The sequence below is a fragment of the Pseudomonas sp. B37(2017) genome, assembly GCF_002112885.1.
In the GTDB taxonomy this organism is placed as follows: Bacteria; Pseudomonadota; Gammaproteobacteria; order Pseudomonadales; family Pseudomonadaceae; genus Aquipseudomonas; species Aquipseudomonas paraglycinae.
On record NZ_NEIX01000001.1, the window covers coordinates 619,454 to 1,080,826 of the forward strand.

Below are 461,373 nucleotides of genomic sequence, written 5' to 3' on the forward strand. Positions count from 1 at the left end.
GGAGAATTCGCATGAAAATCGTCATCGCCCCCGATTCGTTCAAGGACAGCCTGAGTGCCCAAGGCGTTGCAGAAGCCATTGCGCTGGGCCTGGCGCAGGTCTGGCCGCAGGCGACGCTGGTCAAATGCCCGATGGCCGACGGTGGCGAAGGCACGGTGGAGTCGATTCTCGCCGCCTGTGAAGGCGAATTGCGCCGCACCCGGGTGCGTGGTCCGTTGGGGGCAGCGGTCGAAGCCGCATGGGGCTGGCTGCCGCACAACCACACCGCAATCATCGAGATGGCTGAAGCCAGCGGCCTGCAACTGGTGCCGCCAGGGCAGCGCGATGCTTGTATCAGCAGCACGTTCGGCACCGGTGAACTGATCCGTGCGGCACTGGATGCTGGCGCACAACGCGTCATTCTGGCCATCGGCGGCAGCGCCACCAACGACGGCGGCGCCGGCGCGATGCAGGCGCTGGGCGTGAAGCTGCTGGATGCTCAAGGGCAATCGTTGGTACCGGGTGGTCTGGCGCTGGCGCAACTTGCAAAACTGGATCTCAGCGAACTCGACCCGCGTCTGGCGCAAGTGCGCTTCGACATCGCCGCCGACGTCAACAATCCGCTGTGCGGCCCCCACGGCGCCTCGGCGATTTTCGGCCCGCAAAAGGGCGCGTCTCCTGCGCAAGTTCAACAACTGGATCAGGCCCTCGGCCACTTCGCTGAACTTTGCGCGCAAGCGCTGGGCAACGATGTTCGCGATGAACCGGGTAGCGGCGCGGCAGGCGGACTGGGTTTTGCCGCCAAGGCCTTTCTCGGCGCACGCTTCCAGGCAGGTGTCGAAGTCGTCGCGGAACTGGTCGGGTTATCCGAGGCAGTAAAGGGCGCCGATCTGGTCATCACCGGCGAAGGACGCTTCGATGCCCAGACCCTGCGAGGCAAAACCCCGTTCGGCGTTGCGCGGATCGCCAAACACCACGACGTTCCCGTGATCGTCATCGCCGGCACCTTGGGCGAGGGTTATCAGGAACTCTACGATCACGGCATCGACGCCGCCTTCGCCGTCACCAGCGGCCCGATGACTCTCGAACAGGCCTGCGCCGAAGCACCCCGTCTATTGCGCGAACGTGCCACCGACATAGCTCGCGTCTGGCGCATGGCAACCCCGGCCTGACCTGTCGCCCATCATCTAAAGCTATGGGTGTTTCACCGCTGAAACACCCGCAACACTTTGAAAAATATTTACTCTTTCCCCGCAATCTTCCTTAAGCCTGGCCGATACATAGATCAGGCGCGCACAAGACTTCCTAAAACAGTGACGCCGGACTGAAGCCCGCCCCATGGGCCAGTGATCACGGCATGGACGCTCGTAGTTTCAATCATCCGAGAGTCCTCCTATGTCCTTGCGTAATCTGAATATCGCGCCCCGTGCCTTCCTCGGTTTTGCCTTTATTGCCCTGCTGGTGATCGTGCTCGGCGTGTTCGCCGTCAATCGCATGTCGATCATCCGCCAGGCGTCGCTGGAGATGGAGTCGACGCAGTTGCCGAGCGTCACGCAACTCGCCGTGGTCACGGAAAACGTCCTGCGCCTGCGCATTCTGTCGTTCCGCATTCTGGTCAACCGCGACCCGGCCGGTTTGCAGGAAGCCCAGACCCGCATCGGCGTGCTGGTGGACAAGGTGCGCGCCGCCCAGGCCAGTTACGCGGCACTGCCGGCCAGTTCGGAAGAGCGCGCGCTGTATCAGACTTTCTCGACGACCCTCGACAACTACGTGCAGGCGCAGAACCAGATGATGGAGCTGTCGCGCCAGGACAAGCTCGACGAGATGCGCACCCTGATCAACACGAAGATCAAGGACGGCACCGACAAAATGGGCGAACAGCTCAACCAGCTGATTGCGATCAACGCCGCTGACGCCAAGACCGCCTCGACCCACGCGGACGAGTATTACAGCGGCGCTATCAGCGGCATCATCGCCGTGGCCGTGATTGCCGCGCTGTTGACAGTGCTGCTGGCCTGGCTGCTGACCCGCAGCATCGTCACCCCGCTGAACCGCGCCGTCGCTGCCGCGCAAACCATTGCCGGCGGCAACCTGACCAAAGCCATCGAAGTCGACGGCAAGGACGAACCGGCGCGCCTGCTTGAAGCCTTGGCCGCGATGCAGACCAACCTGCGCAAGACCATCGAGCAGATCGCCGGCTCCGCCACGCAACTGGGCGCCGCTGCCGAAGAACTCAGCGCCGTGACCGAAGAAGCCTCCCGTGGCCTGCAACAGCAGAACGACGAAATCGAACAGGCCGCCACCGCCGTCAACGAAATGACCGCCGCGGTGGAAGAGGTCGCACGCAACGCGGTGTCGACTTCCGAAGCCTCAAACCAGTCGACCCACGCCGCCCGCGAAGGTCGCGATCAAGTGGTGAAAACCGTCGACGCGATCCAGACCATGACCCACGACGTGCAGAACACCGCGCAAATGATCGAAGGCCTGGCCGCTCAGGGCCGCGACATCGGCAAGGTGCTGGACGTGATCCGCGCCATCGCCGAACAGACCAACCTGCTGGCGCTCAACGCCGCCATCGAAGCCGCCCGTGCCGGTGAAGCGGGACGCGGTTTCGCCGTGGTAGCGGACGAGGTTCGCGCCCTGGCTCACCGCACCGCGCAGTCGACTCAGGAAATCGAAAAAATGGTCGCCGGCATCCAGAACGGCACAGGCGAAGCGGTGGAATCGATGCAGCAAAGCAACCAGCGCACCCAGTCGACCCTGGAAATGGCCCGCGCCGCCGGCGTTGCACTGGAGCAAATCACCCAATCGATCCACCAGATCAACGAACGCAACCTGGTGATCGCCAGTGCTTCTGAAGAGCAGGCGCAGGTGTCCCGCGAGGTCGATCGCAACCTGGTCAACATCCGCGACCTGGCCACTCAATCGGCCGCCGGCGCGAATCAAACCAGTGCCGCGACCCACGAACTGTCGCGTCTGGCGGTGGATTTGAATGCGATGGTGGCGCGCTTCGTGATTTGACCTAGGGTGAAGGCTGGAGACCGCGCAATCAGGAGACGTACATGCGCTATTCAGCCTTGACCCAACGAATCGCCGGGGAGGGAGCAGCGGCCTGGCGGATTCACGACCGAGCGCTGGAGTTACGCGCCGAGGGCATTGATGTGTTGCTGCTGTCCGTGGGTGATCCGGATTTCGATACGCCGCTGCCGATCATCCACGGCGCCATCGACAGCCTGCTGGCCGGCGATACCCATTATTCCGAAGTGCGCGGCCGGCTGGAGCTGCGCAAGCGGATTGCCGAGCGCCATCGGCGCAACAGCGGCCAGGATGTGGATGCCGAGCATGTGATCGTACTTCCCGGCGCGCAATGCGCGGTGTATTCGGTGGCGCAATGTCTGCTCGATCCGGGTGATGAAGTGATCGTCGCCGAGCCGATGTATGTAACTTATGAAGGCGTGTTCGGTGCCTGCGGTGCAACCGTGGTGCCGGTGCCGGTTCGCCCGGAGAACGGTTTTCGCGTCGACCCGGCGGATGTTGAAGCTCGGATCTCCCCAAGGACGCGGGCCATGCTGCTCAACAGTCCCAACAATCCTTCCGGTGCCAGTCTGTCGTTGCTGATCTGGCAGGAGCTGGCGGCGCTGTGTATCCGCCATGATTTGTGGCTGATCAGCGATGAGGTCTACAGCGAATTGTTATACGAAGGTGAGCACGTCAGCCCGGCGAGTCTGCCGGGGATGGCCGAGCGCACCGCAACCATCAACAGCCTGTCCAAATCCCATGCGATGACCGGGTGGCGGATCGGCTGGATGATCGGACCGAAACCCTTGGCCGAGCATTTGGTGAATCTGTCGTTGAGCATGTTGTTCGGCCTGCCGGATTTTGTGCAGAAAGCGGCGCAGATCGCGCTGGAGAAAGATTTGCCGGAAGTGACGCAGATGCGCGAGGAATACCGGTTGCGTCGGGATCTGGTGTGCGAGCGCTTGCGCGGCTGTCCGGGGTTGTACCCGATCAAGCCGGATGGCGGGATGTTTGTGATGGTCGATGTGCGCCAGACCGGGCTCGGCGCGCAGGATTTTGCCGAGCGATTGCTGGAGGGGTATGGGGTTTCGGTGCTGGCCGGTGAAGCGTTCGGGCCCAGTGCGGCGGGGCATATTCGCATCGGGCTGGTGGTGGATCGGGTGAAGCTGGCGGATGCGTGTTCGCGGATTGCCCTTTGTGCTGCGCAACTTCTGCAAGTGCGCAGTGCCTGAGGGTTTCCTCCTGATCGTTCCCACGCTCCGCGTGGGAATGCAGCCCGGGACGCTCCGCGTCCCTTCCAGAGCTGGAACGCGGAGCGTCCCTTGAGGCATTCCCACGCAGAGCGTGGGAACGATCATCAGTGGAGAGGATTCACCAGGTTGGCGGGTTTTTCCCCAGCCAACGCCGCCAACAGATTCTCCACTGCACACCGCGCCATCGCCTCGCGCGTTTCATGGGTCGCCGAACCCATGTGCGGCGTCGCCACCAAATTGTTCAACTGCAACAACGGCGAGTCGTGATTCAGCGGTTCACGCTCAAACACATCCAGCCCCGCCGCGCGAATCCGGTTATGCCGCAAGGTGTCGATCATCGCCGCCTCATCCACAACCTTGCCCCGTGAAATGTTGATGAAGATGCTCTCCGGGCGCATCAACGCAAACTGTTCAGCGCCAATCAAGCCTTCAGTCTGCGCCGTCAGTGGCAAGGTCAGACAGATGAAATCCGCCTGTCGCAACAGATCCTCAAGACTGCGGTACTGCGCATCGAATCGCGCCTCGACCGCCGGTTTGCGCGACTGACTGTGATAGATCACCGGCATCCCGAACCCGAAATGCCCGCGCTGCGCCAATGCCTCACCGATCCGCCCCATGCCGATGATGCCCAGTGTCTTGCCATGCACATCGGTACCGAAATGCGCCGGGCCGATGCTGCGATGCCAGTGACCGCCGCGCACCATGTTCGCCAGTTCCACCACGCGCCGGGCAGTGGCCAAGATCAGCGCGAAACCGGTGTCGGCGGTGGTTTCAGTGAGCACGTCCGGGGTGTTGGTCAGCATGACCTTGCGTCGGGTCAGGTAGTCAATGTCGTAGTTGTCGACGCCGACCGAGACGCTGGAAATCGCTTCAAGCTTCGGCGCCAGATCGAGCAGCGCCGCGTCCAGTTTCAGGCTTGCACCGAGCAACCCGTGGGCAAACGGCAGGGCGTCGCGAAGCTTCATCAGACCGTCGGCATCGAGGCTGTCGATCAGCGTCACGTCGACCTGTTCCTCAAGGCGCGCCATCAACGCCGGCGACAGTTTCTTGTACAGCACAACCTGTTTTTTCATCGCAGTCATCTCTCTATCAATTCAGGAGTGGGCCGGCAGCGGACGCGGTGCGACTGGCTTGGCCGTCACCCGGTCGCTCGCGCCGGGCTTGAGAAAAATCGTCAGCACCACCGAGAGCATCAGCGCGCCACTCATCAGCAGATACGAAGCGCCGGGCGAACCGGTAGAGCTGTTGAGGTAACCGACCAGATACGAGCCGCCGAACGAACCGAGAGCACCCATGCTGTTGATCAGCGCCATGGCGCCACCGGCAACGTTGGCCGGCAGGATCTCCGGCACGATGGCAAAGAACGGCCCGTACGGCGCGTACATGCACGCGCCGGCAATCACCAGCAGCGTGTACGACCACCAGAAATGTTCGGCGCCCAAAGCGTAGGAACCGTAGAACGCCACCGAGGCAATCAGCAGCGGCGGCCAGACGAAGCGTTTGCGCTTTTGCAGTTTGTCCGAGCCCCACGACACCAGCAGCATGCCGATTACCGCCGCCAGATACGGCAGGGCCGACAGCCAGCCGGCCTCGATCATGTCCATCTGCGCGCCGGCCTTGAGGATCGACGGCAGCCACAACACGAAGCCGTAGACGCCGATGCTCCAGCAGAAGAATTGCAGCGCCAGAATGATTACCTTCGGCGAACGGAAGGCTTCGGCGTAGTTCTTCACCGCTTTGATGCCGATCTGTTCGGCGGCGAGCGCGCTTTCCAGATCGTGCTTTTCCTGGTCGTTGAGCCACTTCGCCTGGGCCGGACGATCATCGGCCAGCTTCCACCAGATAAATGCCCAGAGCACCGCCGGCAGACCCTCGATGATGAACATCCAGCGCCAGCTGAAATGCTGCACCAGATAGCCCGAAACCACCGACATCCAGAGCATGGTTACCGGGTTGCCGAGGATCAGGAAGGTGTTGGCCCGCGAGCGTTCGGCGCGGGTGAACCAGTGACAGAGATAGACCAGCATCGCCGGCATCACCGCCGCTTCGACCACGCCGAGCATGAAGCGGATGACGATCAGCCAATAGGCGTTGGAGACCACGCCGGTCAGCGTGGCGAGCCCGCCCCAGAGGATCAGGCTGACGAAGATCAGCTTCTTGACGCTGTGCTTTTGCGCGTAGATCGCGCCGGGCACCTGGAAGAAAAAGTAACCGAGGAAGAACAGCGCGCCGAGCAGCGAAGACAGGCCCGGGGTGATCATCAGGTCGGCGGCCATTCCGGACGCGGCGGCGAAGCCATAATTGGCGCGGTCGAGGTACGCCAGGCTGTAGGTGATGAACACGATCGGCATGATGTACCACCAGCGGCGGGTGGCGAGGGTTGCGGTTTTCATGGTCTTGCTCCTGAGCTTGTTGTTTTTGTCGCAGCAGGGTTCAGATTTTGTAGTGGCTATGCGGGCCCATTCGCGAGCAAGCCCGCTCCCACATTTGGAACGCATTCCAGTGTGGGAGCGGCGGTGCGACGATTCGACTTGCTCGCGAAGGCGGCCTCGAATTCAGCGGTGACTTCGGATCGGGTCGGCAAACCCTCCATGTCGCCACGGCTCTGCACCGCACGACTGCCAATCCAGTTGGCGCGTCTGACCGCCTCGGGAAAACTCTGGTGCTCCAGCAGGGCACTGATCATCCCGACCGCAAATCCATCCCCGGCACCGACCGTATCGACCACGGTTTCCACCGGCACCCCGGCGACAAACCCCTGATCCAGATGCGTGCGGTAATACGCACCCTGCGGCCCGAGCTTGATCGCCACGGCTTCGGCACCCTGATCGAGATAGAACGCGGCGATATCCGCCGGATCTTCAAACCCGGTCAGCAATCGACCTTCGCTCAACCCCGGCAACACCCAGTGGGCGAGGGCGGCGAGGCGGTTGATCTCGCTGATCATCTCCCGCTCGCTGGCCCACAGGCTCGGACGCAGGTTCGGGTCGAACGACACGCTGCGCCCGGCGTTGCGCATGCGGGTCATCAGTTCATGGGACATTTCCCGGGCCGATGCGGACAGCGCCGGTGGAATGCCAGTGGCGTGCAGATGCCGGGCGCTTAACAGCGTCGGGCTGATCGACTGCGGCGACAGATGACTGGCCGCCGAGCCGCGACGAAAGTACTCGACCGTCGGATCGCTGCCGTCATCGTTGCGGGATTTCAGCTGGAAACCGGTCGGGTGCGCGTTGTCGACTTCGACATGGCTGCAATCCAGACCTTCGCGGGCCAGGGTTTCAACGACAAATCGTCCCAGCGAATCAGCCCCGACACGGCTCAGCCACGCCACCTTGAAACCCAGCCGCGACAATCCGATGGCGACGTTGCTGTCCGCCCCGGCAATCCGTTTGTGAAACTGCTCGACGGTGGCCAGATCACCGCTCTGTTCGGCGACAAACATGGCCATGGTTTCGCCGAACGACAGAATATCGATCTCAGACATGAGCAGGCTCCAGACGGGACTGGCCGAGGCGGGCGAGGGCGGCGACGTGTTCGGTGGTGAGTTGCACCAGATCATCGCCCTGCAACGGGTATTCGGCGGCGCGCATGACCCCTTGGGCCATGTGCCGCAGCAGTTGTTCCCACAGATGCAGGTCAGTGGCAGCCGGCGGCACGGCCACCAGTTTGCCGTCGGCGCGGCGGGCCACGGCTTTGCAATGCACGTAACCGACATGACGGCCCAACAGTCGGGCGGCGCTGGTGGCGGACTGGTCTTGCCACTGCCAATTGCCGATATCGAAGGTCATTTTGATCGGCAGGTTGTGTTGCTCGACGGCAGCGAAGAAACGCTGGAACGGTTCGATGCGACCGCCGTGCAGGGTCTGATCATTCTCTACCAGCAACTGCACAGGGCTTTGCGCGAGGATCTGCGCGAGCGTCTGCAGATCGTTGTTGTCGGTGAAGAAGCCCAGCGACACTTTCAGCCACTTCGAACCGAACGCTTCGGCGTTTTGCAGCGCGGTGATGAGTTCCGGATTGGGCCGCGACTGACCGGCGAGCCACAGTTCGGTCGGCGAGGAATAGATGCTTTGCAGGCCTTGAGCTTGCGTGGCGGTGGAGAGTTGTTCCGGGACTTCGTTGGTCAGCAGCTCTTCACGCCATTCGATGCGATTGGCGCCCGCAGCGGCCAGCACCTCTATGAACGAAGCCTGACCACGACGACGAACAAGGTCGGCACCGAAGCTGGAAAGGCTGATGGAAACGGCAGGTTTATTCATTGTTATCCACCTCTGAAACCGGTTTCATTTTTGTTCAAAAAAAATCATCAAGTTGTGCAGTGCTCTTTCGGGCCCCTTCGCGGGCAAGTCGAGTCGTCGCACCGCCGCTCCCACAGATATAGCGTCGTTCACAGTTCTCAAGTACACCCGAACACCTGTGGGAGCGGGCTTGCCCGCGAAGAGGCCGCATCAGTCACCGCAAAGTCCAAGGGTCGAACCGCGCTCGATCAACACAGGCGCAAAATCCAGTATCCGCGCCGCTTCATCATCCCCACGCAACCGCTTGAGCAAACACTCAAACGCCCGCGCACCAATCTCCTCTGTAGGCTGGGCGAGGGCGGTGATTCCGCTGCCTACCAACGGATACCAATCCAGATCATCCAGCGCGATCAGCCCGACAGCCTCGAACAGCCGGCAGCCAATCTCGCGTAAGGCCAGGGTACAGGCCAGCGCCGCCACGCCATTGGCGCAGAACAGGGCTTTTGGGCCGTTATCAGGTGTGTTCAAAAAGATTTGAAGATCGTTCGCTAGGCTTGGGCCGGTTTCCAGCACCGCGCCACGCATGTCTTCACGCTGGCCAATCTGCTGCTGAAAACCGCTGACCCGCTCGATCCGCGAACTGGTGCCGTCATAGGGTTCCGTCACCAGCAACACATCGCGATAGCCACGCTGCTGAAGATGTTCGAGCGCCATCTCGATGGCCTGCGGGTTGTTCAGCCCGACCATGTCGCTGTCCAGCCCCTCGACTTTGCGATCCACCAGCACCAGCGGCATTTCCCGCTTCAACTCATCCAGTTCATCCCGGTGATGGCCCAGGGTGTTCACGATCAGCCCTTCGATGTTGTACGAGCGCAACAGCGCCAGGTGCTGGCGTTCCTGCTCGTCATCGCGGTCGGTGTTGCACACCACCAGGCTGTAACCGTGCCGGCGGCAGGCGGTTTCCACGCCGTGCATCACGGCAATCGAATAAGGGTTGCGGATATCGGCCACCAGCATGCCGATCAGGCGCGTGCGGCCGCGTTTCAGGCCGCGGGCCATTTGATTGGGGCGATAGCCGAGTTCGGCAATTGCCTGCTCGATGCGCTGGGCGATGGCATCCGAGAGCAGGGCGCGGTCGTCACCAATGAAGCGCGAGACGCTGGCCTTGGACACGCCTGCGTGTTCGGCGACGTCGAGCATGGTGACGCGGCTGCGCTGGGCGGCGGAGAAATCGTTCACGGGTGGGTCTTCTTATTGTCTGAAACCGGTTTCAGGAGACACCAAACCCTTTGGTGGCGTCAAGTGAAGATGCTTTGCGTAGCCGGGTGGAAGTCGGATAAGTCCGACAGACGGTAGCAATACCTGTCAGATCTGACAGTAGGCAGCGCAGGAGATCAGATGTTTACTTTTACCCAACGAACAGCTTTTTATTTTCATCAGATTCCAATCATCAATTTTGATGGCAGGTTATGAAAAATGTCGATATCGACCAATAAGGCACCCACTTCCGCGGGAACAGTTAATTCAGCGGGAGGCGGTATTCTTGCCGACATTATAAAAGTTGACGGTGTAGACCCGAGTGATGTCGAGGGTAATCTCACACCTCCAGAATCTACAGGCGGGACTATTGCGAGAGTACCGAGATGGAAGGACTATTCGGCTGATCCAAAAAGGCCGGACAGGTTGCAAGTGTTTTTCGAACAGCTCGGAAGTATAACGACGATTCACGACAAGCCTTACGTGCCAGTGAGTATTACTGAGATTCAGATACCGCTTACTCCTTTATTGTTGAGCAAAAGCGGAGTTGCCTGGTTGTATTATCTGGTCACTGACGCGGACGGTAACGACGATCCCGCGCCCCGGCGGAAACTGACAATCGATCACACGCAGATTCCAGTTCGGCCATTACCCGAAGTAAAATTTCTTCACACGACTTTCTGGGGGTACTGGAACTGTATTATTCTTCCCGCTCTCAGCGGGGGTGGGTGGATTGAAGTTTTGCCTCAAGTGATTGGCAGTCCCAAAGATCTTTATATATTGGAATGGAGAGGATGTGAAAGTCTCAACGGTGTAGGCGAAGTTAGCGAAACATTTGGTACTTTTGAGAGAGAGTTGAGTGCCGAGGATAATTCGAAAGGTTTCAGAATGCTCATACCGTACGAAAGGTTTATAAAGCCGTTAACGCCTGGTGTGGTCATTCAATCGGCGTTAGTGGTGGGTAAAATTTACAGTGGAGGGAGGTTGGTTGCGCAGTCCGGATCTGCGTTGGTAAAAATCGATACAACAATACCTGGATAGTTGTGCCGTCATAACGAGCACTTCGCTTGTTGTTTTTCGGGTGGATGGTTCTTGCCGATTGAATGGAAAGGGTCTTCAGAAACACGTAACTCCCTGAAAGACTCTGGTCATTTTGGTAAGTGTTCTTGAGTAACAGCTTTTCTATTCTCATCATGGAGCGTGTGAAATGACTATCGAAGAAAAAATTCCTGCTGATACAAAAAGTGCGAAAAGTGCGAATGCAGGTGGCGGCGTCCTTTCTGATCCACCGGTTATTGCTAACCTCGCAGTGAATGGGCGAGTTAAAAAGGCTGATTTTGACAGAGGGACTGTCGACATCGAACTTTCTGGATTGAACAACTCGGCCAGTGGGACGGCAACACTTGAACGGGTTAATCCGGACGGCACGGTCACGCCTCTTGAGTCAAAAAACCTGGAGGGCGCCAACGTACCGTTGATGTATGCATTGAAAATAACCGACATTCCTGAACATACAGCGCCGGAAGATCCTACTCCTTATTTATTTCGGTTCGCGGTTTACGATGGCGACGGCAACGAGGACCATTCCACGGCTCCTACTACCGTGTTGGCCAGGTATCGTGGGCCATACGCAAGGAAAACCCCTTCAGGCAGAGGCCTTGTCCCGGCGGTTGCGTATGTGAATGCGCCGGCCGATGGCATCCTGAATCAGGCTTGGTTTAACAACAATCCAGGAGGGCTCAGGTGCAAGCCAGTCACAACTTATCCTTTTAGTCATGCGGAAGATATTCATAACTTCTATTTGAATACGAGAGCTTTGCCCTCGAGTTCGTAAACTCCGATTTTTAGCGGGACGCTGAATGCGAGCGGAGAGTTTGTTTTAGGTAATGACGTCCTACGCGCACTGGGTAATGTATCACTTTATCAACTCACCAATATTGTTGACGTCGCCGGATTCAGGAGCGGCGATTCGATACCCAAAAAGGACCTTGCAATCCAGCAGCCACCGGCAGTTGTATTTTTCCCTCTTGAAGTTCCAGAAGCCGGTACCGATGGCACCACCGTGCTGACGCTGAAACACTTCAACCCTGTTGTAAATGGTGTAAGCAAAACCGTAAAGGTCAACCTGCCTCGGCCTACGAACGGTGCTGCGGGAGCAATTATTGAAGTCAAGCTGGAAAATGAAGTCCTTGGCAGTAAGCCTTTGGGCGCATCGGGAGGGCTGGAATTTGATATGACCTACGATGCATATGCTGCTGCGATTGGCACGTCAACTGTCGAGGTTGCCGCAAAACTTACCTACACCTACAAAGAGGGTTCTGCAGCTGCTCAGGATTCGAAACAGGTAACCACGGTATATTTGAACAATAAGCGGCCAGAGATAGGATTGATACCGGAGCCGGATCTTGATAGTGAGAACATTCCACCTGTTGAGGTTACCGGCGACACACGTACTCTAAATCACCTCGTTCCAGGTGACTTTGGGGAGCCGATTAAATTTACGTTCAAAATGTGGGAAATGGACGTTGGTGATCCACTGTCCGGTACTGCAACGGTGGGCTTCCATTACAACGAAAAGTTCATGGGGGATACAACCATTGATCCGACCGATACAGAGGCCTCAATATATGTAGACTTCGCTACAGTCTCTGTTCATGGCACTGGTATAAAAAAAGCGTATTGCGACATTCGTTATCTGGATGTTGACGCTACTGTCAAACAGAAAACCCCGACCGATGTTAACTTCGAGGCTAATGAGGTCAAGCTGGAGGAGCACGCGGCGAGGACTTTCAATACCGACAGAGTATGCAGTTGCCCTTCGTTCGACCTGGTTGGAGGCGAGCTTCTATGGCGTGTGGCCGTGCCACAAGGGCAAAGTTCGCTGCCGGCAGGTCAAAGCATCACGCTGCATGCCGTAGGTTATGACGACGTCGCAATGACTACACCAATCGGTACTCCTCACTCGGAGACGAAACAGGTTGTTGCCGGGGTGCAAACCATTTTTGATGTCAACTTCACTTATCTCAAGACATTGCAAGGTCCGATCGTGCCATTTCCAGGAACCCCCAACTTTAACTACGTATATGTATGGTACGAAACCACGATCGCCGGAACACTCTACAAATCACCGGAAGTCCTGCACAGGGTCAACGTGCGCAATACCAGTAGCAAGTTCTGCGATGGCAGCGAGTAAGTAACTACCGACCGTGCCTGGCTTACAGGGAGACTGTGAGCCAGGTGACGGTTTCACTTACGAGTTATGAAGGTATGTCCGGCTACAAAAGAGGACTTGTCCTACAGATGTATGTGGGGTTGGTCTGTAGTCTCCCGCCCCGCAAATCCTGCTTCAGCGGATATTCCGACAACTTCATGTAAGAGTTTTTTCCTATGCCAATGTCGTCATTGCGTTCCAGAACAATTGTCAAAGGATGCGCACTTTCGGCGCTCTCATCATTTGTGTTTCTCGCTGCGTCCGTACAGGCCGGTCCCGTTCCTGGCGGCACGACTCATACCATTGACAACAATTTACCCGCCGAAGACTGGACGTTGGATCCCGGCTCTACGCTCATTTCCAACGGTGCCCAGGCACTCGACGTGACCGCTCAGGGCGCGACATTCAACAATAACGGTGGGAGTGCGGGGCGCCTCGATGGAAGACTTAATTCAACGTTCAATCTAACCAACGCGTCCGTTGATCGTATCGGCGGTGGATTTGCGGTAATGGTCAACGACAGCACTGCAAACTTCGACAACAGCACGGTCACCAGCGACGACATCGGCCTGCAACTGATCCGCAACAATTCGGGGCAGATCGGCTCCAGGGTTTTCCTCACGAACAACAGTTCTGTTGTCGCGCTCAACGGTGGCGCTCTGGCGACCGGGTTCAGCCAGATCAATCTTGCGAATTCATCCATCGAGGCCACCAGTTCGACGGCTTATGGCGTTCGCTTGAGCAATGCCGATCTCAATGCTGTCGGCAGTACGATTACCGGTGGATTGAACGGTTTACAAATCGGTCGTGAAATTGCCGGGGTCAGAACCTCCACAATAAAACTGGATAGCACCACGGTCGAAGGTAAAGCGGGTGCTGCCATCGTTGTCGGTTTTCAGGACAGGTCGGGAATCACTGCGAATATCGACGCTACCAACGGTACTCGACTGATCGGCGCCAATGGCACGATGGTGGAGGTCAACGATGGGGCCGCAGTCAATTTCAAAGCGGATCGCAGCGACCTCACGGGCAACTTTGTTGTGGAGTCCGGCAGCTCGGCCACCGTTACCTTGCAAAATGCCTCGACGCTCAATGGTGATTTGCAGAATGTCGGCCAGGTAAGCCTCGACGCGAGCGCAATGACTGGTAACGTGTTGGCGGATAGCGCGAGTCCCGCTCTGGTGCAACTGACCAATGGTTCATCGCTCGAAGGTGATTTGCGCAATGTCGCTCGTTCGGTGCTCGACACCGGCAGTGTTCTGAACGGCAATGTACAAGCCGCTGCGGGAACCGCGGCCACTGTCAGCCTGAACAACGGCTCGGTTATCAACGGCAACGTCGACAATGTCGCCAGCCTCTCACTGAACAATGGCAGCACGCTGACCGGCAACGTCACTACCGATACTAATGGCAGCGTGCTGCTGGACAACGGTTCGGTACTCACCGGCCAGATCAACAACTCGGGCAATCTGACCATCAACAATGCTGCGCAATGGGTCATGACCGGTGACAGCACCGTGCAGCAACTGGGCATGAACAACGGTGTCGTGCAGATGGGTACCAACGAGCAGTTCCTCCATCTGAAAGTCGGCAATCTCTCGGGTAATGGCACCTTCGTGATGGGGACCGATCTGGGTAATGGCAATACTGATTTTATTGAGGCGGACAATGCCACCGGGCGTCACCAATTGTTGATCTCGGCTACGGGGACTACGCCGGTTACGGCAGATGCGGTGAAAGTCGGCAATATTGCCGCCGGTACTGCTGCTTTTACTCTGGCCAATAAAGACACGGTGGATGCCGGTACATTCGTTTACCGACTGAAGCAGGACGGGCAGGGCCTGTACCTCACCCCGGACAAGGAAACCGTCAGCACTTCGACCAACACCGCCCTGGCTTTGGCCGGCAGTGCCCGCAGCGTATTGAACGCGGAAATGAACATGCTCAGCGACCAGATCGGTGATCGTGGATTGAGCCTCCAACCCGACGCTTCGCTTCGCGCGGCCAGCGACAGTGACACCACTAAATTGAGTAACAGTGTCTGGGTGCGTACGAATGGCAACCAGTACCGCGTCAAGAATGCCTATGGCAATGGCTACAGTCAGAACACGAACGGCATCACCGGTGGTGCCGATACGACGGTGGACATTGCCGGCCGCGCCTGGGTTGTCGGTGGTTTCGTGGGCGCCAGCCGCACCAACATGGACCTCAAATACGGCTCCAGCGCGACGGTCGACAGTCTGAATGCCGGTGCCTACGGCAGCACCTACGATGTTGGAAGTGATGTGTTCGTCAACGTCATGGCCAAGATCAACCAGTTCGACAACAAGGCCAAGGTCACCATGAGCGACGGCACGCGGGCCAAGGGCGGCTACAAGGCTTTGGGTGCCAGCGGTTCGGTGGCGGTGGGCAAGCATATTCGCCTGAAAGACGACTGGTTTGTCGAGCCGCAGGTCCGGGTTTCCACCGGCGTGACCCAGAGCGACAGCTATCGGTTGGACAACGGCCTTGAGGTCGAAGCCGACACCATGCGTTCGCTTCAGGGCAATGTTGGAGTAAGGGGTGGTCGAGTCATTGCCCTTGAAAAAGGCAGCCTGCTGGAACCGAGCCTGTCGCTGGGCGCCAACCATGAGTTTGTCAAAGCCAACCGGGTCAAGATCAACGACGACAGCTTAGATGACGATCGCGCCAGCAGTGGCCTAGAATATGGAGCGGGTCTGAAATGGACACCGGCGCAACGCAACTGGCAGGTTTCCGGTCAGGTCGGTGGCAGCAAAGGTAATACCGTCAATCAGGACTGGAGTGGCAGCCTGCGGGTCAGTTACTTCTTCTGATGCGCTGAAACAACAAACGCCCCGTGCAGAGATGCCGGGGCGTTTTTTTTGCTCAACCGAACAGCCCGGCGGCGATGTTGATCGAGAAACCCAGAATCGCGGTGTTGAACACAAACCCGATCAACGACTGTGCCAGCACGATCTTGCGTATCTCCCGCGTTGCCACGCCAACATCCGCCGTCTGCACCGCCACCCCGATGGTGAACGAGAAGTACAGAAAGTCCCAATAGTTGGGCGTTGTCAGGCCATCGGCAAAGCGCAGCGCGGGCTCCTTGCCGTCCCAGGTGTAAAACAGCCGGGCGTAGTGGACGCAGAAAATCACGCCGATCAGCAGCCATGAGCCGATGACCGTCAATGCGGTAAAACCGTAATGCATCAGTTTGTGGTGGGTATCCAGGTCCTTGCTGCCGACAAGTTCCAGGGTGATGGCCGCCAGGCTTGCCAGCGCCGCAATACACACCACGAACAGCACCAGCCCGGCGTTTTCATCTTCGACGACGGCGATCTGCTTGACGTCCGGCGCCTTGGCCCGGGCGGTGAGCCAGAGCATCAGCACCAGATAGGTCCAGACCCCGGCATTCCAGCCGATGAGTATTTTACTGATGACGGAATCGGCGGGTACCAACAGGCCGACGGCGAGGCCGAGCAGGAAGGCGGCAGAGAGGCGAGGGTGGGTGCGGGCGAGGAAGCGCATGGAGAGCTCTTTGTTGACGGCGTCGAGCAAACCATAGCATGGGTGTGGGTTCTGGCAGGTGCTGTGAACTTGAGCGATGTCGGCCATACTCGCCAGAGTGGTTTAAAGTCAAGAGCAGTCTTATGAAAGGTGAACGCCTTGATACACGCTTGAGGGCGGTAGCAAGGCGTCCAAGATTTATCGCATTCTGAATCTGTCACTTTTCAACAGACAGGATGCCATTGGATATCTCTGCGGTTATTCCGCCATCTGATATACCTGTGAAGCTGAGTGTCGCCTCGATCTTTCCCTCTGCAGTCTCTGGGTCGGGTAAGGAGGTGAGGGTTATCTGACCACTTTTTGGACGGAAGGGATCAATCCTGCCGTCAAGCATCACGAAAAGTGCCTGAACCTTGTCGGTGTCGGCAGCGAGGTTATAGGTTTTGTTCAGGACGACGCTTGTTGAAGCACGAACAGTGAGAACGTGGTGGTGTGGATCGGGCCTTGAGCCTACATCTTCGGTATGAACTACCCAGGATTTGCCAAGTTCTGGATGGTTCTGTTCCAGATTAAGGCTTGCGTTTGTCGACCGATACTCGAAGTTTTTGCCGTAGTCAGGGATTTCAACATGTGCGGAGGCAGAGCCGGTCGCATTATGTATGCCGGCATTCAGGTATTCATGGTTTGAACCTGTATCTTGTATGCCAAACGTTCCTTTGCTGACCACGACCTGCTGACCCGTTGGAGCTTTAGCCGTGCAATCCAATGTGCCTTCTGCAACGTTTTTGTCTGGGTCAAAGCTGATCTTCAATAACCCTCTCTCTGCTACGTAAGGCGACAGTGTGGTCGTATCGTTGCTTATCACGTAGTGGACACGCACCTCAGGATTGCTTGCACTCAAGTCGTAGGTTTTGTTCTCGATTTTTTCGTAGGAATTAAGATATATAACGATTCTTCTATAGGTATAAAGCTGATCCTCTACAGACATTCGAGCACTGATAGTCGGAGTGTCAGTACCTGAAATAAAAAATCTGTCGGCAGAAAATTTCTCGGCGTATGGGTCGTCTGTTTGAGCAGTGAAATAGCTCGCTAGACTGGTTTTTTGAATGTTCATTGACGGCTCCTGTTCGTGAGTGAATCAGGAGCCAATCTAGGGCTTTTTAGTTTCTGAAGAACCTGTCAGCTTTGACAGGTATAAAACCGTATTTCCTTATAGCGAATGTTCAACTCTTTCCTGTCCAGCGACGTACGGCTTTCACCACCACCACAAAAAATACCGGCACAAAAATCACCGCCAATGTCGCCGTAATCATCCCGCCAATCACTCCGGTGCCGATGGCTTGCTGGCTCGCCGAACTCGCGCCGGTGGCAATCGCCAGCGGCACCACGCCCAGAATGAATGCCAGCGAGGTCATGACAATAGGGCGCAACCGCAGGCGCGCCGCTTGCAACGTGGCGTCAATCAGGTCATGCCCTTCGTCATACAGACTCTTGGCAAACTCGATGATCAGGATCGCGTTCTTCGCCGACAGGCCGATGATGGTGATCAGCCCGACCTTGAAGAACACGTCGTTGGGCATCCCGCGCAAAGTCACCGCCAGCACCGCGCCGAGTACGCCCAGCGGTACAACGAGCAGCACGGAAGTCGGAATCGACCAGCTCTCATACAACGCCGCCAGACACAGAAACACGATCAGCAGCGACAGCCCGAGCAGAATCGGCGCCTGGCTGCCGGACAAACGTTCCTGCAGCGACAGACCGGTCCATTCCTGGCCCAGACCCTTCGGCCCTTGGGCGACCAAACGTTCGATTTCCGCCATGGCTTCGCCGGTGCTGTGGCCGGGTTTCGGTTCGCCGGAAATCGAGATTGCCGGGTAGCCGTTGTAACGGGTCAGTTGCGCCGGGCCCTGGGTCCATGTGGCTCGGACGAACGCCGACAGCGGCACCATTTTCCCGGCGTCGTTGCGCACGTGCATTTTCAGCAGGTCATCGACCTGACTGCGGCGATCGCCTTCAGCCTGCACGACAACCCGTTGCATCCGCCCCTGATTGGGGAAGTCGTTGACGTACGAAGAGCCGATGGCGGTGGACAGCACGTTGCCGACGTCGGCGAACGAAACCCCCAGGGCATTGGCCTGCTTGCGATCCACTTCCAGCTGCACTTGCGGTGCTTCGGCCAGCGCGCTTTCACGCACGTTCATCAGGATCGGACTTTTCTCGGCGGCGGCGAGCAACTGGGTGCGCGCCTCCATCAGGGTCGCATGACCAAGGCCGCCGCGATCCTGCAAGCGGAACTCGAAGCCGCTGGATGTGCCCAGACCATCCACCGGCGGCGGCAGCACGGCGAAGGCTACAGCGTCCTTGATCTGGCTCAGGGCGATGTTGGCGCGGTCGGCAATCGAACTTGCCGAGTCATCGCTGCCACGCTGCGACCAGTCCTTGAGCGTGGTGAACGCCAGCGCGGCGTTCTGCCCGCTGCCGGAGAAGCTGAAACCGAGAATCACGGTGCTGTCGCCCACACCCGGTTCGCCGGCGTTGTGCGCTTCGATCTGCTCGACCACCTGCACCGTACGGTTCTTGCTCGCACCGGGCGGCAGTTGGATGTCAGTGATGGTGTAACCCTGATCTTCAACCGGCAGGAACGAGGAGGGCAGGCGCGCGAAGCACAGGCCCAGACCCACCAGCAACACAACGTAGATCAGCAGATATCGACCGGTGCGTTTCAGCGCGTAACCGACCCAGCCCTGATAACGATCAGTCAGTTGCTCGAAGCGGCGGTTGAACCAGCCGAAGAATCCGGTTTTCTCGTGGTGCTCGCCCTTGGCGATCGGCTTGAGCAAGGTTGCGCACAGTGCCGGGGTCAAGGTCAGGGCAAGGAAGGCCGAGAACAGAATCGAAGTGGCCATCGACAGTGAGAACTGGCGATAGATGACGCCCACCGAACCCTGCATGAACGCCATCGGAATGAACACCGCCACCAGTACCAGCGTGATGCCGATGATCGCGCCGGTGATCTGGGTCATCGCCTTGCGCGTCGCCTCTTTCGGTGACAGGCCTTCGGTGGCCATGATCCGCTCGACGTTCTCCACCACCACGATGGCGTCGTCCACCAGAATGCCGATGGCCAGCACCATGCCGAACATGGTCAGCACGTTGATCGAGAAACCCAGCGCGAGCATGGTCGCGAAGGTGCCCATGAGCGCCACGGGCACCACCAGCGTCGGGATCAGGGTGTAGCGGATGTTCTGCAGGAACAGGAACATCACCGCAAATACCAGCAGCATCGCCTCGCCGAGGGTGTAAACCACTTTGGTGATCGAGACCTTCACGAACGGCGAAGTGTCGTAGGGGATCTTGTATTCCACGCCCGCCGGGAAGTAGCGCGACAGTTCATCCATCTTCGCCCGGATCAAAGTGGCGGTGCTGAGGGCGTTGGCGCCCGGCGCCAGTTGCACGCCGACGGCGGTGGACGGCTTGCCGTTCAGACGGGTGCCGAACTGGTATTCCTGGCTGCCGATCTCGACCCGCGCCACGTCCTTGATGCGTACGGTGGAGCCGTCCGGGTTGGCCTTGAGCACGATGTCGGCGAACTCTTCCGGCGTCGAAAGCTGACCCTTGACCAGAATCGTCGCGGTGATTTCCTGAGTGCTCGGGTTTGGCAGATCGCCGATGCTGCCGGCCGAGACCTGGGCGTTCTGCGCGACGATGGCGGCGTTGACATCGGCCGGCGTCAGGTTGAAACCGATCAGCTTCTGCGGATCGACCCAGATCCGCATCGCCCGCTCGGCGCCATACAGCTGGGCCTTGCCGACGCCGTCGATGCGTTTGATCTCGTTCATCACGTTGCGCGCCAGGTAATCGCTGAGCGCCACGTCATCGAGCTTGCCGTCGCTGGAGGTGAGGGTGATCAGCAGCAGGAAACCGGCGGAGACTTTCTCCACCTGCAAGCCTTGCTGGTTGACCGCTTGCGGCAGACGCGACTCGACCACCTTGAGGCGGTTCTGTACATCGACCTGCGCCAGTTCCGGGTTGGTGCCCGGCTGGAAAGTGGCCTTGATCGTGGCGCTGCCGAGGCTGCTTTGCGATTCGAAATACAGCAGGTGATCGGCGCCGTTGAGCTCTTCCTCGATCAGGCTGACCACGCTTTCGTCAACGGTCTGCGCCGATGCGCCCGGGTACACGGCATAGATTTCGATCTGCGGCGGCGCGACGTCGGGGTATTGCGCCACCGGCAATTGCGGGATGGCCAGCGCACCGGCCAACAGGATGAACAACGCGACGACCCAGGCGAACACCGGGCGGTCGATAAAGAACTGCGGCATAGAAGAGCGTCCTGCTTACTGACCAGAGGTCTGGGCAAGTGGAAGAGGGGTGTCGTCGATCTGCACCACTTCGCCCGGACGGGCGTGTTGCAGGCCTTCGATGACAATGCGGTCGCCGGCCTTCAGGCCTCCGGTGACGATCCAACGGTCGTTCTGCACAGCGCCAAGCTGAACCGGCTGTTGGGCGACGCGCATCTGATCGTCGACGGTCAGGACTTGCGCTACACCGGCGCTGTCACGCTGCACCGCACGTTGCGGCACGGTCAGGCCGTGTTGAATCACGCCTTGTTCCAGGCGAACGCGAACGTAGCTGCCGGGCAGCAGATCGAGATCCGGGTTGGGAAACTCGCTACGCAGGATGATCTGACCGGTGCCCGGATCGACCGTGATGTCGCTGAACAGCAGTTTGCCCGGCAACGGATAGAGGCTGCCGTCGTCCTGGATCAGCGTGGCCTTGACCTGATCCTGGCCGACCTGCTGCAACTGGCCGGAACGGAATGCCCGGCGCAGTTCGTTGAGTTCGCGGGTCGACTGGGTGAGGTCGGCGTGGATCGGGTTCAGTTGCTGGATCAGCGCCATGGGCGTGGTTTCGTTCTGGCCGACCAGTGCGCCTTCGGTCACCAGAGCGCGACCGACACGCCCGGAGATCGGCGCGGTGACGGTGGCGTAACCGAGGTTCAACTTCGCGCGCTCGACGGCAGCCTTGTTGGCGGCAACGTCGGCGGCAGTCTGCCGGGCGTTGGCGCGGGCGTTGTCGTAGTCCTGAGCGCTGATGGCCTTGTCATCGATCAACTGGGCGTAGCGCTGCTCCTGCAGTTTTGCCTGGAACGCGTTGGCCTCGGCCTTGCGCAGGGCCGCTTCGGCGCTGTCGAGGTCAGCCTTGAACGGCGCCGGATCGATGCGGAACAGTACGTCGCCCTTTTTCACGTCGCTGCCTTCGCGGTAGGTGCGTTGCAGCACGACGCCAGCCACTCGGGCGCGGACTTCGGCAATGCGCGGTGCGGCAATTCGCCCGCTGAGTTCGCTGCTGATCGACAGGGGGCGCGCCTCAAGGGTTTCGATCCGCACGGTGGCCGGCGGCGCCTGTTCCTCGGCGTTCGAGGATTTATCACAGGCACTCAGCGTCAGCGCCAATGCGATCAGGCCGAGCCCGGCCAGCAGATTCTTCGACATGTACAACCCCCAATATTGATCTGCGCATCCTACGGACAGTCGCCGAGGGTAGCGGTGAAGCTTTGTAGGCGCTGTGTGAAATTGTGTAAGGGTTTTGCTCAGGGACGAGTGAGGGCGTATATCCTTTACGCCTTGATATTTATTGCGACAGATAAAGCATCGCGAGCAGGCTCGCTCCCACAAGGGATTGCATTCCAAATGTGGGAGCGAGCCTGCTCGCGATAGCGGACGATGGGTCGCCACTGTATTTCTGGATCACCTAAATGCCCAACATCCTCTTGGTCGAAGACGACACCGCCCTCGCCGAACTGATCTCCAGTTACCTCGAACGCAACGGTTACTCCGTCAGCGTGATCGGCCGTGGCGACCATGTGCGCGAACGGGCGCGGCTCAATCCGCCGGACCTGGTGATTCTCGACCTCATGCTGCCGGGCCTGGATGGCTTGCAGGTCTGTCGCCTGTTGCGCGCCGATTCGGCCACGCTGCCGATCCTGATGCTCACCGCCCGCGACGACAGCCACGATCAGGTGCTGGGCCTGGAAATGGGCGCCGACGATTACGTCACCAAACCCTGTGAGCCGCGCGTCCTGCTGGCGCGAGTGCGCACTTTGCTGCGGCGCAGCAGCCTCGGCGAACCGATGACCGCCAATGACCGGATCCTGATGGGCAATCTGTGCATCGATCTGTCGGAACGCACGGTGACCTGGCGCGAACAGCCAGTCGAGCTGTCCAGCGGCGAATACAACCTGCTGGTGGTGCTGGCCCGTCATGCCGGTGAAGTGCTGAGCCGCGACCAGATCCTGCAACGCCTGCGCGGCATCGAGTTCAACGGCACCGACCGCTCGGTGGACGTGGCGATTTCCAAGCTGCGGCGCAAGTTCGACGACCACGCCGGCGAGGCGCGCAAGATCAAGACCGTGTGGGGCAAGGGGTATCTGTTCAGCCGTTCCGAGTGGGAATGCTGATTCGATGTTCAGAATCCTGTTTCGCCTCTACCTGGTGACGATCGTTTCCTACAGCGCGGCGATCTATCTGGTGCCGGATCTGGTGGTGATGGCGTTCAAGCAGCGATTCGTCACCTACAACCTCGACTATTCCCGAGGCCTGCAATCGCTGATCACCAAGCAGTTTCGCGCGGTGCCGCAGGATCAGTGGCCAGCGCTCGCGGCGTCGATGGACAAGGATTTCCAGCCGCTGCACATCGTGCTCGCCCGTATTGATGACCCCGACTTCACCGCCATCGAGCAAGAGCGTCTGCGGCGCGGCGAAAACATGGTGCGGGTGGGCGACTGGGGCTGGCGCACGCTGGCGGTCACGCCGCTGAACGACGAAATGGCGGTGCAGATGGTGGTGCCGCCGGATCCGATGGACGTGAACCTGTTGTACTGGAGCATCAACGTGCTGATCGGCGCGAGTCTGCTGGCGTGCCTGTTGCTCTGGTTTCGTCCGCACTGGCGCGATCTGGAACGCCTCAAGGGCACGGCCGAACGTTTCGGCAAGGGCCATTTGAGCGAACGCACGCAGATTGGCCCGAGCTCGAACATCGGCAGCCTGGCCAACGTGTTCGACACCATGGCCGGCGACATCGAAAACCTGCTCAACCAGCAGCGTGACCTGCTCAACGCCGTGTCCCACGAACTGCGCACGCCGCTGACTCGCCTGGACTTCGGCCTCGCGCTGGCGCTGTCCGATGACTTGCCGCAAGCCAGCCGCGAACGCCTGCAAGGGCTGGTTGCGCACATTCGCGAACTGGATGAGTTGGTGCTGGAGTTGCTGTCCTACAGTCGCCTGCAGAACCCGGCGAAGTTGCCGGAGCAGGTCGAAGTGTCGCTGGACGAGTTCATCGACAGCATTCTGGGCAGCGTCGATGAAGAACTGGAATCCCCGGAAATCGTCATCGACGTGCTGCTGCACAATCAGCTGGAACGCTTCTCCCTCGACCCGCGCCTGACGGCCCGCGCGATTCAGAACCTGCTGCGCAACGCCATGCGCTATTGCGAAAAACGCATTCAGATCGGCGTGCAGGTCTGCCCGAAAGGCTGCGAGATCTGGGTGGATGACGACGGGATCGGCATTCCGGAAGACGAGCGGGAGCGGATTTTCGAGCCGTTCTATCGACTGGATCGCAGTCGCGATCGGGCGACCGGCGGGTTTGGTTTGGGGCTGGCAATCAGCCGCCGGGCACTGGAAGCGCAGGGCGGGACGTTGACGGTGGAAAGTTCGCCGTTGGGTGGGGCGCGGTTCAGGCTCTGGCTGCCAACCCCGACCTGATGATCGTTCCCACGCTGAGCGCTCAGCGTGGGAGTCAGCATCATCAGAGCAGTTCAGTGGACTGGATCAATTCGACCCCGGCCACCTGCATCCGCTCGATCGCCGTCGCCAGCGAGCCATTCAAATCGATCGCCCGGCACGCATCCAGCACCACAAACGCATTGAACCCCGCCGCCCGCGCGTCCAGCGCGGAGAACATCACGCAGAAATCCAGCGCAAGACCGACCATGTACACCGTGTCGATCCCGCGTTCCTTCAGATAACCCGCCAGACCCGTGGTCGTGACGCGATCCGCTTCCAGAAACGCCGAATAGCTGTCGATGTCCGGGTTGCAGCCCTTGCGGATGACCAACTGCGCGTGGGGCAGATCGAGCCCCGAGTGAAACTCGGCACCGCGTGAACCCTGAATGCAGTGATCCGGCCACAGCGTCTGCTCGCCATACGGCAGTTGAATCACGTCATAAGGCTGGCGGCCGGGATGGCTGGAGGCAAACGAAGCGTGGCCCGCCGGGTGCCAGTCCTGAGCGATGACCACTTGCTTGAACTGCCCGGCGAGCCGGTTGATCAGCGGAACGATCAGGTCACCTTCTGGCACGGCCAACTGGCCACCGGGAATGAAGTCGTTCTGCACGTCGATGACCAGCAGGGCTGTGCGTGGCGAAATCGGCATAAATCCATCCTTCTTGGAAAATCACCCGAGCAGCATAGTGACAAAATTCTTTAAACGTTCAGCCGGGATTTAAACATTTTCGCCATGTCTTCCAGCTCGGAAGCCGGGTGATGGCCGATCAGCATCCAGGCATGTTCGCGTTCGGTCCAGTACACCACGTTCATCCCGTGCCGGCGTTCATGGGCCAGCGGCTGGCTGCCGCTGTTGGTGCGCGTGACGCACAGCGCCAGCGGGCCGTGGGTGGCGTCGAGCCAGGTCATCTGGGCGATGGGCACGCCGTCATATTCGAGCAATTGCGCGCGCTTGAACTGCGCACCGGGCAGTTTCAGTTTCGCCGGCGACAGGCTCACGCCCAGCCGCGCATCGACGGTTCGCAGCTGCGCCAGTTGCGAGGCTTCATCGGTGGGCAGATGTTCGAGGGTCTGCGGCACATACAGCGCCATGTAATCGCCCACCAGCTCGCGCCAGTTGTGCGATTGCTGCGCTTGCCAGGCCAGAAACAAGCGGTCCGCCGCGACACCTGCGAGCGCCACGCCCGCTGCCGCTGCGCCGATGAACCAGCGTCGGCTGAAACCGGGTTTCTGCGGTGACGGCGCGGCATCGAGCCGGGCCTGCAAACGGTCGAGCGGCGCCTGTTGCGCCAGTTCGTCGTAGGCGGCCTTGAACGGCAGATTGCTGCGGCTCAGCCATTGCACCCGCAAACTCAGCAGCGGATCGTCGGCGATGAGGCTGTCGAGTTGGCTGCGCTGTTCGCGGTCCAGTTCATCGTCCAGATACGCCACCAGTTGCTCGTCGGAAGGCGCATTCATTGCCGTTCTCCTGCGGGGGTGTTCGGTACCGCTTGCAGCGGCGGGTATTCGGCCAGCTTCAGGCGCGCGGTGGCCAGCCGGCTCATGACCGTGCCGATCGGCACTTGCAGGATCTCGGCGACTTCGCGGTAGGACAGGCCCTCGACGTAAGCGAGATATACCGTTTCGCGCTGGGTTTCCGGCAACGCATCGACGCGGCGGATCACCTGCGCTGCCATCACATGAGTCTGCGCGGCGTATTCGCCATCGAACGTCAGCTGGCTTTCGGCGTCCGCCACACCCTGGCCCTGGCGCACCCGGCGGGCGCGCACTTCGTTGAGCCAGATCGAATGCAGAATGCTCAGCAGCCAGCGATCCATGCGCGTGCCAGCCACGTACTGGCCCGAACGCTCGAGCGCCCGTACGCAGGTGGCTTGCACCAGATCCTCGGCCACGTGCCGATTTCGCGACAGCAGCAAGCCGTAACGCCACAGGCGCGCCAGGTGTTGCCCGAGTTCGGCTCTGAAGGCCTGATCGCTGAAAATGTTCGCCTCCGGGTGTCGTGTCAGGTTTTCGATGAGTCGTTGATGGCTTCGGCCAGGTCCCGGTATTCCTCGCAGGTCGTGCCGCAGATCTTCTGGATGTGCTGCAACTGTTCCTGCGCCAGATCGACACGGCCCTTGATCACATAGGCTTCGCCCAGGTACTCACGGACCTGCGCGTACTGCGGATCAAGCTTCACCGATTGCAGGTAATAGCCGATGCCTTCGTCAGTGCGACCCAGTTTGCGCGTCGCGTAACCGCGATAGTTGAGGGCCTTGGCGGTGTTCGGTTGTTGCAGCGTGTCGAGCAGGGCCAGGGCTTCTTCATAACGGCCGGCCTTGGCCAGGCGGTAGGCGTAATCGGTCCGGTCGGCGTCGGGCACCAGATGGCTGGTCTGCATCACGCACTTCTGGGTTTTGGTGTCGAACACCTGGCCTTTGGGGCAGTTGGGTTTCTGCACCGGCGCCTCTTCATCGCCATTGGCGAAGGCGAGGGGGCTCGCGAAAACGGCGGCCACCAGCAACGGGGCGGCGAACATAACGGAACGGATAGTCATGGGCAAGGCTCCACAGGGGGTCATGTTTCACTTTGAACACCGCAGGGTGAAAATTTATTCATTGCTTTGTCAGGCTTTGTTAAAGGAAAGCCCTTTTTCCGGCGCTATGCTCGTCAGCATTCGTTGTCGATCTGCAGTTCTACCATGGGAGTTTGGCCATGAAAGATCAGGTTCACCACTCGGCCGCCAGCGGCTACAAAACCGCTGCCGATACCTACGTCAAAGGCCGGCCCGACTATCCGCCGGCCGTCAGCGAGTGGCTGACGGGCACGCTGGGCCTCGATGGCCACAAGACCGTTATCGACCTCGGCGCCGGCACCGGCAAGTTCACCGGACGGCTGGTGGCGACCGGCGCCCAGGTAATCGCCGTGGAACCGGTGGCGCAGATGCTGGAAAAACTGTCGCTGGCCTGGCCGCAGGTGTTGGCCGTCAGCGGTACGGCAACGGATTTGCCGCTGCCCGATGCCTCGGTGGATGCCGTGGTCTGCGCGCAGGCCTTTCACTGGTTTGCCAGTCGCGAGGCGCTGGATGAAATCGCCCGGGTGCTCAAACCGGGCGGCAAACTGGGCCTGATCTGGAACCTGCGCGACACTCGGATCGACTGGGTGCCCAAGCTGGACGCCATCGTCAATGCGCTGGAAGGCGACACGCCGCGCTTCTACACCGGCGAATGGCGCAAGGCCTTTCCCCATCCGGCGTTCGGGCCGTTGCAGGCTCAACACTTTCAGCATGGCCACACCGGCTCGCCGGAAGATGTGATTTTCAACCGGGTGCGCTCCACCAGTTTCATTGCCGCGTTGAGTGACCTGCAGCGCGCAAGGATCGACGAACAGATTGCTGAACTGATTGCCAGCGAGCCGCAACTGCGGGGCAGGGAGGTGGTGACGGTGCCTTACGAGACCGCCGCCTTCGTCGCGGTGAAGAACGGCTAGAGTCCCGCATTTGGCCGAACCGCCGTGCTGATGCCTTGTTATAGTTCGGGCCTCATTTTCAGCCCGGTAAAGGATTTCTGCCATGACTCAATACACCGCCTTCAGCGTCGAACTGGCCGACAACATCGCCCATGTGCAGATCAATCGTCCGGAAAAGATCAACTCGATGAACGCCGCGTTCTGGAGTGAAATCGTCGAGGTGTTCCAGTGGATCGACGACACCGACGAAGTGCGGGTGGTGGTGCTCAGCGGCGCCGGCAAACACTTTTCCTCGGGCATCGACCTGATGATGCTGGCCGGCGTGGCCAATGAGCTGGGCAAGGACGTTGGCCGCAATGCGCGCCTGCTGCGCAAAAAGATCCTGACCCTGCAAGCTTCCTTCAATGCCGTCGATAATTGCCGCAAGCCGGTACTCGCGGCGATCCAGGGTTACTGCCTGGGCGGCGCCATCGACCTGATCGCCGCCTGCGACATGCGCTACGCTGCCGAAGACGCGCAATTCTCGATCAAGGAAATCGACATCGGCATGGCGGCCGACGTTGGCACCCTGCAACGGTTGCCACGGATCATCGGTGACGGCATGCTGCGTGAGCTGGCTTACACCGGTCGCACCTTTGGCGCCGAAGAAGCGCGCAGCATTGGTCTGGTCAATCGCGTCTACAGCGACAAGGACGGCCTGATCGAAGGTGTGATGGACATTGCCCGGGACATCGCCGGCAAGTCGCCGATCGCGGTCACCGGCACCAAGGAAATGATCAGCTACATGCGTGACCATCGCATTGACGACGGTCTCGAGTACGTTGCCACCTGGAACGCCGCCATGTTGCAATCCAACGATTTGCGCGTGGCCATGGCCGCCCATATGAGCAAACAGAAACCCGAATTTCTGGATTGAGAAACCATGACATCTCGCTGGACCACTGCAGTACTGGACACTGATCAACCCGGCGGCTGGGCCGTGGCGCGCAGCCCCGAGGGTTTCCTGTTCGATGACAACGGCGCGCTGTTCCCCCGGGAATGGCTCAAGCGTCAGGACTTGTCGATCCTTGCCGAGCACGGTATCGGTCATCTCGATGGCGAACCGGTGTATCTGCTGGAACTGCGCAGCACCAGCGAGGTGCCGGGTTGCAACTGGAAAGGCCTGCGGGCGTTCATGCTCGACGGCGATCACACGATCTACAAAGTGCTGGGTTATGCCGCACAAATTGGCACTTGGGCGCGCGAACACCGTTTCTGCGGCAATTGCGGTCAGGCCATGACCCAGGTGCCGCGGGAGCGGGCGATGTATTGCCAGCCTTGCGATCTGCGCAGTTATCCGCGGATTTCGCCGAGCATGATCGTGCTGGTGACCCGTGGCGATGAAGTGCTGCTGGCGCGTTCACCGCGTTTCGTCACCGGGGTCTACAGCACGCTGGCCGGGTTTGCCGAGCCTGGGGAATCGGCCGAGGATTGCCTGATCCGCGAAGTGCGCGAGGAAGTGCAGATCGAGGTGAAGAACATTCAGTACATGGGCAGCCAGTGCTGGCCGTTCCCGCACTCGATGATGCTCGGCTTCCATGCCGAATACGCCGGTGGCGAGATTGTCTGTCAGGAAGACGAGATCGAAGACGCCCAATGGTTCAACGTGCACGATCTGCCGCCGTTGCCGGCGTCCAAATCGATTGCCCGTTACCTGATCGACGTCTATGTGGCGCGGCGCTTAGGCCACGCTGAACCAGTGTTGCCAGGCTAGACGCACGGTCAACCCCAGCACCACGGTGATGAACACCGGACGAATGAACTTGGCGCCGCCGCTGATCGCGGTGCGCGCCCCGAAGAACGCGCCGACCATCACCGACAGGCCCATGCTCAGGCCGATGATCCAGTCCACCTGCCCGGAAAACACGAACACCGACAGCGCCGCAATGTTGCTGACGAAGTTCATGCTGCGCGCCACGCCGCTGGCCTTGACCAGATCGATCGGGTAGAGCAGCAGGCTGCTGACCGTCCAGAACGCGCCAGTGCCGGGGCCGGCCACGCCGTCGTAGAAACCGAGGCTGAAGCCTTGGGTCGATTGCCACTTCTTCTTGATCGGTGCGTCGCTGTCCAGCGGCGCTTTCGGCGTGCCGCCAAATAACAGGTACAGGCCACAGGCGAAGACGATCACCGGCAGCATCTTGTTCAGCCATTCGGCAGGCAGATAGTGGGCGACGACGGCGCCGGTCAGCGCACCGACCAGGGTGCCGACGATGGCGTGCATCCACTGCCGTGGGTGAAACAGCTTGCGCCGGTAGAAGGTGAAACTGGCGGTGGCCGATCCGAAGGTCGAACTCAACTTGTTGGTGCCGAGCACCAGGTGCGGCGGCAGGCCGGCGGTGAGCAACGCAGGTGTGGTCAACAGACCGCCACCGCCGGCGATGGCGTCGATGAATCCGGCAATGAAAGCGACAAGGGCCAGAACGGCCAGGGTAGTGAGGTCAACGCTGAGTTCGAAAGGCATGGAATCGGCTTATTTCGGCAGGGTGCAGAACAGGGCTGCGGGGAGGGCAGTCATGTTACTCATTTCCGAATGTTGCGGCGACCCATAAGACTCGACCACCGACGGCTCAACTGTTGCCCACCCAACACGCACCCAACAAATCACCCTCCCACCATGCATTCCTATTACCTGAAACCCCAATAAAACCGGGTCTCCCGCCGCTGGCACGCTTGCTGCTCTGGCTTACTCACCTTCATCAACTGTCCTGAGGACACGCCAATGAGTCAGCAAGCCGTGAAATTTGCCTACTGGGTGCCGAACGTCAGCGATGGGCTGGTGGTCAGCAAGATCGAGCAACGCACCGATTGGGGCATCGACTACAACCGCAAACTGGCGCAATTGGCCGAGGCGGCGGGTTTCGAATACGCCCTGACGCAAATCCGCTTCACCGCCGGTTACGGCGCCGAGTTTCAGCATGAATCGGTAGCCTTCAGCCACGCGTTGCTCGCTGCCACCAGCAAGCTCAAAGTCATCGCCGCCATTTTGCCCGGCCCGTGGCAACCGGCGCTGGCGGCCAAACAGTTGGCGACCATCGATCAACTCACCAACGGCCGGATTGCGGTGAATATCGTCAGCGGCTGGTTCAAGGGTGAATTTCAGGCGATTGGCGAGTATTGGCTGGAGCACGACGAGCGCTATCGTCGTTCGGAAGAGTTCATCCGTTCGCTGCGAGGGATCTGGAGTCAGGACAATTTCACCTTCCGTGGCGATTTCTATCGCTTCGACAATTACAGCCTCAAACCGAAGCCGCTGGGCCGCCCGGAAATCTTTCAGGGCGGCAGCTCTCGTGCCGCGCGGGACATGGCGGCGCGGGTATCGGACTGGTATTTCACCAACGGCAACAGCGTCGAGGGCATCAAGGCGCAGGTCGACGATATTCGCGCCAAAGCGGCGGCGAACCAGCATTCGGTGAAGGTCGGAGTGAATGCGTTTGTCATCGCCCGAGATACCGAGGAAGAAGCCAAAGCGGTGCTGGCGCAGATCATCGATCAGGCGGACCCGGAAGCGGTGAATGCGTTCGGTGATGCGGCGAAGCAGGCGGGCAGGGCGTCACCGGAAGGTGAGGGTAACTGGGCCAAATCGACCTTTGAAGATCTGGTGCAATACAACGACGGCTTCAAGACCAACCTGATCGGCACGCCGCAGCAGATTGCCGAGCGGATCGTGGCGTTGAAAGCGGTGGGGGTTGATCTGGTATTGGCGGGGTTCCTGCATTTTCAGGAAGAGGTGGAGTATTTCGGTCAGCGGGTGTTGCCGCTGGTGCGAGAACTCGAGGCCAAAGCGCAATCGGCCCGGGCTGCCGAAGTTGCCTGAAAATCCCTCCTGCACACTGTGCAGGAGGGATCGGCTACTTAATTACAGACCCAGCTCGGACAACCCCGGATGATCATCCGGGCGGCGGCCCAGCGGCCAGTGGAACTTGCGTTCGCTTTCCTTGATCGGCATGTCGTTGATGCAGGCGTAGCGCTGGAACATCAGGCCGTGCTCGTCGAACTCCCAGTTCTCGTTGCCGTAGGAGCGGAACCAGTTGCCCGAGTCGTCGTGCCACTCGTAGGCGTAGCGCACGGCGATGCGGGTGTCTGAATAGGCCCAGAGTTCCTTGATCAGGCGGTAATCCAGTTCCTTGGCCCATTTGCGAGTGAGGAAACCTTTGGCTTCTTCGCGGTTGTTGGCGAATTCGGCGCGGTTACGCCATTTGGTGTCCAGGGTGTAGGCCAGCGACACGCGCTCCGGGTCGCGGGAGTTCCAGCCATCCTCGGCCAGACGAACTTTTTCAATGGCCGATTCACGGTTGAACGGTGGCAATGGCGGACGAACTTCGGCTGCAGTAGACATGTTTGTCTCCCGATCTATTAACAGTTAAACAACTTGTCAGGCTTATTAAGGCGTTACAGGTCCAATAACTTTCGCGCCATGCATTGCGCATTATCGGCGGCACTGTGATCACCCATCACAAGCGCTACGGTAATGGCGCCGTCAATCAGGATCAGCAGCTGTTTGGCCAACAGTTGCGGGTCCTCGGCTCCATGTTCGGTACACAGCTCGCACAGGTAGTCGAGCAGTTTCTGTTTGTGGTCTTTGGCGACCAGGCGCACCGGATCCTCGGGATCGCCGGTTTCGCCACTGGTGTTGATGAAGGCGCAGCCCCGGAAACCTTCCGAGGCGAACCAGCCCTTGAGCACGGTAAACAGGTTGAGCAGACGATCGGCCGGGGTTTCGGCCTGATCGACGGCGCTTCTGTACCAATGCATCCAGCGCACGTCGCGGCGTTGCAGGGCGGCGACGGTCAACTCCTCCTTGTTGGCGAAGTAGCGGTAGATACTCTTTCTGGAAACGCCGGCGGTTTTCACCAGAAGATCCATGCCGGTGGCCGCGATGCCACTTTTGTAGATCAACTTTTCGGTGACATCCAGAATGATGTCTCGGGTCGTGTCGTTGCTTGTGATTTCGTTCATGTGGTGAACAGTAGAACGATCGTTCTCCTTGGTCAAATGTTTTTTATTGATCGTTCCCACGTCGAGGCGTCGAACCGTCTGCGTGGGAATGCCTCAAGGGACGCTCTGCGTTCCAGCTCTGGAAGGGACGCGGAGCGTCCCGGGCTGCGTTCCCACGCAGAGCGTGGGAACGATCATTAAAGGAGCGTGGGAACGATCAATCAGGCGGGAAGACCCGAAGGAGTTGATGGTGTAAGCTCTCGGGTTCTTCGGATTCGACCCATTGCGAGCCCTATGCCGTTGCTTTTCAAACGCTCTCTGCTGCCCAAACTGCGCAGCTTTCCGCTGACCGCCGAGGCCGTGACGATCCTGCCCGGTGCCGCCGATTTCCGCCGTTGCCTGCTGGAGAAAATCGCCCAGGCGACCCAGCGCATCTACCTCGTCGCGCTTTATCTGCAAAACGATGAAGCCGGCCAGGAAATCCTCGATGCCCTGCACGCTGCCAAACTCAAGCGTCCCGAGCTTGAAATCGCGGTGGTCGTCGACTGGCTGCGGGCCCAGCGCGGCTTGATCGGTGCCGGCAAACAGCCGGGCAACTCGGCGTGGTATCAGGAAATGACCCGCACCCACCAGAGCGTGGTGCCGGTCTACGGCGTGCCGGTGCAGACCCGCGAGCTGTTCGGCGTGCTGCACCTCAAAGGCTTCGTGATCGACGATTGCGTGGTCTACAGCGGTGCGAGCCTGAACAACGTCTACCTGCACAAATTCGACAAGTACCGTTTCGACCGTTATCACGTGCTGCAAAGCCGCGAACTGGCGGACTCGATGCACCACCTGGTCAAGCACGGCCTGATCGAATCGAAAGCGGTGCATCGCCTCGACCTGCCGAACCTGCCGACCACCCGCAGCCTGCGCAACGACATCGGCGACCTGCGCAGCCGCCTTAAATATGCGGCCTACGACACCAGCGCGGGCAGCACGGCGCATACCGGCCTGTCGGTCAGTCCGTTGCTCGGTGTGGGCAAGAACAACCCGCTGAACCGGGTGATTCTGGAGCTGATCGCCAGCGCCCAGAAGCAACTGACCATCTGCACGCCGTACTTCAACCTGCCGCTTGGCGTGATTCGCGAGATCAACCGGGCGCTGGCGCGCGGCGTGAAGATCGACATCGTGGTCGGCGACAAGACCGCCAACGACTTCTACATTCCGCCGACCGAGCCGTTCAAGGTGATCGCCGCGCTGCCGTATCTCTACGAGATCAGCCTGCGCCGTTTCGCCAAGCGGCATCAGCGCAACATCGACAGCGGCCAGTTGAACCTGCATTTGTGGCGTGAAGGCGACAACAGCTATCACCTCAAGGGCATGTGGATCGACCAGCGTTATACGCTGCTGACCGGCAACAACCTCAATCCGCGGGCGTTCCGTCTGGATCTGGAAAACGCCTTGCTGATCGATGACCCGAAAGGCGAGTGGCTGGAACCGCGCCGCGTGGAGCTGGAGAACATCTTCGTTCACACCTCGCGCATCGCACGTTTCCAGGACCTGGAAGCCTTGCCGGATTACCCGGCGGGCGTGGCCAAGTTCCTCAAGCGTGTGAGCCGGGTGCGGGTCGAGCGGTTGCTGTACCGGATTCTGTAAGGCACAGAATTTTCGGCGCTGCTAAAAACGCCTTCGCGAGCAAGCCCGCTCCCACACTGGGTCTTCGCTGAGCACAATTTTGTGTTCAACAAAGATCCTATGTGGGAGCGGGCTTGCTCGCGAAGGCGTCAGAACAGGCGCTACAAGTCTCAGTTCAGACCGAGTTTTCCGCGCAACGTCGACAGGTCTTCAGCCAGGGTATTGACCGGGCCAACCAGCGCCTTGCGGTCGTTGTCCTTCACCTTTTCGTAAGTCTCGAAACCACCGTCCTTGGTCTTGTACTTGGCCAGGATCTTGTCCACGGTGGCGAAGTTCTTGTCGACTTTGGCGACGAAGGCCTTGTCCTGTTTCTCGATCTGCGGACGGAACAGGTCGACGATTTTCTTCGCGCCGTCGATGTTGCCCTGGAAGTCGTACAGGTCGGTGTGGCTGTAGCGGTCTTCTTCACCGGAGATCTTGGTTGCGGCGACTTCTTCGAGCAGCGCAGCGGCGCCGCCGACGACTTTCTCAGGCGGGAAGGTCAGGCCGGCGACGCGGGTCTGCAGGTCTTTCACGTCCTTGTTCAGGCCGTCCGCCAGGGCGTCGAGATCCTTGGTGCTCTTTTCCGAGAACAGCGAGTATTCGATGCGGTGGAAACCGGTGAAGTCTTCGGCTTTCACGCCTTGCTCGTGGTCGTCGACCCGGGAGTCGATGGAGGCGTCGAGGTCACTGAACAGCTCGGCGATCGGCTCGATCGACTCGTAATAGACGCGGGTCGGTGCGTAGAGCTTCTGTGCGGTCGCCAGGTCGCCTTTTTTCACCGCGTCGGTGAACTGCTGCGTGTGGCTGGCCAGTTCATCCAATTGTTCGGTGACGTAGATCTTGTAGTCCGACACCGGCCCCACCAGATCCAGAGGCGCGGTCGCGGCGAACGCCGACAGCGGGGTGTTGAGCAAACCAAGGGTCAGCAATAACGCGAGTGGCGTCTTTTTCATGGGGGCGGCTCCTGTTGAATGCTATGCAGTTGTTTTTGGTTGAGTAGCGTTGAGCAGCGAGCGACCGATGAAGTCCTTGTCGCCCGTGACACCCGGCAGGGTGAAGAAGTAACCGCCGCCGACCGGCTTGAGGTATTCCTCCAGCGGTTCGCCATTGAGGCGGGTCTGCACGGTGATGAAGCCTTTTTCCAGGTCGGCCTGGTAACAGATGAACAGCAGGCCCATGTCGAGCTGGCCGTTCTTGTTCACGCCGTTGGAGTAGTTGAACGGCCGGCGCAGGATCAGGTTGGCCTGGCTCGCGGCGGTGCGCGGATTGGCCAGGCGAATGTGCGCATCAAGCTTGGTCAGCTTGCCTTCCGGGTCCTTGCTGTAATCCGGCACCTCGGTCTCATGGCTGGCGCCCATCGGCGCGCCGGTGGTTTTGACCCGGCCGATGATGCTTTCCTGTTCCTGCAACGGCGTGCGGTCCCAGCGTTCGACGAAGTTGCGGATGATCCGCACCGCCTGATAACTGCCGTGGGCCGCCCAGGCCGGTTCGTCACTCCCGGGTTGCACCCAGACGATGCGGTCCATGGCTTTGCCGTCGTTGGAATCCGGGTTGGCCGAACCGTCGCGGAAACCCAGGAAGTTACGCGCCGATTGCGCCGGCACACCGGGTTTGGCCGGGGCTTGCGGCGGCACGCTGCCTTCCTGTTTCCAGCGCACCAGCAGCAGGTCCGGCAGGTTTTTCACGATGTCGCGCAGGGCGTGGATGTTGGTGTCGGCGGTATTGGAGCAGAACTGCAGGCTCAGGTCGCCGTGGCAGCAATCGGCTTCCAGCGCGTCGTTGGGGAAACCGACCATGCGGATCAGGCGCTTGGGTTTGGCGGACGCGAGGCCGAAGCGCTCGTCGAACAATGATTCGCCCACCGACACAGTGATGGTCAAGTTGTCCGGGGTGACCACCGGGCCGAGGATGCCGGAATCCGGCGGCGGCAACTTCGGATCGATCTGCGCCACCGGGCCGCCCTTCATCAGGAACGCGATGCGCTCGTTGAGGGTGCGGAACAGACGCTCCAGGTCTTCACGGTCGCTGGCCAGCACATCGAACGACACCAGCATGCCCGACGCGGGGCGCGGGGTGACGATGCCGCTCTGGTGTACGCCGTGAAAGTCGTGATGATCCTGGGTCTTGTCGCTGCTCGGTGCTTCGGTGACTTGCGCAGGCGAGGCGGCCATTGCCGGGCAGCTCAACGCCGTGCCGGCCAGTGCGACACCGGCGGCGCCCATCCCCATCAGTACGCGGCGACGTTGCAGGTTGAAGTGTTCGGAATCGTTCATCGGTATTCGTCTTCTGCTTACAGGCCGGAGAGGCCGAGGGCGGGATCAATGGCGTCGAGGGCGTCGGCCAGGGCCTTGGCCTTGTCGGCGATCTGCTTGCGTTGCTCACCGTTGACGGTGTCGTAACTGGCGTAGCCGTCCTTGACCTTGAAGCCGTTCAGCGTGGTATCGAAATCAGCCAGCGCGCCGTCGATTTTCGGCAGCAGGTCGGCGGCGGATTTGCTCAGCAGCGGCCGCAGCAGTTCGACGACTTTGTGCGCGGTTTCCTGATTGGCCGCGAAGCCGTTGAGATCGCTGTGGCTGTAGCGTTCCTCTTCGCCGCTGGCGGCGCGCACGTCGGCGAGGGTGTTGAGATTGCGCACGACGATTTCCACCAGTTGCTCCGGCGGCAGCGACTGGGCCAGCAGCTGTTGTTTCAGCGTGGTGACGTTGTCGAGCAAACTCTGGGCAATCGGTGTCAGCCCATCGAGGTTGCGTTGCTGGAACAGCGCGTATTCGAGGCGGTGGAAACCGACGAAGGCCGGATCCTGCTCGCGTTTTTCGAAGTAATCGGCGCGGGCGTTGATGCTGTTGTCCAGCTCCGCCAGGCGTTGTGCGGCCGGGGCCAGACGCTGGTACGCGGCACGGGCCGGCAAATACAAAGCCTGGGCCTGGGCCAGATCGCCACTGTCGATGGCTTGATTCAGCGCCGTCACGGCTTTGATCAGCGCGCTGCTCTGGCTGGCCAGGTAAACGCGGAACTCCGACAGCGGCCCGACAAAGGCAACCATCGACGGCTTGGCCTTGGCGGCGGCATCGGACGCGGCGGTCGGCGTCACGTGCAAGGTGCCGCGCGGGTTGCTCAGCAGGCCGCAGGTGATGGCGTATTCGCCGGGTTGCAGGTTGGCGTTGATCACCTGGCTCAGGCCCGGCGCGATGTTCTCGCGCTCTTCGATCACCAGCACGCCGTCGAGGATTTCCCATTCCACCGCCCGGTCGGAGCGGTTGACGATGCGGAAACTGGCACGGCCGGCCGGGACGGTGAGGGCGTTCGGCTCGCAACTGTGCGGATGGATGTTCACCACCACTTCGTCACGATTGTGCTGACGTTTGGCGGCGGCCAGTTTCGAGGCGTAGTAGAACAGGCCACCGGCGGCGATCATCACGACCACCGAACCGGCCACCGCCCAGCGCAAGGCGCGGGGAGGCGAGGCCTGAGGAGTATTAGGCTTTGACATGAAGGCCCTTATTGGCTGGAAACGGAAGACGATTGGGCAGCGGGTTTGGGTGCCGGCATGAAGAACATGACCAGCGCCACCAGCAGATAAATCAGGTACGCGCCGAGGGTGCTGACGGTCGGTGCATCCTGATAACCGAACATGCCGGCCAGCACCGAGCCCAGCGGGCCGTCCATCGGCAGCGTCGCGCTGAAGTCGAACAGCACGGTTTGCAGGTGGTTCCACACCCCGGCTTCATGCAGGGCCTGCACCGAGTTGGCGAGAATCCCGGCGGCGACCACGAGGATGAACAGCCCGGTCCAGCGGAAGAACGCCGACAGGTTCAAGCGCATGCTGCCGCTGTAGATCAGGAAGCCGACGACAATCGCCAGGATCAGGCCGAGCAGGGCGCCGATCGGCGCGGCCGGGCCTTCGCTCTGCTGGAACACGGCGAGCAGGAAGAACACGGTTTCCAGACCTTCCCGGGCGACGGCGAAAAACACCATGGCAATCAGCGCGATGACCTGATGCTTCGACGCGGTCAGTGCGTGATCGAGAGAGGCTTGCAGCGAATGCTTGATCGAACGCGCCACCTTGCGCATCCAGAACACCATTGAACTGAGAATGCCCACAGCGACGAGGCCGACCACGCCTTCGAACAGTTCCTGCTGCTTTTGCGGGAATTCGGCACTGACCAGTTCCAGGCCGCCGCCGACCAGCAACGCCAGCGCAGCAGCGAGAAACACCCCGATCCACACCGCCGGCATCCACTGGCCACGGCCGGTCTGTTGCAGGTAGCTGGCGATGATGCCAACGATCAGCGCGGCTTCGATGCCTTCGCGCAACATGATCAAAAAGGGAACGAGCATTCGACGATCACTGTGTAACGAAATGAGGTTACAAGTTGTAACATAATGAAAGTCATTCTCACATGGCATTCATTGACATTTACCTGAACCTCAGCTGAACGAGTCTGAACATCCACGCCACCGAGTCAGCTGCGCTAAGATGCCCGCCACTCGAACAACAACAGGATTGCGCGCGTTCCATGTCGGAAAAAGACACCATCGCCATTCAACTGGTGCGCGAAGCACTGCTGCAAAGTTGTGCCCCGGGCGTGGCCACGGAAGAAGTCTTGAGCAAGGTCGGGATCGATCCGGCGCTGCTGCCCACCGATGACGCGCGCGTGCCGGCCAGCCATTACGCGCGGTTATGGCGCCTGTTGGCCCGGCGCGGCGATGACGAGTTCTTTGGCATGGACCCGCGCAAGCTGAAATCCGGCAGCCTGGAATTCCTCTGCCGCAGCGCGATGGCCCAGCCGAACCTGGCTGCGGGGCTGAGCACCGGTTTGAATTTCCTGTCGCTGATGCTCGAACGCATGCCGGCGCAACTGGTGCACCAGCAGAGTCTGGCGGAAATCGTGCTGCTGGAAGACGATCCGGAACCGCGTCGCGCCTTCACCTATTTCACTTACTGGATGATCGTCCACGGCGTGGCGTGCTGGCTGGCGGGACGGCGGATTCCGATCCTGGCGATCGAACTGCGCTGCCCGGCGCCGGATTTCTGTGATGACTATCGGGTGATGTTCTCGGAAAACCTGCGTTTCGACCGGCCCCGCACGCGGATGATCTTCGCCGCTGACGTGCTGGATCTGCCGATCAAGCGCAGCGCCGAGGAGTTGAAGCGCTTTCTGGCCCATGCCCCGGCCAACATTCTGGTGAAATACCGCGACCCGGAAAGCCTTGCGAGCCGGATCAAGCAGGATCTGCGGCAATTATCCGCAGATAAGTGGCCGGAAACCGACGCGCTGGCCCAGCAGTTGTGCATGTCGGCTTCGACCCTGCGTCGGCGTCTGGCTGAAGAAGGGCAGACCTATCAGGGTTTGAAGGACAGCGTGCGCAAGGAACTGGCGATCACCTGGCTGGCGGAACCTTCGATCAGTTTTGCCGACATCGCCACCCGCTTGGGGTTTGCCGATGCGAGCTCGTTCTACAAGGCGTTTCGCAAGTGGTCGGGGACCAATCCTGGGCACTATCGCAGCTTGATCCTCAACGAAGCGGTCTGATCCACCGCTGACGTTCGCTGCTCACCACCGACTCTCGTTCCCACGCTCTGCGTGGGAATGCAGCCCGGGACGCCCCGCGTCCCTTCCAGAGCTGGAACGCGGAGCGTCCCTTGAGGCATTCCCACGCAGAGCGTGGGAACGATCATCGCGGCACGTCGTGGGAGCGATCAAAGTCCGGAACCTTGGCCAAACCAGTCATCCACTTTGAGGGCTTTGACCATTGCCGCCGCCGGCGTGCGGCGCGAGTATCCCTCTGTTGTTTACGGTTCCCCAACCTAATAAGAACAGAGGGATTCTGGCAATGCGCGATTACTTGTCTGCCACCGCACAGTTTGATTATCAGCACACCGTGGACGCCGCACTCAGCGGCACGCTCGAGGCGCTCAACGCCTGCGTCGAATGTTGTGACCGGCACGCGCTGCCGGGACGCATCGCGCTGTTCTGGGAAGGCCGCGATGGCGCCAGTGCGACGTACACCTTCAGCGACCTGCAGGACAAAGCCGCGCGTTTCGCCAATTTCCTTCTCGCCCAGGGCGTGCAGAAGGGCGACAAGGTCGCCGGCCTGCTGCCGCGCAACATCGAATTGCTGATCACCGTATTCGCCACCTGGCGCATCGGCGCGGTGTATCAACCGCTGTTCACCGCGTTCGGCCCCAAGGCCCTCGAACATCGCCTGAACAGCTCCGGCGCCAAAGTCGTGGTGACCGACGCCGCCAACCGGCCAAAACTCAGCGAAGTCGCCGACTGCCCGACGCTGGTCACCGTTGGTGGTCCGAAAGGCCAGGGCATCGTCCGTGGCGATTTCAGTTTCTGGGCCGAGCTGCCCAACCATTCCAATGTCTGCGAACCGGTGATGCTGACCGGCGAAGATCCGTTCCTGCTGATGTTCACCTCAGGCACCACCGGCCCGTCGAAAGCGCTGTCAGTGCCGCTCAAGGCGGTCGTCGCATTCCAGAGCTACACCCGCGATGCCGTGGATCTGCGCCCGGAAGATGCGTTCTGGAACGTCGCCGATCCGGGCTGGGCCTACGGCATTTATTTCGGTGTCACCGGCCCGTTGTCGATGGGCCATCCGATCACGTTCTACGATGGCCCGTTCACCCTCGAAAGTACCTGCCGGGTGATCAACAAATACGGGATCACCAACCTCACCGGATCGCCCACGGCCTACCGCCTGTTGATTGCCGGCGGCGACGAGTTCGCCAAGTCGATCAAGGGCAAGCTGCGCATCGTCAGCAGCGCCGGCGAGCCGTTGAACCCGGAAGTGATTCGCTGGTTCGCCGACAACCTCGGCGTGGTCATTCACGATCATTACGGCCAGACCGAACTGGGCATGGTCCTGTGCAACCACCACGGTCTCGAACACCCGATCCACCTCGGCGCCGCCGGTTTCGCCTCGCCGGGCCATCGCATCGTGGTGCTCGACGAGCAGAACAACGAACTCGGCGTCGGCCAGCCCGGCATCCTCGCCATCGACCGCACGCAATCGCCGATGTGCTGGTTCGCCGGTTACCAAGGCGCGCCAACCAAAGCCTTCGTCGGCGATTACTACCTGAGCGGCGACACCGTCGAGTGGAACCCGGACGGCAGCATCAGCTTCGTCGGCCGCAGCGATGACGTGATCACCACTTCCGGCTACCGGGTCGGCCCGTTCGACGTGGAAAGTGCACTGATCGAACACCCGGCCGTCGTCGAGGCAGCGGTGGTCGGCAAGCCCGATCCGGAGCGCACCGAACTGGTGAAGGCCTTCGTCGTGCTCAACCCGCAATACCGCGCGGAACCTGCGCTGGCCGAAGAACTGCGCCAACACGTGCGCAAGCGTCTGGCCGCGCATTCGTACCCCCGTGAAATCGAATTTGTCAGCGAGTTGCCGAAAACCCCGAGCGGCAAATTGCAGCGCTTTATCTTGCGCAACCAGGAAATCGCCAAGGCTCAAGAGGCCGCGGCGCACAACGTTTCAGCTTGAATCCAAGGAAACAGTCATGCAGATCGAAAACAAGGTTTTTATCGTCACCGGCGGCGCATCCGGCCTGGGTGCCGCCACCGCTGAATTGCTGGTGAGCGCCGGCGCCAAAGTGATGCTGGTGGACATGAACGCCGACGCCGTCGCCGCCCAGGCCCAACGCCTCGGCGCGCAGAGCGTGGTGGCCGACATCAGCAACGAAGCCGCCGCCGAGGCCGCCGTGCAGGCGACCGTTAAAGCCTTCGGCAGCCTCAATGGTCTGGTGAACTGCGCCGGCATTGTTCGCGGCGAGAAGATCCTCGGCAAGAACGGCCCGCACGCCTTGTCCAGTTTCGCTCAGGTGATCAACGTCAACCTGATCGGCAGCTTCAACATGCTGCGTCTGGCAGCAGCAGCGATTGCCGAAAGCGAAGCCAACGCCGACGGCGAGCGTGGCGTGATCATCAACACCGCATCGGTTGCGGCGTTCGACGGCCAGATCGGTCAGGCTGCGTATTCGGCGTCCAAAGGCGCGATCGCCAGCCTGACCCTGCCTGCCGCCCGCGAACTGGCGCGCTTCGGCATCCGCGTGATGACCATCGCCCCGGGCATTTTCGAAACCCCGATGATGGCCGGCATGACCCCGGAAGTGCGCGACTCGCTGGCCGCCGGCGTGCCGTTCCCGCCGCGTCTGGGCAAACCTGCCGAGTACGCCGCGCTGGTGCGGCATATCATTGAAAACAGCATGCTCAACGGCGAGGTGATCCGTCTCGACGGTGCCTTGCGCATGGCCGCCAAGTAAGGAGGATTTCCCATGACCATCTCCAACGATCCGATTGTCATCGTCAGCGCCGTCCGCACCCCGATGGGCGGTTTTCAGGGCGAACTGAAAAGCCTGACCGCGCCGCAACTCGGCGCAGCAGCAATCAAGGCGGCGGTTGAACGCGCCGGTGTCGCCGCCGATGCAGTCGATGAAGTGCTGTTCGGCTGCGTGTTGCCGGCTGGTCTCGGCCAGGCGCCTGCGCGTCAGGCTGCGCTGGGCGCCGGGCTGGACAAATCCACCCGCTGCACCACGGTCAACAAGATGTGCGGCTCGGGCATGGAAACCACCATTCTGGCCCACGACATGCTGCTGGCCGGCAGCGCCGATGTGGTGATCGCCGGCGGCATGGAAAGCATGTCCAACGCGCCGTACCTGCTGGATCGCGCCCGTGCCGGTTACCGCATGGGCCACGGCCGGGTGCTGGATTCGATGTTCCTCGACGGCCTCGAAGACGCCTACGACAAGGGCCGCCTGATGGGCACCTTCGCCGAGGATTGCGCCGAAACCAACGGCTTCAGCCGCGAGGCGCAGGATGCTTTCGCCATCGCCTCTACCACCCGCGCCCAGCAGGCGATCAAGGACGGCAGCTTCAAGGACGAAATCGTTCCGCTGACCGTGACAGTGGGCAGGGAACAAGTGGTGATCAGCAATGACGAACAGCCACCGAAAGCCAAACTGGACAAGATCGCTTCGCTGAAACCGGCGTTTCGCGAGGGCGGCACCGTAACCGCGGCCAACTCCAGCTCGATCTCCGACGGCGCCGCCGCACTGGTGCTGATGCGTCAGTCGCAAGCGCAGAAACAGGGTCTGAAACCGCTGGCGGTGATTCACGGCCACGCAGCCTTCGCTGACACCCCGGGCCTGTTCCCGGTGGCACCGATTGGCGCGATCAAGAAGCTGATGAAGAAAACCGGCTGGTCGCTGGATCAGGTCGATCTGTTTGAAGTCAACGAAGCCTTCGCCGTGGTCGGCATGGCGGCGATGACCCACCTGGAAATACCTCACAACAAGCTCAACATCCACGGCGGCGCCTGCGCCCTCGGTCACCCGATCGGTGCGTCCGGCGCGCGGATTCTGGTGACCTTGCTCTCGGCCCTGCGCCAGAAAGGCCTGAAACGCGGCGTCGCGGCGATCTGCATCGGCGGCGGCGAAGCCACGGCGATGGCCGTGGAATGCCTCAACTGAGGTCAACACCAAATCCTTGTGGGAGCCAGCCTGCTGGCGATAGCGGTGTGTCATACAAGCAAATATTGACTGACAGACTTCAATCGCCAGCAGGCTGGCTCCCACAGGTTTTATGTTTTAAGGATTTGCCATGATTCCCAATGACGACCAACAACAAATCCGCGACATGGCCCGGCAGTTTGCCGAGGAACGGCTGAAACCGTTCGCCGCCGAGTGGGATCGCGAGCACCGTTTCCCGAAAGAAGCCATCGGCGAAATGGCCGGGCTGGGTTTCTTCGGCATGCTGGTGCCGGAGCAGTGGGGCGGTTGCGACACCGGTTACCTGGCCTACGCCATGGCCCTGGAAGAAATCGCCGCCGGTGACGGCGCGTGCTCGACGATCATGAGCGTGCACAACTCGGTGGGTTGCGTGCCGATCCTCAAGTTCGGCAACGACGACCAGCGCGAGCGTTTCCTCAAACCGCTGGCCAGCGGTGAGATGCTCGGAGCCTTCGCGTTGACCGAACCACAGGCCGGTTCCGACGCCAGCAGCCTGAAAACCCGCGCACGCCTTGAAGGCGATCACTACGTGCTCAACGGCTGCAAACAGTTCATCACCTCAGGGCAGAACGCCGGGATCGTGATCGTGTTTGCCGTCACCGATCCGAGTGCCGGCAAGCGCGGGATCAGCGCGTTCATCGTGCCGACCGACTCGCCGGGCTACAAAGTCGCCCGCATCGAGGACAAACTCGGCCAGCACGCCTCGGACACCTGCCAGATTCTGTTCGAAGACGTGAAAGTGCCGGTGGCCAACCGGTTGGGCGAGGAGGGCGAGGGCTACAAGATCGCCCTGGCCAACCTCGAAGGCGGCCGTGTCGGCATCGCTTCGCAATCGGTGGGCATGGCCCGCGCCGCGTTCGAAGCAGCGCGTGACTACGCCCGTGAACGTGACACCTTCGGCAAGCCGATCATCGAGCATCAGGCCGTGGCGTTCCGCCTGGCGGACATGGCCACCCAGATCGCCGTGGCGCGGCAGATGGTGCATTACGCCGCCGCCCTGCGCGACAGCGGTCAGCCGGCGCTGGTCGAAGCATCGATGGCCAAACTGTTCGCCTCGGAAATGGCCGAAAAGGTTTGCTCCATGGCGTTGCAAACCCTTGGCGGTTACGGTTACCTCAACGACTTCCCGCTGGAGCGCATCTACCGCGACGTGCGGGTCTGCCAGATCTACGAAGGCACCAGCGACATTCAGCGCATGGTCATTTCGCGCAACCTTTGAGAAGGAATCTGCACATGAGTTACGAAACGATTTTGCTGGAAACCCATGGCCGCGTCGGCCTGATCACCCTCAATCGCCCGCAGGCGCTGAACGCCCTCAACGCGCAACTGGTCAGCGAAGTGAACCGCGCGCTCGATGGATTTGAAGCCGACGCGAACATTGGCTGCATCGTCATCACCGGCTCGACCAAAGCCTTTGCCGCCGGCGCCGACATCAAGGAAATGGCCGATCTGACCTACCCGCAGATCTACATGGACGACCTGTTCAGCGACAGCGATCGCGTGGCCAACCGGCGCAAGCCGATCATCGCGGCGGTCAACGGTTTTGCCCTGGGTGGCGGCTGTGAACTGGCATTGATGTGCGACTTCATCCTGGCCGGCGACAACGCCAAGTTCGGCCAACCGGAAATCAACCTCGGCGTGCTGCCGGGCATGGGCGGCACCCAGCGCCTGACCCGCGCCGTGGGCAAGGCCAAGGCCATGGAAATGTGCCTGAGCGGGCGTTTGATCGACGCGGTGGAAGCCGAGCGTTGCGGCATCGTCGCGCGGATCGTGCCGAGTGCCGAGTTGCTGGATGAGGCGCTGAAAGTGGCGGCGGTGATCGCCAGCAAATCGCTGCCGATTGCGATGATGGTCAAAGAAAGCGTGAATCGCGCGTTTGAAGTGAACCTGACTGAAGGCGTGCGCTTCGAGCGCCGGGTGTTCCATGCGGCGTTTGCGACGCAGGATCAGAAGGAAGGGATGGCGGCGTTTGTGGCCAAGCGGCCTGCCGAGTTCCAGGGCAAGTAATAGCGTTCGCCCCCACGCATTGCGTGGGGGCGATCAGTCAGAGCTGATAGTTCTTCAACTCCCGAGCAATCACCATCCGCTGTATCTCGCTCGACCCCTCATAAATCTGGGTAATCCGCGCATCCCGGTAGTACTTCTCAACCGGATAATCCTCCAGATACCCATACCCGCCATGAATCTGAATCGCTGACGAACACACCTTCTCGGCCATTTCCGAAGCAAACAGCTTGGCCTGCGAAGCCTCCGACAGACACGGTTTACCTGCCGTACGCAGCCGCGCCGCGTGCAGGATCATCAAGCGTGCGGCGTTGATCTGCATCTGCATGTCCGCCAGCAGGTTGGCGATGCTCTGATGCTCGACAATCGCCTTGCCGAACTGTACCCGATCACGGGCGTAACCCAGCGCCGCTTCAAACGCCGCACGGGCGATGCCCAATGCTTGCGCCGCAATGCCGATACGTCCGCCTTCAAGGTTGGAGAGGGCAATCGCCAGGCCTTTACCGCGCTCACCCAACAGATTCGCTTCAGGAATGCTGCAATTGTTCAGCGTCACCGCGCAGGTATCGGAAGCGCGGATGCCCATCTTGTGTTCGGTGCGGTCAACGATGAACCCCGGCGTATCAGTCGGCACAAGGAACGCCGAGATCCCGCGCTTGCCCAGATCCGGATCGGTCATCGCAAACACGATCGCAAGTTTCGCTCGCTTGCCGTTGCTGACAAATTGCTTGGCGCCGTTGATTACCCATTGCCCGTCGCGCAGTTCGGCGCGGGTGCGCAGGTTGTGCGCTTCGGAGCCGGCCTGGGGTTCGGTCAGGCAGAAGCAGCCGATCACCGCGCCGCTGGCCAGATCCGCCAGCCAGGTCTGTTTCTGTTCTTCGCTGCCGTAGTTGAGCACCGGCCCGCAGCCCACCGAGTTGTGAATGCTCATGAACGCGCCGGTGGCGCCGTCACCGGCGGAAATCTCTTCCACCGCCAGCGCATAGGCCACGTAGTCGACGTACGTGCCGCCCCATTCCTCCGGCACCACCATGCCCAACAGGCCGAGTTCGCCCATCTTTGCCACCAGACCGTCATCGATCCAGCCGGCCTTTTCCCAGGCTTGTGCGTGGGGGGCGATTTCGCCACGGGCGAAGTCCCGGGCCATGTCGCGGATCATTACCTGGTCTTCAGTCAATTCGAGATCGTGCATGGCTCAGCTCCCGCTCTCTTCGAAACCGTGAAAGAAACTCGCGATGTGCTCGGCGTGCAGCGCAGCCAGGGTCGGCGGGTTCCAGCGCGGTGATTTGTCTTTGTCGATCAGCAGGGCGCGCACGCCTTCGATCAGGTCGCCGCGTTCGAACCACTGGCGATCCAGATGCAGTTCGAGGGCGAAGCAGAGTTCCAGGCTCAGGTGCCGGCCGCGACGCAGCATTTCCAGGGTCACGCCCATGGCCAGCGGCGAGCGGGTTTCCAGCAGGTCGGCGGTGGTGGTCGCCCATTCGTGGCTGTCGGCGACGGTCACGGCGCGCAGTTGCTCGACGATACTCGGCACGTCAGGCAACGCGAAGAAATGGTCGATGGCCGGGCGCAAGGCTTCAAGCGGCGCATCCGGCAGGGTTTGCACGGCGTGGCGGGCCAGCAGGCTTTGCAGATCCTTCAGCGGCGTGTCGTGCCACTCCAGGTGATCGAGCTGTTCGTCGAGGGTGCCGAGTTTGCTGCTGTCCAGATACCAGTCGGCGAGGCCGCAATACAGCGCATCCGCCGCACGAATCTGCACGCCGCTGACGCCCAGATAAATCCCCAGCTCGCCGGGAATGCGCGGCAGGAAATAACTGCCGCCGACATCCGGGAAATACCCGATCGCCACTTCCGGCATCGCCAGACGGCTCTTCTCGGTGACCACCCGCAGATCGGCGCCTTGCACCAGACCCATGCCGCCGCCGAGAACGAAACCGTCCATCAGCGCCAGCACCGGTTTGCGGTAGTGGTGGATCGTCAGGTCGAGGGCGTATTCCTCGACGAAGAAATCTTCGTGCAGCGTGTCGCCGCTTTTATGGCTGTCGTACAGGGATCGAATGTCGCCACCGGCACAAAAGGCTTTCTCGCCGGCACCGCGCAGCACGACGGCGTGGATATCGGCATCGGCGGCCCAGGCATCCAGGTGTTGCTGGAGCTGGCGCACCATGTCGAGGGTCAGGGCATTGAGGCCGGCGGGGCGGTTGAGGGTCAGATGACCGATGTGATTGCGAACCTCGGCCAACACTTCGTGTGGCGTGGCATCCATGGACGAAGTCCGCGGGGATGAAGCCTGAGCAGTCATCACTAACTCCCTGCTTTTATTGTCTTTATTCGAGAAGCTCGCGCGCGAGCGTTACCGGATCGTAACAGTGCAAATTTGCCGTGTACAACGGGGATATGTGCACGGGCTGTCTGCATTTTTACCTTAGGCCAAATGCACGGGATCGCGGCTTCTTTTCAATCGACAACGCTGACAGGGACAGGCTCTGGACTCAGCGGAACACCTGGCCAATGCTGCGCCGTTTGGCATGCAGTTCACTGGCATGAATCAACTGCTCCAGATCCTCCGGCGTGACATCGATGAACGCCTCCATATCGGCCAGTGCCAGTTTCAGATCTTCGGCCGTGATGGACTGAATATCCACTGGTGCCACGGCCGGCGCCGGTTCGGCAGGGCGTTTCGGGTAGCGGATGCGGGTGAGGTTGTTGTAGGCCAGTGCGGCCAGCAGCAGGCACGTGGCGCTAAGCATCACCGGTTCCAGGGCTTTCCAGTCCATGGCAATGGTCATCGGGTCGGCCAGCACCATCGTCAATGCGACGGCGCCGGCCGGTGGGTGCAGGCAGCGCAGCCAGCACATCAGGATCAGCGCCATGCCTGCGGCGAGGCAGGCGCTGCCGAGGGTTCGGCCGAGGACGTGGGCCACCAGCAACGCGACGACGCCTGCGCACAGGTAGCCGCCGATGATCGACCATGGCTGGGCGAGTGCGCCGGACGATACGGCGAACAGCAGCACCGCCGAAGCGCCCAGCGGGCCGATCAGGTGGTAGGCCACTTCAATGCCGAACACCTGACTGCACGCCCACACGCTGAACAACGTGCCCAGGGCCATGCCGATCGCGGCGCGGCTCCATTCGGTGGGGCGGGTGTTGATGGCGGCGGGCAACCAGCGAGCGAGCATGCAGAATCGATCCTTTGCGAAATTCAGGGCAAAAAAAAGGACTTGTCCGTAAACGCGGAAAGTCCTTCGAAGTGTTCCAACTATTGGGGGAGGAACGCGCACAGTGTGCCAATCATTCACGATGCTGACAAATTCATATAAATGCAGTTTCAGTGCATTATTTTTGCAGTAAAGCCACGCGGCGCCCGCTCATGAAACACAGGAAGCCGCCCATCGCAGTCAATGCGCTGAGGGCATAGAACATGGTCGGCGCCGGCGTATGCATCAGCAGGAAGCCGCAAATTACCGGGCTCAGCGCGCCGCCCAGCGCCGCCAGATTCTGCGCGCCGTAATAGCTGCCGCGTAGTTCTTCCGGGGCCAGGGTGTCGACGAACAGGAACTCCGACGGGTAAATGATCATCTCGCCGAGGGTGAAGATGAACATCGCGATGCACCACGTCACCAGGCTGTCGGCGAGGCTGAAACCGATCAATCCAACGATGAACAGGCTGGTGCCGGCGGCGATCCAGTAGCGCAGTTTTTCCCGGTTGAGGAAGCGGCCGATCTGGTATTGCAGCAGGATCACTGCGATGGCGTTGCAGGCCAGCAGGGCGGCCATGGTTTGCAGGGCTCGCTGCGAGTCTTCGACCACCAGCAGGTATTGCGACAGGTACAGGGTGAAGCGGCCATGGACCACGGTGCTGAGCAGACAGCCGCAGGTGAACATGATCAGCGTGCGGTCGTTTTTCAGGGTGATCAGGGTTTTCAGAAAGCTTTGCGGCTGGCCGATGGCTGCGATGGGGCTGGCGTCCTTCGGGATTCCGATCATCAGAAAGATGCTGCCGAAAGCGATGCCGGCGGCAATCAGAAACGGCGCAATCGGGTAGACCCCGGCGATTACCACGCCGAGCATCGGGCCCGTGGCGTAGCCGATGTTGGTGAGGGTGTAGCGCAGGGAAAACGCCTTGGCCCGCTGGCCCATGGGCAGGTTTTCACTGAGGATCGCCTTGGAGCCGATCAGGAACAACGCCGAGGCGGTTTCGGTGATGACCAGGGTGGCGGTGGTCAGGTACAGGTCTTTGGCGAAGGTCAGCAACACGAATCCGATAGAGCTGGACAGCATGGCGAGAATCAGCAACCGGCGCTTCTCGAGCCGGTCGATGATGTAGCCGCCGTACAGCGCAAGCAGGGTGGCGATGAACACCGCGATGCCCAGCAACAACCCGACATCCTGTTGGTTGAGGCCGAGTTTGTTGCTCAAGAACAAGGTGAGCAACGGACTGGTGATGGCGCGGCTGACGACGATGGTCAGCGAGACGATCATCAGGCGGCGGATAACGAGCGAGTAGGTGGCCACGGAAAATCAAATGTCCTTATTCGGTTAACAGGTGCTCGAGATCGCGCACGGAATCCAGCGTTTGCAGTTGCCGCAGCTGCGCCAGTAACGGCTCGGCCTTGACCGGAGAAATGACCCGCAACGCCAGACTGAAAAACTTCTCCTCCAGCGCCGCCTCGCTCAGCGGATTGCCCGGCGCGCCCAGCGGTACCTCGACACACAGGCTCGCCTCACGCCCGTCGCGGGTTCGCACAACGACCACTGGCTCGCCATCCTCCGACAGTCGCTCATCCACTTCAAGGCGAATGCGCGTCAGCCAGTGAGCGATATGCGGATCGTTGCGTGGCTGTTCGTCGTAAGCCTCCAATCGGCAATGACCGTGCACCAGTCGCGCGGCGAGGGCGTAGGGCAGGCTCATCTGCGCGGCGGCCAGATTTTGGATGTCGCGACCGCCGCACATGTCGAGCAGAAACCCGCACAGGTTCACCTGGATGTCTTCAACCTGATCGGCGCCGATCTGCAGTTGCTCCAGCAGCAGCCCGAGCGCATCGATAGCCGAATGGGTGCCACGGCAAGCGGCGTAGGGTTTGATCGAACAGCGCGCGAGTTTCCACACACGCCCCAATTCGGCATCCAGCGCATCCGGCTGCGCGCTGCCCGGCGCCAGTGTCTTGAGGAAACCACCCCAGACATCCTCGAACAACACCGACGGCCCACTGACACCTTCACGAGCAAAACGCGCGGCGAGCAAACCACCTTCGGCCGCACGGCCACTGTGCAGTTTCTTGCTTTGCGAACCGTCATGAATGAACGCCCACAACCCGCCGCTGAAACTGCCAGCGATGCCGAGTGCCGACATGGTTTGCCCGACATCCAGCGCAAAGATCCGCGCACAGGCCGCCGCCGCGCCGAACACACCGCAGGTGGCGGTCGAGTGCCAACCGGCGCCGTTGTGCGCCGAATAACTGCCGCAGGCTTCCAGCACCCGCCGGCCGATTTCGTAGCCGATCACCACGGCGGTGATGAATTCGCGACCGTCCACCAGCCGATCCACCAGCGAAAGCGCGGCCATCACCGCCGGCAACACCACCGCGCCGGAGTGATCGCAACCGCCGGTGTCGTCCAGCTCCAGCGCATGGGCGGCGATGCCGTTGAGCAAGGCCGCATGCCCCGCGCCGACGCGCAACGTCGAACCCCAGACAAGCGCGGTGCCCGGCTCGGCGCCAAACACCTGCCGCGCCTGAAGCGCGACCGCGCTGTCGGCCCCGGCCAGCGCCGCGCCGAAGGTGTCGAGAATGTGCCGCTTGGCCTGCTCCACTAAAGCCGGCGGCAGATCTTCAAACCGCGTATCGACGCAAAACTGCGCCAGCCGCTGCATGCGTTCGGTCATACGAGGTAGTCCCGATAATGGCGCTCATACACCGACGCCGGATGATCCTGCGCGACCGGCGCCGCCGTTTGCGCCCACCACTGCGCGACCTCAGCGCCGGTGGCGATCCACACGTCGTCATGTTGCTGAATGCCTTGCAGCAATTCGCGCAGCACGCCGATGCGCCCCGGTGTGGCGATGATTTCCGGGTGCAGGCGCAGCACGTAGCACAGGCCGAAGCGGTGAAACCCGGCGAAGTCCATTTGCAGGTTGCCCAGGGTGTGGCTGTAGGAAGCGATCCGCGATTGTGCCGGCGGCACGGCCGGGCTCAGGTTGAAGGCGAAGTAAGGCTCGTCTTCCAGTTCGTAATGCAGCGGCAACTCGACCACCTCGGGGGCGGTTGGTTGCAAGAACGGCAGGTCATCGCCACGCCAAGATGACGACCAGAGAATGCCGTGATCTTTCAAGGCTTCAATGAAGCCCGGCGCGCCGTTGCCGGCGGGAATCCGGAAACCGGTCGGACGCACGCCGGTAAGTGCTTCCAGCGCCGCACAGCCCTTGGCGACTTCCGCGCTTTGCGCCGCCAGATCCAGCGTGTCGTAATCCTGATGGCGGTAACCGGCGCAGGCGATTTCATGCCCGTCAGCCTGAATCGCGGCGATGTGCTGCGGGTTTTCCTCGGCGACGATGCCGGGTACGAACCAGCTGCTGCGCACCCCGAGTTCCCTGAACAGGCCGAGCAAACGCTCGACGCCGCGTTGCGTGCCGTAGCGCCACACCGACAGCGTCTTGTCGCGCCCGGCGACTTCCGGGGCCTGGGTGAGAATGCCGTGGATGTCGTTGTAATCGACGGTCAGCACCACCGCGCAGCGTTTGCCGGCGGGCCAGAGGTTGTCAGCGTCAGCCATGGTGATGCTCCTTCAGCCACCAGCGGGCGACGTCGCGGCAGGTGGCGAACCACACGTCATCGCGCTGGCGCATGTGTTCGAAGAGTTTCTCCAGCAACAGGATGCGCCCCGGTTTGCCGGTGATTTTCGGGTGGAACAGGGTGGTCAGGCACAGGCCTTCGTCCATCGCGCCGTCGTACTCGCGTTGCCAGTTGTCGAGGGTCAGCTCGTAGCTGGCGGTGCGGTCGAGCCCGGACGGAAAGTTCGGTGCGCGGGTATAGGCAAGGGAGGCGTAGTCGTCCATTTCCCACCGGCCGGGGATTTCCACCAGCGGGGTGTCGTGGCCGGGGACGTTGACCAGATAAGGGCGATCGTCGCCGCGCATGCTGCTGGAATAGATGACGCCGTTGTCGGCCAGCATCGCCGGGGTTTCGGCGCGCCAGTCACCCGACGGGGTGCGAAAACCTTCGGCACGGATGTGCAGGTATTGCCAGAACACGTCGCGGGATTTGTGCATCACGGCCTGCTGCTGGTCCAGCGTCAGGGCGTAGAAGGATTCGTGCTTGTAGCCGTGGTAGGCGACTTCATGGCCGCGCTCGACGATGGCCTGACATTGTTTCGGCCAGTTTTCCACGACCCACGCGGGGACGAAGAAAGTGGTCGGGATCTTGAAGGCGTCGAGCAGGTCCAGCAGGCGCGGCAGGGCGCGGTACGGGCCGTAGCCGCCGAAGCCGAAGTATTCGGGCTTGTGCCAGATCGAGTTGTTGAGCATGGCATCGCCGGTCGGGCCGTCGAGGTCGAAGGCCAGGGCGAGGCAGGCTTTGTGCTGGTCGGGCCAGGTGGGTTGGGGTGAGGAGGACATCACAGCGCTCCAATACTCATCTGTAGGAACTGCCGAAGGCTGCGATCTTTGTTCGGGACGCGGAGCGTCCCTGGCTGCATTCCCACGCAGAGCGTGGGAACGATCAATCAAAAGATCGCAGCCGGGTATCAGTGGCGAAGCCTTACTTGCCCGCGTTAATGGTCACGTCCTTGATCGCACCCAACTCCAGATCCCACTTCTTCAGAATCGCGTTATAGCTGCCGTCATCCACCATGCTCTGCAACGCCACCTTCACCGCTTCACTCAGCTCAGGCTTCTTCTTGCTCACACCCAGCCCGGTGAACTGCACGGAGATCGGCTGGCCGACCGTCTTGTACATGTCCTTTTCCTGGGTCTTGAGGTAAGACAGGGTTTCGCTGCCCTGCATCGCCGCATCAATACGGCTCTGGCGCAGTTGCGCGCGGGCGTCGGCCGAGCCTTCGGTGCCGATCACGTTGATCGCAGGTTTGCCGGCGGCTTCACAGTTTTCCTTGCTCCACGCGGCGATTTCCGCCGGGAAGGTGGTGCGGCGGCTGGTGCCGACTTTCTTGCCGCACAGGTCGATGATCTCGTTGGTCGCCGCGTTCTTCTGCAAGGTGTAGAACTGCGGGCCGCTGGTGAAGTAGTCGACGAAGGTCACGCTGGCCTGACGCTCGGCGGTGTCGGTCATGCCCGACAGGACCATGTCCACGCGGTCGGTGGTCAGGGCGTTGATCATTTGCTCGAAGCCGGTTTCCTGCCACTTGATCTTCACCCCGAGGCGTTCGGCCAGGGCGTTGCCCAGGTCGTAGTCAAGGCCGGTGAGCTTGTTGGTGGCCGGGTCCTTGAAATCCATCGGCGGATAGTTGGGCATGATCGCGACGACGATCTCGCCTTTTTCCTTGATGCTGGCCGGCAACTCGGCGGCCACGGCGAAACCGCAAGACATGAGGGAGGTGAGTACTGCTGGAATGACGAAGTTCTTCATGGACGTTCTCTTATGAGTGTTGTGAAGGCCAAAGGGGCCTCAGGTTCGAACGGCAGAAATGAAGCTTTGGGTGCGCGGGTTTTGCGGACTTATTAGTATTTCTTCGGGGCTTCCAGCCTCCACGATCTGCCCGCCGTCCATGAACACCATGCGGTTGGAAACCTCCCGGGCGAAGCCCAGTTCATGGGTGACGACGATCATGGTCATGCCGGTCTGCGCCAGATCGCGCATCACCGACAGCACCTCACCGACCAGTTCCGGGTCGAGTGCCGAAGTGGGTTCATCGAACAGCATCAGCTTGGGTCGCATGGCCAGGGCGCGGGCAATCGCCACCCGTTGCTGCTGACCGCCCGACAGTTCAATCGGGTAGCTGTTGCGTTTGTCGGCCAGGCCGACCCGGGCCAGCAGTTCCAGGGCTTCTTCGTGCGCCTCCTTGGGCGAACGCTTGAGCACCTGGCACGGGCCTTCGATGATGTTTTGCAGCACGGTCATGTGCGGAAACAGGTTGAAGCGCTGGAACACCATGCCGGTGGCCAGGCGCTGGCGGGCGATCTGCGACTCGTTGAGTTCGTGCAGCTTGTGCCCGACCACGCGGTAGCCGACCAGTTCGCCATCGACCCAGAGGCCGCCCTTGTCGATCTTTTCCAGCTGGTTGACGCAACGCAGCAGGGTGCTCTTGCCCGAGCCGGACGGGCCGATGATGCACAGCACTTCGCCTTGCTCGACCTCGATGTTGATGTCCTTGAGCGCGTGGTACTGGTCGTAATATTTGTTCAGGCTCACGGCCTTGACGATGTTTCTCATGACGGATTCCTCAAGAACGCTTGCCGGCGCCGCGAGCGAAACGACGCTCCAGACGGCTTTGACCGAAGGACAGGACGGTGACGGTGGCCAGGTACCAGATACCGGCGACGATCAGCAGCTCCATGACCCGGGCGTTGGCGTAGTAGATGTTCTGGGCGTTGTAGAGCAGTTCCGAGTATTGGATGACGCTCGCCAGCGAGGTCATTTTCACCATGCCGATGAATTCGTTGCCGACCGGCGGAATGATGATCCGCATGGCCTGGGGCAGGATGATCCGGCGCAGCGCTTGCAGGCGCGGCATGCCGATCGACTTGGCCGCTTCGTACTGGCCGGTGTCCACCGACAGCAGGCCGGCGCGCACCACTTCGGCGGTGTAGGCACCCTGGTTGATGCTCAAGCCGAGCAGTGCGGCCACGAACGGGGTCATCAGGCTCACGGTGTCGAGTTCGAACAGGCCGGGAATGCCGATGGTGGGGAAGATCAGCGCCAGGTTGAACCACAACAGCAGTTGCAGAATCAGCGGCGTACCGCGAAACAGCCAGGTGTAGGTCACTGCCACGTAACGCAGGATCGGGTTGGCCGACATGCGCATGATCGCGGTTATCACCCCGAACACGATGCCCAGCGCCATCGCCAGCACGGCCATGATGATCGTGTTGAACAGGCCCCACATGATCGCTTCGGAGGTGAGGAACTGGCCGATGTACGACCATTCGATCTTGCCTTCGGCGAAAGCCCGCACCAGACCGATGATCGCGATGACGATCACGGTGGCAAAGAAGATCCGCCCGTAATAACGCCGTGGCACGTGCTGGTACTGGGTAATGTCGAACTGGTTTTCCGCCAGTTTGCGCTCCGCCTGGAGTCGTTCTGCCTGAGTCTGGCTCATGGTGTTTCTCCGAACTGTACTTTCAAATCCACCGCATTCCACTGTGGGAGCGAGCCTGCTCGCGATTGCGGCAGCACTCTCGACATCTCTGCTGGCTGATCCATCGCCATCGCGAGCAGGCTCGCTCCTACAGGGTTTGCGTGTTGGCCGTTAGAGGCGGAAGCCCTGGTAGTTTTCGGTCCACTGTTGTTGCGCGGCGAGGGCGGTTTTCAGGCGGCCGATCTGCTCGCGCACCTGTTGCGGCGCGGTGCCGCCCCAGCCGCTGCGGGCGGCGATGGCGGCTTCCAGGGTCAGGCTGTCACGCACGTCTGCCGTGAGGCGCGGGTCGATCTCGGCCAGCAGCGCCGGCGAGGCTTCCCACAATTCGAGGTCGTGTTTCTCGCAGGCCTGAACCAGCGCACCGGTGATTTCGTGCGCTTCCTTGAACGGCACGCCGCGCACCGCCAGCCAGTCGGCGACTTCGGTGGCGAGGGTGAAACCCAGCGGTGCCTGACGGCGCAGTTCCTCGACGTTGACGGTCATGGTCGCGACCATCCCGGCCATCGCCGGCAGCACCAGCAGCAGGGTGTCGACGCTGTCGAGCACGCCGTTCTTGTCTTCGCTCAGGTCGCGGTTGTACGACAGCGGCAGGGATTTGAGCGTCGACAGCAGGCCGGTCAGGTTGCCGATCAGACGCCCAGCCTTGCCCCGCGCCAGTTCGGCGATGTCGGGGTTTTTCTTCTGCGGCATGATCGAGCTGCCGGTGGCGTAGGCGTCGTCCAGGTCGACCCAGCGGAACTGGCGCGACGACCACAGGCAGAACTCTTCGGCCAGACGCGAGATGTTGATCCCGAGCATGCTGGCGATGAACAGGAATTCGGCGACGTGATCGCGGCTGGCCACGGCGTCGATGGAGTTTTCGCAGACCCCGGCGTAGCCCATTTCCTTGGCCGACTGCTGCGGCTGGCGAGCGATCGCGGAACCGGCCATGGCCGCAGCACCGAGGGGCGACAGCGAAGTGCGGGTGTCCCAGTCCACCAGTCGCTGCACGTCACGCAACATCGATTGCGCGTGGGCCAGCAAGTGGTGGGCGAACACGATCGGCTGCGCCTGCTGCAGGTGAGTGAAACCCGGGCAGATGCTCTCGACGTGCTGCTCGGCCTGACCCACCAGCGCCGTTTGCAGGGCCAGCACTTCCACGGCCAGGGTGCGGACGTGGTCACGCAGGAACAGGCGTAGGTCGTTGGCGGTCTGGTCGTTGCGTGAACGGCCGGCGCGCAGCTTGCCGCCCAGTGCGCCGAGGCGCTCGGTCAGCAGGCGCTCGATGAAGGTGTGAACGTCTTCGTCGTCCAGCGTCGGGGCGATGCGCCCGGCAGCAAAATCGGCACCGATGCCGTCCAGGGCTTCGATCATCGTGCGGGTTTCCTGCTCATCCAGCAGGCCGGCACGTTGCAGTTCCCCGGCGTGGGCCTTGGAGCCGGCCAGATCGTACGGCGTCAGGCGGAAATAGCGCTCGGGGCAACGGGACAGGGCCGCCAGGGCTGCGGACGGGCCGCTTTTGAAACGGGCACCCCAGAGACGGTCGGTGGTTTGAGACATTTGTTGTTTTCCTCGTCGGTAACGCGAACTGAAATCGGTGTGCTGGGCCCTGAAAAATCGTGCCGGCCAATTAGTGGACAGAAGCGGCAGACAGAATCAGGCCAAAGCAGTTTTCAAGAGGGCAGTTGCAAAGAGACAAGAGCTGATCGAAGTGTCAGCTTTTAATGTTTGGCGATCAGTGAGTTGGCACTGATGTTCGGGATTTTTTGGCGGTTGCCAAGGCTTGTTTTCTGTGATCATTATTATTAGCCGGCGATGTTTTTGTTGTTGGACACAGATTGTTGAACATTGCGCCAGAGGTAAATCAGCATTATGGAAACCCCACTTTCCAATTCCGGAAACCCACCGGTCAAAACCGCTCACCGGGCACCTTTGGCCCTCAGCGGACTGGATTTCAAACTGCTCAAGGTGTTCAAGGCGGTGGTCGAGGCCGGCGGCTTCAGCGCGGCGCAAAACGAGCTGAACGTGGGCCTGGCCGCGATCAGCAAGCAGATCTCCGACCTGGAAATCCGCATCGGCATGCGGCTGTGCACCCGGGGGCGCGAAGGGTTTCACCTGACCGAAGAAGGGCGTCTGGTGTATCAGGCGTCGATCGATCTGTTTGCCTCGGTCGACAACTTTCGTGACCGACTTAGTTCAGCGCAGAATGAACTTATCGGCGATCTCGGAGTGGGGGTGATCGATAATACGATCAGTGACGATAATTCACCGTTAGTTGCTGCGCTTAGAAAAATAAATGAACACTCGCCGAAAGTAAGATTTCAACTTCAGGCGACCCAGCTGGATGAAGTGGAAAGAGGCGTGGTGGAAGGTCGCTTAGTTGCCGGAATAGTCCCGGTTTATCAAAAACGCGAAGAGTTCGATTATTACCCGCTCTATGAAGAACGCTCGCAGGCTTACTGCGCCGTCGGCCACCCGTTGTTCGAGATGCCGGCGGAGCAGATGGGCGGCAACGTGCTGCAGGATTACGAGTGCATCAACCACCGCTACGCGATCCATCGCGACAAGCTCAACTTCGCCCGCTACGACAGTTTTTCCGCGTCGGCGACCCAGGTCGAAGCGGTGGCATTGCTGATCAAGACCGGGCGTTTCGTGGGCTTTCTGCCCCAGCATTACGCCGCTACGCTGGTGGCCGCCGGGCAGTTTCGCGCGGTGTGCCCGGAGCTGATTCACTTCGACACGCCGTTCAATCTGATCCTGCGCCACAACACCGTGCGCAGTCCGTTGGTCAAGGCGTTCGCCCAGGCGCTGGGGGTTGATCTCAAGCCGACGGCGTGAGTATCAGGCGCATGGCGCAACGTCGCTCGCCGGGCAATCTGTGAGTGATTTCATCGCGCAATACATGGTTCAGACGCGTGTCCGTGTCATCGGCGTTCAATAGCGCAAAACCCATGCGTTGATAGAACGGCGCATTCCACGCCAGATCGCGAAAGGTCGTCAGCGTCACCGCTCGAAGTTGCCACAGACGCGCCTGTTCAATCGCCGCCAACAGCAACTTGCGACCGACGCCCCGACCCTGAAAGTGTTGGCTGACGGACAGTTCCTCAATGTGCAACTGTTGGTCGACAGTCACCGCCCTTAAAAAACCTGCAAGTTGCCCGTCGTTGTTTTCCGCGACCCACAGTTCGCCCCGTTCAATGGCCGGTAAATGCGCCGAAGCCTGCGGCACAGACGCATCCGCCAGCCAGGCCAGTGACGGGTCGAGGCGAAACAGTTCGGCGGCCGAGCGCTCGATGGCGGGGAGGGCGGTGGCATCGGCTGCCAGGGCCTGTCGCACGGTAAAGGTCATCAGTCAGCGGTCCCTGTCGAAATCACGTCGCGCAGGTTAAGGCGTCAGCCACAGCAACACATAATCGTTTTTGTCGAAACGCCCGCTCAGCACCGGCTGCAACGTCCCGAGCGGCGTACCTTGCAGGGCCTGCAAGTCGCTGCGATCCATCATCAGCCACGCCGGTCCCTTGAGCGCTTCGAGTGCTTGCGTGGTTTCAGTGAACAGCGGTTGCAGATCCTGCTCGACGTTGACCATGAACTTGATCGCCTTGGCGTCCTTGCCCATGCCATGCAGCACCAGCGGCGCGGGGTGCTCGTGGATCCGTGCCAGTGCCGCCTGACTGAAGGTCCGCGTGTCATACAGCTGGCGCTCCACCGGCTCGAACACCAGCACATACGCCGACCAGACCGCCAAAACAGCGCTGAACGCGAGGACTTCCGTTCGCCAGCGCGGCAGCCACAACCGTGACAAAGCGGCCAGTTGCAGGAAGCCCAAGACGGTGAACACCAGCGTCAGGTCGGTCAACGACTCGGGAAACCGTCGCTTCGCCACCCACAACAAGACGATCAACAATGCGGGAATCAACAACCACAATCCCTGCATGCCGACGCGCAGCCAGGCAAACACCCGTCCGTGCAACACCTGAAACGGATACGCCGCAATGATCGCCGCCATGGGCAGCATCGGCAGCAAATAACGGGCCTTTTTCGCCTGGGGAATCGACAGCCCGAGCATCACGATCAATCCCGCCGCGGCGCAATACTGCACCAGGCGCAAGGCCGGGCCGCGTTGCCGGGGCTTGCTCAGCCACGCCGCTGCCAGTGCCAGCAAGGCCAGCGGATACGCCAGCGCGTAGTTGCCCAGTGAACTGGTGAAGTAATACAGCGAGCCGCTGACGCCTTCGCTGCCGTCCACGCGTCCCATGAACTGCATGCGGATCACGTCCTGCCGAAACGCCGGTCCGCCGCTGACCTCCGCCAGCCACAACAACAGCCCGACGCAGGCCGCCAGCAACAGCGAAGCCAGCACACCGAAGGTCAACAGGCGCGACCATTGGCGATCCAGCAGGTAGTAACTGCACAGCATGCCGGTCGGCACCACCAGGCCGATCGGCCCGCGAATGCCGAACCCCAGCAGCAACAGAATGAACACCAGCGGCCAGCGTCGACCGGCAGCGAAATGGTCGTGGGCATAGCCGAGGTAGAACACCGAAAACGCCACGGCGGCGAGCATCAGGTCCTGCGACACCGCACGGGTTTCGGTGATGAAAGTGCTGGTGAGCATCAGCAGGGCGATGCTGACCACCGCCCAGCGCACGGATGAAGGCGCGAGCAAGCGATACATCAACGTCACGATCACCGCGCCGGCGACAGCGCTCGGTAGCCACGCCGTCAGGCTGTTGACCGTCCCGAACGGCAACGACAACAGCCAGATGAACAAGGTCGAGAGCGCCGAATAATCGGCGTACGGCTCACCATAGGTAGTGGGAAAAATACTGGGCCCGTGCCGGAGCATTTCCTGGGCGAACAGCACGAAGCGCGAGTCAAAACCGATGGGCGCCTGCCCGTACACGCCGGCGATGATCAGCAGAAGCGCCAGCAGCCCTGCGATCAGGGACTGCCGGCGCAGGGCAGGGGTTAAACCGATCAAGCCACGTCCGAGGCGTGCGGCCATTGCTGCAACGGAATCGGCAGGGTGCGCGATTCGCCACGGCCCATCGGGAAGTAATGGAAGCCGTTGCGGGCCAGGCGTTCGGCGTCGTACAGGTTGCGACCGTCGAAGATCACCGGGGCCTTGAGGCGTTGCTGGATCAGGTCGAAATCCGGCGCCTTGAACTGCTGCCATTCGGTGCAGATGATCAGCGCGTCGGAACCGGCGAGTACCGATTCCGGGGTGCCCATCAGCATCAGTTTTGATTCTTCCGGGTACAGATGCTGGGTTTCCTGCATCGCTTCCGGGTCAAACGCCCGCACGCTGGCGCCGGCGGCCCACAACGACTCCAGCAGAACCCGGCTCGGTGCATCGCGCATGTCGTCGGTGTTCGGCTTGAACGCCAGGCCCCACAGGGCGAAGGTCTTGCCGCGCAGTTCACCCTTGTAGAACGCGTTGATGCGTTCGAACAGCTTGTGTTTCTGCCGCTGGTTGATCGCTTCCACCGCCTGCAGCAAATCGCTGGAGCAGTGCGCCTCTTCGGCACTGTGGATCAGCGCGCGCATGTCTTTGGGGAAGCACGAACCGCCGTAGCCGCAACCGGGGTAGATGAAGTGGTAGCCGATGCGGCTGTCGGCGCCGATGCCCTGGCGCACCGATTCGATGTCCGCGCCCAGGTGTTCGGCCAGTTCGGCGATCTGGTTGATGAAGCTGATCTTGGTCGCCAGCATGCAGTTGGCGGCGTACTTGGTCAGTTCGGCGCTGCGCAGGTCCATGAACATGATGCGGTCGTGGTTGCGGTTGAACGGCGAGTACAGGTCACGCATCACGTCGCGCACTTCTTCGCGCTCGCAGCCGATGACGATCCGGTCGGGCCGGCGGCAGTCGGCGACCGCGGAACCTTCCTTGAGAAATTCCGGGTTGGACACGATATCGAACTGCAACAGGCGCCCGGCCTTGATCAGCGCTTTGTCCAGGTGGGTGCGCAAGGTGTCGCCGGTGCCGACCGGTACGGTGGATTTCTCCACCAGAATCAGCGGTTTTTCACGGTGACGGGCCACGGCGTCACCCACCGACAGCACGTAACGCAGGTCGGCCGAACCGTCTTCTTTCGACGGGGTGCCGACGGCAATGAACGCGACCTTGCCGTGCTGCACTGCGAGTTTTTCATCGCAGGTGAATTGCAGGCGCCCGGCGTCCAGACCCTCGCGAACCAGGCTGGCCAGCCCCGGCTCGAAAATGCTGACGTGACCCTGGCGCAGCAGCTCGACTTTCTTCTCGTCGATGTCCATGCACACCACGTCATGGCCGACTTCGGCCAGCACGGCGGCCTGCACCAGGCCGACATAACCGCTACCAAACACTGTGATTTTCATGGCGAACTCCTCAATTCGGGCGCACGGGCCGGACGAGTGTTGATGGTGATGACCCCGAGCATGACCAGTGCCACGCCCAGTGATTTAGAGAAACTGAAGGATTCGTTGAACAGCGGCAGGCTGGCCGCCAGCAGGTACACCAGCGCGTAGCTGATGCTCAGCAGCGAATAGGCCCGGCCCAGCGGCAGATCGCGCAGGGCGGCGAGCCAGCAGAGCATCGACAGCGCATAGGCGAAGATCGCCGCGAGCACCACGGCCAGCGCGACTGAATCGACGCTGGGCACGGCCAGCCACTGATCCGGTCGGGGCAGGCGCGTCATGCTCCAGCGCATGCTCAGTTGCGCCACGCTGACCAGCAGCACGCTGGCCAGGGCGAAGAAGATTCCACGACGCTGGTTCATGACTGCTGCCCCAACAACGCCACGCCACCGATTACCAAAAACACGCCGAACCAGTGTTGAACGTCGACGGGCTCCTTGAACACAAAGCGGGCGATCAAGGTGATGATCACGAAGTTGAGGCTGAGCATCGGGTAGGCGATGCCGACTGGCAGGCGCTGCAATACCAGCAGCCACACCAGCAGACCGGTGCCGAGGGCAAACAGCGCCAGCCACAGCCACGGCGATCGCACTTTGCGCGACCACGACAGGCTCGCACCGCGCCAGCTCTCGACGGCGAATTTCTGCGCGACCTGGCCCAGGCAGGTCAGCAGGCAGGCGAGCAACAGCAGCCAAAGGCTCATGAGGCCTCCTGCGGAAGAATCATGATCACCAGGTTGCCTTGCTCATAACGAACGCCGTCCTTGGGCAGTCTGTCGAGTTCGTCCAGTTCGTCTTGCCCCTTGACCCGCATCACCACGCCGACCGAACCGGTCTTGCGGGCTTCGCGCATCCACTGTTGCACCTGATCGGGATCGACCCGTTGGTGAATGCCGTCAGGATAGGCAAGGCCATATTTCAATTCGCCTATCGTGTTGTACATCGCCACCTGCGGGCGTTTGACCCGCCAGGACAGGGCCGACGCGGCACCCAGATCGTTGCTCAACAGGTGTGTGGTGGCCGCCAGTTCTGCCTGGTGGGCGAGCACGAACTGGTCGGGCATCTTGTTCGCCACCACCGATTTGGGCAGCGCCGCCGGCAGTAACGCGATCAGCAACAGGCTGCCCACCGCCGGCGCCGCCCAGCATTGCAACGGACGAAACGCTTGCAGCAGGTTGCTGATGATCCAGCCGGTCAGGGCGATGAACACCAGCACCAGACTGTGCAATTCGTGGTCGTACAGCGGACGTTTGAGCTGCACGTAAACCAGCGCGATCAGCGTGACCAGTCCCAGCAACAGGTTCAGCAGACCATTGAGGCCCAGCGCCCGGCCTTGCTCCAGGCGCAAGCGATCGGCCAGCGCATGGCCCAGCAGCAATGCCAGCGGCAGCAGGCACGGCAGGATGTAGGTCGGCAGCTTGCCGTTGCTCAGGCTGAAGAACAGCAGCGGCATCAGCAGCCACAGGCCGAGAAACGCGATGCCGGTTTCGCGGCGGGTCTGCCACGCCTGCTTCACTGCCACCGGCAACATCCCGACCCACGGCAGACTGAACGCCACCAACAGCGGCAGGTAGAACCACCACGGCGCGTCATGCTGGGCATCGTCCCCGGCAAAACGGCGGATGTGTTCGTGCCAGAAGAAGAACCGCCAGTAATCCGGTTCCTGCCCGTGCACCGCCAGCGCCCACGGCAGGCTGACGATGATCGCCACCGCGATGGCCACCGGGCCGTACAGCAGCAATTCCTTCCAGCGCTTTTGCCAGAGCATCCACGGCAACGCGATCAGCACCGGCAGCAGCCAAGCGAGAAAACCCTTGGTCATGAAGCCCATGCCGCACGCCAGGCCCAACACCGCCCAACCGGCCAGGCGCTGACCGTTGGAACGGCTGTCGAGGGCAAACCACAACGCCACCAGACTCAGGTTGACCCAAAAGGTGAATTGCGGATCGAGGTTGGTGTAACCGGCCTGGCCGGCGACGATGACGAAGCTCATGTAGAGCAGGGCGCAGACGAAGCTTTTGCGCGGGTCATTCCACAAACGGCGAGCGATGAGGAAGCACAGCAGCACGCTCAGCCCGGTGCTCAGGGCCGAGGCAAACCGCACGCCGAACAGGTTCTGCCCGAACACGGCCTGCCCGATGGCGATCATCCAGTAACCGGCCGCCGGTTTTTCGAAGTAACGCAGGTTCATGAAATGCGGCGACACCCAGTTGCCGCTCAGCAGCATTTCCTGGCTGATCTGCGCATAACGGGTTTCATCGGGAATCCATAGACCATGACTGCCCAGCGGCAGCAGATAGGCCAGCAGAAAAATCCCCAACAACAGCGGCAATGCCCAGCGTTTGCTCATGCGCCTTGCACTCCCAGCCAGCCTTCGCGGCCTTCGAGGGCACCGCGTTGCACGCGGCCGACGGGCAGGGTGTTGAGAAACGCGGGCAGCAGATTGCCCAGCGGCTGGAAGTTGATATGTCGCTGGCGTGCGTCGGCCAGCAGTCGACGAAAGTCTTCGGCCATCAGAATCCCTTCTACTTCGGCGTGAATGGTGTAGACGTTGAGGTTGTCCGGGCGGAACCGGTCGAGGATGAAGGCGTTGAAATCCTTCGCCGCCACGCTCGGCCCGACCACTTCATCGAAGGTCGGCAAGTCCACCGGAATCTGCGGCGCACCGACCGAGCCGTCGGCCAGCAACGGGCGGAACAGCCGCTGCCCACGGCAATCGCTGTTGTAGCGAAAGCCGAAGGCTTGTTTGGCTTCGATCACACGCTCGTCCGCACGCCAACCGGCGGCGGCTGAACAGGTGACCTTTTCGCCAAGGATGTCGCTCAAGGTGTCGACGCCCTGACGGATCTGCTCGACCAGTTGCGCATCGTTCCAGCGCCCGGCATTGGCCTGCCAGCCGTGGTGATCCCAGGCGTGCAGGCCGACTTCGTGGCCGGCGGCCCGGGCCTGACGCATCAGGTGCCCGAGGTCGCGGCCGATCGGTTTGCCCGGCCAGGCGGTGCCGGCGAGCAGGATGTCCCAGCCGTAGAGGCCGGCGGCGTTGGAGCGCAGCATCTTCCAGAGAAACTGCGGACGGATCAGGCGCCACAGATGCCGGCCCATGTTGTCCGGGCCGACACTGAAGAAAAACGTCGCCTTGATCTGCGCTTCATCGAGGATTTCCAGCAAGCGCGGCACGCCTTCGCGGGTGCCGCGAAAGGTGTCGACGTCAATGCGCAAACCGGCCTGCATCAACGCTTGCTCTCGATTTCGAGCATCGCTTCACGCAAGAAGAAGTCCAGCGTGTTGCCGATGGTCTCGCGCATTTCCACGGTCGGCGTCCAGTCCAGCAGGCGCTTGGCGTTGGCGATGCTCGGTTTGCGGTGCTCGACGTCCTGGTAACCGGCGCCGTAGAACGCCTTGCTTTCCACATCGCGGAAACCGGCGAACGGCGGAAAGTTGGAACGCAGCGGATGAGCCTCGAACTGGCGCAACAGTTCTTCGCCCAACTGACGAATGCTCGCTTCGTTGTCCGGGTTGCCGATGTTGATGATCTGGCCGTTGCAGACGTCGTTGTCGTTATCGATGATTCGTGCCAGCGCCTCGACGCCGTCGGCGATGTCGGTGAAGCAGCGTTTCTGCTCGCCGCCGTCGAACAGGCGGATCGGCGTGCCTTCCACCAGATTGAGGATCAACTGGGTGATGGCGCGGGAACTGCCGATACGCGCCGAATCGAGGCGATCGAGCCGTGGGCCCATCCAGTTGAAGGGACGGAACAGGGTGAAGTTCAGGCCCTTGGCGCCGTAGGCCCAGATCACCCGGTCCAGCAGCTGCTTGGACACCGAGTAGATCCAGCGCTGCTTGTTGATCGGGCCGACGATCAGGTTCGAGCTGTCTTCGTCGAAGTGTTTGTCCTGGCACATGCCATAGACTTCCGAGGTCGACGGGAAGATCACGCGCTTGTTGTACTTGACGCAGTAGCGCACCAGTTTCAGGTTTTCTTCGAAGTCGAGTTCGAACACCCGCAGCGGATTGCGCGTGTATTCGATCGGCGTGGCGATGGCTACCAGCGGCAGGACCACGTCGCATTTCTTGATGTGGTACTCGATCCACTCCGAGTGAATGCTGATGTCACCTTCGACGAAGTGGAAACGCGGATGGCTGCGCAGGCGGTCGATGGCGTCGGAGCCGATGTCCAGGCCATAGACTTCGTAGCGCTCGTCACGCAGCAGACGCTCGGACAAATGGTTGCCGATGAAGCCGTTGACGCCGAGGATCAGCACCCGCGTGCGGCGTGGCCCGCGACCGGACTCGGCGCCGCGCAGCAGCGAGCCGTCCACCAGACCGAGTTCATTGGCCAGTTGCGGGCCGCTCAGGTACAGGCCGTTGTCGTTGCGCTGGCCGGCGTTGATCACCAGCGAATCTTCACCGCAGGCGATGCGCAGCGGATCGACACTGATGACCCGGCCCGGCGCCTGGCCTTCGTTGCCCTTGACCACGTCGGCGCTCCACACGATCAGCTTGTGCTCGCCCACGGCGCAGAAGGCGCCGGGGTAAGGCTGAGTCACGGCCCGCACAAGGTTGAACAGTTGCTCGGCCGGTAGCGCCCAGACCAGTTTGCCGTCTGCCGGGGTGCGACGGCCGAACACCGTGGCCTGGGATTCGTCCTGCGGGGTTTCCCGCAGCTTGCCGTGCAACATCGCCGGCAGTGCATCGCGCAGCAGGTCGCTGGCGGCGATCCGCAGTTTGCCGTGCAGGCTCAGCGCGGTGTCGCTGCGTTCGATGGCCACGCGTTGCTGGGCGAGGATGGCGCCGGCGTCGGCGCGCTTGACCATCCGGTGCAGAGTGACGCCGGTTTCGGTTTCGCCATTGACCAGCACCCAGTTGGCCGGGGCGCGGCCACGGTAGCGCGGCAGCAATGAGCCGTGCAGGTTGAACGCGCCTTTTTTGGCGGTGGCCAGCAATGGCTCGCTCAGCAGGTTGCGATAGTAGAACGAGAAAATGTAATCCGGATCGAGCTTGGCAATCCGCTCGATCCACAACGGGTGGTTGGCGTCTTCCGGTGCATGAACCGCGATGCCTTTGTTGGCGCACAGTTGCGCGACGGAGGCGTAGAACGCATTTTCCTGTGGGTCATCGGCATGGGTGAATACCGCCGCAATGTCGTAGCCGCTGTCGAGCAGGGCTTGAATGCCGGCGCAGCCAATATCGTGGTAAGCGAAGACAACAGTTTTTGCGCTCATGAGAGAACCTGATCGGACGTGGAGTTGGAAGTGAGGCCGTCAACGGTGATGGCGGGTGCCGGCGTGGCGGGGTGCCCGCGCAGGACTTTTTCGATGAAGAAACGCGGGCGGGCGCGCACATCGCTGTACATGCGCCCCAGGTATTCGCCCAGCAGGCCCATGCCGATGAACTGGCCGCCGGTGAACACGAATAGCACGGCGAACAGCACGAACAGACCGTCGCCGGCCCATCCGGCGCCAAAGGCCAGGCGCAGGACGATCAGCGCCGCCGCGAACAGCACGCCGAGGCCGGCCATGGCGAAGCCGACGATGCTCAACAGACGCAGGGGCGTGGTGGTCATGCAGGTGATCAAGTCGAACATCAGGTTGATCAGGCGCATCGGGCTGTATTTCGAATCGCCGTGTTCGCGCTCGGCGTGGGCCACGGTGATTTCCGTGGTGTGGCGGGCGAAGCTGTTGGCGAGGATCGGAATGAACGTGCTGCGTTCGCGGCAGGCGAGCATCGCGTCGATGATGGTGCGACGGTAGGCGCGCAGCATGCAGCCGTAGTCGCTCATGGCGACGCCGGTGGAGCGTTGCACGGCGAGGTTGATCAGCTTCGACGGATAGCGGCGCAGCGCCGAATCCTGACGATTGCCGCGCACGGTGCCGACCACGTCAAAGCCCTTTTCGGCCTCGGCCACCAGGCGCGGGATCTCTTCCGGCGGGTTCTGCAGGTCGGCGTCGAGGGTCATCACCACGTCGCCCTTGCACTGTTCGAAACCGGCCATGATCGCCGCGTGCTGGCCGTAGTTGCGGTTGAGAATGACCGCCACGAACGGGCTGTCTTCGACTGACGCGGCGTCTTCGAGCAATTGCGCGGAGGCGTCGCGGCTGCCGTCATCGACCAGCACGATTTCGTAGTCATGCCGCAATTGCTGGCAGGCGGCCTGGGTGCGGCGCAGCAGTTCCGGCAGGCTGTCTTCTTCGTTGTAGACCGGGATAACGATCGACACGCAATGAATCGGATAAGGTCTCACGGGCGTTTCCCCATCAAATGTTCAATGGCCCCGACGACCCGGTCCAGATCCTGGTCGGTCATGTCGGGAAACAAGGGAATCGAGCACAGCCGCGCCGAGTTCCACTCGGTGTCGGGCAGGGACAGGTGCGGATCACGCTGGCGATACCAGGTGTGCAGGTGGGTGGCGATGAAGTGAATGCCCGTGCCGATGCCTTGCTCCTGCAAACCCTTCATGAAGGTTTCGCGGTCGATGCCGCAGCGCTCGCTGTCGATGCGCAGGATGAACAGGTGCCAGGCGTGCTGCTGGGCGTATTGCGGCACAGCGAGCGGTTGCACCGGCAGGCCTTCGAGTTTTTGCAGGTATTGCGTGGCCAGTTCGGTGCGGCGGGCGTTGATTGCGTCCAGACGCTCCAGTTGCACCAGCGCAATCGCGGCGTTGATATCGGCAAGGTTGTACTTGAACCCGGGCTCGATCACCTGGGCCTGGGGTTTGCGGCCGTGGGTCAGGCGGTCGTAGGCATCGACGCCGAGGCCATGAAACTTGAGCATGCGCACCCGGTTGGCCAGGGCTTCGTCGTCGGTGACGAACATCGCCCCTTCGGCACAGGTCATGTTCTTGATCGCGTGGAACGAGAAGATCGCGGTGCCTTGCGAACCCACGTGGCGGCCCTTGTAGCGGGTGCCGGCGGCATGGGCGGCGTCTTCGATCACGGCGATGCCGTGCTTGTCGGCCAGCGCGTAGAGCGGATCGAGATCGAACGCGGCGCCGGCGTAATGCACCGGAATGATCGCTTTGGTACGCGGGGTGATGGCGGCTTCGATACGCGCGGCGTCGGTCATCAGGGTGTCGCGGTCGACATCGACGAACACCGGCGTGGCGCCGAGCAGGGAAATCATGTTGGCGGTGGACACCCAGGTCTGCGACGGGGTGATGACTTCATCGCCGGGGCCGACTCCCAGCGCCAGCAACGTTACATGCATGGCACCGGTGGCCGAGGAAAGTGCCACGGAGTGGCGGCAACCGACGTACTGGGCAAACTGTTCTTCAAGAGCCTGGTTTTTCGGCCCGGTGGTGATCCAGCCGGAGCGCAGAACTTGCTCCACGGCGGCAATTTCTTCATCACCGATACTGGGGCGGGAGAAGGGGAGAAACGCCTGACTCATGCACACCTCATTGCAAAGAAAAAAGAAAAAGACCCATTGAACAATTGGATCCAATCAAAGCGTAGACGCGAAAAAATCCTTTGCATCAATAAGTTGCCAAGACGACATAACGTCGGGTTCGGTTGACTTTTCAGGCATTGCCCGGCAGCTTGGGCAGCGCCGGCACAGGACTCAGTGGAATTAAGGTTATGCCCGTTTTTGTGAAAGGAACATGAAAAACCGGTCGGCGAATCGTTTATCTGAAACCCATACAGCCACTGTTCAGACTTCTACCGTTTATCGCGGTTTTTAGTAGAAAAGTCCTACGGAAGTGTTCCCCTTATATTAAGAATGTTGCAGTTGTTAGTTGCTGTGTTGAACTGCTTTTACTCAAGGCCCGACGTTTGATTGACTTACCCGTTGCATCCCCCGACACCGTGAAAACCAACCCGATGACCGTGTATCTGGCGCGTTTGGCTCCCTCCAGCCAGCTCACCATGCGTTACGTTTTACAAGATGCCGCCGACCGTCTCGGCTTCGAAGACATGAACGTTGAAGAAATTCCTTGGCACGCGCTGCAACCGGAAGATGTCGTTGCGTTAGTCGCCGCATTGCGCGCCGACAATTACGCGCCGAATACGTCTTCGCTTTATGTAAACGCAATTCGCGGTGTGATGAATGAAGCCTGGCGCATGAGTCTTATCAGCCAGGAACATCTATTGAAGATGCGCTCGGTCAAAGGCATTGCCGGCACGCGACTGTCTCAGGGGCGCAATCTGAAGCGCACGCTGATTCATGAATTGATGGAAGTCTGCGCGGCCGATCCGCGACCACAAGGTTTGCGTGATGCAGCGGTGATTGCGCTGTTGTACGGCACCGGCATGCGCAAGTCGGAATCGGTGGATCTGGACCTGAATCAGGTCGACTTCACAGAGCGCAGTCTCTGTGTCACCGCCAAGGGCAACAAACAGCTGATCAAGTACGCGCCGGCCTGGGCGTTCGCCAAACTGAATGCCTGGCTGGAGTTTCGTCGTTCGGAACTCAAGGAAGGCGAAAGCGACGACGCGTTTCTGTTCAACCGCATTCGCCGTGGCAGCCACATCACCCGCGAGCGCATTACCAAGCACGCGATCTATTACATCGCCCGTCAGCGCGGCACCCAGGTCGGAGTGAAGATCATGCCCCATGATTTCCGGCGTTCGTTCATCACCCGGGTGATCGAAGAGCATGACCTGTCGATCGCCCAGAAGCTGGCCCATCACAGCAACATCCAGACGACCGCCAATTACGACGTGCGCGACGACAACGAGCGGCGCCGCGCGGTGGATCGCTTCGACCTGTAGTCAGGGTGTTGCAAAGACGTGGGCCGCTCCCAGAATGGACAACTGCACGGCGCTGCCGGCCGGTGGCGCGTGCATGCCCGAACTGCGCACCAGCAGTGAGCGACCGGGGCTGGCCTGGGAGCGAAGTTCCACCGTCAGGGTGCAGACGTTGCCGCCAAAGTCCCGATCAGTAACCACCGCGTGACAGCCGTCCGGGTCGGCGGGGATTTCTGACAGTTGCAGTTGTTCGGGCCGCAACATGATCTGCGCCGCGCCGGAAAAACCGTTGGTGTTGACCGCCACCCGGCCCAGGTCGCAATGGGCCCAACCGGCTTCGATCCGGGCGGGCATGACCACGGCTTCGCCGAGAAAACGCGCGGTCTGCTCGTCATCGGGGTAGCGATAGAGGTCCATCGGATGCCCCGACTGCACCAGCCGCCCATCACGCATGACGGCCAACTGGTCGGCGAACGACAGTGCTTCGCCCTGATCGTGGGTCACCAGAATCGTGGTCACGCCGGCATCTTCCAGCAGGCGCGCGACCATTTTGCGCATGGCGCCGCGTAGGCCGGTGTCGAGGGCGGAAAAGGGCTCGTCGAGCAGCATCAGGCGCGGCCGCTGGGCCAGTGCCCGGGCGAGTGACACTCGCTGCTGTTGACCGCCGGACAGTTCGTGGGGCCAGCGCGCGGCCATGTCGGCGTTCAGGGCGACGCTGTCCATCAGCGCCTGAATGCGCTCGGTTCGGGTACTGCCGGTTTCCGCCAGCCCGAAGCCGATGTTGTCGGCCACGGTCATGTGCGGAAACAGCGCGCCGTCCTGCGGCACGTAACCGATCTGCCGCTGATAGGCGGGCACAGCGTGGGTGCTGTCGACCAGGGTCTGGCCGTTCAGCGTCAGGCTGCCGGCATCGGGGAATTCGAACCCGGCGATCATCCGCAACAGGGTGGTCTTGCCGGAGCCGGACGGGCCGACAATCACTGTGCGGCTTCCGGTCGGAACGGACAGGCAGATGTTGTCCAGCGCCGTTTGCGCGCCAAAGGATTTGCTTAAGGAAATGATGTCGAGAGCGTTCATCGGCCGGCACTGCGCCTGGATTGGTGATAGAGGATGGCCGTGAGCGGCAGCGACAGCAGCACCATCAGCAGTGCATAAGGCGCTGCGGCGGCATAGTCGATTTCGCTGGTCATGGCCCAGAAACCGGTGGCCAGGGTGCGCGTGCCGTTGGGCGCGAGCAGCAGGGTCGCGGTCAGTTCATTGGTGATCGCCAGAAACACCAGCGCCGCGCCCGCCGCCGCACCGGGCGCCGCCAGACGCAAGGTGATCAGCCACAGGGCGCGCAACGGCGAGCGACCGAGGCTTTGCGCGATGTTTTCCAGTTCCACCGGCGCCTGTGCAAAGCCTGCGCGCAGGCTGACCAGCGCCCGGGGCAGAAACATCAGCAGGTAGGCCAGCAGCACGGTGATCGTGGTCTGGTAGATCGGTCGGGCGAAGTGGATGGTCACGGTGACCAGCGCAAGGGCAACCACGATTCCCGGCAAAGCGCTGGTGATGTAGTTGCAGCCTTCGAGCAGGCGTTGCAGCTTGCCGGGAGCGCGGATCGACAGCCAGGCAATCGGGATCGCCGCGAGGCTGGTCAACAGTGCGCCGGCCACGCCGAACGACAGTGTTTGCAGCAACGCCGGCAGCAGTTCATTGCCTTGCCAGACTTCGGCGCCACCGGCGATCAGCCATTTGCCGAGGGTCAGCAACGGCACGCCGAGGGCCAGCAGGCAGGTCAGGCCTTGCAGGCATAAACCCAGCGCGGCGGTGCGTCGTTGCAGGCGCACGGTGCGTTGCTCACGAGCGCTGCCGGAGCCGACGCGGGCGTACCGCGCATGACCACGGGCGCCGGATTCCACCACCAGCATCGCCAGGCAACACAGCGCCAGAACGCTGGCGAGCATATTGGCGGCGGGGCCGTTGAAGGTCGATTTGAACTGGTCGAAAATCGCCGTGGTAAAGGTGTCGAAGCGGATCATCGCGTACAGGCCATATTCGGCCAGCAGATGTAGACCGACCAGCAGCGCACCGCCGCAAATCGCCAGGCGCAGTTGCGGCAACACCACCCGGAAAAACACCGCCCATGGCTTGAGGCCGAGGGATTCGGCGACGTCTTCAATCGCCGGATCGAGACGACGCAACGTCGCCGCAATCGGCAGATAGAGGAACGGAAAATAGGCGATCACCGATACCAGCACCCCGGCCGGCAATCCATTGATCGACGGAATCAGGCTGACCCACGCGTAGCTGTGCACGAACGCCGGCACTGCCAGCGGCGCGACGGCCAGCAGTGACCACAGCCTTCGCCCAGGCAGGTCGGTGCGCTCGGTCAGCCACGCCAGAGTGGTGCCGAGCACGATGCAGATCGGCAGTGTGATCAGCACCAGCAACACGGTGTTGATCAGCAGCTCGGCGACCCGAGGGCGGAAGACCAAGGCTTCGATGGTCGCCCAGCCGGTGTACCACGACACGCCGATCACGAAGCCGATCGGCACCAACGACAGCAGCGAAACCCCGATGGCCAGCACGACCACCCACGGACTCCCGCGCCCATTGAGGGCGCGGGTCCGGCGTGACACATGGGCGGAGGGCGCCGCGGCGATCTCTGCAGGCAGCGGTTCAGGCATCAATTACAGCAGTCCTGCCTGGGTCATCAGTTCGACGGCTTTCTTGCTGTCGAGCTTCGATGCATCGACTTTCGGCGCGTCCAGATCCTTCAACGGCACCAGTTTGGGGTTGGAAGCAGCGTCCTTGCCCACCGCGTATTCAAAGGATTTGCCGGTGCGCAGCACTTCCTGGCCCTGCTTGTTGGTGATGTACTGGAGGAATTTCTGCGCGTCTTCCTGGTGTTTGCTGGAAGCCAGCACGCCACCGCCGGAAATGCTCACGAACGCACCCGGATCCTGATGCTTGAAGTAGTGCAGGGCGGTGTTCTTGCTGTTTTCACCGGTCTTGGCCTGATCGACGAACGCGTAGTAGTGGTAGATCACGCCGCTGTCGACTTGCCCGGCGTTCACTGCTTTGAGCACCGAGCTGTTGCCACGGTAAGCGGTGAAATTGGCTTTCATGCCCTTGAGCCATTCGAGGGTGGCGGCTTCGCCTTTCTGCTCCAGCACGGCGGCGACGATGGCCTGGAAATCCGCACCGGCCGGCGACGCGGCCCAGCGACCTTTCCAGGCCGGGCTCGCCAGATCCATCAGGGATTTGGGCAGGTCTTTTTCCGGCAATTTGGCCGGGTTGTAGACAAACACCGTGGAGCGCGCGGCGATACCGACCCATTGGCCGTGGGCCGGGCGATACGCAGCGTCGACTTGCTCAAGTGTCGCCGGAGCCACGGGCGCGAACAGCTTGGCGTTGTCCACCAGCACCATGGCCGGGGAGTTTTCTGTCAGGAACACATCCGCCGGCGACGCCGCACCTTCCTGCACGATCTGGTTGCCCATCTCCGTGTCATCGCCGTTGCGCACCGTGACCGGTATCCCGGTTTCCTCGGTGAAGCCGGCGACCCAGGCCTTGGTCAGGGTTTCGTGCTGGGCGTTGTAGACCACCAGGCCGACGGAATCGGCGGCAAACGCCTGCCCGGCAGCGAGCAGCGCGGTCGCCAGCGCGGCCTGTTTCAGAAAGGACGGAACGGATGGACTCATGGCGGGGCAGCTCCTGTTTTTAGACGTTATGGTTTGCGAGCACCCGCAGGGGATTCAAATGCGAATGCTTTGCAAAAATAGAGTCGCGGCAATGTAGGGTGGCAAACGAGAAAAATACGTCAAAGAAATCGTTAATAAATGTCATTGCCATTCAGATTAGCAGCGTCTGGCCGCTTGCACGGCGGCCGTACGTCATGCCGATTGGAGGAGGGATCAGGAGGAGGGTGGGCAGCCGCGTGAGCCGGTGGAGGCCTGACTGATCAACGCAGCCAGGCGCTTGACGTTGTTCTGCTGGGCGACCACCAGATCGTCGATGGTCGGCCCGGACGGGGTTTGCAGCAGCGAACGGCAGGCGATCAGGGCGTCGTCCCCGGTGTTGGCCTGGCGCAGGCGCCATTTGACGTCGATCAGCCCGTATTGCCCGGGAATCGAATCGAAGCGTTGCACATCGATGCGCACCGAGGTTTTGCGCGGGCCGCCGGCATTACTCAGTTGATCCACCAGTGCGCTGCGCAATTCATCACTGAGGCTCGCGCCCCACCATTCGGTCTCGAGGATCGCCAGGCCGCTGTTGCCTTGGCGGATGACGATCTGCGGCCGGTCGACCTGCGGCGGCACGCTGATGCCTTCGATGGCGATTTCCGAACCGGCGCGGCCGGCCATCGGTTGCGTCGGGGTCAGGGTGTGAAAGCTGATCGGGGCGCTTTTGCAGGCGCCCAGCAGCAGGCCGATCGCGAGCACGGTGAACTTCAGCTTTAAAGCCATGGGACAGCTCCTGTGCTCAGTTGCGCGGCGGCCCTTTGAGGTCCAGCGGCGGGGCGTTGTCGGGGCGGCCGCGAATCAACGATTCCGGATGACGGCCCAGATAATCGGACAGCTCACGCAACGAACGGGACATGCGCCCGAGTTCGTCGAGGGTCTCGGTCAGTTGTTCGCGTTGCGGCGAGTCTTCGGCCAGGGTCGAACTGGCCGATTGCAGGGTCTTGCTCACGTCGGCGAGGGTGTTCTGCACGCCGGGCAGGGTCTTGGCGTTGAACTGGGTCAGGCCTTTGCGCAATTCCACGAGGTTGCTGTCGAGGTTGCCGGCAATCCGTTCCACCGGCAGCTTGTTGAGCTTGTCGATCATCGCTTCGAGTTTTTCCTGCAACTGTTCGAGGCTGCCGGGAATCGTTGGAATACTGATCGGGCGAGCCGTTGGATCAAACGCGACTTTCTCGGCTTTCGGGTAGAAGTCCAGCGCGATGTACAACTGGCCGGTCAGCAGGTTGCCGCTGCGGGCCTGGGCGCGCAGGCCGTTGTCGATAAAGGTGCCGATCAGGCGCACGGCGGCGGCTTCGTCCTCCGGATTGTGCTCGAGTACCTTGAGCATCTTGACGTGAGCCTGGCCGAGGCGTTGCGGGTAGATCACGATGCCGACGTTGAGCGGGAAGCTGCGTTTTTTCGCATCGAAGTCCAGGTTGACGCTGACCACCCGGCCGATTTCCATGCCGAGGAATTCCACCGGCGCATCGACTTTCAGCCCGCGCAACGCCTGATCGAAACGCAGGCTCAGGTACTGCGCCTTGCCGTTGGGCGGGGCGAGGGCGGTTTGCTGGTCCTCAAACAGGTCGTAAGTCCTTTCTTCGGCGGCGGCAACGTCGTTGGGGCTGTACTCCGGCGCGCGGAAGGCGATGCCGCCGACCAGCAAGGTCGACAACGATTCGGTTTTCACCGCAAAACCGTTGGCACCGACGTTGACGTCAATGCCGCTGGCGTTCCAGAACCGGGTGTTTTCGGTGACGTAGGCGTCGTTTGGCGCGTGGATGAACACCTCGATGTTCACCCCTTTGCCATCGGCGTCCAGCGCGTAGGCCACCACTTGTCCCACCGGGATCTTGCGGTAATAGACCGGCGAGCCGATGTCCAGCGAACCGAGGTCCGAAGCGTGCAGGTTGAAGCGTTTTCCCGGCTCGCCGTAGGTGATCGGCGGCGGGTTCTCCAGGCCTTTGAAGTGTTTTGCGCGCGAGTTGGACTGACCGATGTCGGCGCCGATGTAGTCACCGGACAGCAACGTGTCGATGCCCGAGACTCCGCCCGCACCGATGCGCGGACGGACGACCCAGAACTGTGAGTCTTCGCGGGTAAAGGTTTCGGCCTGCTTGGCCAGTTTGATCGTGGCGTTGACGCTTTTCTGGTCGTCGCTCAGCTCGACGTCCGTGACCTGGCCGATGACCACGTTGCGGTATTTGACTTCGGTCTTGTTGGCGGTCAGGCCGCTGCCGGTCTTGAAGGTGACGACGATGCTGGGGCCTTCCTGCATCAGGTTGTGCACCACCAGCGAGATGCCCACCAGCACCGCAATGATCGGCACGATCCACACCAGCGAGATGCTGAAACGCCGGGTCTTGACCGGCGCCTGGCCCGGCGCTCGCGGTTGATCGGCGGCTGACGACTCCATCCATGACCTCCAGGGTGTGTTGGGCACTGAGCGTCAGGAACGCAAAAGCACTTCATCAATATAGAAGTGCTTCGCGATAGAGCAAATGTGCAGGACGCATTAACCGCGACGCGTCATCCCAGCAGCTCCCGCAGGCGATACCAGAACATGCCCAGTGCCAGCAGTGGCGAACGCAGCGCCGGGCCGCCGGGGAAGGTCATGTGCGGCACATTGCTGAACACGTCCATGCCCTGACTGTGACCGGCATGAATCGCTTCGCCCAGCAGCTTGGCGCACCAGTGGGTGACGTTCAGACCGTGGCCGGAATAGCCCTGGGCATAGAACACGTTCGGGTGCTGCTTCAAACGGCCGACCTGCGGGAAGCGGTTGGCGGTGATGCCGATCTTGCCGCCCCACTGATAGTCGATGCGCACATCCGCCAGTTGCGGGAACACCTTGAGCATCTTTGGCCGCATGTAGGCGGCGATGTCGGCCGGATCCCGCCCCGAATAATGGCAGGCGCCGCCGAACAGCAAGCGTCGGTCCGCTGAGAGCCGGTAGTAATCGAGGCCGACTTTCTGGTCGCACAGCGCCAGATTTTGCGGAATCAGTTCGGCGGCGCGTTCCGCCGACAGCGGTTCGGTGGCGATGATGTAACTGCCGGCGGGCAGGACCTTGCCGCTGAGTTGCTGTTCGAGTTCGTCCAGGTGCGCGTTGCAGCCGAGCACCAGACTGCCGGCGCGCACGGTGCCGCTCTGGGTGCGCACCTGAACGGTCGGGCCGTGGACGATTTCCAGCACCGGGCTCTGTTCGAAAATACGCACCCCGAGGGAGGCTGCCAGCCGCGCTTCGCCCTGCACCAGATCCAGCGGATGCAAGTGGCCCGAGCCCATGTCGATCAGGCCGCCCTTGTAGACACCCGCGTTCACCACTTGCTGACGAATCAGCTCAGGGGCGACCAGCCGCGTTTCATGGCGGTAACCCAACTGCGCCAGGCTTTCCTGCTCGGTCTTGAAGGCGTCGAACTGCGCCGGGGTGTTGGCCAGCTCGCAGAAGCCCCAGCGCAGGTCGCACTCGATGGCGTTGTCGGTGATGCGCTGGCGCACCAGCTCCACCGAATCGATCCCGGCCCGGTGCAGGTAGCGCACGCCTTCACTGCCGACATGCCGGGCGAAGCCTTCGACGTCATGGCCGATGCCGCGAATCAACTGCCCGCCATTGCGCCCGCTGGCGCCCCAGCCAATGCGCCGGGCTTCGAGCAGAATCACCGAGAGCCCGCGCTGTGCCAGTTCAATGGCGGTGTTGACGCCGGTGAACCCGCCGCCGATCACGCAGACATCGGCGATCAGGTCGCCCGCCAGTTCGGGATAAGGTGTGCTGGCCCGGGCCGACGCGGCGTAATAGGAGAGGGCGTGTTCCTGGGTGTACTGATTCATTTGTTCGACTTCACTTTGCTCCAGGACCGGGTCATCAGACGCATGATCGACTGGGGCGGGGTAGAGGAGATGTAGAGCTTGTCGAGGACTTCCTGGGACGGATAGACCTCGGGATTGTTGACCAGCTCCGGATCCATGTATTGCTTGGCCGCCGGGTTCGGGTTGGCGTAACCCACCGAGGCGCTGACCTTGGCGATCACTTGCGGATCGAGCAGGTAATTGATGAAGGCGTGGGCTTCCTTGGTATTGCCGGCGTCGGCGGGAATCGCCAGCAGGTCGAACCACAGGTTCGCGCCTTCCTTGGGAATCGAGTAGGCGATGTTCACGCCGTTCTTGGCTTCCTTGGCACGGTTGGCAGCCTGGAACACGTCGCCGGAATAACCGAAGGCCACGCAGATGTCGCCGTTGGCCAGGTCGGACACGTATTTCGAGGAGTGGAAATAGGTGATGTACGGCCGGATGCTCAGGAGTTTCTCTTCGGCCTTCTTGTAGTCCTCGGGTTTCTCGCTGCGCGGGTCCATGCCCATGTAGTTGAGGATCGCCGGGAACACCTCATCGGCCGAGTCCATCATCGACACACCGCACTGGGTGAGTTTTTTCAGGTTTTCCGGTTCGAACAGCACGGCCCAGGAATCGATGTGATCGATGCCCAGCACTTGCTTGACCTTGTCGACGTTGTAACCGATGCCGTTGGTGCCCCACAGGTACGGCACCGAATGCTCGTTGCCCGGGTCGTTTTTCTCAAGCAGGGCCAGCAGTTTCGGGTCGAGGTTTTTCCAGTTCGGCAGCTGCGAGCGGTCCAGTTTGAGGAAGGCGCCAGCCTTTACCTGACGGGCGAGAAAGTGGTTGGACGGTACAACCACGTCGTAACCGGTGCGACCGGCGAGCAGTTTGCCTTCAAGGGTTTCGTTGGAGTCGAAGACGTCGTAGATCACCTTGATCCCGCTGGAGGACTGGAAGTCGGCGAGGGTGGTTTCGCCAATGTAATCGGTCCAGTTGTAGACGCTGACCTGGGGTTGGGCGAGAGCACCGGCACTGCACGCCAGGGCCAGCGCGGCGGGGATCATGGATTTCAACAGACGCATATCGACACCTCTTCGAATTATTGGATTTTTCAGGCGACTCTTGCTGATCGTTCCCACGCTCCGCGTGGGAATGCCTCAATGGACGCTCTGCGTCCGCTTTGTGACGCGGAGCGTCACGGGCTGCATTCCCACGCAGAGCGTGGGAAAGATCGTGGGTTGGTTTTTGTTGTTTTAATCAGACGCTCAGCAACAGGAACTCCCGCTCCCAGGAACTGATCACGCGCTTGAAGTTTTCATGCTCGGCGCGTTTCACCGCGACGTAGCCGCGCACGAACTTGCTGCCCAGGTATTGCGCGACGGTGTCGCACTCTTCCATCTGGGTCAGGGCTTCTTCGATGGTGATCGGCAGGCGCAGGTTGCGGCGCTCGTAAGCCCGGCCTTCGACGGCGGCGCTCGGTTCGATGCCTTCGACCATGCCGATGTAGCCGCACAGCAGGCTCGCCGCGATGGCCAGGTACGGGTTGGCGTCGGCGCCGGGCAGACGGTTTTCAACCCGCATCGCCTCAGGCCCGGAGGTCGGCACCCGCAGGCCGACGGTACGGTTTTCTTCGCCCCATTCGACGTTGACCGGGGCCGAGGTGTCCGGCAGGAAGCGGCGGAACGAGTTCACGTTCGGCGCGAACATCGGCAGCACTTTCGGGATGTACTTCTGCAGGCCGCCGATGTGATGACGGAACAGGTCGCTCATGCTGCCGTCGGCATTGGCGAAAATCGGTTGGCCGCTGGCGATCTCGACCACGCTCTGATGCAGGTGCATCGCGCTGCCGGGCTCGTCACCGATCGGCTTGGCCATGAAGGTCGCGGTCACGTTGTGCTTGAGCGCGGCTTCACGCAGGGTGCGTTTGAACACGGTGATCTGGTCGGCCAGATCGAGCGCGTCGCCGTGGCGGAAGTTGATTTCCATCTGCGCCGGACCGTCTTCGTGGATCAGCGTGTCCAGGTCCAGGCCTTGCAGTTCGCACCAGTCGTAGACGTCTTCGAACAGCGGATCGAATTCGTTGGCGGCGTCGATGGAAAACGACTGACGACCGCTTTCGGCGCGACCGGAACGGCCCAGCGGTGCCTTGAGCGGCAAGTCCGGGTCTTCGCAACGCTGGGTCAGGTAGAACTCCATTTCCGGCGCCACGATCGGCTTCCAGCCTTTGTCGGTGTACAGCTGCAGGACTTTCTTTAGCACGTTGCGCGGCGACAGTTCGATCGGGTTGCCGAACTTGTCGAAGGTGTCGTGGATAACGATGGCGGTCGGCTCGATGGCCCACGGGATCACGTACACCGCATCGCTCACCGGCTTGCAGACCATGTCGATGTCGGCCGGGTCGAGCAGGTCGTAGTAGATGTCGTCGTCGACAAAATCCCCGGTTACCGTTTGCAGCAGCACACTTTCCGGCAGGCGCATGCCTCGCTCATGCAGGAACTTGTTGGTCGGTGCAATTTTGCCGCGGGCGATGCCGGTCAGGTCGCTGACCACGCATTCCACTTCGGTAATCTTGTGATCTTTCAGCCACGTGAACAGCTGATCGAAAGGGGCATTCATAAAGACCTCGTCGTTGGTTTTGTTGACGCGGGGGAAGGCGATTTCATCTTTCGCAGACTTCCCCTGAGGCGCGTTGACGACTATCTTGGGCGGGCCTTGACGTTCCATCTATCCACTTTCAGCAGCACCAAAGCGCACCAAAAGAGTGCGCAAGGTCTCCCATGACAACGTGTAATCCGCTACAGGTTCAAGCTTTCAACACCGCCGATGTCACCGAACAGATCCGCGCCACGCCGGGTTGGGTTCAGCATTACCAGCAGATGTCGCCGGGGCATTTCGCCGGGCAGATCCGCTATCTGGATTTGCAGGGTGTGGAGGTTTACGAAGAACAGATGAACACCCGGGTCGAGCAGAATTTCAGTGCGCCGGAAGGCTCGCTGGCGTTCTGTTTCGATCGCAGCGACAACGCGCTCTATCTGCTCAACGAAGAGAGCCGCAACATCTGGATCACCCCGGAGAACTATCAGGAAATCGCCGTGGTGTTCGGCCCGGATTTCGTCCAGCGCAACGGTCTGGACGTGGCCAGGTTGGAGGGTCTGTTCATGGCGCCGCTCAATGGCGCGCAGAACGGATTGTTCAGTCGCTGGTTAAGCTCGACTCTTACGAAGTTGTCGCAAACCCTTGATCAGCCAAGCAAGGAAGCACTGACCCAGCAGTTGCTGGAGGACTGCCTGTTCATCCTCGATAACGCGAGCGTGTGCCTGGACGGCGGTGGTCTGCAGCGTCGCGCCGAAGAGCGGATCACCCTCAAGCGCGTAGGGGAGTGGGCGGCGGATTCGCCGGAAGAAACCCTCAATCTGCTGGAACTGTCGCGGGTGGCCGGGGTTTCCCTGCGGCAGTTGCAGCAGACGTTCAAGGCGTACACGGGGATGTCGCCGAGTCATTGGCTGCGTTTGCGCCGGCTCAACAGTGCGCGGCGGGAGTTGCTCAAACGCTCGCCAGCGGACACCACCGTGGCAGAAGTCGCGATGAACTGGTCGTTCTGGCATTTGGGCCGTTTTTCAAGCAGTTACAGGGCAATGTTCAAAGAGTTGCCGAGCGAAACATTGAAGCGCTCATCGTCCATGTGACGAGCGCTCTTCGCCACAAACAAAAAAAGGCGGGAGAGGTTTCGGTATTCACCGAAACCTCTCCCGCCTTTTTCACCTGCCGATTTTGCCAAGCTTGTTGCACTACCGATTAATCGACTCTGAGACGATTGAAGGAAGATGAAAGCGATCTTTTCATCAATCTGGCCATCGGGGTTTCTATTTCTTTATGGATGACATGGGACGCACCTATCATCAAAGCGATGGTGCCCCAGAGCAGCAAATGTGGATTGATGGCCGGATAAGCCATATTGAAGATCATGAAGCCGATCATTTGATGCAGCAGGTAAAGCGGGTAAGTCAGGGCGCCCAATGCTGTCCAGTCGAACTTCCCGATGGCTGACGTTTTGTGCGTCGCGATAAAAAGAAACGTCATGAAAAACAGGGCAATGACACCGCAGATGATCAAGGCGTCGTATTCGGTCGAATATTTCAGTTCGATCGACTCGGCCCAGGTGATCGCGTTGTAGCTGGCCAATGCCTGTGCAGCGGCCAGCAGGGAAATACGCGCTTTGGTAAAACCCTTGTCCCATATGATGTAGAACGTAGCGCCAGCGATGAAATAGGCCGCGTAGTCGGTGATCAGTACCGAGCGCAACTTTTCGAAAGCAAAGACTTCCGCTGTGGCTGAAACCAGCAGCCAAAGTACAAGGAACGTTTCTATTTTCTCTATCTTCTTGAAAGCCAATAGAATGGCGATCATCAGGTAGAACTTTATTTCGACGAACAGTGACCAGTAGACCCCGTCTATGGGCGGCACACCGAGCACGTCACCGAGGAATGTCATGTTGATCACGTATTGATAAAGGTCAGCCGAAAATCTTGGCTGCCCAATGGCCAGCGTGACCAGAAAAGTGATCGTGCAGCACACCCAGAATGCCGGGCAAAGGCGGATGACGCGGGAAATGAAAAACACTTTGAGGTTGTTGCTCGAAGCCGTCATCAGGATCACGAATCCACTGATCATGAAAAACAGCTCGACCCCCAGATAACCGTATTTGGCCACGTCAGCCAGCAGCGGGTAGGGCATTACAGACATATCGCCCCTCGCATACCCGCGAAACGCATAGTGAAAAAACACCACGGCGATCGCTGCGAGGAAGCGCAACAAGTCCAGCTCGTTCAGTCGCCGGTTGTTCATGTACAGGCGCTCCAGACTCGTCAGCGCGGATCGATAACTGAGGACTGTGTCGTGTGAAATTCGACTCAAGGCCAAAGCGGTGTAGGGTTGCTCAAGGACTGCGTAGCCACATGCGGATGTAATCGACTTCGAACGTGGAGGGCAGGTCAGCATCGTCGACCACGCCGAACCATTTCCACATGGCCTCACTGTCAAAGACGATCTGCATGGGGTAGAAAAAGTGGTTGTTCTTCGACTCCCTGACCAGCACGCCATCGACGTACCAGCGCAGGGTATCGGGCTGCCAGTCGAAGCCGTAGACATGAAAGTCACTGGCCAGCCGCCAGGGGCTGGTCCAGGTGCTGCCGTTGGCGATATGTTCGGTGCTCTGTGGCGTGGCCCAAAGGTGGGCGTTCATGTTGTAGGCGCGGTCTGAAGCCGCTTCTTTGGTCTTGCCGCCGATTTCAAAGATATCGATTTCGGTGGCGTTGTCGGCCATCCCTGTCCACGCCAGCCAGAATGCGCTGGAACCCGCAGAGTTCATGGGTTTGGCACGGGCTTCGTAATAGCCGTAGAAGCCACGTTCGAGGGTACGAACCATGGCTGAGGTGTAATCCTTGAAACCGAGCTGGACGTACTTCGGTGGCAAGGTTTCCTTGCGAAAGACAATCTTCAGATGGCCGTTGCTGACGCTGGCATTGCGCTCGGTGAACAACGCCGGCTTGCGTCCCAGCGACTCGTTGCCGATAGCATTGTTGACGTGCCAGCGTGTGCGATCGAGGGTGGTGCCATCGAACTCGTCGGACAGTGTCGTGTTGAGCAACCACCGGCCGGCATTGGCCTGATCGGACAACGGCAGATCCGGATGGATGTGGGACGGCAGCGCGTCCAGGGGGCCGACACGTGTCCAGGTATCGGCCTGAACCGGTATGGCCACGGTCCACTTGTCTGCCAGGTACCGAAATACGCGCTGGCGCTCCGCGAGCGAGGCAAGCGGGCGGTCATACACCAGGACTTCGGCGATGTCGCCGCGAAAGTTTTCGGCATTACCGACGGCATTGCGCCCCACGCCATACGGTCCCAGTGGCACGTCCTGCAGCTCAAGGACAGAAACCGTCGGTTCATAGGCACCGGTTTGCGACAGGCTGACAGCGAAATTCGGCAGCACGTTATCGTTGCTGGCGGCTTGCGGTCGCGAACTGAACAACCGTTGCCAGGGATCGACGCCGGCCTGCTCCGGCAACCGACGGGACACGATCAGTACGGTCGCAGACCCTTTGGCCGTGCGCAGGGCCCGGCCCAGTAATCCCGAGTTACCGCTCAAGCGCACCACTGACTGGCCATTGAGGCTGTTCTCCATCCGTTGTGGCGGCGAAGAAGCGCCATCGACTGTCGCATCATTGGCCTTGCCTGATTTGTCGCTCCAGCGCTGGAGACGGTTCTGCGCATCCAGGCTCATCGTCGACGCGTCGGCGGCGTCCAGCCACAACACGAGCCCGGTACTCGGCACAGCAGGAGGCGCCTGCGCGGCGTTGCTTGCCAGCGAAACCGAAAACAGCGCGGCCAGCAGACATTCCTTGAACATCGGCATCACTTCACCGCAACGGGTGCCGGAATCTTGAATGAAGATTGATACCCCTGCGGATTGCACGACTGCCAGCGCCAGGTATCGGTGATCATTTGTTCCAGGCCGCGCTGTGCGCTCCAGCCCAGTTCGCGTCCTGCCTTGCCTGGATCGGCCCAGCATTTGGCGATGTCACCGAGACGTCGAGGGGCGAAGCGGTAGGGAATGCTGATGCCGGTGATGTCCTCGAAACTGTGGATGATCTGCAGCACGCTGTAGCCAACGCCCGTGCCGAGGTTCCAGAAGTGAATCCCGTTGTTGTGCTGCAGCACTTGCAGTGCCTTGAGGTGACCGATGGCCAGGTCGACCACGTGGATGTAGTCGCGCACGCAGGTCCCGTCGACGGTGGGATAGTCGCTGCCGTACACCGTGAGTTCGGGTATCCGGCCTATGGCAACCTGGGTCAGGCACGGCAACAGGTTGTTGGGGCGGCCGCTCGGGTCTTCGCCGATCATTCCGCTTTCGTGGGCGCCGATTGGATTGAAGTAGCGCAATAAACCGATGCTCCAGCGCGGATCGGAGGCGCACAGATCCGTCAGCAACTCTTCGATCATCAGCTTGGTGCGGCCATAGGGATTGACCGGTTTGCCGGTGCCGAAATCTTCGGCAATCGGCGTGCGTGTCGGCTCCCCGTACACCGTGGCTGAGGAGCTGAACACCAGCCGGAATACGTTATTGCGGGCCATCGCCTGACACAGGCCAAGCGTGCCGGCAACGTTGTTGACGTAGTAGTCCAGCGGCTTGCGCACGCTTTCCTCGACGGATTTGAGACTGGCAAAGTGCACCACGGCCTCGATGTCGTACCGGCTGAAGATATCGTCGAGCAGCACCGGATCGCGAATATCGCCCTTGATGAAGTCGACGCGGGTCAGGGTCAGTTGTTCAAGGCGCCGGATGCACTCTCGACAGCTGTTGCACAGGTTGTCGAGCACCAACACCTTGTGGCCGGCGTTAATGAGGGCCAAAGCCGTGTGCGAGCCGATGTAGCCGGCCCCGCCAGTAATCAACGTGGTTTTGCGCATGATGAGGTCTTCCTGTCTCGAGGGACTGAACTCAGCGGGAGGTGAAAACCGATTTGAATTCCTGTGGCCAGTGCGGGTGCATGACGCTGTAACCCACGGCATAACTCAGCACGCCGACCACGATGCTGCCGATCAAGTGCAGATAGCCCTGTAGTCCCAGCTGCGGTAGCACGACCAGCACGGTTGCCGCCATGACCAGTGAAGCGATAACGCTGCGGTAACTGGCTTCGAAAAAGCCGCGCCAGCTGTAACCGACCGCCGTGTTGAGGCCACGGATCTGCAGCGGCGTGATGACCAGCATTCGCGCAAACAGAGCGCCGGCTGCGGCCATGCCGTCGTACAGGTTGCCGAGGGTGTAGACCAGCGCCAGGGCCAGCGCGGTGGTCAGCACTTCGGCCTTGATTGTGAGGTGGCTGCGGTTGACCGCCACTAGTGCGGTGGTGGCGTACATGGCGCTGTTGCCGATGGCTGCCGTGCAGGCCAGCACTTGCAGCAGAGGAATGGCTTCGGCCCATTTGGCGCCGAAGATCAGCAGGATCAGATCGTTTGCCGTGAGTGCGATGCCGATGAACAGCGGCGTCAGCAGAAAACCGCTGACAGCGGTTGAATCGCCAATGATCCCGATCAATCGTTTGGGCTCTGCGCTGCGCCGGGAGAACGCCGGCAGCGCATAGCTCAGCAAACCGTTGTAGATGGCGGTGCGTGGCAGCTCGATGATGCGCATCGCCATGTTGAACATGCCGACGGCGTTCGCGCCGGCGGTGATGCCCAGAACCACGTTGACCCCGCGCTGCAAGGTTTGCGAGCTCAGCGCGTTGATGGCCACCGGTGCGCCGGACTTCAACAACTCGCGCAGGATCGGACCTTCGATGTGAAAGGGGATGCGTCGCGGGTCTGCGCGCATCAACACAATGATCGACACCAGCTCCATGATCAGCGCCTGGGCAATGACCGCCCACGCACCCAGTCCCCAAAGCGCAACGGCAATCCCGCCGACGCCACCCGCCACCTTGCCCAGCAGCGTGCGCGACGCCAGCATCCTGAAGTTGCTGCTGCGGCGCATCTGCGCCACATAGACCCGCGCCATCATGGTGAACAGGATCTTCAGCGAGGCGACCGCCGTCATCCATTGCAGCACCGGATCCGGGGTGTACAGCATGACGGCGCCCGAAATAACGCCGATGCTTACCAGACTGACGAGCACCGCCGCCCAGTAGGCTGTGCTGATGTGTTTGTCTTCCAGCCGCTCAAGTCGTACCAGCGGGTCTTCCAGCACCGACGAATACACCAGACCGATCAGTTCGACGATGGCAATGATCACCGTGCCCACACCCAGCTCGGCTGGCGACAGCAGCCTGGCGTAAGCGACGAAGGTAATCATCGACAGCAGGATCAGGCCGAATTTTTCGGTGAAGATCCAGGTCAATGTCATCAGGCGATGGTTGGCCATGGCGGATACCGGTTCAATGAGCCGTGGTTGACGCCGTTGTCTTGCGCAAGGTTCTGGCGCGGGCATAGAGGTAGCGCAAGGTCGGTTTGCCGCTGGCGAAGATCAGGGCCTGCCAGGAGCAATCGAGCATTCGCCGGTACACGCCGAGGACCTGGTCATGCTCGCCACGTCGGGAAAATGCTTCGAGAAAATCGGTGTGGTTGCCCAGCTCGAAATCGATCCGCTGCTGGCGGGTCAGTTGCGTGCCGTAGCGGGCGAGGTACACCTCGATGAAGCGGATTTTGTTCTGGTAGTACTTTTTCGGATTCGCGGTCATGTTGCCGCCATTGACCGTGCGCTCCAGCAGCACCTCCGGCACCGTGTGGATCTCCCAGTGCTCGGCGATCCGGGTCCACATGAAGCGGTCTTCGGAATAACGCAGGCTGGCATCGAAGCCGCCGAGTTGCATGATCACGTCACGTTTGACCAGCGCGGTCGAGACGCCATTGACGACGTTGGCGTGGATGAAATCGTAGAAATGCCTGCCGTGCTTGAGCCGGTCGTCCAGCTGGCGCCTGCCATCGCTGTAATTGACCTGCGCATAGCAGTCGATCAGCCCGACCGGCCGGCCCTGGCGGGTGAGTTCGTCATACAGTGCCAGTTGTAACTCCAGCTTTCGCGGATGCCATTGATCATCGGCGTCGAGCATCGCCACAAACGTCTCTTTAGAGTGCCGCATCCCATGGTTACGGGCACTGGCCTGGCCTTCGTTGGCTTGCTGCAACAGGGTCAGGCGAAACGGCGCGGTGAAGTCTCGAACCCGCTGTGGTCCGTCATCGGTGGACCCGTCGTCGATGACGATGACGTGATCGGGCAGTCGGGTTTGCCGAGCCAGGGAGGTCAGTGTCTGCTCGATGCTGTCGGCGCCGTTGTACATCGGAATGACGACGCACACTGAATCTGCTGAACGGGGAGCTTGGTTTGGCACGGTGATTCTCCTTGGGTTACGCGCTGGCGGAATCGCGCGGTAGTGCGCTGCCCGACGAACGCTGACGCAGCGCTGCCGGTGAGGATTCGGGATAGGTCGCGTGGTGGTGCCGGAAGGTCAGGGCCAGCGTGCAGAACACCAGGAACTCGGCGGAGCGGTAGTTGGGAATCACGTAGGCCACATAGTTGGTGATGGCGAACAGGCCGATGATGACCAGCGCACTGGCGCGAAACCGGGCTGCCTGATTCGCCGTCACGGCGCGGTATTGCTTGAACAGTGCTTCACCGAACATCAGCGCCAGCGCCGTCAACTGGATGAGGCCGCCGTTGAGCAGGGTTTCCATGTAGCCGCTGTGGGCGTTGCCGATGTAACCCCAGCGGGTAATGAACGCATCGGCATCAGGGCTGGACCAGAAGGCGCCGAAGCCGTAGCCCTTGAGAAACTGGCTGTCGATGAAAGGCGCGAGCAGTTCCCAGATCAACGTGCGATCGGTGAGTGACGGGTCGCGACCGGCCATTTCCAGCAGCACCGCAAAGTTGCTGTACAGAAACAGGCAAACCAGCAGGTAAAGCAGGGTGCATCCCAGGAACAGCAGCTGTGAGCGATTGATGCCCAGGCGGATCATCGTGAGGAAATACCAGTAGCTGATCGTGCCGGAAATGATCAGCGCCACGCCGGTGGCTGATTGGGCAAGCAGGATGGCAACCAGCGAAAAGAATGAACAGAAGAGTGCCCAGCGATTGCGCTGCCGGATCATCGGCAGCAACAGCACGATGGCGATCGCGTTGAGCCGGGCGCCGGCATTCTTTTCGGCGAAAACGCCTTTGAATGCGCCATCGCGAATGCCCCCGGAGAGGAACGCCACTTCAGGCATGACCACGGCGAGCAACAACCCGATCAATGCAGCTATGCCGATGGCGCAACCGAGCATGAAGGTGATTTTTTCAAGGGAGTAGTTATAGGCAAGAAAACCGGCAAAAAACACCACGCCGAGCAGGGCGATGAACCGCTTGAGACTGAGCATCGGGTCGTGGGACCAGCCGATCGATGCGATGACACAGAGCAGGAACACCAGCAGGAAGAAGTTGCTGCGATAAAAGGTCTTGCTGAGGAATACCTTGTTGCGGATGAAAAAGAACAGCGGCACCAGCAGGGTGATGAGGCCGCAGACCTGATTGGCGACGTTGCCTTCGAGGTCTTTGTTGATGTCGCCAAAACTGGAAGCACCGCCCAGATTGAGGACAAAGGTAATTACCTGGATGTAGAAAAGAATGCCGAACACGGTGAAGGCGTCGCGTAACGTCGAATACCTGATCGTCAGTGTGCTCATGATGACGGGCTCCCGATCAACGCTCTGAGGTAGGTCTGCACCGCGCTGGCACTCATGAATCGCGCGGCTGCATCGAGGCGTGACTGACGCTGCAGATCGCGCGGTATGGACAGTTGCTCGGCGATGGCCTGCGCCAGGGCGATGGGATCATCGACAGCGACCAGCGGCGCCACCAGACCACCGACGAGGATGTCTTGCGGACCGTGGGGGCAGCGGGTCGCCACCACCGGTGTGCCGGTGGATAACGCCTCGACCAGCGCGTTGGGACTGCCCTCGAAACGCGACGACAGTACGAAACAATCGGCTGCGGCCACTTCTGCCAGGGGATCATCGGCATAGCCCGGCAGATCGAAGCGCTCCGCCACCCCCAGCTGTTTCGCCTGTTCCAGCAGTGCGGCCCTGAGGGCACCTTCGCCAAAAATGATCAGGCGGGCACGAGGGTCCGGCAATGCCGCGAACGCTGTGATCAGCGTGTCGAAACCTTTTTGCGGCGCCAGGCGCCCCACGGCGACAATCACCGTGCCGGACTTTTCCAGCAGCCAGCGGTGGCGGGGCAGTCCCGGCGTCTTCTCGCGAAAGTCGTTGTCGAGCACCGGATTGTCGGCAATGGTCACGTCCTGGCGCCGGGCGAGGGTGGTATCGACCAGATCCTGGGCGACACCGCGCGATACACAGATCACCGGGTTGGGAATCATCCGGTAAAGCAGCGGTGCCACCCGATAAGCCATCCGCACCATGAAGTCGGGGTTCACGTGCCGGTCATGGGAAAAGGCATTGCGCTCGCTGACGTGCAGCCGGGCCAGCGTGCCGGACAGGGCCGCCGCGACGATCGCCACCACGTTGACGTGGGTGAGAGCCGCCAGTTGGGCGTCAAAGCGATTGGCACGCAGAAATCGCGTGAGTGCCGGCACCGCACGGACGCTGCGCGGGCTGTGCAATTCAACCTTTTTCACCCGCGGGTCGAGATGGGCTGCGTGAATGCCTCCGCCGGTGAGCATCAGCAATGTCACGTCATTGCCCGCATCCACCAGTGCCTTGGCGAGGCGCGCCATCATTTTTTCAGCGCCGCCGGCGCTGAGGTCATGGAGGATGATCAGTAACTTTTTCATTGATTCCAGACCTGGTAATACGCCTGCGCCGCGTACTGACTGGTGTACGGGCGCAGGGTGGCAGTGAGCGTCTTGTCGCTGCAGGAAATGTCATTGCGCAGGGTCAGGTGTCGCAGCATGCCGTCGGCCAGCGCCTGTACATCGTTGACGATAACCAGCTGGCCAAGCCGGCCGTGGTCCAGCAACTCTCTCGGCCCGGTCTCGCAATCGCACGCCAGCACCGGCGTGCCCAGCGCCAACGCCTCGATCAGCACGGTCGGCATGCCTTCTTGCAGGGAGCTCAAAATGAACAGCCGGGCGTGCCTGAGCACGGGATAGGGATTGCTGAGGAAGCCGCTGAAGTGCACCCGTTGCGCGATACCCAACTGATTGGCCTGAGTGACCAGTGCTTCGCGCAACGGGCCATCGCCGACGATCACCAGATCCGGCAGCGCTGCGCTGCGTAGCGCCAACGCATAAGCGTCCAGCAGCAGGTGAAACCCTTTGGGCTCGACCAGACGCCCCAGGCCCAACCAGTAGTTGCGGGGGAAACCGGCGGGTTGCGGTGCCTGGGCGGCCTCGAACAGTTGATCGGTGACGACGGCATTGGGGCAATAACGGATGCGCTGCCGCCCCCAAGGCACGGCATCGGCGAGGGTCTGGCGCAGGGCCGAGGAAACCGTCACCACCTTGCCGCTGCCACACAAGTACAAGGTGTAGAGCAGGCGCAGGCTTGAGGGGCCGGTTTTCTGTTCGCTGCAATCGAGTGTCGCGTGGCGGCTGTAGATGACCTTGCAGGCACTGCCCAGGGTGGCGAACCACGTGCAGAGGTTCGCCTGTTCCTTGGCGGAAATGAGGTGGGTGACGCCTTCACGCTGTATGAGCCGGCGCAGCAATACGATGGACTTGAACAGGCCGGCAATGCCGCTGCCACCACCGCTGAAGCATTGAATGTCCCGGGTGTCGGGCATGTCTGCGTTCATGACGAAAAAACTCACACGCCGGCCGTCCTTGAGAAACTGCTCGGACAACCGTTGCTGAACGCGCTCGACGCCACCGCCGGGCTTGAAATCCTTGAGGATAAACAGGATGTGCATGGTCATTCCCCAACGCGGATGGCGACTTTGTGTCGAACGATCATGTTCAGCAGGTGCAGGAAGTTGGTGGGGTAATCGATGAGGTAGCGCTTGATCGTGTGGGGCTCGCGGTACATGCGATAGAACGCGCGCAGGTGCAGTCGATTGATCAGTGCCGGGTAGTACTGCCGCGTCGCCAGGGCTTCTTGCCGGATGAACCCGCCACAGGTGAAGGCGACCCCGCGAAAGCCTGCGCGCAGGGCATCCTGTTCGAACTGCTCTTGCAGTCCGGCGCCCAGGCCGACGATCAGAATGTCCGCTGCACTGCGGCAGATGTCAGCCCGAATGCCTTCGGCCTGGGCGGCGTCGAAATAGCCGTTGTGATAGCCGGCGATGCTCAGTTGCGGATAAAGGGTTTTGATCTTGCTGATGAACAGGTCGAGTTCAGCTTGTCGGGCGCCGACGAAATAGACGCGTTTGCCCTGTTGCTCGGCGCTGCGCAGCACGACGTCGGCTATCGAGGTGAAGTCGAAGCTGACCCGGCCAATCGTTCTGCCGGTGACGCGAGACATGAAGGTCGACATCAGCATGCCGTCGCAGAAATAGGCAACGGTGCTCGGGTTCTGCTCGAAAAAGCTGCCGATCGAGGCAAAGTTGATGAAGGAATAGGCCTGGTTGGCCTCCAGTAATTTCGCCGAGTAATGCCCGACTATCTCCAGCTTGAACATGGCGCGGCTCCTCTCAGAGAACTGAAGGGGTCTGCCGACCCACGGAGACGTAGGTGAAACCGCGTTTGCTCAACCGCTGCGGATCGAACAGATTGCGTCCGTCGAAAATCAACGGCTGTTTGAGCAACTGGCTGAGCCGGTCGAAGTCCGGCGCCCGGAACGATTGCCACTCGGTGACGATGATCAGGGCGTCGGCATTTTTCAGCGCCGCTTCCTTGGTGCCTGTCAGGGTCAGGTCATCGCGCGAGCCGTATAAGCGCTGGGCCTCTTCCATGGCTTTGGGATCGAACGCCTGCACGCTGGCGCCGGCTTGCCACAACGCCTCCATCAGTACGCGGCTGGGGGCCTCGCGCATGTCGTCGGTGTTGGGTTTGAAACTCAACCCCCACAGGGCAAACGTCTTGCCGCGCAGGTGACCGTCGAAGTGATCGAACACTTTGCGGAACAGGCTGGCCTTCTGCTCCTGATTGCGCGACTCCACGGCCTTGAGCACCCGGGCGTCGATGTCTACACCGTTGGCCGCCTGTATCAGTGCCTTCACGTCTTTGGGAAAACACGAGCCGCCGTAGCCGAGACCGGGGTAGATAAACTGGTAACCGATGCGTGGGTCGGCACCGATGCCGTGGCGCACCTTTTCGATGTCGGCGCCGAGCTTTTCAGCGAGGCAGGCCATTTCGTTCATGAAACTGATCTTGGTCGCCAGCATGCAATTGGCGGCGTACTTGGTCAGTTCAGCGCTGCGAACGTCCATGACGATGATTTTTTCGCGGCTGCGATTGAACGGCTCATACAGTTCGCGCATGACCTCTTCGGCACGCGGGCTGTCGGTGCCGATGATGATCCGGTCCGGGCGCATGCAGTCTTCGACCGCGCAGCCTTCCTTGAGAAATTCCGGGTTTGAAACCACGTCGAACGTCAGGTCACTGCGACCGTTGTCGGCCAGTACCTGCCCGATACACGCTCGCACCCGGTCACCCGTACCGACCGGCACGGTGGATTTGTCGACGATGATCTGATGCCGATCCATGTTCAGCGCGATGGTCTGCGCCACGCTCAGCACGTATTTGAGATCCGCCGAACCGTCTTCGTCGGGCGGCGTGCCGACGGCGATCAACAGCACATCGCCATGGTGAACGGCGTCCACCAGGTCTGTGCCGAACCGCAGCCGGCCGCTTTGATAATTGTCGCGTACCAGACTCTTGAGGCCAGGCTCGTAGATCGGCAGCGTGCCTTCTTTCAGCGCCTCGACCCTGCCCGCGTCGACGTCGACGCAGAGCACGTTGTGCCCGACCTCGGCCAATGCAGCACCCTGGACAAGGCCTACGTAACCAATACCGAATACGCTCACATTCATGGTCGAACCTCAGGTCGTCGTGACGGTTATCAACGGTCGGGCAGGGGAGCGGCAGAAGTGACACAGGGGCTCAATAGATGTTTTTCGAGAACAGCGTGAAGGGGGTCTTGATAAGGATTTTGATGTCGAGCCACAGCGACCACTGGTTGATGTAGTTGAGGTCCTGGGCAACGCGCAGCTGCATTTTTTCCACGGTCTCTGTTTCGCCACGATGGCCGGTGATCTGGGCCAGGCCGGTGATTCCCGGCTTGAGGCGATGCCGGGCCATGTAGGCGCGCACCTTGCCGGTGTAATAAATGTTGTGGGTGACGGCATGCGGGCGCGGGCCGACCAGGGCCATCCGGCCGGACAGGACATTGAACAGCTGAGGCAATTCGTCGATGGAACTGCGGCGCAGAAAGCCGCCGATCGGCGTGAGGCGGTCATCGTTGCGGGTGGCCTGGCGAACCTCCTGGTCGTCGTGGACGTGCATGGAGCGAAACTTCCAGACCTTGATCACTTCACCGTTGCAACCATGACGGTTCTGCTTGAACAGCACCGGGCCTGCGGAGGTGAGCTTGACGGCAACGGCCACCACCAGCAGCAAGGGGCTGAGCAGAGCAATGGCCAGGCCGGCGAGGCTGCGTTCAAACAGATCCTTGCAAAACAGGCTGGCAGGGTGCGAGCTGAGCAGGCTCTCGTTGAGGTAGATGGCCGGCATCCGCTCGATTTCCGAGATCGAATGGTTGAGCAACACCATGCTGCCGAAATCCGGAATCCACACCACGTCGACATTCATGTCCAACAGGTCGATGTAGAGCGCTTCGATGGTGGCGGCATGGGCCATCGGCAGCACGATATAGACGCGACGCACTTCCAGGCCCGTGATGATCTCGCGGATGGCGGAAACGTGGCCTAGCAACGGCAGAATGCTGGGCGCGGGGCCACTGCTGTCGGCAGCGGCGATGAAGCCCAGCAGCAGCGCGCGGTTCGGCAGCGACAGTTTTTTCGCCAGTTCATGGGCCGTCGGGCAGGTACCGATGATCACCGAGCGGCGTCCGTTGCAGACCCTGCGCGAATACAGGCGGGCCAGGTAATGCAGGGGCAAAAAGCTCAAGGCCTGAACCACGAAGCCCAGCACCGCCCAGACCATGATCACCTGGCGTGAATAAATGGCGCTGGTCTGGGTGAAGAACGCAATCGCCGCCAGAACGGCCAGCAGGATCAACCAACCGGCCAGCAACCTGCCAAGCCCGACCAGCAAGCCATGACGCTTGTGGTAGACCTGCATCACGCTGTAGATCGGCACCGAGCCGAGCACGGTCAGAATGATCAGGATGCGGTATTCACTGGTCAGACTGCCGACGCGCCACTGCACGAGCAGCATCAACAGCGCTGTCACCAGCGACAGTGCGCACAGCCACTGGCCCCAGAACGTCAGGCCTCGGCGGTGTGTCATGTGAGCGGTATAAAGCGAAGTCATAGGCTTAACCTCAAGACAGCATTCATGCATCAGCGCGAATCGAGCAGACACGACGTGTCTCCCGATGGCTTTTCCGTAGCTCGGCGGAGGTGAAGCGAGTGGTGCGTTGGCAGAAGAGGGCGTAGCGGCGGGCGTATGCGCCCGATGGTTACCTGGGCGCGAAATCGTAGTTATAGAACGCCCGGGAGTGGTGGTAGCCGTACTTGCGCGCCTTGCGCAGGTCGACCTGGTTGAGCACCGTGCCAAAGACCGGCACATGGCTTTGTTGCAACATGGCAATCCCTCGCTGAACCTGGCTGATCGAGGTGCTGTCAGCCTTGACGACATAGATCACCGCATCGGAATGTCTGGCCAGCAACAGCGCGTCACTGATCATCTCCGCAGGGGGTGAGTCGATAATGATGTGGCGATAACGTGATCTGAGCGCCTCGAGCATGCGCGCCATGCGCGGCGAGCTGAGCAAATCCTGTGGCGGTGGCTGAACCGGGTTGAGCGGATCGCCAGGGGACGGCAGGCGCGGCGCAACGAACATATCCAGCGACGGCGGCAAGACCTTCCCGGCCGGCAGCATGTCCAGATTGCCCACTGAAACAATGCAGTCTTCAAGCCTGGCCGTGCCGGCAATGACATTCGCCAGTCCGGGGCTGTCCGGCGGAAAATCAAAGTTCAGCGACAGGGTTGGCTGACGCATGTCGGCATCGATCAGCAGCACGCGTTCCAGCGGTGTCAGCGAACTGGCGAGGTTGGTGGCGATGGTGCTTTTACCCTCGCCGGCAACCGTGGAGGTCACGAGCACCACTTGTGACGGTTTTTCGCTGCTTTGCAACATCAACCAGGTGCGCAGGTTGCGAATGGTCTCGGAAAAACGCGGGTTGTCGTTGTCCTCGAACAGGCGCGCCAGTTGCCGGCGACTTTTCTTTATCACCAGCGGCACGACGCTGAGCAGTGGAACATTCAACACGCTCTCGACCGTCTCATCGGTTTTGAAGGTATTGCTCAGACTTTCGAAGAGCAGTGCCAGCCCGACGCCGATGACCGCAGCGACCAGCCCGACGATTGCGACAATCAATGTCTTGCGGGGTTTGCTTGCGTCGACTGGAACGATGGCCGGGTCGACGATGCGCACTTTCGTCGAGTCCATGTCGGCGGTGGCCGTGGTTTCTTTCAGACGGGTGACGAAGGTTTCATACAGCGCGCGTGTGCTGTCGACCTCACGCTGGAACTCGCGCAACTGGAATTCTTTGCGCGCGATGTCCTGGATTTGCGCCTTGTTGCTATTGAAGGATTGACGCAGCGACGCTTCACTCGCCGTGGCGAGCTGGTATTGCCGCTCGATACCGGCCACCACTTGCTGGACCTGCAATTGCAGGCTGGTGGTGGCGGTGCGCAACTCGGTTTGTGCGGAAATCAGGCTCGGGTGCTTCGGACCGTAGCGTCCCGCCAGTTCATCGACCTTGGCTTGAGCCACAGCGCGATCGGCCTGGAATTTCTGCACCAGGGGATTGCTCAAGACCGCAGGCACGCTGGAGAGCCGGCTCAGATCGCCGTTGCCCAAGGCCTTGGCCTGCCGATACTCGCTCTCGGCTTCAGCGCGGTTGCGACGGGCGTCGACCATGCGGTTACCGGTCATTTCCAGTTCGTTGGCGCTGATGGTGGCGACGCCTCCAACATCCACCAGACCTTGTTCTTCGCGGTAACCCTGCAGTTTTTTCTCGGCCGCACGCAGATTATCGCGCAGCTTGATCAGGCGTGTGTTCATCCACGCCGTGGTCGTTTGCGACGATTTCTCGCTGGTATCGAGCTGGCTGTCGGTAAAGCCCTGAGCCAGTGCGTTGGCCGCCGCCGCTGCGAGAACAGGGTCTGGCAACTCGACTTCGATTTCGAGCAACTGGCTTTTGCCAACGAACTTGACGCTGGTGTGCAGCATGAGGTTCTGCGTGACCTGATTGAAGACCTCTGCTTCAGTGAGCTCCTCTTTCTTCGGCGGTAAAAATCGACCCAATCCCGGGATCCATTGATCAAGGTCCAGATTGGCCAGCCATTGGCGCGGAGCAAACCAGGGCTTTGGCTGCTGGCGCGGGTCGGTGACCGGGTGGGTCGTCAGGCCGAGTTTTTTCACCGCGCGTTCGGCAAGGTCCCGCGATTGCAGGAGCGCCTGCTGGGTCTGCAAGTAATCAGTGGCGTTGCCGCCTGAGTCCTTGACTTGCTGGAAGGACATCAGCGGAGGTGTCTTGTCGTTGAACAGCAGGGTGGTGCTGCCAATGTATTGCGGCGTGATGCTGGAGACCACAGCGGCCGCCAATGCGCAGCTCAGCAGAACCAGCCACCCGATGCTCCATTTGGCGCGCCAGATGACCCTCCACAGATTGAGCAGATCCAGGGTGTCCTTGTCTTCGGCGTGCTGCGGATGCAGATGCGCTTGAAGAGGACGTTCGACGTAGTTGCTAGGGCTGTTGTCCATGATCAGAAAAAGCCTTGTGCAATGGAAATGGTATCGCCGGGGGCAATCGTGGTGCTTCGCGTAACGTTATCGGTCACGGTCGCGCCACCATCGCCGCGCAAGATGGTTACTCGTTTCATCGAGGCGCGCTCGGTCAGGCCGCCGCCCAGCGCGATGGCTTTCTCCAGTGTCAGTCCGGGCACGAACGGGTAGCTGCCGGGCTTTTTCACTTCGCCATTGATGTAGAACGAGCGGTATTCGATCTGGCTGAGACTGACTTTCGGGTCGATCAGATAACCCTGCTTGAGCCCGTCGACGATGATTTTCTCGACCTGGCCGGGAGTCAGCCCCTTGGCGGAAATCTCGCCCAGGAACGGATAGGAAAAGGTGCCGGCGTCACTGAGCCGGATCTTTTTCATGCTTAATTCCGGCTCACCGAAAACGATGATTCGTAACACGTCGCCGGCAGCCAGTTTGTATTGCGTGTCGGGATCTGCCGCGTAGGTGTGAGGAGTGAGAAACAACGCGAACAAAATAAAAACCAAGCGAGCGTTCATGTCGAAACCCTCTTAAAGGCTGACGTTGAAGCTGATCTGGAACACGTTGCGGGTGAAGCTTTCATTGTCGGCATCGGAATCGTTGTCGCGATATCGATAACCCAGTTCGATATCCAGCCAACGGCGCATGGCGTACACCACGGCCAGGTTGTAGTCCTGAAGATTGTCGGTACGGCTTTGGCCTTCGTAGACATAACGCCCGTAACCGGCCTGGGCCACGGTAGTAATCCGTTCAGTCCAGCCGTGACGCCAGCCGACCTGGGTGAAGGTCGACTTCACGGCATCAGCGCCATCGTCACCCTCGGCGAGGGCCTGGCGAGCGACGAAGGTAAACGTCGAATAGGTTCGCGGTTTCCATTGCAAGTCCACTTGCCAGGTCGGGTTATCGAGGTCTTTGGATTCGCTGTTGTCGAAGTTCTTTTTCTCGTAACCGACGCGGACTTTACCCGTCGTGCGTGCCGTGAAATCCCATACGGCACCGGCCATGACGGCATCGGATTTACTGCTGCGCGGGCTGTTGGCCTGCTGGTAATCAAAGTCGGTGTGGTTATATTCCACCAGACCCCGGGTATTGCTGCCGATGCGGTGATACCAGGTGCTCGTCAGGGCAGTGGTATTGCGTTCCTTGTCGTCGTTGATGCCATCAGCGTTGTCGTAGCGCAGTTGGGCGTAACTGGCCCCGAGATCGATTTGATTGTCAGCGCTTTTCGCCCCGAAGGTGTAGAGCCCCCCCACGCGTTTGTTGTTGAGCTTGTCGTTGATGCCTTCGACCGCCGTCGATTCAGTGCGCTCCCATTTCCGGTACTCAGCATCAAGCTTCAGGCGATGCCGGTCGGTAAACTCCATGATGCTGTCCGCTCGCACGCGTTGTGCCGTGTTCGAGGCATCCGACTCGTCGTGATAAATGTAGCGAGTGGGTTGCCAGATGAGCCGGGTGGCGCTGTTGCGATCCTCGGCCTTGAGCTCGAAAGAGGGCGCCAACTTGGTGACCATGGAGGACTGCTTGCTGTTTTCCAACTCGCGAAAGTTGTCGTCATAACTTTCTGAAAACAGGAAGGATGGCGTGAAGTCGAATCCGTAAACATCAATGGCTTGCGGATTGATGCTCCAGGCCATTTCCGGATAGAGGCAGGCCATCATCAGTGCGACAGGGCATCGTGACTTTAAAGCCATGTTAGAGCTCCTGAGCAAAGGCATGTAAGGCAAAGTCGTTAGTTATAGGTGTGAACACCGGCTTGTTGACGTTCAATCACGCTGAGTGGCAAACAGACAGGCTGCTCACGGTTAAGAAACTGCAGGAGGATCATGACGCGGTCGGTACCGTGCAACCCCAGGAACACGCCTTCCAGTGGCGCGAGCGGACCGCTGACGATCTGCAGGTTCTCTCCGGGTTTCAGCGCTTCGTCCGGCTCCGACATCGTTGATTCGAGGCAACGTGCACGCAGGTGTTCGATGACGTGCTCGGCCACTGTTGCGGGACCATGGTTGAATTCGACGAAACGACTGACTCCCCGAGTAGAGCGCAAGGGTGCCCAGTTGTCGTCACGACTGAGTTGGATGAACAAGTATCCGGGAAAGAGGGATTCCTGGACTCGCTGTCGTTTCCCGCGAATGACGCGTTCACTGACGAGTTGGGGGTGAAAGACCACGTAATTCTGTTGCAGCAGGTTGAGGTGGGCACGCTCATCCTGACGTGGCTTGCATTGTAAAAGGTACCAATTAGGTTGGTCCGAGCTGATGACTGGCATGCTTGTAAACTCTTTGATGATCGAAAGTTTATGGCAGGCAGAAGCTCTATTGAGGGCTAAGTAAGGGCAGTCAGCGAAAGTATTTTTTTATTATGGGTTTGTGAAGTGTTTCAATGTTGAATCACAAAGTGTTTCATTGGTGTGCATCGAGCAGTGAAGTTTCGCTCTGTTATGCGGCACCTCTGGAGGAATCATCGGTTCAACTTTTTAGAAGGCAAAGCTACCGCACGGTCTGTTCATGCAGGCTTAAGGTTAGGTAACTAAGTAGTTGTCCCTGAAGCGACAGGGCGCGAGTAAGTGATTGCTGGCGCCCTGTAAAAAATCAACCTTGGTAGTTATCGGTCAGACTTTACGGTCTGTCAAACGTTAGCAGTCAAAAAACACGCCATCCATCCAGTAATGGTTCTACCGATGGATAACCAACTGTTTTTTAATGACTTATTCTTTTGGCTGAACGGTAGAAACTTTTTCTGCCTGTTATGGTCGCCACTATTATTTAGATCGAAAGCTTTCCCCACTATTGGGTGCTGTTATAAAACCTGGACTGAATAAGTCATCCAGCGCTATAACTTATCGCCTGTCGGCTTGTGTGGAGCAGGGATTATGACCGTTCTTGTTACAGGCGCTGCGGGCTTTATCGGGTATCACGCGGTCAAACGATTGGCGCAGCAAGGCGAGGAAGTTGTCGGTATCGACAACCTTAACGATTACTACAGCGTGGATCTCAAACAGGCGCGACTTGAACAATTGAGTGGTCTGCAGGGTTTCAACTTTGAAACACTGGATATTGTCGACAAGCCCGCCTTGATGGCGTTGTTCAAAACGCATGATTTCACCGAGGTTGTGCATCTGGCTGCTCAGGCAGGTGTTCGCTATTCACTCGACAACCCGGATGCCTATGCGCAATCGAACCTGGTGGGGTTTCTCAATGTGCTGGAAGCCTGCCGACACCATCCGCCCGCGCATCTGATCTACGCCTCCAGCAGTTCGGTATACGGAGCCAACAGCAAATTGCCATACAGCGTCGACGATGCGGTCGAGCATCCTGTGTCCCTGTATGCCGCCACCAAGCGTGCCAATGAACTGCTTGCCGACAGCTACTGCCATCTTTACGGTTTGAAGGCCAGCGGCCTGCGTTTTTTCACCGTTTACGGGCCTTGGGGCAGGCCGGATATGGCGCTGTTCAAGTTTACCGAGGCCATTCTTCAAGGGCGGCCGATCGATATCTACAACCAGGGTCAGATGGCGCGGGACTTCACTTACGTCGATGACATTGTCGAAAGCATCGTCCGGCTGTGCCCAAAGCCTCCAGAACCGGACAAGGAGGCGCAGGGCGTCAACCGGATTTTCAACCTGGGGCGCGGCAAACCGGTAGCGTTACTGGATTTCGTCGACTGCCTCGAGCAGGCATTGGGCATCAAGGCCCAACGCAACTTGTTACCGATGCAGGCCGGCGATGTCATCAAGACCTGGGCTGATGTTTCAGCACTGGCGCAATGGATCGGGTTTTCTCCCCAGGTGGAAGTTGAAGAGGGCGTGGCGCAGTTTGTGAGTTGGTATCGCCAGTATTATCGGATTTGAGCACCGGCTCGTGCTCTCGGTCCGATGGCGTCCGGTCATGAGCCGAATCCTGCCCTGTTATTGCGCATGATCGAGAAATTCAACGCCGCAGCGACACACAGCCAGGCCAGATAGGGAAACAGGATCAACCCGGTGATCACATCCAGGCGCAAGGCCAGGACTACCATCGCCGCGACGACCAGCCACAGCAGCACGAGAATGATCATCGCCGCAACGATCCGCTGCGCACCGAAAAACACCGGCGTCCACAGCGTGTTCAGGGCAATCTGCGCCGCCCACAACGCCAGGACCATTTCACTGCCGGGAATCATGGTCAAACGGTAGCCAACCCAGGCCAGCAGCAGATAGATCGTCGTCCAGGCCACCGGAAACACCCAGTTGGGTGGCGTGAACTTCGGTTTGTTGAGCTGCGCGTACCACTGGCCGGGCTTGAAAACCATGCCGGTGGTGGCGGCCGCACCGCAGGCGATCAGGAAAATCAGGAAAGTCACCATTTATCACTCCTTGGCCGCAGCCAGTCTGCTTGGGTTGCTATTTGGCTCTCGACGACATCAGGTCAATCACCCGCGCCACCAGCGTGTCGACTGCGAAGGGCTTGGTCAGCACCTGCATGCCGGGGCCAAGTTGGCCGGCGCCGATCACTGCGTTTTCTGCGTATCCGGTAATGAAAAGTGTCGTCAGGTTCGGGCGGATCTCCCGGCCGGCGTCGGCCAGTTGTCGGCCGTTCATGCCACCCGGCAGGCCGACGTCGGTGATCAGCAAGTCAATATGCACGTTCGATTGCAACACCTTAAGCCCGGCAACGCTGTCGCCTGCTTCGAGCAGGTTGTAGCCGAGATCGCCAAGCACTTCGGTCAACAAGGCGCGCACGGTCGGTTCATCGTCCACCACCAGAATGGTCTCGTTGGCCTTGGGGGCTACGGCCGGTGCGATGTGCTGGTCATCGGGACTTTGCACGGGTTCGCCACAGTGACGCGGCAGGTAGATGCACATCGTGGTGCCCCGGTCGACTTGCGAGTGCACGCGCACCTGGCCGCCGGACTGCTTGGCGAAGCCGTAGATCATCGACAGCCCCAGCCCCGTGCCCTGGCCCAGCGGCTTGGTGGTAAAGAACGGATCGAAGGCCTTGGCGATCACATCCGCCGACATGCCGGTGCCGGTATCGCTGACGCACAGACACACATACTCGCCGCCGGGAATCTCCAGCGTGCTGGCGGTTTCGGCGTCCATGGTGCGATTGGCCGTCTCGATGGTGATGCGCCCGCCATCGGGCATCGCATCGCGGGCGTTGATGCACAGGTTGAGCAGTGCGTTTTCCAGCTGACTGGCATCCACCAGTGTCGGCCAGAGCTGCGGCGAGCCAATGGTTTCCAGAAGAATGCTCGGGCCCACGGTACGCTGGATCAGTTCGGTCATGCCGGTCATCAGCATGTTGACGTCGGTGGGCCGCGGATCGAGGGTCTGGCGTCTGGAGAATGCCAGCAGGCGGTGGGTGAGGGCGGCGGCACGCTTGACCGCGCCCTGTGCGGTGACCATGTATTTGTCGACTTCGCTCAACCGGCCCTGACTGATCCGCGTCCCCATCAGTTCCAGCGCACCGGAAACGCCGGCCAGCAAATTGTTGAAGTCATGAGCCAGGCCGCCCGTCAGTTGGCCGACCGCTTCCATCTTCTGCGACTGACGCAGTTTTTCCTCCGCTTGCATCAACTCGGCGGTGCGCGCTGACACCCGCTGTTCCAGTGTGTCGTTTAGCGCACGCAAGGCGGCGATAGCCCCGTCGCGCTCTGCCTCGACGGTGCGGCGTTCCTCGACGTCAATCAGTACGCCAGGGAAGCGCAGTGGTTTGTTGTCATCGGCCCACTCAACGCGGCCGTTGGCTTCGATCCACTGGTACCTGCCGTCCGCGCGGCGCACACGGTACTGATGGGAATAGGCGCCACCGCGGCCAATGGCTTCGTCGATCGCCGTGGTCAGCCCGTCCCGATCGTCGGGGTGCACGCTGGTGATCACTTGTTCGAGACTGAGGCCTTCGCGCCCCAGACTCGGGTCGAGGTTGAACACCTGGGCGAAGCCTTCATCGATGGCAAAGCGATCGGTCAGCAGGTCCCAGTGCCAGGTGCCGATAATCGCGCCGGCGGCGAGGGCCAGTTGCACACGTTCGACGTTCTCCCGGGCAATCGCCTCACTGGCGCGCAAGCGCTCCTCGGCGTCGCGCCGTTCGGTGACGTCGTTGAACAGGATCGCGATCTGCCGGTCGGCCGGATCGCCGACCCGCACGGCGCGCACATCGAACCAGCGTTCAAAGGTATTGGCGTAATTCTCGAAGTTCGCCGGTTCCCCGGTCTTGGCCACGTGGCCGTAGGTTTCGAACCAGAAGCGTTCCAGATTGGGCGCGAATTCGGTCACCCATTTGCCGCGCAGGTTGACCCCGCACTGGCGCTCGAACGCCGGGTTGGCCTCGACGAAGTAATAGTCGACAGGCTCGTCGTTGGCGTCGAATTTGACTTTGACGATGGCAAACGCCGATTCGATGGTTTCCAGAATCGTGCTGAAGCGTTCCTCACTGCGGGCGAGCGCAGCTCTGCTGGCCTGCAGTTGGGCCGCCACATTTTGCTCAGTGTCGACTTCATTGCTCAGCAGCGCGGCGCGTAATCGCTTTACCTCGGACTCAAGTGCTTCGCGATCAAGGTGTTTGAGGGTATCCATTTCACCTGCTTTGTCAGGTTTTTCAGGGGCCGGATTCATGGGGCGGACAGGCCGGACTGGGGCAGTGGTCATCTCGAAGCGGTCTGGCTGGATGGTTGTTCATTCGTTGACCGGTGGCGTCGTCGGTAAGTTTCACGGATGGCCCCGGGCGGACGCTGATTTCAGATCGACTCCCCGTTATCCAGGCGGGCCAGCAGCATCTGGCCGCGTTGCCAAAGTGCCTCTTGCTTGGCCTGAGGCATGCGGTCGAGGTTCTTGTACATCATGGCCATGCGCTGATTGCCGCGCAGCAGCTCGCCGTGGCGCATCAGGAAATGCCAGTAGAGTGAATTGAACGGGCAGGCATTGTCCGCCGTGCTTTCGCTGACCTTGTACGCGCAACCGCGGCAGTAATCGGACATGCGATTGATGTACTGGCCGCTGGCGCAATAGGGTTTTGAACCGAGATAACCGCCATCGGCGTGCATGACCATGCCCAGCGTGTTGGGCAGCTCGACCCAGTCGAAGGCGTCCATGTAGATCGCCAGATACCACTCGCAGATCTGGCTCGGCGCGATGCCGGCGAGCAGGGCGAAGTTGCCGGTGACCATCAGCCGCTGAATGTGATGCGCGTAGGCGTGCTGCAAGCTTTGACCGATGGCGTGGCGCATGCAGTTCATTTGCGTATCGCCGGTCCAGTAGAACTCGGGCAGAGGCCGGGTGTTGCCGAACGAGTTGCCCAGCGCGTAATCAGGCATTTTCAGCCAGTACACGCCCCGCACATATTCACGCCAGCCAATCAGTTGCCGAATGAAACCTTCGGCGGCATTGAGCGCAACGCTGCCGGACCAGTACGCCGACTCCACGTCGCTGCACAACTGCCGCAGATCCAGCAGGCCGATGTTGAGCGCGGCACTGATGCGCGCATGAAACAGGAACGGCTCATCACTGGCCATGGCGTCCTGGTAATCGCCAAACCCGGCCAGACCGTAATCGAGAAAGTACGCCCAGAGTGCCTGAGCATCTGCGTGGGTGACGGGATAGTTGAAGTCATCGAGCGCGCCGTAGTGGTGGCTGAAACGCGCTTTGACCAGTGCCAGTACTTCGCAGGTGATTGCGTCGTTACTGAAGCGTGCCGGGTAGGGGGCTTTCACGCTTTTGGGCAGGGCCTTGCGATTGTCGGCATCGAAATTCCACGCACCACCCACCGGCGAGCCATCGCCATTGAGCAACAACCGGCTCTTGCGACGCATCTCCCGGTAGAAAAACTCCATGCGCAGTTGTTTCTTGCCCTCGGCCCAGGCGGCGAACTCTTCGCGACCGCACAGGAAACGCGTATCGGCGTGCCAGTGAATCGGCAAGCCGCATTCCTTCATCGAGTGCTCCAGCCGCCAGTCGCCACACTCGGTGACGTGCACTTCCTCGGCCTGCAACAGCGCTTGCCAGCGATGCAATTCACCCGGCACCGAACCGCTGTTTTCCGGATCATCCAGCCTGACGTATTCAACGCGTACACCCTGGTCTTGCAGCGACTGGGCGAAATGGCGCATGGCACTGAAGACCAGGGCAATCTTCTGTGGATGGTGGGGCACGTGGCTGGCTTCTTCCATGACCTCAACCAGCAACACCGTGTCGCGCTCGGCATCGAGTGCTTGTAAGGAAGCCAGGTCGAACGACAACTGGTCGCCCAGTACCAGGCACAAGCGGCGGGTAACGTTCATTCAATCAAACTCTGGGTTGTGCGGTTCATTGGCTTGCTTCGGTGCCCTGGCGGCGAAAGAACAAAGTCACCTGACCGACTTCCACGCCGAACTTGGACATGCTGGTGCGGTTGATCAACGTGTCCTCGTCCATCAGGTACATCCAGTCGTCCATGCTCACTTCATAGGTCGAATCGTCGACCGCCAGGTTCAGGCGATAAACCCAGTGCACGGCGTTCCCGGCAACCTGGCCCTGGGCAGCGCCGACCACATCGCCGGCGCGACCGCTCCAGCGTCCCTGGCCCTCGGGCGTCAATGTCCAGACGCGGTGCTGGCGGGTGCCGTCGCTGTACAGGAAGCGCTCGTCGAGAATCAGGTTGTTGCCTTCGCGACGGCTGACGATCGTGACTTCAAAACGCTTGGTCACTTCGCCGCCGGGCTTCTGAAATATCCCCCAGGCTTTGACGGGCTGGCTGAAAAAGCGCTCCAGACTCAGTGCCGGTTGTTGATCGGCATAACGTGTGACATCCACGTTGCTGCAGCTTGCGAGGTTGAGCATCAGTGCCAGTAACAGCAGTAATCGAGTCATTGCCTTGCTCCCTGATCGCGGGTGTTGAGGGAGAACGTTCGAAGCATTTTCTTGTACGCAGTGAGGGGCGCGTACAGGGTTATGGGCGTCTCCATTAAGGTAATCTCGCGACGGAGTCTCGCGTGGGAGCGTATCCGTAGTAAAAGAAATTGTACGCAGCTAATGAGTTTGTATAGGTTTTAATCAAGATAGGCGGAAAAATGCCAGCTGACAATGAAGCGGCATTTTTTCGTGCAGAGAGGAAGACTCACTTCACAGCGTGAAGCTTTTCTTGAGTAGAGGGGGAGAGAGGCGAATATTGATCATTGCGCTGCCTGGTGCCATTGCCTGCACGCAGAAAAAGGCCCGGATTCATCCGGGCCAGTCATGCACGTCAGCGTGAATCCGCCTTGCTGACAACCTCGGCGGATGATCTTTTCCGGCGTCTCTGAAGCCAGCTATGGAACGCATGTACGGGATGGAGGATGGCGGTCAGTACGCCAATCAGCAGGATGATGAAGAGGATGATCAGCGGGAGGCTTTCGTGCGAGAACATGGTGGGTTACTCCTGTAGTCACTATGTCGTAACCCGCAGACTAGACGCATCGAAGCCTGTTTTCGATGAATGAATGTTCATCCTTGAACGCTGCTGGTGTGCTACGGCGAATCTTCCGGGTGCATTGTCAGAATGATTTTCCCGACATTCCTTGAAGACTCCATTCGCCGGTGACTTACGCCAGTCGCACGGTGCCGGCATTGAATGCCGCGCATCCCTGGCTGCGCGGCGAGATATTGTTTCGATACTCGCGAAGCGATCGCGAGATGAACGGCGTTTTTACACAGCAAACGTAGTCCCGCGAGTATTCACAAAAAGCGAGTAGATCGAGTGACTACTTGCCATGAACAGCCTGTTCCCTTCGCGCCCCCCAAAGCACAGGTTCGGGCAGCGCTCTGGCAGCGAAATATGGCCGATGGCCTTGCCCTGTGGATTGAAAACACGCACGCCGTCGAGTTTTTCCAGATCGGCCCTGGGATCTCCATTGCCGCCCCAGCCGCACCACAGGTTGCCCGCTTCGTCGCACTTGATACCGTCGATTGCCGCGTAGTCCAGCCCCTCGATGTGCTTGCGGCGCTCGCCCAGTGTGCCGTCTTCCTTCACGGCAATGGCCCAGATCAAGCGATTGGGTTTGGCGCGACCTTCGACGACATACAGGGTTTTTTCGTCGGGACTGAAGCACAGGCCATTAGGGCCGTTAAGGTCGTCGATCACCCGAGTGACCTTTCTGCTCTCGCCGTCGATGCGGTAAACGGCGTGGGGTTGGCTCGGGGTGATTTTGTGGCCTTCGTAGTTGTTGCCGGTCTGGAATGGCGGGTCGGTAAACCAGATCGATCCGTCACTTTTGCAGACGATGTCGTTGGGCGAGTTGAAGGGCTTGCCCTCAAAGCTGTCGGCCAGCACGGTGATCGTGCCGTTGTATTCGGTGCGCGTGACGCGGCGGCCTTCGCTGGTGGTGGTAGAGCCTTCGCAGACGATAAGACGCCCCTGGCGATCCCGGCACATCCCGTTGGAGAAGTTCGAGTGTTCACGGTACACGGTGAAGGTCTCGGTGATTTCGTCCCAACGCATGATGCGATTATTGGGGATGTCGCTGACCAGCAAATAGCGGCCATCACCGACCCAGACCGGTCCTTCGGCCCAGCGCATGCCGGTGGCGAGTTTTTCAACGCTGGCGTTGAAAATACGTAGCTCGAGGAAGCTGTCGTCGAGGATATGAATCAGTGGATCCGGGTAGCGTTGACTCAATGGTTCGGCAGCTTCAGAGAGACTGGGCAACAAGGCGCTGCCGGTGGCAAGCGTGGCGGAAACAGCGAGGGACTTCTTCAGGAAGCTGCGGCGTGTATTGCCTTTTACCTGTTCGAGGTTGTCAGGCTTGGCGGACAGGGATGAGTCCATGTAGCGATCTCCGTGGTTTTATTTTTTTTCGGAGACGCAGTAATAGCCTGTGATAGGACATCGTACAAGTGAATTATTATCCAGCTCTGGTCGGGCTTGGAGATGAAGGCCTTCGCTTCATGGTGGTGGAATCCATATAGCCTAAGCGAAGCTTTTTATGCATAAAACGAAGTTCATATTAATTTTATAGTGCGTTTTAATCTAAACAGGCTTTTCCTGATTGGAGCATTCGCACTTGAAGATCCCGACACATTTGACACTTGGCCTGGCGCTCGCCGTCAGTTGCGCTGCTGCATTCGCGGGGCCCACCCTTGATCGCGTGACGCAAAAAGGTGAGCTCACCGGTGTCCTGATGGAGAGTTACCCGCCGTTCTCTTTTCTCAATGACCAGAACCAGCTCGACGGCTTCGATGTGGATGTCGCTAAAGCTGTGGCCGAACGTCTTGGGGTCAAGCTGAAACTTGAAACGCCTTCCTGGGACGTGATTGCCGCCGGGCACTGGAACGGTCGATACGACATCTGTGTGTGCTCGATGACACCGAGCAAGGCGCGGGCCGAAGTGTTCGACTTTCCCGTGGAGTATTACCAGTCACCGGCGGTGATCGTGGTCAATGCGAAGGACAAGGACATCGCCACTGGCAAAGATTTGTCCGGCAAAAAAGTCGGTGTGATCAGTGCGTCGACCTATGAGGCCTATCTGAACAAGGATCTGGTCATTGAAGGCGCAGAAGACAAACCGTTGAGCTATCCGTTCGACAATGTCCAGATCGCGCCTTACGACAACGAAACCGTCGCCTTCCAGGACCTCGCACTGGGGACCGGCGTGCGCCTGGACGCCATGGTCACCAACCTGATCACCGCGCGTGAACGCATCGCTCAGGATCCGCGCTTCAAGATTGCCGGAGAGCCACTGTATGCCGAACCGAACGTCGTGGCGGTCGAAAAAGGCGATCCGCAATGGAATGCGAAAGTCACCGAGGTCATCGCACAACTCAAGACTGACGGCACGCTGAGCAAAATATCCCGCAAGTGGATCGGTTCTGATATCAGCCAATGACAGCCATCAACCCGCATCCGGCCAAAGCGGCTGTCAGCCCGCAAAAGCAGCCGCCACTGACACGTCAGCTATTCGGTTTTCGCACGCGCCTGTATCTGACGTGGGCGGCGCTGTCGGGTCTGGGCGTGTGGTTTTTCATGCGCTTCGATCTGAAGTTTTCGATCATTCTGGAAAAGTGGCCAAACCTGGTCGGCCTGCATCTGGGGCCGAACGGATTCTTGCAGGGCGCCGCGCTGACGATATTCCTGTGTTTCTGCTCGATCTGGTTTTCTTTATTGCTGGGCTTTGTCACCGCGTTGGCCAGGCTGTCGAGCAGCGCCGTGGCGTTTGGTATCGCCAGCTTCTATGCCTCGTTCTTTCGCGGCACGCCGCTGTTGATCCAGATCCTGCTGATCTATCTGGGGCTACCGCAGCTGGGTGTGGTGCCAGGCGCAATCAGCGCCGGGATCATCGCGCTGTCGCTCAACTACGGGGCTTATCTCAGTGAGATTTTTCGTGCGGGTATCCTCGCGGTTGCCCCGGGTCAGCGCGAAGCAGCCGCCGCACTGGGCCTGAGACCGGCCGCGACATTCATCCATATCATCCTGCCGCAAGCCATGCGCACGATCATTCCGCCGACCACCAGCCAGTTCATTTCGATGCTCAAGGATTCTTCCCTGATTTCGGTCATGGGTGTTTGGGAAGTGATGTTTCTGGCGCAGTCGTACGGGCGTTCGTCCTACCGTTACATTGAAATGCTGACCACCGCAGCCGCCATCTATTGGCTGTTATCCATCGGTCTCGAACTGATCCAGCATCGCCTCGAACGCCATTACGGCAGAGGCTTCAAGCATCAGCGCTGAGCCATTCCGTTGAATGATTTCTTGCAGGAACCACGATGTCCGATCCTAAACCTCTGCTGTTTGCACTCTATGAACAAGCCAGCGTCGGCTGCGGCGGTGCGCCGAGCCTCTGGACGCACCCGGCTGACGAACGCCTGGCGATCAACTCGCTGGGCTACTGGTCCAACCTGGCGCGGATTGCCGATCAGGCGCACCTCGATATGCTGTTCTTTGGTGATGTGCTGGGCTTTTACGATGTGCTGGGTGGCAACGCCGATGCGGCGGTGAAATGGGCGGTGGAAGCGCCGGCCAACGATCCGTTGATGATCATTCCGGCGTTGGCGGCCGTGACGGAAAACCTGGCGTTTGGTGTCACGGTGACCACCAGTTATGAGCACCCGTTTACCCACGCCCGGCGCTTCAGCACGCTTGATCACCTCACCAATGGGCGAGTGGGCTGGAACATCGTCACCTCTTACCTGTCCAGCGCCGCCCGCAATTTCGGGCTGGAGCAAATGATCAAGCATGACGATCGCTATGAGCGCGCCGAGGAGTTTCTCGATGTGGTGTACAAACTCTGGGAAGGCAGTTGGGCCGATGACGCCGTGGTTGCCGACAAGGCCCGCCAGCTGTATGCCAGAGGCGACCGGGTGCGCCCGATCAATCACGAGGGGGCGCACTATCGCGTGGCCGGGCCGCACCTGACCGCACCGTCCCCGCAGCGCACCCCGTTGCTGATTCAGGCGGGCTGGTCGGGACGCGGTCGAGAGTTCGCCGCCAAACACGCGGAGCTGATCTTCATCGCCAAATCCAACCCGCAGGAAATCCGTCAGGGCCTGGAAGACATCTGGGCCCAGGCTGAGGCGCGGGGGCGTCAACGTGAAGACGTGAAATCGTTGACGGTTTTGCGCATCGTCACGGCGAAAACCGAAATCGAAGCCCAGCGCAAATACGACGAGTTGCAAAGCAACTATCACTTGCAGGCACAACTGGTCAGTTACGCCGGCGACACCGGCATCGACATCAGCCGCTACGCTGACAGCGATGCACTATCGACGCACACCGAAGGCCTGACCTCTTACGTGATGCGCCCCGATGGCAGTGGTCAGCCGCTGACGGCGGGTGATGTGAAAAAGCGCTTCGCCAGCGTCACCCGTGGCAGCGACCTGATTCTCGTCGGTACACCGCAGCAAGTCGCCGATCGCATCGAAGAGCACGCGCGAATTTCCGGCACCAGCGGCTACATGCTCAACCCGTTGCTCAGCCCAGGCAGCCTTGAGGACTTTGTCGAACTGGTTATTCCCGAACTGCAAAAGCGTGGGCTGTACCGTACTCAACCGCAGAGTGGCACTTTCCGCTCGCGGTTGCGGGCAGATCAGTCCAGCCACCTGCCTGCCTCGGCTTATGGGGCTTCGTTCCGCTTCGACAAGGCGCTTTATGGCTGACGCTATTTGACCGCATACACTTTGCGTACATAGCGCGTGCTTTTCCAGGCGCACGGTGCCCCGCGCGCAACAAATACGCTGTCGCCGGTATTGACGGTCATGCTCGAGCCCTCAGGTGTCTGCAACGTTACGCTTCCTTCGATCAGATACATCAGCTCATTGAGCTTGTGCGGGCGACCGTGACGTTCGTAGGGCGTCGAGTCCCACACGCCGACACGCAGATCGGTTATGGCATCTTCGAAGGCATTGCGTGAGCGGCATTGCGGTGTCGGACCGATCAGGATCTGTTGTTCCGGCGCGGCGGAGGGCGACAGGTGCGCCAGCGGGTCGAGCAAGGTCAGGCCGGGTGTCGCGGCTGCGCTGGCCATGGCGCAAAACGCCCACCGGGTGCCGGTCTGTGCTTCGATCCGCACGTCCGTGCCCCGGCCGATGACCGCGCTGGCGCCGACGGCCAGTTGCAGTGTCCGCTCCCGGGTTTTCAACGTCACGTGCCCCGCATGAACCACGATCACCTCGGTGTGCGGGAAGTCCTCGATATCAAGGCTTGCGCCTGCTTCGACGATGCCTGCAGATATGCCGTCGTCCCCTGACCAGGCGATCTGACGTCCGGTCGGGAAAGGGTCTGCAGCGTTCAAGGGTTGCTGTTTGAAAGCGGTGTCGACGCGACTGCCATCGGCACGAGCCAGCAGCATGATGCAAGGTTCGGACATACGGGTGACGCTCCAGGTATTGAGATGATTTATTGAGGGGCGGCAAGCGCCAGAACGATAGTCAGCCGATGGCTTGAGTGACCAGGGCAAACTGCCGAACGCCATTGTTTGCTTGCGGTGCTGCACCGCGGGACATTTGGGCCACGGTGTCGACCTTCTTCAGGCCGGCTGCTTCCAGCCAGTCGGAAAGGCCACAATCCGCTGGAATATCAATGCGCACAAAGGCATCCGGTATCCCGGCCAGCAATGTGGCGATCAGGTATTGGGCTTGCTCAAGGTTTTCGGCGATCAGCGGGCCGATGCAACGGCCGCGACCGAACGGGCGCAGCAGGGCGAAGGCGTGCAATTGACCGTCACGCACAATGCCCACCGAATGCTCGACGACGGCGAACAGATCGGTAAGCACCGCTCGCCGATCCAGTCCGCTCCCGGCATTGGCCAGTTCCAGCACCCGCGCATGATCCGACTCGCGCAATGGGCGGCATTCTTCACCGTCTGCCAATGGCCCGGGCACGGGGGCTTGCGCCTGGCCCTGGTGCTGCTGAATCCGGCCAAACTCGACAAAACCCTGACTGGCGTACAGCGGTGCGCCGGCCACGGTTGCATTCAATATCGCCGTGCTTGACTGGCAAGCCTGCAGCGCGTGTTCCATGAGCTTTCGCCCGATGCCCTGGCCCTGGTATTTGTCACTGACAATGACCAGGCCAATGGTCGTGAAATCACCTTGCGGGCAGGCAAACGCGGTGCCGATCAAACGCTCGCCATCGAGTACGACAAAGCCCTTGCTGACCCGTTGCAGCATGGCCCAGTCGTCAAGTCGATGAGGCCACTTCAATTGCACGGACAGTGCATGGGCCTTGGGCAGGTCGTCGGCAGTCATCGGCCGATAGACGTAGGAAGGGAGCGGGGTGGACATGGCGATTCTCCGATCAAGAGTGTGCGCTGGCGCCGGGTTTTGCGGCGAGGTGAAGCCTGTATCCCATCTGGATGAAAGCCTGACAAGGGGGCAGGGAATATTCGGCAGATTCCGCGAAGCACGGTCCCGAAGACCACACTTACTACTTAATCCGGGCCTTGTGTCGGCAGCAAATGCTTGGGCCTTTTTACCCTATAAAAGGCTTGTACCGAGTCTCGTCGCTCAGGCGCAGGATGTAGGTTCAATCGCCTCAATTCAGAACCGGGCTGACAGGCGCCGCAGCAACTGATGCCAAGGCTGCGATGGGGCGCAGTTTCTGCGGGAAAAGTCGCTGTCGGAAATCAAAAGCGCCAGATAAAGGCCCATAAGTGCGCATAAACAGGGGCTTTGCCCAAGGCTGGAGCGCACCGCAAAGTCTGCTGAGTGGAATGACCAAAACGGTGATTTGTATCGAACGGAGGTCGCTTTTAACGCCATCTGCTGATTTCACGGTGTTGTAATGACGGTGTGCTGCAGCGTTGCATCGCTACTGCGCAAACCAGGCAAATGCTTGTAGCGCCATTGACCTCAACGAACTTCAGGAACGCACTCAATGAGCTTTCTTCGCCCCAAATTCATTACCTTCGACTGCTACGGAACGCTGACCAATTTCCACATGGGCACAATGACCCGCGAACTCTTCGCCGATCGCGTTCCCGCTGAGCAGATGGATCAGTTCGTCAAGGATTTCTCGGCCTATCGCCTGGACCAGGTCATGGGCGACTGGATGCCGTATGACGAGATTCTCAAGACCGCTCTGGCGCGTACCTGCAAGCGTTGGGGAATCGAATACCGCGACGAAGGCCAGCTGTATTACGACGCTGTTCCGACCTGGGGCCCGCACCCGGACGTACCGGCCGGCCTGTCGAAAATCGCCGACAAGATTCCCTTGGTGATTTTCTCCAACGCCAGCAACAGCCAGATCATGTCCAACGTCGAAAAACTCGGCGCACCTTTTCACAAAGTCTTCACGGCCGAACAGGCACAAGCCTACAAACCTCGTCTGGCGGCGTTCGAGTACATGCTCGACAACCTCAACTGCGGCCCGGAAGACATCTTGCATGTGTCCTCCAGCTTCCGTTACGACCTGATGCCGGCCCACGACATGAAGATCAAGAACAAGGCCTTCGTCGCCCGTGGTCACGAAGTACCGGGCAACGCCTTCTACAGCTACCACCAGATCCCGGACATCGGCGGTCTGGCCGGACTGGTCGGCCTGTAACGACATCCTCATTGGCAAAGGCGGGATTGAACATGGGCAGTGAATCCTACTGGCTCGACAGCGCACCGGCCTTCACCGGCGCACAGCTCGGCGGTTTGCCCGGGCAAGTCGATGTGGCCATCGTCGGTGGCGGTTTCACCGGGCTGGCGGCGGCCCGGGCCCTGGCGCTCAAGGGCGCCAGTGTGGTGGTGCTGGAAGCCGGGCGCGTGATCGGCGAGGCTTCGGGACGCAATGGCGGGCAGTGCAACACGGGGGTGGCGCAGGATTACGCCAGCCTCAGCGCCAGTCTCGGTGCCGACCGGGCGAAAGCCTATTACCAGGCTTACGAAAGTGCCGTGCAAAGCGTTGTGTCGCTGGTCGAGCAGGAGCAGATCGCCTGTGACCTGCTGCGCAACGGCAAGCTGAAACTGGCGGCAAAACCGCTGCACTACGAAGGCCTGGCCCGCACCTGCGAGCTGATCCGCAACGAAGTCGATGCCGATGTTGAATTGCTGTCGGCCGAACAGACCCGCACCGAGGTCAACTCTGCGCAGTTTCATGGCGGCCTGTTGCAGCGCAATGGCGTACAGATGCACGTCGGGCGTTTCGGCATCGGTCTGGCAGAAGCGGCGGTGCGTCACGGCGCGCTGATCCATGAGGGTACCTCGGTGCTCGACTGGAAAGCGCGGGCCGGCGGTTATCAGGTCAACACCAGCAAGGGTTCGCTGCACGCCGGGCAGGTTCTGCTGGCGACCGGTGCCTGTCAGCACGGTGGTCTGGGCTGGTATCGGCGGAGAATCGTGCCGGTGGGCAGTTTCGTGATTGCCACCGAGGTCCTGCCACGGGCGTTGATCGATCAGTTGCTGCCGGGGCGCCGCGCTTATGTCACCAGCCGAATGATCGGTAACTACTTCCGCCTGACCCCGGATAACCGTTTGCTGTTTGGCGGGCGCGCGCGGTTTGCCATGTCCGACAGTGTCAACGATGCCAAGAGCGGTAAGGTGCTGCAGGCGGCGATGGTCCAGATGTTCCCGCAACTGGCCGGCGTCAGGATCGATTACTGCTGGGGCGGCCTGGTAGACATGACCTCCGACCGTTTGCCGCGAGCCGGCCAGCACGGCGGCGTGTTCCACTCGATGGGTTACAGCGGCCACGGCGTGCAGATGTCGGTGCACATGGGGCAGGTGATGGCCGATGTGATGGCCGGCAATGCCGAGGCCAACCCCTGGCGTGAACTCGACTGGCCGGCGATCCCCGGGCATTTCGGCAAGCCGTGGTTCCTGCCTTTCGTGGGCGCCTACTACCGCTTTCAGGACTATTTGCATTGAGCTGATGTTGTGGCTTTACCGTCGTTTGCGTTTCCAGGACGTTCCGGCCAACCGGAACACTTGAGCCTTCTTAATTTCGACAGGTAGCACTGAAATGACTGATCACAAGAACGACTCACCATTGATCTCAGGCGAAGCAAGCCTGCGGGTATTCGAAGGCCTCAATCGCGGCATGTCACGCCGTCACGCGTTACAAATGCTCGGCGTAGCCGGTGTAGCGGCTGCCGGCGCCGGCAGCCTGTTTGGTGCTGCCGGCAAACTGTTGGCCGACGATACGGCGACGCCGGGCAAAGGCAAGCCGGGTGGGCGGATACGTGTCGCCGGCATGTCCAGCTCCACCGCCGACACCCTCGATCCGGCCAAAGGCGCGCTGTCCACCGATTATGTGCGGCACTACATGTTCTACAACGGCCTGACCCGTTTCGACGCGCACCTGGTGCCGCAACTGGAGCTGGCCGAACGCATCGACAACACCGACGCGACCCTGTGGACGATCACCCTGCGCAAGGACGTGACTTTCCACAACGGCAAAACCCTCAGCGCGGCCGACGTGGTGTTCTCGCTGTCACGACACAAGGATCCGCTGACCGGCTCCAAAGTCATGCCGCTGATGGAGCAGTTCGCCGAAATCAAGGCCACAGGGGCCAACGAAGTACAGATTCGCCTGACTGCACCGAACGCCGAATTGCCGTCGATTCTGGCCGTCTCGCATCTGCTGATCGTTCCCGAAGGCACCACCGACTTCAACCAGGGCATTGGTACCGGACCGTTCAAGGTCAAGGAGTTCAAACCGGGCGTACGTTCGGTGGCCGCACGCAACACCGGCTACTGGAAGCCTGGCCTGCCGTACCTCGACGAAATCGAATTCATTGCCATCGGCGACGAGCCGTCGCGGGTCAACGCGCTGCTGTCCGGCGACGTGCACATGATCAACGAGGTCAACCCGCGCTCCACCGACCGGATCAAGGCCAGCGCCAGACACCGGGTCGTTGATGCGCCGTCGGGCAACTACACTGATTTGATCATCCGTCAGGATCAGTTGCCGGGTCAGAACGCCGATTTCACCCAGGCGATGAAGTACCTGCTCGATCGCGAACAGATCAAGTCGGCGGTGTTTCGCGGCTTTGCCGTGGTCGGCAACGATCATCCGATCGCGCCCGGCTCGCGCTACTACAACAGCGACCTGCCACAAACGGTCTACGACCCTGAAAAAGCCAAGTTCCTGCTGAAAAAAGCGGGCATGGAAAACATCAGCATGGAGCTGTTTGCGTCGCCTGCCGCAACGGGTTCCGTCGATATCGCAGTGTTGTTGCAGCAGTCGGCCAAACAGGCCGGGCTCAAACTCGACGTCAAGCGCCTGCCGAGCGACGGCTACTGGTCCAACCACTGGATGAAGCACCCGATCAGCTTCGGCAACATCAACCCACGTCCGAACGCCGACGTGATGTTCTCGCAGTTCTTCCAGTCGAAGGCGCCGTGGAACGAGTCCGGCTGGAAGAACGAGCAGTTCGATCAGTTGCTGATGCTCGCCCGCGGTGAAACCGACGATGCCAAGCGCGGCAAGATGTACGCGGACATGCAGACCCTGGTGCACGACCACTGTGGCATCGGCATACCGGTGTTCATCAGCAACATCGACGGCGTCGATCAACGGATCAAGGGCTACGGCAGCAACCCGCTCGGCGGCTTCATGGGTTACATGTTCGCCGAGCAGGTCTGGCTGGACGCTTGAACAGAGCCGTCGAAATGAACGGCAAGCCAGGTGCAGGAGGGTAGGCGATGAATAGCAACACACTGTGGTTGATCGGACGGCGGCTGGGCGCCGCGATCGTGACTTTGTTGATCGTATCGATGGTCGTGTTTGCGATCACGGCGGTACTGCCTGGAGACGCGGCACAACAATCCCTTGGCCAGTTTGCCACCCCGGAACAGGTGGCAGCGCTGCGCCTGAAACTGGGGCTCGATCAACCCGGTGTGGTGCGTTACCTGCACTGGTTGATGAGCCTGCTCAGTGGCGATATGGGCGTGTCGGTATCGAACGCGATGCCGGTTGTCGAGCTGATGGCCGGGCGCGTGCCCAACACCTTGATGCTGGCGGCCGCCACGGCGCTGGTGTCGGTACCGGTGGCGCTGGTTCTCGGCATCGGCTCGGCGATGGGCCGTGGCGGGCGGATCGACAGTGTTCTGAGTTTCACCACCCTGGCCATGGTCGCGGTGCCGGAGTTTCTGGTGGCGACCCTCGCGGTGCTGATCTTTGCGGTGAACCTGGGTTGGTTGTCGGCGCTGTCCTATGCCAGCGACATCACTTCACCGTGGCAATTCATGCGCACCTACGCCTTGCCGGTGATGACGCTGTGCTGCGTGATCGTTGCGCAAATGGCGCGGATGACACGCGCGGCAGTGATCGATCAGCTCGACAGCCCCTACGTGGAAATGGCCCGGCTCAAAGGCGTCAGTCCGATGCGCATCGTACTGCGTCACGCTTTGCCCAATGCCATCGGGCCGATCGCCAATGCGATTGCGCTGAGCCTGTCGTATCTGCTCGGCGGGGTGGTGATTGTCGAAACCATCTTCAACTATCCCGGCATCGCCAGCCTGATGGTCGATGCCGTGACCAACCGTGACATGGCACTGGTGCAGGCCTGCACCATGTTGTTCTGTACGGCTTATCTGGGTCTGGTGCTGATTGCCGACCTGTGCGCGATTCTGTCCAATCCGAGGCTGAGAAACCAATGAACAATCTCATTGTGAAATCGACGCCCGCAGCCCCCGATCTGTCAGCCGGCAAGGTGTCTCACGGGCCCGTATGGCTGGGACTCATCGGCGCGGCCATCTGCGTTATCTGGTTGCTGGTTGCATTATTCGGCCCGTGGCTGGCGCCGCATCCGGTCGGCGAGGTGGTCTCGGGCAACGTGTTCGACAACATCAGCGCGGTGTACCCGTTCGGCACTGATTATCTGGGCCGCGACATGCTCAGCCGGGTGCTCGTCGGCGCTCGCTTCACCGTGGGCCTGGCGTTGATTGCGGCGGTGCTGGCCAGTGCGCTGGGCACCGGTTGCGCGCTGCTGTCGGTGGTGTCGCCGAAATGGCTGGACGAAGTAATCAGCCGCTTGATGGACGCCTTTATCTCGATCCCGAGCAAGATGCTCGCGTTGATCATGGTTTCGGCGTTCGGCTCTTCAGTGACCCTGCTGATCAGCACGGCGGTGTTGAGCTTCGCCCCGGGCGCGTTCCGTATCGCCCGCAGCATGGCGGTGAACATCGAAGCGCTGGAGTATGTGCAGGTCGCCCGAACCCGTGGCGAGCGGCGTTTGTACATCGCCTGCGTGGAGATCCTGCCGAACATGCTCAACCCGGTGCTCACTGACCTGGGCTTGCGGTTTGGTTTCATCGTGCTGCTGCTCAGCGGCATGAGTTTTCTCGGGCTGGGCGTGCAACCGCCGGATGCCGACCTCGGTTCGCTGGTGCGGGAAAACATCGGCGGCCTCAATCAGGGCGCCCCGGCCATCGTCATCCCGGCGCTGGCCATCGGCACCCTGACCATCGGCGTGAATCTGTTTATCGACAGATTGTCGTCGCGACGCAGTCGCCGCACGGGAGGCCATTGAAATGACCCAATTGATTCGAGTTGAAGACCTGCGCGTGGTCGCTTGCGGCGAGCATGGAGAAACGGAGATCGTCAAAGGCGTGAGCTTTGCCCTGGAACAAGGTGAAGTGCTGGCGTTGATCGGCGAATCAGGCTCGGGCAAGACCACCATCGCCCTCGCTTTGTTGGGGTATGCCCGACGGGGCTGTCGGTTGTCCGGCGGCGTGGTACAGGTCGGCGAGCACGACATGCTCGCGCTCAGCGAGCAGCAATTGCAGGGCCTGCGCGGTAATCGGGTGTCGTATATCGCGCAGAGCGCTGCGGCGGCTTTCAACCCGGCGAAGAAGCTGATCGACCAAGTGGTGGAGGGCGCCTTGATTCACGGCCTCGGCACCCGCGCCACCCTTGAGGCCAAGGCCATTGAGCTGTTCCGCGATCTGGCCCTGCCAGACCCGGATCACATCGGCCAGCGTTACCCGCACCAGGTGTCCGGGGGGCAACTGCAGCGGGTGATGGCGGCAATGGCGCTGATCAGTGATCCGTTGCTGGTCATCCTCGACGAACCGACCACGGCGCTCGATGTGACGACCCAGATCGACGTGTTGCGTGCGTTCAAGCGCGTGGTACGTGACCGTGGCGCGACAGCGGTGTATGTGTCCCATGACCTGGCCGTGGTGGCGCAAATGGCCGATCAGATCGTCGTGCTCAATGGCGGCCAGATCTTCGAACAAAGCGCCACGGCGGCGCTGCTCAAAGGCCCGAGTCATGAATACACGCGCAGTTTGCTGGCGGCCGCGCGGCCGGACACGACCATCCGCCCACCTTGCGGAATTGCCGAAGAAACTCCGCTGCTGACCATTCGCGGCCTGACCGCCGGTTACGGCAACAAGAACACCCAGGGCATGCCGGCCATTCGTGTACTGGAAGACATTGATCTGACCGTGCGCCGGGGCCAGGCGATTGGCGTGATCGGCGAGTCGGGTTCAGGCAAGTCAACGCTGGCCCGTGTGGTGGCCGGCCTGCTCACGCCAGCATTGGGCGGGCTGACCTTCGACGGGCAACCGCTGGGCGGTTGTCTGTCCGAACGCACCGACGAGCAATTCCGGCGAATCCAGATGGTGTTCCAGAACGCCGACACGGCGCTCAATCCGATGCACAGCATCAGCACGATTCTGAGTCGGCCGCTGAAGATGTATTTCAACCTCAAAGGCGCGGCGTTGCGCGAGCGTATCGGCGAATTGCTGGATCTGGTGCGTCTGCCGCGAGCCCTGGCCGAACGTCGTCCGAACGAATTGTCCGGCGGGCAAAAGCAGCGGGTGAACCTGGCGCGGGCCCTGGCGGCCAAACCCGATCTGATCCTCTGCGATGAAGTGACCTCGGCGCTGGACACCGTGGTCGGTGCAGCGATTCTTGAATTGCTCCGCGATTTGCGTGAGCAGCTCGGTGTGTCCTACCTGTTCATCAGTCATGACATCTCCACCGTGCGCGCGCTGTGTGATGACGTGGTGGTGATGTACAGCGGCCATAAAGTTCAGGCCGGCAGCCGCCAGTCGTTTGCGCAGGCACCGTTCCATCCCTACACCGATCTGTTGATTCACTCGGTGCCGGAGCTGCGCCAGGGCTGGCTGGAAACCTGCGGGACGACTTGCGGCGAACTGCCGCCCATCGGGCCCAAAGCCAATGTCGCCGAGCTGTGCACCTTCCTCAATCGCTGCCCGGTGCGCGTCGATGGCCTGTGCAACCGTACTGCACCCGAGCGCCGAATCATCGACGGTGGCAGTGAAATTCTCTGCCACCACGACAGCGTAGAACTGCTGAAAACCCAGCGGGACGTGACCACCTTGAATCAGGGAGCCTATGCATGAGTGCTCGTTTTGTGAGACTGGCCGAGCAGGGCCGGGTGACCGTCGGGTTGACCGTGGATGGCGTGCCCATCAAGGCGTTGCAGGGCGACACACTGATGGTCGCATTGCTCACTCAGGGCAATGCGTTGCGCCAGTCGGAATTCGATTCCGGTCGACGTGCCGGGTTCTGCCTGATGGGTGCCTGCCAGGATTGCTGGGTGTGGACGCGCAGCGGCGAACGTCTGCGTGCGTGCTCCAGTGAAGTCCGTGAAGGGCTGGATCTCGTCACCACACAACCGGAGGCGACATGGCCACTGCACGGGTAGTTATCGTCGGCGCCGGCCCTGCGGGGATTCGCTGCGCCGAGACGTTGGTGAAGGCCGGCTTCAAACCGGTCCTGATCGATGAAAATCGCCGCGGCGGCGGCCAGATCTATCGGCGCCAACCCGAAGGTTTCACCCGCGACTACCGCGCGCTGTACGGGACTGAAGCGGCCAAGGCGCGCGACCTGCACGAGAGTTTCGAGCGCTTGCGCCCACACATCGATTACCGGCCCGACACGCTGGTGTGGAATCTGGTGCCCAGGCAGTTGAGCTGCGTCAGTCAGGGTCACCATACGACGGTGGACTTCGATGCGTTGATCCTGTGCACCGGCGCCACGGACCGTTTGATGCCCGTTGAAGGCTGGCAGCTGGCGGGCACCTACAGCCTCGGCGGGGCGCAGATCGCGCTCAAGTCGCAGGCGGTTTCCATCGGCCATCGCGTGGTGTTCATGGGCAGTGGTCCACTGCTGTATCTGGTGGCCAGCCAGTACGTGAAGGCCGGCGCCAACGTCGCTGCGGTGCTTGATACATCGCCGATGAGCAAACGCATTGTCGCACTGCCGAAGATGCTCGCGCGGCCCGGGGTGTTGCTCACCGGGATGAAACTGTTGGCGCAGTTGTATCAGGCGAAAATACCGGTGCATCTGGGGATCAAGCCGGAGCTCATATCGGGAGATGCCACCCACGGCGTCAGTGGCGTGCGCGTGCGCACAGCCAAGGGCGAAACCCTGGACATCGATTGCGATGCCGTGGCCCTGGGGTATCACTTGCGTCCGGAAACCCAGCTGGCCGATCTGGCCGGGTGTCGCATGCGTTTTGATGAAGCGTCCGGCCAATGGTGGCTGGCGCTTGATGAAGAGGGCCGCACTTCGGTCAGCGGTGTGTATGCCGCCGGCGACGGCGCAAAGATTCGCGGTGCCGATGCGGCTGAACATGCCGGACGTCTGGTGGCGATGGCGCTGCTGGAGGATCAGCAACAACCGGTGGATGCCGGTTTGCGCGCAGAGCAACGGCGTGCACTGGCGGTGATGGATCAGTTCCGCCTCGGTCTGGCGCAGGCATTTCCCTGGCCCGCCGAACAGGCCGGGGCCTTGCCGGATTCGGCGATCGTCTGTCGCTGCGAGATGATCAGCGCGGGCGAACTGCGCCGTACGGTCAGTGAAAAGGGCGCGTGTGAAGTCAATCGGGCCAAAGCCTTCAGTCGGGTCGGCATGGGCCGTTGCCAGGGCCGATACTGCTCGCAGGCCGGCGCCGAAGTGATTGCCGCCGCGGCCGGCGTCAGTGTTCAGCAGGTCGGTCGTCAACGCGGTCAGGCCCCCGTCAAACCGTTGCCGATGGTGATCATCGAGGAACCGACATGAACCCGCAGAAAAGTGATGTATTGATTATCGGCGGCGGCATCATGGGTGCGGCGTCAGCGTTTTTTCTGCGCCAGCGCGGGCACTCCGTGACCCTGCTCGAGCGCGACCAGATTGGCCAATACGCCAGCGGTGTCAATTTCGGCAACGTACGGCGTCAGGGCCGTTATCTGGGGCAACTGGAGTTGGCCAACCGTTCGTTTGCGCTGTGGAAGCGCTTGCCGGAGCTGATTGACGACGATCTGGAGTTCATAGCCAGCGGCCACATGCGCGTGTGTTACCGCGAAGACGAAATTGCCGAGCTCGAAGCGTATGCCGCTGCGCCGGAAGCATCGCAACTGGATCTGCAGGTCTATCGCGGCGCTGAACTGCATCGGCGCTTTCCGTTTCTGGGGCCGGACGTGAAGGGGGGCTCTTACGCTCCGCACGACGGTCACGCCAACCCGCGTTTGGCGGCGCCGGCATTTGCCCGGGCGGCGCGGCGAATCGGTGCGCGTATCGAAGAACAGACCGAAGTGGCCCAGGTGCAGAAAACCGCAGGCGAGTTCAGCGTCACCACCACCGATGGCCGGCAATATCGCGCCGCACAACTGCTGATCACCGCCGGCGCCTGGGGCGAGAAACTGTCAGCGCAGTTCGGCGAACCGGTTCCGCTGGACACCCATGGCCCGCAGATGGCGGTGACGGAACCGGTGCCGTACGCCTTGCCGACGGTGATTGGGGTGTTCACCAAAATCCCTGAGGAAGTCATTTATTTCCGGCAGATTCCGCGAGGCAACATCATCATTGGCGGCGGCTATCGCAGCAAACCGGACATGCTCAATCGCCGCGCTTATGTCGAGCCGCGCAGTATCCTCAACCAGATCCGGCAAATGCGCCGACTGCTGCCGGGTGTCGGCAATCTGAACATCATCCGGGTCTGGAGCGGCATCGAAAGCTATCTGCCGGACTCGCTGCCGATCATGGGGCCAAGCGGTACGGTCGATGGCCTGTATTACGCGTTCGGCTTCTGTGGTCATGGCTTCCAGTTGGGGCCGGGCGTCGGTGACGTCATGGCTGAGCTGATCAGCACCGGCAGCACTTCCACGTTGATCGAACCCTTTTCCATACGCCGGTTCGCCCCCTTGGCCGAACAACGGAGCAAAGCCTCATGAAACCCCGTGTACTGGAGATTCTCAAACGATTGATTGCGTTCGATACCGTGTCGTCGGAATCGAACATGGCGTTGATCGAGTACGTTCGCGAGTTGCTGCTGAGCAAGGGCATCGAGTCGCTGATCGTCAAGGACGAAAGCGGCAAGAAGGCCAATCTGTTTGCCAGTACCGGTCCGAAAGACCAACCGGGCATTCTGCTGTCCGGGCACACCGACGTGGTGCCAGCAGCGGGGCAGGCGTGGACGGTTCCACCGTTTCATGTGACGGAGCAGAACGGGCGGATTTACGGGCGCGGCAGTTGCGACATGAAAGGCTTTATCGCGCTGGCCATCGACGCGATGCTTGACGCTGCTGAACATTCCCTCAGCCGTCCGCTGCAGCTGGCGCTGTCACACGACGAGGAAATCGGCTGCGTTGGCGTGCGGCGTTTGCTCGATGTGCTGCACCTGGCGCCGGTGCGGCCGTTCCTGTGCCTGATCGGCGAACCGACCAACATGCAGTTTGTGCTGGGGCACAAGGGCAAGGGCTCGTACCGTACCTATTGTCGAGGGCTGGAGGCGCATTCTTCGCTGGCGCCGCGCTCGGTCAACGCAATCCACGTGGCCTGCGATTTCATTGCAGCGTTGCGTGAATCCCAGCGCCAACTGCAGGAGCAGGGCGCCCGGGATGCCGATTACGACGTGCCTTACACCACCGTGCACGTGGGCCAGATCGGCGGTGGCCGGGCGCTGAATATCGTGCCGAATCTGTGCACGGTGGATTTTGAAGTGCGCAATTTGCCGGCCGATGATCTGGAACAGATTCTCGCGCAGATGCAGGAGCGTGCCGAGGTGATCGTGCGCGAGGCGAAGAAGCTCTCGAGCGTGGCGGCCATCGAGATTGAAACGGTCAACGTCTACCCCGGACTCGACACCCACCCGAGCGTCGAAGCGGTACGGTTCCTGAAAAATTTCGCGGCGCCGGATACCGCGACGTCCAAGGTTTCGTTCGGTACGGAAGGCGGGTTGTTCAAGCAGCGTCTGGATGTGCCTGTGGTTGTCTGCGGGCCAGGTTCGATCGAGCAGGCGCACAAGCCCGACGAGTTTATCGAGATCAGTCAGATGGAGGCGGGGGAGCGCTTTCTGGAGGGTTTGCTCGGTTCGCTGAAACGATAGAAAACAGCAGTTCTGCTGTTCCACCGCCAATTTCAGCAGCCGACACTGTCCGCTACGCGCTTTCAGCATCCTCATCCGTCGAGTCTCCCTAGACTGGAATCTGTCTCGGATCAGGACTCGACCATGCTCAAGAATCGTTTGAAAGACCCCGGTCTTCTCGCAGAACTCGCTTATGTGAACGGCCAGTGGATCGGCGCAGATGACCGCGCGACCCTGGATGTCGTCGACCCGGCCAGCGGCGAATTGATCGGCCGCGTGCCCGCCATGCAAGGCGTGGAAACCCGACGCGCCATCGATGCCGCCGAACGGGCCTGGCCCGCCTGGCGAGCACGACCGGCCGCCGAACGTGCGGCGCTGCTGGAGCGTTGGTATCAGGCGATGATCGACAACCTCGACGATCTGGCGCTGATCATGACCTGCGAACAAGGCAAGCCGCTGAACGAAGCCAAAGGTGAAGTCCGCTACGGCGCGGGTTTCGTCAAATGGTTTGCCGAAGAGGCGCGGCGGATTTACGGCGAAACCATGCCGGCGCCCAGCGGCGACCGCCGACTGTTGACCCTCAAGCAACCGGTGGGTGTCTGCGCGGCGATCACGCCCTGGAACTTCCCCAACGCAATGATTACCCGCAAGTGTGCACCGGCCCTGGCGGCGGGGTGCCCGATCATCGTCAAACCGTCGGATCTGACGCCGCTGTCAGCGCTCGCATTGGCGGTGTTGGCTGAGCGCGTCGGCATTCCGGCCGGGGTGTTCAATGTGCTGACCGGCATGCCCGCCGGGATTGGCGAAGAGCTGACCGGCAACCCGACGGTGCGCAAGATATCCTTCACCGGTTCCACGGCGGTGGGCCGTTTGCTGATGCGCCAGAGTGCCGAACACATCAAGCGGTTGAGCCTGGAACTCGGCGGCAACGCACCGTTCATTGTGTTTGACGACGCTGATCTTGAGCAGGCGATTACCGGGATCATGCTGAGCAAGTTTCGCAACGCCGGGCAGACCTGCGTCTGCGCCAATCGGATTCTGGTACAGAACGGCATTTACCCGCGTTTTGCCCAGCGTCTGGTCGAGGAAGTCGGCAAGCTCAAGGTCGGCAATGGCCTGCAGGACAACGTGACCATCGGCCCGCTGATCAACAAGGCGGCCGTGAGCAAGGTGGCCCGCCACATCGATGATGCCTTGAGTCAGGGCGCGCAGCTGCTTTGCGGCGGCGTTCCGCAGGGCGACAGTCAATTTGTGCAACCGACGGTGCTTGGCGATGCCCACGCCGGCATGCTCCTGGCCAACGAAGAAACCTTCGGCCCGGTCGCGCCGCTGATGCGGTTCACCGACGAAGCCGAAGCCTTGGCGCTGGCCAATGCCACACCGTTTGGCCTTGGCGCTTATTACTTCACTCAAGACTTGCGTCGCTCATGGCGTTTCGGCGAAGCGCTGGAATTCGGCATGGTCGGCCTCAACACCGGAATCATCTCCATGGAAGTCGCGCCGTTCGGCGGCATCAAGCAATCGGGGCTGGGCCGTGAAGGCAGCAAATACGGTCTTGATGAATACCTTGAAGTCAAAGCCTTCCACATCGGCGGCTTGTAACTTCACAACAACGGGGAGCCACAACTGATGAGCAAGGTCTTCAAGATCGCCGCGATTGCCGGCGACGGGATTGGCAAGGAAGTGCTGCCCGAGGGGCTGCGGGTTCTGGAGCAGGCCGCGAAAAAATGGCAGCTGGACTTGAGCATTGAAGTGCTCGACTGGGCGCATTGCGATTATTACCTGGAACACGGGCAGATGATGCCCGAGGACTGGTTCGAACAGCTCAAAGGCTTCGACGCGATTTACTTCGGCGCCGTGGGCTGGCCGGAGAAAGTGCCGGACCATATTTCCCTGTGGGGGTCGCTGCTGAAATTCCGTCGCGACTTCGACCAGTACGTGAATATCCGCCCGGTGCGCTTGTTCCCCGGGGTGCCATGCCCGTTGGCCGGACGCGAACCGGGGGATATCGATTTCGTGGTGATTCGCGAGAACACCGAAGGCGAGTATTCATCGGTCGGCGGCAAGATGTTCGAAGGCACCGAGCATGAGTTCGTGCTGCAGGAGTCGGTGTTCACCCGCCGGGGTGTCGACCGGATTCTCAAGTTTGCCTTCGACCTGGCCCAGACCCGGCCACGCAAGCGCTTGACCGCAGCGACCAAGTCCAACGGCATTTCGATCAGCATGCCTTATTGGGACGAGCGCACCGCGCTGATGGCTGCGCAGTACCCGGAAGTGACGTGGGACAAGCAGCACATCGATATCTTGTGTGCGCGGTTCGTTCTGCAACCGGATCGGTTCGATGTGGTGGTGGCGTCCAATCTGTTCGGCGACATCCTCTCCGACCTGGGGCCGGCGTGTGCCGGAACCATCGGCATTGCGCCGTCGGCCAACCTTGATCCGCAGCGACGCTTTCCGTCACTGTTCGAGCCGGTGCATGGTTCGGCGCCGGACATCTATGGGCAGAACATCGCCAACCCGATTGCGATGATCTGGTCCGGAGCGCTGATGCTCGATTTCCTGGGCAACGGTGACGAGCGTTATCGCGCAGCACACGACGGGATCCTGCAGGCAATCGAGCGGGTGATCGCCGAGGGACCGATCACCCCGGACCTGGGCGGGAAGGGCTCGACCCAGGATGTCGGCAGGGCCATCGCCGAGTTCCTCTGAAGCATCGTCATCCTCTGCATGAGTGAGCCTGCTCGCTCGTGCAGAGGGTCTGAATCAGTAACCTTTGTTGCGGTCGATCTGACCGCTCATGGACTCGCCGCGTTCGAAGCGGCGGATATTTTCCAGCAGGACAGCAAATGCACTATCCGGCTGGGTCATTGCCGCGATATGCGGCGTCAGCAGAATCTGCGGGTGGCCCCAGAAAGGATGATCCGCCGGCGCCGGTTCGTTCTGCACCACATCCAGCACCGCGCCGCTGAGTTGCCCGCTGTCCAGCGCTTCGAGCAAGTCTTCTTCCACCAGATGCCCACCGCGCCCCATGTTGATCAGTGCCGCGCCACGCGGTAATTGGCGAAAAAACTCACGATTGAGAATGCCACGGGTCTGCTCGGTCAGCGGCAATACGCACATCACAATGTCGCACTGGCTCAGAAACGCCGGCAGTTGCTCGCGACCGGCAAAGCACTCGACGCCGGCAATCCGATGCGCACTGCGCGCCCAGCCCTTGAGGGCAAAGCCCAGGGGCTGCAAGGTGGCGAGAATCTGCTGCGCCTGAGTACCGAGGCCCATCACTCCCACCCGACGCTGATGCGCCGGCTGCAACAGATGCGCCTGCCAGCACCGCGCCATCTGCTGCTGGCGATAGCGCAACATATCCCGGTGCAAAGCGAGCACGGCAAAACTGGCGTACTCGCACATGCCTTGAGTGATCCCGGGATCGAGCAGGCGCACCACCGGAAGACTCGGCGGGATGCGGCTCAGGTCCAGTTGATCGACGCCGGCCGACAACGCAAACAACACCTGCAGATTCGGCAGCACCGTCTGCAGATCTTCCGGCGCCTGCCACGCCGCCAGGTACTTGATGTCTGCGGGATCGCCGATGTCCGGCCAGGCGCGCCATTCGATGTCCGGGGCATGTTCGGCGAACAGTGCTTTCCACCGTTCGCCGCGCACGGGGTCAGCTTTGTAAAGCAGGGCCATGGTCAATTCCTGAGGAGGTTGAAGGTGCTCCCATGATCGCCCAACGCCAGAGCAGGATCTGTCGAAAGCAGCGCTGCGAACACTGCGCGTCACCTCATATCCGCACGCGGCCGGCAGATTCGGCGGCCTGAAGGAATCTGCCGTTTGGCAGGGTGAAAACAGTCGATCCGGATTTCTCAGGGGCCAAGTTCGGCGTTGTTCTTTCCGCACAAGTCTTAATCTTAAGATCCTCTGTAACCACCTCCTGCATTCACTCCGGGCTGCCGGATTCACGAAGGGAAATGCCATGAACAGCCAAGTCGACCAAACGCCTCATTTACTCCGTCAGCGCGATCAGTTCGTGCCACGCGGACTGGTCACCGCTCATCCACTGGTGATTGATCGCGCCCAAGGGGCTGAATTGTGGGACGTGGACGGCCAGCGTTACCTGGATTTCGTCGGCGGCATCGGCGTGCTGAACATCGGCCATAACCATCCTAAAGTGGTTGCAGCGGTGCAGGCCCAATTGCAAAAAGTCTCGCACGCCTGCTTTCAGGTGGTGGCCTACAAGCCGTATCTGGATCTGGCCCAGCGTTTGTGCGAAATGATAGGTGGCGAGGAACATTACAAAGCAGCGTTCTTCACCTCCGGCGCCGAAGCCGTGGAGAACGCGGTGAAAATCGCCCGCGCTCACACCAACCGCTCTGCGGTGATCTCCTTCCGCGGCGGTTTCCATGGACGCACCTTGCTCGGCACCACGCTGACCGGCATGAGCCAGCCCTACAAACAGAACTTCGGGCCATTCGCGCCGGAGGTATTTCACACGCCATATCCAAATGCCTATCGCGGCGTTACCAGCGAAATGGCGCTCAAGGCGCTGGACGAGTTGCTCGCCACTCAGGTTGCGCCGGAGCGGGTTGCGGCGATCATCATTGAACCGGTGCAGGGCGACGGTGGCTTCCTTGCGGCGCCGGCACAGTTCCTTCAGGCATTGCGCGAGTTGACCCACAAGCACGGCATCGTGCTGATCCTCGATGAAATCCAGACCGGATTCGGCCGCACCGGCAAGTGGTTCGGTTTCCAGCACGCCGGCATCCAGCCTGACCTGGTCACCGTCGCCAAGAGTCTGGCCGGGGGGCTGCCGTTGTCGGGCGTGGTCGGCAGAGCTGAAATCATGGATTCGCCGTTGCCCGGAGGCCTCGGCGGCACCTACGGCGGCAATGCACTGTCCTGCGCCGCGGCCCTGGCGGTGATCGACGCTTACGAAGAAGAGAAACTGCTCGAACGTGGCGATGCATTGGGCAAGCGCCTGCGTGAAGGTCTGCTGCAGTTGCAGCGCCGTCACCCGCAGATCGGTGACGTACGCGGCACCGGTTTCATGCTGGCCATCGAGCTGGTCAAGAATGATGAAGCGCGCTCCCCGGATGCGGATCTGAACCAGCGTGTGATCGATGAAGCGCGCAAAGGTGGCTTGCTGGTGATCAAGTGCGGCGTCTATCGCAACGTCCTGCGTTTCCTCGCGCCATTGGTGACGACCGAAGCGCAGATCGACGAAGCGTTGCAGATTCTGCAGGCTGCATTGGCACGGGTATTGAACTGATGTCCGCCGGGTTCAGCCGCGCGGTCGCTGGCCAGCGTCGCTGAACCTTTTTGGCGCACGGATTGATGAAACGCATCATCGGAGGCTGTGTACACCATGGGGCTGACTGAATATCGAGCACTGCTCATCGATTGCGACGAAGTCCTGGTTGACCGCGATTCGGGTGTCTGGGCAGCGCTGCAGCCGTTGCTCGACAGCCGGGGCGGGCGCCCGGACAAGGAACAGGTGCTGGGCGAGTTTCGCGAGGTGGTGCAGGGGCTCTATCCCCGCTTTGCCGAACTGGGCTTCAGTGGATTGCTGTGTTTCGCCCATCGCCAATTGGCCGAGCGCTGGAGCCTGAAAGCCAGTTGGGAGGAGGGCATGAGTTTCGCGCGTTCTGCTGCCAACTGGTCATTGTTCGAAGACGCACCGGGAGCGATGCTGTACTTGCGCAAGTTTTATCGCCTGTTGGTGGTGGGCGACCGGGATGCCGAGGATCGCGCCGTGTTGTGCGAGCATCTGGGGATTGTGGCCGATGACTTTATTTCGCTGGCCAGCGATCCGCTGCGGGACGAGGAATGGTTGAATGCCAACGAGCTGAAGCCGGTACACATTCTGCGGGTAACCCGACCCGCCGCCCGCGGCCCGGCGCTGACCGATGTGTGTCTGATCGGTCGCGAACGGGGCAAACAACCGACCCCCTGCGCTGCGGATTATTGCATCAACAGCATGGCTGACCTGGTCGCACAACATCAGCTGTCTTTACGGCGCTGATTTTGCTAGTAGATTGTCCTACAAATGGCAGTCAAGAGGTTCGCAATGGAAGGTTTAGTCAAACTGGACCGCATCGACATCAGTATCCTGGTTGAGTTGCAGAAGGACGGGCGCATGACCAATGTCAGCCTGGCCGACGCCGTGGGATTGTCGGCCAGCCCCTGTCTGCAACGGGTCAAGCGGCTGGAATCGGCCGGGTACATTTCCAGCTACAAGGCACACCTGAACCTGGCGAAGATCACCGAATCGGTAACGGTCTTCACCGAAATCACCCTGAGTGACCACAAGCGCGAAGACTTCGCCAAGTTCGAGTCGAACATTAGGTTGGTGGATGAGGTGCTCGAGTGCCATTTGATCAGTGGTGGCTACGATTATCTGGTGCGCTTCATGACGCGCAGTATTCAGCACTATCAGGAAGTGATTGAAAGCCTGCTGGATAAAAACATCGGCATTTCCAAGTACTTCAGCTACATCGTTATCAAGTCCCCAGTGCTCAAGGACGGTGTGCCGTTGCGCAAGTTGTTGCGGCACTGAAGCTCACTACATCCATCAGGCGCAAACAGGGGGGACAGCTGACTGTCCCCCATTGTGTGCTAGCCACCAAAGCCGACGATGGCTTTGGTTTCCAGATATTCCTCAAAGCCGTAGACACCAAATTCACGACCATTGCCCGATCGTTTGTAGCCACCGAACGGGGCCATGGGATTCCAGGCCGGGTGGTTGAGCAGCACTTGTCCTGCGCGGATGCGTGAGGCAACGGCACGTGCATGATCAAGGTCGCGGGATTGAACGTGGGCGCTCAGTCCATACACCGTGTCGTTGGCGATCGCGACAGCCTCATCGAGCGTTTCATAGGCAATGATGCACAGCACGGGCCCGAAGATTTCCTCCTGGGCAATGCGCATGCTCGAATCAACCTCGGAAAATACAGTCGGTCGGGCATAGAAGCCCGTTTCATGACCAGGCACGCGTCCTGGTCCGCCGCAGACGAGTTTGGCCCCTTCACTCAGGCCCGATTCGATCATGGCTTGCACACGCTTGAACTGAGCCTCATTGGCTATCGGACCGAGTACCGTCTCTTCCGATTGCGGATCCCCCACGATGATCGCGTTAGCGGTTGCGGCGGCCAGTGCCTCGACTTCCGCCAGCCGGACCCTTGGTACGATCATTCTGGTCGGGGCGCTGCAGGATTGCCCGACATTGCGAAATGCCGTCATCACGCCCAGTGGCACGACGTTGGCGAAGTCGGCATCGGGCAGCAGCACGTTGGGGGACTTGCCGCCCAGTTCCTGAGTGACGCGTTTCACCGTAGGGGCGGCCGCCTGTGCGACCAGCGCGCCTGCACGGTTTGAACCGGTGATCGAAATCATATCGATATCCGGGTGCGCAGCCATGGCGCCGCCGACCTCGGAGCCCGTGCCATTCACCAGATTGAAGACACCCGGTGGCAGGCCGGCGTCATGTACCAGTTGGGCGAAAAGAAGGGCGCTCAGCGGTGACAGTTCGCTGGGTTTCAGCACCACTGTGCATCCGGCCGCAATTGCCGGAGCCACCTTGGCGGTGATTTGATAAAGCGGCCAGTTCCAGGGGGTGATGAGCCCGCAGACGCCGATGGGTTCGCGTTCAATCGCCGTGCCGCCTTCAACCGTCTGGAAGCGATAGGTGGACAGCAGATCACGGGCAATCCGAACGTGTTCGGCCGCCAAAGGCACTTGCATCGCTCGGGCGAAACCGATGGCAGCACCCATTTCCAGAGAGAGCGCCTGCGCAAGCGACTCTTTTCGTTCAAGGATCAGGTCGTAAATCTTCCCAAGAAAACCCGCGCGCGCTTCGGCGGAAGTCGCAGACCAGCGAGGAAACGCCGCACGCGCTGCAGCGACGGCCCGATCAACGTCTTCGGCCGATCCGCTGGCAACCTCTGCAACTACGCTTTCAGTCGCCGGATTGACCACGGGCAAACTGCCAGGCGTTGCCGGCGAACACCAGCCACCATTGATATAAAACTGTTGAAACGTATGCGAATCCACGGCGTAGGTATTCGAAGATTGTGTTGTCATCCAACTAGCTCCTTAAAGGACTGATGGGGGCTGCTAACAGCAGGAGGAGGGAGGGCAGAGCGGCGCCAGGGCACCGGTACATGCGGTGCCCTGTGGTTTGAATAAGCTAACAAAAGGGCTCAGTCGAAATATGCCGTTCTTGAAGTCGGCAAGGGATAATCTGCTGTATCTCAGGGGCTGACGTTGTCTCTGTTTTATCTTTCCAACCTGACAGGTCGCACGCACTCATGCTCACCAACCTCTGGTACGTCGTTCTTCCATCGTCGCAGCTGACTGACGGACTGATGCCGGTTCGTTTGCTCGGACAGCCTTTTGTTGCGTTCCGTGATGACGCTGGCGTCGCTCACGTGCTTTCGGATGTTTGCGTGCATCGCGGCGGATCGTTGTCGGGCGGCAGAAGGGTGGGCAACAGTGTGCAATGCCCCTATCACGGCTGGCGATTTGGGGCGGATGGGGTTTGCACGCATATACCTGCGCAGCCGGACCTGCGAATTCCGGCCAAGGCCCGCGTTGACGCTTATCCGACGCTGGAGCGTTACGGCTGGATCTGGGCATTTCTAGGAGACCTGCCTGAGCCTGAGCGTCCGCCGCTACCCGCACTTGACTGGATCGACGATCCTGCCGTGCAGGTGGTATCGGGCCATTTTGACTGGGAGGCCAGTTGGGACCGGATTATTGAAAACGGTCTTGATTTTGCGCATGCGCCGTTTGTTCATGGCTCAACCTTCGGCGATCCGGATCACCCCGAGATTGAATCGTTTGAAGTCGAAAGCGATATGTGGAGCGGCAGCGCACAAATGCTTATGCGCAGGCCTGCGCGCAAAGGGCTGTTGCGGCGCAAATCGTCCACCGAGTTTGTCAGTGTGGTCACTGTGCCGGGGTTTCATTGGTCTGGCCCGTGTACAACGCTGGAGCTTGAATTGCCGAATGGATGGAGGATCTACATCGTCTCGGCGCATGTTCCGATTGACGCCAATCGCACGCGAACCTGGTGGATGATGGGCAGAACATTCCTGCGCTCCCGACTGCTGGATCGCCGGTTCGTTGCCAGCAATATCCGAATCTTCGAACAAGATCACGCTGTGCTGAAAAACGTGCGGCCCGAGCGCGTGCCGGACTCGTTTCAGCAAGAGGTTTCATTGAAATCCGATGCACTGCAGATTGCCTTTCGCAGAGGCGTGCTGGCACTGGAGCAGCGCGGCTGGCGTATCGATGAAGAGCGTCTTGCGCGCACGTTTACGGGGCGTATGGCGTGCGCGGTTCCCGGCCCCGAACGTCGTCATGTTCGCGCTTGGGCGATTGAGCCCATTCCGTTGGTGGACGTTACCCGCGAACGAGAATAGAGAAGATCGAACACCTTGATTTTTTCTTCGCCTACTGGTGGCCAAGTTGACGGTGCCCGCGGCAAAGCGGGTACCGCCTCCTATATGGGAAAAGGCTTACACACCGGCTTACCAGTTGTAACTCACTTTGGCGGTAATCTCGCGGCCCGGGTTATAGAAGTTCGCCGTGCCGGAGCCGACCACGTGTTGCTCATCCAGCAGGTTGCTGACGTTCACCGCAAGGTCGGTGCCCTTGGCGATCTTGTAGTTGAAGGCGGCGTCGAACAGCGTGGTGCCATCGCTCTTGCCGGTGTTGGCTGCATCGAAGTAATACGCGCCGACGTAGCGCGCACCCAAGCCCAGGCTTACGTCAGTGCCGGGCACGTCGTAGTAGCTCCAAAGCGAAGCGGAATGCTTGGGTGCCGTGGTGAACTCATTACCCTTGAGGGAGCTGCCGTCGTACAACGAACCGCGCAGGACCTCGGACTCCATGTAGGAATAGCCGCCGATCAGGCTGAGGTTCTGTGTCACCTGCGCTTTGGCCTCAAGGTCGAGGCCACGCGCCCGCGATTCGCCCACTGTCTGCTGCTCAATGATGCCGCTCGGGAGCACCACGGCGATGGTGACGTTTTCCTGGGTCAGGTCATAAACGGCTGCGGAGAACAGGGCGTCCATCCCCATCGGCGCATACTTCACGCCCACTTCGTACTGTCGGCCCGTCTGCGGGGTTACGCCTACCTGCGGTGGCGAGACGGACTCCACCATGCTCACGTAGGTGGACACTTCATCGGTGACGATGTAAGTCAGCGCACCGCGATAGGAGGTTTCGGAGAAGTTGTCTTTCTCACTGGACTGTAAGCCTTTGCTGGTCAGATCCATGGAGTCGTTGCGCACACCCCCGGTGACGATGAAACGCTCGTAGAACGACAGGTTCTGCTGAAGAAATACGGCCTTGGTGGTCGCGTCCCGCTTGTTGACGGCATACGGCGCAATCGAGCGGGAAACGCCGGTAAATACGGGGTTTGCAATGTCAATCGAGGTGGTCGGGGCGTAGACCGAGCTTTCCTTGGTGGTCGAATCGAGGTACTCCACGCCCACCAGGCTGCTGCTGTCGATGTTCTCGAAGCGGGCATCGTATTGCAGCATCAGATTGCCGTTGAACTGGTCGGCTTCGGTGTCAGTTCCAAAGAGAAAGCGGTCAACCGTAGTCCCAACACGTGCGGCACTGTCGCTGAGGTACACGTAGCCAAAATCATCGGTCAACTTGCTGTAACGCAGGTTGCTGCGCAGTACAAAGCCGTTGTCGAAGTCATGGGTGATGTTGCCGCTGAGGCTGGTGCGCTCGACATTGTGAAAGTTGTAGCTGGGCTCACCATAAAACTTGCTGCGGTCGTATTCCTTGTCCAGCGGATATCCGCCACTGTTGGGCGAACTGTCGGTTTTCAGATAGTCCAGAATCATGGTGGCCGACGTGTAATCTGTCGGTGCCCAGGTGAGGCCACCCATCACCAAGCGGTTGTCGTCCTGCGAGTGGTCGTACTCGCGGTCGCTGTTTTGGCCTTTGGCAGTGAAGCGGCCAGCCAGGGTTTTTTCGTCGTTCAGAGCATCGCCCACATCGATGCCAGTCTCGACATGGTCAAAGGAGCCGTAGGTCACATAGCCCTGGCCGAACTGCTCGAAGCGCGGCTGTTTGGTCACGAAGTTCACCGAGCCACCCGGGTCGGCCGGGCCAAACAGTGTGGAGTTGGCGCCACGCAGAATCTCGATACGTTCATAGGCGAATGGATCTTCGCGTACACCGCGCATCGAACTCAGGGTCAAGCCATCACGGTAGGTGGTGGCCTGGAAGCCGCGGATCTGGAAATAGTCGTTGCGGTCATCCGTACCATAGAAATCACTGACTACGCCCGGTGTGTATTGCAGTGCCTCTTCCGTGGTACTGACGCTGCGTTGCTGCATTTCCTTGTTGGTAACAACCGACACCGATGCCGGTGTGTTGAGAATACTGGTTGCCACCTTGCCGCCAACCCAGAGCTCCTTGGCGACCACCGAGTTGGTGTCGTCGTCGGCACTGACCCTGACCTTGGCATTGATGATGAGGGGTGCAAGGCGGTAGTCCTCGACAGCCGTTGCGTCGAGTTCCAGCGGGCCGGCGGGCTTTGCTTGAGGAACCAGCAGGTAGGCATTCGGGCCTTGCTGTTCGATCTGCAATTCGCTCCCTTGCAACAACGATGACAGGGCTGCCGATGTATCGTGCATGCCATTCACGCCAGCCGTGGTGCGGTTCACTACGCTTGATGCGTCGAAGGAAAGACTGATGCCAGCCTCTCGCGCAAATTGGTCAAGCGCCGGCGCCAGTGGGCCGCCAGCGATGTTCCACTGTTTGACTGGGTTGCTGTGGTCAACACTCGACGTTTGCGCCAGCGACGGCAATGCGTAGCTGCTCACGATCAAACTCAACATCGCACCCTGTAAGGCACGATTGAGTGGATGGCGCTGTGAAACCGGGGACGAACTCATTTTCTCGCTCCAAGAAGGGACATCGACAGACTGGCCTGTATTCCGGCCTTCCTAAGAGGTCGAACGAGAATGAGAAACCACCTCATTGTTTTTCAGGTGACGCAAGGCTCTGATGGACTCAGGTGGCTGCGGTAACGGTCACCCAATAACGGGTTCGATAATCAACGTGCAATCGCAGTGACTGCGCGATCAATGCCAGGACTTGATCGTTGTCGGCGAGCTGGAATGTGCCCGAAACGCGACGATCAGCGACCTCTTCGGCGCAGCGCAGTACCCCTGGGCGATAACGCGACAACTCCACGATGAAATCACTGAGGCGCATATTGCGCGCACTGATCACCCCGTCACCCCAGCTCCATAGATCAAGGCCGTTGTCCGTGAACGCCCGGGCGCCGCTTGATGTGAACAGCAATTGATTGCCTGCCTGGACATTGCGCCTACCAGGCATTTGACTGGAGCCGGGGAACACCGTGACAGATCCTTCCTGCGCCGCGACCAGCGTGCCATCGTCACGTTCGCGTGCCAGAAAGCGACGACTCTGGGCGCGCATGACCCCGTCGCGTGTCTGCACCCAGAACGGTCGTGCCTGAGGCGAATGTTGATCCGCGCCGACATTCACGATGATTTCCCCCCGGCGCAAGATGAGCAGGCGCCGCTGCTCGTCAAAATCGCTGTCGACGGCGCTATCGCTATTGAGCTGGACAAGGCTGCCGTCATCGAGCTGGAAGCGTCGTTGCTCGCCGGTGCTACTGCGCTGCTGCGCAAGCATGGCCGGCACGGGCGTGTAGTCGCGGCCGAGCCAGGCTGCAGTGCCAACGGTAGCCAATATGCCCAGTAGCTTCAGGCTTTCCCGCCGTCGCATTCCATGTTGGGTGCCATTCAGGGTTTGCCGGGCTAATTGAGCTGGCACACCTGCGAATTCGTCCCCCAACGTTTCCACGCGCTGCCATGCCAACGCATGCTCTGGACGCTGCGCCAGCCAGTGCTCAAAAGTGTGCTGTGTTTGTTCATCGGCTTGATCGAAACGAAGGCGTACCAGCCATTGGATCGCCTGCTCGACAATGGCCGGATCCAGCGCCTGGGACTCACGCCTCGACATAACGCAAGCGATAGCAGTGTTGCAGGGCCGTGGCCAGGTCGCGCTCCACCGTCGCGCGGGAGACATCCAGCTTTTCGGCTATTTGCGCGCAGGTCAGACCGTCGAGCCGTGCCAATAAAAACGCCTGGCGAACTCTCGGTTTAAGCTTTTCGAGCATGCGGTCTATGCGCTCGAGCGCATCAAGAATCATCAGCCGGCTTTCTTCCGAGGGAACCTCGTGTTGAGGCAGCAACGCGACGCTTTCCAGATAGGCACGCTCAAGTTCGCGACGACGATACTGATCAATCATCAGTCCGCGGGCGATGCTGCTCAGATAGGCACGGGGTTCGCGCAAGGGGCTGGATTGACGGGATTTGAGCAGACGCACGAAAGTGTCTTGCGCCAGATCTGCTGCGTTATCGCGACATCCAATGCGTCGGATCAGCCAGCCTTGTAACCACGAATGATGGGTGCGATAGAGCAGCCCTAGATCTGCAGTACCTAGTGTTTCGTCGCTGCGCATCGGCATCCCGCAAAATACATAATTGATAATGAATCGCATTCTGCCTGCGTGGCAGGTCTCAGTCAATTACGTGGCGCTCAGCGTCCAATTTTGGGCGAACGCTACAATTTCTGTAGAGGGGCGAGTGAAGAGTGCATTTAGCGAATTTAATCTTTCAATGTTGGATTTTTACGTTTGTGAGCAATAGTTAGAACGATTCAACGGAGACGTGCATGGACAGCGCAGAAAGTTCGTTTTGTATCCAGAAAGAAAGCCACCTGCCCAACAACAGGTGGCTTCTATGGATTTCTCTGAATCCGATTGAATTAGTTGACCAGATTCATTGCTCCGACGATTGCAATGGCTGTAATGACCAGCATTGCAGCGATCCGAACGGTTAGCATCTCAGCCAGATGAGCAACCTCCAGCCGAGTTCGATCGTTATTTCGCAATGATATTTATTAGTAGTATCTAGCGACACGGGTTGTGATCCGCACAAAAGCTTGGTAAAAATTGTGGGTCGAAAGAGTGCAGGCCGGATGGTAGCCCGGTCATCGTTCCCCGGAACGCCAACTCCTCCCGAAAGGGTATCCGCGACACCTTGCCCGGCATGCCGGTTGCGAAGGTGTGCCTGCGGATTCTCTTCTATTGCAGCGCACCTTCTTATTAAAAGTAGGACAAGCGCTCATGAAACTTGATGGCAATACAATCCTGATCACTGGCGGTGCCACCGGCATCGGCTTCTCCCTCGCCAAACGCTTCGCCGGAAACAATACGGTGATCATTTGCGGCCGTAATGAGGCCATGTTGCAGCGGGCTAAAGATGATGTTTCAACGTTAAGCACCTATGCATGCGATGTGGCCGACGTTGACAGTCGCCGTGCGATGGTTAAATGGCTTAAAGCCAACCATCCATACCTCAACGTTGTTATCAACAATGCAGGTGTTCAGAGCCAACGTGACTTTAACAGCGACCCGCATATGGATTCGCTTGACGCAGAAGTCGCCGTTAACTTCACGGCGCCTATCCATCTGATTGCAGAGCTGCTGCCAGGTCTCAAACAGCAACACAAGGCTTACATTCTCAACATCAGCTCGGGTCTGGCGTACTCGCCTATGGCTGACGTACCGGTGTACTGCGCAACCAAGGCGGCTATTCACTCTTTTACGCTAAGCCTGAGGCACCAACTGAAGTCTTCTAACATCCGCGTCATTGAAATTGCTCCGCCATTGGTCGATACCGGGCTCGGTGGCGGTACTCGCAGTGCCGGCGCAGCCAGCCATATGATGATGTCAGCCGATGATTTCGTCAGTGAAACCTTTGCCCAGCTCACAGCAGGTAAAGATGAGGTTCTAGTGGGTGTTTCGGTAAAAACGCGTCAAATGGGAGACGCTATGTTCGAGCTTATGAATACGCGTGATTGAACCCAGCCTATGAACTGCCCTCCGGGGCAGTTCTTCTTCAATGCGGAGTTACTATCCAGTCAGGGAGGGTTTGATAATCAGCTTAGTCAAAGCGCCAAGTTCAGGTTCTTGAAACCCAGAATGCGCAAAGTAAACAACCTGCACCGCAGACTGCCAGTACAGTGCCCAGCGGTAGAGGCGTGCCATTGGCAAAAAACGCCACTGCTGCTGATCCGAGCATGGCACAGCCGTATTGCAATGCACCAATCAATGCAGATGCGGAACCACTGGCGTCTGGAAAGCAATTCAGGGCACCCGCTACCGAGTTGGCCAACACCATCCCTGTCGCTGCAACGAAGAGCAGGCAAGCGAAGATCATCAACGGCAGCCCACCCCAATTTGCCCAGGTATTAACCACCAGTATCAAGCCGGCGCAGGCTGACAATGATGCCCCTACCAGCATCATCGTTTCTGTGTCGTAGCGCTTCAGGAGCCTCGCGTTTATTTGGGCGGTGACCATCATGCCGATAATCCCTGCTGCAAATAGCAGGCCGTAAAATTGCGGTGAAACGTGGTAATACGTGATGTACGCAAAGGGTGAGGCGGCGATGTAAGCGAATGTTCCCGCGTAAAAAAATGCGCCGGCTGCTGTGTAGCCCAAGAAGCGACTGTCACGAAAGAAACTGCCATACCGTTTGACAATTTGCTTGAGCGAGGCAGGGCTGCGTTGCTTATGTGGCAGGGTTTCCGGCAGCTTGTAGAGGCTGATCAACGTCACCACGGCGATGAACACCAGGCTCCAGAAAATGGCTTGCCATGAGCCGAACCGTAAAATTTGCCCACCCACTGTCGGCCCCGCGAGCGGGGCTATGGCCATGATGGTCATGAGCGTGGACATCTTTTGGGCCGCTTTACGGCCTTTATAAAGGTCTCGCACCATCGCACGCGCCAGCACGACATTCGCGCACGCCCCCAGCGCTTGCACGACGCGCCAGAAAATAATATGGCTGCCATCCGTGGCCAGTGCGCAACCTGCCGAGCCAATGATGAAAAGTATCAGCCCGATAGCAACGGGTAGTTTTCGGCCGAAGCGATCACTGATTGGCCCCCAGAATAGCTGTCCCGTGCTGAACCCGATGAGGTAGCCCGTGACGGTAAACTGCAGAGTACCGCCACTTACGTTTAGTGCCTTTGCCATTTCCGGCATGGCTGGGAGGTATAAGTCGGTGGAGATAGAGGCGAACGCCATCAACAGGCTCAGAATCAGCAAGATACTCAGACCGTGATCCTGGTGTGTATCCGACTTTTTTGATTCCAGTTGCTCGGGCTTTTGGGAAGTTAAGTCCAGTTGATTCATGGAGAAAAATTGGAGCTCTCACTCAGGTGCTTTAGTTGGACGTTCAGCCTAATGCAATGGCTGCCGGAGAAAAATATGGCCGATCAGGACGTACCACTGAGCTGTGCTCATGAATCGGCAACATGCTAACGGAGCAGAATTGTTGAGGTGGCACTGGGGTATTGCTGAGCTTTGCTCATCGGTTCATAAACCCAACAGCCGGTAGTTGCACGTAGAGACATCCATTAAGTTGGTCGCAACTCTACTCATTCAGCAAGGAGCTACCGATGCGCCTGAGAGCAGCCATGCCAACAGTCGCCCTATTGGCCACCATCGCATTTAATGCCTGTGCTGCTGAGGCCCTATCTGCACAATCCATGACTATCGTGAGAAATGGAGAGCGGGCATCAGTAATCGGAGCCCCCAAAAATTTCGTCGGTCATGCACGCATTGACCCTCTCTTCACCGTACCAGCGCCGTCGAATGTCTCGGCAGGGTATGTGACCTTTGAACCAGGGGCACGATCGATGTGGCACACCCACCCGTTGGGACAAATGCTGGTAGTCACGACGGGTACCGGATGGGTTCAACAAGAGGGCGTTGATAAACAGGTTATCAGGCCTGGAGACGTAATTTGGACTCCTCCAGGCGTCAAACATTGGCACGGTGCGACGAGCACGACCGGCGTAACTCACATGGCCATTCAAGAGGCGCTTGACGGCAAAAATGTTGAGTGGCTTGAGCCTGTCACCGAAGCCCAGTACGGCGCTTCATTATGATTATTCGCACATTTGCAGCAGCAACATTAGCGATGTGTTTGTCTGCATGCGCCACCCCTCAGGGGGTGCCGATCAAGGAAACTTCTAACATGCCTGCTTCAGCCGATATACGCGCCACATCTCCGATAATGGCTCACAACGCGGACAACCTTCTTCTTGGTGAGGTTTGGAAGCGCTCGGAGTTGTCTGCCCGCGACCGCAGCCTGGCGACGGTAGCCGTCCTGATTGCAAGAGGTCAGACAGCCGAGTTGGCCGCTCACTTGGATCTTGCATTGAAGAATGGAGTGACGCCTTTGGAGCTATCCGAAGCGATCAACCATCTCGCGTTTTATTCAGGTTGGGGTAACGCCGCTGGAGCAGCGCCGATCGCAAAAGAGGTGTTTAGCAAGCACGGCATAGCCTCCGACCAACTGGCGCCGGTGTCGCCCGTACTGCTGCCTATCGATCAGGCTGCCGAAGACGCACGCGTCGCGGCTGTCGACAAATCTGTTGGGCCAGTTTCGCCTGGGTTAGTGAAGTTCACCACCAGTGCGTTATTCAATGACCTGTGGCTGCGGCCGGGCCTTGCGCCCAGAGACCGTAGTTTGATTACTGTTACGACGTTAGTGGCAAACGGTCAAGTTGCGCAGATCAGTTACCACCTCAATCGTGCGATGGACAATGGCCTGACGCAGACCGAGGCTTCCGAGTTGCTTTCACATCTGGCGTTCTATGCTGGCTGGCCTAACGCCTTCTCAGCCGTGCCGGTATTTAGCGATGTCTTCACGAAGCGGCAGGCGAGCTGAAATCGCTAGGGGAGTGGCCCCATGGGTTCCAGCTCGCGGATAAGGTCAATCAGCAGGCGAATGCCTACGGGAACCTGTCTGAAGCTTGAGTAATAGATGTGAAAACCGGGGTCATGGTGAGTCCAGTCCTCAAGGACTCGCCGCAGGGAGCCTTCCGCGATCTGTCGTTCGACGACCTTCGCAGGCACATACATCAAGCCGGCGCCGCGCATTGCCATCGCTACACCGACCCGGGTCTCATCGATAGTAATGGCGCCCGGCGCGTCTATCTCCATCTGTTGATCCCCCTTCGAGAATTGCCAGTGGTAGATGCGTGCATTCCCCAGACGCACGCGTAAACACCGATGTTGGTACAGCTCTTCCGGATGTAGCGGGGTACCGAATCGCTCAAGGTAAGCAGGCGCTCCAACGACGGCCCATGCCACATCGGGAGAGAGTCTTTGAGCGATCATGTCTTCGGGTACCGTGCCACCGAAACGAATCCCTGCATCATGGCCATCGCCGATGACATCGACCATTCGGTTGGTCACGGTGAGGTCAACCTCGATGTCCGGATAGCGGTCTATGAAAACCGGGAGAACGGGGCCGAGCAGCAGTTTTGCCCCGTCGCTCAGGACGTTCAGGCGGATACGCCCGGCTGGTTCATCGCGTAGCCGGTTCAGTGTCTCCAGCGCCTGCCCGATATCATTTACGGGAGTGCTGATGAGGCTTTGCAGCTCCTCGCCGGCCGCCGTGAGTGTCACGCTTCGGGTGGTGCGATTGAGCAGTCGAACGCCAAGCCGTGTCTCCAGACCTTTAATGGCATGGCTCAGCGCAGACGCGCTAATGCCCACGTCCAGCCCCGCCTTTCTGAAGCTTTGATGCCGAGCGATGGCAAGAAAATAAACGATATCTGCCAGGTTCGTGCGGCTCAGTTGCATTGATGACTCCGAAGCAAAAAGCGGTAAGGTCAGCCCACAGCGGGCAAATGGTCAATCAACTTGTCGAGTGTAATGGGGTAATCACGAACCCTTATGCCGGTCGCGTTATAAACAGCGTTGGCAATCGCCGCTGCCGCTCCTGAAATACCGAGTTCGCCTACGCCTTTAGCCTTCAGCGGAGTCGCATAGGCGTCAACTTCATCCAGGAAAATTACCTCCTGGTGGGGGATGTCGGCATGCACCGGCACTTCGTAGCCAGCCAGATCGTGATTAACAAAATAGCCCAAGCGGTGATCCACAATCATTTCCTCCATAAGCGCTGCACCTGCGCCCATGGTCATCCCCCCGATGATCTGACTGCGTGCTGTTTTGGGATTAAGTATTCTGCCTGCAGCGCACACTGCCAACTGGCGACGGATGCGAATTTCGCCGGTGGCCGCGTTTACACCAACCTCCACGAAGTGAGCGCCAAAGGTTTGTTGGGCATACTGCTTAGCCAAGTCGCCAAACTCCATGACGTCTTCGGCCTGCAAGTCGCCGTCTTTTGTCGCTTGTGCCAATGGTAGGTTTTTCGATCCTTCACGGACGTGACCATCGATAAATTCGGTTTTTTTCGGATCGAGGCCCAACTTGGTTGCGACGGCTTCTCTAAGTTGCATACAAGCAGCATAGACGCCCGCCGTGGATGAGGCTGCGCCCCATTGGCCGCCTGAACCCGATGATTCCGGGAACCGTGAGTCGCCCAGATAGACGTTCACTTTCTCCATGTCCACGCCCATCATTTCTGCCGCCGTTTGAGCAATGATTGTGTAAGTGCCGGTGCCAATATCGGTCATGTCGGTTTCGACGGTGACCAAGCCTTTGCGATCAAGCCGCACGCGAGCAGCTGACTTCGTCGTGGGTGCGCCCCGAATCGCGGACGCCATCCCCAATCCTGTCCACCAACCGTCATGCAGTTCTTTAGCTGGAAGGGGATTACGTCGAGCCCAGCCGAAATGATCGGCTCCCGTATTCAGGCATTCGACTAACTGGCGCTGAGAGAACCGGCGATCCGGCTGCTCCGGGTCTACCTGGGTATCGTTTATGACGCGAAACTTCAGCGGATCCATTCCTAGCTTCTCAGCCAGCTCATCCATGGCAATTTCCAGTGCCATCATGCCTGGTGCTTCACCAGGCGCGCGCATAGCGCTACCTTCGGCAAGGTCAAGTTCGGCAAGATACAAACGGGTCATACGGTTCGCGCCCGCATACAAGGTTCGGGTCGATGCAGTGGCGGCTTCAGTGCGACCACCGCGCAGATTGCCCGACCAGCTCTCGTGACCGATGGCAGTGAGTCTGCCGTCCGGGTTTGCACCGAGCCGGATTCTTTGAATCGTCGCGGGTCTATGGGTCAGGTTGTTGAACATGAGCGGGCGGGGGAGTGCGACTTTCACTGGCCGGCCGGCCGCCCTCGCGGCAAGAGACGCCAATACGGCGTCGCAGAGAATCGTGCCTTTACCCCCAAAACCACCGCCGATGTAGGGCGAGATCAGGTGAATGTTGTCTTTGGATATACCCAAGGTTTTTGCCAGGTCTCTGACTCCCCAGTTCATCTGCTGAATGGATGTCCATAGCGTCAGTTTGTCACCCTGCCACTGAGCGATGGTGGCGTGAGGCTCCATCATCGCGTGGGCGTGATCCGGGGTGGTGTAATGACCATCGAGTGTGACCGCTGCCTGCTTGAACGCGCCTTCGAAATCCCCGATTACCGTGTGCGGAGGAGGGCCGAACGCACCCGGCGCGGGTGTCTTGGCTGAAGCTTTCTGTGCGGCGAGGTCGTAGGTGCCAGGCTCTCTTACGTAGTAGACCCGAAGCAGAGTCGAAGCGGCTCTTGCTTGTTCAAACGTCTGTGCGACGACAATTGCTACGGCCTGGTGATAGTGGTCGATCTTTGGGCCGGCAAGTGCGCGATCAACGTAAAACTCACCCCTGTCCAGTTGGCCCGCATTCTCATGGGTGACGATTGCGATAACGCCGCTGGCTTGGCGTGCTTCGCTCGAATCAATAGAGGAGATCCGGCCCTTGGCGATTGCTGAACCTACGACATAGCCGTAAGCCGGGGGGCTGACAGCGGCTTGTTGTTCGTAGGCATAGGTCGCCGTGCCTGTTGTTTTCAATTTGCCTTCAAGGCGATCCTTGGGTTGACCAATCACCTTCATTTGATCAATAGGGTTGGTGCTCGCAGGCGTATCAAACTTCATGAGGCTTACTCCTGGTCAATCGACAGCAGCCGTGCAATACCGGTGATGTTGCTTAGGAAGATGCAGTGGAGAGAGCAAGGCCAATCGTCCGCTCCGCAAGTTTGATCTTGAAGGCGTTTTGCGCGGTAGGATTAGCGCCAGCCAGCAAATGAGTGGCAACGGCGTTCGCGCCGTCAGGCAGATAAGCTTCGGCCTCTTCACTTCGCCAAGGCTTGTACGCCACGCCTCCCAGAGCGAGTTGCCCGGTGCGGTCTGGCAGCACGATCGCCGCGACAGAAACCAGTGCAAACGCGTAAGAGGTGCGGTCACGAACCTTGTAATAGATATGCTCGCCCCCTAAAGGCTTAGGCAGCGTTACGGCAGTGATCAGTTCGCCGGCGTTCAGGATGTTCTCGATATGTGGGGCGGCACCCGGTGCGCTGTAAAGGTCGGCGAGATCAATCGTTCTGACCTGGCCACCCGAGTTAAGTGTTTCTACCCTTGCGCCCAATGCTCGCATCGCCACAGCCATATCACTGGGGTGGCTGGCAATGCAGGCATCGCTGACCCCGATGATTGCTTGTTGCCGACTGGCTCCACCTAATGCAGGGCAACCGGCACCCGGACGCCGCTTGTTGCAAGGTTGATTGGTATCGTAAAAGTAGGCGCACCGGGTGCGTTGCAACAGATTGCCTGCCGTTGTGGCTTTGTTACGCAATTGCCCTGACGCTCCCGCGAGCAGTGCCTTGGATAGTACGGCGTAGTCTCGACGCACCTGAGGCGCAGCAGCCAAGTCAGTGTTACGCACCATGGCGCCGATCCTTAGCCCGCCGTCCTCGGTCGGGGTGATTTTATCGAGCGACAGCCCGTTTACATCTATCAGGTGCTGGGGAGTTTCTATCTCCAGTTTCATCAAATCGAGCAAATTAGTGCCGCCAGCGATGAACCGCGCACCTGGATTTTGGGCAGCGGCGTTCATCGCTTGCTGTAAAGAGGTGACACGCTCGTACGTAAAGGATTTCACGCCTCACCCCCGGCTATCTCTTGAATGGCATCGACGATGTTGGAGTACGCACCGCAACGGCAGATATTTCCACTCATGCGTTCGCGGATTTCAGCGGCTGTGACGGTGCTGCTGGCGATCAAGTCGCTACTGACATGGCTGGGTATGCCGGCCTTTATCTCGTCTAGCATCGCGACGGCCGAGCAAATTTGCCCGGGCGTGCAGTAACCGCATTGATAGCCGTCGTGCTTGATGAAAGCCGATTGAAGAGGGTGCAGGTTGTTCGGGGTACCTAGCCCTTCAATGGTGGTGATGCTTTCACCCTCGTGCATCACTGCAAGCGTGAGGCATGAGTTTATTCGTCGGCCTTCGACGATCACCGTACATGCGCCGCACTGGCCATGGTCACAGCCTTTTTTGCTGCCGGTTAAATGCAGCCTTTCTCGAAGTGCGTCCAGGAGTGTGGTGCGGTTGTCGACCTCTAGTGCAACTCGCCGCCCATTGAGGGTGAACGTCACATGATTTCCTGGCGGGCTCTGCGCTGCTGTTTTGGTGTTGGATGTCGCTCGGGCATCATCGACTTTCGCTAAAACGGCTGTGACTGCAGTACCTGCGGTACCAATCAGCATTTCTCGACGGGATAGTTCTATTCCAGCTCCGGGGGCGGTGGGATTTCTAGAATTCATCAACGTCTCCATTTGCGCGGCTTGAAGAAGCAATTTTGCCGGACTGTGCATCATGGAAGCCTATGACACTGTGTTGCTGCTGATAACTGGCGTTTTGAGAATGAATCCATGAGCATTGCTCAGCAATCCATGGCAACACCCAGGTTGCGTGACGAAAGATATTGGAGGAGGGCTGGGAAGAAATACTCCAGGCAGCTGCGGAGAGATTTCGTCATCAGAGCAAGAGCGACTCTGACATTGGAGCTTTTTGGCCCAATGCACGGCACAGTTCTACTGGACTGGGCACTTCAGACCTACTTGCGAGCCAGCATTATATTATAACTAAACTAAATGACCGTTTAGTCGAGTTATTACAGAACGTATTGAAAACGATGGAGCAGGTCATGAATCCACGCCTGATTACAGCGTCAAACCTGATCGCATCACTTGACCTTGAACCTCACGTCGAAGGCGGATTCTTTCGCAGAACCTATCAGGCAGACCACCGGGATATGCTCGAAACCACCGGCGGGCCGCGTTATCTGATGACGTCGATTTACTACTTGCTGACAGAAGAATCGCCAGTGGGTCAGTTCCATTTCAATCATTCCGACATCCTGCATTATTTCCATCTGGGCGATGCCATTGAATACAGCCTGATTCATGCCGACGGTTCACTGCAAACGCTGGTGATGGGCAGCGACGTTCTGGCCGGACAACAACTGCAATTGCACGTACCGGGCGGAATCTGGAAAGCGTCCAGATTGCTGAATGGCGAGAACGGATTTGGCTTGATCAGCGAAGCGGTTTCACCAGGATTTGATTTCGCGGATATGGAAATGGGGAATCGGCAGAAACTCACAGCGCAGTATCCACAGCATCGAGCGCTGATTGAAAAGCTGACGCGTGACGAGGATTGAGAGCAGCACATTTCAAATAGAGCGATAAGCGGGCATCAAGGATCAGGCCATTTGAGAGCGATGCTAGAGATTGAAATGGTGTGCGCAACCGGGCTGACTTCGTAATACTTTGTTACGTGTAATGTATATTATGTTAAATGATGTGTCTGAGCGGAACTTTACCAATCCCTACCGAAACCTCGGTGACCCACCTCGCCAATCAGCTAAACAATTCATAGATCTCAGAAACCACCTGCATCGTAGCGCCTTCGATCGTTCCTTCATTACGGCACAAAACCCAGCCGTGATCCGCAGCCGCTTGCTCAAACATCTCCGTACACGCGACATGCTCAGCGTGCTTTTGAATCACAGTACCGCCCAGTCCTCTGGATCGTGCCGTTGCCCTGGCCCATGAAATATCCGGCGTGGTGACGACTCCGACATGCAGGTCTGGCACCTGCACGTTTTGCTCGATATTCAACTGGAGAATCTCTGCAAACGAGACGGTATGGCGAAACGCGGCGTCAGACGGATACCAGCGATCGATCAGGATAATGCTGTCCAGCGGTTGTTCAGTCAGCACGTGCCGGGAGATCCAACTGCGGCTCTCAGCAAAGCGCTGACACACAGCCCACTCCAGGTCCCGGGAGGGATTTCTGGCAAGTTCGTTAACGAGGGCCATGGTGGCACCCCGGTAAGGATCGCTTTTTCTCTCGCAAAGCCGGATGACTTTCTTGTTGTCGGCCCTCAGTACTGCCGTGACGGCTTCCAATAATGTGGTTTTGCCGGTTCCTTTTGGCCCATCCAGAGAAATAAACAGCGGACGATTCATTTTTCACACAACGATTGAGGCATTGGTGACCACTCTATCTTCATTTCTGTAATTCAATCAGCTCATCCCTGCCCTTTGCCTAGACTTGCTTCCCAATGATGTTCGCCAGACCTTTTGACTGCCAGGGAATCGCATAAGGAGCCACCCCATGTCAAAGCTATATCCCGGAATCGATCCCGAAGGGCTTATCGAGTACTCAGTGGTTTACACCGACCGCTCGCTCAACCACATGTCGCAGTCATTTCAGGCCGTGATGAAGAACATTTCCAAGACCCTGAAACAGGTCTACAACGCCGAGGCGGTTGCGGTGGTTCCGGGCAGCGGCACATTCGGCATGGAAGCGGTGGCGCGCCAGTTCGCCACCGGCCAGCAATGTCTGGTGATACGCAACGGCTGGTTCAGTTATCGCTGGAGCCAGATCCTTGAGACGGGCAACATCCCGGCGGCCACTGCGGTACTGAAAGCCCGACCGGTCGAAACGGGTCGCCAGGCTGCCTACGCCCCGCCACCACTGGACGAAGTGCTGGCAGCCATTGCGGCTTCGAGGCCGCAGATTGTCTTCGCCCCCCACGTTGAAACCTCATCAGGGATCATCCTGCCCGACGAGTACCTGCGGGCCGTCGGCGACGCCGTGCATGCGGTGGATGGGCTGTTCGTGCTGGACTGCATCGCTTCCGGCACGCTTTGGGTTGATATGCACAAGTGCGCCGTCGACCTGCTGATCAGCGCACCGCAAAAAGGCTGGAGCGCCTCCCCGTGCTGCGCCCTGGTGATGTTCAGTGCTCTGGCCCTCGAACGCATCGAGCAGACGCAAAGCAGCAGCTTCGCCTGCGACCTGAAAAAGTGGCTGCAGATCATGCAGGCCTACGAACAAGGCGGACATGCCTACCATGCGACCATGCCCAGCGATTCCCTCGCGCGGTTCAACGACGTAATGAAAGAGACGCAAGCCTACGGTTTCGAAAAGGTCCGCGACGAACAACAGGCTCTGGGCGATCGGGTGCGCGCCATGTTGACCGGCAAAGGCTTCAAAAGCGTGGCCGCAGCCGGTTTTCAGGCCCCAGGCGTCGTGGTGAGCTACACCGATGATGCCGATATCAAAAACGGTAAGAAATTTGCCAGCCACGGTTTGCAGATCGCCGCCGGGGTGCCGTTGCAATGCGACGAACCGGCTGACTTCCAGACCTTCCGCATCGGTCTGTTCGGACTCGAAAAGCTGCACAACATCGAGCGTACGGTCAGCACCCTTGAGCAGGCACTGGATGAGGTGATGGTTAGCTAAGCCCTCACCTCGCCCACAGCCAATACCGTTCCCGCCGATTCTGTGCGGCGGGAACCAACAAGCCTGATCAACCTGTCATAAATTCCATATCCGCTGGCAAATAAAAGACTTTTCCACCGTTCCAATAGCCGCTGAGGATCCGCGATGACAAGGCCAGCGTCGATTCGTCGCACCATTTAGCGCCAAAACCCCTTTCATTCTGAATTAGTGATTTAACTAGGTAGTTACCTAACTATATAATGCCCTCCTCATTTCAACGGGACATTCAACGTGAAGCAGAGTCAACGCCTCTCGGGCATATCAACATTCATTCTGGTCGGGCTGGGCGTGATCATCGCCCTGCTCGGCCTGGCACTGGCCGCTGGCGGTGTGAAATTGGTCAGCCTGGGAGGCTCCTGGTACTTCCTGGTGGGTGGTCTGGCGATGGCCATTTCCGGTCTGCTGATCGCACGCCGCAAGCCTTCCGGTGCCTGGCTGTTCGCGGCGTTCCTGCTGGGGACGGCGATCTGGGCAGTCATCGACGCAGGGCTGGTGTTCTGGCCGGTGTTTTCGCGTCTGTTCATGTTCAGCGCCGTGGGCCTGGTGGTCGCGCTGGTCTATCCGCTGCTCAAGCGCGCCAATGGCGACGTTGCGGGTCGTGGTGCCTACGGTGTTGCGGCTGTTCTGGCGGTTGGACTGGCCGTGGCTGCCGGCAACATGTTCGTCGCGCACCCGACCGTCGCCCCTACAGGCACCGGCCCGGGCCTGACGCCGGTCGAGCCGGAAAAGGCGCAGAAAGACTGGGCGCACTACGGTAATACCGAGGGTGGCAGCCGCTTCGCCGCGCTGGACCAGATCAATCGCAGCAACGTCGACAAGTTGAAAGTCGCGTGGACCTACCACACCGGCGATATCGCCGAGAGCGACGGCAACGGTGCCGAGGACCAACTGACTCCGCTGCAGATCGGCAACAAAGTCTTCATCTGCACCCCGCACAACAACCTGATCGCGCTGGATGCCGATACCGGCAAAGAACTCTGGAAAAACGCGATCAACGCTCAATCCAAAGTCTGGCAGCGTTGCCGTGGCATGGCGTATTTCGACGCCAGCGCCGCCGTCGCCAAACCGGCCAGCTCGCCTGTGACCGATACCCCGGCCGCTCCCGCCGCCAACTGCACACGCCGTCTGCTGACCAACACCATCGACGCCCGCCTGATCGCGGTCGATGCCGACACCGGCGAGTTCTGCCAGGGTTTCGGCAACAACGGCCAGGTCGATCTGAAGGCCGGTCTGGGTGATGTTCCGGACAGCTACTATCAATTGTCCTCCGCGCCGCTGATGGCCGGCACCACCGTGGTGGTTGGCGGTCGTGTGGCCGACAACGTGCAGACCGACATGCCGGGCGGCGTGATCCGTGGTTTCGACGTGATGACCGGCGCCATGCGCTGGGCGTTCGACCCGGGCAATCCGCAGGATAAAAAGGCACCGGCAGACGGCAGCACCTACGTGCGCAGCACGCCGAACAGCTGGGCGCCGATGTCCTATGACCCGGCGACCAACACGATCTTCCTGCCGATGGGCAGCTCGTCCACCGATATCTATGGTGTCGAGCGCAGCAAACTGGATCACACCTACGGCGCTTCGATCCTGGCGCTGGACGCCAACAGCGGCGAAGAAAAGTGGGTCTACCAGACCGTGCACAACGACCTCTGGGACTTCGACCTGCCGATGCAGCCAAGCCTGATCGATTTCACCAAGGACGGTAAAACCGTGCCGGCGGTGGTGATCGGCACCAAGGCCGGGCAGATTTACGTGCTCGACCGCGCCACCGGCAAACCACTGACCGACGTTAAAGAAGTACCGGTGAAGGCGTCGAACATTCCGAACGAACCCTACTCGCCAACCCAGCCGAAATCGGTCGGCATGCCGCAGATCGGTGCCCAGCACCTGACCGAATCGGACATGTGGGGCGCCACGCCGTACGACCAGTTGCTGTGCCGGATCGACTTCAAGTCGATGCGTTACGACGGGCTGTACACCGCGCCGGGCACTGACAAATCCCTGAGCTTCCCGGGTTCGCTGGGCGGCATGAACTGGGGCAGCATCTCGACTGACCCGGTGCACGGCTTCATCTTCGTCAACGACATGCGCCTGGGTCTGTGGATTCAGATGATCCCGTCGCAGAACACAGGCAAGGCAACCTCCGGTGGCGAAGCGTTGAACACCGGTATGGGTGCCGTTCCGCTGAAAGGCACGCCTTACGCGGTGAACAAGAACCGCTTCCTGTCGGTCGCCGGCATTCCGTGCCAGGCCCCGCCGTTCGGTACGCTGACCGCTATCGACATGAAAACCCAGAAAGTCGCCTGGCAAGTTCCGGTCGGCACCGTTGAAGACACCGGCCCGCTGGGCATCCGCATGCACCTGCCGATCAAGATCGGTCTGCCAACCCTCGGCGGCACGCTGTCGACCCAGGGCGGCCTGATCTTCATCGCCGGCACCCAGGACTTCTACCTGCGCGCGTTCAACAGCGGCAACGGTGAAGAAGTCTGGAAAGCGCGTCTGCCAGTCGGCAGCCAGGGCGGCCCGATGACGTATGTGTCGCCGAAAACCGGCAAGCAATACGTGGTCATCACCGCTGGTGGCGCTCGTCAGTCGACCGATCGTGGCGACTACGTGATGGCGTACGCCCTGCCATAAACCGCAGCGCCCTCCTTCACTTCACTTGTGCGCGGCACCTTCGGGTGCCGCGTTGTTTCATGTCCTTCGCTCTGGATTTGCGCAATGTCATTGGCTGTTCGCTTTTCTCACGCCGGGGTTTTCACCGGCATGCTGTTCGGTCTCACCTGCGGCGCTGCCCTGCCCGCTCTCGCCGATACCGATTCGAACGTGTTCACCCGCAACACCCTGACCGGCGACTGGGGCGGCCTGCGTCATCAGCTCGATGAAGATGGCATCAAGTTCACCGGCGACTATACCGGCGAAACCGCCTACAACGCCGACGGCGGCCTGCATCGCTCGGCGCGTTATTCGCAGAACATCAAGCTCGGTGCGCAGTTCGACCTGAGCAAACTGTACGGCGTCGACAACGCCGGCAAGATCCAGTTGAGCATCAACGACCGACGCGGCAACAGTGCCTCGGAAGATCTGGTCGGCAACCGTCTGCCGATCCAGGAAAACTACGGCGGCCTCTACACCCGCCTGACCGAGCTGAGCTACGAGCGCAGCCTGTTTACCCCGGCGCTGAACGTCAAGCTCGGCTACATGGCCATGGGCAACGACCTCGGCGGCCTCGACAGCGGCATCCTCTGCAACTTCATGAACGCCGGTTTCTGCGGCCATCCGCTGAACATGTCCGGTGGCAGCGGCTGGACCAACTACCCCAACGCCCACCTGGGTGTGCGGGTGAAATACGACCTCTCCCCTGCCTGGCAACTGCGCGTGGCCGCGTTCAATGTCGACCCGGAAAGTAACGGCAACTCCAGCCGCGCCTGGCACCTGGGCCCGAAACACACCACCGGCACCGTGGTGCCGATCGAGCTAGTCTACAAGCAGGCAGGCAAACTGCCCGGCGAGTACAAGGTCGGTTATTACTACGACAGCTCCGACGTCAAACGCATCGGCAGTGACAAGGAAGTGTCCGGACGCGGCGGTCATTACGTCCTGATCGACCAGGCCGTCTGGGCTTCGGACGCCTCCGAAGGTCGCAGCCTGCACGCCTTCGGCCAATATTCGGCGGCCAGCGAAGCAGCTTCGCCGTTCAGCAAGTGGTACGGCACCGGCCTGGTGCTGTACAAACCGTTCGAAGGCCGCCCGCGCGACACCGTGGCGCTGGGCTATGGCCGCGCAGTGCCGAACCCGCGCAGCCGCGATGTGCTGCAGGACGCCGCACTGGACAATGGCGCAGCGTTCCCCAATCTGGACAGCGCCGAACAGTTGATCGAACTCGGCTACGGCTACCAAGCCACTCCATGGCTGACGCTGCGCCCGAATGTGCAATACATCATCGAGCCAGGCGCGTTTTCCGGGAAGGACATCGACAATGCATTGGTGTTTGGCTTGCAGGTGAAAGCTGCGCTCTGACGCCAACATTTGCCGACCACAAAAAAAGCACCCGAAGGTGCTTTTTTTGTGCGTGCTGCCAGCGGAATCAACCCGCGAAGCTGGCCCGCGCTGCATGCAGTTTCTTGTAGCTCTCGATCAGACGCAGGTGCCGATCCAGCCCTTCCAGCTTCATGCTGGTCGGTGTCAGACCGTAGAAGCGCACGCTGCCGTTGACCGAACCGATCGCCGCATCCATGCGTTCGTCGCCAAACATGCGGCGGAAGTTGGCTTCGTAGTCTTCCAGCTCCAGATCTTCGTCCAGCTCCATTTCCAGCACGACGTTGACCGCTTGATAGAACAAGCCGCGCTCGACGGTGTTGTCGTTGTATTGCAGGAAGGCTTCGACCAGATCCTTGGCCTGCTCGTACTTCTGCAAGGCGAGGTAGATCTGCAGGCGCAGTTCAAGGATGGTCAACTTGCCCCATGGCGTGTTGTCGTCGAACTCGATGCCGATCAGCGTGGTGATGTCGGTGTAATCGTCCAACTCGCTGTGTTCCAGGCCTTTGGCGAGGTTGCGCAGACCGACTTTGCTCAAGTTGTGCAGGTTGAGGATGTCGGCACGGAACTGCAGCGCTTTGTTGGTGTTGTCCCAGATCAGGTCTTCTACCGAATAGATCTCCGAATAGTCCGGCACCAGAATGCGGCAAGCCTTGGCGCCGATGTGCTCGTAGACCGCCATGTAGACTTCCTTGCCCATGTCCTCAAGGATGCCGAACAGCGTCGCGGCTTCTTCGGCGTTGGAGTTTTCGCCGTTGCCGGAGAAATCCCACTCGACGAATTCGAAGTCCGCCTTGGCACTGAAGAAGCGCCACGACACCACGCCGCTGGAATCGATGAAGTGCTCGACGAAGTTGTTCGGCTCGGTCACGGCCTGGCCCGAGAACGTCGGCTGTGGCAGATCGTTGAGGCCTTCGAAGCTGCGGCCCTGCAGCAACTCGGTGAGGCTGCGTTCCAGCGCCACTTCGAAGCTCGGGTGCGCGCCGAACGAAGCGAACACGCCACCGGTGCGCGGGTTCATCAGCGTCACGCACATCACCGGGAATTCACCGCCCAGCGACGCGTCCTTGACCAGCACCGGGAAGCCCTGCTCTTCCAGCGCCTTGATCCCAGCGAGGATGCCCGGGTATTTCGCCAGCACCTCTTGCGGTACATCCGGCAGGGCCATTTCGCCTTCGAGGATTTCGCGTTTGACCGCCCGCTCGAAGATTTCCGACAGGCACTGCACCTGGGCTTCAGCCAAGGTGTTGCCGGCGCTCATGCCGTTGCTGAGAAACAGGTTTTCGATCAGGTTGGACGGGAAGTACACCACCTCGTTGTCCGACTGGCGCACGAACGGCAGCGAGCAGATGCCGCGCTGGGTGTTGCCGGAGTTGGTGTCGTACAGGTGCGAGCCGCGCAGTTCGCCGTCGCGGTTGTAAATGCCCAGGCAATATTCGTCGAGGATTTCCGCAGGCAACTCATCCTTGGCGCCGGGCTTGAACCAGCGCTCGTCCGGGTAATGCACGAACTCGGCATTGGCGATCTCTTCGCCCCAGAACTGATCGTTATAGAAGAAGTTGCAGTTCAGCCGCTCGATGAACTCGCCCAGCGCCGAGGCCAGCGCGCCCTCTTTGGTCGCACCCTTGCCGTTGGTGAAGCACATCGGCGACTGCGCATCGCGGATGTGCAGCGACCAGACGTTGGGCACGATGTTGCGCCACGAAGCGATTTCAATCTTCATGCCCAGGTCGGCAAGAATCCCCGACATGTTGGCGATGGTCTGTTCCAGCGGCAGGTCTTTACCGGCAATGCAGGTGCCCGCGCCGGACGTGGAAGCCGGCATCAGCAGAGCCTGGGCATCCGCGTCAAGGTTCTCGACTTCCTCGATCACGAACTCAGGCCCGGCCTGCACCACCTTCTTCACCGTGCAACGGTCGATCGAGCGCAGGATACCCTGGCGATCCTTCTCGGAGATGTCCGCCGGCAGCTCGACCTGGATCTTGAAGATCTGGTTGTAGCGGTTTTCCGGATCGACAATGTTGTTCTGCGACAGACGAATGTTTTCGGTCGGGATATTGCGGGTGCTGCAGTACAACTTTACGAAGTAAGCCGCGCACAAGGCGGACGACGCCAGGAAATAGTCGAACGGACCCGGTGCAGAGCCATCGCCCTTGTAACGGATCGGTTGGTCGGCCACCACCGTGAAGTCATCGAACTTGGCTTCGAGTCGGAGGTTGTCGAGAAAATTGACCTTGATTTCCATGCGGGTTACCAGAATAGCGGGCTAAACAAATTGGCCGCCATTATCCGGCTTTTGAGCGTGAAGTCTTGTGCTTTTGCGCAACGGGGCCTGAGTGGTCAGACACATTTGGCGAACTTCTGAACATCTCGAAGCTGAAGATGTTCTAGATTGAAGAAGTACCGGATCAAGGACGAGCAAATGGACATCTCCAGCCGTGCGACGTCGTTACCCACCCTGCAAGGCTCTGTTACCCGGCGCCTGGCCATTGCAGTGGGCGCGCTGTTCATTGCCGGAGTGATGGCGGCGACCGCTGCGTTGCTCGGCATTGCTACTCAACTGGATGAGGATGACGTCAACGACGTGCGGTTCTATTCGGCCCGGGCGCTGGAAAACCGGATTACCGCATCCAAGAACTACATCACCAGTTACGCCTATTGGACGACAGCGTATGAACGTTTGAGCGGTACGGTCGACACGAACTGGGCGTACACCGAGCAGAACATGGGCAAGACCCTGTTTACCAGCGACGGCTATGACGGTCTGTTCGTGCTGGATCGGGAACGTACCAAATACGCCGTCGTTCGCGGGCAAATGCTCGATGCGCAAATGCCCCAGTTCCTTCATCTTTCGGCGAACAGTCTGGTTGAGCAAGTGCAGAGTCAGCCCGACCTGACCAAGCCCGTCAGTACTTATTCATTGTTCGAAGACTGGCCGGCGCTGGTCACCGCAGCGGCGATCCTTCCCAACGATGAGCGTCCGGTGGGCGAACCACAAATGACCTCGGTGCTGGTATTCGTCGACAAGCTGACGCCCACCAAGCTGCGCAAGATCGGCAGCGGGTACGGGCTGAACAATCTGTCGCTGGCTCCGGACGACAGCATCGACCCGGGCCAGCCCCGCGTCCCGCTGGACAGCACCGGATACAGCCTCGTTGCGGATCTGGAGCGACCGGGCCTGCATCTGCTGTGGTCGTTGTTGCCCACCCTCGGCTCTGCTTTGATTGTGTTGATGGCGCTGACAGCCTGGTTCTTTCGCCATGCGTTGCGTTCCTCGCGCTATGTCGATAACAGCTTTGAAGCGATGCAGGCCTCGAATCAGGCACTGCTGGCGTCCAACCGCGCACTGGAAGCCAGCGAGGAGCGCTTCCGGGCGGTGGCCGAAGCGGCGTCCGACTGGATCTGGGAAGTGGATGAAGCGTTGTCCATTACCTATCTGTCGACCCGGTTCAGTGCAGTCACCGGCTATCCGCAGGCCCAATGGATCGGGAAGCACATCGGGCACTTGCTTGTCTGCGACACCACTCCGCTGGATCTGTGGCTGAAGAAACTCGACGAAGAGAGCAACGCCAGCGACCTGCGCTGCACCTACCGTGACCGCAAGGAACAACAGCGCCACTGCCGCCTCTCGGCCAGGCCCATCGTAGAAAGAGCGGCAGTCGTCGGCTATCGCGGCACGGCCAGCGACATCACCGATGAAGTCGCCGCCCATGCGCAGATCCAGCATCTGTCCTTGCATGACGCGCTGACGGGACTGCCCAACCGCAACAAACTGTCGCGCTATCTGGACGACGCTCTGCTGCTCAAGGAGCACGCCCCGCCGGTGTCGCTGTTGATGATTGACCTGGACAATTTCAAGCCGATCAACGATTCGCTCGGCCACCCCGCCGGCGATGCTGTTTTGCAGGAGGTTGCCGGCCGACTGCGCGAGTGCACGCGCGACCACGATATCGTCGCCCGTCTGGGCGGTGATGAGTTCGTTGTTGTGCTCTGCGGCATGGACACGCATCAGGAGATCGACAGATTCTGCACACGCCTGATCGGCAGCCTGCATCAGCCCATCCTCTTCGAACAGCAACCGTTGCACATCGGCGCCAGTGTCGGAATCGCCCTGAGCCGGCGTCACGGGTACGTGGCCAGTGAGCTGATCCGTTGCGCGGACATTGCGCTGTACCAGGCCAAATCCGAAGGCAAGAACACCTGGTGCTATTTCGAAGCGCACATGAGCGATCAGATCCAGACCCGTCGGCAGATGGAGGACGACCTTCGAAGGGCCCTGACGAACAACGAGTTCGTGCTGCACTATCAACCCCGATACAAGGTCGATGGCAAGGAAATCGTTTCGGTCGAGGCACTGGTGCGCTGGCAGCATCCTGCCAAAGGGTTGCTCGGGCCGGATTTATTCATTCCGCTGGCCGAACAGACAGACCTGATTGTTCCCTTGGGTCGCTGGGTCCTGCGTGAGGCTTGTGAAACGGCACTGACCTGGCCGGCGGACATTCTCCTATCGGTCAACCTGTCACCTGCGCAGTTTGCGATCAGCGATGTGGTCGAAGATGTACGCGAAGTGCTGGTGGGTACTCGCTTCCCGGCCAGCCGGCTGGAGCTGGAAATCACCGAGAACGTAATGCTCAACGACACGGACGGCGCGTTGACCACCATGACTGCGCTCAAGGAACTGGGCGTGCGCCTGAACATGGATGACTTCGGCACCGGTTATTCCTCCCTTGGCTATCTGCGGGCCTACCCGTTCGATGGCATCAAGATCGACAAACGTTTCATTGCCTCCATCAGCACCGGCGCCAATGATCGGGCGGTGGTGCAGGCGATCATCGGACTGGGTAAAGCGATGGGGCTGACCGTGACCGCCGAAGGCGTCGAAACCGAGGAACAACTGGACATTCTGGGCAAGGATCAATGCAACGAAGTCCAGGGTTATTACATGAGTCGCCCGATCGACAAGGCGGCCTTCGCCAGTCTTCTGCAAACATCAAGAGCCGCTGTTGTCGATCCTTCCAGACAGCGAAAAGGCCGGGTGACCTGAGGACGCTGACTCAGCACATCCGCTCAATCGCGGCGCGACGGTTTGCTTCAGTATCCGGCGACTTCCATCACGGCCGGTCACTGACACATGAAAGGTTTCATGCAACCGCGTTTCGCCCTGGCACTGTTGTATTGCGCAATGGCCGACTCGGCATTCGCCAGCGGATTTCTCGACGATGCCAAGACCGAAGTGCTCAGCCGCAACTTCTACCTGAGCAACGACTACCGCTCGCCCTCTCCCGCCGGGAAAAACTACAAACAGGAATGGGCTCAGGGGTTTATAGGCACTTTCGCATCCGGTTTCACGGAGGGAAGCGTCGGGTTTGGCCTCGATGCCCACGCCTTTTATGGTCTGAAACTCGATGGCGGCAAAGGGCACTCCGGCACGGGACTGTTGCCGGTGGACAGTGACGGCCGTAGTGAAAGCGACTATTCCAGTGCCGGCGGTGCGCTGAAGTTGAAGACTTCGAAAACCACCCTCGCCTTCGGTGAAATGACCGTGGAAACGCCGGTGTTCGACACTTCGGACAAACGCCTGCAACCGGAATACGCCACGGGGTTTCTGCTCGACAGCCGCGAGATCGAAAACGCGCGCGTTGTGGCCGGGCGTTTCACGGCGTTCAAGAATCAGGACAGCTCTTCCGGCAGAGGCGACTTTCAGGGCTATGGCGCCAGTACCCAAGGCGAAAGCATCAGCTTTGTCGGCACCGACCTGTTCAGCGACAGCCCGGTGGGCGGTGCGCTGTATGCGTCCGATCTGAGCGACACCTGGCGCCAGTACTACGCCAACCTGCATTTCAAACAGTCCGGTCTGCTGCTCGACGCCAACGTCTACCACACCCGCGACACCGGTCAGGCACTGGCCGGCGACATCGACAACACCGCGTTCAGCCTCTCGGGCAAATACACCTTCGGTGCCCACGCGGTGATGCTCGGCTGGCAACGCATCAATGGCGACACGCCGTTCGATTTTGTCGGTGGCGATTCGATTTACCTGGCCAACTCGATCAAATACGCCGACTTCAACGGTGCCCACGAGCGCTCCTGGCAAGCGCGCTACGACCTCGATCTCGGGGCCTTCGGCATTCCCGGGCTGAATTTCATGACCCGCTACGTCGCCGGCAGTCATATCGACGGCACCCACGCGCCCAAGGGCGGCGCCTATAACCCGTTTGACGCGGACAGCGGCCAATACCAGCCACAGCAAGGGGACGGCGGCAAACACTGGGAGCGCGACATCGATCTGCGCTACATCGTCCAGTCCGGCGCGGCCAAGGATCTGTCGCTGCAGCTGTCCCATGTTTCGCACCGGGCCAACAGCGCCCAGGCGGGCGATGACATCGACCGGATCTACGTGGTGATCCAGTACCCGTTGGGCTTTTGAGGGAAATTGGCGGAAGGCAGCCGGAGTCGAACCTGCCCGGGAACGGATGCCGTCCCCAACCGGGTTTGAAGCCCGGCCGCGCCACCGGGCGCGATTGCCTTCCTTGAACTCAGTCGGCGCCGGGGTTGGCCAGCGTACTGTCGGTACGGATTTGCCGGCCTTCGCCGACGCGCCGGGTCAGGCCCAGCCGATCGAAGTATTCGAGGATCTGAATACTGCGCTTGCGTCCCAAGCCTAGCGCATCGCGGAATGCCGTGACTTCGATCTGTGGATTTTCTTCGGCCAGGCGCAGCAGGACTGCTGCCATTTGCCGCAGCGTGATGTCGGTGACAAACAGGTCGCGCACCACTTGATGCATCACGCCGAGGCGCGCCAGTTTGCGCAGCAGCAAACGCACGATCGCATCTTCCTGACCGACGACTTTCGCCACATCACGAACCCACGGCGGATCGAAACCAGCCTGCTCGAACAATGGCTGCAGCGCCTGCCACAGGGTTTCGTCGTCGGCGCTCAGGCGCACCTGATGATCTGGCAAATGCAGCCACGGGCCGCTGGCGACCAGTGAACCGGCGCCGAGCAGTTCTTCCAGCAGGCTGATGAAGGTCGCGCGTTCGAGGCTCAAACCGCTGAAACGCCGCAGACGGTCGCGGTCCGGGCCCATCTGATCGGGCTCCAGCTCATGAAAGCGCGCCAGCTGTTCCAGCAAAGTGAACTTGAGCATGCCCCAGCGCTGCGCATTGAACAGCACCGGGCCCTGACGGGTTTCGATCAGGCGAACGTTTTCCGGCAGTGACCAACTGTCACGCGGACGATTGAACTGGCGCTCCAGGCGCTGCGGATCGAGGCCGCTTTCGCTGTATTCCAGCAGCGTCGGTAAAGCCTGTTCCAGCTCGGAGCTGATCGCCAGCACACGCAGTTGCGCCAGCCGTTCCGGGCTGCGCCGTTGGCGGGCCGGGGCGAAAGGATCGAGCACACGCCCGCCGCCGAGCGTTCGCTGGGCGCTGGCGTCACGCAGGATCAGCGGATCACCGTGGACGCCGTGCACCGGGACGTTGGTCAGCAGTTGCGCAAACATGCGCTCGCCAGGTGCCAGGCTTGAACCCTCCAGCAAGGCGACCCGGGCGATCACGTCCTGCGTGCCGAGGTGCAGGTGCACTGGCTGGAAGTGCTGGAAAACCCGCTCGCCCGACAGCAGCCGGAATTCGATATCCAGCCGCTGGGTCGGTGCGTGCAGCCATTCGGCGAGCAACCATTGGCCGCGATGGATCTGCCCGAGTTCCAGACGATCCGCGCTGATGTTCAGGGCCACACGCTGGCCGGCGAAGGCTTGTTCGGCGGCTTGATTCTGCGCGTGCAGGCCCCTGACCCGCACGGTTTTGCCCGCCGGGCCGAGGCTGAGTTTGTCACCGATCGCAACCGAGCCCGAAAGCGCCGTCCCCGTCACCACGATACCGGCGCCGGCGACACTGAACGCGCGGTCGATGGCCAGGCGAAACCCGCCTTCGCGACTGCGCTCCTCTGCGTCTATCTCCAGCAATGTCTGGCGCAGCGCATCGACGCCCACGCCCGTCACGCTGGAAACCATCAGCAACGGTGCTTCGGCATAGGGCCCGGTTGCCAGCAGGCTTTCAACTTGCCGGCGGACCTCTTCTACCCTGCCCGCCTCGACCCGGTCGCACTTGGTAATTGCCACCAGCGCCCGTGGAATGCCCAGCAGCTCGACTATCGCCAGATGTTCGCGGGTCTGCGGCATCACGCTGTCATCCGCCGCCACTACCAGCAACACCAGATCGATGCCTTGGGCTCCGGCCAGCATGTTGTGGGTGAATTTCTCGTGGCCCGGCACGTCGATGAAACCGGTCAGCCCGGCGCCGGGCGCCAGTTCTGCGTACAGATAACCAAGGTCGATGGTCATCCCGCGTTCGCGCTCCTGCGGGCGGCGGTCGCCGGTTTGCCCGGTCAGCGCTTCGAGCAGTGACGTCTTGCCGTGGTCGATGTGCCCTGCCGTGCCGACGATCACGTTTGCAACTGCCCGAGTTGCGCCTGCCACGCCGGCTCATCGTCGAGTTGCCGCAGATCCAGCCAAAGCGCATCGTCATCGATACGCCCGAGCACCGGGATCGGCAACGCGCGCAGCGCGGCCTCAAGATTGAGCAAACAACGCCCGCGCAGGCGCTTCGATACTTGCGGGCGCAGGCACAATGCCGCGCTTGGCAGACGCGCCACCGGTTGGCTGCCGCTGCCGATCATGCCCAACGCGGGCTCCGCCGAGACGGTCCAACCCTCGCCCAACAACTCGGACAAGGCCGGTTGCAAACGTTCGGCCTGGGCCAGAATCTCGGCTTGCGGGCGGGTCAGCAGGCGCAGGCTCGGCAAGCGCTCGGCCAGCCGATCCGGGTTGCGATAGAGTCCGAGCACGGCTTCGAGTGCGGCCAGGGTGAGTTTGTCGACCCGCAACGCGCGTTTCAGCGGGTTCTTCTTGATCTTCGCGATCAGGTCCTTGCGCCCGACGATCACTCCCGCCTGCGGCCCGCCGAGCAATTTGTCGCCGCTGAAGGTGACGATGTCGGCGCCATCGAGCAGCGCCTGACGCACCGTCGGTTCCGCCGGCAGACCCCAGCGGGTCAGGTCCAGCAGGCTGCCGCTGCCAAGATCTTCCAGCAATGGCAGATCATGCCGATGGGCCAATGTCGCCAGTTCGGAGGTCGGAACCCGGGCGGTGAAGCCTTCGATGCTGTAATTGCTCGCGTGCACGCGCATGATCAGGCCACTGCGTGGGCTGATTGCCGCCTCGTAGTCGCGGGCGTGGGTGCGATTGGTGGTGCCGACCTCGTGCAGGCGCACGCCGGCGCGGCTCATGATGTCGGGGATGCGGAACGCGCCGCCGATCTCGATCAGCTCGCCCCGGGAAATGATGCCTTCCTTGCGCGCGCCGAGGCTGTTGAGGGTCAGCAGCACGGCGGCGGCATTGTTGTTGACCACGGTCACGGCTTCGGCGCCGGTCAGTTCGCGGATCAGGCCTTCGATCAGGTCGTCGCGGTCACCGCGCTTGCCGCTGGCCAGATCGAACTCCAGATTCAAGGGATAGCGCGCCGCCAGTTGCACCGCTTCAATGGCTTCTTCGGGCAACAAGGCCCGGCCGAGGTTGGTGTGCAGCACGGTGCCGGTCAGATTGAACACCCGGCGCACCTGGCTGCGCTGCTTCAGCGCCAGACGTTCGGCGACTCTCCCGGCCAGCGCTTCAGGGCTGATTTCAACGGCGGTCAGTTGCCCCGCCACCACGGCTTCGCGCAAGTCATCCAGTAACTGGCGAAACCCCGTCAACAGCGCCTCACGCCCATAACGCTCGGCCAATGGCTGGCACGCCGGGTGGCGCAACAGGCTGTCAATCGACGGTAACCGCAGGGCAACACTTACGGACATCAGGCACTCCCGAAATCGAAATACGCCTGATGATGTTAGACCACCCTGCTTCTAGCGCAGCGCGGCCCTCTGAACCGGCACATAGGTTTGACTCAGGTCCGTGGCCCAGCCATCGAGTACGGCCTTGACGTTATCGGGCGTCATGACCTGTTTGTCGTTCTCCAGCGGCACGCCCTTGCCCTTGCGCACCACCTCGGCCACGACCTCCCCGGTCGAACCGTCCTCGAAGGACACTTCCGTGGCGATCTCACTGTCCCGGTCACGAATGCCTGTAGCGGTGCTCACACCGGCCGCGACCAGCGTCACCGGCAGCCATTCATAAAAACGCAGGCCCTGAGTACTGGCGGCAACCTGGGTGATGGCCGGTTTGACGATCAACGTGTTCGGGCCGGGTTTCGATGCCAGCGGCAGCACCTTGCCCAGCTCCAGTCTGAGGGCTGCATCGTAGTAATGCGTCACGCCCGACAAGGTGCTTTGCGGAATACGCTGCGAAGGCTGGGGCCGTGGATAAAACTCGCTCGGCGCCAGGTAAACCTGGGTGTAACGGCCCCTCGCCAGAGTCGGGCTGACCCAACTCAGAATCTTCTGCCCCGAAGCAGTCTGCCCTTCCTTGAGCACGCTGTAATCCCGGAGAAACCCGGCCTGCGGCTCCGCCGGTAGCTTCTTGCTGCTGCACGCCGACAGGCTGAGGGTGGCGGCAAACAACACGGCCAGTGAGCGATGGTTACTCATCGAGGGTGTTTCCTTTTTCAGGCGTGGACGTGGTTGTGCGGGGTGTTATCGGAGCATTCGATGCGCAACTGGCCGTGGGTCATGATCCATTGGATGAATTCGGCGGTAGGAATCGTGTGCAGGTATTCGACCCAATGGGCCTCGGTCGGGCTGAACCGTTCGAAATAGCGGCGCAGGATCAACTGACTCTGATCGTTGGCCAGCCCCAGGCACGTCTCCTGGAACAGGATCGGCGTGTCCGGGCCCGGTGCGGTGGTGCGCTGGGTCAGGATCAACGGGCGCACGGCGCCATGGTCCCGGGTGATGTAGCCGCTGTTCATGTCCTTCATGTTGAGCCCCCTTGGTTGGAAGGCGTGCAGAGTGCCTGCGGATGTTTGCCCGACGATGTCCGGCTGATGTCCGCGCTGAAGGAATGTTGCAGGATTGAAATATATGACCGGCGCATCGAAATGGTTTTAGATGCGCTTCTTTTTGGGTTCATGGATTGCGCAAACGTGAGCAGATTGCTGATCGTCGATGACGACGGGGAAATTCTGTCCTTGCTGAAGAAGTTCTTCGTTCAGCACGGTTATCAGGTCGATGTCGCCGCCCATGGCGAGGCCATGTGGGCGGCCATTGCGCAGGCGCGGCCGGACACGATCATCCTCGACCTGATGCTGCCCGGCGAAGGCGGCCTTAGCCTGTGCCAGAAGGTCCGGGCGCAGATGGGCATCCCGATCATCATGCTCACGGCCATGGCCGAGCTGAGCGACCGGATCGTCGGCCTGGAATTGGGCGCCGACGACTACCTGACCAAACCCTTCGCCCCGCAGGAGTTGCTGGCCCGGGTGCGCGCCCTGCAACGTCGGGTCGGTGAGAACACGCCGTCCGGCACCGAGCCTTCACGGCCGGTCATGGCCTTCGCCGGTTGGCATCTGGACATCACCTGCCGTGAACTGCGCTCGCCCGACGGCGTGATGATTCCGATGTCCGCTGGCGAATTCGACCTGCTGCTGGTGCTGCTCGAACACCCGCAACGCATCCTGACCCGCGAACAACTGATAGACCTGACCCACGGTCAGGGCCACGACGCCTATGACCGCAGCATCGACGTGCAGATCAGCCGGCTGCGGCGCAAGATCGAACCGGACAGCAAACGCCCGGACCTGATCCGTACCGTGCGCAACGGCGGCTACATGTTCACCGCCAAGGTCAGCCGCTCATGATCGGCCGGATGCTGCGGCGCGACACCCTCAGCCGGCGGATTGCCCTGACAATCGTCGCGGCCATGCTCGCTTCGCTGCTGCTCAATGCGCTGTTCGTTCAGGTCGCCGGCATCTGGGCCCGGCCGCCGATCGAGCGCACCGGGCTGCTTGAACAGATCGCCGCCACTACCCGAGTGATCGAAGCAGCGCCGGCAAGCTTGCGCCCGCAACTGGCCAGCGCCGCCAGCAGCCCGATGCTTGAGGTGTTGTGGAAACCCCGTCGAGTCGACTTCGGTCTGCCGGGGGAAGGCGCGCAAGTCGAGGCAGGAAAGATCCCGGCGCTGCGGCAATTGCTTGGCGATGACCGGCAGATCGACGTGTTCAACCCCGACGACTGGCCCGCCGGCAGCCCTAGCGCGCATTACATGGCGCTGGTGCGGTTGGCGGATGACAGCTGGCTGTCGTTCACGCCGCCGGAGCGCAGTTGGGGCTTGAGTCTGAACGTGCGGATTGCCGTGATCGTTGCCCTGGGGCTGGTCGCCACGTTGTTGGTCGCCTGGCTGGCCACACGCCAACTGGCCCAGCCGTTACAGCGCTTTGCCCATGCGGCGCGGCGTTTTGGTGGGGACCTGAAAGCGCCGCCGATCCATCTCGAAGGCCCGCACGAAATCCGTCAGGCCATCGTCGCCTTCAACACGATGCAGGCGCAGATCCAGCATTTCATTGGCGAACGCACCCACATGCTCGCCGCCATCTCCCACGACTTGCGCGCCCCGCTGACCCGGATGCGTCTGCGCAGCGAATTCATGGAAGACCTCGACCATCAGGGCAAACTGATCCGCGACATCGAGGAAATGCAATCGATGATCAACGCCGCCCTGGCGTTCTTCCGGGAAGACACTCACCTGGAGCAATCCACCGCGTTCGATCTGTCGGAGTTGCTGCAAACCATCGTCGATGACTACCGCGATCAGCACATCGACATTGGTTTCATCGGTCCGGCACACGTGGTGTACGACGGCCGGCCGCTGGGCATCAAACGGGTCATCGTCAATCTGCTGGATAACGCCGTGAAATACGGACAGCGCCCGAGTGTGGTGCTCAGTTGCGATGACGCATCGATTCGCATCGAGGTCATTGACGAGGGGCCGGGAATTCCCGAGGACGCGCTGGAGCGGGTGTTCGATCCGTTCTTCCGACTCGAGACCTCGCGCAACCGCGACACCGGCGGCGTCGGGCTGGGTCTCTCGGCGGCACGGGGGATCATTCGGGAACAGGGTGGCGAGCTGAGTCTGCGCAATCGCCGCAGCGGCGGCTTGCGCGCACGGGTTGAGCTGCCGCATCGCTGAGGCTTATTCGTCGCCGGGCGCCAGCAACAGATTCGGCGCCAGACGCTGATAACCGTCCTGAGCCAGGCGCATGTCGAGCAACAGGCTGCCCAGATCCGCCGACAGCGCCTCGCCCTCCCCGTCGTTCTCCAGATACAGCAACTTCAGGTAGCTGTTGCAGCCCGGACAGACTTCGGCGCGCAACGGCGCCTGATTGGCGCCGTGGCGGTCATCCTCGAGGCTCAGGTATTCAAGCCCTTTGCTCTGCTCGCAATACACGCACTTGACCCGCACCACATGCCATTCGCAGGCGCACAGCGAACACACCAGATAACGCAGGCCGTTGTGCTTGCCGCGATGGCGGATCACCCCGGCCATGGCCGGCGAGCCACAGGCCGGGCACTGGCTGAGGCTGTCGCCGGGCGTCAGTTGCAGGTTTGGTGCGCTGAGCAGCCAGTGACTCCACGCCGCTTGCAATGCCGCCCCGAGAAACGGCACCAGCGCCGCCGGCACCAGCGAATACTGGCCGCTGACCAGCGCCACCGCCCAGGCGCGCAACTGGCCGGGGCTGGCAATACGCAGTTTGGTCACAGCTTCGACCACCGCTGGTTGTTCGGGAGCGACATAGCGCTGGAGCAAGGCTTCGAGATAAAGCTGCCAGGCGTCTTCGCGAATCAGGGTGTCGGCGGCGAACGGCGGCATGCCGTGTTGCCGACAGACTTCCAGCCGCTGTTCATCAAGCGGCGCGGTCGAGGGCGGATCATCGAGGATCTGCTGCTGGACCCGGCACAAACCGGCAATCAAGCGCAGGTAATCGGCCAGCGGATGCCCTTCGGCCAAACGTTCCAGACGCTGGGCGCGCAGCATGAACAGGTTGTGCGGCGGCAGGTGCAGAAACGGCGGCGAACTGGCCGCCGCTTCGATTTCTCCGGGTTCGAGGATGGTTGGCAACTGTCAGCCCTTTTTCGTGACCGGTCGCTCTGGCGGATTTTTGCTTTCCACCTCGCGATACCAGAGTGCATGGTGTTTCCTGGCCCAGGCGCGACTGACCCATCCGTGCATCATTGCGTCCACCGAGCCCTTGATCCAGATCCCGGCATAGATGTGAACGATGATGCTCAGGATCAGCACAAACCCCGCCAGAGCGTGCAGCAACATCGCCCAGCGGATCGTGGTGATGCCGAAGTAATGACTGAAATATGCGCGCCAGATCACCAGTCCCGTGAACAGCAATCCGAGCATGCACAGCAGTAAAGTCCAGAACAGCAGCTTTTGCCCGGCGTTGTACTTGCCCACCGCCGGCACGGTTTCCTCGTCGTTGACCAGCACCCGGTCAATGCGTCGCAGCCACTTCCAGTCGTTGTCGATGAAGAAGTTCGAGCGCCAGAAACGGAACACCAGGCCAAGGAAGAACACGAACATCAGCACGCCCATGAACGGGTGCAGGATCCGCGTCCACGGCCCGCCGCCAAACAGGTGGGTCAGCCAGAACATCGACGGATGAAACAACGCCAGCCCCGACAGCCCGGCCATGAAGAACAGGATCGCCACCAGCCAGTGATTGGTGCGTTGGTTGGCGGTGTAGCGCAGGATCGTCTTGTTGCTCATGGCCGGCCCTCCTCGCGTGGGTCGAAGGTGTGCACCGCCGGATCGACGACGTGCACCGAGGTGTCGGGCGGTTCGGGATGTTCATCTTCCTCGACCCGGTTCGGGCCGATCCGCACGTAATGGAAGAACCCGGCCAGCACCGCCGCGCCCATGGCCAGCAACGCCAGCGGTTTGCTGATGCCTTTCCACAGGCCCACCAGCGGACTGATCTCGGGATTGTCCGGCAGACCGGCGTAAATTTTCGGGGTGTCGGCGTGGTGCAGCACGTACATGACGTGGGTGCCGCCGACGCCTGCCGGGTCATACAGGCCAGCGTTGTCGAAACCACGGCTTTTCAGGTCGACGATGCGTTCGGCAGCGTGGGTCTTCATGTCGTCCTTGGTGCCGAACACGATGGCGCCGGTCGGGCAGGTTTTCACGCAGGCCGGTTCCAGCCCCACCGCCACCCGGTCCGAACACAGGGTGCATTTGTAGGCCTTGTGATCTTTTTGCGAAATGCGCGGGATGTTGAACGGGCAACCGGTGATGCAATAACCGCAGCCGATGCAGTGGTCCTGATCGAAATCGACGATGCCGTTGGCGTGCTTGATGATTGCTCCGGGGCTGGGGCACGCCGCCAGGCAACCGGGCTCGGCGCAGTGCATGCAGCCGTCCTTGCGGATCAGCCATTCGAGGTTACCGGCGTCGGTTTCGTGCTCGGTGAAGCGCATCAGCGTCCATGAATCGGCGCTCAGATCCTGCGGATTGTCGTAGGTGCCGTGGTTGTGGCCGACCTCGTCGCGCAGCTCGTTCCATTCCGAGCACGCGACCTGACACGCCTTGCAACCGATGCATTTGGTGGTGTCGATCAGCTTGGCCACCTGTTCCTGGCCGCGTATCGAAGGCGCCGGGGTCGTGGTGGCCGAGCGGGCAATGATGTCTTGGCTGGCCATCTAAAGATTCTCCATCAGAGCTTCTCCACGTTGACCAGGAATGACTTGGATTCCGGGGTCTGTGTATTGCCATCGCCGAGGAACGGCACCAGGGTGTTGGTCAGGTAACCGTGGCGCGTCAGGCCGGTGAAACCCCAGTGCAGCGGAATGCCGATCTGGTGCACCACCTGATTGTTGACCTGCAACGGCCGGATCCTTTTGGTCACCACCGCCACCGCTTCAATGAACCCGCGTTTGCAGCTGACCCGCACCCGGTCGCCGGCAGCGATGCCCTTCTCCTTGGCCAGCACTTCGCCGATTTCCACGAACTGCTCGGGTTGGGCAATCGCGTTCAACTTGCAGTGCTTGCTCCAGAAGTGGAAGTGCTCGGTCAGCCGGTAGCTGGTGGCGGCGTACGGGTAATCCTTGGCCACGCCGAGGCTGTCCCACACCGAATCGAAGATCCGCGCCGCCGGGTTGCTGGTGGCTTTCTTGTTGTCCGGATGCAGCGGGTTGATGCCGATCGGCGTTTCGAACGGCTCGTAATGCTCGGGGAATGGCCCTTCGTTCATCTTGTCGACGGCGAAGAACCGCGCCACGCCTTCGGGGTTCATTATGAACGGGTTCATCCCGGCTTCCGGCGGCACGTCGGCCTTGTAGTCCGGCACGTCGGTACCGCCCCACGTCTTGCCGTTCCACCAGACCAGGCGTTTTTTCGGATCCCACGGCTTGCCCGCGACGTCCGCCGAGGCGCGGTTGTACAGAATCCGCCGGTTGGCCGGCCAGGCCCACGCCCAGCCCTGATGCTGATGCATGCCGTAAGGGTCGTTGTTGTCGCGGCGGGCCATCTGGTTGCCGGCTTCGGTCCAGCTGCCGCAGAAGATCCAGCAGCCGGACGCGGTGCTGCCGTCATCCTTGAGCTGGGCGAACCCGGCCAGTTGCGAATTGCCCTTGATCGCCGCACCCGTGGCGTCGGTGAAGTCAGTGGTGGCGTAGCCGTTGACCTCTTTGGCGATCTCTTCCGGCGAGGGTTCTTCGGCGATCTTGTACGGCCACGACAGTTTCAACAGCGGATCGGCGAATTTGCCGCCCTCGGCCTGATAGCGCTCACGCAGGCGCAGGAACAGTGCACTCATGATCTGCACGTCGGTGCGCGCCTCGCCGGGGCCGTCGGCACCTTTCCAGTGCCATTGCAGCCAGCGGCTGCTGTTGACCAGCGAGCCGTCCTCTTCGGCAAAACAGGTGGTCGGCAGGCGGATCACTTCAGTCTGGATGTCAGCGCTCTTCACATCGTTGAACGGCCCGACGTGTTCCCAGAACTGCGAGGTTTCGGTGGCCAGCGGGTCCATCACCACCAGCCATTTCAGTTTGGCCAGTGCCGCCATCACCCGGTTCTTGTCCGGCAACGCGGCAATCGGGTTGAAGCCCTGGCACATGTAGCCATTGACCTTGCCCTGCCCCATCAGATCGAACACCTTGAGGATGTCGTAGTTGGGGATGTCGAGCTTCGGCAAGTAGTTGTAGGCCCATTGGTTTTCGGCGGTGGCATTGGCGCCGTACCAGGCTTTCATAAGGCTGACGTGGAACTTGCTGTAGTTCTGCCAGTAGGACAATTGCCCCGGACGTAGCGGTACTTGCGTGCGTTTATGGATGTAGGCCGCGTAATCCTGCTCGGCGTCGGTCGGCAGGGTCAGGTAACCCGGCAGCGCGTTGGACAGCAGGCCGAGGTCGGTCAGGCCCTGAATATTCGAGTGCCCGCGCAAGGCGTTGACCCCGCCGCCGGGCATGCCGACGTTGCCCAGCAACAGTTGCACCATCGCTGCGCTGCGGATGATCTGCGAGCCGATCGAGTGCTGGGTCCAGCCCAGTGCATAAAGAATCGTCATGGTCTTGCCCGGTGCCGAGCAAGTTGCGATTTCCTCCCAGATCTTTTTCATTGCATCGACCGGCATGCCGCAGATCTGGCTCGCCAGGTCGATGTTGTAGCGGCTGTAATGCTGCTTCATCAGTTGATAGACGCAGCGGGGGTCCTGCAGGGTCGGGTCGACTTTGACGAAGCCGTCATCCCCCAGTTCGTAACCCCAGGTGGATTTGTCGGTGTAGCTGCGTTTGGCCGCGTCGTAGCCGGTGAACAGTCCGTCCTCGAAGCCGAAACCGGCTCTGACGATGAACGACACGTCGGTGTAGTTGCGCACGTATTCGTGCTGGATCTTGTCCTCGGTCAGCAGGTAATTGATCAGCCCGCCCATGAACGCGATGTCGCTGCCGGTGCGGATCGGCGCGTAGTAATCGGCCACGGACGCGGTCCGGGTAAACCTCGGATCGACCACAATCAGCCGCGCGGCGTTGTGCGCCTTGGCTTCGGTCACCCATTTGAAGCCGCAAGGATGGGCTTCTGCTGCGTTGCCCCCCATCACCAGGATCAGATTCGCGTTGGCGATATCGGTCCAGGTGTTGGTCATGGCTCCACGGCCGTACGTCGGGGCAAGACTTGCCACCGTCGGACCGTGTCAGACACGCGCCTGGTTATCGAACCCCAGCATGCCGAGACTGCGCACCACCTTGTGGGTGATGTAACCCGCTTCGTTGGACGCCGCCGACGCCGCGAGGAATCCGGTGGTCAGCCAGCGATTCACTGTCTGCCCTTGCGCGTTCTGCTCGACGAAATTGGCATCGCGGTCGGCCTTCATCAGGTCGGCGACGCGGTCGAGGGCTTCGTCCCAGGTGATCCGGGTCCATTCGCTGCTGCCGGGCTTGCGCACCTGCGGGTACTGCAAGCGGCCGGGGCTGTGAATGAAGTCCAGCAGGCCGGCGCCTTTCGGGCACAAAGTGCCGCGGTTGACCGGGTGGTCGGCGTCGCCCTCGATATGGATGATGTTTTGCGCAACGTTCTTCGCGGCATCGCCCTGGCTGTACATGATCAAGCCGCAACCGACCGAGCAATACGGGCAGGTGTTGCGGGTTTCATGGGTGTGGGCAAGCTTGAAGTGGCGCACCTGCTCGGCGAAGGCCTGCGTCGGGGCCATGCCCAACGCGCCCAGGCTAGAGCCTGCAAGGCCGATACCGGCGACCTTGAAGAACTGACGACGGCTGAGATCCATCGTGCACTCCTGATCAGGTGGAACCCGGTACTTGAGCCGGGTTTGTTCTGGACAACCACGGTTGCGGCAGACGAGTGCCGACTTTTTCACTGTAGACAACGCCCCGGTCGTCTGTGTAAAAACCGACCGTCGGCCATTCATCGGTCACAAGTTCGCGCCCACAGGGGATGGGGGTTTATCATCGCCGGCACGACCCATCTCCGCCTTCAGAGACCGCGCATGACTTTCGATTTTGATCAGGTATTCGACCGCCACGACACCGGCAGCACCAAGTGGAGCCGCTACCCGGCCGACGTGTTGCCGATGTGGGTCGCTGACATGGATTTCGCCGCGCCGCCGGTGGTCATCGAGGCGCTGCAACAACGCCTGTTGCACCCATTGGTTGGCTACAGCGTGGCCCAGGACAACCTGCGCGAGGCCATCGTCGCCGACCTCTGGAACAAGTTCGCCTGGCGGGTCAAAACGCAGGAGCTGATCTTCCTGCCAGGTGTCGAATCGGGTTTCAACATGGCGCTCAAGGCGCTGGTGCAACCGCAGCAGAACGTCGTGGTGCAAACCCCGAACTACCCGCCGCTGCGCCATGCACCGGGCCATTGGGGGCTGAACAAGGTCGAGCTGGAATTCAACGCCCAGGCCGACGGCAGCTACGCCACCCCGCTGGACGCACTGCGTGAATCCCTGACCGGTGGCGGCGCCCTGCTGCTGAGCAACCCGCACAACCCGATCGGCAAGGTCTTTGGCCGTGAAGAACTGCAAGCGGTGGCGGACATCTGCATGGCGCAGGATGCCTGGATCATCTCCGACGAGATCCACGCCGAGCTGTGCTACGACGGCCGCGTACACATTCCGACCGCCTCCCTGAGCCCGGAAATCGCCCGGCGCACCATCACCCTGATGTCGGCGAGCAAGGCCTACAACATTGCCGGCCTCAAGACCTCGTTCATGATCATCCAGGACGCCGCCCTGCGCGAACGCGTCAACCACGCCCGCTGCGGGATGGTCGACAGCGTCAACCCGCTGGGCATGGAAGCCACGCGCGTGGCCTACAGCGAGGCCGGCCCATGGCTTGAAGCGCTGAAACACTACCTGCAAGCCAACCGTGACTGGCTGGTGGACGCCGTGCGCAACCGCTTGCCCGGCGTGACCATCAATGTGCCGCAAGGCACGTATCTGGCCTGGCTCGACTGCTCGGCGCTGGATCTGGACGACCCGCAGAAATTCTTCCTGGACCACGCCCGCGTCGGCCTCAGCCCGGGCCTGGATTTTGGCGATCACAGCCAGCAGTTCGTGCGCCTGAACTTCGGCTGTCCGCGTTCGATGCTGGAAGAAGGCATTGCGCGAATGGAGCAAGCCCTCAAGTCCCGGTAATCAAGTCAGGGCGAACCCAAGCGTCAATCCGATCGAACTCACCGCAAACGGGCCGGGTCAACCGGCCTACCTGCCCTGAGACCCGGAGATTGACGATGACTGACTATCCAAAACCCCCGTTCCCGAAACAGGCGCAAGCGGTTCCTGGCTCCCAGCGCAAGATGGAGCCCTACCCCGATTGCGGCGAGCAAAGCTACACCGGCTCCGGTCGGCTGGCCGGCAAGATCGCCCTGATCACCGGTGCCGACAGCGGCATCGGCCGTGCGGTGGCCATTGCCTTCGCCCGCGAAGGTGCTGACGTAGCGGTCGCCTATCTGAATGAACATGAAGATGCCAAGGAAACTGCGCGCTGGGTCGAGCAGGCCGGTCGCCAGTGCCTGTTGCTGCCCGGTGATATTGCCCAGAAAGCCCAGTGCCAGGCGTTGGTGGATCAAACTGTCGAGCGCTTCGGCCGCGTCGACGTGCTGGTCAACAACGCGGCCTTCCAGATGACCCACGAAACTTTCGAGGAGATTCCCGACGACGAATGGGTGATGACCTTCGACGTCAACATCACCGCGATCTTCCGCCTGTGTCAGGCCGCCATCAAACACATGGGCCCCGGCGCTTCGATCATCAACACCAGTTCGGTCAACTCGGACATGCCCAAAGCCACCCTGCTCGCCTACGCCACCACCAAAGGCGCCATTGCCAATTTCACCGGCGGACTGGCGCAGATGCTCGGCCCGCGGGAGATCCGCGTGAACTGCGTGGCACCGGGGCCGATCTGGACGCCCCTGATCGTCTCGACCATGCCGGATGAGGAAGTGCAGAACTTCGGCGAGCACACGCCACTCGGGCGGCCCGGCCAGCCGGTGGAAGTCGCGCCGATCTACGTGCTGCTGGCGTCGGATGAAGCCAGCTACATCACCGGCCAGCGCTATGGCGTGACCGGCGGCAAACCGATGCTCTGAACCGTCTGCCGAAAAAAGTGAACCGCTGGGCAAGACGGCCTCTCCATACCTTCATGGCCCGTTCGGGTTGCGAGAGATCAGGAGGTCGTCATGTCCGCACCTATCGTCAAGCTCTTCACCCAGCCGAACTTCGCCTGGACCGACATCCGCCGCGAAGAAGAGGCGCATCCGCGTCATTACCTGGCTCACCTGTTGTTGCTGGCCCTCGTCCCGGCGGTGTGCCTGTTCATCGGCACCACGTATGTCGGCTGGAGCCTGGCTGTGGGTGAAACCGTCAGGCTCAGCAGTGCCAGCGCCTTGCAGCTGAGTGTCCTGCTCTACATCACCATCGTGGTCGGCGTGGCGATCATAGGCGGATTCATCCGCTGGATGTCACGGACCTTCGATGCCCGGCCGACGCTCAACCAGTGCATCGGTTTCGCGGCGTATACCGTCACCCCGTTTTTCCTTGCCGGTCTCGCCGGCCTGTACCCGAGCCGCTGGCTGGCGGTGCTGGTGCTTGGCGCGGCCTCGATCTATTCGACGTTTCTGTTGTTCGTCGGCCTGCCGACCTTCATGCACGAGCGCAAGGAACAGGGTCTGCTGTACTCGGCCAGCGTCTGGGGTGTCGCGCTGCTGGTGCTGGTAACGTTGTTGGTGTCGATGATTCTGCTGTGGTTCAACGTGCTGACGCCGGAATACCTGCGCACACCTGTGAGCTAGGCCGGTCATGTCGCGGCGGCATCCAACCGGCGCGGCGGGCTGCCCGTCGTGACCTTCATCATTTGGGTCGCCGTGCTCGGCGCCGTGCTGCTGACCCTCGCCCTGACGTCGTCCTACCTGCGCTGGATGCCGGTGACGACGTCGGCGGTGTGCCTGTTGCTGGGTATCGGCATCGGTCCGGTCGGGCTTGATCTGCTGGAGTTGCCGCTGGATAAAGCCTCTAAGTGGATGGAACACCTGACCGAAGTCGCGGTGCTGTTTTCCCTGTTCGTCTGCGGTTTGAAGCTGCGTTTGCCGCTGCGCGACAAGCGCTGGCGGATCGCATTCGGCCTGGCGGGCCCGGTGATGGTCTTGACCATCATCGGCGTGTGCCTGCTGTTGCACTTTGGCCTGCACATGCCGTGGGGGCCTTCGTTGCTGATCGGCTCGATCCTCGCCCCGACCGACCCGGTGCTCGCGGCGCTGGTGCAGGTCAACGATGCGCGGGACGTCGACAGCGTACGGTTCGGCCTGTCCGGTGAGGCCGGGCTCAATGACGGGATAGCCTTTCCCTTCGTGATCCTCGGCCTGTTACTGCTGAACGGTGAAGGTTTTGCCGCCGAATGGCCCGACTGGGTGCTGCGCAGCCTGCTCTGGGCCGTGCCCGCCGGATTGCTCTGCGGTTACTGGATGGGCCGCGGCATCGGCCGCCTGACCTTGTCACTGCGCATCCGCAACGATGACAGCACCCTCAGCCCCAACGACTATCTGGCGCTGGCGTTGATCGCGCTGGCCTACGTGGTGGCCGAATCCATTGGTGGCTACGGGTTTCTGTCGGTGTTCGCCGCCGGCCTGGGGTTGCGGCAGGAGGAAGTCAAATCCACCGGTGCCCACCAACCGCCCGCCGAGCATCTGGTGCAACCGGTGGTCGGCCATCAGAACGTCGAGCCGCAGCACGCGGTGCACGGAGATACCGAACGACTGGAAGACAGTCAGGTGGCCGCCGGCATCATGATGGGCGACATGCTCGCCTTCGGCGGTCTGGTCGAGCGGGCGATGGAGGTGTTTCTGGTCACCCTGCTGGGCGTGGTGCTGGTCAGTCACTGGGACTGGCGGGCGCTGTTGGTCGGCGGCGTGCTGTTCTGTGTCATTCGCCCCGTCTGTGTGGGGTTGATGCCGTGGGGATCGCTATTGGCGGGACGCCAAAGATTGCTGATCGGCTGGTTCGGCATTCGTGGCATCGGCAGTCTGTTCTACCTCTTCTATGCGCTGAACCATGGGCTGGGCGACAGCGTGGCCACGCTGTGTACCGACCTGACCCTGTCGGTCGTGGCGCTGAGCATTCTGCTGCACGGCGTCAGCACCCAGCCGATTCTCGCCCGCTACGAGCGGCGTCAAAAACCGGGCAAACCCGAAGAGCGCGGTGGTGCTTCAACTGCCCGGGTTGGTCACCTGAATGTAGAAGGCATAGCTGCCGAGCAACATCCAGAACGTGGCAAAGATCCACGGCGTACGAATGGAAAACAGCAGTGACTTGCGATACCCCTTGTGGCTCGACTCCATTTCGCTGAACAGCGGCGATTCGTCATACGCCAGGCCCATCAGGGGTTCGCTGCGCAGCAATTCACTCTGCTTGAAATGCCAATGATCGATGATGTCGTAGGCGGCACGAATCCCCGGCCAGGCATTGAGCGAACTGAGCAGGCCGAGCAAGGCCAGAAACGGTGGCACCACCAGGGTGAACAACTTGCCCCACTCGGGGTTGAGGTTGGCCATGCAGGACGCGAAGGCAATCACCAGAAACGATTGCGCCGCCAGGTAGGCGTCGGTGCGGTTGGCCAGGATGCTGGTTTCGTACTGGATTTCCCGTCGGTAGAAATCCAGCCGCTCCTTGGGTGAACCGAACATTTTGGCGTTATGTTCGTTCAGGGTTTCTTCGGCGGTCGGTTGAGTCAGTATGCGTGGCACGGGAAGCGCTCCGTAAACAAAGCGTTTGGAGGCGTCACGTCTCGGACAAGTTCAGCCCGATTGTGCCCCCGGTTCACTTCATCGACTGGGCAATGATCTCTACAAGATTCAGCTGATTGAACGGTTTCGACAGTCGCGGCAAGCCCGCTGCAAAACCTTCGAGGCGCTCGGCATAACCGGTGGCGAGGATGATCGGCAGGTCCGGCTTGAGCAGGCGCACGGCATGAGCCAGTTGCGCGCCGCTCATCTGCGGCATGGCCATGTCGGTGATCATCAGATCGATGACCTCGCCCTGATCGAACAGCTCCAGCGCCTGGGCACCGGAGGTGGCGCTGATCACGCGATGGCCGAGGTCTTCCAGCAGCAGGACCGTGCTGGTGCGCACCAGACTGTCGTCGTCCACCACCAGTACGCTGAGGCGCGGCACTGTATCGGTGGACACCATCGGGCCAAGCGGTTTGGCGACAACGCCGTCGACGGCCACCGGCAACCACAGTTCAGCGGTGGTGCCCTGCCCCTGGGTGCTTTTCAGAATGAAGCGGCCGCCCAGTTGTTCGATGAAGCCATGAACCATCGACAACCCCAGCCCGGTGCCCTTGCCCAAGCCTTTGGTGGTGAAAAACGGATCGGTTGCCGACGCCAGCGTGTCAGCGTCCATACCCTCACCGGTATCGGTCACCCTCAGGCAGACATAGCGCCCGGCCGCCATTGTCGAATCGTGCTGTTCAAGCACCACTTCGGGTTCGGCACTGATGGTGACGCTACCGCCGTCGGGCATGGCGTCGCGGGCGTTGGTCGCCAGGTTGAGCACCGCAAGCTCCAGTTGGTTGCTGTCGGCCAGCACCGCTTGCAGGTCTTCGGGAAACTGCGTTTCGATGCGAATCCCCGGCCCCAGTGAGCTGCGCAACAGCCCGGTGATGCCCTGCACCAGTTTCGGGATTTCAATTGGTTCGGTCTTGAGCTCCTGACGCCGGGCGAAGGCCAGCATGCGCTGGGTCAGCGACACGCCGCGCAATGCGCCCTGCGTGGCGTTCTCCAGCAGACGGCTGACTTTAGGGTCGTCGCCCACGCGTTTGCGCACGATTTCCAGGTTGCCGAGAATCACCGTCAGCAGATTGTTGAAGTCATGGGCGATGCCGCCGCTGAGTTGGCCGATAGCCTGCATTTTCTGCGCCTGGAACAACGCTTCACGGGTTTTCTCCAGAGCCTGTTGCGCCTGGGTAGCCTCGGTCACGTCGCGGGTGATCTTGGCAAAACCGAGCAAGGTGCCGGTGTCGCCGCGAATCGCATCGACCACCACATGCGCCAGAAACCGCGTGCCATCCTTGCGCAGGGGCCAGCTCTTGTTCTCGAAACGGCCCTCGCGGACCGCGGTTTCCAGGGCACGCTGGGGTTCACCGGCCTCACGGTCTTCCGGGGTGTAGAACATCGAGAAATGCTTGCCGATGACCTCATCCGGCTTGTAACCCTTGATCCGCTGGGCACCGGGGTTCCAGTTGGTCACCCGGCCTTCGGGGCTGAGCATGTAGATCGCATAGTCGGTGACACCCTGCACCAGCAGACGAAACTGTTGTTCGCTCTGCTTGAGGGTTTCTTCGGCCATCTTGCGGTCGGTCAGGTCGCGGGTGATCTTGGCAAACCCGAGTAGTTGCCCGCTCGGGCTGAAAATCGGATCGATCACCACGTGGCACCAGAAATGCGTGCCGTCCTTGCGTACCCGCCAGCCTTCACCCTCGAACCGGCCCTCGCGGATCGCCGTATCCAGCGCCCGTTGCGGTAAACCGTTGGCACGGTCTTCATCGGTGTAGAACCGGAAAAAGTGTTCGCCGAGGATCTCCGCCTCTTCGTATCCCTTGAAGCGCTTGGCGCCCGAGTTCCAGCTGGTAATGATCCCCTCGGGGTCGATCATGTAGATCGCATAATCAACCACCGCATCGATCAGCAAACGAAAGCGCATCTCTTCGATCGCAGCGGACTTCTTGTTCTCGCTCATCAGGCTTGGCTCAAAACAGTTTTTCAATCACTGGAGTATGCGTCAAACCGGCGGATTGGAAAGCTGCTTCTGTGAGACCAAGTTGCCACCAGCGCGGCAACAATTGCTGGATCCGGCTTTCGGCAAAGCGATCATCGATCAGCATCACCACGCCGCGATCCTGCTGGGTGCGGATCACCCGTCCGGCGGCCTGTACCACTTTCTGCACGCCGGGGAACAGGTAGGTGTAGTCGTAACCGGCACCAAAGATCGCGGCCATGCGCCGCTTCATCTGTTCATTGACCGGGTTGAGCTGTGCCAGCCCGAGGGTGGCGATGAACGCGCCGATCAGCCGCGCGCCGGGCAGGTCGATGCCTTCGCCGAACGCGCCGCCGAGCACGGCAAAACCGACGCCCTGGCTGTCGGCGGTGAATTGATCGAGAAATTCCTGGCGCGCCCCTTCGGTCATGCCCCGGGATTGCTGCCAGCGGGTGATGTGCGGGTGCCGCTCGGCCAGCAACTGCGCGACCTGTTGCAGGTAATCGAAACTGCTGAAGAACGCCAGGTAGTTGCCCGGACGTTCGCTGAACTGGCGGGCGATCAGCTCGACAATCGGCTCCAGCGATGCCTGACGGTGCGTGAAACGCGTGGAAATCCGGCTGACGATCTGCACCTGCAATTGTTCGGCGCTGAACGGCGACTCGACATCGATCCAGACCGTGTCGGCCGGCGTGCCAAGCAAATCCGCGTAATAGTGGCGCGGGCTGAGGGTTGCGGAAAACAGCACGCTGCTGCGCGCCGCCTTCAGACGCGGGCCGACGAACGCCGCCGGCACCACGTTGCGCAGGCACAGTTGTGACAGCGGGCGTTTGCGTTCGAGGTCGCGTTTGCTGATGTCGAACAGGTAATGCGCGTCGAACAGTTCCGCCACGCGGCCGAATTGCAGCATTTCGAAATAGAAGTTCTGTAACGCGCTGTCGAGCCCTTGCGGGTGATCGTTGAGGTAGTCGCCAATGCTCGCCGTGCAGGATGAAAGCGCCTGCAACAGTTTTTCCGGCGCCTTGTCGTAGGCCTGATACGGCGCCAACTGGTCATTGTGCAGGGCGTTCCATTCGCGGTTGACCCGTTGCAACGATTTCTTCAACGCCTCGGGGGCGGTTTTGCGCACGCTGCCCAGTGTCGCCTGATCGAGGGTGGCGCTGTACATCTGCCGCCCGCGCTCGACCAGGTTATGCGACTCGTCCACCAGCACCGCCACGTTCCATTGATTGAACTGGGCCAGACCGAACAGCAGCGCACTGAAATCGAAGTAATAGTTGTAGTCCGCCACCACCACGTCGGCCCAGCGGGCCATTTCCTGGCTCAGGTAGTACGGACATACCCCGTGCTGCGTCGCGACGTCGCGCAGCGCGGCCTGATCCAGCAGACGCAATTGGCTGGCGGCTTCGCGGGCAGCGGGCAAGCGGTCGTAAAAGCCCTGGGCCAAAGGGCAGGACTCGCCGTGACAGGCCTTGTCCGGGTGCTCGCAGGCCTTGTCCCGGGCGACCATTTCCAGCACCCGCAGGGGCAAGGTTTCGCTGTGATCGAACAGCACTTGCGCCGCATCCAGCGCCAGTTTGCGTCCGGGTGTCTTGGCGGTGAGGAAGTAGACCTTGTCCAGTTGCTGCGGCGCCAGCGCCTTGAGCATCGGAAACAGGGTGCCGAGGGTCTTGCCGATCCCGGTCGGGGCCTGGGCCATCAGGCAGCGGCCGGTGCTGACGGCCTTGAACACCGATTCGGCGAGGTGACGCTGGCCGGGGCGAAACGCAGCATGAGGAAACCCCAGTTGCTGCGCCGCCCGGTTGCGCGCGTCGCGGTGGGCCATTTCCTGTTCGGCCCACGCAAGGAACAGACCGCACTGTTGTTCGAAGAACTGCCGCAGCGCTTCGGCGCTGAACGCCTCGACCAGACAGGTTTCCTTTTCCGTGACGATGTCGAAATACACCAGCGCCAGATTGATCTGCTCAAGCTGCAATCGACAGCACATCAACCAGCCGTAGATTTTCGCCTGGGCCCAATGCAGCGAACGGTGATTGGCCGGTTGCTTGCTCAAATCGCCGCGGTAGGTTTTGACTTCTTCCAGGCAGTTCTGCGCCGCGTCATAGCCGTCCGCCCTGCCCCTGACCTTCAACGACCCGAATGCGCCCTCTAGCGCCACTTCGCTCTGGTACGCGTCGTTGCGCCGGGACGCCACGGTGCGATGCCCGGCAATCCCCTCCAGCGCGGTCGGTGACGGAGTGAAGCGCAAGTCGAGGTCACCGGTTTTCGCGGTGAACTCGCACAACGCCCGCACCGCGATGCTGTAGCTCAAGCGCCCTGCTCCGCCCATTGCACGTAACACACGGCGACCGGCATCCGGTGCGTGTTGCAGAACTCCAGCCAGCGCAGTTGGTTGTCCTGCAAGCGATCGCCCGGGCCTTTGACTTCGATCATCCGGTAGGTCTTGTGCTGCGGCCAGAACTGGATCAGGTCGGGCATGCCGGCACGATTGGCCTTGATGTCCACCAGCAGACGGCTGAACCAGTGCTTGAGGTGTTCGGCCGGCAGACACGCCAGCGCCTGTTCCAACAGATCTTCATTGAGTGCGCCCCAGAACACGAACGGCGACTGCACGCCCCATTTGGCGGCGAACCGCGCGCGAATGGTGTCGGCATAGCGACCATCGTCGAGTTCGGCGAGACAGGCCTGAAACAGCTCGGCGCGTCGGGGCTGGAAGTCTTCGTTGAGCAGATCCACCGGCCCGCGTTGGAACGGGTGAAAGAATGCGCCCGGCAATGGCGCGAAGATCGCCGGCCAGCACAGCAGGCCGAACAGTGAATTGATCAGGCTGTTTTCCACGTAATGCACCGGCCCTGTTTCTTCATGCAGGTGCGCCTGAACGTGATATTCCACCGACAACGCCGGATCGAGACGCGGCAGGTGCAGGTCCAGCCGCTCCACCAGGCCGGGTGCCGTGCGCTTGATGGGTGGCCCGCCGAGCTTGCGCCGCAGGCGCGGCAAAACCCGTTGCAGGCCCTGCTGTTCGGTGGCGGTTTCCGGCGCCTGCTCGGCAATGACTGCCAGTTCCAGAGCCAACGCATATTCGGTGCTGCGCTCCAGCACGCGGATCATCCGCAATCGGGCGCCGGGATAGGCGCATTCGCGATAGATCTTCAGCGCCAGAGCGAATTCGCCGATGCGCTCGCAGTATTGGCCGATCTGGAACAACAGCTTGCCGCGCCGGCGTTGCAGCCACGGGTTGTCGAAATGCAGCGCCGCGACCTGCTCGACGATCGGCTCCAACGGCTCACCGGCTTCGAAATACAGCTGGCAGTCGTGCAGAAACAGGCAGGCATCGACGTCGGCACGGCTGCGCAAGCCCCGGGAATCAGCGCTGAATTCGACTTTTTCATAAGTGAAGATACCGAGGTCGGCGAGCACAAATTCCGACCAGTCCTGATAGAGGTTGCCGAAGAACATCAGGCGAAAACGGTCGCACAGGTCCATCAGTGTCAGGCTGAACAGCCGATCCGCCAGCGTTGGGCACCATTGCAGGAAACTGCGGGACTCGGGGAATTGTTCGTGTAGCTGCGGCAACCAGTCGACCTTCTTGCCTTTAGGCTGATCGATAGCCGGGCCGAAGGCTTGCAGGATCTCGGCCTTGAGCAGCACCTCGAACAGTTCCGCCATCGACAACGGCGCCTGTTCATCGAGCCAGCCCTGCGCCAGCAGCGGTTGCGCCGCCTCGGCGATGTCGCCGATTTCCGGATAATTCAGCTTGCCGGCACGAAAATGCACACCCTTGCGCATCACCATCCGCACCAGCAATCCCTGGGATCCGCGCGGCAGTGCCTTGAAGTCGCGGATGAAGGCGTGCTCCGCTTCGCTCATTACATCGGCGTAACGAAGCTCAAGCCAATCAAGCACCTGGCGGAAGTTGTTGAGGTAATAGAACGGATCGTCGAGGGGATTGGCAGTCACGGTGATTTCGGGGCCATGGCAAGCGAGTACTGGTTATGCGTACAGATACCAGCCTGACCCGGCGGGCGCAAACGGAAAAAGATCAATGGCACCTTCATTGCGGATTTTTTCAGGTGGCCATCGAACTTTTCCCGGCGTAATGGCACCAACCGCGTTAGAGGCCGACAATGGTCGAAATGAACAGGAACGCTGCTTATGAAAATCAAGACTCTCGGGATTCCGTTGGCTGTTGCAGCCCTGCTGACCCTGGCCGGTTGCTCGACCCCGACGGTGGTCACCCTGCAGAACGGCACCCAGTACCTGACCGAGGACATGCCCGATACCAAAAACGAGGACGGCTTCTACGAGTTCAAGGATATTTCCGGCGCCAAAGTCCGCGTACGTGCCGACGAAGTGGCCACGGTGCGCAAGGAAGACTGACGGTTACCCCATCAAAAAAGGCTGCGTTCCTGTAGGAGCGCAGCCTTTTTTGCATTGATCAGCGGGGTAATGCCATGCCCGGGAGGGAGCCGTCGCAGTTCAGCGCGCGCTCGCCGCGCCGGACCATTTCTTCCTGCAAGCGCTGGCAGCGCTGACGCTCCTGCTGCGCCATGCGATCGATGCTCAGGTTGCCGGTCATCTCCGGCTCATTGTTTTCGCCGATGCGAACGGTCACGAACGGTTGTTCGGGCTGGATATGAAAGCGGCTTTTCTCTTCGACGGGTTTGACGTCATCACTTTCGGCCGGTTTTGGCAGTTGATCGGTGGTGACGCCATAGCGGCTCAGAATCGAGCTGTGAGGCAGATCAGCCCAGGCATTGGCCGACAGCAGCGCCAGTCCCGCGATACCGAAAAACCTCTTGAAACCTTTCACGTGTGAATCTCCTGTACTCGTTGGCGACCCTTAGATGACGAACGTTGCCGTCATGGCTTTAGGCCGCATTTCCTGTTGGTGCAGGGATTGGAGTCAGGGAATGGCTGGTGAGTCACTTTCAATACCGCGTTATCGTTCAATCGCGAGCAGGCTCGCTCCCACACTTGACCGAGTACCGGCCTTTTGTGGGAGCGAGCCTGCTCGCGATGGCGCCCTTGCAGGCGCCCCAAACGTCAGGCGATCACAATCCCGTCGGCACTCAGGCTGTTCAACGCAACCCCGACCAGCGTTACCGAATCAGCGCCGAATTTCAGCACCGTATCCTGCCCCACCGCCGTGGCATGGGCGCGGAAGTCGTCGTTGGGCAATACGCCCTGCACGCCGAGGAACACCAGTTTGTCGTTGGCGGTGTAACCCACCACGCGATCCTGGCCGAACGCGCCGCTGAACAGGAAGGTATCCGCCCCGCCGCCCGACTCCATCAGATCATTGCCGGCGCCGCCGACGAACACGTCGTTGCCCGTCCCGCCGATCAGATGGTCGTTGCCGTCCAGACCGAACAGCCAGTCACCGCTGGCCTTGGCCTTGAGGGTGTCGGCGCCGCCGGTGCCCTTCACGCTCGATTCGTACTGGGTGACGTTGTTGCCGACCTTCAGACCGGTCGCTGTGACGCTGTGGGTCACGTCGTCCTTGAACAGGCCCCAGAGGAAACCCGGCTCCTTGGTGACGATGCTGCCGATGTCACGGGTGATGCTGATTCCGCCGTTTGCATCGCGGATGTACAGGTTGCCGGCGCCGTCATTGGCGAAGTCGAAGCTATTGACCGACTTCTGCAACTCCAGGGTGTTGTTGCCCGAGCCGCCGAGCAGGATGTTGTAGCCCCCACCGTCGCGGAACGTGTCGTTACCGGCGCGGCCCTCCAGATAATCGTTGCCGCTGCCGCCCTGGATCAGGTCATTGGCGTCGCTGCCGATGATAAAGGTGCTGCCCTTGTGGGTTTCGGCGTTGCGGTTCAGATCCTGCACCCAGGTGTTGGCCCGCGCCGGATCCGACAGGTTGGCGACGATGATCGTCGAGTCCTTGCTGGTCAGGTCGTAGAACTTCGACTCGATCACCCGGTTCATGCCGTCGCCGTAGGCGGTCGGCAGGTGCGAGATCCAGGTCGGAATGTTGACGATCGAGAACGGCAGCACGTTCCACGCCGCCGAGGCGTAGTGGTCGTTGAAACTGACGATGTTGTCGGTCGCCGACTCCTTGGGCGCGTCGTGTACGCCGAGCGAGGCGCCGGTGAAGGTCGAGCCGTCGAGGGCGCGGAACACCGGATCGTTTTCGTAGCCGACGTTGAGCACCTTGTCGGTGCTGCTCTGGGTTGGCGAGGCGTAGGCGATGTAGTTGGAGTCCTGGAAGAACCCGCCCCATTTGCTGGTGCTCAAGTCCGCCATGCTGTTGACCGCCAGCCCGCCGAGGCTATGACCGCTGACCAGCACGTCCTTGCCGGTCAGGCCGTTGGCCTTGGCAAACGCCACCACATCGTTCATCAGGTTGCCGAAGGCTTCGCCGACGTAGTTCTTGGCGTAATCCTTGGGCCCGAATGCAGCGAGCAAGTCGTTGATCACGTCACCGATGGAATCGCCGATCAGGATTTCCCGTGGGCCGCTGGTGCCGCGAAAGGCGATGCCGATTTCCGTCAGATGGCCCTGAGCGTCGTATTTGCCGAGGATTTCCACTTGGGCGCTGGTGTAGCCGGCCTTTTCGCCGAAGAAGGTGCCGCGCGCATCGGTCTTGCCCTCGTAACCCAGTTGCGAGGCGGTGATCGGGGTCCAGCCGGCTTTTTGCACCGCGTCGAGTGCGGCTTTTTCCGAATCGGGGTTCCACGGAATGCCGGGAATCACCCCTTGGGAATCCGTGCCGCCGATCAGCGCGGTCACCAGCGTGGCCGGCAGGCCGAGGCCGAAGCCGTTGTGCTGATAACCAACGGCGAAGCCGTTATCGAGGTTGTGGTAGGAATACAGCGTAATGGCCATGGCGTCGCTGAACAGCGCCTTGGATTCCGCAGTACCGAAATTCTTGTAGTCATACACACCCATTGCTGTTGCCTCTCTCTTTGTTGGAATTGTTCAGAGATAGCTCACAACCAGAACGCCCCTCCCGAGGCGCCCCGGAGCATTTCAGTACAACTTTCGTTTGTCAGGCGAAGACGAAACTCGAATCCGACAGGTTAGCCACACCCACCCCGATCAGCGTCACGGCAAAGTCGCCAATCTTCAGCACGGTATCGCTTCCGGACTGCGACGCGTGTTGCTTGTAGTCGTAGCCCTGCCCTGCGCCTTCGACGCCCATGAACACCAGTTTGTCGCTGCCCTGGTAGCCATTGATCGCGTCGAAGCCGAAGGCGCCGCTGAACAGGAAGGTGTTGTTGCCACCCACCGCGCTCATCACGTCGTTGCCGGCGCCGCCGACGAAGGTCACGTGGGCCTTGTCGCTTTGCAGGTGGTCGTTGCCGCCCAGGCCGAACAGCCAGTCGCCGTCAGCGGTGGCTTTGAGGGTGTCGCCCATGGCGCCGCCGCTGAGCGAATGGTTGTACTGGGTCAGTTCGGCACCGTTGGCCAGGCCTTTGGCGGTGACGGTCCAGGTGATTTCCTTGCTGCCCCACCACGAACCCGACTCCTTGCTCACCAGCGCGCCGATGTCCCGGGTCATGCTGATGCCGCCGTAGGCGTCACGCACGTAAAGCGTGCCGTCGCCGTCGTTGGCGAAGCTGAAGTTCTGCAACGGCTTTTGCAGCTCGAAGGTGTTGTGGCCCTGGCCACCGAGCAGGATGTTGAAGCCGCCGTCGTCACGGAAACGGTCATCGCCGCCCAGGCCTTCGAGGAAGTCGTTGCCCGCCCCGCCCTTGAGCCAGTCACCGCTGTCGGTGCCGATGATGAACGTGCTGCCGGTGTGCGGCTCGCCGCTGCGGCCCAGATCCTCGACCCAGGTCTTGCCCCGCGACGCTTCCTCAAGGTTGGAGACGATGATCGTCGAATCCTTGTGCGTCAGGCCGTAGAACTTCGACGCGATCACCCGGTTCAGTCCGTCGGCATACCCCAGCGAGCTGTGGGCCGACCAGTTCAGCGGATTGGCGATGCTGAATGGCACCAGGTTCTGCGCGGTGGACGCGTAGTTGTCGTTGAAGTTGACGATGTTGTCGGTGGTCGAGTCGTGCGGCTTGTCGTGCTTGCCCATCGACGCGGTACTGAACGTGGTGCCGTCGAGCACGCGGAACACCGGGTCGTTCTCGTAGCCGATGTTCAGCACGTTGGTGCCGGTGCTGCTCTGGGTCGGCGAGGCGAACGAAATGTAGTTGGCGTCCTTGAAGAACCCGCCCCAGTTGCTCGCGCTCAACTCCGCCACGCTGTTGACCCCGAGGCCGCCGAGGCTGTGGCCGCTGATCATTACGTCCTTGGCCGCGATGCCGTGGGCGATGGCGAAAGCCGCCACCGATTTGAGCAGGTTGTCGAAAGCATTTTTCGCGTACTGGGTGGCGTAATCCGTCGGGCCGATGGCGGCCAGCAGATTGTTTTTCATGTCGCCGAAGGTGTCGCTGTAACCCAGCCCGCCGGTGCCCCGGAAGGCCACGCCGATGCCGATCAGCTTGCCTGCGGCGTCGTACTTGCCGAGCACTTCGGCTTCGGCGCTGGTGAAACCGTCCTTCTCGCCGAAGAACGTGCCCTGCGCCCCGACCTTGCCCTGATAGCCCAGCGCGGTGGCGCCGATCGGCTTCCAGCCAGTGCCGGGCAAAGCCTGCCCGGTCGGCGTATAGGCATACAGCGTCAGGGCGATGGCGTCGCTGTACAGCGCTTTGCCGTCGGCATTTTTGTAATCGAACAATCCCATGTTGTGCTCTCTCTTCCTTTCAAAAACGGCAGTTCTCGAAAGAACTGCCGCTACCTCTTAGAACTGCCAGTCCAGCGTCAGGCCCACACCGTGGTCCTTTTCGTTGGAGCCGATCAGCCCGTTATAGTCCAGGTTGACCCGGACATCGCGATTGAGCGCCAGCCCGGCGCGCACGCCGACTACCGCTGCATCTCGATCCATCGACACACTTTGCACGGTGAACGCACTGTTGCCATTGACGAAGGCCAAGTGACTGTCGGAATCCACGCTGCTCAGATTGTGCTGCCAGCCCAGGCTTGCGCCCAGTTCCAGCTGGTGTTTCTCCGACAGGGCAAACGTGCGTTTGGCCCGCACACCGAGGGTCGACAACACCACATCGCGGTTGTCTTCACCGCCCTTCAGTGCGGCGGCATCACCCTTCTCGGTGAAGCTGTCGCTGTTGAGGTGCACGTAGGCCAGATTGGCGAACGGCTCCAGGTTCATCGGTTGCAGGCCCAGGTCGTAGGCCGCTTCGGTGAACAGTTGCGCGGTAGTCGCATCGCGCTTGGTTTTCTGTTTGCCGCTGACGCCGCCGAACTGCAGGTCGCGTTTGACGTCGATGCGATGCCAGCTGTAAGCCGCACCGGCGGTCAGACGCAGTGCATCGATCTGATGCCCCAGGTACGCGCCCAGGTGATAGCTATCGACCGAGGCGGACGAATGTGTACCCTCGCCCATGCTCAACGAGCTGTCGCTATAACCAGTAACGAAACCCAGACGGGTATCTTCAGCGATCAAACCGTCGACACCGGCCAGCAGGCCGCCGATGGAGCTGGTGGAATCGGCGTATTTCGACCCGCCATCGCTCTTGCCCCAAGCGCCCAGCACTTTGAGCCAGGCGTTGCTGCGGTCATCGGTCGGCGCGCCGGCATCGAACAGGTCACGCTCGCGCAGACGTTCGCCCACGGCATCGCGCAGGTAGCGGCTGTCGTTGATCAGCAGCGTGCCGATGGCCGGGTGAATCTCGCCGGACAGTTGCTGGAAGGCATCCTGCGCAGCGGCCGCCGACGGCGACAGCAACAGGGTTTCGAACAACGCATTGCCGGCGCCGAGGCGTTCGGCGGCAGCGCCGACTGCGCGCTGGTTCGGGGTCAGGCCGATGCTGGCGAACGAGGCGCCGTTACGACCGACGTCCAGTTGCACACCGCTTGCCGAGTACGCCAGGGTACCGCCGAGGAACGCGTAGTCGGGCAACACTTGTCCGAACTGCCCTTCAATGCCACCCGCTGCCTGCAAGATGTTGAACTGGGTGCCGAGCAGGCTTTTCACTTCGCCGGTGGTCAACAGCGTCGGGCTGTTTTCCAGCGACATGGTTACGGTTGCGCCTTCTATCACCGCTTTGCCACCGGCGACGATCCGGTCGCTGCTGGTCGGCGACACTTCCACCGCATAGGTCGAACCTGGCGCGAAGGTCACGTCACCGGCCACGTTCAAGGTGCCGATGGAATTGCCCGGCGCCACGGTGCCGCCACTGTTGGCGGTCAGCGCACCGATCCGGCCGTTACCGCCGAGGATGCCGCCGTCATTGACCGTCACCGCCGATTGCAGCGAGCCATTGATTGCCAGTCGCCCCTGATTGACCAGAGTCGGGCCGCTGTAGGTGTTGTTGCCGGTCAGCACCAGGGTGCCAATGCCTTGTTTGGTCAGACCGCCATGGCCGGAGATGTCGTTGCGCCAGGTGTCGAGCCCGCAGGTGATGTCGTTGCACACGCGCTCGGTGGGTTTGCCCGCATCGATAATCGCGCCGATGCCCGGCAGATCGGCCACGAACTGGCCGGAACCGTAGGCGCCCTGGATGCGGAATTCTTCGGGGATGTCCTGCTCGGTGACGAACATGGCCGGGCCGTCGATGCCCTTGCGCAGGTTGATCATGCCCCAGCCATACAGGGCGTCGATGCCCGGTGCGCCGAGGTCGGTGGCCGTGGTGCGCAACACGCTGGCGACCTGATCGCCGGACATGTACGGGAAGCGCTCCATCAGCACCGCGATGGAACCGGCCACGTGGGGCGCGGCCATCGAGGTGCCGTTGTAGTTCTTGTAGCCGGTGGTCAGGTTGTCGGCGTTGGTGCCTTCGATGATCGAGCTGTAGATCTGCGTGCCCGGTGCCGAGACGCAGAAACTGGCGGTGTAGCCGCAGCGCGAAGAGAACGCACTCATGATGTACGGGTTGGCGCTGGCCTGATCCGGGTTTCTCTGCAATGCGGCGACGGTGATCCAGTTCGGCGCGATGTCCGGCACGAAGTAACCGAGGCCGGCGATGGCGTCCGGGTTGTTCAGGTTGTAGTCGTTGCCCGCCGCGAAAATCGTCACGATCCCGCTGCGCGCGGCGGCGATTGCGCCGTCATAGGCGCCGCCGGGTTTGGTGCCCAGCAGTGTGCGGATTTCGTTGAACTGCAATTGCGCGTCGTTGACGGTGAAGTGCGGGTACGCAGGGTCACGGCCGCCGAGGTCAAAACGGTCGGTGATGCCGATGCCCCAGCTGTTGTTGATGATCCGCGCGCCGCTGGCAATCAGCGCATCCCAGCCGGCCTTGTACACCGCGCCGTCGTTGCCGCGCACGATGCCGTCTTCCGGGCCCGGGTCGCCATTGTCGGCACTGATGATCTGCGCGCCGAACGCCACACCGTGCATCGGCCCGCCGTCTCGGCTGCCGGCGGCGATACCGCCAACGTGGGTGCCGTGGGCGCCGAGCTTGCCGTCGGAGCCGACCGAAGGCGAACCGTCATAACGAAACGCGTCCCCGGCTTTGACCGGGATGTACGGGTCGGTGTATTCGCGGATCCCCGAGGTGACCAGGGTGATGACCTTGTTGGTCCCGGAGAACTCCGGGTGCGCGGCGTAGACCGGCTGGTCGAAGATCCCCAGTTTCACGCCTTTGCCTGTATAGCCGGCGGCGTAGGCGTAATCCGCGCCGATGGCGCCCAGGCCCCAGTCGGCCTTGAACTCGGCACTGCGCCAACTGCCCGGATCCCCTGCCCGACCGCTTTCCACGTAGGGCGCGGCGTGTGCGCTGCCCCAGGTGGTCATCGCGCAGAGCAAGGCGACGTTGAGAGTTTTCAGGCGAAAGCATCCACCCGATTGCGCGGGGGTGTTGTTGTTTTTCATCCAGCGACCTTCCTTAGTGATGTTGCGAAAAATCCGTCTATTGAATTGATCGTTCCCACGCCTTCCCCGTTGATCGTTCCCACGCTCTGCGTGGGAATGCCTCTAGGGACGCTCCGCGTCCAGTGACGCGGAGCGTCACGGGCTGCATTCCCACGCGGGAGCGTGGGAACGATCAGTTGCGATCAATCAAAACTGCCAGTTCAGGCTCAGGCCCACGCCGTGTTGCTTCTCGCGGCTGGCCAGTTGTCCGGTGTAATCGAGGTTCACCCGCACGTCGCGGGTCAGTGCCAGGCTGGCCTGCACGCCGACCAGCGCGGCGTCGCGCACCAGTGGCGAGCTTTCGACCGTGTACGGCGCACTGCCGCTGGCGAAACGCAAATGCTGTTCGGATTCGATGTCGGTCAGGCTGTGCTGCCAGCCCAGATGCCCGCTCACTTGCAGCTTCTGCGCGGACGGCAGGTCAAAGGTCTTGATCGCCCGCACACCGAGGGTGCTCAACACCGCGTCGCGCTGGTCGTCGCCGCTTTTCAGCGCGGCCGCGTCGCCCTTCTCGGTGAAGCCGTCGGTGTCGAGGTGGACGTAGGCCAAGTTGGCGAACGGCTCCAGGGCCAGCGGTTGCAGGTTCAGTCGATAAGCCGCTTCGCCGAATACCTGGGTGGTGGCGGCATCGACCTTGGCTTTCTGCTTGGCGCTGACGTTGCCGTACTGCAAGTCGCGTTTCACATCGGCGCGATGCCAGCTGTAAGCGGCGCCGGTACTCAGGCGCCAGGCGCCGATGTCGTGACCGGTGTAGGCGCCGAGGTGATAGCTGTCGACCTTGGCCGAGGAATGCGTGCTTGAACCCATGCTCAGCGAACTGTCGCTGTAACCGGTGACCAGACCGATGCGGGTCTGCTCGTCCAGCGCTCCGTCGACACCGGCCAGCAGCCCACCAATGGAGGTGCTGTAACCGGCGGTGTCGTGGCGCGAATCGGTGCTGCCCCAGGCGCCGAGGGCCTTGATCCAGCCGTTGCTTTGCGTGGCTTGCGCATCGTGCAGGCGTAAACCGATGGCGTCGCGCAGTTGCCGGCTGTCGTTGATCAGCACCGAACCGAGGGCCGGGTAGATTTCGCCGCTCAACTGTTGAAAGGCTTGTTGTGCATCACTGGCGGTGGCCGACAACAGCAGGCTTTCGTACACGGAATTGCCCGCGCCCAGTCCTTCGACGGCAGTGGCCACGGAGCGCTGATTCGGTGTCTGGCCGACGCTGGCGAACGAAGTCGCGTTGCGCTCGACATTCAAGCCGATGCCGTTACCGCTGTAGGCCAGGCTGCCACCGATGAACAGATAATCCGGCAGCACCGCACCGAACCGACCCTGAATGCCACCCGCCGCTTGCAGAATGTCGTACTGCCGGCCGAGCAGGCTTCTGGCCTCGGTGGTGCTGAGCAGCGTCGGGCTGTTTTCCAGCGACAGGCTCACGGTGGCGCCGTTGATGGACGCAGTGCCGCCGGCAACGATGCGGTCGCTGCTGGTGGGAGACAACTCCACGGCGTAGGTCGAACCCGGCGCGAAGGTCACGTCACCGGCGACGTTCAACGTACCGATCGAATTGCCCGGAGCCACGCGGCCGCCGCTGTTGGCGGTCAACGCGCCGATTCGTCCGGAGCCGCCGAGGGTACCGCCGTCATTGACGGTCACGGCCGAGGTCAGCGATCCGTTCACCGTCAGCAGACCGCCATTGACCGTGGTCGGCCCGCGATAAGTGTTTTCACCGGTCAGAATCAGTCGACCGTCGCCGGCCTTGATCAGACTGCCTTGATAAACCCGAGCGGAAGCTGCTGCGTCACGGGCCATGCCCACGGCGTAATCGGTCTGGTCCTGTTGGCTGGCGCCGGCCGGCACGCCGTTCTGCCAGCCTTTGCTTTGCAGGGTTTGCTGCCAGGCGCTGTGTTCGGCGAGGTCTTCGCTCTGGCGCTGGATCAGCGCTTTATCGCTGATGTTATTGCTCCAGACATCGCTTTGCCCGGCCGCCAGATTCGCGTCGAAAGCACCAAGCAATTGCCCCGGCCCGCGCATCGCCCGGTACAGGTTGGCCACGCCCCAGCCGACTCGCTCGGTCGGTGCGTCGGTCACAGAACCGTCGAGTTGGGTGGCGGTGGTCAGCAGTACTTCGAGCGCCTGCTGATTATTCATGTACGGGTAGCGTTCCATCACCAGCGCCAGTGCGCCGGTGGCGTGCGGCGCGGCCATCGAGGTGCCGGACTTGATCGCATAACCGCCGTCGGGAATGGTGCTGTCGATCTTCGCCCCCGGCGTGGTGATGCACCAGTATTTGGCGATGCCGCACTGGTTATACTTCTGCTGATTGCTTTGATCGAGTCCCGAAACCGCCAGCCAGTGGCCTTCCAGATCCGGCTGAAAGTACGGCAGCGCCGAACGCACGCTGGCATTCGGGTAGCCGCTGTTGCCGGCGCTGAACACGTTGATCACGCCACGACGGGAAACGTCCGCCGCTGCGTCGAGCCAGGTGCCTTTGTTCCAGTGCTGGGCGTAAGCGGCGTGCAGATCCGCGAGGGTTCGATAGCTGACATCCGGCGGCTGGCTGCCCCAACTGTTGTTGATCGCCCGCACACCGGCGTCGGCCAGGGCGTCGTACACCGCTTTGAAGTAGCGCGGATCAGGGTTTGGTCCGAACAGGAAACTGTCGTTCTTGTTGGTGTTGCCAACGTAGATCTGCGCGTTGTACGCCACGCCATGCATGCCGGTGCCATCACGGGACGCGCCCATGGTGCCGACCACGTGGGTGCCGTGGGAATCGTTGTTCGGATTGAGGGTGCCGTTGACATTGAACAGCGTGCCGTTGATGTAACTGCCGCTGGCCAGTACCGGGTGATAACGCTCGCTGGCGAACTCGGGATGGGCGGCGTCGAAACCGGAGTCCAGCGCGCCGATCTTCACGCCCTTGCCGGTGATGCCGGCGGCGTAGGCCTGATCGGCCTGCATTCGGCCCAGGCCCCAGTCACGCAGGAATTCGGCGCTGCGCCAACTGGCGGGATCGCCGGGTTTGCCGGCTTCGAGGTACTGGGCCTGAGCCTGGGTTGCAGAAATCACAAGCAGCAGGGTGCCGACCGAAACCGGCTTGATGCGTACGTCCATGTTCACCACTCTTTTTGTTGTTTTGGGTCGAAGCTTTTTGCGATGAAGCTACGGTGTTATTGCGTCCGTGGGCCCTGTCCGAAGGCCTCGTCCACTCGCGCCAGATCCTGTTCGCTCAAGGTGCCCGCGTAGTAATGCAATTTGGTCCAGGCCATGAGGTAGTCATAGCGTGCCTGAGCCAAATCACGGCGGGTGGTAAATAGTTGTTGTTCGGCGTTCAGTGCGTCGAGGTTGGTTCGCTCCCCACCGAGAATGCTTTGCTTGGTCGACACCACCAGCGCTTCGGCCGAGGCCAGGGCCTTTTGATAGGCGCGCAGCTTGTTGACTCCGGACAGGCAGGCGCTGAACTGGCGACGCAATTCGATCAGCGTCTCGCGGGTCTTGCCGTCCAGCTCATATTCGGCCTGTTCCATGGTGCGGCTGGCCTGACGGGTCGAGGCTGACACCCCGCCGCCGGCATACAGCGGCACGCTGACTTCGAAACCGATGGTGTTGGTTTCGTAACGCTGGTTGTAGGTGTTGCCGCTTTCCGATTCGTTCTGGCGCATCGTGGCGTAAGCGCTGACTTTCGGCAGGTGCCCGGCGCGATTGCGCTCGACTTCATAACGCGCCACTTCCACCGCCTGACGCTGGGACGCGAGGTTCGGGTTGTTGCTGACCGCCAGCTCGTGCCAGGTGTCGTAATTGGCCGGCATCAAGGCGAATGTCTGGAAGTTCTGATCCAGCGGTGCCAGATCACTGATGTCCATCGCCGACACGCCTACCAATGCGCCCAACTCCCGTAGCGCGGCGTCCTGCTCGTCGCGGGCCTCGATTTCCTCGGCGGTCGCCAGTTCGTAACGCGACTCGGCTTCGAGGATGTCGGTGCGAGTGCCCTCGCCCTGCTTGAACATGTGCTCGTTCTGCTGGAACTGCTGTTCGTAGGCCTTCTTCTTGGCCTGCGCAATGTCGATCTGATCCTGGGCAAACAAGGCCTTGGTGTAGTTATCCAGTACGCGAACCAGCAGTTCCTGGCTCTTGCCGCGAAAGTTTTCGTCGGCAAACAGCGACTGGGCTACGCCCTTGCGATACGCCGCGTAGGCTTCGTAATCGAGCAACGGTTGTTGCAGGGTCAGGCTCGAGCCGTAGCTGCTGTAGTTACGCTCGTCAGTGTTGTTGCGGGCGCGGGAGTCGAGTGAAGTGGCTTTCGACGAGTTGCGACCCTTGTTGTAGTTGTAACCCAGTTTCGGCAACAGGCCTGCGCGGCCGATGGCGCGGTTTTCAAGGCCGGCGTCGCGCTCCTTGATCGCACCGAGGAACACCGGGTCATTGCGCAACGCCTGTTCGTAGATCTCGAACGGCCCCATGGCCGCCACTGCACTGTTGCCCGCGAGCAGCGCGAACGCTGCCGCCAGCATGGAAAGCTTATTCATACAGCGGAACATCCTTATTCTTCGGTCAACGCGGAACCGGCGCGGTCGAGCAGCGGCTTGAACAGGTAGTTGAGGAGTGAACGTTCGCCAGTGCGCACGAACATTTCCGCCGGCATGCCGGGTTTGATCACCAGACCGTTGAGTTTTTCCATGGCCTGATCGCTGACGCTGCTGCGCAACACGTAGTACGGCACGCCGGTTTTCTCGTCGACCATCTGGTCGGCGGAAATCAGGCTGACTTCGCCAGGCACCCGCGGGGTCTTGCTCTGGTTGAACGCGGTGAACAGGATGTCGACCGGCAGGTGGGTGCCGACCTTGTCGATCAGGTTGATCGGCAGGTGACCTTCAACTTCCAGGCGCGTGCCTTGCGGGACGATTTCCAGCAGGGTTTCGCCCTGACGCACCACTGCGCCTTCGGTGTGCACGCCGAGGTTGACCGCCACGCCATCGGCGGTGGCGAGGATTTCGCTGTGTTGCAGGTCGAAACCGGCGGAAGTCAGTTGCTCGGACAGCGTAACGCTTTTCAGTTGCGCGTCGGCCAGCTGGGTGCGGACTTCCTTCTGGTATTCCTCACCGTGCTGTTGCAGTTTCAGCCGGGATTCAAGGATGCCCTGCTCGACCCGGCCACTTTCGCCGGTGTTCTCGGCCAGTTGCTGCTGAACCTGCGACAACTGACGCTGGTATTCCATCAAGCGGTTGCGCGGGATGTAGCCGTTGTCGGCCAGCGGTTGCAGGTTGCTCAACTGTTGTTGCAGCGAGTCGGCTTGCGCGTTCAGGTCAGTACGGGCGCGGCGCATGCCTGCCAGTTGCGCGGTGGCGCCTTCGATGCTGGCGCGCAGCGCGGCCTGCTCGCGGGAGAACGCTTCGCGGCGGCTGCTGAACAATTGCCGCTGGCCTTCCAGTACCAGCGCCAGGCGCGGATCGGCGTTGTCGCTCAGTTCTGCCGGGAAGGTCACTTGCTTGAGGTTGTCACGCTCGGCCTGCCAGCGCGCCAGGCTGGCCCAGGCCATGCGGTATTGCGCCTGCAGCGATTGCACGTCGGCGGCGACCTGGGTCTGGTCGAGGCGGAACAGCGGCTGGCCCTGTTTCACGATTTCGCCTTCGCGCACCAGAATCCGGCTGACCACGCCGCTGCTCATCGACTGTACGGCTTTGCGCTTGCCCGATACCACCACGGTGCCTTGTACCGGAATGCCTTGATCCAGCGGCGCCAATGCCGCCCAGGTGAAGAAACTGCCGGCACCGACCAGCGCCAGAATCCAGCCCATGCGGGCGAAGAACTTCGCATCGCGCTCCGGGCGTTCGGTGATGTACGCGTGTTCCATGGTTGCTTCGTTTTGCGTGTTCATGCTCGCGCTGCTCATACACCCGAATTCCTTGTCGTCGGCTGATACTGTCGGCTCATGCTGAGCCCGGCCGGTGCTTGCGCAGGTTTTTCATTTTGTTGTGACGGGTTGCCGGGCTGGTTGGCGGACAGTGCCTTGAGCACATCGTGGCTCGGGCCGAACGCTTGCAGGCGACCGTCGTTGAGCACCAGCAGCTTGTCGGCCTGGGCCAGTACCGAAGAGCGGTGGGTCACCAGCACCACGGTGGTGCCCTGGGCCTTGAGCTGCACGATCGCGCTGGACAACGCGGCTTCGCCGACGGTGTCGAGGTTGGAGTTCGGCTCGTCCAGCACCACCAGGCTCGGGTTGCCGTACAACGCACGGGCCAGTGCCACGCGCTGTTTCTGGCCGCCGGACAAACCGCTGCCGTCCTCGCCCAGTTGGGTGTCGTAGCCTTGCGGCATGCGCAGGATCAGTTCGTGCACGCCGGCCTGTTGCGCGGCGGCCACGACCTTTTGCGGATCGGCCTCGCTGAAGCGAGCGATGTTCTCGGCGATGCTGCCGCTGAACAGCTCGATGTCCTGAGGCAGATAGCCGATGTACGGGCCAAGCTGATCGCGGTTCCAGCGGTGAATGTCGGCGCCGTCCAGACGCACCGTGCCGCCCAAGGCCGGCCATACACCGACCAACACTCGCGCCAGAGTCGATTTGCCGGAGCCGGAGGCACCCAGCACGCCGAGCACTTCACCGGCCGCCAGGTTGAAGTTGACCATATGCAGGGTCGCAGCACGTTGACCCGGAGGGCCGGCGCTGACTTGTTCAAAGGTGATCTGGCCTTTCGGCGCCGGCAGCGCCATGGCGTCATCGCTCGGCGGGAAGGCTTGCAGCAGCGCATCGAGGCGGCGGTACGCCAGCTTCGCGCCGCTCCACTGCTTCCACACGGCAATCAACTGGTCGATCGGGCTCAGCACCCTGCCCATCAGGATGGAGCCGGCGATCATCATCCCGGCGGTCATATCGCCCTTGATCACCAACAGTGCGCCAAGGCCCAGCACCAGCGATTGCAGGCACAGGCGCAGGGTCTTGCTCAGCGAGCTGATCACCGCGCCGGTGTCGCTGGCCTGATTTTGCAGACCGAGAAAGCGCGAATGCACCTGGAACCAACGTTTGCGCAAGGCGCCGAGCATGCCCATGGCTTGAATGGTTTCGGCGTTGTGCAGGTGGCTGGTGGCCAACTGGCTGGATTTCTGCGAGAAGCCGGCGGCTTCGCCCAGCGGCTTTTTGGTCATGTATTCGTTCAGGCACGCCAGCGCGATCAGCAGCAGCGCACCCGCCGTGGCGAGCACGCCGAGCCAGACGTTGAACAGGTAAATCACGAACAGATAAACCGGGAACCAAGGCGCATCGAAGAACGCGAACAGCGCAGGCCCGGTGACGAACTGGCGAATGTGGGTCAGGTCGCCCAGGGACTGCCCGGCGTTGCCCTCGCCCTTGAACAGGTTGCGCTCGAACGCCGCCTGATAGACCCGCAGATTGAAACGGCGCTCGAGCTGGCTGCCGATGCGGATCACGATAAAGCTGCGCACCACTTCCAGCAGACCAATGAAGGCGAAGAAACCGACGACCATCAGCGACAGCATCGCCAGGGTAGTTTCGTTCTGCGAAGACAGCACCCGGTCATAGACCTGAAGCATATATATGGAGGGCACCAGCATCAGCACGTTAATCAGTGCGGTAAAGCATCCGACGCTGATCAGAATGCTTTTATAGTCACCCAATGCCTTGAATAAGGGAGCGGTGGCTGGGGCCTTCGCCATCTTCATTGATTATTCCTGAAATGGTATTTCCCGCCCTGCTTGGCGAGACTTCAATTAATTGTCCGCATTGAGTGCGGGACATACACCGCCAGTACTTGCTTACACTTCAATAACAACTTTGCCGATTAACACCGGCCTGCGTGTTATTGCGCTATGGCTTATAACTGTAACGGGGTGCTTTATATTTAAACCGTCAGTCGGTTTCGGTCATCAAGGTTGCTGTACAGCACGCTTGAGTGTAATCACCAGGCCCGACTTCAAAGTGCTCAGATAAAGCCCATCACGTTGTCGGCTGAAAAACTGGATTCTTGAGCCTTCCTTGCCGGTGATCGACAGACCGTCCGGATCGGGGAACCAGCCGATGGCGCTGTCTTGCAGCCACGCGCTCAGGCAATCGGCACCGTTGCCCAGCGTCTGGTTGGCTTCAAGGTCGATCAGGCAAGTGTTCGATGGTTTGTCCTGCAAAGCCTGGGCCTCTGGAGCGTCGTTGCGGTCGCTCAGGGTCGCTTGCCACTGCCCGGCAAATACCGATGGGTCTTCGAGTCTCAGGCTGCTTGCCATGGTTGTTTCTCCAGAAATCATCATCAGCATCGGCAACAGATACGCCGCCGCTTTGCGGGTAAAAGCGAATTGGTTCATAGGAAATTTCACTCCGGCGCGTAGCCTTGCTTACCGGTCACGGCGATGCAAGTGAAGAAAGCGGCGCATGACGCGCCGCTTTCCCGTGTTACATCACGCCACGATGTCGCTGGTGGCTGCCTGGCCAACGGTGCTGACCTGGAAATCAGCCACGCCGTGACCGGAGAAGTCCACCGACAGCAGGCTGTTGCCGCCCGAGGACGTCAGAACCGCATCACCCGCCGCGCCGGTGAAGGCGCTGACGAAGTGCAGGCCTGCGCCCTTGGTGATACCGGTCAGGTCGATTTTGTCCAGACCGCTGACGAAATCGAGGATCTGATCGATCGCACCCGGCTTGGAGTCGGAGCTGGCCGCGAACACAAAGGTGTCCGAACCCGCGCCGCCCCACAGCTTGTCGGCACCGCCGGCTCCCCAGATGATGTCGTTGCCGGCACCGCCCTTGAGCTCATTGGCCGCGCTGTTGCCGATCAGCAGGTCGTTGCCCGAACCGCCGATCGCGTTCTCGATGGTGACGCCCTTGGCGATGGACACGTTGCCCACCAGGCCGCCAACGTCGGAGAACGAGGCTTCATTGAGGTTGATCTTCTGGTTCTGGGTGAAACCCGAGAAGTCGAAGGTGTCCTTGCCGCCCGCATCCCACACCGAGAACACCAGCTTGTCGGCCGACGACGAGGCGCTGAGGAAATCGCGACCGGCGTTGGAGTTGAAGCCGTAGGTGGTGTCACCGGTACGGGTGGTCATGTTGGCGCCGTAGAGTTTCTGGATCGCTGCGATGTCATCCATCAGCGGGCCGGAGGAATAGGCTTCCACGCCGCCCTTGCTGAAGTTCTGGCTGGTGTTGCTTTCGCTCCAGTAGCTCATGACGCTGTAGCCGCGGGTGTCTTGCCCGTAGGTCGCGTCGTTGTAGGTCGGGTTGCCGTTGCCGGCGTTGTAGTCGCCCGGGTGCGCCAGGCCAAGGGTGTGGCCGATTTCGTGGGTCAGGGTCTGACGACCGTAGTTGTTCAGGTCCGGGGTCTTGTTCTGCGTGTAACCGCTGTTGATCAAGTACCACGAAGTGCCGTCGTAACCCGGACCGGTACCCGGCAGGTAGGCGAACGCTGCTGCGCCGTCCACACCACCGCTGTAGTTGGCGAACGTCATGTGGCCATCACCGCCCGAGGCTTTCTCGGTGAAGGTGACATTGGCCACGTCGGCCCAGGATTGCATGGCGAGCACGGCCTGGGCTTTCTGTTGAGCACTGAACTGACTGAACCCGGTGATCCCGTGCTTGTTCATCGTGCTGGACGATACCGAAGTCAGGAACGTGTAGGTGAGTTCGATCTTGCCGCTGCCATCCTTGTCCTGGTAGGCAGCGCCGTCGCGCAGCAACTGGGTTGCGGCCTGGTCGACGGAAAAGGAGGGTTTGCCATTGACCGTGAGGTTGCCGCCACGATCGTACTGATGGCTGAAGCTATTGATCTGGTTATACGCCGTACTGGTCGCTGCCAGAGGTTGCGGCGCCGCGCCCAGCTGGAAAGCCTGTTCGGCGGTATCAACAGCATTAGCTTTTACTTTCGACATAAACACACTTCCTTGTTTAGCAATGGAACAGTTTTTGTCCGATAGCGACAACCTCTGGCGAGATTGTCCTATCACTCGCCCAATGAAGGCGTAAGAAACCTGACACAATTTGAAATCTAACGTCTAGCGTTTTTTTGAGATCAAATTGAACTGTTCCGGAAAACTCCCGTAAACAAAGCGCGTGCCGCCGAAAGAAGTTTGTAAGTGTGGTGAATTGGCCTAATTGTCTGACGATTTCTTATTTAAATATTAAATATCGGTAAGTTGTATTTTGTTAGCAGCGTCTCACTTTGCTGCACTTTATCAGTGCAATGCCAGTGGTTTGATATCAAGTTGATTCAACAGTACATATCAGGCGAGGGCTGTACTGCCCTCGCCTGTTTTCTTCAGCTGCCAGTCCGAATCTTGTTCCACACCCGCGTGCGGATCCGGTCGATGTTCAGCGGCATCGCTTCCAGTGCGAACAGCTTGCCCATCATTTCCGGGCTCGGATAAACCTTGGTGTCGTTCTTGATCGCCGGATCGATCAGGCCGTCGGCCTGTTCGTTGCCGTTGGCGTAGTGCACGTAGTTGCTGATGCCGGCCATCACGTCGGGCTGCAGCAGGTAGTTCATGAACGCGTAGCCGGCCTTCTCGTCCGGTGCGTCGGCGGGCATGGCGACCATGTCGAACCAGATGGCGGCGCCTTCCTTGGGAATCTCGTAGCCGATTTCGATGCCGTTCTTCGCTTCTTTGGCGCGGTTTTCCGCTTGCAGGATGTCGCCGGAGAAACCGACCGCCACGCAGATGTCGCCGTTGGCCAGATCGCTGGTGTATTTCGAGGAATGGAAGTAGCTGACATATGGCCGCACTTTCATCAGCAGCGCTTCAGCCTTCTTGTAGTCCTCGGGGTTCTTGCTGTGATGCGGCAAACCCAGGTAGTTGAGCGCCGCCGGCAGCAGTTCCGGGCCGTTGTCGAGGATGGCTACGCCGCATTTCTGCAGTTTTTCCATGTATTCGGGTTTGAAGATCAGATCCCAGGAGTCCACTGGCGCATTGTCACCCAGCACGGCCTTGACCTTGGCGATGTTGTAGCCGATGCCGGTGCTGCCCCACAGGTACGGAAAGCCGTGTTCGTTGCCCGGATCGTTGGTCTGCAAGGCTTTGAGCAACACCGGGTTGAGGTTCTTCCAGTTCGGCAACTGGCTCTTGTCGAGTTTCTTCAGCGCCCCGCCCTCGATCTGCCGCGCCATGAAGTGGTTGGACGGAAACACCACGTCGTAACCGGATTTGCCGGTCATCAACTTGCCGTCGAGGGTTTCGTTGCTGTCGTAGACGTCATAGGTGACGCCAATGCCGCTGGCCTTTTCGAAGTTCTTGGCGGTGTCCGGCGCGATGTAGTCGGACCAGTTGTAAACCTTGACCGTATCCGCCGCCTGAGCGAGGGAAACGGCGAGCATCAAGGGTGCGAGCGCGAGGGTCTTTCGGATCATGGATCGATTCCTGTATTGGCTATTGTTGTTGGCAGGCAATCAAAAGGATCAAAACGTCAGAAAATCAGGACATAGGTCTTGCGCACGGTTTCTTCGATGTCCCAGATCCCGAGCGTGTTGGCCGGCAACATCAGTGCGTCGCCACCTTGTATGTGCAGGGTTTCGCCGCCGTCGTCCGGTGTGAACGTGCAGCGACCGGAAATGAAATGGCAGAACTCTTGAGCAGTGATCTGCCGGCGCCAGCGACCGGGGGTGCATTCCCAGACGCCGGTTTCGACGCCGTCGTCGCGCTCGACGCTGGTGGTCGAGGCAATCGCCACCGGCGTGCCGAGCGGCACGGCCACCGGGTTGGACTCATCCAGTTGCAACGTGGCGGTGTTCTTGAATTGGGTGATGCTCATGGCGTTACCTGTCTCGTAGTAAACAACGTTTAGTGCATGAAACCTTCCATGAACCCGGCCACCTGGCTGGCAAGCTTGCGCCGCCAGGGCGCGGTCGCCGGGTTGGCCAGGGTCTGGTCTTCGTGGACGAAGCTTTTGATGATCGCGTTGTAGCCAAGCCAGCGGCACGGTTCCGGCTCCCAGGCCCGCAGCGCGTGGATCCCGCCGTCGGGCAGCACCCACGGCTGATGCGTCAGCTCGGTGTCGCGCTCGAGAATCAGATCCGCAAGCGTCCGCCCGCCCAGGTTGGAAGCGCCGACACCCTCCCCGCCATAGCCGCCGGACAGCGCGATGCCGTTGGCCCGGTCGCAGAGCATGTGCGGTTTGAAATGCCGGGACATGCCGAGGTTGCCGCCCCAGGCGTGGGTGATCTGGACGTTTTTCAGCTGCGGGAACAGCTCACCGAACAGGTAGCGGCGCAGCTCGACTTCATCGCGGGTCAGGTCGAAGTTGTGGCGCAGCTTGCCGGCGAACTGATAACCGCCACGGGCGCCGAAGATCAGCCGGTTGTCGGCGCTGCGCTGGCCGTAAGTGACCTGACGACTGAATTCGCTGAAAGCCTGCCCCCGACTGAGGCCGATTGCGTCCCAGGTCGCGGCGGACAACGGCTCGGTGGCGACGATCAGGCTCTGCACCGGTAATTGATAACGGCCCAACGGTGGCAGCGTGACGGAATAGCCTTCGATGGCCGGGACAATCCAGCGGCTGCGTACGCTGGCGTTGTCGGTCCGCAAACTGCCGGCCTGCCAATGGGTCACCGGGCTGTTTTCGTAGATCTTCACCCCCATGCTTTCGACGGTTCGCGCCAGGCCGCGCACCAGTTTCGCCGGGTGAATGGTCGCCACATGTGGCGCAAAGATGCCGCCGTAAGGTTTGGCGATGCGCAGCTGCTGCGCCAGTTGTTCTGGGCTTAGCCAGCGGTAATCGTCGTCGGTCAGCCCCTGAGCGTGGAGTTTCTTCAGGTAGTCGCGAAGACTGACTTCCTGTTCGGGATAGCGCGCGGCGCAGTACAGCACCCCGCCTTTGCGGTAATCGCAGTCGATGCCTTCGCGTTCGAGGACGACTTCTACTTCATCAGGAATGCCGTGCAACAGGTCGAACGAAGCGCGGCGTTGTTGTGGCGACAGACCGGCCAGCAGGCGATCCTCGCCCAGCAGATTGCCCATCAACCAGCCGCCGTTGCGACCTGACGCGCCGAATCCGGCAGTTTGCGCTTCGATGATGGCGATGTTCAGGCTCGGCGCCTGTTGTTTCAGGTAGTACGCAGTCCACAGCCCCGTGTAACCGGCGCCGATGATCGCCACGTCGACGTCCAGATCCTGCGCAAGCGACGGGCGCGCGGTCAGCGGCTCGTCGAGTTGATCCATCCACAAACTGATAGTGCGCCACGCCGGCATGCAAGACTCCGCCAATCCAGGTTTCGATGGCGTCGATCCTAGAGGCAGAACTCAGGGATTGTCTTGCGCGCGTGTCCGCAAAGAAATTTGCTTGGCGTAGGCCTTGGGTGACTGGCCGGTGTGCTGGCGAAAGCAGCTATAGAAAGCCGACAGCGAATTGAAACCGGCAGCGAAGGCCAGTTCATCGATGCGCAACGGCGGCGTGGCGTTGTTCAGCGACTGCAATAGATGTTGCAGACGCGCCTGATTGACGTAACGGTAAAAGCTTTGCCCCAGCACCTGATTCAGCAAATAGGAAATCTGGTTGCGGCTGTACCCGCACTCCTTCGCCACCCGTTGCAGGTCGAGTTCGGGGTCGAGATAGGGCTGCTGACGCTGAAAATACTGCTGCAAGTCATCGGCCATGAAACTCAGCTGACGCGGCGACAGCCCCAGTCGACTCACCGCCGGGCGCTGGCTAGTTGCCGTCGTGCTGTCGGCCTGTTCGCGCACCAGCGAGGCATATTCGTTGACCCGCCAGATCTGTCCATCCTTGACCGTGATCGCTTCGCTGGAACGAAACGACACCAGCCCGCTGCCGCCACGCAACGTCACTTCGTACTGAATGAAGGCGGTGTTGCCGTCGATGCGGATGCGGTCGCAGTGCTCCAGTGCTTCGTCGGACTCGCGCGGCATGCTGACCCGGACGTACTCGCGCAACTCGTCGAGGCCGAGCACGCGGTTCTGGAAGAAATCGTTGTACTGGATGTCCGGGTGGTACAGCGCCATCACGCCATCCAGGTCCCGGTGTTTCCAGCACAGGTGATAGCGCATGACCGTTTCGGCCGTAGCCCGAGTCTGTTCCGGGCCGTCATCATCGGCGTGCATAAGGGACTCTTGGGAAAAGAACCGAGCTTGCCCAACTTCTGGCCCTGCATCAACAACCCGTCGTAATGGCACTTTGGCGACGATTGGGGTGGACCGTGACTTACATCAAAAAAATCCGCGCAATCGCTAAATGAACTGAAAATTCTCACAGGAATTTCACATCCAGATGCTACTTTTAAAGGCAATCACCGGTTGGGCCAATGAAGGCTCTTCCCACCTACCATGAGCAAACGGAAGCGCTCGATGAAGAAGGCGGGCAACACATGAATAAAGGGTCAAGCAAGGTCACGTTCCCCAATGCCTGCCAGCTGATGCGCTGGCATTTTCATCCCATGGGTTTCGAGGCGACCATGGATGCGCCGGGCAGTCTGGTCGCGCGCCTGTTCGATCGGGCCAGCGGCGAAACCCTGATCGCGATCGCCGGCATTCCCTGTGCCACGGTGATGAACGCGGCGGATGTGGAACGAATAATCGAAGCCGTCGAGGACGAACTGGAGGCTTTCATTCCTCCGGAATCTCTCAAGAGTTACGCATAACTAGCTGATTTAAAATAAAAAAGCCCGCTTTGTGCGGGCTTTTTCATAGGCGTTGGATTCAGGCCGTTTTCTTTTCCGGACGATGATCGACGAAGAACGGTTTGCCTTTGGTGACCCGGTCCGAAGCCCTAGGCATGTTGACTGCCTGAGTGTCTTGCGGCTCGACGTACCAGTAGCAATGACTGACCGCGCGAGTGATTCCGACGTAGGCCAGGCGCAGGATTTCGTCTTTCTGCGCGCTGTCATACGGCTCGCTGTCACCGGCCTTGCCCAGTCCGGCCATGCGATACACCTGATTCTTGTACGGTGAACTGGTCAGGTGCTGGCAATCGCCCAGCAGAAAAACCGCGTCGGCCTGCAGGCCTTTGGCGCTGTGATAGGTCAGTTGTTTCAGTCGACGGGACTCGTACGGCAAGCTCGAATCTACATTAACTACAGACTGAATATGCTGCTCTATCAATAACTTATCGCTGCTTTTTCGATAGAGCATCAAGATTGAGTCGCCCTTTCGATAGTGTTCTGCCAGGCGCTCGCCGAGCGCCTGATCGTCGCGCTCCAGCACGTTGACTGGCTGCAACGGCCTCTCCTCGCCGCTGGCCTTGGCCTTCTTGCCCGGGATCGCCGGTGCTGCACGAACGATGTGCTCCGCCGCGTCGATGATGTGCTGATGGCTGCGATAGTTGTCGCTGAGCATCACCCGGGTCGTGCTCGGCGACGGGAATTCCTTGTTGAACTCCATGAAGTAGCTCGGCGAACTGCCGCGCCAGCCGTAGATCGATTGCCAGTCATCGCCTACGCAAAGCAGCGATGATCTCTGCGCGCCTCGTCCGACATGCATGGCCGGGCCGCGACTGCGGATTTCCGAGAGGCTGGCGCGAATCCACGAGACGATCTGCGGCGAAACGTCCTGAAACTCATCGATCATCAGGTGCGACATCGGCCGCAGCAACTCATCGCTGAGCAGCTTGAAGTTTTCCGGCGAATGCTCGCTGAACAGCGCGAACATTCGGTTGTAGGTCATGACCGGCGGCTTCTGATCCAGCAAATGGTCTTCCAGCGCCCGCCAGAACAGGCTTAAGGCTTCGAAGAAAAACCGGTCCGGATCGTCCTTGGCGAAACTCATGCGGCCAACGGCGTCCGGCACGTCCAGGCCCAAGTTCTCGATGAAGCCTGCGGCGGCGACAAAACAGTCGAGCAATGGCGCCGATGCGAGCTCGCCCTTGACCTTGTGGTCGAAGCCGGGGCCGGCGCTGACATCACCCGCCAGCGTGGCCAATAAACGTTTTGATGACTCGTAGCTATCCAGCCAAATCAATGGTTTACGACAGAAAGCTTGAAACAGAGTGCGCTTGACTGCCCACTCTGCACGCACCGTCAGCTTGGCATTGGGACGGCAGACCTGCGGGTTTTCCCGAGGATCGAAACCCAATACCACCCAGGCGTCCAGGCTCGGAATGTAGCCGTGGCAATGGAACGACGCGCCGTTGATTTCGAATGTCTGACGGCTGGGCTCGATACCCTTGATCGGCCAGGCGCCTGTGCGGAGCCACAGGTCCTCGATCATGTCGCACAGCTCTTCATCGCGCCGGGCCGCCAGCTCTGTTACAGCGACGCGCTTTTGCACGTCCGGGTGATCGCGTTCCAGCTCCTTGAGCTGCAAGGCGTGCCGGGACAGCGGCTGGATCAGTTGCGCAAAGCGCGGGTCTTCTTTGTAAAGACGGTGGTAGCAGGCGTTGAGCTGCTGGCGTTGCGCGTCGTTGATGCGCAGATCGAACGGATTGCTGTCGACGTCCTCGTCCCCACCCTGCGCGCGGTGGCTGAGGTTTTCGAATGCCTGCAAGCGTTCGAACCCCGGCAGACTGCGAACCATCGGCAAGATCCGCGAGTGGAAGGTGCGCACCAGATCCCGCGCGTCCTTCTGACTCAGTGCCCGGCCCCACAACGCGAACAGTTCGATCAGCTTGTTGATGAAGTCCTTGCGTGATTCCCGGGTGAAGGTCACCACGGTCATCGAATCGAGCTCGAAGCCCAGATAGTGAGTCAGCAGCAGGATCCGCAGCACCAGCGTGGTCGACTTGCCGGCTCCGGCGCCGGCAATCACCGAGGTTGACGGGGTATCGCTGAAAATCATCTTCCATTGCGCAACGCTTGGCTGGGCGTGCGCAGGCAGCAGGCGTGCGACGTCGGCTTTCATGCGTTTCTTCAAGTCTGCGCTGAGTGGCAGGCGCCAGTCGTCGAACAGGTGATTGTCGATACCCGGTGGCCGGTGTTCGGTATTACGGCTGTCGCGGATCAACAAGACCTGGCGGCCCTCTTCCAGCCCGTCAGCCTTGCCTTCCTTGTACCCGTAATCCACGCCGGCGGTATGCCCGCTGCGAAAGCCGTCGGCCTGACCGTGCAGCCACGAAGCCCGGTGCTGGGCGCGCAGTTGCGTCAGACCATGGCCAAGGAAACGCGCCGCCAGGCGTTTGAACCAGGGCATCTCGGCCAGGGGACGAAGTTCGGGGGGAAGATCGGGGGTGTGTTGCGCCACGCTGACGGACTCCGGATGTGAGGCTGTTGAGGGCTATGGTGTCTGCATTTGCTTTTTTGTTCTAGCGAAATGCTTACAGGTCATTGGTTTAGGCGATGAATTGAAGGTCGGATGAGACGATTTCGAGCTTTTTTAACATCAATCGATTCGATGGGAATGCCGCACTTTTTACGCTTTTTCTCGATGGTTGACTGATAGATGATGCCTGCCATCAATCACCGGTCTCGCTTCGTGGCTCAGGCATCACGCCCCATGACGAACCTTTTGAGGAGACGATCATGCTTGAACTCAGACCTTTCAGCTCGCTGGGCGGTGCCCATCACGGCTGGTTGGATGCCCATCACCATTTTTCGTTCGCCGAGTACTACGATCCGCAACGCATGAGCTGGGGCAACCTGCGCGTGTGGAACGACGACATCATTGCCGCTGGCACGGGCTTCCCTACTCACCCGCACCGCGACATGGAAATCATCACGTACGTGCGTGAAGGTGCGATCAGCCACCAGGACAACCTGGGCAACAAGGGCCGCACCGAGGCTGGCGACGTGCAGGTCATGAGCGCCGGCACCGGAATCGCCCACAGCGAATACAACCTGGAAGCCACGGACACCAAGATCTTCCAGATCTGGATTCTGCCGACCGAAACCGGCGCACCACCGTCCTGGGGCGCCAAACCGTTCCCGAAAGGCGACCGCGAAGGTTTCGTGACCCTCGCCAGCGGCAAAGACGGTGACGATCAAAGCCTGCGCATCCGCGCCAACGCGCGTTTGGTGGCGGCCAATATCAAGGCCGGGGAAACCGCTGAATACCGCCTCGACGCCGGACGTCGTGCCTATCTGGTTCCGGCGACGGGTGTCATTGAAGTCAATGGTTTGCGCGCACAAGCTCGCGACGGTGTGGCGGTGGCTGATGAACAGGTGTTGACCGTCACGGCGCTGGAAGACAGCGAGATCGTGTTGGTGGATCTGGCCTGACGGGCGAATTGCGGGCACAAAAAAGGGCGACCTCAGGGTCGCCCTTTTCCGTCGTCTGGATTTATTTGGTGCTGATCGCACCGTCTACCAGGGTTTGCGCTTCGGCCACCAGTTGCTTGAGGTGGTCGTCGCCGATGAAGCTTTCGGCGTAGATCTTGTAGATGTCTTCGGTGCCCGACGGACGTGCAGCGAACCAGCCGTTTTCGGTCATCACTTTCAGACCGCCGATGGCCTGATCGTTGCCTGGAGCCTTGCTGAGAATGCTCTGGATCTTCTCGCCCGCCAGTTCGGTCGAGGTGACCTGCTCCGGCGACAGCTTGCTCAGCAGCGCTTTCTGCTCAGGATTGGCCTTGGCGTCGACACGCACCGAGAACGGCTCGCCCAGCTCCTCGGTCAGCGCACGGTAGGCCTGGCTTGGGTCGCGGCCGGTGCGGGCGGTCATTTCGGCAGCCAACAGGGCTGGAATCAGACCGTCCTTGTCAGTGCTCCAGACACCGCCGTCCTTGCGCAGGAACGAGGCACCGGCGCTTTCTTCGCCGCCAAAACCCAGCGAGCCGTCGAACAGACCATCGGCGAACCATTTGAAGCCGACCGGCACTTCGTACAGACGACGGCCCAGACGCTTGGCCACACGATCGATCAGACCGCTGCTGACCACGGTTTTACCCACGGCTGCGTCGGCACGCCATTGCGGACGGTTCTGGAACAGGTAGTCGATCGATACCGCCAGGTAGTTGTTCGGTGCCAGCAGGCCACCGGACGGTGTGACGATGCCGTGACGGTCGTGATCCGGGTCGCAGGCGAACGCCACGTCAAAGCGCTCTTTCAGACCGATCAGGCCTTGCATGGCATGGCTGGACGATGGGTCCATGCGGATCTGCCCGTCCCAGTCGACGGTCATGAAGCGGAACGTCGAGTCGACTTCCTTGTTCACCACGTCCAGGTCAAGACGATAGTGCTCGGCAATCGCCGACCAGTAGCGCACCCCTGCTCCGCCCAGCGGATCGACACCCAGGCGCAGTTTGGCGCCGCGAATGGCATCGAAGTCGATGACGTTGATCAGGTCGGCCACGTAAGTGTTGACGTAGTCGTGACGGTGGGTAGTTTCGGCCTTGAGCGCCTGCTCGTAGCTGATGCGTTTGACGCCGGCCAGTTTGTTGGCCAGCAGTTCGTTGGCCTTGGCTTCGATCCACTTGGTGATGTGAGTGTCGGCCGGGCCGCCGTTGGTTGGGTTGTACTTGTAGCCGCCGCTTTGTGGCGGGTTGTGCGACGGGGTGATGACGATGCCGTCGGCAAGCCCCGTGGTGCGACCACGGTTGTAGCAAAGAATGGCGTGAGAAACCGCTGGGGTCGGCGTGTATTCATCGCCTTCGGCGATCATTACGGTCACGCCGTTGGCCGCCAGTACTTCCAAAGCACTGGCCCCGGCCGGGGTCGACAGCGCATGGGTGTCGATACCGACGAACAGTGGGCCGGTGATGCCCTGGGCCTCGCGATACAGACAGATCGCCTGGCTGATGGCCAGAACGTGCCACTCGTTGAAACTCAAATCAAAGGAACTGCCCCGGTGCCCGGAGGTGCCGAACGCCACGCGCTGGGTGGAAACCGAGGCGTCGGGTTGACCGGTGTAATACGCCGTAACCAGTCGCGGGATGTCGACCAACAATTCTGCCGGTGCCGGTTTGCCCGCAAAAGGACTGAGTGTCATGCAAAACCTCTGAAATAGAGTGGTTCAGGAAATTACACCGGAGTTTACTGGCAGTTTGTCCGGAGTGCGATGGGGTCTATTGCGTACAAGCCGAGTGTTTTCGCGCATCTGTCCGCGGAGCCAGTCGCAACGCATCCCCAAGCAGTCCGACAAGTCTTAACAACTCGTGTTCCGTGCCGCCAATCGCGCTCAAACGCATGTGCTGCGCGTGCAACCCTCTGAGGCTGAACAACTCCCCCGGCGCAATCAGCACATGTTGCTTGAGCAGCCGCTGAAACACCGCGTCCATCACGACCGGGCGCGCAGAATGCAGCCAGATCGTCGCACCGCCCTCAGGTTCGATGACGTGCAGAATGTCCCCCAGACGTTCGCGTATCAAATTGATCCATTGAGTCCGGCGCTCCTTGAGCAAGCGCTTGAGCATCGGCAGATGCTGGTCGACCCGCCCGCTCGCATAGAGTCGTGCAATCGCTTTCTGGCGGATTGGTGAAAGGCGAAACGAACGCAACAGAAAGTGACGCTGCAGGTCCGCGCGCCATTGCCGCGACAGGACAAAACCGTAGGGGGCTTCGACCCCGATGATTTTTTCGAACATGGAAAACACCAGCAGACGGTCGGGATCCACCAACTCGCGCAGCGGCTCCCCTTCGGCGTCGTCCAGCAAGTCGCCGTGGCAGTCATTTTCCAGCAACCAGGTGCCATGACTCAGCAGCAAATGCGCAATGGCCTCACGGCTGGCCGGCGGGATACGACTCCCGTGGGGCATGTTCAATCGGGAGGACAGCAGGATCAATCGGACCCGCTCGCTTTCAAGCAGTCTCTGGAGTTTCTGCGGATCGAATGCCCCGTCTGGCTGCAGCGGCAACTCGATCACCTGAACCTCGGCGGACTGAAACAAGCGCAGGATCATCCAGTCACACGGCGATTCGATCACCACGGTTGCGTGGCGCAACTCAAGGACGGCGATCAGGATTTCCAGCACTCCTCGCAGATCGGCACCGATGTAGACATCTTCAGCGTGCCAGCAATGGGCAGCCGATGACGTGTAGCGGGCCGCCAGCAGCGTGCGCAACTCCAGCTCGCCGCAAGGCTGGGCCGGCGTTTGCAGGTGCCGGGGATACTGGCGCAACAGCTCTCGTTCAAGCATCAGCAACGGACGATCGAGAGGCTGGATCGACGCCGGCTCATCGGCGCTCAATACCTGCATGCCAGTGCATCTGGCATTGACGTACACCGTTTCCAGCAAATCACCGCCGCGTCCGGGCGGCATGAACGACGATGCAGGCTGCGCGAAATATCCGGATTTGGCTACGGAATAGACCCGGCCTTCTTTCTCCAGCAGTGCGTAGGCGTATTGAATGGTCGAGATCGACACGTTCAACCGCTCGGCCAGTTGCCTCAACGATGGCAGTCGAATCGCTCCCTGGTTGCCCGGCTCGCTGATCAGTTGCGTCAGGTAGCGATAGACAGCCTGGTAGGCAAAATCAGATTCTCTCGGCTCACTCATGAGGGTACGTCCGCTGAGACGTCCGTGTGATCGGGCAGCAAAATCCCATTCAACCTTCCGCCGAGCGGTCGCCAAGAGTCACCTCGCGCTCGGGCAACTCCTGCGCTTGTGCGACGTGCTCGCCTGTCCGGACAGCCCCCATTGCATACAACCGGCAGATCAGTCGCAGTGGCAAGCCGCTGACATCGGTCATCCATTGCAAGACCTGCTCCGGTGCGTGCAGGCCCTGCATGGCGCGGTGCAGGTCCGGCATGGCGACCAGCATCCCCGGATGACAGGTGCGCAGGAATCGCTCAAGGCCGGCACCGGCATCGTTGAAGGGAGCGAACAGGAGACACACCAGTTGCGACTCGTTGAGGCCGAGATTCTTTTGCAGGGACGACGCTGCCAGCGACCGTTGCTCGGCTAGATCGCAAGAGTTGCCGAATGTGGAGACAAAACGTTCGCAAACCTGCTCTGGCGTGTTTCTGCGGCGCATCGTCGCCAAGCATTGCTGCAGATAGTCCGATACGCCGGCCTCGTAGGTCCGGCCTTCGGTGTAACTGGCCTGCAACCCTTTCAGGTAGGCGCCGACCAGGGGATCAGCGCACTCGCCGGTGCGCGCTTCAAGCATCAGATCGTCGGCCTGAAACCCGAGGAAATCGCTGAGCAAGGGCCAGCGTTCCTCCATTTTGCCGACGACCATATCGTCAATACCGATATAGCTGGTGCGACGACAGGCTTCGAACTCGCCGAGGGGGCGCCAAGGCACCCGATCGTCTTGCGAGTAGAGTTCGCGATAACAATCGCCGCCGAGGCTGTCGAGCAGACTGAACAGCTCATCGAACCCGCCGCCCTTTCGCGACAACTCGCCAATCCCGACCTTGCGCACTGCCCTGTCCAGACCATCGAGAAACTGCTCCTGACGGCGCGCGTTGTCGCTGCTGATCAAGGCATCGACACCGTTGCTCCATCGGGCGACCTGGCCATAGAACTCAGCGGTGGTCAGATACTGGTCATCCCACAATGTCAGATCCTCATCCCATTCACGGCGATGCCCCACCATCAGCAGGTCGAGTCTGCCGGCCTCGCGCCCTTCATCGCAGATGGGCGCCAGATGGTTGAAAGGCAGGATTTCCCGATGATCGACCATCAACAACTCGACCCTCGGGTCATCATGCAGAAACAGTGCGCTGAAACTGCGATGCAGGTTGTGCAACGCCGAAGCCGGTACGCCGTTGCACCGCAGGGTCGCGACCCTCAACTGAAATGTGGCAGGTGCGCGGCCGGCGATGCTCAACTGCGCCGCGCGCAACAGGGCCAGGCTGTAGCAACAGTCGCGTGTGCCGGACTGAATCACCAACACCTTGAATTCACCGATGCGATCCATGCCCCCGGCAGCGACCGCCAGACGCTGGATCAACAGCTGCAATGCCGTGCGCTCGGCCCGGGAAAAGAAACTCAGCAGTCGTTGCAAAACTTGCTGGTAGACATAGTTCATTGCCTGATCATGGATCGTGCTCATCAGTACTTCACCCGGTATCAAAGGTTTTATATCGTGCGGCCGAAAAATGGCGGACGCGCAATCACTCTTCATTAATTAATAGACGCTTAAATGCTAACACTTATGTTTTTGTAGTTATTTGAAACAGTTGAGCGCATGGCATTTAAGAATCACGAGCGACATGGCTGAAAGCCCCGTCGCTGCTGGACTCCTCGCAAGGCAGGGTTTTCCTAGGAAACTTCTTACAAGCCCCTGCACATAATGAGCACAAGAAAAAAAGAAGGGATTACATGGCAGCCCTACAAACTTTAAACAGAAGTTTGAGGTGCGATGATAAACAGCCGTTTGATACTGCACAGAACAAATAGAATGCACAGACATAGCTCATTCCTTGAGATGAAAGTAGTCATTCAATTATCAGGGTCTGGAGGGCAATTAGAAGATACAGATCGAGAGCAAAAACCAGTTCAGTTGCTGAACGTCCCCAGGCGTCTGGCCCAGGGGTTTCTCGATATCTGAAGGATTAAACGCACAAGAGTCCGTGGGGCCACGGACTCTGATTGGAAGGGTCAGGCAGTTTCGATTTGCAGGGCAACCCGCTCGCGGCATGGGCACTCGTCCATGTAGCGGTGAGCTTCGACAAACTCGTTGAACGGAAACACACGCGTTTTTAGCGGCAGCAGCACACGGTCGGCAGTGAGCTGGTTGATATCACGCAAGGCACGCTGCAAGGCTACGTGATCCTGAACGATGCCGAGCTCCGGCTTGCCGGTGAAGTTGCCGATGCAATGCACGAAGAACTGAATGTTCTTCTGGAACGCTGCGCAGGCCGGGAATGGCGTCTGGTTGCCGCCCTGCAGGCCGTACAGCACCAGGCTGCCACGCGGTGCCAGTACATCGCCGAGCAGCGACATCTGTGGCCCGCCGAGACCGTCGAACACCACGTCGACACCGCGGTTGTCGGTGATCTTGTTGATCCGCATCAACAGGTCTTCTTCTTCGGTGACGATCACTTTCTCGGCACCGAGAGACAGCAGGTACTCACGCTCCTCCGCCGTTTTGGTGGCAGCAATCACCCGCACACCCAGCGCCTTGCCCAACTGGACGAAGGACGGACCGGCACAGTGGCTGGCGTCGGTCACCAGGGCGAACTGCCCGGGTTTGACCCGTGCCAGATCAACGTAACCGAAATAGGCGATCAACAGCGGCGTGTAATGCACGCTGGCTTCAATCGGGCTGAGCACGTCGGGATAACGGGTCAGCGCGGTGCGCGGCAGAACGATCAGTTCGCCGTAGACCGGATAATCATTGGGGCTCTCGGCCGGGAAGCTGGCCACCTTGTCGCCCACGGCCAGATCTTCGACGCCGTCGCCGATGGCCGTGACCACGCCGGCCATTTCATGACCGAGGCCGGAAGGCAGACGCGCCTGGGACGACGCCAGATTCTGGCGCCAGAGCGTGTCATACCAGCTGATGCCGATCGCCTCGACACGCACCTGCACTTCGCCAGGACCTGGCTGAGCAGCCGCATGCTCTTCGCATTTGAGCACCTCGGCTGGACCAAACTTGTGAAAACGGATCGTGCGGGACATCGCAAACCTCGTCAAAGTAACCTCTAATGCCATGAACTCTATCTGGGCTTTCCAGCCAAGACTATCAGTGGCTATTAATAGTCGACATGCCTGTCATTGATTCCGCAGCATGGTCAGCATTGAGAAAATCCATGAAAAAACTGCTGCCGCCTTCTCAGTAAAGCTGAATTACCCGGTGCAGACTACCAGCCTTTCCCCGTAAGATTCATGCCGGCCATTGTTCTCATATGGTCGCTCTCGTCAAGCTTGATGACTCTGCCAGGACTCCAGATGAATCGTAATGACCTGCGTCGTGTCGACCTCAACCTGTTGATCGTGTTCGAAACGCTGATGCATGAGCGCAGCGTGACCCGTGCGGCGGAGAAGCTGTTTCTCGGCCAGCCAGCGATCAGCGCGGCGCTTTCACGCCTGCGCGGCCTGTTCGACGACCCCTTGTTTGTGCGCACCGGGCGCAGCATGGAGCCTTCCGCCCGCGCGGTGGAAATCTTCGCCCTGCTCTCCCCGGCCCTGGATTCGATTTCGACGGCCGTCAGCCGCGCGGCGGAATTCGACCCGGCCACGAGCACCTCGGTCTTCCGCATCGGCCTGTCGGACGACGTCGAATTTGCGTTGCTGCCAATGCTGCTCAAACGCCTCCGCGCCGAAGCCCCCGGCATCGTGCTGGTGGTGCGCCGCGTCAACTACATCCTGATGCCCGGCCTGCTCGCTTCCGGCGAAATTTCCATCGGCGTCAGCTACACCACCGACCTGCCGGCCAACGCCAAGCGCAAAGTCCTGCGCCGTAGCGCACCCAAATTGCTGCGCGCCGATACTGTGCCGGGGCCGTTGAGCCTGGACGATTACTGCGCCCGACCGCATGCGCTGGTGTCGTTTGCCGGTGACCTCAGTGGTTTCGTCGATGAAGAGCTGGAAAAACTCGAACGTAAACGGCATGTGGTCCTGGCGGTGCCGCAGTTCAATGGACTGGGTACGCTGCTGGCGGGCACCGACATCGTCGCGACCGTCCCCGATTACACGGCGGAAGCACTGACGGCGGCGGGTGGTCTTCGCGCCGAAGACCCGCCGCTGCCTACTCGTACGTTTGAACTGCATATGGCTTGGCGTGGGTCGCAGGACAATGATCCTGGGGAGCGGTGGTTGCGGTCGCGGATTCAGATGTTCTTCGGGGATCCGGATAGCCTGGCATAGCCTTTGCCATAACCGGTCATAGAGATTGTTGAATGTGGCAGTGGCTTGCGGCATTCTTCGCGACGGAATTTCCAGGGACGGTAAATTCTATGCGTGCTGCACGTATACAGACACCCGTCCCCTTCGCTATTTCGAACACCATCAAGGTGATTGAAAGCGAACACGCGCAACCGTCGCAGTTGCTTGGTCTGAAATATTGAAACGGAACTTCACATGAGCGGAAAACCTGCTGCACGCCTGACAGATCCCACTAGTTGCCCTCTACCGGGACATGGAACAAATCCGATCGCCAGTGGCTCGCCCAATGTCAACTTTGACGGGCTTGCTGCGGCCCGGATGGGCGACAAGTCCGCTTGCGGTAGCCCCATCACCGGAGGCGTCAGTGCAACGGTTTTTATCAATGGTTTGAACGCTGCGACGAAAGACAGCACGGGCGGGCACGGCAATGTGGTTGTGGGTGGTTCCGGAACAGTCATCATCGGAGACACATTCGTCCCGGCACCTTTCAGCGGCCTGCTACCGATGCCTGTGCACTTCAGCGACAAGATCAAATTGATCGACGAAAGCACCGGTGAACCGATGCCCAATCATGGTTACGCGATTCAGCGTGCTGATGGCAGCTTCGAGTATGGAACCAGTGATGCGTCGGGATTCACACACGTCGTGAGTTCACACTTGGCAGAAACCATAAAACTGTTTTTGGAAGATTGATAACCATGCCGGCAGAGCAAATCAAACTTCCCAATGGCAATACCGCAAGCCTGTCCGTCACACCGACATTGACAGTCGTGAAAGATCAGACTGTCAAGACGGCCCCCGTTCCAGCGAAGAAGGCTGTTGTCTTTTTCATTGGTGGAGCTGCCGACCAGGAGAAATACTATTTCCAGGGAGCTTTCCACAATATCGATGACGCCCAAAAACTGCTCGATGCAAAAATCGCCGGCAACAAAAAGCTGAAGACGAAATATACCGGACTCCCCAAAAGCTATAAGGATGCAAGGGGCTCCGGCGACATTCAGACTCACTTTATAGACAACATACCCAGTAAATCCTGTCCGGTTTACATCGTTGGTCATAGCCTCGGTGGATGGAATGGCGCACATCTGTCGCAGATCCTGTCCGAGGCCGGTTACACCATTAAATTTTTGGTGACGCTCGATCCAGTGGGTGAAGGTTTTTTTGTATGGCTGGGTTCCGACATCTACTTTTCTGAACCAACACCTGTCGCTGAAACATGGATCAACATCCGGGCGAATGCCAGCAAGCCTGATAATTCTGATGGCGTCGCTGATTTCGGGGAGCGCTGGATAATCGAGGCAGGTCCGACCGTCAATAAAACCATTGATCGACACCATGCCTCGGCTGACTGGATGTTTATTGAGCCTGTTCAAGGGGCCAAGTCCGCCTGCGATCTGATTTTTGATTCAATCAACGGTATCTTCGGCCAATGAACGGACTACGCGGTGTCATTTACCTTGCATTGCTTCTCTGTAGTGGCTGTGTCAAAACGGCCAGCATTCCACCGGCCGATCTCACGTTATCGTCCTTCAGAATGGGTTCCAGTAATCTGTTCACGGCACACTTCAGCTCCACTGTGGATTTGCAGAACGCTTTCAGTGATTACGAACAGTCCAATCAGCTCTCACCGACCCTGATTTGCTCCCTGAATCGAGACACGGAGTTCTCATCCGAGCATCCAATTGCCGTAAAAGCCGAAGGACGAGTAATCGCCAGCAGTCCAGCCAAACCCAATTACAAGTTTTCCTCCGAACTCATCTTTTATTACACCAACCCGAATGGAACTCAACGCGACTTGAATGACTATGACGCCATCAAGCCGTTGCTCGAGTCGCAGAATTCGATCCCGTGCAAAGTTCGGATAACCGCCTACGGGTACGAAGCCTATTACTCGAATACGCTATTGATCCCGTCCAGAGTCATGATTGAGCAGATTTTCAGATAGACGCCAATCGAAGGTCTATTGCCGGCCCTTTCGCAAGGCGGGTCGGCATTTTTAATCCTCGCGTAATCACCACCGTGCAGTTTCACACCCGACCTTTGCGTCATGGGTAACAGAGAATTGCTCTGAAACCAATTGATAGCCCCCTAACGAAAGGCGCATGCTAGAGGGCTTCCCTCGGGCTTATATCATTCCGAATGATAGTTACCTTCGTGTCATTCGATTCGTTTGCCATCTACCCGCCGAGCATCATCCGCCCATCTTCAATACATTGGCGGATGCATCCATGGAACAATCACTCAAACATTTGCGCTTCCCGTTGGCTATGTTGGCCGTGCTGGTGATGAGCGCGTGCGGCAAGACTCCGGAGACCGCCGCCACCATGCCTGCTGCCAAAGTCAGCGTGGCCAAGGTGCTGGAACAACCGGTCAACGAGTGGGACGAATTCACCGGGCGCCTCGAGGCGCCGGAAACCGTTGAAATCCGTCCGCGGGTCTCCGGCCAGATCGACGAAGTCGCCTTCACCGAAGGTGCGCTGGTCAAGAAAGGCGACCTGCTGTTCCAGATCGACCCGCGTCCGTTCCAGGCTGAGGTCCGCCGCCTCGAAGCCCTGGTAGCCCAGGCCCGCGCCAACGCCACCCGCAGTGAAAACGAAGCCGTACGCGGTGAGCGTCTGCGTACCAGCAACGCCATCTCCGCCGAACTGGCCGATTCGCGCACCAGCGCTGCCCAAGAAGCCCGTGCTGCTGTCGGCGCGCTGCAAGCGCAACTGGATCTGGCCAAACTGAACCTGAGCTTTACCCGCGTCACCGCGCCAATCAGCGGCCGCGTCAGCCGTGCAGAGATCACCGCCGGTAACCTGGTGACCGCCGACACCACTGCGCTGACCAGCGTGGTTTCCACCGACAAGGTCTACGCCTACTTCGACGCCGACGAGCGTGTGTTCCTCAAATACACCCAACTCGCCCGTCAGGGTCAGCGCGGTGCAACCACTCCGGTGTACATGGGCCTGTCCAATGAAGACGGCAACCCGCACCTGGGCCAGATGAACTTCGTCGACAACCAGGTCAACCCGAAAACCGGCACCATCCGTGGTCGCGCCGTGTTCGACAACAGCGACGGCACCTACACCCCGGGTCTGTATGCACGACTGAAACTGGTCGGCAGCGGCACCTACAACGCGATGTTGATCAACGATGAAGCGGTCGGTACCGACCTCGGCAAGAAGTTCGTGCTGGTGATGGATGGCGACAACAAGACCGCCTACCGCGCCGTCGAGCTCGGTCCGAAGATCGAAGGCCTGCGTATCGTGCGCAGCGGTCTGAACAAGGACGACACGATCATCGTCAAGGGTCTGCAACGGGTTCGTCCTGGCTCCCCAGTTTCGCCTGAAGTGATCCCGATGGCCAGCGAGCAAACCATTGCCGCTCTCGCTCAACAACGACAAGCGCTGGAAGCCAGCAACCTGCCCAAAGTCGCACCTGCCAAAGGCGCGCCGGGTTCGGTTGTGAAACTGGCTGCTGCGACCCCACGCGGTTAAGGGACGACAACTCCGATGAATTTTTCCCAATTCTTCATTTCACGGCCGATCTTCGCAGCGGTACTTTCGCTGCTGATCCTGATCGCCGGTGCGATTTCGCTGTTCCAGCTGCCGATCAGCGAATACCCGGAAGTCGTGCCACCGACCGTGGTGGTGCGTGCCAACTTCCCGGGCGCCAACCCAAAAGTCATCGGTGAAACCGTGGCGGCTCCGCTGGAGCAAGCCATCACCGGCGTCGAGAACATGTTGTACATGTCCTCGCAATCCACCGCTGACGGCAAGATCACCCTGACCATCACCTTCGCCCTGGGCACTGACCTGGATAACGCGCAGGTGCAAGTTCAGAACCGCGTGACCCGTACCGAGCCGAAACTTCCAGAAGAAGTGACGCGCATCGGTATCACCGTCGACAAGGCATCGCCCGACCTGACCATGGTTGTGCACTTGACCTCGCCGGACAAACGCTACGACATGCTGTACCTGTCCAACTACGCGATCCTCAACATCAAGGACGAGCTCGCTCGCCTCGGTGGGGTCGGTGACGTGCAGCTGTTCGGTATGGGCGACTACTCCCTGCGTGTATGGCTTGACCCGAACAAGACCGCTTCGCGCAATCTGACCGCGACTGATGTGGTCACCGCCATTCGCGAACAGAACCGTCAGGTGGCCGCCGGCCAGTTGGGCGCGCCCCCTGCCCCGACTGCGCAAAGCTTCCAGTTGTCGATCAACACTCAGGGCCGCCTGGTCACCGAAGAAGAGTTCGAGAACATCGTCATTCGCGCCGGTGACAATGGTGAAATCACCCGCCTGAAGGACATCGCTCGCGTCGAACTGGGTTCCAGCCAGTACGCCCTGCGTTCGTTGCTGAACAATCAGCCGGCCGTAGCGATCCCGATCTTCCAGCGCCCTGGCTCCAACGCCATCGAAATCTCGAACGAAGTTCGCGGCAAGATGGAAGAACTGAAGAAAAGCTTCCCGCAAGGCATGGACTACAGCATCGTCTATGACCCGACGATCTTCGTGCGCGGCTCCATCGAGGCGGTGGTTCACACCCTCTTCGAAGCACTGATCCTCGTGGTTCTGGTAGTGATTCTGTTCCTGCAGACCTGGCGCGCCTCGATCATTCCGTTGGTGGCGGTGCCGGTATCGTTGATCGGTACGTTTGCGGTGATGCACCTGTTCGGCTTCTCGCTCAACGCGCTGTCGCTGTTCGGCCTGGTACTGGCGATCGGTATCGTGGTGGACGACGCCATCGTGGTGGTGGAGAACGTCGAGCGGAACATTGAACTGGGGCTCAACCCTTTCGATGCGACCAAAAAGGCCATGGGTGAAGTGACCGGCCCAATCATTGCCACGGCGCTGGTGCTGTGTGCGGTGTTCGTACCGGCGGCATTCATCTCGGGCCTCACTGGTCAGTTCTACAAGCAGTTCGCACTGACCATCGCGATCTCGACCGTGATCTCGGCCTTCAACTCGCTGACCCTGTCGCCAGCGCTGGCCGCTGTGTTGCTTAAAGGTCACGACGCACCGAAAGACCGCTTCTCGCGAGTGCTGGACAAGATCTTCGGTGGCTGGCTGTTCCGTCCGTTCAACCGTTTCTTCGACCGTGCCAGTCATGGCTACGTCGGCACCGTGCGCCGGGTTATCCGTGGCAGCGGCATCGCCCTCTTCCTGTACGCAGGCCTGATGGTGCTGACCTTCTTCGGTTTCTCCAGTACGCCGACCGGATTCGTACCCGGCCAGGACAAGCAATACCTGGTGGCCTTCGCGCAACTGCCGGACGCCGCCAGCCTGGATCGTACCGAAGACGTGATCAAACGCATGTCCGACCTGGCACTGAAACAGCCTGGCGTGGAAAGCGCCGTAGCGTTCCCGGGCCTGTCGATCAACGGGTTCACCAACAGCCCGAACGCCGGCATCGTGTTCGTGACGCTGAAACCGTTCGACGAGCGTAAAGACCCGAGCATGTCCGCCGGTGCGATTGCCGGTGCCTTGAACGGCCAGTACGCCGGGATTCAGGAAGCCTACATGGCGATCTTCCCGCCGCCGCCGGTACAAGGCCTGGGCACCATTGGTGGTTTCCGCCTGCAAATCGAGGACCGGGGCAACCTGGGCTACGAAGAGCTGTACAAGGAAACCATGAACATTATTGCCAAGAGCCATAACGTTCCGGAACTGGCCAACCTGTTCACCAGCTACACCGTGAACGTGCCGCAGGTCGATGCCGCCATCGACCGCGAAAAAGCCAAGACCCATGGCGTGGCCGTCAGCGACATCTTCGACACCCTGCAGATCTACCTGGGTTCGCTGTATGCCAACGACTTCAACCGCTTCGGTCGTACCTATCAGGTCAACGTTCAGGCAGAGCAACAGTTCCGCCTCGAATCCGACCAGATCGGCCAGCTGAAAGTACGCAACAACAAAGGCGAAATGATCCCGCTGGCGACCTTCATCAAGGTCAGCGACACCTCGGGCCCGGATCGCGTGATGCACTACAACGGCTTCATCACCGCTGAGATCAACGGTGCGGCAGCTCCGGGCTACAGCTCTGGCCAGGCCGAAAAAGCCATCGAGAAACTGCTTAAGGATGAACTTCCGAACGGCATGACCTACGAGTGGACCGACCTGACCTACCAGCAGATTCTGTCCGGCAACACCGCGCTGTTCGTGTTCCCGCTCTGCGTATTGCTGGCGTTCCTGGTGCTCGCCGCTCAATACGAAAGCTGGAGCCTGCCACTGGCAGTGATCCTGATCGTACCGATGACCCTGCTGTCGGCCATCACCGGTGTGATCATCTCTGGCGGCGACAACAACATCTTCACCCAGATCGGCTTGATCGTACTGGTGGGCCTGGCGTGTAAGAACGCGATTCTGATCGTCGAGTTCGCCAAGGACAAACAGGAAGAAGGCCTCGATCCGCTGGCCGCCGTACTGGAAGCCTGCCGTCTGCGTCTGCGGCCGATCCTGATGACTTCGTTCGCGTTCATCATGGGTGTGGTGCCACTGGTGTTCTCCAGCGGTGCCGGTGCCGAGATGCGTCACGCCATGGGTGTGGCAGTGTTCTCCGGGATGCTCGGTGTGACCTTCTTCGGTCTGCTGCTGACCCCCGTGTTCTATGTGCTGATCCGCAATTTCGTGGAGCGCAGCGAAGCGCGCAAAGCGGCCAAGGCGCAAAATCTTCAAAAGCCACTGGAGGCGCACCAATGAGTCTGAAAGTCTTCCTGCCGAGCCTGTTGGTGCTGGCCCTGAGTGCCTGCGCCGTCGGCCCTGACTACAAGACCCCGACGACGGAGGCGGCGAACGTCACGTCCGCCACCGACGGCGCCGCCGGTCAGAAGAACTTCGACCGTTCGAAATTCGAAGGTATCTGGTGGCAGCAGTTCGACGATCCGACCCTCAACCAGTTGGTGACTCAATCGCTGCAAGGCAACCGTGAACTGCGCGTGGCGTTCGCCCGCTGGAAAGCCGCCCGGGCGATCCGCGACGACGCCAGCAACGATGCGATGCCGACCATCACCAGCCGCGCCAGCAGCGATCTGGCCAAAGGTCAGATTCCGGGCCAGACCACCAAGCGGGTCAATAGCGAACGCTACGACCTGGGGCTGGACATGGCCTGGGAGCTGGACCTGTTCGGACGCATCCAGCGCAATCTGGAAGCCAGCGACGCCGACCAGCAAGCGGCCGAAGCCGATCTGTACCAACTGCAAGTCACCATGATTGCCGAACTGGTGGACGCTTACGGTCAACTGCGCGGCGCTCAATTGCGGGAAAAGATCGCCCTGGCCAACCTGAACAACCAGCAGGAGTCGCGCAAGATCACCATCAGCCTGCGTGACGCCGGCGTTGGTGATCAGCTCGATGTTGAACGGGCCGATGCCCGTCTGGCGTCGGTCGAAGCCAGCGTGCCGCAGTTGCAGGCGGAACAGGCCCGGCAGAAAAACCGTATCGCCACCCTGCTGGGTGAACGTCCGGACAAACTGACCGTCGACCTGAGCCCGAAAGACCTGCCGGCGATTGCCAAGGCCTTGCCGATCGGTGATCCGGGCGAACTGCTGCAGCGTCGTCCGGACATCCTCAGCGCCGAACGCAAACTGGCGTCGGCCACGGCACGTATCGGTGTGGCCAAGGCCGACCTGTTTCCTCGGGTCAGCCTCAGCGGTTTCCTCGGCTGGACGGCCGGGCGTGGTTCGCAGATCGGTTCCTCGGCGGCCAACGCCTGGGCACTGGGCCCGAGCATCACCTGGGCAGCGTTCGACCTTGGCAGCGTGCGGGCCCGTTTGCGCGGCGCCGATGCCGATGCCGAAGGCGCACTGGCGACCTACGAGCAGCAAGTCTTGCTCGCGCTGGAAGAGTCGGAAAACGCCTTCAGTGATTACGGCAAACGTCAGCAACGTCTGATCTCGCTGATCCGTCAGAGCGAATCCAGCCGCAAGGCTGCCGACCTCGCTGAGATTCGCTACCGCGAAGGCACCACCGATTTCCTGGTGTTGCTCGACGCCCAGCGTGAACGTTTGAACGCCGAAGACAGCCAGGCCCAGGCCGAAGTGGATCTGTATCGCGGCATCGTCGCGATCTACAAGGCCCTCGGTGGCGGTTGGCAGCCAGAGACGGTCGCCAGCAAGTAACAGTTTTTTAAAGAGCTCCTTTGGTTGGCCGCAACCAACCAAATTTTTTGCCCCGCGTATCATTCGGTCGCGGGGCTTTTTTGTACCTGTCTTTCATGGTTTTCCAGCACGGTGACCGTGGCGGTAGTGCCGGCTCTCAGTCGGTCCTTGCCCGCGTAATCGGGATCGATGCCGATCCGCACCGGTACCCGCTGCGCCAGTTTCACCCAGGTGTAGCTGGGGTTGATGTTGGCCAGCAATCGACTGCCCGGCGCGTTTTCCCGGTCAGCAATGGCGAAGGCGATGCTTTGCACGGTGCCGCCGAATTTTTCCCCGCTCATCAATTCGATCCGCACCCGATCACCCTCCTCGATCCGTGGCAGTTTGGTTTCCTCGAAATAGCCGCTGACGTAAAAGGAGCTACTGTCCACCAGCGCCAGCAACGCGCCGCCGGCCACCGCGTAATCCCCCTGACGGGTCAGCAGATTGGTGACATAACCGCTGACCGGCGCTTCGACACGGGTGCGTTGCAGATCCAGTTCTGCCTGGGTCAGCGCGGCAATCGCCAGTTGCACGTTGGCTTCGGCCAGACCGAGATTCGCCTGATTGCGTAACAGATCGGCCTGGGCCACCGCCACGTCGGTGCTGGACTTCTCCCACTCCTCACCGGAAATCGCGAATCCTTGCTTGAGCGTACGTCGCCGGCGCTCTTCACTCTGGCGTTGTTTGAGCAATGCCTCGCTGGCGACAATCGCCGCTTGCGACTGCCCGAGCGTGGCCTTTGAGACCTCCACCGAGCGCTTCGCATGCTCGACGGCGAGGCTGTAGCGCGCCGGATCGATCTCAAGCAGCAACTGGCCCTTGTCGACATGCTGGTTGTCCTGCACCGCCAGTGTGACGATGCGGCCCGAAACATCCGCCGACAGCGTCACCACATCCGCCCTCACCCGCGCATCCCGCGTCCACGGGGCCCGGGTGTAATGTTCCCAGGCGAACCAGCCAAGCACGATTGCAAGCAGCACCACCGCCAATGTCGTCAATCGAGTGAGCAACGTCTTCAAGGTTTCAGGCTCCCATCAGCAATATCAATGCGGCGCATACACAGGCGTACAAGGCGCCTTCGAACAGCGCCTCGTGCCAGACAAAACGCAGGACGCCAAGCCGGCGCAAACCCCAGTCGAGCAGCAGAAAAACCGGTATGGCCAGTAACAAAGCCTGGGCGATGGGTGGCAGGTAAACGCCGCCGATCTCGAAATCAATGGGCAAGGACGGGTTCTCCTTCAGGACGGTTGGGCTGCAAATGCTCGCCATGTCGCTCCAGAAACGACACCACGATCAACAGGGCCACACGCATGCGAAACACCGACCACAAGTGCTCATGGGTGGCGACATGCAAGGCATCCAGCTCATCGCCGAGCGCATGCAGCGTAGTCAGCAACGGTGTCAGGCGCACGTCCGGTCGGCCGGCGACGAAACGGCCGGTCTGACGCAATGCCGTCGACAGCTGCCGACCGAATGCGTCAGTGAGCAGAGTATTGTTCTGTGCCTGTTGCCTGAGCTGGTGCATGGCCACGCCCAGCGCTACACAGGCGAGACTGATTTCATACAAACGCTGCATATCCCGATCATTGGCGGCCGGCAGCACGCCCAGCATCGAGGTCAGGCGATCGACCATTCGACTTTCGAAGGCGAATTGCTGCTCATCGGTGGCCGGACTCTTGGTCAGTTGGTAGACCTGCTCCCGCGCCTCGTTATAAAAGCGCCTGATTCGAAAGGCCGGGCGGAACGGGAAGATCCAGGCATAGACAATCAGAGCCAGCATCGCTGCACTGACATAGGCTCCGGCGAATTCGAACCATTGAATGGCGGTGTTCTGCCCGGTGCCGACGTTCTGCGGACCGAGCATCAGGAAACTCGACAGCCCCAGCCCCATTCCGATACCGGCAGTGGCCGGGCTGGACAGTCCGACCGCGATCACATACAGCAAAGGCGCGAGCAACAAGGCCAACATTTCGAAATCGCTGATCGCCGGAACCAGCATGAATTGATAGAACGCCGACACCAACAAGGCCAGTCCCAGCCCTCGGGCGTAACTCTGCGCGGCAATTAAAGGACGTGGAAATGTCGCCATCAACGAACACAGAATCCCCACCAGAATCATCCCGCCCCGCGCGCCGTCCCAAGCGGTTTCGATCCAGATCAACCCGGCCACCAGCAACGCGCTGAAGGCGCGGATGGCGTTCATCGTCGCGAGGGTAAAATCCAGGTGCAAGGGGCTGGACTGGCCACGGAACATGCAGCTGGCCTCCCGCCCTTCCTGTATCGCGTCGCTCAGTTCGAGAATCTGCTCCAGCTGCTGCAACAGCCGCGCCTGTTCCCAGCGCAATGCCCAGGCCAGCGAGCGCAGGGTTGCACTCATGTCTTCCGTCAGTTGTTCGGCCTTGTAGGCGAGCGCTTCGAATTGCTGTTGCAGCGCGATGAACTGGTGCCGAACCTCGGCCGGCAATGAGCGCCCTTGCTGTGCGAGCTGATCAAGAAGTGCCAGCTCCTCGGCGCGCAATTGCTGGATGTCCAGCGGCAGATCGCCCTCCCAGCGCTCGGTGAGCAATTCCCGCTGGTGGCGCAAAGCGGTCAGGCGCGAAGTCAGCAGCATCAGCTGATTGCCCAGCAACAGCACCAGATTGTTCGCACTGCGCAGGCGCGGAGCATCGAAATACAAATGCCGGCGCAGCCCTTCAAGGGCGCTGATTTCCCCCAGCAGCTGCATTTGACGGCGCTGAAAGTCCGCGTCGCTTTCTTCGGTGCGAAGCACCGCGGCGGCATGGGTGGCGGCGAGCTTGATCACCTGATCAACCTTCGCGAAATAGTTGCGCGATACCGCCTCTGGCCGCGCCGTCAGCAGGCTGACCACGCATACGCACGCCACCGCCAGCAAGGTTTCGGTAACCCGGGTGACCGCCAGCAGAAAGGTGCCGTCCTGATCCGGAATCGCCAATAGCGCCACCACCACGGCGGTATACCCGCTAAGCACGAACGCCTGGGAGCTGGTGTAACGCAACAACGTGCCGCCAGCCGTGCACAGGGCCAGCCATAGCGCCAGAGTCGTGATGAACGGCAACGGCGCCTGGGGGAAAATCGCCATCAGCAGCACCGCCACCGCCGCACCGAGGGTCGTGCCGATGATTTGCCCGAAGCTGCGTGCCAGCGCCATCCCGGCCAGTGGCTGGCTGATGATAACGACGGCCATGATCGACCACTTCGGTTGATCCAGATCGAACAGGAACGCCAGATACAAGGTCAGCAATCCGGCGGCAATGGTGCGCAAACCAAACAGCAGCACGGCCTGGCTGGGGTGGATCACCGCCTTGAAATAAATAAGCAGGGATTGCATGGGTAGCCTCTTCGAAACAACTTCTGAAAGCGTAGACACTGCATGGAGGGCATGACGGCGAACAGGGTCGACACGAGTTGTAGGTCGATTCAACGCCTGTAGTAGGCCATATCGGGCAGAGGGTTTGACTCACGGCGCGAGCTGACAGAAGCTTGCGACCTCCGCTACAAAACGAAAGTTTCGGAAATTCGCATGCCTCAGTCTCGCCGCTATTTGCTCATCAGCCTCGGCCTTGTGCTGGTCCTCTTCGTGGCCTGGCTGTCATTGCGCAGTACCGCGCCCGTAGTACCGGAAGCGATCAAACATGGGTACAGCGAAGCGCTGGCCGCCGCTCGGGCTGGCCAACCGGGTGCCGCGCGGGTTTTGTATCAGCAACTGGGGCGTCCGGATCTGTCGGTCAAACGGCGTGTCTGGCTGCATGCCGAGTTGCCCAATTACCCAAGCCCGCAGGCCTTGAAGCTGGCGGACGCCGATCTGCAAAACGAGTCGCCGGATGTACGGCTGGCAGCAATCAAAAGCGTGACCGGCCTGGTGCCGGGCGGGCAGCGCAGCCTGCTGCTGGGTCCGTTGCTCGACGATGAAGATCAGACCGTCCGCTTCGCCGCGATCAACGCCCTGCTCGGCTTGTCTCCGGATCAACTGGGCCTGTATTTCGCGCCGCTCCAGCAAGGCATCGACGTGTGGGAACAGGCGCTGAAGGCCCAGCCGGAAAGCGCCGCCAATTATGCGCAACTGGCGCGCCTGTATCTGCACAACGCCGAACTGAAACAGGCACAGGAAGCGCTGGAACAAACCCTGCGCCTCGACCCGGGCAACTTGCCGGCGCTGGTGATGCAGATCGAAGTACTCGACCGCCAAGGCCAGAGCGATGCCGCGCGGCAATTGCTCGCCCGACAATTGAAGGCCCAACCCGATTCGGCTTATCTGCAACACGCGCTGGGCCTCTGGCTGCTGCATCACGATCAACGCGAGTACGCCCTGCTCGGTTTGTCCAAAGCCGTGGAGCTCGAGCCCGATAACAAGGACTATCGCTACGACCTCGCCACGACCCTGCACAGCGCCGAAGAACTGGAAGCGGCGCAAAAGCAGTTGCAGGAAATCGTCCAGCGTCATCCTGCCGATCGTAAGGCGCGGGTGTTGCTGATCAACTACTGGAAAGAAAGCGGTCAGTTGCAGAACGTGCAGATTCTGCTGGCGCAGCTCGAACAGATGAACCCGGACGATCCCTCTTTGCAGCAAGGCCTCTAGCGGCCTTCTCGACATCCCGCAAGAAAATCGGAACCGTCGCCACGGCAAAAGGTCAAGTAAACAGGCAGTGCCAAAACGGCGTCCGGCGCCCGCTGCCGCGTTTCCCCTAGTCATGAGAGGGCATTTTTTGTCTACATCGAACGCGTTGATCAGTGCAAAAGCCGCCACCGGCATCGAGGGTCTCGACGATATCCTGGCTGGTGGTTTGTCCCGCAGTCATGTTTTCTTGCTGGAGGGCGAGCCTGGAACCGGTAAAACCACAGTCGCGTTGCATTTTTTGCTGGCCGGCGCCCGTGCCGGCGAACGTTCGTTGTACATCACGCTGTCCGAAACCGAGCGCGAATTGCGCCAGGGCGCGGCGTCCCACGGTTGGGAACTGAACGAAAACATCGAAATTTTCGAGCTGACGCCGCCCGAAAGCCTGCTCAACGCCGAGCATCATCAGAGCCTTCTGTACTCCTCGGATCTTGAACTGGGCGAAGCGACCAAGCAGATTTTCGAAGTGGTCGAGCGGTTCAAACCCACGCGGGTTGTGCTCGACAGCCTCTCGGAAATCCGCCTGCTGGCGCAAAGCTCCCTGCGCTACCGTCGACAGATCCTGGCGATCAAGCATTATTTCGTGCGCTACGACGCCACGGTATTGCTGCTGGACGACCTGACCACCGAATCCCTCGACAAAACCGTGCACAGTGTCGCGCACGGCGTGATCCGCCTCGAAGAACTGACCCCCAACTATGGCGCCGAACGCCGTCGCGTGCGGGTGATTAAGTACCGAGGCCAGAAATACCGCGGAGGCTTCCATGACTTCACCATCATGGGCGATGGCGTGCACGTCTTCCCGCGCCTGGTGGCGGCCGAGCACCGGGGCGATTACCCACGGCTGCAACTGTCCAGCGGCATCAAGGAAATGGACGCCCTGCTCGGCGGCGGTATCGAAACCGGCTCCAGCACGCTGATTCTGGGTCCGGCGGGGACCGGCAAATCCTTGATCACCATGATTTTCGCGGCAGCCGCCGTGGCGCGTGGTGAAAAGGCCGCGCTGTTCATTTTCGACGAAGAACTGGGCCTGCTGTTCGAGCGCATGAATAACATTGGCATCGACCTCAAGGCCCTGCAGGCCACCGGCAATCTGCTGATCGAACAGGTGGATGCTGCCGAGCTTTCTCCTGGCGAGTTTTCCCACCGGGTGCGACGCTGCGTCGATGAAGGTGACATCAAGACCGTTGTGATCGACAGCATCAACGGCTATCAGGCCGCGATGCCGGAAGAGAACGCGCTGGTATTGCACATGCACGAACTGTTGCTGTACCTGAACCGCAAGGGCGCCGCGACGTTCATGACCGTCGCCCAGCATGGACTGGTCGGCGACATGCAGGCCCCGGTAGACATTACCTACCTCGCCGACACAGTGATTCTGCTGCGTTATTTCGAAGCCCTCGGCAAGGTACGCCGGGCGATTTCGATCATCAAGAAACGTACCGGCAGCCATGAATCGACCATTCGTGAATACCGCATTTCCAAGCAAGGCATGACCATCGGTGAACCGCTGGAAGCCTTCCAGGGTGTGCTGCGCGGAGTCCCCACCTACCTCGGCGCGAGTAACCCGCTGCTCAAGGATGACAACTTGTGACCGTCACCGTACCGCTGTCGGAACGGGCGCTGATCCTTGCGCCCCTGGGTCGCGACAGCCAGGTTGCGCTGATGATCCTCAACGAGGCCGGCTACGGTGGCCTGATCACGCCCGATCTGGCCACCCTGTGCACCGAACTTGAACCCGGCGCCGGGCTGCTGCTGATCGCGGCCGAGGCCCTGAATGGTCCGGAACTCGAAGGCCTGCTGCTGTATCTGGAGCAACAACCGGCGTGGTCGGACTTGCCAATTGTCTTGCTCACCCATCACGGCGGATCCGGACAAGGACCTTCGTCGCAGCTCAGCAAATTACTGGGCAACGTGACGTTCCTTGAGCGCCCTTTTCATCCGGCAACGTTGGTCAGCCTGATTTCCACCGCCCTGCGCGGGCGACGACGACAGTACGAGGCCCGCGACCGCCTGATCGATCTGAGCAATAGCGAGCGACGCCTGCAATCGACCCTCGAAACCCTCGAGCAGCAAGTCGAAGAACGCACAGCGCAACTACGGCACAACGAAGAAGCCCTGCGCCAGTCGCAGAAGATGGAAGCGGTCGGCCAGCTCACCGGCGGTATCGCCCACGACTTCAACAACATGCTGACCGGCATCATCGGCAGTCTTGAATTGCTACGCCGTCGGTTGGCCCGTGGCCGCCTGGATGATCTCGACAGCCTGATCGACCTCGGTGTGACTTCGGCCAACCGCGCCGCCGGCCTGACCCATCGGTTGCTGGCGTTCTCCCGTCGCCAGTCGCTGGACTCCAAAGCCGTGCAGATGAACGAGCTGGTGCAGTCGATGGGCGAACTGCTGCAACGCAGCCTCAACGAAAGCATTCAACTGGACATGCGCCTGCACGAACAATTGTGGGTGGCCGAGGCCGACCCCAACCAACTGGAAAGCGCCCTGCTCAACCTGGTGATCAACGCACGCGACGCGATGCCCGACGGCGGCAATCTGGTGGTCGAGACGGGCAATCAGGTGCTGGATCGCGACTACACCGCGACCTATAGCAATCTTGAGTCCGGTGATTACGTCGTATTGAGCGTGACCGACAATGGTTGCGGCATGCCGGAGAGCGTGATCAATCGCGCGTTCGACCCGTTTTTCACCACCAAGCCAATCGGCCAGGGCACCGGGTTGGGCCTTTCGATGATCTATGGGTTCAGCAAGCAATCCGGTGGTCATGTGTCGATCGACAGCAAAATCGACGAGGGCACCACGGTCAAACTCTATCTGCCGCGCTTCCAGGGCGAATCACTGCCTCACGCGCCAGCGGACACGGAGCAGGCGCCGAACGCCGTGGAAGGCGAAACCGTCTTGATCGTCGAAGACGACCCGGCCGTGCGCGTGCTGGTCAGCGCGGTATTGAGTGAATTGGGTTACGGGTTTGTCGAAGCCGGCGATGCTGACGGTGCCATGCCGATTCTGGATTCGGAGCAACGCATCGATCTGCTGATCAGCGACGTCGGCCTGCCGGGCATGAACGGACGGCAACTGGCGGAAATCGGCCGGCAATACCGGCCAGACCTGAAGGTCCTGTTCATCACAGGTTATGCCGAACACGCGGCGGTGCGCGGCGGCTTCCTGGATCCTGGCATGCAGATGATCACCAAGCCGTTCACCTTCGATCTGTTGACGGCGAAGGTGCGGGAAATGATCAAGAGCTGAGGCGGTTAACGCCTCAGGCCAGCAATTCCTGAATCTTCTCCTGCAACACATCCAGATCGAACGGTTTTTCCAGGATCGGCGCCCGACGGGTAATAGGGCTGCCGGTCTCGCGGATTTCCTGCGGATAACCACTGATGAAGATCACCTTCAGATCAGGGCGCAACTTGACGGCGGGCTCGGCGATCTGCACGCCGGAGATCCCGCCAGGCAGGCGGAAATCAGTAATCAACATGTCCAGATGCGGCTTGCTCGCCAGAATCTCGAACGCCTGCTCGCCGTTTTCGGCCTGCAATACGCGATAGCCCTGGCCTGACAAATAATCGGTCAGGACCATCAGGATCACCGGTTCGTCCTCGACGACGAGTACTACATCTTGTGCATCTACGCTCATGGGAAGCCTTTGTTCGGTCAATAGCTGCTGATACGACCGTGTGGTCACTCAGAGGTTGCGTTTGTTTTGCCGTTTTCCTGGAGCGGCAGACAAACGCGAAACAGGGCGCCCTCGTTGATCTTGCTTTCGACGACGATGGAGCCGCCATGGGCGGCGACGATCTGCTCGGAAATGAACAGACCCAGCCCGAGGCCGGCCACCACCGTCTTGGCAGAGACCCGTTCGAACTGTTGAAAAATGCGTTTCTGGTTCTCCTCGCTGATGCCGATGCCCTGATCCTGAACTTCGACCCGGGCTTCATTGCCTTCGCGATAAACCCGTACCTGGATCGGACTTTTGCCGCCATAACGCAACGCGTTGGTCAGCAGGTTCGACACCACCTGCTCGATACGGAATTCGTCCCACTGCCCTTCCACCGGCTCGGTCGCGGTGAAGCTGACTTCGGTCTCGGCGGCTTCGATCTGCTGGGCGAAATTCTCCAGTAGAGTGCCCACCAGTTGCGCGAGATCGAAGCGACTCGGTCGGATCGACAGCTTGCCGGTGCGGATCCGCGACACGTCGAGCATGTCCTCGATCAGGCGGATCAGGCTTTTGATCTGGCGCTCGTCGCGGTCGACCATGGCGTGCATCTTGTCGAGGGTGAAAGCGGCGGCGTTGTCCCGGGCCAGGTGCATCTTGCGCAGTTGGGTTTCGAGGATAAGGCCGTTGAGCGGCGTGCGCACTTCGTGGGCGACGATCGACATGAAGTCGTCACGCATGCGCACCGCCTGCTCCAGTTCGCCCTGGGTGCTTTGCAGTTGCTGCAACAGCGCTTCCTGTTCGCGACGGCTCTGCTCGAGGGCTTCGACCTGTTGCTTCATCGCCTTGCTCTGGCGGTACAGGTCGACGAAGACGTTGACCTTGCTCTTCACCGCGTGGATATCCAGCGGTTTGTGCAGGAAATCCACCGCGCCGCTTTCATAGCCCTTGAACGCGTAATTGAGTTCACGGCCGGCAGCGCTGACGAAGATGATCGGGATGTTCTTGGTTTTCTCGGTGCCGCGCATCAGCTCGGCCAGCTCGAAGCCGTTCATGCCAGGCATCTGCACGTCGAGGATGGCCATGGCGAATTCGTGTTGCAGCAGCAGCGACAGCGCTTCGTCCGCCGACAGCGCTTTGTAGACGGTGCGGTCTTCGCGTTTGATCAGCGCTTCGAGGGCCAGCAGGTTCTCGGGCAGATCGTCGACGATCAGCAGTTTTGCCTGGATATTACTCAGCATGCGATTCGTTCCAGCTCGACAAGCAGACGGCCGATGCCGTGGATGGGAAGTATGTAATCCGGTTGATGCGTCTTCAGCGCCGCCCGGGGCATGGTCGCGACCTGCGCCTCGTCCGGGTCTTGCACGATGGTCAGCCCGCCCTGGCGTTTGACCTGCGCCAGGCCCCGCGCGCCATCGTGGTTGGCGCCGGTCAGCAACACGGCGGCCAGCGCCGGCCCGTAGGCATCGGCGGCGGATTCGAACAGAAAATCGATTGAAGGCCGCGAGTGATGCAGACGGTCTTCAAGGCTCAGCGACAGGCTGAAATCCTGCTCTACCGACAGGTGATAACCCGGCGTCGCGAAATAAACAGTGCCGGGCGTGATGTCCTGTTTGTCGATGGCTTCTGCCACCGGCAGCGCCAATCGGCGGGCGAACACATCGGCGAGCTGACTGCGGCGCTCTTCCGGCAGATGCAGAACGATGATGATCGGCAGCCCGAACCCGGCCCGCAGTGAACCGAGCATCGTCAACAAAGCTTCGACGCCACCGGCGGAAGCTCCGACCACAATCGCCTCGACACGAGGCAAATCCGCTGCACTGTTCATGATTTGCGGTAGATCCGTTCTTGTTTCACCAGCGGTTCGAACTGGTTGGAATAGCCGGAAAAATCCAGAGTTTCCTTGCTGCCCAGTACCAGGAATCCACGGTGGCACAACGATTCATGGAACAATCCAAACGCCCGATCCTGAAGTTTTTTGTTGAAGTAAATCAACACGTTACGACACGAAATTAATTGAGTTTCGGAGAATACACTATCGGTCGCCAGGCTGTGATCGGCGAAGGTCACGTTCTCGCACAGGCTCTTGTCGAAAATCGCGTAGCCATAGGCTGCAGTGTAGTAGTCGGCGAACGAGCGCTGACCGCCGGCCTGCTGATAATTGGCGGTGTAGGCACGCACGTTCTCCATCGAAAAGATCCCCTGCTTGGCCTTGTCCAGCGAGCGCGGGTTGATGTCTGTGGCGTAGATGATCGTGCGGTCGAGCAGGCCCTCTTCGCGCAGCAGGATCGCCATCGAGTAGACCTCCTCGCCTGTGCTGCAGCCGGCGATCCAGATCTTGATCGACGGATAGGTCTTGAGCAGCGGCACCACCTCCTGACGGATCGCCAGGAAGTGCGACGGATCGCGGAACATCTCGCTGACCGGGATAGTCAGCAATTGCAGCAACTGCATGAACGCCGTCGGGTCGTGCAGGACTTTCTCCTGCAAGGCCGAGATGGTCGCGCACTCGAACTGACTCAACGCATGTTGCACCCGGCGCTTGATCGAGGCGCCGGAGTAATCGCGAAAGTCATAGCTGTACTTGAGGTAAATCGCCTCGATCAGCAACCGCAGTTCGATTTCACTGTTTCGTTCAACGGGATTACTACGTTCCACTAAATGCGTTCCATCTTCGGTAACCACACGCGAATCAGCGAGAACAGGCGATCCAGGTCGATGGGCTTGGCCAGGTAATCATTGGCGCCCGCCTGCAGGCAGCGCTCCTGATCGTCCTTCATGGCCTTGGCCGTCACCGCGATGATCGGCAGCTTGCGCCAGCGCGGATCCTTGCGGATTTCCATGGTGGCTTCAAAACCATCCATTTCCGGCATCATCACGTCCATCAGCACCAGGTCGATGTCCTCGACTTCATTCAGTTTTTCAATCGCTTCACGACCGTTACGGCCGATCACCACGACTGCACCCTTGGTTTCCAGCGCGCTGGTCAGGGCGAAGATGTTGCGCACATCGTCGTCCACCAGCAGAACTTTGCGACCTTCGAAGACCTTGTCGCGACTGCGGGCGGTCTTGAGCATCTTCTGCCGTTCATGGGACAACTGCGATTCGACTTTGTGCAGAAAGAGTGTGACCTCGTCCAGCAGACGTTCCGGCGAGCGCGCGCCCTTGATGATGATCGAGCGCGAATACTTGCGCAGATCGGCCTCTTCGTCGCGGGTCAGATTGCGTCCGGTGTAGACGATCACTGGCGGGAACGAGCAGATGTCCTCGGTGGACATGCGTTTGAGCAGGTCGTTGCCGAGCATGTCCGGCAGCTTCAGGTCGATGACCATGCAATCGAAGATCGTCGTGCGCAGCAGCTCCAGCGCGTCCTGCGCCAGGCCCACAGCGGTGATTTCGATGTCGTCGTCGCCGATCAGTCGGGCGATGCTTTCCCGTTGCAGATCGTCGTCCTCGACCAGCAGCACGCGTTTGACCTTTTGGGTCAGCTTGGCTTCAAGACGGGCGAACACGTCCTTGAGCTCTTCGCGGGTGGTCGGCTTGACCGCATAACCGATGGCGCCCATGTGCATTGCCGCTTCGACGCGGTCTTCCACGGAAATCACGTGCACCGGGATGTGCCGGGTTTCGGCGTGTTCTTTCAAGCGTTGCAGAACGGTCAGGCCCGAATGGTCCGGCAGGCGCATGTCCAGCAGGATCGCGTCCGGCACGAACTCTTTCGCCAGGTCATAACCTTCATCGGCACCGTGGGCGACCAGGCACTGATAACCCAGTTCGTGAGCCAGGTCGTAAAGGATGTGAGCGAAATTCGGCTCGTCTTCCACCACCAGAATGCAACGGGTAGCGAACGGTGCCTTGTTGCGGTCATCGTTGAAACGCGGGATGTCGACAGGCGCCAGAGGCGAAACCGCTGCGACAGGCGCGATGACCGGCGTAGAAGCCGGCGGGCTGAAGGTCAGCGGCACAACCGGCGTGTCGCCCGGCTCGCTGTATTGCTGCGGCAACACCAGCGTGAAGGCACTGCCCTGCCCCGGCGCGCTGCTGACGCTGATCGAACCGCCCAGCAACGTTGCCAGATCCCGCGAGATCGACAGGCCCAATCCGGTGCCGCCGTATTTGCGGTTGGTGGTGCCGTCGGCCTGACGGAAGGCTTCGAAAATACTTTCCTGCTGATCCTGCGCGATGCCGATACCCGAGTCGCGCACGATGAAGGCGATGCGATCGTCCGGCTGGCCGGCGATGGTCAGGCTGACGGTGCCCTGTTCTGTGAATTTCACCGCGTTGGACAGAAGGTTCTTGATTACCTGTTCCAGACGCTGGCGATCGGTAAACAGAGTGATCGGCGCATCAGGCTGCAATTCGACGTTGAAGGTCAGTTTCTTGTCCGCCGCCAACGGTTCGAACACGCTGCGCAGGCCGTCGGCCAGGCGCGCGACACTGGTGTTTTCCGGCATCACTTCGAGTTTGCCGGCTTCCACCTTGGAAATGTCGAGAATGTCGTTGATCAGGTTCAGTAGATCGTTGCCGGCGGAATAGATCGACTCGGCAAACTTGACCTGTTCGGCGCTGAGGTTGTCCTGCGGGTTTTCCGCCAGCAGCTTGGCCAGGATCAAGGAGCTGTTCAGCGGCGTCCGCAGCTCGTGGGACATGTTGGCCAGGAACTCGGACTTGTACTTGCTCGAACGCTGCAGCTCTTCGGCGCGTTCTTCGAGCTGCACCTGGGCCTGATTGAGCTCGGTGTTTTTCTGGTCCATGGCGTCGCGCTGCTCGGCGAGGGTCTGGGCCTGTTCGGCCAGTTGCTCGTTGGTCTGTTCCAGCTCGACTTGCTGGGTTTCCAGATGCGCCTGGGATTCCTTGAGGATCCGCGACTGTTCTTCCAGCTCTTCGTTGGCGGTTTTCAGCTCTTCCTGTTGTACCTGCAACTCTTCGTTAAGTTGCTGGGTTTCGGCCAGTACTTCCTGCAAACGCTGGCGATAACGCGCCGCTTCGATGGAGGTGCCGATGTTGCCGGCGATCAGCTCCAGCAGTGCAACATCGCGGTCGGTAAGCGGCCGCAGGAAACCCAGTTCGATCACGCCGTTGACCCGATCGTCATCGCTGGTCGGCACCACCAGCACGCTGTGCGGCAGGCCTTCGCCCAGACCGGAACTGACCTTGAAATAGTCGGATGGTACCGAGTCCAGACGAATCAGCCGCGCCTGCTGGGCAACCTGACCGACAAGGCCTTCATCGCTGTAGATCGATTGATCCTGTTGCTCCTGCTCGCGAGAGAACCCATAAGTCGCCACGCGCTTGAGGCCGCCATGTTCTTCGCGTACATAGAGCGCGGCCACAGCGGTGCCAAGGTACTGGGCGCAGAACTGCAGAATGTTGCGTCCCAGCAGGTTGAGCGTCAGTTGCCCCAAGACCTGCTCGGCAAGCTGGGTCTGCCCGTTGCGCAGCCAGGCTTGCTGCTCCAGACGATGGGCACTGGCTTCTTGTGCCGCCAGGGTCGCGCCATAACTTTGGGACAGGGTGAGCAGATCGCGCCGGCCTACATAGGCCAGCAGACCGCTGATGCCCGCCACGAACAGCAGATAAAGGCTGATACTCCAAATCGTGGTGCGGCGCACGTCTTCGTTGCGTGAGGCGCGCAGCAACTGTTCGGTTTCAATCACATCTTCGAACTGTTTACGTATTTCGTCGGTCAGGCGCTTGCCCTTCCCCGCTTTGACCGCCGACTTGTAATCGCCACTGGCCCGTTGCAGATCGATCATCGATTGCGCATACGTCGCCCACTCGGTTTGCAGCGCCTGAAGTCGACGCAGGCGATCGGTCTGCGCCGGATTGTCGGCAGTCAGTTCGAGCAAGGTGCTCAGCGCCACGGCGATGCGCGGCTTGGCCGTTTCGTAAGGGTCGAGGAAATGCTCGTCGCCACTGAGCAGAAACCCGCGCATGCCGGTTTCAAGATCCACGGTGAGTTTCACCGCTTCGTTGGCGTTATTGATCACCCGGTCGGTGTGCTCCACCCACTGGATCACGGACAACAGATAAGTGATCAGCGAAATGAAGAACACGGCACTGACGACGCCGACGCCCAACGGCAAACTGACGTTGCGGCTCAGGAGTTTGCGAAACCGTTGCTCATCAACCGAAGACGGAGAGGACATGTGGCAGCCTTGTCGAACTGTTGAAAACCAGGGAGTTTGCCCCAAAACGGCGGCATGGATCCATTTTTCTCACAGTTTTAGTACTGTTTTCCCACAATTGCCTACGCCGAATCCCAGGCCAACGGTTATCCTTGCCCGCCCGTTTGCGCCTATGCTTTTTTGTATCCATCCGGGAACTTGTGGCTATGCGCCACTTACTCATGCAAGAGCCCGGCATTTTTGATCGACCGGCGCCCCTTTACCCATTCTTGAGAGCCGCCACTATGTCCAGCACTGCGTCCACCATCCTTGTAGTAGAAGACGACGCCATCGTGCGCATGCTGATCGTCGACGTGCTGGAGGAATTGGAGTTCAAGGTCCTGGAAGCGGACGGCAGCGAACAGGCGCTGGAAATCCTCAAGGACGTGAACCAGCACATCGACCTGATGATGACCGACGTCGGCCTGCCGATCATGGACGGCCGTCAGCTGGCCACTGAGGCCCGCAATATTCGCGCTGGTCTGCCGATTCTGTTTGCCAGCGGTTACGCCGAGACGATTGAAGTGCCGGCGGACATGCATGTGATCGGCAAGCCGTTTTCCATTGATCAATTGCGTGACAAGGTCAAATCCGTTCTAGAGCAATCCTGAGCACGAGACGACGATGCCTGAGTAGAGCTGTCACGCGCCCTGCCAGTGGCTTTCTCGTTCGGACTTGCCCGACGTACACCCGATAAAAACGGATCACTCGACACGTGGGTTATGGTCTAATCCGCGCGCCTTTTTTCCGTCAATTCGTCCCAGGAACCGTTTCTCATGAGTCAGCCCGCAACCAAAGTCCTCGTCATTGGTTACGTCTGGCCGGAACCCCGCTCCTCCGCCGCGAGCGGGCATGTGATGCAGATTCTCGAGACGTTCCTGCAACAGGGCTGGCAAATCACCTTTGCCAGCCCGGCCGGCACCGGTGAACATCGCGCCGATCTGACTGCTCTGGGCATTCGCGAAGTCCCGATCGAACTGAATAACAGCAGCTTCGACATCTTCATCAGCGAACTCGCCCCGGATATCGTGCTGTTCGACCAGTTCATGATCGAAGAACAGTTCGGCTGGCGCGTCGAGAAGCACTGCCCAAACGCCCTGCGCGTTCTGGAAACCTCGGATCTGCAAAGCCTGCGACATGCGCGGCATCAGCGGCTGAAGGACCGGCTGAAGTCCAGCGATGACGCCAACGACTTCGCTGAGCTGTTTGCTCCGGCGCTGGCTGAAGAGTTCGAGCTGATGGCGGACACCGATCTGGCCAAACGCGAGATTGCCGCACTGTATCGCTGCGACCTGAACCTTATGATCTCGCAGGTGGAAATCGAGTTGCTGGTGCAGCAGTTCAAATTGCCACCCGAACTGTTGCACTGGTGCCCCTTGATGGTCGAGCCACCGAGCACGCCAGCGAAACCCTTCGAGGAACGTGCGCATTTCCTCAGTATCGGCAACTTCCGTCACGCGCCGAACTGGGACGCCGTGTTGTGGATGAAATCCACCGTCTGGCCGCTGATTCGCGAGCAACTGCCAAAAGCCCAACTGCACCTCTACGGCGCCTACACGCCGCCCAAGGCAGCGGCCTTGCACAACGCCGCCCAGGGTTTTCACATCATGAACTGGGCCGAGGATGCGTTGCAGGTCATGTCCGATGCGCGTATCTGCCTGGCGCCCTTGCGTTTTGGCGCCGGAATCAAGGGCAAATTGATTGATGCGATGCTCTGCGGCACGCCGAGTATCACCACGCCCATCGGCGCCGAGGGTATGCACACCGACCAGCCTTGGCCGGGCGCTGTTTGCCGTACGGCGCAGGAACTGGCCAATGCCGCGGTGGAACTGTATCGCGACGAAGCCCGTTGGCATGCGGCCCAGTCTCAGGGGTACGCGCTACTCAAGAATGTTTATCCGCAAGCCATTCATGGGCCGGCACTGATCAATAAACTGCTGGAGTGCCGAGACAACATTACCCAACTAAGACGTAAAAATTTTACCGGAAGCATGTTGCGACATCATTCACACAAGAGCACGCAATATATGGCTCAGTGGATCGAGGCCAAAAACCAGAACAAATAAATGCTCTGGAAAACTATAAATACAATACCCAACAACTTGCATCACTCCTCGAATAGCCAGCCAAACGCTTAAACCTTATAAACATCCTGCAAGTGGCGTCGTGGAATATTCAACAAGACGCCATTCTTATTCAATAAATTATGCAGGATATAATCATGAGCACTTCCAACTGGATGGGGACGACCCCCGCCATTGACTCGCTGAACATCAGCGAACTGACGTTGCCCGGCACTCACAACGCAGGCAGTGACTGGAGCGCCTCCTACCCGCTTTTAGGCCCTCCGCGGCACTGGCTGGCGTGTCAGCATGACAGTTTTCATGCGCAGCTGGATCATGGGGCCCGGGCGCTCGACATTCGCCTGACCTATAACGCCAAGGCCGAAGGCCTGGAGAAATTCGTCATGCACCACAATGGCCATCGAAACTCCCGAACGTTGGGAAATCTGGTGGTAGACATCAATACTTTTCTTGAAAACAACCCCGACGAGTTCATTGTTCTGGATTTTCACAGCCTGGACGGTGACAACTTCGATTACGAACGCTTCAACAAACTGATGGTGCAGTATCTGGGGCATCGCATGATCCCGCGCAACAATCAGTCCCTCAGCCTTGGAGACCTCAAGCAAGTCAACAAGACACAACGGGTTTTTGCTGCAGCCATCTCGCACTGGCAACTGGACCACAAGTTATTCCACAGCCATATCGATCATCAATGGTCCGGAAACGGCATCACCAGCCCCGGTGAGTTGAAGAAGTTCATTGAGCGTGTTCTGCAAAATCCGCCAGGCAGCTGGAGACCCTGGTCCCTGTCCGCCACCAGTTACACCGCGCTGGGCGGTCCCGTCGATATCCATGGTTCGCTTAACGATTGGTTCGATCTGGATAAAAGTGATTGGGCATTGAAGTGCAACATCATTAACGTCGACTTCATGGAAGAGTCCGACCTGATGGAGTTTTGCCGGGTCGCCAACGTGCTCAAGGCCGGCCAACGCTCGCGCTGAGCCGCAATGGAAACTGGCGCAACCGGCGCGACAAGAGGCATGATCGCCGGGCGATAACAAAAAAAGCGCCCGATCATGAGCCGAACAGCCCGCGTCACCGACCCCTCTTATGAACTGATGGATGACCACAACGGGTTGTCCATCATCTATCGCCAGCACGGTTTCCCCTGCCCGCTGGTGCGCTGGCACTTTCACAAGGAATACGAACTGCACCTGATCGTGGCCAGTTCGGGCAAGGTGTTCATCGGCGACTACATCGGCAATTTCTACCCGCAGACGCTGTTCCTGACCGGCCCCAATCTGCCGCATAACTGGATCAGCCAGGTGGCCGAAGACGAAGTGGTCGAGAAGCGCGACATGCTGGTCAACTTCACCGATGAGCTGTTCGAAAGCGGTCATCAGGTGTTCGCCGAGCTGAAGACCCTGGCACCGCTGCTGGAGCGTGCGCAATACGGCATTGAGTTCCGCTGCCCGCGCACCATTCGCCAAGCGACGAACCTGCTGCAGAAGATCGCCGATACCAAGGGCATCACCCGTCTCGGGCACTTTTTCATCCTGATGGAATTGCTGGCCGCCACCGACGACTACCAACTCCTGTCCGGCGCAACCACCCCGCAACTGGCGGACGAGCACAACATCGACCGCACCAACCGGGCGGTGGATTACATCTTCGCCCACTACGCTCGCGAATTGCCGCTGGAGGAAGTCGCCGAACATCTGGGCATGAAGCCGACGTATTTCAGCCGAGTGTTCAAGCAGGCCACCGGGCGCAATTTCATCGAATTCGTCAATCGTCTGCGCATCAGCAAATCCTGCGAACTGCTGGCGGACGGCGACAAACCGGTGACCGAGGTGTGTTTCGAGTCGGGCTTCAACAATATTTCCAATTTCAATCGGCGCTTTCAGCAGCTCAAAGGCATGACGCCGTCGCATTATCGGCGGCTGGTGGTGCAGCGCCTGACCGAGCAAAACCACGGCTGACCGGGTAAAACCTGTACGGATTCATGGCTGCCGCCCTGCTGAAACGCCCTTCCCTGCGTTTATCACGCCAATCCCGAGTGCAAAAAAGTATCGATTCAAGTGCTAGGGATGATTTGTCAGCCCTGCGTTAGAAGGCTGTAATCAGTGCACATTCTTCCCCTGCCGGAAGAACACAAAAACAATAACTGTCCTTCTGCCCCCGCCGGGTGCAGAAAAGGAGTGCACGATGCAACCCACTGCAAAAGCTCTGCTGGCCCTCACCTGCATGACCCTCAGCAGCGTCAGCCTTGGCGCCCAGACCCTGACCATCGCCACCGTCAACAACAGCGACATGATCCGCATGCAAAAGCTCTCGAAAACCTTCGAGACCGAGCATCCGGACATCAAGCTCAATTGGGTGGTGCTGGAAGAAAACGTCCTGCGTCAGCGCCTGACCACCGACATCGCCACCCAGGGCGGTCAGTTCGACGTGTTGACCATCGGCATGTACGAAGCCGCACTCTGGGGTGCAAAAGGCTGGCTCGAACCGATGAAGGATCTGCCGGCCAATTACGCTCTCGACGATGTGTTCCCGTCGGTGCGCGAAGGCCTGTCGGTCAAGGGTTCGCTGTACGCCCTGCCGTTCTACGCCGAAAGCTCGATCACCTATTACCGCACCGACCTGTTCAAGGACGCCGGCCTGACCATGCCGGAGCGTCCGACCTGGGAACAGATCGCCGGCTTCGCCGAAAAACTCACCAACAAGGACAAGGAACAGTACGGCATCTGCCTGCGCGGCAAAGCCGGCTGGGGTGAAAACATCGCGCTGATCACCACCGTGGCCAACGCCTATGGTGCGCGCTGGTTCGATGAGCAGTGGAAACCGGAATTCAACGGTCCGGAATGGAAAAACGCGCTGAACTTCTACGTCGACACCATGAAAAAATCCGGTCCGCCCGGTGCATCCAGCAACGGTTTCAACGAAAACCTCGCCCTGTTCAACAGTGGCAAGTGCGCGATGTGGGTCGATGCCAGCGTCGCCGGCTCGTTCGTCACCGACAAGACCCAAAGCAAGGTCGCCGATCATGTCGGCTTCACCTACGCGCCGCATCAGGTCACCGACAAAGGTTCGGCGTGGCTGTACTCGTGGGCGCTGGCGATTCCGACCAGTTCCAAGGCCAAGGACGCCGCCAAAGAGTTCAGCGCCTGGGCCACTTCCAAGGAATACGGCGAATTGGTCGCCAAGACCGACGGCATCGCCAACGTTCCGCCGGGCACCCGCGCCTCGACCTACAGCGACGCGTACATGAGCGCTGCGCCGTTTGCCAAGGTCACTCTGGAGTCGCTGAAAGCGGCTGATCCGAGCAAACCGACCCTCAAACCTGTGCCTTACATCGGCATCCAACTGGTGACCATTCCTGAATTCCAAGGCGTGGGCACCCAGGTCGGCAAGCTGTTCTCGGCGGCGCTGATCGGCCAGACCACGGTCGACCAGGCTTTGACCGCCGCCCAGCAAACCACCGAACGCGAGATGAAGCGCGCGGGTTATCCGAAGTAATCCTGCGCATTTCCATGTGGGAGCGAGCCTGCTCGCGATAGCGGTAATCCGGTCTCAATAAATGTGGCGGATGGACCACCCTCATCGCGAGCAGGCTCGCTCCCACAGTGGATCGAGTCTGCCTTTTAAAACGGTTGTGATCACCATGAATACTTCAACTGCCAAAGCCCACATCGACCTGTCGCAGCCCCGGCGCAAAAGCCGTGTGGCCAATCCCGGCTGGTTTCTGGTCAGCCCTTCGGTGGCCCTGTTGCTGCTGTGGATGATCGTGCCGCTGGGCATGACCGTCTATTTCTCGATGATCCGCTATAACCTGCTCGACCCGGGCACCAACGAATTCGTCGGGCTGGAAAACTTCACCTACTTCCTGACCGACTCCGGCTTCATGCCCGGCGCCACCAACACTTTGCTGCTGGTGGGCAGCGTGCTGCTGATCAGCGTGGTGTTCGGCGTATTGATCAGTGCGCTGCTGGAGGCCAGCGAGTTCTTCGGTCGCGGCATCGTGCGGGTGATGCTGATTTCGCCGTTCTTCATCATGCCCACGGTCGGCGCTTTGATCTGGAAGAACCTGATCTTCCACCCGGTGTCCGGGATCCTCGCCTACATCTGGAAACTGTTCGGCGCGCAACCGGTGGACTGGCTCGCTCACTACCCGCTGCTGTCGATCATCATCATTGTGTCGTGGCAATGGCTGCCCTTCGCGATCCTGATTCTGATGACTGCCATGCAGTCCCTCGACCAGGAACAGAAAGAAGCCGCCCGCCTCGACGGCGCCGGCCCGATCGCGATCTTCTGGCACTTGACCCTGCCGCACCTGGCGCGACCGATTGCCGTGGTCGTGATGATTGAAACCATCTTCCTGCTGTCGGTGTTCGCCGAAATTTTCACCACCACCAACGGCGGCCCCGGCTACGCGTCGACCAACCTCGCCTACCTGATCTACAACCAGGCGCTGGTGCAGTTCGACGTCGGCATGGCCTCGGCCGGCGGCCTGATCGCCGTGGTCATCGCCAACATCGCCGCGATCATTCTGGTGCGGATGATCGGCAAAAACCTGACTGACAAAGCCTGAGGCCTGCCATGACTCTTCAACAATCCCGCCGGCTGCAAAGCCTGCTGCTCGGCACGCTGGCCTGGGCCATCGCGATCATCATTTTCTTCCCGATCTTCTGGATGGTGCTGACCAGTTTCAAGACCGAAATCGACGCCTTCGCCACGCCGCCGCAGTTCATCTTCACGCCGACGCTGGAGAATTACCTGCACATCAACGAGCGCAGTGATTACTTCAGTTTCGCCTGGAACTCGGTGGTGATTTCCTTCAGCGCCACGGCTCTGTGCCTGCTGATTGCGGTGCCGGCGGCCTACTCGATGGCGTTCTACGAAACCCAACGCACCAAGGGCACGCTGCTGTGGATGCTTTCCACCAAGATGCTGCCGCCGGTGGGCGTGCTGATGCCGATCTACCTGCTGGCCAAGAGTTTCGGCCTGCTCGACACGCGCATCGCGCTGATCGTGATCTACACGCTGATCAACCTGCCGATCGTGGTCTGGATGGTTTACACCTACTTCAAGGACATCCCCAAAGACATCCTCGAAGCCGCCCGCCTCGACGGCGCCACCCTCGCCCAGGAAATGCTCCGCGTGCTGCTGCCGATCGCCAAGGGCGGCCTCGCGTCGACCGTGCTGCTGTCGCTGATCCTGTGCTGGAACGAGGCGTTCTGGTCGCTGAACCTGACCTCGTCCAAAGCCGCGCCACTGACCGCGCTGATCGCCTCCTACTCAAGCCCTGAAGGATTGTTCTGGGCCAAGTTGTCGGCTGTCTCGACCCTGGCCTGCGCGCCGATCCTGATCTTTGGCTGGATCAGCCAGAAACAACTGGTGCGCGGCCTGTCGTTCGGCGCCGTCAAATAAGAATTCGCATGAGGAGCGCCACCATGGCCAACCTGAAAATCAAGAATCTGCAAAAAGGCTTTGAAGGTTTTTCCATCATCAAGGGCATCGACCTTGAGGTGAACGACAAGGAATTCGTGGTGTTCGTCGGCCCGTCGGGCTGCGGCAAATCCACCCTGCTGCGACTGATCGCCGGCCTTGAAGAAGTCAGCGGCGGCACCATCGAACTGGACGGACGCGACATCACCGAAGTCAGCCCGGCCAAGCGTGATCTGGCGATGGTGTTCCAGACCTACGCGCTGTACCCGCACATGACCGTAAAGAAAAACATGTCGTTCGCCCTCGACCTGGCCGGCGTGCCGAAGGCCGAAGTCGAGAAGAAAGTCGGTGAAGCGGCGCGGATTCTGGAACTGGGCCCGATGCTCGAGCGCAAGCCGAAGCAACTGTCCGGCGGACAGCGTCAGCGCGTGGCCATCGGCCGGGCGATCGTGCGCAACCCGAAAATCTTCCTGTTCGATGAGCCGCTGTCCAACCTCGACGCCGCCCTGCGGGTGCAGATGCGTCTGGAGTTGCTGCGCCTGCACAAGGACCTCAAAGCGACAATGATCTACGTGACCCACGATCAGGTCGAAGCCATGACCATGGCCGACAAGGTCGTGGTGCTCAATGGCGGCAAGATCGAGCAGGTCGGCTCGCCGCTGGAGCTGTATCACAACCCCGCCAACCTGTTCGTCGCCGGGTTCCTCGGCACGCCGAAAATGGGTTTCCTCAAGGGCCAGGTCACGCGAATCGATGGCGCGAGCTGCGAAGTTTCGCTGGACGCCGGCACCCGCATCACTCTGCCGTTCAACGCGTCGAACCTGAGCGTCGGCAGCGCCGTGACTCTCGGCATTCGCCCGGAACATCTGGAACTGGCGCAAGCGGGCGACTGCACCCTGCAAGTCACCGCCGACGTCAGCGAACGGCTGGGCAGCGACACCTTCTGCCACGTCAAGACCAACGCCGGCGAAGCCCTGACCATGCGCGTGCGCGGTGATCTGGCGAGCCGTTACGGCGAACAACTGAACCTGCACCTGGACGCTGCCCACTGCCATCTGTTCGATGCCGACGGTGTGGCGCTGACCCGCCCGTTGCGCGCGGCCGCCTGATTTCGAGACTGACCCGATGAAACTGAACAAGCAAAATCTCAACCGCCTCGCCGCCGAAGTGAAACTGCCGGCCTACAGCCTCAGCGACACCCGCCAGGGCATCGCTCACATTGGCGTCGGCGGTTTCCATCGCGCGCATCAGGCGTATTACACCGATGCGCTGATGAACACCGGCGAAGCGTTGGACTGGGCCATCTGCGGCGTCGGCCTTCGCGCCGAGGACCGCCGTGCCCGGGACGACCTCAAGGAGCAGGACTACCTGTTCACCCTGTTTGAACTCGGCGACAGCGACGACACCGAAGTCCGCGTCATCGGCGCGATCCGCGACATGCTGCTGGCCGAGGACAGCGCCCAGGTGCTGATCGACAAACTCGCCGACCCGCAGATCCGCATCGTCTCGCTGACCATCACCGAGGGCGGTTATTGCATCGATGACAGCAACGGCGAGTTCATGGCGCACCTGCCGCAGATTCAGCACGACCTGACGTACCCGCAACAGCCGAAAACCGTGTTCGGTTTCCTCTGTGCCGCACTGGCCCGACGGCGTGCGGCGGGCATTCCGGCGTTTACCGTGATGTCCTGCGATAACCTGCCGCACAACGGCGCTGTCACCCGCAAGGCACTGCTGGCCTTCACCGCGCTGCTGGATCCGGACCTGCGCGAATGGATCGACGCCAACGTCAGTTTCCCCAACGCCATGGTCGACCGCATCACGCCGATGACCAGCACCGCGCATCGCCTGCAACTGGCGGACAAACACGCCGTCGACGACGCCTGGCCGGTGGTCTGCGAACCGTTCGTGCAATGGGTGCTGGAAGACAACTTCGTCAACGGCCGACCGGCCTGGGAAAAGGTCGGCGTGCAGTTCACCGACGATGTTTCGCCCTATGAAGAGATGAAGATCAAACTGCTCAACGGCAGCCATCTGGCGCTGACTTATCTGGGCTTTTTGAAGGGTTACCGCTTCGTTCACGAGACCATGAACGACCCGCTGTTCGTGCGCTACATGCGCGCCTATATGGACCTGGACGTGACTCCGCAACTGGCGCCGGTGCCGGGGATCGACCTGACCGAGTACAAGGACACGCTGGTGGCGCGGTTCTCCAATCAGGCGATTGCCGATCAGCTGGAGCGGGTTTGCTCGGATGGTTCTTCGAAGTTTCCCAAGTTCACTATTCCGACGATCAATCGGTTGATTGCCGATGGGCAGGAGACCAAACGGGCAGCGTTGGTGGTGGCGGCTTGGGCGCTTTACTTGAAGGGTGTGGATGAGAATGGCGACACTTATTCGATTCCGGATCCTCGGGCGGCGTTTTGTCAGGCGTTGGTGGCGGAGGATGCCTTGATCACTGAGCGGTTGTTGGGGGTTGAGGAGATTTTCGGCGTGGCGATACCGCGTTCGCCAGAGTTTGTTGCGGCGTTCGAGTGGTGTCTGAACAGCTTGCGCGAAGACGGCGTGACACGAACTCTGGAAAAAATTCTCGTCGCCTGATCGTTCCCACGTCGAGGCGTCGAACCGTCTGCGTGGGAATGCAGCCCGGGACGCTCCGCGTCCCATTCAACAGCGGACGCAGAGCGTCCATTGAGGCATTCCCACGCGGAGCATGGGAACGATCTTTGTGGAGAGCATATGACAACCCAGCAACTGTTCCTCGGCATCGACTGCGGCACCCAAGGCACCAAAGCCATCATCCTCGACGCCACCAACGGTCAGGTGTTGGGCCAGGGCGCCGCCGCCCACACGATGATCAGCGGCGCCAACGGTCGTCGCGAGCAAGACACCGCGCAATGGCTGGAAGCCTTCGCCCTCGCCACCCGCCGCGCTTTATTGGCGGCAAATGTCGACGGCCAGTCGATCCTCGGCGTCGGCGTTTCCGGCCAGCAACACGGCCTGGTGCTGCTCGACGATCAAGGCCAGGTCCTGCGCCCGGCCAAGCTCTGGTGCGACACCGAAACCACGCCTGAAAACGACCGCCTGCTGACTCACCTGGGCGGTGAACAAGGCTCACTGGAACGCCTCGGCGTGGTCATCGCGCCGGGCTACACCGTCTCCAAACTGTTGTGGACCAAGGAACAGCATCCGGACGTGTTCGCCCGCATCGCACGAATCCTGCTGCCCCACGACTACTTGAACTTCTGGCTCACCGGCCGTGCGTGCAGCGAATACGGTGACGCATCCGGCACCGGCTATTTCAACGTGCGCACCCGTCAATGGGATCTGCAGCTGCTGCGCGACATCGATGCCAGCGGCCGTCTGCAGTCCGGGCTGCCAGAGCTGATCGACGCCCATCAAGCGGTGGGCACGATCCTGCCCGCAATCGCCGAACAACTGGGCCTCAACCCCAACGCTTTGGTGTCCAGCGGTGGCGGCGACAACATGATGGGCGCCATCGGCACCGGCAATATTCAGCCGGGCGCGATCACCATGAGCCTCGGCTCTTCCGGCACGGTGTACGCCTACGCCGAAGCGCCGAAGGTCAGCCCGGATGCGTCGGTCGCGACGTTCTGTTCGTCCAGCGGCGGCTGGCTGCCGTTGATCTGCACCATGAACCTGACCAACGCCACCGGTGCGATCCGCGAACTGTTCGACCTCGATCTCGACGCCTTCAACGCCTTGGTGGCCCATGCCCCGATCGGCGCAGAAGGCGTAAGCATGCTGCCGTTCCTCAACGGCGAACGCGTGCCTCCCCTGCCCCACGCCACCGGCAGCCTGCATGGCCTGACGATCGATAACCTGACGCAAGCCAATCTGTGCCGCGCCGCCGTCGAGGGCACCACCTTCGGCCTGCGTTATGGACTGGATCTGCTACGCCAGAATGGTTTACAAAGCCGCAGCATTTGCCTGATCGGCGGCGGTTCGAAAAGTGCGGTGTGGCGGCAGATCGTCGCCGACATCATGAACACCCCGGTGATCTGCACCGAGCAAAGCGAAGCCGCTGCGCTCGGCGCGGCGATTCAGGCGGCGTGGTGCAAGTCGTGGTCGAACGGCCACGAAGACACCCTGGCCGACCTGTGCCAGCGCTGCGTGAAGCTCGACCTGAACAGTGAAACCCTGCCGGTTGCCGCCAATGTCGCGGCGTTCCAGCAGGCCTATGAACGCTATCGACTGCATGTCGCAACCTTATAAAGAGCAAACAACTATGTACCTGGTGTGTGGCGAAGCGCTGTTCGATTTCTTCAGCGAAGACGATGCCGGCGGACAGGCATCGAAAGTCAATTTCAAGGCGATTGCCGGTGGCTCGCCGTTCAACGTGGCGGTGGGTTTGCGCCGGCTGGGCGTGGATTCGGCGCTGTTTGGCGGGTTGTCCACCGACTACCTCGGCCGGCGCTTGCAGCAAGTGCTGCGGGATGAAGGCGTACGTCCGGACTATCTGGTGGATTTCGCCGCGCCGACCACCCTGGCGATGGTCGCGGTGGGCGCCAATGGCTCGCCGCATTACAGTTTCCGCGGTGACGGCTGCGCAGACCGCCAGTTGAGCCTGGCGCACCTGCCAACGTTGGGCCCTGAAGTGCGCGGTTTGCACTTCGGTTCCTTCTCGCTGGTGGTGCAGCCGATTGCCGATACCTTGCTTGCGCTGGTGCAACGTGAAAGCGGCAAACGCCTGATCAGCCTCGACCCGAACGTGCGCCTCAACCCCGAGCCGAACATCGACCTGTGGCGCGAACGAATCGCTACGCTGGTGCCGTTGGCGGACTTGATCAAGGTCAGCGACGAGGATCTGAGCCTGCTGTTTCCCGAGCAGGATCCGGCGCGCGTCATCGAAGGCTGGCTGCAGCATCGCTGCCAGGTGGTGTTCCTGACCCGTGGCGGTGAAGGCGCGACCGTGTTCAGCCGCGCTCACGGTTCATGGTCGGTGCCGGCAAGCTCCGTGAAGATTGCCGACACCGTCGGCGCCGGCGATACCTTCCAGGCCGCGTTGATCACCTGGCTGACCGAGCATGAGCTGGATTCGGTGGAAGGCGTGCAGCACCTGAGCCGTGAACAGATCGACGGCATGCTCAGGTTTGCCGTACAGGCGGCGGCCCTTACATGCAGTAAAACAGGTCCGGATTTGCCTTATCGCCACCAGTTGACCTGACCGCGTAGACTGGCGCCCTTTTTTGCACGACGGGATGACGGCTTTTGAATTCGGGGCGCACGGTTGGACTGGTGGTATTGGCGGCACTGTTGACCGGTTGCGGAACATCGCCACCGCGTTCGCCGGAAAACCTCTGCGAGATTTTCCGCGAAAAAAGTGATTGGTACGACGCGGCGCAAGTCACGCAAAAGCGCTGGGGCGTACCGATCCAGGTGCCGTTTGCGATCATGTATCAGGAGTCAGGCTACCGCTACGACGCCAAGACGCCGCGCAAATACCTGCTATGGGTGATTCCGTGGGGTCGCGTCACGACGGCCTCGGGTTATGCGCAGGCCAAGGATGAAGTCTGGTCCGACTACCAGAAAAGCACCGGTCGATATGGCGCCGATCGCGAAGACTTCGACGACGCCATCGACTTCGTCGGCTGGTACATGGACAAGACCACCTCGATCAACGGCGTGTACAAGTACGACGCCTACAACCAGTACCTCAACTACCACGAAGGCTGGGGCGGCTTTCGCCAGAAGACCTACGCCAGCAAGGCTTGGCTGCCGCCGGTGGCGCGCAAGGTGCAGAACCGCTCGGACATGTACGGTCAGCAATACGCAGCGTGCAAGGATGATCTGAATCGCGGGTTCTGGAGCCGGTTCTGGCATTGGCTCTGATCCTCGGCGCCCTTAAGGACGCATTCGCGAGCAAGCTCGCTCCCACAGGGATTTAGAGTGACCACAGTTTAGTGAGCACCCGGGGAAACCTGTGGGAGCGGGCTTGCCCGCGAAGGCGTCAGCTCAGACACCGCCAACCTATGGGTTACAACACCGAAAAGTTGTAACTCACAATCAACCGGGTCTCATCCACATCCCGGGCAAACTTCTCGTAGTTCGTCCGATAGGTCGCATTACGCAACCGCAGGCTGACATCCTTGAACGTCCCGGTCTGGATTACGTACTTCAGCTCGCTGTCGCGTTCCCACTCTTTGCCTTCCTGATCGCTGCCCGGGACCTTGATGTGATCGCCGTTCACATAACGGGTCAGGAAACTCAGGCCATTGATGCCGATCGCCTTGAAGTCATAGTCATAACGCAGCTGCCAGGAACGTTCCTGCGCGGCGGCGAAGTCGTTGACCTGCACGTAGTTCACTAGATACGGGTTGCTGCCATCCAGATACGGCATCGAGTTGTCACCGTTCATACGCTGCCAGCCAGCGCTGAAGGTGTGACCGCGGATGCCGTAGGACAGCATGCCGCTCAACGCCCGGTTATCGATGGAGCCGGCTTTTTCATCACCGCTGTCGGCGCTTTTCAGCAAACGCAGATCGGCTTTCAACACACCGTCACCCAGCGGCTGGTTGGCCAACAGACCCACGAAATTCTGGCGATAGATGTCTTCCAGCTCGGCGTAGTGGTACTGCGCGGTCAGGCGATCGTTGATCTTGTAGTCGAAGCCGTACATGTCGAAATGATCGGCGGTGGTGTTGCAGGCGTAGCGCTTGTTCTTGCAGTGCACGCGGATATCTTGCGAATCGGTCGAATCCCGCGCGGTGTACTTGTCCAGACGCGCGGCCATGAAGGTCAGATCCTTCACCTCTTTGGAGGTCAGCATCGCACCGTTGAACATGGTCGGCAGCAGACGGCCGTCGTTGTACTTGAGCAGCGGCAGATCCGGCAGCAGCGCGCCGTATTTCAGCACCGTATCCGAGACTTTTACCTTTGCGGTCAGCCCCATCTTCGCGTACTGACCTTTCGAACCGCGCGGGTTCTCGCCGCTGGACGGCAACAGGCCGCTGTTGCTGCGATCCGGGCTGGAATCGAGCTGGAAACCCGCCATGCCCAGTGCATCGATCCCGAAACCGACGGTGCCTTCGGTGTAGCCCGATTGCAGATTGAGAATAAAGCCCTGCGCCGACTCTTCGCGCTTGGACGCGCCCTGATCACTGGAGGTGTGCCCGTCACGGAAATCGCGGTTGAAGTACACCGTGCGCGATTCGATCTTCGCCGTGGTGTCTTCGAAAAAACCGCTGGCCTGGACCTGCGCGGTAAAACCGGCGCACAGCACAAAGGCTCCGAAGCCAAGCGACTGGCGCGGGGTGATGAGGGGAAATGGGGGACGCATTGAAAACTCCAACAGAACAACGATTGCGCAGAGGCGCAAACAACCAGAAATAGCTCCCGTCCCGGATCGATAAAGAACCGGGAGGCAGTGAACACGCAGGGGTGAAGGGCAATGATGGCAGATGGCTTTGACGTGCCACAGACGACTTTAGTCTGAAACTGACTGGTTGTTCCCGGATGCCGGATGCGGCCTTCGCGGCAGATCGGGCCATCCGCAAGTGCCTGTTTTACTGGGCCCAACCGTGGGCCTAAGGGTTTTCCCTATGGGTTCGGACCACTGCCTCTACGGCATTTGCGCCTTGAACGAGGCCGTTTAATCCTGCACCATCCGCCCACGCTAATCCAAAGGACGGAAATCAAGGCATGCTGGACGCCAACGCTACCCACATTACCCTCACGCTCGAAGGCGCTTCCGCCGACCTGCAAGTCCTCAGTTTCACCGGTCGCGAAGCCCTCAACGAACCGTTCCGTTTCGACATCGAACTGGTCAGCGCCCGTCCCGACCTCAAACTTGAAGAACTCCTGCACAAGCCTGGCTGCCTGACGTTCGGCGCCACTGGCGAGGGCAAGATTCATGGTCTGGTGTATCGCATCGAGCAAGGCGATTCCGGCAAGACCCTGACCCGTTACAGCCTCAGCCTGGTGCCGCAACTGGCCTACCTGCGGCACAACCATGACCAGCAGATTTTCCAGCAACTGACGGTGCCGAAGATCATCGCCCAGGTTCTGGAAGATCGCGGGATCCTGGCCAACGCCTACAGCTTCCAGCTCGGCGCCGAATACCCGGAACGCGACTACTGCGTGCAGTACGACGAATCCGACCTGCATTTCATCCAGCGCCTGTGCGAAGAGGAAGGCATTCACTTCCACTTCCAGCACAGCAGCAGCGGCCACAAACTGGTGTTCGGCGACGACCAGACCGTGTTCCGCAAACTGAAACCGGTCAACTACCAGCAAGACTCCGGCATGACCGCCGACAAACCGGTGATCAAGCGCTTCAACCTGCGTCTGGAAACCCGTACCAGCAGCGTCAGCCGCCGCGACTACGATTTCGAGAAACCAAAGATCCTGCCTGAAAGCGCGGTCAAATCCGCGTTCATGCCGGATCTGGAGGACTACGACTACCCCGGCCGCTTCACCACGCGCGAGCGCGGCAAGTTCCTCTCGACGCGAGCGCTGGAACGCCATCGCAGCGACTACAAACTCGCCGAAGGCAAAGGTGACGAACCGACCCTGACCAGCGGCCACTTCATGACCCTGGCCGAACACCCGCGCGCCGAATGGAACGATTTGTGGCTGCTGCTGGAAGTCTTCCACGAAGGCAAACAGCCGCAAGTGCTGGGCGAAAACGTCACCAGCGACGTCACCGACAACAAGAGCGATTTCCACCAGGGCTACCGCAACTCGTTCGTGGCCACCCCGTGGGACGCCCACTACCGCCCTGCCCTCGATCACCCGAAACCGAAAGTCCTCGGCAGCCAGACCGCCATCGTCACCGGCCCCGCTGGCGAAGAGATTCACTGCGACCAGTACGGCCGCGTGAAAGTGCAATTCCACTGGGACCGCGACGGCCAGGCCGACGACAAGACCACCTGCTGGCTACGCGTCGCCAGCGGCTGGGCCGGCGCAGCCTACGGCGGCATCGCCATCCCACGGATCGGCATGGAAGTGCTGGTGACCTTCCTCGAAGGCGACCCCGACCAGCCATTGGTGACCGGCTGCCTGTACCACAAGGAAAACGTCGTCCCCTACGACTTGCCGGCGAACAAGACCCGCAGCACCTTCAAGACCCTGAGCTCACCGGGCGGCAAGGGCTACAACGAATTCCGCATCGAAGACAAGAAAGGCGCAGAACAGATCTACATCCACGCCCAGCGCGACTGGGACGAGAACATTGAACACGATCAGAAGATTCGGGTTGGCAATGAACGGCATGACACCGTTGAAGCCAATGTTTTAAGTGAATTCAAGGTCGAGGAACACCGCATCACCCACCTGGATCGCAAGAGCGAAATGCGCGCCAACGATCACCTGACTGTCGGCGTGACTCAGCATGTGAAGGTCGGCACCGGGCAGTTCGTGGAAGCGGGCACGGAGATTCACTACCACGCTGGTGAAAAAGTCGTGATCGAAGGCGGGATGGAACTGACGGCGAAGGCTGGCGGCAGTTTCGTCAAGGTCGATGCTGGCGGCGTGACCATCAGCGGTGCCGAGGTGAAGGCCAATACCGGCGGTGCGCCGGGGGTGGGTTCAGGCATTCAGATCCTCGTGCCTTTCATTCCTGGCCTGGCAGCCCTCGACAAGGCCGGACGCTTGATGCAAACCCGGCTGAATCAAAAGATCGAGGCTGAATCGCTGGCCGTAGTGCCGAAGCTGAAGGCGCCGAAAGGCATCTGCGTTGAGTGCCTGAAGAAAGCCATGCGGGAAAAACTGGCCCTGCAATCGGGAGCCAATTGATGACGAAGGACGACGCAGCGAAAGCCTGGGCAGAGGCGCATAAAAATGCACAGTCGCGATTCGCAATCGTTGAAGCGGGCCTGCTCTCCGAGCCGGCTCGACAGCAATTCCTCAAATCCGATCCGTCGCGCCGCCCCTTGATGCTTCAACCTGAGTTCGCCGAATTGCGCAACTACGGCCCATGGCTCGTGGACGTCAGCGACATGGAATTCGAGGCCTTTCTCGCCCACGAATACTTCACCGGCTGCACCGCCATGGCCAGCTGGATCCGCACCGACTGCCCTGCCGACAAACTCGCTGCGCACCTGAGCGATGCCTTGCTGGCAAAAAATGAAGCCGGCGAAGTCCTGATGATCCGCAGCTACGCCCCTGAAGTACTGACGATGCTCCACGCCCGCGACGATCTGTCCTGGTATGCCTGGCTTTTCGGCCCGTTGCAGGAGTGGTGGGTGCCAGCGGCGGATGATGAGTGGCAATGCTTCAAAGGGCTTAACCTGGAAAAGCCGGGCAAGTACCAGCCGATTCTCCTGGACGCAAAGTTATGGAAGGACATGGAGGTCGATCCCCTGCCCTACAACCTGACCACCGAACTGGAAAAAGACGCGCCAGAGGTATTCACCAGTAACTGCCATGGCGACCGGTTGAACCAGGTCAAGCAGGCGCTGGACGCAGGTCGCGCAGAAGGCTTGTCGGACCCGGAAGACGTCAGCCTGTTTGCCAGCCTGCAATTGATGGATCCCGAGTTCCCGGCGAATTGGCCAATGTGGAACAAAGCCAAAGAGCGGGCTGTTGGGGAGAAGTTGCCGCTTGGGGTTGTGATGAGGGAGTTGTCTGAATGAGTCAACAATTTTCCGTAGAAAGCCGATTGGTGAAAAAGAGCCTTGGAAATTTTCAATGTCGTTAAGCCTGAATAATTTGAATCAACGCAGATGGAAGAACCGAGCCTTATCTATCGGCATCCTTATTATTGCTGTCCCTTTTTTAGCATTTTTCATTTATAGCCAAAACCGAATGCCCGGCGCGGCGTTGACGTCTCATAACTATATGGACAGACCTGTCGGTAGCTACTGGGTAAATGATAACTGGGGTGGAAACGGAGGCGTCACCTGCTGCTGGGACATATCCGGAGAAAATGCCAAATTAGTTTGGATCCTGAGCATGTCAAAAGCTCAAGAGGACCAGGGCATGAAAATAGAGAGACATGAGGCTCTGTTGCCCCTGCCAAAACGTAAAGCCGGAGACGATACACTGCACGTCTATTTTCTCCCCGAAAACAAGATTGAGCTTTTGTGGTCTGCCACGACCCTGGATACGAGGTACGCTCCGGAAAACTCAGCAAACCCTCCATCTGACGGACAAGGAAGTCATCCATGAGCACACCAAAAAACTTGTCTGATGCACAAGCTATCAGCGCGCGTTCAAACACGGACACGGCGGGTAAGAAGAGTTCGGTATTGCCCTGTGAAGGAACTCTTCACGTAGGATTTTTTTTTGACGGCGTCAGTCGAAATCTCGAGAAGGACTTGAGAGAGGACCGAGTTACGAATATTGGACGGCTTTTTCTTGCCTATCCTCATGAAAAGACGGCTGCGCCCTCCGACCCGGCCAACCAGTATCATAAATTCTACATATCCGGGCTCGCTACATCTTTCGACGCTACTTTAGGAACAAACGCAACTACCAGTTCCGCCGACCTCAATGGCGCAGTGAGTAAAGTCAAGGATGATGTCTCCAAGCTGCCTAAGGATAACGCTACAGAAGCGGCCGTCGATGTTGGCAAGGACCTTTTGACGGGAAAAAACTGGTGGGAAAACCTCACGAACAATATAAGACCGAAGAATATTATTTCCACGATTGCCACAGCAGCAGCAAAAGCGTCAGTCGAAGGTGTCTCGCCGGTCCGTGACGACGAAGTTGTTTTTAGCTTACTCAAAACTGGTGTGGATACTCGATTAGAAGCCGCAACAAATCGATTCGAAAAACTCGTTGAAGATGTGAAAAAGGCAAATCCGATTTCGATCAAGAAAATATCTGTGTCGATATTCGGATTCGATTATGGCGCAACACTGGCGCGAGCCTTTGCTCATAAGATATTCGAAGCGTGCGACCCTGGTACTACTACCTACAAAGGCGCAAAACTTGAAGTTATCTTCGCGGGTTTGTTCGATGCGGTCGATAGAAGCATGGAAGCATCTGTCGTTCTTGATTTTTTGCTGCCAATCTCCAATAAAGTCGATGACGGAGAGTGTCTGCCGGGCCCTGTAAAATCAGCCCTTCATCTAGTTGCTGCTCATGAATGCAGGGATAACAGGCGTGCTCGACTGATTGGCACTGGATCACTCACCCCGCGCTGGGAAGAGCGCTTGGTTCCAGGAACAAGTTTTGATGTAGGGGGAGGACTAAAAAAAGACAGTACCCCTCACAGTCGCGAACTACACATGGCAGCTCTGCACGATATGTACCGCGCAGCCTACAGTGCCGGAGTTCCCTTCCCTTCGATGGCAAAGCTCCAGGAAAAAGATAGATACGTGTCCAGTTTCTTCGAGTTACACGACCACATTAATGGCACAAGCGCCATTGAGGCGAGTAATCGATACATTTCCAAGGCTGGCAATAAAAAAGTTTCTGCCGATGCCTTTCTCGCCCATCGCCGTCTTTATATTCAAAGACTTCGCGGGCTGTGGGAGTTGTACAGTGAGCAACACCGTGCTTATTCCGAGGAAGAAGAGCGTTTGGAGCGACCGGTTTTTGGTGAAAATGGATCTTTCAAGCGCATGTTAGGAATGGGTAGCGAAACCGAAGCTCAAGCCAAAAAGCGTGATACGTCTCTAAAACAGACACGTGAGAGCAAAGAAAGTCTTCGCGCTGAGCTTGGTTGGCTTGAGGAAGTTGATAGAGAAGCCAAACGTCTGCGCATCGGACTTGCTTCGAAATCAGAAAAGGCATTATTGGATGAATGGTTTGCCCCGCAACCAAAGGGCCTCAGCTTCGACATCGAAGATCTTCTGGAGCTCTATCTGAGTGATAGATTCATGATAAACAATATGACGCAATCCCCGAGCACAATAAAATATTTCCTTGTTCGAGAGTTCGATATTCCTGATTTGACAAAGACTAAAGGAATGTCGCCAGACTACATGGAGCAAACGATGCGTAAGCCATCGACGCAATCGTCAGGCGCTTAGAGTCGAAGTAAGGATAGTCTAAGGTTAGGCTCAAATTGCCCCCTGACAGACTAGTTTGGATATCTTTGATTTCATAAATGATCCAGTCCCGGATGAAGAGCCTCGCCTTTAGCTCATCGAAAGCCTCCAACAGCATCACGGGCAGATAATGCTTCTGCCCGTGAATACCAGGCCGCTTTTCAAACCATCAAACCGGCGCCTGCCAGTTCAACATTCTCTGCTGCGCAACCTGCAGCAAATCACTGCCATCCTGCGTCAGCAGATACAGCGCATGGGTGATGTGGGGAATGTCCTGGACATCGGCGTGTTTGAAGCACAGGCAGTGCAAGGTTTCGAGCAGGTCGCTGGCGGCGCGGATGCGTTGCACAGCGGCTTCGAAGAGGTCTTTCGGGTTGGCTTGGGTGTCGATGACCAGCGGTGCGCTGTCGGTGACGCCGCTGTTGAGCGGGAGGTAGCGGGCGGAGCTTAATTTCAGGATTGGCATTGGAATTACTCAAGGCAGCTTGAAAGTAACCGCCAGCACCGTGACCAAACGATGGGGAGGCGGACTGTGAACAGGCTTGGTCAACCGAGAACCACCTGACTCGGCTCGCCCGAAGGCGACCCTGCACACAGCCGCCACAGCAATGCACTCCACGGACACGAATGTTCGTCGGGGCGAATAATGGCACACATGCACAGGTGATTACGTTAGGTGACCAAACCTAAGACGCTGATTTTGCAGCGACGCCAAACCATAACCGCCCCACTCCAGCCCTCGAAAGCAGACAAGGCATCCACCCTTGTAGGAATCCGCCGAGACTCCCCCACGAATCGATCCCCGCCCAGACAGCCGGCGTTCAGCCCGGTTAACCATCGCTTAACGCCGCGGTCAAAAACTCTACTGAACCGCACGCCCTCAGCCCCTGGCTGACGCCCAGTGCGGCAGGTTTGGCTTGCAACATGCCGAACTCCATTTCCGTCGCACCGGAGTCCATCATGAACATTCGTCCGTTCCTGCTCACCACCGTCCTCGCCTGCACTGCATTTGCGGGGCTGGCCCAGGCCAATGACACCTCCAAGGCTGTTCCCTATGAATACGGCATGCCGCTGCATGTCGCCAAAGTGGTTTCCCTGACCGAGCCGCAGACGCAGGAGTGCAAGGTCATCACCGCCGACATGAAGTACCTCGACAACACCGGGAAACCGGAGGAAATCAGTTACCGGAAATTATCTGACGCGTGCAGCTTCCAGAACTGACAGAAAGCTCTGATTTGCCCCTTTGCGGTAGGCGAGCACGGGTCTCGAAGAGTATGCTCGGGGCCCTCCTCACTGCCGCAAGGATTCGCCATGCAGTTGTCGTTCCGCACACTCTCGACCCTCACCTTCTCCCTGTGTTTCCTGCTTTCCTTGGCGTGGGGTCTGGCACCACAGATGTTGCTGGCGATCTGGAGCATTGAGTATTCGGAAGCAGCCGGATTCGTCGCACGGCGCAGCGCAGTGCTGTTTGCAGCGTTAGGAGTGATGTTTTATCTGGTGCGCAACGCGCCGGTGTCGATCGCGCGCAATGCGCTGAGCAACGGCTTTATCGTCGGCTGTTTTGGCCTGGCGGTGCTGGGGTTTGCTGAATGGCTCAACGGCCACGCCGGCCCCGGGATTCTGCTTGCGGTGCTGGTCGAGCTCGCGCTGGGCCTTGGCTTCTTGCAGGCCCGGCGCGTGACGGTCGAACTGGGTGAAACAGTCGGTTAGACGACTCGGGATCGCGGCACTGAATGAGTTGCCGAATGTTGCGCAAGATCCGAGCGCAACCCGGCGATCAGGCCGTTGATTTCGCGACAGCTGTTCAAGTGACTGGCATCGATGCCACTCACCAGCAGCTCAACCTGATCGGTCTGGTGATCGCCATACACCTTGACGGTCATCGACAGATCCGGGGACAGCGTGCACTGGCAGCGTTTTGGTAGAAAGCTGCTTTCTATGATGTTGCGGAGTTCCAAGGCAGACAGAAACATGGCGAAACCTCTCCTTACTGTGAGACTGCCAATCAAGTATTCACGTTGACCGTTGCCACGGCTTCCCACGGGTGTATCCCCGCTGAATCCCTGGGTGTGACAAGCGGCTGTACTGCGAAATGCCCATTGGAGTGTAGGCGCCCAGACTCGGTGCGCCGCACCAAATCAACGCATAAAACGTGCCTTTCATCGGGTCGCTTTCACCTCCTTGCAAATCAATGACTTGTGGAAAAGGGACGCCACTGGCCAGTTGCAAAATGCAAGATTCGATCGTGCAGGCACTGCAATTTGCATGCGGCTGGCAGTTTGCATTCATCGCCTGTGACAGTGAGAATGCCCGTCAACCAACGTACACCCGCCAGGAGGCTTCAATGGGAAATTTCACTGTTTACGCGACCGCCGGCCTGATGCTCGCCAGCCTGTCCACCCTCGCCCACGCCGCCAAACTTGAAGACACCGCGCCCTATCCGAAGGCCGAAGCGGGCTTCACGCGTCAGGTCATCCACCTGCCGCAACAAGCCCAGGAAGAAAACTTCAAAGTAGAAATCCTCGCTGGCAAGACCCTCGAAGTCGACTGCAACCGCCAGCGTCTGGGCGGCACCCTCGAAGAGAAAAACCTCGAAGGCTGGGGCTATCCGTTCTACCGACTGGAAAAAGTCAGCGGCCCGATGAGCACGCTGATGGCCTGCCCACCCGACACCCCGAAAAAACGCGCGTTCGTACCGGTGATCGGTGACGGTTTCACCGTGCGCTACAACAGCAAGCTGCCGATCGTGATCTACGCACCGCAGGACGTCGAAGTGCGCTTCCGCATCTGGTCGGCTGCGGACAAGGTTGGCGTGGCCATTCCCGAATAATCTCAAGCCACAACGCCGCACGCCGCCGCTCGCTCGGCGACATGGCGCAGGCTGTCGAAGTTGATATTGGCGCCGGAATCGATGGCGATAAACGTCTGATTCCGTGCGCCGGTTTGCGCGACGTACTGTTTGATGCCTGCGACCGCCAATGCACCGGAAGGCTCGGTGATCGAGCGGGTATCGTCGTAGATATTCTTGATCGCCGCGCAGAGCTCATCGTTGCTGACGGTGATGACCTCATCCACGCAGAAGCGACAAACCGCGAACCCGTAGGCGCCGATCTGCGCCACCGCCACGCCATCGGCGAAAGTGCCCACATTGGGCAGCACCACTCGCTCATCTGCTTGCATGGCAGCCTTCAGGCAGGCCGAGTGCTCGGACTCGACACCGATGATCCGTACTTCAGGTCGCAGGTATTTCACATACGCCGCGATGCCGGCGATCAACCCGCCGCCGCCCACCGGGACGAAGATCGCATCCAGTGCGCCCTGGTGCTCGCGCAGGATTTCCATCGCGACCGTGCCTTGGCCAGCGATCACATCGGGATCGTCGAAAGGCGAAACGAACGTTCGCCCAGTCTGCTCAGCCAGTTGCAGCGCGTGAGCCAGGGCAAAGGGGAAGCTTTCGCCATGCAATAGCGCCTCGGCCCCACGACTGCTGACGCCCCGCACTTTCAACTCCGGGGTGGTTGCCGGCATGACAATGGTCGCGGCAATACCCAGTTCCCGCGCCGCCAGCGCTACGCCTTGCGCATGATTGCCCGCCGACGCCGTGATCACCCCGCGCGCCTTTTGCTCGTTGCTCAATTGCACCAGTTTGTTGTAGGCACCACGGATTTTGAAGGAGAACGTCGGTTGCAGGTCTTCGCGCTTAAGCAGGATCCGGTTGCCCAGCGCTTCGGACAGCGCCGGCGCCGGTTGCAGCGGCGTGCGCACCGCCAGTTCATACACCGGCGCGGCGAGGATCTTTTTCACGTACTGCTCAAGCAGGGCTTGCTGGGCGGGGTTGTAGCGCATGGTCGTCTCCTGACGTTTTGATTCAGAACCCCGGAGACAGAAAGTAAAAAACCGCCTCTAGGGCGGGTTGGGTGCTGCAGTCGTGAGCTAGCCCGCCAAATGAGGAATGGCGGTAATAATGCTTGGCTGGCAGCGCAGTACGGTGGAAGTCATGGGCTCGAAATTAGCCCGGGCGCTGCTGGCAAGTCAATGGCGAATTTTGTGGCGGGTCTGTAGGCTGGCCTTTCGCTCATCTGCCCAAGGAAGGAATACCTGATGTCCATCGCCCTGCCCCTCACCGCGTTGATCGCTTTCAGCGGCTATACCGTTTCCGTGATGCTGCAAGCCGAGCAATCGCTGATCGACTTCGGCATCAGCCTGATGTCGCGGCCCGACACCGCGCAAGTGGTGATCGACCTCTATCTGCTGGCAACACTGGCCGGCGTCTGGATGTACAAGGACGCGCGCAAGCGTGGGCAGTCGGGCTGGTCCGTGGTGCCGTATCTGTTGCTGACGGCGGTGTTTGTTTCAGTCGGGCCGCTTTTGTACCTGGTGATTCGGGGCCTGCAGGATCGCAAACGCCCGGCCCCGGTCATTTCGCCAGACGCCTGAGCCCGAACAGCATCCCCCCCGCCCCCAACAGCATCGCCGCCAGGAACAACGGGTACGACACCCACCACGGCGTGCCGGCGGTCATCATGCTGAATTCCGACATGCCGCCGATGCTCGCAATCAGGTTGAGCGGCAGGAACACCACGTTGATAAGCGTCAGTTTGCGCAGCAGGTTGTTCATGCTGTTGTTCATCAGGTTGCCCCGGGCGTCGATCAGCCCGGAGAACACCGTCGAATAGATTTCCGCCTGTTTGTAGCACTGGTTGTTTTCGATGATCAGGTCGTCGATCAGGCCGATCGCTTCGCTGCCGAAATGCTGCTTTTCCGCGTGATTGCGCAGCCGCGTCAGCACCGCGCCGTTGCTGTGCAGGGCGTTGATGTAATAGATCAGGCTTTCGCTGAGGTTGAACATCTGCACCAGATGCTGGTTTTGCATCGAGGCGTTGAATTTCTGCTGCAACTCCCGGGCGACCAGTTTGATCACCTTCAGATGCCCGAGGTAGTGATGGATGTTGTTGAACAACAGGTCCAGCAACACATCCAGCGGCGTGTTCAATGGCTGACGTGTACCGACACCATGCAGCGGCGTGTCGTCGGTGGCGATCACCAGCAACTGGCCCGGTGAGAACAGCAAACCACAGGACGACACCTCGAACGCCAGGCTGCCGCCGCCGGAATAGTTCTCCGGGCGTTTCCAGATCAGAAACAAGTGATCTGGGTGAAACTCGATCCGCGACACCTCGTCCGGATCCAGCGCCGAGGCCAGCGCGTGCTCGTCGAGTTTGAAGTGACTGTGCAGCAAGTCGCGCTCGGCGGCGTCGGGGTCGCTGAACAGCATCACCTCGGCGTCCAGCCGCTCGACCCGCTGCAAGGCGCCGTGATTGAGTGCAAAGCTGTTGATCATCGGCCGGTCACCAGGCCTGGCCACGGCGCTTGAGTTCGAGACGCCGCACGAATTCTTCCAGCACCAGCGAATACAGATCGTCCTGCAAATAAGCGTCTTCGATGCCGGCGTCGAGGTTCGGGTTGTCGTTGACCTCGATTACCACGACTTTGTCGCCGGCCTGCTTGAGATCCACACCGTACAAGCCGTCGCCGATCAGGTTGGCGGTCTTCACCGCCAGTTCCACCACCGCACGCGGCGCTTCGTGGACCGCCAGCGTGCGGCATTCGCCGTTGACGTCCTGGCCCTTGGCCTTGTGGTTGTAGATCTGCCAATGGCCCTTGGACATGAAGTACTGGCAGGCAAAGATCGGTTTGCGGTTGAGCACGCCGATGCGCCAGTCGTACTCGGTGTAGAAGAATTCCTGGGCCAGCAACAGTACAGAATGTTCGAACAGCTCGGCGGTGGCTTCCAGCAAAGCCTCTTGGCTCTCGACCTTGATCACGCCACGTGAGAAACAACCGTCGGGGATCTTCAGCACCAGCGGAAAACCGAGGCGCTCGCCGACCCGCTCGAAGTCTTCGGGTCGCTCCTTGTAAAGAATTTCCGTGGCCGGCATGCCCAGTTGATGGCTGTTGAGCAGGTCGGTGAGGTAGACCTTGTTGGTGCAACGCAGGATTGACGTCGGGTCGTCCATCACCACCAGCCCTTCACTTTCGGCTTTCTTGGCGAAGCGGTAAGTGTGGTTGTCGACGCTGGTGGTCTCGCGGATCAGCAGGCCGTCGTACTCGGCCAGCCTTGCGTAGTCCTTGCGTTCGATCAGCTCGACATCGATGCCCATGCCCTTGCCGACCCGCACAAAGTTTTCCAGAGCGCGGGCATTGGACGGCGGCAACGCCTCCTGCGGATCATGCAGGATCGCCAGGTCATAACGCGCCACTTGCGGCGAACGCGGAACACGCCAGATCTTGCGACTGAAGCCGTCCAGCGCATTGGCGAACTGATCTTCCTGATCGTCGCGCAACTTGTGCAAGGCGCCGGACTTTATACCTTCGATGTGCCAGCCGTTAGTTCTACGGAATTCAACTAACAGAATCGGACACGGGAACACTTCAAACAATTGCCGGGCCAGATCCTGCAATGGCTCAATATGGGTTCTGCCGAAATAAAGTGTCAGCGTAAAACCTTCGGTATCGCTGTAGAGATGATGGCTGAGGGCTTTTTCCAGGGTTTTATCCAGGTCATCCAGCGCCAGACCGTAAAGGGATTTCCGGGTCAGTTCGCTGATGGTGCGCACCGAAGGAATCACCTTGTGCCCCCGGGCTTCAGCCAGCAGCGAGCAGTAGTAGCCGTGCCCCAGGTACTTGTAGCTACGGCACAGATTGATCACCTGCACCCGTTTTCCCGGCTCGCTGTCGGGTGGTTGTTCGAGGTATTCCTGGGCCGTCAGGATGTCTTCGCTGGGAAAGTACGAGGCCCAGTCTTCCTTGCGTTCGACGATGATCAACACTTGACTGGAAGTTCTGATCTGCGGTTTTAAATAAGTTGCCGGTGGCAAACTTTGACTGGATACTTCGCGCCAATGACCCTGTACCGCTGACATAGAAATTGATCCGTTGGAGAACAAGACCTTTTCTATTAAGCACGAAGTTTTTCGAAAGTCCCGTTTCGTTACGCAACTTTTACGGTGGTCATATGAATGCTGTTTTTCGCCTGGCGGTCGTTGATGATTTGCCAGCGTTGCTCACGCTGGAAATGCACTGCTTCACCACGGACCGGCTCACCCGCCGCAGTTTCCAATGGATGATCACCCGGGCCCACGGGCAATTGTGGGTGGCCGAACGCGAGGGCCAACTCGCCGGTTATGCGCTGGTGCTGTTTCATCGCGGCACCTCGTTGGCCCGGCTGTATTCGATTGCGATTGCTCCCGAGGCGCGCGGCAGTGGTCTGGGCAAGCAATTGCTGCAACGGATCGAGGCCTGCGCGCTCGAGCACGACTGCGCCTACCTGCGGCTGGAAGTGCGCACCGACAATCCGGCCGCCATCGCCCTGTACGAGCGCAACGGTTACCGGCGCTTTGCGCTGATCCATGACTACTACGAGGATCACGCCGACGCGGCGCGTCTGGAGAAACGCATTCTCCAGCACCGCGGCTCACGCAACATCAAGGTCCCCTATTACCGACAAACCACCGATTTCACCTGCGGCCCGGCCTGCTTGTTGATGGCCATGGGCGCATTGCAGGCCGATCGCTTGCTGGAGCGGCGCGAAGAATTGCAGTTATGGCGCGAGGCAACCACGGTGTTCATGACGGCTGGCCATGGCGGTTGCAGCCCGCAAGGCTTGGCACTGGCGGCGTGGCGCCGGGGTTTCAACGTGCGTTTGCAACTGAGCATGACCGGGCCGCTATTTCTCGACGGCGTGCGCGATGCGCATAAAAAAGATGTCATGCGCCTGGTACACGACGAGTTCATGGCGCAAATGAACGACACCGATGTCAATCAAGTCATCGGCGTAGCGCTGGATTTACCCACGTTGCTGGCCAACGGCGGACAGCCTCTGGTGCTGATCAGCAGCTACCGCCTGACCCGTTCCAAATCGCCGCACTGGGTGATCGTCACCGACTGCGATGAAGACTTCGTCTACCTGCACGACCCTGATGTCGATCACAGCCAGCATCGTCAGCCCATGGACTGCCAGCACGTGCCGGTCAGCCATGGGGAGTTCGAGAAGATGTGCCGCTTCGGTCGCGGCAAGTTGCGGGCAGCGGTGGTGCTTTATGCTCGCTCGCCCGCGTGAAGGTTCATTTGAGTCCGATCTTGTACAGCGAGCCATCGGACTCATCGGTCAGCACATACAGGTAACCGTCCGGCCCTTGGCGCACATCACGGATCCGCTGTTTCAGTTCGCCCAGCAAGCGTTCTTCATGCACCACCCTGTCGCCGTCGAACTGCAAGCGAATCAATTCCTGCGTCACCAGCGCTCCGATGAACACGTTGTGCTGCCACGGTTTGAAGCGATCGGCATCGTAGAACGCCATACCGGTGACACCCGGGGACTTTTCCCACACATGGTGCGGCCCGACCGTGCCTTCGGCGGTCTTGCCCTTGGCTTCCGGGATCGGTTGCATGGAGTAATTGATGCCGTGGGTCGCCAGCGGCCAGCCGTAATTTTTGCCGCGTTCGATGATGTTCACCTCGTCGCCACCGCGCGGGCCGTGCTCGTTTTCCCACACGGTTCCGGTCCACGGATTGAGCGCGGCGCCCTGGGGATTGCGGTGCCCGTAGGACCAGATCTCCGGGCGCACACCGGACTGGCCGACAAAGGGATTGTCATCGGGTACTTTGCCGTCGGGGTAGATCCGCACGACCTTGCCTTGCAGCTTGTCCAGATCCTGCGCGGTCGGGCGATCATTGTTTTCGCCCAGAGTGATGAACAGATAACCGTCCCGGTCGAACACCAGCCGCGAGCCGAAGTGGTTGCCGACCGACAGTTTCGGTTCCTGACGGAAAATCACGTTGAAGTCCTTCAGGGTTTTCAGGTCATCCGACAGACGCCCGCGCCCTACCGCCGTGCCGGCCTTGTCACCCGCTCCGCCGCCCTCGGCGTAGGACAGGTACACGAGGCGATCCTGTTTGAAATCCGGTGACAGCACCACGTCGAGCAATCCGCCCTGCCCTTTGGCCCAGACATCCGGCACACCGGTGATCGGCGCAGACAGTTTGCCGTCAGCGCCGACCACACGCAGGTTGCCGGGGCGTTCTGTCACCAGCATGCCCTGGCGATCCGGCAGGAACGCCAAGGCCCATGGATGCTCGAGGCCTTGGGTAATCGTTGTGACTTCAAGGGTGCCCTGCTCGCTTTGCAGCTCTTTGGGAGCGGCAGCGAACGCCGGGGCGGCGATCAGTGCACTGGCACACAGGCCGGCCAGAAGGGTTTTACGCAACATGCACGATTCCTTTTGTTCGTTTGAAGGGCTGACAGAAGCGGTTCTGCCATTCAACGGTTGCTCCCGCTGTCACGGGCTGGAGGATTGGGAATGAAGGTGGGTGGCGTGCTCGGGACCGAGCGCAGCGGCTGGCCATTGCCGATGCCGTGGTTTTCCAGGGTCGGCGGCCGAGGCACGGGCACCGTGTTCGGCCCGCGTACAGGCGGAGCGCTGGGCTGGGTGCCTTGCATGCTGTTGGGGTTCGCCCGGCGGATCGGGCTGTTGTAGGGGTTGTTGCTGTTGCCGGTCGGACTTTGTGCCAGCAACAACGATGAATGCGTGGTGGCGTCCTCGGCGTGAACCAGCCCGCCACTGAGGACCAGCAACGCAATGCCAAGCAGGAAACGGTTCATGAACGGCCTCTCTCGATGCACGTGGATTAGAGCCTTCGAGTCCACGCTACGCCCAGGGTTCGGATTTGTTAACCCGTCACCGCTAAACAAGATGTAACACGGCTTGACCTGCCGTTTACCGCCGCACCCCGCAAACAACGGAAACTTTTACGCCGGGCCACGGGTCACCCGAACATCACTCGGAGAACAGCACCATGGCTCGGGCAATCTGGAAAGGCGCAATCAGTTTCGGTCTGGTGCACATCCCCGTGGCGCTCGTTTCGGCGACCTCGTCCCAAGGCGTCGATTTCGACTGGCTCGACAGCCGCAGCATGGATCCGGTCGGCTATAAACGGGTCAACAAGGTCACCGGCAAGGAAGTCACCAAAGAGCACATCGTCAAAGGCGTGCAGTTCGAAAAAGGCCGCTATGTGGTGCTCAGCGAAGAAGAAATCCGTTCGGCGCACCCGGTATCGACTCAAACCATCGACATCTTCGCCTTCGTCGACAGCGAGCAAATTCCGTTGCAGAACATCGACACGCCCTATTACCTGGCCCCGGACAAGCGCGGTGGCAAGGTCTACGCCTTGCTGCGTGAAACCCTGAGCAAAACCCAGAAGGTCGCCCTCGCCCGTGTGGTTTTACACACGCGCCAATACCTGGCGGCGCTGATGCCTCTGGAATCGGCGCTGGTGCTGGTGAAGCTGCGCTGGCCGCAGGAAGTGCGCAGCCTCGACGAATTGGCGCTGGGCAGCGAAGTGACCAAGCCGCAGTTGGCCAAGGGTGAACTGGACATGGCCAAACGGCTGGTGGAAGACATGACGGCGGACTGGACGCCAGAGGATTACAACGACGAGTTCGAAAACAAAATCATGGCGCTGGTGGACAAAAAGGCCCATGAAGGCAAGATCGAAGACGTTGAGACGGTTTCCGGTGAAGAAGAGCGTAAATCGGCCGATGTTATCGACCTGACCGAACTGCTCAAGCGCAGTCTCGGCGGGAAAGCCCCGGCCAAACCGGCGAAGAAGACCGCCAGCAAGACCACAGCGGCGAAAAAAACCAAAAAAGCGTCGTGAAAATGAAATCGGGCGACTGTCTTTCAACAGTCGCCCGATTCGTCAGATCAGAATGAAGATCGCCAGCAGACCGCCGAAGATCGCCCACTTTTCCATGTAGTAGAGTTTGCGATTGCGCTTCTTCAGTTCTTTGCCGCGCAGGCGGATCTTGTAGATCCTGGTAAACAAACGGTTGATGCCACCGGTGCGGTCACCCGCATCGTTCGGCGCACCGGCCGCCGACATCACGGTGCGGCTGAACCAGCCGTTGAACGCCGCTGCCCAGCGATACTTCATCGGACGTTCAACGTCACAGAACAGGATGATGCGGTTCTGGTCGGTGGTGTTTTCTGCGTAATGAATGAAGGTCTCGTCGAACATCACCGCTTCGCCATCACGCCAGTGATAGTTCTCGCCATCGACGTTGATGTAGCAACCGGCGTCGTTCGGCGTTTCCAGGCCCAGATGATAACGGTAGGAACCCGCGTACGGGTCGCGGTGACGCACCAGTTTCGAACCCGGCGGCAATTCTGCAAACATCGCAGCCTTGATCGAGCCGATGCTCTGCACCAGTTCAGTGGTGCGCGGGCACAATTGCAGCGCCGACGGGTGGCTGTCGCCGTACCACTTCAGGTAGAAACGCTTCCAGCCGGTCTTGAAGAACGAGTTGAAACCGACGTCGTCGTACTGGTTGGAACGTTTGATTTCGCCGGCACGCAGCAGGTTGCGGCCTTCCTCGCGGATTTCTTCCCAGTGCGCCTGCAACGGGCTCAGATCCGGAAAGTCCTTCGGATCCAGGTACGGCGTGTTGGGTTTTTTCGAGAACAGGTAAAGGAAGCAGTTGATCGGTGCCAGAAACGAAGAGTGATCGCTCAGTTGACGACCGATTTTGTGGCGCACGCGACCGCGCAGGTGAACGTATGCAATGGAAATGACATATACAGCGGCAATGATGAGTTTCACGGAAATCGTCACACGTCAGAAGTGAACAAACTGCGCGCCTTTAGGGCTGTGGCCCAAGGTCTGTGGCAGTGGTCTGAAATCAAAAAGCGTCCCGGTGGCGCATCCTTGAGCCCATGCCGTACAAGGCATTGGGTGAATGGATGGCATTTTAGCCACAGTTTGTAACCAATAGTGAACACTCATCTGTGAAAAACTGTCCCGCGATCGCGCCAAACGGCAATCGGGATGTCACTGCCCTATCGTTTAAAGAGCCAGACCAGTACAATCGCCGCCAAACTTTACGCGCCCCCCTTGGTTGATGACGGGATTGTCCCGCCTCAGCGCACTTCGACTCGGGCCAAGCGCTCCGGCTGCACCCTCGCTACTCAGCACGCTTCGCAGGAAAAACCTTTGATTTCTACAGCTAACATCACCATGCAGTTCGGCGCCAAGCCGCTGTTTGAAAACGTTTCGGTCAAATTCAACGGCGGCAACCGCTACGGCCTGATCGGCGCCAACGGTTGCGGCAAGTCGACCTTCATGAAAATCCTCGGCGGCGACCTCGAGCCGTCCGGTGGCCAGGTCATGCTGGAGCCGAACATTCGCCTGGGTAAACTGCGCCAGGATCAGTTCGCCTACGAAGAATTCACCGTGATCGACACCGTGATCATGGGTCACGAAGAGCTGTGGAAGGTCAAGGCCGAGCGCGACCGCATCTACTCGCTGCCGGAAATGAGCGAAGAAGACGGCATGGCCGTGGCCGAGCTGGAAACCGAATTCGCCGAGATGGACGGCTACACCGCCGAATCCCGCGCCGGTGAACTGCTGCTGGGTCTGGGCATTCCGCTGGAACAGCATTTCGGCCCGATGACTGAAGTTGCGCCGGGCTGGAAACTGCGTGTTCTGTTGGCCCAGGCACTGTTCTCCGATCCGGAAGTGCTGCTGCTCGACGAACCGACCAACCACCTGGACATCAACACCATCCGCTGGCTGGAAACGATTTTGACGGCGCGTAACAGCACCATGATCATCATTTCCCACGACCGTCACTTCCTGAACAGCGTCTGCACCCACATGGCCGACCTGGACTACGGCGAGCTGCGTCTGTTCCCGGGCAACTACGACGAGTACATGACCGCGGCGACCCAGTCCCGCGAGCAACTGCTGTCGGACAACGCCAAGAAGAAAGCCCAGATCGCCGAACTGCAAACGTTCGTCAGCCGCTTCTCGGCCAACGCCTCGAAAGCCAAGCAGGCCACTTCCCGCGCCAAGCAGATCGACAAGATCCAACTGGCCGAGGTCAAGCCATCGAGCCGCGTGAGCCCTTTCATCCGTTTCGAACAGACCAAGAAGCTGCACCGCCAGGCCGTGACCATCGAGCAGATGTCCAAGGGCTTCGACGGCAAGACCCTGTTCAAGAACTTCAGCTTCACCGTTGAAGCCGGCGAGCGCGTGGCGATCATCGGCCCGAACGGTATCGGCAAGACCACTCTGCTGCGCACGCTGATGGGCGAACTGACCCCGGACGCAGGCACGGTGAAGTGGACCGAAAGCGCGGAGCTGGGCTACTACGCTCAGGACCACGCCCACGACTTCGAAGACGACGTCAGCCTGTTCGACTGGATGGGTCAGTGGACTCAGGGCGAGCAAGTGATCCGTGGCACCCTCGGTCGCATGCTGTTCTCCAACGACGAGATCCTCAAGTCGGTGAAGGTGATTTCCGGTGGTGAGCAAGGTCGCATGCTGTTCGGCAAGCTGATCCTGCAAAAGCCGAACGTACTGGTGATGGACGAACCGACCAACCACCTGGACATGGAATCGATCGAGGCGCTGAACCTGGCGCTGGAAAACTACCCGGGCACGCTGATCTTCGTCAGCCACGACCGTGAGTTCGTATCGTCCCTGGCCACGCGCATCATCGAGCTGAGCCCGAACGGCGTGACCGACTTCAGCGGCACCTACGACGATTACCTGCGCAGCCAAGGCGTAGTGTTCTAAGTCGAATCGAGCGGTAAACAGAAAGCCCTGTCCTTGTGACAGGGTTTTTTTTACTCATTCCTGATCGTTCCCACGCTCTGCGTGGGAATGCCTCAAGGGACGCTCCGCGTTCCAGCTCTGGAAGGGACGCGGAGCGCCCCGGGCTGCATTCCCACGCGGAGCGTGGGAACGATCAACGGGAAACGGGGAAACGGGGAAACGGGGAAACGATAGTTAGCCTGCTTTCTTTTATTTCAGCGCCACGCCATGATGCGGACTCTCCCACCGCCGCCCGCGAACGAGTCCTCATGTCTGCGCAGCAACAGCCACCGCAAAGCTCCATGGCGATCACCCTGCAGATCGTCTCCATCGTTTTCTATACCTTTATTGCCTTCCTCTGCATCGGTCTGCCGATTGCGGTGCTACCCGGCTATGTGCACGAGCAATTGGGTTTCAGTGCCGTGATCGCGGGGCTGGTGATCGGTTCGCAATACCTGGCCACCCTGCTCAGCCGACCGATGGCCGGGCGCATGTCGGACACCATCGGCACCAAACGGGCGATTGTGTATGGCTTGTCGGGGATTGTGCTCAGCGGCGTGTTGACGCTGGTTTCGACGCTGCTGCAGAGCTTGCCGTTGTTGAGCCTGTCGATCCTGATCGTCGGTCGCCTGTTGCTGGGGATCGCGCAGGGTTTGATCGGCGTCGGCACCATCAGTTGGTGCATGGGCCAGGTCGGTGCCGAACACACCGCACGCTCGATTTCCTGGAACGGCATCGCGTCCTACGGTGCGATTGCCATCGGTGCGCCGCTGGGCGTGGTGATGGTCGCCGATTACGGTTTCGAAAGCCTTGGCATTGCGTTGTCGCTGCTCGCAGCCGGCGCACTGCTGCTGATCCGCAACAAGCCGTCGGTGCCGGTGGTGCGCGGTGAACGGCTGCCGTTCTGGGCAGTGTTCGGGCGGATTGCACCGTTCGGCGCCAGTCTGAGCCTGGCATCGATTGGCTACGGCACGCTGACCACCTTCATCACCCTGTATTACCTCAATCGCGGCTGGACTGGTGCGGCGTACTGCCTGACCGTATTCGGCGTGTGTTTCATTCTGTCGCGGCTGCTGTTCATTTCGGCCATCGGGCGTTTCGGCGGATTCACCTCGGCGATTGCCTGCATGACCATCGAAACCGTCGGCCTGGTCATGCTGTGGCTGGCGCCCTCGACCGCGTATGCCTTGATTGGCGCCGGTCTGGCCGGGTTCGGTCTGTCGCTGGTGTACCCGGCGCTGGGCGTCGAGGCGATCAAGCAAGTGCCCAACTCCAGTCGCGGTGCCGGGCTGAGTGCCTATGCGGTGTTTTTCGATCTGGCGCTGGCGATTGCCGGGCCGTTGATGGGCGCGGTGGCGCTGAATCTGGGCTATTCGTGGATTTTCTTCAGCGCAGCGGTGCTGTCCGTGACCGGACTGGGACTGACCTTGCTGCTCAAGCGCCGAGCCATGACGTAAAGGCTCACTGATCCGCCGTCTGCATCCCCGCGCGGGTCGGCCGGCCCAAGGCATGGGAGAAGAACCGCCCGGCCTCGGAAATCAGATTGCGGTGGATGTCTTCGCGGTCCACGCCATCGGCATCGGTGCACAGCGCCGGCATGGCGAGGATCTGCTCTTCGGTGCACGGCGCCATGAACACGAAGTGCCCTGCCCCGGCCAGCAATTTGAAGTCGGGTGCGGTCGGTAGCTTGCGCGCCAGGGCGGCAGCGTTTTTATCGAAGGCCACCAGCTTGTCGCCATCGCCGCTGTACAGCAGCACCGGCACATGCACATCGGCCAGGGTGTGACGACCAAACTTGAGACTCAGCGGCGCCATCAGCAGCAACGCATGAACGCGCGGATCGGCCACCGGTTGCAGATCGTCGCGGTCGACAATCAACTCACCCTGGGTGTTGCAGGCGTCGCGGTCGTCCGGGCGCTCCTGGCAGTAACGGCGCAGACGATCCAGATCCGGCTGTGCGCCGGACAGAATCAACGCCGTTTCGCCGCCCGCCGAATAGCCGATCACGCCAACCTGTTCGGCGTTCACATACGGCGCGAGCATGCGATCGCCCAACGTCGCAGTAATGGCTTCGGAAATCTGGATCGGCCGGCCATAGAGATTGCTCAACGTACCGAGGCGGCTGTGATCCTTGGAGTTGTCGCCGGGGTGAATCACCGCCACCACTACAAAGCCCTTGCGTGCCAGTGACGTGGCCAGGTCGTGCAGTGCCAGTGGCGTGCCGGTGTTGCCGTGGGACAGCATCAGCATCGGGAAGCGGCCGATGGCGACTTTGGTGTCTTCGCCGGCTTCGACAGAATAGCCTTCGAGCAGGCTCATGTGTTCGCGGTCGCTGGAGGGATAGAACGCGATGGCGCGCATCGGTTGCAGGTCGAGCGGATCGAGGAACGTCATCTCGTGATAGCCGACGCTCCAGCGCGGGTGCTGCCCGGGCGCAGCGTGCACTGAATTCAGGCTGCCGAGCAGGCAAATCAGTAACGCTGCACAAAGACGCATCATGGGATGCCCCACCCTGTTGTTACTCAATCGAAAGACCCGTTGTGTTCGACGCCCGAAATTCCGAGGTTCGGTGATCCGGCGCGACGTTGCACTCAGACGTTGATCATCAGACTGCATAACCTGGGCCAGATTATGTAACAGTCAGAAACAAAAAACTCCGTATCTGGCCCTTGCGGAACCAGAATACAGAGTTTTTTTGGGTTTGCCTGAACAGGAGCTGTTCTTTACGCAAGCCTTACGCGGCGGCGAACAGTTGCTCGCTGATCTTCGCCTGAGCGGCAGTCATGGCGTTGTTGCGCACTTCTTCGCCGTAGGCCAGGCCTTCGGCACGCACGACTTCGATGTCGGTGATGCCGAGGAAGCCGAAGACCAGTTTCAGGTAGTCTTCGTGCGCTACGCCCGAAGCTTGACCTGCGTGGATGCCGCCAGCGGTGGACACGATCACCACTTTCTTGCCACCGCACAGGCCTTCAGGGCCGGCTTCGGTGTAACGGAAGGTCTGGCCGGCGACGGCGATGCGGTCGATCCAGGCTTTGAGCTGGGTCGGCACGGTGAAGTTGTACATCGGTGCAGCAACGACGATGGCGTCGGCGGCGATGAATTCGGCCAGGGTGGTGGCGCTCAGTTCGGCTTCGTGCTGTTGTGCGGCGTTGCGCAGTTCAGCGGTGGTGCCGGCGGCCACCAAGGTGGTCGACGAGAAGTGGCTGATGGCGTCGGCGGCCAGGTCGCGGTAGGTTACGACAGCGCTTGGCTCGGCAGCTTGCCAGGCTTGAGTCACTTGACTGCTCAGCTGACGGGAAGCGGAGTTGTCGCCCAGAATGCTCGAATCGATGTGCAGCAGTTTCATGTGGAATCTCCTGGAATGAATCGCCGGTGGCGACGGAATGGAGACAATCCTACCGACGAAACGAATAGCTGATTAGACGGCAACAATGCGATAGTTTGTCCCACTGATAGAACAGTCGGATTTCCAGATGCAAGACCTCAACGATCTCTACTATTTCGCCAAAGTGGTCGAAGCCGGCGGATTCGCCGCCGCCGGCCGCTTGCTGGGCATTCCCAAGTCACGCCTTTCGCGGCGCATCGCCGAGCTGGAAGAACGCCTCGGCGCACGCTTGCTGCAACGCACCACTCGCCAATTGAAGCTGACAGCCGTCGGCGAACGCTATTTGCGTCACTGTCAGGCAATGCTGCTGGAAGCGGAAATGGCCGACGAGACGGTCGCCAGCATGTCCAGCGAGCCTCGTGGACGCCTGCGGGTTTCAAGCCCGACGGGGTTGGCCCATGAAATGCTGCCGGTGGTGATCAGCAATTTCCTTGGCAAATACCCCCAGGTGCAACTGGAAGTGACCCTGATCAATCGCCGGGTCGACCTCATCACCGAAGGCATCGACGTCGCCCTGCGCGTGCGCGAACACGGTGATGAAGAGCCGATGCTGGTGACCCGCCGCCTGCGTCAGGCGCAAATGGTGGTGGTCGCAAGCCCTTCCTTTATACAGGGCGTGGAAATCAATCATCCGCAGGACCTGAAGAACCTGCCGGTGCTGGGCGCGCTGGAAGCGGATCGCATGGTGCATGTGCGCCTGCTCGATCAGCACGGCAAGAGTTGTGATCTGGCGCTGGAAGCACGGCTGGGCATCGACGATTTCATCGTGCGCAAGGCCTGTGTGCTGGCCGGCCAGGGGTTCACCCTGTTGCCGATGATGTATTGCGAAGCGGAGCTGAACAAAGGCACGCTGGTGCAGTTGCTGCCGGACTGGTCACTGCCCGGCGGCTGGCTGCAAGCGGTGTATCCGCACCGGCGTGGGGTGATGCCGGCGGTGCGCGCATGGATCGATCATCTGGTCGAATCGTTCAATGCCTGTGGAGAGCGGCTGTTATGAAACAAGGGAAGATGAACGAGCAGGATGTCGCGGATTTCTGTCTGGCCCTGCCCGGCGCCCGGGAAGACTACAAATGGGGTGGCGTGCGGGTGTTTTCGATTGCCGGCAACAAGATGTTTGCCTTGCAGGGTTTGCGCGGTGATTCGCTGGCGTTCAAGGTCGACAAGGACCTGTTTCTCGGTCATTGCGACCGTCCGGGCATTCACCCGGCACCGTATCTGGCCCGGGCGCAATGGATCATCATGCACCCGCCCTACCCGCTGGGCACCGAGGAGCTGCAAGGGTTGCTGCAGCGCTCCCATCAACTGGTGGTGAGCAAGCTGCCCAAGCGCGTGCAGGTCGGGCTGTTGCTCTAGAACAGCGCCAGCAGGTTCGAACCGAGGAACAACTGATCGATCCAGAACACCTGGTGCAACGCCACGATCATCCAGAAAAGCACCTGAAACGACACCTTGCGCGTCTTGTGCCGGAAGACCTGCTGGGCGATCAATGCGCCCGGCCAGCCGCCGGCCAGTTCCACCGCGTGCAGGATGTTTTCCGGTGTGCGCCAGGCGTCGACTCGCGCCTTGCGCTTGTCCGCCCAGTACAGGAAAAACGCCAGCACGCTGACCAGCCCGTAAGCCGTCAGCGGTACCAGGGAAATCCCGCGCAGCCACATCGACAGCGAGCCGAACAACGGCAACGCGCAGACGATCAGCAGCACCACCAGCTTCAATTTAAGATGCTGAATATTGCCACCGGAAGGCCCGCGATCAGGGCGGCGTGCGCGGGAATCACTCATGGCTGGGCGGCCGTCCAGTCGATCCAGCCGAACTGCCAGGTCGCCAGGATCACCAGACCGAAGACGATCCGGTACCAGGCGAACGCCGCGTAGCTGTGGCTGCCGATGAACTTGAGCAGCCCGCGCACCGCGATCATGGCGAAGATGAACGCCGTGACGAAACCGATGGCGAACACCGGGAAGTCTGCCGGAACGAACAGGTCGCGATACTTGTAGCCCGAATACACCGCCGCACCGACCATGGTCGGCATCGCCAGGAAGAACGAGAACTCGGTGGCAGTCTTGCGCGACAGGCCGAACAACAGGCCGCCGATGATGGTCGAGCCGGAACGCGAAGTGCCGGGGATCATCGCCAGACACTGGGCGAAGCCGATTTTCAGCGCATCCGTCCAGCGAATCTCGTCGACCGTTTCGGCGTGCACTTCATGCTGACGCTGCTCGGCCCACAACATCACGATGCCGCCCACCACCAGCGCGGCGGCCACGGTGATCGGGTTGAACAGGTAATGGTGAATCAGATCCGCGAAGATCACGCCCAGCACCACGGCGGGCAGGAAGGCGATCAGCAGGTTGGCGGTAAAACGCCGCGCACTCGGCTGGGTTGGCAGGCCGATGACCACGTCGAGGATCTTGCGGCGGAATTCCCAGACCACCGCGAGAATCGCGCCGAGCTGGATGATGATGTTGAACGCCATGGCCCGCTCGCCTCCGAAATCGAGCAGGTCGGCAACAATGATCTGGTGTCCGGTACTGGAAATGGGCAAAAACTCCGTCAGCCCCTCTACAACTCCTAGAATCAATGCCTGCAAGGCGGTCCAAAGATCCATCAATCCCCCAAAGAGCGATGCCCGGCGGCATGCCCCGATAGTATTTTTTTACGTTCACTGCGTTCAGCGTAGCTGGTTAAAGCTGTACCGATTCCGCACGCACAGGATCCACACGAAACAGTCAAAATTCCGTGAAAAATCAATTTGGATTCAGGTTTTCACGCGCGGCGCCGAAATCCTAACAGACAAGCCGTAATAGCGCTGCCGCGTTATACGACTTGGGTCGCGTATGCCCGGTCACCGAAACGTGGTTGGATGCTGGCGGTGGTTTATTACAAGAAAAAGAATCCGGAGTGACAGCGTTATGAACAGCTTGCGCAGTGTGTCGATCAGCCGACGCTTGTGGCTCATCTTGATTGTGGCAGTGGTCATGCTGCTGACGTTGGGCGTGTTGATGCTCAAGCAGATCCACGATGACCTTTACCACGCCAAGGCCCAGAAAACCCAGCATGTGGTGCAGACCGCCAGCGGTTTGCTGACTTACTACCAAGGCCTCGAAGCGGCAGGCACCCTGACCCGCGACGTGGCGCAGAAACAGGCGCTGACCGCCATCCGTGGCCTGCGCTATGACCAGAACGATTACTTCTGGATCAACGACCTCACACCCGTGATGGTCATGCACCCGACCAATCCCAAGCTTGAAGGCCAGAACCTCTCGGCAATCCGCGACCCGGACGGTTTTGCGGTGTTCAACGAAATGGTCGCCATCGCCAAGGCCAAGGGCGCCGGCATGGTCGATTATCGCTGGCCCAAGCCCGGCGCCAGTGAGCCGGTGGCCAAGACTTCCTACGTGAAACTGTTCGAGCCGTGGGGCTGGGTCATTGGTTCGGGCGTGTACGTCGATGATGTGCAGGCCGAGTTCCAGGGTCAGGTGATCAAGGCGTCGGTAGTCGGCCTGGTCATTGCGGTGATCATGGCGCTGCTGGTGATCCTGATTGCCCGCAGCATCGTTCGTCCGTTGCAGGAAACCGTGAACGCCATGGCCAACATCGCCAGCGGCGAAAGCGATCTGACCCGCAGCCTCGATACTCACGGCCAGGACGAAGTCACTCAGCTGGCCCATCACTTCAATGCCTTTACCGCCAAGCTGCGCCGGGTGATCGGTGACTTGCAGGTGTCCGCCAGCGCATTGGGCCAATCGTCCAGCGAACTGGGCAATGATGCGACGCAAGCGCAGCAACGCAGCCAGCAGCAGTCGCAGCAGATGGAGCTGGTGGCCACCGCCGTCAACGAAGTGACCTACGGCGTGCAGGACGTGGCGAAGAACGCCGAACACGCCGCCAGCGAAATGCGTGACGCCGAGGCTCAGGCCCAGCAAGGCCAGATCAACATCGACGGCAGCCTGCAACAGATCGACAAGCTGTCCGGCACCATCGATCAGGCCGTCGAAGTCATTCGCACGCTAGCGACCGAAAGCACGCAGATCGGCAGCGTGCTGGAAGTGATCCGCTCGATTGCCGAGCAGACCAACCTGCTCGCCCTCAACGCCGCGATCGAAGCGGCTCGCGCTGGCGAACAGGGTCGCGGGTTTGCGGTGGTGGCTGACGAAGTGCGTTTGCTGGCTCAGCGCACGCAGAAGTCCACGGCGGAAATCCAGACGATGATCGAACGTCTGCAAAACCATTCCGAAGCCGCCGTGAAGGTCATCGGCGACAGCAGCAAGGCTTCGCAACTGACCATTGAACAGGCGGGTCTTGCCAGTGCCAGCCTGAATGCCATTGGGCAGGCGCTGCGCAACCTCAACGGCCTGAACGCCTCGATTGCCAGCGCAACGCTGCAGCAGGCGCACGTGGTCGAGGACATCAATCAGAACGTCACCCAGGCGGCGGGGTTGTCCCACAGCACCGCACTGGCGGCCGAGCAATCGAGCGTGGCCAGCGTGCGTCTGGGCCAACTCAGCGAGCAACTGAACGGTTTGCTGCGTCAGTTCAGAGTCTGATCGCCCTTGCAGGTGGGAACTCGTTTCCCACCTGTTTTTCGGTACAATCCGCTCCCTCTTTTATTCCCCCCAAGGATCCTGCATGTCCGGGCTTGAACTGTTTGCGGCCGCCCTCGGTGTGATCGCCGTGTGGCTCACGGTCAAACAGAATCCGTGGTGTTGGCCGATCGGGCTGGTCATGGTGTCGCTCTACACCTGGGTGTTCTTCGAGGTGAAGCTGTATTCGGACATGCTGCTGCAAGTCGTTTATGCCGGGCTGCAAATCTATGGCTGGTGGCAATGGACGCGGGCCGGGACGATGCATGACGGGCGCGAGGTCAGCCGGCTCGACAATCGCTCGATTGCGCAAGGGCTGGCCATCGGCGCGGTGGGCAGTCTGCTGCTGGGCGCTGCGATGGCCCATTGGACCGACGCTGCGCAACCGTGGCTCGACGCGGCGCTGACCGGTTTCAGTCTGGTCGCGCAATTCTGGATGGCCCACAAACGTCTGCAATGCTGGGCGTTGTGGTTCGTGCTGGATGTGATCTTCGTCGGCCTCTTCCTCTATAAAGGGCTGTACCTCACGGCGGCGCTGTATGCCCTGTTCACCCTGATCGCAGTGCAAGGCTGGCGCGAATGGCGTGCCGATCCGGCGTTGCAACGATGAAAGTGATTGTCCTGACCGGCCCCGAGTCGACGGGCAAGAGCTGGCTGGCGGCCGGAATCCAACAGCAGTTCGGCGGTTTGCGCGTAGACGAGTATGTGCGCTGGTTCATCGAGCAGAACCAGCGGGATACTTGCCTCGCCGATATCCCCGAGATCGCGCGCGGCCAGTTGCAATGGGAAGACGCGGCACGCGCGCAGCAGCCGCAATTGCTGATTCTCGATACCCATCTGTTGAGCAATATCCTGTGGAGCCAGACCTTGTTCGGAGACTGCCCGCCCTGGCTGGAAACCGAATTGCTGGCGCGTCATTACGACCTGCACCTGCTGCTCTCCCCCGAGCAGATCGAGTGGGCGGACGATGGTCAGCGCTGCCAGCCCGACTTGAGCGAACGGCTTGCGTTCTATCAGGCAACCCGAACCTGGCTGGAAACCCATCACCAGCCTTTGCAGATCATTCAGGGCAGTTGGGCGGATCGCCAGCAGCAAGCCTTCGACGCGGTTCGCGCCCTGCTCGCGGACTGACCCGGTTTTCGGGGCGTTTGCCCCGTCGTATCCCCCTGCTTTGGGGCCAAAGTGTCCGTTCCTGAAACACTCCTTCGGGTTCAAAGTGCCCGTCTCAGCACCCTTCATCCCTTTGTCATGCGACTTGTTACGCGGTTGAAACACAGCCCTGCAAACCCTTGTTCCAGAGCTTTGCAATGACTTTGTGAGGTTGCGAAGGCAATGACTTGTTTCAACGATGAAACAGCTTTTGTACCAGACCTGCGCTCGTCAAACCCAACATATTGAAATTCAAAGACAATTCAAAAGCGGCACAGCTTTCGCTCTCTCCTTCACAACGCTGAACAGGCTCAGCCCACTGAAGAAGGAATTGCCGTCGTGGGGAATATCAAAAAAGCCTTCACCTGCCTTCTGCTGATCGGATCAGCCGCCAGCACTTTCCTCAGTTTCAACGTTCAGGCCGAAGGCAATGGCGTGATCGTGCTCAATCGTGACGTCCAGCCGATCCCGATCGGCCGCAGCGGCGGCAAAGACCCGTACCCCACCACCGTCAATGCCAATCCTTCGGGCCGCATCGGTCAAGCAATGACCAGCACCGAACTCAACGACGGTGAATTTGCCAGTGTAGCCAGCGGATCCTCGATTCGCGGAAGTATCACCACCCCGACTTCGAACATCCCCGGCATGAACACTGTGACCAATCCGAATGGCTTGCCTGGTATGGGAGGCGGTCACGGCGGCGGTGCCGGCGGCTCGATCTCCAATAACGTCAACCGTGCCATGAGCTCCGGTCTTGCCCCTCTGACTCGCATGGCTGGAGGCCAATAAATGAATCGCTCCCTGCTCCTGCTCGCCCTCCTCGGCTGCACCAGCGCAATGGCTGACCCGAGTTCCGTGAACAACGCGAACATTCAGGAAACCGGCATCCAGTACCGCGGCAACTACAACGTCAACCAGGCGGCCGGCGACCAGATGCAACAAACCAACACCAAAGCGATCGCCATCGGCACCAGTGCCAGCGCGACCACGAGTGTCATTCAGCACATCAACACACCCGCCGAGCGCACTGGCAATGCCAGCGCCACCATTGGCGGCAACTCTTTCAGCAATGGCAACGGAATCCTGGGCGTGAATCAGGGCGCCGGGGCCAACAACCAGATGGCCAACGTTACGCGCGTCAGCATCAGTGCTGCCCCGCAGAGCGTTGACGATAGCGCCCTTTCCCAACAGAACGTGGCGTTGTTACCGAGCTCAGGAGCAACTGGTACCTCACCCGGCAGTCGCCAGGTCACGACAAGTGATCAGGCCTTCACCGGCAGCCGAGGGGTAATCCAGGTGAACCAGAGTGCCGGGGTGGGGAACCGAATGGCTAACACCCTGAGCATCCGGGTCGCTGACTGACCCAAACAACAAAAGCAGTGCAATTAGAAAGTACCAACACTTAACCAACTAATAAGCACGGAGAAACACCATGAAACCTACAATGGCCCTCAAACCACTGGTTTTCGCACTCGCAGCAGTGATGGCAATCGCAGCACAGGCAGGCGGTCGTGATGATAATCACGGTCATGGTAACGGGCATGGCAACCATGAACCAAAAGGCCCAACCCTGGAACAACTGCTGCAAATCGGCGCTGGCGCCGGGGCGGCAGTGCTCGACACGCAAAGCAGCTCTGGCAACCTGGTCGGCAACCAAGGCACCAAAAATGATGCCAACGTCAACAACTCGGCCAATGGCACCAACGGCAACGTTGGCATGAACAACACCGCCGGCGATGGCAACCAGCAAGACAATGCCGCCGCTCTGGCAACTGCCGATGAAAGTTTCATCTTCGGCTCTGCGGTGTCGGTCTCCAGCGCAACTCAAGTCAACGCCAACAACGCCGTTGCGAACTACTCCACCACAAACAACGCCAACCTCAACAACGTGGGTAACGGCGGTTCCGGCAACATTGGCGTGAACAACAGTGCCGGCAACTTCAACCAACAGAAAAACAACCTGGCAATTGCTGTATCGGGTGGTCGTGTAGCTAACGCTGCTGCTGCTGCGAACCAAACCTCCACTGGCCTGACCGTAGCCAACAACGGCACTCAAACCTACAAAAAAGATACCCTCACCGGCACTTTCGCCGGGGCTGGCGCGTTCTACGCGAAGGGCACTGCAAAAATCGAAGACGACGATCACGGTCATGGCGGATATGGCAATAACGATAGAGGCCATGGCGGCGACAAAGATCAAAAAGCCAAATTCGAAGCAGTGGGCGTCTTTGGCCTGGCAGGTGTGACCACTCAACAAGTGATGACCCCTGATGGCTGGAAAAACCCTGTGACCAACAACGCTTCCATCTCCAATGTTGGTAACAACTTCTCGGGTAACGCTGGTTACAACAACGCCGCTGGTGTTGGCAACCAACAAAGCAACTCGCTGTCCATCGCCGCAGGTTGCAAAGCCTGCATGTAATCGCGATCGAAACGAAAGCCCCGGAAACGGGGCTTTTCCTCAGTCCGCAAAGGCGTATCGATCATGCGTAAGACTGCCCTCCTCGCTCTGCTTTGCTTCTGTGGCCTGACCCAGGCTGCCCAGATGCCCGTTGCCGCCCTGCCTGGCGGCACACTCGTCTACAAGAACGTGCAAAGCATTCGTGAGCGCAAGTTTGCCGACATCGTCGAACAGAAAACCGACTTCAGCTGCGGCGCCGCCGCACTGGCCACGGTATTGCGCCAGGCTTATTGGCTCGACGTCGATGAGGAGCACATCATCAAAGGCATGCTGGTCAACGCTGACCAGGACCTTGTTCGTACTCAGGGTTTTTCCATGCTGGACATGAAGCGCTACATAGAAAGCATCGGCATGCGCGCCAGGGGCTACAAGATTCCGCCGGAAAAACTCGACGCTGTCACGATCCCGGTGGTGGTACTGATGGAAATTCGCGGCTACAAGCATTTCGTGGTGATGCAGCGGGCGGACAAGGATTGGGTTTACATCGGAGACCCGGTTTTAGGACACAAACGCTACTCCCATGATGACTTTGTCAAAGGTTGGAACGGCATTGTCTTTGCCATCGTCGGCCCCGGATATGACAAGGCCAATGCCTTGCGCAGCCCTCCGGTACCGGTAACGGCCAAAAACAAGCTGGATGCCTTCAACCCGGTCAAAGATGCTGAATTGATGGACTTCGGGTTCATACAGAGCGACTTCTTTTAATCGCCGATTACAAGAGTGGGGCTGGATGTCCCGGGAGCAGCAGATGAAAACCTCATACTGGCTGGCCGCCGCCTGCCTGGCAGCGAGTGCGTCAGGCTATGCCAATGCAGGATTCAAACCCATCGAAATCAAGGACCAGGAGCTTTCAGAGCTACGTGGTCGTTATGTGATGCCGGGCCGGATCATCAGCTTCGGTGTCGTCATGAGCAGCACCTGGCGCAACGCCAGTGGAGATCTGATCGGGGCTTCGGCCACCATGCAATTGCAGGCCGCTTCGGTTAAACCTGAATTCTACGTCTCGACCATCAAGGAACACGGCAATGGCAGTACCCCGGAACTGGGGACTGGCTCGGTCGTGGGTGGCGCGGGACTCAACTCAAGCCAGGGCGTGACGCAGAGTGTGCGCGCCGCTGGCGACGGCAACTCCGCCTATAACAACGTTGCGATCAACGTCAAAGAAGCCAGTCAGGCACCTGCCCTGATGCCTGCCCAGGGCCAGGCCTTGATGGCCGGCCAGACCATCTCCGGCAGCAACGGCGCCGGCAGCGTCGCGGTTTCAGCCACAAATGGCGGTGTGCAAATGGCCATTCAGGCCTCCGGCAATCAGGGTACAGCCTTGCAACAGGTCGCCCAAGGCGGATTGTTGCAAAACACCCGTTTGCTGGGTAACGCGAACGTAGTCAACAACCTGACACAACTCAACGTTGTCCTTAACAATAACGGCATGAGTGCCGGCGCACTGGACTGCAACCTGACTCAACTCAGGGCACTACGCAACATCGGATATTGAACTACGCTGAGTCTCGATCATTGGGCTTAAAGGGACGGCTTATTCATGTATCGATCAGTATCACTGCGTGCCGCTGTATGTTTGAGTACTCTTCTACCCGCGGCGATGTTGCAAGCGGCACCCGACGCAGATGTAGAAGCCCTGAAACAGGAACTTCTGGAGCTGAAGCAACGATACGAAGTGCAGCAAAAGGCCCTGGCGGTGCTCGAACAACGGGTCCGCCAGGTCGAAGAGCAACCCGCCTCCCCACCCCCAAAACGCCTGGCCAAATCGCCTTCGGACATGAAAGGCAACCGGGTTGCCACTGGCACCGGGGCCGCAGCAGCGTCGGGGGGCGCCGCCGGGGGCAGCGGCGCATCCTATGGCCAGTCGCTGGCCGATGATTCGCAACCGGCACAGAGCGTGTCCAACCTGTACGACGAAGCCAGCGGCTTCTTTGGCGGCGGCAAGTTCAGCTTTGAAACCGGCGTGACCTACTCGCGCTACGACACCCGCCAACTGATTCTCAACGGTTTCCTCGCCCTGGACTCGATCTTTCTGGGCAACATCAACCTCGACCGGATCAAGGCCGACACCTGGACCCTCGACCTGACGGGACGCTACAACTTCGACAATCGCTGGCAGTTCGACCTGAACGTGCCGGTGGTCTACCGTGAATCGACCTATCAGTCGGGCGGCGGCAACGGAGGCGCCTCCAACGTCACCACCGAACAGGACGTAAGCCGCGACCCGACCATCGGCGACGTCAACTTCGGCATTGCGTACAAGTTCCTGGACGAGTCGGTCAACACCCCGGACGCCGTGGTGTCCTTGCGGGTCAAGGCGCCTACGGGCAAGGATCCGTTCGGGATCAAGCTACGCCAGACCGATGCCAACTCGAACCTGTTCGTGCCTGACACCCTGCCCACCGGCAACGGCGTCTGGTCGATCACCCCGGGCATCTCGCTGGTCAAGACGTTTGACCCGGCAGTGCTGTTCGGCAGCCTGTCCTACACCCATAACTTCGAGGAATCGTTCGACGACATCAGTTCGACCGTCAACCAGAAAAACCCGGGCAAGGTACGCATCGGCGACAGCTTCCAGATCGGCGCAGGTGTTGCCTTCGCACTGAACGAGAAGATGAGTATGTCGTTCTCCGTCTCCGACCTGGTGCAACGCAAGAGCAAGCTGAAACAGGATGGCGGGGATTGGGAATCGGTGGTGTCCAGCGACGCCAACGCCGGTTACTTCAACGTCGGCATGACCATCGCGGCCACCGACAACCTGACCATCGTGCCCAACCTGTCCATCGGCATGACGGACGATGCCCCGGACTTCTCCTTCAGCCTGAAATTCCCCTACTACTTCTAAACCGCGACACCATAAAGAGGCCCGCTGCGACTTGCATCGCAGCGGGCCTTTTCAGCTTCCTGTCTTCAGGAAGCACCGCGCCCTAGCGGATCTGGTGCTTGTGCAGCAAACGGTAGAACGTCGGCCGGGAAACCCCCAGCACTTTGGCGGCAACACTGAGATTGTCGCTGTGCCGGTTCAACACATCGCATAACGCCTGGCGTTCGGCACGGGTCTTATAGTCTTCCAGCGTGCCCATGGGTGCCGCGATCGACTGCTGGCTGATCAGGCCGAGATCACGGGCCTCGATCTGCCGCCCTTCCGCAAGTACCAGGCCTCGACGCACGCGGTTGGCCAGTTCGCGGACATTGCCCGGCCAGTCGTGCTTGCCCATGGCGATCAGCGCGTCTTCACTGAAGCTGCGCGGACGGCGGCCGGTTTCATGGCTGTAGAAGTGGGAAAAATGGTTGGCCAGCATCGACAGATCGCCGTGGCGCTCGCGTAACGGCGCGGTCACCACCTGCAACACATTGAGCCGGTAGTACAAGTCCTCACGAAAGCGCTTCTTCTCGATGGCGGCTTCGAGGTCGACGTGAGTCGCCGCCAGTACCCGCACATCCACCGGGATCGGCTGGCTGCCACCAACCCGTTCAATGTGTTTTTCCTGAAGGAAGCGCAACAGATTGGCTTGCAGTTCCAGCGGCAGATCGCCGATTTCATCGAGAAACAAGGTGCCGCCATTGGCCGCTTCAATACGCCCGACCTTGCGCTGATGAGCGCCGGTGAATGCACCTTTCTCGTGACCGAACAGCTCGGACTGGATCAAATGCTCGGGAATCGCCCCGCAGTTGATCGCCACAAACGGTTTGCTGTGGCGTTGCGACTGCCGGTGCAGGGTGCGGGCGACGAGTTCTTTACCGGTACCGCTTTCGCCACGAATAAGCACTGGCGACTCGGTGGGTGCCAGTTTGCTCAGCAGCTTGCGCAGCTCGCGGATCGGTTTGCTGTCGCCCAACAGCTCGTGTTCCGGCTGGTCAACGTGAATCGTGCCCTGACCGCGCAGGCGCGCCATGCCGAACGCCCGGCCGAGGGTGACCTGCACCCGCGACACGTCGAACGGCAAGGTATGGAAATCGAAAAACCATTCGCAGACGAAGTCGCCGACGTTCTGCAAGCGCAGCACTTCCTGATTCAGCACGGCGATCCATTCGGTACCACTGCGGCTGATCAGCTCTTTGACGGCTTCGGGACGTTCCAGGTGAAAAGGTTGTAACCGCAACAGGCCGACATCGCAGCTTCGGTCGGCGGCATTTTCCAGGCTACAACTGTCGACGTCCCAACCCACGGCACGTAAACCCGGGAGCAATCGGTGACAGTCGTCGCACGGGTCGACGACCAATAAACGTCTTAATGCAGGCGCTTCGCTCATGACTGTTCCTTGGCGCCAAATTTTAGGAAATGATCGTAAAAACAGTCATTTGGCAAACCTGACTGTTACATTAGCAAGAATTTGACGGCGTCTTGTATCGATTGCTTATAGGTGTACAAGTGAAGCAGTTATAAGAACCCGCTTTATTAGTTAGCTATCGACTTGATTCTTTCGCCAGGCTTTCAAAACCTGTCTGAATATTGAGTGTATGAAAGAAAGTCGAAATTTCTTCAGATTCTGTGTGACCCGCCAGCGGGTTGCGTGCATCAGTACAAGTAACTCGCCGAACGGTAAGCCCAACCGACGGCACATCACTTGATTGGGCATTAATAGAGAGAAGACCCCATGACCGCCCCGCTCCGTATCAACGAAGCTCTTTTGATTGCCAACCGCGCATTTAAACCTTTTCAATGCGTCGCCTGGGCCCCACAAGACGGCAATGGCGAACTGAGCCTGACCGTCATTGACCGTACCAACTCCCAGATCGGTCGCACCCAGATCCCGAGCAGCGCCTACTCCGATCCGGCGCAACTTGAATACCTGCTGCAACAGGCCCGCGCCGAACTGAGCGAAGAAGGTTACGCGTTGCAATCCTGGTCGATGCCACACTGATATTTGCGGGTAATGCGGATGACGCTCAAGTCATCCGCCCTCTTCTGTTAGTTGCGAATCGTTTTCCAATTTCAGTCTTTTTGTACAACTTTCCTCAATACTTTCGCGCCTGAATGCTTGGCAGGCTTGCGACTGGTTCAAAAAGACACTGTTCTGGCACAGTGCGACCCTCCATCTGTTAGTTCTTACAGTTGTACTAACGCGTATTCAGGGATTGAATGTTTCGCTCATGCAGTTACCCGTTCCGCCTCCCGGAAATCGGTCGACTCGCAAGGAGAAGCATGCATGTCATCCCAGATCGCCATAGCGCTGCCGACGCTTGCGAATAACGCCGGACAACTCGACAAGACCTTTTCCAGCAGCGGTGTGGCGCAGGTCTACTTCGCCGGCAGTACGTCCAGCCTGACCCAGAGCGTGGCGCTCGATGCGCAAGGCCGGATACTGGTCGCCGCCAAGGTGGGCACTGCTCAAGGCAGCCGTTTCGGTCTGGCCCGCCTGCTCGAAGACGGCTCGGCGGATCTGGGGTTCGGCTTTCAAGGCAGCGTCATCGGCCGGTTCGCTGCCGGTTTCGAAGCCACCGGCAGCAAGGTTCAAGTCCTGCATGATGGTCGGATTCTGCTGGCGGGTCTGCACTACGAATCGGAACATCGCACCCTGCCCGCCCTGGCCCTCTTCGATGCTCAGGGCAGACCTGACCCGGATTTTGGTGACAACGGCCGGCAAATTGTCCGCCTGCCCGGCGACCTGTCCATGGGCACCCGCGATGCCTGGCTCCCGCCGGGCGTTCCGGGCGCCGAAGCCTGTGATTTCGCGGTGCAGCCGGACGGACATATCCTGCTGATCGCTAACCATCACTTCGAACTGGCCGATCACGTCGGCATACTGATTCGCCTCAAACCCGACGGCCACCTCGATCCGTCCTTTAACGGTCGCGGGTTCGTCATGGTTCGCCACTTGCTGCTCAATACCTGGTTAGGCGGTCTGCTGCTACAAGACGATGGAAGAATCGTGGTGGCCGGCTCCATCGATTTCCCACAGGAAGGCCTGCTCGCCCGCTATCTGCCGGACGGGCGGCTCGACGAGCGTTTTGCAGTGGATGGTTTCCTCGCCTTCAAAGTCCAGGGGCGCAGCGCACTGGTCAATCAAGTCATCGAATCGGCAGAGCATCTGCATTGTTTTGGCAGCAGTCGCGATCCGATTCGATGCATGGCGCATTCTGTTCATGGCAACGGTCGCCCCGATCTGCACTGCAACGGTGGTCAGCCGCATTTGCTGGAAATCGGCCCCAGCGGCTGCCAGTGGAGCGCGGCACAAGTGATGCCGGACGGTCGCACCCTCGCGGTCGGTGCGACCATCGGCGGGGTTGAAGCGGACTTCATCGTCGCCCGCTATCTGGCCAACGGCAGCCTTGATCGAAGCTTCGGTTCCGGAAATGGCTGGTTGCGTACGCGGCTGGGCCGCAGCCTCGATACCGCCACTTCACTGGCGATCCAGCCGGGTGGCGAGATACTGGTGGGCGGTTATTCGCTGGATGGCAACTACCGCGCTGTGGTCGCGCGTTATCTGAATCAATGATGCGAACCTTCCTGCACTTGATCTTGCCCATCGCTTACGGCAACTTGCGCGCTTCTTAAAACAAGGAGCAACCGATGTCCGGTTCGATGGCCCAGGCGTTCGCGCACAATTTTCTCGGGCATTCGCCCCGCTGGTACAAGGCATGCATCGTCGGGTTTCTGATTCTCAATGCGCTGGTGCTGTGGACTGTCGGCCCGGTCGCGGCCGGCTGGTTGCTGGTGATCGAGTTCATTTTCACCCTGGCCATGGCGCTCAAGTGCTACCCGCTGATGCCCGGCGGCTTGCTGCTGATCGAAGCGCTGCTGCTGAAAATGACCACGCCCCAGGCGCTGTACGAAGAGCTGCAGCACAATTTCCCGGTGATTCTGCTGCTGATGTTCATGGTCGCCGGCATCTACTTCATGAAAGACCTGCTGCTGTTCCTGTTCTCGCGTCTGTTGCTGGGCGTGCGTTCGAAAGCGCTGCTGGCCCTGATGTTCTGCTTTCTGTCGGCGTTTCTCTCGGCGTTTCTCGACGCACTGACCGTAACCGCAGTGATCATCAGCGCCGCCGTGGGCTTCTATTCGGTTTACCACCGGGTGGCCTCCGGCAACGATCCGCGCCAGGACAGCGAATTCAGCGATGACCAGCATCTGCCTCAACTGCATCACGAGGACCTGGAGCAGTTTCGCGCCTTCCTGCGCAGCCTGTTGATGCACGGCGCCGTCGGCACTGCATTGGGCGGCGTCTGCACCCTGGTCGGCGAACCGCAGAATCTGCTGATCGGTCATGAAATGGGTTGGCACTTCGCCGAGTTTTTCCTGAAGGTCGCGCCGGTTTCCCTGCCGGTTCTGGTCGCGGGGCTGGTGACCTGCATCTTGCTGGAGAAACTGCGCTGGTTCGGTTACGGCACGCTGCTGCCGGACAACGTACGCGCCGTGCTGGCCAACTACGCCGCCGAAGACAACGCCGAGCGGACCCCGCGCCAACGCGCCGCCCTGGTGGTACAAGGCTGCGCTGCACTGATCCTGATTGCCGGGCTGGCGTTCCATATTGCGGAAGTCGGCTTGATCGGCCTGATGGTGATTGTGCTGATCACGGCTTTCACCGGCATCACCGACGAACACCGACTGGGCAGCGCCTTCAAGGACGCCATGCCGTTCACCGCACTGCTGGTGGTGTTCTTCGCCGTGGTCGCGGTAATTCACGACCAGCAACTGTTCGCGCCGCTGATCCAGTGGGTGCTGGCGCTGCCGGCCGATCAGCAGCCGGGGATGCTGTTCATCGCCAACGGCCTGCTGTCGGCGATCAGTGACAACGTGTTCGTGGCCACGATCTACATCACCGAAGTGAAGCAGGCATTCCTGTCCGGCCACATGAGCCGTGAGCATTTCGAGACGCTGGCGATTGCGATCAACACCGGCACCAACCTGCCGAGCGTGGCGACACCCAATGGTCAGGCAGCGTTCCTGTTTCTGCTGACGTCGGCGATTGCGCCGCTGGTGAGATTGTCGTACGGGCGGATGGTGTGGATGGCGTTGCCTTACACCGTGGTGATGGGATTGCTCGGCTGGTACGCCGTGAGTTACTGGCTGTAGAAACAACAACGGGAGCCCTGGGGCTCCCGTTTTTTTATGCATCGATCAGCGCAGCAAGAGGTACTTTTCGATGGCCTGCGCCACACCATCCTCGGTGTTCGGCCCCGTCACCACGTCGGCCTGACGCTTCACCGCGTCCTCGGCCTGCCCCATGGCAATCGACAACCCGGCAACATGGAACATCGCCGGATCATTGCCGCCATCGCCAATTGCGGCGGTCTGCGCCAGCGGTACGCCCAAGTGCTCCGCCAGGGTTGCCAGTGCGGCACCCTTGTTGGCGTCCATCGCAGTCACATCCAGAAAAACCGGTTGCGAGCGCGACACCTGCGCCAACCCTTCGACCTTCGGCAGCAATTGCGCCTCCAGTTCGATCAGCAATTGAGTGTTGTTGCTGGTCGCCACGATCTTGTCGATACGCTCGAGATACGGTTCGAAGCTCTCCACCACCACCGGCGGATAACCGAGCCCGTGCTGCTCGCGAGGCACCATCGGCCCGTGCGGATCCTTGAGCAGCCAGTCGCCACCGCTGAACACCCAGATTTCGACGTCCGGCTGATCGGCGAACAGCGCCAGTGCAGTCAACGCCGCCGTTACGGGCAGGTAATGCGCAACCAGAATGCTGCCATCCGGGTTGACGATCGTGCCGCCATTGAACGCCGCCGTCGGCAGATCGACACCCAGCGCTTCGATCTGCTGCAACATGGCTTTGGGCGGACGCCCGGTGGCCAGGCTGAACAGAACGCCCGCCTCGCGCAACGCACGAACGGCATCGATGGTGCGCTGGCTCAGGCTGTGATCGGGCAGCAACAGCGTGCCGTCCATGTCACTCAACAGAAAACGGATCGGCTCGCTCATCCGAGACCATGCCAGACGCGACCATCGCGAGTCAGCAGGTCATCGGCAGCTTTCGGCCCGTCTTCGCCCGCGGCGTAACCCTGCACGCTCGCGTCCTGTTGCCAGGCGTCGAGGAACGGCTGCACCGCACGCCAGCCGTTCTCGATGTTGTCGGCGCGCTGGAACAGCGTCTGGTCACCGGTCAGGCAGTCGTAGATCAGGGTTTCGTAGCCGGTGGACGGCTGCATTTCGAAGAAGTCCTTGTAGGCGAACCCCAGCTCGATGTTGGCCATGTTCAGCGCCGGCCCCGGCCGTTTGGCCAGCAGGTCGAACCACATGCCTTCGTTGGGCTGGATCTGGATACGCAGGTAAGTCGGCTGCAATTCGTCGACCTCGGTATCGCGGAACTGCGCATACGGGGCCGGTTTGAAGCAGATGACGATCTCGGTGTCGCGCACGCTCATGCGTTTGCCGGTCCGCAGGTAGAACGGCACGCCGACCCAGCGCCAGTTGTCGATCATCACTTTGAGCGCCACGTAGGTTTCCGTGGTGCTTTCGGGCGAAACGTTGTTCTCGTCACGATAACCGGACACCGGTTTGCCGGCGACTTCACCGGCGCTGTATTGACCGCGCACCGAGTTTTCCCGTGCTTCTTCGGTAGTCCACGGGCGGATCGCGCCGACTACCTTGGCCTTCTCGCCCCGCACTGCATCGGCGCCGAACGCGGCCGGCGGCTCCATCGCGACCATGGCCAGCAACTGGAACAGATGATTGGGCACCATGTCCCGCAGGGCGCCGGTGTGTTCGTAGAAACTGCCACGGGTTTCGACGCCGACGGTTTCGGCGGCGGTGATCTGCACGTGGTCGATGTAGTGGTTGTTCCAGAACGCTTCGAACAGGCTGTTGGAGAACCGGCTGACCAGAATGTTCTGCACGGTTTCCTTGCCCAGATAGTGATCGATCCGGTAGATCTGCTTTTCCGACATGACCTTGAGCAGGCAGGCGTTCAACGCCTCGGCGGTCTGCAGGTCGGAGCCGAACGGCTTTTCGATCACCACCCTTCTGAAGGCTTCCGGGGTTTCTTCGAGCAACCCGGCGCTGCCGAGACGGCGCACCACTTCGCTGAAGAAACGTGGCGCGGTGGCCAGGTAGAACACCGCATTGCCAGTGCCGCTGTCGGCGATCTTCGCCGCCAGGGCTGAATAAGTGCTGTCGTCCAGGAAGTCGCCCTGGACGTAGCTGATGCCTTTGGCGAGCTTGGCCCACAAGGCCGGATCAAGCATCTGATCGCCCTTGCCGACTTTCGCTGCCACTTCGGTGCGGATGAAATCTTCGAGCTTTTGCGCGAAGGCTTCATCGGTGATGGCGTTGTGGTCAACGCCGACGATCCGCAGGCCATCATCCAGCAGGCCGTCGCGACTCAGGTTGTACAGCGCCGGCATGAGCAGGCGCTTGACCAGATCACCGTGGGCGCCGAACAGAAACAGCGTGGTCGGTGGCGCCGGTTCTGCCTTGGATTTCCTGCGGATCGTATGGGTCATTTCTTCGGTGTCTCCACATGGCCGCCGAAGCCGAAGCGCTGGGCCGAAAGAATCTTGTCGCCGAAAGTGCCCTGGCCGCGCGAGCGGTAGCGCGAGAACAGCGAGTTGGACAGCACCGGTACCGGCACTGCTTGTTCCATGGCCGCTTCGATGGTCCATTGACCTTCGCCGCTGTCCGCCACGGAGCCCGAGAAACCGTCGAGTTTCGGATCGCTGGCCAGCGCGTCGGCGGTCAGGTCCAGCAGCCAGGACGACACCACGCTGCCACGACGCCAGACTTCGGCGATGTCGGCCACGTTCAGGTCGAAACGCTGATCTTCCGGCAGGCGCTCGCTGGACTTGGTCTTGAGGATGTCGAAGCCTTCGGCGAAGGCCGCCATCATCCCGTACTCGATCCCGTTGTGGATCATCTTGACGAAGTGACCGGCACCGGCGGGACCCGCGTGGATGTAGCCGTGCTCGGCACGGTGGTCATCAGACTTGCGGTCCTTGGTGCGCGGGATGTCGCCCATGCCCGGCGCCAGCGCGGCGAACAGCGGGTCGAGACGCTTAACGGTCTCGGCATCGCCGCCGATCATCATGCAGTAGCCACGTTCCAGGCCCCAGACGCCGCCGGAGGTGCCGACGTCGATGTAGTGCAGGCCTTTCTCGGCCAGAGTCTTGGCCCGGCGGATGTCGTCCTTGTAGTTGGTGTTGCCGCCATCGATGATGGTGTCGCCCGCTTCGAGCAGATTGCTCAGGGTTTCGATGGTGTCTTCAGTCGGTGCGCCGGCCGGCAGCATGACCCACACCGCACGCGGCTTGGCCAGGCCTGCGACCAGTGCAGGCAGGTCGGCGACGCCGGTAGAGCCCTCGGCGGCCAGGGTGTCGACAAAGGCGGTATTGCGGTCGTAAACAACGGTGGTGTGACCGTTGAGCATCAGACGTCGCGCAATATTGCCGCCCATGCGGCCCAGTCCAATAATCCCGAGTTGCATGTGCTGATGCTCCTTACTACAAATAAAAGTGTGTCAAAGGTATAGCCCAACGCGACTAATGGAGGTTAGTCCAGAGCGTCAGGTTGAAGTTTCCGTGCATTGTGCCCGATCCAGACTGATAACGTCTGGAAACGTGCCGAAGACACAACGACCATGAAAAATAAAAAAGTTCCATTCACGAGCAAAAGAAATCAAAATCGGCGCCGATAGCAGGTCAAGGTCCGAAACCGGGACTGATCTGCAGTTGAGACACGCCATTTGCGAGGTGAGCAATGGGCACAGTACACACAGCAATGCCGCCACAAACCCTGTACGTCACCATCCGTCGCGATGAATTGCGACAGTTGAAAGATGAACGCGATCAGCTCAAGCAGGAACTCGCGCAATTGCGCCTGCTGACCCAGGGCGCCGAGCCACAGCCTCTGCCGCGCGTACAGCGATCGCCTCACGCCTGATCTCCCCGCCCGCTTCGGGAGCGGCCATTGCCGTTCCCGACATGCTGCACCTCCAGCCGATTCCGGCAACTAACAAAGTTTTCACATTCGCTTGTTGATACTCCGGCGCATTCTGGCCGTGCGTGTCTGCGCATGGCCTCCGTTCGTCGGGTTCATGCGCCGGTTGCATGAAGCGCCCGGCGGTGGATGTGACGACTGAGCTGGAGTGCTGAATGGCGGTGTTCAAACGCAGCAATACGACTGCGACAGGTTTCGACTGGGCCGGTTTTCTCTGGCTGTTCGTGTTTTTCTGGTACTTCTCCGGTATCACCCAACTGCTGATCCAGTTGACAGGCACCTCCGGGTTCACCGGCTTTCGCCAGGCCTTCGTGATGAGCGCCGTGTGGCTCGCGCCGATGCTGCTGTTCCCCAAACGCACCCGTCTGCTCGCCGCGCTGATCGGCGTGGTGCTGTGGGCCTGCTCGATGGCCAGCCTGGGTTACTTCTTCATCTACCAGCAGGAATTCTCCCAGAGCGTGATCTTCATCATGTTCGAGTCGAACGTGTCCGAAGCCGGCGAGTACATGACCCAGTACTTCGCCTGGTGGATGGTCCCGGCGTTCCTCGCGCACACCGCGTTCGCGTATTTCCTGTGGACCCGTCTGCGTCCGGTGTACCTGCCCCGTGGCCGTGCACTCGTTGCCGCCATGGCGATTCTGGTGGCCGTGATCGGTTATCCGCTGGTCAAGCAGACGATGCGCACCGGCAGCTTCGCCCAGGGCTTTGAGAAATTCGAAACCCGCATCGAGCCGGCCGTGCCGTGGCAGATGGCCGTGGCTTATCACCGTTATCAGGAAACCCTGGCCGACATGCAGGGCATGCTGCACAGCGCGAGCAAGATCCCGCCGCTGAAAAACCTCAAGGACTCGGGCGCCAACCAGCCGGCGACCCTGGTGCTGGTGATCGGCGAATCCACCAACCGCCAGCGCATGAGCCTCTACGGTTACCCGCGTAAAACCACGCCGGAACTGGACAAGCTCAAGGATCAGTTGTCGGTCTTCGACAACGTCATCACCCCGCGCCCTTACACCATTGAAGCGCTGCAACAGGTGCTGACCTTCGCCGACGAAGAAAACCCGGACCTGTACCTGTCCACGCCGTCGCTGGTCAGCATGATGAAACAGGCCGGCTACAAGACGTTCTGGATCACCAACCAGCAGACCATGACCAAGCGCAACACCATGCTCACGACGTTCTCCGAACAGGCCGACGAGCAGGTGTACCTGAACAACAACCGCAACCAGAACGCCGCGCAATACGACGGCGACGTGATCGAACCGTTCAACAAGGCCCTGGCCGACGCGGCTCCGCGCAAGTTGATCGTTGTGCATCTGCTCGGTACGCACATGAGCTACCAGTACCGTTATCCGCCGAGCTTCGACAAGTTCCAGGATCGCAACGGCGTTCCGGCCGGCGTGCGTGACGATCAGGTGCCGACCTACAACAGCTACGACAACGCGGTGCTGTACAACGATTTCGTGGTCTCGAGCCTGATCAAGGACTACGCCAAATCCGATCCGAACGGCTTTTTGCTGTACCTCTCCGACCACGGTGAAGACGTGTTCGACTCGGTGGGTCACAGCACGCTGGGCCGCAACGAGAACAAGCCGACCGCGCCGATGTACACCATTCCGTTCATGGCCTGGGCGTCACCGAAGTGGCGTGAAAACCACGACTGGAGCTTCGCCGGGGATCTGAGCCGCCCTTACAGCAGCTCGCACCTGATCCACACGTGGGCGGACCTGGCCGGTTTGAGTTTCGATGAACTGGATCGCAGCAAGAGCCTGGTCAGCGACAGCTTCAAGCCCCGTCCGCTGTTGATCGGCAACCCTTACGAGCGCGAACAGCGGGCCCTGATCGACTTCAGCCTGATGAAGCCGAAAAAACCCGCTGCCACAACCACGGAAGTGGTGCTGCAGGAATAAAAAAAAGGGCCGGAAACGGCCCTTTTTTCATATCGGCGAAACATCTTCAAATAACAATATTTCTCGTTTGACACTAAATCGCACTGCCCGCCTTCGTCTTTGAGCAAACGGAATTTTTCCCTCGAAGACAAGGAGTCGGCTGCGATGTTCGCGCCCATCACCCGTTCCATGACCCTCACCCTGGGCCTGTGCAGTGTTGCACTGAGCCCGGATCTGCTGGCTGAAACCGCCGCCGAAAAGCCGCCTGAGCCCGCCTCTACGGCACTCGAACTGGCCTCGACCAGCGTCACTGCCCAAGGCTTGGGCAGCAACACCGAAAACACCGATTCCTACACCACGGGCGCGATGAGCACCGCGACAAAGCTGAACCTGTCGATCAAGGAAACCCCGCAGTCAGTGTCCGTGGTCACTCGCCAGCAGATGGATGATTTCAAACTCGGTACATTGTCCGAGGCCATGAGCCAGACCACCGGCATCGTGGTGCAACACAACGATTCGGATCGGGTCAGCTATTCGTCCCGCGGCTACTCGATCAACAATTTCCAGATCGACGGGATGCTCAACACCTTCCAGTACATGAAGTCCGATTCGGACACCATCATCTACGACCGCATCGAAGTCGTGCGCGGCGCCACCGGCCTGACCACCGGCGCAGGCGATCCGTCGGCAACCATCAACATGGTGCGCAAACGCCCGACCGCCCAATGGCAGGCTCAGGCCGGTGCGAGCGGCGGCAGCTATGACGATTACTACAGTTACGTCGATGTCGGCGGCCCACTGGCGTTCGACGGGCGCCTGCGCGGTCGCAGCGTGCTGGCCTATCGCGACCAGGGATCGTTTCGCGACAAGTACGCCCTGCAACGGGAAGTCGGCTACGGCATCCTCGAAGCCGACCTGACCGACTCCACCGTGCTGGCCGTCGGTTACGACTATCAGGACAAACAGGTACAAGGCTCTTCGTGGGGCACCTTGCCGTACTGGAATGCCGACGGCAGCAAGGCCAGCCTCGGACGCTCGACGAACATGGCAACCTCCTGGAGTTCCTGGCCGCTGCGCGACAAGACCGCGTTCGCCACCCTCGATCAAGCCCTGGCGGGCGACTGGCACCTGAAAGCCGCCTACACCCACCGCAAGAGCGATACCGACGGCAAGGTCTACTACGCCGGCGCCGGTTTCCCCGAGCCCGATCGCAGCGGCATGACCGCCTACAGCTCGCACATGATCGGCCCGCAGCGCATGAAGGCGTACGACTTCAACCTGTCCGGCCCCTACTCGCTGCTGGGTCGCGAACATCAGATGATGATCGGTTATGGCGAAGCCGAACGCAGCTCCAGCTCGCCGTACACCGTTGACGGTCCGGTGGCGCGCAACTACAGCACCATCCGCGACTGGAAATACATGGGCGACATCGCCAAATTTCCGGACACAGTGACCGGGCTCACCAGTGCCAAAGACAGCACGCAACAAAAAGCCGGCTATCTGGCGACCCGCCTGAGCCTGACGGACGACCTGCACGCCGTGCTCGGCACTCGCTACGGCAGCTGGAAGGCGTCAAAAACGGCCAACACCTTCGACGACAACCTGCAACTGGAAAGCGTCGATGCCAGCCGCCAGCAGCACAACGACATGTGGACTCCCTACGCCGGCCTGCTCTATGACCTGACGCCGGAGTACACCGTTTACGCCAGCTACACCGACATCTTCAAACCGCAGACCTACCGCGACGCCAACCGCAAGTTCATCGAGCCGATCGTTGGCAGCAACTATGAAATCGGGCTCAAGGGCAGCCTGCTGGACGAACGCCTGAATCTGGCCACCGCCATTTTCTGGAGCAAGCAGGACAACGTCGCCGAAGTGGATGACTCGGTGCCGCCGGATCCGGTGACGCTGGAGGAGTTCTACAAGTCCGGCGGGAAAGGCAACAAGGTCAACGGTTTCGAAGCCGAGATCTCGGGCGAAGTTCTCGACGGCTGGAACATGACCGCCGGTTACACCTACACCCACTCGGTCAACGGCGAGAAAAATCGCACCAACACCAACCAGCCGCTGAACCTGTTCCGTTTGTCCACGGCCTATCGCTTGCCGGGCAACTGGAACGCCCTGACCGTGGGCGGCGCGGTGAACTGGCAGAGCGACGTCTACGGCAATTCCAACCGCCCGGTCGGACGCAACGCCAATGGCCGGATCATCACCGAGCGGGCGCGAATCAGTCAGGACGCCTACACGGTGGTCAAGTTGATGTCGCGTTATGAGTTCGACAAACACCTGTCGGCGTCCCTCAACGTCGACAACCTGTTCGACAAGAAGTATTACGACAACGTCGGCTTCTACAACGGCGTGTTCTGGGGCGATCCTCGCACCGTGACGCTGAGCCTCGACTGGAAACTCTGACGCCCTTCCCTTACGACCTGCGCGCGTCATTCACGCGTGCAGCGTTCGTCCGATACGCCGTGGAAACACCCGGTAAAACCTACACTGAACGAGCGTTAACCTCTCGTTAATGTCCTCGACGGACACTGCGCCCCGAGGACCAGATTCATGGACGAACGGCTCCGACATTTTTCGTAGGAGGCACCATGAAAACCACGACTGCAATCCTTGCCGGTCTACTCACCCTGGCATCCGCCAGCGCATTCGCCGAAGGCGGCGCCGAGCGCATGAGACATTACTGGGCAAACTTCCCGGTTCATTCCGCACAGAGCCAGCAGGCTGAGGCGAAGACTAACGAACTCAAGGTTCCGGACGACCAGACCGCCCAGGTCACCGAGTCCTATCGCCCATGAGCGAACGCTTTACCGATGGACCTGCGATGGCTCCGCTCTGGCCCCGCAGATGACAGTTGGGCGCCCTTTTCGGGCGCCTTTTTTTATGCCTGCAGATCCTTGATCCAGAACAGCATGCGCCCGTGACTCGGGTCGAACATGCCCGGCGCGAAGCCGAATTTGGTGTAGGAATTTTGCGCCACGGCATTGCCTTCAAGCACTTCCAGAGTGATTTTGCAGCACCCGCGCTGGCGGGCGATGTCCTCGACCTTGCGCAGCATTTTCTGACTCAGCCCCAAACCGCGAAACTTCGTCACCACCGAGACGTCGTGCACGTTGACCAACGGCTTGCAGGCAAACGTGGAAAACCCTTCAAAGCAGTTCACCAGCCCTGCCGGCTCGCCACCGACAAACGCCAGGACGCTGAATGCGTGGGGCCGCTTGGCCAGTTCGGCGGGCAGTTGCTGCAACAGTTCGGGAGCAATGGGATGGCCGCCGCCCATCGGGTCTTGGGCGTAATGATTGAGCACCACACCGATGGCCTCGGCATGCACCGGGTTGGTGTAACTGGCTTGAAGCACAAGAATTTCTGCGGAATCCATTTCCTTCCTCGATCGCACGGGGCCCCGGCGCGTTTGATACGCACTGATAGGCTCGGCGACCTTAGCGCGAGGCAGGTCCCGGCGACAACCCGGCGTTTTCAGTGCCCCCAGATAAGTTCTTCGGTCCAGCCAAGCTCGGCGAAATCCTCGGCTCGCAGACCGGACTCGCCGGCACAGAAAAACTCGTCCAGCTGCGGCGGTTTCACCGAGGTGCCGCTGAGCATCGCGTGGACCTGGCCGCGATGATGGATCTGGTGTTCGAACAGGTGCGAGATCATCCGCAGCCGACTGTCGTGCTGCGGCGTGTCGCGGGCAATGGTGACGATGCGCCCCAGATCGGCATCGCGCAGTTGCTCGCAGTAGGCGATCAGCCGACGGTCGACATGCGCCTGTTCGCGGCGCAAGGCCTGCGCCTCGATGAAGGGTTCGTCAGCGTTGAAGAACACGTAGCAATCGGGATGCGGCTCGTCACCGCGCAACTCGCGTTCCAGCGCATCGACGTAGAACCAGTCACAGGTGAGGATGTGGTTGAGAGTCAGGCGAATGCTCGGGAAGAAACTCACCCGTGGCGCGGCCAGTTGCGCGTCATCGAGCTGGCTCCAGGCCTTGGCCAGTCGATGGTTGGCCCAGGCATTCTGATAGGCCATGGTCAGCAAATGGTGGGACAGTGGCTGAGTCATGTCGCGCCCTCCGTGTTTCAGGTCTCGGCGAAGCGTTGCAGCTGCATCTCCTGCAAGCGGCTGAGGGTCCGGCGGAACGGGAATTCCAGGTAGCCCTCGGTGTACAGCGCGTCCATCGGCACTTCGGCCTCGATGTACAACGGCACCTTGCGGTCGTAGCACTCGTCGACCAGCGCAATGAAGCGGCGCACGCCGTCATCGTGCACCGACAACTGCGGCAATTCGCGATCGCCGGCCACCACCCGTTCCGCGCCGTCCTCGGTGCCACGGGCGATCCGCCCTTCGCGTTTTTTCGCGCTGAGGTTCGGCACCTCGCTCAACAGGATAGCCCGGTAGGCGTCGCACAGCGCGATGAAGTCCATGGCGGCGAACGGTTGCTCGCACAGGTCGGCGTAACGGCACCACAGCACCGAATCGCTGGCCTGCACCACGTTCAGGGCGCGGTAACCGACCGGCACCGGTTCGGCACTGACAGTCTGCCCGGCGGCCAAGACGTCGAATACCTGGCTTAGTGCGCTAGCCTCCCCCGGAGATGCGACCCAATAGCGCTGCTCAATGGCGCCGGGATGCAATCGGTGATCTTCGGCGCCATTCACCGCGACCACTTGCATGTGCTGCTTGATCGCGGTGATCGCCGGCAAAAAGCGGTCGCGGTTGAAGCCGTCGGCATACAACTGATCCGGCGGCAGGTTAGAGGTGCAGACCACCACCACGCCTTCGTCGAACATCACCTGAAACAGCCGCCCGAGAATGATCGCGTCACCGATGTCATTGACGAACAGCTCATCGAAACACAGCACCCGCACTTCGGCCGCCAACTCACGAGCCAGCGCCCGCAATGGATCGGCGATCCCGGTCAGTTGAAAGGAACGTTGATGCACCCAGCCCATGAAGTGATGAAAGTGCTGCCGCCGCGCCGGCACCTGCAAGCTTTGATGGAACTGGTCCATCAGCCAGGTTTTGCCGCGCCCGACCGGGCCCCACAGGTAAACGCCGGTGACCGAACGGGCACCGGAATGCAGGGCTTCATGGCATTTTTGCAAGGCCCAGACCGCGTGTTCCTGGGCTTCATCCTGGATGAAGCCCTTGTGGTCGACGGCGTATTGCCAGGCGCTCAGGGGGGAGTCGAAAGTCATGCGCGGCAGTATGCCACGATGGCTACAGGGAAATATCCAGTCGAGCGATTTTGCCCTGTTCGTTGAGCCGGAACGTGTAGCGCAGCTCCAGCGGGCTGCCGGGAAACGTTCCGGAGATCAGCCCTTGCACCAGCACTTTGCCGGTGCGCTGCTGGACGCCCAGCACTTCGACCCGTGGCTGATAGCGCTGGGCAGTGTCTTGCATCCAGTTGGCGATGGCCTGCGGGCCGACCTGATGATGGCCTTCATCGAACACATGGGCATCCTCGGCAAAAAAACTGCCGACCCGGGACGTATCGCGAGCATTGGCGGCGTTGATGTACTCAACGATGGCCGGGGCGAGGATCGAGGTGGGATGGAACATGGTTACAGCTCCTTTTTTCGGGTTCTGTCGCCATCCTAGAACAGCCCTGCGTCAATTCCTGTCAGGAGTGAAACGGCCGTTTTCGTCCAGTTGCATCTGCCGCTGCCAGGTTCGCAACAGGTCACTGCGACGCCCCGGATATCGCTCGCCCTGCAGGCTGGCGGCGGCAATCCGGTCGGTGCGAAAGGTGCGATAGGCGCCGCGCAATTCACACCACGCGACGATGATCCGCACCTCGTTGAGAAAGCCCAGCGCCAGCGGCCAGATCAAGCGCTGGCTCTGTACCTGCTGCGCATCGGCGTAATCGATGTGCAGCTTGGCCTGATCGCGGATCGCGTGACGGAAAACGTTCAACGGCACCGCGTTTTGCGGAAAGCCGTAGCCCGAAGGCCCGGGCATGACGGTCGGATTGCGCAGCGCTTCCTGGGCCTGCGGGTCCAGCACCGCAGCGATTTTCGCCAAAGCATCCGCCGCAGCCTTGCTCAGCACTTCGTCGCCGCGCTGATCGACATAACGCAGGCCCAGCACGATGGCCTCGGTCTCGTCGGCGTTGAGCATCAGCGGCGGCAGAAACAGACCGCTGCGCAGTACGTAACCGATGCCCGCCTCGCCATGGATCGGCGCCCCGAGTGCGGTCAGTTCGGCGATGTCGCGATAGAGCGTGCGTTCTGAGATTTCCAACTCGGAGGCCAGCGTCGCCGCGGTCACCGGGCGTTTCTTGCCGCGCAGCACTTGCAGCAGAGTCAACAGACGAGTGGTTCGCGACACGGTGTGAGGCTCCGGGCAAAAATTTGCCGGAGCTTAGCAGAGCCTGGTGTCAGAAATTGTCAGGAGCTATCACCAGGCTCGGAGGGGATTACGCGTCGACTTTGTGCCGGGCCGCGTACAGGCAGAGCATCTCCATGGCCAGGGTTGCCGCCGCCAGCGACGTCACGTCCGCGTGGTCGTAGGCCGGCGCCACCTCCACCACGTCCATGCCGACCAGATTGATGCCGCGCAGGCCGCCAAGGATCTCCAGCGCCTGCACCGTGCTCAATCCGCCGCACACCGGCGTACCGGTGCCCGGTGCAAAGGCCGGATCCAGGCAATCGATGTCGAACGTCAGGTACACCGGGTTATCGCCGACGCGCGCGCGAATGGCCTCGACAATCGCTTCGCAGCCACGGCGATGCACCTGACGCGCATCCAGCACCTGGAAACCCTGGTGATCGTCATTGGTGGTGCGCAAACCGATCTGCACCGAACGCGACGGATCCACCAGCCCTTCCCGCGCCGCATGCCAGAACATGGTGCCGTGATCGACCCGCTTGCCACCCTCGTCCGGCCAGGTGTCGCTGTGCGCATCGAAGTGAATCAGCGACAACGTGCCGTGCTTGCGCGCATGGGCCTTGAGCAGCGGGTAGCTGATGAAGTGGTCGCCACCAAAGGTGAGCATCGCGCTGCCGGAACTGAGGATGTGCTCGGCGTGGGCCTCGATGCTTTCCGGGATCGTATGCGGCGAGCCGTAATCGAAGTCGCAATCGCCGTAATCAATCACCGCCAGATGATCGAACGGGTCGAACGCCCATGGCCAGTGCCGTTCCCAGGCAATCCCGGTGGACGCCGCTCGAATCCCGCGCGGCCCGAAACGTGCTCCGGGACGGTTGCTGGTGGCGGTGTCGAACGGCACACCGCTGACCGCCACGTCCACGCCGCGCAAATCACGGCTGTAGCGCCGGCGCATGAAACTGGTGATCCCGGCGTAGGTGCTTTCGGCGGCGGTGCCGAAAAGGCTGTCACGGGTCAGGGCCTGATCGTTTTGCATGGGCACGTCCATCGGTGTGTTCCTGTTGTTATGAAGGGCTATTGACGGCTACGGAAAGTGGTCCACAAACGTGTGCGCTGGCGCATGTCCTTGAGGCTCATGCTGTGGTCGGCGTACAGCCGCTCGCGCACTTCGGGTTTCGGGAAAATGTCCGGATCGTTGCGCACTGCTTCATCCACCAGCGGCGTGGCGGCCTGGTTGGCGGTGGCAAAGAACAACGTATTGGTCAGCGCCGCCACGGATTCGGGGCGCAACATGAACTCGATGAAGGTGCGAGCGGCCTCGGGGTGCGGCGCGTCTTTGGGGATGGCGAGGTTGTCCTGCCACACCAGCGTGCCTTCCTTGGGGATCCGGTAAGCCACCTCAAACGGCTTGTTGGCCTTGCGAGCCTGATCGGCCGCCATGCTCGCGTCACCGTTGTAGGTCAGCGCCAGGCAGACGCTGCCATTGGCCAGATCGCTGATCTGCCGGCCGGTGGCGACGTAGAGCACCGAGGGCTGCAACTTCTGCAACAAGGCTTCGGCGGCGGCCAGATCGGTCTTGTCGGTGCTGTAGGGATCTTTACCGAGATAATGCAGCGCCAGACCGATCACCTCCTGCGGCGAGTCGAGAATGGCGATCCCGCAATCCTTGAGCTTGCTGGCGTATTCAGGCTTGAACAGCAGATCGAGGCTGTTGAGCGGCACGTCCGGCAGCCGCTGTTTGACGGCCTCGACGTTCATGCCCAGGCCGAGGGTGCCCCAAGTGTACGGCACGCCGTAGCGGTTACCGGGATCGACCGCCGCCAGTTTTTCCAGCAGATCCGGATCGAGATTGGCGTAACCCTTGAGCCCTTCGTGGGGGATTTCCTTCAACGCGCCGGCGGCCAACCCACGGGCCAGCACGCTGGACGAAGGCACCACCACGTCATAACCGCTGCCGCCCGTGAGCAGCTTGGTTTCCAGCACCTCGGACGTATCGAAGGTGTCGTAGCGCACGTGGATGCCGGTTTCCTTTTCGAAGCGCTGCAAGGTTTCAGGCGCCACGTAATCGGCCCAGCTGTAGAGATTGAGGGTTTTCTCTTCGGCCTGAGCGGCGATGGAGACGGTAAGCAACAAAGCGGGCAAACACAGCTTGAAGACGGGAGCCATGACGAACACCTGACCGAAGGAAGTGGTGGCAGGATGCGCCGTCGAATACATTCGAGAAATATCAAGTTTGTTAACCTGACTTTATCCCGGAGTAATGTGATGCTCGGTCAGCTCCACGATGTCGATCTTCAGCTTCTGCGGCTGTTTCTCGGCGTGGTCGAATCCAATGGTTTCAGTGCCGCGCAGGGTGAACTGGGCCTGAGCCAGTCGAGCATCAGCCAGCAAATGGCCAAGCTTGAAACCCGTCTCGGCTATCGGGTGTGCAACCGGGGCAAGGGCGGTTTCAGCCTGACGCCCAAGGGCGAGCAACTGTTGATTGCCGCGCGGGCGCTGTTCGACTCGATCGAAACCTTCCGCCATCAATCCAACGGCGTCGCCGGACGCTTGATCGGCCAAGTACGGCTGGGACTGTCGGAAGCGGTCGATCAGTCGGTGCTGCAACGGGTGGCCGATGCGATCCGCCGGTTTCGCGAGCGCGACGAATCGGTGCGTATCGAGCTGATCAGCGCCATGCCCGGCGAGATGGAGCGTCTGCTGCTGCAACAGCGGCTGGATTTGGCCATCGGTTACTTCTCCCAGGTGCAGAGCGCGTTCGACTACCGTGAACTGTTCAGCGAAACCCAGCATCTGTATTGCGCGCCCGGCCATCCTCTGTTCACCAACGATGCTCCCGATGACGCCGCGTTGCAGGCCTGCGACCGGGTCGATCACCCCTACCGGTTTCTGCGCAGTGACGAGCCGTTTCAGGGCAAGGTCTGCTCGGCACGCTCGGAGCAGGTCGAAGGCACCCTCGCCTTCATTCTGTCGGGTAAACACCTTGGTTATCTGCCCGACCATTACGCGCGCCAATGGCAGGACAAGGGCCTGTTGCGACCGGTGCGCGAAGGCGAGTTGAGCTTTGACGTGGCGTTCCATCTGGCCCGCCACCGGGCGCAAGTACCGGGAGACGCACAAAAGGCGTTTGAGGAAGATCTGCTGTCAGCCTTTGGTCGAACCTGACCTTTTGGGCAGTTTTAATGCGTTGCCCTCGCTCCCCTCTTACGGCATCCTGCGCACCCATTTTCCGACCCGGCCCCGCATTGCGGCACGCAAACCACCATGACCGTCTCTGAAAAAGCCCCGCGCAACAACGATCTGATCTACGGCCTCAACGACCGTCCGCACTTCACCGCAACGGTGTTTGCCGCCCTGCAACACGTGTTGGCCAGCTTCGTCGGCATCATCACCCCGACCCTGATCATGGGCGGCGCCCTCGGCCTGCAAAGCGAAATTCCGTACCTGATCAGCATGGCGCTGTTCGTCTCGGGCCTCGGCACCTTCGTTCAGGCCAAGCGTTTCGGCCCGGTCGGTTCGGGGCTGCTGTGCCTGCAAGGCACCAGTTTTTCCTTTATCAGTGTGATTCTCAGCGCCGGTTTCATGGTCAAGGCCCGGGGCGGCGGCACCGATGAAATCCTCTCGACTATTTTCGGCGTGTGCTTCTTTGCGGCCTTCATCGAAGTGGTGCTGAGCCAGTTCATCGGCAAATTGCGCATGCTGATCACCCCGGTGGTGACCGGCACCATCATCACGTTGATGGGCCTGTCGCTGATCAAAGTGGCGATGACCGACATTGCCGGCGGCTTCGGCGCTGCGGATCTGGGCGCGGCCAGCCATGTGTTCCTGGCGGCGCTGGTGCTGGGCACCATCGTGGTGTTGAACCGGGTCGATGTGCCGTTCCTGCGGCTGGGCGCGATCGTCATTGGCCTGACCCTCGGCTACGTGGTGGCGTGGCTGATGGGCACCGTGGATTTCGCCAACCTGCCTGAAGTGCCGGTGGTCAGCGTGCCGGTGCCGTTCAAGTACGGTTTCAACTTCGACTGGGTGGCGTTCGTGCCGGTGGCGGTGATTTTCCTGGTGTCGCCGCTGGAAGCGGCCGGTGACCTGACCGCCAACTCGATGATTTCCCGGCAGCCGGTCAAAGGCCCGCTGTACATCCGCCGGATCAAGTCCGGGCTGCTCGCCGATGGCCTCAACTCGGCCATGGCCGCGGTGTTCAACAGCATGCCGATGGTGACTTTCGCCCAGAACAACGGGGTGATTCAGCTCACCGGCGTCGCCAGCCGCTACGTGGCGTTCTTCATTGCCGGCCTGTTGGTGCTGCTGGGGCTGTTCCCGATGATCGGCGCGGTGCTGCAACTGATGCCGAAACCGGTGCTCGGCGGCGCAGAGCTGGTGATGTTCGGCACCGTGGCGGTAGCCGGGATCAAGATCCTCGCCGAGGCCGGCCTGCATCGGCGCAACATGCTGATCGTTGCGATTTCCGTCGGCATGGGCCTGGGCATTGCCGCCGTGCCGGAAGTGCTGCGCGAACTGCCGCAGGCGCTGCGCAACATCTTCGAATCGCCGATCACCGTCGGCGCGCTGTGTGCGATCGTGCTGAACATCTTCCTGCCGGAAGAGTTCATCGAGCTGGAAGAAGATGACTTCGACCCGGAAGCCTCTATCCTTCAGGTCATGGAAAACCCCGACCTGCCGGCCAAAGCTGAACCTGCAACCAAGGCCGCTGTCGCACAGTTGAACCGTTGATCCTGTCCGCTCGATGAAAAAAGGGCTGATACCGGCGACGGTTCAGCCCTTTTTCAATGAGAGAGCATCAATGCGCCGTCTCCAAGCCGTCATCCTGTCCCTGCTTCTGCTCTCCCTCAGCGCCTGTGCGCTGTTTCCCAACCGCGACCCGGTGAACATCAACGTGGTCGGCCTCGAACCGCTGCCGAGCCAGTATCTGGAAGTGCGCTTCGCGATCAAGCTGCGGGTGCAGAACCCCAACGAAACCGCCATCGACTACAACGGCATCGCGCTGGATCTGGAGGTCAACGGTCACTCGCTGGCGTCGGGTGTGAGCGATCAGAGCGGCTCGATTCCACGGTTTTCCGAAACCATCGTCAGTGTCCCGGTGAGCATTTCCGCGTTCTCGGTGCTGCGCCAGACCCTCGGCCTGAGCCAGACCCAAACTCTCGACAACCTGCCCTATGTGCTGCGCGGCAAGCTGGCGGGCGGGCTGTTTGGCACGATGCGCTTTGTCGATACCGGCAAGCTGAGTCTGCCGAGGGCCAGTGCCGCAACCTGGTAAAGATGCGGTAGCCTGCACGGCCCACTGTCAGAACATGGAAGCCGTGGTTTATGGAAGACACGCCCACGCTGTACACCGAACGGCTGATGTTGCGCCCGCTTGAACTCGCGGATGCCGAGGCCATCCAGCAGCAATTTCCCCACTGGGAAGTGGTGCAATATCTGAACGCTTTCGTGCCCTGGCCTTATCCGGACGACGGCGCCCTCACCTACCTGCGTGACATTGCGCTGCCTGCCATTGCGGCAGACAAAGAGTGGCACTGGACGATTCGCCTCAAATCGGCGCCGGAGCAATTGATCGGCAACATCAGCCTGATGGACGAGCCGGACAACCACCGTGGGTTCTGGCTCGCCCCGGCCTGGCAGGGCCGGGGCTTGATGACCGAAGCCAGCGAAGCCGTGACCCGGTACTGGTTCGAAACCCTCGATCAACCGTTGATGCGCGTACCGAAAGCCGCACCGAACCTTGGTTCACGAAAGCTCTCGGAGCGCAGCGGCATGCGCTTGATTCGCACCGATGAGGACGACTTCGTCGGCGGCCGCTTCCCACGGGAAATCTGGGAAATCACCCGCGAAGAATGGCGGCGCCGACAAACCGTCAAACCGTGAAACGCACGCCCGGTTTGGCCCGCTCATCGACGCTCAACTCGAACACATCCGGCCGCGCATAGTGGCCGACCACGTCGTAGTCGTAGCGGGCGCGCACCAGTTCTGCGGTATCGATTTCGGCGGTGAGCAGCCCGGCCTCGCCGCGCAACGGCCCGGCCAGCACATCGCCCATCGGCCCGACGATCACGCTGCCACCGGCGATCAGCGGTCGATCCCCCGGCCAGTTGGCGATTTCTACGCCCAGTTCATTCGGCGAGGCCTGCACCTGACAGGCGCTGACCACAAAGCAGCGCCCTTCATGGGCGATGTGGCGCATGCTGACCTGCCACATTTCGCGCTCGTCCACGGTCGGTGCGCACCAGACCTCGATGCCTTTGGCGTACATTGCCGTGCGCAGCAGCGGCATCATATTTTCCCAGCAGATCACCGCGCCGAGTTTGCCGACCTGAGTGTCGAGCACCGGCAGCGTCGAACCGTCGCCCTTGCCCCAGATCAGCCGTTCGGTGCCGGTGGGCATCAGTTTGCGGTGTTTGGCCACAAGACCCGCCTGCGGGTCGAAATACAGCGCGGTGCAATGCAAGGTGCTGCCGGCCCGTTCGATCACGCCGATCACCAGATTGGCCCCGGTGCGCGCCGACAGCCCGGCCAGCGCTTCGGTTTCCGCGCCCGGCACATCGATGGCGTTGGCGAAGTAACGGGCATAGGCCTCACGGCCTTCCGGCAAGCGATAACCCAGCTGCGTGCCGAAGCCCTCGCCTTTCGGGTAACCGCCGAGCAACGCTTCGGGCATCACCACCAGCGCGGCGCCGGATTCGATGATCGCGGTTTCCCAACTCAGGATCTGATCCAGGGTCTCAGCCTTGCCACCGGGCAAGGCGCCGATCTGCAGGGCGGCAACGATTGATTTGGGCATGGCGGTCACTCCGTGAAGTTCAGGTGTTGCTCATTCTCCGGCGCCACGGGATCATGAATAAAGACCGATCCACTGCTGAATGATATGAGCCAGATGAATATCGCAACCGTCGACCTCAACCTGCTGAAAGTCTTCGAAGCCCTGCATGAAGAGTCCAGCGCCAGCCGCGCGGCGTTGCGCCTGGGCGTGACCCAATCGGCGGTCAGCGCGGCCTTGCGGCGGTTGCGCGAGGTGTATGGCGATCAATTGTTCGTGCGCACCGGCCGGGGTCTGGCGCCGACGCTCAAGGCCAACCAGTTGAAACCGGTTGTCAGCGATGCGCTCAACAAATGCCGGCAAAGCCTGGCCATGGTCGACCCGACCGCCCATCACTACGAAGGACGCTCGGTCACCGTGGGCCTTTCTGACGATTTCGAGATCGCTTACGGCCGGCGGCTGATCGAGGAAATCGCCCGCCGCGCGCCGAAACTGCGGCTGATCTTCCGCCAGACCCACAGCCAGATCGTCGCCCGGGCGCTGATGGAGCGCAGCATCGACCTGGCGATCACCGCCGGCGGGTTCGCCGAGCGGCTGCTCAGCCGTCAGGTGCTGGGTGAAGGGGGTTACGCGTGTCTGGTGGATCCGGCGAGCCTGGCGCCGGGCCAGCAGCAGATCGATCTGGAAGAATTCGTCACCCGCGAGCACCTGCTGGTGTCGTCGGGCGGCTTTATCGGGATTACCGATGAAGGGCTGGCGGCGCTGGGCCGCAGTCGCCGGGTCTGCGCCTCGACCACGCATTTCGCGGCGTTGCCGCATCTGCTCAAGGGCAGCGATGCGGTGGCGACAATTCCGGCCCACGCCGCGCAGGCGATTGCTGCAATGAGCGGGCTGGCGCTGCTGCCCTGCCCTCTGGCGCTGCCGCGTTACCCGATCGAACTGGGCTGGCGCACCAGCACCCAGATCGATCCGGTGGTGCTGACGGTGCGCGAAGCGATTGGCGCCAGTTTCAGGGCCGAGTGATTACTTGTTGGCCGCCATCAGGCGATTGACTTCACTGCGCACCATGTTGGCGAACTCCGGCGGCGACATGCCGTCCAGTTCGGCGCGCACGAATTCGGCCCACTTGCCCTTGCGCTTGGAGCGCTCGCCGAACAACCGCGCGGCTTCGCCCTTGGCTTTGCCCAGATTGTTCTGCCAGAGTTCGAACAGTCGGGATTTTTCATCTTCCAGCGCGGCGCGCTCTGCGAGGGATTTGTCGGCCAGATTGAAACTCATCGGGAATTACCTGCTGCATGAAATGGCGACATCTTACACGCTGGACGGAAACCTCTGACGTTGGTTTTTGCTCCGGATGGAAAATCGCTGCAACTTTTCAAGTCGCGCCACACTCCATTGTTCACTGTCCATTCACCTGCAAGGAGTCACCCAATGGCCCGGAAAACCGCCGTTCAAGCCGCCGAAGACCAAATCAAGGACCAGGCCTTCAGCGAACTTCAGGCGCTGATCGAAGAGTCGGAAAAACTGCTCAAGAGCAGTGCCTCGCTGGTCGGCGAGGAAGCGGAGACCCTGCGCGGGCAAATCGCCCAGAAACTGCAGCAGGCGCTGGATTCGGTCACCAGCGTGCGTGACCGCACCAAACCGGCGGTGGACGCCACCGAGAGCTACATTGGCGGACACCCGTGGCAGACCGTGGCGATTTCCGCCGGTTTCGGTCTGGTGGTCGGATTGCTGCTCGGTCGCCGCTGAGCGCGAACAAAAAAGGCGAGCCCTCGGGCTCGCCTTTTTCATGTCCGGCAAACACTCATTCGCCGGCCAGTTCACGCAGCTGCGACAGGGTCTGTTGATCCAGTTCGATGCCACTGGCCAATGATTTTGCCCGCTGCAAATGCCGCCGGTCACCCGGCAAACGCTTGAGTCCAACCCCGTGCATCTGCCGCACGAGTTCCTGACTGCGTTCGGCGAAGCTTTGCCCGGCGGTCTTGCTCGGGTCGATCACGATCAGCAGTTGGCCAGTCCACGGGGTCTTGGCCCCCGGATGGTTCTTCCAGTCGAACTCGAACGAGAAGTTGCCGCCGGTCAGCGCGGCGGCCAGCAGCTCGACCATCATCGACAGCGCCGAGCCTTTGTGTCCGCCAAACGGCAGCAATGCACCGCCTTCCAGAATCGCTTTCGGGTCGCAGGTCGGCTGGCCAAGGCTGTCGACGCCCATGCCTGCCGGCAGTTTCTCGCCCTTGCGTGCGGCGATTTGCACGTCGCCATGGGCGATGGCGCTGGTGGCCAGGTCGAACACGATCGGCGCACCGTCAGCCCGGGGTGCGGCGAAGGCGATCGGGTTGGTGCCGAACAATGGCCGGTCGGCACCGTGGGGTACCACGCAGGTCATGCTGTTGACCACGCTCAACGCCACCAGACCCTCATCCGCGAAAGGCTCGACGTCCGGCCACAGCGCGGCGAAGTGATGGGAATTACGGATCGCCAACACCGCGATCCCGGCACTGCGGGCCTTTTCCACCAGCAGTGCACGCGCCGCCGCCAGCGCAGGTTGAGCAAAACCGTTGCCGGCATCGACGCTGACGAATCCTGACGCCACGTCCTCGACTTTCGGCACAGCCTGGCCGTTGACCCAGCCGCTGTTGAGCGTCGAGACATAACCGGGGATCCGGAATACGCCGTGACTGTGCGCACCGTCCCGCTCGGCATTGGCGCAATTGGCGGCCAGCGTTCGGGCGACTTCGGCCGAGGTGCCGTGACGGGTGAAAATCGTTTCCAGCAATTGAGTCAGCTCGTCCAGCGAGACCGTGGACGAGACCGCATGATCGTGTGGCGCAGACATCTGAAGCTCCAGAGTAATTATTGGAGGGAACAACAGCGAACGAACAACCCGCCAGAGGATTAACCATGGCCGGCCGGTTGCCTGTCAACCCCGCAATATTTATCTACCACCTTCGCCAGCGTCACCCGCCCTAGCCTTGCGTCTCGACCCACCGGCGCCTGCCCGCATGCGCCCCTCATCGAGACTCGATCATGTCAGCCCCCATCAAACCCTTGTTGTTCCCCGAAGTCTTCGACTCCCCCGGACTATGGACCGAACTGGGCAAGACCCACGGTCTGTCCGAACACGAATTCAGATGGCTCGTCCACGCCAGGCTGTCCTCCCACAACTTGCGCAGCCAGCAGACCCCGGCCATGCGCGCCGAGCGGGTACTGCTTAACGTTGGCAGTGAAATCCCGGTGCCGCTTCCGGGCGCGTTTGTTCTCAGCCAGACACCCGTCAATCAGGCCCATATCCTTTACACCGCCTTCGACGGCATCAAGAAATACGCTGACCGCGCCGACTTGAAGCAACAGTTCGAGCAAAGCCTGAACGACGCCGACGACCAGACCTCGCTGTTTGCGCTCCTGTCGTTGCCACAACGTAAACGGCTGCTCGACGCGGAAAAGATTTCCGTGTCGTTCACACTGATCGAAGGTGATGTATTCGATGAGACCACCGAGGCGATCAAACAGAGCCAGTTGTTGAATGCGCAGGCAATGCGTACGGAGCTGGAGAAACTGCCGACGCTGACGCACCTGCTGGAAAACATTCTCGACGAATTGCTCAAGCCGCACTTCGGCAGCTTGCAGCAGAGCCGAACCCGCGTCGGCTTCTACACCCTGGACGGCGCCACCGGCTCCGACCGTGCGGCGCCCGACAGGCATTGGCTCGAATCCATGAGCCTGAGCGACGCAGTGCTGTTGTATTACCGCCACCAGCAATGGCCGACCGCTGCATTGCGTGAGTTCACCCACCCCGACAGAACGGCCACTCAGGATGACCAACTGCAATGGGAAGACGCCGTCAAAAGTGCTGCCGGCAAGCTGTCGGCGCTGTTGTTTCAACATCTGGAACGCTATTGGGATGCGCCCTCCAGCGACGGCTCGTCGCGTCGGACGTTTTTTGCCGAAGTACTCGAGGATCAGGCGCGCGCCGAATGGATGATCAAACGCGAAACCGGCATTCTCGATGCACCGCAATTCAACGCACTGCACCAGTTGATACGGCCCCGCAACGACGGCTCCATTCGTCCATTGACCGAAACCGTGCGTCTCTGGGAACGTGAAGCCAACTACGTCGAACTGGCGGGTTCGCTGATGATTAGCGGCACCCACGCCTTCCTTTACACGCCGGTGCAGGGCCTGCAGGTACTCACCGACTACAGCGATCTGAAACAGACGCTGCTGAGCAAGTTCATGGCCAAGGGGCATGAAGACGAACTCTACAGCCTGCTCAGCCTGGACGAGCGCAATCGCTTCATTGGCTTCGATCAGCCGCAGGTGTCGGGAGAGCGGGTCCTTGGAGAGGTCTTCAAGATCCTCTTTGAATCCATCATCACCAAGCAACGGCAAAACATCGAGTACGCCTTGCAGGTGTTTCGCCACAGCGATGGCGCGGTGAATCTGCACGCCCTGTTCGACAAGAGCCTGGACATTCGCTCGATGATTCATGCGCGTCTGCTCGAGTTCGACAGCGCTGGACGCTGGAGCACGCAACCGGTGTTGTCGGGCAATCAACAGCCGTCCCTGGTCCTGGCGGACAAGGCGCGTGCCGCGATCAAGACGTTCAGCAGCGTTGAAGCTTCGCTCGGCGAATTACTCAAGACGCAACCGATGGCAACCCTGGAAGTCCAGCGACCGTTTCTCGAAAACCTCAAGTCAAACCTGGGCCATGCCTGGTTTCTCGGGGTGACCGGCGAAGCCCGGCTGCGAGCATTGAACGGTACGCTGCAAGCGTCGGCGCGGGCGATCGTCGATGCCGTGGTCAACCCCGACCAGCCGACCCGCGTGCTGCGTCGGGCGCTGGAGGGTTTTCGCCCGGACGCCTATGGGCTCACCCTGCAGTCTGCCGGCCAGCAAAACCTGCTGCCGCTCGCCCATTGCCTGCTGATGACCGAGCGTGGCGGCCTCGACGCCCGGCACTCCGGTCGCGCGGTACTGTGGACACCCGCGCTCGGGCTTGAAGTATTCAACACCGTCGCGGTTGCCCGGCAAAGGCTCGAGCAACGCCTGCTGCATAACGTGCAACGCCTGTCATTGCTGGAGAACATTCTGCCTGCACAGTTTCAGCTGCATCAGCGCTATTCCCTGGGGGCGTTTCAGTTCATCGAACACAACGTGCTGCACAACCGCATGCAATCGGCCATCGAGCATTTTCTCGGGCGCTGCGAGCAGGTGCGCAGCCGCGTCAAGGATCCCGCCCGGCGCAGCAAGACGCTGACAGCGTTGAGTGAGCCGGCTTTTCACACCAACCTGAAACTGGCCACGGCCCATGCCCGGGCAATCGCTGCACAGCAGAACTACCCTGCCTGGCTCGGCATGGCGGCGGTTGCGGAGCAAAAACTGCACGTCGAACTGATGGAGCAATGGCGCCAGAGCGTCGTCGACGACAAGGACTACCTGACAGGTGTGCCGACACTGGTCACCCATGTCGAACAAACCCTGAAATCACTGCTCGACAGCCGTTTCCCCGATAGCCGGATCAATCCTCGCCACATCCGGATAACACCCAATCTGGCCCTGGCCGGCCCTGCGCGCAACCTGGTCGAGTTTGCCCTCAATCACATCAACATCGCCCAAGGCACCGGTTTCAAAGTCACGTCGATCAACGCCAGCGCCTTGCCCAAAGGGCTGGATCAGAGCGCCGTCAGGCAACTGCTGCTGTCGCTCGAAATCCCCACCCGCTACAGCGAAAAAGTCATTCAGGCACTGGCGACGACTACGGTTGCCGGGCTCGCCCGGCAGCAGGTTTTCTTCCGTCAGTTGCCCTGGCAATTGCTGCAGCATGCTCACGCGCTGAAACTGCAGCAGCATTTGTCCGAAACCGCGTTCAGTTACATCCGCCAGGTGCTGGACATGCCGGATGCCATCGCCCGTGCCGCCGTCGCCGGCACACACGCCATGGTGTGTCCACTGTCCCTGGTCAAGACCGCCGGGGCTACTGCCGTCGAGGCATGCGGACTGTATGTGTTGGCACCCGGCACCGCCCACAAGGGGCCAGTGCTGCTCTATACCCCGTTTGCCAAGCAGGCATTTCACGAATTCTTCGACGAAAAGGCCCTGATTGCCGCTCTGAATATTCCGGGATTCCTGCAAGACCTGTTGCTTCGCCGTTTGCCGCAGACGCAGCGAGCGACCTTCCGCAGCCTGCTTGCCAGCAGCCTGGGACAGACCAGCGAAATGACGCTGGACTACCGCCCGATTGGCGGCAACCTGCTGGAACGTCTGTATCAGGACAATCTCGAGCTGTTGAAACAGATGCTCGGTTCTCAGCGCGACAGCGACGGCCAATCCGACTGGGAGAACGCCAAAGTCCTGTTCAGTGATGACATCCAACAGGTCGCGGACATGTTGCAAGGCAAACTCGCCTATGGGCGCTTTCTCTGGCAAGCCTACGATGACTTCAAGGATTCGGCCGAGGCCCTGCAGAATCATCATTGGAAGAAGGCGCTGAAGTCGTTTATCGATGGCGCAGAGCAAATGGTCACCGTCGGCCTTCTGCCGGAAATGTCCGCCGAAAGCGCAGTTGTCACCGACATCGGCGAACAGGCAACCGCAGCCGGCGCCACACAGATCGAAAAGATTGTTGCGCCGACCCTGGACGAAATTGAACTGACCTCGCCACAACGCACACTGCTGCAGCCTTTCGAAGCAACCGACGTAGCGCTCAAGGACCTCACCTTCAGTGCGACCCAGGGCGTTTACCAGAAGACATCCAACAACCGCAGCTATGCCGCGGTGGACGGCAAGGTATACAGGGTCGTCAAAAACGGCTCGGACTGGCAATTGGCAAAGGGTGAAGAGCGCGGCCCGTCACTGCGCAAGACCGACTCACGGATCGTGCGGATCACGCCGGGCCAGACCGTTCATTACGGCAAAGCCTTTTCCCGAATGCTCGAGCACAGCAAATACACTCGGATTCGTCGCACGATGCTCAACATAGAAGCCCACGGTATGGAAGAAATCACCCGGCGCTACCCTGAAAAAGCCCGGGTGTTGGGGCGTGCAGTGGGACTGGCCCGGGATTATGCGTTCAACTGCCTGCATAACCTGGCCATCCTGGACATCAACGTTGTGCCCGGCGGACGGGTCAACCGGTTTCTCATGGAGTTCTTTGATGTCCCGAAAGTCACAACGCAGATCCTGTCCAGGATCAAGACCGCGATCCTGCCGATCTGCAATGCGTTGGTAGACCCGACGGACGATCTGCTCAACACCGACCGCTTCATCGTCGGCTCCACCAGGTGGTTTCACGACGTGATCGCGTTTGTCCTCGATGGCGACCAGCAGAACAAGGTCCATTTCACCCAGCACTTTTTTGACCAGGACCTGGGGGACTACGTGCCCGTCACTGCGCCTGGATTTGATATCGACGGCCACGCACAAGCCGAAACCCTGATCCACGAACTCGCCCATCAACTGAGCAACGCCTGGGATATCGCAACCGTACGCGGGCGAGAGCCTTTCTGTGACCTGATTTCGTCCGTGACACCCGACGGCGCCAAGCTGCTCCAGGAGTTGCAGGACGAACGAAGAATGGCGCTTTCACTGGCCACTCCCCGGGCGCAATTGTTTGCGGAATGGAACCCGGAGCGCGCGGTCTGGATTGACTTTGACAGAATTCCCGAAAAAGAGGCCACGGCCGCGGAGATATTCAGGCAAACGCACAGCACCACCATGAACGGGGCGCGCAATGCGTTCATGGATCAACAAACATCGGATGCCCGCGTCGGTGTCATCTTGCACAACGCCGATTCGATCGCGCTGCTGATCTGCGAAGTGGGCCGGCAGCTGGAAGTTGCATCGTCCCCTTGATCCACACAAAAAATGCGCAGGCTCGATACCTGCGCATTCCGTTCAACCGCGTTGAATTCAATCCTTCCGGTCACGAAGGACATTGCCCGATGCGCCGTCGATACGGAATTCGTACACCACGCCATCAGCCTTGCGCCCTTCCCCTTTCCAATAGCCGTTGTTGTCGGCCTCGATCTCGTAGACCTCGACATAACCGGCCTTGGTCTTGACGATCTCGATGGCTTTTTCGATGGTGATCCATCCAGCGCCCGGGCGGTCGGCCAGCGCCGCACCGGCACTCAGGAGACTGGCGGTTGCGACGAAAGCGGCCAAGGTTCTTTTGATCATTTTTTCACTCCATTTATGATTAATGTTCGCGGGACGTCCTGTTTTTTGGGGCGTCTGAGGGAAAAAAAGTTCCAAGTTTGATGGGTAAATGCCATGACGGTTGTTCTCGACACCTCCCCCCCAAGGTTAGAATGCGGGAAATCAGGATGAGTCAATGACCCAGAACACCCTCTCGGAAGCCGAATACGATGCGATCACCGATGCCGCCGCGCATTGGTGCATGCGTCTGCACGCCGTCGACTGCACCGCCGAAGAGCGGCTGGCGTTCGAACAATGGCGCGATGCACACCCGCTTCACGCGTTCGAGTATGAGGCGATGCTGGAAATCTGGGACGTGGCTGAACACTTGCCGCGCCCGGAACCCGCACCGGTTGTGCCGATTCGCCAACCCGTCAGCTCATGGCGCCAGTACGCCGTTGCGGCATCTGTCTGCGCACTGGCTTTGCCACTGGCGGCCTGGACCGGCTGGAACCTCGGCTGGCTGCCCAACAGCTATCAGCATTTCGCGGCCACCGATAACGTCCGCCATGTCACCCTGGGTGACGGCAGTCAGGTCGAGCTGAACCTCAACACCGAGCTGACCTACAGCAACTTCAAGGACGAACGCCGCGTCACCCTGAAAAAAGGCGAGGCGTTCTTTGAAGTCAGCCACGACCTGAGCCACCCGTTCATTGTCAGGGCCGCCGAAGGCAGGATTCGCGTCACCGGCACCCGCTTCAACGTCTGGATGTATGAGGATCAGGTGAAGGTCAACCTGATCGAGGGTTCCGTGCTGGTCACCAGCAATTCCCGACTGGCCGGTGACGGCTTGCGTCTGGGCCCCTCGATGCAGGCGCGCTACAAACACGGCGACGACATGCCGCAAATCAGCCAGACCTACGCCAACGACAACTCGCTGGCCTGGCGCAGCGGCAAACTGGTGCTCGACAACCTGTCGCTGAACGAAGCGTTGCCGCAGATCAACCGTTACCTGGACAAACCGCTGATGCTCGCCGACAGCTCGACCGGCTCGATCCGGGTCGGCGGGATCTACAACATCAAGGAACTGAACAGCTTCGCCAGTTCCCTGCCCAAAGTCCTGCCGGTGTTCCTGACCCGCAACAAGGACGGCAATCCGGTCATCAATCCGATGCCGCAGCAACCGGTAAAAAACTGAAGGCCGTTCCCGTGAGGGAGCGGCCTTCTGCTTTGGCACTTGTCAGCGATGTTTACCGGTGATTACTGCGCCGCGACTTTCCCCGCCTTTTCCAGATCATCGTGCACGGTTTGCACCTGATACTGCGGATCAGCCTTGATCTGCTGCTCGGTGAACGGCAACACGCTCCACTGTTTCTTCGAGAACGCCTCGGTCTGGTCGCGGGAATACTTCGACGCCGGATCGCTGGACAGCGAGAACGCCAGCAGGCCCTGGGCATGCGGCCCCTTGTCGTCGAACGTGACGACTTGCAGATAACTGGTGCCGCTGACCACCTCCAGCTTGCCGTCTTCACGGGGCACGCTCTGGATCGCGTTGTAAATGCCCAGCGTCCCCGGGCCACCGTGGATCGGCGTTTGCTGGCCGCCACTGCTGACCACCTGCACATCGCCCCAACGGGTTTTCTCGGTCAGGCCCATTTTGGTGGCGGACTCGGCCGACGCCAGCATGGCCTCGCGCAATGCCTTGGCCACTTCCGGCTTTTCAATGGCCAGCCCGCGTGGTGTGTGTTGCGCATCCTTCGGATCGAAGGCCACACGCCAGGCCTGCGGCGATTCCTGCATCGCTTGCATGATGGTCTGGAAATGCACCAGCCCGACGCCCGATTCCAGATTCGCCCGGCCGTCCCACGCCTTCAGGCTGCTGCACACCGATTTCAACGCTGCATCAGGCTGGGAAGCACAGAACTTCAACAGATCCGGCAACACCTGCGTTGCCAGGAACACCTGATCGTCCATCACCATGTGTTGCAGGTCCTGCACCGATACCGGGCCTTTTTTGCTCAGGGTCGCCAGACGATCCAGCGCAAAGCGCGAGCGAAGGCCCAGCGGCTGGCCGTCCTGACTGATCAGCGGCGAGAAGCCGGTCAGCGGTTGCGCCGGGTTGGCCAGCCATGCCGAGTCGTTGGAGTGCTGGACGAAGTCCTTGCGCAACAGCTGCGGCAGTTGGTTAGACGCGTAGATGCCCTTTTGCGCAGCTTGCGGGTCAATGTCCCAGGCGCAGGCGCTGTTGGAACCGTCGAGCACGATCATTTTCAGACCGGCGCGCGGGTCGCTGCACTTGGTCAGTTTGTCGACGCTGACGTTCGGCACCACCGACAGGTTCATGTACAGCGTCTGGCCCTTGTCATCTACCGCCAGGGTGTTGACCCACGGGATGCCCTGAATGGTGTGCACCGAATCCTGCAGATCCTTGAGATTGCCGGCGCGGTTCATGGCGTACCACTGCTTCAGCACCCGGTCGTTGTCGAGGTTGGCATCGCGCAAGCTGTAAGCGTACTGGTTGTTCCAGTCGAGCTTGCCGGGCCACTGCACGATCGGGCCGAACTGCGAACTGTAGACATCCCGCTGGACCGGTACGACCTGACCGTCCGCCTGTTTGACCCGCACCGCGACCGTCTGCTTGCTCATCGGCAACGACTGGCCGTCGAGCAGGTAACGGGTCGAATCCTTCGGATCGAGTTGCAGGCGATACAGGGTGAAATGCTTGGACGAGTCGACGGTGTGGGTCCAGGCCAGGTGCTGGTTGAAGCCGATGTTGATCATCGGCAGGCCCGGCAGCGCCGCGCCCATCACATCGAGTTTGCCCGGAATGGTCAGGTGCATCTGATAGAAGCGCATGCCGCCGACCCACGGAAAATGCGGGTTGGCCAACAGCATCCCACTGCCATTGAACGAACGCTCGCTGCCCACCGCCACCGCGTTGCTGCCACGGTCGAGCGCGAAGCGTTGCTGGCGCGCGTCCGCCAGTTGGTAAGCCCGCGCATCGCTTTCGATCTGCGCAGTGGCCTGCGGCGGCGTCGCACCCGCCAGGGCCTCGGCGAACTGGCCGACACCGCCCTCGACCAGCAGGCGACGGGTCAGCTTCACCAGGTCTTCGGCGGCGATATCGCGCACCCATTCACCCTGGCACTGTTGCGGCAGTCCCTGCTGGCGACGTTCGGCCAGGTAACGGTTGTAGCCGGCGGCATAACCTTCCACCAGATCACGCACTTCGACCGGCTGGGCCTGCCAGAAAGCGTTCACTGCCTGCGGCGTGTTGAGCCACTGGAAGAACACGTCGCTGACGCGGTTCTCGCGCTCTTCGACTGTCAGTTGCTCCGGCCCGAAGTACCGCGACCGCTCGCCGTTGACCGTCACGATCTCGTTGGCCAGCAGGCACAGGTTGTCCTGCGCATAGGCATAACCGATGCCGAATCCGAGACCGCGTTCGCTCTCCGCACGGATGTGCGGTACGCCAAAGCCTGTGCGACGGATATCCGCGCCGGTCTGAACGGACGGGCTGAACGCCTGCGCCGACAGACTCAGCCCGAGAAACAGGCCGGCAAGGGTCAGTCCGGTGAATTGCCTGGAAATAGTCACGCTCGCTCCTGATCGAAATGCCGTAGAGCGAACCGCCCGCCACCGTGAACACGTCGGGCCCGGCTCGCTCTGAAATCACCCACGCGTCACGCGCAATGAGCCTGTCCAGAAAACGAAGCCGCGGAAAAAAAATTTAGTCGGTAATACAGCCCTCTCGCACCGTAATCACGGGGAAAAGACAAAACGGCGACAAATTTTCTACATTTTTCGCTTCATGATTTGTCGAGCTGAAACGTCTTGTTTAGAGAGAGCACAAAAAACCTTTCCTGATCAGGCTCTGAAAGGAGTAATCGCATGTACAACCCACCCCTACCATCGGAAGGTAGCCAGACCCCACAAGGAGCGCCCATGGGTTCGCACGTCGACGTATTCGGGCAACGGATCGAGCGTCACGGCAATGAGCGCATCCGTTTGCTGCTTAAAAGCTTCGGCCTGCGCACCAGCCTGATTCGCCTCAAAGTCATCGACACCCTGCTGGTCGCCGCCGAGGACGACCGTCGTCTGGGTGTGCGTGGCGTGCATAGCCAACTGCTGGATCTGGACATTCCGTTGTCCTTCCTCAGCGTTCGTGAAGTGTTGAAGCGTCTGTGTGCCGAAGGCGTGATCACGTTCAACGACGACAAGAGCTACAGCCTCCATCCCCAGGCTGCCGCGGTGCTCAACAACGATTGAAGCACCCGGCAGACGCCGTCAGGGCTTGACCTTGCGGCGCATCACGCCGTTGATCACCACGACCACCACCGCCACACCGATGGCGATGTACTGGAACGTTTGCTCGCTAAGCTTGCCGGCGTTTTGCAGCCATGACAGGCCGAGCATGATCAGCAGTACGGCGACGGCGATCAGAATCGAATATATCAAGCGTTGCTTATGGGTCATTACAGGTTCCTGAACCGTTGGAATGTATCGGGTTTGTATCGGCGTTGATGCCATGCGCATACCGTTTGACGGGGATGCGCCGCGGTAAACGGGGTCTCATGTTACAGCCGATGAAGAGCTTTGGCTTCAAACGGCGTTAACCATGAGGATCCTTGAAATGCTGCGTCGAATCACCTGGCTGATTCCTGTCCTTGCACTGCTCACCCTGAGTGGCTGCATCATCTTTCCCCACGGCGGCTGGCATGGCGATCATCGCCATTATGGGCCTGGCCCGGGCTACTACTACCATCGTTAAGTCATTTCGCCGGAAGGATGCCAGCGTCCAACCATTCAAATGCAACAACGGATTTAAGCGTCAGGAAAAATGCCCACAGGAATGTGGGCTTTTTTTATGGCTCGGCCATCAATGCCGTAGGGCGTTTCACCTTTGCAAGCAAGAAAGTCTCCCTTTGCAACATCACGCATAACCGAGTCATAGACCGTCACACCAATGGCGTAGGAACAATCCCTGCTCATCCCTACCCTTTGCGCTCCCTCTCGACGACCGTGAAAGCGCATGCAAAGAACTCTCATCCCCCTCCCCCCACTCCAGGCACTCGGCTTCTGTCTGGCCATCACCCTGTTCGAATGGTTGACCTACATGGCCAGCGACATGGTCATGCCGGCCATGCTGACCGTCACCCGGGATCTCGAAGCCGAGGCCGCTCACATCCCCAACGCATTCAATCTGTATCTGATCGGCGGTGTCTGCCTGCAATGGCTGATCGGGCCGCTGTCCGATCGGTTCGGCCGGCGCCCGTTGCTGCTGGGCGGTTGCGCACTGTTCGGCGTGACCTGCGCGGCGGCTGTCGCCACGCCCGGCATCGAAGTGTTCAACGCCCTGCGCCTGTTGCAAGGCATGGGCCTGGGGTTCGTCGTGGCGGTCAGTTACCCCGCGCTTCAGGAAGTCTTCTGCGAGGCCGATGCGGTGCGCCTGATGGCGTTACTAGGTAATGTCGCGCTGCTTTCGCCCCTGCTCGGCCCGCTGCTCGGCAGTCTGCTGCTGGAATGGCTGAGCTGGCGCGAGCTGTTCCTCGGTCTGGGTCTGATCGCGACACTGACCTGGCTCGGACTGTATGCCTGCATGCCGGAGACGATCGGCGTTGTCCGCCACGATGGAGGTCGACAAGCGCCGATCCCTTTCTCGTTTCGCCAGATCAGCAGCCGCTACCTGACACTGCTGCGCAATCACCGGTTTGTCGGCACCTGCCTGGCCTTGGGTCTGATGAGCCTGCCGCTGATTGCCTGGATCGGACTGGCGCCGCTTCTTCTTGTCCAGTTGCTGGGCCTGACCACGCGCGAATATGCGCTGTGGCAGATTCCGGTGTTTTCGGCGGTCATCGTCGGCAATCTGATCCTCGACCGACTGCTGGCGTCGCGGGATCTGCCGCAATTGATTCGCCTGGCGCTCTGGCCGTTCTGCCTGGGTTTGCTGACCTTGATCGCCACCGCGGTGACCAGCCTTTCGCTTGCCGGATTGATGACCGGCCTTGGGCTGTATGCCGTGGGGCTGGGCATGAGCAACGCCGCTTTGTACCGACTGGCACTGTTTTCCAGCGATGACAGCAAAGGTCTGGTGTCTGCCGCGATCGGCATGATTTCGATTGCCGTGATGGGTGTCGGTGGTTCGTTGATCGCAGCGATCGGCGGCGGCACCCGTCTTGAATCCTTCGCTATTTGGGCGGCGCTGGGCGGCCTGCTCAGCCTGCCCCTGCTGTACCGGTTTCTGCCACACGTCCCGGCAGACACCGCTTCTTCAACATAACGACAAGGACGCCTGATGAACCACTTCCCCTACAGCGACGCACTCTGCGCGCTGACGCAACCCTATTGCCCGGATTCCGTGCCGGACGGGCTGTTTAACCAGGCCATGGCCGAAATGAGCCGGTTCCACTGCCAGCACACTCCGGGCTACGAACACTGGCTGAACGCCAATGGCCTGATCGTTGGTGACCTGGATCACCTTGATGACTGGTCGCGGCTACCGCCGATTTTCGCCAGTTATTTCAAGCGCCAGGCGTTGCTTAGTTCCACCGCAGCGGACGCACTGGAACTCACTTCCTCCGGCACCAGCGGCGAAAAAAGCCGCATGCGTTACGACGAGCGCAGCCTGGGCGCGGCCCAGAACATGGTCGAGCGGATCTTCCAGCACTATGACTGGGACACCCTGCACACGCCGTGCAACTACCTGCTGCTGAGCTATGAACCCGAGGGCAGCATCAGCCTGGGAACATCATTCACCGATCAGTTTCTGTGCGGCTTCGCGCCCGTCAATCGCGTGGCCTACGCACTGCGCCGAACGGGTGGCGGTCATGAATTCGACGGCTTTGGCGTGATCGCAGCCTTGCAGTCCTTCGCCGAAGAAGGTTTGCCGGTACGGATCTTCGGCTTCCCGGCCTTTCTCTGGCAGACCCTGCAACGCATGCAGGCGACCGGGGTGGCTGACCTGCAACTGGCGCAAGGCTCGCTGACGCTGTTTGGCGGCGGCTGGAAAACCCACGCGGCGCAAGAGATTCCCCGCCAGCAACTGTACGAACGCATTCACCGCCAACTGGGCATCGAGATGTCCCGTTGCCGTGACGGCTACGGCGCAGTCGAGCATGCGGTGCCTTATCTCGAATGTGCTCACCACCGTTTCCATGTACCGGTCTATTCGAAGGTTTTCGTGCGCCATCCCGCTGACTTTACGGTTCAGCCTTACGGCCGTCAGGGCTTGCTGAGTTTTGTCTCGCCTTACATTTCTTCGAGCCCCGCGCACGCGGTGGTCATGAGCGATCTCGCCACCCTGCATCCCGGCGCCAGCTGTGGCTGTGGTCTGTCCACCGACTGGTTCGAACTGCATGGCCGCGCGGCCACCACCGCTGGCCGTAGCTGCGCCCTGGCCGCCTCTGAACTGCTGGGGAAGCACTGATATGTACTTGATCAACGGACAGCTTCACGACGACTGCATCCTCGACGGCGCACTGCAACAGCTTTACCTGGATTTGCCGGAACGATTGGCCAAAACACTCGAAACAGCGACCGTGCTGAGCGCAGCAGCCGCTTTCGCCAAACGTCTGCAGGATCCGGACACGGCATTGCCTATCGATCCCGAGCAACGCCAGTCACTGATCGAGTTCTGCGAACCCGCGGCCCTTCGGCGCAAGCTTGAGCGCGAACTCGGCGAGCAGCCGGGCAGCCTGCGTCGCCTCGACTATCGCCAGTCACGCTTTGAACGCTGGAGCCCGCTGGGACTGGTGGTTCACATCACCCCCGGCAATGCACCGCTGCTGGCTTTCTGTGCGGTGATCGAAGGCCTGCTGGCCGGCAACGTCAACTGGTTGCGCCCCAGCAGCAGCGATCAGGGTCTGACGGCGCAATTGCTTCATGGATTGGCGCAGTGTGATGTGACCGGCCAGATCGCCGGGCATGTCGCCGTCGTTCCGGCCAGCACGGCCCAGATCGGTCAGTTGTGCCAACAGGCCAACGGCGTTTCAGCGTGGGGCGGTGAGTCGGCGCTGCAAGCCATCCGCCAGCAACTGGCACCCGGATGTCGCTGGATCGACTGGGGCCACCGCATCAGCTTCATCTACCTGACACCGGCAACGGTCACGCCAGAAGCCCTGGACAGCGTGGCCGATGAAGTCTGCCGCCTCGATCAGCAGGCCTGCTCCAGCCCGCAATGGCTGCTGGTGGACAGTGACGATGAAAACACTTTGCGCTCAATCGGCGAAGAACTGGCCGAGGCGTTCGAGCGTCGATCCCGGCAATGGCCAGTCCTGCCGCCTTCGATTCAGGAGGCCTCGGAAATCACCACCCGAACGGCGATGGCGCGCCTGGCCCAGAGCTTTGGCGGGGCCAGCGGTCATGTGTGGCAGGCGCCGGACTGGCGGGTGATCTGGACCCACGACCAGCAACTCGGTCCCTCGCCGCTGTTTCGCAGCCTGCTGCTCAAACCGATGTCGCGCGCACGGATCGCCGAGGCGCTGTTGCCCTGGCGAAACGTGTTGCAAAGCGCCGGACTGATGTGTGCCGAACAAGAAATGGCCGAACTGGCTCAAACGCTGATCGCTGCAGGTGTCACACGGGTCACTCCGGTGCAGGCGATTCACGAGGGCTATGAGGGCGAACCCCACGACGGTGTGTATGCCTTGCAGAGATTGAGCCGTCGGGTATCGGTCAGTCTGCCGGCTACAGAGCTTGCGACCCGTGCCACGCTCGACCCTCTGCCGACGCCACCCTGCGTGGCCAATCTGCCGATCATGAGCAAGGACACCTTTGTCACCCTTCCGATCCATTCAACGTCGCGGTTGTATTTCCGCTCCGGCGGCAGCAGCGGCACCCCGGCGTTGGCCGGTTACAGCTACCGCGACTTCGATCGGCAGATGGGTGCCAGCGCCGACGGCTTGTTCGCGGCGGGACTCGACCCGAGCCGCGACCGGGTGATGAACCTGTTCTTCAGCGGCGGGCTGTATGGCGGTTTTTTCAGTTTTTCCAAAGTGCTGGAGCTGCTGGGGGCCACGCACCTGCCGATGGGGGCGCCGGCCGATGACGATTACCGCGAGATCGCGCAGATAATCATCGACCAGCGCGTCACCGTGCTGGTCGGTATGCCAAGCACCCTGCACCGTCTGTTCCTCAATGAGCAGGAACGGCTACGCGAATATGGCGGGATCGAAAAAGTCTTCCTCGGCGGCGAACATCCTGGCAAACAAAGCCTTGCGCTGATGCGCAGCTGCGGCGTCAGGCTGATTCGCTCGGCCATTTACGGCAGTGTCGACGCCGGGCCGCTCGGCCATGCTTGCCCGGCCACCGGCGATGGCGTGTTTCATCTCATGAGCGATATCCAGCATCTGGAGATCGTCGAATTCGAGGCTGATCGACCGGTGATCGATGGTGAAACCGGGCGTCTGGTATTCACCTCCATCGAGCGCGAGGGGCAGGACGTTCAGCGCTACGACGTCGGCGACAGCGGTCGCTGGCTCCCCGGTGCGTGTGACTGCGGGCTGCCCACGCCGCGCTTCGAACTGCTGCAACGCCACGGCAGATTGATGCGCATCGGCACCGACTTCATCTGCCTGTCGCAACTGGCAGAGCATCTGCAGACCGAGTTCCAGCTGATCCTCGAACATGCCCCGGACGGCCTGGAGCGCATGCGCTTTCGCAGCCCACGGCAAGCCGATGATGTACAGCGTCGCCTGCTGACCTATCCGACCTTGGCGACGCTCATCCACACCGGACTGCTGACCGTTGAGGTAGAGGTTTGCGCCAGCGATCGGTTCACCCGCAACAAACACAGCGGCAAGACGCCGCTGCTGATCGACAATCGGGGCGTTGTTCCCTGCGCAGACAGGCAAGGAGCCGAACATGAACACACGATTTGAACTGCAAGAACTGGTGACCTTGGCGCGACGGCATTCCGGCTTTTATGCAAGCCACTTCGCCGACATTCCCCCGCACATCTCATCACTGGAACAACTGCCGGTGATCGACCCCGTGGAATACTGGAAAGGCAGTCATGACCTTGACCATTGGCCTGTCCTGACGGCGCCGCTGAATGACGCACTGGTTTTCAAGACCGGAGGCACCACCAGCGCCGGCAAGTTTTCACTGTTCCGGCGCGAGGAATGGCAGACGCTGGTGACGGACTTCGGTCGCAGTCTCGACGCGCAGCTGAGCGCCGGGGACCGGGTGGCCAACCTGTTCTTTGCGGGTGACCTGTATGCCAGTTTCATCTTCACCCACGATGCGCTGGCGCAGGTTGAAACCGAGATCGTCGAGTTTCCCTTCACCGGCCATATCGACTCGAACCTTCTCGCCGATGCGATCGACCGGCACCGGATCAATGTGCTCGCGGGTATACCGGCCCATCTGCTGAGCTTTGCCGCGTGGCTCGAGCAGAATGGCCGGGCCCTCGAGGGTGTCACCGCCCTGCTCTACGCCGGCGAAAGCCTGTTTGACGCACAGTTGCAACGGCTTGAGCGGGTGTTCCCCAATGCCCGCGTGGCCTCGATCGGCTACGCCAGCGTGGACGCCGGATTCATCGGTGCCAGCCATCGTGACTGCGCTCTTGGCGAACACCGGGCTCCCGAAGGCCACGGTGTGCTGGAAATTCTCGACGAACAGACCGGTGAAGTGATCGAAGAATGCGGTCGGGTCGGGCGCCTGGTCATGACCAACCTCACGCGCCGGTTGATGCCGTTGATCCGCTACCCGGTCGGTGACCGTGCGTGCTGGCGAGAGCCGCCAGGCACGTCGGGGCGCAAGTTCGCGCTGATGGGGCGCTGTGCCGACAGCCAGAGGGTGCGCGTGGGCATTCTGACTCTGCTGCCGCAATCGATCGGCGAGACCGTGCTGCGCATCACCGGCAGCGACGATTGGCAACTGGTCATCGAGCAGGATGACGCCACGGATATCCTGCGCCTGCACTGGGCGCCGGACGCCCTGACACCGGCAAACGCTGAAGCCGACCAGACGCTGCACAGCGCCTTGATCGAAGACTATCCGTTGATCAGGCAACTGAGCGCCGATCACCTGCTGGTATTGCAGATTCGCTGCTGCAAGGTTCAGGAACTGGCACGCCATCCACGCTCCGGCAAACGGCAACACGTGCTCGATCGGCGCGTCTACAACGGCTCTGGCCAGGGAACCTGCTGATGGACGCGATCACCCTGCGAGGCTACCGCACCAGTGACGCCCCGGCCGTCAGCCACCTGTTCAGAAAGATCTATGGCGACCATTACGCTCAGCCGCATGTTTATCTGCCCCGCATGATCAGCCAGAACCATGCCGACCGCCGCTGGCACTCGTTGGTAGCGGTGGCGAACGGTCAGGTGGCAGGTCACTCCGCGTTGATTCTCGACAAAGGATCATCCCTCGCCGAACTGGCCCTGAGCGTGGTAGATCCGCAGATCCGTGGGCAAAACGTCGCCACGCAAATGGGCCGGCATTTGCTGATCCATGCACAGGCGCTGGGTTATCAGGGGGTCACGATCAAGCAAATGACCCATCACCCCTACACCCAGAAAATGGCCGCCGGCCTTGGTTTTCACAACACCGGCGTGTTGCCCGATCACGCACCGTCGCCCTTTGGCGGCGCGGTGACGGAATCGCTCGTGCTGGGTTACGCCCCGGGCGATGGTTATCAGCGCCCGTTGCCGGCCTTGACCTGGCCGGATGAATGCCGTGAGTTCATGCAGCAGATGTGCGACGTGTTCGGAACGCGCTTGAACGTGTCGCCCTGGGTCGGCGCACCGGCGCAGCTGGAACAGCGCTGGGGGCGATACGACGGGGTATTCAACGAAGTGGACGACAGTTTGCTCAAGCAGCTGCAACAACTGCCCGACCATTGGCTGATTTCGATCAGGCTCAGGCTGGCGCAGGGTTTCGACAATGCCTGGCGCCAGTTATCGACGATGGGGTTCGTGTTCAGCGGACTGGCGCCCGATGAACGAGGCGCTGGATGGCTGGCGTTGTTTCATCGGGGGTTCCAGCCCAAATCGCTGATATTGCATTGCCCGCAAATGCAGCGATTGCATGACGATATGCAGCGGCAGATAGCCCCGCTGACAGGGCTTCAGGTTCACGCCAACCGTCCATAAAGAAAGGGCCCGCCCCGTTGTCGGGGTGGGCCCTGTCTGTCATGCCTTGGCTTTTATACCTTGATCGGTAGGAGGCTTGCGCTCCCCGCCCTGACCATAAGTCTGCAGGTTCTGCAGTACATAAATGGCTTTCTTGTACTCGGGGATCAACGTATTCGCGTACTTGTTGCCCTTGAGATTGTTGTTCTGGATGGTATCCAGCTGCGTTGCGAAGTACTCCAGCGCATTGAACTTGGCATCCGGGTCCTTCTGTATGCCGAAGCGATCAAACTTGTCGCCGGCATTGAGCAGGGTCATGGACGTGATCTCGGAAATCAGGCCCCGGCCACGCAGCATTGCACTGAGACTGCCCAACTGCTTGGCAGAAACATTGGTGGGATCGAAACCCTTGATGTTCTTGTGCAGCCCCTGTTTGTCCATCTCCGCGATGCTGATCGCGTTGGGATCGTTGCCGACCAGGGCCAGCATCTGCTTGACCTTCACGCTTTGAGAAACCGGTTTGCTCGAGCTGCCTGTGTCTCGAACCAGCAAACCCGCCTTGGGTTGCCAGGCACCGGTATATCCGATAGTCATGAGCAAGCTCCTTGCGAGGAAAACATGAAAAATTCCTTGTTGAACCACATTTGAGTTGCCCGGAGTATCGGCCGGCAAACTAATGGCACCAACTCCTTTCTGCACTTTTTTACAATTTTTGTACATTCACGATACAAATCGGCAACAGCCCCGGAAATACGGGACTAGAGCGTTCATGACAAGGTGATGAAAGTGGGTTTATTGCTCTAATGTTCGGGACGGTTAGTTCCCGTGTATCAGGCCAGATACCTTCCTTTGGTCGGGATCGGCTCTTTTAGGACGAAAGTACCTAAAGCTTCCCGAGTACCCGACGATACGTTAGGAAACCCGCGCTGTTTTTCCCCTGCCCACAATAAGAATCCCTGCTCAAGGACCGGTTTCCATGCCCGCATTCCGCACCATTCAGGCTCGCTACACGCTGTTTCTGGTTCTGTTCATTCTGTTGTTGTCGGTGCTGACCGTGGTTGGCATCAGCCAGTTGGTCGCGCCCAAGCTGCGCCATACCGAAGAACAGGTCGTGCTCAACCGCATCGCTGAAGTGGCCGAGCAGATCCAGGGCGAATTGAACAAGGTCCAGGCGCAACAGCGCAGCATCACCCAGACCATTCCGCTGCTCGACAGCGCGGCCATCGACACGGTGTTGCCGGGGCTGGTGGATCAATACGGCGAACTCAAAGTATTCGGCGGCGGCATCTGGCCGCTGCCCGGCCAGCGTGAGGCCGGGCGCAACAAGTTCAGTACGTTCTGGCACCGGGATGCCTCCGGCAAACTGGCGGTGAACACCTTCTGGAACAGCGACGCGGCCCCCAATTATTACGACCAGAGCTGGTACAAGGGCGGCATGCAAACCCCGCGCGGCCAGTGCGCGTGGGCCGCTGCCTATAAAGATGACGCCAGCGCCGAACCGCGCACCAACTGCGCCATGGCCATCCAGAAAAACGGCAGCGCCTGGGGCGTCTCGACCATCGACGTGACCCTGGGCTTCTTCAACGATCTGGTGGCGCGCAAGGAAAAAGACCTCAACGCCGAAATGCTGATCGTCGAGGCCGACGGCAAGATCATCAGCAACAGCTCGCGCATCAGCGGGCCGATCGTGTTGAAGAACATCAGCGAACTGGCCGGCGGCTCGACCTTCGCCAGCCAGGTCAAGGCCGGTCTGCAAAATCGCGAGCAGGCGCAGCGCGTCGAATTCGACAACCACGGTGAAGCCAGCACCTTCTTCATGCGCCCGATCGAAGGCACCCCGTGGTTCCTCGCCACCGCACTGCCGACCAAAATGCTCACCGCCCAGCGTGACGACGTGCTCAGCAGCCTGAGCCTGTTGCAGATTCCGCTGGTGATCCTGCTGGTGCTGTTGCAGGTCTACGCGATCCGCCAACTGGTCTCGCGCATGAAAGCGCTGAAAGCCAACATCGATTCACTGTCCAGCGGCGATGCCGACCTGACCCGGCGCATCACCATCCGCGCTGAAGATGAACTCGGTGCCATCGGGCATTCGGTCAACACCTTCATCGCCTACCTGCAGAACATGATCGGCGAAGTCACCCAGGCCACCGGCGCCATGGCCTCAAGCCTCGACAACCTGCAACGTACGTCTACGCACACCAGCCAGATTCTGGCGCGCCACGCCTCGGAAACCGACCAGACCGTTACCGCCATCAACGAAATGAGCTCGACCGCCGAAAGCGTCGCGCAAAATGCCGCCGAAACCGCCGCTTTCACCCAGCGCGCCAACGAAAACGCCGACCGCTCGCGCGTGGTGGTTGGCGAAGCGTCAAGCAGCGTGGTCGCACTGATCGACGAAGTGGCCAGCGCCACTCACAAAGTCGAAAGCATGCAGCAGGATGCCCAGCGCATCACCGAAATCCTCGGCGTGATCGGCGCCATTGCCGGCCAGACCAACCTGCTGGCGCTCAACGCCGCCATCGAAGCAGCACGCGCCGGTGAGCAGGGTCGTGGTTTTGCGGTGGTGGCGGACGAAGTGCGTGCCCTCGCCGCCCGCACCCAGGCCAGCACTTCGGAAATCAACGAAATGTTGACCCGCCTGACCCAGGGCGTGAGCTCGTCGGTCAGCGCCATGGAAAACACCCAGGCCAGCTGCCAGTCGGCTGCGGACGCCACGGCGCGAGTCAACAGCGGTCTCGACGAGATGGCCGGCTCCGTCAGCCACATCAACAGCCTCAGCACCCAGATCGCCACCGCTGCCGAACAGCAAAGTGCGGTCACCGAAGAGATCAACCGCAGCATGGTGCAGATCCGCCACATGGTTGATGAGCTGGTGGAAAGCGGCCAAGCCAGCGAACTCAACACCCGCCAGCTGCTGGAAGCCAACAGCCGGGTGAGCGCGATCATGGGGCGCTTCAAGGTTCGCTGACGGTTTTGTCATCTTGCGCTCAGTGGCCTGTCAGCTTTGATCTACGATCATGTTGGCAGGCCTGCCTCGTATCACTTGGAAACACTCCGTTGATGCCCGGCAGGAAAAACCGGTCAAAATGCCTTCCTTTTTTGACCGTTCCTCCTTCGAGCCGAGAGCCCTCCATGCGAAACCACCTGCGTCTGGCCGCCCTGAGCGCCCTGTTCATTTCCTCCCTGGCGCAAGCCGCCGACCTTATCCCGATCGAAGTCCACCGCGACGCCAACTGCGGTTGCTGCAAAAAGTGGATCAGCCACCTGGAAGCCAATGGCTTCAAGGTCGAAGACCACGTCGAATCCGACATGAGCAGCTTCAAGCAGCAACACGGCCTACCGCCACGTCTGGCGTCCTGCCACACCGCGATCATCAACGGCAAATTCGTCGAAGGCCACGTGCCGGCGGAACAGGTACTGGCCCTGAGCAAGCGTGACGATCTGCTGGGCGTTGCCGCACCGGGTATGCCGATGGGCTCGCCGGGCATGGAAATGGACGGCATGAGCGATGCGTATCAAGTGATCGGCCTGAAGAAAGACGGCGCCGATGTGGTGGTGGCGGATTACCCGGCCCATTGATGACGGCGGGTTATCTCGGGCTGTTCCTGGCCGCGTTTGGCGCAGCGACACTCTTGCCACTGCAATCGGAAGCCGTGCTGGTCGGGCTGCTGGTCAGCGATCGTTACTGGCTGTGGGGGCTGCTGGCGGTGGCGACGCTGGGCAATGTCCTCGGTTCGCTGGTGAACTGGTGGCTGGGGCGCGGGCTGGAACGGTTTCAGGACCGGCGCTGGTTTCCGGTCAACCCCAGGCATATGGAGCGCGCCCGCGTTCACTATCAGCGTTATGGTCACTGGTCGCTGCTGCTCAGCTGGCTGCCGGTGATCGGCGATCCGCTGACGTTGATCGCCGGGGTCATGCGCGAACCTCTCGGGCGCTTTCTGTTGATCGTCACTCTCGCCAAAGGCGCCCGCTACGGGGTGCTGGCGATGCTCACCCTCGGCTGGCTCGGTTGAACGATCGGGCCCGAGGATTGCCTGTGTTTAACGTCGCCCTAATCCGGCCGTTCCAGCATCGGCCGATTTCTTGTGGAGTTGTCCTATGTCTGTGTCGCTGACCCGCTGGCTGCCCGGCCTCCTGCTGACCGCCGCCCTACCCCTGCTTGCTCACGCCGAAGGCCCGCAATACGGCCCGGAGCTGCAAGGCTTCGATTATCCCTACACCCTCAAGCACTTTGCCTTTCAGTCCCAGGGCAAGTCGCTGCAGATGGGTTACATGGACGTCGCCGCCCACGGCAAGGCCAACGGGCGAACCGTGGTGCTCATGCACGGGAAGAATTTTTGCGGCGCGACCTGGGACAATTCGATCAAGGCCCTGAGCGAGGCCGGTTACCGGGTGGTCGCCCCGGATCAGATCGGTTTCTGCACCTCCAGCAAACCCGATCACTACCAGTACACCTTCCAGCAACTGGCGGCCAACACCCAGCAACTGCTCAAGACGCTGGGCATCCAGAAAGCCACTCTGCTCGGCCACTCCACCGGCGGCATGCTCGCCACCCGTTACGCGCTGCAATACCCGGATCAGGTCGAGCAACTGGCGCTGGTCAACCCGATCGGCCTCGAAGACTGGAAAGCCCTCGGCGTGCCGTATCGCAGCGTCGATCAGTGGTATCAGCGCGAACTTAAAGTCACCGCCCAGGGCATTCGCGACTATGAACGCACGACCTATTACGACGGCCGCTGGAAACCCGAATTCGACCGCTGGGTCGACATGCTCGCGGGTCTGAGCAACGGCCCGGGCAAGACTCAGGTCGCATGGAACTCGGCGCTGATCTACGACATGATCTTCACCCAGCCGGTGTACTACGAGTTCAAGGACCTGAAGATGCCGACCCTGCTGCTGATCGGCACTTCCGACACCACCGCCATCGGCAAGGACATTGCGCCGCCGGAAGTGAAGGCGAAAATCGGCCACTACGACGCGCTGGGCAAGCAGGTGGCAAAACTGATTCCTCAGTCGACGCTGGTGGAATTCCCCGGCATGGGCCACGCCCCGCAGATGGAAGAGCCGGCGAAATTCCACGAGGCACTGCTCGGCTGGCTGGACAAAACCAATCCCGTTCGTTGAAGAGGTAACGCTGATGGCGGTGCAGATTGCGGTGATCGATGACTGGCAGGACGTCGCGCGGGACGTGGTCGACTGGTCGGTGCTGGGCAGTATTGGTGAAGTCACCTTCGTCCATGAGTACCCGGCGGACAACGCCACGCTGGCCGAACGTCTGGGCCGGTTCGAGGTGATTTGCGTGATGCGCGAACGCACGCGCTTCGATGAAGACCTGCTCAAACGCTTACCGAACCTGAAGCTGCTTGTCACCGGCGGCATGCGCAACGCCGCGCTGGACATGCCGGCCGCCGCCCGCCTCGGGATCAAGGTCTGCGGCACCGACAGCTACAAACACGCGGCGCCGGAACTGACCTGGGCGTTGATCATGGCCGCCACCCGCAATCTGCTGAACGAGGCCAACGCCCTGCGCGCCGGCCAGTGGCAGCAAGGCCTGGGCGGCGACCTGCACGGCAAGACCCTCGGCATTCTCGGGCTCGGCAGCATCGGTCAGCGGGTGGCGCAGTTCGGTCAGGTGTTCGGCATGCGCGTGATCGCCTGGAGCGAAAACCTCACCGCCGAGCGCGCCGAACAGGCCGGCGTCACTTATGTCAGCAAGCAGCAATTGTTCGAACAGGCTGACGTGTTGTCGGTGCATCTGGTGCTCAGCGACCGCAGCCGGGGTCTGGTGGATGCTCAGGCGCTGGAGTGGATGAAGCCGACCGCGCTGCTGGTCAACACCGCGCGCGGGCCGATTGTCGACGAAGCGGCGCTGATCAAAGCCTTGCAGAAACAGCGCCTCGGCGGTGCAGCCCTCGACGTGTTCGATCAGGAACCGCTGCCTGCGCTGCACCCGTTTCGCACCCTCGACAACGTGCTGGCCACGCCGCATGTCGGCTACGTCAGCCGCCAGAACTATGAGCTGTTCTTTTCGCAGATGATCGAAGACATTCAAGCCTGGTCAGCCGGGGAACCGATCCGCCTGCTCAACTGAAACTCCTCGCCTTCGCGGGCAATCCCTGCCCGCGAAGCAGCACCCGCTGTTCGCCCGCCAACACAACTGTCCGCACCGCAACAGTGCGCCCGCACTTTCCCGGCGCCCGAATTCGTGACCGGCCGGTCACCATTTTGCATCATCGACCCCGCCAAACATGCACTTCGTCGGGGCGCACCCCCTCCCGAAGCCACGGATTTCGTGAGCCTGCAACAGATTGTCGAACAATTCATCCGATTGGCCTGGCCCGCTCTAGTATCTGGCCTAGACTGGTTTTCGCGGGGTAAAACCGGCCGGTCATAAAGTCAAAAATTCGTCGAAACTTTTGCTGATGGCGGCGGGTCATCTGATAGGCAGGGCCAAAGTGACTGGTTCAAGTCTTGCAATGGCCCTCTCACCCATTCTGCTTGCGCGTGTTGGGTAGCGTTTGCTCACCGATGCGTGGCGCGTTTGCGCCCGGCCACAGGACTTGGCCATGGACATCGCTTGTTTAACACAAGAATCAGATCAAAAAAGACGGGAGATTCATATGATCAGTGCGGCATTGGATATTCAGGGAGAGCGTGCTCATCAGCCGATGGGTGAATCGAGCACCATAAGCATTCCCGGCAGCCGGTCGATCAACGTCCCGAGCACCAAGACGCTGACCCCGGTGGCCAGCCAGAACCCGAACAAGAAAAAAGTGCTGTTCGTGACCTCGGAAATCGCCGATCTGGTGAAGACCGGCGGTCTGGGAGACGTTTCTGCCGCCCTGCCCCGCGCCATGGCGCACCTGCATGACGTCCGGGTGTTGATCCCCGGTTACCCGCAAGTGATGAACAGCGAAAATCCGATCCACATCATCGGTGAACTGGGTGGCCACGCCGCGCTGCCGCCCTGCAAGATCGGGCGCATGGACATGCCCGACGGTCTGGTCATTTATGTGTTGATCTGCCCTGAACTGTACGCCCGTGACGGTGGCCCATATGGCGCCAACAATGGTCGCGACTGGCCGGACAACCACATTCGCTTCGCCCGTCTGGGTCTGGCCGCTGCCGATATCGCCGCCAACCTCGCGCAAATCCACTGGTGCCCGGATCTGGTGCACGCCCACGACTGGCCGGCCGGGCTGGCGCCTGCTTATATGCACTGGCGCGGGCAACGCACGCCGACCTTGTTCACCATTCACAACCTCGCCTATCAAGGCGTGACCAGCCTGGGCTCGTGCCCGGAACTCGGGATTCCCGCCCATGCCCTGCAACAGGAAGGCATGGAGTTCTACGGCAAGATGTCGTTCCTCAAGGCCGGCATGGCCTATTCGAGCCACATCACCACGGTCAGCGCCACCTACGCGCAGGAAATCACCACTCCGGACTTCGGCTGCGGTCTCGACGGTTTTCTCGCTGCCAAGACCCAGCAAGGTTTGCTCAGCGGCATCCCCAACGGCATCGATGAAAGCTGGGACGCCGCCACCGATCCACACCTGTTCGCACCGTTTGCCATCGGCGACTGGGAAGGCAAAGCCGTCAACGCCGCCCATGTGCGCGAACTGTTCGGTCTGCAAGATTCCGAAGGACCGCTGTTTGCCGTGGTCTCGCGTCTGGTCTATCAAAAAGGCCTGGACCTGACCGAAGCCGTCTCGGAATACATCGTCCAGAACGGTGGCCAGATCGCGATCATCGGCCGTGGCGAACCGGAAGAAGAACAGGCCATGCGCGAACTGGCGCTGCGCTTCCCCGGCCAGATCGGCGTGCGCATCGGCTTCAATGAAACCGACGCCCGACGCATGTTCGCCGGCAGCGATTTCCTGCTGATGCCATCGCGTTATGAACCCTGCGGTCTGAGCCAGATGTACGCCCAGCGTTTCGGCTCGCTGCCGGTAGCACGCAACACCGGCGGGCTGGCCGACACCATTGAAAACGGTGTCACCGGTTTCCTGTTCAACGAATCGACCGCGGACAGCTACCGCGAAGCCCTGAGCCGCGCGTTCAAGGTGTTTGCTTTCCCGGACCTGCTGCACGCAATGCGTTGCCGGGCGATGGCCGCGCCGTTCAACTGGTGCAAGGCGGTCGAACCCTACGCCGAACTCTACGAACAACTGGTGGCCAAGGCGCTGGGTAAAACGCACCACAAATAACCAGGGAGGTTTTCAACGATGCCGTCACGGACACCTGAAAGCTGGCCCCACGGCGCGATTATGCTGGATGCCGACCACACGCAATTCGCGTTGTGGGCGCCGGATGCGTTTTACGTCAGCGTCGAGCTGGACAACGGCCAGTCCCTGCCCATGCTGCCCCAGGGCGATGGCTGGTTTGTCATCAAGACCCGCTGCCCCGCCGGCAGCCGCTACCGTTTCAACATCGATGGCGAGCTGGAGGTGCCCGACCCGGCCTCCAGGGCGCAGGACGGTGACCTCGACCGCCACAGCGTGGTGGTCGATCCGCACCTCTATTCCTGGCGCAACACCACCTGGCAAGGTCGGCCGTGGAATGAAGCGGTGATCTACGAATTGCATGTCGGCGCGCTCGGCGGGTTTGCCGAAGTCGAGCAGCATCTGGCGCGTCTGGCCGGGCTGGGCGTCACCGCCATTGAACTGATGCCGATCGCGCAGTTTCCCGGCGATCGCAACTGGGGCTACGACGGCGTGCTGCATTACGCGCCGCAGGCCAGTTACGGCACGCCGGAACAACTCAAACACCTTATCGACAGCGCCCACGGTTATGGCCTGGCAGTGATTCTCGACGTGGTCTACAACCACTTCGGCCCCGACGGCAATTACCTGCATCGCTACGCCAAAGGCTTTTTCCGCGAAGACAAACACACGCCGTGGGGCGCGGCTATCGACTTTCGTCGTCGCGAAGTGCGGGACTTCTTCGTCGAAAACGCCTTGATGTGGCTGCTGGAATACCGTTTCGACGGCCTGCGACTGGACGCGGTGCATGCCATACAAAGCCCGGACTTTCTGCCTGAACTCGCACATCGCATACGTCAGCAGATCGACCCCGCCCGCCATGTGTGGCTGACCATCGAGAACGAACTCAACCAGTCGAGCCTGTTGGAGGAAAACTATGACGCGCAGTGGAACGACGACGGCCATAACGCCCTGCACGTGTTGCTGACCGGTGAAACTGACGCCTATTACGCGGACTATGCACTGCAACCCACCGAGCAATTGGCCCGCTGCCTGAGCCAGGGTTTCGTGTTTCAGGGGCATATCACCCGCCACGGCGAACCCCGCGGCGAGCCAAGCGAGCATCTGCCCTCCACGGCGTTCGTGCTGTTCCTGCAGAATCACGACCAGATCGGCAACCGTGCCTTCGGCGAACGCTTGCATCAATTGTCCGACCCGCGCGCAGTGGATGCTGCGACAGCGCTGTTGTTACTGTCGCCGATGATTCCCCTGATGTTCATGGGCGACGAATACGCCGCCGAACAACCGTTCCTGTTTTTCACCAGCCACCATGGCGAACTGGCAAAGCTGGTGCGCGAAGGTCGGCGTAACGAGTTTGCGGCGTTCAGTGCTTTCTCCGATCCGCACAAGCGCGAGCAGATTCCCGATCCGAACGCCGAGCAAACGTTTCACGCCTCACAACCGCGGCTGGTCGGCAGCGGCACAGCTCGGCAACGGGAGACGTTGGCGCTGTACCGCCAACTGCTGCAATTGCGCCATCAATACATCATTCCCAACCTGTCCGGAACGCAGGCACTCGGCGCACAGGTGCTGGGGCCCGGGGCGGTCAGCGCGCGCTGGCGGCTGGGCGATGGCAGCGAGCTGCGAATCGACCTGAACCTCAGCGATACGCCAGTGGTCAACCTTCCACAGGCTGATTCGGTGTGGCTGTTTCGTCAGCCATCCGACGCTGGCCTGTCGGATGAGGGGCAACTGCCCCCGTATTGCGCGCTCGCCAGCCTCACGGCCGCAACCCCTTTGCCACCCCTGGATGGAGAGCGCCTATGAGCGATGCGCAACTGGAAATTCTCGCCAGCCGAGCCGGCCTTGCCGTCGACTGGATTGACGCCAACGGCCGACCGCAAAAAGTCGCCCCGGCGGTGCTGCGCAATGTTCTGACCGGCCTCGGTCACCCGGCCGGAACGGCCCAGGAAATCGACGCCAGCCTGCTCGAACTGCAACAGGTGCAGGAAAATCGCCATCTGCCACCGCTACTCACTGCCGACGCCGGCGTGGGCGTGGACCTGGCCCGTTATTTCGAACCCGAAACCCCTTGCGAGATTCACCTTGAAGACGGCTCGCGCCTGAACCTGAAGCTGGATGCCGAGGCCGTGTTGCCCGGCGAGATTCCGGTCGGCTATCAGCAAGTGCACATCGCCGACCAGCAATTCACCCTGGCCGTAGCACCGGAACGCTGCTTCAGCGTGGGTGACGCGGTGGACAGCCCGATACCTCGCGCGTGGGGCCTGAGCGTGCAGCTGTATGGCCTGCGCCGCCCCGGCGATGGCGGTTTCGGCGACACCCAGGCCCTGGAAGAACTGGCCCGGGTGGCCGGCGAGCGCGGTGCCGATGCCTTGGCGATCAGCCCGCTGCACGCGATGTTCAGCGCCGACACCGGGCGCTACAGCCCTTACTCGCCGTCCAGTCGGCTGTTTCTCAATGCGCTGTACGCCGCACCCGGCGCGATACTCGGCGAGCGCGCGCTGCGCGATGCGATTGAGGCGGCCGGCCTGACCGATCAGTTCGAGCAACTGGAAAACCTGAAACTGATCGACTGGCCGAAAGCCGCCGAGGCCAAACTGAAACTGCTGCAAGCCCTGTACGACGGCTTCATCAGCGGCGAGCACCCGTTACATGCGGATTTCTCCAGCTTCCGCGATGCCGGCGGCGAAGCGCTGGAAAACCACTGCCGCTTCGAAGCCATTCAGGAAATGCGCGCCGCCCGTGGCGAAAACCTCGATTGGCGCCAATGGCCGGAACACTGGCATGACCCGCGCGGCGCCGCCCTTGGCGCGTTTGCCGAAGAATACGCCGAGCGCATCAGCTACTTCGCGTTCTGCCAGTGGTTGATCCACCGCTGCCTCGAACGCGCCCAGACCGCCGCCCGCAGCGCCGGCATGGGCATCGGCCTGATTGCCGACCTGGCCGTGGGTGCGGACGGTGCCGGCAGTCAGGCCTGGAGCTTTCAGGATGAATTGCTCGCCTCGCTGACCGTCGGCGCACCGCCGGACATCCTCAATCGCTCGGGCCAGGGCTGGGGCATTTCCGCGTTTTCCCCGGAAGGTCTGGTGCGCAACGGTTTTCGCGCGTTCATCGACATGCTGCGCGCCAACTTCGCCCACGCCGGCGGGTTGCGTATCGACCATGTCATGGGCCTGCAACGGTTGTGGGTGATCCCCAACGGCGCGGTCCCGGCGGACGGCGCCTACCTGTATTACCCAGTGGATGACCTGCTGCGTCTGCTGACCCTCGAATCCCATCGCCATCAAGCGATCGTGCTCGGCGAAGACCTCGGCACCGTGCCCGATGGTCTGCGGGAAAAACTCGTCGCCCGGGCCATGCTCGGCATGCGCGTGTTGTTGTTTGAACAGGACAACACCCATTTCAAGCCGATCCTCGACTGGCCGGACAACGCCCTCGCCACCACCAGCACCCACGATCTGCCGACCCTCAACGGCTGGTGGCATGGCCGCGACATCGACTGGAACGCGCGGCTCGGGCTGATCGACGCCAATGGCGAAATCGACTGGCGCCGTTACCGCGAACGCGAGCGTGAAGGCCTGCGCGGTGCCCTGAGCCAGGACCCGCAAAACTTTCGCGAGGAATCTCACGAAGCCGATCAGGTGGTCGACGCCGCTGTACGTTTCCTCGGCCACACCCGGGCGCCGCTGGTGCTGTTGCCACTGGAAGATGCGCTGGGGCTCGACGAACAGGCCAACCTGCCCGGCACCATCGACACCCACCCAAACTGGTCGCGTCGCTTGCCGGGCACCAGTGAAGCGCTGCTCGACGGCGTTGACGCCGCACGACGCCTGGAACTGCTGGCTTGCGCGCGTCTTCAGGCAGCCGAGCGTGACCGATGAGTGCACTGCCTATCCAGACACTGCGCACCACGGTCCGCCTGCAATTTCATCGCGGTTTTACCCTCGATCAAGCGGTGCCGCTGGTGCCGTATTTCTCTCGACTCGGCATCAGCCACATTTACGCCTCGCCGCTGCTCGCCGCCCGCGCGGGCTCGATGCATGGCTACGATGTGGTCGACCCGACCCGGGTCAATCCGGAACTCGGCGGCGAGCCGGCCTTGCGCCGCCTGGTCGCCAGCCTTCGCGAACACGGCATGGGGCTGATCCTCGACATCGTCTCCAATCACATGGCGGTCGGTGGCGGTGACAACCCGTGGTGGCTCGACCTGCTGGAATGGGGACGGCTCAGCCCCTACGGCGAATTCTTCGACATTCAGTGGCACTCGCCCGACCCGTTGATGGAAGGCCAGTTGCTGCTGCCATTTCTCGGCAGCGATTACGGCGTCGCGCTACAGGACGCGACCCTGCCGCTGGTGTTCAACGCAGAGAGCGGCACCTTTCATGTCGAGCATTACGAACATTACTTTCCGATCTGCCCCGGCGATTACGGTGAACTGCTCAAATCCGATGACGCCCCGAATGAAGCGCTCAAGGCCCTCGCCGACCGCTTCAGCGCGCTCAGTTATCAGACCGACGCCCGCTCGCTGGCCATCCCGCTCAAGGAAGAACTCCAGCAACTGGCCAGCGACCCGCAGAACCTCGAGGCTATCCAGCGCAACCTGACCCACTACGACTCGAAGACCGAAGAAGGTTTTCAGCGCCTGCATCAATTGCTGGAGCGGCAAAGCTATCGCCTGGCGAGCTGGCGCACGGCGGCGGATGACATCAACTGGCGGCGCTTCTTCGACATCAACGAACTCGGCGGTTTGCGCGTCGAGCGTCCGGCGGTGTTCGAGGCCACCCACGGCAAGATTTTCCAGTTGATCGGCGAAGGCCTGATCGACGGCCTGCGCATCGACCACATCGACGGCCTCGCCGACCCGCGCAGTTACTGCCGCAAACTGCGCCGCCGCCTCGACCACCTGGCACCGGGCCGACACTTGCCGATCTACGTCGAGAAGATCCTCGGCGACGGCGAAACCCTGCCCACCGACTGGTCCGTGGACGGCAGCACCGGTTATGAATTCATGAACCAGCTGTCGCTGCTGCAACACGATCCGGACGGCGAACATGTGCTTGGCGATCTGTGGAAACGCCGCACCGAGCGTCCCTCTGCGTTTATCGAAGAAGCGCAGCTGGCGCGCCAGCAGATCCTCAACGGCTCGCTGGCCAGCGATTGCGAAAGCGTCGCCCAGGCCCTGCTGCAAGTGGCGCGTGATGACCTGATGACCCGAGACCTCACGCTCGGCTCGATTCGTCGGGTGTTGCAGGCGCTGATCGTGCACTTCCCGGTCTATCGCACCTACATCACCCCGATGGGCCGCTCGGCGCGGGACGAGGTGTTTTTCCAGCAGGCCATGGACGGTGCGCGGCAGACATTGAGCGAAGCCGATTGGCCGGTGCTCGACTCTGTAGCCGGTTGGCTTGGCGGCCAGCCGTGGCGACGCAAGCCCCGTGGCCGTTCGCGCAAGATTCTGAAGCATGCCTGCGTGCGCTTTCAGCAACTCACTTCACCGGCCGCCGCCAAAGCGGTGGAAGACACCGCGCTGTATCGCTCGGCGGTGCTGCTGTCGCGCAATGACGTCGGCTACAACACCGAGCAGTTCAGCGCGCCGGTCAGCGACTTTCACGCGGTGAACCAGCAACGTCTGGCGAGCTTCCCGGACAACCTGCTGGCCACCGCCACCCACGACCACAAACGCGGCGAAGACACCCGCGCGCGGCTGGCCGTGCTCAGCGAACGCAGCCACTGGTACGCCGAACAGATCGAACTGTGGCGCGCCCTCGCCCGGCCGCTGCGTCATGACGATCAGCTGCCGTCGTCGGCGGACGAATTGATCCTCTATCAGGCGCTGCTCGGCAGTTGGCCGCTGGACCTGCGCGACGACGATCAGGCCGGTTTCGCCGACTACGCCAAACGAATCTGGCAGTGGCAGCAGAAAGCCCTGCGCGAAGCCAAGCTGCAAAGCAGCTGGAGCGCGCCGAACGAGGCATACGAAAACGCCGCTCAAGCGTTCACCGAACAATTGCTGCTGGCCCCCGAAGGCGAACTGCTGCGCGGGGCGCTGGCCAAGACCGTCAACAGCATCGCTGCGGCCGGCGCCCTCAACGGTCTGGCGCAAACCTTGCTGCGCATGACGGTGCCGGGGATACCGGATCTGTACCAAGGCAACGAGTATTGGGATTTCAGTCTGGTCGATCCGGACAACCGCCGGCCGGTGGACTACGGTCTGCGCGAACAGACCCTGACGGCGACGCCCGCAGAGGAACTGTTGTCCGGTTGGCGAGACGGGCGAATCAAGCAGGCCTTGATCGCCCAGGTGCTGCAGTTGCGCACCGAACACAGCGAATTGTTCCGCCGCGGTTCGTACCAGGCCCTCGAGGTGCTGGGCAGCCAGGCGCACAACGTGCTCGCGTTTGCCCGCGAGCATGGGGAGCAACGGGTCATCGTGATCGTGCCGATCCGTTGCGCAACACTGCTGGAAAACAGTGCCCTACCCATGGTCGATGCGCTGCGCTGGGGCGATACGCGGGTGGTTTTACCGTTCGACGCCTCTGACGAAAATCTGAAGGGACTTTTTTCGAGCACCGCAGTCACAAAAAACAGGGAGCTGCAGGTCAGCACCGCGCTGGGGGATTTCCCGGTCAATCTGCTTATCCAACACGTCTAGCAGCATGAGTTCAGTTCAGGAGCATTGCGATGAGTACCGACGATAAACGCATCCGCGAATTCGCCTATCAGATCTGGGAATCCGAAGGTAAACCCGAAGGCCAGGAAGCGCGCCACTGGGAGATGGCGCGCAAACTGGCTGAGTCCGAGGCGCTGGCACCGAAAAAATCGCCCAAGGCTGCCGGCAGTAAAACCGCTGGCAAGACCGCCACCGCCAAAGCCGTCGATGGCAAGGCGCCCGCCGCCAAGCCCAAGGCCACGACGGCCAAGGCCAAGCCAGCCAGTGCCGCCAAGGTCATTCCCCCGGGCGAAAAAGCCGCCGAGAAAAAGCCCCGCGCGCCGCGCAAGCCGCCAGCGGTCTGACGCGTCCCGAACCGTTGAATTGAACGACCGTGTGGCGGGTTCGCTCGCCACCGAGGGCGCACTCGTCCTCGAAAAAATGCCAACCCCCGATTTTTTGCAGGAGCACCTATGACCCGTCCAAAGAAAGCCGAGCCCTCCGCGCACGCCGAACCCTCGCGCATCCGTGAAGGCCTGCCCTTCCCGCTCGGCGCCACCTGGGATGGTCTGGGGGTGAACTTCGCGCTGTTTTCCGCCAACGCCACCCGGGTCGAACTGTGCATTTTCGACGATGCCGGCGAAGTCGAGCTCGAACGCATCGAGCTGCCGGAATACACCGACGAGATCTACCACGGCTACCTGCCCGATGCGCATCCGGGGCTGATTTACGGCTACCGGGTCTACGGCCCGTACGACCCGGCCAACGGCCACCGCTTCAACCACAACAAATTGCTGATCGACCCGTACGCCAAACAACTGGTCGGCCAGTTGAAATGGTCCGAGGCGCTGTTCGGCTACACCATCGGCCACCCGGACGCCGACCTCAGCTTCGACGAGCGCGACAGCGCGCCCTTCGTCCCCAAGTGCAAAGTCATCGACCCGGCGCACACCTGGGGCCACGACCATCGCGTCAGCGTGCCGTGGGACAAGACCATCATTTACGAGACCCACGTGCGCGGCATCAGCATGCGTCACCCTTCCGTGCCGGAGAACGTGCGCGGAACGTTTGCCGGGCTGATGGTCGACGACGTGCTGGAACACATCCGCAAACTCGGCGTGTCGACCGTCGAGCTGCTGCCGATCCACGCCTTCGTCAACGACCAGCACCTGCTGCACAAGGGCATGACCAATTACTGGGGCTACAACAGCATCGCGTTCTTCGCCCCGGACCCGCGCTACCTGGCCAGCGGCAAGATTGCCGAGTTCAAGGAAATGGTCGCGCACCTGCACGACGCCAATCTCGAAGTGATTCTCGACGTGGTCTACAACCACACCGCCGAGGGCAACGAGCAAGGCCCGACCCTGTCGATGCGCGGGATCGACAACGCCTCGTACTACCGCTTGATGCCGGACGACAAGCGCTTCTACATCAACGATTCCGGCACCGGCAACACTCTCGATTTGAGCCACCCGTGCGTGCTGCAAATGGTCACCGACTCGCTGCGCTACTGGGCCAGCGAAATGCACGTCGACGGCTTCCGTTTCGATCTGGCGACCATCCTCGGTCGTTATCACGATGGCTTCGATGAACGTCACAGCTTCCTTGTGGCCTGCCGTCAGGACCCGGTGCTGCGTCAGGTGAAAATGATCGCCGAGCCCTGGGACTGTGGTCCCGGCGGTTATCAGGTCGGCAACTTCCCGCCGGGCTGGGTCGAGTGGAACGACAAATTCCGCGACACCGTGCGCGCGTTCTGGAAAGGCGACGACGGCCAGCTCGCCGACTTCGCCAGCCGCATGACCGCCTCCGGCGAGATGTTCAATCAGCGCGGCCGCCGGCCTTATTCGTCGGTGAATTTCGTCACCGCCCACGACGGCTTCACCCTCAACGATCTGGTGTCCTACAACGACAAGCACAACGAGGCCAACGACGAAAACAATCAGGACGGCAGCAACAACAACCTGTCCTGGAATCACGGCGTCGAAGGCCCTACCGACGACCCGGAAATCAATGCGCTGCGCCACCGGCAGATGCGCAATTTCTTCGCCACCTTGCTGCTGTCCCAAGGCACGCCGATGCTGGTGGCCGGCGACGAATTCGCCCGCACCCAGGACGGCAACAACAACGCCTACTGCCAGGACAGTGAGATCGGCTGGGTCAACTGGGATCTGAGCGAGGACGGCAAGGCGCTGCTGAAATTCGTCAAACGCCTGATCAAGTTGCGCCTGGCCTACCCGATCCTGCGGCGCGGGCGTTTTCTGGTCGGCGAATACAACGAGGACATCGGCGTCAAGGACGTCACCTGGCTCGCGCCGGACGCCACCGAGATGACCACCGAACACTGGCATGACGCGCACAACCGCTGCATGGGCATGTTGCTCGACGGCCGCGCCCAGGAAACCGGGATTCGCCGCAAGGGCGCCGACGCCACGCTGCTGCTGGTGGTCAACGCCCATCACGACATCGTCAACTTCACTTTGCCGGAAGTGCCTGAAGGCAGTTTCTGGACCTGCATGATCGACACCAATCAGCCATCGATCCGTGGGCAGGAACGCTTCACGTTCGGCCACGAGTATTCGGTCACCGGCCGCTCGCTGCTGCTGTTCGAACTGCAACGCGAAGAAGAGGACTGACATGGACTTGCCCGGCTACCTCTCACGGCACACCCCGGATTACCGCGACACCGCCGCCCTCGGCACGTGTCTGCGGGAAATGGTCGAGGCCGGCCTCGACCGTCTGCCATTGCCCGGCAGCGGTCGTACGCTGGAGCGCTGGCAACGGCTGTCCGAGGTCGGCGGGCATGATCTGGGCCTGTGCAAACTCTACGAAGGCCATACCGATGCGTTGGCGATCATCGAGCAACTCGGTGGCTCGCCGACACCCGGCAGCACGTGGGGCATGTGGGCAGCCGAACCACCGCAGGCGCGGGTCCGGGTCAGCCGTTCGGGGCAACTGGTGCGGCTGAACGGGCGCAAGGCCTGGTGCTCCGGGGCGGCGGTGCTCAGTCATGCCCTGCTTACGGCTTGGGATGAAGATGATCGTCAGCAACTGGTGGCCGTGGCCCTCGATCAACCGGGCGTGACCGTGACCGATCAGGGCTGGCAAGCGGTCGGCATGGCGGCCACCGGCAGCGTCGAGGTGCTGTTCGATGATGTCGAGGCCCAGGCGATTGGCGACCCCGGCGACTACCTGCAACGGCCGGGTTTCTGGCACGGCGGAATCGGGATCGCCGCGTGCTGGTACGGCGCCGCGAGGGAGATCGGCGAACGCTTGCGCCAGCAATGTGCGCGACGAGAAGAGCCCCATGCGCTGGCCAGCCTCGGCGCCGTAGATAGCGCCTTGCATGCGGCCGCTCAAGCACTGCGCGTCAGTGCTCTGGACATCGACAGCCATCCCCACAGCAACGCCGAGTTGCTGGCCCGCCGCGTACGCGCCGTGGTCGAGGATGCCGCTGAACAGGTGATCCGCGAGACCGGTCGGGCCCTCGGCGCCGGGCCGTTCTGCAAGGATCCGCACTTTGCCCGTCTGGTGGCCGACTTGCCGGTGTATTTGCGCCAGAGCCATGCCGAGCGTGATCTGGCAGCACTGGGCCAATTGATTGCGCAACAACCGCGCGAGGGTTGGGCCCTATGAAACGCAATCCGATCGTCGGCGAGGGAACTTCCCTGCAGGAATGGCAAGGCTCACGGCATCTGGCGGCGGTGGGCAGCATCGACATTCTTGATCTGGTGCCGCCGGGATCGCGGGCCGTGGTGATCGCTCCGCACCCGGACGATGAAGTGCTGGGTTGCGGCGGACTGTTGCAACGTCTCGCCGAGGCGGGACGTACCCTGCAACTGATCTCGGTCACCGATGGCAGCGCCAGTCATCCGGGCTCGGATCGCTGGCCGGTGGAGCGCCTGAGCGTAGTGCGCCCGCAGGAATCCGCCGAAGCCCTGCGCCGTCTCGGCTTGCCGATGCACCAGTTGCAGTGGCTGCGCGGCGGCTTCCCCGACACCCAGGTCGCCGCGCTCGAATCGATGCTGTGCGAATACCTGACCCGCTACCTGCAACCCGACGACGTGATCTTCACCACCTGGCGCGAAGACGGTCACAGCGACCACGAAGCCGTGGGCCGTGCCAGCGTCGAAGCGGCGCGCCGCGTAGGTGCGATCTGCCACGAACTGCCGGTCTGGACCTGGCATTGGGCAACCCCCGAAGACGCCATCGTGCCCTGGGAACGGGCGCGCAAAATCCTGCTCAGCCCGGCACAGGTTGCGCGCAAGCGTCATGCGGTGCATGCGTTTGCCAGCCAGCTAGAGGGCGATCCCGAAGCCGGCCTGGCTCCGGTGCTCAAACCCTATGTCATTGATCGACTGCTGCAACCGTTCGAGGTGGTCTTCTTATGAGTGTCGAGGATCGCTACTTCGAAGGCCTGTTCGCGGGCAATAACGACCCGTGGGGATTTCGCCAGCGCTGGTACGAACAACGCAAACGTCTCGTGACCCTGGCGGCCCTGCCCCGGCCGCACTACCGGGCCATCTTCGAGCCCGGGTGCGCCAACGGTGAACTGAGTGCAGCACTGGCCGAACGCTGCGATCGTTTGTTGTGCTGCGACACCAGCGCCGCCGCAGCCAATCTGGCGCGCACACGGTTGAGTCTGTTCGACCACGCCGAGGTGCGTCACGGGCGCTTGCCGATTGACTGGCCTGAGGAAAAATTCGACCTGATCGTCTTCAGCGAAATCGGCTACTACCTCGATCGACAGGATCTGACAGAGGTCATCCGGCGCATCAGCGATTCATTGACGGCGGACGGGCAATTGCTCGCCTGTCACTGGCGCCCGCCCATCGAAGATTGCCCGCTCAATGCGCGACAGGTTCACGACCTGATTCACGAACAGTTGCACCTGCCGCGATTGGTCCTGCATCAGGAAGCCGATTTCCTGCTGGAAGTCTGGAGCCGCGAACCCCGTTCGGTGGCCGCGCTGGAGGGGTTGCGATGATTGGCATCCTGATTCCTGCGCACAACGAGGAAGAGTGGCTCGATGAATGTCTGCACGCAGCTTTGCGCGCTGGCGGACATCCCATGCTGGCGGGTGAACCGGTGGAAATTCTGGTGGTGCTGGACAGCTGCACCGATCGTTCGGCGCACATCGTCAGCCAGTATCCGGTGCAAGCTTTGAGCATCGAAGCGCGCAATGTCGGCCAGGCGCGAGCCATCGGCGCGCAGCAATTGCTTGAACGCGGTGCGCGCTGGATTTCCTGCTCCGACGCCGACAGCCGGGTCGCCGAGGATTGGCTGGTGGCGCAACTGGGGCTGGGCACCGATGCCGTGTGCGGCACGGTGACCGTTGACCGCTGGCAGGACGGGTTCGATGAAGCGGCGCAGATTCGCTATCACCGCGATTACCGGGCCTGCGAAGGTCACCGGCACATCCATGGCGCCAACCTGGGCGTCAGCGCGCAAGCTTATGTTCGCGCCGGCGGCTTCGAGCCGCTGTCCTGTGATGAGGACGTGCAGCTGGTGCGTCAACTCGAGCGCTCAGGGGCCAGCATCGCCTGGAGCCATCGCCCGCAAGTCATCACCAGCGCCCGTCTGGACAGCCGCGCACGCGGCGGTTTTGGCGACTATCTGCGACAGCTGGCACAGACTGAATAAAAAAAAGCGGATCAGGTTGATCTGTGACGCGACGAACCGCCCGTCTTGAGCAATACTCTGCTGCGCAGCAATCCAGGGTTCGGAGCGCTGCAGGGCTATCCACCAGCCTTCACGGGTCGCACACGCCTGGTATCACCAGCGTTTGGGCGACTGAGGGCGAGACTCAACAAGGACGTATCACTCATGAAACCGTTATCCCTCAGCGAGAGCGGCCTGCCGGCGCAGATCTGGAACAGCGCCCCGCAGCTCGACAATATTCCCGTCATCAACACCCACACTTTGGTCCCGCCCGGTGCCCGCGCAGTGGTCATCGCCCCGCACCCCGGCGATGAAGTGGTGACCTGCGGCGGCCTGCTGCAACTGCTTTCCAGCCTCGGCCATCCCTTGCAACTGCTGTCGATCACCGATGGCAGCGCCAGTCATCCGGGCTCGCGTCAGTGGTCGGAGAAACGCCTGAGCGTGTTCCGCCCGCAGGAAAGCGTCGAAGCCCTGCGCCGTCTGGGCTTGCCGATGCACAGCCTGAAATGGGTGCGCGGCGGTTTCACCGACAAAGCCCTGCTCGACCAGGAAACCCAACTGACCGATTTCATTGCCCGCTACCTGCGCCCCGGCGACGTGGTGTTCAGCACCTGGCGCGAAGACGGCACCACCGATCATGAAGTGGTCGGCCGGGCGAGTGCCAAAGCGGCACAACAGGTTGGCGCCACCTACCACGATGTGCCGGTCTGGGCCTGGCACTGGCCGGAACGGGATCAGGCGCAGATCCCGTGGCATCGCGCACGCAAGCTGCGCCTCGACACCTGGACCGTTGCGCGCAAGAGCCACGCCACCCACGCCTACGCCAGCCAGCTCAATGGCGAACCGGCGATCGGTATCGCGCCGCTGCTGCCCAAGTCGATTCTGGAGCGCATGCGCCTGCCCTACGAAATCGTCTTCGTCGATTGACGATCCGTCGGGCGCGGGCAGCCACTCAAAGTGAACTGCCCGCGCCCGGATCAGTCGCATGAACAGGCAGTCATGATTCAGAGGAGTGAACGTGTCCAGCGATCCCAAGCGTCATGCCGTCGACGCACAGACCTCGACCCCGTCCGCCATCCATCGCCTGCGGGTGCTGACGGTCAATACGCACAAGGGTTTCACCGCGCTCAATCGACGTTTCATCCTTCCGGAGCTGCGCGAAGCGGTGCGCAGCACCTCGGCCGATCTGGTGTTTCTGCAGGAAGTGGTGGGCGAACACGAGCGGCATTCCAGCCGCTACAACGAATGGCCGCAAACCTCGCAGTACGAATTCCTTGCCGACAGCATGTGGAGCGATTTTGCCTACGGCCGCAATGCGGTGTATCCCGATGGCCATCACGGCAACGCCCTGTTGTCGAAATACCCGATCCGCGAATACCGCAACCTCGACGTCTCGATCACCGGCCCGGAACGACGCGGGCTGTTGCACTGCGTTCTGGATGTGCCGGGGCATGCCGAAGTGCATGCCATCTGCGTGCACCTGAGCCTGCTCGAAAGCCATCGGCAATTGCAGTTGCAGCTGCTTTGCCAGTTGCTCGAATCGCTGCCCGACGATGCGCCGGTGATCATCGCCGGTGACTTCAATGACTGGCAGTTGCAAGGCAACGTCGCCCTCGCCCGCCGCGACTACCTGCACGAAGCCTTCGAACGCCATCACGGCCGCCCGGCGAAGACCTACCCCGCGCGTTTCCCGTTGCTGCGACTGGACCGGGTCTACCTGCGCAATGCCAGCAGCCACGACCCGCGGATCCTCGGCAACAAGCCGTGGACGCATCTCTCGGATCATTTGCCGCTGGCGGTTGAAGTGCATTTGTAGCGCGATACTGACAGCTGTCTTCACCCTAAAAGCCATGCGAACCGGTTGCCGCATTCGGTTTCGCAGACCGGCTGTCGGCTATAAAACGTCTCTGCCTCGCGGCTTTCGCAGCCATTGGCTCTACAAACAAGCACTTAGATAAATACGCAAAAACATAAGCTTGCATCACCCGTTTTGACCCGACCACTCATCGTCCAATTTCTTGACGCAGGGGCTCCGGTCTTCTTAGCTCTACCTTACTACCCCCGGAAATACTACTCGGGGCGAACCTCAGGCCACTCGTCAAAACGTGCGGCCTCGGGCTCGCCACGCTCCATTCGGTCGCCCCTCGTTCGGGGTAGGAGAGACGCCAAGGCGAGATACCACATGCGCTAGCAAGGTAGAACTCCATGAAAACCTCACTCACCTCACAAGAGATCAAAGTCACGTTCTGCACCGTTTCAAGTTCTATCTTGCTGTGCTCGTCCATGGAGGCGCAGGCGGGTCCTGTGGCGGACGAGGCGACGCCCTGGTATCGCCAGGACATTCCCGTCATGACCCTCCCCGCCACGGTCGTGACCCCGGGCCCGCAACGGCTGAGCCCACAGCCGGATCTGCGCGGGACAAACCTGATTACCGAAGATCTCGCCCCCTCTGCCTGGGAGCAGCTTTACGGGCCGACGTCCCGCCAGGCGCAAACCGACGTCCTCAGCCCGGGCTTCGCCACGCCCGGCACCGGCGACTTCAAGGGGCCCGCCGTACTGACCCTGAAAAGCAGCAGCGGCCACACCCAGCAGGTCGGCCTGATCGGCGGGGTCAATCAGATTCAGGGCAACAGCAACGGCCTGATCACCAGCCGCGCCCTCGCCGACCCGAACACCGACACCCTCAACCTGCAAGGCCAGAGCCTGGGCGCTTACTACAGCCTGATCGGCCCGCAGGGCTGGCACGTCGACCTGTCGGCCAGTGGCGGCCGGGTCAGCGGTTTCAGCCGTAACGAGCAAGGCGCACGCCTGGCCACCGAGGGCAGCGCAATGACGCTGTCGGTGGAAGGCGGATTCCCGATCGGTCTGGGTGAAAACTGGGTGGTTGAACCGCAGGCGCAATTGATCAACCAGCGCATCACCCTGAACACGCCCTACGCGGGCTCGGGCAACGCTTCTTCCAGCGACATTTCATCGTGGAGCGGCCGGGTCGGTGCACGCTTGAAAGGGAGCTACGATCTGAACGGCCTGCCGGTCGAACCCTACGTGCGCACGAACCTGTGGCACACGGTTTATACCGGCAACACGGTGACGCTGGATCAGGTGGACAAGATCAGTAGCAGCCGCAAATCCTCGACGGTGGAAGTCGGACTGGGGCTGGTGGCGAAAATGACGCCGACAGTGAGTCTGTACGTCAGCGCCGATTACAGCAGCGACGTGGATGACAACGACCTGAACGGGTTGATTGGCAGCCTGGGGGTCCGGATGCGCTGGTGAGCACCCGTCATGATCGTTCCCACGCTCCGCGTGGGAATGCAGCCCGGGACGCTCCGCGTCCCTTCCGGAGCTGGAACGCGGAGCGTCCCTAGAGGCATTCCCACGCGGAGCGTGGGAACGATCTACGTCGTGGCGATCCGTTACGCGCTCGGGCCCTCGGGTTTAAGGATCAACACCGCCAACGGCGGCAAATTCAGTTCCAGCGACAACGCCTGCCCATGACTGGCCACCTCTTCGGTAAACGCCCCGCCCCCGTTGCCATAATTGGAACCCGCATACGTGTCGGCGTCACTGTTGAGCAATTCCTTCCAGCGCCCGGCAAACGGCACGCCCACGCGATAAGACTGACGCGGGACCGGGGTGAAGTTGGCCACCACCAGCACCGGCGTGCCGTCCTTGCTCCAGCGCAACCACGCGTAAACGCTGTTGATCGCATCGTCACCGATCAACCACTGGAAGCCTTGCGGCGCATCGTCCTGCTCGTGCAGCGCCGGCTCTTCGCGGTAGAGCCGGTTGAGGTCGCCGACCAGCTTCTGCACGCCTTTGTGCTCCGAGTATTGCAGCAGATACCAGTCGAGCTGCTGATCGTGATTCCACTCGCGCCACTGGCCGAACTCGCAGCCCATGAACAGCAGCTTCTTGCCCGGATGGGTCCACATGAAACTCAGATAAGCCCGCAGGTTGGCGAATTTCTGCCAACGGTCGCCGGGCATCTTGTCGATCAGCGAATGCTTGCCGTGCACCACTTCGTCGTGGGAAATCGGCAGGATGAAACGCTCGGACCAGGCGTAGACCAGACCGAAACTCAACTCGTTGTGGTGATGGGCGCGGTACACCGGATCCTGCTGGATGTAATGCAGCGAATCATGCATCCAGCCCATGTTCCATTTGTAAGCGAAACCGAGCCCGCCCTGCTGGGTGCTCTGGCTGACGCCCGGCCACGCCGTGGATTCCTCGGCGATCACCAGCGCGCCCGGTGCTTCCAGCGCCACCACATCGTTCAAGTGCCGCAGGAAGTCGATGGCTTCCAGGTTCTCGCGACCGCCATGGCGGTTCGGCACCCACTCGCCAGCCTTGCGCGAATAGTCGCGATAGAGCATCGACGCCACCGCATCGACTCGCAGGCCATCGACGTGGAAATGCTTCAACCAGTGCAGCGCCGACGCCAGCATGTAGCCGTGCACTTCGGTGCGGCCGAGGTTGTAGATCAGCGTGTCCCAATCCTGATGGAAGCCTTCCAGCGGGTTGCCATATTCGTACAGCGCCGTGCCGTCGAACTGCGCCAGACCGTGGGTATCGGTCGGGAAATGCGCCGGCACCCAGTCGAGAATCACACCGATATCAGCCTGATGGCAGGCGTTGATGAACGCCGCGAATTCATCCGGCGTGCCATAACGGGCGCTCGGGGCGAATTGCGACAGCAACTGATAACCCCAGGAACCGCCGAACGGGTGCTCCATGATCGGCATCAGTTCGATATGGGTGAAACCCAGTTCCTTCACATACGGAATCAACCGCTCGGCCAGCTCCGGCCAGGTGTACTGGCGGGCCACTTCGCCGAGGTCGTCGAGTTCGCATTGCCAGGACCCGGCGTGCAATTCATAGATCGACAGCGGCGCATTGTGCTGCTGGCGCTCGCGACGGCCGCTCATCCAGTCCTGATCCTGCCAGTCGATCTGCAACGGCGAGGCGACTTTCGACGCGGTGTCCGGTGGCAGGCTGGTGGCCAGCGCCATCGGGTCAGCCTTGAGCGGCAGGATGCCGTGGGCGCCGAGGATTTCGTATTTGTACAGCTCGCCTGCCTGCAAGCGTGGAATGAACAGCTCCCAGACGCCGGACGGATGTCGCAGGCGCATCGGATGCCGCCGCCCGTCCCAGACGTTGAAATCGCCGACCACCGACACCCGCCGGGCATTCGGCGCCCACACGGCAAAGCGCACGCCGTCGACGCCATCGACGGTTTTCAACTGCGCGCCGAGGCAGCTGCTGAGGTCGCGGTGATTGCCTTCGGCGAACAGATACAAGTCCATTTCACCGAGCAACTGGCCAAAACTGTAGGGATCTTCCGCGACCTGTTCACCACCGGCCCAGCGGGTGCGCAACAGGTACGGCCGTGAGCCTTCGAAATGCCCGACAAACAGCCCCGGCGTTTCGGTAGCCTCCAGCGGACCGAGCTCTTCGCCACTGTTTTTATCGACGACAGAAACACTCAACGCGCCGGGCAGATACGCCCGGATGAACTGCCCGCCGGCGCCATCGCCGTGGGGGCCAAGAATGGAAAACGGGTCGTGATGTTCTGCGCGCACCAAGGCATCAATGTCTTTTGCAGTGGGCAGCAATCTTTCTTTAGCGTGACCCTGTTCCCTGTTCGAGAAACTCATGACTACTCTCCACCAAGATCGGAAAAGGGTTTGAGCCCCGTCAATAACCCATACAGACCGTGCAGCGGCACGGGCAGCCAGGTGGGGCGATTTTCGGCTTCATAGGCCACTTCGTAGGCCGCTTTCTCCAGACCGAACAACGCCAGTGCGGCGTCGGCACCTTCAGGATCTTGCCAGGCATGATCAAGACTAGCTGCCGCTTGGCGATATGCCTGGAGAAATGCTGCCCGGGCTTCACGCAGGTAACGCTCCGTGACCCGCCGACGCGCGGCTTCGGCCTCGGGGCTGTTGTCGACGTTGTGCACATTCAGGGCCATGGCCGCGGCATAGTCGAAGGAGCGCAGCACACCACTGACGTCCTTGTACGGACTGTGCTTGCCTCGGCGCTCGGCCAGTGGCCGCGCCGGTTCGCCTTCGAAGTCGATCAGGTAGGCATCACCCTTGATCACCAGCACCTGCCCCAAATGCAGGTCGCCGTGCACTCGGATCCGCAAGCCGCCAGCGGATTGCTTCGCCAGTTCCTGCACATGGGCAAGGATGGCTTTTTTGTTGTCGAGCAACCGAGCAACAAGCTTCTGATCCGCCGCGTCGAGTTCGCCCTGATGCTGCTTGAGCAGCTTCAGCGCATGCTCGACCTGCGCCGCGACATCCTTGCCGGTCGCCTGCGCATCCTTGGCCGAACTGACCTGCGGCGCGAAGTCCTTGTTGTCGCTTGGCGCGGCCAGCACCTGATGCATCTCCCCCAGACGCTGGCCGAGCATCCCGGCGAAATCCTTCAGTTCACCCAAGGCGTTGTAGTGCTGCGCCTGTTCGGACACGGCATCGGCCAGTTCATCGCGCAGCGCCCGTTCGAGGTTGTTCTGCGTCCATTCCCAGGCGTCGCCCTGATTGCTCAGATAACCCTGCGCAATCATCAGCAGGTTGTCTTCGCCCTTCCCGTCGCGGCGAATCACTGAACCGAGCAGCGGTGAGATATTGGCAAATCCGGCAGCGGTCAGATAAGCGCTCATCTCCAGTTCCGGGTGTACGCCGGACGCGACTTTGCGGATGAGCTTGAGCACCAGGCTGTTGCCGATCACCACCGAACTGTTGGATTGCTCGGCGGACAGATAGCGCACTTCGGATTCCGCGCCGAGACCGAGTTTTTCCAGTTGTGGCGTTGCCTCGAAACGGATCTCGCCCTCACTGGATTCCAGCACCGTACCGCTCTGCATGCCTTGCAACACCGCGCGAATAAACGCTTCAAGACTGAAGGCATCGGTAATCAACCCGACCTGACGAACCCGACGTACGCGCGCCAAGGCCAATTGTTGCGGCAACGCCGGCCCGACCTGATCTTCGGCAATGAAGCCGAACGGCAATTGATAACGGCTGGTCTGCCCGCCGCTCTGCACTTCGATTTCGCTGAACAGCACCGGATGTTGTGCGTCGCCGAAACGCACGCCGTAGGCCAGTTTCACTTGTTCGATGGCGGCGTCCTTGCCAGCGAACCAGCGGCGGTTCTGCAGCCAGCTTGGCAGGATCGCCTGTTCGAGGGTGGCCCGGGACGGTGCTTCGAGCAGTTCTTCCATGCGTTTTTTCAGCACCAGCGTGGTGAAGTCCGGCAGGCTCTGCGCCGGCTCGACGTGCCAGCTCGGCATCTGGTTTTCCGCCGCCAGGCCGAACCAGTAGAAACCGTAGGGCGGCAGGGTCAGCAGAAAACTCAGTTGGCCGATGGGTGGGAACGCGTTACCGCCGAGCATCTCCACCGGCACCATGCCGACGTAGGCCGACAGGTCGAGCTCCACCGCTTGCGCGCTGCGCGACACGTTGGCCACGCACAGAATGATTTCGTGCTTGCCGTCCGGCCCGGTGTATTCGCGGGTGTAGGCCAGCACGCGACGGTTGGCCGGCGACAGCATCTTAAGCGTGCCGCGACCGAACGCCTTGGATTGCTTGCGCACGGTCAGCAGGCGCCGGGTCCAGTTCAGCAGCGAATGCGGGTCGCCGGCCTGGGTTTCGACGTTGACCGACTGATAGCCGTACTGCGGGTCCATGATCGGCGGCAGTACCAGACTGGCCGGATCGGCGCGGGAGAAGCCGCCATTGCGGTCGATCGACCATTGCATCGGTGTACGCACGCCGTCGCGGTCGCCCAGATAGATGTTGTCGCCCATGCCGATTTCATCGCCGTAATACAGGGTCGGCGTGCCGGGCATCGACAGCAGCAGGCTGTTGAGCAGTTCGATGCGGCGGCGGTCGCGTTCCATCAACGGCGCCAGACGCCGGCGAATCCCGAGATTGATCCGAGCGCGACGGTCGGCGGCGTAGTAGTTCCACAGGTAGTCGCGTTCCTTGTCGGTGACCATCTCCAGCGTCAGTTCATCGTGGTTGCGCAGGAAGATCGCCCATTGGCAGTTGGCCGGGATCTCCGGAGTCTGGCGCAGGATGTCGGTGATCGGGAAGCGATCTTCCTGGGCCAGCGCCATGTACATGCGCGGCATCAGCGGGAAGTGAAACGCCATGTGGCATTCATCGCCATTCACGCCCTCGGAGTCGGTGTCGCCGAAGTACAGCTGGGTGTCTTCCGGCCATTGGTTGGCTTCGGCCAGCAACATGCGATCCGGGTAGTTGGCATCGATTTCGGCGCGGATCTGCTTGAGGACGTCGTGGGTTTCCGGAAGGTTTTCGTTGTTGGTGCCGTCGCGCTCGATCAGATACGGAATCGCGTCCAGCCGCAGGCCGTCGATGCCCATGTCCAGCCAGTAACGCATCACCGACAGCACGGCTTTCATGACCTGCGGGTTGTCGAAGTTGAGGTCCGGCTGGTGCGAATAGAAGCGGTGCCAGAAGTACTGGCCGGCCACCGGATCCCAGGTCCAGTTGGACTTTTCGGTGTCGAGGAAAATGATCCGGGTGCCGTCGTATTTCTGGTCGTCATCCGACCACACGTAGAAATCCCGCGCCGCCGAGCCGGGCTTGGCCTTGCGCGCCCGCTGGAACCACGGGTGCTGATCGGAGGTGTGGTTGATGACCAGCTCGGTGATCACCCGCAGGCCACGTTTGTGCGCCTCGGCAATGAATCGCTTGGCATCGGCCATCGTCCCGTAATCGCTGTGCACGCCACGGTATTCGGCGATGTCATAACCGTCGTCGCGGCGTGGCGAGGGGTAGAACGGCAACAGCCAGATGGTGTTGACGCCGAGTTCGGCGATGTAATCGAGTTTGGCGATCAGGCCGGGAAAGTCGCCGATCCCGTCGTTGTTGGAGTCGAAAAAGGATTTGACGTGAACCTGATAGATAACCGCGTCCTTGTACCAGAGCGGATCCTTGATGAAGGTGGCTGCCTTGGGTTTCTTCGCCATGTGAAACTCCTGTTCAATTCGTTGAAGCCAAACCTGCTACTGATCGTTCCCACGCTCCGCGTGGGAATGCATACCGGGACGCTCTGCGTCCCAAAGGCGGACGCAGAGCGTCCATGGCGGCATTCCCACGCAGAGCGTGGGAACGATCAAGGGGAAGTAATGCGCCAGATTCCAAACGGCTGATACGCCGGGTCGATCCGCATGAACTGGTACTTGCCGTGCCAGTCCCAGCGATGGCCGTTCATCAGGTCTTCGCCGTGGGTGGTGGCATCGTCCGGCAGGCCCATTTCCCACAGCGGCAGCTCGAAATTCGCTTCCTGAACGTTATGCGGATCGAGGCTGACGGCCACCAGAATGAAGTTGCTGCCGTCCGCGCTGCGCTTGCCGAAATACAGAATGTTGTCGTTCCAGGCGTTGTAGATCTTCAGGCCCAGATGGCTGTGCAGCGCCGGGTTCTGGCGGCGGATGCGGTTGAGCTGGGCGATCTCGGCAATGATGTTGCCGGGCTGGTTGAAGTCGCGGACGCGGATCTCGTATTTCTCGGAATCGAGGTATTCCTCCTTGCCCGGCACCGGCGCCGATTCGCACAGTTCGAACCCCGAATACATGCCCCAGAGGCCCGAACCCATGGTCGCCAGCGCCGCGCGAATCAGAAATCCGGGACGTCCCGATTCATGCAGGAACGCCGGGTTGATGTCCGGGGTGTTGACGAAGAAATTCGGCCGGTAGCACTCGCGCCACGGCGATTCATTGAGCTCGCTGAAGTAGGTCGCCAGTTCGGTCTTGGTGTTGCGCCAGGTGAAATAGGTGTAGCTCTGGGTGTAACCGACCTTGCCCAGCCGCGCCATCATCGCCGGGGTGGTGAAGGCCTCGGCGAGGAAGATCACTTCCGGGTACAGCGTGCGCACATCGGCGATCAGCCATTGCCAGAACGGCAGCGGCTTGGTGTGCGGGTTGTCGACGCGAAAGATCTTCACGCCCTCCTGCACCCAGCCGACCACGATGTCGCGCAGCTCGACCCACAGGCTCGGAATCGCTTCCGGCGCATAGAAGTCGACGTTGACGATGTCCTGGTATTTCTTCGGCGGGTTCTCGGCGTATTTGATCGTGCCGTCCGGCCGCCAGTTGAACCAGCCCGGATGCTGCTTGAGCCACGGGTGATCCTGGGAACACTGGATCGCGAAGTCGAGGGCGATTTCCAGACCATGGTCAGCAGCAGCGGCCACCAGCCGACGGAAGTCCTCGCGGGTGCCGAGCTGCGAGTGGATCGCTTCGTGACCGCCCTCCTCGCTGCCGATCGCATATGGGCTGCCGGGGTCGTCCGGGCCGGCGGTCAGGGAATTGTTGCGACCCTTGCGATGGCTGCGGCCAATCGGGTGAATCGGCGTGAAGTACAACACGTCGAAGCCCATGTCCTGAATCATCGGCAGGCGCGAGTGCACGTCATTGAAAGTGCCGTGGCGGGCGGGATCGTCGGTGATCGAGCGGGGAAACAGTTCGTACCAACTGGCGAATTCCGCCAGTTCACGTTCAACGTCCACCGGAAATTCCGGACTGAGGCTCAAGTAGGCGCGGTGATCGGCCTCGGCCATCAGTTGCGCACTGCGCGAGTGCAGAAACAACGCGACCTGCTCGGTTTCGAGCAGGCCGGACAATTCGTGGTGCAGGCCGGCCAGTTGTTCGCTCAGCTGACCTTCGCTGCGCTCGGCGGCCTGCTGCACCATGGTGCGCCCCTCTTGCAGTTCGAGGCTGACCGGGACGGCGGCGGTGTGCTTCTTCTCCAGTTCGTACTGAAAGCTGGCGAACTGGTCGATCCACGCTTCGATCAGGAACAGATAGCGGCCCATGCGCTGCGGTTGAAACACACCGCGCCAGCCGTTGTTGCCCTGATCGCTCATGACTTCGGTCTGCCAGGTCTCATCGCCCTCTTCGCGCCAGCGAATGCGCACCGCCAGCTTGTCGTGACCGTCGGCGAACACCTTGCTGGTGACCACGATCTCCCGGCCGGCAATCGCCTTGACGGCAAACTGTCCGCCGTCGAGGGTCGGCGCGGTGTTTTCAATGACGATGCGCGGCAGCAGCAGAGCCTGCGACAGCGGCATGTGCGGGTTGTAGCTCAGTTCGGAGGGTTTTTCAGCAGTCATTGAGCATCTCTCCTTAACGCCCCAAGGACGCTCGTTTGCCTGTTTGGCGGTCACGACCGGGCCTGCGCCCGGCGATGAACTCTCTCAGGTTCCGAGCGACCGTTGCCGGGAAAAGTTCACAGGGATTTGCCCCGCCACAAAATCGGATCGATTTCGCAGTGAAGTGGTCAACCCACTTAAGCACGTCCCACGCCAAGTGCCACACGGAGGTTCACCCGATGACTATTCCGATTCCGGCCGAAACACCTGATCCGAACATCGACAAACCGGTCTTGCCCGAGACCGAACCGCAACCGATCCCCGAGCAAGAACCGCCTGGCACCACGCCACCGCCCAAGGAGGAACCGCCGACGACCATGCCGCCGGTGATTGTCTGATTAGCGTGGGTCGTTGTGGTCCTTCTCGATGCGATCCTTATCCAGATGATCGTTTTCGAAGACTCTGACGATCCTCGGCATCACGCTGAAAATCCCCAACGCCAGCAACGTACTGAGCACCGCCGTCGCCTCGCGCCCCAACCCGGCCGCGACGCCGATGGCGGCGGTCATCCATAAACCGGCGGCGGTGGTCAGGCCTTTGACGTGCCCTTCGTCACCTTCGTGGTTCTTGAGGATGGTGCCGGCGCCGAGAAAGCCGATCCCGGCGATCACACCTTGCATGACCCGGCTCATCGCATCGGCCTGGGAACCGGACAATTGCGGTACCAGCACGAACAACGCCGCGCCAAGGGCTACCAGCATGTGCGTTCGCACCCCGGCAGCCTTGCCCTTGTGCTCGCGCTCGAACCCGAGAATCCCGCCCAATATCGCTGCCATCAGCAGGCGCACGGTGATCCGCGTCAGCTGCGATGCATCGCCGATGTCGGCAAATTCGGCTTGCAGGGTTTCCCACACTTCATGCCACCAGGCGTTCATCGTGCAGTCCTTGTGAAGGGGTTATAGAAGGTGGACAGCGGCGACCATTAATCGGTTGCGTAGAACGATCGGCGGAGCGCGGGCCCTAACGATTCAGATCCCCTGTGAAAAAGGACAGCCCCATGCCCCTTCGTATCGATGAAAGCAATCCGGAATCGAAAGTCTGTTTTTTCACCGTGGAAAATGGTGAAGAGATTCGGATCTGCGACACGCTGGAAGTCAGGACAGATAGCGAAAAAGCCATGTCGTTCGTCGAAGTGGAAGGACGGCGCATCTACGTCACCGAAGCGGAAGCTGATGCATTGACCGTCGCAGGCGCCCGGGATGGACGCAAACACCTGAAGGCCGACGACAGTGATTCGGTGATTTGACTGACCTCGATCAACAACCGGCGCAGGCGTCTGGGATAGGCATCTGCGCCTTGGCCTGCGGGCTGCTTCAAGTTGTCGCAGGCATTGCTTTAAAACTCATCTGATACGCTTTTTATTGAAATACCTGAGTCTGTTATGCAAACAGATCGGCGCTCATAGTTCCCTGGCCTGATGGAGGCTGATGAGCGAACGACCATGAGCGAACGAATCCCCGTCCGAACCGTAGAAGCATCTCCCCAGATAAAAAAAGTACCGGCGCGCCCAATGAAGGCGAAACACGCCACCAGCGATAACCAGATTTTCACCCGCAGCTTCACCGGCCTGTTCCGCACCTTGCGCATGAGTGGCGCGGGTTTCCTGTTCCTGTTGTTTTTCGGCACGGTGTGGCTGAACTGGGGCGGTCGTCAGGCGGTGCTCTGGGACCTTTCCGAAAGCAAGTTCCACATCTTTGGCGCGACCTTCTGGCCGCAGGATTTCATCCTGCTGTCTGCGCTGCTGATCATCGCTGCGTTCGGCTTGTTCGCGATTACCGTGTTCGCCGGCCGGGTCTGGTGTGGCTACACATGCCCGCAGAGTTCGTGGACGTGGATCTTCATGTGGTGCGAGAAGATCACCGAAGGCGAGCGCAATCAGCGGATCAAGCTGCAAGCGGCGCCCTGGAGTCTGAACAAACTGGCGCGGCGCGCGGCCAAGCACACGCTGTGGCTGGCGATCAGCGTGCTGACCGGTCTGACCTTTGTCGGTTACTTCACTCCGATCCGTCCGCTGGCCGAAGAGCTGCTGACCTTGCAGATTGGTGGCGTCAGCCTGTTCTGGGTGCTGTTCTTCACCGCCGCCACCTACATTAACGCCGGCTGGCTGCGTGAGGCGGTGTGCATGCACATGTGCCCGTATGCGCGGTTCCAGAGCGTGATGTTCGACAAGGACACGCTGGCGATTTCCTACGACGTGGCCCGTGGCGAAAACCGTGGCCCGCGCAAACGCGAGGTGAAACCGGCCGAAGCTGGCCTCGGCGATTGCATCGACTGCCAGTTGTGCGTGCAGGTCTGCCCGACCGGCATCGACATCCGCGACGGCCTGCAAATGGAATGCATCGGCTGCGCGGCGTGCATCGACGCCTGCGACTCGATCATGGACAAGATGAATTACGCCCGTGGCCTGATTCGCTATACCTCCGAGCGTGAATTGCATGGTGGCAAGACACACCTGCTGCGCCCGAGACTGATTGGCTACGTCGCGGTGCTGGTGGTGATGATAGGCGCCCTCGCCCTGGCGTTGGTCGAACGGCCGATGGTGTCGCTGGACGTGACCAAGGACCGTGGCCTGTTCCGTGAAAACGGTCAGGGCCAGATCGAAAACATCTACACCCTCAAGGTCATCAACAAGACCCAGCAGCGCCAGGATTACATCCTGACGCTGGTGGACGGGGAAGGCTTCCAGCTGCAAGGCAAGACCGAACTGAGCCTGGCGCCTGGCGAGATCGTCGATGTGCCGGTGTCGGTGGCGATGACCACCGAACGTGCGGCCAGCAGTTCGCAGACCTTGAGCTTCAAGATTGCCGACAGTGATGAGCCAGAGATTTATAGCGTGGCGAAGAGCCGGTTTGTTGCTCCGATGAATCGGTGAGCCGTTAGAATCGCCCCCCTCGCCCCAGCCCTCTCCCAGAGGGAGAGGGAGCCGACCGAGGTGTAATGAGTTGTACATCGACCTGAAATATCGAGTTGATTATGGATTCACAGCAGCACGATCAGGTCGATGTAACTCTGAAGCATCCCACGATCAGTCCCCTCTCCCTCCGGGAGAGGGCTAGGGTGAGGGGCTGATGCCCCTGACCCACCACAAAAACATCAAACACCACGCACCAAGGCCCCCGATGAAACGCTACGAAAAATTCGCCGACGACATCGCTGAACTGATCCGCTCCGGCGTCCTCGGCCCCGGTCAGCGGGTGCCGTCGGTGCGCTACGCAAGCCAGACTTACGGCGTCAGCCCGTCCACGGTATTCCAGGCCTATTACCTGCTGGAACGCCGAGGCCTGATCCGCGCCCGGCCCCGCTCTGGCTACTTCGTCAACACCCACGCCCCGAGCCCATTCTCGGAGCCAGTCATCAGCAGCCAGGTCAACGAGTCCACCAAGGTCGACGTCAGCGAACTGGTGTTCTCTGTGCTCGAGTCGATCAAGGACCCGAGCACCGTGCCGTTCGGCTCAGCGTTCCCCAGCCCGACCCTGTTCCCGCTGCAACGCCTGTCCCGCTCACTGGCCAGCGCCGCCCGGGAAATGGACCCGCGCATGGTGGTCACCGACATGTCGCCGGGCAACCCGCAACTGCGGCGGCAGATCGCCCTGCGCTACATGGTCGGCGGCCTGATGCTGCCGATGGAAGAACTGCTGATCACCAACGGCGCCCTCGAGGCCCTGAACCTGTGCCTGCAAGCGGTCACCGAACCCGGCGATCTGGTGGCCATCGAAGCCCCGGCGTTTTACGCCAGCCTGCAAGTGCTCGAACGCCTGAAACTCAAAGCCGTGGAAATCCCCGTGCACCCGCGCGACGGCATCGACCTCGGCGTGCTCGCCCAGACACTCGAGCGGCACCCGATCAAGGCGTGCTGGTGCATGACCAGTTTCCAGAACCCGATGGGCGCGACCATGCCCGAGGCCAAGAAACAGGAACTGGTGGAACTGCTGAAACAGCATCAGGTGCCGCTGATCGAAGACGACGTCTACGCCGAACTCTATTACGGCCAGCAGGCGCCGAAACCGGCCAAGGCCTTCGACACCGAAGGTCTGGTGATGCATTGCGGCTCGTTCGCCAAAAGCCTGGCCCCCGGCTACCGTATCGGCTGGGTCGCCGCCGGCCGTTACGCGCAGAAAATCGAACGGTTGAAACTGATGACCTCGCTGTGCGCTTCGATGCCGGCCCAAGCAGCCATCGCCGACTACCTGCAACACGGCGGCTACGACCGCCATCTGCGCAAACTGCGCTACGCCCTCGAAGAACAGCAAAGCGCCATGCTCGCCGCCATCGCCCGCTACTTCCCTGCACAGACGCGTGTGAGCCAACCGGCCGGCGGTTACTTCCTGTGGCTGGAACTGCCACCGCAGATGGATTCGTTGAAGTTGTTTCAGATGGCGTTGGCACAGGGGATCAGCATTGCGCCGGGGCCGATTTTTTCGCCGACCCAAAGATTCAGGAATTGCATTCGTTTGAACTACGGCAGCCCGTGGACCGAGGATGCGGAGAAGGCAATGGAGACGTTGGGGCGGATTGTGCGGTCGTTCTGACAATCACTTTCCGTGTTGATCGTTCCCACGTCGAGGCGTCGAACCGTCCGCGTGGGAATGCCTCAAGGGACGCTCCGCGTTCCAGCTCTCGAATGGGACGCGGAGCGTCCCGGGCTGCATTCCCACGCGGAGCGTGGGAACGATCATAGAGGTTTAGCGCCCGCCGCCGAGATCGACAAAAGTCCCCGTCGCATACGAAGCCTTGTCCGACAGCAACCACACAATCGCCTCCGCCACTTCATCCGGCCGCCCGCCCCGGGCCATCGGAATCGCCGACTCCAGCTTGCTGACCCGATCCGGGTCGCCGCTCAACGCGTGGAAATCGGTATAGATGTAACCCGGACGCACCGCATTCACCCGAATCCCCTCGCCCGCCACTTCCTTGGACAGACCGATGGTGAACGTATCCAGCGCGCCTTTGGACGCTGCGTAATCGACGTACTCATTGGGTGAGCCCAGCCGCGCAGCAACCGAGGAGACGTTGACGATGCTGCCGCCCTGCCCGCCATGTTTTGGCGACATGCGCAGGATCGCGTGCTTGGCGCAGAGGATCGGTGCCAGGACGTTGGTTTTCATGATTTTGAGGATGCGGAATTCGGACATTTCGTCGACCCGGGATTTTTGCCCCACGGTGCCGGCGTTGTTGACCAGGGCGGTGACCCGGCCCAGTTCGCTGTCGACCCGATTGAACAGCGCGATCACTTCGTCTTCGATACTGACATCGGCACGGACCGCAATGGCCGTGGCGCCGCGTTCACGCACCTGATCGAGCACGTGGTGAGCGGCCTGTTCGTCCGTCTGGTAATTGATGCAGATCCGGTAGCCTTGCTCGGCAGCCAACAACGCAGTGGCGGCGCCGATTCCACGACCGCCGCCGGTGATCACAATGACTTTATCCATGCTGGCCTTTCCCCCGATGCACACGTAACAGTCGGGGCAAGAATAACCGTCATTGCAGGGTTTTGCATGACCTGCGATTAGCGGCTCAGCTCACCGCCAATGGTTTGCCGCGCACGATGTCCTGCAGGAAGCGATCCGCCGGCATCGGGTGACCGAGCAGATAACCTTGCAGCGAATCGCAGCCCAGTTGCGTCAGGAAATCCTGCTGCGAATCGGTCTCCACACCTTCAGCCACGATGCGCAGGCCCAGCGCCTGACCGAGGGCGACGATCGCCGAGACGATGGCCGCGTCATCGCTGTCGTGCTCCAGATCGCGGACAAAACCGCGATCGATCTTCAGCTCGTTGGCCGGCAGACGCTTGAGGTACATCAGGCTCGAATAACCGGTGCCGAAGTCGTCGATGGACAGGTCGACGCCCATGTCGGACAGCTCCTGCAACACCGTCATGCTCGCGTCGGCGTCGCTCATGGCGGTAGTTTCGGTGATTTCCAGGGTCAGGCTGTTGGCCGGCAGATGGTGAGTCGCCAGGGCTTTGGCGACGCTGCGCACCAGCCCTGTATGGCAGAACTGCAACGCCGACAGGTTCACCGCGATCCGCCAGTCGGTGTAGCCCAGCACATACCACTCGCGCATCTGCCGGCAGGCTTCGTTGAGCACCCACTCGCCAATCGGAATGATCAGCCCGGTCTTCTCCGCCAGATCGATGAACTTGTCCGGCATCAGCATGCCGTGGGTCGGGTGTTCCCAGCGCAACAGCGCCTCGGCACCGACCGGACGACCATCGGCCGCATGGAATTTGGGTTGGTAATGCAGGCTGAACTCGCCGTGCTCAAGCGCCGCCCGCAAGTCCTGCAGCAATTGCAGCTGCTTGCGGGCGTTGCTGTTCATCGAGGCGTCGAAGAAGCTGTAGCCGTTCTTGCCGCCGCCCTTGGCGTGGTACATCGCGGCGTCGGCGTTCATCAGCAGTTCCTGGGCGCTCTGGCCGTTGCCCGGGTACAGGGCGATGCCGACGCTGGCGGAAATCTGCAGCTCATGTTCGGCGACCCGGAACGACTGCGCGATCAGGCCGACCTGACGCGCCGCCAGGCCCAGCGCATCGTTGGGCTCGGTCAGGCGCACCAGCAGGACAAACTCATCGCCGCCGATCCGCGCCAGCGTGTCGAGACTGCGCAAATCTTCACGCAGACGTATTCCCACTTCGCGCAGTAACAGGTCGCCCATGTGGTGACCGAAAGCGTCGTTGACCGGTTTGAAGCCGTCCAGATCGATGAACATCAGCGCAAAACAGCCGCCCTGCTCGTTGACCTTTTTCATCGCCTGATTGATCCGGTCGTCCAGCAGCATGCGGTTCGGCAGGCCGGTCAGGGTGTCGTGCAGGGCCAGTTGGGTGAGTTCGCGGTTGGCCACGGTCAACGAATGGGCCAGATCAGCCGTGCGGGCTTCGAGGCGCGCGTCGAGAATCGAGGTCAGCAGCGCGATGGCCAGCACCGCCAGCGTGGTGATCAGCACCAGATTGTCGAGGCCGTTGCCGTTCAGGCCGCTGAGTGCCGCACCGCAAAAGCTGCCATCGGGAAACCGCGCCGCCGCCATGCCGGTGTAGTGCATGCCGACAATCGCCACGCCCATGACAATCGCCGCCCCGGCACGGAACAACCGCACGTAAGGCGACTGCTGACGCAGACGAAAGGCGATCCACAACGCTGCCGCCGACGCGCCGACGGCGATCAACAGCGAGGCGCCGAACAGTGTCGGATCGTAGTCGATGCCCGGCTGCATGCGCATCGCGGCCATGCCGGTGTAGTGCATGGCGCTGATGCCGGCGCCCATGATCAACGCGCCAAAGGCCAGTTGCCAGGCCGGCAGTTTCGGCTGGCTGACCAGCCACAGGGCAAAACCGCAGGACAGCACGGCGATCAGCAATGAGAGCGCCGTGATTGAAATGTCGTAACCGAGACTGATCGGCAACTTGAACGCCAGCATGCCAATGAAGTGCATCGACCAGACGCCGATGCCCATGGCAAACGCGCCGCCGGCCGTCCATAAATGCACGGCACGGCCCTTGGCGGTGGCAATGCGCCCGGTGAGATCGAGCGCGGTGTAGGAAGCGAGGATCGCCACACACAGCGAAATGAAAACCAGCGTGAAGGAATAGCTACCGATGAGCATGAGAATTCTCGTGACCACCCCGCCGTACTGCGTCCGTTCTCAGCGGGGCCAAATGCGCCGATTGTACTGATTGCACAAAAGAACGCACTGACAAAGTAATCAAATGGCCATCAACCCGATGAAACGCTTGTTTGATCGTCTTACAAGGCTCTGGCACGGCAATCGGGATTGAACATCTTTCCGGTGTGAGCAGCAGAACTCGAGCATTTAAGGAAAGCACCGAGCAGGCTCGGAAGTACGTGCCGTGTGCGTTTTTATTCTGATGGAAGCCCCCCGAAGTTAAGACCGTTTATCGGAATGGCCCTGCTACCTGTAAGTTCTGACAGTTGTGCGCGGTCGTCACTGGATATCTGATAACTCATCGGCCCATTACTCGCCCACAGAGGGATCAGTCCATGCCTAGCTCAACGCCCCCTTCGCAATCCACGTTGGTACTGTATCCGGCACGTATTTCACTTGCGACCGCTCCCATAATCGGGGCTCACTACGGTGTACTCCGGGCTATCTACGATTTGATGCCCAAGGGCTGTGAGGTAGTGGTTGACGCGTTTTGGGGGCAACAGCAAGGTGACGAAGTTCGTTTAAACCTGAACGGCCAGACCAATATCGCCCGTGCCACGACTCAGGGAACCAGTGATTCGGTCAAGCTTTACATTCTCCATGGCCTGCTAATTCCAGGCATCGTCAATCGATTGACCTACACCGTGATGCGCGGCAGTTCAAACCAGGGAACCTCTGAGCCACCTGTAGAAATCATTTATAACAAGGAGGGACCCGGTAAACAGGACGTCACACCCGGCGACGGTGCAAATTCTTCTTTGAAGCTGCTGCTGCCGAAAGAAATCACGGACGGTGTCGGTCCGGGATTCACCGGAGCCATCGTGTGTGTGGAATATGCATGGTGCCGTGCGCATGACCGTATTCGGCTCAATTGTAATGGCCATGATGTATTTCACACGGTCACTGAAAATCAGGCCCCGCCTCCACCCGCTCATGGTTCAGCCACTCCCACCCGGATCTGCTTCAAAGTCACCAGCGCCGATTTGAAAGACGATCCTGAGTTCATGTTTTCCTTTACGGTAAATGATCAACTCAAAAATGGTCCGGATTCTGATGCACCATGGTCAGCCGTCGAGAAAGTAGTTGTAGATCAGGCGGGCACACTGCTGGCAGCGCCTATCCCTCGAGAAATCCCCAGTGATACGAGCGATGACAAAACCACCATCAGTTTGAAGAAACTGGGAGCCAACCCGCTATCTCTGATCATTTTGACGCAACACCAACGTTTTGAGGCGGGTGACACAATCAAAGCGAAATACATCACCCGATTAGATGGCGTGCCGGATGAAATAACCGATGCAACTGGCGTTGTGGAAGAGGATGAACTGGGGCAGAAAAAGGCCTGCGTACTCAAGATTCCAAACGAGAAAGTCATCCCCAAAAGTACTGCACTGATGACCTACGAGTTGTTCAGAAATAACGTTTCGCAGGGGACTTCCAGAATCGCATCGGCAATTGTCGAAGCCTTTGTACCGCTGTCCGTTGACACTTCACTACTTCGGCTGAAGGGGTTAAAGGTCGTAGGCTCTTACCTAGGGACACCGAATGGTGTTGACGCAATTGATACCACCGCAACACGACTCCCGGTTGGTGGTGTTGAACCGTACACGTTCGAATCAACCTCCAATGCGTTTCAAGCAGCGGCTGATGGCAAGGTGACTGCCGTGTGGAATGGTACAGGCGAGATCGTCATACGTGACAAGGTTGGCAGTGAAGTCAGATACTCCGCGCATGCTGAGAATATCCATGCACTCCGTGTCTTCCATGGCGGATACCCGTGGACTTACCCGAAATATTCGGCTTGGATCAATCAGAATGGACATTTTGGGCTGACCGCCAACTTACGTGCAGTATTGCAACGGTGCTATTCATACCCATGGATCAAATGGGATCAACCTCAGCATCCCGAAGCCTGGACAGGCGCCGCTGCGGGCGAAGTTTACAATGACACGTCGAAAACTTTTTATACCGCGGACATTAACTCAAGCAAAGACTATGGGCTGGGTTTTTATAAAGTGCCTGCGATACCGGATACGGGATCGATGGGTGCGATGGGAATCGAGGAGCAAGATCAGGACATGTCGATTATTCAAGCACCTTTGCCAGAGTAAACCTCAAGGTCAGAGGAGTAACCCAAGCAGCGGTAGACCAATCTTCAATGGTCTACCGCAAAAGGCAGGGTGCCTGCTACATCCTGATAACAGCCCTGAGGGAGGTCAGATCACTGCACGCTATTCGCCGGGGTTTCCAGCTGCCCGTCCCAACCACCGCCCAACGCCGCGATCAACTGCACACTGGCGATCAAACGGCTCTGCAGGATATTCAGGACAGTGCGTTCATTGCTCAGCGCCGTCGCCTGAACCACCACCACATCGAGATAAGCAATCACTCCGGCCTTGTACTGGTTTTCGGTCAGGCGCAACGAATCCCGTGCTGCATCAAGGGCTTCCTGGCGCACGGCCGCTTCGTCTTCGTACACCTTCAACTGCACCAGATAGTTTTCCACTTCGCGGAAGCCATCGAGCACGGTCTGGCGGTATTTGGCCACGGTCTGGTCGTACACCGCTTCGGTGCGATCGACCTCAGCGGAGCGGATGCCGCCGTCGAACAGCGGCAGGGTCATTTTCGGCCCGACCGACCAGAAGCGGTTCGGCAGGCTGATCAGGTTCTGTGAGGTACTGCTGCTGTAGCCGCCGCTCATGCTCAGGCTGAAGTCCGGGTAGTACGCAGCCTTGGCCACGCCGATGTTGGCGTTGGCGGCGATCACCGAACGCTCGGCCGAGGCGATGTCCGGGCGGCGCTCGAGCAACTGCGACGGCAGGCTCAGCGGGATCTGCGGGAGCTTGGGAATGTCCTGAGTCTCGGCAATATTGAATTCGGCAGGCGGCTGACCGGTCAACACCGCGATGGCGTTTTCGAACTGCGCCCGTTGCCAGATCAGGTCCACCAGATCGCCTTGGGTGGTTTTCAGCTGGGTCTGCGCCTGCGCCACCGCGTCCCGCCCGGAAACCCCGGCGTTGTACTGGTTCATGGTCATTTTCAGCGAGCGCTCGTAAGCGGCCACTGTCGATTCGAGCAAACGTTTCTGCTGATCGATGACCCGCAATTGCAGGTAGTTCTGCACCAGCTCCGATTGCTGGCTCAAACGCATTGCCGCCAGATCGGCGTAGCTCGCCTGAGCGCTGGCCTCATTGGCTTCCAGGCCACGGCGCAACTTGCCCCAGACATCCGCTTCCCAACTCACGCCCAGCTGCGCGTTGTAAGTGTCACGGATACCGCTGGAGGAACTGCTCAGGCTCGAACTGCTGCTGCCTGTGCCTTGGCTGGAGCGAGTCTTGCCGGCGCTCAGATCGACGCTCGGATAAAACGCTCCGCGCGCGCTGCGCACCAAGGCCTGGGCCTGACGGTACTGTGCTTCGGACTGGGCGACGGTCTGGTTGGAACTGTTGAGTTTCTCGATCAGCTCGTTGAGCTGGCGGTCGCCATACAGCTCCCACCAGGCACCGCGCGCCAGGGAATCGCTCGGGTTGGCCTGACGCCAGCCTTCGGCTTCCTTGTACTGGGCGATTTCGGCGGTCTGCGGGCGCTGGTAGTCCGGGCCGACGGCGCAGGCACTGAGCATCGCCACGCACAGCGACAGGCTCAGCAGACGCGAGCCGCGAACGGTAGCCAGATTGATAAGCGAACGGTCAGTCATAGCGGAGTTTCCAGAGCGGCATCGGTGCGCACGCCACGCCATTTGTTGAAACGATGGCGCAGCTTGTCGAGATAGAGGTAAACCACAGGCGTGGTGTAAAGGGTCAGCACCTGGCTGAAAACCAGCCCGCCGATGATGGTCAGGCCCAGCGGCTGGCGCATTTCCGCGCCTTCGGCCCGGCTCAGCAGCAACGGCAAGGCGCCAAGGATCGCCGCCAGCGTGGTCATCAGGATCGGCCGCAAGCGTTGCAGACAGGCGCTGCGGATCGATTCCAGCGGCGCCATGCCTTGATGACGTTCAAGTTGCAGCGCCAGGTCGATCATCAGGATCGCGTTCTTCTTCACCACGCCGATCAGCAGGAACAATCCGAGCAGCGAGATCAGGCTGAACTCGCCGCCCAGCACGTAGATCGACAGCAACGCGCCGACCCCGGCCGACGGCAGCGTCGACAGGATCGTCAGCGGGTGAATGTAGCTTTCATACAGCACGCCCAGCACCAGATACACCGCCAGCAGCGCGCCAAGGATCATGAACGGCTGGCTCTTCTGGGTGGCGGCGAACGCATCGGCGGTGCCGGCCATTTTCACGATCACGTCTTCCGGCAGGCCAAGTTTGGCAATCGCCCGCTCGATGGCGGCGCTGCCCTGCTCCACCGTCACACCTTCGGCCATGTCGAAGGAAATGCTCTCGGAGGCGAACTGGCCTTCGTGGCTGACCCGGTCGTCTTCCAGGCTGTTTTCATAATGAGCGAAGGTCGACAACGGAATCCGCGCACCGTCAGCCGTGATCACCTGAACCTGCTTGAGCGTCACCGGATCCTGGGCGTATTTCGGATTGACCTCCATCACCACCTGATACTGGTTGAGGCTGTCGTAGATCGTGGAAATCTGCCGCTGGCTGTAAGCGTTGTTGAGCACCGCCGTGACCATTTCCATGTCCACGCCCAGGCGTTTGGCCTGATCGCGGTCGACGATCAGTGTCACCTGTTGCGCACCCGCCCCTTCGCGGGCGTCGATCGCGGTCAGCTCGGGCAAGGCCCGCAGCGCGGTGACCACTTTCGGGTACCACTCGCGCAAGGCGCCCAGATCACCACTTTGCAGAATGTAGCTGTACTGCGAAGTGGTCTGCTCGCGACCTCCGCCGAATTGCAGGTCCTGGTCGGCCATCAGCATCAACTGCGCACCGGCCACCTTGGGCATTTCCTTGCGCAGGCGCTCGATGACTTTCTGCGCCGACAGATTGCGCTCCTTGATCGGTTTCAGGCGTACCAGCATGAACGCGTTGTTGGTGCCGTTGGTGCCACCGATGAACCCGGCGACACTCTCGACCGCTTCGTCCTTGAGCACGGCGCGGCGGAAAATCTCCATTTTCGGCTGCATCACGCTGAACGACAGACCGTCGTCACCGCGCACAAAACCGATCAACTGGCCGGTGTCCTGCTGCGGCATGAAGGTTTTCGGCACCACCACATAGAGAGCGACGTTTACCCCGACGGTGATGATCAGGCTCAGCAACGTCAGGCGACGGTGGCGCAACACCCAGTCGAGGCTGGTGGCGTACTTGCCGACCATCCAGTCGTTGGTGCGGCGGCTCCAGCGTTGCAGGCGGTTTTCCTCGCCCGGTGTATGAGGTTTGAGCCAGCGGGCGCAGAGCATCGGGGTCAGCGTCAGGGAAACCACCAGCGACACCACGATGGCCGCGGCCAGGGTGATGGAAAACTCGCGGAACAGACTTTCGATGATCCCGCCCATGAACAGGATCGACAGGAACACCGCCACCAGCGAGACGTTCATCGACAGCAAAGTAAACCCGACTTCCTTGGCCCCGAGGTACGCGGCCTTCATCGGTTTGACGCCTTCGTCGATGTGCCGGGAAATGTTCTCCAGCACCACGATGGCGTCGTCCACCACCAGCCCGGTGGCGAGAATCAGCGCCATCAGCGACAGGTTGTTCAGCGAGAAGCCGTAGAGGTACATCACCGCAAAGGTGCCGACCAGCGACACCGGCACCGCCAGCGTCGGAATCAGGGACGCGCGGAAGTTACCGAGGAACAGGAACACCACCAGAATCACCAGCGCCACGGCGATCAGCAGGGTCATTTCCGCTTCGTGCAAAGTGGCCTTGATCACCGGCGAACGGTCCATGGCCAGGTTCAGTTTGACGCTGGCCGGCAGCACCGCCTGCAACGCCGGCAACTGCGCCTTGATCTCGTTGACCGTCTCGATGATGTTGGCGCCGGCCTGGCGGTTGATCACCAGCAGCACCGCGGCGTCATCGTTGAAGAAACCGCTGTTGTAGCGGTCTTCCACGCCGTCGCTGACCTTGGCCACGTCTTTCAGGCGCAGGGCCGCGCCGCCGTTGTAGTGGATGATCAGCGATTCGTAATCCTTGGCCTTCTCCAACTGGTCGTTGGCCTGGATCTGCCACAGACGCTGGTCGTCCTCGACCGAACCCTTTGGCCGGCGCACGTTGGCTTCGGCGATGGTCTTGCGCACATCGTCGAGCGCCACGCCGTACTGGTTCAGCGCCTGGGGTTCGAGTTCAATGCGCACCGCTGGCAACGAGCTGCCGCCGATCTGCACTTCGCCGACGCCCTGCACCTGGGACAGGCTCTGGGACAGTATGGTCGACGCCAGGTCATAGAGCTGGCCTTTTTCCAGCACATCCGAAGTCAGCGACAGCACCATGATCGGTGCCTGCGACGGGTTGACCTTCTTGTAGGTCGGCATGCTGCGCATCCCGCTCGGCAGCAGATTGCGAGAGGCGTTGATCGCCGCCTGCACTTCCCGCGCCGCGCCGTTGATGTCGCGGTCGAGATCGAATTGCAGAATCACCCGGGTCGAGCCCTGGCTGGAGCGGCTGCTCATGGTGTTGACGCCGGCGATGGCGCCGAACGAGCGCTCCAGAGGCGTGGCTACGGTGGACGCCATGACTTCCGGACTGGCGCCGGGCAGGCTCGCCTGCACCACGATCACCGGGAAGTCCATTTGCGGCAGCGGCGACACCGGCAGCAGACCGAAGCTCACACCGCCCAGCAGCATGATCGCCAGGCTCAGGAGCATGGTCGCCACCGGGCGCTTGATGAAAGGACCGGACAGGTTCATGGCTGTTCCACCGGCTCCACGGCCGAAGGAGCACGGCCCCAGCGCCGGCCGAGACGATCGAAGTACAGGTAGATCACCGGCGTGGTGAACAGCGTCAGCACCTGACTCACCAGCAACCCGCCGACCATCACCAGACCCAGTGGTTGACGCAATTCAGCGCCGGAACCGGTAGCCAGCATCAACGGCACCGCACCAAACAGCGCAGCCAGCGTGGTCATCAGAATCGGCCGGAAGCGCAACAGCGCCGCCTGATAAATCGCCTGCTCCGGCGCCATACCCTGAGTGCGTTCGGCGTCGAGGGCGAAGTCGATCATCATGATCGCGTTCTTCTTCACGATACCGATCAGCAGGATGATGCCGATGATCGCGATCATCCCCAGGTCATTGCCACTGAGCAGCAACGCCAGCAACGCCCCGACCGCCGCCGACGGCAAGGTCGAGAGGATGGTGATCGGGTGAATATAGCTCTCGTAAAGCACGCCGAGCACGATGTACATGGTCACCACCGCCGCCAGAATCAGCAGCAAGGTGCTCGACAACGATGCCTGGAACGCTTCGGCCGCGCCCTGGAACTGGGTCTGCACGCCGATTGGCATGCCGATGTCCTTTTGCACCTGCTCGATGATGTCCACCGCATGCCCCAGCGCCACGCCGGGCGCGAGGTTGAACGACATCATCACCGCCGGGAACTGGCCGATGTGGGTGATCGCCAGTTGTGCCTGCCGTTCCTCGACGTGGGCCAGACTCGACAACCGCACCTGCCCGCCATCGGTGGTCTTGACGTGAATCTGATCCAGCGCCTGCGGACCGATCTTCTCCCCGGCCTGAGCCTGCAGCACCACGCGGTACTGGCTGGCCTGGGTGTAGATGGTCGAGATCTGTCGCTGACCGAACGCGTCGTACAGCGCATCAGTGATGTTCGACACCGACACACCCAGCCTTGAAGCGGCGTCGCGGTCGATCACCAGGAACACCTGCAAGCCTTTGTCCTGCAAGTCGCTGGCGACGTCGGTCAGTTCCGGACGCTGGGCCAGGGCCTCGACCAGACGGCCGCTCCACAGGCTGAGCAATTCGGAATCCGGCGACGACATGCTGAACTGGTACTGCGTACGGCTGACGCGGTCTTCGATGGTCAGGTCCTGCACCGGCTGCATGAACAGGCGGATGCCGACAAGCTTGTCCAGTTGCGGTTGCAGGCGGGCAATCACTTCGGTCGCCGTCAGATCACGCTGGCCATGGGGCTTGAGGTTGATCAGCAACCGGCCGCTGTTGAGCGTGGCGTTGTCACCGTCGACACCGATGTAAGACGAAAGGCTTTCGACCGCCGGATCTTCGAGAATCACCTTGGCCAGCGCCTGCTGGCGCTCGCCCATGGCGGCGAAGGAAATCGACTGCGGTGCTTCGGAAATGCCCTGGATCACCCCGGTGTCCTGCACCGGGAAGAAGCCCTTGGGCACCACCATATAAAGGAACACGGTCAGGGCCAGTGTGCCGATAGCCACCAGCAGGGTCAGCGGCTGGTGCTTGAGCACCCACTGCAACTTACGCCCGTAAGCGGCGATCATCCAGTCGATGAACGCGCCACTGGCGCGGTAGAAACGGCCCTGTTCATGTGGCTCAGGCTCACGTTTGAGCAGACGCGCGCACATCATCGGCGTCAGGGTCAGCGAGACCACCAGGGAAATCAGGATCGCCACTGCCAGGGTGATGGCGAATTCGCGGAACAACCGCCCTACCACGTCAGCCATGAACAGCAGCGGAATCAGTACCGCGATCAGCGACAGGGTCAGGGAAATCAGGGTGAATCCGATCTGCTTCGCGCCCTTGAGCGCCGCCTGCATCGGGCTGTCGCCCTCCTCGATGAAACGCGCGATGTTTTCCAGCATCACGATCGCATCGTCGACCACGAAACCGGTGGCGATGGTCAATGCCATCAGCGTCAGGTTGTTGACCGAGAAGCCAGCAAGGTACATCACGCCAAACGTACCGATTAGCGACAGCGGCACGGCCACCGACGGAATGATCGTCGCACTGGCACGCCGCAGGAACAGGAACGTCACCATCACCACCAGAGCGATGGCGATCAGCAGTTCATGTTGCACGTCGGTGACCGAGGCACGAATGGTCTGGGTGCGGTCGGTCAGCACGACCACGTCGAGACCGGCCGGCAGGTTGTCGGTGATGCTCGGCAGCAGTGCCTTGATCCGGTCGACCACCTCTATCACGTTGGCGCCCGGCTGACGCTGGATGTTCAGCAGCACGGCCTGATTCTGGTTGGCCCACGCCGCCAGACGCTCGTTCTCGGCGCCGTCGACGATCTGTGCGACATCCTTGAGCCGCAGCGGCGCGCCGTTAGCGTAGGCCAGGATCAGGTTGGCGTAATCCTTGGGCGAGGTCAGCTGGTCGTTGGCGTCGAGCATCGACACCCGGGTCGGGCCGTCAAAGTTACCCTTGGGCTGGTTGACGTTGGACGCGCTGATCAGCGTGCGCACGTCCGACAGGTTCAGGCCGTTGGCCGCAAGCGCCTCCGGGTTGACCTTGATCCGCACCGCCTGACGCTGGCCGCCGGCAATGCTGACCATGCCGACGCCGCTGATCTGGGCGATCTTCTGCGCCATGCGCGTATCGACCAGGTCATTGAGTTTGGGCAGCAGCATGGTTTTCGAGGTGATGGCCAGGGTCAGCACCGGGGTGTCCGCCGGGTTGACCTTGTTGTACACCGGTGGCGCCGGCAAGTCGGTCGGCAACAGGTTGGTCGCAGCGTTGATCGCGGCCTGCACCTGCTGTTCGGCGACGTCCATGTTGATGTCGAGGCTGAAACGCAGGGTCAGCACCGACGCGCCGCCGGAACTGGTCGAGGCCATTTGCGTGAGGCCCGGCATCTGCCCGAACTGACGTTCCAGCGGCGCGGTGACGGCGCTGGTCATCACGTCCGGACTGGCGCCCGGATACAGGGTCATGACCCGGATGGTCGGGTAATCGACCTGCGGCAAGGCCGAGACCGGCAGCAGGCGATAAGCGATCAGACCGGCCAGAACGATGGCCAGCATGCTCAGCGTGGTGGCGACCGGGCGGAGGATGAACAGACGCGAAATGTTCATGCGCCCTTCTTGGCCTTGTCAGTGACGGTGGCGTCAGGCGCGGTGGCGGCGGACTTGCCTTGCAGGTGTTCGGTCGGGGTGGTCGGCACATCCTTGCTGTCGTTGACCACTTCCACTTCGCTGCCTTCCTTCAGACGGTCAGTGCCTTCCAGCACCACGCGGTCGCCGGCGGCCAGGCCTTCGGTGATCACGGTGTTTTCACCATCGCTGGCGCCGATCTTCAATTGGCGGATGGTGACTTTCTTGTCGCCGTCCAGCGCGTAGACAAAGGTGCCGTTGGTGCCGAACTGAATGGCGGCCGACGGAGCCAGCACCACACCTTTCAGGGTGTCAGCCAGCAAATGAACGTTGACGAACTGGTTGGGGAACAGCGACTGATCGCGGTTCTCGTATCGCGCCTTGAATTTCAGGGTGCCGGTGGTCACGTCGATCTGGTTGTCGAGGCTTTGCAGTACACCGGTGGCTTGCAGTTTGGTGTCGCCACGATCCCAGGCCTCGGCCGGCAGTTTGGCGCCGCTGCGGTAGCGGGCGAGTACGGTTTCCAGGCTGTTTTCCGGCAAGGTGAAGGCGACGCTGATCGGCTGGGTCTGGGTGATGACTGCGAGGAACGTGGTGTCGTTGGCCGCTACGAGGTTGCCAACGTCGAGCTGACGCAGGCCGACGCGACCGGCAATCGGTGCGCGGATCTTGGTGAATTCGAGATTGAGCTTGGCGTCGTTGACCGCCGCCTGATTGGTTTTCACGGTGCCGAGGTATTGGCCGACCAGCGCTTCAGCGGTGTCCAGCGTCTGCTTGGCGATGCTGTCTTCCTTGTAAAGACCGCGATAACGCTCCACATCGACCTGGGCATTCTTCAACTGCGCCTGATTCTGCAGCAAGGTGCCTTCAGCCTGGAGCAAGGCGTTCTGGTACGGGCGCGGGTCGATCTCCGCCAGCAGGTCGCCGGCCTTGACCATCTGCCCTTCCTCGAAATAGATCTTCACCAGCTCGCCGCCGACCCGACTGCGCACATTGATGGTGTTGAGCGCCGTCACCGTGCCCAGCGCCTTGTAGTACAGCGGGAAGTCCCCGGTGACTGCCGGCGCCACGCGCACCGGAATCGGCCCGCCCGCCCCGCCAAAGCCCGGACGCATCATCCCCGAACGACCGGTGTGACCGGCCTGCGCCTTCTCGCCGCCCTCCTTGTGGGTCGAAGCGGCGGGCCAGAATTTCCAGCACAGACCGGCAATGACCAGCAGGACAAGCAGGCTCAACAGCCAGCGACGGGAGTTACGTGAGGAGGATTGCATGGAGTGATTAACCATTGGGCGCGTGGGCTTCTTTTACGGGAGGCTGAACGATAAGCACTGGTGGGGATTTAGCAAAGCAGCTTTACCGGCAATTTACCTTCCACTTACGTTTCAAGGTGTGAGGCAAAACACTGATACACAAATGAAAACGGCCTGGACAGGGCCAGGCCGTTAACAATTGTAAAGCGCTTGTTTCAGAACACTTATTTCAATACAGCAAGTGCCGCATCGTAGTTAGGCTCTTCCGCAATTTCCTTGACCAGTTCGCTGTGCAGGACGTTGTCGTTTTCGTCCAGTACAACCACCGCACGGGCAGTCAGGCCTTTCAGCGGGCCGTCAGCGATGGCCACACCGTAGTTCTCGATGAACTCGGCGCCGCGCAGGGTCGACAGGTTTTGTACGTTTTCCAAGCCTTCGGCGCCGCAGAAGCGAGCCTGGGCGAATGGCAGGTCAGCCGAGATGCACAGCACAACAGTGTTGCTGATGTCGTTGGCCTGAGCGTTGAACTTGCGCACGGAGGTGGCGCAGGTCGGGGTGTCGACGCTTGGGAAGATGTTCAGCACTTTGCGCTTGCCGGCGAAGTCTTTCAGGGTGACGTCGGACAGATTGCCGGCTACCAGGGAAAAGGCTGGCGCCTTGGAACCGGCTTGTGGCAGTTGGCCGTTGACTTGAACCGGGTTGCCTTTGAGAGTGACTTGAGCCATGAACGGAGTCCTTCTTAACGTTGTTGGGAAAGCATGCAAGAGGCGGAAGTTAACCACGAAATTGTCCGACGACCTATGCCTGAACCGAAATTGTCATGTGCTGGCACCTGAAACTGGATACACATTCTCCAGTCTCCCCACATTCCTGCTCTCAAAGAGGGTGATGCTTGTTAAAACGCGAGTCTGCATCTTTTCTTTAACGACCTGTCGATTCAGACCCCGGCCGTTCGACTAAGCCATGAATCCCTCACCTATCTGCGGAGAAACACCATGCGCTTCATGATCATTGTCAAAGCCAGCCACGACTCCGAAGCCGGCGTGATGCCCAGCGAGCAATTGCTGACCGACATGGGCAACTACAACGAACAGTTGGCCAAGGCCGGCATCCTGGTTTCTGCCGACGGCCTGCACCCGAGCAGCAAAGGCGCCCGTGTGCGCTTCAGCGGCGAAAACCGCAGCGTGATTGACGGCCCGTTCGCCGAGACCAAGGAGCTGATCGCCGGTTACTGGATCTGGGACGTTAAGTCGAAAGAAGAAGCCATCGAATGGGTCAAGCGTTGCCCGAATCCCATGCCGGGCACTGAATCGGAAATCGAGATTCGCCAGGTGTTCAGCCCGGAAGACTTCGGCGCCGAGTTCACCCCGGAACTGCGTGAGCAGGAAGAACGCATCCGCGAACAAGCCAAGAAACACTGAATAACGAAAATTTGCGCAGGATCACTTTCGTGCACAAAGCAACGTGATCCTGCGCACAAAACCAAAGAATTAACCCCTTAGACTGGCTAACCCCCGATTAACTGCTAGCGTCAACAGACATGTCCTACAGGCTTGATAAGAAAGGGATTACGTCGTAACGGCCTAGAGAGTGCCGAGTCGTCCACTGAGCCACCAGGGAACCGGGGAATCATGTCCAAGCACAACAGGATCAACGTCTTGTGGTCGGCGAGCGTGCTGACGTCAGTCTTCAGCGGCCGTTCGAAAACGCTGATCAAAGCCGCCGGTTACGGCGTGATGAGCATGTTCGTCAGCTGCGGCGTCGGTGCTCAGGATTTCACCGCCAGCACGGACAACGCCAAAGCCATCACCGAGTGCGTCCAGCCCAGGACCGCTCCCTCCTGGTCACTGACCCAGTATGACGACCAGAGCAGATCAACGTTGCTCGACCCGGTCCATTCAAAACCATAAACGGAGTGCTTCATGGTCAAGCCTTGCGTTGTCCGCCCGTTGCTGGCGCTGTGCATGATCGGCAGTCCGCTGGTGTACGCGGCTGAAGGTGGCGTCGGTCGGCCGATCACCGGCCAGCAGGTTTTCTCCAGTGCCGGCGTGGTTCCGCCGGCGCCGGGCTGGGTGATGTCCGTGACCAGCATCTGGTACGACGGCGAGATCAAGGGCAGTGGCGGCGCGCCGATTTCCGGTGAGGTCAGCGCCGGGATCAAGATGAAAGTCTCCTACACCATGGCCAACCTCACTCACGTCTGGGACACCGGCAAAGGCCAATGGAATTACGCCTCGGCCATCGGTGTTCCGGTGCAGTACACCGACATCGATGCCGCCGTCACCGGCCCGCGCGGTCGCACCCTCGGCACCAGCGATTCCGGCACACAGTTCGCCGATGCGCTGATCACGCCGATTGCCGCCGGTTACCACTTCGACGAGCTCAACCACATCGCGTTTTCGCTGCCGATCTACGTGCCGACCGGCGCCTATAACGATGATCGTCTGGCCAACGCCGGGCAGAACAACTACACGTTCATGCCCACCGTGGCGTTCTCTCACCTGGACGGCAAGGGTGGCGAATTCACCCTCTCCGGCAACCTGCAGTTCTACACCGAGAACAAGGCCACCGATTACCGCACCGGCGACATCTTCACCCTTGAAGCCTTGTGGACCCACGGTTTCGGCAACGGCTGGAACGCCGGGCTGGTCGCCGGTTACGTCCAGCAGATCAGCGACGACAAGGGCGACACCGCCGACACCCTCAACGGCTTTCGCGGGCGCTCGGTGGGCGCCGGCCCGACTGTCGGCTGGAGCGGCAAGTTCGCCGATGCGCAGGCCAGCGTCAGCGCGCGCTGGGTGCCGGAGTTCGACACCAAGAACCGGCCTGAAGGCAACGGCGTCGCCGTCAACCTGACCCTGGCGTTTTTCTAGACCGCGGCCGGCCTCCTTTATAGCCGGCCATTCGATCCTCACGTGTCGAGAAGGGAAGCTACATGACTGCACTGACCGACCTCAACGCCCTGCAAGCCAGCATCGCCGAAGCGGTGCTCGGCCAGGATCAGGTGATCCGGCAGATCCTGCTCGGCCTGTTGGCCAACGGGCATCTGCTGCTGGAAAGCCTGCCGGGGCTGGCCAAGACCCGCACGGTCAAGGCGCTGGCCAAACACTTGGACGCGAAGATGAGCCGCATCCAGTTCACCCCCGACCTGCTGCCCTCGGACATCACCGGTGCCGAGGTGCTGCATCAGGTCGAGGGCAAGAACGAGATCCGCTTCCAGCCCGGCCCGCTGTTCGGCAATTTGATTCTGGCCGACGAGATCAACCGCGCGCCGGCCAAGGTGCAGGCCGCGTTGCTCGAAGCCATGGAAGAACGGCAGATCACCGTGGCCGGCAACAGCCATGCGCTGCCGGAGTTGTTCATTGTGGTCGCCACTCAGAACCCGATCGAGCAGGAAGGCACCTACCCGCTGCCTGAAGCGCAGATGGACCGGTTTCTGATGAAAGTCCTGCTCGATTACCCCAGCGCCGAAAACGAAAGCCAGGTGCTGCGACTGTTGCGCGCCGAGGAGTTTGCCCAAGGCGCCAACACCGCGCCAACCAAGGGTTTCGAGCTGGCGCAGGACGTGATCTTCGCCGCGCGCAAAGAGGTCAGCGCGGTGCACGTCTCCCCCGCCATCGACCGCTATCTGATCGACCTGATCAACGCCACCCGCCATCCGGCGGACTACGACGAAGACCTCGCCCGCTGGATCGCCATCGGCGCCAGCCCGCGAGGCGGCATTGGCCTGGATCGCTGCGCCCGCGCCGATGCGTGGTTGCAGGGCCAGGATTTCGTTTCGCCGGACAACGTACGCGCCGTGGTGCATCCGGTGTTGCGGCATCGCCTGCAACTGAGCTACGACGCGGTGGCCGACGGCGTCAGTGCCGATCAGGTGCTGGACCGGATCCTCGACAAAGTCGCCATTCCGGCCTGAGGTCTGTTATGGAAACCGCCGACGGGCTGGTCTATGTCTCTCTCGCGCAATTGATGGCGCTGGAATTCAAGGCCCGTGACCTGAGTTTTCTCGCCCGCCAGCCACAGGGCAGCATCCTTGCCGGCAATCACGCTTCGCGCCTGCGTGGCCGGGGTTTGAACTTCGATGAGTTGCGCCGTTATCAGCCGGGTGATGACCTGCGCCACCTCGACTGGCGCGCTTCGCTGCGCACCGGCAAACCGGTGGTGCGCACCTTTACCGAAGAGCGCGACCGCCCGGCGCTGATCGTGGTCGATCAGCGCATGTCGATGTTCTTCGGCTCGCAACGCAGCTTCAAATCCGCCGTCGCCGCCGAACTCGGCGCGCTGGCGGCGTGGATGGTGTTCCATGCCGGCGACCGGGTTGGTGGGCTGGTGTTCAACGATCAACGCATCGACAGCGTCGCGCCGCTGCGCAGCCGCAAACGGGTCGAGGCGCTGCTGAGCCGCATCGCCCAACAGAATCAGGCGCTGAATGCCGGCAACCCGGACGCCGAAGACGAGGATCAACTGGACAAGGCCTTGCAGCGTTGCCTCGCGGTGGCCGGGCATGATCATCTGATCTGCATCGTCAGTGATTTCGCCGGCGCCGGCGAGCGCACCTTGCAATTGATGCGGCAACTGGCGGCGCACAACGACGTGATCGCCCTGCAAGTCTACGACCCTATGGCGCTGAAATTGCCAAGCGACGGCCGGCTGTTGGTAACCCAGGGCCAGTTGCAGGTAGAGCTGGCGGTCGAGAAACGCAGCGTGCACCAGCCATTGGGGGATTTCCTCGGTGGCCGGCTCAAGGACGTCGCCACCCTGCTGCGCCGCAGTCAGGTGCCGCTGATGATGTTCAGCACCGCCGAAGAGGCGCATCAGCAATTACGTGCCGAGCTTGGTAAATCCACGGGTTCGAGGCGATGAATCCGAACGTTCCGGACATCGGACAGCTCAAGGAGCTGGGCCTGCCTGCGCCGGTGAGCTACGCACCACAGACCTGGGGTTGGTGGGTGTTACTGGCGGTGTTGGTGCTGGCCGCGGTGCTGATTGGTGTGCGGCGTTATCGGCAATGGCGACGGGATGCTTATCGGCGCGAAGGCCTGGCGCGTCTGGCGCAATTGCGTAGCCGCAGTGATGACTTGAATGCGTTGCGCGAATTGCCGGAACTGCTCAAGCGCGTGGCGTTTTCGATGCCGAACTGCAATGTCGTACCTGTGGGAGCGGGCTTGCTCGCGAAGGCGTCAGGCCAGTCAATGAATGTATTGGATGGAATGCCCTCATCGCGAGCAGGCTCGCTCCCACAGGATCCGGCGGCGCTCGAAGGACTGGATTGGCAAGCCTTCTTGCAGCGGCACTGCAAAAAGCCGCTGCCGGCGGATTTGAGCGAACAACTCGCGCAACTCGCCTACGCCCCGGACGACATCTTGCGCGCCCTGCCCGCGCCGCAGCGCCTGGCGCTGTTCGATACCTGCCAGCATTGGGTGGAGCGTCATCATGTGGCAGCTTGATTACCCGTGGCTGTTGCTCCTGCTGCCGCTGCCCTGGCTGGCCTACCGTTACCTGCCCGCCTACCAGGAAGCGCGCAGCGCCGTGCGGGTGCCGTTCTTCGGCGCCATGAGCCGCGCCGTCGGCGAAACACCGGCCAGTACCGGCACCCGCAACAATCACTGGCAGCTGTGGCTGAGTGTGCTGGTGTGGGCCCTGTTGCTGGTCGCCGCCGCCCGCCCGGTGTTCGTCGAAAAACCCATCGAACGCCAGCAACCGGTGCGCGACCTGATGCTCGCGATCGACCTCTCGCAGTCGATGGAAACCGAAGATTTCACTAACGCCGCCGGCCAGAAAATCAATCGCCTGGCCGCCGTCAAAGAGGTCGTGCAAGGCTTCATCGACAAGCGCAAGGACGATCGCCTCGGCCTGATCGTGTTCGGCAGCGGTGCTTATCCGCAGTCGCCGCTAACCCTCGATCACGCCAGCCTGTCCCTGTTGCTGGAGGACACCGGCATCGGCATGGCCGGCCCCAACACTGCGATTGGCGATGCGATCGGTCTGAGCCTGAAGCTGCTGGACAAGGCTCATGAACAGGAAAAAGTCCTGATCTTGCTCACCGACGGCAACGACACCAGCAGCGCCATCACCCCCGACCATGCCGCCGACATGGCTGCCGCCAAAGGCGTGGTGATTCATACCATCGGCATTGGCGACCCCAGCGCCTCCGGTGAGGCCAAGGTCAATCTGCAAAGCCTGCAACAGATCGCCCAGGCCACCGGCGGCCAGTTCTTCCGCGCCGAAGACCGCACCGCGCTGGATCAGGTCTACAGTACCCTCGACCGGCTCACGCCGCATCAAGTGAAAACCCTCAGCCATCAACCTCAGCGTGAATTGTTTTACTGGCCGCTGGGCGTGGCTCTGGTGTTGCTGACCCTGTATCACCTCGGCGCGCTGCTGCGCCCAAGGCTGGCGGTTGCACGTCAGCGGCAGGAGGCCTGAGATGGAGATCAATCTCGGCGACTTCCACTTCTTGCGCCCGTTGTGGCTGCTGCTCGCACTGTTCGCGGCGCTGCTGCCGTTGATCTGGCAACGCAGCCGCGATTTGCAGCGGCGCCTGCGCGGCAACATCGCCGAGCATCTGCTGCCGCACCTGCTGGTCACCCCGCAGGATCACCAGCGCCTGCGCCCGGTGCATTTGCTGTGTGCGTTGCTGGTGCTGGGCGCCGTGGCGGCCGCCGGGCCGACCTGGGAGCAGGATCGGCCGGACTTTCTGGAGAATCGTGCGCCGCTGATCGTGGCTGTCGACCTGTCGCCGTCGATGGATGCCAGCGACGTACCGCCCACTCGGCTTGAAGCCGCCAAACACACCCTGCACGACCTGATCCAGCGCCGCGCCGGTGCGCGCACCGCGTTGATCGCCTACGCCGGCAGCGCGCACCTGGTGCTGCCGGCGACCGATGATCCGGCGTTGCTCGACAGTTTCATTCAGGCTCTGGGCACCGGGCTGATCGACAAACCGGGCAAGAATGTCGGTGCGGTGATCGATCAAGCCAAACGTCTGCTGGAGGCCGAGAAAACCCCGGGCAGCCTGCTGTTGATCACTGACGGCGCCGACACTGCGCAGCTCGATGGACTGGGCAAACAGTTGCAGGACACCGGGTTGCAAGTGCTGGTGCTCGCGGTGGGCAATCAGGACGGCGGGTTGATTCAGGATGCGAGCGGCCAGCCGCGCACCGACAGCAACGGTCGCCCGGTATTGGGCAGTTTCGATCCGGCGGCGATCAAGCAACTGGCCTCGGCACTCGATGCGCCGCTGGGTAGCCTGACCCTGACGAACGACGATCTCGACTGGGTCGAACTGCACGCGCAACAACACTTTCACAGCGCCAGCGCCGAACAGCAGGAATTGCACTGGAAAGACGCCGGATACTGGCTGTGCTGGCCGTTGTTGCTGTTGGCGCTGTTCAGCGTGCGCAGGGGCTGGAGCGTGAACTGGATGCCGGCGCTGGCGTTGGCCGTGGGCCTCGGCTGGCCGTCAGCGCCGGCGCAGGCCAATGCCCTGACCGACGCGTTCTTCACCCGCGACCAGCAAGGGCGCTGGGCCTTCGAGCATGAGCACTTCCCGCAAGCGGCGGCGCTGTTTGTCGATCCGTACTGGAAAGGCGTCGCGGCTTATCACGCCGCCGATTTCGATCTGGCGCTGGCGACCTTCGCCCGGCTGGACACGCCACAAGCGTATTTCTATCTGGGCAACATCTACGTGCGCCGTTTCAAGTTCGATCAAGCCATCGCGGCCTATCAGCAGGCGTTGAAGCTGCAACCACAATTCCCCGAAGCCACGGCCAACCTGACGCTGGCCATCGCCCTGCAAAAAGACACCGAAAGCGCCGAACAGAACGCCCCCGAAACCAAACCGGACGAGGTCAAGTTCGACAAGACACCGGGCAAGGGCCAAAGCAAAGCCGTGACCACCGAACAGGCGACGTCGGATGCGCTGTGGCTGCAGAACCTCACCACCTCACCGGCGAAATTTCTCCGGCAGAAATTCAGCCTGCAGGATCAGGCGGAGGCCCGGCCATGAACCGCGTCGCGCCCATCGCCAGCAGGCTGGCTCCCACAGAATATCTGCGGTGCATGAAGGTCCCTTGTGGGAGCCAGCCTGCTGGCGATAGCGTTCGCTCAATCAGCAAAAATCTCGGCACGTTGCTGTTGTCTTTCCTGCTTGGCTTGAGTGCCCTCGCGGCCGAACCGCAACTGCGCGTTCAGGCCCACCTGCAACCCGCCGACGGCATCAAGGTCGGCGGTCTGGTGGAGCTGCAACTCGATGTGCTTACCGACACCTGGTTCACCAGCGCCGCCACCCTGCCCGAGCTGAAGCTCGACGGCGCGCTGGTGATGCCACCGGACGGTCAGGCCCAACATCTGAACCAGACCATCGACGGCCAGGCCTTCAGCGGCCTGCGCTACAGCTACCTGATTACGCCCAATGCCGCCCGGACCTTCGACATTCCGGCGCTGACCGTAAGCACCACACCCGGCCAGGCCACCGCTGAAATCAGTGCCCGTAGCCAGCCACTGCAATTCAGCGCCGCCCTGCCACCCGGCTTCAACCCCGGAGAAACCCCGCTGGTGGCCACCGGGCTGCGCCTCAGCCAGACCGTCACCCGGTCGGCCACGCCGCTTAAGGTCGGCGACAGCCTCACCCGCCAGTTAACCCTGCAAGCCGACGGCGCACTGGCCATGGCCCTGCCGGTGCCTGCGCTGAGCGAAGTCAAAGGCCTGAGCCGCTATGTGAAGACGCCGCAAGTCAGCAGCCTCGATGACGGACGCGGCGATATTCTCGGCGGTCAGCGCATCGACAGCGTCAGCTATCGCGTCGACACAGCCGGGGCCTACACCCTGCCGGCCATCGACGTGAAATGGTGGGATTCGCGCACGCAACAGATCCGCACCGCACAAGTCCCGGCAGTCACCTTCGAGGCCAGTGCCAACAATGCCTACAAACCGGTGTTCTCGATCACCGAGGACCTGCGCCAGCTCGGCCAGAATCATCGCCTGCACTTGTCGACCCAGGGATTCATCTGGCTCGCCGTGCTGGTCGCACTGGGCGTACTCGGTTATCTCGGCCGACCTGCGTTCAGCCGTGCGCGCCGTCAATGGCAGCAGCGCCAGCTCGCGCGGCAACAGGCCCGCCAGCAATCGGCCGACTTCGCGTGGCAACAGGTCGCCGGGCAACTGGCCGGGCAACCGCCGCAGCTGACGGCCCTTTACCTGTGGCTGCGGCGTTGCGGTCTGGGCCTGAAACTGACCCACGCCGGGCCGCGCCTGCAAGGACTGTTGCGCAGCCTTTACGGGCGCGATCCGGCCGCTGGGCAGGCACTGGGTCAGCTGCGTCAATCGTTGTCTACGCTTCACAGTCAGGCCGAACAGCAGCAGGCCCGCCCGGCCCCGGCCCTGCGCCCGCTCAACCCCGTTCACGAGAAGGATTTCCCATGACGAACCCGATGCTGCACCGCCAACGTTTCGGTCTGGCCCTGTTGTTCGGCCTCGCATTGCCGCTGCTGGCGCAGGCCAGCGAACCGCTGCCGTCGTGGAACGACAGTCCGGCGAAAAAGCACATCATCGAGTTCGTCGAGGCGGTCACCGATCAGTCCGGCAAGGACTTCGTCAAACCCGCCGAACGCATTGCCGTGTTCGACAACGACGGCACGTTGTGGAGCGAGCAACCGGCGTATTTCGAGCTGCTGTTCGCCTTCGACGAGGTCAAGCGCACCGCCGCGCAGCACCCGGAATGGAAGACCACACAGCCTTTCAAAGCCGTGATCGAGAACGATCACAAGGCGCTGGCCGCCGCCGGCATGGACGGCATCCTGAAGATCTTCGCCGCCACCCACACCGGCATGACCACCGAAGCGTTCGATGACTACGCGAAAACCTGGCTGACCCAGGCCCGCCATCCGAAAACCGGCAAGCCGTACACCGAAATGATCTTCCAGCCGATGCTGGAAATGCTCGACTACCTGCGCAGCCAGGACTTCAAGACCTACATCGTTTCCGGCGGCGACACCGGCTTCATGCGCGCCTTCGCCGAGAAGGTCTACGGCATCCCGCCGGAACAGGTGATCGGCACCACCTTCGTGACCGCATTCGAATACAAGGACGGCAAGGCCTCGATCGTGCGCACCGCCAAACTGGCGCACAACGACGATGGCCCGGGCAAACCGGTGAGCATCGATTCGGTGATCGGGCGTCGGCCGATTCTCGCCTTCGGCAATTCCGACGGCGACCTGCAGATGCTCCAGTGGACCGCCGCCGGTCCCGGCAAACGCTTCATGGGTCTGGTGCATCACACCGACGCCAAACGCGAATGGGCCTACGACCGCCAATCCGATATCGGGCGCCTGGACAAGGCCCTCGACGAAGCGAATTCCCGAGGCTGGACCGTGGTGGACATGGCGAGCGACTGGCGCCGGATCTACCCGTTCGATCCGCCCGTAACCGAGCAAGTGAAGTAACAGGAAATACGTTTGTCGTGCACCCCACCCCCGCGCTAAAGGAGCAAGTCAGATGACTCGCATACGCAAGTGGATACCCAGGCTCGCCCTGGTGGCGACTTCAGTCATGGCCCTGTCGGCAACTGCCTCAGCGGCCGATAAACCCAACATTCTGGTGATCTTCGGCGACGATATCGGCCAGACCAACATCAGTGCCTACTCGATGGGCGTGGTCGGCTACAAGACGCCGAACATCGACCGGATCGCCAAGGAAGGCATGATGTTCACCGACTACTATGCGGAGAACAGTTGCACCGCCGGACGATCCACCTTCATCACCGGCCAGACAGCGCTGCGCACCGGCCTGTCCAAGGTCGGGATGCCGGGTGTACCGGTCGGTTTGCAGGCCCGTGACGTGACCATCGCCCAGGCGCTGAAGGCCCACGGTTATGCAACCGGCCAGTTCGGCAAGAACCACCTCGGTGACAAAGACGAATACCTGCCCACCAACCATGGCTTCGACGAATTCTTCGGCAATCTCTATCACCTGAATGCTGAAGAAGAGCCGGAACGCCCTTACTGGCCCAAGGATGATGCCGAGTTCGTCAAGGCCGCGTCTCCCCGTGGCGTGATCCACAGCTTTGCCGACGGCAAGATCGAAGACACCGGCGCCTTGAACAAAAAGCGCATGGAAACCATCGACGATGAAACCACCGCCGCCGCGCAGGCGTTCATCGAGAAACAGGCCAAGGCCGACAAACCGTTCTTCGTCTGGATGAACACCACTCGCATGCACGCCTTCACGCATGTGCGTGAGTCCATGCAGGGCCAGAGCGGCATGCCCGGCAACGAGTATGCAGACGGCATGCTCGAACACGACGGCGACGTGGGCAAGCTCCTCAAGACCCTCGATGACCTGAAGATCACCGACAACACGATCGTGGTCTACACCACCGACAACGGCCCGAACCAGTGGTCCTGGCCGGATGCGGCCACCACGCCGTTCCGCAACGAGAAAAACTCCAACTGGGAAGGCGCCTATCGGGTGCCGGCAATGATCCGTTGGCCGGGCAAGGTCAAGGCCGGTGAAGTGTCGACGCAGATGTTCTCCGGTCTGGACTGGTTCCCTACCTTGCTCGCGGCCGTGGGCGATCTCGACATCAAGGATCGCCTGCTCAAGGGCGCAGACGTCGGCGGGAAGAACTTCAAGGTGCATCTGGACGGTTTCAACCAGCTGGACTACCTGACCGGCAAGACCGACAAGAGCGCGCGTAACGAGTTCTACTACTTCAACGATGACGGTGAACTGGTGAGCATGCGTTACAACGACTGGAAGTTTGTCTTCTGCGAGCAGCGTGCACCGGGCGGCTTCAAGGTCTGGAGCGAACCGTTCACGTGCCTGCGCGTACCGAAGATTTTCAATCTGCGCATGGACCCGTACGAACGCGCCGACGTGGTCTCCGACCAATACTTCGACTGGCTGGCGAAAAACGACTACCTGATCTTCCAGGGTATAAGCCGATCCGCCAAGTTCCTGCAAACCTTCGTCGATTACCCGCCAAGCCAACGTCCGGCGAGCTTCAGCATCGACCAGGTTCGCGAGGCAGTGGACAAGAAAATTGCCGAGAAAATGAAAGCGACCAACTAAAAACTGCGTGACCGCCGCTCGCCTTCGTTGGCGAGCGGCACTGTTTTCGGCTTGTGACCGAGGTGACTTCAATCGCGAGCAGGCTCGCTCCCACAGGGGATTTGTGGTGTAAACAATTCCATTGTGGGAGCGAGCCTGCTCGCGATGAGGCCGACACAGTCACAGCAACTTTCAAACTGGAACAAGGCAGTCGCAATGTCCTCACGTGTCGCCAGCAAATCCCCGGCCCAGCCCGTCCCGCACACCGCCACGGCGGCGTTGCTGATCCCCGCCCTGCTCTTGTGCATCTCCGGCGCTGCGGCGCTGGTTTACCAGGTGCTGTGGATCAAGCAGCTGTCGCTGGTGGTCGGGGTCGAGGTCTATGCGATCACCACCGGTATCAGCGCCTTCTTCGCCGGGCTCGCACTCGGTGGCTGGTGGTTCGGGCGCTGGGCGGATCGGCTGAAGCAGCCGGTGTTGCTGTATGCCGGGCTGGAAGTGCTGGTGGCGGTGCTGGGCGTCGGCGCGACCTTTGCCATGAGCGTGGCGGCCGGCCCGTTTGCCTGGCTGCAGAATCATGTCGGGCTGCTGGCCTGGCTGTTGCCGTTCCTTCTGGTGGGCGCTCCGGCGGTGTTAATGGGCGGCACGTTGCCGGTGCTGGTGCGCTCGCTGGCGGCCAGTCCGGGCAAGGCCGGCGGTCAGTTGTACGCGGCGAACACCCTGGGCGCGATTGCCGGCACGTTGCTCGCGGCATTCCTGCTGATCGCCACCCTCGGCGTGCGCGGCAGTGCGCTGGCCGCCGCGATGCTCAACCTGCTGGCCGCCGCCGGAGCGCTGGGCTGGCAGCGCCTACGTCCGATGTCGGTCGAGGCGCCGGTCAAACATCCTGCGGAAAAGGCGCCGGATCGCACCGCCCTGTGGCTGTATTCCATCGCCGGTGGCGTGGCCCTCGGCTACGAAGTGGTGTGGTCGCAGTCGATCGTGCAGTTCATGAGTACTCGCACCTACGCGTTCGCCGTGGTGCTGGCGACGTATCTGGCCGGGCTGTTTCTGGGCAGCGCCCTGCTCGCCCGCCGGGTCGAACGGATTCGTGATCCGTGGGGCGTGTTCGGCCTGCTGATTGCCGGCGCGGGGTTGATCGCCCTGCTGGAAATCGCCGTGCTCGGTCGCTGGCTGGTGATCGCCCAGAGCCAGGCGGAAATCTGGCTGCTGACCCAGGGCGCCAGTGAACTGGCCGGCATGAGCGCGCGCTTTGCCGTGGCGGCGCTGGCCATCGTGTTTGTCCCGACGTTGCTGCTGGGCGCGGCATTTCCGCTGGCGCTGCGCTTGAGTGTCGGGCAGGAGCGCATCGGTCGCGATGTCGGCGCGGTGGTGGCGTTCAACACCCTGGGCGGAATTGTCGGGGTGATGCTCTGCGGTTTCGTGCTGATCCCGCTGCTGGGGCTGGTGCGCACGCTGGGCCTGCTGGCGATCATCGCCGCCGGCATCGGCTGGTTCGCCGTGCGCAAGGGCCATGGCGTGAAGAAAGGCCGGCGTCAGGCCGTGGTCGCGCTCGGGCTGTTGTCGGTGGCACTGGCGGTGCTGACGCCCGTGAACAAACTCGCCAGCCTGCTGCCCGGTGCGCGCAACGGCACATTGGTGTTCTACGAGGAAGGACGCGGCGGCACGGTGGCGGTGATCAGCCAGGGCACAGGCCGCAATGCCTTCCAACGTTTGTACATTCAGGGTGTGTCGAACACCGGCGATGCCATGCCGTCGCTACGCTATATGAGGATTCAGGCGCTGCTGCCGCTGTTGATCCACAACGGCGAACCGCGCTCGGCGCTGGTGATCGGTTTCGGCACCGGCATCACCGCCGGCGCGCTGCTGCGTTATCCGGGGCTGGAACACCGCGTGGTCGCCGAACTGCTGCCGGCGGTGGTCAAGGCCGCGCCGCTGTTCAAGGGCAACTTCAACGCCGCCAGTGACCCCGGCGTCGATGTGCGTCTGCGCGACGGTCGTCAGGAACTGCTGCGCAGTCCGCAGACCTACGACCTGATCACCCTCGAACCACCGCCGCCCTCCGCCGCCGGCGTGGTGAACCTGTATTCCCGCGACTTCTACCAACTGGCCGCCAGCCGCCTGGAAAAACAGGGTCTGGTCGCGCAATGGCTGCCGCTGCCGACCCAGAACATCGACGACTCGCGCTCGCTGGTGCGCAGCTTCCTCGACGTGTTCCCGTACGCGACGCTGTGGACCAGCGAGTTCCACGAAATGCTGCTGGTGGGTTCACTGACGCCTATCGAACTGGACGCCGGGAAAATCACCCAGCGCCTGCAACAGGACAGCGTACGCGGCGCCTTGCAGGACGTCGGCATCGGCTCGGCGGCGGCACTGCTGTCGACCTGGGTCACCGACCGCTCCGGGCTGGAACGCTTTGCCGCCGACGCACCGGCAGTGACCGACGACCAGCCGCGCATCGAGTACGCGCCGTGGGTTCGCACCAAGGAAATCACCCGCGTGCTGCCGGCGCTGCTGGACCTGTACGTCGCGCCACCGCTGGTGAACGCCGATGCCGGGTTCGACGAGCGCATGCAAGCCCACCGCCAGCGCCTGATGCAGTTCTATCGCGCCAGCCTGCATGCCTACGACGGCGACCGCGATGCCTGGGGCCGGGACATCCGCGAGGTGATGCGTGGGGATGGCGGCAATCCGTATTTCCGCTGGTTCGTCGGCGACTGAGCGAGACACGAGGACTTTTCGACGCGAAACAGGTAGGGTGCGCAACATCACAATGCCACCACTGGATCGCGTCGCGGTTTTTATGGAGTTGTCATCGCAATGAGTTGCTGGACCGTCCTTGGCCTGTCGGCCGACGCCGATGTGCGCACGATCAAACGCCAATATGCCGTCCTGCTCAAACAGACCCGCCCCGACGATGACCCCGAGGGTTTCCAGCGGCTGCGCGATGCCTATGAGCAGGCGTTGGCGTACAAGGAATGGCAGCAGTATCACGAGCAGAATCAGGACGAAGAGCAGGAACAGGGTATTGAAGAATCCTGGGACCTGAGCGGCCTGACCGTGGTCGAGGTCGATGCCCTGCAACTGGCGACCCGTTCGCTGGACGGGCTCAGCGTTGAAGAGCTGAATCATCGCCATGCCGTCACCCTCGAACAGGGTTGCGCGCATTTCTTCGAAGACACGGTGCTGCATCATTGCATTGAACACCCTGAGACTTCGCAGACGCTGGTGGACTGGGCCATCCCGACCTTCTTCTGGTTCAGCGCCTGGCAACGCCTGGAGCTGGACGAAATATCGATCGACCTGTTGCTGGATCAACAACGCGCGCGCATTGCGCAACCGATGCGCGACGCCCTCGAACGGGAAGACGTCGACGGATTTCTCCAGGCCTATGCCCGCTGCGCGGATTTCAACTGGCTGGCGATTGAACAACATCGGCAATGGTTCAACCGTGCCCTGAGCCATTTGCTGCTGGATGCGCCGGTCTGGTCTCCCGAGATTTTCGAACGGGTGCGCAGCGGTCAAGGCTGGCACGGCAGCACGGGCAATCCCTGCCCTAACGGCGAATGGCAACGCCTGCTGGCTCGCCAGAATGCGCCGTTTTTTGTGGCCCGCCAGCAACAGCTCGCCCTGGAACCGCCGGCCACCCCCGAACACCGCGCCGCCCGCCTGCTGCTGGGCACCGGCTCGTTCAGCGCCCGCCGTGCACTGGCCCGACGCCTGAGCGAAGAAGACTGGGCGCAGTGCCGGAAACTGAGTTCCGAGCTGTACGCCAATCACCCCAATGTCTGCGCGCAGATGCCCGGCGGCACGGCGTTTTTCTGGCGTGACTGGGAACTGAGCTTCAATGACTGGCCGACATATGTGGGCGTGGTGCTGGCCTGCCTGATTGGCGCGTTCACTCATTACATTCCCTTGGGCGTGCGCTTCAGCGGGTTGATCAATATCGTCATGATCTCGACCGTGGTGTTTGGCGTGATCGTGGCGGGGCTCAATTGGCTGGTGCATAACGGTGCCCATCGCGTATGGCGGCTGGATGACCGGCTCAGCGCTGTTCTTTGCCCCGGAATTTTCAAAGACTCGCCGCCGTTCGGCGTGCTGCGTGACCTGGTGCCCGGCGCGTTGATGGTGGCCGGGCTCGGCTGGTTTTTCGGCCCGATTGCCGGCGGGGTGTACGCCGCGACCCTGGCGACCTTCGGCCTGGTGCGCCGCTGGCAATCCAGGCCACGGGTTTCCTGGGAAGAGAGCCGTCCGGCCATGAAAGTCGGCGTGACGATCCTCGGCATTCTGGTGCTGGCCCTCGTGCTCGGCGTATTCAAAGTGGTCGCCAGCCAAGGCACGGTCAATCGTAATCAGGGTCTGCAACCCTGGACCGAACGCCTGTGCAGCCGTTTGCCGGCCACCACCGCCGAATGCAGCGCACCGGCCACCGTTGAACAGTGGTACGGCAAGGAGGCGCGCCCATGACCACCAGAGTGATGTTTTGCGTCGGTATCTTCTTCGCGCTGGTGGTGATGGGACTGACGAGTGCGACCCGCCCTTTCCTCCAGCTCGATCTCTGGCTGGACGGGCGCGATGCGCCGGTCACCGCCCAGGCCAATGCCCTGAGCCCGGTGATCGCCTGCGTCAACCGGATCGACGTGCAATGGCGAGCGGCCTACGACCGCTACAGAAACCCTCAACCGCCCTTGCCTCGCGACCAGCGCTGGTTGAAGAGCCTCAAGGATTTCGACGACAGCGATGCGTTCAATGTGCGGGACATTCAGCGCGATGTCTGCGGTCAGGGCCTCACGGAAAAACTCGATCTTCTGGCTTGGCAGCCTGAACTGGTGCGACAGGCGAACGAATACGTTCGGGCGCTGAGTCACGTCACGACCACCATTGCCCCCACGCGGTTTTACCGAGAGGCGAGTTTCACCTCCGGGTCGCAACAGCCCTCGCCTGGAGAACTCGCCGCGATCGAACGCGTGTCACAGGAGTACATCGGCGCCTCGACGGCTCTGCGGCAAAGCCTGCTGCCGCTCGACGCCGCGCAACGTCCTGAACAGCTCAAGCTGATCGAGGCGCGTCTGGGCAGGGACATTCACTGGGACTTGCTGGCGTACATGATTCAGGCGCGGGAGACCGTCGATGTGCTCGACGAAGCGATGAAAAATCGCACCCTGACCCCGAAGTTGCTGGCCGAAACCACCGCGAAACTGCAACTGGCGTGGAACCGTCGCGAACCCTGGCTCGCGCCGCGCACGGGTGGATTCCAGAACAAGACCGATGCCGCGCGGGATCTGTGGCTGCGCATCGGCGAGCCGGGGCAAGACTATCTCGAGGCGTTGAATACCCTGCAAGCAGACTGGCACAACCACGCTAAGCCCGAACGTTTGAGCGAGGACTACTACGCCGTGACCCGCAGTTACGACGGCTTGCTCAGCCATTACAACCGACTGGCACGCGCCAGTTTCTGACGCTGCGCACACGCCGGATCGCCCTCTGTGGCGACCCGGCGTGCCGGTCTTACTTGGCCTTGAGCTTGAGGTAGGACTGATGCAGATCCGCCGCCCAGCCATCGATCACGCTTTTCACGTCATCGGCCTTCATCACCTGCGAATCGTTTTCCAGCGGTTTGCCGGTGCCCTTGCGCACCACCTGCGCCGCCACCTTGTTGGTGCCGCCATCGAGGAACACCGCTTCGGTCGCCAGCGTAGTTTCCTGATCGCGAATGCCGCTCGCGGTGCTGACCGCTGCGGCGACCAGGGCAATCGGAATCACTTCATAGGCGTGCAGGCCTTCGGTCTTGCTGCTCACGGCGGTGATCGCCGCGCGCACCACGATCACACCAGGCCCTGGGCCTGAGGCCAGCGGCAGGGATTTGCCCAGTTCACGCTTGAGCGCCTGATCGTAATAGCTGGTGATGCCGTTGAGGGTCTGCTGCGGAATCTTCACGGTGGGTTGCGGTTTGGGATAGAGCTGGGTCGGTTCGACGTAGACGCTGGTGAATTTGCTGATATCGATTTTCGGGTCAATCCAGCGCATCACTTCAGCCCCCGACGGGGATTTGGCCTCCCTCAACTGGCTGTAGTCCTTGAGGAAGCCTGAGTACTCGTCGGGTGCGACGGTTTTGCTGGAGCAGCCCACCACGCCCAGCGTGGCAATGCACAGGGTGCTCATCATTACGGCTAGCTTCATGCTGTAACTCCTGTCGGAAGGCCGGATTTATTGCATTGGGGAGTTACAGGTATAGCTAAAACCGCGCGGTTTGCGATCACAAAACACAATATTCACACCACGCGGCTTGCGCTCATTTGACAGATGCAGGTCAGGCGGCAAAGCTGCATCAAGCTTGAACGCGCGCCAGACGGCAAATGCACCTGGACTACGGAAGTCGCAATGCCCAAGCATAAGAATAAAGCTGCACCGCTTCAGCCTGATGCTTCACCGACCTCGCTTTCACGTTACCTGTTTCCTGTTTCCATCGGCGTGCTGCTGGCCGCCGTGGCGGGGATCGGCTGGTTTCTGTTCAGCCCGGCGCCGGTGCCGGTCAAACCGATGCCCGTGAGCGCCCCGGTTGCGGCGCCGGCCAAACCTGCACCCACCGTGGCGGCGGCGCCTGCGAGCATGGTCGACGAGCAGCAATGCCAGGGTTGTCACAGCGAGCAGGTCAAGGATTGGCAAGGCTCTCATCACCAGTTGGCGATGCAACCGGCGAATGCTGAAACCATGCTTGGCGACTTCAACAACGTCGTTGTCAAAGCCGAAAACGAGACCACCCGATTCTCGCGCAAGGGCGACGATTTCTGGGTCAACACGCCAGGCATCGACGGCAAGAACGCGGACTTCAAAGTCGCCTACACGTTCGGCATCGCCCCGCTGCAGCAATACCTGATCGAAGTCGGCGAAGGCCGATTGCAGGCGCTGGGCGTGGCCTGGGATACCGAGAAGAACCGCTGGTTTCACCTCTACCCCGGCCAGGGCGTGAATTTCAAGAATCCGCTGCACTGGAGCAAGCCGAGCCAGAACGCCAATTTCATGTGCGTCGAGTGCCACACCACCGGGTACAAGCGCAACTTCGATGCGGCCAGCAACACCTTCGCCAGCCAGTGGAACAGCCTCGGCGTCGGCTGCCAGGCCTGTCACGGCCCGGCGTCGAATCACCTGGAATGGACGGCGAAGAAAACCGACCTGATCCACGCCGGATTCGCCGTCGATCTCAAGGACAAGAACGCCACCGTCGAAATCGAAACCTGCGCCCGCTGCCACGCTCGCCGTGCACCGTTGGGCGATGGCTACACCGTCGGCAATCGCTTGATGGACGACTACCTGCCCAGCGTCCTGACCCGCGAGCTGTATGCGCTGGACGGCAAGATCAAGGACGAAGTGTTCGAACACGGCTCCTTCGCCCAAAGCAAAATGTTCGACAAGGGCGTGCGGTGCAGCAATTGCCACAATCCCCACAGCACCGAGCTCAAGGCACCGGGCAACGCGGTGTGCCTGCAATGCCACAACACCGCCGGCAAGACCTCGGTCGAAGGCGTCGACGGCAAAGGGCTGCAAGCGAAGAACTACGACAGCATCGAACACACCCGCCACACCATGGGCCAGCCCGGCTCGCAATGCGTGGATTGCCACATGCCCGGCAAGTTCTACATGGGCAACGACTTCCGGCATGACCACAGCTTCAGCATTCCCAACCCCGAACGCGCGCAAAAGCTCGACACGCCGGACGCCTGCCTGACCTGCCATCAGGGCAAGGCTGGCGACAAGGTCACCGCGCAATTCAAATTGTGGAATGCCTCGACCACGCCGCAAGCGCCGCGTTACGACGAAACCCTGTGGCTGATTCGCAACGGCCAGCCGGGTGCTGCGCAGGCGTTGTATGAGCAGTTGCAGCGCAGCAATCTGCCGGCGATCCAGCGGGCGACGTTGCTGGCGGAATTGCCGCTTTATCCGAGTGAACAAGCTTTGACGCTGGCGACGACTGACCTGAAAAACCCGGCGCCACAGGTTCGTGAAAATGCCGTGCGGGCGGTCAGCGCGTTCTTGCCGCCGCCGGAGCGTTTATCGCTGTTGGCGCCGTTGCTGGGCGATCCGGTGAAAGCCGTGCGCATCGCTGCAGCACGAGATCTGCTGAGTGTGGCCCGCAATGGCCTGGGCCCGGCGCAGGCCAATTGGAACGCGGCGATTGCCGAGTACGAAGCGGTGCAGAAAAGCCTGGCCGAACGCGCCGAGGCCAACCTGAATCTGGCGATGCTCTATCAGGCCAGCGGTCGCAGCTCGGAGGTTGAAGGCTTGTTGCGTACGGCCCTGAAGCGCGACCCGGATTTCTACCCGGCGCTGGTCACGCTGGTGCAATGGCTGGAGGCCAATGGTCGCGGTCCCGAGGCGCAGCAACTGCTGGAAGAAAGCCTGAAGGAACATCCGGATGCTGCCCTGTTGCAGCACACCCGAGGCCTGTCATTGATCCGCGCCGGCAAGCCGGCCGAGGCCATGTCACCCCTGCGCAAGGCCGCGCAACTGGAACCGCAGAACGCGCAGTACGGGTATGTGCTGGCGGTGGCGTTGCACGAAAGTGGCAAGGTGGATGAGGCGTGCGCGCAGCTGGAAGCACTGCTCAAGCAGCAGCCGGCGAACCGCAATGCGCGGTTGTCGCTGATTCAGTGGTACCTCGACAGCGGGCAGGAGCCGAAGGCGCAGGTGGTGTTGCAGGGGTGGAAGAAGCTGAATATGGGGGATCCGGCTTTGAAGTGAAAACAGGCGGGAGCAGCACTCAGCTGCTCCCGCCTGATTGCGTCACCAGCTCGAAGTCTCCCCACTCCTCAACGCCATCTCCCGCCGGCTGTTCGCCCGCATCGCCTTGATCAGCGACACCGTGCCCACCAGCAGAATCGCCGCACCAAACAGGAAGTCGATGTTGTACAGCTGGAAATCCTGCACCGGCCCCACCAGCACCGTGCGCACCACGCCAATCCCCACCAGCGTGGCAAGGAAGTCGATCCCCGGTTCATCGCGGTAGAACACCAGCAGCAACGGCAGGCACAGCACCAGCAGCATCAACAGCACCACGACCTTGAACGAGCCCTTGCGCTCGACGCTGAACGCACATTCGTGGGGGCCGTAGGCCTTGTAGTCCTCGTCGCGGATCATCGAGTTTTTCTCGTTGATGTAGTCGGCGCGGTTGTACTTCTGGATCGGCGTGAAGGTGTTGGACATTTCCATCAGCGTGGTGATGTTCTTGAAACGCAGGTCGATGCGCTCGCTGCCCTTGAGGTAATACAGCACCGGTTTGTAGCCGTAGCGGTAGGTGTCGAAGGGAAATTCGGTGACCCGGCCCTGAACGCTGATCGGGCGCGATTCGAGTTCGGCGAAGGCGCTCTTGTCGGTCGAGGCGAGGTTGCGACTCAGGGGCAGGACTTTCACCTGTTCGAGGAAGATCGGCGTGACGCCAAACGACCACTGCAACGGCTCCAGGCGCAGACGCAATTCGTTGCGGCCCAGGTCATAGCGGTTGAAAGTGCGTTCGGAGACCACCACCGCGCCGCTGAGCATGAACTCGCCGCGCAGGTTGTTGGTGATGCGCAGGGTCAGCTGATCCTTGCCCAGCAGCGCCGCTTCGGTGTTCGGCGGCGTGCCGCACCAGGCGGTGCTTTCGCCGACGCCGCCGAGCTGGCCGCCACGGTTTTCGTTGAATACGTAGATGTAACCGGCCCACAGCGTCACCATCAACAGCAACGCGGTGATGCCCAGAATTTTTTTGCCCGGACTCACTGATCAGACTCCCTTCTTCGTTCCGTCGTCCAGCCGAAAACCCGCTGGCGACGGGGACTCTACCAAAAGGCCACCATCGACCCAAGGAAAAATCCCCGATTCATCAGGGTTCTAAGGGGTTCCCCTGCATCACCTGCGCCGGAACAACGGTCGCGGCTCGATCACCGAGCGCCCGTACAACACGCTCATCCCGGCCAGGCCCTTGAGCGCATCCTCGGCGGATTTGTCCTCGCGTACGGCGACGCTGTCGAAACCGCACTGGCGCATGTGGCTGAGCTGGTCGCGCAATACATCGCCGATGGCGCGCAACTCGCCTTTCCAGCCGAAACGGCTGCGCAGCAGATAGGCCTGGCTGTAGGCGCGGCCGTCGCGAAAGCTCGGGAAGTCGAGGGCGATCAGCGGCAGCGAAGTCAGCCATGGCAACAGGCTTTCAACGCCGTCGTCGGGGCCGAGCCAGACCGCATGGGTCGAGGGCGATTCGAGCCAGTGGGCCAGCGGCAGAATCAGCATTTCAGTGCTGTCAGCCGTTTCAGGCGAGCGAATCAACGTCCACGGATCGTCGAGCACGATCCGCGCCCCGCTCTCCTCCATGCTCAGCAGATTGTTCATGCCGGCACCTCCAGCGCTTTCGGATAAACCCGTTCCTTGAACGGCTCCAACCCAATGCGCGCCACGGTATCGACGAACAGTTCTTCAGCTTCGCGATAACGCACGAAGGTGCCGATGATCCGCTCGATCACCTGCGGCACTTCGGCGGCGCTGAACGACGGGCCGATGACTTTGCCCAGTGCGCTGTTCTTGCCCTGCGCGCCGCCGAGGGTGATCTGGTACCACTCGCTGCCGTTTTTATCGACGCCGAGAATCCCGATGTTGCCGATGTGGTGATGGCCGCAGGCGTTCATGCAGCCGGAGATGTTCAGGCTGATGTCGCCCAGATCATGCAGGTAATCGAGGTTGTCGAAACGCGCCTGAATCGCCTGGGCAATCGGGATCGACTTGGCGTTGGCCAGTGCACAGAAATCACCGCCGGGGCAGGCAATGATGTCGGTCAGCAGACCGACGTTGGCGGCGCCCAGCCCCTGCTCCTTCGCCAGTTGCCACAGCGCATATAGCTCCGACTTGGGCACATCCGGCAGGACGATATTCTGTTCGTGGGCGATGCGGATTTCGCCGAAACCGAAGCGCTCGGACCAGTCAGCCACGGCCAACATCTGCGCATCGGTGACGTCCCCCGGCGGCGAAGCCAGACCCGGTTTGGTCGACAGCACCACGCTGGTATAGCCCGGCACTTTGTGCGGTTGCACGTTGCGCGCGACCCAACGGGCGAACGCCGGGTTGTCGGCCAGGTGCGTGCCGAAATCCAGATCGGTGCCCGCCAGCGTGCGGTAGCTCGGCGGCACAAAGGCACTGGCGACCCGCTGGTATTCATCTTCGGTCAACTGCGCGGGGCCGTCCTTGAGGTGTTGCCATTCCTCCTCGACCTCTTTGGCGAACGCCTCGATGCCCAGCGCCTTGACCAGAATCTTGATCCGCGCCTTGTACTTGTTGTCGCGCCGGCCGTGACGGTTGTAGACCCGCAACACCGCCTCGACGTAGGACAGCAAGTGCTGCCACGGTAGATCGTCGCGAATCTGCAGACCGAGAATCGGCGTGCGTCCCAGACCGCCGCCGACGATCACTCGCAGCAGCATCTGGCCGTTACGACCGGGGTAAAGATAGAGGCCGATGTCATGCATCATGATCGCCGCGCGATCCTGTTTCGCCGAGCAGATGGCGATCTTGAACTTGCGCGGAAGGAACAGGAATTCCGGGTTGATCGTCGACCATTGCCGCAGGATCTCCGCCAGCGGACGCGGGTCGATCAGCTCGTCCGCCGCGACCCCGGCGAAGGCTTCGGTGGTGATGTTGCGCACGCAGTTGCCCGAGGTCTGGATCGCATGCATGTTGACTTGCGCCAGACGTTCGAGAATGTCCGGCACTTCGTGCAGTTCGATCCAGTTGAACTGCATGTTCTGCCGGGTGGTGAAGTGGCCGTAGCCTCGGTCGTAGTCACTGGCGATGCTCGCCAATGTGCGCATCTGTTCGGCGCTCAAGGTGCCGTAAGGAATCGCCACCCGCAGCATGTAAGCGTGCTTTTGCATGTACAGGCCGTTCTGCAGGCGCAGCGGCAGGAACTCTTCTTCGCTCAACTCCCCGGCCATGAAGCGCTCGACCTGATCGCGAAACTGCGCAACGCGCTCGAACACCAGCGCCCGGTCGTAATCATCGTATTGATACATCGGCTACCTCATCAGGAATGCACAGATTCCTGTGGGAACGGGCGAACCCGAGATAGCGCCAGTTCGCGTCTGGCGCTATCTCGGGTTCGCCCGTTCCCACAGTATTTTCCCTGACTATGGACGAACGGCGCAGTGCACAACAGATTCACCTGAACGCATAAAAACCGTATCAGGGCGCGGCAGATGGCCGCAGGCAGCGCTTTGATCTGATCCGCATAAATGAACAATTCCTGAGCCTGTTTTGTTTCCGGTGGGGTTTCTACAGTGCAGTTCGTGCCAGACCGGGTGGCCTGGCAAGACTTTGCAACCGTGGATGAACTGACCATGAGCACAGCAACAATCGGACAGGCTTATAACTACAAGGTCGTCCGCCAATTCGTCATCGCGACTGTTTTCTGGGGTGTCGTGGGCATGGCGATGGGGGTATGGATCGCCTCGCAACTGGTATGGCCGGACATGAATCTGGACTTGCCGTGGACCACCTTCGGCCGCTTGCGACCGTTGCACACCAGCCTGGTGATTTTCGGTTTCGCCGGCAGCGCGCAATTCGCCGCCAGTTACTACGCGGTGCAGCGCACCTGCCAGGTGCGGCTGTACTCGGACAAACTCGCTGCCTTCACTTTCTGGGGCTGGCAATCGGTGATCGTGATCATGCTGGTCACCCTGCCGATGGGCTACACCACCACCAAGGAATACGCCGAGATCGAATTCTCCGGCGCGGTGTGGATGGCGGTGGTCTGGGTCGCGTACGCCGTGGTGTTCTTCACCACCGTGGTGCAGCGCAAGACCAAGCACATCTACGTCGGCAACTGGTTCTTCGGCGCGTTCATCCTGGTGATCGCCATGCTGCACGTGGTCAATCACCTGTCGATTCCGGTGGACTGGTTCAAGTCTTATCCGGTGTACTCCGGCGCCACCGACGCCATGGTGCAGTGGTGGTACGGGCACAACGCGGTGGGGTTCTTTTTGACCACCGGGTTCCTCGGGATGATGTATTACTTCGTGCCCAAGCAGGTGAATCGGCCGGTGTATTCGTACCGGTTGTCGATCGTGCATTTCTGGGCGCTGATCACCCTGTACATCTGGGCCGGCCCGCACCATTTGCACTACACCGCGCTGCCGGACTGGGCGCAGTCGCTGGGCATGGCGATGTCGCTGATCCTGCTGGCACCGAGCTGGGGCGGGATGATCAACGGGATGATGACCCTGTCGGGCGCCTGGCATCAATTGCGCACCGACCCGATTCTGCGCTTCCTCGTCCTGTCGCTGGCGTTCTACGGCATGTCGACCTTCGAAGGCCCGATGATGGCGATCAAGACCGTCAACGCCCTCTCCCACTACACCGACTGGACCATCGGTCACGTACACGCCGGGGCGCTGGGCTGGGTGGCGATGATTACCTTCGGCGCGACCTATCACATGGTGCCCAAGGTCTTTGGCCGCGAGCGCATGCACAGCACGCCGCTGATCAACCTGCACTTCTGGCTGGCGACCATCGGCACGGTGTTGTACATCGCCTCGATGTGGGTCAACGGGATTACCCAGGGCCTGATGTGGCGGGCGATCAACGAGGACGGCACGCTGACCTATTCGTTCGTCGAGGCGCTGCAGGCCAGTCATCCGGGGTTTGTCGTGCGGTTTGCCGGTGGGGTGTTCTTCCTCAGCGGCATGTTGCTGATGGCCTATAACGTGTGGCGCACGGTACGGGTGGCGGATGTTGCAATTGCCCATCGTGAAGCGCAGATCGCCTGATCAAGGGAGCTGGTCATGTTCGATATTTTTCTGAATGTGTTGGGCGTGTTGTTTTTGTGGCTGGCGGTGGAGTACTGCTTGCGGCATGAGACGGCGGAGAGCCTGGATGAGGCGAGTCTGACGCCGTTTGCGGATGATCCGGAGGTGGCGCGGCGGGTTGAGATGGCCACCGGTAAGACCGTGAAAGCGGTGGCGCCGGAGGTGGCGAAGCCGGGGTGGGTCACCCTCGAAATGTGAGCTACTTCCGTTGATGTTGATCGTTCCCACGTCAAGGCGTCGAACCGTCCGCGTGGGAATGCAGCCCGGGACGCTCCGCGTCCCTTCCATAGCTGGAACGCGGAGCGTCCCTTTAGGCATTCCCACGCAGAGCGTGGGAACGATCAGCTAGGGTTGGCTTTTGATCTTAAGTACGGTCGCGTGGGATGAGGCTCTGCAGTTGCTGCGCGAGGAAATTCGCATCGAAGGCAAAGGTATCCGGATCCTTCAACCCATTGGTCTTACGCCACTGCCAATCACCATTGGGCAACCCCACCAACGAAACACTTCCGTACCGTGCCGCCGTCAACCCCATCACCGCCAGCGAAATCTGTCCGCCACTGCCCATCACATCCGGAACGAACTCCACCGGTTTGCCGGCAATCACGATGCTCAGTTTTTCAGTCTTGAAGGTCGAGGTCTCAACCGGTGTGCTCGGCCCGAACGCGACATAATCCTCCCGGCTGACCTCCAGCAACCCCGGCGCCTGCACCGGCTCCAGCCATTGCTGAATCTGCCCGAACAACTGGGTAATCCGTGTAGCCCAGGTCGCCGATTGCGTCTCGAACAATTGCTTCTTGTGCGCTTCGCTGTCGGCATAGTGGCGAAGCATTTCGCCCAGTTGCTGTACGTCGTCCATTGCGGTGTTCCTTCAAGGAGCGGTGCTGCGGACGTCGAGCATGGCAGATGCCGATGACGACCGTGCAAGTCATTTGCCTGCACGGTCGCCTCGTCGGCCATTGACGGACAGAAGGTCAGCATTTGCGCAGGCGCGCCATGCTCAGGGTGTCGACCCATTGCCCGTCACGCACGGCGTAATCGCGAAACAGGCCCTCGGTTTCGAAGCCGAACTTGCGGTAGAGCCCGATGGCCGCCTCGTTGTCGGCGTACACCGAAAGCTCGACCCGGTGCAGGTTCATCCAGTTGTCGGCGATGTCCAGCGCCGCTGCCAACAGCTTCGAACCGACACCCTTGCCCTGCCACGCCACCGCTACGGCCATGCCGACACTGCCGGCGTGACTGCGGCGAATCCGCGAGAACTGCTCCAGCCCCAGATTGCCAATCACCACCCCCTGATGCAGCGCCACCAGTTGCACCACCCGCTCGTTGTCCGGAGCCAGGCGTTTGCGCCAGACCTCGGTGGTCTGAAACGGCATCTGCAACACCTGCCGGGTCACGGCCGGGTCGTTATAGAGCGCGGTAATGCCCTCTACGTGGGATTCGTTGTAGCGTTCGAGGTGAATGGCGGGGTTGTGCTCAGGCATGAAAGATCCCCCCTGGATCAGTGCGTGGCCGGTCACTGTAAACCGCTTCTTCACGGATTCGCCATGACTGTTTAAAGCCGTTGACCGAAACGTCCGGCAAGCCACAACGCCTTGCGCCATTGCCTACGCATCCGCCAGAATCCGCCGGCTTGTGTGCCTTGAGGGCCGGCTCTATCGTTTCCGGGTCGCTGATGAATCAGCGATCGGATTTGACCGTCCGACTCAATCAAGGCGCGCCAGTGCCCAAGACCGGATTCAGAAATCTTTCTGAACCTACGTGTTGCGGTGGCTGTGCGTGGGATACCTTCGGGTATGCCGGGTTCCTTGATTCCCGGTCGGTCAACCCGCGTACAGCTGCCACCTTTCGATTGACCGCGAACGGTTGCAGCTCCGTCTATCAAGGAGCTTCACCATGATCAAACCAACGCCAAACCCGCCCGAAACCGACACCACCTCGCCTTACGAATCCGTGGATTCGAAGACCTTCCACGAAGCCGCCGAACGCGCCCTCGACCACTATTTCAATCCCCTCCTCCCCAGAAAACCGCTGCTCAAACCCAACACCCGCTACCTCATCGCCCCCGGCATCGACAGCGAAGAACTGCTGGCCGACGCCTGCGAAACCCTGACCTCCGCCAAAACCATGGCCACCGACTTCGCCGGGCTGGTGGATGGTTCGCATCGGCATGTGCTGTTGGGGATTGCGCAATTGATCATGCTGGGGGAACTGGCGGTGAACCGGGCGCTGGATAATCTGGAGGTGGCGGCAGAGCCCCGCGTCTGAGTGATGAGACCGAAACGGCCCCCTGTGGGCCGTTTTTTTATCTGCGGGAGGTGTATGGACGACTCCGTTTGATGACCGTCCGTCTTAAAACCATCGTCACCTGTCAGATCTGACAGTAGCCGAAACGGCTCGCACAGGGTTTTCATGGCACATCAATCACCAAGGAGTTGCGTGCCATGAACAATCCCGCATCCAGCGGCGGCCCCATCGTCGCCCTGGCACTGACACCGCCCGATATTCCAAGCAAGTCCTACCCGATCATTCACCCGGTCGCCCAGGTCGGGCTCTCCCGGCTCAACTATCACGCGGACCCGCTCTGGCTGTTGGTGTTGTTTGGGCCTTATTGGGGTCAGTTGCCCAATGAGTCCGGGCGGATGTTTATCAATGGCTCGCCTGCGCCGGTCCCGGTCCAGATCACCAAAGATACGACGTCACCGCTTGAGTTTCGCGTGCCACCGGGGTTGCTATCAGATGGAGTGAACATTCTGAAAGTCAGCCTCCAGCGCCAGTCGAGCAATGAGGATTCGGCAGAGCTGCGCGTGCTGTACTCCCTCGATGCCCCCGCCGGCAGTGACACGGATCCGAATCCTGGCAATTCATTGCTGAACATTGATGTCACCCCGAATAGTATCGGTCCGGTCGAGGCAGCAGCGGGCGTGAAGCTGAAAATGAGTTGGCCAGACATGGCGCTGTATGACCTGCTGACCATCAACTTTGGCGGTAAAACCCTCACCCATCAGCTCGTGCCAACTGCGCAGGATCCCAACCCCGAAACCAAACCAGTGGTCTTGCCCTTTTACACTGCCGACTTCGCCCACGCCCCCAACAACCCGCAGTTCATATTCAAGTACAACGTCACCAGTCAGATAGACAACTTTTCCGGCACGTCATTGAACGGAGTATTCAACCCGCAGGAATTCTGGTCCAAGGACTGCGTGGTTGATGTGCATCTTGATTGGGTAGAACTGCTGGAAGCCATCCTTCGGGAGCTCCTCCCAGACAACAATGACGATTCGTCCATCGTTGATCTGGGCAAGATGAATGGCGGGCCGTTGTGGGCGCTGATTCACTTGGTCGATTCGATTTGGCAGGCGGGGGATGAGTGCGATCTGACTTTCGAGGCTTTGGTGAACGGGGTCGTGACTGCTACCCATCAAGTGAAGGTGCCAGTCAGTCAGGTACCGGGACAATTGTCAGTGGATATTCCCAACGCCAAGGTGATACCTGGCAGTACGGTGCGGGTGACACACAAGCAGATCAGGGGAGGAAAGATCGTTGGTGTTTCCAAAATTGCCCAAGCTCAGGTTGTGGGAACTGGTTTACCAGAATTGAAATTGGATACCAGTCCGCTGCAACTGAGTGGAACACGATATTACGTGCACCCGTTACCGAGTGCACCCGGTTATGAGTTCCCATCTGCCCCTATGCCAGGCTCATTCGCGGACCGAGTGGCAACGGATGGAGTCGGTAAAATAACTTACGAGTCGAACGACATCAACGTTGCATCTGTCAGTGCTAGCGGAAGGGTGTACGCCAGGGCAATCGGGGACGCTGTAATTACAGCCAAAGACTCTGCGAACCAGAGCAAAAGCTACCGAGTGACGACTTCGGGCATCGCAAAGCAAGTCGTCGCCCACTTAAACCAGATCAGCTGGAGAGCCGCTGCTCAGTTAGCGTCCGCGGATGGCGGACGTTTGTTCACACTGTCGGAGCTTGAGTCGGAATATCGAAAGTTCACGCCTGCCATATACCAAACGTCTGGTACCTATCATGGATCATGGACCACAACTCCCGCAGACCCTGGGACCTTTTGGTTTTTTTATTGGTATGGATTAAAAATCCCACACGCAGATACTCCGAATTATCATGGCTACGTTTTCTATATGAAACTGTGAAGGAATCAAAAAAACGAAGGGGGACGGATTTATTTAATTCAATAAGTCCGCCCTTTTTACACGCCTATTCAAACCACTCCTGTCGCTCATTGAACGTCCGTTGAATCAACTCAACCAACGTCTGCACTTCAGCCACATCCCGCGATGCGGAATTAACCGCCAACCACGCCTGCAACCGCATCGCTTCCTCAAACAACCCCGGCAACGCCACCAACCCGCGATCAAACCGGCTCATGTACATCGGCAGCAACCCGATGCACGCGCTGCACCGGATCATCTCCAGCATCAGCTCATAGGACTGCATCTGCACCACCCCGGCCAACCGCTGCTCGACCAGTTCATTCCACGGCCGAAAGCTGTCGATCTGCCGATCATGCTGCCATTGCACCAACATGAAATCCGCGAGGTCATCGGGGCTTTCCGGGCGCGCAGTCACGCGGGAATAGCGTTTGGCGATATGCGGCTGGTATTCCAGTTGCGCGAGGCGTTGCGGTTCGCTGGTGGCGAAGGTCGGGCCCGGATGCGGGGTGTCGCCGTGGGCGAGCCACAGCACGATGTCGGCGCTGACGGCGCGCAGGGCCAGTTCGCTGTCGAGGGCGATGATCTCCAGACGCACGCTGGCGTTGCGGCGCAGCAGTGCGATGAGGTCGCGACCGAGGATGTCATGCAGGATCGATTCGGCGACGGCCAGCCTTATCAGCGGTTGCTCGATCACCGGGAGTTTGCGTTCGTGAGCCAGGGCGATCAGTTGCGCCTGCAATTGCTGGCCTTCGCGGGTCAGGCTGAGCGCGCTGCCCTGAAAGCTGAACAGCGCGCATTGCAGTTGTTGTTCGAGCTGCGCCAGCTGTTTGCGCAGCAGGGTCGACCGCACGTTGAGGCTGCGGGCGGCCTGCATGAAGCAGCCGCAGCGGGCGCTGACCAGAAAGTATTGGGCGACGTCGCTGTCGAGCGTCGCCGCTTGCGCCAGCCAGGGTTCGTCCTTGTCCCGGGGCCAGCGGAAATCGGCGCTGCTCTGTCGTGCTGCGGGTTCGGTGAATGACATCGATGACTCCCTGTCGATCTTTGTATTTTTGGAAAGCGTCACGGCTCTAATGTGGGAGCGGGCTTGCCCGCGAAAGCGGTGTGTCATTCAACGAATAAGTTGTCTGGCATGGCCCCTTCGCGAGCAAGCCCGCTCCCACATAGGTTCAGTGGTGAGTCTGAATTACAGCTTTTCCTCCAGCACCTTGTTGAGCTCGGCCCCGTCGATGCTCAGCGTCGCGGTATTGAGCATGCCGTCCAGATAGGCCTGGGCGATCTGCTCCTGACGCTGTGCCCGCAAGGCCTGGGTCAGTTGATCGCGCAACTCGTCGAGGGTCGCGGTGCGGGCTGGTTGTTGTTCGGTGAGTTTGATCACGTGGAAGCCGGCGCTGCTTTGAACGGGATCGGAGACCGCGCCAACCTTGAGTCGCGCTACCGCACCACGCACTTCCGGTACCAGTTGCTGCGACGGCTGCAACCCCGTGTCACCGCCACGTTCAGCGGTGAGCCGGTCCTGTGAAAACTCCTTGGCCAGCGCTGCAAACTCCGCAGGGGTCGACTGTGCTTTCTTGCTCAGATCCGCCGCCTGCTTACGCACGGCTTCAAGATTCTGTGGCTCATTCACCCCCAGGAAAATCTGGCTGACCCGATACAACGCCGGCGTCTGCCAGTTGGCCTTGCCCGCGTCATACGCCTGCTGCAACTCGGCAGCGCTCGGGTAATCCGCCGGTACCTGGCTCACGGACTGCAAATAGTCGCGGAACACGATCTGTTCGGTGGCGGCACGGGTCTGCCGAACCACGTCCGGACGCTGCGCCCAGCCCTGAGCATCGGCTTGTTCAAGCACAGCTTTTTCGGCCAGACGTGAACGAATCCAGCGCTCCAGTGCCTCGCGATTGCCACGCAATTGCTCGCGGGTCTGCGGCAGTACGGCCGCCAGCAACGCCTGCAATTCCTCCGGCGAGACCTGCTGATTACCCAACCGCGCCACCGCAGGTCCACTGTTCGCCGCAATCACCGGCGCCGGTTGCTGGGCGGCGACCGGGTCATTGCCCGGCCGCACCACCAGCGCCACGGCCACCACCAACAGCGCCACCGCAGCGGCGCTGATTACCATGGCAGGTTTCGTCACAGCGCGACTTCCTCTTGCTCAACCTTTGGAGCCTGGGCGGCAGCAGCGTTCTGGGTGAAATCACGCAGATAAACGATGAACTCCTGCAACAGGCGATCCCACAACTCCAGGTTTCCGCGCAGGTAATCGCTGCTGACGCCAGCGGCCACCACCACGTCCATCTCCATCACCAGAAACTCGCCCTGCAACGACAACCGGGCAAACCGGCGGGTCGCGTTCCACTGCTCGGCCACACCGGCCGGCAATTCACCTTGCACACGCAAGGCACAACTGAAGGTGAAGTCGACGTAGCTGCCCTGCTCCGCCACCGCCGGGTTGCCGAAACGCACGGCGTAACCGATGCCTTGGCTGGCGCTGAGCAACTGGACGATGCCGTTCTGTTCGGTCTGGTTGACGCGGTAACCGGCGGCTTGCAGTGCGTCGGTCAGGGATTGCGGGGATACGTGGGAGATCAATTGAGTCATTACTTCTTCCTTGTCCATGAGTCTTTTAATCAGTGCGCGATCGCGGCTTGCGGCGCATCGAATTGAGTCTTGTACAGTTCGTCGCCAAAGCCCTGAGCCAGTTCATCGAACTTGACCCGGGCGCTGCCGGCGAAGGGCTGGCGGATCTTCATCACCTCGGCCACATCGATGTTTTCGTAGGCGGTGAGAATCTGCTTGGCCACGCCGTACATCTGCTGATTCTTGACCGAACATTGCTGCACTTGTGTGTCACGTTCAGTCAATTGCGCTTGAAGCTTAGACCGTTCTGCCTCTTTGGCACGGGCCATGACCAACAACTCGTCATAGGCTTTCTTGAACTTGCCGGTCTGCTCGTTACTCGCCGCCACCTGTGCCTGAGCCTGGCTGTGCAGGCTTTGCTGCTGCCCGGCCAGTTGCTCGGCGAGGCCTTTGGCCTTGGCCAGTTCGGCGGTCAATTGCTTGATTTGCGCCTGCGCAGCCTTGGCTTCGTTCTGCGCCGCCAGTTGCGCGGCGCTGGCCTGGGCCTGCTGGCTTTGCAGGGTTTGCAACTGCTGGGTGGTGCTGCGCAACTGGGTGCGCAGGCGTTCCTCCATGCCTTCGGCGCTCGCCCCGGTGGCGATCAACATCCCGAGCCCAAGCCATAAAAAGCGGATTTTCATAACCCTCTCCCGGCGCTTTAGAAGCGCGTGTTGATCTCAAGCTGCATGACGTCGATGTCGAACGGCGCGCCATACACCGCCTCCGAACTCAGCCAGCGGCCGGTGGCGTAGACGTTCTTCGCCAGACCGTAATTGCCGCCCAGGAAGTAGCCCTTGGCGTTGGTGCCGCCGAGGTGGAACGACGAGTCGTTGAAGCCGTCCGGCAAGGCATCCGGCTGGATGTACTTGTAGCCGGCGAACAGGTTCCAGTCGCCCTGCTTCTTCAGCTCCAGCGCGTTGCCGAGGGTGAACTGGACCATCCACGCATTGGCGCCGCTTTCGATGTTGCCGTTGCTGTCGAGGTTGTTGACCAGTTGCCCCGCCGAACGCTTGCGCATGTCGCCTTCGTCGTAGCCGAGGTTGTGGATGTAGTTGCCCTGGCTGCGCAGCTTGAAGTCTTCCGGCAGGTCGGCGTCCCACACCACGTTGAGGTCCAGCAGGTTGAACTCGGACGCCAGGCCAACGAATTGCGGTTGCGGCGTGGTGGTCGGGTTGAGCGGGTTCGGCGTGATGTCACGCAGCAGGAACACGCTGTTGCCCTTCTGCATGAATGCCGCGCGGGTGCCGTCGCTGTCGCAGCCCGGTGCGCCGGCCCAGGGTTCGCAAGGGCTGGAGCGCTGGCCTTCGATGTCGTCGAAGCGATAGTAGGCCAGCGCACCTTTCAGGCGGTTGTTGCTGTTGATCGCCCATTTGGCGCCGATCTGCGCGCCGTACAGCCATTTGTTGTCGCTTTCTTCCTTGTCGAAGCCGTTGCTGGTGGTGGTGTCGTTGGTGTAGTCCACCGGGAACGCGCCGACGGTGCCGAACACGCCCCAGTCGCGACTGAGCTTGTGGTCGAAAATCGCCGCCACACCGTCGAAGTTCAGGTCGTTGGAATACAGCATGTCGGTGGACATGAACGGGTTGGCGAAGCGGCCACCGGTCAGGGTCAGTTCATCCGACGGCTTCCAGGTCAGGTAACCCTGATCGAGCCAGATGTCCTTTTTCGAGAAGCCGCCGCCGAGGTTCTGGGTTGTCGACACCGGGTTGTTGTCCGAGCCGGTGCCGATGCGGATGCCAGCGGTCCATTCCGGCGAGATCACCGCTTTCATGCCCAGCCGGGCGCGCAGGCGGAACAGGTTTTCGCGGTCTTCACGGGTGTTGAGCAACGGCGGCAACGCGGTGCTGCTGTTGGGGTTCACGTCGTACGGGCCGTTGTTGTTGAGCTTGGCAAAGTCGACGATTTCGTTGCTGTTGCTGCCCGAGTAGTAGCGCGATTCGTCACGCAGGCGGATGTCGCCATCGAAGCTGATGCGCGACGCCCAGTCCGGGAAGGTGTTGGGCGCGGCCCAGTTTTCCTGTTTGGCAGTGGCCATGACTTCGGCCTTGACCTGATCGCGGATCTGGTCGCGCACCGCCGCCGGCACGTATTGCACCCGCACATCGCCCGGTGCGGCAACCGGCCCGGCAGCCACGGCAGTAGACGCCGCAGCCTGTTTGGCCTGGGCCGCTTCGTTCTGGGCCTGGGCGATCAGCGCGTCGGCCTTGTCCTGTTTCAGAATGCCCTGCTCGACCAGCAAGCGGATCAGATTGATCGTGGCGTTCTCCGAGGGCGCAGGCGCTGCCGCGGCCTGACCGACCAGGGTCGCGATGACCATGCCGACCGCCAGGGACAATCGATTCACGTTGGAAATCATCTGCACACAACTCCTTTTCATACAGCTTTATGAATTCGGTTAACCCGGACGCCGCCCTTGCAGGGACATGCGCACAGGCAAGGTGATGGAGGCCGGTGGCCGCTCGCTCAGGTGAGGCGCGTTACGCAAGGCGGCCAGCACCTGACTGTCGATCTCGGGGTTGCCGCTGGACTTGATCAGCTCGACCCGGGTGATCTCGCCGACGCTGCTCAGCCACACATCGGCCTGCAGCGAAAACGCGAGGTTGCGCAGGTCGGGGTTCTCGCGCAGCAGCTTCTGGAAAGTGAACGCGAGGAACTGGCTGTAGGTGCCGTTGCCCAGTCGCCCACCACCGGAACCGGCCATGCCGCCGCCCTTGCCCGCGCCGATGTTGAAGGCGTCGCTGCCGCTCTGGGCGTCGCCGTCAATCTGCATCGGGTTGGCCAGGTCGTCCGCCGGCGATGGCGGTGCTTCTTCCTCGGGCTTGACCTCTTGCGGCTCGGGCGTTGGCTCGGGCTCGACGATTTTTTCCTCGACCGGGGTTTCCGGCTCCGGCGGTTTTTCCGGCGGCGGAGGTGGCGGTGGCGGCAACGGGATGATCGTCGGCACCTTCGGCGCTTCCCGGCGGATGCCGCTCATGTCGTTGGCCCACTGCCACAACAGGAATGCCGCGACGGCGCCCAGCAACAGCCCGGCGCCCCACTTCACGTAACGCAGTGGCGACTTTTTCACCGGCAAAGGCTCGATTGGCAGTTGTGCAGTCATCACTCAGCCCTGCGTCGGTTTGCCGGTAACGAGACCGACCTGGGACAGTTCGAGCCGGCGCAGCAGATCCAGCACTTCGATGACCTTCTGGTACTGCACCGTGGCGTCGCCGCGCACGATCACCGGGAAGTCCGGGTTCTGCGCCTTCTCGATGCGCAGGCGTTCTTCCAGCTCCGGCAACGTCACCGGGTAGGCGTCGAGGAACACCTGGCCGCCGTCGTTGACCGAAATCGCCTTGGTCTTTGCCTCGGACAGCGACACCGCGGCGCTGGCCTTGGGCAGGTTGATCTGGATCCCGGAGACCTGCGCGGTAGCGGTGAGGATGAACATCACCAACACCACCATCAGCACGTCCACCAGTGGCGTGATGTTGATGCTGTCCACTGCGGCATCTTCGTCATCGTCGTGGGAGGCATTTACGGACGCCATGTCTGTGCTCCTCAGGCCGGTACGGAGTGGTTGGCGTGATGACCGCGCTGATGCGCCACTTCACTGGACTGGCCTTCGCCGTGCATCTCCGCCAGACGGGTGATGAACTCGTCGACGAACACGCGCATGTCGGCGCTGACTTCCTTGTTGCGGGTGATCAGGCGGTTGTAGCCAAACAGCGCCGGGATCGCGACGAACAGGCCCATGGCCGTGGCCAGCAAGGCTGCAGCCATGCCTGGCGCAATGGCGTTGATGTTGACGTCGCCGGCCATGGCCGTGCCGAGGAACACCACCATGATCCCCAGCACAGTGCCGAGCAGGCCGATGTACGGGCCGCCGGCGATGGCGTTGGACAGGGTCGAGAGTTTCGAGCTGAGCTGCTGGTTTTCACGGGTGCGCACGCCGTCCATCGAGCAGCGGATCGCTTCGATGGTTGCAGCGGAAACCGACGAGGTATCGGCGCCCTGCTCGCGGCGGGTGCGGATCTCTTTCACCGCCACCAGGTACAGACGCCACAGCGGCGAGTGCTGCAAACGCTGGGCGAGTTGCGTGTCGTCGGCGAACATTTCCAGGCGGGTGCCGACCTTGGCGAACTGCACGCGGAAATCTTCGTTGGCGGCGGTGACACGGCTGAGGGTGCGGTTCTTGCGCAGCATGATGATCCACGACTGGAACATCATCAGCACCAGCACCGCGATGATCACCCAGGCGTCCACCGGTACGGCGTTGAGCAGGAAGCCGAGACTGCCGAAACCGAAGCCGGACTGTTCTTCATCGACGCCGTAAGCCACCAGTTTCGACTCGGCGCCTTGGGAAGTGGCGTCGGCGAGCAGCAAAGGCGCCGGACGGGCGACTTTCGACAGGCGCAGCTCATCGATGGCGCCCACGAACGGCTGGAAAGGACCTTCGTGCAGATCGGCACCGATGGCTATGACCGAATTGAACGCCGGCATCGCCTGCGCAAATGCCGCACCCTCGCGGCCGTTGATATACAGCGTCACTTTCGCGCCTTCGGCGGTCAGTGCGACGTGCTGCCATTGACCCGGATTCAGCGGTTGCGCGGCGACGGCGCGCTGGCCATCGATTTCCACAAACGGCACGCCTTGATTCACCCCGACCAGCAGGCTGTTGGCGCCTTCGCGGCGGGCCAGGACCAGTTGCTCGCCATTGGCCTGATCCAGTCGCAGCCAGGCGCTGAAGGTGAACGCGCTGCCGGCGTTGTGCTGCAACGACGGACTGGCCGGCAGCAGCAACGGCTGGCCGCTGAACTGCAAGGCCCGCCCGACTACGCCGTCGATGGCGGCGCCGGTCGCGCTCTGCGCGGTGTTGCCGTAGGCGGTGGTGTCTTTGGCCGGAGTGCCGGTGGCGCCGTCGAAGTGATAGAGCGCGGTGTAATTCGGATCGAACGTCAGTTGGCCGTTGCCGGTCGCCGGCGCCTTCTGGTTGCCGTAGTACATCCAGATGTCCTGACGCTGGCCGCCCTCGACATTCGGCACATCGACCCAGATCAGCGCCATGCCCATCAGCGCATCGAAGCTTTCGATCTGGTGGTTGAGCACGGTCTTGTCGTCGGCGGCGACGAAGCGCAGGTCCGAGCCGTCCTCTTTCACGCCGTCAAACGTGAAGTTGCCGGTGTGCAGGCGCACCAGCAGCGCGGTGCGGCCCAGGGCCTGATTGATCGCGGCGCCTTGCGGCGTGGTGTCGACGGCGATCTGTTTGCGGTAATGCCAGTCGTCCTGCCACCAGGCCTGAGCCGTGGCCGGGAGCACGAAGCCCAGGCAGATCAACAACGAAAGGAAAAGGCGCTGCATGGAAGTGCTCCTTGTTAGAAAGTGGCCTGAAGGTTGAAGTGCAGGCGCGATTCCTGTTTCGAGGTGTTCGGCCCTTCGAGTAGCGGGTAGCCCCAGTCGAGGCTGCCGGACAGCCATTTGCTCAGGCTGGCGCGGGTGCCGAGGCCGACGCTGGCCAGGGCGTAATTGGCGTCCTGGTCCGGCAACTCGTCGCGCAGGTAGAGTTGCGCGCCTTCGGCGAAGGCATAGAAGCGCCAGTCCTGCATCCAGCCGCCGACGTATTTGGCCAGCGACGGTGTGCGCAGCTCTTCGCTCAACAGGAAGCCGTCATCGGCGGTGCGTTCTGCGGCCAGATAACCGCGTACCGAGGTCGCGCCACCGGCAGAGAATTGTTCGTTGGAAACCAGTGGCCCCGACGCCAGCTGAAACGCGGCTTTGCTCGCGCTCTGCCAGTCGTTGTCGAAGGTCCAGGTGAAGTTGGTGTCGCCCTTGAGCACGGCGAAACTCGGGTTGGCGCGGTAGCGCTTGTAGTCGAAGTCTTCGTCGGAGCTGCCGTAGCCGAAGATGCTGCGAGTGGCCGCGACCAGGCTCAGGCCTAGGCCAAGCTGGCTCTTTTCGCTGTAGCGATAGCCGTTGTAGGCGAAGGTGAACGGCGCGTATTTCAGCGGCACCTTGTCGCTTTCGCCGGACAGGGTCAGGCGTTCGTCGAAGTCCTTGAAGTCGATGCCGGCCGACAGCGAGTTCGACCAGTTGCCGCTGGACGGGATCGTGTAGATCGCCGCTACGCCGTAGGAATGGCCCTTGCCGAGCACGTTGCTGCCGCCGATGGTGGCGACGTTGCTGTCGGACTGGTAACCGGAGAACTGCACGCTCCAGCGCTCGGTCAGCGGCGCGGTGTAGGAGCCGGACCAGACCTTGGCGTTGTCGGTCTCTTGCGGTGCGGTGAAGAACGTCAGGTTGACGCTGTGCCCCAACTGCCAAAGGTTGTTGTAGCCGAGGCTGGTGACGGTGCGCAGCTTTTCGGTGTCGGCGCTGTAGTCGTTGTTCAGCCCAACGCTGGCGGTCCACGGGTTCTGGTCTTCGACCTGCAAGTCCACGTCCATGGTGCCGGGGCGCTGACCTTCGCGCACCAGCGGCATCACCTGGCGGCCCGGGGTCTTGTTCAGTTGCGCCAGTTCGCCCTGGACCTTGGCGAAGTCCGGCACCTCGCCTTCCTTCAGCGCCGGGACGTTGTCGCGAATATCCAGCGGCGAATAGTGTTTGGCGCCGACCACCCGCACCCGGCCGACCTTGGTTTCGCTGACTTGCAGGTAGACGATGCCGTCGGCTACGGCTTGCTCCGGCAGTTCGACGAACACCGATTGGTAGCCGCGTTCCTGATAGGCCTTCTGCAAGGCATCCCGCGCGCCTTCGATGTCGCTCAAGGCTTTTTGCGGGCCGAGGAACGGGTACACCGCTTCTTCGATCGCCCGCGCATCGAGCACGGTGTTGCCGCGCACGAAGTATTCGTTGACGTCCACCAGACGCTGCGCCGCTGCGTTCCCGGCCTCATCGGCGAACGCCGGCTGCGCGCCGGCCGTCACCAGCAGCCAGCCCCACAGCGCCAGCCGTGACGTGAAAATCTGATCCACACTACCCCCTGAAATTCGCGATGACCTGTTGGCGCTCATGCGCCTTGCGTGTGCGTCAGTTACTGGCGTTCTTGATTGCTGAAGTGCAGGCCCCGGTGTGCTTGCCCAGCCAGGTGTGCAGCAGCGCGAAGTTCAGCGAGAACTCGGGCATTTGCAGCAGCGCGCCGCAGAACACTTCACCGATGATTTTCTGGATGAGCTGCACCGCACGCGGCTCGTTGAGCAGCGTGGCGATGTCGCGACTGAGGACGTTGAAGCTCCAGACTTTCTGGTTCAGGCCCAGGCCGACGAACCAGCGGAACAGCAAGTTGTAATTGAGCTGTTCGTAGAGCTGCTGCTCGCTGGGCACCGAATACAGCAGTTGCAGCAGCAGGATGTGCATGACCGTCTGCGGGGCGATCAGCATGCCGGGTTGGGCATTGAGGTCGTGCAGGAGGTCGCGGTGGGCGTCGAGCAGGTCGTCGATCTGCGGGCGCAGCAGCACCAGCGAATGACCCGGCGGAATATAGCTGGAGACCTCTTTCAAGGCGCCCTGCCAGTCATCCTGCGACACGATCCAGACCCACGGCGCGCCGTAGCGATACACCGAAACCGGCTTCTTGCGCGCGGCTTCGACGATCTTCGACAGGCGTTGATCGAGTTCCTGCATGCCCACTTTCGAGTAGCGTTCCATAGTCCCCATTGCCTCACTCCCGGCGTCCCGCCTCGGCTTGTGAAAAGCGCCCTGTTGGGCCCCTCAAGCGCGTTACATAGGCATGACCGGACTGGCGATGTGCTACCGAACTTTTGTCATAAAAGCTTCATTACAGAAATTGATCGGGGAATTGCAGACAGCACAAAACCCTGTGGGAGCGGGCTTGCTCGCGAAAGCGGTGTGTCAGCCGAGTAGAGGGTGGCTGGCAGGACGCCTTCGCGAGCGAGCTCGCTCCCACAGGGGGATTTATGGTGGCTTTGAGTCAGGTGTAGACCGGCCAGATGTCAACGATCTTGCCGCCACGCACCGCCAGCAAGTCGCCGAATTGCAGGAGGACAGCCTCGGTCTGGGTCGGTCGCAGGAACACCTGATCCTCCACAGTCAGCCCTACGGCATTCGAGCCATTGACCATCTCCTGATTCGAGCTACGGCCGTAAACCCCATTGCTCTGCAATCCGGGCGGTGATTCGAACTCGGCCATCCAGTTGCCGCCGTAGATGAAAAAGGTCTGCCGCTGGTTGGTGTCCCACCACGAAAACAGCTTCGACTTGTCGTCCAGCGCCGGGATGTTCACCGCCCCCGTGCTTTTCAATACCGGTGTGGCGATGTACGCGGCGGGTTCATGTTCGACCAGCGACGGCAAGTCGTAATGAGTCGGCTTGAGCATCGCCGTCCCCACCGACACTTCACTGCTCAGTTTTTCATTTTCATGCATGCGATAACTCGGGCTGCCGGCGGTGTTCAGGCACAAGCCGTCATGCCACAGCGCCGGGTATTGCTGCCGGGTGAAGTCGACGCAGCGCTGATAAATCACCATCACCTTGGCGAACAGTTCTTCGGGCGAACCGAGAATCCCCGGCACGCCCATGCCCACGAACGGGTCATAACCCATGAATCCGGCGAACTCCAGGTGCTGCGGGTTGGCGGCGATCAGCGCGAGCATCTGCCCGAGCACGTTCAGATCGCTGACGCCGCCACGGTGCAGGCCGACGTCCAGCTCGATGTTGATCCGCATCCGCGTGCCCAAGCCCTGGGCCAGGGCGAGGTATTGCTGCAAGCGTTCGGGGTTGTCGATCAGCCATTGCAGTTGCTTCGTCGGGTCGAACGGACCTTTGTGGGTTTGGTAGAACAGCTCCGCCGAGCGTACCGGCAAGGGCTTGCCGAGCAGAATGTCGGACTGCGGGTAAACCTGTGCATCGTGATTGAGAAACGGCTGATGAAACGACATCAGTCGCTGCGTCCCTGCCCTTTGGCCGATGTAGCTAAGCAGACCCGGCGACGGCAACGATTTCTCCACCAACCGCAGGTGCTTACCGGCGCGTTTCACCGAGCGCATCACCACGTCGATGTTGTGGTCGAGGCGATCCAGATCGATCAGCAACACTGGGCGCATCGGGCCTTTGGTCTTGAGCTCGTTGTTCAGCGCCCGGAAGTACTCGCTGTAAGGCCCGCCGCGATCCCCCGGCCGCAGCCATGCGCCAACACCCACCAGCAAAGCGCCAACGCCCAAAGTCCCGAGCACGAAATTACGTCGATTGACCGCCATCAGCTCACCCCCAGAATCGACGACAGATGCCCGTTGAGAAACTTGCCGCTCGGGTCCAGCGCCTGGCGTACCTGAATGAATTCCTGCCAGCGTGGATAGAGCGTTTGCAATGTGCGGGCATTCAGCGTGTGCAACTTGCCCCAGTGCGGGCGGCCGTTGTACTTCCAGAAGATCGGCTCGACGGCGGCGAAGAAGTTGTGGTGGTCCATCTGGTAATGCTGGTGGACCGAGATCGAGCAGCTGTCGCGGCCCTCGAACATGCTCAGCGGAATGTCATCGGCCTTGACGTAGCGGTACTCGATGGGAAACCAGGTGCGCAGGTCCTTGTCGCGGATCAGCTTGAGAATCTCGCGCAGGCAGGCCGGGCCGTGTTCGGCGGGCACCGAATATTCCATTTCGTTGAAGCGCACGGTGCGCACGTTGGCGTAGATGTCGAACGAGTCGCCGACCCGGTCATCGAAACTCGCCAGATGCCGCAGGCTGTTGAGCAGCGAACTGCGCAAGCCCGGAAAATCGCTGCCGTATTTGTCGATCTTCTCGATCAGGGTCACGAACTCGTTGCCGCCCTCCTCTTCAGGCGGAATCGGCGGCGTGGGCGGGTCGGTGGTTTCGTTGAGGGCGATCGACAAGGCGTAGTCGGAATGGGTGACGACGAGCATTTCCCAGTGCTGGTTTTCGCGGGTGTTCTTGTCCAGGTCTTCGAGCAGTTCTTCGGTTTTGGCGATCCACTGGGTTTCCCGCAGGCGATAGGCCGGGCGGTTTTGCAGGCGGATTTTGGTGGCCACGCCGAGTGCGCCGAGTGACACCCGGGCGGCGTTGAATACGTCGGGATGACGCTGGCTGTCGCAGTCCAGCACTCCCCCGCTGGCGGTCACCAGTTGCATCCCGCAGACGTGGGCGGAATAGGACTGAAAGGTTTTGCCGGTGCCGTGGGTCGAGGTGGAAATGGCCCCGGCGAGGGTCTGGTAGTCGATGTCGGCCATGTTCTGCAGCGCCTGGCCGATGTCTTTGAGCGGCGTGCCCATGCGCGACATCGGCGTGCCGGCGGCGAATTCGGCTTGCAGGGTTTTCGGATCGTGGTCGAGCAGACCGTTGAAGTAGCTCAGCGACAGCAACGTGCCGTCGGTGGGCACCAGCGCGCTGAAGGAATGCGCCGAGCCGACCGGGCGAATCTTGCCGGGGGCCTGCTGAATGATCGTCGTCAGTTCGTCCAGATTCTTCGGCGCTACTCGCGCCGCCGGCAGGCAACTCTGCCCGCCCGACCAGTTGCGCCAGGGAATCAGCCGCGGTGCACGCATCAACTGGCCCAGGGCCGGATTGGAAGCCAGCGCGCTGAACGCGCCGACGATGCTTGCCCGGTGCAACAACTGCCGGCGTGTCAGATCTATCGGCATGCCAGGATCCTTACTGTGGGAGCGGCTGGTCGGCCATGAAGCCGATCAACTGAAGGAATTGTTCTTCCGAGCACTCGACGCACTGGCCCATCGGCGGCATGCCGTTGTAGCCATTGATGGCGTGGTCGAGCAGCGTGTCGGCGCCCTGCTGGATGCGCGGCTCCCAGGCCTTGCGGTCACCGGTCAGCGGCGCATTCGCGGCGGGGTTGGCGTGGCAGAGCTGGCAGCTGTTGGCGTAGATCTGCGCCAGCGCCGGGTCTTTGGGAATGGAGTTGTTGGTGCTGGCCGGGGGTTTGGGGTCTTCGCCGCAGCCAGGCAGCGTCATGGCCAACGCCAGTAATAATGTGAGTCGGATTGCCCGCATAACGGCCTCGCTTATTGTTGTGGTCACACCTTAAGGCAGGCGGGTCGGCGGGTTGAGGGCATTGCGGGACATTGAGGGGGGCAAACGGGGCCAGCCCATTATCTGAAGACGATCGTTCCCACGCTCCGCGTGGGAATGCAGCCCTGGACGCTCTGCGTCCGCTTGGAACGCGGAGCGTCCCTTGAGGCATTCCCACGCAGAGCGTGGGAACGATCATGTGTGGATGCCCGCTCTGCTGTGCGGTTTCGCGTGACATTCGCGTGACATTTGCGGGTTTAAATTTCCGCGCATTCAGGCGTATAACCTGTTGAGACTTTTTGATCTGCATGCGGACATCAACACGGGGTAGCGACATGACCACAGCAAACATCCTTGGCAACCTGTTCCCTTCTGTCAGCGACATCCCGGAAAAATACCGCCTCGACGGTCAGGTCGAGCAACGCGAATACCTGGTCGATGGCGAGTTGCGCCGCTGGGACGGCCCGCTCGCCACCTTGCGCAGCCCGGTCTATCTGCACGGCGACAACGGCGACGAACAAGTGATCCTCGGCAGCACGCCGCTGCTGGACGCCGACACCGCCCTCACCGCCCTCGACGCCGCCGTGCGCGCCTACGACCGGGGCCAGGGCCTGTGGCCGACCATGCGCGTGGCCGAGCGCATCCAGCACGTCGAAGCCTTCCTCGGGCGCATGCGTCAACAGCGCGACGCCGTGGTGAAACTGCTGATGTGGGAAATCGGCAAGAACCTCAAGGACTCGGAAAAAGAGTTCGACCGCACCTGCGACTACATCGTCGACACCATCAATGCGCTGAAAGAACTCGACCGCCGCTCCAGCCGTTTCGAGCTGGAACAGGACACACTCGGCCAGATCCGCCGCGTCCCGCTCGGCGTGGCGCTGTGCATGGGGCCTTACAACTATCCGTTGAACGAGACGTTCACCACGTTGATTCCGGCGCTGATCATGGGCAACACCGTGGTATTCAAGCCGGCCAAGCTCGGCGTGCTGCTGATCCGCCCGTTGCTTGAAGCCTTCCGCGACAGTTTCCCGACCGGCGTGATCAACGTGATCTACGGCAGCGGCCGCGAGACCGTCAGTGCGCTGATGGCCAGCGGCAAGATCGACATCTTCGCCTTCATCGGCACCAACAAGGCCGCCAGCGACCTGAAGAAACTGCACCCGAAACCGCACCGTTTGCGCGCCGCGCTGGGGCTGGATGCGAAGAACCCGGGCATCGTTCTGCCGGAAGTCGACCTGGACAATGCGGTCAACGAAGCAGTTACCGGTTCGCTGTCGTTCAACGGCCAGCGCTGCACCGCGTTGAAAATCCTGTTCGTGCATGAAGATGTGGTGGACAGCTTCATCGAGAAATTCAACGCCAAGCTGGCCAGCCTCAAACCGGGCATGCCGTGGGACAGCGGGGTTTCGCTGACGCCGCTGCCGGAGTCTGGCAAGGTCGATTACCTGCACGGGCTGGTGGCTGACGCGCAGAGCAAAGGCGCCCAGGTGGTCAACCCGAATGGCGGCGAAGCGCGGGCCTCGTTCTTCTATCCGGCGGTGCTGTACCCGGTGACGCCGCAGATGCGCGTGTATCAGGAAGAGCAGTTCGGCCCGGTGGTGCCGATCGTGCCGTACCGTCATCTCGATACCGTGATCGACTACGTGCTGGAGTCGGATTTCGGCCAGCAACTGAGCATCTTCGGCACCAACCCGGTGGCGGTCGGCCGACTGGTCGACACCTTCGCCAACCAGGTCGGGCGGATCAACCTCAACGCCCAGTGCCAGCGCGGCCCGGACACTTACCCGTTCAACGGTCGCAAGAACTCCGCCGAGGGCACGCTGTCGGTACACGATGCGCTGCGGGTGTTTTCGATCCGTACGCTGGTAGCGACCAAGTTCCAGGAACCCAACAAGGATCTGATCAGCGAAATCATTCGCGGGCGCGATTCGAATTTCATCGCCACCGACTACATCTTCTGAGGAGGAATCAGCGCTGAGCACTTTCAGCCCCCACCGCTGGCCGCCGCTGTTGCGGCGGATCCTGCGGCCGTTGCTCGACCCGTATCGACGTTATCGCCATGCACGAACGATTCACGCGGTTCGGGTGGCGCTGGGGTTGCTGGCGACGATCCTGCTGACCACCGGCATCAATCTGCCCCACGGCGAATGGGCGTCGGTGACTATGCTGGTGGTGATCGGCGGCTTGCAGCATCACGGCAACATCGGCAAGAAAGCCGCCGAACGCGCTACCGGCACCTTGATCGGCGCCGGCGTCGGTTTGCTGATAGTGGCGCAACAGGCATGGCTGGGCCTGCCGTGGCTGACCTATTTTGCAATGGCGGTGGTGTGCGGATTCTTCTCGTATCACGCCATCGGCAAGGGCGGCTACACCGCCCTGCTCTCGGCCATCACCGTGTTCATCGTCGCCGGGCATGGCGACAACCCGATCACCGACGGGCTGTGGCGCGGGGTCGATATCCTGATCGGTATCGCCCTGGCCCTGGCCTTTTCCTTCGCCTTGCCGCTGTACGCGGTGTACTCGTGGCGATACAACCTGGCCGACGCGCTGCGCGATTGCGCCACGGTGTACGGGCGGATCATCGGCGGCCAGCCTGTAACCGCCGACGAACACTTGAAATTGATGAACCGGCTGAACGCGGCGATGGTGCAACTGCGTTCGCTGATGCCGTCGGTGTCCAAGGAAGTCAAAGTCTCGATGACCGAACTGGACGCCATCCAGCGCAACCTGCGCATGTGCATCAGCACCCTGGAAATTCTCGGCAATATCCGCCCGTACGCCAACGACCCCGACGCCATGGCGCACCTGCAAGCGGCGCTCAAGGCTGAGCACCGGCATATTCGCGTGCAATTGATCGGCATGGCCCGGGCGTTGAAAACCGGGGCGTCCGGTCGATTGGGGCGTCCGGTGGAATTGCCGGACGCCAGCCTCGACACGCCGGTCTACAGCACGTTGGATGGCTACCGTCTGCTGACCCGGCAACTGGCGGCCAACGTCGGCGAGATGCGCCAGCGCCTTGCGAAGACTGCGCCGCGCTGGAACATCTGAGGTTTACTGCGCGGCCAGGCGCCGCGCCTTGAAGCCCCAACCCTGTTGCATACCCGCAGCGGCCAGCAGAATCGCCGCCACGCCGATCCATTGCAGGGTTTGCAGTTGGTGGCCGAAGGCAAACCAGTCGACGAAAATCGCCGCAATCGGGTAGATGAACGAGAGAGCGCCGGTCAATGCGGTCGGCAATTTCTGGATCGCGCCGTAGAGCAGCACGTACATCAGACCGGTGTGGACGATGCCCAGCGTCACCAGACTGGCCCAGGCACTCGGTGCCTCGGGCATCGCTGAAAAATGGGCGAACGGCGCGAGCAGCAACACCCCGGTGCAGACCTGGATCAGCGCAATCAGATGCGGCGGCGTGCCGGTCAGGCGCTTGATGATCAACGCGGCGATGGCGTAAAGAAACGCCGCCCCCAGCGCCAGCGCGATCCCCGTCAGGTAATCATTGCCGCCCTCGCCCTGCCCGCCGTGGGCACTGACGATGGCCAGCATTCCCATGAAAGAAATCGCCAGCCAGAACAGCTTCTGCAGGGTGATCTTCTCGCCGAGAAACAGCGCCGCCAAACCCACCAGCATGAACGGCTGCACGTTGTACACCGCCGTGCCGATGGCAATCGAGGCCCGTGAATAGGAGGCGAACAGCAGCACCCAGTTGCCGACGATTGCCATCCCGCTGAGCACCGCCAGCAGAAACGTGGTGCGGGTCAGGATGCCCGGCCGCAGGAAACCGAACGCAGCGCAGATCAGCAGCAAGGTCCCGGCGCCGAACACGCAGCGCCAGAACACCACGTCCAGCACCGGTTGCCCGGACACCAGCACAAACCAGCCGATGGTCCCGGATATCAACATGGCGGCGGTCATTTCGAATGAGCCGCGACGGATTGTTTTGTCCATCATCAATCTCCTTAATGTGTGGCAAAAGTATGCCAAGCGCGACCGGGGCTTCTCCAGCGCAAAAAGCAGGCTAAACTCGATTTCTGCCTTTTTATCAGGGGTGGTTTGCGTCATTCGCCTAATGCGGGAGTTATTTGTATGACCGACGATATCGACCAGATCCTGATCGGGGCCTTGATGGAGGATTCGCGGCGCTCGCTCAAGGCGCTGGCGCAGATCAGCGGGTTGTCCTCGCCGAGCGTGGCCGAGCGTTTGCGCCGGCTGGAAGAACGCGGTGTGCTCAAGGGCTACACCGTGGAGATCGATCCCAAATGCTTCGGTTATCAGTTGCAGGCGATTGTCCGGGTGCGGCCATTGCCGGGGCAGTTGCAGGAAGTCGAGCGGCAGATTATGTCGATTCCGGAGTTCACCGAGTGCGACAAGGTCACCGGCGAGGACTGCTTTATCGCCCGCCTGCATGTGCGCTCGATGGAACAGCTGGATACCCTGCTTGATCGGCTGAATACGCTGGCGGAAACCAATACTGCAATCGTCAAGAAGACCCCGGTGAAACGTCGATTGCCGCCGATGGCCTGAGCGGCGTAAATTGAGTTTTTTCCGGCGAAGGATTGGCGGTATGAAAATTCAGGCAATGATGCTGACGGCGTTGATGCTGGCTGGGTGCGGGACGGTGCAGACCGTTGCGTTCAGTGACAAGCACTCCACCGACCAGTTGAAAGCGAACAAATCCTACTGCGGCGCCGTACCACGCATCTACAGCGGCGTGACGTACGACTTCTGCTTGCTGCACGCCGAAAAGCCGGATGACGTCGATGCGTTTAACTACAAGAACGCGACGCCGGGTTTGCTGGTCGATGCGGCCGTGTCGGGAGTGCTCGATACGTTGCTGTTGCCTTACACGATCTACAAGCAACAGGCCGATGGCAGCATCGTGATCAATTGATCGCCTGCTCGCTTTTTCGCAGGCAACAAAAAACCCGCTTTCGCGGGTTTTCTGTTTATTGCAGTGCAGCGATCAGTCGTCGCGGCTCATGATGCCGAAGATCTGCAACAGGCTGACGAACAGGTTGTAGATCGATACATACAGGCTGATGGTCGCCATGATGTAGTTGCGCTCGCCGCCGTGGATGATGGCGCTGGTCTGGAACAGGATGCAGACCGACGAGAACAGCACGAAACCTGCGCTGATCGCCAGTTGCAGGCCGCTGATCTGGAAGAACATGCTCGCCAGCGTCGCGCCCAGCAGGACGAAGAAACCGGCGGTGATGAAACCACCGAGGAAGCTCATGTCCTTGCGGGTGATCAGCACATAAGCCGACAGACCACCGAACACCAGTGCGGTCATCGCGAACGCGGAGCTGACCACTTCAGCGCCGCCCTGCATGCCCAGGTAACGGTTGAGGATCGGGCCGAGCAGGAAACCCATGAAACCGGTCAGGGCAAACGCCGACACCAGGCCCCAGGCGGAATCACGAAGCTTGTTGGTGAGGAAGAACAGCCCGTAGAAACCGATCAGCACCACGAAAATATTCGGGTAGCCGACCCGCATCTGCTGGGCCACGAACGCCATCACACCGCTGAATGCGAGGGTGAGCGCCAGTAGACCGTAAGTATTGCGCAGGACGCGGCTAACCTCTAGCTGCTCAGCCTGCACGCTGTTGTGAACTGCGTAATCCTGTTCGCGCATGGCGACACTCCTGTTGGTTTGAAACGTTCAGTCGCAAAGATCATAACAGACGCTCTGTAACAAGCCATGCACAGAGTTTGACAGTGTGTTTCATTCAGGTATTATGGCGCCCGCAACGCAACGGAGGTGTGGCCGAGTGGTTTAAGGCAACGGTCTTGAAAACCGTCGACTGTAACAGGTCCATGAGTTCGAATCCCATCGCCTCCGCCATCTTATGTACGACAAAGCCCTGATTATTCAGGGCTTTGTCGTTTCTGGCTTCCAGGAATTTTACTCCTCTCCCTCAGGATGGTTTGCGCATCTTTTCGGTCACTTCCGCACCCCCTGCTCTTCCGACAAGGCGGCGCCCCCCCCCAAAAAAAATTAGTTGTCTCCACCTCGCAACTGAGGGAGGCAGCTGTCTTCAACATGCAGTTTTCAGTCAAAAGCCGACAGTCCCAAAATCAAGCGTTCTGACGTCCGAAACCTGACGATTGTGTTCGGAATGTAGAAAAGTCTTTCCCTGATTCACTCCTGTTTCCACAAAACCCTCAAGCCTAAAGTTCGTCCTGCCAGCAAGATCAAACTTACTTCAGGAAATCTCATCATGAAAACTGCAATGATCATCGTCGCACTCTTGGGCTTCAGCTCTGTGGTAGCGGCACAGGACGGTACTGCCAAGAATCAACAGGTCGAGCAATATGGCTACGGCACCCACCTTGATGTCGCCAAGGTCATCTCTGAAGACCCGGTGCCGGATATTTGTGCAGTCGTACCGACACACATGACCTACCAGGATTCGCAAGGCAAACAACACGTACTGGCCTATAACGTCATGGGCCGCTGCAGCCAGGGCTAAGTAACCTGTTCGCCGATCATTGCGCCTCGGGAAGTTGCTTCATCGAGGCGCAAATACCTTTCTGCCCCGCAGTGTTTCAACCGATAAGTGCTTTGGCCGTGGCTGCCAGCTGACTGCCAACCTGATCTTTCAACGTTTCGATGAAACGCGTGATTTTTGCATCGACGAACTGTCGCGAGGTATAGACGGCATACACGTTACGCTCGTAGGTATGGTAGTCAGGCAAAACCCGCACCAGCTTGCCGGAGCGCAGGTCGTCGATGGCCGTGAACCCGGCCAGCAAGCCAATCCCGGCACCCTCTCGAATGGCAAGCGCCATCGCATCCATATCGTTGACGCTGAAACTCGGCCCTGTCGGGATAAATGTCGCGTCTCCCGCCTTGCTTTTGAGCTGCCACTCATCCCGCGCATAGTCCACCGTACCCAGCAGCAAACACTGGTGATCACGCAGATCTTCAGGCGTCTCAAGAGGCGCATGCCGGGCAAGGTAGTCTGGCGACGCCACCAGAACACAGTGGCTGACACCGATCTTTTGGCTGACGTACGCGGAATCGGGTAGCGCTCGGGCGATCAGAATCGAGACATCCAGTTGGTCTTCCAGCAGGTTTGGCATTCGTTGCGAAAGCAGTAAATCCACGGACACCTCCGGGAATTGCTGGCGGTACTCCAGCACGGCCCGCGTGACCAGATGCCGAGCCAACCCCGGAACGCAATGCACCCGCAGTGTTCCCCGAGGCTCCAGCGCCGCATTGCTGGCTTCGGCTTCGGCACTTTCCAGATCAGCCAGAATTTTCGTGCAGCGCTCATAGAACCGTCGCCCCGCATCGGTGACCGACAGGCGCCGCGTCGAGCGCTGCAACAGTCGTGCGTCGAGCACGTTTTCAAGCGCAGATACAGCACGCGATACGTTACCGACCGTGGAGTCCAGATGATTGGCCACGGCCGTGAAACTGCCCATCTCGACAACCTTTATGTACACCGACATGTTCGAAAGCTTATCCATCGCGACCTTCCTGTGGATCTGGCGCACACCCGTGATAACCGCTTTTGTTCAGGATGCTACACGGTCGGCCCGCAGCCCGATATTACCTCTGCAGACAACAATGATTCCCTCCGGCCCGACTAAATCAACGGGCCCTCCTTCCATAGACTTGGTTGCACAAGCTTCCTGATCAGGCTTTGCAGTACAGCCCATCAGGCACCGAGCTTCATACGAATCTCACAACCAACTGAAGGCCACATCATGAAGACTTCCTACGATCCGCTTTATCTTTTCATCGGTGGTGAATGGCTCAACGCCGAAGGGCGCGAGACTGTCGCCGTCGTTAACCCGGCAACCGGCCGGGAAATCGGACGCGTCCCACTCTCCACCGCAGACGATCTTGATCACGCCCTGGCAGTGACTCGACTGAGCTTTGAGCAGTGGCGCCAGACCGTACCCGACAAACGCGCAAAAATTCTAAAACGTGCCGCCGACCTGATCCTCGAACGTGCACCGCAGATTGCTGCGCAGATGACCCTGGAGGAAGGCAAACCGCTGGGTGAAAGCCTGGATGAAGTGACCCGCGCGGCGGAGTATTTCGAATGGTTCGCCGAAAGTGCCCGGCGAATCGATGGCCGTGTGGTCCCGGCCAATCGACCAGGCGTGCTGCAACTGGTCAAACGCCAGGCCATCGGCCCGGTGGCCGCATTCACGCCCTGGAATTTCCCGGCCATCACCCCGGCACGCAAACTCGCGGCAGCGCTGGCTGCGGGTTGCAGCGTCATTCTCAAGCCAGGTGAAGAAAGCCCCTCCACAGCGCTGGCCCTGGCGCGTGCACTCGACGATGCAGGATTGCCCAAGGGTGTGCTGCAAGTGGTCTTTGGCGTACCGGATCAAGTGTCCAGCCATCTGATCGCCTCGCCGATCATTCGCAAAGTGACGTTCACCGGTTCGGTGCCCATCGGGCGCCTGCTCTCTGCACGAGCGGCTGAAGGCGTGAAGCCCATCACCCTCGAACTGGGTGGGCACGGACCGGTTCTGGTATTCGAAGATGCCGACATTGAAAAAGCCGCCATCGAAGGTGTCGCCAATCGGTTTCGCGGGACCGGGCAAGTGTGCATTTCATCCACTCGGTTTCTGATCCAGCGTGGTGCCTATCAAGCCTTCGTTGATCACTTTGTCGCTGCGACCCAGGCCCTGCGGATCGGCGACGGCTTGCATCCTGACACCCAGGTCGGACCGTTGGCCAACCCGAGGCAATTGGCAAAGATGGAAGAACTGGTGGCCGATGCCGTCGAAAAAGGTGCGCGGGTATTGGTCGGTGGTGAAGCCTTGTCAGGCGAAGGCTACTTCTTCCAACCCACGGTTCTGGCGGATGTGCCGATGGATGCCCGCGTGATGCACGAAGAGCCTTTCGGCCCTATCGCCGTGCTGATGCCGTTCGATGAACTGGCAGATGGTTTGAAAGAAGCCAACCGCCTGCCCTACGGCCTCTCTGCCTATGCGTTCACCACCAGCGCTCGCACGGCCATTGACGTCGCGGACGGATTGGAGGCCGGGATGATCGGGATCAACCAATACCGCATCGTCGCTACCGAGCTCCCCTTCGGCGGGATGAAAGAAAGCGGTCACGGCTCCGAAGGTGGCATTGAAGGTATCGAGCACTATCTCACCCACAAATTCATCAGCCAGGTTTAAGGAGCTCGCCCATGTCCAGGATCAATTTCAACAGTCCTCGCGAAGCAGCGCGCGCGTTCACTCCGAAGCTGGCGCAATTCGTCGACTCGACGCTTTATCCGCACATCTGGAGCGATCCCGCGCTGTCCCCGCGCGACCGTAACCTGATCACCGTGGCGGCATTGATTGCCGCTGGTCACTCGGAAGAGTTGCCTGCCCACTTACGCCGCGCGGCTGGCAACGGTGTAACCCAAGGCGAACTGGCGGCAGCGATCACGCACCTGGCTTTCTATGTGGGCTTCCCTGGCGCCATCACTGCTTCTGCTATTGCCAACGCCACGTTCAGCGAAACGGAGAACAACTGAATGAAAGCCATCAACATCAGACAATTCGGTGCGCCAGACGTCCTTGAACTCGTGGAAGTCGCCAATCCTGAAGTGCGGCCTGACGACCTGCTGGTACGTGTCTATGCCGCCGGGGTGAACCGTGCGGATCTGACGCATCGAACCGGTGGGTACGGCCATCCGAATTTCGGCGACTCGCTGATCATCGGCCTGGAAATCGCCGGCGAAGTGATCGGGAAAGGTAGCGCGGTGACGGGGTTCGAAGCAGGTGATCGAATCATGGGCGTGGTCGGAGGCGGTGCCTACGCCGAACTGGCACGCATCGATTACCGCATGGCCATGCACATCCCGGCGCAGCTTGACTATGTACACGCGGCGGCTATTCCAGAGGTCTTCGTCACGGCCCATGAAGCGATGATGCATCTGGCTCGGCTCAAGGCCGGCGATTCAGTGTTGATTCATGCGGCCGCCGGCGGCGTCGGGTCTGCCGCGGTGCAGCTGGCTTATGCCACGGGTGCCACGGTGTATGCGACGACCGAAGGCAGCAAGTTGGCGCGTGTCGAGCATTTGGGCGCTGACGTGGCGATCGACTACAAGACGCAGGATTTCGCTGACGTAATCGCCGCCAAAACCCAGGGTCGCGGCGTCGATGTCATCATCGACTTTATCGGGGCGCCCTATTTCGCACGCAACATCGCATCCCTTGCAAAGGGCGGTCGCCTGGTTCAGGTGGGCATCCTCGGCGCAGGCGGCAACGTGACCGTAGCGCTGGAGGACATTCTTTACCGCCATTTGCAAATCATCGGTACGGTGATGAAGTCGCGTACGCAGCCGGAGAAGCACGACATGATCAAGCGCTTCCGCGAGCACTGGCTTGATCGCTTTGAAGGGGCCGGAAGCCTTGAGCCTGTCGTCGATAGCACGTTTGCGTTATCACGGGCTGCCGATGCTCACCGCCGAATGGAGTCTTCCGAGAACGTCGGGAAAATCATTCTGACGATGCAGCCTGAAGACTTGCTTTGAGTCTGGCCAAAACGGGGTGAAGACGCCTCCTGGAAAAATCGGCAAGACTATTTTGCTAACATCGCGCGCTCCAGCCCAATTGCACGAAGTAAACCGCAGGTATTTACATGTTCGACAGAAGCGATTTCGATCAACTATCGAGTGACCAGCAGATTTGTAGTGCTACACGAAGTGAATATCGCGGTCTCTACTACGTCACCTATCCAAACGACGCCTTTCGATATTCTGAGTCGCAGGAGACCATCAGAATAACTCGCGCACCCAAACGGCATGGTGAAGACGGACTGAAATTCTGGCTCCAGGCGGAGTACCTGGATTGGCGACCTGAAAGTGACAGCCGTTTCCCGCAACACGTATCCGACGCCAAGTTTGAGAAAATCCCGGAAGCTGTTTTCAATCAGATGATTGTGGATCGGACGATTGATTTGATTGCTCCGCTCAAGCAACCGCTGCATGAGCCGACAGGTTTTGTCGGAGCGTTGTTGATGTACTCAATGAAGACGGATTTCATCGTTTCACTGTTCGCGGAGTATGAAGACGAGTACATCCATTTCCACTGGTACACGATTTCATAAGCTATGGCACCAAGGGCTCACGCGGACGTTTCCGGGGTTTGGAAATGACGAGCCAATAGCGCCAGGCTGTTCACGTGCGCGGACAAAGAGGCCCGCCAGAACGGGCCTCGATTTCCTGCATTTATCGCTACATCGGTTTGACTATTGCAGCCCGCGCCCTGGCGTCGGGACCGATCTTGAACCAGATCGAGTACATCGCGGGCAGGAACACCAGCGTCATGACGGTGCCGACGAGCGTACCGCCAATCAGGGTATAGGCCAACGTCCCCCAGAACACCGAGTGTGTCAGGGGAATGAACGCCAGGATCGCCGCCAGGGCTGTCAACAGTACCGGTCGCGCACGTTGCACCGTGGCTTCGACGACAGCGTGAAACGGATCCAGCCCTTCTTGCACGTTGTGATGGATCTGACCGATCAAAATCAGCGTATTGCGCATCAGGATCCCCGACAGTGCAATCAACCCGACCAACGCATTGATGCCAAACGGCTGATTGAAAATGAGCAGTGTCGGCACCACGCCAATCAAGCCCAACGGCGAGGTCAGGAACACCATGATCATCGCCGAGATCGAACGGACCTGCACAATGATGATGACCAGGGTCATGGCGATCATGATCGGCAACAACGGCAGGATCGCCTTGCCGGCCTTGCCGGACTCTTCAATCGCACCCGCCTGCTCGATCCGGTAACCGGAAGGCAGTTTCTCGATGATCGGCTGCAGTTGCTTCAGCAGCGCACTGGAAACGTCCGGTGGCTGCAAGTCTTCGGCAATGTCGCCGCGCACGGTGATGGTCGGGGTGCGATCACGCCGGCGCAGGATCGGATCCTCCATGCGCACATCGACCTCGCCTATCTGCGACAACGGGACACGCTGCCCCGCCGCACCGACCAAGGTGAAGCCTTCGATTTGCTGCGGATCGAGCCGGATATCGCCCGCTGCCCGCCCCATGACCTGCACAGAACGAATGTCCTCACGCACCGCCGTGATCGGTACTCCGCTGAGCAGGAACTGCAACTGCTGTGCAACCGCAGTCGATGTCAGCCCCACTGCCTGCAGACGATCCTGATCCAAATTGAAATGCAACGACGGAGACAGCGGACCCCAATCAGTGTTCACGGTTCTCATCATCGGGCTGTCCTGCATCACGCCCCGCACCTGCTCGGCGATCACCCGCAACTTGGCCGGATCAGGCCCCATCACCCGGTAGGCCACCGGAAACGGCGAGTAAGGACCAAACACGATTTGAGTTGCCCTTAGACGCGCCTCCGGGGCGAGCCCTTGAGCGACCGCGTCACGAAAACGCAACTTGAGGGTTTCCCGTGCTTCCTGACTGTCGGTCAGTACAACGATCTTGGCGAACGACGGATCGGGCAGTTCCGGCGCCATCGCCAGAAAGAAACGCGGCGCCCCTTGGCCGATATAGGCCGTGACGATTTTTGCCTCGTCTTGCTGGCGCAGCCAGGCTTCTACTTTGGCGGCCGTGGCGCTGGTCTGCTCGATGGAAGTGCCGTAGGGCATTTGCACCTCGATCATGACTTCGGGACGGTCAGAGGTCGGGAAGAACTGTTTTTTCACCAGGCCCATGCCCGCCGCTGCCACGAAGAACAGGACAATAACCATGCCCGCGACCAGCCATTTGCGCGCAATGACCCGAGTCAGAATCCGGCGGAAGCGGTTGTATCGCGGCGTGTTGTAGATCGCCGCATGTCCACCGTCCACCGCCTTGATATCCGGCAACAGTTTCACGCCCAGATAAGGGGTGAACGCCACTGCCACGACCCAGGAAGCGATGAGAGCTATGCCAACGATCCAGAACATGTTGCTGGTGTATTCGCCGGCCGTGGACTGAGCAAAACCGTTCGGCAAAAAACCGATCGCCGTCACCAGGGTTCCGGACAGCATCGGCGCCGCCGTGTGGCTCCAGGCATAGGCAGAGGCCTTGATGCGATCGTAGCCCTCCTCCATTTTCACCACCATCATTTCAATGGCGATGATCGCGTCATCGACCAGCAGCCCGAGCGCCAGAATCAACGACCCCAGGGTGATACGGTCAAAGTTTTTGCCGGTGGCCGCCATCACCACAAACACGATCGCCAGGGTCAACGGCACCGCAGCGGCGACCACCACGCCGACACGCCAGCCCATGCTTAGAAAGCAGACGAGCATGACCACCAGCAGCGCGACGAAGAACTTGACCATGAACTCGCCAACGGCGGAGTCGATATTCACCGCCTGGTCGGTGACCTTGGAGAGGCTCATGCCCAAGGGCATTTCCTCATTGATCCTGACGGTCTCGGCATCCAGCGCCTTGCCCAGATCAAGGCCGTTCCAGCCCTCACGCATCACCACTCCGAGCAACAGCGCCTCTTCGCCGTTATTGCGCACCAGAAAGGTGGCCGGGTCTTCGTAACCTCGTTCGACCGTCGCCACATCAGACAACTTGAGTGTCCGCCCCTGCACGATCACAGGGGTGTCGCGGATTTTTTGCAGCTTGTCGAACGCACCATCGAGGCGCAGAAAAACCTGTGGCCCGCTGGTGTCGATTGATCCGGCCGGGGTCAGTGCGTTCTGACTGTTCAGCGCGGCGAAGATGTCCTGCGGTGACAAGCCCAGGGTCGCCAACCGGTCATGCGAAAAGGAAACAAATATTCGTTCGGCTTGTTCGCCGATGATGTTGACCTTCTTCACCCCCGGCACATGCAACAGGCGCTGGCGCATGGACTCCGCATCGCGGACCAGCAGACGCTGCGGCTCGCCCTTGGCTTTCAGGGCGAACAGCGCAAAGGTCACGTCCGAATACTCGTCGTTGATCATCGGCCCGATGACGCCCGCCGGCAACTTGATCGCTTCATCGTCGAGTTTTTTACGCGCCTGATAGAACTCTTCCTGCACTTGCGAGGGCGGCGTGCTATCGAGCAACGAGACCATCGTGAAAGCGAGCCCTGGCCGCGTATAGGTTTCCGAGCGGTCGTACCATTTGAGTTCTTGCAGGCGCTTTTCCAGTGGCTCCGCGACCTGATCCTGCATCTCCTGTGCGGTCGCCCCCGGCCACGCCGTGATGACGGTCAACTGCTTGACCGTAAACGGAGGATCTTCGGCACGCCCCAGCTGGAAGAACGCCAGGGTGCCGGCAACGGCGATCAGGAAAATCAGAAAGACCGTGATCGAACGCTCGCGAACGGCGATGGCAGAGAGGTTGAATAGGCCCTCGCTCATGGACGACTCCCGGCAACGGTCGCCGCATCAGGCACGGGCATTCTTACTGCTTCACCTTCGCGCAACAGGTGAGCGCCCAGCGCCACAATCTGTTCGCCAACCCGGAGATCGCCAGCGACTCGGGCCGAATCGTCGCTCAACCCCAGCACCCGAACCGCTCGCCAGGTCACGGTTGGCGGTGTGCCGTCGATGACCCACACGCCAGGACCTTGACCCGCGTCGTAAAGCGCGGCAACAGGCACTTGCAACGATGCGGCAGGTGTCGAACCCTCGGCGATTCTGAGGGTGACTGTCGAACCTATCGGCGCATTGGCCAGCGCGCCTTCCAGTACGTAGCGCGCCTCGAACGTACGCGTCGTGCGATCTGCCGAATCGGAAAGCAACCTCAGTTTCGCGGTAACAGCACCCGAGGCGTCGCCATAGAGCGTGGCTTGCGCGGTGGATCCTGCTGCGGGGCGCAACGTCTCGGGCAAGTGCACGATGGCCTCGCGCTGCCCTGCCCGCGCCAGTCGAACCACCGGTTGTCCAGGGCTGACGACTTGTCCGGGTTCGGCGAGTGTTTCCACCACAACGCCGTCGGCATCGGCGACCAGCACCGCATAACCGGAAGCGTTGCGGGCTACGTCCGCTTGCGCTTCAGCAGCGCTGAGTTGCGCCTTGGCGGTATCTGCGGCGGCTTTGATCTGATCGTAGGCCGATGCGGAAATGGCGCCGGCGCTGACCAGAGTGCGATAGCGGGCTTCGTCATCGGCTGTCTGCCTGGCCCGGGCCCGGGCGGCGGTGACCGACTCCTGCTGCGCGCGTGCCTGCAACCCCAGGTCGATGGGGTCGAGCCGCATCAGCGGCTGACCGCGTTTGACGCTCTGCCCCGTGTCAACCAGACGCTCGAGCACCTTGCCCGAAACGCGAAACCCCAGATCGCCCTGAATGCGCGCCGTCACCACTCCCGTGAAGGTGCGAGAACCGTCAGCCGCAGCCTGAACGGCGGTGAACCTGACCAGAGGCGCCTGTGTGCGCGGGTCTGCAACGGATGAGGAATCACCGCACGCCGCCAGGGCGAGTGGCAACAGGCATGCGGCAATGGGGGAAATTCGAAGCCGGCGCATAGGTTCACTTACTGAAATAGGATGATCATCATATTCTCATCTTTGTGACCAATATCGTCAACAGTCACATTAAATGAGGTATTCGACGCTCCAGTTTTATCATTTATGCCGTGATTGCCTTTTCAAGCCTTAATTGACACGCTGTGACCATTGCTTAATATGGTCACAAAAATCTCGTTAAGGAACGCCGATGCCTCCCCTGCGCCCGATTGCTCTTTTGGTTAGCGCCAGCCTCATGGCAGGTTGTGCGGTGGGTCCGGATTACCATCGTCCAGACGCCCCGCTTTCAGATCATTACCTGGCGCGGTCTGCTGTCGAACCGCGATCCGGATCGACACCGGACAGCCTTGCCGCCTGGTGGGAAAGCTTTAACGATCCGCTACTGAGCAACCTCATCGACCAGGCCTTGCAGCAGAATCTGGACCTTGCACAGGCATCAGCGCGCGTCACCCAGGCCAAGGCCGGCCTGGGCGCCGCAAATGCAGCACTGCTGCCCTCGGCGAACATCAGCGCACAGGCGGCACGCGCTTATCAGTCCGTCGAGACGCCACTGGGCCAGGTGTTGAATTCAACACCCGGCTATGACCGTTACGGCAATGCCTACGAGGCCAATCTCGAGGCGGGCTGGGAAGTCGATGTCTTTGGCGGACTGCGCCGCGGGCGTGAGGCGGCACTGGCTGAGTATCAGGCCTCAGCAGCCGGTTTCACGGCGACGAGGTTGGCGATCGCTGCGCAAACGGCCGATATCTACATCACCCTGCGCGGATTACAGGCGCGGCTGGACATCGCCAACCGGCAAGTCGATACTCGGCGCGCGTTGCTGGAAAAGGTCCGGTTGCTTTACGGCAAGGGTCTGGCCGCGGAGTATCAGGTGCGCCAGGCCGAGGGTGAGTTGTCGCAAGTCGAGGCGACCGTTCCGGTACTGCAAAGCGGTCTGGAAGCAGCAATGAATGCGATGGACGTACTGCTCGGCACGCCTCCCGGCACTCACCGCACGCAACTGGCACGTGAGAACGAAATTCCCGATGTGCCGTCGCTGACTGCGCTGGGCACACCGGCAGATCTGCTGCGGCGCAGACCGGACCTGATCGTGGCCGAACGCCGCCTTGCGGCCTCTAACGCGCGTATCGGCGAAGCGATTGCCGAGTACTACCCGAAATTTTCTCTCAGCGCCTTGCTGGGCAGCGCGACAGCCGTCTCCGGCGGCAATCTTTTCACTGGTGGCGCAAGCCAGTCTGCCGGTGTCTTGGGTTTGCGCTGGCGGCTTTTCGACTTCGCACGCATCAACGCCCGGATCGATCAGGCCAAAGGTCAGGAATCAGAAGCATTGGCGGCCTATCGCCAGTCGGTACTGCGTGCCACCGAAGATGTAGAGAACGCGGTGTCCTCACTGGTGAATCGGCAAGCCCAGACCACCACCCTTACCGGCGGCGAAGCCGCGCTGACTCAAGCTCGCCAGTCCTCGTTCACCGCCTATGAAAAAGGCACCGCGAGCCTGATTGATGTCCTGCACGCCGACGAAACACTGTTGCAGGCCTCCGACGCCAGAGCGCAGGCGCGGACGGAATCGGCCCGTGCGGCGGTGGCGGTATTCAAGTCACTTGGTGGTGGCTGGCAACCCACTGAATCACAACCTGTAGCGGCACGCTGAGCAGCACCACCAGATCGCTTTCAGGTCAGGGCATCAGGCTGCGCAAAATGAGGTTCGAGGTCAGCGTGGGCGCTACCTCGATAAAATCGAGATTGTGCTGCAGCAGCAACGGGTTGACGAAGGGACGCAGAGCCAGATGAATCGCCTCGACGGTCTCGTCCAGCGGAGTCTTGCGCTCGAACTCTCCGAGCTCTCGCCCTTCACGCACGATGTCGAAAATAAAGCGCTTGATCTGCTCCTCATACACCTGAGCACTTGGCCAACGCTCCGCTGCCGAGAATGCCGCGATGTCGTAAAGCTTGCGATCATTGAAGAACAGGTCCACACCCGTGGCAATCACGGTCTTCACCAGCCGGCGTAAACGCTCGGTCGGCGAAATCGCCTCTGCGTTAACAGCCTGTTCGACCGCTGCAACCATTTGCCCCAGACAATTTGAGCAGATCGCTTCGCCGATCGCCTGCTTGGAATCAAAGAATTTATAGATGTACGCCTTGGAAAAACCGATGGCCCTGGCCAGATCGGAAACCGTGGTTTTGCCATAGCCGTATTGGCTGAAGTGTTCATTGGCTGCCGCGACGATCTGATCACGAATGTCGTGATCGACTGGGCCACGTGGGCCGGGCGAAGATATGGATGGCTGATTCATGGGCGTAGCTTACTCACCCTGTCGAGGTCTTACAAATCGTGACCAATAGAGTACATATTCACGAAAAACGGCTGTCTAAAACGGGCTGACGTTCAAGTCATCGAACAGGGCGGATCAGTCCTTCTACAAGGTTTCTACTTCATCGACCGGCAACACCGGCAATGAAGCAAACATTTCAGCGCGGCATACCTCAAGGATTTCATCCGCCAGGGCGGAATCATCCGGGCAGGCGCGTGACAGGATGATTGCGCCGAGCGCACGCGACAGCAGGTCGATCATTTTCTTTCTCCCCTCGCCCTCCCCAGCATCCGGCCCTGTCGGATATTTTTCCCCCAGAGTTTGCAGGGTGCGTTCAATGCCTTCGGCAAACGTGGCTTTCACATCGTCCGACTGACGCGCCGCGTCGCCACACAGTGCGGCCATCGTGCAACCGCTGCCGCGTCCGTCGCGATGTTCTCTGTTCACATAGACGTTGATGAAACCGGGAACATCGAGCGCCTGGGCGCCGGTCAACGATTTGCCGAGACTGCAGGCCGAAGCTTCGGCCATCAGGTCGGCCTTCGACCCGAAATGCTTGTAGAAGCCCCCATGGGTGAAACCGGCAGCCGCCATGAGATCCGCCACACCGACGCCGTCAAAGCCACGCTCACGGAACAGCTCTGAGGCCGTCTCGACGATGTGTTCTCGATTGGCCTGCGCCTGGGCCTTGGTCACTCTCACGTGCAATACCTCGTGTTCAGCGGGATTTCCTGCGTCCGATGATACATAGATGTTGGCCATAATCAAAACTGTTGACAGTTTAGATTTCGATCATCATCCTAATTTCACACCCACCGATCTCCATTCACGGGCACGGAAGATTCATCAGATGACCAAGCAGACTCTGTTCACCCCTTACACCCTGGGCAGTCTCACGCTGTCGAACCGCGTAGTTCTCGCGCCGCTGACACGCAACCGCGCAGGCCAGGGCTTTGTCCCCAGCGAATTCGCGGCCGTCTATTACACCCAGCGCGCCAGCGCCGGTTTGCTGATCAGCGAAGCGACGCAGATTTCCCGACAGGGCCAGGGTTATCAGGACACACCCGGGATCTACACCCAGGCGCAAATCGATGGTTGGCGCGCAGTCACCGATGCCGTCCACGCTAAGGGCGGAAAAATCTTCCTGCAGTTGTGGCATGTCGGCCGCGTCTCACACGTTGACCTGCAAGAAAACGGCGCCGCACCGGTGGCCCCTTCTGCGCTGCGTGCCGCGACCAAAGTGTTCGTCAACAACCGCTTTGAAGACGTCTCCGAACCCCGCGCCCTGGAAACCAGCGAACTGCCGGGGATCGTCTCCGATTTCCGCCAGGCTGCGGCCAACGCGATCGCCGCCGGGTTCGATGGCGTGGAGATTCACGGTGCAAACGGCTACTTGCTGGATCAATTCCTCAAGGACAACGCCAATCTGCGCACCGACGCTTACGGCGGCTCGATTGAAAATCGTGCGCGTCTGTTGCTCGAAGTGACGGCGGCCGTCGTCAATGAGATCGGCGCGGATCGCACTGGCGTGCGCCTGTCTCCCGTGTCGCCGGCCAACGGCGTATCCAGCAGCGATCCGCAGGCGCAATTCAATTACGTCGTCGAGCAACTCGACGCCCTCGGTGTGGTTTATCTGCACATGGTCGAAGGCGCGACCGGCGGCCCGCGCGACGTGGCCCCTTTCGATTTCGGGGCCCTGCGCCAACGCTTCAAAAACACCTATATCGCCAACAACGGCTATGACCTGGACCTGGCGAACGCGCGGCTCGCCGAAGACCAGGCCGACCTGATCGCCTTCGGTCGCCCGTTCATCGGCAACCCGGATCTGGTGGAGCGCCTCAAGCAGGGCGCGCCGCTGTCCGCTTTCAATCCCGCCACCCTCTACGGCGGCGGCGCGGCGGGCTACATCGACTACCCGGCTCTCGCTGAATCGAGCGTCAGCGCAAGCTGAGCGCGTTCCGTTTCTCACCTCCTGAAAAAGAGATACCCCATGAGCACTCGCCCTACTGTTCTCATCACCGGCGCCTCCACCGGTATCGGCGCCGTCTATGCCGAACGCTTCGCCAAACGTGGCCACGATCTGGTACTGGTCGCCCGCGATCAGGCTCGCCTGGACACACTGGCAGCGCGCTTGCGCAGCGAGCACGACGTCGCCGTCGATGTCATCCCGGCAGACCTGACCCAACTCAGCGATCTGACCACCGTTGAAAGCCGCCTGCGCGACGACGCCCGCATCGGCATTCTCGTCAATAACGCCGGCGCCGCGCTGTCCGGCCACTTCGTCGATCAAAGCACCGACAGCGTTGCGCAACTGGTCGCCCTGAACACCACGGCGCTGGTGCGGCTCGCCAGCGCCATCGCCCCACGCCTGGCCAAGGCCGGCGACGGCGCAATCATCAACATCGGTTCGGTGGTGGGCCTGGCGCCGGAGTTCGGCATGAGCGTCTACGGTGCGACCAAGGCCTTCGTGCTGTTCCTGTCCCAGGGCCTGAGCCTGGAACTCTCGCCTCAGGGCGTCTACGTGCAGGCCGTGTTGCCCGCCGCCACTCGCACGGAAATCTGGGATCGCTCCGGCGTCGACATCAACACCCTGAGCGAAATCATGGAAGTGGGTGATCTGGTGGATGCCGCACTGGTTGGTTTCGATCGTCGCGAACCTGTGACCATCCCGCCGCTGCACGAAGCCGAGCGCTGGGATGACCTGCAGGGCGCACGTCAGGGCCTGCTGGGACAAATCCGCCAGTCTGCGGTTGCCCAACGCTACCAGACGCCACAGTGATTTTTTGCTAGCGAGCATTCGCGGCAGATTCGATGCAGGCACAGGGCATTGCATCGAATCCTGCCCGCTGGCCGGAGTGACAATGAGTTCAATACAGACAAATTCCCGCTCGGGTTCGCCGACGTCATTCATCGACGCGGCGAACCAGTCGATCACGGTCAACGGCATTCCCTTCGCCTATCGCGACACTGGGCCCGCAACCGGCATGCCCCTGGTACTGTTCAACCATTGGGGCGCGGTACTGGACAACTTCGACCCCGCGATCATCGATGGCCTGGCGCAAACCAGACGCGTCATCACCACCGACTATCGCGGCATCGGCAACTCGGGTGGAACCGCGCCACTGACGGTGGGCGAAATGGCCGACGATGCCATCCAGCTGATCAGGGCGCTGGGGCTGAAAACCGTGGATGTGCTCGGTTTCTCCCTCGGAGGTTTCGTCGCTCAGGACATTGCCCTCAAGGCGCCTGACTTGGTACGCCGGTTGATTCTGACCGGTACTGGACCGGCGGGCGGCACCGGCATAGACAAGGTCGGCACAGTTTCATGGCCATTGATCCTCAAAGGTTTGCTGACCCTGCGCGATCCCAAGTTCTACCTTTTCTTCACCTCGTCGGCCAATGGGCGACGGTCTGCCTCGCAGTATTTAAGACGCCTCAAGGCACGCAAGAAAAATCGCGACAAGGGCCCGACGCCCCGCGCTTTCCTGCGGCAATTGAAAGCCATCACCGCGTGGGGCAGACAACCGCAACAAGCGCTTGGACGCTTGCGCACGCCGACGCTGGTCGTCAACGGCGACAACGACATCATGGTGCCCAGCGTTAACTCGTTTGAACTGGCCAGGCTTATCCCCAACGCACAGTTGGTGATTTTTGAGGATGCCGGGCACGGTGGGATTTTCCAGCATCACGCCGACTTTGTGGCCAAGGCGCAGGCGTTTCTCGATGCTTGACCACGTCACGCAGCAACACCGCAACCCACCGACTACCCTCCGTACAACCAGCAAGAGCCGCACCACGATGAAAGCATTTCTGATTGATGGCTATGGCAAGAATCCCGGACGCATTGGCGAAGCGCCCGCCCCTGCAGTCGGTGCCCACGACGTCTTGATCGAGGTCCATGCGAGCAGCGTCAACGTGCTGGATTCGAAGATCAGCAAAGGCGAGTTCAAACTGATCCTGCCCTACGCCTTTCCGTTGATCCTGGGCAATGACCTGGCGGGGGTTGTGGTTGAAGTCGGCCCGCAGGTGACACGCTTCAAACCGGGAGACGAGGTATACGCTCGCCCGCCCGAAGCGCGGATCGGGACGTTCGCCCAATTGATCGCCGTGAACGAAAACGCGGTCGCCCTGAAACCCGCCAATACCGACATGGCACAAGCCGCATCCCTGCCCTTGGTTGCACTGACCGCCTGGCAAGTACTGGTTGAAACCGCCCGGCTGCAAAAGGGCCAGAAAGTGCTAATTCACGCGGGTTCCGGCGGCGTCGGCACAATTGCGATTCAGCTTGCCAAACACCTCGGTGCGTTTGTCGCCACGACTACCAGCACCGCCAATGTCGAATGGGTCAAAGCGCTGGGGGCCGATCTAGTCATCGACTATAAACAACAGAACTTCGAAAATGTGCTGCGTGACTACGACGTGGTGCTGAACAGCCTTGGCGCCGACGTGCTGGAGAAATCACTCGCGGTCCTGAAACCCGGTGGTCAACTCATTTCCATCTCGGGCCCACCCACTGTGCAGTTCGCGCGGGAGCAAGGGTTGTCCTGGCCATTGCAGCAAGTCATGCGCCTGCTGAGCCTTGGCATTCGTCGCAAAGCGCGCAAGCAGGATGTCAGCTACGCGTTCGTGTTCATGCGGGCCAATGGCGCTCAACTGCAACACATCACCGCGCTCGTGGAGGACGGGATCATCAAACCAGTGGTTGATCGTTCCTTCCCCTTTGAATCAACGGCTGAAGCATTGAAGTACGTTGAGCAGGGACGCGCCAAGGGCAAGGTCGTTGTTGCGCTCAAATGACCACGCCGCCTACTCATGAGTCGACCATAGAAACTGCACAGCTTTTACTGCTTGAGCGCTCATCATCCGAAGTGATTTCGCCAGAGGTGCAAGAACAGCAAGCGCCGCAACCGGATGTTGCGCGGGTTGAACCGCCCGTTATCGTTTGGCGCAGTTTGATGCTTGAGCCATAAGGCGAAACCGGTTGCAGGTGATCTCGTCAGGCTGTCGCGTTCGGCTCGACAAGATGAACTTCCGTGGCATTGCGTCCGGCCAGCCAGGCCAACACAGACGCGGCGACCAGGACAGCGGCGCTAAGCTCGAAGGTGGCTTTGTAGCCGCTCAAATCAAAGGCCAGACCGCCAATGATTGCGCCGCCGGCGATTGCCAGTTGAACGATGGCTACCAGCAAGCCGCCTCCGGCTTCCGCATCATCCGGGAGCGTCTGCGCCAGCCACGTCCACCAGCCAACCGGCGCGGCCGTGGCGACCAGCCCCCAGATTCCGAGCAACACGGCGGTCAGCACCGGCGATTTGCCGAAGCTGACCAACGCCAGCGCGATCACCGCCATGATCAGTGGAATGGCAGTCAGCGTGCGGTAGAGACCACGGCCCATAAACCGTTCGATCAGAAAGGTGCCGATAAACCCGGCCAGTCCCAGCCCCAGCAGCATGAAGGACAAGGTTGAGACACTGACGCCAGTCACGCCTTCAAGAAAGGGCCGTAGATAGGTGAACAGCATGAACTGCCCCATGAAAAAGACACTCACGGCGACCATGCCCAAGGCCACTGGCAATTGCTTCATCAGACGCAGAACGTTGCCGCTACCTGCCTGGCGTTCGGCCTTGAAGGACGGCAGGCTGATCAGCAGCCACACGGCGGCAAGCACCGCGACCGGAACCACACAGAAGAATGCACCGCGCCAGCCGATCAACGAGCCGAGAAAGCTGCCCGCCGGAGCGGCGATGACCGTGGCCAATGCGTTACCGCCATTGACGATGGCCAGCGCACGGGAAACCTGTTCAGGCTTCACCAGGCGCATGGCAGTCGCCGCCGACAACGACCAGAAACCACCGATCGCAATCCCGATCAGAGCACGCCCAAACATGAATAACGGGTAGCCTGGGGCGAACGCGACGACCGTTCCGGAGACGATCATCAGCAGGGTCAGGCCCAGCAGAAGCTGCTTGCGTTCGATGCGAGCGGCGACCGAGGCGATCAACAAACTGGTGATCAAGGCAAAGGCACCGGACACGGAAATCCCCTGCCCGGCCTGGCCTTCGGTGATGTGCAGGTCCGCCGCAATCGGCGTCAGCAGGCTGACAGGCATGAACTCTGAAGCGACCAGAGCGAATGCCGCTAACGACATCGCCAGCACGGCGCTCCAGCCGCCTGTTCTTTTAGAAGGATCTGTAGAAGGAAACGTCATGGGAACTACCTGTGGTGCGAAAAACGTGTGGGGGGGGGGTGATGCGCAGGGGCAAACAGTTTGTCGCCTATCCGGGCAGTGCCCCTGTAACAGATAGACACATTCTCCCGGTCAGTCCGGTGCTTCCCTAGCGCATTCCTCTTGAATGCTTGCCTGATCCTCTGGCGATGCAGGGTCATGGATAGGAAACGTCGCGCGCGCGCATTAGAGTTCGGTCAAAGGAGCGAGCCCACATGATCCCGACCCCTCTGCCCCAGGAATCACCTTTGGCACGGCACATCGACCCGCGTGTGAACGCACCGGGTGACTTCGCCACGTCGATACCCGGGCTGTCGCTGTTTCGTCGCGACCAGCCGGCGCCTCCCGTTGTGTGCATGATCGAGCCCAGCCTGATTCTCGTGGGCCGCGGCGAAAAGCGCCTGTGGGTGGGCGGTGAGGGTTACAGCTATGACCCGTCGCGGTTTCTGGTCACGTCGCTGGATCTGCCCGCCAACTCCGAAGTGATGCTCGCCAGTCCCGGACAGCCCTGTGTGGGCCTCGTGTTGAAGCTGGATGTCAGCATGCTCGCCGAGGTCATTACCAAGAGCGGCTTGCCCGCGAAACGCCAGCCATCAATGGGTACGGGCGCTGCGATTGGCAGCCTGTCGTCAGCTTTGGAGGACGCGCTCGATCGACTGCTGGCATTGCTCGATGAACCCGAGGCGATCCCGGTCCTGGCGCCGCTGATTCTGCGAGAAATCCACTATCGACTGCTCCACACCGACCAAGGCCCGCGGCTGCGGCAGATCACTGCCGTCGACGGTCAGGGTTATCGCATCGCCAAGGCGATCGACTGGCTCAAGGTCAACTACACCGATGCCCTGCGCATCGATGATTTGGCCGCGCGGGTGCAGATGAGCGCGCCGACCTTTCACCATCATTTCCGCCAGCTCACCGGCATGAGTCCGCTGCAGTACCAGAAATGGCTGCGGCTCAACGAAGCCCGGCGGCTGATGCTGGTCGAGCGCCTGGACGTGTCGCGGGCGGCGTTTGCGGTCGGCTATGAAAGTCCTTCGCAGTTCAGCCGCGAATATGGCCGGCTGTTCGGCACCGCACCGAGTCGTGACATGGCCCTTTTGCGTGGGCAGCCATTCGAGGCAGAAGCCCTCGGCACAGTCGCGAATTGAACGAACAACCAGCGTCACCGATGATGCGCCCCGCCGCGTGTCACCGCTCATAACAATGCACGTCAACCGATGATCAGCGGGTGAATCATGGAACTACGAATCAACCAGAAGACCTATCAGGTCGATGCCGACGCCGATACACCCTTGCTGTGGGTGATCCGCGATGATCTGGGCATGACCGGCACCAAGTACGGCTGCGGGCTGGCGCAATGCGGCGCCTGCTCGGTGCTGGTGGACGGCAACGTCGTGCGCTCGTGCGTCACGCCAGTGGCCGGTGTGGTTGGCCGCGAGGTCACCACCATTGAAGCCATCGAAAGCGATGACGTGGGCAAACGAGTGGTCTCGGCCTGGGTCGATCTGCAGGTCGCCCAGTGCGGCTACTGCCAGTCCGGGCAGGTAATGGCCGCCACCGCGCTGCTCAAGCAGAACCCCAAACCGAGTGATGCGCAGATCGAGGCGGCGATGGTCAATCTGTGCCGCTGCGGTACTTACAACGCCATTCATGCCGCCGTGCATGAACTTGCCGGCAAGGGGGACGCGTGATGGACGTTCGTATCGATCCTTCACAACACGCTTCAGTCCTGGATCTGCAGGAACCGATCAATGTGTCGCGCAGACGTTTCCTGACCGGTACCGCCGTCGGCGCACTGGTGCTCGGCTTCGGTCTGCCACTCGGTGTGACACGGGTACAAGCGGCAGCGGCAGCGACTGCCGAGCGCGGCACACAGGTCCCGGCGTTTCTCGAGATCCGCCCGGACAATCGGGTGCGCCTGCTCTGCCCGTTCATGGAAGGCGGACAAGGGACGTTCACTGCGATGGCGCAGATCGTCGGTGAAGAACTGGATGCCGACCCGGCAACCTTCCTGGTCGAAGCAGCGCCGCCCGGAGAAGCCTACGTAGTGATGGAAAACGGCATGCGCATCACCGGCGGCAGTATGTCGGTGCGCATGAGCTATCCGGTGATGCGCCGCCTCGGCGCCCTCGCCCGCGCCATGTTGTTGCAGGCGGGCGCGCAGCAACTCGGCGTGCCGGTAAGTGAATTGACCACCGAGCCTGGCAAAGTCGTGCACGCCAAGTCGGGCCGCTCGCTGGCCTACGGTGAACTGGCCGAGCGCGCGATGGATCTGCCGGTTCCTGATCCAGCCTCTGTGAAGCTGCGTGATCCGAGCCAGTTCCGCTGGATCGGCAAACCGGTGAAGCGCCTCGATGCCTACGACAAGTCCACGGGCAAGGCGCTGTACAGCATCGATCTGAAGGTTGACGACATGCTGCATGCCGCCGTTCAACATGCCCCGCGCCTGGGGATGACCGTGGGCAACCTGCGCAACGAAGACCAGGTCAAGGCGATGAAAGGCGTACATTCCGTGCATCGTCTGCCGGGCGCTGTGGCGGTGGTTGCCGAGCGCTGGTGGCATGCAAAGCGTGCGGTAGAAGCGATTCAGGTCGACTGGCAGGAACCCACCGCAGACAGCCAGGTGCGGCCGATGCCCGCCGACTTTTCCAGCGATGCCTGGTTCAAGCGCCTCGCTGAAGATAAAAGCCCCGCCAGAGACGATGAACATGAGGGCGATGTGGCTTCGATTCTCAAGGAGACCAAGACCCGGATCGACGCCACTTACCACAACCAATACCTGAACCACGGCCAACTGGAGCCTCCGTCGGCATTGGCCCGATTCAATCCGGACGGTTCGCTGGAAGTCTGGCTGCCGAATCAGGCGCCGGACATGTTCCGTGCCGACATCGCCAAACGCACGGGCCTCGATCTTTCGCGCATCACCTTGCATTCGCCACTGCTGGGTGGGTTCTTCGGCCGGCATTTCCTCTATGACTCGGCCAGTCCGTATCCGCAGGCGATTGCGCTGTCCAAGGCAGTTGGCCGTCCGGTCAAGCTGATCTGGAGCCGCGAAGAAGAGTTCTTGCGTGACGTGCTCCGCCCGGTTGCCGCCGTGAATTTCCGCGCGGCACTGGACAACGACGGCTGGCCGCTGGCAATCGAAGCGGTCAGTGCCACCGAAGGGCCGACCGAAGCCCTCGCCGGCAAGCAAGGTGAAAAGCTCGATCCGACCGCGCTTGAAGGCTTATCGGGCAAGTCCTATGCGATCCCCAACAAGCGCATCGCACAGATCTACGTCAAAGGTCCGGCGATGCTCGGCTATTGGCGTTCGGTGGGCAATTCCCTCAACGACTTCTTCTATGAATCGTTCCTCGATGAACTGGCCGACAAGGGCGGCAAGGACCCGTTCGACCTGCGCCTGCATTTGCTGCGTGACAACCAACGGCTGACCACACTGCTGCAAGCCGTGGGTGAACTGTCGGGCGGCTGGAAGCGTGGGCCGTTTACCGCCGAGGATGGCAGCCGACGTGCGCGCGGCGTGGCCATGGCTTCGCCGTTCGGTACCGAGACGGCGGTGATCGCCGAGGTGTCCATTGAGAACGGCCAGGTCAAGGTGCATGACATCTGGCAGGCGATTGACCCGGGCAGCATCGTCAATCCGGCGATTGTCGACGCTCAGGTCAATGGCGCCGTGGCGTTGGGACTGTCGCAAACGCTGGTGGAGGAAGCCGTGTGGGTGGATGGTAAACCGCGGGCGCGCAACTACGACTTGTATCCGATCCTGCCGCCTGCGCGGATGGCACGCGTTCACGTGCGTGTGGTCGAGAGCGGGGAAAAAATGGGTGGCATCGGTGAACCGCCATTGCCTGCGGTCGCGCCCGCTGTCGCTAACGCGGTGGCAGCGCTAACCGGTCAGCGGGTGCGCAGCCTGCCCCTGAGCCGACACACCTTCACTTGATCAGCGCCGGAGCGTTCATGAATAACAGCCGATTCGCAAGAACCGCTGGCTGGCTGGCCGTGCCGTGTCTGGTCGCGGCAGGCCTGCTGGCCTGGTATGTCACCCGCGAGCCCGTCTCGCGCCTGGAAAACCACCAGATCGCCGTGGCCGACATCGACCCGGCATTGGTCGCTCGGGGCGAATACGTCGCCAGGTTGAGTGATTGCGTGGCCTGTCACAGCGTGCCGGATGGCGCGCCGTTCGCCGGTGGGCTGGAAATGGCCACACCGCTGGGCGCGATCCATGCGACCAATATCACCCCGGACACGGAAACCGGAATCGGCCACTACAGCCTGGCGGACTTCGACCGTGCCGTGCGCCACGGCGTAGCTCCCGACAGTCGCCGGTTATACCCGGCGATGCCCTACCCGTCCTATGCCAAGCTCAGTGACGATGACGTGCGTGCGCTGTATGCGTTCTTCATGAAAGGCGTGGCGCCGGTCAAACAGGCGAACATCCCGAGTGCGATTCCGTTTCCGCTGAACCTGCGTTGGCCGATTGCACTGTGGAACGGTGTGTTTGTCGACGCCGAGCCCTACGTAGCCAAACCGTCGCAGGATGAACGATGGAACCGCGGTGCTTATCTCGTGCAGGGTGCCGGACACTGTGGCAGTTGCCACACGCCGCGCAGCCTGGCGTTCAACGAGAAGGCACTGGATGAGTCCGGCAAGCCATACCTCGCCGGCGCCCTGCTCGATGGCTGGTACGCACCGAGCCTGCGTGATGATCACAACACCGGGCTGGGCCGCTGGAGCGAGCAAGAGATCGTGCAGTTCCTCAAGACCGGTCGCAACCAGCACGCGGTGGTCTACGGCTCGATGACCGAGGCGTTCAACAACTCCACGCAGTTCATGAGCGATGATGATCTGACCGCGATTGCCCACTACCTGAAGTCGCTTCCCGGCGATCGTGAACGGGATGGCGCACCCTGGCAGTACCAAGCGGTTTCGGCAGCGCAACGTCTGGACTCGCCCGGTGCGCATACCTACGTGACACGCTGTGCGTCTTGCCACGGTCTGGACGGCAAGGGTCAATCGCAATGGATGCCGCCGCTGGCCGGCGCGACTTCTGCACTGGCCAAGGAAAGCGCCTCGGCGATCAACATCACCCTCAATGGCGCGCAACGTGTGGTGGCGGCCGGCGTGCCGGATGCCTATCGCATGCCGGCCTTCCGTGAGCAGCTGTCGGATCAGCAGATCGCCGAAGTGCTGACCTTCATGCGCAGCACCTGGGGCAACCACGGCAGTGCCGTTGATGCGCAGACGGTGGGCAAGCTACGTGAGCACACCGATCCGGCCAGCAGCAGTCCGATCATCCTGCAGATGCGCTAGAGGAGAGATTGATAAAACATCGACTTGCGGGTCCCGCGCACGGCGCGGGACTGGCTAGCCTCCAGACTGCTCAGTGTGGACTGGCGGTCGGGCGAACCACAATCTCACTCACATCAACATCGTCAGGCTGCTCGATGGCATAGGCGAGCGCTCGCGCAATGGCGTCTGCATTGAGTGCCACACGACGGAAGGCTTTCATTTCCTCGCGTGCCACCTCATCGGAAATCGTATCGGCCAGTTCGGACTCGACCACACCCGGGCACACCACGGTCACCCGGATCTTGTCCGTTTCCTGGCGCAAGCCATCCGAGATAGCCCTGACTGCGAATTTGGTCGCGCAGTACACCGCCGCTGTCGGAGAAACCGCCAGGCCACCAATGGACGAGATATTGATGACCTGCCCAAAGCCCTGCGCCTGCATGTCCGGCAAGACGGCGGCAATACCGTGCAGCACACCGCGAACGTTGACATCAAGCATCTGGTTCCATTCATCGACCTTCAACGAAGCCAGCGGAGACAAAGGCATCACCCCCGCGTTGTTGATGATCACATCGACCTTGCCATGTTGCGTCTTGGCGAATGCCACGAAGGCGTGCATCGATTGCAGATCCGTAACGTCCAGTGCGCAGGCACTTGCGGAGCCCCCTTCGGCCTGGATCTCGCTGACCAGTTTGTCCAGACGCTCGGTACGGCGGGCGCCGAGAACCACATGCGCGCCTTTGGCAGCAATCAACCTGGCCGCTGCTTCGCCAATACCACTGCTTGCACCGGTAATCAGGACGACTTTGTTTTGAATGTTCGACATATCCGTAGCTCCTGCTGTCTGCATTGAAGTTCAGCACCGACCGCTGAAGACGCGGTCGGTGCTGCGGGGTACGTCGAAAAGATTAAGGGCACGAGCCTCGTCGACGCGTGCCGAAACCTGCGCAACTTTTGCCTATTCGTGTCTGTGTGCATCGCCTGCAAATTTTTAATGAAGCGCCGCTCAGGCCCCACGGAATTCGCTGGGCGTTACGCCCACTTCACGACGAAAGACCTGCGAGAAGTGACTGGGGCTCGAGTAGCCGACCTCCAGCCCGACGTCGATGACGCTAAGGCGGGTTTCCAGTAGCAGGTGCCGCGCACGAACCATGCGCATGCGAATGAAGTACTGCGATGGCGAAAGCCCCGTCGCACGTTTGAACAGGCGGCTGAAGTGGTACTCGCTCAGCTCGGCAAGGCTGGCCAGTGTTGCCAGGCTGAATTCAGCGCTCAGTTGCGCGCGCATGGCGTCCGTGACTTTGCGCAGCTTGTAGGCTTGCAAGGCGTTGACCCGACGCCCGGGCTGGCTTTCAGCGAGATAGCTGCGCACCAGATGCACGGCCAGCGCCTGCGCCAGAGAGCGGGCGAAAAGCGCGCTGGGCGAGCGTTCCAGGAGCAGCTCGGTGCGCAACTGCTCCATGACAAACGCGACGCGCCCGTCCCGTGCCCCTGAAACATCGCGCAAACGCACAGACCCTGCGTGCTGACCCGACAGCTCTCGAGACGCTTGCTCGATCAGCGGCAGCCCGAGATAAAGATGCATGACTTCGAAGGTATCGCCTCCGTGCGTCTGCCAGCGCATTTCATACGGCTCATCGGAACTGGTAAGGAAAAAATCGCCGGCACTGACCTGCGCAGCTTCCCACTCGCCACCCAATGCGCGCTCCTCCACCCTGGCCGCCCCGGCCAGAACCAGAACGAGCAGCGGTTCCACCACTGCAGGCACGAGAATGGGCTCAGTAACGCTGCGATGGGTAAACAGCTGAATCACTACGTCGGTGATTTCCGGGCGCGAGGGTAACGCCTGCGGTTCGCCTGGCAGGAACTCACCCATCGACTCGCCGGTGATGCGCAAGTCTCGAGAAGATGTCGATATCGGTTCCTGGGAGGTACGCCCGGTATTTGCCATGAACTCGTCCTTTTCAGATTCGGCTGTGCCAAGCCCGACAGGTCTTGGATGCTTGCCCGCACGCCGTGTCAGCAGACCGGCTCGATGATATCGGGCTTTTGCCGTGGATTGAATCGAGCACCGAACCTTCCTCACTGACATTCAGCGCAAAACCCCGACAGCGCGGGCAATCCCACGAAAGCCGACTTCGCTTCGCTGCGAGACAGTGGGCCTGTCGCCGATGACAGCGCCTCGCCGGCGCCAACACGGCTTGTCGCTACTCGATCAAATCGCTGGAGAACATCATGAACGACTTCAAGAACAGCACCCCAAACGAAGTGGCCGGTAAAGTTGCGCTGGTCACTGGCGCGGCCAGTGGCATCGGCAAGGCCATCGCACTGCTGCTGCATGCCCGCGGCGCCCAGGTCATTGCTGAAGATATAAACCCTGAGGTTGAAGCGCTGGCCCGCCCAGGCCTGATCCCCCTGGTGGCAGACATCACTCAGGACGGAGCAGCCGAACGCGCCGTCGCCCTGGCCGTCGAGCAATTCGGTCGGCTGGACATTCTCGTCAACAACGCCGGCATCATCATCAACAAACTGGTCATCGACATGACCCGCGAAGACTGGGAACGCATTCAGGCGGTCAACGCCACGGCGGCCTTTTTGCATAGCCGGGAGGCGGTCAAAGCGATGATGCCCAACAAGTCCGGATCGATCGTCAACATCGCGTCCTACGCTTCCTATTTCGCCTTCCCCACCATTGCCGCCTACACCGCTTCCAAAGGCGCGCTGGCCCAATTGACGCGCACCCTGGCGCTTGAGGTCATTGGCCACGGCATCCGCGTCAACGCTGTCGGTGTCGGCGATGTGGTGACCAACATCCTCAACAATGTGGTCGACGACGGCCCTGCCTTTCTCGCCCAACATGGCGAAGCGGCGCCGATCGGCCGTGCCGCCCAACCGGAAGAAATCGCCGAAGTGGTCGCGTTCATCGCCTCGGATCGGGCCAGCTTCATGGTCGGTTCGGTGGTCATGGCCGACGGCGGGATGACAGTCACGGCCGGCTGAGCCGCAGCACAAACGCGCCGCAGGACATGCCCGACCAGCCCGAGAGGATCAGGCAACTCTGCGGCAGTTTCGTCCTAACACCGCTGCGCCCGGCTACGTAATCTGAAAGCACGCAACGGATGCACACACAGGCCACGGCAGGCCGTTCAGATGAACAACGTCAATGAGGACTGAACAATGAAAAACGCAAAACGGCTTTCCCTTTCACTGTTGATCGGCGCGATGGTGGCCTGCGCGATCAACCTTTCCTCGACCGGCCTGTACCTGGCCGCTGACGGATCTGACCGAACTCCCGGCATGCGCGTGAGTGAAGGCGGCAGTGACCGCACACCAGGGTTCCGGGTTGCCGAAGACGGCGCTGATCGCACGGCTTTGGGTCGTATCGGCTGAGTCTGAAAATAGAGGAGAAAAGCTGATGAAAAATGCCAGACAAACCACTCAGGATCATCGTTACGCAGGCATGTGGGTCACCGCGGATGGATTCATCCGGCATGAGCTTCTGACGACTGGTCGTTATGACGAGGCCCGTGGTAAAAACAAGAGCGCCTATCAGGGCCGCTACGAACTGGTCGGTGATTACATCCAGTACTGGGACGACACCGGCTTCACCGCTGATGGCCACTTTCATGACGACGTGCTGTATCACGCCGGAATGATCCTGTATCGGCAATGAGTACTTTGATGATGTCGGGTGAATATCGTCTGCCTGAAAAGCTTCAGGCAGACGCTCATGAACACTTGTGAGAGCCTTGAAATGGAACAGAGCGATGCTTTCATCCTTCAAAACACAGCCGTCTACCGTGACGAACTGGTTCGCCTGCTGACTCAACGCTTTACCACACCCGGGATCTATGAGACCGCCATAGCTCCCCTGCATGTGATTCGTTTCGATGCACCTTCGGAGCTGATCCATACCGTGCAC

At 60.7% G+C, this 461,373-nt stretch carries 383 protein-coding genes, 2 tRNA genes and 3 pseudogenes (1 of these 388 running past the window's edge); 192 read left to right on the forward strand and 196 right to left on the reverse strand.

What is annotated here, in order from left to right; translation table 11 throughout:
• Positions 1-11: 11 nt before the first annotated feature.
• From CAF90_RS02910 to CAF90_RS02920, 3 genes are all read left to right on the forward strand, one after another.
• A complete protein-coding gene (locus CAF90_RS02910) occupies positions 12-1,151 on the forward strand; it encodes a glycerate kinase (protein WP_085603384.1) in 1,140 nt (379 codons plus the stop codon).
• A gap of 223 nt (positions 1,152-1,374) precedes the next feature.
• Complete coding sequence (locus CAF90_RS02915) at positions 1,375-3,000, forward strand: methyl-accepting chemotaxis protein (RefSeq protein WP_085603386.1); 1,626 nt, start codon at positions 1,375-1,377, stop codon at positions 2,998-3,000.
• Positions 3,001-3,041: 41 nt separating this feature from the next.
• Complete coding sequence (locus CAF90_RS02920; protein WP_085603388.1) at positions 3,042-4,229, forward strand: pyridoxal phosphate-dependent aminotransferase; 1,188 nt, start codon at positions 3,042-3,044, stop codon at positions 4,227-4,229.
• A gap of 125 nt (positions 4,230-4,354) precedes the next feature.
• Here the strand turns inward: CAF90_RS02920 and CAF90_RS02925 are convergent, their stop codons facing one another.
• The 5 genes from CAF90_RS02925 to CAF90_RS02945 all read right to left on the reverse strand — a co-directional run bounded on the left by CAF90_RS02925 (position 4,355) and on the right by CAF90_RS02945 (position 9,727).
• On the reverse strand, positions 4,355-5,323 hold the full coding sequence (locus CAF90_RS02925) for a D-glycerate dehydrogenase (RefSeq protein ID WP_085605143.1): 969 nt from the start codon (positions 5,321-5,323) through the stop codon (positions 4,355-4,357).
• Positions 5,324-5,344: 21 nt separating this feature from the next.
• Positions 5,345-6,643 (reverse strand): MFS transporter, encoded by a 1,299-nt coding sequence (locus tag CAF90_RS02930; protein ID WP_085603390.1) that lies wholly within the window; start codon positions 6,641-6,643, stop codon positions 5,345-5,347.
• A gap of 56 nt (positions 6,644-6,699) precedes the next feature.
• The gene (locus CAF90_RS02935) at positions 6,700-7,734 is read right to left on the reverse strand and encodes a sugar kinase (RefSeq protein WP_085603392.1); all 1,035 of its coding nucleotides are present in this window, start codon (positions 7,732-7,734) and stop codon (positions 6,700-6,702) included.
• Positions 7,727-8,509 (reverse strand): sugar phosphate isomerase/epimerase, encoded by a 783-nt coding sequence (locus tag CAF90_RS02940; RefSeq protein ID WP_085603394.1) that lies wholly within the window; start codon positions 8,507-8,509, stop codon positions 7,727-7,729. Before CAF90_RS02940 ends, CAF90_RS02935 begins: the two co-directional genes overlap by 8 nt.
• Positions 8,510-8,698: 189 nt before the next feature.
• Positions 8,699-9,727, reverse strand: coding sequence for a LacI family DNA-binding transcriptional regulator (locus CAF90_RS02945; protein WP_085603395.1), 1,029 nt, complete (start codon positions 9,725-9,727; stop codon positions 8,699-8,701).
• A gap of 237 nt (positions 9,728-9,964) precedes the next feature.
• Between CAF90_RS02945 and CAF90_RS02950 the strand changes: the two genes are divergently transcribed.
• From CAF90_RS02950 to CAF90_RS02960, 4 genes are all read left to right on the forward strand, one after another.
• A complete protein-coding gene (locus CAF90_RS02950; protein ID WP_085603397.1) occupies positions 9,965-10,786 on the forward strand; it encodes a hypothetical protein in 822 nt (273 codons plus the stop codon).
• A gap of 166 nt (positions 10,787-10,952) precedes the next feature.
• Positions 10,953-11,579, forward strand: coding sequence for a hypothetical protein (locus CAF90_RS29655; protein ID WP_256578416.1), 627 nt, complete (start codon positions 10,953-10,955; stop codon positions 11,577-11,579).
• A 228-nt stretch (positions 11,580-11,807) separates the two neighbouring features.
• Complete coding sequence (locus CAF90_RS29660; RefSeq protein WP_256578417.1) at positions 11,808-12,938, forward strand: hypothetical protein; 1,131 nt, start codon at positions 11,808-11,810, stop codon at positions 12,936-12,938.
• A gap of 194 nt (positions 12,939-13,132) precedes the next feature.
• Positions 13,133-15,790, forward strand: coding sequence for an autotransporter outer membrane beta-barrel domain-containing protein (locus CAF90_RS02960; RefSeq protein ID WP_256578418.1), 2,658 nt, complete (start codon positions 13,133-13,135; stop codon positions 15,788-15,790).
• 52 nt (positions 15,791-15,842) lie between these two features.
• Here CAF90_RS02960 and CAF90_RS02965 read toward each other — a convergent pair whose 3' ends face one another.
• The 4 genes from CAF90_RS02965 to CAF90_RS02980 form a co-directional block, all read right to left on the reverse strand.
• Positions 15,843-16,484 (reverse strand): DUF1345 domain-containing protein, encoded by a 642-nt coding sequence (locus CAF90_RS02965; RefSeq protein ID WP_085603401.1) that lies wholly within the window; start codon positions 16,482-16,484, stop codon positions 15,843-15,845.
• A gap of 196 nt (positions 16,485-16,680) precedes the next feature.
• Positions 16,681-17,577 (reverse strand): hypothetical protein, encoded by an 897-nt coding sequence (locus CAF90_RS02970; RefSeq protein ID WP_085603403.1) that lies wholly within the window; start codon positions 17,575-17,577, stop codon positions 16,681-16,683.
• A gap of 109 nt (positions 17,578-17,686) precedes the next feature.
• On the reverse strand, positions 17,687-20,785 hold the full coding sequence (locus CAF90_RS02975) for an efflux RND transporter permease subunit (protein WP_085603405.1): 3,099 nt from the start codon (positions 20,783-20,785) through the stop codon (positions 17,687-17,689).
• Between the two features lie 15 nt (positions 20,786-20,800).
• A complete protein-coding gene (locus CAF90_RS02980; RefSeq protein ID WP_011334302.1) occupies positions 20,801-21,958 on the reverse strand; it encodes an efflux RND transporter periplasmic adaptor subunit in 1,158 nt (385 codons plus the stop codon).
• 263 nt (positions 21,959-22,221) lie between these two features.
• Between CAF90_RS02980 and CAF90_RS02985 the strand changes: the two genes are divergently transcribed.
• Together CAF90_RS02985 and CAF90_RS02990 are read left to right on the forward strand one after the other, a co-directional pair.
• Positions 22,222-22,923 carry a response regulator transcription factor gene (locus tag CAF90_RS02985; protein ID WP_007960391.1) on the forward strand — a complete coding sequence of 234 codons (702 nt, stop codon included), beginning with the start codon at positions 22,222-22,224 and terminating at the stop codon, positions 22,921-22,923.
• A 4-nt stretch (positions 22,924-22,927) separates the two neighbouring features.
• On the forward strand, positions 22,928-24,229 hold the full coding sequence (locus tag CAF90_RS02990; RefSeq protein ID WP_085603407.1) for an ATP-binding protein: 1,302 nt from the start codon (positions 22,928-22,930) through the stop codon (positions 24,227-24,229).
• 43 nt (positions 24,230-24,272) lie between these two features.
• On the opposite strand, the gene pncA is transcribed toward CAF90_RS02990, so the two are convergent.
• The 4 genes from pncA to CAF90_RS03010 form a co-directional block, all read right to left on the reverse strand.
• Positions 24,273-24,899, reverse strand: a complete 627-nt coding sequence (pncA, locus tag CAF90_RS02995; protein WP_085603409.1) for a bifunctional nicotinamidase/pyrazinamidase — start codon at positions 24,897-24,899, stop codon at positions 24,273-24,275.
• A 50-nt stretch (positions 24,900-24,949) separates the two neighbouring features.
• Positions 24,950-25,708, reverse strand: coding sequence for an anti-sigma factor (locus CAF90_RS03000; RefSeq protein WP_085603411.1), 759 nt, complete (start codon positions 25,706-25,708; stop codon positions 24,950-24,952).
• Positions 25,705-26,163 carry a sigma-70 family RNA polymerase sigma factor gene (locus CAF90_RS03005; protein ID WP_256578425.1) on the reverse strand — a complete coding sequence of 153 codons (459 nt, stop codon included), beginning with the start codon at positions 26,161-26,163 and terminating at the stop codon, positions 25,705-25,707. The genes CAF90_RS03000 and CAF90_RS03005 overlap by 4 nt, the downstream gene beginning before the upstream one ends.
• Positions 26,164-26,252: 89 nt before the next feature.
• Positions 26,253-26,786 carry a tetratricopeptide repeat protein gene (locus CAF90_RS03010; protein ID WP_085603415.1) on the reverse strand — a complete coding sequence of 178 codons (534 nt, stop codon included), beginning with the start codon at positions 26,784-26,786 and terminating at the stop codon, positions 26,253-26,255.
• 158 nt (positions 26,787-26,944) lie between these two features.
• Here CAF90_RS03010 and CAF90_RS03015 point away from each other — a divergent pair, with 158 nt between their 5' ends.
• From CAF90_RS03015 to nudC, 3 genes are all read left to right on the forward strand, one after another.
• A complete protein-coding gene (locus tag CAF90_RS03015; protein ID WP_085603417.1) occupies positions 26,945-27,718 on the forward strand; it encodes a class I SAM-dependent methyltransferase in 774 nt (257 codons plus the stop codon).
• A gap of 82 nt (positions 27,719-27,800) precedes the next feature.
• On the forward strand, positions 27,801-28,613 hold the full coding sequence (locus CAF90_RS03020; protein ID WP_011334292.1) for a crotonase/enoyl-CoA hydratase family protein: 813 nt from the start codon (positions 27,801-27,803) through the stop codon (positions 28,611-28,613).
• Positions 28,614-28,619: 6 nt separating this feature from the next.
• Positions 28,620-29,450 (forward strand): NAD(+) diphosphatase, encoded by an 831-nt coding sequence (gene nudC / locus CAF90_RS03025; RefSeq protein WP_039768669.1) that lies wholly within the window; start codon positions 28,620-28,622, stop codon positions 29,448-29,450.
• Here the strand turns inward: nudC and CAF90_RS03030 are convergent.
• On the reverse strand, positions 29,418-30,197 hold the full coding sequence (locus CAF90_RS03030; RefSeq protein ID WP_007951261.1) for a TSUP family transporter: 780 nt from the start codon (positions 30,195-30,197) through the stop codon (positions 29,418-29,420). The genes nudC and CAF90_RS03030 overlap by 33 nt on opposite strands.
• Positions 30,198-30,455: 258 nt before the next feature.
• Here CAF90_RS03030 and sfnG point away from each other — a divergent pair, with 258 nt between their 5' ends.
• The gene (gene sfnG / locus CAF90_RS03035) at positions 30,456-31,550 is read left to right on the forward strand and encodes a dimethylsulfone monooxygenase SfnG (RefSeq protein WP_085603419.1); all 1,095 of its coding nucleotides are present in this window, start codon (positions 30,456-30,458) and stop codon (positions 31,548-31,550) included.
• 42 nt (positions 31,551-31,592) lie between these two features.
• Here the strand turns inward: sfnG and CAF90_RS03040 are convergent, their stop codons facing one another.
• Together CAF90_RS03040 and CAF90_RS03045 are read right to left on the reverse strand one after the other, a co-directional pair.
• The gene (locus tag CAF90_RS03040) at positions 31,593-32,072 is read right to left on the reverse strand and encodes a nuclear transport factor 2 family protein (protein WP_007951263.1); all 480 of its coding nucleotides are present in this window, start codon (positions 32,070-32,072) and stop codon (positions 31,593-31,595) included.
• 53 nt (positions 32,073-32,125) lie between these two features.
• Positions 32,126-32,692 (reverse strand): TetR/AcrR family transcriptional regulator, encoded by a 567-nt coding sequence (locus CAF90_RS03045; protein ID WP_007951264.1) that lies wholly within the window; start codon positions 32,690-32,692, stop codon positions 32,126-32,128.
• A 273-nt stretch (positions 32,693-32,965) separates the two neighbouring features.
• Here CAF90_RS03045 and pssA point away from each other — a divergent pair, with 273 nt between their 5' ends.
• A complete protein-coding gene (gene pssA, locus CAF90_RS03050) occupies positions 32,966-34,309 on the forward strand; it encodes a CDP-diacylglycerol--serine O-phosphatidyltransferase (protein WP_085603421.1) in 1,344 nt (447 codons plus the stop codon).
• Between the two features lie 149 nt (positions 34,310-34,458).
• Here pssA and efeO (CAF90_RS03055) read toward each other — a convergent pair whose 3' ends face one another.
• From efeO (CAF90_RS03055) to efeU, 4 genes are read right to left on the reverse strand one after another with little or no spacing between them, the layout of a single operon-like run.
• On the reverse strand, positions 34,459-35,283 hold the full coding sequence (gene efeO / locus CAF90_RS03055; protein ID WP_085603423.1) for an iron uptake system protein EfeO: 825 nt from the start codon (positions 35,281-35,283) through the stop codon (positions 34,459-34,461).
• Positions 35,284-35,304: 21 nt separating this feature from the next.
• Positions 35,305-36,603 carry an iron uptake transporter deferrochelatase/peroxidase subunit gene (gene efeB, locus CAF90_RS03060; protein WP_085603425.1) on the reverse strand — a complete coding sequence of 433 codons (1,299 nt, stop codon included), beginning with the start codon at positions 36,601-36,603 and terminating at the stop codon, positions 35,305-35,307.
• Positions 36,604-36,620: 17 nt separating this feature from the next.
• Positions 36,621-37,820, reverse strand: coding sequence for an iron uptake system protein EfeO (gene efeO / locus CAF90_RS03065; protein ID WP_085603427.1), 1,200 nt, complete (start codon positions 37,818-37,820; stop codon positions 36,621-36,623).
• 8 nt (positions 37,821-37,828) lie between these two features.
• Positions 37,829-38,668, reverse strand: coding sequence for an iron uptake transporter permease EfeU (gene efeU / locus CAF90_RS03070; protein ID WP_085603429.1), 840 nt, complete (start codon positions 38,666-38,668; stop codon positions 37,829-37,831).
• 179 nt (positions 38,669-38,847) lie between these two features.
• Between efeU and CAF90_RS03075 the strand changes: the two genes are divergently transcribed.
• The 6 genes from CAF90_RS03075 (at position 38,848) to CAF90_RS03100 (ending at position 45,860) form a co-directional block, all read left to right on the forward strand.
• The gene (locus CAF90_RS03075; RefSeq protein WP_085603431.1) at positions 38,848-39,864 is read left to right on the forward strand and encodes an AraC family transcriptional regulator; all 1,017 of its coding nucleotides are present in this window, start codon (positions 38,848-38,850) and stop codon (positions 39,862-39,864) included.
• Positions 39,865-40,165: 301 nt separating this feature from the next.
• Entirely contained in the window at positions 40,166-41,830 is a 1,665-nt protein-coding gene (locus CAF90_RS03080; protein ID WP_085603433.1) for an AMP-binding protein, read from the forward strand.
• Between the two features lie 16 nt (positions 41,831-41,846).
• Complete coding sequence (locus CAF90_RS03085) at positions 41,847-42,608, forward strand: SDR family NAD(P)-dependent oxidoreductase (RefSeq protein ID WP_085603435.1); 762 nt, start codon at positions 41,847-41,849, stop codon at positions 42,606-42,608.
• Positions 42,609-42,620: 12 nt separating this feature from the next.
• A complete protein-coding gene (locus CAF90_RS03090) occupies positions 42,621-43,814 on the forward strand; it encodes an acetyl-CoA C-acyltransferase (RefSeq protein WP_085603437.1) in 1,194 nt (397 codons plus the stop codon).
• Positions 43,815-43,944: 130 nt separating this feature from the next.
• Entirely contained in the window at positions 43,945-45,072 is a 1,128-nt protein-coding gene (locus CAF90_RS03095) for an acyl-CoA dehydrogenase (protein ID WP_007951274.1), read from the forward strand.
• Positions 45,073-45,086: 14 nt separating this feature from the next.
• Positions 45,087-45,860, forward strand: a complete 774-nt coding sequence (locus tag CAF90_RS03100) for an enoyl-CoA hydratase (RefSeq protein ID WP_085603440.1) — start codon at positions 45,087-45,089, stop codon at positions 45,858-45,860.
• A 37-nt stretch (positions 45,861-45,897) separates the two neighbouring features.
• Here the strand turns inward: CAF90_RS03100 and CAF90_RS03105 are convergent, their stop codons facing one another.
• The 11 genes from CAF90_RS03105 to argH all read right to left on the reverse strand — a co-directional run bounded on the left by CAF90_RS03105 (position 45,898) and on the right by argH (position 57,707).
• On the reverse strand, positions 45,898-47,049 hold the full coding sequence (locus CAF90_RS03105) for an acyl-CoA dehydrogenase family protein (RefSeq protein ID WP_085603442.1): 1,152 nt from the start codon (positions 47,047-47,049) through the stop codon (positions 45,898-45,900).
• 3 nt (positions 47,050-47,052) lie between these two features.
• Positions 47,053-48,159 (reverse strand): enoyl-CoA hydratase/isomerase family protein, encoded by a 1,107-nt coding sequence (locus CAF90_RS03110; RefSeq protein WP_085603444.1) that lies wholly within the window; start codon positions 48,157-48,159, stop codon positions 47,053-47,055.
• A 190-nt stretch (positions 48,160-48,349) separates the two neighbouring features.
• A complete protein-coding gene (locus tag CAF90_RS03115; RefSeq protein WP_085603446.1) occupies positions 48,350-49,036 on the reverse strand; it encodes an HPP family protein in 687 nt (228 codons plus the stop codon).
• 157 nt (positions 49,037-49,193) lie between these two features.
• On the reverse strand, positions 49,194-50,372 hold the full coding sequence (locus tag CAF90_RS03120) for an MFS transporter (protein ID WP_085603448.1): 1,179 nt from the start codon (positions 50,370-50,372) through the stop codon (positions 49,194-49,196).
• A gap of 16 nt (positions 50,373-50,388) precedes the next feature.
• Positions 50,389-51,741 (reverse strand): MmgE/PrpD family protein, encoded by a 1,353-nt coding sequence (locus CAF90_RS03125; RefSeq protein WP_085603450.1) that lies wholly within the window; start codon positions 51,739-51,741, stop codon positions 50,389-50,391.
• Positions 51,738-52,628 (reverse strand): polysaccharide deacetylase, encoded by an 891-nt coding sequence (locus tag CAF90_RS03130; RefSeq protein WP_085603451.1) that lies wholly within the window; start codon positions 52,626-52,628, stop codon positions 51,738-51,740. The genes CAF90_RS03125 and CAF90_RS03130 overlap by 4 nt, the downstream gene beginning before the upstream one ends.
• Complete coding sequence (locus CAF90_RS03135; protein WP_085603453.1) at positions 52,621-53,469, reverse strand: polysaccharide deacetylase; 849 nt, start codon at positions 53,467-53,469, stop codon at positions 52,621-52,623. Before CAF90_RS03135 ends, CAF90_RS03130 begins: the two co-directional genes overlap by 8 nt.
• Positions 53,470-53,611: 142 nt before the next feature.
• Entirely contained in the window at positions 53,612-54,436 is an 825-nt protein-coding gene (locus tag CAF90_RS03140) for an ABC transporter substrate-binding protein (protein ID WP_085603455.1), read from the reverse strand.
• 39 nt (positions 54,437-54,475) lie between these two features.
• A complete protein-coding gene (locus tag CAF90_RS03145) occupies positions 54,476-55,240 on the reverse strand; it encodes an amino acid ABC transporter ATP-binding protein (RefSeq protein ID WP_039768627.1) in 765 nt (254 codons plus the stop codon).
• Between the two features lie 10 nt (positions 55,241-55,250).
• Positions 55,251-56,129: an amino acid ABC transporter permease gene (locus tag CAF90_RS03150; RefSeq protein WP_011334265.1), complete on the reverse strand. Its 879-nt coding sequence runs from the start codon at positions 56,127-56,129 to the stop codon at positions 55,251-55,253.
• A gap of 150 nt (positions 56,130-56,279) precedes the next feature.
• Entirely contained in the window at positions 56,280-57,707 is a 1,428-nt protein-coding gene (gene argH / locus CAF90_RS03155; RefSeq protein WP_085603458.1) for an argininosuccinate lyase, read from the reverse strand.
• Between the two features lie 312 nt (positions 57,708-58,019).
• Here argH and CAF90_RS03160 point away from each other — a divergent pair, with 312 nt between their 5' ends.
• Positions 58,020-58,985 carry a LysR family transcriptional regulator gene (locus tag CAF90_RS03160; RefSeq protein WP_085603460.1) on the forward strand — a complete coding sequence of 322 codons (966 nt, stop codon included), beginning with the start codon at positions 58,020-58,022 and terminating at the stop codon, positions 58,983-58,985.
• Here CAF90_RS03160 and CAF90_RS03165 read toward each other — a convergent pair.
• Genes CAF90_RS03165 through arnB form a run of 10 tightly spaced genes read right to left on the reverse strand, consistent with a single transcriptional unit; the run spans position 58,969 to position 69,928 of the window.
• Positions 58,969-59,496 carry a GNAT family N-acetyltransferase gene (locus tag CAF90_RS03165; protein WP_085603462.1) on the reverse strand — a complete coding sequence of 176 codons (528 nt, stop codon included), beginning with the start codon at positions 59,494-59,496 and terminating at the stop codon, positions 58,969-58,971. The two genes, CAF90_RS03160 and CAF90_RS03165, sit on opposite strands and share 17 nt — an antisense overlap.
• A gap of 36 nt (positions 59,497-59,532) precedes the next feature.
• Positions 59,533-61,152, reverse strand: a complete 1,620-nt coding sequence (locus tag CAF90_RS03170) for a glycosyltransferase family 39 protein (protein ID WP_170929349.1) — start codon at positions 61,150-61,152, stop codon at positions 59,533-59,535.
• Positions 61,125-62,504, reverse strand: coding sequence for a UDP-glucose/GDP-mannose dehydrogenase family protein (locus CAF90_RS03175; protein ID WP_085603465.1), 1,380 nt, complete (start codon positions 62,502-62,504; stop codon positions 61,125-61,127). The genes CAF90_RS03170 and CAF90_RS03175 overlap by 28 nt, the downstream gene beginning before the upstream one ends.
• Complete coding sequence (gene arnF / locus CAF90_RS03180; RefSeq protein WP_085603468.1) at positions 62,501-62,905, reverse strand: 4-amino-4-deoxy-L-arabinose-phosphoundecaprenol flippase subunit ArnF; 405 nt, start codon at positions 62,903-62,905, stop codon at positions 62,501-62,503. Before arnF ends, CAF90_RS03175 begins: the two co-directional genes overlap by 4 nt.
• On the reverse strand, positions 62,902-63,246 hold the full coding sequence (arnE, locus tag CAF90_RS03185; protein WP_085603471.1) for a 4-amino-4-deoxy-L-arabinose-phosphoundecaprenol flippase subunit ArnE: 345 nt from the start codon (positions 63,244-63,246) through the stop codon (positions 62,902-62,904). Before arnE ends, arnF begins: the two co-directional genes overlap by 4 nt.
• Positions 63,243-64,892: a lipid IV(A) 4-amino-4-deoxy-L-arabinosyltransferase gene (gene arnT, locus CAF90_RS03190; RefSeq protein ID WP_085603474.1), complete on the reverse strand. Its 1,650-nt coding sequence runs from the start codon at positions 64,890-64,892 to the stop codon at positions 63,243-63,245. Before arnT ends, arnE begins: the two co-directional genes overlap by 4 nt.
• Entirely contained in the window at positions 64,889-65,773 is an 885-nt protein-coding gene (arnD, locus tag CAF90_RS03195; RefSeq protein ID WP_085603477.1) for a 4-deoxy-4-formamido-L-arabinose-phosphoundecaprenol deformylase, read from the reverse strand. The genes arnT and arnD overlap by 4 nt, the downstream gene beginning before the upstream one ends.
• A complete protein-coding gene (gene arnA / locus CAF90_RS03200) occupies positions 65,773-67,764 on the reverse strand; it encodes a bifunctional UDP-4-amino-4-deoxy-L-arabinose formyltransferase/UDP-glucuronic acid oxidase ArnA (protein ID WP_085603480.1) in 1,992 nt (663 codons plus the stop codon). The genes arnD and arnA overlap by 1 nt, the downstream gene beginning before the upstream one ends.
• Positions 67,761-68,783, reverse strand: a complete 1,023-nt coding sequence (gene arnC, locus CAF90_RS03205) for an undecaprenyl-phosphate 4-deoxy-4-formamido-L-arabinose transferase (protein ID WP_085603483.1) — start codon at positions 68,781-68,783, stop codon at positions 67,761-67,763. Before arnC ends, arnA begins: the two co-directional genes overlap by 4 nt.
• Positions 68,780-69,928 carry a UDP-4-amino-4-deoxy-L-arabinose aminotransferase gene (gene arnB, locus CAF90_RS03210; RefSeq protein WP_085603486.1) on the reverse strand — a complete coding sequence of 383 codons (1,149 nt, stop codon included), beginning with the start codon at positions 69,926-69,928 and terminating at the stop codon, positions 68,780-68,782. The genes arnC and arnB overlap by 4 nt, the downstream gene beginning before the upstream one ends.
• Positions 69,929-70,359: 431 nt before the next feature.
• Here arnB and xerC point away from each other — a divergent pair, with 431 nt between their 5' ends.
• Positions 70,360-71,250 carry a tyrosine recombinase XerC gene (gene xerC, locus CAF90_RS03215; RefSeq protein ID WP_139834466.1) on the forward strand — a complete coding sequence of 297 codons (891 nt, stop codon included), beginning with the start codon at positions 70,360-70,362 and terminating at the stop codon, positions 71,248-71,250.
• Here xerC and CAF90_RS03220 read toward each other — a convergent pair whose 3' ends face one another.
• The 8 genes from CAF90_RS03220 to CAF90_RS03255 all read right to left on the reverse strand — a co-directional run bounded on the left by CAF90_RS03220 (position 71,251) and on the right by CAF90_RS03255 (position 81,383).
• Entirely contained in the window at positions 71,251-72,303 is a 1,053-nt protein-coding gene (locus CAF90_RS03220; protein WP_085603492.1) for an ABC transporter ATP-binding protein, read from the reverse strand.
• Entirely contained in the window at positions 72,300-73,895 is a 1,596-nt protein-coding gene (locus CAF90_RS03225; RefSeq protein WP_085603495.1) for an iron ABC transporter permease, read from the reverse strand. The genes CAF90_RS03220 and CAF90_RS03225 overlap by 4 nt, the downstream gene beginning before the upstream one ends.
• A gap of 3 nt (positions 73,896-73,898) precedes the next feature.
• Entirely contained in the window at positions 73,899-74,912 is a 1,014-nt protein-coding gene (locus CAF90_RS03230) for an iron ABC transporter substrate-binding protein (RefSeq protein ID WP_085603498.1), read from the reverse strand.
• Between the two features lie 213 nt (positions 74,913-75,125).
• On the reverse strand, positions 75,126-75,677 hold the full coding sequence (locus CAF90_RS03235; protein WP_085603501.1) for a membrane integrity-associated transporter subunit PqiC: 552 nt from the start codon (positions 75,675-75,677) through the stop codon (positions 75,126-75,128).
• A gap of 16 nt (positions 75,678-75,693) precedes the next feature.
• Positions 75,694-77,349 (reverse strand): intermembrane transport protein PqiB, encoded by a 1,656-nt coding sequence (locus CAF90_RS03240; RefSeq protein WP_085603504.1) that lies wholly within the window; start codon positions 77,347-77,349, stop codon positions 75,694-75,696.
• A gap of 113 nt (positions 77,350-77,462) precedes the next feature.
• Entirely contained in the window at positions 77,463-78,764 is a 1,302-nt protein-coding gene (locus tag CAF90_RS03245; protein ID WP_085603507.1) for an FAD-binding oxidoreductase, read from the reverse strand.
• A complete protein-coding gene (locus CAF90_RS03250) occupies positions 78,761-79,849 on the reverse strand; it encodes a polyamine ABC transporter substrate-binding protein (RefSeq protein WP_007951305.1) in 1,089 nt (362 codons plus the stop codon). Before CAF90_RS03250 ends, CAF90_RS03245 begins: the two co-directional genes overlap by 4 nt.
• A 175-nt stretch (positions 79,850-80,024) precedes the next feature.
• Positions 80,025-81,383, reverse strand: a complete 1,359-nt coding sequence (locus CAF90_RS03255; protein WP_007951306.1) for a glutamine synthetase family protein — start codon at positions 81,381-81,383, stop codon at positions 80,025-80,027.
• A 161-nt stretch (positions 81,384-81,544) separates the two neighbouring features.
• On the opposite strand from CAF90_RS03255, the gene CAF90_RS03260 reads away from it, so the two are divergent.
• Positions 81,545-82,453, forward strand: a complete 909-nt coding sequence (locus CAF90_RS03260) for a helix-turn-helix domain-containing protein (RefSeq protein WP_085603510.1) — start codon at positions 81,545-81,547, stop codon at positions 82,451-82,453.
• Between the two features lie 109 nt (positions 82,454-82,562).
• On the opposite strand, the gene CAF90_RS03265 is transcribed toward CAF90_RS03260, so the two are convergent.
• From CAF90_RS03265 to rfaH, 15 genes are all read right to left on the reverse strand, one after another.
• A complete protein-coding gene (locus CAF90_RS03265; protein WP_085603513.1) occupies positions 82,563-83,612 on the reverse strand; it encodes an acyltransferase in 1,050 nt (349 codons plus the stop codon).
• A gap of 91 nt (positions 83,613-83,703) precedes the next feature.
• On the reverse strand, positions 83,704-85,182 hold the full coding sequence (locus tag CAF90_RS03270; protein WP_085603516.1) for a family 16 glycosylhydrolase: 1,479 nt from the start codon (positions 85,180-85,182) through the stop codon (positions 83,704-83,706).
• Positions 85,182-86,237: a UDP-glucose 4-epimerase GalE gene (galE, locus tag CAF90_RS03275; RefSeq protein ID WP_085603519.1), complete on the reverse strand. Its 1,056-nt coding sequence runs from the start codon at positions 86,235-86,237 to the stop codon at positions 85,182-85,184. Before galE ends, CAF90_RS03270 begins: the two co-directional genes overlap by 1 nt.
• 31 nt (positions 86,238-86,268) lie before the next feature.
• Entirely contained in the window at positions 86,269-87,687 is a 1,419-nt protein-coding gene (locus CAF90_RS03280) for an oligosaccharide flippase family protein (protein ID WP_085603522.1), read from the reverse strand.
• Positions 87,688-87,700: 13 nt separating this feature from the next.
• Positions 87,701-88,654 carry a glycosyltransferase family A protein gene (locus tag CAF90_RS03285; protein WP_085603525.1) on the reverse strand — a complete coding sequence of 318 codons (954 nt, stop codon included), beginning with the start codon at positions 88,652-88,654 and terminating at the stop codon, positions 87,701-87,703.
• A 16-nt stretch (positions 88,655-88,670) separates the two neighbouring features.
• Positions 88,671-89,984 (reverse strand): O-antigen ligase, encoded by a 1,314-nt coding sequence (locus CAF90_RS03290; protein WP_085603528.1) that lies wholly within the window; start codon positions 89,982-89,984, stop codon positions 88,671-88,673.
• Positions 89,981-91,093, reverse strand: coding sequence for a glycosyltransferase (locus tag CAF90_RS03295; RefSeq protein WP_085603530.1), 1,113 nt, complete (start codon positions 91,091-91,093; stop codon positions 89,981-89,983). Before CAF90_RS03295 ends, CAF90_RS03290 begins: the two co-directional genes overlap by 4 nt.
• Positions 91,090-92,169: a glycosyltransferase gene (locus CAF90_RS03300; protein WP_085605149.1), complete on the reverse strand. Its 1,080-nt coding sequence runs from the start codon at positions 92,167-92,169 to the stop codon at positions 91,090-91,092. The genes CAF90_RS03295 and CAF90_RS03300 overlap by 4 nt, the downstream gene beginning before the upstream one ends.
• Before the next feature lie 2 nt (positions 92,170-92,171).
• Complete coding sequence (locus CAF90_RS03305) at positions 92,172-92,876, reverse strand: WecB/TagA/CpsF family glycosyltransferase (protein ID WP_085603533.1); 705 nt, start codon at positions 92,874-92,876, stop codon at positions 92,172-92,174.
• A gap of 13 nt (positions 92,877-92,889) precedes the next feature.
• On the reverse strand, positions 92,890-94,230 hold the full coding sequence (locus tag CAF90_RS03310; RefSeq protein WP_085603536.1) for a UDP-glucose/GDP-mannose dehydrogenase family protein: 1,341 nt from the start codon (positions 94,228-94,230) through the stop codon (positions 92,890-92,892).
• Positions 94,231-94,300: 70 nt separating this feature from the next.
• Positions 94,301-95,692 (reverse strand): undecaprenyl-phosphate glucose phosphotransferase, encoded by a 1,392-nt coding sequence (locus CAF90_RS03315; protein WP_085603539.1) that lies wholly within the window; start codon positions 95,690-95,692, stop codon positions 94,301-94,303.
• Positions 95,693-95,840: 148 nt separating this feature from the next.
• Positions 95,841-98,153 (reverse strand): GNVR domain-containing protein, encoded by a 2,313-nt coding sequence (locus tag CAF90_RS03320; protein ID WP_085603542.1) that lies wholly within the window; start codon positions 98,151-98,153, stop codon positions 95,841-95,843.
• A 2-nt stretch (positions 98,154-98,155) separates the two neighbouring features.
• Positions 98,156-98,689, reverse strand: coding sequence for a polysaccharide biosynthesis/export family protein (locus tag CAF90_RS03325; RefSeq protein WP_085603545.1), 534 nt, complete (start codon positions 98,687-98,689; stop codon positions 98,156-98,158).
• A 12-nt stretch (positions 98,690-98,701) separates the two neighbouring features.
• A complete protein-coding gene (locus CAF90_RS03330; protein ID WP_039768571.1) occupies positions 98,702-99,862 on the reverse strand; it encodes an outer membrane beta-barrel protein in 1,161 nt (386 codons plus the stop codon).
• A 38-nt stretch (positions 99,863-99,900) separates the two neighbouring features.
• Positions 99,901-100,437 carry a transcription/translation regulatory transformer protein RfaH gene (gene rfaH, locus CAF90_RS03335; RefSeq protein ID WP_085603548.1) on the reverse strand — a complete coding sequence of 179 codons (537 nt, stop codon included), beginning with the start codon at positions 100,435-100,437 and terminating at the stop codon, positions 99,901-99,903.
• A gap of 603 nt (positions 100,438-101,040) precedes the next feature.
• On the opposite strand from rfaH, the gene CAF90_RS03340 reads away from it, so the two are divergent.
• Entirely contained in the window at positions 101,041-102,018 is a 978-nt protein-coding gene (locus CAF90_RS03340; RefSeq protein ID WP_085603551.1) for an NAD-dependent epimerase, read from the forward strand.
• Positions 102,019-102,053: 35 nt separating this feature from the next.
• Here CAF90_RS03340 and CAF90_RS03345 read toward each other — a convergent pair whose 3' ends face one another.
• The 6 genes from CAF90_RS03345 to CAF90_RS03365 form a co-directional block, all read right to left on the reverse strand.
• The gene (locus CAF90_RS03345) at positions 102,054-102,512 is read right to left on the reverse strand and encodes a TspO/MBR family protein (protein ID WP_085603554.1); all 459 of its coding nucleotides are present in this window, start codon (positions 102,510-102,512) and stop codon (positions 102,054-102,056) included.
• A gap of 37 nt (positions 102,513-102,549) precedes the next feature.
• Complete coding sequence (locus CAF90_RS03350) at positions 102,550-104,724, reverse strand: hybrid sensor histidine kinase/response regulator (protein WP_085603557.1); 2,175 nt, start codon at positions 104,722-104,724, stop codon at positions 102,550-102,552.
• 161 nt (positions 104,725-104,885) lie between these two features.
• Complete coding sequence (locus CAF90_RS03355) at positions 104,886-106,424, reverse strand: cryptochrome/photolyase family protein (protein ID WP_085603560.1); 1,539 nt, start codon at positions 106,422-106,424, stop codon at positions 104,886-104,888.
• 25 nt (positions 106,425-106,449) lie between these two features.
• Positions 106,450-106,992, reverse strand: coding sequence for a DUF3833 domain-containing protein (locus CAF90_RS03360; protein WP_085603563.1), 543 nt, complete (start codon positions 106,990-106,992; stop codon positions 106,450-106,452).
• Positions 106,993-107,365: 373 nt separating this feature from the next.
• Complete coding sequence (locus CAF90_RS29510) at positions 107,366-107,527, reverse strand: hypothetical protein (RefSeq protein WP_164872148.1); 162 nt, start codon at positions 107,525-107,527, stop codon at positions 107,366-107,368.
• 279 nt (positions 107,528-107,806) lie between these two features.
• On the reverse strand, positions 107,807-108,925 hold the full coding sequence (locus tag CAF90_RS03365) for an SMP-30/gluconolactonase/LRE family protein (RefSeq protein ID WP_085603566.1): 1,119 nt from the start codon (positions 108,923-108,925) through the stop codon (positions 107,807-107,809).
• Positions 108,926-109,160: 235 nt separating this feature from the next.
• Between CAF90_RS03365 and CAF90_RS03370 the strand changes: the two genes are divergently transcribed.
• From CAF90_RS03370 to CAF90_RS03380, 3 genes are read left to right on the forward strand one after another with little or no spacing between them, the layout of a single operon-like run.
• Positions 109,161-109,982, forward strand: coding sequence for an ABC transporter substrate-binding protein (locus tag CAF90_RS03370; protein WP_085603569.1), 822 nt, complete (start codon positions 109,161-109,163; stop codon positions 109,980-109,982).
• Entirely contained in the window at positions 109,979-110,824 is an 846-nt protein-coding gene (locus tag CAF90_RS03375) for an amino acid ABC transporter permease (RefSeq protein WP_085603571.1), read from the forward strand. Before CAF90_RS03370 ends, CAF90_RS03375 begins: the two co-directional genes overlap by 4 nt.
• Positions 110,825-110,859: 35 nt before the next feature.
• A complete protein-coding gene (locus tag CAF90_RS03380) occupies positions 110,860-112,248 on the forward strand; it encodes an LLM class flavin-dependent oxidoreductase (RefSeq protein ID WP_085603574.1) in 1,389 nt (462 codons plus the stop codon).
• Positions 112,249-112,250: 2 nt separating this feature from the next.
• Here the strand turns inward: CAF90_RS03380 and CAF90_RS03385 are convergent, their stop codons facing one another.
• Both CAF90_RS03385 and CAF90_RS03390 read right to left on the reverse strand, forming a co-directional pair.
• Positions 112,251-112,958: a cupin domain-containing protein gene (locus tag CAF90_RS03385; RefSeq protein WP_085603577.1), complete on the reverse strand. Its 708-nt coding sequence runs from the start codon at positions 112,956-112,958 to the stop codon at positions 112,251-112,253.
• Between the two features lie 61 nt (positions 112,959-113,019).
• Positions 113,020-113,874: a GNAT family N-acetyltransferase gene (locus CAF90_RS03390; protein WP_085603580.1), complete on the reverse strand. Its 855-nt coding sequence runs from the start codon at positions 113,872-113,874 to the stop codon at positions 113,020-113,022.
• Positions 113,875-114,466: 592 nt separating this feature from the next.
• Here CAF90_RS03390 and CAF90_RS03400 point away from each other — a divergent pair.
• The 12 genes from CAF90_RS03400 to CAF90_RS03455 all read left to right on the forward strand — a co-directional run bounded on the left by CAF90_RS03400 (position 114,467) and on the right by CAF90_RS03455 (position 128,549).
• Positions 114,467-115,135, forward strand: a complete 669-nt coding sequence (locus CAF90_RS03400; protein ID WP_085603584.1) for a haloacid dehalogenase type II — start codon at positions 114,467-114,469, stop codon at positions 115,133-115,135.
• 32 nt (positions 115,136-115,167) lie between these two features.
• Positions 115,168-116,442 (forward strand): FAD-binding oxidoreductase, encoded by a 1,275-nt coding sequence (locus CAF90_RS03405; protein ID WP_085603587.1) that lies wholly within the window; start codon positions 115,168-115,170, stop codon positions 116,440-116,442.
• Positions 116,443-116,536: 94 nt separating this feature from the next.
• Positions 116,537-118,174: an ABC transporter substrate-binding protein gene (locus CAF90_RS03410; RefSeq protein ID WP_085603590.1), complete on the forward strand. Its 1,638-nt coding sequence runs from the start codon at positions 116,537-116,539 to the stop codon at positions 118,172-118,174.
• A gap of 47 nt (positions 118,175-118,221) precedes the next feature.
• Positions 118,222-119,178 carry an ABC transporter permease gene (locus CAF90_RS03415; RefSeq protein ID WP_085603594.1) on the forward strand — a complete coding sequence of 319 codons (957 nt, stop codon included), beginning with the start codon at positions 118,222-118,224 and terminating at the stop codon, positions 119,176-119,178.
• The gene (locus CAF90_RS03420) at positions 119,175-120,050 is read left to right on the forward strand and encodes an ABC transporter permease (protein ID WP_085603597.1); all 876 of its coding nucleotides are present in this window, start codon (positions 119,175-119,177) and stop codon (positions 120,048-120,050) included. The genes CAF90_RS03415 and CAF90_RS03420 overlap by 4 nt, the downstream gene beginning before the upstream one ends.
• A gap of 1 nt (position 120,051) precedes the next feature.
• A complete protein-coding gene (locus tag CAF90_RS03425; RefSeq protein WP_085603600.1) occupies positions 120,052-121,893 on the forward strand; it encodes an ABC transporter ATP-binding protein in 1,842 nt (613 codons plus the stop codon).
• Entirely contained in the window at positions 121,890-122,198 is a 309-nt protein-coding gene (locus tag CAF90_RS03430; protein ID WP_085603604.1) for a (2Fe-2S)-binding protein, read from the forward strand. Before CAF90_RS03425 ends, CAF90_RS03430 begins: the two co-directional genes overlap by 4 nt.
• The gene (locus tag CAF90_RS03435) at positions 122,180-123,556 is read left to right on the forward strand and encodes an NAD(P)/FAD-dependent oxidoreductase (RefSeq protein WP_085603608.1); all 1,377 of its coding nucleotides are present in this window, start codon (positions 122,180-122,182) and stop codon (positions 123,554-123,556) included. The genes CAF90_RS03430 and CAF90_RS03435 overlap by 19 nt, the downstream gene beginning before the upstream one ends.
• Positions 123,553-124,707, forward strand: coding sequence for an FAD-binding oxidoreductase (locus CAF90_RS03440; RefSeq protein WP_085603610.1), 1,155 nt, complete (start codon positions 123,553-123,555; stop codon positions 124,705-124,707). The genes CAF90_RS03435 and CAF90_RS03440 overlap by 4 nt, the downstream gene beginning before the upstream one ends.
• Positions 124,704-125,861: an acetylornithine deacetylase gene (gene argE, locus CAF90_RS03445; RefSeq protein WP_085603613.1), complete on the forward strand. Its 1,158-nt coding sequence runs from the start codon at positions 124,704-124,706 to the stop codon at positions 125,859-125,861. The genes CAF90_RS03440 and argE overlap by 4 nt, the downstream gene beginning before the upstream one ends.
• A gap of 123 nt (positions 125,862-125,984) precedes the next feature.
• On the forward strand, positions 125,985-127,442 hold the full coding sequence (locus CAF90_RS03450; protein WP_085603616.1) for an NAD-dependent succinate-semialdehyde dehydrogenase: 1,458 nt from the start codon (positions 125,985-125,987) through the stop codon (positions 127,440-127,442).
• 27 nt (positions 127,443-127,469) lie between these two features.
• Positions 127,470-128,549 carry a tartrate dehydrogenase gene (locus CAF90_RS03455; protein ID WP_074690552.1) on the forward strand — a complete coding sequence of 360 codons (1,080 nt, stop codon included), beginning with the start codon at positions 127,470-127,472 and terminating at the stop codon, positions 128,547-128,549.
• 54 nt (positions 128,550-128,603) lie between these two features.
• On the opposite strand, the gene CAF90_RS03460 is transcribed toward CAF90_RS03455, so the two are convergent.
• Positions 128,604-129,530 carry a glyoxylate/hydroxypyruvate reductase A gene (locus tag CAF90_RS03460; protein WP_085603619.1) on the reverse strand — a complete coding sequence of 309 codons (927 nt, stop codon included), beginning with the start codon at positions 129,528-129,530 and terminating at the stop codon, positions 128,604-128,606.
• A 286-nt stretch (positions 129,531-129,816) separates the two neighbouring features.
• Between CAF90_RS03460 and gabT the strand changes: the two genes are divergently transcribed.
• From gabT to CAF90_RS03475, 3 genes are all read left to right on the forward strand, one after another.
• On the forward strand, positions 129,817-131,109 hold the full coding sequence (gabT, locus tag CAF90_RS03465) for a 4-aminobutyrate--2-oxoglutarate transaminase (RefSeq protein WP_085603622.1): 1,293 nt from the start codon (positions 129,817-129,819) through the stop codon (positions 131,107-131,109).
• Positions 131,110-131,205: 96 nt separating this feature from the next.
• Positions 131,206-131,862, forward strand: a complete 657-nt coding sequence (locus CAF90_RS03470) for a 2-haloalkanoic acid dehalogenase (RefSeq protein ID WP_085603625.1) — start codon at positions 131,206-131,208, stop codon at positions 131,860-131,862.
• A gap of 45 nt (positions 131,863-131,907) precedes the next feature.
• On the forward strand, positions 131,908-132,396 hold the full coding sequence (locus CAF90_RS03475) for an Lrp/AsnC family transcriptional regulator (protein ID WP_027616181.1): 489 nt from the start codon (positions 131,908-131,910) through the stop codon (positions 132,394-132,396).
• Positions 132,397-132,455: 59 nt separating this feature from the next.
• Here the strand turns inward: CAF90_RS03475 and CAF90_RS03480 are convergent, their stop codons facing one another.
• Positions 132,456-133,919: an aldehyde dehydrogenase family protein gene (locus CAF90_RS03480; RefSeq protein ID WP_085603628.1), complete on the reverse strand. Its 1,464-nt coding sequence runs from the start codon at positions 133,917-133,919 to the stop codon at positions 132,456-132,458.
• Between the two features lie 227 nt (positions 133,920-134,146).
• Between CAF90_RS03480 and CAF90_RS03485 the strand changes: the two genes are divergently transcribed.
• Positions 134,147-135,262 (forward strand): aromatic ring-hydroxylating dioxygenase subunit alpha, encoded by a 1,116-nt coding sequence (locus tag CAF90_RS03485; protein ID WP_085603630.1) that lies wholly within the window; start codon positions 134,147-134,149, stop codon positions 135,260-135,262.
• A gap of 108 nt (positions 135,263-135,370) precedes the next feature.
• Here the strand turns inward: CAF90_RS03485 and CAF90_RS03490 are convergent, their stop codons facing one another.
• The 3 genes from CAF90_RS03490 to CAF90_RS03500 all read right to left on the reverse strand — a co-directional run bounded on the left by CAF90_RS03490 (position 135,371) and on the right by CAF90_RS03500 (position 139,362).
• Entirely contained in the window at positions 135,371-137,761 is a 2,391-nt protein-coding gene (locus CAF90_RS03490; protein WP_085603633.1) for a TonB-dependent siderophore receptor, read from the reverse strand.
• 118 nt (positions 137,762-137,879) lie between these two features.
• Complete coding sequence (locus tag CAF90_RS03495; RefSeq protein WP_085603636.1) at positions 137,880-138,860, reverse strand: FecR domain-containing protein; 981 nt, start codon at positions 138,858-138,860, stop codon at positions 137,880-137,882.
• Positions 138,847-139,362 (reverse strand): sigma-70 family RNA polymerase sigma factor, encoded by a 516-nt coding sequence (locus tag CAF90_RS03500; RefSeq protein WP_085603639.1) that lies wholly within the window; start codon positions 139,360-139,362, stop codon positions 138,847-138,849. Before CAF90_RS03500 ends, CAF90_RS03495 begins: the two co-directional genes overlap by 14 nt.
• Before the next feature lie 666 nt (positions 139,363-140,028).
• On the opposite strand from CAF90_RS03500, the gene CAF90_RS03505 reads away from it, so the two are divergent.
• Positions 140,029-140,766 carry an SDR family oxidoreductase gene (locus tag CAF90_RS03505; RefSeq protein ID WP_085603642.1) on the forward strand — a complete coding sequence of 246 codons (738 nt, stop codon included), beginning with the start codon at positions 140,029-140,031 and terminating at the stop codon, positions 140,764-140,766.
• A gap of 100 nt (positions 140,767-140,866) precedes the next feature.
• Here CAF90_RS03505 and CAF90_RS03510 read toward each other — a convergent pair whose 3' ends face one another.
• Positions 140,867-142,102, reverse strand: coding sequence for a Bcr/CflA family multidrug efflux MFS transporter (locus CAF90_RS03510; protein ID WP_085603645.1), 1,236 nt, complete (start codon positions 142,100-142,102; stop codon positions 140,867-140,869).
• Between the two features lie 266 nt (positions 142,103-142,368).
• On the opposite strand from CAF90_RS03510, the gene CAF90_RS03515 reads away from it, so the two are divergent.
• Positions 142,369-142,860 (forward strand): cupin domain-containing protein, encoded by a 492-nt coding sequence (locus CAF90_RS03515; protein ID WP_085603648.1) that lies wholly within the window; start codon positions 142,369-142,371, stop codon positions 142,858-142,860.
• A complete protein-coding gene (locus CAF90_RS03520) occupies positions 142,857-143,645 on the forward strand; it encodes a carboxymuconolactone decarboxylase family protein (protein ID WP_139834460.1) in 789 nt (262 codons plus the stop codon). Before CAF90_RS03515 ends, CAF90_RS03520 begins: the two co-directional genes overlap by 4 nt.
• 5 nt (positions 143,646-143,650) lie before the next feature.
• Here the strand turns inward: CAF90_RS03520 and CAF90_RS03525 are convergent, their stop codons facing one another.
• From CAF90_RS03525 to paoA, 4 genes are read right to left on the reverse strand one after another with little or no spacing between them, the layout of a single operon-like run.
• A complete protein-coding gene (locus CAF90_RS03525; protein WP_085603653.1) occupies positions 143,651-144,565 on the reverse strand; it encodes a LysR family transcriptional regulator in 915 nt (304 codons plus the stop codon).
• A gap of 29 nt (positions 144,566-144,594) precedes the next feature.
• Positions 144,595-146,805: an aldehyde oxidoreductase molybdenum-binding subunit PaoC gene (paoC, locus tag CAF90_RS03530; protein ID WP_085603656.1), complete on the reverse strand. Its 2,211-nt coding sequence runs from the start codon at positions 146,803-146,805 to the stop codon at positions 144,595-144,597.
• Positions 146,806-146,857: 52 nt separating this feature from the next.
• Positions 146,858-147,808 carry a xanthine dehydrogenase family protein subunit M gene (locus CAF90_RS03535; protein ID WP_085603659.1) on the reverse strand — a complete coding sequence of 317 codons (951 nt, stop codon included), beginning with the start codon at positions 147,806-147,808 and terminating at the stop codon, positions 146,858-146,860.
• A complete protein-coding gene (paoA, locus tag CAF90_RS03540; protein WP_139834461.1) occupies positions 147,805-148,473 on the reverse strand; it encodes an aldehyde dehydrogenase iron-sulfur subunit PaoA in 669 nt (222 codons plus the stop codon). Before paoA ends, CAF90_RS03535 begins: the two co-directional genes overlap by 4 nt.
• A gap of 383 nt (positions 148,474-148,856) precedes the next feature.
• Between paoA and CAF90_RS03545 the strand changes: the two genes are divergently transcribed.
• Positions 148,857-149,372 (forward strand): cupin domain-containing protein, encoded by a 516-nt coding sequence (locus CAF90_RS03545; protein ID WP_085603662.1) that lies wholly within the window; start codon positions 148,857-148,859, stop codon positions 149,370-149,372.
• Positions 149,373-149,571: 199 nt separating this feature from the next.
• On the opposite strand, the gene CAF90_RS03550 is transcribed toward CAF90_RS03545, so the two are convergent.
• Positions 149,572-150,183 (reverse strand): dTMP kinase, encoded by a 612-nt coding sequence (locus tag CAF90_RS03550; protein WP_085603664.1) that lies wholly within the window; start codon positions 150,181-150,183, stop codon positions 149,572-149,574.
• Between the two features lie 148 nt (positions 150,184-150,331).
• Between CAF90_RS03550 and CAF90_RS03555 the strand changes: the two genes are divergently transcribed.
• From CAF90_RS03555 to CAF90_RS03565, 3 genes are all read left to right on the forward strand, one after another.
• Positions 150,332-151,465, forward strand: a complete 1,134-nt coding sequence (locus CAF90_RS03555) for an aminotransferase class V-fold PLP-dependent enzyme (RefSeq protein WP_085603667.1) — start codon at positions 150,332-150,334, stop codon at positions 151,463-151,465.
• A gap of 270 nt (positions 151,466-151,735) precedes the next feature.
• A complete protein-coding gene (locus CAF90_RS03560; protein WP_085603670.1) occupies positions 151,736-154,141 on the forward strand; it encodes a glucose/quinate/shikimate family membrane-bound PQQ-dependent dehydrogenase in 2,406 nt (801 codons plus the stop codon).
• A gap of 84 nt (positions 154,142-154,225) precedes the next feature.
• Positions 154,226-155,524, forward strand: a complete 1,299-nt coding sequence (locus tag CAF90_RS03565; protein WP_085603673.1) for a carbohydrate porin — start codon at positions 154,226-154,228, stop codon at positions 155,522-155,524.
• Positions 155,525-155,591: 67 nt separating this feature from the next.
• Here CAF90_RS03565 and CAF90_RS03570 read toward each other — a convergent pair whose 3' ends face one another.
• The gene (locus CAF90_RS03570) at positions 155,592-157,787 is read right to left on the reverse strand and encodes an OsmC domain/YcaO domain-containing protein (RefSeq protein WP_085603676.1); all 2,196 of its coding nucleotides are present in this window, start codon (positions 157,785-157,787) and stop codon (positions 155,592-155,594) included.
• Between the two features lie 177 nt (positions 157,788-157,964).
• Between CAF90_RS03570 and CAF90_RS03575 the strand changes: the two genes are divergently transcribed.
• Both CAF90_RS03575 and CAF90_RS03580 read left to right on the forward strand, forming a co-directional pair.
• A complete protein-coding gene (locus CAF90_RS03575) occupies positions 157,965-160,586 on the forward strand; it encodes an EAL domain-containing protein (protein ID WP_085603678.1) in 2,622 nt (873 codons plus the stop codon).
• Between the two features lie 99 nt (positions 160,587-160,685).
• A complete protein-coding gene (locus CAF90_RS03580; RefSeq protein WP_256578419.1) occupies positions 160,686-161,969 on the forward strand; it encodes an OprD family porin in 1,284 nt (427 codons plus the stop codon).
• Positions 161,970-161,976: 7 nt separating this feature from the next.
• Here CAF90_RS03580 and CAF90_RS03585 read toward each other — a convergent pair.
• From CAF90_RS03585 to CAF90_RS03605, 5 genes are all read right to left on the reverse strand, one after another.
• A tRNA-Sec gene (locus CAF90_RS03585) sits at positions 161,977-162,072 on the reverse strand.
• A gap of 6 nt (positions 162,073-162,078) precedes the next feature.
• Positions 162,079-163,989: a selenocysteine-specific translation elongation factor gene (gene selB, locus CAF90_RS03590; RefSeq protein ID WP_085603685.1), complete on the reverse strand. Its 1,911-nt coding sequence runs from the start codon at positions 163,987-163,989 to the stop codon at positions 162,079-162,081.
• Entirely contained in the window at positions 163,986-165,392 is a 1,407-nt protein-coding gene (gene selA, locus CAF90_RS03595) for an L-seryl-tRNA(Sec) selenium transferase (RefSeq protein ID WP_085603688.1), read from the reverse strand. The genes selB and selA overlap by 4 nt, the downstream gene beginning before the upstream one ends.
• Before the next feature lie 51 nt (positions 165,393-165,443).
• Positions 165,444-166,124 (reverse strand): DUF3313 domain-containing protein, encoded by a 681-nt coding sequence (locus CAF90_RS03600; protein WP_085603692.1) that lies wholly within the window; start codon positions 166,122-166,124, stop codon positions 165,444-165,446.
• 17 nt (positions 166,125-166,141) lie between these two features.
• Positions 166,142-166,453 (reverse strand): hypothetical protein, encoded by a 312-nt coding sequence (locus CAF90_RS03605; protein WP_007951398.1) that lies wholly within the window; start codon positions 166,451-166,453, stop codon positions 166,142-166,144.
• Between the two features lie 150 nt (positions 166,454-166,603).
• On the opposite strand from CAF90_RS03605, the gene CAF90_RS03610 reads away from it, so the two are divergent.
• Together CAF90_RS03610 and CAF90_RS03615 are read left to right on the forward strand one after the other, a co-directional pair.
• Positions 166,604-167,329, forward strand: a complete 726-nt coding sequence (locus CAF90_RS03610; protein WP_064381617.1) for a response regulator — start codon at positions 166,604-166,606, stop codon at positions 167,327-167,329.
• On the forward strand, positions 167,326-168,657 hold the full coding sequence (locus CAF90_RS03615; RefSeq protein WP_085603696.1) for an ATP-binding protein: 1,332 nt from the start codon (positions 167,326-167,328) through the stop codon (positions 168,655-168,657). The genes CAF90_RS03610 and CAF90_RS03615 overlap by 4 nt, the downstream gene beginning before the upstream one ends.
• Before the next feature lie 3 nt (positions 168,658-168,660).
• On the opposite strand, the gene fdhE is transcribed toward CAF90_RS03615, so the two are convergent.
• Genes fdhE through fdnG form a run of 4 tightly spaced genes read right to left on the reverse strand, consistent with a single transcriptional unit; the run spans position 168,661 to position 174,256 of the window.
• A complete protein-coding gene (fdhE, locus tag CAF90_RS03620; RefSeq protein WP_085603699.1) occupies positions 168,661-169,587 on the reverse strand; it encodes a formate dehydrogenase accessory protein FdhE in 927 nt (308 codons plus the stop codon).
• A 3-nt stretch (positions 169,588-169,590) separates the two neighbouring features.
• Positions 169,591-170,244, reverse strand: a complete 654-nt coding sequence (locus CAF90_RS03625) for a formate dehydrogenase subunit gamma (RefSeq protein ID WP_085603702.1) — start codon at positions 170,242-170,244, stop codon at positions 169,591-169,593.
• Positions 170,241-171,176, reverse strand: a complete 936-nt coding sequence (fdxH, locus tag CAF90_RS03630; protein WP_085603705.1) for a formate dehydrogenase subunit beta — start codon at positions 171,174-171,176, stop codon at positions 170,241-170,243. Before fdxH ends, CAF90_RS03625 begins: the two co-directional genes overlap by 4 nt.
• Before the next feature lie 14 nt (positions 171,177-171,190).
• Entirely contained in the window at positions 171,191-174,256 is a 3,066-nt protein-coding gene (gene fdnG / locus CAF90_RS03635; protein ID WP_139834462.1) for a formate dehydrogenase-N subunit alpha, read from the reverse strand.
• 219 nt (positions 174,257-174,475) lie between these two features.
• Here fdnG and CAF90_RS03645 point away from each other — a divergent pair, with 219 nt between their 5' ends.
• The 4 genes from CAF90_RS03645 to CAF90_RS03660 all read left to right on the forward strand — a co-directional run bounded on the left by CAF90_RS03645 (position 174,476) and on the right by CAF90_RS03660 (position 178,791).
• Positions 174,476-175,624, forward strand: a complete 1,149-nt coding sequence (locus CAF90_RS03645; RefSeq protein ID WP_085603711.1) for a MalY/PatB family protein — start codon at positions 174,476-174,478, stop codon at positions 175,622-175,624.
• 95 nt (positions 175,625-175,719) lie between these two features.
• Positions 175,720-176,577: a glucose 1-dehydrogenase gene (locus CAF90_RS03650; protein ID WP_085603714.1), complete on the forward strand. Its 858-nt coding sequence runs from the start codon at positions 175,720-175,722 to the stop codon at positions 176,575-176,577.
• 90 nt (positions 176,578-176,667) lie between these two features.
• Complete coding sequence (locus tag CAF90_RS03655; protein WP_085603717.1) at positions 176,668-177,279, forward strand: Yip1 family protein; 612 nt, start codon at positions 176,668-176,670, stop codon at positions 177,277-177,279.
• A 48-nt stretch (positions 177,280-177,327) separates the two neighbouring features.
• A complete protein-coding gene (locus CAF90_RS03660; protein WP_085603719.1) occupies positions 177,328-178,791 on the forward strand; it encodes a sodium:proton antiporter in 1,464 nt (487 codons plus the stop codon).
• On the opposite strand, the gene CAF90_RS03665 is transcribed toward CAF90_RS03660, so the two are convergent.
• The 4 genes from CAF90_RS03665 to CAF90_RS03680 form a co-directional block, all read right to left on the reverse strand.
• Positions 178,690-179,226 (reverse strand): hypothetical protein, encoded by a 537-nt coding sequence (locus tag CAF90_RS03665; protein WP_007951411.1) that lies wholly within the window; start codon positions 179,224-179,226, stop codon positions 178,690-178,692. The two genes, CAF90_RS03660 and CAF90_RS03665, sit on opposite strands and share 102 nt — an antisense overlap.
• Positions 179,227-179,299: 73 nt before the next feature.
• Positions 179,300-181,219: a PAS domain-containing sensor histidine kinase gene (locus tag CAF90_RS03670; protein ID WP_085603723.1), complete on the reverse strand. Its 1,920-nt coding sequence runs from the start codon at positions 181,217-181,219 to the stop codon at positions 179,300-179,302.
• Positions 181,220-181,229: 10 nt separating this feature from the next.
• Positions 181,230-183,548, reverse strand: a complete 2,319-nt coding sequence (locus CAF90_RS03675; protein WP_085603725.1) for an ATP-dependent DNA helicase — start codon at positions 183,546-183,548, stop codon at positions 181,230-181,232.
• Positions 183,545-185,197 carry a VRR-NUC domain-containing protein gene (locus CAF90_RS03680; RefSeq protein ID WP_085603728.1) on the reverse strand — a complete coding sequence of 551 codons (1,653 nt, stop codon included), beginning with the start codon at positions 185,195-185,197 and terminating at the stop codon, positions 183,545-183,547. The genes CAF90_RS03675 and CAF90_RS03680 overlap by 4 nt, the downstream gene beginning before the upstream one ends.
• A 195-nt stretch (positions 185,198-185,392) precedes the next feature.
• Here CAF90_RS03680 and CAF90_RS03685 point away from each other — a divergent pair, with 195 nt between their 5' ends.
• Positions 185,393-185,617 (forward strand): YgdI/YgdR family lipoprotein, encoded by a 225-nt coding sequence (locus CAF90_RS03685; RefSeq protein WP_011334101.1) that lies wholly within the window; start codon positions 185,393-185,395, stop codon positions 185,615-185,617.
• Between the two features lie 58 nt (positions 185,618-185,675).
• Here CAF90_RS03685 and CAF90_RS03690 read toward each other — a convergent pair whose 3' ends face one another.
• The 14 genes from CAF90_RS03690 to CAF90_RS03755 form a co-directional block, all read right to left on the reverse strand.
• Positions 185,676-186,050, reverse strand: a complete 375-nt coding sequence (locus tag CAF90_RS03690) for a hypothetical protein (protein WP_085603731.1) — start codon at positions 186,048-186,050, stop codon at positions 185,676-185,678.
• A gap of 233 nt (positions 186,051-186,283) precedes the next feature.
• A complete protein-coding gene (locus tag CAF90_RS03695; protein ID WP_085603734.1) occupies positions 186,284-188,137 on the reverse strand; it encodes a polyurethanase in 1,854 nt (617 codons plus the stop codon).
• Positions 188,138-188,237: 100 nt separating this feature from the next.
• Positions 188,238-189,926 (reverse strand): polyurethanase, encoded by a 1,689-nt coding sequence (locus CAF90_RS03700; RefSeq protein ID WP_085603737.1) that lies wholly within the window; start codon positions 189,924-189,926, stop codon positions 188,238-188,240.
• Positions 189,927-189,983: 57 nt separating this feature from the next.
• Positions 189,984-193,070, reverse strand: a complete 3,087-nt coding sequence (locus CAF90_RS03705; protein WP_085603740.1) for an autotransporter serine protease — start codon at positions 193,068-193,070, stop codon at positions 189,984-189,986.
• A 186-nt stretch (positions 193,071-193,256) separates the two neighbouring features.
• Positions 193,257-196,208, reverse strand: coding sequence for an autotransporter serine protease (locus CAF90_RS03710; RefSeq protein WP_085603743.1), 2,952 nt, complete (start codon positions 196,206-196,208; stop codon positions 193,257-193,259).
• A gap of 56 nt (positions 196,209-196,264) precedes the next feature.
• Positions 196,265-197,632 (reverse strand): TolC family outer membrane protein, encoded by a 1,368-nt coding sequence (locus CAF90_RS03715; RefSeq protein WP_085603746.1) that lies wholly within the window; start codon positions 197,630-197,632, stop codon positions 196,265-196,267.
• A 2-nt stretch (positions 197,633-197,634) separates the two neighbouring features.
• Complete coding sequence (locus tag CAF90_RS03720) at positions 197,635-198,984, reverse strand: HlyD family type I secretion periplasmic adaptor subunit (protein WP_085603749.1); 1,350 nt, start codon at positions 198,982-198,984, stop codon at positions 197,635-197,637.
• Complete coding sequence (locus CAF90_RS03725) at positions 198,981-200,768, reverse strand: type I secretion system permease/ATPase (RefSeq protein WP_085603752.1); 1,788 nt, start codon at positions 200,766-200,768, stop codon at positions 198,981-198,983. Before CAF90_RS03725 ends, CAF90_RS03720 begins: the two co-directional genes overlap by 4 nt.
• Before the next feature lie 204 nt (positions 200,769-200,972).
• A complete protein-coding gene (locus tag CAF90_RS03730; protein WP_007954588.1) occupies positions 200,973-201,401 on the reverse strand; it encodes an AprI/Inh family metalloprotease inhibitor in 429 nt (142 codons plus the stop codon).
• 93 nt (positions 201,402-201,494) lie between these two features.
• A complete protein-coding gene (locus tag CAF90_RS03735; protein ID WP_007954582.1) occupies positions 201,495-202,961 on the reverse strand; it encodes a serralysin family metalloprotease in 1,467 nt (488 codons plus the stop codon).
• Between the two features lie 386 nt (positions 202,962-203,347).
• A complete protein-coding gene (locus CAF90_RS03740; RefSeq protein WP_085603755.1) occupies positions 203,348-204,433 on the reverse strand; it encodes a polyamine ABC transporter substrate-binding protein in 1,086 nt (361 codons plus the stop codon).
• Between the two features lie 56 nt (positions 204,434-204,489).
• On the reverse strand, positions 204,490-204,834 hold the full coding sequence (locus tag CAF90_RS03745) for a cupin domain-containing protein (protein ID WP_011334089.1): 345 nt from the start codon (positions 204,832-204,834) through the stop codon (positions 204,490-204,492).
• A gap of 29 nt (positions 204,835-204,863) precedes the next feature.
• Positions 204,864-206,270: an FAD-binding oxidoreductase gene (locus tag CAF90_RS03750; protein WP_085603757.1), complete on the reverse strand. Its 1,407-nt coding sequence runs from the start codon at positions 206,268-206,270 to the stop codon at positions 204,864-204,866.
• 51 nt (positions 206,271-206,321) lie between these two features.
• Positions 206,322-207,137, reverse strand: a complete 816-nt coding sequence (locus CAF90_RS03755; RefSeq protein WP_085603761.1) for an AraC family transcriptional regulator — start codon at positions 207,135-207,137, stop codon at positions 206,322-206,324.
• Positions 207,138-207,400: 263 nt separating this feature from the next.
• Between CAF90_RS03755 and CAF90_RS03760 the strand changes: the two genes are divergently transcribed.
• The gene (locus CAF90_RS03760) at positions 207,401-207,673 is read left to right on the forward strand and encodes a DUF1652 domain-containing protein (RefSeq protein ID WP_011334086.1); all 273 of its coding nucleotides are present in this window, start codon (positions 207,401-207,403) and stop codon (positions 207,671-207,673) included.
• Between the two features lie 58 nt (positions 207,674-207,731).
• On the opposite strand, the gene CAF90_RS03765 is transcribed toward CAF90_RS03760, so the two are convergent.
• A complete protein-coding gene (locus CAF90_RS03765; RefSeq protein ID WP_085603764.1) occupies positions 207,732-210,206 on the reverse strand; it encodes a UvrD-helicase domain-containing protein in 2,475 nt (824 codons plus the stop codon).
• Between the two features lie 278 nt (positions 210,207-210,484).
• On the opposite strand from CAF90_RS03765, the gene CAF90_RS03770 reads away from it, so the two are divergent.
• Complete coding sequence (locus CAF90_RS03770; protein ID WP_085603767.1) at positions 210,485-211,180, forward strand: pirin family protein; 696 nt, start codon at positions 210,485-210,487, stop codon at positions 211,178-211,180.
• A 61-nt stretch (positions 211,181-211,241) separates the two neighbouring features.
• Here CAF90_RS03770 and pgm read toward each other — a convergent pair whose 3' ends face one another.
• From pgm to CAF90_RS03790, 4 genes are all read right to left on the reverse strand, one after another.
• Positions 211,242-212,888, reverse strand: a complete 1,647-nt coding sequence (gene pgm / locus CAF90_RS03775) for a phosphoglucomutase (alpha-D-glucose-1,6-bisphosphate-dependent) (RefSeq protein WP_085603770.1) — start codon at positions 212,886-212,888, stop codon at positions 211,242-211,244.
• A 76-nt stretch (positions 212,889-212,964) separates the two neighbouring features.
• Positions 212,965-214,395, reverse strand: a complete 1,431-nt coding sequence (locus CAF90_RS03780; protein WP_085603773.1) for a PLP-dependent aminotransferase family protein — start codon at positions 214,393-214,395, stop codon at positions 212,965-212,967.
• A gap of 49 nt (positions 214,396-214,444) precedes the next feature.
• The gene (locus CAF90_RS03785) at positions 214,445-215,899 is read right to left on the reverse strand and encodes a hypothetical protein (protein WP_085603775.1); all 1,455 of its coding nucleotides are present in this window, start codon (positions 215,897-215,899) and stop codon (positions 214,445-214,447) included.
• Between the two features lie 548 nt (positions 215,900-216,447).
• Complete coding sequence (locus CAF90_RS03790) at positions 216,448-217,470, reverse strand: zinc-dependent alcohol dehydrogenase family protein (RefSeq protein WP_007954559.1); 1,023 nt, start codon at positions 217,468-217,470, stop codon at positions 216,448-216,450.
• Between the two features lie 270 nt (positions 217,471-217,740).
• Between CAF90_RS03790 and CAF90_RS03795 the strand changes: the two genes are divergently transcribed.
• The 6 genes from CAF90_RS03795 (at position 217,741) to CAF90_RS03825 (ending at position 226,783) form a co-directional block, all read left to right on the forward strand.
• Complete coding sequence (locus CAF90_RS03795) at positions 217,741-218,658, forward strand: LysR family transcriptional regulator (protein ID WP_085603778.1); 918 nt, start codon at positions 217,741-217,743, stop codon at positions 218,656-218,658.
• Between the two features lie 213 nt (positions 218,659-218,871).
• Positions 218,872-219,369 carry a PAAR domain-containing protein gene (locus CAF90_RS03800; protein WP_085603781.1) on the forward strand — a complete coding sequence of 166 codons (498 nt, stop codon included), beginning with the start codon at positions 218,872-218,874 and terminating at the stop codon, positions 219,367-219,369.
• A gap of 5 nt (positions 219,370-219,374) precedes the next feature.
• Complete coding sequence (locus CAF90_RS03805; protein ID WP_085603784.1) at positions 219,375-220,109, forward strand: alpha/beta hydrolase; 735 nt, start codon at positions 219,375-219,377, stop codon at positions 220,107-220,109.
• A 795-nt stretch (positions 220,110-220,904) separates the two neighbouring features.
• Positions 220,905-222,158: a multidrug efflux RND transporter periplasmic adaptor subunit MexE gene (gene mexE / locus CAF90_RS03815; protein ID WP_085603788.1), complete on the forward strand. Its 1,254-nt coding sequence runs from the start codon at positions 220,905-220,907 to the stop codon at positions 222,156-222,158.
• 15 nt (positions 222,159-222,173) lie between these two features.
• Entirely contained in the window at positions 222,174-225,365 is a 3,192-nt protein-coding gene (locus CAF90_RS03820; protein ID WP_085603791.1) for an efflux RND transporter permease subunit, read from the forward strand.
• Entirely contained in the window at positions 225,362-226,783 is a 1,422-nt protein-coding gene (locus tag CAF90_RS03825; protein WP_085603794.1) for an efflux transporter outer membrane subunit, read from the forward strand. The genes CAF90_RS03820 and CAF90_RS03825 overlap by 4 nt, the downstream gene beginning before the upstream one ends.
• 59 nt (positions 226,784-226,842) lie before the next feature.
• On the opposite strand, the gene CAF90_RS03830 is transcribed toward CAF90_RS03825, so the two are convergent.
• The 3 genes from CAF90_RS03830 to CAF90_RS03840 are packed head-to-tail and all read right to left on the reverse strand — an operon-like array spanning position 226,843 to position 230,153.
• Positions 226,843-227,823 (reverse strand): HlyD family secretion protein, encoded by a 981-nt coding sequence (locus CAF90_RS03830; RefSeq protein ID WP_085603797.1) that lies wholly within the window; start codon positions 227,821-227,823, stop codon positions 226,843-226,845.
• Between the two features lie 4 nt (positions 227,824-227,827).
• Entirely contained in the window at positions 227,828-228,028 is a 201-nt protein-coding gene (locus tag CAF90_RS03835) for a DUF1656 domain-containing protein (protein WP_039768281.1), read from the reverse strand.
• Positions 228,018-230,153 carry an FUSC family protein gene (locus CAF90_RS03840; protein ID WP_085603800.1) on the reverse strand — a complete coding sequence of 712 codons (2,136 nt, stop codon included), beginning with the start codon at positions 230,151-230,153 and terminating at the stop codon, positions 228,018-228,020. The genes CAF90_RS03835 and CAF90_RS03840 overlap by 11 nt, the downstream gene beginning before the upstream one ends.
• Before the next feature lie 192 nt (positions 230,154-230,345).
• Here CAF90_RS03840 and CAF90_RS03845 point away from each other — a divergent pair, with 192 nt between their 5' ends.
• The 3 genes from CAF90_RS03845 to CAF90_RS03855 all read left to right on the forward strand — a co-directional run bounded on the left by CAF90_RS03845 (position 230,346) and on the right by CAF90_RS03855 (position 234,698).
• The gene (locus CAF90_RS03845) at positions 230,346-231,401 is read left to right on the forward strand and encodes a tetratricopeptide repeat protein (protein ID WP_085603802.1); all 1,056 of its coding nucleotides are present in this window, start codon (positions 230,346-230,348) and stop codon (positions 231,399-231,401) included.
• A gap of 127 nt (positions 231,402-231,528) precedes the next feature.
• A complete protein-coding gene (locus CAF90_RS03850) occupies positions 231,529-233,031 on the forward strand; it encodes an ATPase domain-containing protein (protein WP_085603805.1) in 1,503 nt (500 codons plus the stop codon).
• A complete protein-coding gene (locus tag CAF90_RS03855; RefSeq protein WP_085603808.1) occupies positions 233,028-234,698 on the forward strand; it encodes an ATP-binding protein in 1,671 nt (556 codons plus the stop codon). Before CAF90_RS03850 ends, CAF90_RS03855 begins: the two co-directional genes overlap by 4 nt.
• Positions 234,699-234,711: 13 nt before the next feature.
• On the opposite strand, the gene CAF90_RS03860 is transcribed toward CAF90_RS03855, so the two are convergent.
• From CAF90_RS03860 to CAF90_RS03880, 5 genes are read right to left on the reverse strand one after another with little or no spacing between them, the layout of a single operon-like run.
• Positions 234,712-235,089 (reverse strand): response regulator, encoded by a 378-nt coding sequence (locus CAF90_RS03860; protein WP_007954537.1) that lies wholly within the window; start codon positions 235,087-235,089, stop codon positions 234,712-234,714.
• A gap of 44 nt (positions 235,090-235,133) precedes the next feature.
• Positions 235,134-236,348 carry a hybrid sensor histidine kinase/response regulator gene (locus CAF90_RS03865; RefSeq protein WP_085603811.1) on the reverse strand — a complete coding sequence of 405 codons (1,215 nt, stop codon included), beginning with the start codon at positions 236,346-236,348 and terminating at the stop codon, positions 235,134-235,136.
• Entirely contained in the window at positions 236,342-236,935 is a 594-nt protein-coding gene (locus CAF90_RS03870; RefSeq protein WP_085603814.1) for a chemotaxis protein CheB, read from the reverse strand. Before CAF90_RS03870 ends, CAF90_RS03865 begins: the two co-directional genes overlap by 7 nt.
• The gene (locus tag CAF90_RS03875; protein ID WP_085603817.1) at positions 236,932-237,765 is read right to left on the reverse strand and encodes a protein-glutamate O-methyltransferase CheR; all 834 of its coding nucleotides are present in this window, start codon (positions 237,763-237,765) and stop codon (positions 236,932-236,934) included. Before CAF90_RS03875 ends, CAF90_RS03870 begins: the two co-directional genes overlap by 4 nt.
• Complete coding sequence (locus CAF90_RS03880; protein ID WP_085603820.1) at positions 237,765-241,256, reverse strand: response regulator; 3,492 nt, start codon at positions 241,254-241,256, stop codon at positions 237,765-237,767. Before CAF90_RS03880 ends, CAF90_RS03875 begins: the two co-directional genes overlap by 1 nt.
• Positions 241,257-241,519: 263 nt before the next feature.
• Here CAF90_RS03880 and CAF90_RS03885 point away from each other — a divergent pair, with 263 nt between their 5' ends.
• The 12 genes from CAF90_RS03885 to CAF90_RS03940 all read left to right on the forward strand — a co-directional run bounded on the left by CAF90_RS03885 (position 241,520) and on the right by CAF90_RS03940 (position 254,641).
• Positions 241,520-241,885, forward strand: a complete 366-nt coding sequence (locus tag CAF90_RS03885) for a response regulator (protein ID WP_085603823.1) — start codon at positions 241,520-241,522, stop codon at positions 241,883-241,885.
• Between the two features lie 165 nt (positions 241,886-242,050).
• Complete coding sequence (locus tag CAF90_RS03890; protein WP_085603826.1) at positions 242,051-243,340, forward strand: glycosyltransferase; 1,290 nt, start codon at positions 242,051-242,053, stop codon at positions 243,338-243,340.
• Positions 243,341-243,495: 155 nt separating this feature from the next.
• Positions 243,496-244,341 (forward strand): phospholipase, encoded by an 846-nt coding sequence (locus CAF90_RS03895; RefSeq protein WP_085603829.1) that lies wholly within the window; start codon positions 243,496-243,498, stop codon positions 244,339-244,341.
• Between the two features lie 75 nt (positions 244,342-244,416).
• Positions 244,417-245,322, forward strand: a complete 906-nt coding sequence (locus tag CAF90_RS03900) for an AraC family transcriptional regulator (RefSeq protein ID WP_085603832.1) — start codon at positions 244,417-244,419, stop codon at positions 245,320-245,322.
• Positions 245,323-245,548: 226 nt separating this feature from the next.
• Entirely contained in the window at positions 245,549-246,859 is a 1,311-nt protein-coding gene (locus CAF90_RS03905; protein ID WP_085603835.1) for a sugar ABC transporter substrate-binding protein, read from the forward strand.
• 145 nt (positions 246,860-247,004) lie between these two features.
• Complete coding sequence (locus tag CAF90_RS03910; RefSeq protein ID WP_039768250.1) at positions 247,005-247,931, forward strand: carbohydrate ABC transporter permease; 927 nt, start codon at positions 247,005-247,007, stop codon at positions 247,929-247,931.
• Positions 247,932-247,939: 8 nt separating this feature from the next.
• Positions 247,940-248,770, forward strand: a complete 831-nt coding sequence (locus CAF90_RS03915; RefSeq protein WP_007957423.1) for a carbohydrate ABC transporter permease — start codon at positions 247,940-247,942, stop codon at positions 248,768-248,770.
• Between the two features lie 23 nt (positions 248,771-248,793).
• The gene (locus CAF90_RS03920) at positions 248,794-249,897 is read left to right on the forward strand and encodes an ABC transporter ATP-binding protein (protein WP_085603838.1); all 1,104 of its coding nucleotides are present in this window, start codon (positions 248,794-248,796) and stop codon (positions 249,895-249,897) included.
• Between the two features lie 16 nt (positions 249,898-249,913).
• A complete protein-coding gene (locus CAF90_RS03925) occupies positions 249,914-251,389 on the forward strand; it encodes a mannitol dehydrogenase family protein (protein ID WP_085603841.1) in 1,476 nt (491 codons plus the stop codon).
• Positions 251,390-251,527: 138 nt separating this feature from the next.
• Entirely contained in the window at positions 251,528-253,024 is a 1,497-nt protein-coding gene (xylB, locus tag CAF90_RS03930) for a xylulokinase (protein WP_085603844.1), read from the forward strand.
• 13 nt (positions 253,025-253,037) lie between these two features.
• Positions 253,038-253,976: a carbohydrate kinase gene (locus CAF90_RS03935; protein ID WP_085603847.1), complete on the forward strand. Its 939-nt coding sequence runs from the start codon at positions 253,038-253,040 to the stop codon at positions 253,974-253,976.
• Between the two features lie 44 nt (positions 253,977-254,020).
• Positions 254,021-254,641 (forward strand): hypothetical protein, encoded by a 621-nt coding sequence (locus CAF90_RS03940; protein ID WP_085603850.1) that lies wholly within the window; start codon positions 254,021-254,023, stop codon positions 254,639-254,641.
• Positions 254,642-254,786: 145 nt separating this feature from the next.
• Here CAF90_RS03940 and CAF90_RS03945 read toward each other — a convergent pair whose 3' ends face one another.
• Positions 254,787-256,088: an OprD family porin gene (locus CAF90_RS03945; protein ID WP_085603853.1), complete on the reverse strand. Its 1,302-nt coding sequence runs from the start codon at positions 256,086-256,088 to the stop codon at positions 254,787-254,789.
• Between the two features lie 362 nt (positions 256,089-256,450).
• Between CAF90_RS03945 and CAF90_RS03950 the strand changes: the two genes are divergently transcribed.
• From CAF90_RS03950 to CAF90_RS03965, 4 genes are read left to right on the forward strand one after another with little or no spacing between them, the layout of a single operon-like run.
• A complete protein-coding gene (locus tag CAF90_RS03950; protein ID WP_085603856.1) occupies positions 256,451-258,544 on the forward strand; it encodes a type VI secretion system tip protein VgrG in 2,094 nt (697 codons plus the stop codon).
• On the forward strand, positions 258,544-259,383 hold the full coding sequence (locus CAF90_RS03955) for a DUF4123 domain-containing protein (protein WP_085603860.1): 840 nt from the start codon (positions 258,544-258,546) through the stop codon (positions 259,381-259,383). Before CAF90_RS03950 ends, CAF90_RS03955 begins: the two co-directional genes overlap by 1 nt.
• Positions 259,384-259,438: 55 nt before the next feature.
• Positions 259,439-259,918, forward strand: coding sequence for a DUF3304 domain-containing protein (locus CAF90_RS03960; RefSeq protein ID WP_085603863.1), 480 nt, complete (start codon positions 259,439-259,441; stop codon positions 259,916-259,918).
• Positions 259,915-261,729: a DUF2235 domain-containing protein gene (locus CAF90_RS03965; RefSeq protein WP_085603866.1), complete on the forward strand. Its 1,815-nt coding sequence runs from the start codon at positions 259,915-259,917 to the stop codon at positions 261,727-261,729. Before CAF90_RS03960 ends, CAF90_RS03965 begins: the two co-directional genes overlap by 4 nt.
• 187 nt (positions 261,730-261,916) lie before the next feature.
• On the opposite strand, the gene CAF90_RS03970 is transcribed toward CAF90_RS03965, so the two are convergent.
• Both CAF90_RS03970 and CAF90_RS29515 read right to left on the reverse strand, forming a co-directional pair.
• Entirely contained in the window at positions 261,917-262,213 is a 297-nt protein-coding gene (locus CAF90_RS03970; RefSeq protein ID WP_085603869.1) for a hypothetical protein, read from the reverse strand.
• Between the two features lie 364 nt (positions 262,214-262,577).
• Complete coding sequence (locus tag CAF90_RS29515; protein WP_170929350.1) at positions 262,578-262,715, reverse strand: hypothetical protein; 138 nt, start codon at positions 262,713-262,715, stop codon at positions 262,578-262,580.
• On the opposite strand from CAF90_RS29515, the gene CAF90_RS03980 reads away from it, so the two are divergent.
• Positions 262,708-262,968, forward strand: a complete 261-nt coding sequence (locus CAF90_RS03980; RefSeq protein WP_085603872.1) for a DUF2790 domain-containing protein — start codon at positions 262,708-262,710, stop codon at positions 262,966-262,968. The genes CAF90_RS29515 and CAF90_RS03980 overlap by 8 nt on opposite strands.
• A 90-nt stretch (positions 262,969-263,058) precedes the next feature.
• The gene (locus tag CAF90_RS03985) at positions 263,059-263,457 is read left to right on the forward strand and encodes a hypothetical protein (protein ID WP_085603875.1); all 399 of its coding nucleotides are present in this window, start codon (positions 263,059-263,061) and stop codon (positions 263,455-263,457) included.
• On the opposite strand, the gene CAF90_RS03990 is transcribed toward CAF90_RS03985, so the two are convergent.
• Positions 263,454-263,720, reverse strand: a complete 267-nt coding sequence (locus tag CAF90_RS03990; RefSeq protein ID WP_007957441.1) for a DUF1652 domain-containing protein — start codon at positions 263,718-263,720, stop codon at positions 263,454-263,456. The two genes, CAF90_RS03985 and CAF90_RS03990, sit on opposite strands and share 4 nt — an antisense overlap.
• Positions 263,721-264,091: 371 nt before the next feature.
• Here CAF90_RS03990 and eco point away from each other — a divergent pair, with 371 nt between their 5' ends.
• Positions 264,092-264,577, forward strand: coding sequence for a serine protease inhibitor ecotin (eco, locus tag CAF90_RS03995; RefSeq protein ID WP_085605154.1), 486 nt, complete (start codon positions 264,092-264,094; stop codon positions 264,575-264,577).
• A gap of 26 nt (positions 264,578-264,603) precedes the next feature.
• On the opposite strand, the pseudogene ilvA reads toward eco, so the two are convergent.
• Positions 264,604-265,593: pseudogene (gene ilvA / locus CAF90_RS04000) on the reverse strand (threonine ammonia-lyase, biosynthetic); the annotation flags it as partial.
• 252 nt (positions 265,594-265,845) lie between these two features.
• Here ilvA and CAF90_RS04005 point away from each other — a divergent pair.
• Positions 265,846-266,184 carry a DUF2834 domain-containing protein gene (locus CAF90_RS04005; RefSeq protein WP_085603881.1) on the forward strand — a complete coding sequence of 113 codons (339 nt, stop codon included), beginning with the start codon at positions 265,846-265,848 and terminating at the stop codon, positions 266,182-266,184.
• On the opposite strand, the gene CAF90_RS04010 is transcribed toward CAF90_RS04005, so the two are convergent.
• Together CAF90_RS04010 and CAF90_RS04015 are read right to left on the reverse strand one after the other, a co-directional pair.
• Positions 266,165-267,088 carry a magnesium transporter CorA family protein gene (locus tag CAF90_RS04010; RefSeq protein ID WP_064381745.1) on the reverse strand — a complete coding sequence of 308 codons (924 nt, stop codon included), beginning with the start codon at positions 267,086-267,088 and terminating at the stop codon, positions 266,165-266,167. The two genes, CAF90_RS04005 and CAF90_RS04010, sit on opposite strands and share 20 nt — an antisense overlap.
• Positions 267,089-267,095: 7 nt before the next feature.
• Complete coding sequence (locus CAF90_RS04015; protein WP_085603884.1) at positions 267,096-268,670, reverse strand: RimK family protein; 1,575 nt, start codon at positions 268,668-268,670, stop codon at positions 267,096-267,098.
• Between the two features lie 92 nt (positions 268,671-268,762).
• Here CAF90_RS04015 and rimI point away from each other — a divergent pair, with 92 nt between their 5' ends.
• A complete protein-coding gene (rimI, locus tag CAF90_RS04020; RefSeq protein ID WP_085603887.1) occupies positions 268,763-269,866 on the forward strand; it encodes a ribosomal protein S18-alanine N-acetyltransferase in 1,104 nt (367 codons plus the stop codon).
• Between the two features lie 4 nt (positions 269,867-269,870).
• Here rimI and CAF90_RS04025 read toward each other — a convergent pair whose 3' ends face one another.
• Positions 269,871-271,016: a PQQ-dependent sugar dehydrogenase gene (locus CAF90_RS04025; protein WP_085603890.1), complete on the reverse strand. Its 1,146-nt coding sequence runs from the start codon at positions 271,014-271,016 to the stop codon at positions 269,871-269,873.
• A gap of 50 nt (positions 271,017-271,066) precedes the next feature.
• Positions 271,067-271,408 (reverse strand): hypothetical protein, encoded by a 342-nt coding sequence (locus CAF90_RS04030; protein WP_085603893.1) that lies wholly within the window; start codon positions 271,406-271,408, stop codon positions 271,067-271,069.
• A 194-nt stretch (positions 271,409-271,602) separates the two neighbouring features.
• Between CAF90_RS04030 and CAF90_RS04035 the strand changes: the two genes are divergently transcribed.
• Positions 271,603-272,463 (forward strand): Ku protein, encoded by an 861-nt coding sequence (locus CAF90_RS04035; RefSeq protein WP_007957454.1) that lies wholly within the window; start codon positions 271,603-271,605, stop codon positions 272,461-272,463.
• A gap of 42 nt (positions 272,464-272,505) precedes the next feature.
• Here CAF90_RS04035 and lpxO read toward each other — a convergent pair whose 3' ends face one another.
• Positions 272,506-273,405 carry a lipid A hydroxylase LpxO gene (gene lpxO / locus CAF90_RS04040; protein ID WP_085605156.1) on the reverse strand — a complete coding sequence of 300 codons (900 nt, stop codon included), beginning with the start codon at positions 273,403-273,405 and terminating at the stop codon, positions 272,506-272,508.
• A 390-nt stretch (positions 273,406-273,795) separates the two neighbouring features.
• Here lpxO and CAF90_RS04045 point away from each other — a divergent pair, with 390 nt between their 5' ends.
• Together CAF90_RS04045 and CAF90_RS04050 are read left to right on the forward strand one after the other, a co-directional pair.
• Positions 273,796-275,382, forward strand: coding sequence for an ABC-F family ATPase (locus CAF90_RS04045; protein WP_045121838.1), 1,587 nt, complete (start codon positions 273,796-273,798; stop codon positions 275,380-275,382).
• 287 nt (positions 275,383-275,669) lie between these two features.
• Positions 275,670-276,857, forward strand: a complete 1,188-nt coding sequence (locus tag CAF90_RS04050; RefSeq protein ID WP_085603896.1) for an MFS transporter — start codon at positions 275,670-275,672, stop codon at positions 276,855-276,857.
• 4 nt (positions 276,858-276,861) lie between these two features.
• On the opposite strand, the gene CAF90_RS04055 is transcribed toward CAF90_RS04050, so the two are convergent.
• Together CAF90_RS04055 and CAF90_RS04060 are read right to left on the reverse strand one after the other, a co-directional pair.
• Positions 276,862-277,899, reverse strand: coding sequence for a hypothetical protein (locus tag CAF90_RS04055; protein WP_007957461.1), 1,038 nt, complete (start codon positions 277,897-277,899; stop codon positions 276,862-276,864).
• Between the two features lie 235 nt (positions 277,900-278,134).
• Entirely contained in the window at positions 278,135-278,746 is a 612-nt protein-coding gene (locus tag CAF90_RS04060) for an FMN-dependent NADH-azoreductase (RefSeq protein ID WP_085603899.1), read from the reverse strand.
• A 127-nt stretch (positions 278,747-278,873) separates the two neighbouring features.
• On the opposite strand from CAF90_RS04060, the gene CAF90_RS04065 reads away from it, so the two are divergent.
• Complete coding sequence (locus CAF90_RS04065) at positions 278,874-279,782, forward strand: LysR substrate-binding domain-containing protein (protein ID WP_007957466.1); 909 nt, start codon at positions 278,874-278,876, stop codon at positions 279,780-279,782.
• Positions 279,779-280,138, forward strand: coding sequence for an MmcQ/YjbR family DNA-binding protein (locus tag CAF90_RS04070; RefSeq protein ID WP_085603902.1), 360 nt, complete (start codon positions 279,779-279,781; stop codon positions 280,136-280,138). The genes CAF90_RS04065 and CAF90_RS04070 overlap by 4 nt, the downstream gene beginning before the upstream one ends.
• Here CAF90_RS04070 and CAF90_RS04075 read toward each other — a convergent pair.
• Complete coding sequence (locus CAF90_RS04075) at positions 280,135-280,563, reverse strand: DUF1294 domain-containing protein (RefSeq protein WP_085603907.1); 429 nt, start codon at positions 280,561-280,563, stop codon at positions 280,135-280,137. The genes CAF90_RS04070 and CAF90_RS04075 overlap by 4 nt on opposite strands.
• On the reverse strand, positions 280,560-281,390 hold the full coding sequence (locus tag CAF90_RS04080; RefSeq protein WP_045121839.1) for an undecaprenyl-diphosphate phosphatase: 831 nt from the start codon (positions 281,388-281,390) through the stop codon (positions 280,560-280,562). Before CAF90_RS04080 ends, CAF90_RS04075 begins: the two co-directional genes overlap by 4 nt.
• 304 nt (positions 281,391-281,694) lie before the next feature.
• Here CAF90_RS04080 and CAF90_RS04085 point away from each other — a divergent pair, with 304 nt between their 5' ends.
• The 9 genes from CAF90_RS04085 (at position 281,695) to CAF90_RS04125 (ending at position 289,820) form a co-directional block, all read left to right on the forward strand.
• Entirely contained in the window at positions 281,695-283,329 is a 1,635-nt protein-coding gene (locus tag CAF90_RS04085) for a methyl-accepting chemotaxis protein (protein WP_085603911.1), read from the forward strand.
• An 82-nt stretch (positions 283,330-283,411) separates the two neighbouring features.
• On the forward strand, positions 283,412-283,975 hold the full coding sequence (gene pnuC / locus CAF90_RS04090; RefSeq protein ID WP_007957471.1) for a nicotinamide riboside transporter PnuC: 564 nt from the start codon (positions 283,412-283,414) through the stop codon (positions 283,973-283,975).
• On the forward strand, positions 283,972-284,496 hold the full coding sequence (locus CAF90_RS04095; RefSeq protein WP_085603914.1) for an AAA family ATPase: 525 nt from the start codon (positions 283,972-283,974) through the stop codon (positions 284,494-284,496). The genes pnuC and CAF90_RS04095 overlap by 4 nt, the downstream gene beginning before the upstream one ends.
• Before the next feature lie 357 nt (positions 284,497-284,853).
• The gene (locus CAF90_RS04100; protein ID WP_085603917.1) at positions 284,854-285,303 is read left to right on the forward strand and encodes a hypothetical protein; all 450 of its coding nucleotides are present in this window, start codon (positions 284,854-284,856) and stop codon (positions 285,301-285,303) included.
• Positions 285,304-285,876 (forward strand): adhesin, encoded by a 573-nt coding sequence (locus tag CAF90_RS04105; protein ID WP_085603919.1) that lies wholly within the window; start codon positions 285,304-285,306, stop codon positions 285,874-285,876. It abuts the gene before it with no gap.
• A gap of 70 nt (positions 285,877-285,946) precedes the next feature.
• Positions 285,947-286,936 (forward strand): heme utilization protein, encoded by a 990-nt coding sequence (locus tag CAF90_RS04110; protein ID WP_085603922.1) that lies wholly within the window; start codon positions 285,947-285,949, stop codon positions 286,934-286,936.
• A gap of 63 nt (positions 286,937-286,999) precedes the next feature.
• Positions 287,000-287,680 carry a C39 family peptidase gene (locus tag CAF90_RS04115; RefSeq protein ID WP_007957477.1) on the forward strand — a complete coding sequence of 227 codons (681 nt, stop codon included), beginning with the start codon at positions 287,000-287,002 and terminating at the stop codon, positions 287,678-287,680.
• Between the two features lie 43 nt (positions 287,681-287,723).
• Entirely contained in the window at positions 287,724-288,470 is a 747-nt protein-coding gene (locus CAF90_RS04120) for a hypothetical protein (protein ID WP_085603925.1), read from the forward strand.
• A gap of 45 nt (positions 288,471-288,515) precedes the next feature.
• Complete coding sequence (locus CAF90_RS04125) at positions 288,516-289,820, forward strand: transporter (protein ID WP_085603928.1); 1,305 nt, start codon at positions 288,516-288,518, stop codon at positions 289,818-289,820.
• Between the two features lie 82 nt (positions 289,821-289,902).
• Here CAF90_RS04125 and CAF90_RS04130 read toward each other — a convergent pair whose 3' ends face one another.
• The gene (locus tag CAF90_RS04130; RefSeq protein ID WP_007957480.1) at positions 289,903-291,228 is read right to left on the reverse strand and encodes a sigma-54 dependent transcriptional regulator; all 1,326 of its coding nucleotides are present in this window, start codon (positions 291,226-291,228) and stop codon (positions 289,903-289,905) included.
• Between the two features lie 345 nt (positions 291,229-291,573).
• Between CAF90_RS04130 and CAF90_RS04135 the strand changes: the two genes are divergently transcribed.
• The 3 genes from CAF90_RS04135 (at position 291,574) to nhaB (ending at position 294,992) form a co-directional block, all read left to right on the forward strand.
• The gene (locus CAF90_RS04135) at positions 291,574-291,840 is read left to right on the forward strand and encodes a hypothetical protein (protein ID WP_007957481.1); all 267 of its coding nucleotides are present in this window, start codon (positions 291,574-291,576) and stop codon (positions 291,838-291,840) included.
• 285 nt (positions 291,841-292,125) lie between these two features.
• Positions 292,126-293,415, forward strand: coding sequence for a hypothetical protein (locus CAF90_RS04140; RefSeq protein WP_085603931.1), 1,290 nt, complete (start codon positions 292,126-292,128; stop codon positions 293,413-293,415).
• A 74-nt stretch (positions 293,416-293,489) separates the two neighbouring features.
• Positions 293,490-294,992 carry a sodium/proton antiporter NhaB gene (nhaB, locus tag CAF90_RS04145; RefSeq protein WP_085603935.1) on the forward strand — a complete coding sequence of 501 codons (1,503 nt, stop codon included), beginning with the start codon at positions 293,490-293,492 and terminating at the stop codon, positions 294,990-294,992.
• Positions 294,993-295,037: 45 nt separating this feature from the next.
• On the opposite strand, the gene CAF90_RS04150 is transcribed toward nhaB, so the two are convergent.
• Genes CAF90_RS04150 through gnd form a run of 3 tightly spaced genes read right to left on the reverse strand, consistent with a single transcriptional unit; the run spans position 295,038 to position 298,344 of the window.
• A complete protein-coding gene (locus tag CAF90_RS04150) occupies positions 295,038-295,847 on the reverse strand; it encodes a Cof-type HAD-IIB family hydrolase (RefSeq protein WP_085603938.1) in 810 nt (269 codons plus the stop codon).
• Positions 295,844-297,367, reverse strand: coding sequence for a glucose-6-phosphate dehydrogenase (gene zwf / locus CAF90_RS04155; protein WP_085603941.1), 1,524 nt, complete (start codon positions 297,365-297,367; stop codon positions 295,844-295,846). Before zwf ends, CAF90_RS04150 begins: the two co-directional genes overlap by 4 nt.
• The gene (gnd, locus tag CAF90_RS04160) at positions 297,364-298,344 is read right to left on the reverse strand and encodes a phosphogluconate dehydrogenase (NAD(+)-dependent, decarboxylating) (protein WP_007957507.1); all 981 of its coding nucleotides are present in this window, start codon (positions 298,342-298,344) and stop codon (positions 297,364-297,366) included. Before gnd ends, zwf begins: the two co-directional genes overlap by 4 nt.
• Positions 298,345-298,616: 272 nt before the next feature.
• On the opposite strand from gnd, the gene CAF90_RS04165 reads away from it, so the two are divergent.
• The 4 genes from CAF90_RS04165 (at position 298,617) to CAF90_RS04180 (ending at position 303,546) form a co-directional block, all read left to right on the forward strand.
• Positions 298,617-298,799: a DUF6026 family protein gene (locus tag CAF90_RS04165; protein ID WP_007957508.1), complete on the forward strand. Its 183-nt coding sequence runs from the start codon at positions 298,617-298,619 to the stop codon at positions 298,797-298,799.
• A gap of 212 nt (positions 298,800-299,011) precedes the next feature.
• Positions 299,012-300,763 (forward strand): phosphoethanolamine transferase CptA, encoded by a 1,752-nt coding sequence (locus CAF90_RS04170; protein WP_085603943.1) that lies wholly within the window; start codon positions 299,012-299,014, stop codon positions 300,761-300,763.
• Positions 300,764-300,907: 144 nt separating this feature from the next.
• Positions 300,908-303,154, forward strand: a complete 2,247-nt coding sequence (locus CAF90_RS04175) for a TonB-dependent siderophore receptor (RefSeq protein WP_085603946.1) — start codon at positions 300,908-300,910, stop codon at positions 303,152-303,154.
• A gap of 185 nt (positions 303,155-303,339) precedes the next feature.
• Positions 303,340-303,546: a hypothetical protein gene (locus CAF90_RS04180; RefSeq protein WP_085603949.1), complete on the forward strand. Its 207-nt coding sequence runs from the start codon at positions 303,340-303,342 to the stop codon at positions 303,544-303,546.
• An 83-nt stretch (positions 303,547-303,629) separates the two neighbouring features.
• Here the strand turns inward: CAF90_RS04180 and CAF90_RS04185 are convergent, their stop codons facing one another.
• The 7 genes from CAF90_RS04185 to CAF90_RS04215 all read right to left on the reverse strand — a co-directional run bounded on the left by CAF90_RS04185 (position 303,630) and on the right by CAF90_RS04215 (position 309,241).
• On the reverse strand, positions 303,630-304,127 hold the full coding sequence (locus CAF90_RS04185; RefSeq protein WP_085603952.1) for a GNAT family N-acetyltransferase: 498 nt from the start codon (positions 304,125-304,127) through the stop codon (positions 303,630-303,632).
• A 98-nt stretch (positions 304,128-304,225) separates the two neighbouring features.
• The gene (locus CAF90_RS04190; protein ID WP_085603956.1) at positions 304,226-304,807 is read right to left on the reverse strand and encodes a DinB family protein; all 582 of its coding nucleotides are present in this window, start codon (positions 304,805-304,807) and stop codon (positions 304,226-304,228) included.
• A 17-nt stretch (positions 304,808-304,824) separates the two neighbouring features.
• On the reverse strand, positions 304,825-305,943 hold the full coding sequence (zapE, locus tag CAF90_RS04195) for a cell division protein ZapE (protein WP_085603959.1): 1,119 nt from the start codon (positions 305,941-305,943) through the stop codon (positions 304,825-304,827).
• Between the two features lie 22 nt (positions 305,944-305,965).
• Positions 305,966-306,307, reverse strand: a complete 342-nt coding sequence (locus CAF90_RS04200; RefSeq protein ID WP_007957516.1) for a nuclear transport factor 2 family protein — start codon at positions 306,305-306,307, stop codon at positions 305,966-305,968.
• 51 nt (positions 306,308-306,358) lie between these two features.
• On the reverse strand, positions 306,359-307,075 hold the full coding sequence (locus CAF90_RS04205) for a YafY family protein (RefSeq protein WP_085603962.1): 717 nt from the start codon (positions 307,073-307,075) through the stop codon (positions 306,359-306,361).
• A gap of 88 nt (positions 307,076-307,163) precedes the next feature.
• Entirely contained in the window at positions 307,164-308,123 is a 960-nt protein-coding gene (speB, locus tag CAF90_RS04210; RefSeq protein WP_085603965.1) for an agmatinase, read from the reverse strand.
• Positions 308,124-308,149: 26 nt separating this feature from the next.
• The gene (locus CAF90_RS04215) at positions 308,150-309,241 is read right to left on the reverse strand and encodes a polyamine ABC transporter substrate-binding protein (protein ID WP_007957519.1); all 1,092 of its coding nucleotides are present in this window, start codon (positions 309,239-309,241) and stop codon (positions 308,150-308,152) included.
• Between the two features lie 99 nt (positions 309,242-309,340).
• On the opposite strand from CAF90_RS04215, the gene CAF90_RS04220 reads away from it, so the two are divergent.
• The 4 genes from CAF90_RS04220 to CAF90_RS04235 all read left to right on the forward strand — a co-directional run bounded on the left by CAF90_RS04220 (position 309,341) and on the right by CAF90_RS04235 (position 312,958).
• On the forward strand, positions 309,341-310,240 hold the full coding sequence (locus CAF90_RS04220) for a LysR family transcriptional regulator (RefSeq protein WP_085603968.1): 900 nt from the start codon (positions 309,341-309,343) through the stop codon (positions 310,238-310,240).
• A gap of 99 nt (positions 310,241-310,339) precedes the next feature.
• Positions 310,340-311,806, forward strand: coding sequence for a nucleobase:cation symporter-2 family protein (locus CAF90_RS04225; protein ID WP_011333989.1), 1,467 nt, complete (start codon positions 310,340-310,342; stop codon positions 311,804-311,806).
• 70 nt (positions 311,807-311,876) lie between these two features.
• Positions 311,877-312,350 (forward strand): LEA type 2 family protein, encoded by a 474-nt coding sequence (locus CAF90_RS04230; protein ID WP_085603971.1) that lies wholly within the window; start codon positions 311,877-311,879, stop codon positions 312,348-312,350.
• A 50-nt stretch (positions 312,351-312,400) separates the two neighbouring features.
• A complete protein-coding gene (locus tag CAF90_RS04235; protein ID WP_085603974.1) occupies positions 312,401-312,958 on the forward strand; it encodes a GNAT family N-acetyltransferase in 558 nt (185 codons plus the stop codon).
• On the opposite strand, the gene CAF90_RS04240 is transcribed toward CAF90_RS04235, so the two are convergent.
• Positions 312,948-313,871: a carbon-nitrogen hydrolase family protein gene (locus CAF90_RS04240; RefSeq protein WP_085603977.1), complete on the reverse strand. Its 924-nt coding sequence runs from the start codon at positions 313,869-313,871 to the stop codon at positions 312,948-312,950. The genes CAF90_RS04235 and CAF90_RS04240 overlap by 11 nt on opposite strands.
• 84 nt (positions 313,872-313,955) lie before the next feature.
• On the opposite strand from CAF90_RS04240, the gene CAF90_RS04245 reads away from it, so the two are divergent.
• Positions 313,956-314,870 carry a LysR substrate-binding domain-containing protein gene (locus CAF90_RS04245; protein WP_085603980.1) on the forward strand — a complete coding sequence of 305 codons (915 nt, stop codon included), beginning with the start codon at positions 313,956-313,958 and terminating at the stop codon, positions 314,868-314,870.
• Here CAF90_RS04245 and CAF90_RS04250 read toward each other — a convergent pair whose 3' ends face one another.
• Complete coding sequence (locus CAF90_RS04250; RefSeq protein ID WP_007957535.1) at positions 314,871-315,125, reverse strand: hypothetical protein; 255 nt, start codon at positions 315,123-315,125, stop codon at positions 314,871-314,873. It lies immediately after the preceding gene.
• A gap of 153 nt (positions 315,126-315,278) precedes the next feature.
• On the opposite strand from CAF90_RS04250, the gene CAF90_RS04255 reads away from it, so the two are divergent.
• On the forward strand, positions 315,279-315,596 hold the full coding sequence (locus tag CAF90_RS04255) for a YqjD family protein (RefSeq protein ID WP_007957537.1): 318 nt from the start codon (positions 315,279-315,281) through the stop codon (positions 315,594-315,596).
• Between the two features lie 55 nt (positions 315,597-315,651).
• Here CAF90_RS04255 and CAF90_RS04260 read toward each other — a convergent pair whose 3' ends face one another.
• Positions 315,652-316,683, reverse strand: a complete 1,032-nt coding sequence (locus CAF90_RS04260) for an Ldh family oxidoreductase (RefSeq protein WP_085603983.1) — start codon at positions 316,681-316,683, stop codon at positions 315,652-315,654.
• Positions 316,684-316,874: 191 nt separating this feature from the next.
• Between CAF90_RS04260 and CAF90_RS04265 the strand changes: the two genes are divergently transcribed.
• A complete protein-coding gene (locus tag CAF90_RS04265; protein WP_085603986.1) occupies positions 316,875-321,698 on the forward strand; it encodes a dermonecrotic toxin domain-containing protein in 4,824 nt (1,607 codons plus the stop codon).
• Between the two features lie 57 nt (positions 321,699-321,755).
• On the opposite strand, the gene CAF90_RS04270 is transcribed toward CAF90_RS04265, so the two are convergent.
• Positions 321,756-322,025, reverse strand: coding sequence for a PepSY domain-containing protein (locus CAF90_RS04270; RefSeq protein WP_085603990.1), 270 nt, complete (start codon positions 322,023-322,025; stop codon positions 321,756-321,758).
• A 154-nt stretch (positions 322,026-322,179) separates the two neighbouring features.
• Between CAF90_RS04270 and CAF90_RS04275 the strand changes: the two genes are divergently transcribed.
• Positions 322,180-323,181, forward strand: coding sequence for a FecR family protein (locus tag CAF90_RS04275; protein WP_085603993.1), 1,002 nt, complete (start codon positions 322,180-322,182; stop codon positions 323,179-323,181).
• Between the two features lie 62 nt (positions 323,182-323,243).
• On the opposite strand, the gene CAF90_RS04280 is transcribed toward CAF90_RS04275, so the two are convergent.
• On the reverse strand, positions 323,244-325,580 hold the full coding sequence (locus CAF90_RS04280) for an acylase (RefSeq protein ID WP_085603996.1): 2,337 nt from the start codon (positions 325,578-325,580) through the stop codon (positions 323,244-323,246).
• A gap of 294 nt (positions 325,581-325,874) precedes the next feature.
• Between CAF90_RS04280 and CAF90_RS04285 the strand changes: the two genes are divergently transcribed.
• A complete protein-coding gene (locus CAF90_RS04285; protein WP_045121840.1) occupies positions 325,875-326,252 on the forward strand; it encodes a fe2+ zn2+ uptake regulation protein in 378 nt (125 codons plus the stop codon).
• Positions 326,253-326,270: 18 nt separating this feature from the next.
• Here the strand turns inward: CAF90_RS04285 and CAF90_RS04290 are convergent, their stop codons facing one another.
• A complete protein-coding gene (locus CAF90_RS04290; RefSeq protein ID WP_007957552.1) occupies positions 326,271-326,459 on the reverse strand; it encodes a hypothetical protein in 189 nt (62 codons plus the stop codon).
• 556 nt (positions 326,460-327,015) lie between these two features.
• Between CAF90_RS04290 and CAF90_RS04295 the strand changes: the two genes are divergently transcribed.
• From CAF90_RS04295 to CAF90_RS04315, 5 genes are read left to right on the forward strand one after another with little or no spacing between them, the layout of a single operon-like run.
• Positions 327,016-328,263 (forward strand): MdfA family multidrug efflux MFS transporter, encoded by a 1,248-nt coding sequence (locus CAF90_RS04295; RefSeq protein WP_085604000.1) that lies wholly within the window; start codon positions 327,016-327,018, stop codon positions 328,261-328,263.
• 15 nt (positions 328,264-328,278) lie between these two features.
• Complete coding sequence (locus CAF90_RS04300; protein WP_085604004.1) at positions 328,279-329,409, forward strand: acyl-protein synthase; 1,131 nt, start codon at positions 328,279-328,281, stop codon at positions 329,407-329,409.
• Position 329,410: 1 nt separating this feature from the next.
• Positions 329,411-331,861, forward strand: coding sequence for an aldehyde dehydrogenase family protein (locus tag CAF90_RS04305; protein WP_085604007.1), 2,451 nt, complete (start codon positions 329,411-329,413; stop codon positions 331,859-331,861).
• Positions 331,845-333,134, forward strand: a complete 1,290-nt coding sequence (locus CAF90_RS04310; protein WP_085604010.1) for a phenylacetate--CoA ligase family protein — start codon at positions 331,845-331,847, stop codon at positions 333,132-333,134. Before CAF90_RS04305 ends, CAF90_RS04310 begins: the two co-directional genes overlap by 17 nt.
• Positions 333,134-334,078, forward strand: coding sequence for a GNAT family N-acetyltransferase (locus tag CAF90_RS04315; RefSeq protein ID WP_085604013.1), 945 nt, complete (start codon positions 333,134-333,136; stop codon positions 334,076-334,078). The genes CAF90_RS04310 and CAF90_RS04315 overlap by 1 nt, the downstream gene beginning before the upstream one ends.
• Positions 334,079-334,117: 39 nt before the next feature.
• Here CAF90_RS04315 and CAF90_RS04320 read toward each other — a convergent pair whose 3' ends face one another.
• Positions 334,118-334,651, reverse strand: a complete 534-nt coding sequence (locus CAF90_RS04320) for a hypothetical protein (RefSeq protein ID WP_085604016.1) — start codon at positions 334,649-334,651, stop codon at positions 334,118-334,120.
• 382 nt (positions 334,652-335,033) lie between these two features.
• Here CAF90_RS04320 and CAF90_RS29820 point away from each other — a divergent pair.
• The 19 genes and pseudogenes from CAF90_RS29820 to CAF90_RS04410 form a co-directional block, all read left to right on the forward strand.
• Positions 335,034-336,164: pseudogene (locus CAF90_RS29820) on the forward strand (cache and HAMP domain-containing protein); the annotation flags it as partial.
• A 333-nt stretch (positions 336,165-336,497) separates the two neighbouring features.
• Positions 336,498-337,025 (forward strand): annotated as a pseudogene (locus CAF90_RS29825) (methyl-accepting chemotaxis protein); the annotation flags it as partial.
• Between the two features lie 164 nt (positions 337,026-337,189).
• Positions 337,190-337,636, forward strand: a complete 447-nt coding sequence (locus tag CAF90_RS04330; RefSeq protein ID WP_085604022.1) for a DUF411 domain-containing protein — start codon at positions 337,190-337,192, stop codon at positions 337,634-337,636.
• Entirely contained in the window at positions 337,636-338,070 is a 435-nt protein-coding gene (locus tag CAF90_RS04335; protein ID WP_085604027.1) for a YqaA family protein, read from the forward strand. Before CAF90_RS04330 ends, CAF90_RS04335 begins: the two co-directional genes overlap by 1 nt.
• Before the next feature lie 85 nt (positions 338,071-338,155).
• Entirely contained in the window at positions 338,156-339,181 is a 1,026-nt protein-coding gene (locus CAF90_RS04340) for an alpha/beta fold hydrolase (RefSeq protein WP_085604029.1), read from the forward strand.
• A 13-nt stretch (positions 339,182-339,194) separates the two neighbouring features.
• The gene (locus CAF90_RS04345) at positions 339,195-340,148 is read left to right on the forward strand and encodes a D-2-hydroxyacid dehydrogenase family protein (protein WP_085604032.1); all 954 of its coding nucleotides are present in this window, start codon (positions 339,195-339,197) and stop codon (positions 340,146-340,148) included.
• Between the two features lie 529 nt (positions 340,149-340,677).
• A complete protein-coding gene (glgA, locus tag CAF90_RS04350) occupies positions 340,678-342,264 on the forward strand; it encodes a glycogen synthase GlgA (protein ID WP_085604035.1) in 1,587 nt (528 codons plus the stop codon).
• Between the two features lie 18 nt (positions 342,265-342,282).
• A complete protein-coding gene (treZ, locus tag CAF90_RS04355; RefSeq protein ID WP_085604037.1) occupies positions 342,283-344,085 on the forward strand; it encodes a malto-oligosyltrehalose trehalohydrolase in 1,803 nt (600 codons plus the stop codon).
• Positions 344,082-346,160 carry a 4-alpha-glucanotransferase gene (gene malQ / locus CAF90_RS04360; protein ID WP_085604041.1) on the forward strand — a complete coding sequence of 693 codons (2,079 nt, stop codon included), beginning with the start codon at positions 344,082-344,084 and terminating at the stop codon, positions 346,158-346,160. Before treZ ends, malQ begins: the two co-directional genes overlap by 4 nt.
• Entirely contained in the window at positions 346,157-348,931 is a 2,775-nt protein-coding gene (locus tag CAF90_RS04365; RefSeq protein ID WP_085604044.1) for a malto-oligosyltrehalose synthase, read from the forward strand. Before malQ ends, CAF90_RS04365 begins: the two co-directional genes overlap by 4 nt.
• 29 nt (positions 348,932-348,960) lie before the next feature.
• Entirely contained in the window at positions 348,961-349,293 is a 333-nt protein-coding gene (locus CAF90_RS04370) for a DUF2934 domain-containing protein (protein ID WP_085604047.1), read from the forward strand.
• 108 nt (positions 349,294-349,401) lie between these two features.
• Positions 349,402-351,561: a glycogen debranching protein GlgX gene (gene glgX, locus CAF90_RS04375; RefSeq protein ID WP_085604050.1), complete on the forward strand. Its 2,160-nt coding sequence runs from the start codon at positions 349,402-349,404 to the stop codon at positions 351,559-351,561.
• Between the two features lies 1 nt (position 351,562).
• A complete protein-coding gene (locus CAF90_RS04380; protein ID WP_085604054.1) occupies positions 351,563-352,561 on the forward strand; it encodes an acyl-CoA dehydrogenase family protein in 999 nt (332 codons plus the stop codon).
• On the forward strand, positions 352,558-353,316 hold the full coding sequence (locus CAF90_RS04385) for a PIG-L deacetylase family protein (RefSeq protein ID WP_085604057.1): 759 nt from the start codon (positions 352,558-352,560) through the stop codon (positions 353,314-353,316). The genes CAF90_RS04380 and CAF90_RS04385 overlap by 4 nt, the downstream gene beginning before the upstream one ends.
• Positions 353,313-353,912 carry a class I SAM-dependent methyltransferase gene (locus tag CAF90_RS04390; RefSeq protein ID WP_085604060.1) on the forward strand — a complete coding sequence of 200 codons (600 nt, stop codon included), beginning with the start codon at positions 353,313-353,315 and terminating at the stop codon, positions 353,910-353,912. Before CAF90_RS04385 ends, CAF90_RS04390 begins: the two co-directional genes overlap by 4 nt.
• Positions 353,909-354,568, forward strand: coding sequence for a glycosyltransferase family 2 protein (locus tag CAF90_RS04395; RefSeq protein ID WP_085604064.1), 660 nt, complete (start codon positions 353,909-353,911; stop codon positions 354,566-354,568). Before CAF90_RS04390 ends, CAF90_RS04395 begins: the two co-directional genes overlap by 4 nt.
• 183 nt (positions 354,569-354,751) lie before the next feature.
• Positions 354,752-355,513, forward strand: a complete 762-nt coding sequence (locus CAF90_RS04400) for a PIG-L deacetylase family protein (RefSeq protein ID WP_085604067.1) — start codon at positions 354,752-354,754, stop codon at positions 355,511-355,513.
• A gap of 91 nt (positions 355,514-355,604) precedes the next feature.
• A complete protein-coding gene (locus CAF90_RS04405; protein ID WP_085605158.1) occupies positions 355,605-356,402 on the forward strand; it encodes an endonuclease/exonuclease/phosphatase family protein in 798 nt (265 codons plus the stop codon).
• Positions 356,403-356,791: 389 nt separating this feature from the next.
• On the forward strand, positions 356,792-357,862 hold the full coding sequence (locus CAF90_RS04410) for an autotransporter outer membrane beta-barrel domain-containing protein (RefSeq protein ID WP_085604070.1): 1,071 nt from the start codon (positions 356,792-356,794) through the stop codon (positions 357,860-357,862).
• 140 nt (positions 357,863-358,002) lie between these two features.
• Here the strand turns inward: CAF90_RS04410 and glgB are convergent, their stop codons facing one another.
• The 3 genes from glgB to CAF90_RS04425 all read right to left on the reverse strand — a co-directional run bounded on the left by glgB (position 358,003) and on the right by CAF90_RS04425 (position 365,731).
• Positions 358,003-360,243, reverse strand: coding sequence for a 1,4-alpha-glucan branching protein GlgB (gene glgB, locus CAF90_RS04415; protein WP_085604073.1), 2,241 nt, complete (start codon positions 360,241-360,243; stop codon positions 358,003-358,005).
• Positions 360,244-360,245: 2 nt separating this feature from the next.
• Positions 360,246-363,587 carry a maltose alpha-D-glucosyltransferase gene (gene treS, locus CAF90_RS04420; protein WP_085604076.1) on the reverse strand — a complete coding sequence of 1,114 codons (3,342 nt, stop codon included), beginning with the start codon at positions 363,585-363,587 and terminating at the stop codon, positions 360,246-360,248.
• 146 nt (positions 363,588-363,733) lie between these two features.
• The gene (locus CAF90_RS04425; RefSeq protein WP_085604079.1) at positions 363,734-365,731 is read right to left on the reverse strand and encodes an alpha-1,4-glucan--maltose-1-phosphate maltosyltransferase; all 1,998 of its coding nucleotides are present in this window, start codon (positions 365,729-365,731) and stop codon (positions 363,734-363,736) included.
• A gap of 218 nt (positions 365,732-365,949) precedes the next feature.
• Here CAF90_RS04425 and CAF90_RS29520 point away from each other — a divergent pair, with 218 nt between their 5' ends.
• Positions 365,950-366,108: a hypothetical protein gene (locus tag CAF90_RS29520; RefSeq protein ID WP_007952133.1), complete on the forward strand. Its 159-nt coding sequence runs from the start codon at positions 365,950-365,952 to the stop codon at positions 366,106-366,108.
• On the opposite strand, the gene CAF90_RS04430 is transcribed toward CAF90_RS29520, so the two are convergent.
• On the reverse strand, positions 366,109-366,645 hold the full coding sequence (locus CAF90_RS04430; RefSeq protein ID WP_085604082.1) for an MgtC/SapB family protein: 537 nt from the start codon (positions 366,643-366,645) through the stop codon (positions 366,109-366,111).
• Between the two features lie 122 nt (positions 366,646-366,767).
• On the opposite strand from CAF90_RS04430, the gene CAF90_RS04435 reads away from it, so the two are divergent.
• The 3 genes from CAF90_RS04435 (at position 366,768) to mapR (ending at position 370,299) form a co-directional block, all read left to right on the forward strand.
• Positions 366,768-367,016: a DUF3203 family protein gene (locus CAF90_RS04435; protein WP_007952135.1), complete on the forward strand. Its 249-nt coding sequence runs from the start codon at positions 366,768-366,770 to the stop codon at positions 367,014-367,016.
• Between the two features lie 195 nt (positions 367,017-367,211).
• Positions 367,212-368,642, forward strand: coding sequence for a cytochrome c oxidase accessory protein CcoG (gene ccoG, locus CAF90_RS04440; protein ID WP_085604085.1), 1,431 nt, complete (start codon positions 367,212-367,214; stop codon positions 368,640-368,642).
• Positions 368,643-368,889: 247 nt separating this feature from the next.
• Positions 368,890-370,299 carry a GntR family transcriptional regulator MpaR gene (gene mapR, locus CAF90_RS04445; protein ID WP_039772397.1) on the forward strand — a complete coding sequence of 470 codons (1,410 nt, stop codon included), beginning with the start codon at positions 368,890-368,892 and terminating at the stop codon, positions 370,297-370,299.
• A gap of 153 nt (positions 370,300-370,452) precedes the next feature.
• Here mapR and CAF90_RS04450 read toward each other — a convergent pair whose 3' ends face one another.
• Positions 370,453-371,199: an SDR family oxidoreductase gene (locus CAF90_RS04450; protein WP_007955033.1), complete on the reverse strand. Its 747-nt coding sequence runs from the start codon at positions 371,197-371,199 to the stop codon at positions 370,453-370,455.
• A gap of 85 nt (positions 371,200-371,284) precedes the next feature.
• The gene (locus CAF90_RS04455; RefSeq protein WP_085604088.1) at positions 371,285-373,366 is read right to left on the reverse strand and encodes a bifunctional diguanylate cyclase/phosphodiesterase; all 2,082 of its coding nucleotides are present in this window, start codon (positions 373,364-373,366) and stop codon (positions 371,285-371,287) included.
• Between the two features lie 395 nt (positions 373,367-373,761).
• Between CAF90_RS04455 and CAF90_RS04460 the strand changes: the two genes are divergently transcribed.
• Positions 373,762-375,537: a hypothetical protein gene (locus CAF90_RS04460; protein WP_085604091.1), complete on the forward strand. Its 1,776-nt coding sequence runs from the start codon at positions 373,762-373,764 to the stop codon at positions 375,535-375,537.
• A gap of 110 nt (positions 375,538-375,647) precedes the next feature.
• Here the strand turns inward: CAF90_RS04460 and CAF90_RS04465 are convergent, their stop codons facing one another.
• From CAF90_RS04465 to tpx, 5 genes are all read right to left on the reverse strand, one after another.
• A complete protein-coding gene (locus tag CAF90_RS04465; protein ID WP_007955050.1) occupies positions 375,648-377,123 on the reverse strand; it encodes an efflux transporter outer membrane subunit in 1,476 nt (491 codons plus the stop codon).
• Complete coding sequence (locus tag CAF90_RS04470; RefSeq protein WP_085604095.1) at positions 377,120-380,227, reverse strand: efflux RND transporter permease subunit; 3,108 nt, start codon at positions 380,225-380,227, stop codon at positions 377,120-377,122. The genes CAF90_RS04465 and CAF90_RS04470 overlap by 4 nt, the downstream gene beginning before the upstream one ends.
• A complete protein-coding gene (locus tag CAF90_RS04475; protein WP_085604098.1) occupies positions 380,224-383,328 on the reverse strand; it encodes an MdtB/MuxB family multidrug efflux RND transporter permease subunit in 3,105 nt (1,034 codons plus the stop codon). The genes CAF90_RS04470 and CAF90_RS04475 overlap by 4 nt, the downstream gene beginning before the upstream one ends.
• Positions 383,325-384,632 (reverse strand): MdtA/MuxA family multidrug efflux RND transporter periplasmic adaptor subunit, encoded by a 1,308-nt coding sequence (locus tag CAF90_RS04480; RefSeq protein WP_085604101.1) that lies wholly within the window; start codon positions 384,630-384,632, stop codon positions 383,325-383,327. The genes CAF90_RS04475 and CAF90_RS04480 overlap by 4 nt, the downstream gene beginning before the upstream one ends.
• Positions 384,633-384,820: 188 nt before the next feature.
• Positions 384,821-385,321, reverse strand: a complete 501-nt coding sequence (gene tpx, locus CAF90_RS04485; protein ID WP_034155955.1) for a thiol peroxidase — start codon at positions 385,319-385,321, stop codon at positions 384,821-384,823.
• A gap of 270 nt (positions 385,322-385,591) precedes the next feature.
• Between tpx and CAF90_RS04490 the strand changes: the two genes are divergently transcribed.
• The 14 genes from CAF90_RS04490 to CAF90_RS04555 all read left to right on the forward strand — a co-directional run bounded on the left by CAF90_RS04490 (position 385,592) and on the right by CAF90_RS04555 (position 402,103).
• Positions 385,592-386,017, forward strand: a complete 426-nt coding sequence (locus tag CAF90_RS04490) for a YciI family protein (protein WP_085604104.1) — start codon at positions 385,592-385,594, stop codon at positions 386,015-386,017.
• Positions 386,018-386,227: 210 nt separating this feature from the next.
• Entirely contained in the window at positions 386,228-386,506 is a 279-nt protein-coding gene (locus CAF90_RS29525) for a hypothetical protein (RefSeq protein ID WP_176240356.1), read from the forward strand.
• Positions 386,507-386,518: 12 nt separating this feature from the next.
• Positions 386,519-387,469, forward strand: a complete 951-nt coding sequence (locus CAF90_RS04500; RefSeq protein WP_085604107.1) for a transporter — start codon at positions 386,519-386,521, stop codon at positions 387,467-387,469.
• 62 nt (positions 387,470-387,531) lie between these two features.
• Positions 387,532-388,512 carry a MoxR family ATPase gene (locus tag CAF90_RS04505; RefSeq protein ID WP_085604110.1) on the forward strand — a complete coding sequence of 327 codons (981 nt, stop codon included), beginning with the start codon at positions 387,532-387,534 and terminating at the stop codon, positions 388,510-388,512.
• 8 nt (positions 388,513-388,520) lie between these two features.
• A complete protein-coding gene (locus CAF90_RS04510) occupies positions 388,521-389,459 on the forward strand; it encodes a DUF58 domain-containing protein (RefSeq protein ID WP_085604113.1) in 939 nt (312 codons plus the stop codon).
• Positions 389,456-390,043 carry a DUF4381 domain-containing protein gene (locus tag CAF90_RS04515; protein WP_085604116.1) on the forward strand — a complete coding sequence of 196 codons (588 nt, stop codon included), beginning with the start codon at positions 389,456-389,458 and terminating at the stop codon, positions 390,041-390,043. Before CAF90_RS04510 ends, CAF90_RS04515 begins: the two co-directional genes overlap by 4 nt.
• A complete protein-coding gene (locus tag CAF90_RS04520) occupies positions 390,030-391,022 on the forward strand; it encodes a VWA domain-containing protein (protein WP_085604119.1) in 993 nt (330 codons plus the stop codon). The genes CAF90_RS04515 and CAF90_RS04520 overlap by 14 nt, the downstream gene beginning before the upstream one ends.
• Position 391,023: 1 nt before the next feature.
• On the forward strand, positions 391,024-392,604 hold the full coding sequence (locus CAF90_RS04525) for a VWA domain-containing protein (protein WP_085604122.1): 1,581 nt from the start codon (positions 391,024-391,026) through the stop codon (positions 392,602-392,604).
• Positions 392,601-394,019, forward strand: coding sequence for a BatD family protein (locus CAF90_RS04530; protein WP_085604125.1), 1,419 nt, complete (start codon positions 392,601-392,603; stop codon positions 394,017-394,019). Before CAF90_RS04525 ends, CAF90_RS04530 begins: the two co-directional genes overlap by 4 nt.
• Complete coding sequence (locus CAF90_RS04535) at positions 394,016-395,038, forward strand: HAD family phosphatase (protein ID WP_085604128.1); 1,023 nt, start codon at positions 394,016-394,018, stop codon at positions 395,036-395,038. The genes CAF90_RS04530 and CAF90_RS04535 overlap by 4 nt, the downstream gene beginning before the upstream one ends.
• A 52-nt stretch (positions 395,039-395,090) precedes the next feature.
• The gene (locus tag CAF90_RS04540) at positions 395,091-396,665 is read left to right on the forward strand and encodes an arylsulfatase (RefSeq protein WP_085604131.1); all 1,575 of its coding nucleotides are present in this window, start codon (positions 395,091-395,093) and stop codon (positions 396,663-396,665) included.
• Between the two features lie 195 nt (positions 396,666-396,860).
• Positions 396,861-399,365, forward strand: a complete 2,505-nt coding sequence (locus tag CAF90_RS04545) for a fused MFS/spermidine synthase (protein WP_085604134.1) — start codon at positions 396,861-396,863, stop codon at positions 399,363-399,365.
• A gap of 99 nt (positions 399,366-399,464) precedes the next feature.
• Positions 399,465-401,111 carry a J domain-containing protein gene (locus CAF90_RS04550; protein ID WP_085604137.1) on the forward strand — a complete coding sequence of 549 codons (1,647 nt, stop codon included), beginning with the start codon at positions 399,465-399,467 and terminating at the stop codon, positions 401,109-401,111.
• Positions 401,108-402,103, forward strand: coding sequence for a DUF3829 domain-containing protein (locus CAF90_RS04555; protein WP_085604140.1), 996 nt, complete (start codon positions 401,108-401,110; stop codon positions 402,101-402,103). Before CAF90_RS04550 ends, CAF90_RS04555 begins: the two co-directional genes overlap by 4 nt.
• A gap of 49 nt (positions 402,104-402,152) precedes the next feature.
• Here CAF90_RS04555 and CAF90_RS04560 read toward each other — a convergent pair whose 3' ends face one another.
• Positions 402,153-402,824, reverse strand: a complete 672-nt coding sequence (locus tag CAF90_RS04560; protein ID WP_085604143.1) for a DUF3313 domain-containing protein — start codon at positions 402,822-402,824, stop codon at positions 402,153-402,155.
• 201 nt (positions 402,825-403,025) lie between these two features.
• Here CAF90_RS04560 and CAF90_RS04565 point away from each other — a divergent pair, with 201 nt between their 5' ends.
• Positions 403,026-405,383, forward strand: coding sequence for a tetratricopeptide repeat protein (locus tag CAF90_RS04565; protein WP_085604146.1), 2,358 nt, complete (start codon positions 403,026-403,028; stop codon positions 405,381-405,383).
• A gap of 42 nt (positions 405,384-405,425) precedes the next feature.
• On the opposite strand, the gene CAF90_RS04570 is transcribed toward CAF90_RS04565, so the two are convergent.
• The 3 genes from CAF90_RS04570 to CAF90_RS04580 all read right to left on the reverse strand — a co-directional run bounded on the left by CAF90_RS04570 (position 405,426) and on the right by CAF90_RS04580 (position 408,679).
• A complete protein-coding gene (locus CAF90_RS04570; protein ID WP_064381826.1) occupies positions 405,426-406,400 on the reverse strand; it encodes a hypothetical protein in 975 nt (324 codons plus the stop codon).
• A gap of 129 nt (positions 406,401-406,529) precedes the next feature.
• Positions 406,530-407,009: a DUF934 domain-containing protein gene (locus tag CAF90_RS04575; RefSeq protein WP_085604149.1), complete on the reverse strand. Its 480-nt coding sequence runs from the start codon at positions 407,007-407,009 to the stop codon at positions 406,530-406,532.
• Entirely contained in the window at positions 407,006-408,679 is a 1,674-nt protein-coding gene (locus CAF90_RS04580; RefSeq protein ID WP_085604152.1) for a nitrite/sulfite reductase, read from the reverse strand. The genes CAF90_RS04575 and CAF90_RS04580 overlap by 4 nt, the downstream gene beginning before the upstream one ends.
• 324 nt (positions 408,680-409,003) lie before the next feature.
• Between CAF90_RS04580 and ccoN the strand changes: the two genes are divergently transcribed.
• Both ccoN and CAF90_RS04595 read left to right on the forward strand, forming a co-directional pair.
• Positions 409,004-410,431, forward strand: coding sequence for a cytochrome-c oxidase, cbb3-type subunit I (gene ccoN / locus CAF90_RS04590; RefSeq protein WP_007955093.1), 1,428 nt, complete (start codon positions 409,004-409,006; stop codon positions 410,429-410,431).
• Between the two features lie 15 nt (positions 410,432-410,446).
• Complete coding sequence (locus CAF90_RS04595) at positions 410,447-410,668, forward strand: CcoQ/FixQ family Cbb3-type cytochrome c oxidase assembly chaperone (protein WP_085604155.1); 222 nt, start codon at positions 410,447-410,449, stop codon at positions 410,666-410,668.
• A gap of 166 nt (positions 410,669-410,834) precedes the next feature.
• On the opposite strand, the gene CAF90_RS04600 is transcribed toward CAF90_RS04595, so the two are convergent.
• Positions 410,835-411,326: a hypothetical protein gene (locus CAF90_RS04600; protein ID WP_085604158.1), complete on the reverse strand. Its 492-nt coding sequence runs from the start codon at positions 411,324-411,326 to the stop codon at positions 410,835-410,837.
• Between the two features lie 115 nt (positions 411,327-411,441).
• Positions 411,442-411,951 (reverse strand): GNAT family N-acetyltransferase, encoded by a 510-nt coding sequence (locus CAF90_RS04605; protein ID WP_085604161.1) that lies wholly within the window; start codon positions 411,949-411,951, stop codon positions 411,442-411,444.
• 412 nt (positions 411,952-412,363) lie between these two features.
• Between CAF90_RS04605 and CAF90_RS04610 the strand changes: the two genes are divergently transcribed.
• A complete protein-coding gene (locus tag CAF90_RS04610; protein ID WP_085604164.1) occupies positions 412,364-412,735 on the forward strand; it encodes a DUF6124 family protein in 372 nt (123 codons plus the stop codon).
• Between the two features lie 176 nt (positions 412,736-412,911).
• Positions 412,912-414,630: an Ig-like domain-containing protein gene (locus CAF90_RS04615; RefSeq protein ID WP_085604166.1), complete on the forward strand. Its 1,719-nt coding sequence runs from the start codon at positions 412,912-412,914 to the stop codon at positions 414,628-414,630.
• Positions 414,631-414,694: 64 nt separating this feature from the next.
• On the opposite strand, the gene CAF90_RS04620 is transcribed toward CAF90_RS04615, so the two are convergent.
• The 13 genes from CAF90_RS04620 to CAF90_RS04680 all read right to left on the reverse strand — a co-directional run bounded on the left by CAF90_RS04620 (position 414,695) and on the right by CAF90_RS04680 (position 428,212).
• Positions 414,695-415,672: a LysR family transcriptional regulator gene (locus CAF90_RS04620; protein WP_085604169.1), complete on the reverse strand. Its 978-nt coding sequence runs from the start codon at positions 415,670-415,672 to the stop codon at positions 414,695-414,697.
• A 162-nt stretch (positions 415,673-415,834) separates the two neighbouring features.
• Positions 415,835-416,782 carry a peptidylprolyl isomerase gene (locus CAF90_RS04625; RefSeq protein WP_085604172.1) on the reverse strand — a complete coding sequence of 316 codons (948 nt, stop codon included), beginning with the start codon at positions 416,780-416,782 and terminating at the stop codon, positions 415,835-415,837.
• A complete protein-coding gene (locus CAF90_RS04630) occupies positions 416,779-417,246 on the reverse strand; it encodes a YbjN domain-containing protein (RefSeq protein ID WP_085604175.1) in 468 nt (155 codons plus the stop codon). Before CAF90_RS04630 ends, CAF90_RS04625 begins: the two co-directional genes overlap by 4 nt.
• Positions 417,247-417,275: 29 nt before the next feature.
• Positions 417,276-417,905 (reverse strand): DNA repair protein, encoded by a 630-nt coding sequence (locus CAF90_RS04635; protein WP_085604179.1) that lies wholly within the window; start codon positions 417,903-417,905, stop codon positions 417,276-417,278.
• Positions 417,906-417,922: 17 nt separating this feature from the next.
• Positions 417,923-419,620, reverse strand: a complete 1,698-nt coding sequence (locus tag CAF90_RS04640) for a putative porin (RefSeq protein WP_007955107.1) — start codon at positions 419,618-419,620, stop codon at positions 417,923-417,925.
• 39 nt (positions 419,621-419,659) lie between these two features.
• Complete coding sequence (locus CAF90_RS04645; protein ID WP_064381837.1) at positions 419,660-420,364, reverse strand: energy transducer TonB; 705 nt, start codon at positions 420,362-420,364, stop codon at positions 419,660-419,662.
• Positions 420,365-420,367: 3 nt separating this feature from the next.
• Positions 420,368-420,793: a biopolymer transporter ExbD gene (locus CAF90_RS04650; protein ID WP_007955109.1), complete on the reverse strand. Its 426-nt coding sequence runs from the start codon at positions 420,791-420,793 to the stop codon at positions 420,368-420,370.
• 11 nt (positions 420,794-420,804) lie between these two features.
• Positions 420,805-422,604, reverse strand: a complete 1,800-nt coding sequence (locus CAF90_RS04655) for a DUF2341 domain-containing protein (protein ID WP_085604183.1) — start codon at positions 422,602-422,604, stop codon at positions 420,805-420,807.
• A 14-nt stretch (positions 422,605-422,618) separates the two neighbouring features.
• The gene (locus CAF90_RS04660; RefSeq protein ID WP_085604186.1) at positions 422,619-424,214 is read right to left on the reverse strand and encodes a ShlB/FhaC/HecB family hemolysin secretion/activation protein; all 1,596 of its coding nucleotides are present in this window, start codon (positions 424,212-424,214) and stop codon (positions 422,619-422,621) included.
• Between the two features lie 55 nt (positions 424,215-424,269).
• Entirely contained in the window at positions 424,270-424,896 is a 627-nt protein-coding gene (locus CAF90_RS04665; protein WP_074690888.1) for a transposase, read from the reverse strand.
• Between the two features lie 274 nt (positions 424,897-425,170).
• Positions 425,171-426,379 carry a DSD1 family PLP-dependent enzyme gene (locus tag CAF90_RS04670; RefSeq protein ID WP_170929358.1) on the reverse strand — a complete coding sequence of 403 codons (1,209 nt, stop codon included), beginning with the start codon at positions 426,377-426,379 and terminating at the stop codon, positions 425,171-425,173.
• Positions 426,380-426,453: 74 nt separating this feature from the next.
• On the reverse strand, positions 426,454-427,782 hold the full coding sequence (locus tag CAF90_RS04675) for a D-arabinono-1,4-lactone oxidase (protein WP_170929359.1): 1,329 nt from the start codon (positions 427,780-427,782) through the stop codon (positions 426,454-426,456).
• A gap of 76 nt (positions 427,783-427,858) precedes the next feature.
• A complete protein-coding gene (locus tag CAF90_RS04680; RefSeq protein WP_085604195.1) occupies positions 427,859-428,212 on the reverse strand; it encodes a cytochrome c5 family protein in 354 nt (117 codons plus the stop codon).
• 353 nt (positions 428,213-428,565) lie between these two features.
• On the opposite strand from CAF90_RS04680, the gene CAF90_RS04685 reads away from it, so the two are divergent.
• Positions 428,566-430,191, forward strand: coding sequence for an NADP-dependent glyceraldehyde-3-phosphate dehydrogenase (locus tag CAF90_RS04685; RefSeq protein ID WP_085604198.1), 1,626 nt, complete (start codon positions 428,566-428,568; stop codon positions 430,189-430,191).
• A gap of 49 nt (positions 430,192-430,240) precedes the next feature.
• Positions 430,241-431,278: an FUSC family protein gene (locus CAF90_RS04690; protein WP_170929351.1), complete on the forward strand. Its 1,038-nt coding sequence runs from the start codon at positions 430,241-430,243 to the stop codon at positions 431,276-431,278.
• Between the two features lie 3 nt (positions 431,279-431,281).
• On the opposite strand, the gene CAF90_RS04695 is transcribed toward CAF90_RS04690, so the two are convergent.
• Positions 431,282-432,175, reverse strand: coding sequence for a DMT family transporter (locus CAF90_RS04695; protein WP_085604204.1), 894 nt, complete (start codon positions 432,173-432,175; stop codon positions 431,282-431,284).
• A gap of 138 nt (positions 432,176-432,313) precedes the next feature.
• Here CAF90_RS04695 and CAF90_RS04700 point away from each other — a divergent pair, with 138 nt between their 5' ends.
• Complete coding sequence (locus CAF90_RS04700; protein ID WP_007955121.1) at positions 432,314-432,751, forward strand: Lrp/AsnC family transcriptional regulator; 438 nt, start codon at positions 432,314-432,316, stop codon at positions 432,749-432,751.
• A gap of 40 nt (positions 432,752-432,791) precedes the next feature.
• Positions 432,792-433,118: a YceK/YidQ family lipoprotein gene (locus CAF90_RS04705; RefSeq protein ID WP_085604207.1), complete on the forward strand. Its 327-nt coding sequence runs from the start codon at positions 432,792-432,794 to the stop codon at positions 433,116-433,118.
• A 72-nt stretch (positions 433,119-433,190) separates the two neighbouring features.
• On the opposite strand, the gene CAF90_RS04710 is transcribed toward CAF90_RS04705, so the two are convergent.
• Complete coding sequence (locus CAF90_RS04710) at positions 433,191-433,862, reverse strand: Bax inhibitor-1/YccA family protein (protein WP_007955123.1); 672 nt, start codon at positions 433,860-433,862, stop codon at positions 433,191-433,193.
• 122 nt (positions 433,863-433,984) lie between these two features.
• Between CAF90_RS04710 and CAF90_RS04715 the strand changes: the two genes are divergently transcribed.
• Together CAF90_RS04715 and CAF90_RS04720 are read left to right on the forward strand one after the other, a co-directional pair.
• Positions 433,985-434,072 (forward strand) — tRNA-Ser (locus CAF90_RS04715).
• A gap of 376 nt (positions 434,073-434,448) precedes the next feature.
• Entirely contained in the window at positions 434,449-434,700 is a 252-nt protein-coding gene (locus tag CAF90_RS04720; protein ID WP_007955124.1) for a DUF2790 domain-containing protein, read from the forward strand.
• Between the two features lie 76 nt (positions 434,701-434,776).
• On the opposite strand, the gene CAF90_RS04725 is transcribed toward CAF90_RS04720, so the two are convergent.
• The gene (locus tag CAF90_RS04725) at positions 434,777-435,703 is read right to left on the reverse strand and encodes a LysR family transcriptional regulator (protein ID WP_007955127.1); all 927 of its coding nucleotides are present in this window, start codon (positions 435,701-435,703) and stop codon (positions 434,777-434,779) included.
• A 240-nt stretch (positions 435,704-435,943) separates the two neighbouring features.
• Here CAF90_RS04725 and CAF90_RS04730 point away from each other — a divergent pair, with 240 nt between their 5' ends.
• The 4 genes from CAF90_RS04730 to CAF90_RS04745 all read left to right on the forward strand — a co-directional run bounded on the left by CAF90_RS04730 (position 435,944) and on the right by CAF90_RS04745 (position 439,301).
• Entirely contained in the window at positions 435,944-437,380 is a 1,437-nt protein-coding gene (locus CAF90_RS04730) for an NAD-dependent succinate-semialdehyde dehydrogenase (RefSeq protein ID WP_007955129.1), read from the forward strand.
• 11 nt (positions 437,381-437,391) lie between these two features.
• Positions 437,392-437,724 carry a carboxymuconolactone decarboxylase family protein gene (locus tag CAF90_RS04735; RefSeq protein WP_085604210.1) on the forward strand — a complete coding sequence of 111 codons (333 nt, stop codon included), beginning with the start codon at positions 437,392-437,394 and terminating at the stop codon, positions 437,722-437,724.
• The gene (locus CAF90_RS04740; RefSeq protein WP_085604213.1) at positions 437,725-438,726 is read left to right on the forward strand and encodes an NAD(P)H-quinone oxidoreductase; all 1,002 of its coding nucleotides are present in this window, start codon (positions 437,725-437,727) and stop codon (positions 438,724-438,726) included. It begins immediately after the preceding gene.
• A gap of 107 nt (positions 438,727-438,833) precedes the next feature.
• Positions 438,834-439,301: a hypothetical protein gene (locus CAF90_RS04745; RefSeq protein WP_085604215.1), complete on the forward strand. Its 468-nt coding sequence runs from the start codon at positions 438,834-438,836 to the stop codon at positions 439,299-439,301.
• Between the two features lie 127 nt (positions 439,302-439,428).
• Here the strand turns inward: CAF90_RS04745 and CAF90_RS04750 are convergent, their stop codons facing one another.
• Together CAF90_RS04750 and CAF90_RS04755 are read right to left on the reverse strand one after the other, a co-directional pair.
• Positions 439,429-442,518, reverse strand: a complete 3,090-nt coding sequence (locus tag CAF90_RS04750; RefSeq protein WP_085604218.1) for an efflux RND transporter permease subunit — start codon at positions 442,516-442,518, stop codon at positions 439,429-439,431.
• The gene (locus CAF90_RS04755) at positions 442,515-443,624 is read right to left on the reverse strand and encodes an efflux RND transporter periplasmic adaptor subunit (RefSeq protein WP_085604223.1); all 1,110 of its coding nucleotides are present in this window, start codon (positions 443,622-443,624) and stop codon (positions 442,515-442,517) included. The genes CAF90_RS04750 and CAF90_RS04755 overlap by 4 nt, the downstream gene beginning before the upstream one ends.
• 190 nt (positions 443,625-443,814) lie before the next feature.
• On the opposite strand from CAF90_RS04755, the gene CAF90_RS04760 reads away from it, so the two are divergent.
• Positions 443,815-445,275: an efflux transporter outer membrane subunit gene (locus CAF90_RS04760; RefSeq protein ID WP_085604226.1), complete on the forward strand. Its 1,461-nt coding sequence runs from the start codon at positions 443,815-443,817 to the stop codon at positions 445,273-445,275.
• A gap of 25 nt (positions 445,276-445,300) precedes the next feature.
• Here the strand turns inward: CAF90_RS04760 and CAF90_RS04765 are convergent, their stop codons facing one another.
• Both CAF90_RS04765 and CAF90_RS04770 read right to left on the reverse strand, forming a co-directional pair.
• Positions 445,301-445,921, reverse strand: a complete 621-nt coding sequence (locus CAF90_RS04765; RefSeq protein WP_039772195.1) for a TetR/AcrR family transcriptional regulator — start codon at positions 445,919-445,921, stop codon at positions 445,301-445,303.
• Between the two features lie 123 nt (positions 445,922-446,044).
• Complete coding sequence (locus CAF90_RS04770; protein WP_007955146.1) at positions 446,045-446,641, reverse strand: TetR/AcrR family transcriptional regulator; 597 nt, start codon at positions 446,639-446,641, stop codon at positions 446,045-446,047.
• 148 nt (positions 446,642-446,789) lie between these two features.
• On the opposite strand from CAF90_RS04770, the gene CAF90_RS04775 reads away from it, so the two are divergent.
• The 4 genes from CAF90_RS04775 to CAF90_RS04790 all read left to right on the forward strand — a co-directional run bounded on the left by CAF90_RS04775 (position 446,790) and on the right by CAF90_RS04790 (position 450,736).
• Positions 446,790-447,890 carry an alkene reductase gene (locus CAF90_RS04775; protein ID WP_085604229.1) on the forward strand — a complete coding sequence of 367 codons (1,101 nt, stop codon included), beginning with the start codon at positions 446,790-446,792 and terminating at the stop codon, positions 447,888-447,890.
• A gap of 39 nt (positions 447,891-447,929) precedes the next feature.
• Positions 447,930-448,718 (forward strand): SDR family oxidoreductase, encoded by a 789-nt coding sequence (locus CAF90_RS04780; protein ID WP_085604232.1) that lies wholly within the window; start codon positions 447,930-447,932, stop codon positions 448,716-448,718.
• Between the two features lie 82 nt (positions 448,719-448,800).
• A complete protein-coding gene (locus CAF90_RS04785) occupies positions 448,801-449,670 on the forward strand; it encodes an alpha/beta fold hydrolase (protein WP_085604235.1) in 870 nt (289 codons plus the stop codon).
• A gap of 67 nt (positions 449,671-449,737) precedes the next feature.
• Positions 449,738-450,736 (forward strand): NADP-dependent oxidoreductase, encoded by a 999-nt coding sequence (locus CAF90_RS04790; RefSeq protein WP_085604238.1) that lies wholly within the window; start codon positions 449,738-449,740, stop codon positions 450,734-450,736.
• Positions 450,737-450,935: 199 nt separating this feature from the next.
• On the opposite strand, the gene CAF90_RS04795 is transcribed toward CAF90_RS04790, so the two are convergent.
• The gene (locus CAF90_RS04795; RefSeq protein WP_085604241.1) at positions 450,936-452,144 is read right to left on the reverse strand and encodes an MFS transporter; all 1,209 of its coding nucleotides are present in this window, start codon (positions 452,142-452,144) and stop codon (positions 450,936-450,938) included.
• 233 nt (positions 452,145-452,377) lie between these two features.
• Between CAF90_RS04795 and CAF90_RS04800 the strand changes: the two genes are divergently transcribed.
• From CAF90_RS04800 to CAF90_RS04815, 4 genes are all read left to right on the forward strand, one after another.
• Positions 452,378-453,310 (forward strand): AraC family transcriptional regulator, encoded by a 933-nt coding sequence (locus tag CAF90_RS04800; RefSeq protein ID WP_085604244.1) that lies wholly within the window; start codon positions 452,378-452,380, stop codon positions 453,308-453,310.
• Positions 453,311-453,397: 87 nt separating this feature from the next.
• Entirely contained in the window at positions 453,398-453,853 is a 456-nt protein-coding gene (locus tag CAF90_RS04805) for a (2Fe-2S)-binding protein (RefSeq protein WP_085604247.1), read from the forward strand.
• Positions 453,853-456,102 (forward strand): molybdopterin cofactor-binding domain-containing protein, encoded by a 2,250-nt coding sequence (locus CAF90_RS04810; RefSeq protein WP_085604251.1) that lies wholly within the window; start codon positions 453,853-453,855, stop codon positions 456,100-456,102. Before CAF90_RS04805 ends, CAF90_RS04810 begins: the two co-directional genes overlap by 1 nt.
• A 17-nt stretch (positions 456,103-456,119) precedes the next feature.
• The gene (locus CAF90_RS04815; protein WP_085604254.1) at positions 456,120-457,472 is read left to right on the forward strand and encodes a cytochrome c; all 1,353 of its coding nucleotides are present in this window, start codon (positions 456,120-456,122) and stop codon (positions 457,470-457,472) included.
• 70 nt (positions 457,473-457,542) lie between these two features.
• Here CAF90_RS04815 and CAF90_RS04820 read toward each other — a convergent pair whose 3' ends face one another.
• On the reverse strand, positions 457,543-458,277 hold the full coding sequence (locus tag CAF90_RS04820; protein ID WP_085604259.1) for an SDR family oxidoreductase: 735 nt from the start codon (positions 458,275-458,277) through the stop codon (positions 457,543-457,545).
• A gap of 180 nt (positions 458,278-458,457) precedes the next feature.
• Entirely contained in the window at positions 458,458-459,402 is a 945-nt protein-coding gene (locus CAF90_RS04825) for an AraC family transcriptional regulator (RefSeq protein WP_085604262.1), read from the reverse strand.
• 284 nt (positions 459,403-459,686) lie between these two features.
• Here CAF90_RS04825 and CAF90_RS04830 point away from each other — a divergent pair, with 284 nt between their 5' ends.
• The 4 genes from CAF90_RS04830 to CAF90_RS04845 form a co-directional block, all read left to right on the forward strand.
• Complete coding sequence (locus CAF90_RS04830; RefSeq protein WP_007955177.1) at positions 459,687-460,451, forward strand: SDR family NAD(P)-dependent oxidoreductase; 765 nt, start codon at positions 459,687-459,689, stop codon at positions 460,449-460,451.
• 177 nt (positions 460,452-460,628) lie between these two features.
• Entirely contained in the window at positions 460,629-460,841 is a 213-nt protein-coding gene (locus CAF90_RS04835) for a hypothetical protein (RefSeq protein WP_007955178.1), read from the forward strand.
• Between the two features lie 25 nt (positions 460,842-460,866).
• Entirely contained in the window at positions 460,867-461,124 is a 258-nt protein-coding gene (locus tag CAF90_RS04840) for an Atu4866 domain-containing protein (protein WP_085604265.1), read from the forward strand.
• 81 nt (positions 461,125-461,205) lie between these two features.
• On the forward strand, positions 461,206-461,373 hold the 5' end (the start) of the coding sequence (locus CAF90_RS04845) for an AraC family transcriptional regulator (protein WP_085604268.1). Its footprint extends 750 nt past the window's final position; 168 of the gene's 918 nt are visible here — the first part of the coding sequence; the start codon lies at positions 461,206-461,208; its stop codon lies beyond the right edge, outside the window.

What these genes read in the sequence shown, in the direction of transcription:
- CAF90_RS02910 (WP_085603384.1), top strand. Translation starts at nt 12, where the DNA reads ATGAAAATCGTCATCGCCCCCGATTCGTTCAAGGACAGCCTGAGTGCC.
- CAF90_RS02915 (WP_085603386.1), top strand. Translation starts at nt 1,375, where the DNA reads ATGTCCTTGCGTAATCTGAATATCGCGCCCCGTGCCTTCCTCGGTTTT.
- CAF90_RS02920 (WP_085603388.1), top strand. Translation starts at nt 3,042, where the DNA reads ATGCGCTATTCAGCCTTGACCCAACGAATCGCCGGGGAGGGAGCAGCG.
- CAF90_RS02925 (WP_085605143.1), bottom strand. Translation starts at nt 5,323, where the DNA reads ATGAAAAAACAGGTTGTGCTGTACAAGAAACTGTCGCCGGCGTTGATG.
- CAF90_RS02930 (WP_085603390.1), bottom strand. Translation starts at nt 6,643, where the DNA reads ATGAAAACCGCAACCCTCGCCACCCGCCGCTGGTGGTACATCATGCCG.
- CAF90_RS02935 (WP_085603392.1), bottom strand. Translation starts at nt 7,734, where the DNA reads ATGTCTGAGATCGATATTCTGTCGTTCGGCGAAACCATGGCCATGTTT.
- CAF90_RS02940 (WP_085603394.1), bottom strand. Translation starts at nt 8,509, where the DNA reads ATGAATAAACCTGCCGTTTCCATCAGCCTTTCCAGCTTCGGTGCCGAC.
- CAF90_RS02950 (WP_085603397.1), top strand. Translation starts at nt 9,965, where the DNA reads ATGTCGATATCGACCAATAAGGCACCCACTTCCGCGGGAACAGTTAAT.
- CAF90_RS29655 (WP_256578416.1), top strand. Translation starts at nt 10,953, where the DNA reads ATGACTATCGAAGAAAAAATTCCTGCTGATACAAAAAGTGCGAAAAGT.
- CAF90_RS02960 (WP_256578418.1), top strand. Translation starts at nt 13,133, where the DNA reads ATGCCAATGTCGTCATTGCGTTCCAGAACAATTGTCAAAGGATGCGCA.
- CAF90_RS02965 (WP_085603401.1), bottom strand. Translation starts at nt 16,484, where the DNA reads ATGCGCTTCCTCGCCCGCACCCACCCTCGCCTCTCTGCCGCCTTCCTG.
- CAF90_RS02970 (WP_085603403.1), bottom strand. Translation starts at nt 17,577, where the DNA reads ATGAACATTCAAAAAACCAGTCTAGCGAGCTATTTCACTGCTCAAACA.
- CAF90_RS02975 (WP_085603405.1), bottom strand. Translation starts at nt 20,785, where the DNA reads ATGCCGCAGTTCTTTATCGACCGCCCGGTGTTCGCCTGGGTCGTCGCG.
- CAF90_RS02980 (WP_011334302.1), bottom strand. Translation starts at nt 21,958, where the DNA reads ATGTCGAAGAATCTGCTGGCCGGGCTCGGCCTGATCGCATTGGCGCTG.
- CAF90_RS02985 (WP_007960391.1), top strand. Translation starts at nt 22,222, where the DNA reads ATGCCCAACATCCTCTTGGTCGAAGACGACACCGCCCTCGCCGAACTG.
- CAF90_RS02990 (WP_085603407.1), top strand. Translation starts at nt 22,928, where the DNA reads ATGTTCAGAATCCTGTTTCGCCTCTACCTGGTGACGATCGTTTCCTAC.
- pncA (WP_085603409.1), bottom strand. Translation starts at nt 24,899, where the DNA reads ATGCCGATTTCGCCACGCACAGCCCTGCTGGTCATCGACGTGCAGAAC.
- CAF90_RS03000 (WP_085603411.1), bottom strand. Translation starts at nt 25,708, where the DNA reads ATGAATGCGCCTTCCGACGAGCAACTGGTGGCGTATCTGGACGATGAA.
- CAF90_RS03010 (WP_085603415.1), bottom strand. Translation starts at nt 26,786, where the DNA reads ATGACTATCCGTTCCGTTATGTTCGCCGCCCCGTTGCTGGTGGCCGCC.
- CAF90_RS03015 (WP_085603417.1), top strand. Translation starts at nt 26,945, where the DNA reads ATGAAAGATCAGGTTCACCACTCGGCCGCCAGCGGCTACAAAACCGCT.
- CAF90_RS03020 (WP_011334292.1), top strand. Translation starts at nt 27,801, where the DNA reads ATGACTCAATACACCGCCTTCAGCGTCGAACTGGCCGACAACATCGCC.
- nudC (WP_039768669.1), top strand. Translation starts at nt 28,620, where the DNA reads ATGACATCTCGCTGGACCACTGCAGTACTGGACACTGATCAACCCGGC.
- CAF90_RS03030 (WP_007951261.1), bottom strand. Translation starts at nt 30,197, where the DNA reads ATGCCTTTCGAACTCAGCGTTGACCTCACTACCCTGGCCGTTCTGGCC.
- sfnG (WP_085603419.1), top strand. Translation starts at nt 30,456, where the DNA reads ATGAGTCAGCAAGCCGTGAAATTTGCCTACTGGGTGCCGAACGTCAGC.
- CAF90_RS03040 (WP_007951263.1), bottom strand. Translation starts at nt 32,072, where the DNA reads ATGTCTACTGCAGCCGAAGTTCGTCCGCCATTGCCACCGTTCAACCGT.
- CAF90_RS03045 (WP_007951264.1), bottom strand. Translation starts at nt 32,692, where the DNA reads ATGAACGAAATCACAAGCAACGACACGACCCGAGACATCATTCTGGAT.
- pssA (WP_085603421.1), top strand. Translation starts at nt 32,966, where the DNA reads ATGCCGTTGCTTTTCAAACGCTCTCTGCTGCCCAAACTGCGCAGCTTT.
- efeO (WP_085603423.1), bottom strand. Translation starts at nt 35,283, where the DNA reads ATGAAAAAGACGCCACTCGCGTTATTGCTGACCCTTGGTTTGCTCAAC.
- efeB (WP_085603425.1), bottom strand. Translation starts at nt 36,603, where the DNA reads ATGAACGATTCCGAACACTTCAACCTGCAACGTCGCCGCGTACTGATG.
- efeO (WP_085603427.1), bottom strand. Translation starts at nt 37,820, where the DNA reads ATGTCAAAGCCTAATACTCCTCAGGCCTCGCCTCCCCGCGCCTTGCGC.
- efeU (WP_085603429.1), bottom strand. Translation starts at nt 38,668, where the DNA reads ATGCTCGTTCCCTTTTTGATCATGTTGCGCGAAGGCATCGAAGCCGCG.
- CAF90_RS03075 (WP_085603431.1), top strand. Translation starts at nt 38,848, where the DNA reads ATGTCGGAAAAAGACACCATCGCCATTCAACTGGTGCGCGAAGCACTG.
- CAF90_RS03080 (WP_085603433.1), top strand. Translation starts at nt 40,166, where the DNA reads ATGCGCGATTACTTGTCTGCCACCGCACAGTTTGATTATCAGCACACC.
- CAF90_RS03085 (WP_085603435.1), top strand. Translation starts at nt 41,847, where the DNA reads ATGCAGATCGAAAACAAGGTTTTTATCGTCACCGGCGGCGCATCCGGC.
- CAF90_RS03090 (WP_085603437.1), top strand. Translation starts at nt 42,621, where the DNA reads ATGACCATCTCCAACGATCCGATTGTCATCGTCAGCGCCGTCCGCACC.
- CAF90_RS03095 (WP_007951274.1), top strand. Translation starts at nt 43,945, where the DNA reads ATGATTCCCAATGACGACCAACAACAAATCCGCGACATGGCCCGGCAG.
- CAF90_RS03100 (WP_085603440.1), top strand. Translation starts at nt 45,087, where the DNA reads ATGAGTTACGAAACGATTTTGCTGGAAACCCATGGCCGCGTCGGCCTG.
- CAF90_RS03105 (WP_085603442.1), bottom strand. Translation starts at nt 47,049, where the DNA reads ATGCACGATCTCGAATTGACTGAAGACCAGGTAATGATCCGCGACATG.
- CAF90_RS03110 (WP_085603444.1), bottom strand. Translation starts at nt 48,159, where the DNA reads ATGACTGCTCAGGCTTCATCCCCGCGGACTTCGTCCATGGATGCCACG.
- CAF90_RS03115 (WP_085603446.1), bottom strand. Translation starts at nt 49,036, where the DNA reads ATGCTCGCTCGCTGGTTGCCCGCCGCCATCAACACCCGCCCCACCGAA.
- CAF90_RS03125 (WP_085603450.1), bottom strand. Translation starts at nt 51,741, where the DNA reads ATGACCGAACGCATGCAGCGGCTGGCGCAGTTTTGCGTCGATACGCGG.
- CAF90_RS03130 (WP_085603451.1), bottom strand. Translation starts at nt 52,628, where the DNA reads ATGGCTGACGCTGACAACCTCTGGCCCGCCGGCAAACGCTGCGCGGTG.
- CAF90_RS03135 (WP_085603453.1), bottom strand. Translation starts at nt 53,469, where the DNA reads ATGTCCTCCTCACCCCAACCCACCTGGCCCGACCAGCACAAAGCCTGC.
- CAF90_RS03140 (WP_085603455.1), bottom strand. Translation starts at nt 54,436, where the DNA reads ATGAAGAACTTCGTCATTCCAGCAGTACTCACCTCCCTCATGTCTTGC.
- CAF90_RS03145 (WP_039768627.1), bottom strand. Translation starts at nt 55,240, where the DNA reads ATGAGAAACATCGTCAAGGCCGTGAGCCTGAACAAATATTACGACCAG.
- CAF90_RS03150 (WP_011334265.1), bottom strand. Translation starts at nt 56,129, where the DNA reads ATGAGCCAGACTCAGGCAGAACGACTCCAGGCGGAGCGCAAACTGGCG.
- argH (WP_085603458.1), bottom strand. Translation starts at nt 57,707, where the DNA reads ATGTCTCAAACCACCGACCGTCTCTGGGGTGCCCGTTTCAAAAGCGGC.
- CAF90_RS03160 (WP_085603460.1), top strand. Translation starts at nt 58,020, where the DNA reads ATGGAAACCCCACTTTCCAATTCCGGAAACCCACCGGTCAAAACCGCT.
- CAF90_RS03165 (WP_085603462.1), bottom strand. Translation starts at nt 59,496, where the DNA reads ATGACCTTTACCGTGCGACAGGCCCTGGCAGCCGATGCCACCGCCCTC.
- CAF90_RS03170 (WP_170929349.1), bottom strand. Translation starts at nt 61,152, where the DNA reads ATGGCCGCACGCCTCGGACGTGGCTTGATCGGTTTAACCCCTGCCCTG.
- CAF90_RS03175 (WP_085603465.1), bottom strand. Translation starts at nt 62,504, where the DNA reads ATGAAAATCACAGTGTTTGGTAGCGGTTATGTCGGCCTGGTGCAGGCC.
- arnF (WP_085603468.1), bottom strand. Translation starts at nt 62,905, where the DNA reads ATGAACCAGCGTCGTGGAATCTTCTTCGCCCTGGCCAGCGTGCTGCTG.
- arnE (WP_085603471.1), bottom strand. Translation starts at nt 63,246, where the DNA reads ATGAGCCTTTGGCTGCTGTTGCTCGCCTGCCTGCTGACCTGCCTGGGC.
- arnT (WP_085603474.1), bottom strand. Translation starts at nt 64,892, where the DNA reads ATGAGCAAACGCTGGGCATTGCCGCTGTTGTTGGGGATTTTTCTGCTG.
- arnD (WP_085603477.1), bottom strand. Translation starts at nt 65,773, where the DNA reads ATGCAGGCCGGTTTGCGCATTGACGTCGACACCTTTCGCGGCACCCGC.
- arnA (WP_085603480.1), bottom strand. Translation starts at nt 67,764, where the DNA reads ATGAGCGCAAAAACTGTTGTCTTCGCTTACCACGATATTGGCTGCGCC.
- arnB (WP_085603486.1), bottom strand. Translation starts at nt 69,928, where the DNA reads ATGAGTCAGGCGTTTCTCCCCTTCTCCCGCCCCAGTATCGGTGATGAA.
- xerC (WP_139834466.1), top strand. Translation starts at nt 70,360, where the DNA reads ATGACCGTGTATCTGGCGCGTTTGGCTCCCTCCAGCCAGCTCACCATG.
- CAF90_RS03220 (WP_085603492.1), bottom strand. Translation starts at nt 72,303, where the DNA reads ATGAACGCTCTCGACATCATTTCCTTAAGCAAATCCTTTGGCGCGCAA.
- CAF90_RS03225 (WP_085603495.1), bottom strand. Translation starts at nt 73,895, where the DNA reads ATGCCTGAACCGCTGCCTGCAGAGATCGCCGCGGCGCCCTCCGCCCAT.
- CAF90_RS03230 (WP_085603498.1), bottom strand. Translation starts at nt 74,912, where the DNA reads ATGAGTCCATCCGTTCCGTCCTTTCTGAAACAGGCCGCGCTGGCGACC.
- CAF90_RS03235 (WP_085603501.1), bottom strand. Translation starts at nt 75,677, where the DNA reads ATGGCTTTAAAGCTGAAGTTCACCGTGCTCGCGATCGGCCTGCTGCTG.
- CAF90_RS03240 (WP_085603504.1), bottom strand. Translation starts at nt 77,349, where the DNA reads ATGGAGTCGTCAGCCGCCGATCAACCGCGAGCGCCGGGCCAGGCGCCG.
- CAF90_RS03245 (WP_085603507.1), bottom strand. Translation starts at nt 78,764, where the DNA reads ATGAATCAGTACACCCAGGAACACGCCCTCTCCTATTACGCCGCGTCG.
- CAF90_RS03250 (WP_007951305.1), bottom strand. Translation starts at nt 79,849, where the DNA reads ATGCGTCTGTTGAAATCCATGATCCCCGCCGCGCTGGCCCTGGCGTGC.
- CAF90_RS03255 (WP_007951306.1), bottom strand. Translation starts at nt 81,383, where the DNA reads ATGAATGCCCCTTTCGATCAGCTGTTCACGTGGCTGAAAGATCACAAG.
- CAF90_RS03260 (WP_085603510.1), top strand. Translation starts at nt 81,545, where the DNA reads ATGACAACGTGTAATCCGCTACAGGTTCAAGCTTTCAACACCGCCGAT.
- CAF90_RS03265 (WP_085603513.1), bottom strand. Translation starts at nt 83,612, where the DNA reads ATGAACAACCGGCGACTGAACGAGCTGGACTTGTTGCGCTTCCTCGCA.
- CAF90_RS03270 (WP_085603516.1), bottom strand. Translation starts at nt 85,182, where the DNA reads ATGCCGATGTTCAAGGAATGTCTGCTGGCCGCGCTGTTTTCGGTTTCG.
- galE (WP_085603519.1), bottom strand. Translation starts at nt 86,237, where the DNA reads ATGCGCAAAACCACGTTGATTACTGGCGGGGCCGGCTACATCGGCTCG.
- CAF90_RS03280 (WP_085603522.1), bottom strand. Translation starts at nt 87,687, where the DNA reads ATGGCCAACCATCGCCTGATGACATTGACCTGGATCTTCACCGAAAAA.
- CAF90_RS03290 (WP_085603528.1), bottom strand. Translation starts at nt 89,984, where the DNA reads ATGAGCACACTGACGATCAGGTATTCGACGTTACGCGACGCCTTCACC.
- CAF90_RS03295 (WP_085603530.1), bottom strand. Translation starts at nt 91,093, where the DNA reads ATGAAAAAGTTACTGATCATCCTCCATGACCTCAGCGCCGGCGGCGCT.
- CAF90_RS03300 (WP_085605149.1), bottom strand. Translation starts at nt 92,169, where the DNA reads ATGCACATCCTGTTTATCCTCAAGGATTTCAAGCCCGGCGGTGGCGTC.
- CAF90_RS03305 (WP_085603533.1), bottom strand. Translation starts at nt 92,876, where the DNA reads ATGTTCAAGCTGGAGATAGTCGGGCATTACTCGGCGAAATTACTGGAG.
- CAF90_RS03310 (WP_085603536.1), bottom strand. Translation starts at nt 94,230, where the DNA reads ATGAATGTGAGCGTATTCGGTATTGGTTACGTAGGCCTTGTCCAGGGT.
- CAF90_RS03315 (WP_085603539.1), bottom strand. Translation starts at nt 95,692, where the DNA reads ATGACTTCGCTTTATACCGCTCACATGACACACCGCCGAGGCCTGACG.
- CAF90_RS03320 (WP_085603542.1), bottom strand. Translation starts at nt 98,153, where the DNA reads ATGGACAACAGCCCTAGCAACTACGTCGAACGTCCTCTTCAAGCGCAT.
- CAF90_RS03325 (WP_085603545.1), bottom strand. Translation starts at nt 98,689, where the DNA reads ATGAACGCTCGCTTGGTTTTTATTTTGTTCGCGTTGTTTCTCACTCCT.
- CAF90_RS03330 (WP_039768571.1), bottom strand. Translation starts at nt 99,862, where the DNA reads ATGGCTTTAAAGTCACGATGCCCTGTCGCACTGATGATGGCCTGCCTC.
- rfaH (WP_085603548.1), bottom strand. Translation starts at nt 100,437, where the DNA reads ATGCCAGTCATCAGCTCGGACCAACCTAATTGGTACCTTTTACAATGC.
- CAF90_RS03340 (WP_085603551.1), top strand. Translation starts at nt 101,041, where the DNA reads ATGACCGTTCTTGTTACAGGCGCTGCGGGCTTTATCGGGTATCACGCG.
- CAF90_RS03345 (WP_085603554.1), bottom strand. Translation starts at nt 102,512, where the DNA reads ATGGTGACTTTCCTGATTTTCCTGATCGCCTGCGGTGCGGCCGCCACC.
- CAF90_RS03350 (WP_085603557.1), bottom strand. Translation starts at nt 104,724, where the DNA reads ATGGATACCCTCAAACACCTTGATCGCGAAGCACTTGAGTCCGAGGTA.
- CAF90_RS03355 (WP_085603560.1), bottom strand. Translation starts at nt 106,424, where the DNA reads ATGAACGTTACCCGCCGCTTGTGCCTGGTACTGGGCGACCAGTTGTCG.
- CAF90_RS03360 (WP_085603563.1), bottom strand. Translation starts at nt 106,992, where the DNA reads ATGACTCGATTACTGCTGTTACTGGCACTGATGCTCAACCTCGCAAGC.
- CAF90_RS29510 (WP_164872148.1), bottom strand. Translation starts at nt 107,527, where the DNA reads ATGTTCTCGCACGAAAGCCTCCCGCTGATCATCCTCTTCATCATCCTG.
- CAF90_RS03365 (WP_085603566.1), bottom strand. Translation starts at nt 108,925, where the DNA reads ATGGACTCATCCCTGTCCGCCAAGCCTGACAACCTCGAACAGGTAAAA.
- CAF90_RS03375 (WP_085603571.1), top strand. Translation starts at nt 109,979, where the DNA reads ATGACAGCCATCAACCCGCATCCGGCCAAAGCGGCTGTCAGCCCGCAA.
- CAF90_RS03380 (WP_085603574.1), top strand. Translation starts at nt 110,860, where the DNA reads ATGTCCGATCCTAAACCTCTGCTGTTTGCACTCTATGAACAAGCCAGC.
- CAF90_RS03385 (WP_085603577.1), bottom strand. Translation starts at nt 112,958, where the DNA reads ATGTCCGAACCTTGCATCATGCTGCTGGCTCGTGCCGATGGCAGTCGC.
- CAF90_RS03390 (WP_085603580.1), bottom strand. Translation starts at nt 113,874, where the DNA reads ATGTCCACCCCGCTCCCTTCCTACGTCTATCGGCCGATGACTGCCGAC.
- CAF90_RS03400 (WP_085603584.1), top strand. Translation starts at nt 114,467, where the DNA reads ATGAGCTTTCTTCGCCCCAAATTCATTACCTTCGACTGCTACGGAACG.
- CAF90_RS03405 (WP_085603587.1), top strand. Translation starts at nt 115,168, where the DNA reads ATGGGCAGTGAATCCTACTGGCTCGACAGCGCACCGGCCTTCACCGGC.
- CAF90_RS03410 (WP_085603590.1), top strand. Translation starts at nt 116,537, where the DNA reads ATGACTGATCACAAGAACGACTCACCATTGATCTCAGGCGAAGCAAGC.
- CAF90_RS03415 (WP_085603594.1), top strand. Translation starts at nt 118,222, where the DNA reads ATGAATAGCAACACACTGTGGTTGATCGGACGGCGGCTGGGCGCCGCG.
- CAF90_RS03420 (WP_085603597.1), top strand. Translation starts at nt 119,175, where the DNA reads ATGAACAATCTCATTGTGAAATCGACGCCCGCAGCCCCCGATCTGTCA.
- CAF90_RS03425 (WP_085603600.1), top strand. Translation starts at nt 120,052, where the DNA reads ATGACCCAATTGATTCGAGTTGAAGACCTGCGCGTGGTCGCTTGCGGC.
- CAF90_RS03430 (WP_085603604.1), top strand. Translation starts at nt 121,890, where the DNA reads ATGAGTGCTCGTTTTGTGAGACTGGCCGAGCAGGGCCGGGTGACCGTC.
- CAF90_RS03435 (WP_085603608.1), top strand. Translation starts at nt 122,180, where the DNA reads ATGGCCACTGCACGGGTAGTTATCGTCGGCGCCGGCCCTGCGGGGATT.
- CAF90_RS03440 (WP_085603610.1), top strand. Translation starts at nt 123,553, where the DNA reads ATGAACCCGCAGAAAAGTGATGTATTGATTATCGGCGGCGGCATCATG.
- argE (WP_085603613.1), top strand. Translation starts at nt 124,704, where the DNA reads ATGAAACCCCGTGTACTGGAGATTCTCAAACGATTGATTGCGTTCGAT.
- CAF90_RS03450 (WP_085603616.1), top strand. Translation starts at nt 125,985, where the DNA reads ATGCTCAAGAATCGTTTGAAAGACCCCGGTCTTCTCGCAGAACTCGCT.
- CAF90_RS03455 (WP_074690552.1), top strand. Translation starts at nt 127,470, where the DNA reads ATGAGCAAGGTCTTCAAGATCGCCGCGATTGCCGGCGACGGGATTGGC.
- CAF90_RS03460 (WP_085603619.1), bottom strand. Translation starts at nt 129,530, where the DNA reads ATGGCCCTGCTTTACAAAGCTGACCCCGTGCGCGGCGAACGGTGGAAA.
- gabT (WP_085603622.1), top strand. Translation starts at nt 129,817, where the DNA reads ATGAACAGCCAAGTCGACCAAACGCCTCATTTACTCCGTCAGCGCGAT.
- CAF90_RS03470 (WP_085603625.1), top strand. Translation starts at nt 131,206, where the DNA reads ATGGGGCTGACTGAATATCGAGCACTGCTCATCGATTGCGACGAAGTC.
- CAF90_RS03475 (WP_027616181.1), top strand. Translation starts at nt 131,908, where the DNA reads ATGGAAGGTTTAGTCAAACTGGACCGCATCGACATCAGTATCCTGGTT.
- CAF90_RS03480 (WP_085603628.1), bottom strand. Translation starts at nt 133,919, where the DNA reads ATGACAACACAATCTTCGAATACCTACGCCGTGGATTCGCATACGTTT.
- CAF90_RS03485 (WP_085603630.1), top strand. Translation starts at nt 134,147, where the DNA reads ATGCTCACCAACCTCTGGTACGTCGTTCTTCCATCGTCGCAGCTGACT.
- CAF90_RS03490 (WP_085603633.1), bottom strand. Translation starts at nt 137,761, where the DNA reads ATGAGTTCGTCCCCGGTTTCACAGCGCCATCCACTCAATCGTGCCTTA.
- CAF90_RS03495 (WP_085603636.1), bottom strand. Translation starts at nt 138,860, where the DNA reads ATGTCGAGGCGTGAGTCCCAGGCGCTGGATCCGGCCATTGTCGAGCAG.
- CAF90_RS03500 (WP_085603639.1), bottom strand. Translation starts at nt 139,362, where the DNA reads ATGCGCAGCGACGAAACACTAGGTACTGCAGATCTAGGGCTGCTCTAT.
- CAF90_RS03505 (WP_085603642.1), top strand. Translation starts at nt 140,029, where the DNA reads ATGAAACTTGATGGCAATACAATCCTGATCACTGGCGGTGCCACCGGC.
- CAF90_RS03510 (WP_085603645.1), bottom strand. Translation starts at nt 142,102, where the DNA reads ATGAATCAACTGGACTTAACTTCCCAAAAGCCCGAGCAACTGGAATCA.
- CAF90_RS03515 (WP_085603648.1), top strand. Translation starts at nt 142,369, where the DNA reads ATGCGCCTGAGAGCAGCCATGCCAACAGTCGCCCTATTGGCCACCATC.
- CAF90_RS03520 (WP_139834460.1), top strand. Translation starts at nt 142,857, where the DNA reads ATGATTATTCGCACATTTGCAGCAGCAACATTAGCGATGTGTTTGTCT.
- CAF90_RS03525 (WP_085603653.1), bottom strand. Translation starts at nt 144,565, where the DNA reads ATGCAACTGAGCCGCACGAACCTGGCAGATATCGTTTATTTTCTTGCC.
- paoC (WP_085603656.1), bottom strand. Translation starts at nt 146,805, where the DNA reads ATGAAGTTTGATACGCCTGCGAGCACCAACCCTATTGATCAAATGAAG.
- paoA (WP_139834461.1), bottom strand. Translation starts at nt 148,473, where the DNA reads ATGAATTCTAGAAATCCCACCGCCCCCGGAGCTGGAATAGAACTATCC.
- CAF90_RS03545 (WP_085603662.1), top strand. Translation starts at nt 148,857, where the DNA reads ATGAATCCACGCCTGATTACAGCGTCAAACCTGATCGCATCACTTGAC.
- CAF90_RS03550 (WP_085603664.1), bottom strand. Translation starts at nt 150,183, where the DNA reads ATGAATCGTCCGCTGTTTATTTCTCTGGATGGGCCAAAAGGAACCGGC.
- CAF90_RS03555 (WP_085603667.1), top strand. Translation starts at nt 150,332, where the DNA reads ATGTCAAAGCTATATCCCGGAATCGATCCCGAAGGGCTTATCGAGTAC.
- CAF90_RS03565 (WP_085603673.1), top strand. Translation starts at nt 154,226, where the DNA reads ATGTCATTGGCTGTTCGCTTTTCTCACGCCGGGGTTTTCACCGGCATG.
- CAF90_RS03570 (WP_085603676.1), bottom strand. Translation starts at nt 157,787, where the DNA reads ATGGAAATCAAGGTCAATTTTCTCGACAACCTCCGACTCGAAGCCAAG.
- CAF90_RS03575 (WP_085603678.1), top strand. Translation starts at nt 157,965, where the DNA reads ATGGACATCTCCAGCCGTGCGACGTCGTTACCCACCCTGCAAGGCTCT.
- CAF90_RS03580 (WP_256578419.1), top strand. Translation starts at nt 160,686, where the DNA reads ATGCAACCGCGTTTCGCCCTGGCACTGTTGTATTGCGCAATGGCCGAC.
- selA (WP_085603688.1), bottom strand. Translation starts at nt 165,392, where the DNA reads ATGTCCGTAAGTGTTGCCCTGCGGTTACCGTCGATTGACAGCCTGTTG.
- CAF90_RS03600 (WP_085603692.1), bottom strand. Translation starts at nt 166,124, where the DNA reads ATGAGTAACCATCGCTCACTGGCCGTGTTGTTTGCCGCCACCCTCAGC.
- CAF90_RS03605 (WP_007951398.1), bottom strand. Translation starts at nt 166,453, where the DNA reads ATGAAGGACATGAACAGCGGCTACATCACCCGGGACCATGGCGCCGTG.
- CAF90_RS03610 (WP_064381617.1), top strand. Translation starts at nt 166,604, where the DNA reads ATGGATTGCGCAAACGTGAGCAGATTGCTGATCGTCGATGACGACGGG.
- CAF90_RS03615 (WP_085603696.1), top strand. Translation starts at nt 167,326, where the DNA reads ATGATCGGCCGGATGCTGCGGCGCGACACCCTCAGCCGGCGGATTGCC.
- CAF90_RS03625 (WP_085603702.1), bottom strand. Translation starts at nt 170,244, where the DNA reads ATGAGCAACAAGACGATCCTGCGCTACACCGCCAACCAACGCACCAAT.
- fdxH (WP_085603705.1), bottom strand. Translation starts at nt 171,176, where the DNA reads ATGGCCAGCCAAGACATCATTGCCCGCTCGGCCACCACGACCCCGGCG.
- CAF90_RS03645 (WP_085603711.1), top strand. Translation starts at nt 174,476, where the DNA reads ATGACTTTCGATTTTGATCAGGTATTCGACCGCCACGACACCGGCAGC.
- CAF90_RS03650 (WP_085603714.1), top strand. Translation starts at nt 175,720, where the DNA reads ATGACTGACTATCCAAAACCCCCGTTCCCGAAACAGGCGCAAGCGGTT.
- CAF90_RS03655 (WP_085603717.1), top strand. Translation starts at nt 176,668, where the DNA reads ATGTCCGCACCTATCGTCAAGCTCTTCACCCAGCCGAACTTCGCCTGG.
- CAF90_RS03670 (WP_085603723.1), bottom strand. Translation starts at nt 181,219, where the DNA reads ATGAGCGAGAACAAGAAGTCCGCTGCGATCGAAGAGATGCGCTTTCGT.
- CAF90_RS03685 (WP_011334101.1), top strand. Translation starts at nt 185,393, where the DNA reads ATGAAAATCAAGACTCTCGGGATTCCGTTGGCTGTTGCAGCCCTGCTG.
- CAF90_RS03695 (WP_085603734.1), bottom strand. Translation starts at nt 188,137, where the DNA reads ATGGGTGTGTATGACTACAAGAATTTCGGTACTGCGGAATCCAAGGCG.
- CAF90_RS03700 (WP_085603737.1), bottom strand. Translation starts at nt 189,926, where the DNA reads ATGGGATTGTTCGATTACAAAAATGCCGACGGCAAAGCGCTGTACAGC.
- CAF90_RS03705 (WP_085603740.1), bottom strand. Translation starts at nt 193,070, where the DNA reads ATGAAAAACAACAACACCCCCGCGCAATCGGGTGGATGCTTTCGCCTG.
- CAF90_RS03710 (WP_085603743.1), bottom strand. Translation starts at nt 196,208, where the DNA reads ATGGACGTACGCATCAAGCCGGTTTCGGTCGGCACCCTGCTGCTTGTG.
- CAF90_RS03715 (WP_085603746.1), bottom strand. Translation starts at nt 197,632, where the DNA reads ATGTTCCGCTGTATGAATAAGCTTTCCATGCTGGCGGCAGCGTTCGCG.
- CAF90_RS03720 (WP_085603749.1), bottom strand. Translation starts at nt 198,984, where the DNA reads ATGAGCAGCGCGAGCATGAACACGCAAAACGAAGCAACCATGGAACAC.
- CAF90_RS03725 (WP_085603752.1), bottom strand. Translation starts at nt 200,768, where the DNA reads ATGAAGATGGCGAAGGCCCCAGCCACCGCTCCCTTATTCAAGGCATTG.
- CAF90_RS03730 (WP_007954588.1), bottom strand. Translation starts at nt 201,401, where the DNA reads ATGAACCAATTCGCTTTTACCCGCAAAGCGGCGGCGTATCTGTTGCCG.
- CAF90_RS03735 (WP_007954582.1), bottom strand. Translation starts at nt 202,961, where the DNA reads ATGTCGAAAGTAAAAGCTAATGCTGTTGATACCGCCGAACAGGCTTTC.
- CAF90_RS03740 (WP_085603755.1), bottom strand. Translation starts at nt 204,433, where the DNA reads ATGATCCGAAAGACCCTCGCGCTCGCACCCTTGATGCTCGCCGTTTCC.
- CAF90_RS03745 (WP_011334089.1), bottom strand. Translation starts at nt 204,834, where the DNA reads ATGAGCATCACCCAATTCAAGAACACCGCCACGTTGCAACTGGATGAG.
- CAF90_RS03750 (WP_085603757.1), bottom strand. Translation starts at nt 206,270, where the DNA reads ATGCCGGCGTGGCGCACTATCAGTTTGTGGATGGATCAACTCGACGAG.
- CAF90_RS03755 (WP_085603761.1), bottom strand. Translation starts at nt 207,137, where the DNA reads ATGCACGCCGATGATGACGGCCCGGAACAGACTCGGGCTACGGCCGAA.
- CAF90_RS03760 (WP_011334086.1), top strand. Translation starts at nt 207,401, where the DNA reads ATGAATAAAGGGTCAAGCAAGGTCACGTTCCCCAATGCCTGCCAGCTG.
- CAF90_RS03770 (WP_085603767.1), top strand. Translation starts at nt 210,485, where the DNA reads ATGCTTGAACTCAGACCTTTCAGCTCGCTGGGCGGTGCCCATCACGGC.
- pgm (WP_085603770.1), bottom strand. Translation starts at nt 212,888, where the DNA reads ATGACACTCAGTCCTTTTGCGGGCAAACCGGCACCGGCAGAATTGTTG.
- CAF90_RS03780 (WP_085603773.1), bottom strand. Translation starts at nt 214,395, where the DNA reads ATGAGTGAGCCGAGAGAATCTGATTTTGCCTACCAGGCTGTCTATCGC.
- CAF90_RS03785 (WP_085603775.1), bottom strand. Translation starts at nt 215,899, where the DNA reads ATGAGCACGATCCATGATCAGGCAATGAACTATGTCTACCAGCAAGTT.
- CAF90_RS03790 (WP_007954559.1), bottom strand. Translation starts at nt 217,470, where the DNA reads ATGTCCCGCACGATCCGTTTTCACAAGTTTGGTCCAGCCGAGGTGCTC.
- CAF90_RS03795 (WP_085603778.1), top strand. Translation starts at nt 217,741, where the DNA reads ATGAATCGTAATGACCTGCGTCGTGTCGACCTCAACCTGTTGATCGTG.
- CAF90_RS03800 (WP_085603781.1), top strand. Translation starts at nt 218,872, where the DNA reads ATGAGCGGAAAACCTGCTGCACGCCTGACAGATCCCACTAGTTGCCCT.
- CAF90_RS03805 (WP_085603784.1), top strand. Translation starts at nt 219,375, where the DNA reads ATGCCGGCAGAGCAAATCAAACTTCCCAATGGCAATACCGCAAGCCTG.
- mexE (WP_085603788.1), top strand. Translation starts at nt 220,905, where the DNA reads ATGGAACAATCACTCAAACATTTGCGCTTCCCGTTGGCTATGTTGGCC.
- CAF90_RS03820 (WP_085603791.1), top strand. Translation starts at nt 222,174, where the DNA reads ATGAATTTTTCCCAATTCTTCATTTCACGGCCGATCTTCGCAGCGGTA.
- CAF90_RS03825 (WP_085603794.1), top strand. Translation starts at nt 225,362, where the DNA reads ATGAGTCTGAAAGTCTTCCTGCCGAGCCTGTTGGTGCTGGCCCTGAGT.
- CAF90_RS03840 (WP_085603800.1), bottom strand. Translation starts at nt 230,153, where the DNA reads ATGCAATCCCTGCTTATTTATTTCAAGGCGGTGATCCACCCCAGCCAG.
- CAF90_RS03845 (WP_085603802.1), top strand. Translation starts at nt 230,346, where the DNA reads ATGCCTCAGTCTCGCCGCTATTTGCTCATCAGCCTCGGCCTTGTGCTG.
- CAF90_RS03860 (WP_007954537.1), bottom strand. Translation starts at nt 235,089, where the DNA reads ATGAGCGTAGATGCACAAGATGTAGTACTCGTCGTCGAGGACGAACCG.
- CAF90_RS03865 (WP_085603811.1), bottom strand. Translation starts at nt 236,348, where the DNA reads ATGCTGAGTAATATCCAGGCAAAACTGCTGATCGTCGACGATCTGCCC.
- CAF90_RS03870 (WP_085603814.1), bottom strand. Translation starts at nt 236,935, where the DNA reads ATGAACAGTGCAGCGGATTTGCCTCGTGTCGAGGCGATTGTGGTCGGA.
- CAF90_RS03880 (WP_085603820.1), bottom strand. Translation starts at nt 241,256, where the DNA reads ATGTCCTCTCCGTCTTCGGTTGATGAGCAACGGTTTCGCAAACTCCTG.
- CAF90_RS03885 (WP_085603823.1), top strand. Translation starts at nt 241,520, where the DNA reads ATGTCCAGCACTGCGTCCACCATCCTTGTAGTAGAAGACGACGCCATC.
- CAF90_RS03890 (WP_085603826.1), top strand. Translation starts at nt 242,051, where the DNA reads ATGAGTCAGCCCGCAACCAAAGTCCTCGTCATTGGTTACGTCTGGCCG.
- CAF90_RS03895 (WP_085603829.1), top strand. Translation starts at nt 243,496, where the DNA reads ATGAGCACTTCCAACTGGATGGGGACGACCCCCGCCATTGACTCGCTG.
- CAF90_RS03900 (WP_085603832.1), top strand. Translation starts at nt 244,417, where the DNA reads ATGAGCCGAACAGCCCGCGTCACCGACCCCTCTTATGAACTGATGGAT.
- CAF90_RS03905 (WP_085603835.1), top strand. Translation starts at nt 245,549, where the DNA reads ATGCAACCCACTGCAAAAGCTCTGCTGGCCCTCACCTGCATGACCCTC.
- CAF90_RS03910 (WP_039768250.1), top strand. Translation starts at nt 247,005, where the DNA reads ATGAATACTTCAACTGCCAAAGCCCACATCGACCTGTCGCAGCCCCGG.
- CAF90_RS03915 (WP_007957423.1), top strand. Translation starts at nt 247,940, where the DNA reads ATGACTCTTCAACAATCCCGCCGGCTGCAAAGCCTGCTGCTCGGCACG.
- CAF90_RS03920 (WP_085603838.1), top strand. Translation starts at nt 248,794, where the DNA reads ATGGCCAACCTGAAAATCAAGAATCTGCAAAAAGGCTTTGAAGGTTTT.
- CAF90_RS03925 (WP_085603841.1), top strand. Translation starts at nt 249,914, where the DNA reads ATGAAACTGAACAAGCAAAATCTCAACCGCCTCGCCGCCGAAGTGAAA.
- xylB (WP_085603844.1), top strand. Translation starts at nt 251,528, where the DNA reads ATGACAACCCAGCAACTGTTCCTCGGCATCGACTGCGGCACCCAAGGC.
- CAF90_RS03935 (WP_085603847.1), top strand. Translation starts at nt 253,038, where the DNA reads ATGTACCTGGTGTGTGGCGAAGCGCTGTTCGATTTCTTCAGCGAAGAC.
- CAF90_RS03945 (WP_085603853.1), bottom strand. Translation starts at nt 256,088, where the DNA reads ATGCGTCCCCCATTTCCCCTCATCACCCCGCGCCAGTCGCTTGGCTTC.
- CAF90_RS03950 (WP_085603856.1), top strand. Translation starts at nt 256,451, where the DNA reads ATGCTGGACGCCAACGCTACCCACATTACCCTCACGCTCGAAGGCGCT.
- CAF90_RS03955 (WP_085603860.1), top strand. Translation starts at nt 258,544, where the DNA reads ATGACGAAGGACGACGCAGCGAAAGCCTGGGCAGAGGCGCATAAAAAT.
- CAF90_RS03960 (WP_085603863.1), top strand. Translation starts at nt 259,439, where the DNA reads ATGTCGTTAAGCCTGAATAATTTGAATCAACGCAGATGGAAGAACCGA.
- CAF90_RS03965 (WP_085603866.1), top strand. Translation starts at nt 259,915, where the DNA reads ATGAGCACACCAAAAAACTTGTCTGATGCACAAGCTATCAGCGCGCGT.
- CAF90_RS03970 (WP_085603869.1), bottom strand. Translation starts at nt 262,213, where the DNA reads ATGCCAATCCTGAAATTAAGCTCCGCCCGCTACCTCCCGCTCAACAGC.
- CAF90_RS03980 (WP_085603872.1), top strand. Translation starts at nt 262,708, where the DNA reads ATGAACATTCGTCCGTTCCTGCTCACCACCGTCCTCGCCTGCACTGCA.
- CAF90_RS29515 (WP_170929350.1), bottom strand. Translation starts at nt 262,715, where the DNA reads ATGTTCATGATGGACTCCGGTGCGACGGAAATGGAGTTCGGCATGTTG.
- CAF90_RS03985 (WP_085603875.1), top strand. Translation starts at nt 263,059, where the DNA reads ATGCAGTTGTCGTTCCGCACACTCTCGACCCTCACCTTCTCCCTGTGT.
- CAF90_RS03990 (WP_007957441.1), bottom strand. Translation starts at nt 263,720, where the DNA reads ATGTTTCTGTCTGCCTTGGAACTCCGCAACATCATAGAAAGCAGCTTT.
- eco (WP_085605154.1), top strand. Translation starts at nt 264,092, where the DNA reads ATGGGAAATTTCACTGTTTACGCGACCGCCGGCCTGATGCTCGCCAGC.
- CAF90_RS04010 (WP_064381745.1), bottom strand. Translation starts at nt 267,088, where the DNA reads ATGATCAACAGCTTTGCACTCAATCACGGCGCCTTGCAGCGGGTCGAG.
- CAF90_RS04015 (WP_085603884.1), bottom strand. Translation starts at nt 268,670, where the DNA reads ATGTCAGCGGTACAGGGTCATTGGCGCGAAGTATCCAGTCAAAGTTTG.
- rimI (WP_085603887.1), top strand. Translation starts at nt 268,763, where the DNA reads ATGAATGCTGTTTTTCGCCTGGCGGTCGTTGATGATTTGCCAGCGTTG.
- CAF90_RS04025 (WP_085603890.1), bottom strand. Translation starts at nt 271,016, where the DNA reads ATGTTGCGTAAAACCCTTCTGGCCGGCCTGTGTGCCAGTGCACTGATC.
- CAF90_RS04030 (WP_085603893.1), bottom strand. Translation starts at nt 271,408, where the DNA reads ATGAACCGTTTCCTGCTTGGCATTGCGTTGCTGGTCCTCAGTGGCGGG.
- CAF90_RS04035 (WP_007957454.1), top strand. Translation starts at nt 271,603, where the DNA reads ATGGCTCGGGCAATCTGGAAAGGCGCAATCAGTTTCGGTCTGGTGCAC.
- CAF90_RS04050 (WP_085603896.1), top strand. Translation starts at nt 275,670, where the DNA reads ATGTCTGCGCAGCAACAGCCACCGCAAAGCTCCATGGCGATCACCCTG.
- CAF90_RS04055 (WP_007957461.1), bottom strand. Translation starts at nt 277,899, where the DNA reads ATGATGCGTCTTTGTGCAGCGTTACTGATTTGCCTGCTCGGCAGCCTG.
- CAF90_RS04060 (WP_085603899.1), bottom strand. Translation starts at nt 278,746, where the DNA reads ATGAAACTGCTGCACATCGATTCGAGCATTCTGGGCGACAACTCCGCT.
- CAF90_RS04065 (WP_007957466.1), top strand. Translation starts at nt 278,874, where the DNA reads ATGCAAGACCTCAACGATCTCTACTATTTCGCCAAAGTGGTCGAAGCC.
- CAF90_RS04070 (WP_085603902.1), top strand. Translation starts at nt 279,779, where the DNA reads ATGAAACAAGGGAAGATGAACGAGCAGGATGTCGCGGATTTCTGTCTG.
- CAF90_RS04075 (WP_085603907.1), bottom strand. Translation starts at nt 280,563, where the DNA reads ATGAGTGATTCCCGCGCACGCCGCCCTGATCGCGGGCCTTCCGGTGGC.
- CAF90_RS04080 (WP_045121839.1), bottom strand. Translation starts at nt 281,390, where the DNA reads ATGGATCTTTGGACCGCCTTGCAGGCATTGATTCTAGGAGTTGTAGAG.
- CAF90_RS04085 (WP_085603911.1), top strand. Translation starts at nt 281,695, where the DNA reads ATGAACAGCTTGCGCAGTGTGTCGATCAGCCGACGCTTGTGGCTCATC.
- pnuC (WP_007957471.1), top strand. Translation starts at nt 283,412, where the DNA reads ATGTCCGGGCTTGAACTGTTTGCGGCCGCCCTCGGTGTGATCGCCGTG.
- CAF90_RS04095 (WP_085603914.1), top strand. Translation starts at nt 283,972, where the DNA reads ATGAAAGTGATTGTCCTGACCGGCCCCGAGTCGACGGGCAAGAGCTGG.
- CAF90_RS04105 (WP_085603919.1), top strand. Translation starts at nt 285,304, where the DNA reads ATGAATCGCTCCCTGCTCCTGCTCGCCCTCCTCGGCTGCACCAGCGCA.
- CAF90_RS04110 (WP_085603922.1), top strand. Translation starts at nt 285,947, where the DNA reads ATGAAACCTACAATGGCCCTCAAACCACTGGTTTTCGCACTCGCAGCA.
- CAF90_RS04115 (WP_007957477.1), top strand. Translation starts at nt 287,000, where the DNA reads ATGCGTAAGACTGCCCTCCTCGCTCTGCTTTGCTTCTGTGGCCTGACC.
- CAF90_RS04120 (WP_085603925.1), top strand. Translation starts at nt 287,724, where the DNA reads ATGAAAACCTCATACTGGCTGGCCGCCGCCTGCCTGGCAGCGAGTGCG.
- CAF90_RS04125 (WP_085603928.1), top strand. Translation starts at nt 288,516, where the DNA reads ATGTATCGATCAGTATCACTGCGTGCCGCTGTATGTTTGAGTACTCTT.
- CAF90_RS04130 (WP_007957480.1), bottom strand. Translation starts at nt 291,228, where the DNA reads ATGAGCGAAGCGCCTGCATTAAGACGTTTATTGGTCGTCGACCCGTGC.
- CAF90_RS04135 (WP_007957481.1), top strand. Translation starts at nt 291,574, where the DNA reads ATGACCGCCCCGCTCCGTATCAACGAAGCTCTTTTGATTGCCAACCGC.
- CAF90_RS04140 (WP_085603931.1), top strand. Translation starts at nt 292,126, where the DNA reads ATGTCATCCCAGATCGCCATAGCGCTGCCGACGCTTGCGAATAACGCC.
- nhaB (WP_085603935.1), top strand. Translation starts at nt 293,490, where the DNA reads ATGTCCGGTTCGATGGCCCAGGCGTTCGCGCACAATTTTCTCGGGCAT.
- CAF90_RS04150 (WP_085603938.1), bottom strand. Translation starts at nt 295,847, where the DNA reads ATGAGCGAGCCGATCCGTTTTCTGTTGAGTGACATGGACGGCACGCTG.
- zwf (WP_085603941.1), bottom strand. Translation starts at nt 297,367, where the DNA reads ATGACCCATACGATCCGCAGGAAATCCAAGGCAGAACCGGCGCCACCG.
- gnd (WP_007957507.1), bottom strand. Translation starts at nt 298,344, where the DNA reads ATGCAACTCGGGATTATTGGACTGGGCCGCATGGGCGGCAATATTGCG.
- CAF90_RS04165 (WP_007957508.1), top strand. Translation starts at nt 298,617, where the DNA reads ATGGGCACAGTACACACAGCAATGCCGCCACAAACCCTGTACGTCACC.
- CAF90_RS04170 (WP_085603943.1), top strand. Translation starts at nt 299,012, where the DNA reads ATGGCGGTGTTCAAACGCAGCAATACGACTGCGACAGGTTTCGACTGG.
- CAF90_RS04175 (WP_085603946.1), top strand. Translation starts at nt 300,908, where the DNA reads ATGTTCGCGCCCATCACCCGTTCCATGACCCTCACCCTGGGCCTGTGC.
- CAF90_RS04180 (WP_085603949.1), top strand. Translation starts at nt 303,340, where the DNA reads ATGAAAACCACGACTGCAATCCTTGCCGGTCTACTCACCCTGGCATCC.
- CAF90_RS04185 (WP_085603952.1), bottom strand. Translation starts at nt 304,127, where the DNA reads ATGGATTCCGCAGAAATTCTTGTGCTTCAAGCCAGTTACACCAACCCG.
- CAF90_RS04190 (WP_085603956.1), bottom strand. Translation starts at nt 304,807, where the DNA reads ATGACTCAGCCACTGTCCCACCATTTGCTGACCATGGCCTATCAGAAT.
- zapE (WP_085603959.1), bottom strand. Translation starts at nt 305,943, where the DNA reads ATGACTTTCGACTCCCCCCTGAGCGCCTGGCAATACGCCGTCGACCAC.
- CAF90_RS04200 (WP_007957516.1), bottom strand. Translation starts at nt 306,307, where the DNA reads ATGTTCCATCCCACCTCGATCCTCGCCCCGGCCATCGTTGAGTACATC.
- speB (WP_085603965.1), bottom strand. Translation starts at nt 308,123, where the DNA reads ATGGACGTGCCCATGCAAAACGATCAGGCCCTGACCCGTGACAGCCTT.
- CAF90_RS04215 (WP_007957519.1), bottom strand. Translation starts at nt 309,241, where the DNA reads ATGGCTCCCGTCTTCAAGCTGTGTTTGCCCGCTTTGTTGCTTACCGTC.
- CAF90_RS04220 (WP_085603968.1), top strand. Translation starts at nt 309,341, where the DNA reads ATGCTCGGTCAGCTCCACGATGTCGATCTTCAGCTTCTGCGGCTGTTT.
- CAF90_RS04225 (WP_011333989.1), top strand. Translation starts at nt 310,340, where the DNA reads ATGACCGTCTCTGAAAAAGCCCCGCGCAACAACGATCTGATCTACGGC.
- CAF90_RS04230 (WP_085603971.1), top strand. Translation starts at nt 311,877, where the DNA reads ATGCGCCGTCTCCAAGCCGTCATCCTGTCCCTGCTTCTGCTCTCCCTC.
- CAF90_RS04235 (WP_085603974.1), top strand. Translation starts at nt 312,401, where the DNA reads ATGGAAGACACGCCCACGCTGTACACCGAACGGCTGATGTTGCGCCCG.
- CAF90_RS04240 (WP_085603977.1), bottom strand. Translation starts at nt 313,871, where the DNA reads ATGCCCAAATCAATCGTTGCCGCCCTGCAGATCGGCGCCTTGCCCGGT.
- CAF90_RS04245 (WP_085603980.1), top strand. Translation starts at nt 313,956, where the DNA reads ATGAGCCAGATGAATATCGCAACCGTCGACCTCAACCTGCTGAAAGTC.
- CAF90_RS04250 (WP_007957535.1), bottom strand. Translation starts at nt 315,125, where the DNA reads ATGAGTTTCAATCTGGCCGACAAATCCCTCGCAGAGCGCGCCGCGCTG.
- CAF90_RS04255 (WP_007957537.1), top strand. Translation starts at nt 315,279, where the DNA reads ATGGCCCGGAAAACCGCCGTTCAAGCCGCCGAAGACCAAATCAAGGAC.
- CAF90_RS04260 (WP_085603983.1), bottom strand. Translation starts at nt 316,683, where the DNA reads ATGTCTGCGCCACACGATCATGCGGTCTCGTCCACGGTCTCGCTGGAC.
- CAF90_RS04265 (WP_085603986.1), top strand. Translation starts at nt 316,875, where the DNA reads ATGTCAGCCCCCATCAAACCCTTGTTGTTCCCCGAAGTCTTCGACTCC.
- CAF90_RS04270 (WP_085603990.1), bottom strand. Translation starts at nt 322,025, where the DNA reads ATGATCAAAAGAACCTTGGCCGCTTTCGTCGCAACCGCCAGTCTCCTG.
- CAF90_RS04275 (WP_085603993.1), top strand. Translation starts at nt 322,180, where the DNA reads ATGACCCAGAACACCCTCTCGGAAGCCGAATACGATGCGATCACCGAT.
- CAF90_RS04285 (WP_045121840.1), top strand. Translation starts at nt 325,875, where the DNA reads ATGTACAACCCACCCCTACCATCGGAAGGTAGCCAGACCCCACAAGGA.
- CAF90_RS04290 (WP_007957552.1), bottom strand. Translation starts at nt 326,459, where the DNA reads ATGACCCATAAGCAACGCTTGATATATTCGATTCTGATCGCCGTCGCC.
- CAF90_RS04295 (WP_085604000.1), top strand. Translation starts at nt 327,016, where the DNA reads ATGCAAAGAACTCTCATCCCCCTCCCCCCACTCCAGGCACTCGGCTTC.
- CAF90_RS04300 (WP_085604004.1), top strand. Translation starts at nt 328,279, where the DNA reads ATGAACCACTTCCCCTACAGCGACGCACTCTGCGCGCTGACGCAACCC.
- CAF90_RS04305 (WP_085604007.1), top strand. Translation starts at nt 329,411, where the DNA reads ATGTACTTGATCAACGGACAGCTTCACGACGACTGCATCCTCGACGGC.
- CAF90_RS04310 (WP_085604010.1), top strand. Translation starts at nt 331,845, where the DNA reads ATGAACACACGATTTGAACTGCAAGAACTGGTGACCTTGGCGCGACGG.
- CAF90_RS04315 (WP_085604013.1), top strand. Translation starts at nt 333,134, where the DNA reads ATGGACGCGATCACCCTGCGAGGCTACCGCACCAGTGACGCCCCGGCC.
- CAF90_RS04320 (WP_085604016.1), bottom strand. Translation starts at nt 334,651, where the DNA reads ATGACTATCGGATATACCGGTGCCTGGCAACCCAAGGCGGGTTTGCTG.
- CAF90_RS04330 (WP_085604022.1), top strand. Translation starts at nt 337,190, where the DNA reads ATGCGAAACCACCTGCGTCTGGCCGCCCTGAGCGCCCTGTTCATTTCC.
- CAF90_RS04335 (WP_085604027.1), top strand. Translation starts at nt 337,636, where the DNA reads ATGACGGCGGGTTATCTCGGGCTGTTCCTGGCCGCGTTTGGCGCAGCG.
- CAF90_RS04340 (WP_085604029.1), top strand. Translation starts at nt 338,156, where the DNA reads ATGTCTGTGTCGCTGACCCGCTGGCTGCCCGGCCTCCTGCTGACCGCC.
- CAF90_RS04345 (WP_085604032.1), top strand. Translation starts at nt 339,195, where the DNA reads ATGGCGGTGCAGATTGCGGTGATCGATGACTGGCAGGACGTCGCGCGG.
- glgA (WP_085604035.1), top strand. Translation starts at nt 340,678, where the DNA reads ATGATCAGTGCGGCATTGGATATTCAGGGAGAGCGTGCTCATCAGCCG.
- treZ (WP_085604037.1), top strand. Translation starts at nt 342,283, where the DNA reads ATGCCGTCACGGACACCTGAAAGCTGGCCCCACGGCGCGATTATGCTG.
- malQ (WP_085604041.1), top strand. Translation starts at nt 344,082, where the DNA reads ATGAGCGATGCGCAACTGGAAATTCTCGCCAGCCGAGCCGGCCTTGCC.
- CAF90_RS04365 (WP_085604044.1), top strand. Translation starts at nt 346,157, where the DNA reads ATGAGTGCACTGCCTATCCAGACACTGCGCACCACGGTCCGCCTGCAA.
- CAF90_RS04370 (WP_085604047.1), top strand. Translation starts at nt 348,961, where the DNA reads ATGAGTACCGACGATAAACGCATCCGCGAATTCGCCTATCAGATCTGG.
- glgX (WP_085604050.1), top strand. Translation starts at nt 349,402, where the DNA reads ATGACCCGTCCAAAGAAAGCCGAGCCCTCCGCGCACGCCGAACCCTCG.
- CAF90_RS04380 (WP_085604054.1), top strand. Translation starts at nt 351,563, where the DNA reads ATGGACTTGCCCGGCTACCTCTCACGGCACACCCCGGATTACCGCGAC.
- CAF90_RS04385 (WP_085604057.1), top strand. Translation starts at nt 352,558, where the DNA reads ATGAAACGCAATCCGATCGTCGGCGAGGGAACTTCCCTGCAGGAATGG.
- CAF90_RS04390 (WP_085604060.1), top strand. Translation starts at nt 353,313, where the DNA reads ATGAGTGTCGAGGATCGCTACTTCGAAGGCCTGTTCGCGGGCAATAAC.
- CAF90_RS04395 (WP_085604064.1), top strand. Translation starts at nt 353,909, where the DNA reads ATGATTGGCATCCTGATTCCTGCGCACAACGAGGAAGAGTGGCTCGAT.
- CAF90_RS04400 (WP_085604067.1), top strand. Translation starts at nt 354,752, where the DNA reads ATGAAACCGTTATCCCTCAGCGAGAGCGGCCTGCCGGCGCAGATCTGG.
- CAF90_RS04410 (WP_085604070.1), top strand. Translation starts at nt 356,792, where the DNA reads ATGAAAACCTCACTCACCTCACAAGAGATCAAAGTCACGTTCTGCACC.
- glgB (WP_085604073.1), bottom strand. Translation starts at nt 360,243, where the DNA reads ATGAGTTTCTCGAACAGGGAACAGGGTCACGCTAAAGAAAGATTGCTG.
- treS (WP_085604076.1), bottom strand. Translation starts at nt 363,587, where the DNA reads ATGGCGAAGAAACCCAAGGCAGCCACCTTCATCAAGGATCCGCTCTGG.
- CAF90_RS04425 (WP_085604079.1), bottom strand. Translation starts at nt 365,731, where the DNA reads ATGACTGCTGAAAAACCCTCCGAACTGAGCTACAACCCGCACATGCCG.
- CAF90_RS29520 (WP_007952133.1), top strand. Translation starts at nt 365,950, where the DNA reads ATGACTATTCCGATTCCGGCCGAAACACCTGATCCGAACATCGACAAA.
- CAF90_RS04430 (WP_085604082.1), bottom strand. Translation starts at nt 366,645, where the DNA reads ATGAACGCCTGGTGGCATGAAGTGTGGGAAACCCTGCAAGCCGAATTT.
- CAF90_RS04435 (WP_007952135.1), top strand. Translation starts at nt 366,768, where the DNA reads ATGCCCCTTCGTATCGATGAAAGCAATCCGGAATCGAAAGTCTGTTTT.
- ccoG (WP_085604085.1), top strand. Translation starts at nt 367,212, where the DNA reads ATGAGCGAACGAATCCCCGTCCGAACCGTAGAAGCATCTCCCCAGATA.
- mapR (WP_039772397.1), top strand. Translation starts at nt 368,890, where the DNA reads ATGAAACGCTACGAAAAATTCGCCGACGACATCGCTGAACTGATCCGC.
- CAF90_RS04450 (WP_007955033.1), bottom strand. Translation starts at nt 371,199, where the DNA reads ATGGATAAAGTCATTGTGATCACCGGCGGCGGTCGTGGAATCGGCGCC.
- CAF90_RS04455 (WP_085604088.1), bottom strand. Translation starts at nt 373,366, where the DNA reads ATGCTCATCGGTAGCTATTCCTTCACGCTGGTTTTCATTTCGCTGTGT.
- CAF90_RS04460 (WP_085604091.1), top strand. Translation starts at nt 373,762, where the DNA reads ATGCCTAGCTCAACGCCCCCTTCGCAATCCACGTTGGTACTGTATCCG.
- CAF90_RS04465 (WP_007955050.1), bottom strand. Translation starts at nt 377,123, where the DNA reads ATGACTGACCGTTCGCTTATCAATCTGGCTACCGTTCGCGGCTCGCGT.
- CAF90_RS04470 (WP_085604095.1), bottom strand. Translation starts at nt 380,227, where the DNA reads ATGAACCTGTCCGGTCCTTTCATCAAGCGCCCGGTGGCGACCATGCTC.
- CAF90_RS04475 (WP_085604098.1), bottom strand. Translation starts at nt 383,328, where the DNA reads ATGAACATTTCGCGTCTGTTCATCCTCCGCCCGGTCGCCACCACGCTG.
- CAF90_RS04480 (WP_085604101.1), bottom strand. Translation starts at nt 384,632, where the DNA reads ATGGTTAATCACTCCATGCAATCCTCCTCACGTAACTCCCGTCGCTGG.
- tpx (WP_034155955.1), bottom strand. Translation starts at nt 385,321, where the DNA reads ATGGCTCAAGTCACTCTCAAAGGCAACCCGGTTCAAGTCAACGGCCAA.
- CAF90_RS04490 (WP_085604104.1), top strand. Translation starts at nt 385,592, where the DNA reads ATGCGCTTCATGATCATTGTCAAAGCCAGCCACGACTCCGAAGCCGGC.
- CAF90_RS29525 (WP_176240356.1), top strand. Translation starts at nt 386,228, where the DNA reads ATGTCCAAGCACAACAGGATCAACGTCTTGTGGTCGGCGAGCGTGCTG.
- CAF90_RS04500 (WP_085604107.1), top strand. Translation starts at nt 386,519, where the DNA reads ATGGTCAAGCCTTGCGTTGTCCGCCCGTTGCTGGCGCTGTGCATGATC.
- CAF90_RS04505 (WP_085604110.1), top strand. Translation starts at nt 387,532, where the DNA reads ATGACTGCACTGACCGACCTCAACGCCCTGCAAGCCAGCATCGCCGAA.
- CAF90_RS04510 (WP_085604113.1), top strand. Translation starts at nt 388,521, where the DNA reads ATGGAAACCGCCGACGGGCTGGTCTATGTCTCTCTCGCGCAATTGATG.
- CAF90_RS04515 (WP_085604116.1), top strand. Translation starts at nt 389,456, where the DNA reads ATGAATCCGAACGTTCCGGACATCGGACAGCTCAAGGAGCTGGGCCTG.
- CAF90_RS04520 (WP_085604119.1), top strand. Translation starts at nt 390,030, where the DNA reads ATGTGGCAGCTTGATTACCCGTGGCTGTTGCTCCTGCTGCCGCTGCCC.
- CAF90_RS04525 (WP_085604122.1), top strand. Translation starts at nt 391,024, where the DNA reads ATGGAGATCAATCTCGGCGACTTCCACTTCTTGCGCCCGTTGTGGCTG.
- CAF90_RS04530 (WP_085604125.1), top strand. Translation starts at nt 392,601, where the DNA reads ATGAACCGCGTCGCGCCCATCGCCAGCAGGCTGGCTCCCACAGAATAT.
- CAF90_RS04535 (WP_085604128.1), top strand. Translation starts at nt 394,016, where the DNA reads ATGACGAACCCGATGCTGCACCGCCAACGTTTCGGTCTGGCCCTGTTG.
- CAF90_RS04540 (WP_085604131.1), top strand. Translation starts at nt 395,091, where the DNA reads ATGACTCGCATACGCAAGTGGATACCCAGGCTCGCCCTGGTGGCGACT.
- CAF90_RS04545 (WP_085604134.1), top strand. Translation starts at nt 396,861, where the DNA reads ATGTCCTCACGTGTCGCCAGCAAATCCCCGGCCCAGCCCGTCCCGCAC.
- CAF90_RS04550 (WP_085604137.1), top strand. Translation starts at nt 399,465, where the DNA reads ATGAGTTGCTGGACCGTCCTTGGCCTGTCGGCCGACGCCGATGTGCGC.
- CAF90_RS04555 (WP_085604140.1), top strand. Translation starts at nt 401,108, where the DNA reads ATGACCACCAGAGTGATGTTTTGCGTCGGTATCTTCTTCGCGCTGGTG.
- CAF90_RS04560 (WP_085604143.1), bottom strand. Translation starts at nt 402,824, where the DNA reads ATGAAGCTAGCCGTAATGATGAGCACCCTGTGCATTGCCACGCTGGGC.
- CAF90_RS04565 (WP_085604146.1), top strand. Translation starts at nt 403,026, where the DNA reads ATGCCCAAGCATAAGAATAAAGCTGCACCGCTTCAGCCTGATGCTTCA.
- CAF90_RS04575 (WP_085604149.1), bottom strand. Translation starts at nt 407,009, where the DNA reads ATGAACAATCTGCTGAGCATGGAGGAGAGCGGGGCGCGGATCGTGCTC.
- CAF90_RS04580 (WP_085604152.1), bottom strand. Translation starts at nt 408,679, where the DNA reads ATGTATCAATACGATGATTACGACCGGGCGCTGGTGTTCGAGCGCGTT.
- ccoN (WP_007955093.1), top strand. Translation starts at nt 409,004, where the DNA reads ATGAGCACAGCAACAATCGGACAGGCTTATAACTACAAGGTCGTCCGC.
- CAF90_RS04595 (WP_085604155.1), top strand. Translation starts at nt 410,447, where the DNA reads ATGTTCGATATTTTTCTGAATGTGTTGGGCGTGTTGTTTTTGTGGCTG.
- CAF90_RS04600 (WP_085604158.1), bottom strand. Translation starts at nt 411,326, where the DNA reads ATGGACGACGTACAGCAACTGGGCGAAATGCTTCGCCACTATGCCGAC.
- CAF90_RS04605 (WP_085604161.1), bottom strand. Translation starts at nt 411,951, where the DNA reads ATGCCTGAGCACAACCCCGCCATTCACCTCGAACGCTACAACGAATCC.
- CAF90_RS04610 (WP_085604164.1), top strand. Translation starts at nt 412,364, where the DNA reads ATGATCAAACCAACGCCAAACCCGCCCGAAACCGACACCACCTCGCCT.
- CAF90_RS04615 (WP_085604166.1), top strand. Translation starts at nt 412,912, where the DNA reads ATGAACAATCCCGCATCCAGCGGCGGCCCCATCGTCGCCCTGGCACTG.
- CAF90_RS04620 (WP_085604169.1), bottom strand. Translation starts at nt 415,672, where the DNA reads ATGTCATTCACCGAACCCGCAGCACGACAGAGCAGCGCCGATTTCCGC.
- CAF90_RS04630 (WP_085604175.1), bottom strand. Translation starts at nt 417,246, where the DNA reads ATGACTCAATTGATCTCCCACGTATCCCCGCAATCCCTGACCGACGCA.
- CAF90_RS04635 (WP_085604179.1), bottom strand. Translation starts at nt 417,905, where the DNA reads ATGAAAATCCGCTTTTTATGGCTTGGGCTCGGGATGTTGATCGCCACC.
- CAF90_RS04640 (WP_007955107.1), bottom strand. Translation starts at nt 419,620, where the DNA reads ATGATTTCCAACGTGAATCGATTGTCCCTGGCGGTCGGCATGGTCATC.
- CAF90_RS04645 (WP_064381837.1), bottom strand. Translation starts at nt 420,364, where the DNA reads ATGACTGCACAACTGCCAATCGAGCCTTTGCCGGTGAAAAAGTCGCCA.
- CAF90_RS04650 (WP_007955109.1), bottom strand. Translation starts at nt 420,793, where the DNA reads ATGGCGTCCGTAAATGCCTCCCACGACGATGACGAAGATGCCGCAGTG.
- CAF90_RS04655 (WP_085604183.1), bottom strand. Translation starts at nt 422,604, where the DNA reads ATGCAGCGCCTTTTCCTTTCGTTGTTGATCTGCCTGGGCTTCGTGCTC.
- CAF90_RS04665 (WP_074690888.1), bottom strand. Translation starts at nt 424,896, where the DNA reads ATGGGGACTATGGAACGCTACTCGAAAGTGGGCATGCAGGAACTCGAT.
- CAF90_RS04680 (WP_085604195.1), bottom strand. Translation starts at nt 428,212, where the DNA reads ATGCGGGCAATCCGACTCACATTATTACTGGCGTTGGCCATGACGCTG.
- CAF90_RS04685 (WP_085604198.1), top strand. Translation starts at nt 428,566, where the DNA reads ATGACCACAGCAAACATCCTTGGCAACCTGTTCCCTTCTGTCAGCGAC.
- CAF90_RS04695 (WP_085604204.1), bottom strand. Translation starts at nt 432,175, where the DNA reads ATGGACAAAACAATCCGTCGCGGCTCATTCGAAATGACCGCCGCCATG.
- CAF90_RS04700 (WP_007955121.1), top strand. Translation starts at nt 432,314, where the DNA reads ATGACCGACGATATCGACCAGATCCTGATCGGGGCCTTGATGGAGGAT.
- CAF90_RS04705 (WP_085604207.1), top strand. Translation starts at nt 432,792, where the DNA reads ATGAAAATTCAGGCAATGATGCTGACGGCGTTGATGCTGGCTGGGTGC.
- CAF90_RS04710 (WP_007955123.1), bottom strand. Translation starts at nt 433,862, where the DNA reads ATGCGCGAACAGGATTACGCAGTTCACAACAGCGTGCAGGCTGAGCAG.
- CAF90_RS04720 (WP_007955124.1), top strand. Translation starts at nt 434,449, where the DNA reads ATGAAAACTGCAATGATCATCGTCGCACTCTTGGGCTTCAGCTCTGTG.
- CAF90_RS04725 (WP_007955127.1), bottom strand. Translation starts at nt 435,703, where the DNA reads ATGGATAAGCTTTCGAACATGTCGGTGTACATAAAGGTTGTCGAGATG.
- CAF90_RS04730 (WP_007955129.1), top strand. Translation starts at nt 435,944, where the DNA reads ATGAAGACTTCCTACGATCCGCTTTATCTTTTCATCGGTGGTGAATGG.
- CAF90_RS04735 (WP_085604210.1), top strand. Translation starts at nt 437,392, where the DNA reads ATGTCCAGGATCAATTTCAACAGTCCTCGCGAAGCAGCGCGCGCGTTC.
- CAF90_RS04740 (WP_085604213.1), top strand. Translation starts at nt 437,725, where the DNA reads ATGAAAGCCATCAACATCAGACAATTCGGTGCGCCAGACGTCCTTGAA.
- CAF90_RS04745 (WP_085604215.1), top strand. Translation starts at nt 438,834, where the DNA reads ATGTTCGACAGAAGCGATTTCGATCAACTATCGAGTGACCAGCAGATT.
- CAF90_RS04750 (WP_085604218.1), bottom strand. Translation starts at nt 442,518, where the DNA reads ATGAGCGAGGGCCTATTCAACCTCTCTGCCATCGCCGTTCGCGAGCGT.
- CAF90_RS04755 (WP_085604223.1), bottom strand. Translation starts at nt 443,624, where the DNA reads ATGCGCCGGCTTCGAATTTCCCCCATTGCCGCATGCCTGTTGCCACTC.
- CAF90_RS04760 (WP_085604226.1), top strand. Translation starts at nt 443,815, where the DNA reads ATGCCTCCCCTGCGCCCGATTGCTCTTTTGGTTAGCGCCAGCCTCATG.
- CAF90_RS04765 (WP_039772195.1), bottom strand. Translation starts at nt 445,921, where the DNA reads ATGAATCAGCCATCCATATCTTCGCCCGGCCCACGTGGCCCAGTCGAT.
- CAF90_RS04775 (WP_085604229.1), top strand. Translation starts at nt 446,790, where the DNA reads ATGACCAAGCAGACTCTGTTCACCCCTTACACCCTGGGCAGTCTCACG.
- CAF90_RS04780 (WP_085604232.1), top strand. Translation starts at nt 447,930, where the DNA reads ATGAGCACTCGCCCTACTGTTCTCATCACCGGCGCCTCCACCGGTATC.
- CAF90_RS04785 (WP_085604235.1), top strand. Translation starts at nt 448,801, where the DNA reads ATGAGTTCAATACAGACAAATTCCCGCTCGGGTTCGCCGACGTCATTC.
- CAF90_RS04790 (WP_085604238.1), top strand. Translation starts at nt 449,738, where the DNA reads ATGAAAGCATTTCTGATTGATGGCTATGGCAAGAATCCCGGACGCATT.
- CAF90_RS04795 (WP_085604241.1), bottom strand. Translation starts at nt 452,144, where the DNA reads ATGACGTTTCCTTCTACAGATCCTTCTAAAAGAACAGGCGGCTGGAGC.
- CAF90_RS04800 (WP_085604244.1), top strand. Translation starts at nt 452,378, where the DNA reads ATGATCCCGACCCCTCTGCCCCAGGAATCACCTTTGGCACGGCACATC.
- CAF90_RS04805 (WP_085604247.1), top strand. Translation starts at nt 453,398, where the DNA reads ATGGAACTACGAATCAACCAGAAGACCTATCAGGTCGATGCCGACGCC.
- CAF90_RS04810 (WP_085604251.1), top strand. Translation starts at nt 453,853, where the DNA reads ATGGACGTTCGTATCGATCCTTCACAACACGCTTCAGTCCTGGATCTG.
- CAF90_RS04815 (WP_085604254.1), top strand. Translation starts at nt 456,120, where the DNA reads ATGAATAACAGCCGATTCGCAAGAACCGCTGGCTGGCTGGCCGTGCCG.
- CAF90_RS04820 (WP_085604259.1), bottom strand. Translation starts at nt 458,277, where the DNA reads ATGTCGAACATTCAAAACAAAGTCGTCCTGATTACCGGTGCAAGCAGT.
- CAF90_RS04825 (WP_085604262.1), bottom strand. Translation starts at nt 459,402, where the DNA reads ATGGCAAATACCGGGCGTACCTCCCAGGAACCGATATCGACATCTTCT.
- CAF90_RS04830 (WP_007955177.1), top strand. Translation starts at nt 459,687, where the DNA reads ATGAACGACTTCAAGAACAGCACCCCAAACGAAGTGGCCGGTAAAGTT.
- CAF90_RS04835 (WP_007955178.1), top strand. Translation starts at nt 460,629, where the DNA reads ATGAAAAACGCAAAACGGCTTTCCCTTTCACTGTTGATCGGCGCGATG.
- CAF90_RS04840 (WP_085604265.1), top strand. Translation starts at nt 460,867, where the DNA reads ATGAAAAATGCCAGACAAACCACTCAGGATCATCGTTACGCAGGCATG.